This is a genomic window from Microbacterium sp. SCPM-O-B-15248 (M128) (assembly GCF_058214835.1).
The window spans coordinates 1-451,198 of sequence record NZ_JBYQLI010000002.1 but is presented as its reverse complement, the minus strand read 5'-3'; the positions used below and the strand labels follow the sequence as shown (position 1 = coordinate 451,198).

Sequence of the window (451,198 nt, the reverse complement as noted above, 5' to 3'; positions counted from 1 at the left end):
ATGGGATAGCCCACTAGCTGGCCCGGGCCGTGCCATGTGATCTTGCCGCCGCGGTCCACGTCGATGACGGGCGTGCCGTCGGTCGGGCGCTCGTGCGCCTCGGTGCGCTTACCGGCGGTGTACACGGCCTCGTGCTCGAGCAGCAGAAGAGTGTCGGGGCGGACTCCCGCCACGACGTCGGCGTGCACCGCCCGCTGCCGGGTCCAGCCGTCGAGGTACGGCACGTAGTCCGGGGCGAGCCCCACGTGGTCGATGTCGAGCATCCGCGCTCCCGCCTTTGTTGGATTGCGTCCAAGAATACACACGAGCCACGCGTCCTAGGCTGTTCGCATGGCCTCCGAATCCCGCAGCGGTCGTCCGCGCGCCTCGTCGCGGGAAGTGCTCTCGGAGGCGGCCTGCGAGCTGTTCCTCGAGCAGGGGTACGACGCGACGTCCGTCTCGGACATCACGCAGCGGGCGGGCGTCAGCCGCTCGAGCTTCTTCAACTACTTCTCGGCGAAGAGCGACGTGCTGTGGTCGGGGTTCGATGAGCGGGTCGACGAGGCCATCGCGGCACTCACGGAGTCCGCCGCGTCGCCGACGGAGGCGCTCGTCTGCATCGGTCGGGACTTCGCGCCCGACGCCCTCGCGCTGGCGATCGCGAACGCCGATGTCATGGGTCTCTCCGCCGAACTGGACCGCGACCGCGCCCAGCGCCAGTTCCGGCTGCAGCGCGAGGTCTCGGCCCGGCTGGTCAGCGAGGGCGAAGAGCGGCTGCGGGCGCAGGTGCGCGGGGGTGCGGTGGCCGCCGCGGTGCTCGCGGCGGTGTGGGCCTGGGCGGAGCACACCGCCGGCGGTCCGGGCCTGGCAGACCTCCTCGCCACGGCCCTCGCGGAGGCGCGCGCCTGAGTCGGGCGGCGAACGGCGCCGCCGCCGGTAGAATCGGAGGATCATGGCGACTTTCGGCACTCTCTCCGACCGGCTCACAGAGACCTTCCGCAATCTGCGCAAGAAGGGGCAGCTGACCCCCGCCGACGTCGACGGGACGGTTCGCGAGATCCGTCGCGCCCTGCTCGACGCCGACGTCGCCCTGCCCGTCGTGAAGGAGTTCACCGCGGCGGTGCGCGAACGCGCCCTCGGCGACGAGGTCAACCGCGCCCTGAACCCGGCGCAGCAGGTCGTGCAGATCGTCAACGACGAGCTCGTGGGCATCCTGGGCGGTCAGCAGCGCCGCCTGCAGTTCGCCAAGAACCCGCCGACGGTGATCATGCTCGCGGGCCTCCAGGGTTCGGGTAAGACGACGTTCGCGGGCAAGCTCGCCAAGATGCTCGAGAAGGACGGCCACACCCCGCTTCTCGTGGCGTGCGACCTCCAGCGACCCAACGCCGTGAACCAGCTGCAGGTCGTCGCCGAGCGCGCGGGTGCCGCGATCTACGCGCCCGAACCCGGCAACGGCGTGGGCGATCCCGTGAAGGTGGCCCGCGACGGCGTCGCCTACGCGACGCGTCAGCAGCACGACATCGTCATCATCGACACGGCCGGTCGTCTCGGTGTCGACGCCGAGCTGATGAAGCAGGCCGCCGACATCCGCACGGCGACCCAGCCCGACGAAGTGCTCTTCGTCATCGACGCGATGATCGGTCAGGATGCCGTGAACACGGCGAAGGCCTTCCAGGACGGTGTCGACTTCACCGGCGTCGTGCTGTCCAAGCTCGACGGCGACGCGCGCGGTGGTGCCGCCCTGTCGGTGGCCTCGGTCACCGGTCGCCCGATCATCTTCGCCTCGACCGGTGAAGGGCTCGACGATGTCGAACCCTTCTACCCCGACCGCATGGCATCCCGGATCCTCGACCTCGGTGACATCCTCACCCTGATCGAGCAGGCGCAGCAGGCGTTCGACGAGGCCGAGGCGATGAAGGTCGCCGAGAAGCTCGCGACCGAGACCTTCACGCTCGAGGACTTCCTCGAGCAGATGCAGCAGATGAAGAAGATGGGCTCCATGAAGAAGATGCTCGGGATGCTCCCGGGTATGGGCTCCATGAAGCAGCAGCTCGAGGACTTCGACGAGCGCGAGATCGACCGCACCGAGGCGATCATCCGCTCGATGACGCTCGTCGAGCGTCGCAACCCGAAGATCCTCAACGGCTCGCGTCGTCTGCGCATCGCCCGCGGCTCGGGAATGACTGTGACCGATGTGAACCAGCTCGTGCAGCGCTTCGACCAGGCCGCCAAGATGATGAAGACCGTCGCGCGCGGCGGTGTGCCCAACATCCCGGGTATGGGCCCCGTCGGCGGAAAGCCCGGCGCGTCGTCCAAGCGCGGCAAGCAGCAGAAGGCGAAGGGGTCGCGGTCGGGCAACCCCGCCAAGCGCGCCGCCGAGAACGCCGGCATCGTTGCGGCTGCTCCGGCGACCGGCTCGGGCTTCGGCCTGGGCGGCCAGAAGGCGCCGAGCGAGGCTGATCTCGCCGAGCTGCAGAAGATGCTCGGCCGCGGCTGAGCCCCGGGATCAGGGCAGGACGCCGGCGCTCTGCAGCGCTGACACCACGGTCTGCTCGATGGCCCGCTGACCGCGGGCGGTGGGGTGAACCTCGTCGGCCTGCATCCAGTCGGGGTGCCCGGCCAGGGGCTGTCCGACGTCGATGAAGGTCCCCCCGACGGTGTCGATCGCCTCGTGCAGGGCGTCGGAGGTCGTGGCGGTGTCGTCCGGAACGTCCGGGTCGTCGTTCCAGATGGTGCTCAACCCGACGATCCGAGCATCCGGCGCGGCCTCGTGCAGCTGGGCGACCGTGTCGTCGGTGTCCGTGCGGATCTCGTCGGGGTCCTGCCAGAAGTCGTTGCTCGAGGACTGCACGATGATGAGCTCGGGCTGCAGCGCAGCGATCGCGGGGGAGAAGCCGGAGTAGGCGGTGCCGCATTCGCCGTCGACGACGAATCCCATCCCGCCGCACGCGAGGTTCGTCAAGGTGACTCCCTCGCGCGCGGCGAGGAGCTCGGGCCAGGCCTCGCCCCACGGCAGACCGGAACCGGACATCAGCGAGTCGCCGAGCGTGACCATTCGGACGGCAGGCGTCGACGCCGTGACCGGGTGCGCCGCCGCGGGGGTGGGGACGGCGAAGGTCAGCGCGGGCACCGGTTCGCCGGCGGCGGGGGCGCACCCGCTGAGGGTGGCGATCCCGCCGGCCGCGAGGGCGGCGAGCAGTGTCATCGCGACAGGGGGCCGACGGATCATGGCGCGATCCTACGGCCGCGAAGCTATGAGTCCGCGCGGAGTCCGGGGGCTCAGACGCGCAGCGAGGCGAGGTGTTCGCGGAGAGTCGGTCCGCCCCGGAACTCCCGGATCAGATGCTGCACCACGGCCCGCAGATCGCCGTCGGCGGCGTCGGCGACCGCGATCTGGCGCGCCGAGCTGCCGCCCGTGGCGAGGATCGTCTCGAGTCCCGCGAATTCCCGCGCGCACTTCAGCTCCGTGGCGACGTCGGCGAGCTGCTCCATCGTGGTGAACAGGTGGTCGCGCACGGGGAGCTGAGTGCCCTCCCGGTCGACGATCACGCGAGCGTCCAGCCCGTAGCGGGCGGCGCGCCACTTGTTCTCGCGGGCGTACCAGGGCGGGATGCCGGGGAGCTCGCCGCCGGCGTCGAGGATGCGCGAGAAGTGCTCGACGAGCGACTGCGCGAGCGCCGCGACGGCGGCGAGCTCGGGCAACGTCGACATGCCGTCGCACGCGCGGATCTCGACGGTGCCCCAGTGGGGCGCCGGACGGATATCCCAGCGGACCTCGCTGGCATCCGCCATCACCCCGGTGCGCACCATGTCGTCGAGGTACGCCTCGAAGTCCCCCCACTCACGCAGTTGCCATGGCAGACCCGCGGTGGGCAGCTGTTGAAACACGAGGGCGCGGTTGGAGGCATAGCCCGTGCGTTCGCCCGCCCAGAACGGACTGGATGCCGACAGGGCCTGCAGGTGCGGGAGGTAGACGGTCAGCGCGTTGATGATCGGCATGACCTTGTCGACGTCGTCGACGCCGATGTGCACGTGGACGCCCCAGATCATCATGTTCCGCCCCCACCACTGGGTGCGCTCGATGAGCGTGTGGTAGCGCGTCTTGTCGGTGACCTCCTGGTCGAACCACTGCGCGAAGGGGTGGCTGCCGGCGCACAGCAACTCGATGCCGCGCGGCTCGGTCTGCGTGCGCAGGGCGGCGATGGCGTCCGCGATGTCGTCGACGGCCGCGGCGACGGTCTGGCCCACACCGCTGGTGACCTCGACCGTGTTGGTCAACAACTCGCCGGTGACGGTGAAGCGTTCCAGCGAGGTGGCCTCTTCGACGAGGTCGAGGATCTCCGGCGCGCGGGGGACGAGATCGCCTGTTTCACGGTCGGCGAGCATCAGCTCCCACTCCAGTCCCACCGAGGAACGCGCGGACGGTGCGAAGGGGAGCCTCATGCGGTCAGTCTGACACGGCGCCACGGCAGTCAGCGGGTTCGCTACCCGCCGTGTCATCTGGCAGAATAGAGGGTCGGACCCACCACTCGACCCTCTATCCAGTGTCGGTCCGCCTTTTTGAGCTTCCGCCGGGTGTGCACCCCACGCTCCAGGCGTTCGGTTCGTTCGCTTTCCACCATCCAGGAGTTTTCGTGGCTGTCAAGATCCGTCTCAAGCGTCTCGGCAAGATCCGTGCGCCGTACTACCGCATCGTCGTCGCCGACTCGCGCACCAAGCGCGACGGTCGTGTGATCGAGGAGATCGGCAAGTACCACCCGACCGAGGAGCCCTCGTTCATCGAGGTCGACTCGGAGCGCGCCCAGTACTGGCTCGGTGTCGGCGCTCAGCCGACCGAGCAGGTGCGCGCCATCCTCAAGCTCACGGGCGACTGGGGCACCTTCAAGGGCGACAAGGACGCGAAGTCCACCGTCAAGGTCCGCGAGCCCAAGGCCGCCTTCGAGGTCGACGCCTCCAAGAAGTCGGTCGTCAAGCCCAAGGCAGAGAAGAAGGCCGACGCGGCTCCTGCCGACGAGGCGCCCGCCGCCGAGACCTCGGCAGAGTAAGTCCCGTGCTGTCCGCCGCGCTCGAACACGTCGTCAAGGGGATCGTCGATCACCCCGATGCCGTGACCATCCGTTCCTCCACCTCGCCCCGCGGCGAGGTACTGGAGGTTCGCGTGCACCCCGATGATCGGGGTCGCGTGATCGGGCGCGGCGGTCGCACCGCCAAGGCGCTGCGCACGCTCATCACGGCCCTCGCCGACGGGCAGCGCGTCCGCGTCGACGTTGCCGACGACTGATGTCGGCCGGCGAAACCGCGGGCGCAGAGCCCGCCAAGACCCAGCTCCGTGTGGGCCGCCTGGTCAAGGCCCACGGCCTCAAGGGCGCGTTCAAGCTCGAGCTGTACACCGATGACCCCGAGGGGCGTTTCGTCCCCGGGAACACGTTCACCCTTCAGGTCCCCGAGTCCTCGCCGTGGCACGGCCGCGAGCTGAAGGTGCGGGAGTTCCGCTGGATGAACTCCCACCCCGTGGCTTTCTTCGAGGGCGTCGACGACCGCAACGCCGCCGAAGAGCTGGTGAAGGCGATCCTCTGGATCGACCAGGACTCCCAGGCCGCCCCCGCTGAAGACGACGCGTGGTACGACCACCAGCTCGTCGGTCTCGACGTGGTGCGGGACGGAGCCGTCATCGGCCGGGTCGCGCGCGTGGATCACTTCCCCGCGCAGGATCTCCTGATCGTGCGTCCCACGGGCCGTGGCGAGGATGCCGACGTCCTCGTGCCGTTCGTGAGCGCGATCGTCCCCGAGGTCGACATCGAGGCAGGACGCGTGGTCGTGACCCCGCCGGCCGGTCTCTTCGAAGAGCTTCCGGGCGAGGACGATGCGCCCCGCGACGACGCCGCCGATGCGGATGACGCGGCGGAGGCAGGCGACGCCGACTCCCACGGGGACTGACGTGCGCATCGACGTCGTCTCGATCTTCCCGACGATCTTCGACGCCCTCGAGGTGTCGCTCCTGGGCAAGGCCCGTCAGACCGGGTTGCTCGACGTGCGCGTCCACGACCTGCGGGACTACACGCACGACCGTCATCGGACCGTCGACGACACCCCGTACGGCGGTGGAGCGGGCATGGTGATGAAGCCCGAGCCGTGGGGTCTCGCTCTCGACGACATCGCCCAGGATGCCGCGGAGCCCCCCGTGATCGTCTTCCCGTCGCCCGCGGGTGAGCGCTTCACACAGAAGATCGCGCGCGAGCTCTCGCACGAGGACCACCTGGTGTTCGGGTGCGGACGCTACGAGGGCATCGACGAGCGCGTCTTCGATTACGCGGCCGGTCTCGGTCGTGTCCGCCTGCTGAGTCTCGGCGACTACGTGCTCAACGGGGGAGAAGTCGCCGTCATGGCGATGGTCGAGGCGATCGGTCGCTTGATCCCCGGCGTCGTCGGAAACCCCGAGAGCCTCGTCGAGGAATCGCACGAGGACGGTCTGCTGGAGTACCCGTCGTTCACCAAGCCGGCCTCGTGGCGCGGCCGTGATGTGCCGCCCGTGCTGCTGAGCGGCAATCACGGAGCGGTGGCGACGTGGCGGCGCGAGCAGCAGATCGAGCGCACCCGCGAGCGTCGGCCCGACCTGCTGCCCGACTGACGCGGCCCGCGGGGGTGTGGCATCCGCATCCGTCGCCGGATGCCACGACCGCGATGATGATCAGTCGACGCCGAGGAACGACCGGTCGGTGAGCACGATCGGCCCGTCGGTCGTGATGGCGACGGTGTGCTCCGAGTGCGCTCCGCGCGAGCCGTCGGCGCTGCGCAGGGTCCAGCCGTCGGGGTCGGTGATGAGCTGGTCGGTCGTCTGCAGGAACCACGGCTCGAGCGCGAGGACGAGTCCGTCCCGCAGCGGGTATCCGCGCCCGGCCTTGCCGTCGTTGGCGACGTGCGGGTCGCCGTGCATCGTCCGCCCGACGCCGTGTCCGCCGAAATCGGTGTTGATCGAGTAGCCGTCGCCGTGCGCGATCGCCGCGACGGCCGCGGAGATGTCGCCGATCTTGTGGCCGACGGTGGCGGCGTCGATCGCTGCGGCGAGGGCGCGCTGCGTCGTGTCGATGAGGGCGAGGTCCTCGTCGCGGGGCGTGCCGACGACGAAGGACACCGCGGAGTCGGAGACCCAGCCGTCGACCGATGCGGCGAAGTCGAGCGAGACGAGGTCGCCGTCGCGCAGCGCGTAGTCGAAGGGGAGCCCGTGCAGCACGGCGTCGTTGATCGAGGTGCACAGCACCTTGCCGAAGGGGCTCGCACCGAACGACGGGTGGTAGTCGATGTAGCAGGACTCCGCGCCCGCCGAGCGGATCATGTCGTGCGCGCGACGGTCGAGGTGCAGGAGGTTGGTTCCCACCTTCGTCTCGTCGCGCAGCGTCGCCAGCACTTCGGCGACGAATCGGCCGGCCGGGCGCATGGCGTCGATCTCGGCCGGTGTGCGCAGTTCGATCATCGGTGGTTCCCTTCGTCAGCCTCCCATTGTCCCCGAAGATCGCAACCGATGTGGAGACGTGCGCGGCGTGTGGACGGCGGCATCCGGGCTCATAGTCGCCGCACAGTGTCGCCGCGTACGCTTCGTGCATGATGCTGCGTCGACTCTTCCTGAGCTGGCTGTTCCCCGCCGCGTTCGTCCTGCCCCTGTGGCTCTTCATCGGGTGGATCGTCTTCAGCGGCGGGAGCGGTTGGGCCCTCCTGTGGCTCCTCGTAGCGGCTCCGGCGGTGTTCGTCTCGCACATCGTGATCGCGCTCCTGGTGCGCGCGCGGGGGAGCGTGCGTCTGGAGCGGGCGGCATCCTGGCGCGACGTCATCGGGGTCGGCGTCTGGCAGCTCTCGATCGTCGCGCTCGGGTTCTACGACGTGCGGATCTTCTTCCCCCTCCTGGTGCTCGGAGTGGTCGGCGCGCTCGCTCTGGTGTGGTCTTCGGCGGCGCAGCTGTGGGCCGAGGCGCGCAGCGGTATCGCGGTACTCCACACCGCCGACGGCACCGGCTACATCCCGCCGACGCGGGAGCAGCCGCGTCCCACGGTCGACGGCGACGTCATCGTCATCTCGGAGAAGCCCGCCGCGGACTGAGCCGGTTTGGCCGGTGCTCCCGTCCGTGGCAGAATAGGCGTTTGTGCCCTGACCGGCTCTGCCTCAGGGGAGTCCGCCGCATCCGCGGCCTCGGGCACGCCTCACTTTTTCCCATTCTTATCGTGCGATCGACCTGTGGCGGTCGCAGGAAGTGACGATCATGCAGATCCTCGACTCCGTCGACGCGGCTTCGCTCCGCTCCGACATCCCCGTCTTCGCCCCCGGCGACACCGTCAAGGTGCACGTCAACATCACCGAGGGCAGCCGCTCGCGTATCCAGGTCTTCCAGGGTGTCGTCATCGGTCGCTCCGGCGACGGTGTGCGCGAGACCTTCTGTGTCCGCAAGGTCAGCTTCCAGGTCGGTGTCGAGCGCACCTTCCCCGTGCACAGCCCCGTGATCGACCACATCGAGGTCGTCACCCGTGGTGACGTGCGTCGCGCGAAGCTCTACTACCTGCGCAACCTGCGTGGCAAGAAGGCCAAGATCAAGGAGAAGCGCGACCGCTGAGTCCGCTTCACCGAACGCCCCGCGATCCGTCGCGGGGCGTTCGTCGTCTGCGGCGGCATCCTGTCTGATCGGATGCCGGGAACGTTCGGTGAGCGCGTCGGAATGTGCGAGGCTTGACCCGCGGTCTTCCGGTGTGCGGTGAGCCCGGCGAAGGATCAACATGAGCGACGAAACCGCAGCTGCACCGGCATCCGCCCCGACGACCCGTCGTCGGCGGGGAGCTCTGACGTTCGCGCGTGACGTCGTGGTGATCCTCCTGATCGCCCTGGTGGTGTCGTTCCTCGTCAAGACCTTCGTGGTGCGGTCGTTCTACATTCCGTCGGCGTCGATGAACAATACGCTGCTGCAGAACGACCGGATCCTGGTCGACGAGCTCACGCCGCGGTTCGGCGACTACTCCCGCGGAGACGTGGTCGTCTTCCGCGATCCGGGTGGCTGGCTTCCCGTGACCCCGCAGGCACAGCGACCGCCGCTCGTCGAGGCGACGGACTGGCTCCTGTCGCTCGTGGGCCTGTCGGCACCCGACAGCGACGACCACCTCATCAAGCGCGTCATCGGCACCCCCGGCGACCACGTCGTGTGCTGCAACGCGCTCGGTCAGACGACCGTCAACGGGGTCCCGCTCGAGGAGTCGTACGTGAAGCTGTCGCCCGGCGCGACGGCGCCCGAGCCCTTCCCGTACGACATCACCGTGCCCGACGGATCGCTGTGGGTGCTCGGCGACAATCGCAACAGCTCGAAGGACTCGCGCTACAACCAGGAGCAGCCCGGCAAGGGTTTCGTGCCGATCGACAACGTCGTGGGGCGCGCGTTCGTCATCACGTGGCCGTTCGACCGCTTCGGGCTGATCGACTTCCATCACGAGGTGTTCGCGGGGGTGCCCGCGCCCGAGAGCGCGCCGTGATCGAGCCGACCCTCACTCTCGAGCGACGGTTGCTCAAGGAGCACGCGATCATCATCGCATGCGACGAGGTGGGCCGCGGGGCGCTGGCGGGTCCGGTCGCCGTGGGGGCGGCGGTGATCGATCCGACGCGGTCGCGCAAGCGGGTGCCGGCGGGCCTGCGCGACTCGAAGCTCGTGCCCGAGGCGCGCCGGCCCGACGTGGCCGCCCGTGCGGCGGCCTTCGTTCAAGAGAGCGCGGTGGGCTGGGCGAGCTCCGAGGAGATCGACGAGATCGGCATCATCCGTGCCCTGGGTCTCGCCGCGGTCCGCGCGATCGCCGACCTCCGCGCGCACGGGATCGTGCCCGAGGATGCGCTGGTGATCCTCGACGGCAACCACGACTACATCACTGCGGCGGGGGAGCGCGGGCTGCGCGTGAAGCCGATCGTGAAGGCCGACCGTGATTGCGCGAGTGCGGCGGCGGCATCCGTCATCGCCAAAGTGGCGCGCGACACGCTCATGACCCACCTGCACGATGATCTGCCTGCGTACGGCTGGGCGCGCAACAAGGGCTACGCGAGCCGCGACCATCGCGAGGCGATCAGCGTGCACGGCATGAGCGTGCACCACCGGCACTCGTGGGCGATCGCGGCGGCGCCGACGCTGTTCTGACCCCCACGGCGGACGGTCTGCCGCCGCCGCGTCCCGCGCCTAGGATGGAAGCACCATGGATGACGACGTCTTCGAGGACTACGACCGCGAACTCGAACTGGCCCTGTACCGCGAGTATCGCGACGTGGTCTCGCAGTTCCAGTATGTGATCGAGACCGAACGCCGGTTCTACCTCGCCAACGACGTGAACGTCGTGCGCCGCGACACCGAGCACGACTTCTACTTCGAGATCTCGATGACCGACGTGTGGGTGTGGGACATCTACCGCGCCGACCGTTTCGTGAAGTCGGTGCGCGTGCTGACGTTCAAGGACGTCAACGTCGAAGAACTCTCTCGTCGCGACTTCCAGCTGCCCGAAGAGCTGTCGCTCGACAACTGACGGCTCCTCCCCAGCCGTCGTTCTTCGTCGGCCGTCCCCGATTCCGGTCTCTCGGCCCGCGGCGGTCGTCGACCGGATGCCACGCTCTCGGGCATGGCAGCGAAAGACGACTTCGGACGAGCCGGTGAAGAACGGGCCGCCCGCCACCTGACCGCGAACGGGTACCGGATCCTCGACCGCAATTGGCGATGTCCGCAGGGCGAGCTCGACATCGTCGCCGAGACCGCGGGATCGCTCGTCGTGGTGGAGGTGAAGGCCCGGACGAGCGAGGCGTTCGGGCACCCGTTCGAGGCGATCGACAGCCGCAAGGCGACACGCCTGTGGCGCCTGGCGATGGCGTGGATCGCGGTACACCCCGACGAGGCGCGCTCCCGTCGGCTGCGCATCGACGCGATCGCGCTGATCGGCGCCGATCCCCGCACGGCCCGCCTGGAGCACCTCGAGGACGCGCTGTGACCGTCGCGCGGACGTGGGCCGTGGCCCTGACCGGCGTGCGCGGCGACCTCGTCGAGGTCGAGGCCGACCTCTCGCCCCAGACGCCCGAGTTCGCGATCATCGGGCTCCCCGACAAGGCCCTCGGTGAGGCCGGGCGGAGGGTGCGGAACGCCTGCACCAATCGCGGGCTCGAACTGCCCAAGCGACGGCTGACGGTGAACCTGTCGCCCGCGAGCCTGCCGAAACGCGGGTCGGCGTTCGACGTCGCGATCGCGGTCGCCGCGCTGGCGACGACGGGAACGATGGATGCCGCCCGCGTCGCTGACACGGTACACATCGGCGAACTGGGCCTCGACGGTCGTCTTCGTCCGGTCCCGGGGGTTCTCCCGGCGGTGTTGACCGCGCAACGCGCGGGCAGGTCGCGGGTCGTGGTGCCGGTCGCGAATGCGGCGGAAGCGGCGCTCGTCGAGGGCATCGAGGTGCGCGCAGCCGTCTGCCTCGCAGAGGTCGTACGCTGGCACGGAGGCTCGAGCGAGGCGCCGGATCTTCCGGCGGTGTTGGCCGCGGACGAGCCGGCGTCCGTCGGGGAGGTCCTGGATCTCGCCGATGTCGTGGGGCAGCCCGACGCCGTGGAGGCCCTGATCGTCGCCGCCGCCGGTGGACACCATCTGCTCATGAGCGGCCCGCCGGGCGCGGGGAAGACGATGCTGGCACGCCGTCTCCCCGGCATCCTGCCCGATCTGGACGACGAGGCTGCGCTGTCCGTCGCCTCGGTCCGGTCGCTGTCCGGAGAGGTGGTGACGCGACTGTCTCGGACGCCGCCGTTCGAAAGCCCCCACCACGGTGCGAGTGCGGCCGCCCTGATCGGGGGAGGATCCGGAGTCGTGCGGCCGGGGGCCATCGCACGCGCGAGCGAGGGCGTGCTGTTCCTCGACGAGGGCGGCGAGTTCCCCGCGTCGGTGCTGGATGCTCTCCGGCAACCGCTCGAGAACGGTGTCATCCAGCTGCACCGGTCAGGGGTGTCCGCGACCTTTCCGGCCCGGTTCCAGCTCGTCGTGGCCACCAACCCGTGCCCGTGCGGGCAGTACGGCGTTCCCGGCGGAGTGTGCGAGTGCGCGCCGCAGGCGATTCGGCGGTACACGCGCAGACTCTCGGGACCGCTGCTCGACCGCATCGACCTCGACCTGCGGTTGCAGCGCGTGTCGCGCGCACGCCGCGACGGCGGATCGCCCCTGGTGACGACGACCGAGGCACGCGCCATCGTGCGGAGCGCCCGAGAACGCGCAGCGCAGCGATGGGCGGATACGCCCTGGCGACGCAACGCTGATGTGCCCGGTACCTGGCTGCGGGGCCCCGCGCTCCCGGACGGCGAGATTCTTCGTCCTCTGGACACGGCTCTGCGACGCGGTTCGCTCACGCTGCGCGGGTACGACCGTCTGCTGCGGGTGGCGTGGACCGTGGCAGATCTCGCCGGTCGAGATCGCCTGCACGGCGATGACGTGGGGCGAGCGCTGTTCCTTCGACAGGGGAGTGTCGCGTGAACGGCATCGAGCATTCCGCGGATGCGGTGGCCGAGGCCATGGACGGTCTGGCCGTCGCGGGAGGCGTCGACCTCGCCGACGCTTACGCCCGGGTGTGGTGGACCGTGCTCGCCGAGCCCGGCGACGGCGCGGCCGGCGAGCTCATCGCCCGGTACGGCGCGATCGAGGCGCTCGGCATCGCGACGACGGACACCGACGGCGAGTGGGATGCCGCTCGCGAGCGATGGCGCCCCCGCCAGAAGCCCGAGTTCGTCCGGTCGACGCTGGATGCTGCCCGTCGGGCGAGCGCTGCGCTGATCGTTCCGCCCGATCCGCGCTGGCCCGAGCGCCTCGATGATCTCGGTGTGCACACGCCGCCCGCGCTCTGGACGCGAGGAGACCTGGGCCGACTCGCGGGAGCCGCCACGGTCGCGATCGTCGGCGCGCGCGCGGCGACACCCTACGGAGAGGCCGTCGCCACGGACCTTGCCGCCGAGCTGGCCTCCGACGGCGTGATCGTGGTCTCCGGGGCCGCGTACGGGATCGACGGAGCGGCACACCGCGCGACATTGAGGGCCGGGGGGAGCACCGTCGCCTTCCTCGCGGGCGGCGTGGACCGCGCCTATCCCCGCGGGCACGAGAGCCTCCTTGCCGGTGTCGCGGCGTCGGGCGCTGTGGTCAGTGAGACGCCGTGCGGGGCGACCCCCACCAAGTGGCGATTCCTCGCTCGAAACAGACTCATCGCTGCTCTGGCGGATGCGGTCGTCGTCGTCGAGGCGGGCCACCGGAGCGGATCGCTCAACACCGCCGCGCACGCGGCGCAGCTCGGGCGCGCGCTCGGCGCGGTTCCCGGACCCATCACGAGCGCGGCGTCGGCAGGCAGTCATCGCGTGCTCCGAGAGTTCGACAGTGTGTGCGTGACCTCGGCGGCTGACGTTCGCGAAATGCTCGGGGAGCGAGTCACCGGGTCCTCGGAAGGCGGCGCCGAGGGCCGCACCGACGACACCACGCGACTTCTCGACGCCCTGTCACCGCGCGCCGGGCGGGATGTCGACGACATCGCCCGTCGCGCCGGGTTCTCCCCGGACGACGCGCGTGCGCGGCTGGGGTTCGCCGAACTCGAAGGGCGTGCCGTGCGGGACGACGACGGCCGGTGGCGTTCGCTCTCCGCGCGGTGAGGATCTCCCCGCGCAACGAAGCACCGCGGCCGGGGTGCGCTCCCGGCCTCGGCAGCGGCGGGCAGATGCAGCGTCGTGTTCCGCGCCGGGGACGCCACCGCCGCCCCCGGCGGGCGTAGATGATCCGCCGTTCACCGCGCCGCGGACGTCGCCGCCCTCGCTCCGCGCAGATTCTCCGCCGATCACGCGCGTCGCACGCCGCCCGCATCGCGCGCCAGGGGCAGTCTTGTCCCGTGCGCATCTCCGAGGCGGTCGAGGGCTACCTGAGCCACCTCGGCGACGTGCGCCGGCTCTCGCCCGCGACGGTCCGCGCATACCGGTCCGATCTCGTCGATCTCGTGCGGGCAGCGGGAGATCCCGACGTGCGCGACGTCGACATCGAGGCGCTGCGGCAATGGCAGTGGGATGCCGCGACCGCCGGTCTCAGCAAGGCCACGGCCGCACGTCGCACGTCGGCGGCGAAAGGGTTCCTCGCCTGGGCGCAGGACGAGGGCCTCATCGACGCGGACCCGGGGCAACGTCTCGTGGCCCCCAAGCGGGGGCGCAGTCTTCCCCGGGTCGCGACGGCACCGGCCCTCGACGGGCTGCTCGCCGACGCCGAGAGCGCAGCCCGGTCCGGAGACCCCGTCGCGCTGCGCGACCACGCCCTCCTCGAGATCCTCTACGGCACCGGCGCGCGCGTCTCGGAGATCTGCGGGCTCGACCTCGACGACATCGACCACGAGCGCCGCACTCTGCGGCTGCGCGGAAAGGGAGACAAGGAACGCGTCGTTCCCTACGGCGTCCCCGCCGCGCACGCGCTCGACGCCTACCTCGTCCGGGGCCGCGCCGGGCTCGTCGACCGCGGCGCCGGGGGCGGCGGGCCCGCCGTCTTCCTCGGGGCGCGCGGAGGCCGCCTCGGACCCCGCGCCGTGCACACCCTCGTCTCCCGCATCGTCGCGCCCGTCGTGGGAACCGAGTCGCTCGGACCGCACGCCCTGCGCCACTCCGCCGCCACCCACCTCCTCGACGGCGGCGCCGACCTGCGTTCGGTGCAGGAGATCCTCGGTCACGCCAGCCTCGGCACGACGCAGATCTACACGCACGTCTCCGCCGAACGTCTGCGGGACGCGTATCGGCTGGCGCACCCGCGCGCCTGACGCACACGGACCGCTCCCGGCACGTGCGCCCGCGCATTCGCGCGGCTGACACGCACCGACACGCACCGCGGTTGCGCTTGGCTCCCCTCCACGCGGCGTCGTAGCGTTGCCGTGTGAACCGTCGCGCACGACTCGCCGCCTCGGTGATCGGGGTGCTCGTCGGAGTCTCGGTGCTCGTCGGCTGCGGACTCGCGCCCCAACCCGTCATCACCCGGCTGCCGCCACCCGCCACTTCCGGCACCTCCTCGAGCGCTGTACCGACCCCGTCGAACACGCCGAGTGTCGAGGCCGCGCCTTCGACGGCTCCCTCGCGGAGCCCGGACTCCGCCCCCGGTGCCGCCGACGGTTCGCTGACGGACTGCGGCGACGGGGGCACCGCGTCGGTCAACGGCGGTGAGCGGGCGGTCCGCGTCGAGGGAACGTGCGCTCAGCTCACGGTGTCGGGCTCCGCTCTCACCGTCGACGCGAGCGGCGCCACGATCGGTGTGCTGACCCTCGCCGGTGACCGCATCCGCGTCGTCGCGGCATCCATCGACAGCGCGACGAGCCAGGGCAACGACAGCGCCCTCGCCGTCGCGGGAGCCGTCGGACGACTGGACCTCAGTGGCGACCGTGCGACCGTGACGGTCGGCGGCGCGATCTCGTCGCTCCTCGTCCGCGGACAGGACAACACCGTCACCGCCTCCGGCGGCATCGGCGAAAGCGCGGTCGAGGGACGCGGCAACCGCATCGGCTGAGCGACCGCCATCACCCTCAACAGCACGGGAGCAGCACCGCCCGCGGCACTCCGCCGAGCAGACGCAGCGGATTGACGTAGTCGCCGTTCCAGCGCACCCCGAAGTGCACCGTGCCCGTCGCCGCGTGGCCTCCCTCGGCCACCTCGCCGACCGGATCGCCGCGGGCGACGGCATCGCCGACGCGGAGCAGCGTCGTCACGGGCTCGAACGTCGTGACCAGGCCGTCGCCGTGGTCGATCGTCACCACAGGGCGACCGGCGACGGACCCGGCGAACGCGATCGTCCCGGCCGCGGGGGAGCGGACCCTCCCGACCGATCCGAGATCCACGCCGCGATGGCCGGCTGCGTACCGGTGCACGGGCGCCTCGAACGGCCGCACGATCTGCACGGCGTCGACCGGCCACACCCATCCGCGGTGCGCGAGCGGATCGTCGACACCGGCCCACGCCGGTCCGACGCCCCCGGCCCCCGCGATCACGACGATCGTGAGGAGCATGCTCCACCGTTGCGCGGTCGTGAGTCGAGCGTTCATGCCTCGATGCTGCCGGGGACGGGGGAGCCGCCGCGGGCATCGCGGACCGTTCCGTGCACGGCCCTCGAACCAGGCCGCGTGGGGAGGAGCCGTCCTGTATGCTGGAGGACGCATCCCGTCTCTCGGGATGACTCCGCGTGCCCACAGCGCAGCGCGCTGGTCTCCGGATCAGCGCATCGCGCGGCATCCACACCCCACGGTCCTCCGCTCCGGCGGAAAGGCGGGTGTGCGCCGGGCACCAGGCTCGCCGCTCGATCGAACGGCGCGAACAACCGCAACCACGGCGTGAAAAGCGCCCAGAACAGGAGTACGACCATGGCCGTCGTCACCATCCGCCAGCTGCTCGACAGCGGCGTGCACTTCGGACACCAGACCCGTCGGTGGAACCCGAAGGTCAAGCGCTTCATCCTGACCGAGCGCTCCGGCATCCACATCATCGACCTCCAGCAGTCGCTGTCGTACATCGACAAGGCCTACGAGTTCGTCAAGGAGACCGTCGCGCACGGCGGCACCATCCTCTTCGTCGGCACCAAGAAGCAGGCGCAGGAAGTCCTCGCCGAGCAGGCCACCCGCGTGGGCCAGCCCTACGTCAACCAGCGCTGGCTCGGTGGCCTCCTCACCAACTTCCAGACGGTGTCCAAGCGCCTCGCCCGCATGAAGGAGCTCGAGGAGCTCGACTACGAGAACCCGGCCGAGAGCGGCTTCACCAAAAAGGAGCTCCTGCTCAAGAAGCGCGAGCTCGACAAGCTGCACAAGTCGCTCGGTGGTATCCGCAACCTGCAGAAGACCCCCTCGGCGATCTGGGTCGTCGACGCCAAGCGCGAGCACCTCGCCATCGACGAGGCCAAGAAGCTCGGCATCCCCGTCATCGGCATCCTCGACACGAACGCCGACCCCGACGAGTTCCAGTACCCGATCCCCGGCAACGACGACGCGATCCGCTCCGTGAGCCTGCTCACGCGCATCATCGCCGACGCCGCCGCCGAGGGCCTGATCCAGCGTCACCAGCCCGCCGGTGAGGAAGAGGCCGCCGAGCCCCTCGCCGAGTGGGAGCGCGAGCTGCTCGAGACCCCCGCCGAGTCGACCGAGGCACCCGCCGAGACCGGTGCCGAGGCCGTCGAGGCCGCGACCGAGTCGGCTGACGACGCCGCCGGCGCCGAGGCCCACGACGAGGCCGTCGCCGACGCGTCGGGCGAAGAGGCCGCCGAGGTCGCCGACGCCGAGGCCACCGACAGCAAGTAAGCCCGCCGCCGCTCACCGCGGCGTCACCCGCACAGGCTACGATCCGGCGGGGTCGTGACCGCGCCCCAGGGCGCTCACGGCCCCGCCGAGCTCACATCAGAACGCACAACGACAAGGAGACGCCACACCATGGCAAACTTCACGATCGCCGACATCAAGGCTCTGCGCGAGCAGCTCGGCACCGGCATGGTCGACACCAAGAAGGCGCTCGAAGAGGCCGACGGCGACGTCGAGAAGGCCGTCGAGATCCTGCGCCTGAAGGGCGCGAAGGGCAACGCCAAGCGCGCTGACCGCTCCACGAGCGAGGGCCTTGTCACCGCCCGTGAGACCGAGGGTGCCGTCACGCTCCTCGAGCTCGCGTGCGAGACCGACTTCGTCGCGAAGAACGACCGCTTCATCGCTCTCGCCGACAAGGTCGTGGCCGCTGCGGCCGCCGCCGGTGCCGACTCGGTCGAGGCCGCCCTCGCCGCCGACGCCGACGGCCAGACCGTCGAGCAGCTCATCTCGGACGAGGCCGCCATCATCGGCGAGAAGGTCGAACTCCGTCGCGTCCGCACCATCCGCGGCGACAAGTTCGAGGTCTACCTGCACAAGACCAGCAAGGACCTCCCGCCCCAGGTCGGCGTCGTCCTCGCCTACACCGGCGACGACGCGGAGACCGCGCGCAGCATCGCGCAGCACATCTCCTTCGCCAACCCTTCGTTCCTCACCCGCGACGACGTGCCGGAGGCCGACGTCGAGAAGGAGCGCGAGATCGTCACCGAGATCTCCCGCAACGAGGGCAAGCCCGAGGCCGCCCTGCCGAAGATCGTCGAAGGCCGCGTCAACGCGTTCTTCAAGCAGGTCTCGCTGCTCGACCAGGACTACGCCAAGGACAACAAGCTGTCCGTCGCGAAGGTCGCCTCCGACGCCGGTCTCACCCTGACCGACTTCGCTCGCTTCAAGGTCGGCGCGTAAGCACCGATGACAAGGCCCGGGATGCCACGGCATCCCGGGCCTTTTCCCTGCGCGCGCGACGTATCGGTCGGCGCAGCGGGGGCAGTAGTTTGATCAAGACGAGAGGACACCCCACGTGATCGATGAAGCGACCAGACGACGCCGCGTACTGCTGAAACTCTCCGGTGAGGCCTTCGGGGGAGGACAGTTGGGAGTCAACCCCGACGTCGTCAGCCAGATCGCCCGTGAGATCGCCGAGGCGGTGGATCGCGTCGAGATCGCGATCGTCGTCGGCGGCGGCAACTTCTTCCGCGGGGCCGAGCTCAGCCAGCGCGGCATGGACCGCGGCCGCGCCGACTACATGGGCATGCTCGGCACGGTGATGAACTCCCTCGCCCTGCAGGACTTCCTCGAGCAGGCCGGTGCCGCCACGCGCGTGCAGTCGGCGATCTCGATGACCCAGGTCGCCGAGCCGTACATCCCGCGTCGCGCGGTGCGGCACATGGAGAAGGGGCGCGTCATCATCTTCGGCGCCGGTGCGGGCCTGCCGTACTTCTCCACCGATACAGTCGCCGCCCAGCGCGCCCTCGAGATCGGTGCGACCGAGGTGCTCGTCGCCAAGAATGGTGTCGACGGCGTGTACACCGCCGACCCGCGCGTGGATCCCTCGGCGACGAAGCTCGACCACCTCACCTACAACGACGCCCTGCAGAAGGGCCTCAAGGTCGTGGACTCGACCGCGTTCAGCCTCTGCATGGACAACGGCATGGACATGCGCGTGTTCGGGATGGAGCCCGCGGGCAACGTCACGCGTGCGCTGCTGGGCGAGACCATCGGCACTCTCGTCACTTCGTGACGCGCGGCGCGGGCCCGGGCTCCGGGCCCGCGCGCGGCTAGACTGACAAGTCAGTACCAACGAATGGAGTCACCGTGATCGCCGATGTCCTCGCCGATGCCGGAGCGCGCATGGACCGCGCCGTGGAGGCCGCGAAGGAGGACTTCGCGACCGTCCGCACCGGGCGCGCGAACCCCCAGATGTTCCAGAAGATCCTGGTCGACTACTACGGCTCGCCCACGCCTCTCGCGCAGCTGGCGTCGCTGAACAACCCCGAGGCCCGCACGCTCGTGGTCAACCCCTACGACAAGTCGGCGCTCAAGGCGATCGAGCAGGCGATCCGCGACATGCCGAACCTCGGCGTGAACCCCACCAACGACGGCAACATCGTGCGCGTCACGATGCCCGAGCTGACCGAGGACCGCCGCAAAGAGTACGTGAAGATCGTTCGCGGCAAGGGCGAGGATGCCAAGGTGCAGGTGCGCAACCTCCGCCGCAAGGCCAAGGACGACCTGGACGCGCTCAAGAGCGACGTCGGCGAAGACGAGCTCGTCCGCGCCGAGAAGGAGCTCGACGGTGTGACGCGGGCGCACGTCGACGCGATCGACGAGGCGCTCAAGCGCAAAGAGGCTGAACTGCTCGAGGTCTGAACCGTGCCCGAGGCCCCCGACGCCGATGAGACGGCGCCCGACCTTCCCTCCCGCCGGAGGGGGGATTCGGCGCGCCGTGCGCCGGCCACCGGCGAAGGCGTGACCGCGATCGAATCGCAGCTGCGCGCGATGCGCACGGATGCTGAACAGCACATCGCGCACGCCCGGGCGGAGTTCGACCAGGCGAACGAGCGCATCAAGGAGCGGACTGGCCGCGATCTGATCGTGGCCAGTCTCATCGGCGTGGCGATCGGCGTCGTGGTCGTCGCGTCGCTGATCTTCATCAAGGGGCTCTTCGCTCTCTTCGCGCTGGGGGCCATGGCCCTCGCGGTGTTCGAGTTCTCCCGCGCGCTGCAGGTCTCCGGCCGGCGGGTCGACGTCATTCCGCAGCTCGCGGCGGGAGTGCTGCTCCTGGCAAGCGGCTTCTTCGTGGGGCTGTGGTTGCACTGGGTGGCGACACTCGCCGCGGTCGCGATCGTCGTGGTCTGGCGGCTCACCGCACAGTTGCACGCCGGCGACGGACGATCCCCGAGGGACGTCGTGGCCGACGTGCTGGTCGGCGCGTTCGTGCAGCTCTACGTGCCGTTCCTCACCAGCATGGCCATGATCCTGCTGGCCCAGGACGGCGGGGAGTGGTGGGTCCTCGCGTTCCTCGTGCTCGCCGTCGTCGCCGACACGGGTGCGTACGTCTCGGGTCTGACGTTCGGCCGGGGTGGGCGGCATCCGATGGCCCCCCGCATCAGCCCGAAGAAGACGTGGGAGGGCTTCGCCGGAGCCTTCGTCGCCGCTCTGATCGCGGGGGTGCTGCTGGCCGTCTTCATGCTGCAGCTGCCCTGGTGGACGGGGCTGATCTTCGGCGCCGTGGTCCTCGCCACCGCCACGGTCGGCGACCTCGGCGAGTCGATGCTCAAGCGCGACCTCGGCATCAAGGACATGAGTTCCTGGCTGCCGGGTCACGGTGGGGTGCTCGACCGGCTCGACTCGATCCTGCCCTCCGCCACGGCCGCGTTGGCGATGTACTACGTTCTGTCTCCCCTGGGGGTGTCATGACCGAGATTGCGACGACCCGTCCGCCCGCTCCGTTCCCCTCCGCGCCCGGACGTCGAAAAGGGTACGAGAAGCGTGCTGTGGATGCCTTCCTCGAGAAGGCTCGTGAGGCTTTCGAGGCCGACGAACCCGGTGCTCTCCGCTCGACCGAGGTCCGGTCCGCGGCCTTCCCTCTCGTCCGGGGCGGCTACGCCGTCGGACCGGTGGATGCGGCCCTCGGCCGGGTCGAGGACGCCTTCGCCGCCCGCGAACGCGACTACGCGCTGTCCCGCCTGGGCGCGCGCGCCTGGGTCGCCGAGACGCGCGATACCGCTCAGGTCGTGCTCGACCGGTTGGCTCGTCCCCGGGGTGAGCGCTTCGACCGCGTGGGGGTCCTGCACTACGGCTACAGCGTGCACGAAGTGGACATCGTCGCCGACCGTATCGCGCGCTACCTCGTCGCCGGCGATCCGATCACCCCGGAGCAGGTCCGTTCCGTGGCGTTCCGCCTGCAGCGCGGCGGCTACCGCGAGACGCAGGTGGATGCCGTGCTGGATGCGGTCATCGAAGTCATGCTGGCGGTCGGTTGAGCTGGGCGTGGCACCCCCGCCGAGCACACCGGTAGTATCGAGCGCACTGTGACTTCCGGAACCGACCTCACGCGCGCGACGTCCCGACGGGCAGCCCGTCGCGGGTTGGTCGCGGTCGACGTGGTCCATCCGGCGCCGTCGAGCCGCCGAGGTCCGCACTGGACGCGGCGCCGGGGCGTTGTCGGCGTCTTTGCGGCGTGCGCCGCGCTCGCTTTCACGGGCGCCTACGTCGGCCCGATGGGCGGGGCGATCCTCCGGGCCCAGGCCGACGAGCCGCAAACGGTGACGCTGTACGCCGAAGGTCTCGGCGACTCGCAGCAGGTGTCCACCGGCGGTGAGAAGCAAGCGCCCACTCTCGATCGTTCGAGCTACAACGTCTACGTGAAGCCGAAGCCGACCCCCACTCCGACTCCGGTCGCCACGTCGTCGAGGTCGGGTTCGGAGGCGTCCAGCGGCGGCGGCGGTCCGGTGTTGTACTCGGGCGGCGGCGCGCCGAGCGAGTGGATGTCGGCGGCGGGTATCTCCGAGGCCGACATGGGGTACGTCGACTACATCGTCAAGCGCGAGAGCGGATGGAACCCCAACGCCACGAACCGCTCCTCGGGTGCGTGCGGCCTCGTTCAGGCCCTCCCGTGCAGCAAAGTGCCCGGCAACGGGTACGACCCCGTCGACAACCTCCGGTGGGCGACCGGATACGCGACGGGTCGGTACGGCAGCTGGGCCGAGGCGTACGCCTTCTGGACCAGCAACCACTGGTGGTGAGCGGGTCGTGCCACGATCCCGCAAGCGGCGGCCGTCGAGCGATCGCGCCGACGCCTCGCTCGATCGCCTGATCGCCGGGTGGAAGCGCACCGAGGTCAAGCGCGGCGCGGAGTGGACGGTGCAGCCGCTGTCGGCGGCCCAGGCGCAGAAGGCCTACGTCTGTCCCGGCTGCGGTCGTACGGTCGAGGTGGGCGTCGCTCACCTCGTGGTGTGGCGGGCGGACGGAGTCCTCGGCGAGGCGGCCGATCTCGCTGCACGACGGCATTGGCACACACACTGTTGGAGGATCGCCTGATGGAGATACGCGGCCCCGTGTTGCTGCCCGCGCGCCGAGAGGACGTCGAGTTCGAGACCGTCGACGGTCTCACCCTCGTGGGCGAGCTCGCTCTCCCCGAGAATCGCGCGCCGGTGGCGACGCTCGTGACCCTCCACCCGCTGCCCACGGCGGGCGGGTTCATGGACTCGCACATCCTCCGCAAGGCCGCGGGGCGGCTCCCCGCCCTGGCAGACCTCGCGGTGCTCCGGTTCAACACGCGCGGCACCACGTCGCCGCGCGGCACCAGCGACGGGGCGTTCGACGGGGGAGCGGCCGAGGTGTTCGACGTCGCCGCCGCCGTGGACTTCGTCCGCGAGCGCGGGCTGCCACGCCCGTGGCTCGTGGGGTGGTCGTTCGGCACCGAACTCGCGCTGAAGTACGGGCGCGACCACGACATCGAGGGCGTCATCCTGCTTTCGCCTCCTCTTCACCGCGCGTCGGCCGACGACGTCGCCGCGTGGGCCGGGGACTCGCGCCGGGTGATCGTCCTCGTCCCGGAGTTCGACGACTACCTTCGCCCCGACGAGGCCCGCGAACGCTTCGCGTCGATCCCGCACGCGCAGCTCATCGCCGTCGACGGTGGCAAGCACCTGTGGGTGGGCGAGAACCAGACCCGTCGCGTCCTGACCGAGATCGTCGCCGCGGTCAACCCCGACGCGCTGCCTCTGCCCTTGCAGTGGGACGAGCCCGCCGAGGGTTGAGCCTCAGCGCTCGTTCTGCCGCGGGATGATGACCTCGCGGTAGATGATGAGGATGCTCGCGGCGACCGGGATCGCGATGAGCGCACCCAGCAGGTTCAGGAGCGCGCCACCGGCGAGTGCCGAGATCACCACGACCGATCCCGGCACCGACACGGCGCGGTTCATGATGCGCGGCGAGATCACGTACGCCTCGATCTGCATGTAGACGAGGTAGTACACCAGCGCGATGATCGCGATGGTCGGCGAACCGAGCCCCGGAATGAGGCAGGTCAGAACGATGATCGTGGAGCCCGTGAGCGTTCCGACGAGCGGGATGAGCGAGAAGAAGAACGCGATCACGGCCAGGACCGCGGGGAAGGGCGCCTGGATGATCGTGAGGAAGATCGCGCTCAGGATGCCGTTTATCACCCCCAGGCTCACCTGGCCCATGACGTAGTAGCCCACCGAATCGGTGATCTTCTCGGAGAGTTCGATGAAGCGGGCGCGCTTGGATGCCGGGACGAGCTGGTACACCGCGGACTTCAGCGACGGAGTCGACGCCGTGAAGTAGATCGTGAGGATGAGCACGATGAATGCGCCGCCGAGCCCCGCGGCCAGCGCCCCACCGACCGTCAGCAGGCTGTTGCCGACCATCGTCGAGATCGAGCCCACATCGAGGGTGGAGAACCAGTGCTGGACGCCGGCCCACACCTCGTCGAGCCGGAGCCAGGGGAACGTCGTGGTGGCCCAGTCCTGCACGTTCACGACGAGCTGGTTCCACTGCCCCGGACGCAGGAGCGCTTCGATCTGCCCGACGAGCTGCGTGATCTGGCTGACGATGATCGGAACGACCATGATGATGATCCCGGCGAAGATGCCCAGCACCCCGAGGATCGTCAGGAGCACGGCGGCCCATCGCGGCAACCCACGGCGTTCGAGGAACGACACGACAGGGTCCAGACCCAGCGACAGGAACAGCGCGGTCCCGACATACAGCAGGATCGTCGACAGATTTTGGACGCTGCCGATGACCAGGAGGCCGACTCCGACGCCGAGGGTCGCGAGCAATGCGACTCTGAAGGGATTGTGGATCTTCATCCTGGCGACTCCTGCCTCCGGAGGGCGCGACCGCGCCCGTGTCGAAAGGATACTGAGAGCGAGCGTGGTCACGGCACCGCCGGGCCTCGCCGCGAACTTTCAGCCGGCCTCAGCTAGTCTGAAACGTCGATTCTTCGGTGGCCGCCCGAGTCGCCGGTGGGGATGGTGTGTAGCGTGAGATTCGTCTGGGCCGTGGTGGCGTTCGTCATCGCCGCTGCCATGATCGGCGCGGGCATCGCTCAGCGCACCGTCTTCCAGGGGCCTTCCGAGGCCACGGAGACGATTCAGACCGACGGTTCGACGGCGTACACGCTGATCGACGGCGCGGTCCTCGGCAGCCTGCCGGGGGCGCAATCGCTCCGCGTGGTCGGCGACGGCGAGGTCTTCGTCTCGTACGGTCGCACCGCCGACATGCGGGCCTGGCTCGCCGACGTCCCCTACACGGCCGTGACGCTCGGTGCCGAGAACGCCGTCGCGACGGGTCTCGTGCGCGCGTCGACCACGAGCCCCGCGACAGAGGCGACCGCCGCACGCACACCCGCGGGCTCCGACCTGTGGCTCGATGAGTTCCAGCAGACCGGATCGCTCGCGACGACGCTGCAGTTGCCGGCCGACATGAGTGTGCTCGTCGCGAGCGACGGGACCGCTCCGGCCCCTTCCGACGTCACGCTCACGTGGCCCATCGACAACTCGACTCCGTGGGCGGGGCCGTTGATCGCCGGGGGAGCCGTCGCGCTCCTCGCGGGCATCGTGCTGTATCTGCTCGGCATCCGACACGTCCGGCGATCGCGCCGCCCGCGCCGCAAGGGCTTGCCCCTGCCGGTCACCGAACCGATCTCGATCGCCGATGCCGACGCCGCTGAGAAGGGCGTGATCAGCTCGTCGCCGGATGCTCGGGGCCGCCGGCCGTGGGGACCCCAGCGCCGTGCATTGATCGCCGTCCCGGCGCTGGGTCTGTCGGCGGCTCTGTTCGCCGGCTGCTCCGCGGACGCCTGGCCTCAGCTCGCTGCGAGCGAGAGCCCCAGTCCGACACCTACCGTCATCGTGCCCGAGGGACAGTTCCCGCCCGTGGTCACCGAGTCGCAGGCCGAGAGCATCGTCTCGCGCATCGCCACGACCGTGGGCCAGGCCGACGCCGCCCTCGACGTCGCCGCGGCCGAGACGCGCCTGACCGGACCGGCCCTGGCCGAGCGCAAGACCAACTACACCCTGCGCGCCGCCCTCCCGGATCGCCCGGCGCTTCCGGCGATTCCCGCGGATCCGGTGCAGATCATCCTGCCGCAGACGACGGGCGGCTGGCCGCGCACCGTGATGACCGTGGTCGAGTCCGGCGACACCGCCGCCCCCACGACGTCGATCATGATGATGACTCAGGACGATCCGTGGTCGGAGTACCGCGTGTCGTACATCGGCAACCTCGAGGCATCCACGAACCTGCCGGAACTGGCCGCTCCCTACGTGGGGGCGACGCAGGTGCCGCCGGACTCCTCATTCCTCGTCATGGCCCCGGACAAGGTGGCCGCGGCGTACGCCGATCTGATCAACAACGGTCAGAACAGCGCGTCGTGGGCTTTGTTCGACACCGCGAACGACCTGCTCCTGCCGGCGATCGAGGACAACAAGCGCAAGCGCACGGATGAGCTGAACCAGACGGGCCAGGGCACCGCCGAGATCAGCTTCGCGGCTTCCGCGGGCCCCGCGTCGCCCATCGCCCTCGCGACTCTCGACACCGGTGCGATCGTCGCGGTGAATGTGTACGAGAGCGACACCGCCAAGCCGACGAACGCGGATGCCGTCATCAAGCTCGACAACAACCCCGCGGTGAAGGCACTGACCGGCGTCGACCAGTCGGCGACGGGCTTCACCACGACCTACTCCGACCAGATCTTCTTCTACGTGCCCAGCCAGGGATCGGACGACAAGATCCGGCTCCTGGGCTACCGTTCCAGCCTCCTCGAAGCGAAGGTGTCCCCGTGAGCACTCCCACCCCCGGATCCGTCCTGCGCGGCGCCGTTGACCTGTCGTCGCTGCGCAACCGTCCGCAGCCGCCCGCCGAGTCCGCCGCAGGTGCTTCCGCGGCTGCTCCTGCGTCGCTGGTGTTCGACGTCACCGACGCGTCGTTCCCTCAGGTCCTCGAGCTCTCACGCAGCGTGCCGGTCGTCGTCGACCTGTGGGCCGAGTGGTGCGGCCCGTGCAAGCAACTGAGCCCCGTTCTGGAGAAGGTCGTCACCGAGCTGGCGGGCAAGGTCGTGCTGGCGAAGGTCGACGTCGACGCCAACCCGCAGCTCGCTCAGGGCTTCCGCGCGCAGTCCATCCCCATGGTCGTGGCCCTCGTGGCCGGTCAGCCCGTGCCGCTGTTCACCGGCGCGGTCCCCGAACAGCAGGTGCGCGAGGTGTTCGCCCAGCTGCTGCAGCTCGCCGCGCAGCACGGCGTCACCGGTACGGTGCCCGTCGAGGGTGCGGAGGACGCCGCGGAGGAACCCGCCGAGACCCCTCTGCCGCCCCTGCATGCCGAAGCGTTCGCCGCCATCGAAGAGGGCGACTACCCCCGCGCCATCGCGGCCTACGAGCGCGCCCTCGAAGAGAACCCCCGCGACGCCGACGCGCGCGCCGGGCTCGGTCAGGTGCGGCTGCTCGACCGCGTGCAGGGTGCCGATCTGCAGGCCGCACGGGCCGCCGCAGCCGCGGCACCGACCGACTTCGAGGCCCAGTTCCTCGTGGCCGACCTCGACGTCGCCGGCGGACACGTCGACGACGCCTTCGCGCGGCTGCTCGACCTGTTCGCCTCGCTGCCGTCCGAGAGTCGTGCCCCGGTGCGTGAGCGCCTGCTGGAGCTCTTCGGTCTCGTCGGCGATGAGGACGCCCGCGTCATCCGGGCTCGTTCGCGCTTGGCATCCCTCTTGTTCTGACCGAACGACGAAGGCCCTGTCTCCGGACAGGGCCTTCGTCGTCTCGCGGTGCGCGGTGTCAGCCGGCGCGGTGGTGCAGCCAGAGGACGCCGAGCGGCGGAACCGTGAGGACGGCGCTCCCGCGGGCGTCGGTCGTGACCGAGCCGAAGTTGCCCTGACCCGAGCCGCCGAACGCCTCGGCATCGCTGTTGAGCACTTCCGTCCACGTGCCGGCCTCGGGCAGATCGAGGGGGAAGTCGCCGAGCGGGACGCCGGAGAAGTTGCACACCACGGCGACCGTGTTGCCGTGGTGGTCGCGGCGGGCGAAGGCGAGGACGTTGGGGTTCCACGCCGGGGCGCCCAGGCGCGAGAACGCGGCTCCGTCGTGGTCGCGCGACCACAGGGGGGCGTGCGCGCGGTAGACCCGGTTCAGCTCGGCGACGAACGAGTGCAGCTGCGCGTGCGAGGGTTGGTCGAGCATCCACCAGTCCAGACCGCGCGACTCCGACCACTCCGACATCTGGCCGAACTCCTGGCCCATGAACAGCAGCTGCTTGCCGGGGTGACCCCACATGTAGGCCAGGAACGCCCGCATGTTCGCGAGCTTCTGCCAGTGGTCGCCCGGCATCCGCCCGAAGAGGCTTCCCTTGCCGTGCACGACCTCGTCGTGGCTGATGGGGAGGATGAAGTTCTCGCTGAACGCATACACGAACGAGAACGACAGCTCGCCCTCGTGGTGCGAGCGATACATGGGGTCGCGCGCGATGTACTGGAGCGAATCGTTCATCCAGCCCATGTTCCACTTGAAGCCGAATCCGAGGCCGGCGTGGCCCGTGGGCGCGGTGACCCCCGGGAAGCTGGTCGACTCCTCGGCGATCATGGCGATGCCCGGGTATCGCTTGTACGCGGTGGCGTTGACTTCCTGCAGGAACCGGATGGCCTCGAGGTTCTCGCGCCCACCGAACTGGTTCGGGGCCCACTCGCCGTCGTTGCGGGAGTAGTCGAGGTAGAGCATGGATGCCACGGCATCCACGCGCAGTCCGTCGACGTGGAACTCCTCGAACCAGTACAGCGCGTTGGCGACGAGGAAGTTGCGCACCTCGTTGCGGCCGTAGTCGAAGATGAGCGTGCCCCAGTCCTTGTGCTCGCCGCGGCGGGGGTCGGGGTGCTCGTAGAGCGGCTCGCCGTCGAATCGCGCGAGAGCGAACCCGTCCTTGGGGAAGTGACCGGGGACCCAGTCCATGATCACGCCGATGCCCGCTTGGTGCAGACGGTCGATCAGGTACCGGAGATCGTCGGGGTCGCCGAAACGGCTGGTGGGGGCGTAGTAGCCCGAGACCTGATAGCCCCACGACCCGCCGAACGGGTGCTCGGACAGCGGGAGGAACTCGACGTGCGTGAATCCCTGGGCGGTGACGTAGTCGATGATCTCGTCGGCCCCGTCACGGTACGACAGGCCCGGGCGCCACGACGCGAAGTGCAGTTCGTAGATCGACATGGGCCGGTCGATCGGCGCGGTGGTCGATCGCTCCTCGATCCACTCGTCGTCCGCCCAGCGGTAGTCGGACGCGGTCACCACGGAGGCGGTGGCCGGGGGGACTTCGGCGAGGCGGGCCATCGGATCGGCCTTCTGGATCCAGGCTCCTGCGCGGGTGAGGATCTCGAACTTGTAGCGCGCTCCGACACCGACCTCGGGGAGGAAGAGCTCCCAGACGCCGCTTCCGCCCATCGAGCGCATCGCACTGCCCGAGCCGTCCCACCCGTTGAAGTCGCCGATGACGCGCACGGCGCGGGCGTCGGGCGCCCACACGGTGAACGCCGTGCCCGCAGACGTGTCGAGCTCGCGCACGTGCGCGCCGAGCACGCGCCACAGCTCTTCGTGGCGCCCCTCCGAGATCAGGTGCAGGTCGAGCTCGCCGACCGACGGCGCGTGCCGATAGCCGTCGTCGGCGAGATGGTCGCCGCCGCCGTCGTAGGTCGCGTGCACCCGGTAGCGGCCGGGGGCGGTGGGGACGAGTCCCTCCCAGACGCCGGAGCGCACGTGCGTGAGAGCGAGGGTCGAGTCGTCGTCGAACCGGGCCACCACCTCACGCGCGAGGGGCCGACGCGTGCGGATGACCCACCCGTCCGCGGTCTCGTGCACGCCGAGGACGCTGTGCGGGTTGTGGTGGGCGCCGTGAGCGACGGCATCCAGGAGTTCCGGGGGAAGAGCGGTCATCGTGTCTCCTTCACGTGCAGGATGTGCACGGGTTCGGCGAATGCGTCCAGGCGCACGAAGTTGTGGTCGGTCCACGTCCAGACCTGGCCGGTCACGAGGTCTTCGACCTCGAACGGCGCGCCCGGTTCGACGCCCCAGAGCGTGGTGTCGAGGTGGACCGTCGTCTCGCGTGCGGAGTGCGGGTCGACGTTGGCCACGACGATGATCGTGTCCGACGCGCCGGTCGGCGACAGAGCGGCATCGAGGTGCTTGGCGTAGACGAGGATGGCGTCGTCGTCGCTCCACTGCACGTGGAGATTGCGCAGCTGGAGCAGCGCGGGGTGGTCGCGGCGGATGCCGTTGAGCCGGCGCAGATAGGGCGCCAGGGAGTCGCCGGACGCTTCGGCACCGGACCAGTCGCGGAATTTGTACTCGTACTTCTCGTTGTCGATGTTCTCTTCGGACCCCGGACGCGCGACGTTCTCGTACAGCTCGTACCCGGCGTAGACGCCGTACGTCGGAGCCGCGGTGGCGGCGAGGGCGGCGCGGATCTTGTACGCCGGACGTCCGCCGAACTGCAGGTACTCGGTGAGGATGTCGGGCGTATTGACGAACAGGTTCGGACGCAGGAAGTCGGCCGTGTCGTGGGCGAGGCCGGCGAAGAACTCCTCGAGCTCCTCCTTCGTGTTCCGCCAGGTGAAGTACGTGTAGCTCTGCTGGAAACCGGCCATCGCGAGTCCCTGCAGCGGCGCCGGACGTGTGAAGGCCTCGGCGAGGAACACGACGTCGGGGTCTTCGGCGCTGACCGTGGCGATCAGCCACTCCCAGAACTGCAGGGGCTTCGTGTGAGGGTTGTCGACGCGGAAGATGCGCACGCCCTGGGCGATCCAGTGGCGGACGATGCGCAGGACCTCGGCGCGGATGCCGTCGGGATCGTTGTCGAAGTTCACCGGGTAGATGTCCTGGTACTTCTTCGGCGGGTTCTCGGCGTAGGCGATCGAGCCGTCGGGGAGGGTCGTGAACCACTCCGGGTGCTCGGTCACCCAGGGGTGGTCGGGCGAGGCCTGCAGGGCCAGGTCGAGCGCGACCTCGATGCCGTTCTCACGCGCCGCGACGACGAAGGCGCGGAAGTCCTCGAGAGTGCCGAGGTCGGGGTGCACGGTGTCGTGACCACCCGCCGGTCCGCCGATGGCCCACGGGGACCCCGGGTCGCCGGGGGCCGTCACGAGGGTGTTGTTCGGACCCTTGCGGTTGCGTTCGCCGATCGGGTGGATCGGCGGGAGGTACAGGACGTCGAAGCCCATGCCGGCCACGCCGGGGAGTCGGTCGACGGCGGTGCGGAACGTCCCGCTGATCACGGATCCGTCCTCGGCTCGCGTGGCGCCCTCGGAGCGGGGGAAGAACTCGTACCAGGCGCCCACACCGGCGCGCTCGCGCTCGACGAGGAGCTCAGCGTCCTTCCCGACGGACACGAGGCTCATCATGGGCCGGGCGGCGAACAGAGCCGCGATCTCAGGGTCCCGTACGACCTGGAGCGCGATGTCGTCGTGGGTGTCGGGGTCGCGCAGCGTCCGAGCGGCGGCGTACAGCAGGTCTTTGTCGCTGCCGGGACGCTTCTTCTCTCCGCGGGCGCGGTCGAAGAGCTGCGCGCCCATCTCGCGCATGAGCGCCGCGTCGACGCCGGCGGCGATCTTGACGTCGGCGGCGTGCTCCCACGTGGCGAAGTCATCGGCGAACGCCTCGAAGCGGAACCGCCACACGCCCTGCTCGAGCGGAGCGACCAGGGTGCTCCACCGGTCGAAGCCGTCGTTGAGCGGCGACAGGCGGTGCAGGGACTCGTCGCCCGAGGGCGAGAACAGACGTACGTGGACGCCGATGCGGTCGTGCCCTTCGCGGAAGGCCGTGACGGTGAACGGGACGGCCTCGCCGACGAAAGCCGACGGTCGGAACCGTCCGCCCGGCACCTGCGGATGGGGGAGCGCCAAGGGGATGCGCGGAGTCACGACCCCCTTCGTCGAGAGCGTCGGTTTGACCGGACGCACCGGGATCGAGGCGCCACTGCGCCAGGGGGAAACGGGCGAGGGGATCGTCGTCGTGGTGGCCACGAGTCCGAACCTACCGTGGGGGGACGACGTTCCCGCAGGGCTTGCCCCGGGTCTTGACAGGTCGGCGAGTCGGAGGCACCGTGCTCAGTCGCGGGCGTCGACGCGGAACAGACGCATGGACGTCTCCGCCAACGGGACGATATCTCCGGGGAGGAAGCGGGGCGCGTCGTGCTGGGGGGATTCGTCGGCGCTCGACCACAGCGAGACGTACTCGACGTCGTCGCCCAGGACCGGAAGCGTCACCTCGACGGGGCGCTCGTTGCCGTGCACGACGAGCAGGATGCGATTGAGATCCTCGTCCTCCGGCGTCGAGGTGGCGAGGTACTGCAGCGTCCGGTGGGAGGGATTCGTCCAGCGCTCGCTCGACATCGTCTCGCCGTGCTCGTCGAACCAGTCCATCACCGACGCGGACGGGATGCGTTCGCCGAGGCGGGCGAAATGGCGGGGACGCAACGCCGGATTCTCGCGCCGCAGGGCGAGGAGCCGCTGCGTGTGGGCGAAGAGGTCCTGCTGCCACGGGGCGAGGTCCCACGAGAGCCAGGTGAGGGACGAGTCGTGACAGTAGGCATTGTTGTTGCCGCGCTGGGTGCGCCCCATCTCGTCGCCCGCCGTGATCATCGGCACGCCCGCCGAGAGCAGCAGCGTGCCCAGGAGGTTGCGCATCGCCTTGCGGCGCGTGGCGAGGATGCGCGGGTCGTCCGTCTTTCCTTCGGCGCCGTGGTTGTAGGAACGGTTCGTGTCCGCGCCGTCGCGGTTCTGCTCGCCGTTGCCGAGATTGTGCTTGACGTCGTACGACACCAGATCGCGCAGCGTGAAGCCGTCGTGGGCAGTGACGAAGTTGACGCTCGCGAGCGGCCCGCGTTCCTCGGAGAACGTGTTGGACGACCCCGCCAGGCGCGTCGCGAAGCCGCCGATACCCACCGGTGCCGTGTCGGCGCGACGGGCGTAGTCGATGTCGCTGAGCCAGAAGTTGCGCACCCGGTCGCGGTACCGGTCGTTCCACTCGTGCCAGCCGTCGCCGAAGTTGCCGGTCTGCCAGCCGCCCATTCCGACGTCCCACGGCTCGGCGATGAGCTTGGTCCCCGCCAGGCGCTCGTCGTCGCGGATGGCCTGCAGCAGGGGGTGATCGGGAGTGAAGGAGTGGTGCTCATCGCGACCGAGCGTCACGGCCAGGTCGAACCGGAACCCGTCGATCTGGACGTCGTTCGCCCAATACCGCAACGAGTCGAGCACGAGACGCGCCGCGGCATCCGTCGCCGTGTTCACGGCGTTGCCGCATCCGGTCTCGTCGATGTACGCGCCCTCGTCGGTCTGCCGGTAGTACGAACGGTTGTCCAGGCCGCGCAGACCCGTGCGCGGACCGCCGATGCCCTCTTCGGCGGTGTGGTTGTAGACCACGTCGAGGATCACCTCGAGGCCGGCTTCGTGCAGGAGCTTGACCATTCCCTTGAACTCCCGGAGCACCGCCTCCGGCCCCTCGGCGCGGCTCGCGGCGGTGGCGTAGCCGGCGTGCGGTGTGAAGAAGTTCAGCGAGTTGTAGCCCCAGTAGTTGGTCAGCCCGAGCTGCAGCAGGCGCGGTTCGGTGGCGAACGCGTGGACGGGCAGGAGCTCGACGCTGGTGATGCCCAGCGAGCGGAAGTGCTCGATCATCGCCGGGTGGGCGAGACCGGCATACGTGCCGTGGAGGGCCGGAGGCACGTGCGGATGCCGCTTGCTGAGGCCCTTCACGTGGCCCTCGTAGATGACGGTGCGGTCCATCGGCACCCGGGGCTTGGTCACTCCGCCCCAATCGAACCCGCCGTCGACGACCACCGACCGCCAGTCGCCGAAGCCGCCCGAGACCAGGCCCCGCGAATACGGCTCGATGAGCAGCGACTGCGGGTTGAAGGTGTTGCCGGGACCCAGCGGACCGCCCGCCCGCACCGCGTAGCGCGCCCCCGGGCGCAGGAGCGGAGTGGATGCCTCGAACACGCTGTCGCCGACGCGGGTCATCGGGAGCGTCTCGACGGCCCAATCGAGGTCGACGTCGTCGAAGACGACCAGGTGCATCGTGTCGGCGTTCGCCGACCACACCCGCAGAGTTCCGCCGTCGGGGCCGAGCCGCACGCCGAGGTCGTCGAGAGACGAGGCGAGGAGGGCAGGCCGCGGCGAGAGGGCCGCTTCGGGTGGGACCATGCGTCCTAGGGTAGTGAAGGACACGCACGGGACACCGGGGAGGGCGAATGCCGGTCTATCTCGACCACGCGGCCACCACCCCGCTTCGACCCGAAGCCCGGGATGCGTGGCTTTCCGCCCACGAGGTGCTGGGCAACCCGTCCTCGATCCACGGCGCCGGACAGGCCGCGCGTCGTCTGCTCGAGGACGCCCGCGAGCAGCTCGCCGACGTGCTCGGATGTCAGCCGATCGAGGTCGTGCTGACCTCGAGTGGGACCGAGGCGGCGAATCTCGCGCTCAAGGGTCTCTGGTGGTCGCGCGCGGCCGCGACCGACGCCGTGGTGCTGCCCGACGGGGAGCATCACGCGACGCTCGACACCGTGGGGTGGCTGGTCGCCGAGGGCGGGGCGCGCGTGCGGCCTGTCGGCCTCGACGCGTTCGGGCGCATCCCTGTCGACGCCTTCGCCGCGGCGCTGCCCGGGGCAGCCCTCGCGACGGCGCTCGTGGCCAACAACGAGGTCGGGACCATCCAGGATGCCGCGGGCCTGGCGCGCGCGGCGGGGGCGGCCGGCCTGCCCCTTCACCTCGACGCCGTGTCGGCCCTCGGACACGTCGACGTCGACTTCGCGCGCTGGCGCGGGGAGGGGAGCGGCGCGCACGGCCTGGTGGCGATGTCGGTGTCGGCCCACAAGGTCGGCGGTCCGATCGGTGTCGGCGCGGCGGTCGTGTCTCGCCATGCGCGCATGACGCCGTTGGTCCACGGCGGGGGGCAGCAGCGCGGGCTCCGCGCCGGGACGCAGGATGCCGCGGGGGCCGCGGCGTTCGCGGCGGCGGCCGTGGCGTCCGAGGCGGAGCGTGCGCGCGAGTCGGCCCGGCTCGGGGCGCTGCGTGAACGGATGGTCCGCGGCATCCTGGGGGCGGTTCCGGCCGCGCGCTTGCTCGGAGACCCGGCCGACCGCCTGCCGGGCAACGCCCATCTGCTGTTCCCGGGGGCGGCGGGCGAGACGCTGCTGTTCCTGCTCGACATGGCGGGCATCTCCGTCTCGACGGGGTCGGCGTGCCAAGCCGGTGTCGCTGAACCGTCTCACGTGGTGCTCGCTCTGGGCCTCGACGACCGCGCCGCGCGATCGGTGCTGCGCCTGACGCTCGGACGCACGTCGACCGACGCCGATGTCGACGCGCTGCTGGCGGCGCTTCCGTCCGCGTACGAGCGGGCCGTGGCATCCGGCGCCCGTTCAGCGGGTGGTTCGTAGACTGGGACGATGCGAGTTCTTGCGGCGATGAGCGGTGGCGTGGACTCCGCGGTGGCTGCGGCCCGCGCGGTGGAGGCGGGGCACGACGTCGTCGGTGTGCACCTCGCGCTCTCGCGCGCCGGAGGGACGCTGCGTGCCGGCAGCCGTGGCTGCTGCACGATCGAGGACGCCATGGACGCTCGGCGCGCGTCGGACAAGCTCGGCATCCCGTTCTACGTGTGGGACTTCTCGGAGCGGTTCCGCGACGACGTCATCGACGACTTCGTGTCGGAGTACCGCGCCGGCCGCACCCCGAACCCGTGCATGCGCTGCAACGAGAAGATCAAGTTCGCCGCGCTCCTGGAGCGTGCGCTCGAGCTCGGTTTCGACGCGGTGTGCACCGGGCACTACGCCACCCTCGTCGACACTCCCCGGGGGCGCGAGCTCCACCGGGCCTCGGATGCCGCGAAGGACCAGTCCTACGTTCTCGGTGTCCTCACCGCCGAACAGCTCGCGCACACGTACTTCCCGCTCGGATCGACGCCCTCGAAGGCCGTCGTGCGGGCGGAGGCCGAGGAGCGCGGGCTGTCGGTCGCGCAGAAGCCCGACAGCCATGACATCTGCTTCATCCCGGACGGCGACACGCGCGGCTGGCTCGCCGACAAGGTGGGCGCCGAGCGCGGCGAGATCCTCGACCGCGCCGGCGCCGTCGTCGGCACGCACGAGGGGGCGCACGCCTTCACCGTCGGACAGCGGCGCGGACTGCAGCTCGGTGTTCCCGCGGCCGACGGCAAGCCCCGGTTCGTCCTCGAGGTGCGTCCGGTGAACAACACCGTGGTGGTGGGCCCGAAAGAGGCACTGGCGTGTGCCGAGATCGCGGGGGAGCGCTTCACCTGGGCGGGCCGTGCGCCCGCGTCCGCCACGTTCGACTGCCACGTCCAGATCCGTGCCCACGCGGATCCGGTGCCCGCGTCGGCGGTGCTCGAAGACGGCGTCGTGACGGTGCGGCCCGTGGAGCCGTTCGACGGCGTCGCGCCCGGACAGACCGCCGTGCTGTATGACGGGACGCGCGTGATCGGGCAGTTCACGATCGGCCGCACGGTGTCGGCGGTTCCCGTCGAGGCGTGAGTCGACGACACCGTCGCGCCTTCGGGCAACGGAGGAGTTTCGGCGACGGGAGGACGGTCCAGCGCGACATCCGTCCTCCGCTCCCGGAATCTCCTCCCGAACGTGTCCGCGCGGCAACCCCCGCAGGTGATGTCGGGGGCCGTCCCTAAGCTGGACGCGTGACCGAGCACGCTCAGCTTCCCGATCTGACCCTCGACGACGCGCGCGCCGAGGCCGACGACCTGACGCAGCGCATTCTGGGGGCGCGCGACGCCTACTACGGTCGGGATGCCGAGCTCGTCGACGACGCGACCTACGACGGGTGGATGCACCGGCTCGAGGCGATTGAGCGGCTCCACCCCGAGCTGCAGGGGCAGGACAGCCCCACGCAGTCGGTGGGTGCGGCCGAGGCGACCGATCTCGTGACGATCGAGCACGCCGAGCGGATGCTGAGCCTCGACAACGTCTTCTCCGCCGACGAGCTGCGCGACTGGGCCGTCAAGACCCAGGCCTCCGCCGGTCGACCCGTGCAGTGGCTCAGCGAGCTCAAGATCGACGGTCTCGCGATCAGCCTGCGGTACGAGAACGGGGTGCTGACCTCTGCGGCCACTCGCGGCGACGGGCGCGTCGGCGAGATCGTCACCGACAACGCATTGCGGGTCGCCGGCATCCCGCGTGAGCTCTCGGGCGAGGGACATCCCGCTCTCGTGGAGGTGCGCGGTGAGGTCTTCATCCCCGTCGCCGCGTTCGAGAACCTCAATCGACTCCAGGGGGAGTACCGGGGGCGCGCGGTCGCCGAGGCGCGGGAGCGCGCCGCGGCGCGTCGCGGGGGCGTGAAGGCCTTCGACGAGGACAAGGCGGAGGTGGCCGCGGCCCGCCGTTTCCCGGCGTTCGCCAATCCGCGCAACGCCGCCAGCGGCGGCTTGCGGCAGCAGATCGAGAAGAAGACGGGGCTCGAGCTCGAGGCCGGTCTCGCCCGCATCGAGTCCCTCGCGCTCTACGTGCACGGCATCGGCGCGTGGCCCGATCCGCCGGTCGCCGCGCAGAGCGAGGTCTACGACCTCCTGAAGTCGTGGGGCCTGCCCACCTCGCCGTACAGCCGCGTAGAGCCCTCCGTCGACGGGGTGCTGGCGTTCGTGGCGCACTACGGCGACCACCGCCATGACGTCGAGCACGAGATCGACGGCGTCGTGGTGAAGGTCGACGAACTGGCGTTGCACGACGAGCTCGGCGCCACCAGTCGCGCGCCGCGCTGGGCGATCGCCTACAAGTACCCGCCCGAGCAGGTGAACACGAAGCTCCTCGACATCGTCGTCTCGGTGGGGCGCACGGGGCGCGCGACGCCGTTCGCCGTGATGGAGCCCGCGCGGGTGGCCGGGAGCGTCGTGCGGCAGGCCACACTGCACAACCAGGACGTCGTCAAGGTCAAGGGCGTGCTCATCGGCGACACCGTGGTGCTGCGCAAGGCCGGTGACGTCATCCCCGAGGTCCTCGGCCCCGTCGTCGAGTTGCGCGATGGCACCGAGCGCGCGTTCGTGATGCCGACGAACTGCCCCGAGTGCGGCACACCACTGCGTCCCGCGAAAGAGGGCGACATCGACCTCCGGTGCCCCAACGCTCGCTCGTGCCCGGCGCAAGTGCGCGGACGTGTCGAGCACATCGGCTCCCGCGGGGCCCTCGACATCGAGGCACTCGGTGAGGTGACCGCGGCCGCGCTGACACAGCCCGACGTCCCCGCCGAACCTCCGCTCGACACCGAGGCGGGACTGTTCGACCTCACCGTCGAACAACTCGTCCCCATCGAGGTCGTCGTCCGCGATGCCGAGACCGGCGAGCGCAAGATCGACGAGAAGACCGGCGACGAGGTCCGTCGCGCGCCGTTCCAGAAGCTCGGGCCCGCGACGTATCCCCCCGGAACCGAAGACCTCGACCCCGGTGAGCGCCGCCGCCGCGGCATCCGGAAAGACCACCGCGAGGTGCTCCCGTCCGAGCAGGCCGTGAAGCTCGTGGCCGAGCTCGAGAAGGCCAAGACCAAAGATCTCTGGCGTCTCCTCGTATCGCTGAACATCCGCCACGTCGGCCCCGTCGCCGCACGCGCCCTCGCGCAGTGGTTCGGGTCATTGGATGCCATCCGCGCGGCGTCTCGTGACGAGCTCGCCGCGGTCGAGGGCGTCGGCGGGATCATCGCCGATGCCGTGATCGACTGGTTCGAGGTGGACTGGCATCGCGAGATCGTGGAGCGCTGGGCGGCGGCCGGAGTGCGCTTCGCCATCCCCGGGCACCCTGGTCCCGGCGCCGCCGCGGCGGCCGGAGGAGTCCTCGCCGGTCTCACCGTCGTGCCCACCGGCTCACTCGACGGCTACACCCGCGAGGGGGCGCAAGAGGCGATCATCCAGGCGGGCGGCAAAGCAGCCTCGAGCGTGTCCAAGAAGACCGACTTCGTAGCGGCGGGGCCGGGCGCCGGGTCGAAGCTCGCCAAGGCCGAAGAACTCGGGCTCCGGATCCTGGATGCCGCGGCCTTCCACGTGCTCGTCACTCAGGGGCCGGACGCCCTGCCCGCACGGGTCGACGAACCGGCCGATCCGGCGGACGAACCGGCCGATCCGGTGGACGAACAGGCCGATCCGGTGGACGAACAGGCCGATCCGGTGCCGGAGGGCTGATCCCGCCGAGCCCCGATGCAGAGGGGCCGGCGGATGATCCACCGGCCCGTTGGGGAACGGCGGTCAGTGCGACAGCAGGCGCTCCTTGACCTGGCGCCGCAGCACCTTGCCGATCAGCGACTTCGGCAGCTCGTCGACGACCACGACGCGCCGGGGCACTTTGTACGGCGTCAGGATGCCCCGCGCGAAGGTCCGCACCTCTTCGGGGTCGAGGTCGGAGCCGGGTGCGGCAACGACCGCCGCGACCACGTCCTCGCCGGAGTGATCGCTGGGAATGCCCACGACGGCCACATCGGCGACGGCGGGGTGCTGGCGCAGAACGTTCTCGACCTCGGTGGGCGCGACGTTGAAGCCGCCCGTGATGATGAGCTCCTTGATGCGGTCGACGACGCGGACGAAGCCGCCGTCGTCGATCGTGACGATGTCGCCGGTGCGGAACCATCCATCCACGAACACCGCGTCGGTCTCTTCCGGCTTGCCGTAATAGCCCGAGAACACCTGCGGACCGCGCACGAGCAGCTCGCCGCGTCCGCCCGGCTCGACATCCGTTCGGGGATCATCCGGATCGACGACACGGCACTCCGTGCCGGGAAGCGGCAGCCCCACGGTGCCGGGGACACGGTTCTCGGCGACCGGGTTGGCCATGAGCACGGGGGAGCACTCGCTGAGCCCGTAGCCCTCCACGAGGTATCCGCCCGTGGCCTTCTCGAACGGCACCACGAGATCGTGGGGGAGTGCCATCGCGCCGGAGATCGCGATCTCGGTCCCGGTGAGCGACACCCCCTGGGCCTCCGCGGCGGCGAGCAGACGCTCGGCGATCGGCGGCACAAGGGGCAGGAACGTCGCCGGGTGCTTCTTCGTCACCGCGAGCACCAGATCGGGATCGAACTTCGGGAACAGCACCAGGCGCGCGCCCATCGACATCGCGAAGGTCAGGCAGAGGGTCAGGCCGTAGGCGTGGAACATCGGGAGCACGGCGTAGACGACGCACCCCTGGCCCCGCACGATCGACGGCACCCACGCGCGCGACTGTGCGGCGTTGGAGAGAAGGTTCGCGTGCGACAGCATCGCGCCCTTCGGCATGCCGGTCGTGCCGCTCGTGTACTGGATGATCGCGAGATCGGTTTCGGTCGGCCGTGGGTGAGCCTCGGGCAGCGGATCGTGTCGCACCACCTCGGCCCAGGGGATGGCATCCGAGGTCTTCTCGGTGAGGGCGGCGCGTGCCTCGCGCGCCTTGGCGATGGGCAGACGAAGCGCGACCTGCATGCGCAACGGCATGGCCTGCGTCACGTCGACCGAGATGAGTGTGTCCATCTGCAGATCGGCGGGGAACTCCTGCACCGTGGCCACGACCTTGCTCCACACGATCGCGTGCTTCGCACCGTGGTCCTCGAACTGCTTCCGCAGCTCGCGCGGGGTGTAGAGCGGGTTGTGCTCGACGACGACGGCGCCGAGCCGCAGGACGGCGTAGAACGCGACGATGTGCTGCGGGCAGTTGGGCAGCACGATCGCGACCGGATCGCCGGCGCGGACACCGTGCGCGGCGAGAGCCGCCGCGGCGCGGGCGACTTCGGCCGACAACTCGGCGTACGTGGTCTCGCGGCCGAAGAACTCCAACGCGGGGGCGTCGGGGTAGTCGCGGGTGGACGCGTCGAGGATGTCGACGAGCGACCCCGACTGCGGGTCGAGGTCCTCCGGGACTCCGGGGGCATAGCTGGCGGTCCAGGGGCGAGGCGGTTCGAAGCTCGTCACCGCTCCAGCGTAGGTGGGGGTGGGTCTCGGCGCGCGGTGGTCGCGAACTAGACTTGCCGGGTGTCTGAAATCACCCCTGATCTCGTGCGCCATCTCGGTGTGCTCGCTCGGATCCAGTTGAGCGACGACGAGGTGCAGCGCCTCACCGGGCAGCTGGATGCCATCGTCGACAACATCGCCAAGGTGTCCGAGGTGGCAACGCCCGACGTCGTCGCGACGAGCCACCCGATTCCACTGAACAACGTCTTCCGCCCCGATGTCGTGGGCGTCACGCTCACCCGCGACGAGGTGCTGCAGAATGCTCCCGACCAGGCCGACGGCCGGTTCCGGGTGACCGCGATCCTGGGGGAGGAGCAGTGACCGATCTCACGCGCCTGAGCGCCGCCGACCTCGCCGCCGCACTGACCGCGAGAGAGGTGTCGAGCGTCGAGGCGACGCAGGCCCACCTCGACCGCATCGCCGCCGTCGACGGCGACGTCCACGCCTTCCTCCACGTCAGCGACCACGCCCTCGATGTCGCGGCCGACATCGACCGCCGCCGCGCGGCCGGGGAGCAGCTCGGCGAGCTCGCGGGCGTGCCCTTGGCCGTCAAGGACGTCCTGGTCACGACCGACATGCCCTCGACCAGCGGATCGAAGATCCTCGAGGGCTACATGTCGCCCTACGACGCCACGGTCGTCGCGCGCTCCCGTGCGGCGGGGCTCGTGCCGCTCGGCAAGACGAACATGGACGAGTTCGCCATGGGGTCGTCGACGGAGTTCTCGGCGTACGGTCCCACGCGCAACCCGTGGGACCTTGATCGGATCCCCGGTGGCTCGGGCGGTGGCTCGGCCGCGGCCGTCGCCGCCTTCGAGGCCCCCCTCGCGCTCGGCTCCGACACGGGCGGTTCGATCCGTCAGCCCGCGCACGTGACCGGCACGGTGGGCGTGAAGCCGACTTACGGCGGAGTCAGCCGTTACGGCGCGATCGCCCTGGCATCCAGCCTCGATCAGGTCGGACCCGTGACGCGCACCGTGCTCGACTCCGGCCTCCTGCACGACGTCATCGGCGGCCACGACCCGCACGACTCGACGTCGCTGTCCGACGCGTGGCCGTCCTTCGCCGCCGCCGCCCGCGAGGGTGCGACCGGCGAGGTGCTGAAGGGCCTCAAGGTCGGCGTCATCCGCGAACTCGACGACCGCGGTTTCCAGAAGGGCGTCTCCGACTCCTTCCGCGCGTCGCTCGCCGCGATGGAGGCGCAGGGCGCCGAGATCGTCGAGATCAACGCGCCGCACTTCGAATACGGCGTCGCCGCGTACTACCTGATCCTCCCCGCCGAGGCGTCCAGCAACCTGGCGAAGTTCGACTCGGTGCGCTTCGGTCTGCGCGTCACGCCGCAGGGCACCCCCACGGTCGAGAACGTCATGGCCGCCACGCGCGATGCGGGCTTCGGCCCCGAGGTCAAGCGCCGCATCATCCTGGGCACGTACGCGCTGTCCGCGGGCTACTACGACGCCTACTACGGCAGCGCCCAGAAGGTGCGCACTCTCATCCAGCAGGACTTCGACGCCGCCTTCGCCGAGGTCGACGTCATCGCCACTCCCTCGGCGCCGACGACCGCGTTCCGCCTGGGCGAGAAGATCGACGACCCGCTCCAGATGTACCTCAACGACGTGACGACGATTCCCGCGAACCTCGCGGGGGTCCCCGGCATCTCGATCCCGAGCGGACTGGCCGCGGAAGACGGTCTGCCCGTCGGCATCCAGTTCCTCGCCCCCGCGCGCGAAGACGCCCGTCTGTACCGCGTCGGCGCCGCGCTCGAGGCACTGCTGGTCGACCAGTGGGGCGGTCCGCTCCTGGATCAGGCCCCCTCTCTCACGAACGGAGCGTCGCGCTGATGGCGAAAGATGCGCTGATGGACTTCGACGAGGCGCTCGAGATGTTCGAGCCCGTCCTCGGTTTCGAGGTGCACGTCGAGCTGAACACCGCGACCAAGATGTTCTCGGACGCGCCGAACCCCGCGAACGAGGCGAACCACGCCGCCGCCCCCAACACCCTCGTCGCGCCGGTCGACATGGGCCTGCCGGGCGCGTTGCCGGTCGTCAACGCCGAGGCGATCCGTTCGTCGATCAGCCTGGGCCTGGCCCTCGGTTGTTCGATCGCGCCGTCCAGCCGCTTTGCACGGAAGAACTACTTCTACCCCGACCTCGGCAAGAACTACCAGATCTCGCAGTACGACGAGCCGATCGCCTTCGAGGGCTCGGTCGAGGTCGAACTCGAAGACGGCACGATCGTCACCGTGCCGATCGAGCGCGCGCACATGGAAGAAGATGCGGGCAAGCTCACGCACATGGGTGGAGCCACCGGCCGCATCCAGGGCGCGGAGTACTCGCTCGTCGACTACAACCGTGCGGGTGTGCCGCTGGTCGAGATCGTGACGAAGCCGATCTTCGGCGCCGAGCACGCAGCTCCCGCGCTGGCGAAGGCGTACGTCGCGACGATCCGCGACATCGTGCGGGCTCTCGGTATCTCCGAGGCGCGTCTGGAACGCGGCAACCTCCGCTGCGATGCGAACGTATCGCTGCGCCCCCGCGGTCAAGAGAAGCTCGGCACCCGCACCGAGACGAAGAACGTCAACTCGATGCGGTCGGTCGAGCGCGCCGTGCGGTACGAGATCCAGCGACAGGCCGCGATTCTCGCGAAGGGCGGCACGATCACGCAGGAGACGCGGCACTGGCACGAAGACACGGGGCGTACGTCGCCGGGTCGCCCCAAGTCGGATGCCGACGACTACCGCTACTTCCCGGAGCCCGATCTGCTCCCCGTGGTTCCCGCGCCCGAGCTCATCGAGGAACTGCGCGCCGCTCTGCCCGAGCCGCCGGCCGCACGGCGTCGCCGCCTGAAGGCCGATTGGGGCTTCGCCGACATCGATTTCCAGGGCGTCGTCAACGCCGGCCTGCTCGACGAGGTCGAAGCCACCGTCGCCGCGGGCGCCACGCCCGCCGCCGCCCGCAAGTGGTGGCTGAGCGAGATCAGCCGCATCGCGAACGCCGAAGAGCGGGAGCCGGCAGACCTCGTCAGCCCGCAGAACGTCGCCGCGCTGCAGCAGCTTGTCGACGCCGGAACGCTCACCGACAAGCTCGCGCGCCAGGTGCTCGAGGGCGTCATCGCCGGCGAGGGCACTCCGCAAGAGGTCGTCGATGCTCGGGGCCTCGCCGTGGTCTCCGACGACGGCGCGCTGATCGCCGCGATCGACGACGCCCTCGCCGCGCAGGCCGACGTGCTCGCGAAGATCCGCGACGGCAAGGTGCAGGCCGCCGGTGCGGTCATCGGCGCCGTCATGAAGGCGATGAAGGGCCAGGCCGACGCCGCGCGCGTGCGCGAGCTCGTACTGGAGCGCGCCGCCGCGCAATAGGACACCCCGGATGCCACGGCATCACCGGTCGCGCATCGGTGGGCCGTGGCATCCCTCGTTCGCTCCGGCGCAGTTCCGACCGCCGTCGCCGCCACCATGTCGGAGGCCCGGGGGAGAATGGATGCCATGGGACGCGGAGACGGTACGGGACGCATCGTCTCGCCGGCCGGTGCCGACGACACGGGCACCGGCATCCTCCACGTCGATATGGACGCGTTCTTCGCCTCGGTGGCGGTGCTCGACGACCCGTCTCTCGCGGGCAAGCCGCTCATCATCGGCGGATCCGAAGGGCGGGGTGTCGTCTCGAGCGCGTCGTACGAGGCGCGCCGCTACGGGGTGAAGTCGGCGATGCCCGTCGCGATCGCGCTGCGGATGTGTCCGACGGCGATCGTGGTCAATCCGCCCTACTCGCGCTACACCGAGATGTCCCGTCAGGTTATGGCGATCTTCGACGAGATCACGCCCCTGGTGGAGCCCCTGTCGATCGACGAGGCGTTCCTCGACGTCCGAGGAGCACGACGGCTGTGGGGCAGCCCCGGCACCATCGCACGCGATCTGCGCGCGCGTGTGAAGGAGCGGACGGGTCTGACGTGCAGTATCGGCGTGGCCGCGACCAAACACGTCGCGAAGATGGCTTCGACGATCTCCAAGCCCGACGGGCTGCTGGTCGTGGCCGAGGCCGACACCGAGGCCTTCTTGCGTCCACGCTCCGTGCGTGCGCTGTGGGGCGTCGGACCGAAGGCGGCCGAGGCCCTGGAGTCTCGCGGCATCCGCCTCATCGCCGATGTCCTCGACACCCCTCGCCCCGCGCTCGAGAAGGTGCTCGGTTCGGCGATGGGCGAACGCATCTGGCACCTCGCGCGCGGCATCGACGCCCGTGAGGTGCACACCGGGCGGGTCGAGAAGAGCGTCGGCCACGAAGAGACTTTCCACACCGACATCTCCGACACCGCCACGCTGCACGTCGAGATGCGGCGCCTCGCCGACCGCGTGGGCGCGCGGCTGCGCAGCCAGCAGTTCGAGGCCTCCACGATCTCGATCAAGGTCCGCTTCAGCGATTTCACGACCCTCAGCCGCTCCCGCACGCTCACGGAACCGACGTCGGTCGGCCAGCGGATCGGCGACGCGGCCATCGAGCTGTTCGACGGGATCGACCGTCGCCAGGCGGTTCGACTCGTCGGGGTGCGCGGCGAGAAGCTGCGGCCCACGGCGATGGCGGCGACGCTGTGGGACGACGACGCCGAATGGCGCCGCGTCGAGGGCGCGCTCGACGGCGCGGCCGCGCGGTTCGGCCGCGGCGCCGTGACGCGCGGTTCGCTCCTGGGCCCCGCCCGCGGTGGGGGAGCGCTGCCGACGAATCCGCGACCTTCGTACGAGCACTGACACGGCGGCGTCTCGGACGCAACGCCCCTGGGCCTCGTCGGTGGTGCCCGGTACGGTGGGGACATGCCCAACATCGCATTGGAACTCGGCAAGCAGGCCACCAGCTTCGGCGTCACGTCCGCCTACGGAGAGCAGCAGGACGTCGACGGCGTGCGCATCGTCCCCGTCGCCCTGACCTGGGCCGGTTTCGGCGGGGGCTCCGACGAGCAGGGCAACGGCGGCGGCGGGGGCGGCGGCTACACGTTGCCCCTGGGTGCCTACATCCGCCGCGGTGACGACTTGCGCTTCGACCCGAACCTGGTGTCGCTGCTCGCCGTCGCGATTCCCTTCGTGTGGGTCGCCGGTCGCGCCCTCAGCCGTGTCATCCGCGCCCTCAAGAAGTAGCGCCGATCCCCTCGACGAGGCCCTGACCGTCGCGGTCGGGGCTGTCTCGGCGCGCGTGGCGGCGGTGGGGGCGGCCAATCCGGTGGTGCTCATCGACGGTCGCAGCGGCGCGGGAAAGAGCTCTCTGGCCCGGCGATTGGTGAGCACGTGGCCCGGCCGGGGTCGTGTGCAGCTGGTGGCGCTCGACGATCTCTACCCGGGGTGGGACGGGCTGGCCGACGGTGCGCGCTATGCGCGCGAGACGATCCTGCTCCCGCACGCGAAGGGGACGATCGGCGTGTGGCAGCGCTGGGACTGGGAGGCCGGCGAACGTGCCGAGGCTCATGCGGTGGATCCGTCGCTCCCGCTCGTCGTCGAGGGATCGGGGCTGTTGACCGCTGCCGCAGCCCCTTTGGCGGACGTCCGCGTGTGGCTGGACGCACCGGATCGCTCGCGGAAGGACCGTGCCTTGCACCGCGACGGTGACACGTATCGTCCGCACTGGGAGCGATGGGCGAAGCAAGAAGACGAGCACCTCGTGCGCGACGAGCCGCAGACGCTCGCGTCGCTGGTCCTCTGCCTGCCGTAGCGAAGAGGGCCCTCAGTGCTCGGTCGGCGGGGCGTCCAGATTCCGGTCGAGCGCCGTGACGAGCCCATCCAAGCGGTAGCCGATCCAGTCGTAGATGCCGAAGCGCGCGTCATCCGGGCGATGGTCGTCGTCGTCCTGGATGCCGAGCCGCGTGGCGAGCACGAGGCGCACCGCCGAGAGGGTGCGCATCCACGCGCGGGCTTCGTTCTCGCCCAGCGCGACCGTGATCGTCGTGTCGGGGTCGCTCGTCGGATCGAGGGCGACGCCGTCCATCCCCAGGGTGTCGAGGACCGTCCGCGCGTCCTCGGCGCGGCGGTCGAGCATGTCGGCGCCGGTGAGGCGGCGGAACTCGCGGCTGGCGGCCTCGTCGTCGGGGTAGGCGTCGGGCAAGAGCCGCGCGACCGCGGGGTCGTCCTCGTGCCCGGTACCGACGACGAGGTCGCGGAACTGCCCGACGATGCCCGCCAGGTGCAGTGCCTCGAGGCCGCTGACCTCGAGGACGACGATGCGGTCGTTCATGCGGGGTCCTTCCGAACCGTGGCCCACAGGCCGAAGTCGTGCATGGCTTGAGCGTGGACTTCCATGACCTCGCGCGGGCCACGGGCGACCACCGCGTGGCCGTCGTGGTGCACGGCGAGCATCAGACGGTGCGCGGTGTCCGCGTCGAAACCGAAGTAGGAGCGGAAGACGTGGACGACGTAGCTCATCAGATTGATCGGGTCGTTCCAGACGACGGTCTGCCACGAGACCGGGGGAGCGACCTCGATCTCGGTGAGTTCGTCGAGCTCGGGAGATGCCAGACCGGCCATCACGCCCACCCCAGCTCGTGCAGTCGGGCGTCGTCGATCCCGTAGAAGTGCGCGATCTCGTGGACCAGGGTCGTGTGGATCTCGTCGCGCAGCTCGTCCTCGTCGGTGCACGCGGCCAGGTGCGGCTCGCGGTAGAGGATGATCCGATCCGGCAGCTCGCCGCTGCCGTAGCGTTCACGTTCGGTCAGCGCCCACCCGTCGTACAGGCCGAGCAGATCGAGCGATCCGTCCTCCGGGCGGTCTTCGACCACGAAGACGACGTTGTCGAGACCGTCGACCATGTCGTCGGGGAGATGGTCGAGTTCGGCCACGACGAGGGCCTCGAACGCGGTCGCATCCAGGTCGAGGGGAGGGAGCGCGTCGACGTCTTCGTGCATGAGGCCTCCCTGCTGAGCGGACGATCGCGACGGGATGCCGAGCCGCGTCGTCCGATCGATTCTACGAGTCCCGCGAGGTCTCGGCGGGAATGACGAAGGCCCGCCGGGGAGGCGGGCCTTCGATGCTGGGGTGGCTAACGGGACTTGAACCCGCGACCCCCGCGACCACAACGCGGTGCTCTACCAACTGAGCTATAGCCACCATGTGTCTGCCGCAGCGGACAACTGAACGATTATGTCATACGTCGCGCGCGAACGACGAAACGACCGACGATGCGGCAGCCTTCGCCTCGTCGCTCGAGGGGCCCGGCTCGGGAACGAAGACGGCCTTGCGGTAGTAGGCAAGCTCGCGGATGGATTCGAGGATGTCGGCGAGGGCGCGGTGGCCGCCGTTCTTGGCCGGGGCGTTGAAGTAGGCGCGCGGATACCAGCGGCGCGAGAGTTCTTTGATGCTCGACACGTCGACGTTGCGGTAGTGCAGCCAACGGTCGACCCGCGGCATGTACTTCGCGAGGAACATCCGGTCGGTGCCGATGGTGTTGCCCGCGAGCGGTGCCTTGCCCTCGAGCGGTGCGAAGCGCTGGATGTACTCGAGCGCCTGGAATTCGGCATCCGCGAGGCTCACACCGTTCGGGATCTCGTCGAGCAGACCCGACGAGCGGTGCATCTCGGTGACGAACTCGCCCATGTTCGCCAGGGCCGAGTCGTCGGGCTTGATGACGATCTGGAAACCCGGGTCGAGCACGTTCAGCTCGAAGTCGGTCACGACGATCGCGATCTCGACGAGCTCGTCGACGGCGAGATCGAGGCCCGTCATCTCGCAGTCGATCCACACGAGCCGGTCGTTCTCAGATGCGCCTACCATCCCTTCAGTCTAGTGAGGGGGTCGGTCGCCATCTCGGTCCCCCAGGCACGATTCGAACGTGCGACCGGCGGATTAGAAGGCCGCTGCTCTATCCACTGAGCTACTGGGGGTCGGGGTCCAGGATATCGGTGACCGCGCACGGCGTGGTCGACCCCCTGGCGGGCCGTCGCCCGCGGGCGTACTCTCCGGCCAGGTCGAACGAAAGGAGAAAACATGTCTGAGACGACGACGCGACGACTCTGGGTCGCCCACGGGCCGAACGGCGTGGTCGGCAAGATCCAGCAGGATGCCGAGGGCTATGCCGTGCACATGGCGGGCAAGGACGAGCGTCTCGGGGTCTATCCCACGATGGCGATCGCCAAGAACGCCCTGCACTCGCACCTGAGGCCGGGGAGCGACCGACCCGAATTCCGGGAGCACTGACCACCGCTCGTCACACCCGGGCCGCGCGACGAGGACGTCGCTGCGGCTCGGGTGCGGCCAAGAGCGGCAGCGCCACGTGCACGAGGGGTCCGATGCCGAGCGCGAAGACGACCGTCCCGATCCCGACGGTGCCGCCGAGCAGCCACCCCGCGACGAGCACCGTGCCCTCGACGCCGAGGCGGCACGCCCAGATCGGCCATCCGAAGCGGGCGTGCAGGCCCGTCATGAGACCGTCGCGCGGCCCGGGGCCGAAGTGCGCACCGATGTACAGGCCGGATGCCACCGCCACCGTGACGACGCCGGCGCCCAGCATCGCGGCTTGCCACAGGAGGGAGTGCGGGTGGGGAAGTACTCCGAGAGCGAGCTGCATGCTCGTGCCGACGAGGAGGATGTTCGCGATCGTGCCGACCCCGGGCCGTTGGTGGAGCGGGATCCACAGCAGCAGCACACCGAGGCCCACGATGTTCGTGATCCAGCCGACGCCCACACCCGTCACGCGCGAGAGTCCCTCGGCGAACACGGTCCACGGGTCGACACCCAGTCCAGCGGCGACGGTCAGGGCGCACCCGAATCCGTAGAGGGCGAGGCCGATGAGAAGACGAAGGATCCTGGATGCCACGGCCAAATCCAATCACGAGATTGGGTGTAGCCAAGAGGTCCAATCGGTCTATTCTGGCCCCATGGACTCCCGGATCTCAGCGCGTGCCCTCGCGCAAGCGCTCGGCGGGTGGCGCGGCCGCGGCCCCGCCTACGAATCGCTGGCGGACGGCATCCGTCTGCTCTGTCTCGACAATCGCATCGCCCCTCGCACGGCGCTTCCGGCGGAGCGCGAGCTTGCGGCGGCGCTGGCCCTCAGCCGCACGACCGTGGCTGCCACCTACCGGAGCTTGCGAGACTCCGGGCACATCGAGAGCCTCCGGGGAAGCGGCAGCGTCACTCTGCCCCTGCGCCGCAACGACCCCGGGGCGGATGACCGCCGCGACGGTGTGATCGACCTGCAGCAGGCGAGTCCACCGGCATGGCCCGGTCTTCCGGCGGTGATCTCGGAGGTGGCGCGGGATGCCGCCGCCCTCGTCGCCCGCACCGGTTACGACGTGGTCGGCGACCCGAATCTGCGCGAGACGATCGCGCAGCGCTATCGCGACCGCGGGCTGCCCACGCGCGCCGACCAGATCCTCGTGACCACCGGTGCGCAGAGTGCGCTCCACCTCATCGCCTCGGTGCTGTTGTCCCGCGCCGATCGGGTGCTGATCGAGACGCCGACCTATCCGCACGGGGCGGACGCCTTCCGTGCCGCGGGCGCGCGGCTCGTCGGTGTTCCGGTTTCGACCGACGACGGATGGGATCTCGATCGCGCCGCGCAGACGTTCGCCCGCGTGCTCCCCGCTCTTGCCTACCTGATGCCGGACTTCCAGAACCCCACGGGCCGCACGATGAGCCCGGGGGAGGTGGACTCCTTCGTCGACGGATCGCAACGAGCGGGCACGTTCCTGGTGCTCGACGAGACGACATCGAAGCTCGACATCGATCGAAGGACGACGGGGACCGCGTTTCCCGACCTCGATCGCGTCATCCGCGTCGGATCCCTCGGCAAGACCGTCTGGGGTGGCCTGCGGGTCGGCTGGGTGCGCGCGCATTCCGACGTCGTTCGCCGTCTGGCGAGCGGCCGACCGGTGCACGACCTCGGTACGCCCGAGTTCGAGCAGGCCGTCGCCGCCCGCCTCATCGGTCGGTTGGACGAGATCAGTGCGCAGCGCGCCGACGTGCTGCGCGGCGGACGCGATGCGCTCGTCGGCACGCTCGCGAGCGCGTTCCCCGAGTGGGACGTCCCGTCCGTGAACGGCGGCGTCTCGCTGTGGGTCGGTATCGGTGAGCCGGTGAGTACCCCCTTGGTGATGAACGCGCGCGCCCGCGGTCTGCTGCTGTCGGCCGGCTCGCGGTTCGCCGTCGACGGCGGCCACGACCGTCGGCTCCGGATCCCGTTCACCGCCGCGCCGCACACGCTCGAACGAGCCGTCGCGGTCCTCCGCGCCGCGTGGGAGGACGTGAGGGGAGCGACGGCGGGCGCGGCGCTCGACGACCTGACGGCGGTGGTCTGACGTCCTGCGCCGCGGTAGGCGCGGGGCTCGGTCGGCCCCGGGGACGCGCCGAGCATGCACCGCCGTCCCGCCCGATCACCGGGCGTAGCGGAGGCAGTCCAGGGCATCGGCGGCCGACCAGAACTCACCGAGCCGACGGAACCGCCCGGTCGCGCCGTGGAACCGCTCGGCCGCATAGCGCCAGCCGCCGTCGGCGGCGATCGCACGGACGTGGCCCACGACGACGCCGCGCGGATCGGCGATGCGCCACAGGCCGACGGCGACGTGCGTCGCCGCGCCCCACCCGGCCGGGCGCGGCGCCGGTGCGAGGTCGTTCCACAGTGCGGTGCTCATGCCCTCACGGTACGAGGGGCCTCCGACATCGCCTCCGCCCCCGAGGTCGCCGCTCGCCGGAGGCCCGTCGTGGGGGGATCGGGTGCGAATCCTCCCCAGGTCGGCGACCGCGCGAGTTCTCCACGGAAGTGCTGTTCCGGCCCACGCCGCCCGGTCGAGCCCGGTCATCCTGGCGGTGGCTCCGGCATCCGTCGGGCACGCGGATGCCGGAGCGCACACCTACGAGAGGACACCATCATGAGCGACCACATCACCCTCGTCGGCAACGTCGTGGGCGACCCCGAAGAGCGGGCCACGCGGGGCGGTGATCCGATCGCCGCGTTCCGCCTGGCGGTGAGCGAACGCCGATTCGACCGCGAACGCGGACAGTGGGTCGACGGGCACACCAACTACTACTCCGTCTCGGTCTTCGGAGAACTGGGGCGCAACGCGCTCGCGTCCCTCCGCAAGGGGGAGCGGGTGATCGTCGCCGGACGACTCCGGTTGCGGGAATGGGAGACCGAGGCGAAGCGCGGCGTGAGCGCCGACATCACCGCCGATGCGATCGGCCACGACTTGCGCTGGGGCAGCTCCGTCTTCACGCGCGGCTCCCGCGCACAGACCGGTGGGGAACCCGACGAGGGGGCGACGTCCGCGGCCGACGGTGATGCGTGGGCGGTGCCGGGCGAGTCGCCGGCTGATCCGAGGGACGGCTCGACGACACCGGATCCCGACGATGCCCGCGCGACACCGGCACTGGTGGATGCCGGCGATCCGACACCGTTCTGAGCGGGACGAGGGGCGCGCGGCCTGTCCGTAGACTCGGGCGGGTGATCCGCCTGAACCGACGACCGGCCGCACTGCTGGCTCTGGCTGCGGCCCTGGCGCTGGCGGGGTGCACGCCCGTCACGCCGGAGGCCGCCCCCACCGTCACGGCCCCCTCGGCGTCGGCCCCGACGGCGTCGTCTTCCGCGCCGCCCGTCGCTCCGTCGTTCGTCGCGGACGGCTCGGCCGCCGAAAATCTCCCGCTGTTCACCCAGGTCGTCCGGACCGTGTGGGCGGGCCCGGACCGCGCCGCGGGCCGCGCCTACGTCGACGCGCTCGTGGCCGCCGGCTTCGAGAAGGCCGCCATGCAGGTCACGGCCGATCAGACCACGATCGGCAACGCCGCCGAGAGCATCGAGTTCTCGGTCCGGTGGCAGGACGACTGCCTCGTCGGACAGGTCGGACCCTCGATCGGCGATCCGGTCGCCGCCGTCCTGCCGGGGCTCACCGCCGGGGGATGCCTCATCGGACAGACGCGCGCCATCGATTGGTGACCGGCCCGCCGGTCTTGCGCCGATGTGCGATCGCGGGCGCGGTGCGCGCCGACGGTCGGCGTTCAGGGTGTCGTTGCTAGGCTGGAGGGGACTTCTGCGCGCCCGGGCGCTCCGCTGAGATTCGACTCCGCGGCCCCGGGAGGGCGCGGCCCTCATCCCCGATCGAAGGTGGTACTCCTCGATGGCCGAATACATCTACTCCATGGTCCGCGCCCGCAAGGCCGTGGGCGACAAGCTCATCCTCGACGACGTCACGATGTCGTTCCTGCCCGGCGCCAAGATCGGCATGGTCGGCCCGAACGGTGCGGGTAAGTCCACGATCCTCAAGATCATGGCTGGCCTCGACACGCCGTCCAACGGCGAGGCGCGGCTGAGCCCTGGCTTCACGGTGGGCATCCTCATGCAGGAGCCCGAGCTCGACGACAGCAAGACGGTGCTCGAGAACATCCAGGACGGCGTCGCGATCAAGCCGAAGCTCGATCGCTTCAACGAGATCTCCGCGCTCATGGCCGACCCCGACGCCGACTTCGACGCGCTGCTCGCCGAGATGGGCACCCTGCAGGAAGAGATCGACGCCGCCGACGGGTGGGACCTCGACTCCCAGCTCGAGCAGGCGATGGACGCCCTGCGCACCCCGCCGGCCGACGCCTCCGTCGTGCCGCTCTCCGGTGGTGAGCGCCGCCGCGTCGCCCTCGCGAAGCTGCTGCTGCAGAAGCCCGACCTGCTGCTGCTCGACGAGCCCACCAACCACCTCGACGCCGAGAGCGTGCTCTGGCTCGAGCAGCACCTCAAGGCCTACAAGGGCGCCGTCATCGCCATCACCCACGACCGGTACTTCCTCGACAACGTCGCGGAGTGGATCGCCGAGGTCGACCGCGGGCACCTGTACCCGTACGAGGGCAACTACTCGACCTACCTCGAGAAGAAGGGCCAGCGCCTCGACGTCCAGGGCAAGAAGGACGCCAAGCTCGCCAAGCGCCTCAAAGAAGAACTCGAGTGGGTGCGCTCCAACGCCAAGGGCCGCCAGGTCAAGTCGAAGGCCCGCCTCGCCCGCTACGAAGAGATGGCCGCCGAGGCCGAGCGCACGCGCAAGTTGGACTTCGACGAGATCCAGATCCCCGCGGGTCCGCGCCTCGGCAGCATCGTGATCGACGCCAAGAAGCTCGAGAAGAGCTTCGGCGACCGCTCGCTCATCAGCAACCTGAGCTTCAACCTTCCCCCCAACGGCATCGTCGGCGTCATCGGCCCCAACGGTGTCGGAAAGACGACGCTGTTCAAGACGATCGTGGGTCTCGAGCCGCTCGACGGCGGCACGCTGAAGATCGGCGAGACCGTCAAGATCAGCTACGTCGACCAGTCGCGCGCGAACATCGACCCCGAGAAGACGCTGTGGGAGGTCGTGTCCGACGGGCTCGACATCATCACGGTCGGAAAGACCGAGATCCCGTCGCGCGCGTACGTGTCGAAGTTCGGATTCAAGGGACCCGACCAGCAGAAGAAGGCCGGCGTGCTCTCGGGTGGTGAGCGCAACCGCCTGAACCTCGCGCTGACGCTCAAAGAGGGCGGCAACCTGCTGCTCCTCGACGAGCCGACCAACGATCTCGACGTCGAGACCCTCAGCTCGCTCGAGAACGCCCTGCTGGAGTTCCCCGGATGCGCCGTGGTCATCACGCACGACCGGTGGTTCCTCGACCGCATCGCGACGCACATCCTCGCCTACGAGGGCACCGAGGAGCACCCCGACCAGTGGCACTGGTTCGAGGGCAACTTCGAGGCGTACGAGGCCAACAAGATCGAGCGTCTCGGGCAGGATGCCGCCAACCCGTCGCGTTCGACCTACCGCAAGCTCACGCGTGACTGAGTCCCGCGAAGAGGCCCGGGGAGCGGCGGAGACCGCTCCCCGGCGCCTCCACGTGCCGATCCCGCTGCGGTGGGGCGATCTCGACGCGCTCGGGCACGTCAACAACACCTCGATGCTCAAACTCCTCGAAGAGGCGCGTCTGCGCGCCTTCTGGCGCGGCGACGACGACGGCGACCCGCTGCCGACGGCGGTGTTCGACATGGACGTGCTCGAGAGCGGAGGAGAGCGGGCGACCCTCATCGCTCGGCAAGAGATCGAGTACCTGCGCCCGGTGCCGTACAGCCAGCGGCCGCTCGACGTGCGCCTCTGGATCGGTGCCATGGGCGGTTCCAGCGCCGACATCTGCTTCGAAGTCTTCAGCCCGATCGGCGTCGAAGATCCCGTGCTCTACGCGCGGGCGACCGCGGTCGTCGTGCTCGTCGACACGGCGAGCGGACGTCCGATTCGGTGGACCGAGACCGAACGCCGCGCCTGGGCTCCGTACGTGGGCGCCCCCATCGAGTACCGCCGCCGCGCCGCGGGGCGCTGACCGCACTCGAACCCCCGGTCGGAGCCGTTACTCCTGCGGCACCCGCACCATGACCTCTTGGGCGACGCTCGCGAGCAGGATGCCGTCCCGGGTGTAGATCCGTCCGGTCGAGAGTCCGCGCCCGCCGCGCGCGTTCGGCGACTCCTGGACGTACAGCAGCCAGTCGTCGGCCCGGCCGGGGCGATGCCACCACATCGCGTGGTCCAGGCTCGCCACCCGCAAGCCCGGCGCGTTCCACGGCACCCCGTGGCCGCGCAGGATCGGCTCCTGGATCGTGAGATCGCTCAGGTACGCCAAGGCGGCGCGGTGGATCGCGGGATCGTCGGGGAGCGTGCGCCGCGTGCGCATCCACACCGCCTGTCGGGGAACGTGCGGGCCCTCGACAGAGGTGTAGACCGGCGAGGGCACGTGCAGCACGTCCACGGGACGCTCCGAGAATATGCGTCGGCTCATCGGGTGGAGGGCGTCGTCGTCGATCGGCGGCAGATCCTCGGGCTGCGGAACGCCCTCGGGCATGGGCTCCGCGTGCTCGAGACCGGGACCGTCGTCCTGGAACGACGCGATCATCGAGAAGATCGGCACGCCCGCCTGAAAGGCCTGGGTCCGCCGGGTCGAGAAAGACCGTCCGTCGTGGATGCGGTCGACCGAGAACGTGATCCCGTCGGACGGGTCGCCCGGGCGCAGGAAGTAGCCGTGCATGGAGTGCACGGTGCGCTCCGGCGGCAGCGTCCGCGAGGCCGCGACGACGGACTGCGCGAGCACTTGACCGCCGTAGACGCGGCCGAACGGCATGGGCTGAGACACGCCGGTGAAGATGTCCTCGGTGGTCCGTGCGCCCGCGTCGCGGAGATCGAGCACCGCGAGCAACGAGGCGACGGGGTCGATGGCGTCGGTCACGCTCCCTCCCGTTCCGGCACAGAGCTCTGCGCCTCTTGATAGTTTAGGGCGGGTGTCCGCGCGCCTGTTGTTCCCCGACCCGCAGGCGTCAGCCGACCTGCTGACCTTCGCCTCCCGCGCCGTCCGACTCGGTGACGGATCCGTGCGTCTTCGCGCCGAGGGCGGTGTGCTCGTGACCACGGCGGCGCCGCTCGCCCCACGGGGACTCCTGGATGCCACGCCCACGGTGCTCGGCATCCGGGTGTCCGCCGTCGACCCGGAGCTGGAGTGCGACCTGGTGGTGGAGGCATCAGCGCTCCGGCTCGCGCCGGACGACGCCTCCGCGGTCGTGCTCCCCGAGATCGCGAGCGCGCCGGCGTGGGCCGGCGTCTCCCCACCGCGCGGTGGCTGGGAGCCGGCGGATGCGATCGACAGCGCGGTCCTGGCCGCGCGCGCACAATACGGGATCGCCGCCGTCGCCGACGCGCTTCCCGCCGACCCCGGCGAGGACGTCGTCCGGACGGTACGTGCGCAGATCTGGGGCCAGGCGGACGAGGCGCTGGGGGGTCTGCCGCTCGGCACGGCCTTCGCGGCGTACGCTCTGGGCTTCATCGCGGGCGCCGAGCAGGCTGTGCTCCGCACGAGCGGGGTGTGGACGCGGGCGACGCTCGGCCGCGGGCATGTCCTCGTGCGCGGGCCGGTGCGTTCGGGACTCACCGCGGTCCGGGCGACGGGGCGCTGACCCAGCGACCTCATAGGCGCCGCCGGTACCGTCGAAACCACGCAAGGGGAGTATTCCTCGACGGCGTCCCCGTCATCACGAGCCCACGGTTGGGCTCCGGGGGCACCGGTTCCTCGGAACGGAAGAGACCTTGACGTCGCGGCAGCCTGCCGCCCGTCGAGAGGTATCCCCGTGTCGAAGTTCTCCCGTCTATTCGATCTCGCTTCCCGTGCCGTGGACAAGGCGTCCACGTCGCGGCCCGCGTCGTCGACCGGCTCCGGTGGAGGCACGGACTGGCGAGATCTGGTCCGTACCGCCGCGGGTGCCGTCACCGGTGATCGCCGTGACGCTCCCGCGGCATCCTCCGCCACTCCCGCGGCACCGGGGCACGGGTATGCACCGCCCGCGGCCGCGGCCGCGGCGCTGACGTCCGAGGACCGCGCCGCAATCGCCCGCTACGACTACCTCCTGCGTACGGCCGACCCCGATCAGGTGGAACGTCTGCACCGCGACGCATTCGAGCGCCTGTCCCCGGCCCAGCGCGCGCACGTGCGGGGACGCATGGATGCCGAGTTCGCACCGCACGAGCGTCCCCGCAGCGACGCGCCCGCCGACCTCGCCCGCGCGGCGGGCCGTGCGGAGGCGCAGCGCCCCGGCCGGATGTCGGCGCTGCTGGCGCGAGCGGGCCGTGGCGGACTCGTCGGGGCCGGCGTGATCGGCGCGGGTGGACTGCTCGCCGCCGTGGCCGGCGGAGCGATCGTGAGCGCGGTCGCGGCACCCCTTTTGGCTCAGGCGGTGAACGCGGGCGTCGACTTCGCCGGGCTCGCGGAAGGGCTCGACGTCGAGGCTCTGGCATCCGGGCTCGGAGCCGACGCGTTCGGCGACGTCGCCGGGGGAGCGCAGGACGCCCTCTCGGGAGCCGGCGAGGGGCTCAGCGGTATCGGCGAGCAGATCTCGGGCTTCGATCTGCCGGGCCTGGGCGACTTCTTCGGTCGCTGAGACGAGGCAGGGCGGAGGTCAGCCGACCGGGGCGCCACCGTCCTGCCGGGGCGTCTCCGCCGCCCTCACGGGCAGCCCGGTGGCGGGGCGTCCGCCCTGCACCGGACCGATGCCGCGCGGCTCGAACGTGTTGACCATGGCGCGCGCGGCACGTTCGAGGTAGTCCCACAGCGGTGCCTCGAGTGCCGGGGGGAGGGCGATCTCGTCCACCGCCGCGCGCATGTGGCGCAACCACCGGTCGCGGGCGTCCGGGTCGACGTGGAACGGCATGTGCCGCATCCGCAGGCGCGGGTGCCCGCGCTTCTCGCTGTACTCCGACGGGCCGCCCCAATACTGCGCCAGGAAGAGGGTCAGCCGGTCCGCCGCAGGGCCGAGGTCCTCTTCCGGGTACATCGGCTTGAGGACTTCGTCGTCGGCGACGCCCCGGTAGAACGCATCGACCAGTCGGCGGAACGTCTCCATGCCGCCGGCCTGCTCGTAGAAGGTGATCGGTTCGCTCACGCGGGTGCTCCGTCGTCATCGGCCCGCACGGCGGGAGGGGTGGGCTTGACCACGTCGTCGGCGGCGGGAGGTGCGGCCGGACCGGTCGAGGCTTCGGCGGCGGGGACCGCGTCCGTCGTGGCCGGCCGGGGCTTCTTCGGGCCCGGCTGCGCCTTCTCGGCCGCGATCTCGGCGGCGACGGCGTCCTGATCCAGGACGGTGTCGGACACCGCGAGCTTGCGGCGCCGGGGGCGCCACACCGGGCGCTCCGTCGCCGTGGTGACCGGCGTCGGCTTCGTCTTGGGCGGGTGGGCGCCGCGCACGCTCTGCGCGCCCTCGGCGCCGGTCAGGACGATCGAGTTCAGCTGCGGGAGCGTCAGACCCATCGCGTCGATCGCGCGCTTCAGCCGCACGCGAAGTTCGCGGGCGACATCGTCCTTCGCGCTCGACCGGGTCTTCATCACGAGCCGGATGACGAGGGCGTCGCCGCTGATGGATTCCAGGCCCCAGATCTCGGGCTGCTCGATGATGCGCGAGCGCCACTTCGTCTCTTTGGCCAGCGCTTTCGCGGCGCCGAGCATCGCCTTCTCGACATCGTCGATGTCCGCATCCGTGGGGACGGCGAGATCGATGATGACGCGCGACCACCCCTGCGACATGTTGCCGATCCGCGTGATCTCGCCGTTGCGGACGTACCAGAGAGTGCCGTTGACATCGCGGACGTGGGTGATGCGCACGCTGACGAACTCCACGATGCCGGTGGCCAGCCCCAGATCGACGACATCGCCGATGCCGATCTGGTCCTCGGCGACGATGAAGATCCCGTTGAGCACGTCCTTGACGATGTTCTGAGCGCCGAAGCCGAGTCCCGCACCCACCGCCGCGGTGAGCAGGGTGAGGGATGCCAGGGCGTTGGGAGCGACGATCCCGGCGATCCACACGAGGGCGACCACGACGAGGACGACGTTGACGATGTTCTGCAGGATCGTGCCGAGCGTGCGGGTGCGCTGCACGAGGCGGACGGCGCTGAGGGGGGAGCGGTCGAGGGCTTGCGTGTCATCGACCCGCGCTTTGCTCTTGGCTCCGTTGACGATGCGGTCCACCACGCGCCGGATGATGACGCGGAGCACCCAGGCAGCCACGATCACGCCGATGATGATCCCGAGGATCCGCAGCACGGTGCCGCCGAACTCGAGCAGGCGGTCGCCGATCCACGCCCACGTCGACGGGTCGGCCAGGTCGGAGGGCGAGGTCGGGCTGGGGGAGGGCTCTGGTGCGGAGGCGAGAACAGACATCGGGTTCATGCTAACGAGGGATGCCTCGGTGCCCGCTGAGCACCGAGGCATCCCTCACTGATCCGACGTCACGCGTCGCGGCGCTGCAGCAGCACCGTGCCGATGCCGACGAGTCCGACGACCCAGGCGACGAGTGTCAACGCCGGGACGAGGATGTCCGCGGTGGGAATCGCCGTCAGCGTCGACCCCGCCGAGACCGGGAGATAGCGTCCGAGATCGACGAGCCACTGCCACGACTCCCCGCCGAGTTGGAAGAGGCCCACCGCGATCGGCGCCACGAACAGCACTCCGACGGTCGCCGCGATCGCTCCGGCCCCGTTGCGGACGATCAGCCCGAACCCGGTGCCGATGAGCGCATAGACGACCATGGCGCAGACACCCAGCACGAGGGGAAGAAGGGACTGCGCCGGATCCGACCAGACCACGGCGGTGGACGCCGTGGGAATCGTGACCGCGAGACCGATCAGGTAGGTCAGGACGGTCGCCGCTCCCACGACCAGGGCGATCGCGACGGCCTTGGCCAGCGCGGCCTGCCCGCGCCGCGGGGTCGCGGTCATCGTCGAGCGGATCATGCCGGTGGCGTACTCACCCGTGACGGCGATCGCGCCCAGCACGCCGGCCACGAGCATCGTGAACTGGGCCGACACGAGGACCCCGAAGATCGGATTACCGCCCTCTGCGGCCGACATGTAGAGGAACGCGATGGCCACCGTCAGGGCGGCACCGATTCCCAGGGCCCACCAGGTCGAGCGCACGGTCGTGAGCTTGAGCAGTTCGCTGCGCAGACTGCGGAGGAAGGTCGGCCCGCTGGCGGCCCGGGTGAACGTGGCGCGGCGCGGGGAGGTCAGGGCGGTCATGCGAGTTCCTTCGTCTTGTACTCGATCGCGTCGTCGGTCAGGGCGAGGTAGGCGTCCTCGAGGGAACCGTTGCGCGGGGTCAGTTCGTGCAGGGGGATGCCGTGGCGGGCGGCGAGATCGCCGATGTCGGCGGCGCTCGCCCCCGTGAGGCTGGCCACCCCGGGCGCGTCGAGGGTCGCGGTGACCCCCGTCGGGGAGAGGACGTCGACGAGACGCGCGAGGTCGGGAGATCGGACGAGGACGGTCTCGGACGTCCACGACCGCACGAGGTCGTTCAACGGTGCGTCGGCCAGGACCGCGCCACGACCGAGGACGATGACATGGTCGGCCGTCTGGGCCATCTCGCTCATGAGGTGGCTGGAGAGCAGCACGGTGCGTCCCTCGGCCGCCAGGTGACGGACGAACTCGCGCACCCAGCGCACGCCCTCGGGGTCGAGCCCGTTGACGGGCTCGTCGAGGATGAGGGTGTGGGGGTCGCCGAGCAGCGCCGCGGCGATCCCCAGTCGCTGCCCCATGCCCAGCGAGAAGCCGCCGGCCCGCTTGTCGGCGACCGAGGCGAGGCCGGTGAGGTCGATGACCTCGTCGACACGACGGCGGTCGATGCCGTGCGTGGCCGCCATCACCCGGAGGTGGTTGCGGGCCGAGCGCCCGGTGTGGACGGCCTTGGCGTCCAGCAGCACACCCACCTCGGTGAGGGGAGCCGCGAGGCGGCCGTAGGGGGTGCCGTTGACGGTGACGCTGCCGGCGGTGGGGCGGTCGAGCCCCACGATCATGCGCATCGTGGTCGACTTGCCGGCGCCGTTGGGCCCGAGAAAGCCCGTGACCCGGCCCGGCGGCACGGTGAAGGAGACGTCGGACACGGCCGTGCGTGTGCCGTAGCGCTTGGTGAGGTGGTCTGCGACGATCATGTGTCCAGGCTAGGAATCACTCCCACACCGGCGCGTCCCCCGCAGGGCTGATCCCTGCCCCGTACGTACATCTCCAGACGTACGTACGCCCCCTCCCGCCGGAGCGGGAAGGGGGCGTACGAGGACTCGACCTACTGCGCGTCGCGCTCCTGCACCGCGAGCGCGCGCTCGACGCCCGCGAGGTTCTCGCTCACCAGGCGGCGCAGCGCCGGCGCCGCGTCGGAGTGCGACGAGAGCCAGGCGCGGGTGGCGTCACGCAGCGCGCGGTTCGCCAGGGCCGCGGGGTACAGCCCCACGATGAGGTACTGCGCGATCTGGTAGCTGCGGCTCTCCCAGATCGGCAGCAGCATCGCGAAGTACGGCTCGACGAAATCGGCCAGCACGTCGACCGTGGCCGGGTGGGTGAAGCCGAGAGCGGCCGCGCGCACGATCGTGTTCGGGGCGTCCGCCCGATCGATGAGCGAGCTCCACGCTTCCTGCTTCGCCTCGTGGGAGGGCAGGGCGGCCCGGGCCTGGGCCGCGAACTCGCCGCCCTTGGCCGTGTTGTCGGCCGCGCGCGCCGCGTCGATGTCGGCCGCGGTGACGGATCCGCCCGCGGCGAGGGCCACGAGGAGCTGCCACGACAGGTCGGTGTCGATCTCGAGACCCTCGAGCACGGTCTCACCGTCGCGCAGCGCCCGGACGGTCTCGACGTGGGCGGGCGTGGCCGCGGCCGACGCGAAGGCCGTCACGAACTGCAGCTGGCTGTCGCTGCCGGACTCGGCAGCCTGGGCCAGCTCCCACAGCCCGTCGGCGACCCGCTCACGGGCCTCCGCGCGCTTCGCGGGGGCGACGTAGCTGTTGGCGGCGAGCTGCAGCTGGGCGAGGGTCGTGCGGACGGTGGTCGACTCCGTCTCGGCGCCGATGTTGCGCAGCACCAGATCGATGTAGTCGGTCGCCGAGGACTCGGCATCCCGGGTCTGGTCCCATGCGGCGCCCCAGACGAGCGAGCGAGCCAGCGGGTCGGCGATGTCCTTCAGGTGCGCGATCGCCGTGGCCAGCGACCGCTCGTCGAGACGGATCTTCGCGTAAGCGAGATCGTCGTCGTTCAGGAGCACGAGGTCGGGACGACGGATGCCGCGCATCTCGGGCACCTCGGTGCGGTCACCGTCCACGTCGAGCTCGGCGCGGTGCACGCGCTCGAGGCGACCGGACCGGTCGAGCGAGTAGAACCCGACCGCGAGGCGGTGCGGACGGATCGTCGGGTAGTCCGACGGTGCCGTCTGCACGATCGCGAAGCGCGTGATCGACCCGTGCTCGTCCTGCTCGATAAGGGGGGAGAGGGTGTTGACGCCCGCCGTCTCGAGCCACTTCTTCGCCCAGTCGCCGAGGTCGCGGCCGCTCGTGGCCTCGAGCTCGGCGAGGAGGTCGCCGACCTCGGTGTTCGACCACTGGTGCTTCTGGAAGTACGCGGCGACACCGGCGAAGAACTGCTCGATGCCGACCCACGCGGCCAGCTGCTTGAGAACCGACCCGCCCTTGGCGTACGTGATGCCGTCGAAGTTGACCTGGACGTCTTCGAGGTCGGTGATCTCGGCGACGACGGGGTGCGTCGAGGGGAGCTGGTCCTGGCGATAGGCCCAGGTCTTCTCCATCGCGTTGAAGGTCGTCCATGCGGCCTTCCACTCGGTGGCCTCGGCGGTCGCGATCGTCGACGCCCACTCGGCGAACGACTCGTTCAGCCACAGGTCGTTCCACCACTTCATGGTCACGAGGTCGCCGAACCACATATGCGCCAGCTCGTGCAGGATCGTCACGACGCGGCGTTCCTTGACGGCATCCGTGACCTTGCTCCGGAAGACGTACGTCTCGGTGAACGTGACGGCGCCGGCGTTCTCCATCGCGCCTGCGTTGAACTCCGGCACGAAGAGCTGGTCGTACTTGGCGAAGGGGTAGGGGAAGCCGAACTTCTCCTCGAAGTACGCGAAGCCCTGACGGGTCTTGTCGAAGACGTAATCGGCATCCAGGTACTGCCACAGGCTCTTGCGGGCGTAGACGCCGAGCGGGATGACGCGGCCGTCGGCGCTCGTGAGTTCCGAGAATGTGGATTCGTACGGGCCCGCGACGAGCGCGGTGATGTACGAGGAGATGCGGGGCGTGGGCGGGAACTCCCACCGTGCCGCGCCGTCGCCGAGCTCGACCGGCTCGGGAGTGGGGGAGTTGGAGACGACCTTCCACGCGGCGGGAGCGGTCACGGTGAAGGTGAACGCGGCCTTGAGGTCGGGCTGCTCGAACACCGTGAAGACACGCCGCGAATCGGGCACCTCGAACTGCGAGTAGAGGTACACCTCGCCGTCGACGGGGTCGACGAAGCGGTGCAGGCCCTCGCCGGTGTTGGTGTACTCGCAGTCGGCGTCGACGACGAGCTCGTTCGTGGCCTCGAGTCCGTCCAGCGCGATGCGCGAGTCGGCGAACGCGGCGGCGGGGTCGATCGTGCGACCGTTCAGGGTCACCGAGTTGACCGTGCGGGCGATCAGGTCGATGAAGGTCGAAGCGCCCTCGGCCGCGGCGAAGCGGACGGTCGTGACCGAACCGAAGACCTCGTCGCCCCGCGTCAGGTCGAGGTGCACGTCGTACTCGTGCGTGTCGACGATCGCGCGGCGCTCCTGCGCTTCGATGCGGGTGAGGTTCTCTCCTGGCACTGGCGTTCTCCCGTGGATGAGGGTGGATCGTCGCGGATGACGCTGCTGGCGCCGACGACAACCGTATAAGCCTACTGTCGAGACATCCCACGGTCGGGCTCACCGCGTAGGTGGAAAGATGTGGGGGTGAGCACGATCGATACGGACACCAGCCCCGAGACCGTCCTGTACGCGTCTCCCGCCGCGGCATCCGGACCCAAATGGGTCGAGACGCCCGTGGCGTACGACGCCATCCTCCTCGCCGGCTTCGGCGGTCCCGAGGGACAGGACGACGTCATCCCGTTCCTGCGCAACGTCACGCGCGGGCGCGGCATCCCCGATGAGCGCCTCGAAGAGGTCGCTCACCACTACCGTCACTTCGGCGGAGTGAGCCCCATCAATCAGCACAACCGCGAGCTGAAGGCGGCGCTGGAGGCCGAGATCGCGCGGCGTGGGCTGAACCTGCCGGTCTACTGGGGCAACCGCAACTGGGCGCCGTACCTCGAAGAGGCCGTCACCGAGGCGGCCGAGGCCGGCGACACGACGCTCCTGGCGATCGCGACGAGCGCCTACAGCTCCTTCTCGAGCTGCCGCCAGTACCGCGAGGACTACGCCCGCGTGCTGGAGGCCACCGGACTCGGCGAGACCGTCACGATCGACAAGGTCCGCCAGTTCTTCGACCACCCCGGCTTCGTCTCGGCCTTCGTCGAGGGCGTGAAGGATGCCGTGTCGGCGTACGTCGCCGACGGCATCGCCGCCGAGAAGATCCGGGTGCTGTTCTCGACCCACTCGATCCCGACCGCCGACGCGCAGCGCTCCGGCCCGCGGGACGTCGACTTCGGCGAAGGCGGCGCCTACGAGGCTCAGCACAAGGCCGTCGCCGCGTACGTCATGGCCGAGGTCGCCGCCTCGGTGGCCGACGTCTATTGGGAGCTGGTGTACCAGTCCCGCTCCGGCCCGGCCTCGCAGCCGTGGCTCGAGCCGGACGTCAACGACGTCATCGCGGAGCTCCCCGGTCGCGGAGCCGAGGCTGTCGTCATCGTGCCGCTCGGCTTCGTCAGCGACCACATGGAAGTGCTGTGGGACCTCGACACCGAGGCGATGGAGGCGGCCGAAGAAGCCGGCATCCGGGCCGTCCGCACGCCGACCCCGGGCGTCGACCCGGCGTACGTGTCGGGTCTGGTCGACCTCGTCGAGGAGCGCCTGGCGGGGACGCCGAAGTCCGAGCGCCCCCACGTCACCGATCTCGGTCCCTGGTACGACGTGTGCCGCCCGGGCTGCTGCGAGAACATCCGCGCCGGCTTCAAGCCGGTCGCTGCGGGCCTGCGCCCCTGACTCGACCGAAGCCGCCCGGTGTCCGCACCGGGCGGCTTCGTCGTGTGCGGCCGGGGTGTCCGAAGCTCTCAATAAGATGAGCGCATGCGCATTCACATCGGCACCGATCACGCCGGTCTCGAGTTCTCCACCCAGCTGCAGCACCACTTGGCCTCGCAGGGCCACGAGGTCGTCGATCACGGACCGATCGAGTACGACCCGCTCGACGACTACCCGGCCTTCTGCATCCGCGCCGCTCAAGCGGTCGTGCGCGACCACGCCGACGGCGTCGAGACTCTGGGCGTGGTGTTCGGCGGCTCCGGCAACGGCGAGCAGATCGCGGCGAACAAGGTGCCGGGTGTGCGAGCCGCGCTCGTCTGGAGCATCGCGACGGCCGAGCTCGCGCGCGAACACAACGACGCGAACGTGATTGCGATCGGCGCCCGTCAACACACGTTCGATGAGGCCGTCTCCTTCATCGACCGCTTCATCGCAACGCCGTTCTCGGGCGAAGAGCGCCACGCGCGCCGAATCGCACAACTCGCCGCCTTCGAGCAGGACGGCATTCTGCTGCCCGACCCGCGCGAGGGGCGTGCGACGCCCGACGTCCTCGACGCGAGCGACTCCTTCGACCCCGAGGCAGGCTGATGCCCGAAGGGCATTCCGTCCACCGCATCGCGCGTCAGTTCGATCGCAACATCGTGGGCCGCACGGTGGCGGCATCCAGCCCGCAGGGCCGCTTCGTCGAGGGCGCCTCGGTCATCGACGGCCGCGAGGCCCTCGAGGTCCGCGCGGTCGGCAAGCAGATGTTCCTGCGTTTCGACGGCGACGTGTGGTTGCGCGTTCACCTCGGCATGTACGGAGCGTGGGACTTCTCCGGCGAGGTCGCGGTCGACGCGACGATCGCGGCGGCCAACGGTCGCATGGGCCAGACCAATCAGCGCGGCACACTCCTCGACACGCCGATCCTGGATGCCGCCGGCGAGAACTCCCTCACCTCGATCGGTGCTCCGCGCCGCACCCGCGTGCGCATGTCGGAGCAGACCACGGGGCTCGAGGAGCAGACCGAGTGGCCGCCGCCGGTCGTGGGCGCGGTGCGTCTGCGCTTGCTGACCGAGGCGACGTGCGCCGACCTGCGCGGACCGACGACGTGCGCGCTGCAGACGCCCGACGAGGTCGCCGCGACGATCGCCAAGCTCGGCCCCGACCCGCTCGTCGACGACCTCGCCGAAGGGGAAGAGCGGTTCGTCGCGACGGTGCGCCGCAAGCCCACCGCGATCGGCCTGCTCCTGATGGACCAGGCGGTCGTCAGCGGCATCGGCAACGTGTACCGCGCCGAGATCCTCTTCCGCGCACGCCAGAACCCCCACACCCCGGGCCGTGACGTTCCCGAAGACACGGTGCGCGAGATCTGGCACGACTGGGTGCGGCTCTTGGCGATCGGCGTCGAGACCGGCCAGATGATGACGATGGACGACCTCGATCCCGAGGCGTACCGTCGCGCGATGGCGCGTCGCGACGACCGCCACTGGGTGTACCACCGTGCCGGCCTGCCGTGCCGGGTGTGCGGCACGACGGTACTGATGGAAGAGGCGGCGGGACGCAAGCTGTACTGGTGCCCGAGCTGCCAGGCGTGAGCGTTCTAGGCTGATCCGGTGCGTCAGAATCCGAGCTTCGTGATGACCGACGTCGGTGAGATCCGGCGTCTCATCGACCGCCATCCGTGGGTCACCCTCGTCTCCTCCGGTGCGGATGGGCTGGTGGCGTCTCACTACGCCGTCCTGCTCGACGAGGACCGTGACGATCTGACGATCGTCGGCCACGTCGGCAAGCCGGACGACGTGATCCTCGGTCTCGGCGAGAACGAACTTCTCGTCGTGGTCCAGGGCCCTCATGGCTACGTGTCCCCGCAGTGGTACGGCGATGTGGCGGCGGTGCCGACGTGGAACTTCGTCTCGGCCCACTTGAGTGGCATCCCGGAGCTTCTCTCGCCCGATGAGAACCTGCGCATCCTCGATCGGCTGGTCGCGCGCTTCGAGGGCGATGGCGACGACGCGCGGGGCCTCTACCGCGCGCCGAACGACGCCGGGTTCGTGGAGCGCCTGGAGCGCGGCACCGTCGGTTTCCGCCTGACCCCGACGCGCGTGACGGCCAAGCGCAAGCTCAGCCAGAACCGGTCCGCCGAGGTCGTGGACACGATCATCGACGGTCTCGGCCGGGCACCGTATGCCAATCCGGAACTCGCCGCCGAGATGCGCCGCGCCGCCGACGCGCGTCCGCGCGCATGATCGGCGAGACCGCGGGGTTCCTCCGCGCCGTGCGCGTCGCGGGCCCGGGCCGGGAGTTCCTGCCGACGCCCGATGAGCCCGTCGATCTCGTCATCCTCGGCGGACGCATCGTCGACATCGCTCCCACCGGCAACCTTCGTCCGCGCGGGCATGTCGTCGAGGGGGCGGGCGGCTGGCTCCTCCCGGGGCTGTGGGACCACCACGTCCACGTCCTGCAGTGGGCGCTGTCGGCAGACCGCATCGCCCTGGGCGACACCACGTCGGCACGGGGGGCCGCCGGAGTCATGGGGCGCGTCCCCGCCGTGGACGGGCGGCGCGTGGGGGTGGGCTTCCGCGACGGGCTCTGGGACGACGTTCCGACCCTCGAGCTCTTGGATGCCACCACCGGCGAGGTTCCGACGTACCTCGTCAACGCCGACGTTCACAGCGTGTGGCTCAACTCGGCCGCGTTTCGTCGCGAGGGCTTCGAGCCCCCGGCATCCGGAATGCTCCGTGAAGAAGATGCCTTCGAGATCTCCCGGCGGATCAACGCCGTCGACCCCGAGATCGCCGACCGGGCCGTCGAGCGGATGGCGCGGGCTGCCGCCGCGCGGGGGGTCGTGGGGCTCGTCGATCTCGACATGACGTGGAACGACGAAGCCTGGCAGCGCCGGGCGGCGCGGGGGTTCGACGCGCTGCGCGTGTCGTACGGCACGTATCCGGAGCATCTCGACCGGGCCATCGCGGAAGGCCTGCGCACGGGCGACCCCGTGCGCGGTGCGGCGCACGACCTCGTGCGCGTGGGCCCGCTCAAGGCGATCACCGACGGATCGCTCGGCACGCGCACCGCGGCGTGCGCGCACCACTACCCGGGCGACGTGCACAACCACGGGCTTCTCACGATCCCTCCCGATGAACTCGTCGATCTCATGACCCGCGCGACGGCCGCGGGCCTGGAATGTGCGATCCACGCGATCGGCGACCTCGCCAACGCCCACGCCCTCGACGCCTACGCCCGCACCGGTGCCGTCGGCACGATCGAGCACGCGCAGTTGGTCGCGCACGCGGACATCCCGCGCTTCGCCCGGCTGGGGGTCGCGGCGAGCGTCCAACCCGAGCACGCGCTCGACGATCGGGACATGACGGATGCCATCTGGGCCGAGCAGTCCGCTCAGGCCTACCCGCTGCGGGCCCTCGCCGACAGCGGGGCCAATCTCCGCTTCGGCTCCGATGCTCCGGTGTCGCCGCTCGACCCGTGGGCCGCGATCGCCTCGGCGGTCTTCCGTACCCGCGATGGGCGCGACGCCTGGCAGCCGCACGAGCGGATCGACATCGACACCGCGATCGCGGCATCCACGGTCGGCGGTTCGACGGCGCCGGCGGAGATCGCCCCCGGCGCATCAGCTGACCTCGTGATCGTCGACGCCGACCCTCGCGCGGCCGACGAGGCGGGCCTCCGCGCGATGCCGGTGCGCACGACGCTCCTCGCGGGTCGCGTCACGCACGCGCCCTGACCCGCCGGCGCGTGAGGGGTCGATTTCTGTCGCCTCCGGGCGACTCAGGCGACAGAAATTGACTCCTCACGCCGCGGAACGGCGAAAGGGGGCGGTGCCGAAGCACCGCCCCCTTTCAAAAAGAACTCAGGCCGCGAGGTGTGCGAAGAGGAACCAGCGGTCCTTGTCGAGGCCGCGCTTGATCTCGATCGCGACGTCCTGGCTCGAGAGGTCCGTCTCGTCGAGGCCGTCGATGGCGGTCTGGATGTCGACGAGGACGGCGTCGATGTCGGCGATGACGGCCTGGATGACCACGTCGGACTGCGCGAAACCGGCGGGGACGGCGGTCTGCTTCGCCTTGGCGGCGACGGTGGAGAGGCGCGCGTCGATCGGCAGACCCAGGGCGACGATCCGCTCGGCGGCGAGGTCGGCCCAGTCCTGCGCGTGAGCGACGACCGTGTCGAGCAGCTCGTGCACGCCGATGAAGTTCGAGCCGCGGACGTGCCAGTGGGCCTGCTTGCCGTTGACGACGAGGGCCTCGAGGCCGAGGACGATCGGGGACAGGAACTGCGCGGTGCTGGAGGCCATGGTCGAGTCGACGGTGGTGGCGGCGGGCGTCTGAACGGTGCTCATGAGATCTCCTCGGGTTCTGCGGAAGTCGTGTTGACAGCAACGCTACTCACACGCGAACATTCCGCAAGCAAGATGAGGCTCGGCTAAATCCCTGGTGGCGAGGCAATCCTCGCCTTACCTGGCGGTAGTGTCACAGCATGACGATCGCCTCGGATGCCACGGTCCTCGCTCTCCCCGACGCCGCCCCGACGGTCCACGAGACCGCGTTCGTGGCATCCGGTGCCCGGGTCGTGGGAGAAGTGACACTGCGCGAGGGATCGAGCGTCTGGTACAACGCCGTCGTTCGCGGGGACAGTGCCGCGATCGTGCTCGGTCCGCGGAGCAATCTGCAGGACAACGTGTCGGTCCACGTCGACCGCGGACGCCCCGTCACCATCGGCGCCGACGTGTCGGTGGGGCACAATGCCGTCGTCCACGGGTGCACGATCGGCGACGGCAGCCTCATCGGGATGGGGAGTGTGGTGTTGTCGGGCGCCGAGATCGGCGCCGGATGCCTCGTCGCCGGGGGAGCGGTGGTACTCGAGGGCTCGGTCATTCCGGAGGGTTCCCTGGTCGCGGGTGTGCCAGCGAAGGTGCGGCGCGCGCTGACCGCCGAGGAGCGGGAGGGGATTCTGCGGAACGCCGAGACGTACCTCGCGCACGCGGAGCGGCACGCGAGGGCGGCGCCGGTGAAATGAGACCCGCTTTTCACCTCGGCGCGGTCACTTCCTCGACATAGACCGGTTCGATGCCGACGGCGATGTTCGATGTGCCCGGCCCCAATTCGGCGAGGACATCACCCGTATAGGAACGCACGATCGTGCGGTGGTCCGTCGCCGTGGTGATGGGGACATCCTGTGTCGCGGTGTCGTTGTCCGCGAACGGTGCGTTCTTCCACATCAGTCGACGCGTGCCACCGGCTTCATTTGTGAAGGTCATCTCGGAGACGTCCGCACCGACTGAGGCCGCGGACGAGAATCTGTATCCGTCGAGATGGCGGATGAAGAAGCTCATCGCGGCCGCCGCGGGTTTGGGCTGATACGCGCTGACGCCTGCGGTCGGCTGACGGTAAAGACCGAAGTTCGCCTCTGGCTCCCGGGGATCCGTTCCGTCATCGAGTGCCGCATACCAGACCGTCTGCGCGACGGCGGGGATCGACTTCATCGTCGCGTATATCTTGACCAATCCCGCTCCCGCTTGTTCCGCGTTGAGAACGCGGCTCACGTTACCCAGAGGCGGGCTCACGGTTGTGTTCGTCAGCCCGACCTCGCTGACGATGATCGGCTTGGATTTGCCGGCATTGTGTTGACGGATGAGCCTGTCCAACCCGCCGATGCCCTTGCGGAGGTCGTCGATGTTCGCTGCATATCCGTGCGTCGAGATGACGTCGGCGTAGGCGAGACCGCCGGCGTCGATGAAGTCGGCGAACCAGGTCATCGGGATACCTGCGGTGTTCCCCGCGACGATCTTCACCGACGGATGCTCAGGCTTGACTCCCTGCCACACAGCCTTCACGAGGTCGGCATAGCAAGCGCCCGATTGGCAGCCGCTGGTGTTGCGCCGCGGTCGATTGAACTCGTTCCACACTTCGACCTTGTCGACCGTCGGGTTCGCATCGAGGACGGTATTGATGTATTTGACGAAAGCGTCTTTACCTTCTGCCGTTGTCGGAGGCGACATCGGACCGCTCATATCCCCGCCGTAGGCGCGCGGATTGCCGTAGCTGGCTACGAACATCATGTGCAGATCGTTCGCTTGGGCGGCGTCCGACAAATTCTCGGCGAAATCTGGGACGGAGTACTCCCCGGCGACGCGCTCGACGCTGGTCCAGGTGGTCTCGTCGCGGATCTCATTGATGCCGAGTTCGGTGACCAACGGGATGGTCGGTGTGAGCGGCCAGGTTGATTCCACGTATGTCTGCTTGCCCCAGTGCGTGGCGACAGCGAAGAACGGAGAGGGTGTGCCAGGGGCTCGGCCCGACACCAAAAAGTGCGCGGAGACTTTATCGTGACCGTTGTTGATCTCGAATGCGTAGTAGCCCGTGTCCACTATCCGAGGAACGATGTCGGTGGATGGAACTTCGTCGTCCGTTCCTGAGTCGACGACCGTCCCCGCATGATTCGTCACGGTCCAGCGGAGCTGGCCGCCCTCGTTGTGAACGCGGAGCCGTACGTCGTCCGGGGAGGTGAAAGTCAGGGACGGTGCATCTATCCTCAGCGCTCTCTGGTTGTCGCCGCGGAACATCACGCCCGAGCCCAAGACCAGGATTCCGACGACCACGACGATCATGAGCGCAAGGCCGACGGCAGGAAGTTCTGCGCGCCGGGCGCGTCGAAATTTCACCGCCTTGATCATCACCGGAAACAGTAGTCGGCCAGGTCCGGTGCACGCTGAAGGCCGCGGGTTCTCTCCGACGGCAAGCGCAGCGATCAACCACCACGGCGCTCGAGATGCCTGATCGAAGTGACCAACACGACCATCCCGACCAGCTCCACGAGCGTCTGCGTGACGACGGCCGCGGCCGCAGGCGCGAGCGGCGCGGGGAGGGCCAGTGCGATCGGCAGGATGACGAGCGAGTTCCGCGTCGCCCCGGAGAACATCAGACCCCGCGTGGAGGCCACGTCGTGACGCCAGACGCGCGCGACGAGCAGACCGAGGGCGCACGCGATCACGAGGAACGTCACGTAGATCGGCACCAGCCCCACGAGGTCGGACGCATGAGCGCGAACCGTCTCGACCTGCGCCGCGACGATGACGGCGAGGGTGACCGTCATGATCGGCACCATGCCGGCATCCATCGTCCTCTCCACGCCCCGGGCGAAGACGGATCGGCGGGCCAGGAGCTGCGTGCAGACCGCGAGGCCGAGAGGGAGCGCGATGAACAGCAGGAACGCCCGCACGAACGGTCCCACCCGAAGGGTGCCGAGAACGTCGGGGCCCGCCATCATCGCCAGGAATATGGGGAGGAGCGCGATCTGCAGGAGCATCAGCAGGGGCGATACCGCAAGGAGTTTCGACGCCGCACCTCCGGCCATGCGCGTGAAGACGATGACGTAGTCGATGCACGGAGTCAGAAGCACCGGGAGCACACCCACGAGGAGTGCGTGGTCGTGCGCGACGAGCCGGGACAGGCCGAAGACCACCGCCGGAAGGAGGACGAAGTTCAGCACCACGGCCGCAGAGAGGAAGCGGAGATCGCGAAGGCCGCGGGCGACGTCGACGAACGGGACCGCGAGGAATGTCGCGTACAGCAGCGCGATGAGGGCGGGTGCCACGAGTGCCTCGGCGATCGGTGCGCTCCGGGGGGCGAGAAGACCGAGCGTTGCGCCGAGGAGGATACCCGCGACGAAGAAAGGGACCTGCCACCGGTTCGCCCACTCCATCATCGCCCCGAGCCTACGGGGGAATCCCTCACAGCCCGGACAGAGAAGACGCTCAGCTTCTGTTCAGAAAAGGCACGAAAACGCTACGCTCGGGCCTGAAACGTCGCCACCTCTGATCTGGAGTCATCATGACCACAGCACCCCCGCCGCCACCGGCCGCCGCTCCCGCGTCCGTCCCCGGCAAGACTCTCGGCATCGTCGCCCTCGTCGTGGCGATCTTCTTCAACGTCATCGGACTGATCCTCGGCATCGTCGCGCTCGTCCAGAGCCGCAAGGCCGGGTACAAGAACGGCTTCGCGGTCGCGGCGATCATCGTCGGTGCCCTGCTGACCATCGTCGCGATCGTCGTGATCGTCTCGGTGGCCTCCGTCATCGGCGTGGCCACCGAGGCCTACCAGGCCTGTGAAGCGGTGGACTTCTCGGGAACCGTCATCGTCGCGGGCACCGAGATCTCCTGCACCACGGTCAGCCGCTAGAAGCGCGCTTCCGGCGGGGGCCCGTCACCGTCGGTGGCGGGCCCTTGCGCTGTTGCGGGAGGTCGGCCGGACTCCGCGGCAACGGTCGGCCACCGGCGGTGAGCCGGCTGGATGGCCAGATCCGTCACGGTGGGCCGAGCGGCCACGGAGGCGGCCGGTGACCGGCGAAGTGGAGGTCCTATCAGCCGTTGACGGTGGAAAATGGTCGACGGTACTTCAGGAGCTCACGCGCTTGGAGATTGTGAATGCGAACTCAACATCTACGGTGCCACCGTTCGTAGATTATGAAGTAGTTGACCACATCTGTCAACAGCAACGACGTCTCGCGCCTCAGCAGATTGAGGAACTCGTTCAGCTATTCAAAGCAGGCAAGAACACTACAGAGCTCGCCAGTCACTTCCGTTGTAGCCGCTCGACGGTGAGCAAGCATATTCGGAACTCGGGGCTTTCAGCACGAGAAAAGCGCTTCAGTGAAGCGGACTTGACCCGCATGCAGCAGCTATATGAGTCTGGATTGTCGCTCGACAGGGTGGGTCAAGCCCTCGGGACGTCGGGTACCACGGTGACCAAGTACCTACGCGCTAATGGCGTGAGAGTCAGGGGCAGGCACGAATGGGAACAGGACTGACCTGCGGTCACTCACTTCGCGGCGAAGACGAACGCGCGCCAAGAGCGGCCAGTCTGTGTCAGAGGGACTGCCAGGAGGTTAGACGAAGTTGTTGCACAGGTGACCGTGAAGAGAGAAGTATCAGCGGATGAGCACGCACAGCCGCGGCCCCGCTAAGAAGCGTACGCCTCCGACATGGGAGCAATTCAAGACTGCGGTTCGGAGACGCGACCGTGACAGCCTCCTGTTGGTTTTGGCGAGCCTTAGTGCTGCAGACGCCCGAGACGAGATGCCGGAAGTAGCGGCCAGGTACGGGCTAAACCCGTGGAACCTTGCCAGTGTTGCGCGAACCGCGCTCGCGTGGGGCGGATTTCAACGACCCGTCGCAACCCCGGAGAACGCTGCCTATCTCGGGATGATGGATGCGAACCTCGGCGACGAGGCGATGGTCACCGGGGACGTCAAGGACGAGAGCGAGCGGCTTTCGAAGGTGCTCACTCGCATCTTCTTCGAACAGTTTCCGGGGCAACGCCATGCGCCTGCTGAGGTGGCGCGATCTATCCTCCTCTTCGGGTCGGCAGGCGAGCAGCCCCCAGACTTCGCCCCAGAGGCCATGGTTCCCGGCTGGTTTGAGGAAATCACCAGTGGCATGTCGATCGACGACTACGTCGCTTCGGTGTTTTTGATCTTCGTCGGGGCCAGGATGAACAGTGGCATATTCGATCTCCGCTGGTTAGAGGGTGCGCATTTCGCTGAGCTCGGTGAGGTGATCGACCTAGATGCTGTGCGGCGGACGTTTAATGAGTATCTCGTGACCACGCCGAAAGCGTTCAAGGAAGAGAATCGAAAGTGGCAAGACCCGCTCCCGTCTCCTCAGAAGAAGTACGCGTTCAATCCTCTCCAGGACAAACCCTTCATCGAGATAGAGGCAGGCACAACGGTAGCGCCGTGGGTGCAAGCAATCCTGATGAAGGCTCTTCCCCCGTCGATCTACTTCGTGGGCCTACGCGCCTACGGGAACGCGTTCTCACGCGACCTCGGCCATATCTATCAGCACTACGTCGGTAGGCAACTTCGACAGATAGGGGTCCCCGCATCCGTCATTCCCGAGGTGGCATATGGGCCAAAAACTTCTCGACGTGATTCCTGTGACTGGTTTCTTGACCTACCCGGGGTTCTTGTGCTCATCGAGTGCAAGGCTCGGCAACCGATTGAGTCGCTTCGTGTCGGCGGCGATGACTGGATGCGGTCTATCGAGGAGAGCATCCATAAGGGCATCAATCAAGTTAACCGTTCGAATGCCGACATCGACAAGATTGCCGCCTCGAACCCCGAAATAGATGTCGAGAAGCCGCGCGTGGGCCTTGTTATCACACTTGAACCTTTCTACATCAACAACAACCCTTTCCTGCAGGAAGAGCTTCCGGTGGCCGACGTTCCGGTGGCCATCATCTCCGTGGGAGAACTTGAGATGCTCGTGTGCGCGGATGCGGACGAAATCGCACGCGCGCTGCTCGAGGCCCCGCGATCAGCTGCCAACGGAATCATGCGACTGGCTCCGGCCCTTGACGTCACGACCAATTCGGAGAACAGCCTGTTGATGCAGACATGGGATTCGCTGACGTTCTTCCAACGGCTTGATAGCTACGTCACCGAGACGACTCCGTCGACAACCCCGGACACGTGATCGTGTGATGTCGTACTCGCATCGACCGGTCAAAAGTCGGCAGCCGCTGGATCGACTCAACGTCTGCGGGTACACGGTGTCTATGCTGCGCGTCTGTCCGGTTCTTCGAAGGACGTACCGCGGCCGCGATACCATTCGACCGATGAGCACCGAGGAACTGACCGCGGCGGAGGCCGCGTTAGAGGCCGCGCGCCTTGGGCTAATCAGCACGATCACCGTCGGCGTACTCGCGACGCTGGGAACGCTGGCTGGAACGTTGCTGGCGCCGTTCCTCATACGTCGATCCGAGGCGAAGAGTGCGGCTGCTCAACGACGGCGTGAGGAGTTGGCCGATGTCATTCCCCAGGTGATCTCGAAGGGAATGCGCGGCGCCGGCCCAAACGCGAGCGCAGATGCGATGGTGGCATCGATGGAGGCCCATGCTCGGCTGGGCGTTCTTCTTCGCCCGGACGAGTGGCAGATCGCGGCGATTGCCAAGGATGGGCTAATGAGCAGCGACGGCAGCACGGCGGCGACGAAGTCAGCTGGCGTTGCGGCCACAGTCATTCCAATGTGGGCGCGCGGCGAGGTTACCTCTGAGCAGGCGGCAGCGATCTACGCGCGCGATGCGGGCAAGAAGGTGACACGTCCGACCCCGCCATGATCCGACCCGATCTTCTCAAAGCGGGTGGGACCGTCTCGCCCGAGGCGGACGGCGGCAACGGAGATCACTCATCAACGTCGTCGATGGTCACCACGCCGTCGATGACAGCTCGCACCTCGTCCTCCAACGTCTGAAGCCCGCGCGCGCCAAGCTCGTTCATGAAAGCGTCCGCGTCCGCAGCGAGGTCGGCATCTCCACTCGTGATCGCGTTCGCGATCACGACGGGAACCGCGTGGCGGCTCATGTCGTAGTACACGCGACTTCCCCTACTGCGTTGGTGGAGAAGAAGCTTCAGCACGGCGAGCGCAGTCGCGGGGTTGTCCTTCGATGACTCGGCCAACTCCTTAGAGATCATGTACCGTTCGGTCGCGATGCTGGGTTCGAGCTCGAGAGCCGCTCGCAGTCGCGGCAGCCACCAATCGGACGAGAATGCTTGCCCCTTGGCGAGCCAGAAGATGCCCTCGAGTTCTTGGCTCTCATCTGGGTGCGCCTGAGCGTGCGCGATCCGCTCATCCCACAGGCGCCCGAATCGGTCACGTATCTCATCGTCCACGTACGTTGCGCGCGAGAAAGACCAGGCCACTTTGCCGAGAGCTTCGGCGCGAGTCTTCGGACTCATTTCCGAGAAGAACGCTTGGAACAGCTGGTCTTGCGTCGTGCGGTGCCCGAAGATCACGGCGTCTATTAGCCATTCGCCGATTCGCGGTAGCGGCTCACTTTCACCGCTCCAGCCGGCGCGCAGCGAATCACCCACCTGGAGGGTCGCTTGCATGGCGTCGTCAAGGAGGTCGTATAGGTCGGGATGGTATTTGTGCGTTGCCATCGCCGTGGTTAGCACCACCTGCTGGTCGGTGGAGATCTCTGATTGCGTGCCCACGAGCAGCTGCAGGCGAGTGTCGAGCCAAGGGCGCGCGTGGAGGTAAAGTCGCCCAAGTTTCTCCCCGATGGCTGCGCGTCCGGCACCATGGCGATCGACCCTGGCGAGCTCTTTGTCCAGCGCGACCAGCGCCTGCTGTTTCCACGGGGTGTCCTCGGGGTGTGTGGCCGCGACGGCGAGGGCGCGAATCCGACTGGGCCACTGCCAGTTGAGAGACATGGTGAGCGGATCCGAGCCGCCGTCGCTAGGGATGTACGCGTCGTACTCAGACCACGCTGATTCATCGTCGGCGTCTCGGATGAGCAAACCGGCGAAGCGCTCGGCGTACGCGTCGTTCATCGCCGGGGTTTCGCGTGGCTTCACTAGCTGCTTCAGCAGGTCAACGGCGGCGTCCTTGGCACCGCGGAAGTCTTTGTCGTCATCAAAGTCATCGCCCTCGGCTGGCAGGGTGGACTCCAGATCATGCCCGAGGACGAACTCAATGAGTTCAGCGACTTGTCGCCAGTCGAGTTCCAGATCAGCCTTGAGCGCGGCATCCCAACCTTGCAGAATTGCGCGAAGGTAGGTCGGGCGCAGCTTCTCGCCAAGCGCAGGAACCCCGTGAAAGGCCATAGGGTACGTTGCGAGCAGCGCCGCAAGTGCTCGCCCTTGACCCTCGTGAGAAGGATTGGGCCCCCACCGGCCGTCCGTATCGTGCCAGCCCGCGAGACAGGCGACAAGTTCCAGCGGCGCCATCTCTGCCATTTCCTCTTGGCTTGTGTGGGGGTTAGGGCCGGTCCAGGTCGTCACCTGCCCAAGTGGCTCCAGTGGCTTCTCGATTTCGCCGTGAGTCGCGTCCAACTTGGCTAGCTCTTGTTGCAGCTCAGGAGGGAGCGCGTCGTGGCCGATGGCAGCGAGCCAACCGTGCCGGTAGCGATCGGCCTTGTCCTGGATCTCCGCTTCTGCCTGTCCAGGATCCGCGCCTTCGGGCACAAGCCGCTCGCGCATCCATGCCAGGTCGGCACGGTAAGCCTGTTCAAGAAACGGCGTGAAGACCGAACTCACTGAGTAGTCGATCTGCGTCGCAACGCGCGCGAGGTGTGCGTACTCGACCCGCAAGTACTCATCATCAGACTCGGGCTCGCTCAGGAGGCGACGTGCCGCCGCCACAAATCGGTGAGCGTCACCGCCACTGTCTACTTCACGGTGCATGCACTCGCGGACGACGTAGATGGCGATCTTGCGAAGTAGCTTGACCCTTGGTTTTAGGAACAGCTCGATCGTCTCGTCGGGCTCGCGGCTCGCGGAGATCATGCCCTGGTCGCGGGCGGCATCGATGAGTGCGTCCTCGGGTCGGTCGTAACCGCTTCGCGGCTCCGCAATCGAGGGTCGGTCCATCGCGCTGAAGTCATGCGCGCCGGACGCGTGGCCGTTGATGGCCACATAGCTGAGTAGCCACCCGATGAGTGCCTTCAACGCGTCAGCACCGAGCGCCGGCACGATCTTCGGCAGTGCGTCGGCATACCAATAGTCGTCGAGGCCAACTACAGGCTTGTGGGGTCCATCGGCGCTATCAGCTCGGCGTGGCTCGAAGAGCGTATTGGCGAGCCATCGCCCTTCTTTGCGGTGACCCCCTTCAAGCAGCGTGACAGCGAACGCGACGAGATCGTGAGAGTCGGTGCGCCAGCCAAATCCGGACGCCTGCCATTTCCTGAGGAGCGGAATGAGCCGCACGGCCTCATCCGCAGGTATACGTGAGCCAATCTCGAACACGGCGCGCCTGACCCACGGGTTTGAGCTCTTTTCGAGGGTGAGGAACACATCGACGACGTCGGCCGGAACCTCCGAGGAAATGCACGTGAGATACGAAATCTCCGGCCAGTACGGGTCGTAGATGTATCCGTCGCTCGTTGGATGCGGCTCAGGCGGGCTCGAGAATGCGCCCGCTTCGAGAAGGGGACGCACCCAAAGGGGATTCTTCAAGCCCTCGAAGAAGACCTGCCGAAGTTGCACGGTAGGTATCTTGAGGAGAGCTGATTCGACCATTTCTGGTGTCGGCGCCTTGTACTTATTCATCAGCTGAGCCCTCCGTGGCATTGATCTCGGCGAGCAAGTCTTGGACGGCATGTTTCCTAGCAAAGAAGGCCGTGATCACACCATCGAACAGCTCCTCGAAGATGGCGATGTTCGCAAGCATTTCGTGATCGCTAGGCAGCGATGCGGGATCGATTTCATGATCATGCAAATGCGCCCACTTCACGAAGAATGCTTTTGCCTCGACCCATCGCTCCACGGCGGCATGGCCGTCGTTGCCGTCGTCGGTGAGCAGGGCAGCGACGTCGCCACGAACTCGACGTTTCTCGTGCACCGCCGCTTTGAAGAGCTTCGCCATCGCTGAGGCGACCTCAGCGGGCACGGCTACCTGGCTATCGCCTTCACGTTCAAGGTCGAGCTCGGGATGGCGTACCAGAAGCTCCGGAAGCTTCTTGATCTGATCCGACGACGTCGGCTTGAACACCGGTGTCGTCGGGCGCCCCATAGCGCCGAGCACGCGATTCATCACCTCTCGCATCGCGTGAGATATCAGGGAGACTCGTGTGCGCTCACCCATCCATTCCGGTTTTGACTCAATAAGCGCGAGTGCGGATTCATACGCGTTGGCCAGCTCAGGGCGCCGTTCATCAAGAGCGGCGACAAGGCGCAGCCGACGCTCGCCCAACTGGGGTCGGCGCTCCGCATTCACGCGTCGCGACCATTCTGAGAGTATGTCCGTCGGATATTCATCAACGCTTCCTACTTTGCGTCATTGCACTATTGTCGTCAAGGCCCGCCGCATCGCCCGCAGGCTAGCCATCAACACGTCGGATGTCACCCGATACTTCGTGACGCCACTCTCGGCCATCAATTAGATAGGTAACGGACCCCGAGTATCGGGGTACCGGTTGATCGCTCAGTTCGTCCGGTTGTGCTGGCACCTCTTCGATTTCGACCAAACTGTGCCAAGTCTCGCCTGGTTGCACGCGCACAGGGAAGGAAAGAGGTCTCTTCAGACGCAAGAGTGAGTCGAGTTTTATGTCGTAGATGCTCACCCGCTGATCCGAATCGTTGTGAATGCGTAGGTGAAGGCTGGTCATCACTTGATTAGGGAAATTCCCATATCCGCCACCGCCCCGTAGCTCCAAGACGACCTTCTTGGCAACCGAACGGATCATCACTTCACGAGCCTCAATCGCTGCGACGTGCTCCTGCTCGCGGCGCTGAATCTCAGCGTCGCGCGACGCTTGGTCAGCGCGGAATGTCTGCACGGCCCACAACAATGCGAGGACTGTGGATATCCCCCCGACCCATGTACCTGCTGCCTCTACCCAGTTCGGATCGGAGCCCCTGATAAGCAGTGTGGTCGCGGACACCCCGACCGCTCCGCCCCCGGATGCCCACATCGAGCGTGCGATCCATGAGCTACGTCGCCGTCCCATTACTGCACCGTAGCGAAGATAGAGCGCGTGCTCTGGAGCCGTGTCAGACTCGTGACATGGCGACAGCTCGACCACGTTCCAGTGAGCACCACGCGTGACGCCTGCCGTCCCTGCCTCCTCGTTCCCCCATGATTCGCGACTGCTCGACACTCGTGAGGCCGATTCGCATATCGAAGTCGCGAACGTCCTCCTCAAGGACGTCGGCGCCCGTCTGCAAGCCCTCGAGTCGTATCTCGAAGCGGCCCGCACGTTGCCCGCTGCAGGCAGCAAGCTGGCGGCTGCGGACGACCTCACACCGTACAACCCTCTGAGCTTCCAGGTGCGGAGCTGTCTGAGCGTTGGTGTGGACTCGATCCGCATGGTGTGCCGATTCATCGAGGTCGCAAAGGAGCTCCCGATGTTGGCTCACTACGCCCCGCTCCGCGTTGCAGTCGAATCAACCTCGCTCGGGATTTGGCTTCTCGGCAGCGGCACGAAGCAGAAACGTGCATAACAATCACTTCGGCTGTCGTACCGTAACAATGAAGATCTGGAAGGGCTGGAGTCTGTTTTCGAGGCCGCGAACGAGAACCAGCCCGATCGAGAGTGGGTTCGCGAACGGTTGCGAGGCCTGCAGGCCGATCTTCCCGACTACCGCAACCACGACATCACCAAGTTTCCGAACAACACGGGTCTGCCGCGCGGATAGGTGACGGGTTGTAGTCACGCCGCGAGGGCAACGTCGGTGTTCATGATTGCTTCGTACTAGATGGGGGTCAAACCATGGAGCCGCTTCTGTCGACGGCGCCGGTGGTAGGTGCGTTCGATCCAGGTGACGATGGCGATGCGGAGCTGGTCGCGGGTGTCCCAGGACCGCCGGTTGAGGACGTTCTTCTGCAGCAGGCTGAAGAACGATTCCATTGCCGCGTTATCGCCCGCCGCGCCGACTCGTCCCATTGATCCGGCCATCCCGTGGTGGTGCAGGGCGCGGATCATCTTGCGGGCGCGAAACTGGGATCCTCTGTCCGTGTGGACCACGCAGCCGGCGACGTTCCCGCGCCGTGCGACGGCGCTGTTCACGGCGTCAACGGCCAGACGAGCCCTCATTCGGTCGCTGATCGAGTACCCCACGATTCGGTTGCTGAACACGTCCTTGATCGCGCAGAGGTAGAGCTTTCCTTCCGCGGTCTTGTGTTCCGTGATGTCGCTGAGCCAGAGCCGGTTCGGGGCGTCCGCGGTGAACTCCCGGCGCACGAGATCGTCGTGGACCGGCGGGCCGGGGCGTCGACCCTTCCCGCGGCGGCGTTTCCCGAAAGCGGACCACCAGCCGTTGTCACGGCAGATCCGCCATGCCGTCCGCTCCGCCATGACTTCGCCCGCGTCGCGAGCCTCGTCGAGGCGGAACCGGTAGCCGAACTCCGGGTCGTCGCGGTGCGCGTCGAATAGTGCGTTCGCGCGATATGCCGCGATGAGCTCGGCATCGGTGATGGGGTTCGCCAGCCACCGGTAGTAGGGCTGGCGGGAGAGCTTGAGCACCCGGCACGTCACCGCAACGGGAACACCGTCAGCGGCGAGCTCGGTCACGAGCGGGTAAAGCCTTTTCCCGGCAGGTTCGCCTGCGACAGATACGCCGCCGCCCGCCGCAATACCTCGACCTCTTGCTCGAGCAGCCGGATCCGCTTCCGCGCTTCCCGCAACTCCGCACCCTCGGACCGCGTCACACCGGGCTTCGCGCCCTCCTCGACCGCGGCGCGCCGCATCCACTTCGTGAGAGTCATCGGGTGAACACCGAAGTCGGTCGCGATCTGCTCGATGGTCACCCCGGGCTCGCGGCTCCTGGCGACGCGCACGACGTCGTCACGGAACTCGCTCGGATAAGGCTTGGGCACAATGACATCCTTCCAGGGCACCCTCCCGGGCAACCCAACTCAGATGTCACCTACCGGCGCAGCAGACCCGACCGGGAACGTCCGTGACGACGACGGTCCCGGCGATCACCACGGAAGGAGGCGAACACCATGCACATCACGTCAATCTATGAGGACCACTACCTCGGGGAGACCTACCGGGCAGGCGTCGCCTACCTGAGAGCCCGCACCCCCGACAATGGCCGAGCACCCCGCCGTGTCGGCACCTACCCGCTGGACCAGCAACGACAGATCATCGCCAAGGCCGCACGAATTGAGTAGACAGTCATCGTCGCGGAGTTCATCGAGTACGGCGACCATGCGAGAGGGTTCCGGCCGGCGTTCCGGCAGTGCGTGTCCTTCGCAAGCGAAACCCACCTCCCATACCTCTTCGTGGCCCGCGAGGAGTACCTGACGTGGCGGCCTGAGGACTTCGACCTGCTGATGCGGCATCTCGCCGATACGCAGATCATCCTCATGCCCGCATACGACCGGATGCGATCGAGGTAACACCGTCACTGGTGGAGGCCCAATGAAGGGCCTCCACCAGCCCACCCAACAACCCCCACGCCCAAGAAAGGAGGAACCCTATGAACACCGACAGCCCCGACCAGCCGACCCCCGTTCGCCCACCGACGAGTGATGCGGAATCGTCAACACCACTGGACTCAATTCGCGAAGTGAGCGTCAATGGTGACAGCACACTAGACGGAGAATCCCAGATGAACGCGCCATTCGACACATCTAACCCCGCCCCAGTCGCCAACCCATTGGACCTGTTCGCAGCGTCCCTCGCACCCAAACGCGCGGTGTCCTACCTGCGCGTGTCGACTAAGGGGCAAGCCTCGCGTGGCGCGGACGACGCCGAAGGGTTTTCGATTCCGGCGCAGCGGGAGGCGAACAAGAAGGAGGCTCAGGCGCTCGGCGCGCTGATCGTGAAGGAGTTCGTCGACCGGGGAGCATCCGCGAAATCCGCCGACCGCCCCTACCTGAAGGAGATGCTCGAGTACGTCGAAGACGGCGGCATCGACGTCATCGTCCACAAAGTCGACCGCCTCGCACGCAATCGAGAAGACGACGTCGAGATTGGCCGCAAGCTCCGTGCCGCAGGCGTCACCCTCGTATCCACCACCGAAAGCATCGACCAATCACCGTCCGGCATGCTGCTGCATGGCATCATGGCCTCCATCGCCGAGTTCTACTCCCGCAACCTCGCCACCGAGGTCATTAAGGGCATGAACCAGAAAGCCAAACGCGGCGGCACCGCAGGCAAAGCACCCCTCGGCTACCGCAACATCGGACAGCTCGATGACAACGGTGCCGAGATCCGTACCGTCATCGTCGATCCCGAACGGGGGCCGCTGATGCGCGAGGCGTTCCGGCTCTATGCAACGGGGGAGTGGACGGTGGCGTCCCTCACGGAGCACTTGCGTGCACTCGGGCTGACAACTCAGCCGGGACCGAGCCTTCCGTCCAAACGGATCACCGAGGGGTTGCTGCACAAGCTGCTCACGAACCCCTACTTCACCGGGATCGTGACGTTCCGTGGCGCGGTCTATCCGGGCAGACATGAACCCCTCACTGATGCCGCGAGGTGGCGCAAGGTGCAGGACATCCTCGCGTCCCACGTCAACGGCGAACGCACTCGAAAGCACCCGCACTACCTTCGCTCAACCGTCTACTGCGGGCTGTGCGAGGAGCGACTGCTCGTGCAGATCTCGAAGTCCAAGACGGGGGAGCGATACCCGTACTTCGTCTGCGCTGCCCGACACAACCAACGCTCGACGTGCGAGCAACGATCGGTCCTCATTACCGATGTCGAGAAGAAGATCGAGCAGTACTACCAGCGAGCGGTGCGGCTGTCGGATAACGACCGTTCCAGCGTCGAGCGCCTGTTCCACGCAGATCTCCAAGCGCAGCGACGCGTCCGGGAAGAGGAGACAGCGGTCCTGATTCGCGAGAAAGAGAAGCTCGAACGCACGAGAGCCAAGCTCCTCGAAGCCCACTATGCCGACGCCATTCCTCTTGATCTACTGCGCACCGAACAGGACCGGATCAGCAGCGCTCTCGACCAGATCGCCAACAAGCTCCACCGCGACGAGATCAGCGATACCGACGCTGAATATCTCCTCGCCAACGCCCTCAGCCTGCTCCAGATCGCCGGGCTCGGCTACCTCGCCGCACCCGAACACGTCCGCCGACAACTCAACCAAGCCTTCTTCAAGAAGGTCCTCGTCTTCCGGGACGAAGACGCACGCGACGGTGTGCGAGTCGAAGTCGAGATGAACGAACGTTCCAGACCCTGCTTCGTATCGCTACTCACGGAACGTCCAGCGACACAGCAAAGCCCGCTCGTAAGAGCGGGCTCAACCCTGACGCCGCACCAGGCGAATCGCTTCACATTTTTGGTGAGGGTTTCAGTAACAACGTTTTGGAGGGGATGACGGGAATCGAACCCGCACCATCAGTTTGGAAGACTGAGGCTCTACCATTGAGCTACATCCCCGCGGCGGCGAACCGCAGCGGCATCCACTCTACTTCACGCGTGGGCCTGGCCTGAACACACCACGGAGCGCGCGTCGCCGTGTCGAGAACAGGCTGTGTCGCGACAACAGGGCGATCCTCCGGAAATCCGCCTGTTTCTGATGCATCGCCTGTTCTCGAGCCGCTGACAACATCGGCCGCGAGCCGCGGATTCCGCTCACACCAGCCCCCGCACCTCGATCGACTAGACTTTCAGGGGTCGTTTCGTCGAACGCGTCCTACGCGTCGCCCCGGGGCGTAGCTCAGCTTGGTAGAGCGCCCGCTTTGGGAGCGGGAGGCCGCAGGTTCAAATCCTGTCGCCCCGACGCAACGGCCCCACAGACCACAGGCCTAGCCGGCCCCCGCGTGCGCGCGGGCCACACGAGGAGAACACACCGCATGGTCAACAGCACCGTCGAGAAGCTCAGCCCGACCCGGGTCAAGCTCCACATCACGGTCTCGCCCGACGAGCTCAAGCCGAGCATCAGCCACGCCTACGAGCACATCGCGCAGGACGTGCAGATCCCCGGCTTCCGCAAGGGCAAGGTGCCCGCGCCGATCATCGACCAGCGCATCGGTCGCGGCGCCGTCATCGAGCACGCCGTCAACGAGGGTCTCGACGGGTTCTACCGCCAGGCCGTCGAGGACCAGGAGCTGCGCGTGATCGGCCGTCCCAGCGCCGAGATCGTCGAGCTGCCCGAGCTCAAGGACTACTCCGGAGACCTCGTGATCGACGTCGAGGTCGACGTGCGTCCCGAGTTCGACCTGCCCGCCTACGACACGATCACCGTGACCGTCGACGCCGTCGAGGCCGATGACGCCGCGGTGGATGCCGAGCTCGACCGCCTGCGCGCCCGCTTCGGCACGCTCGTGACCGTCGACCGTCCGGCCGCGACGGGCGATTTCGTCGAGCTCGATCTCGTCGCCACGATCGACGGCGCCGAGATCGACCGCGCCGAAGGCGTGTCGTACGAGGTCGGCTCCGGCGAGCTGCTCGAGGGTATCGATGAGGCCGTCGACTCGCTCACCGCCGACGAGCAGACCACGTTCCGCTCGAAGCTCGTCGGTGGCGACCACGCCGGCGAAGAGGCCGAGGTCGCGGTCACCATCACCGCCGTCAAGGAGCGCGAGCTCCCCGAGGCCGACGACGACTTCGCCCAGATGGCGTCGGAGTTCGACACCCTCGCCGAGCTGCGGGCGTCGCTCGCCGAGCGAGTCTCGGAGCAGTCGGTCTTCACGCAGGGTGCCGCCGCGCGCGACAAGTTCGTCGAGGCGCTCATCGAGGCCGTCGAGATCCCCGTGCCGCCGCAGCTCATCGAGGACGAGGTCCACAACCACCTCGAGGGCGAGAACCGCCTCGAGGACGACGTGCACCGCGCCGAGGTCACCGAGGCGAGCGAGAAGCAGTTCCGCACCCAGATGATCCTCGACAAGATCGCCGAGGATGCCAACGTGCAGGTGTCGCAGGACGAGCTCACGCAGTACCTGATCCAGTCGGCCGCGCAGTACGGCATGGCTCCGCAGGACTTCGTCAACGCGCTGCAGCAGGGCAACCAGCTGCCCGCGATGGTCGGCGAGGTCGCTCGGAACAAGGCGCTCGCGATCGCCCTCGGCAAGGTCACCGTCGTCGACTCCAACGGCAAGCCCGTCGACCTGGCCGGCTTCATCGCCGTCGAGGGTGAAGAGGCTGCCGAGGACGAGGTCGTCGAAGAGGCTCAGGAGATCGCCGACGCCGCCGCCGACGCGGACGCCGTCATCGAGGCCGGAGAAGCCGCCGCCGAGGAGGAGGCCCCCAAGAAGGCCCCCGCCAAGAAGCGCGCTCCCGCCAAGAAGAAGGCCGCCGAGAAGGCCGCCGACAGCGAGTAAGACTCGATCGTCATTCTCGACAGGGGGTGGATGCCACGGCATCCGCCCCCTGCTCTTTTCCCGGAGACGAAGGGCTCGACATGAGCGACTGGCAGGACCGCGTGGATGCCGTCTGGGCGGACAGCGCCCTGACCGAGGACGAGGTGATCGACCGCATCGACGTCCTCGCCGCCGAGCGCTCCGTCGACGACCCCGTCGCCCTGTTCGAGCGGGCAGGCGCGCGTGACTCGGCGGGCCGCGAGGCGGAGGCCGAGGTCCTGTACCGCCGAGCCCTGGAGATCGGGCTCGACGACGAGCGCCGTACTCGAGCGACGATTCAGCTGGCCAGCACCATCCGCAACCTCGGCAAGATCGACGAGGCGCGAGAGATGTTGCGGGCGGAGTACGAGCGGGAGCCGCGCGGACCGCTGCACGACGCGGCTGCGGCGTTCTACGCCCTCGCGCTCGTGTCGGCCGGCGAGGCCGAGCGAGCGGCATCCATCTCGCTTCAGGCCCTCGCTCCGCACCTGCCGCGCTATACCCGTTCCGTGACCGGATACGCCCGCGAGATCGCGGACGGACACGCCTGATCCGCCCGCGGCGAACACGGCGACCGGCCCCGAACCGCGCCGGTAGATTCGTTGCAGATCACCGGAAGAGGAGCACACATGCCCGAACCCCTTATGGCAACGAGCGTCTTCGACAGGCTGCTCAAGGACCGCATCATCTGGCTCGGTTCGGAGGTGCGTGACGAGAACGCCAACGAGATCTGCGCCAAGATCCTGCTGCTGGCAGCCGAGGACTCGCAGAAGGACATCTACCTCTACATCAACTCGCCCGGCGGCTCGATCACGGCCGGCATGGCGATCTACGACACCATGCAGTTCGTGCCGAACGACATCGTCACGGTCGGCATCGGCATGGCCGCGTCGATGGGCCAGCTCCTGCTGACCAGCGGCACCAAGGGCAAGCGCTACATCACGCCCAACGCCCGCGTGCTGCTGCACCAGCCGCACGGCGGCTTCGGCGGAACCGCGAGCGACATCCAGACGCAGGCGCAGCTCATTCTCGACATGAAGAAGCGTCTCGCCGAGATCACCGCCGCCCAGACGGGCAAGAGCGTCGAGCAGATCAACGCCGACGGCGACCGCGACCGCTGGTTCAGCGCGGCCGAGGCCCTCGAGTACGGCTTCGTCGACCACATGCGTGAGCACGCCACCGACGTCGCCGGCGGCGGCGGGACCGCGGCCTGAGGCCGAGGGCGAGAGGAAAGGACACCGCAATGCACACTCCCACCTTCGGCGGCGGCGCCGCGCACATGCCGAGCAGCCGCTACATCCTGCCCCAGTTCGAGGAGCGGACAGCCTACGGCTACAAGCGCCAGGACCCGTACAACAAGCTCTTCGAGGACCGCGTGATCTTCCTGGGCGTCCAGGTCGACGACGCGTCGGCCGACGACGTCATGGCCCAGCTGCTCGTGCTCGAGTCGCAGGACCCCGACCGCGACATCATCATGTACATCAACTCGCCCGGCGGCTCCTTCACTGCCATGACGGCGATCTACGACACGATGCAGTACGTCTCGCCGCAGATCCAGACCGTCGTGCTGGGCCAGGCCGCGTCCGCTGCGTCGGTGCTGCTGGCGGCCGGCGCCCCCGGCAAGCGTCTGGCTCTGCCCAACGCCCGCATCCTGATCCACCAGCCCGCCGTCGGCGAGTCCGGTCACGGTCAGGCGTCGGACATCGAGATCCAGGCTGCCGAGATCATGCGCATGCGCACGTGGCTCGAAGAGACCATGGCCCGTCACACCGGCCAGGACGTCGCGAAGGTCAACAAGGACATCGACCGCGACAAGATCCTCTCCGCTCAGGAGGCGATGGAGTACGGCATCGTCGACCAGGTCCTGACGACGCGCAAGCGCGTCCCGGCGGCCCTGACCGCCTGAGCGCCCCTCATCGATGCCCCGCCGAAATCTCATCGGCGGGGCATCGTCGCGTCCGGGTCTTCTGAGGGTGAGTCGCCAAGGCCGAAGGAGAGTGGATGCGGTGCCCGGAGGGCGCGGCATCCGTGTCCGCCCGTGGCGATCAGACGAACGGCACTCGCGCAAATGCCCTCGATTGTCGTGGGCAGCGGTTAGGCTCGGAGGCACTCGGGCGAGTGGGCCGGGTGACGAGGAGGACGGGCATGGCACGCATCGGAGAGAGCGCCGACCTGTTCAAATGCTCCTTCTGCGGCAAGAGCCAGAAGCAGGTGCAGCAGCTGATCGCGGGTCCCGGCGTGTACATCTGCGACGAATGCGTAGAGCTGTGCAACGAGATCATCGAAGAGCGCATGGCCGAGTCGTCCTCCGGCGAGGTCGCCGACTTCGACCTGCCGAAGCCGCGAGAGATCTTCGGCTTCCTCGAGGAGTACGTCGTCGGACAGGAGTCCGCGAAGCGGGCCCTGGCTGTCGCCGTCTACAACCACTACAAGCGCGTGCGCTCGCACGGCACTCTTCAGCCCGCCGAGCAGCGCGCCGAAGAGATCGACATCGCCAAGAGCAACATCCTTCTGCTCGGACCCACGGGGTGCGGCAAGACGTACTTGGCCCAGACCCTCGCGAAGCGCCTCAACGTGCCGTTCGCGGTCGCGGATGCCACGGCCCTCACCGAGGCCGGCTACGTCGGTGAGGATGTCGAGAACATCCTGCTCAAGCTCCTGCAGGCCGCCGATTTCGACGTGAAGCGCGCCGAGACCGGCATCATCTACATCGACGAGGTCGACAAGATCGCCCGCAAGGCCGAGAACCCGTCGATCACGCGCGACGTGTCGGGCGAGGGCGTGCAGCAGGCCCTCCTCAAGATCCTCGAGGGCACGGTCGCCTCGGTGCCTCCTCAGGGTGGTCGCAAGCACCCGCATCAGGAGTTCATCCAGATCGACACGACGAACGTCCTGTTCATCGTGGCCGGCGCCTTCGCGGGACTCGAAGAGATCATCTCGTCCCGCGTGGGCAAGCATGGCGTCGGTTTCGGCGCTCCGCTGCACCGCAAAGAAGATGCGCCCGACCTGTTCAGCGAGGTCCTGCCCGAAGACCTCCACAAGTTCGGTCTGATCCCCGAGTTCATCGGTCGTCTGCCCGTCGTGGCATCCGTGTCGCCGCTCGACCAAGACGCGCTCATGGAGATTCTCACGGCCCCGCGCAACGCCCTGGTCAAGCAGTACCAGCGCATGTTCGAGCTCGACGGCGTGCAGCTGGAGTTCGAGGAGGACGCGTTGCGCGCGATCGCCGACCTCGCGGTGGGCCGCAAGACCGGCGCGCGTGGTCTTCGGGCGATCCTCGAGGACGTGCTGGGTCCGGTCATGTTCGACGTGCCGTCGGCCGACGACATCGCCAAGGTGGTCATCACCCGCGCGGCCGTCGAAGACGGTGCGCCCGCGACGATCGTGCTCGCTCAGAAGCGCAAGAGCGCCTGACCTTCGCGATCTCCGACGGTCCCGATCGCACCTCGCGATCGGGACCGTCGTCGTTTCAGCCGGTGAGGCCGCGACGCTCGAGCAGCGGCTGGATCTCGGCATCCCGACCGCGGAAGTCACGGTAGGCCGCGAGCGGGTCGCCGGAGCCGCCGACGCCGAGGAGACGCTGGCGGAACCGGTCGCCGTTCTCGCGCGTGAGGCCGCCGTTCTCGCGGAACCACTCCACCGTGTCGGCGTCGAGCACCTCGCTCCAGATGTAGGAGTAGTACCCGGCGCTGTACCCGCCCGAGAACACGTGCGCGAAGTACGTCGAGGCGTAGCGCGTGGGCACCGCGGGGTTGTCGAGACCGATGTCGGCGAGGGCCGCCGCCTCGAACGCCGCGACGTCGATCTCGCCCGCCGCCTCACCGACCGACAGACCGTGCCAGGCCTGATCGATCCAGGATGCCGCAAGGTACTCGCTCGTGGCGAAGCCCTGGTTGAACGCCTCCGACGCGTGCAGCCGCTCGACGACGTCGGCCGGCAGCGGCTCGCCGGTCTCGTGGTGTCGCGCGTAGTGGGCGAGGATCTCGGGCCAGAAGATCCACATCTCGTTCACCTGGCTCGGGAACTCCACGAAGTCGCGGTGCACCGCGGTGCCGGCGAAGTGCGGGTAGGTGACCGTCGCGAACAGTCCGTGCAGTGCGTGACCGAACTCGTGGAACAGCGTCGTGACCTCGTCGAGGGTCAAGAGCGTCGGCGTGCCCGGTGCGGGCTTGTTCACGTTGAGGTTGTTGACCACGACCGGGGCTGTGCCGCGCAGTCGTGACTGCGTCACGATCGAGTTCATCCACGCGCCGCCGCGCTTGGAGTCGCGCGTGTACAGGTCGAGCAGGAACAGGCCGAGTTCGCTGCCGTCGGCGTTGTGCACCTCGAACACCCGCACGTCGGGGTGGTAGCCCTGGAGGTCGTGGCGCTCGGCGATCCGGATGCCGTACAGCTGCTCGGCGGCCGAGAACACGCCGTCGCGCAGCACTCGCTCCGCTTCGAACCAGGGCCGCAGCGCCGCACGATCGAGGTCGTATTGCTCGGCCCGCACCTTCTCGGTGTAGAACGCCCAGTCGTGCGCTTCGATCGCCACGCCATCGGTGTCGGCGATCCGCTGGAGGGCCTGCTGCTCGGCGCGCGCGTTGGCGGCCGCGGGACCGGCGAGGCGGCGGAGCAGATCGCGCGCGGCATCCGGAGACCCGGCGGTCTGGTCGGCGAGCACCGCGGCCGCGTGCGAGGGGTAACCGAGCAGGGCGGCGCGCTCGGCGCGCAGCCGCACGATCTCGCGGAGCGTCGCACGGTTGTCGTTCGCGTTCCCGCGGGTCCCGCGCGCCCGCGAGGCCTCCAGCAGCCGACGACGGGAGTCGCGGTTCGTGAGCGAAGCGAGATACGGGTGCCCGGTGTACAGCGTGAGCGTGACGACGTAGCGACCGTCGAGCCCGCGCTCGGTTGCGGCCTGCGCGGCGGCCGACAGCTCGCCCTCGCTCAGTCCGTCGAGTTCGGCGGCGTCGTCGAACACGACGGCGAGGTCGTTGGTGTCGGCGAGCAGGTTCTTCTCGAACGTCGTGGTGAGCGTCGACAGGCGCTGGTTGAGGTCGGTGAGGCGCTGCTTCTGCGCGTCATCGAGTCCCGCGCCCGCCAGCGACATCTCGCGGTGGCGACGTTCGACGAGATACCGGCTCTCGGCATCCAGGTCGAGGGCGTCCAGGGACTCGTGCACGGCGGTGACGCGCGCGAACAGCGCGGTGTCGAGCTGGATCGCGTCGCCGTGGGCGGACATGAGCGGTGCGAGCTCTTCCTCGATGGCCTGGATCTCGGGCGTGCCGTCGGCCGAGGCGACGGTGTAGAACGTGCGAGCGACGCGGTCGAGCATCTCTCCGCTGCGCTCGAGCGCGACGAGGGTGTTCTCGAACGTCGGGGGCTCGATCTGGGCGGTGATCGCATCGACTTCTGCGCGCTGCGCGGCGAAGGCCTCGTGGAACGCGGGGAGGTAGTGCTCCGGGCGGATGCTGCCGTAGGGCGGCAGATCGTAGGGGAGCGGCGTCGGAGCGAGGAGGGGATTGGTCACGGCATCCGTCATCGTTCCAGCGTAGTCACTCCGGCATGCAAAGAAGTGTTTGCATAACTTTCGATGCAAAGGTATCTTTGCATTCGTGACCAGCCCCGCCGAGCCCCGCGACCGCGTTCTCGACGCGGGCGCCCTCCGCGCCCTGGCCCACCCGCTGCGGGCGCAGCTGTTCGACCTGCTGAGCCAGTACGGACCGCAGACGGCGAGTGGACTGGCGTCGCTCACCGGCGAATCCACCGGGGCGACGAGCTACCACCTGCGCGCCCTCGCCCGGGAGGACCTCATCCGCGAGGTCGAGGGGCGCGGGACCGCGCGCGAACGCTGGTGGGAGCGCCCCGTCGGGATGGTGACGCTGTCGAACCCCGAGCTCTCGCACACCGCCGCGGGTCGTGCGATTCAAGAGGCCGTGCACAGCGAGACCCTCAACATCCGCCAGCAACGACTGCTGCACTTCGCCATCCACGGGTGGGAGGAACCCGAGCCGTGGCGCGAGGGCAGCCTCATCTCCACCGCCAGCGCGCGGCTCACCGCGGAGCAGATGACCGAACTCAGCGCCCGGCTGCAGGCGGTCGTCGACGAGACCGTCCAGCGCTATCGCCATCAGACCGGAGACGGGCTGCGCGTCGTCACGATGCGCGCCGACGTCTTCCCCCTGCCCGCCGAAGGAGGCTCCTCATGACCGCGCTCACCGCGCCGCTCGTGGCCACCACGACCGTCGAGAAACTGCTCCTCGCTCTGTCGCGGGCCCTGGCCGAGCACGCCCACGCCCGCATGCAGGCACGCGTGGTTCGCGCCGACGCCACCGCTCAGCGCGCCGTCCTGCTGACGAAGACTCGTCGGCCGGTGTTCGAGGCCGAGTCCTACCTCAGAGTGCGCTGACCGAATGACAGAGGGCCGGGATACGGCATCCCGGCCCTCTGTCGTCGAATCAGGCGAACTCGTCGTCCGTGTCGTACCGCACGACGACCTCGCCCGAGGCGTCCTGCGACACGATCACGCCCGTATCGAGCTCAGCGACGGGGCGCCCCTCGAGGAACGTCAACGTCCACCGCGGAGCCGGCGCGCTCAGCCCGGCGGGGTTCAGCGCCGCTTCGACGGCGGCGATCTGGGCGTGCAACACGGCCGGCACGGCGGCCGGCGGCTGCTCGCGAGCGGTCCAACGGGTTCCGAGCTGCATCAGTCCTCCTGGGGTGCGAACACGATGTCGGTGACGGTGGTGGCCTCGGCGTCGGCGAACGCGATCGTCTCGATGCGTCCCACGGCGCGCAGGTCGCCCTCGGCGAGGCGCAGGAGCGCCGCGTGCGGGCTCGCGATCGTCAGCGAGGTCACCGGCGTCTTCTGCGAGGCCTTGGCCTCGGTCTTGGCGCGACGGATGCCGATGAGTGCTTCGCTGACCGCGGTGAGCACGGCCGGGTCGCCCTCGATGCCGAGCGGCGTGGGCCACGCGGCGGTGTGCACCGAGCCCTCTTCGAACCACGACCAGGTCTCTTCGGCCGCGAACGACAGCACGGGGGCGAACAGGCGGACGAGGGCCGACAGGGCGGTCCGCAGGGCGAGGGCCGCAGACGCCTGACCGGCGTCGGTGCGGTCGTACGCCCGCTCCTTGACGAGCTCGAGGTAGTCGTCGCAGAACGTCCAGAAGAACGACTCGGTGATCTCCAGCGCGCGCGCGTGGTCGTACGCCTCGAAAGCCGCCGTGGCGTCGTGCATGACGGCATCCAGGGTCGCGAGCATCGACGCGTCGAGCGCGTGCGTGACCTCGGCGCCCTCGGGCACCGGGAACGACAGCACGAACTTCGCCGCGTTCAGCAGCTTGATCGCCAGGCGCCGGCCGATCTTGATCTGCGTCGGGTTCTGCGGGTCGAACGCGGCGTCGGTTCCGAGACGGCTCGAGGCCGCCCAGTAGCGCACGGCGTCGGAACCGTGCTGCTGCAGAATGTCGGCGGGCGTGACGACGTTGCCCTTGGACTTCGACATCTTCTTGCGGTCAGGGTCGACGATGAAGCCCGAGATGGCGGCATCCGTCCACGGCACCCGACCGTCTTCGAGGGCGCTGCGCAGCATCGTCGAGAACAGCCACGTGCGGATGATGTCCTGCCCCTGCGGGCGCAGGTCGAACGGTGCCACGAGGTTCCAGAGCTCGTCGTCGCGCTGCCAGCCACCGGCCAGCTGCGGGGTGAGCGACGACGTCGCCCACGTGTCGAGGATGTCGCGCTCGGCGTCGAAGCCGCCCGGAACGCCGCGCTGGTCCTCGGTGTAGCCCGGGGGCACGTCGGTCGTCGGGTCGACGGGCAGCGCGGCCGCCTCGGGGGTGATCACGCGCGCGTAATCGCGCTCCCCGTTCTCGTCGAGGGCGTACCAGACCGGGATCGGCACGCCGAAGAAGCGCTGGCGCGAGACGAGCCAGTCACCGGTGAGGCCGTTGGTCCAGTTCTCGTAGCGCACGCGCATGAAGTCCGGATGCCACGACATCTCGCGGCCGAGGGCCACGAGGCGTTCGCGCAGCTCCGCGTCGCGCGCGCCGTTGCGGATGTACCACTGGCGCGTCGACACGATCTCGAGCGGGCGGTCGCCCTTCTCGAAGAACTTCACCGGGTGCGTGAAGGGCTTCGGGGCGCCCTCCATCTCGCCGGACTCCTGCAGCAGCTCGACGATGCGCTTCTTGGCGCTGAAGACCGTCTTGCCCGCCAGTTCCGCGTACGCCGCCTTCGCGGCATCCGTCACGATGACGTCGGGAGCGTCGGCGACGATGCGGCCGTCTTTGCCGATGATCGTGCGGTTGGGGAGGTCGAGTTCGCGCCACCAGATGATGTCGGTGACGTCGCCGAACGTGCAGATCATCGCGATGCCCGAGCCCTTGTCCTGCTGCGCGAGCGGGTGGGGGAGCACCGGCACCTCGACGTCGAACAGGGGCGTGCGCACCGTCGTGCCGAACAGCGGCTGGTAGCGCTCGTCGTCGGGGTTGGCGACGAGCGCCACGCACGCGGCGAGCAGTTCAGGGCGGGTCGTCTCGATGAACACGTCGCCCGAGCCGTCGGTCTTGTGGAATCCGAGGCGGTGGTACGCCGCCGGGTGGTCGCGGTCCTCGAGCTCGGCCTGCGCGATCGCGGAGCGGAAGTCGACGTCCCACAGCGTCGGGGCGAGGGCCTGGTACGCCTCGCCGCGCTCGATGTTGCGGAGGAACGCCAGCTGGCTCGTGCGCATCGCGTCGTCGGAGATCGTGCGGTACGTCTGGTTCCAGTCGACGCTGAGCCCGAGGTCGCGCCACAGCGCCTCGAACGCCTTTTCGTCCTCGACGGTGAGCTGCTCGCACAGCTCGATGAAGTTGCGGCGGCTGATGGGCACCTGGTCGGCGGCCTTGCTGCTCTTGTTGTCGCCGCCCGCGAACGGCGGAGTGAAGTCGGCGTCGTAGGGGAGCGAGGGGTCGCAGCGCACGCCGTAGTAGTTCTGCACGCGGCGCTCGGTGGGGAGGCCGTTGTCGTCCCAGCCCATGGGATAGAACACCGTCTTGCCGCGCATGCGCTCGAAGCGCACCTTCACGTCGGTGTGGGTGTAGCTGAAGACGTGCCCGATGTGCAGGCTTCCGGATGCCGTGGGCGGCGGGGTGTCGATGGAATAGATGCCCTCGCGGCCCACCTCGACCGCGCGGGCCCGGTCGAAGACATACGTGCCGCGCTCGGTCCACGCGGCATCCCACTTCTGCTCGAGGCCCTCCAGGGCGGGCTTGTCCGGAATCAGCGACATGGGTACTCCTCGAGCGATATGTGCGGCACCGTGTGTGCGTGCCTGACTGTGGTCGCCTCCAGGATACCGAGTCCGGCCCGGGTGCTCGCGCGATGGGCGGCCGGGCGCGGGACTCCGCCGATTTCGAGACCGCGTCCAGGAACTCGGTAAACTGAGGGCTTACCCCTACGCGATTTCGAGGTCGTTCCATGCCGTCCGTGCTCCTGCGCCGTCTCCTCTCCGTGACCGCCGTCGCGGCCGTGTCCGCCCTGACCCTCTCGGCCTGCTCGGGAACGGATGCCGGTCCCTCCAGCGACAGCGAGCTGGTGTGGGCGATCGAGGGCGCCAACCTCTCGGCCGGTCACATGGACCCGCAGACCAGTCAGCTCGACGTGTCGGCCATGGTGCAGCGCGCCGTGCTCGACTCGCTCGTCTTCCAAGAGGCCGACGGGTCGTTCTCGCCGTGGCTCGCCGAGTCGTGGGACGTCGAGGACGGCGGGGCGACGTACACCTTCCGTCTGCGCGAGGGCGTGACCTTCCACGACGGCTCGCCGTTCGACGCCGCCGCGGTGAAGGCCAACTTCGACCGCATCGTCGCCCCCGAGACCGCGTCGGCGCAGGCCGCGGCGATGCTCGGCGGCGACCTGTACGCCGGCACCGATGTCGTCGACGAGAACACCGTCCGCGTGCGTTTCTCGCAGCCCTACGCGCCGTTCCTCCAGGCCGCGAGCACCGCCCTGCTCGGCTTCTACTCGCCGAAGGTGCTCGAGACCTCCGCCGATCAGCTCAAGGCCGGAGGCCCGGACGTCACCGTCGGCACCGGTCCGTACGTGCTCAGCTCGTACACGCCCGATCAGGAGATCGTGTACACCGCCAACGAGGACTACTCGTGGGGACCCGACGGCGGCGGTGCCCCGCGGGTGAAGACTCTCCGCGTCGAGATCCTCCCCGAGGCCTCCGTGCGCCTGGGCGTCCTTTCCAGCGGCGAAGCCGACGTCGTGACGAACCTGCCGCCGAACCTCGTGTCGCAGGTTCCCGCCGACGACACCGTGAACGCGATCGAGTACCCCGGACTGCCCTACTCGCTCTACCTCAACGAGAAGTACGGCGTCTTCGCCGATCAGAAGGTGCGTCAGGCGTTCTCGCGCGCGATCGACGTCGATACCGCCGTGCAGGAGATCTTCTTCGGCCAGTACCCCCGCGCGTGGAGCATCCTCGGCGCGACGACCCCCGGCTACGACGCGAGCCTCGAGGGCTCGTGGCCCTTCGACCCGGCGGCCGCGAACGCGCTCCTCGACGAGGCGGGCTGGACGGGACGGGATGCCGACGGCATCCGCACCAAGGACGGTCAGCGCCTCACCGCCCGCTGGATCGCCTGGACCCCCGTGCCCGACGACCGCGCCGCCCTCGCGAACGCCCTGCAGTCCGACCTGCGCGCGGTGGGCTTCGACCTGCAGCGCGAAGTGCTCGAGCCCGGCGCGTACAACGAGCAGTACGGCCCGAAGACCTTCGATCTCACCGATTGGGGCTTCTCGGGCGTGGACGCCGATCTGCTGCGCAGCCACCTCGCCACCGACGGCTTCCAGAACGCCTCGCAAGTGAGCGACCCGGCCCTCGACGCGCTGCTCGAGCAGGGCGCGGCCACGACCGACCCCGCGGCTCGCGCCGACATCTACGCCCAGGTGCAGCAGTGGAACGCCCAGCACGTCGCGATCGTGCCGCTGTACAGCCCGGCCCTGATCACCGCCGTGCGTCCCGACGTCACCGGCCTCAGCTTCGACCTGTACGGCCGGCCGCTGTTCGCCACGGCGAACCTCGGCTGACCCGGAGAGACGGATGCCGCGTTCCCGCGATCGTGCGCGCGCCGCGCTGATGCGGATCGGCGGGATCGCGGCATCCGTCGTTCTCGTGCTGTGGGGCGCCGCGACGCTGGCGTTCCTGGCGTTCCGGATCATCCCGGGAGACGCGGTCGACGTGTTGCTCGGACCCCAGGCGCAAGTGAGCGAAGCGGTGAAGGACGGCATCCGCGCGGAGCTCGGCTTCGACCGGCCGGTGCTCGAGCAGTATGCGGCGTTCCTCGCACGGCTTGCGCGCGGCGATCTCGGGGAGTCGTACCAGTTGCGCCTGCCGGTGACCGAGGTGATCGGGCGCCAGCTCGGATCGACCCTGCAGCTCACGGGTCTGGCACTCGTCATCGCGATCGTGCTGGCGCTGGCGTCGGTGCTGCTCGTGCGCGGCCGGACCGCGCGAGCGGTGGCCGGCGGTGTCGAACTCGTCGTGCTGTCGTCCCCCGTGTTTTGGACGGGCCTGCTGCTGCTGTCGGTGTTCTCGTTCCAGCTGGGGTGGTTCCCGGTGTCGGGGGCGCGCGATCCCGCCGCCGTCGTGCTTCCGGCGATCACTCTCGCGCTTCCCGTCGCGGCGCTGCTGTCGCAAGTCCTCCGCGACGGCGTCGAGACCGCCGAACGAGAGCCGTTCCTGCTGACCGTCCGCGCCCGCGGAGCCTCCCCGCTGCGGGAGAGTACCCACCACACGCTGCGCCACGCCTCCGTCGGCGGGGCCACGCTCGCCGCCTACCTCGTCGGGTCTCTTCTCGGCGGGGCGGTGCTCGTGGAGACCGTCTTCGCCCGTCCCGGCATCGGCCGGGTCACCCTGACCGCGATCACCGACCGGGATCTGCCGGTCGTCACGGGCGTCATCCTGTTGAGCGCCCTCGTCTTCGTCGTCGTCAACACGATCGCCGACCTCGTCGTGCCGCTGCTGGACCCGCGGCTCGCACGCGCGACCCCCGCGCTCGGCCCCAGGACGGAGGTGCCCGCGTGAGCACCGAGATCCGCTCGACGCTCGTCCGGCGTCGCTCCGCCCCGGGCGGCACCGCGCGACGGGTCGCGCTGATCGCCGCCGCCGTGGTACTGCTCGCCCTCGGCTTCGCGGCGCTCGCGCCAGGCCTGCTCGCGACGCACGACCCGCTCCTCACCGACGTCCGTCAAGCGCTGCAGGCTCCGAGCGCGCAGCACTGGTTCGGCACCGACCAGAGCGGACGCGACGTGTACTCGCGCGTCGTGTTCGGCGCCGGGCGCTCGATCGGCATCGGGCTGCTCGCCACCGGACTCGCCCTCGTCGTGGGGGTCGCGATCGGTTCGCTCGCCGCGGTCGCGCCGCGCCCCGTGGATGCCGCGGCGATGCGGGTGATCGACGTCCTGCTGGCGTTCCCCGAGTTCTTGCTCGCCCTTTTGGTGGTCGCCGTCCTCGGGCCCGGAGCGACGAACGTCGCGGTCGCCGTCACCCTCGCGGCGCTGCCCGTGTACGTCCGGCTCGCCCGAACCCGCACGCGCGCGCTCTCGTCGACCGAGTACGCCGAGGCCGCCCGGATCGTCGGCGTGCCCCGGCCCGTGGTGCACGTGACGCATGTGCTCCCCGGGGTCCTGGCATCCGCGAGCGTGTTGGCGACGATCGGCATCGGCACCAGCATCCTCGCGGCCGCCGGACTGAGCTTCCTCGGACTCGGGCCGACCGAGCCGACGCCCGAGTGGGGGCTCATGCTCTCGTCGGGCCGCAACCTCCTCGTCCAGGCACCGTGGGTCGCGGTCTTCCCGGGACTGGCCATCACGGCCACCGTGGTCGCGGTCAGCATCGTCGGTCGGATCCTCCGGGCACGGTCCGAGGAGCGTGGGGCATGAGCGGCATCCGGGTTCGCGGCCTGCGCATCGCGGGAGCGGACGGCGAGATCGTGCGGGGCCTGGACCTCGATGTCGCGGCGGGGGAGTCCGTCGCGCTCGTCGGTGAGTCCGGCACCGGCAAGTCGCTCACCGCCCGGTCGCTCCTCGGTCTGCTGCCCCGCGGGTTGACCGCCGCCGCCGAGACGATGGAGATCGACGGCGTCGACGTGCGCGGCTTCGGCGAGCGGCAGTGGCGCACACTCCGTGGACGCCGGGTCGCCCTCGTGTCGCAGGATGCGCTCGTCTCCCTCGACCCGCTGCGGCGCATCGGTGCCGAGGTGGCCGAACCTCTCCGCATCCACGCGCCGTCGGTCCGCGGAGCGGCCCTGCGTGACCGTGTCCGCGACGCGCTCACGCGGGTCGCCCTTCCCGAACCCGACCTCCGGGCACGGCAGTATCCGCACGAGTTGTCGGGCGGTCTCCGCCAGCGCGCCCTCATCGCCTCGGCGGTGGCCGCGCGACCGGCCGTGCTCATCGCCGACGAACCGACGACGGCCCTGGATGCCACGGTGCAGGCGCGCGTGCTCGATCTGCTGCGTTCCGTCGCCGACGAAGGCGTCGCGGTCGTCCTCATCACCCACGACCTGGCCGCCGTCCGTCGCATCGCCGACCGCGTCGTCATCCTGCACGAGGGCGCCGTCGTCGAGACCGGACCGACCGCCGCGGTGATGGCCGCTCCACGCGACCCGCACACGCGCACCCTCGTCGCCGCGGCCTCTGCCGCGCCGTTGCGTCGCGCGCCGCGGACCGACGCTCCGCTGCTGAGCGCCGAGGGCCTGACCAAGCGGTTCGGCGACCGCGTCGCCGTCGACGGCGTCTCGTTCGAGGTGCGTCGAGGGCGCACGCTCGCGGTCGTGGGGGAGTCCGGGTCGGGCAAGACGACGCTCGCCCGCATGATCGTGGGCGTCGCCGAGGCCGACGCCGGCACTCTGCGCGTCGACGGCCGGGCGTGGTCGCCGCGCGCCGCGCGGGGCGCTGCCCGACGCCGGATACAACTCGTGCAGCAGAACCCGTGGGGTGCCCTCGATCCGCGCTGGAGCGTCGGGCGGACGCTCCGCGAAGCCGTCGCCGTCACCGGCGCGCCTCGCTCCCAGCGCCGTGCTCTCGTCACCGATCTGCTCCGCGAGGTCGGGCTCTCGCCGGCCTTCGCCACCCGGCGACCGGCGCAACTGTCGGGCGGACAACGGCAGCGGGTCGCGATCGCCCGAGCCCTCGCGGTCGGTCCGGAGCTGCTGGTGCTCGACGAGCCCGTGTCGGCCCTGGACGCCACCGTGCGCGCGCGTATCCTCGACCGCCTCCTCGACCTCCAGCACGAGCGCGACCTCGCGATGGTGTTCGTCACCCACGACCTCGACGTGGTGCGGGGCATCGCCGACGACGTCCTCGTGATGCAGGACGGCCGGGTCGTGGAGGCAGGCCCGGTCGCGCGCATCTTCGCCGAGCCGCGCCATCCGTTCACGAGAGAGCTGCTCGACGCCGCGGCATCCGCGCCCTCCGGTCCCGGCACGACGGCGTAGACTGGGCGAATCAGCACCGATCCGGCCATCACCGGGGAGCTCTCGGAAGAACCGGGCCACGGCCCGCAGTAGAACCGAGCGGGGCAGGCCCGTCACAGCCGCAGTGAGAGAGGCGCACACCCCGGTGGGCGCAATGCGGGGTGGTACCGCGGTCCGAACGGATCGTCCTCGCAGGTGGATCGCGACCTGCGGAGAGACATGACCTACCCACGCCCCTCATCCTTCGGACCGGCGGCCGATGCCGCGGCATCCGTCGTTCCCAGCCCCCGGTTCCCGGAGATCGAGAGAGACACGCTCGCGTTCTGGGACGCCGACGACACCTTCCGGGCCTCGATCGCACAGCGCGACGGCGGCGAGGAGTGGGTGTTCTACGACGGCCCGCCGTTCGCGAACGGCCTGCCCCACTACGGGCACCTCCTCACCGGCTACGCCAAGGACGTCTTCCCGCGCTTCCAGACGATGCGCGGCAAGAAGGTCGATCGCGTCTTCGGGTGGGACACGCACGGCCTGCCCGCCGAGCTCGAGGCCATGAAGCAGCTCGGGATCACCGAGAAGGACGAGATCGAGCGCATGGGCGTCGCAGTCTTCAACGGCAAGGCGCGCGAGTCGGTGCTCGAGTACACGCGGGACTGGCAGGACTACGTCACGCGCCAGGCACGCTGGGTCGACTTCGAGCGCGGCTACAAGACGCTCGACACGACGTACATGGAGAGCGTCCTCTGGGCATTCAAGACCCTGCACGACAAGGGTCTGGCGTACGAGGGCTACCGCGTCCTGCCCTACTGCTGGCGCGACGAGACGCCGCTGTCCAGCCATGAGCTGCGCATGGACGACGACGTCTACAAGATGCGCCAGGACCCCTCGGTCACCGTCACGTTCCCGCTCGTCGGTGCCAAGGCCGAGGCGCTCGGCCTCACCGGTGTGCGAGCGCTCGCGTGGACGACGACGCCGTGGACCCTGCCGACGAACCTCGCGCTCGCGGTGGGTCCCGGCATCCGGTACGCCGTGATCGAGGGCGGACCCCACGGTGCCGCCGACGTGCACCGCGCGCCCGACGGCACGCCCGACGAAGCGATCGAGGCCACCGCGCACCGCTACCTGCTCGCCGAAGACCTGCTGCCCGGCTACGCGAAGGACCTCGGGTACGAGACGCCGGATGCCGCCCGCCAGGCCGTGCAGACGACGATCCTGGGTTCGGAGCTCGCGGGCGTCTCGTACGACCGGCTGTTCGACTACTACGCCGACGCCGAGACGTGGGGGACGGGCAACGCCTGGAAGATCCTCGTCGACGACTACGTCACCGTCAGCGACGGCACGGGCATCGTCCACCAGGCCCCGGCCTACGGCGAGGACGACAAGCGTCTCGCGGACGCCGCGGGCCTGCCCACGATCATCTCGCTCGACGACGGCGGCCGGTTCCTCTCTGCCGTCACCGACGTGGCGGGGGAGCTGTGGATGGAGGCCAACCGGCCCCTCATCCGCCTGCTGAAGCAGCAGGGGCGTCTTCTGCGCGAAGCCTCCTACGAGCACTCGTACCCGCACTGCTGGCGCTGCCGGAACCCCCTGATCTACAAGGCGGTGTCGAGCTGGTTCGTGCGCGTCACCGACGTCAAGGACCGTCTGCTCGAGAACAACGAGCAGATCACCTGGGTGCCCGAGAACGTCAAGGAGGGCCAGTTCGGCAAATGGCTCGAGGGCGCGCGCGACTGGTCGATCAGCCGCAACCGCTACTGGGGCTCGCCGATCCCGGTGTGGAAGAGCGACGACCCGAACTACCCGCGCGTCGACGTGTACGGTTCGCTCGCCGAGATGGAGGCCGACTTCGGCCGTCTGCCGCGCAACGCGGACGACGAGGTCGACCTCCACCGTCCCTACATCGACGACCTGACGCGTCCGAACCCCGACGACCCCACTGGCCGCTCCACGATGCGTCGCATCGAGGACGTGCTGGACGTGTGGTTCGACTCGGGCTCGATGCCGTTCGCGCAAGTGCACTACCCGTTCGAGAACCACGAGTGGTTCGACGAGCACGCGCCCGCGGACTTCATCGTGGAGTACATCGGTCAGACCCGCGGCTGGTTCTACGTCATGCACGTGCTCTCGACCGCCCTGTTCGACCGCCCCGCGTTCACGGGCGTCTCGTGCCACGGCATCGTGCTCGGCAACGACGGGCAGAAGATGTCGAAGTCGCTGCGCAACTACCCCGACGTGCGCGAAGTGTTCGACCGCGACGGCTCGGATGCCATGCGGTGGTTCCTCATGTCGAGCTCGGTGCTGCGCGGCGGCAACCTCGTCGTGACGGAGGAGGGCATTCGCTCCGGCGTGCGGGAGTTCCTGCTCCCGATGTGGAACGCGTGGTACTTCTTCGCGACGTACGCGAACGCCTCCGGGACCGAGGGCTACGAGGCGCAGTGGCGCACGGACTCGACGGATGTGCTCGACCGCTACATCCTCGCGCTCACCGGCGACCTCGTGCGCGACGTCGCCGCCGATCTCGAAGGCCTCGACTCCACGACCGCGGCCGAGCGGCTGCGCGACTTCGTCGAGGTGCTGACGAACTGGTACATCCGCCGGTCGCGCGACCGGTTCTGGGTCGGCGTGACCGACGACCCGACCAGCCGCGAGGCGTTCGACACGCTCTACACGGTGCTCGAGACCCTCACGCGCGTCGCGGCGCCGCTGCTTCCGCTCGTGACCGAGCGGGTATGGCAGGGCCTCACCGGCGGCCGCAGCGTCCACCTCGAGGACTGGCCGGATGCCACGGCGTTCCCGGCCGCGGCCGACATCCGCACCGCGATGGACACCGTGCGCGACGTCTCGAGCGTCGCCAACGCCCTGCGCAAGCGTGAGGGCAAGCGCGTGCGCCTGCCGCTGCCGCGTCTGACGGTCGTGACCCCGGATGCCGCGGGCCTCGCGCAGTTCGAAGACCTCGTGCGCGAGGAGCTCAACGTCAAGGCGGTGTCGCTGGTGGAGTTGAGCCCGCAGTCGTTCGACGACTTCGGGCTCGCCCAGCGTCTGGTCGTCAACGCCCGCGTGGCCGGTCCGCGACTCGGGAAGCGTGTGCAGCAGGTCATCCAGGCGGCGAAGTCCGGCGCGTGGGCCGAGACCGACCGCGGGATCGTCGTGCAGACCCCCGACGGGGAGGTCGTCCTCGCGGATGGCGAGGGAACGCTCGAGACCGACGCGTCGCGCCTCGCCGAGGGCGAGGCCGTCGCGCTGCTCGTCACCGCCGACGGATTCCTCGTGCTCGACACGTCGACCACCCCCGAGCTCGAGGCCGAGGGCCTGGCGCGCGACATGATCCGCGGCATCCAGGACACTCGCAAGGCCGCCGGCTTCGATGTGAGCGACCGCATCTCGCTCACGCTGACGTTCGACGACGCCGAGGACGCCGCGGCCGTGGCCCAGGCCTTCGACGTCGCCGGGGTGGCATCCGAGACCCTCGCCGAGGGCGTCGTGCTCGCGAGCCGCACCGCACGGCTCATCGAACGCGGCGAGACTCGCGCCCCGGAGTTCGAGACCGTGATCGCCGCGAAGACGTACGCGAACGTCGGTGCCGTGACCGTCGCAGTCGCGCGCACGGCGGGAGGTGCCGCGTGAGCGACCGCAGTCGGGCCGACGCCGTCTACGCTGCGCTCCTGGAGCGCCAGGGTGAGCAGTGGGTGCAGCCCCGCATCGAGCGGACCCGGCGCGTCCTTGAGCTGCTCGACGACCCGCAACGCACGTACCGCGTCATCCACGTCACCGGGACGAACGGCAAGACCTCGACGAGCCGCATCATCGAGAGTCTGCTGCGCGCCCTCGGGCTGCGGACGGGCCTGTTCACCAGCCCTCACCTCGAGCGGTTCACCGAGCGCATCCTCATCGACGGCGAACCCGTCGCGGATGCCGCGATCGCCGACGCGTGGGACGAGATCCAGCCGTTCGTGCAGATGGTGGATGCCGAGCTCGTCGCCGCCGATGACGCGCCGCTGACGTTCTTCGAGCTCCTGACAGTGCTGGCGTTCGTCGCGTGCGCCGATGCGCCGATCGACGTGCTCGTGCTGGAGGTCGGCATGGGCGGGGCGTGGGACTCCACGAACACCGCCGACGGCGACGTCGCGGTCTTCACCCCGATCGACATCGACCACGTCGACCGCCTGGGGACGACGATCGCCGAGATCGCCACCGTCAAGGCCGGGATCATCAAAGAGGGCGCGGCCGTCGTCTCGGCCGCCCAGCCCGACGCGGCGAAGCGCGCGATCCTCTCGCGCGCCGAGCAGATGAACGCCTCCGTGGCCTTCCAGGGCGAGGCCTTCGCGCTCGAGTCCCAGACCCTCGCGGTCGGTGGACAGTTGCTCACGGTCCGCGGGATCGCCGGGACCTACGCCGAGCTGTACCTGCCGCTGTACGGCGCGCACCAGGGAGCGAACGCGGCCCTGGCGATCGCCGCCGTCGAATCGCTCATCGGAGGAGGCGCGCAGCCCCTCGCCTCCGACGTCGTCACCGACGGGCTCGGTGCGACGACCTCCCCGGGCCGCCTGCAGCTCCTCGGCACGGCGCCCACCGTGCTCGTCGACGCCGCGCACAACCCCCACGGCGCTCGTGCCCTCGTGGCCGCGCTCGATGAGGCGTTCGACATCGACGAGTGGGGGGCCGTGATCGGCATCCTGTCCGGCAAGGACACTGCCGGCATCGTCTCGACGCTCACCCCCGCCGTCGCTCGCGTCTTCGCCACGGCGCCGGACAGCGACCGCGCCGCCGACCCCGACGCGATCGCCGATGTCGCCGAGGCCGCCGACGTTCCCGTCACCGTGCACCCCACGCTCGAAGAGGCAGCGGACGCGGCGCGCGAGTGGGCCGCCGAGTCCGACCGTCGCGCCGTCGTCATCGCCGGCTCCGTCGTGCTGGCCGGTGAAGCGATCCGCCTCTCCGCGCTCGAGGACTGGAAGTCCGGGTGGCAGCGATGAGTCCGCGCGAGCGCCGCCCGCGCCGCACCCGCGGTGCCCTGGAGTCCCTCGGAGCGGTCGTCCTCGGCTTCGAGTCGATCGTCGTGTTCCTCGGGGGCCTCGTCGTCTACGGTCTCAAGGCTCTGCCCTGGGGGATCGAACCGTGGTGGGGCATCGTCGGCGGCGCCGTGATGGCGGTCGCGATGGTCGCGGTTTCGGGACTGCTGCGCCACCGCTGGGCGATCGTCGCCGGATGGGCGCTGCAGGTGATCCTCGCCCTCGGCGGCATCCTGGTTCCCGCCCTCGCGGTGGTCGCGCTCATTTTCGGCGGGATGTGGGCGTATGCGACGATCAAGGGAGCGGCACTGGACCGGCAGAACGCCCGACGTGCCGCCGACCCCGACCTCTCGAACGGAGAATGACCCATGGCCACCGAAGAGACCCTCGTCCTGGTCAAGCCCGATGGCGTCGCCCGCGGCCTGACCGGCGCGATCCTCGCCCGCATCGAGGCGAAGGGCTACGCCCTCGTCGACATCCGCCTCGTCGAGCCCGACCGTGAGCGGCTCGCCGAGCACTACGCCGAGCACGAGGGCAAGCCCTTCTACGAGCCCCTGCTGGAGTTCATGCTCTCGGGCCCGTCGGTGGCGATCCGCCTCGCCGGCAACCGCGTCATCGAGGGCTTCCGCTCCCTCGCCGGCACCACCGACCCCACGACCGCCGCCCCGGGCACGATCCGCGGCGACTTCGGCCGCGACTGGGGCCTCAAGGTTCAGCAGAACCTGGTCCACGGCAGCGACAGCCCCGAGTCGGCCGCACGCGAACTGTCGATCTGGTTCGACTGATCCCGGATGCCACCGCGGCCGCCGTCCCCGTCAGGGGCGGCGGCCGTCGTCGTCCGCGGAGCGCTCGTCGATCGGGCGTGGGGCGATGTGTCGCGTCTCGCGGAACCACAGTCCGGCACCGACGAGCGGCACGAACAGGATCATCAGCGTCCAGCCGACGTACTGCGCGGTGGCGAGGCGACGGGAGCGTCCGAAGAGGGATGCCAGCGCCCCGACCGTCAGCAGGAACGAGCACGCGGCGACGCCGGCGAAGACGACCCCCAGGGGCACGGGCATGAGCGGGTTCGGCACGTCCATGATCCGACCCTACGCACGCGCAGCGGGACGGGCCGGTGCGCGAGCCTCACAGCTGGGAGAGCACGTCCAGACGCAGCTGGGCCAGCACCGCGACGACGACATAGCCCCCGAGGGCCATGAGCGGGACCCACGGCATGAGGGAGGCCGCGGCATCCCGAACCTTCGCGCTCACCGGGACGACGCCCTCGCGCAACAGGTGCAGCGTGACGGCGAAGAACGTGGGGATCACGACCGACCACGTCACCATGCACCACGGGCAGAGCGTCCCGAGCACGAAGATGCTCTGCGAGATCAGCCAGATGACGAAGGTCATGGCCCCGGCGATGCCGAGCCAGAACAGGATCCAGAACCAGCGGGCGAAGCGAGCCCCCGCGAGGATCGCGACCCCGACCACGATCGGCGCGATCCAGGCGGCGAGGCCGATGATCGGGTTCGGGAACCCGAAGACGCTGCCCTGCCACGACTGCAGGTTCGCGCTGCACTGCACCAGCACGCTGAAGTCGCACGAGGCGGCGGCTCCGCCGTCCATCAATTGGTGGAAGCGCTCCATCGTCAGCGAGAACGCCGCCCACCACCCCACTACGCCCGCGATGATGAGCCAGACCGCCAGGACGGTCGGACGGCGGGGCGTGACGGTTTCGCTCATGCGGCCGATTCTTCCACTGCCGAACGGTGGCAACACTGTGCGATCCTTCGCCGTCGAGACGCTGCGGCGCTGCCGGCGCCGCGATAAACGCTTTCGGCACTGAAACACGCCGTCTGCAAGCGTTTCCCAGTGCAGGAAGCGTTTATTGCTGGGCAAGGTGGGCGTGCACGGTGACCGAATCGGGCCGACCGTGCGATAATGGAGCTTCGATGAGCCGCGGCCGCGCCGCAGGACCATCACCAGCAGACTTCGGGCGATGACCGCCCTTCGCAGCACGAGCCGCAGGCCGGCTGCAGACCGAGTGAGTTCGCGGCCCCGCCGGGTGCGGCGCCGCACGAGATTTCGCCGGGCGACGCGCGGTGTCGCCCGCCAGGGAGTACGTCCGATATGGCCGACGCAACCGACGATCAGACCCCCGCCGAGACCCCGGCGACCGATACGCCTCCCGCCGAGGCGGCGCACGACGAGACCCTCACCGCCGGCCACGCCCCGGCCGAAGAGGCCGTCCCCGTCGAGGACGCCGACGACGAGGCGGCCGTGGATGCCGCCGAGGCTGCGGCCGATACGGACTCCGGCGCCCCCGCGGTGCTCGAGACCGGCGAGGCAGAGCCCGAGGCGCAGCCCGCCGACGGCGACGACGCGGCAGCGGATGAGCCCGCGCCGGCGGAGGAGCCCGCAGCGGCGGAGGAGTCTGCAGCGGCCGAGTCGCAGCCCGAGGCGCCCGTCGAGCCCGACGCCCCGGAATCCGCCGCTCCGGCCGAGCCCGAGCCCGCGGCATCCGACGCTCCTGCCGAGCCCGCGGCATCCGATGCTCCGGCCGCGCCCGCCACGCCGGTGATCCCGACCGCGGTCTCGCTGGGGCTGCTGCCCGAGGTCTTCGTCTCGGCCGTTTCGACGCAGCTGCACTTCTACGCTCCCGAGCTTCCGGCAGCGCCCGCGCGCGACGAGGTCGACGAGATCGAGGACGAGGCTCCGAACGATCGGGTCTCCTCGAACGCACGCCGTCGCAACCGTCGCCGCGGGGGAGCGGCGGCGAACGGTTCCGACGAGCAGCTCGAGGCCCCCGCCGCCCCCGTGCGCCAGCGCGCCGTCGAGCTCATCACCGAGCCGCAGCGCATCAAGGGCTCCACGCGTCTCGAGGCCAAGAAGCAGCGTCGCCGCGACGGTCGCGAGGCCGGTCGCCGTCGCCCGGTCGTGACCGAGGCCGAGTTCCTGGCCCGCCGCGAGGCCGTCGACCGCGTCATGGTCGTGCGGTCCAAGGCCGGTCGCATCCAGATCGCCGTCCTCGAAGACAACGTGCTCGTCGAGCACTACGTCGCCCGCAACCAGGACGCGTCGCTCATCGGCAACGTGTACCTGGGCCGCGTGCAGAACGTCCTGCCGAGCATGGAGGCGGCGTTCGTCGACATCGGTCGTGGACGCAACGCCGTGCTGTACTCCGGCGAGGTCGACTGGGACGGCGTCGAGACCGGCAACCAGCCGCGCCGCATCGAGCTGGCCCTGAAGTCCGGCGACCGCGTTCTCGTGCAGGTCACGAAGGACCCCGTGGGTCACAAGGGCGCGCGCCTGACGAGCCAGATCTCGCTGCCCGGCCGCTACCTCGTGTACGTGCCGAACGGGTCGATGAACGGCATTTCGCGCAAGCTCCCCGACACCGAGCGCGCGCGCCTGAAGAAGATCCTCAAGGAGGTGCTGCCCGAGTCGTCGGGCGTCATCGTCCGCACGGCCGCCGAGGGCGCGACCGAGGACCAGTTGACGCGCGACGTGCAGCGTCTGACCGCGCAGTGGGAGCACATCAGCACCCAGGTGAAGAGCATCCAGGCCCCGGCGCTGTTGCACTCCGAGCCCGATCTGCTGGTCAAGATCGTCCGCGACGTCTTCAACGAGGACTTCACGCGCATGCTCATCCAGGGCGACGAGGCACTGTCGACGATCTCCACCTACCTGCAGGGTGTCGCTCCCGACCTGCTGGAGCGCGTCGAGAAGTACGACGGCGACCAGGACCCGTTCGACGCGTTCCGCGTGACGGAGCAGATCGAGAAGGCCCTGGACCGCAAGGTGTGGCTCCCGTCCGGCGGTTCGCTGGTCATCGACCGCACCGAGGCGATGACCGTCGTCGACGTCAACACCGGCAAGTTCGTCGGTTCCGGCGGCAACCTCGAAGAGACCGTCACCAAGAACAACCTCGAGGCCGCGGAAGAGATCGTCCGTCAGCTGCGGCTGCGGGACATCGGCGGCATCATCGTCGTCGACTTCATCGACATGGTGCTGGAGTCCAACCGCGATCTCGTGCTGCGTCGCCTGATCGAGTGCCTGAGCCGCGACCGGACGAAGCACCAGGTCGCCGAAGTCACCTCGCTCGGGCTCGTGCAGATGACCCGCAAGAAGCTGGGTCTGGGTCTGCTCGAGACCTTCAGCGAGGCGTGCGAGGTTTGCGCGGGTCGCGGCGTCGTCGTGCACCACGACCCCGTCGTCAAGCACCGTTCGGCCTCCGCAGGCAACGGTAACGGTGGCTCCAACGGCAACGGCAACGGCAACAACCGTCGCAGCCGTGGTGGCAACGGCCCGTCCGCCGGGAACGGCGCGGGTAACGGCACCGCCCCCGCGAACGGCGGACAGGCCGCCCCGACCGGCGGCACGCACGTCATCACCGAGGGCGTCAAGTCCGCACTCGCCCAGATCGCGGCATCCACGATCCACCCCACGGTCGAAGACCCGGCCGTGGTCGAGGCGGCCGTCGTCGCCTCGGTCGAGGCAGTCATGGATGCCAAGGTCGAGGCGCCCGTGCGCGAGAAGCGCCCGCGCAAGAAGCGCGAGCCGAAGGCAGCGCGCACCGAGAAGGACGCGCTGCTCGAGTCGGTGCTCGAGGCTCTCCCCGAGCCCAAGGCACCGGGTCAGGGCCGCTCACGCCGCCGCGTGACGACCGCAGCGCTCACCGGCACCCCGGTGAACGCCCAGCCCTCCGACGGTTCCTGAGTCCCGAAGGCCACCCGCGCGTGAGGGGTCAAGATCTGTCGCTTCAGACGCGGTCAGGCGACAGTTCTTGACCCCTCACGCCTCCGCGCGGGCCCGGCGCTCGCGGGCGGTGATCCGCAGACCGGACGCGCGCAGGCGGCGGACGAGCTCACGTCCGCCGACGTGCTCGGCGCCCGCGGCGACGAGGTCGGCGTGGCGCTCATCGGGCACGTCGTAGTGGTCCAGATCGAAAGCGCGGCGAGGAATCCCCGCGGCGGCGGCGAAGGCGTGCAACTCGTCGATGCTGGCGTCGCTCACGAGGTGCGCCCAGAGTCGCCCGTGCGCAGGCCACAGCGGGTCGTCAATGAGAATCGCCACTCCGTGATCCTACGGCCGACACGCACCCCCGATGCTTTTGCCGGATGCCGCCCGGTGAGCTAAACTCGTCCTTTGGTGCGTCGTGTCCGCGCGTTGGCGCGAGACCCCGCAGGCTTCGGCCGGCAGATCGCACCGAGACTCAGGGCGTGAAGCCCTCCCGACGTCATCAGACAAACCGGAGCCGTGCGCTCCCGAACGAAACAGGTGTGAAGTGGTTTACGCAGTTGTGCGCGCCGGCGGCCGCCAGGAGAAGGTCCAGGTCGGCACGATCGTCGTGCTCGACCGCCAGAAGGCGAAGATCGGCGAGAGCATCCAGCTGCCCGCCGTCCTGTTCGTCGACGGCGACGCGGTCACGACCGACGCCGACAAGCTCGCGAAGGTCTCGGTCACGGCCGAGGTGCTCGGCGAGGAGCGCGGTCCGAAGATCGTGATCCAGAAGTTCAAGAACAAGACCGGCTACAAGAAGCGCCAGGGCCACCGTCAGGACCTCACGCGCGTCAAGATCACCGGCATCAAGTAAGAGCCAGGAGACGCAGAGATGGCACACAAAAAGGGCGCAAGCTCCACCCGTAACGGTCGTGACTCCAACGCACAGCGCCTCGGCGTGAAGCGCTTCGGCGGTCAGGTCGTCCTCGCCGGCGAGATCATCGTGCGTCAGCGTGGCACGCACTTCCACCCCGGCGCCAACGTCGGCCGCGGTGGCGACGACACGCTGTTCGCGCTGGCCCCCGGCTCGGTCCAGTTCGGTCAGAAGGGCGGCCGCAAGGTCGTCAACATCGTCGCCGCAGCGGAGTAATCCGCAGCGCACGGCGCTCTCGAGGGGGTGGGCACTGCCCGCCCCCTCGTCGTTTTTCCCGCCCCGGCCTCGGCCGGCCCATCCCGGAAGGACCTCTCATGGTCACCTTCGTCGACCGCGTCACCCTGCACCTGCGTGCGGGCAAGGGCGGCAACGGCTGCGTATCGGTGCGCCGCGAGAAGTTCAAGCCGCTCGCCGGCCCCGACGGCGGTAACGGCGGACACGGCGGCGACGTCGTGCTCGTCGCCGACCCGCAGGAGACGACGCTGCTGTCCTACCACCACTCGCCGCACCGCTCCGCGGGCAACGGCGGGTTCGGGATGGGCGACCACCGCTCCGGGGCGGCCGGTGAGGAGCAGGAGCTCCCCGTGCCCCTCGGCACGGTCGTGAAGGATGCCGACGGCGAAGTGCTCGTCGACATGCTCACCCCGGGGATGCGCTTCGTCGTCGCTCCCGGTGGGCTCGGCGGGCTCGGCAACGCCGCTCTGGCCTCACCCAAGCGCAAGGCCCCCGGCTTCGCGCTGCTGGGAACGCCCGGGTGGGAGGGCGATGTCGTCCTCGAGCTCAAGACCGTCGCCGACGTGGCGCTGGTCGGTTTCCCGTCGGCCGGCAAGTCGAGCCTCATCGCCGCCGTCTCCGCCGCGCGGCCCAAGATCGCCGACTACCCGTTCACGACGCTGCACCCGAACCTCGGCGTCGTGCAGGCCGGCGACGTCCGCTTCACGATCGCCGACGTGCCCGGACTCATCGAGGGCGCGAGCGAGGGCAAGGGCCTGGGCCTGGAGTTCCTCCGTCACGTCGAGCGCTGCACGGCACTCGTCCACGTCCTGGACTGCGCGACGCTCGACCCCGGTCGCGACCCGCTCACCGACCTCGACGTCATCCTCGCCGAGCTCGCCGCCTACCCGGTCCCCGAGGGCCAGTTGCCGCTCCTCGAGCGCCCCCAGATCGTCGCGCTGAACAAGGTCGACGTCCCCGAGGCGCGCGATCTCGCCGACCTCGTGCGCCCCGACCTCGAGGCGCGAGGGTTCCGCGTCTTCGAGATCTCCACGGTGAGCCGGGCGGGGCTGCGCGAACTCACGTTCGCCTTGGCCGAGGTCGTCGAGCAGCACCGCGTCGCGACGCTCGACGACACTCCCGCCGAGCGCATCGTCATCCGCCCCACCGGCTCCGAGAAGGACTTCACCATCAAGGTGGAGGGCGGCACCTACGGCCCCGTCTACCGCATCCTCGGTGACAAGCCCGTCAAGTGGGTGCAGCAGACGGACTTCCAGAATGAGGAGGCCGTCGGGTACCTCGCGGATCGTCTCGCGCGTCTCGGCGTCGAGGACGAGCTGTTCCGTTCCGGCGCGGTCGCCGGTGCGACCGTGGTGATCGGCCCCGGCGACGGCATCGTGTTCGACTGGGAGCCCACGCTCTCGTCCGCGGCGGAGCTCATGACCGCGCCCCGCGGCACCGACCCGCGTCTTCTGCAGAGCAACCGCCGCACGAGCAACGAGCGCCGCGAGCGCTACCACGAGCGGATGGATGCCAAGGCCGAGGCCCGCGCCGAGCTCGAGGCGGAGCGCCTCGCCGCTCGGGCAGGAGACGACGAGGCCTCGAAATGACCGCTCGCGTCCGTGCCGACCTGCCCGCCGCCGCGCGAGTCGTGGTGAAGGTCGGGTCATCCTCGATCAGCGGCGACGGCGCGTTCCGGATAGACCTCATCGTCGATGCCCTCGCCCGGGCGCGCGCAGCAGGAGTCGAAGTCGTGCTGGTGTCGTCGGGAGCGATCGCGACGGCGCTCCCGCTCCTCGACCTGCAGGGGCGCCCCAACGACCTCGCCACTCAGCAGGCCGCCGCGGCCGTCGGGCAGAACGTCCTGATGTGGCGGTACCAGACCGCGCTCGATCGGTTCGGGCTCCTCGCCGGGCAGGTTCTGCTCACCGCGGGCGACCTCGAGAACGCGACGCACCGGTCGAATGCGCGCCGCGCGATGGAGCGGCTGTTGGGGCTCGGCATCCTGCCCATCGTCAACGAGAACGACACGGTCGCGACGCACGAGATCCGTTTCGGCGACAACGATCGTCTGGCAGCGCTGGTCGCCCAGCTCATCGGCGCCGATGCACTCGTGCTGCTCAGCGACATCGAGTGCCTCTACACGGCCCCGCCCAGTGAGCCGGACGCCCGCCCCATCACGGACGTCGAGTGGGGCGACGACCTGTCGGAGTACACCTTCGGGTCCGTCACCGTGAACGGCGTGGGCACCGGGGGAGCGGCCACGAAGGCCTCGGCCGCCAAGCTCGCGTCCGCGGCCGGCGTCGGCGTCCTCGTCACCAGTGCCGATCTCGTCGCGGAGGCGCTCGCGGGCGCGTCCGTCGGCACGTGGTTCGCGCCGCATCCCGACCCCGTCACCCTCAGCACGGGCCCCGTGGGCGCCGTGTCGGCAGCGATAGACTGACACGATGACCCTCACCGCCGTCTCGGTCGACGATCGCCTGCGTCTGGCGAAGGACGCCGCCCGTCAGGTCGGACTCCTCGACTCCGCAGCCAAGACGGCGATGCTGCGCGCGATCGCCGATGCGATCGACGCCGCCACCGACGACATCGTCGCGGCCAACGCCGAGGATCTCGACCGTGGCCGGGATGCCGACATCGGCGACGCCCTGCTCGACCGACTGCGCCTGGACGCCGAGCGGGTGGCGTCTCTGGCCGCCGCGGTCCGCGACGTCGCTGAGCTTCCCGACCCGGTCGGCCGCGTGCTCGACCGCCGCACGCTGGCGAACGGTCTCGCGCTCGAGAAGGTCGCCGTGCCGTTCGGCGTCGTCGGCTCGATCTACGAGGCACGCCCAAACGTCACGGTCGATATCGCCGCCCTCGCCCTCCGCTCGGGCAATGCGGTGGTGCTGCGCGGAGGGTCCGCCGCCCAGAGCTCCAACGCGGCGCTCGTCGAGGTCATGCGCGGCGCGCTGAAGAGCCGCGGCGTCTCGCCCGAGGCGATCCAGACCGTGGACGAATTCGGACGTGCGGGCGCCCGCGCCCTCATGAACGCGCGCGGCCTGGTCGACGTCCTCGTTCCTCGCGGGAGCGCCGGGCTCATCGAAACGGTCGTGACCGAGTCCACCGTGCCCGTCATCGAGACCGGCGCCGGTGTCGTGCACGTCTATCTGGATGCCACGGCGCGGGCCGACTGGGCGCGCGACATCGTGCTGAACGCCAAGACCCAGCGTCCGAGCGTCTGCAACGCCGTCGAGACGGTGCTCGTGCACCGGGACGCGGCCGACCGGCTCCTGCCCGACCTCCTCGACTCGCTCGCCACCGCCGGGGTGCGCGTTCACGGAGACGAGACGGCGGCGGGCTACGACCCGCGGATCGTCGCGGCCACGGAAGAGGACTGGGCGACCGAGTACCTCAGCCTCGACCTCGCCGTGCGCGTGGTCGACGATCTCGACAGCGCTCTCGAGCACATCCGCCGGTACTCGACGCACCACACCGAATCGATCATCACCGACGACGCGGCATCCGCAGCGCGATTCCTGGCCGAGGTGGATTCGGCCGTCGTGCTCGTGAACGCGTCGACGCGCTTCACCGACGGTGGCGAATTCGGCTTCGGTGCCGAGGTCGGGATCTCGACCCAGAAACTGCACGCCCGCGGCCCCATGGGGCTCGCCGAACTCACCAGCACCAAGTGGCTCGGGCGCGGCGACGGCCAGGTCCGGGCCTGACCGCTAAAATGGATCTGCGCCTCGCGCAGAATTCTCGAACGGAGCACTGATGACTTTCGCCTCGCTGATCGCCCACGCCGCTGAAGAAGGCGCACACCACGGCGGCAACGTTCAGGCCGAGACCCTCTGGATCGGCGCGGTGGCGTTCGTCGTGTTCATCTCGCTGAGCCTGGTCACCCTGTCCTACCGCAACGTCTCGAACCGTCACGCGCACAAGGCCGAGGCCTACGCGCGCAAGAACGGGACGCCCACTCCCGAGGCGCACGGCCACTGAGGCCCACCATATGTCGGTGACGCGAACCCCTCGCATCGGGGTCATGGGTGGGACGTTCGATCCCATCCACCACGGTCACCTGGTCGCCGCGAGCGAGGTCGCGCAGTCGTTCGATCTCGATGAGGTCATCTTCGTGCCGACGGGGCGACCGTGGCAGAAGGCGGACGTCACCGAGAGCGAACACCGCTACCTGATGACGGTCATCGCGACCGCTTCCAATCCGCAGTTCACGGTGAGCCGTGTCGACATCGATCGCGCCGGCCCCACCTACACGATCGACACCTTGCGGGATCTGAAGCGGGAGCGCCCCGGCGCCGATCTGTTCTTCATCAGCGGTGCCGACGCCGTCGCGCAGATCCTCGGATGGCGCAATCACCAGGAGCTGTGGGACCTCGCCCATTTCGTCGCCGTGTCCCGTCCCGGGCACGTGCTGACGACCGAGGGACTGCCCACCGACGACGTCAGCCAACTCGAGATCCCCGCGCTGTCCATCTCGTCCACAGACTGTCGCGCCCGCGTGCGCCGAGGCCACCCGGTGTGGTACCTCGTGCCCGACGGTGTCGTGCAGTACATCGCGAAGCATCACCTCTACCGGAGCCCTGCATGAGCACATCCGAGAACCCCGAGACCCCGCCGCTGACGCGGCGTCAGCTGCGCGAACTCCGCAACACCGGCGCGACGCCGATCATCACGCCGCAGCTCGACGAGCCGGCACCGGAGGCGCCCGCCGAGCCGGAGTCCGTGCCGGTCGACGCCCAGATCTCCTCGCCCTCCGGCGACGCCACGATCGAGGAAGCATCGGCCGAAGACCCCGTCGTCGAGCCGCAGCGGGCTCCCGAGGTGCCGGCGAAGAAGGGCGGCGTGCTCGGCGGACTGTTCGGTCGAGGGAGGGCCGACAAGACCGAGGCCGCCCCCGCCGCAGCGGACGAGGACGAGCCATCCTCGGACGAGGTCGCTCCAGCGGCGCCGGAATCGACGGATGCCACCGCCCCCGTCGTGACGGAACACCCCATCGTTCCCGCATCCTTCGCGCCCGCGTCTGACCCCGGCGACCTCGGTGTGACCGGCCTGACCCGCCGCCAGGCCCGCGCGCAGGAGCGCATCCGCACCGCGTCCGTGCCGATCATCTCGCCCGATCTGCAGCCCGGCCTCCCGGCGCCGCTGTCGGCGGCATCGACGGCTGAGGCACCCGCGTACGGAGAACCCGCCACGGAGCACGCCGTCGCCGTCGCCGCAGCGGATTCGGCCTCGCCCGATGAGACGCCGTCCACCGCGGCCGACCACGCGGACGAACGCGAGAAGGACTCGCTCCCAGCGATCTTCCGCCCCGCAGCCGCGGAAGAGACCCCCGTGGCAGCGGAGCCCTCCGCGGGAGGCGATGAGGACGCCCCGGTGTCCACCGTGAACCCGGCCCTCGGGTCCGACCTCCTCGCCGGCCAGACACCCGAGATCTCGCTCCCGCCGTCCTTCGACCAGCTCATCGCACGGGGCCCCTCCACCGGTTCGGTGTCGACGCCGAACGCCCTGATCCTGTCGCAGACCCCCTCGGGCGTGCCGCTCGTCGGCCCCGTGACATCGACGGGCGAGGTGCTCATCACCGGCACGTTCGAACTCCCCGAGGGACTCGGCTCGGCCGGACACGCTCCCGGCACCACGGACGGTCGCGACGTCGACGCCGTGCTTCTGGACGGGGAGCTGCCGCCGGCATCGTCCCCGACGCCGATCGCCGCCAGTGCCGCGATCAGCACCGTCAAGCAACCCGGTGAGATCATCCGGCCACCGGCACCCGAGAAGGGCAGCAAGCTCGTCATCGGTCTCATCATCACCACCGGCGCCCTCGCCGTCGCGGTCGCCGTCGCGCTGGTCCTCGCCTTCACGACAGGAGTCTTCGGATGACCGCCAGCGCCAACGGAATCGAGATGGCGCGTATCGCCGCCATCGCCGCCGACTCGAAGGCGGGTGAAGACCTCGTCGCCCTCGACGTGTCCGAGCCGCTGCCGCTCGTCGACATCTTCCTCCTCGTGACGGGACGCAACGAGCGCAACGTCGCCGCCATCGCCGACGAGGTCGAAGAGAAGCTCCTCGAAGCGGGCCACAAGCGCCTCCGCCGTGAGGGCCGTCAGGAATCGCGCTGGATCCTGCTGGACTTCGGTGACCTCGTGGTGCACGTCTTCCACGAGCAGGAGCGCGTCTACTACGGCCTGGAGCGCCTGTGGAAGGACTGCCCCGTCGTTCCGCTGGAGCTTCCGACCCCGGCATCCGCCGACTGAGCCGAGACGCATCGAAGGGCCGCCCCCCACCGGAGCGGCCCTTCGGCGTTTCAGACCGGCGCGCCCGTGAGCTCCTCGCGCAGGATCGCCGCACCGGCGCTCAGCGCGCTCAGTTTCGCGAGGGCCACGTCCCGGGGCAGCGGCGCCATTCCGCAGTTCGAGCTCGGGATGAGCTTGTCGGCATCGACGTATTGCAGCGCCTTCCGCAGCGTGTCCGCCACCTCGTCGGGGGTCTCGATGTCGTGGGTGGCCACGTCCACGGCCCCGAGCATGACCTTCTTGCCGCGGATCAATTCGATGATCTGCATCGGGATCCGGGAGTTGTGCGACTCGAGCGACACGATGTCGATGCTCGACTGCTGCAGCAGCGGGAACGACTCTTCGTACTGCCGCCACTCGGGCCCGAGCGTCGCCTTCCAGTCGGTGTTCGCCTTGATCCCGTAGCCGTAGCAGATGTGCACAGCGGTCTCGGCGCGGAGGCCCTCGACGGCCCGTTCCAGGGTCGCAATGCCCCAGTTCCGCACATCGTCGAAGAACACGTTGAACGCGGGCTCGTCGAACTGGATGACATCGACCCCCGCCGCTTCGAGTTCGCGCGCCTCCTGGTTCAGGATGCCGGCGAACTCCCACGCGAGCTTCTCGCGACTGCCGTAGTACCGGTCGGCGAGCGTGTCGATCATCGTCATGGGGCCGGGGAGGGCCCACTTGATAGGCTGGTCGGTTTGGGCCCGGAGGAACGCGGCATCCTGAACGAAGACGGGCTTCTCGCGCTCGACGGCGCCGACGACGGTGGGCACGCTCGCGTCGTACCGGTTGCGGATGCGAACCGTCTCGCGGTTCTCGAAGTCGACACCGCTGAGGTGCTCGATGAACGTCGTGACGAAGTGCTGGCGGGTCTGCTCGCCGTCACTGACGATGTCGATGCCGCGCCGGTGCTGCTCGTGGACGGCCGCGCGCAAGGCGTCCTGCTGGCCCTCGACGAGGGCGTCGCCCTCGAGTGCCCACGGTGACCAGAGCTTCTCGGGTTCCGCGAGCCACGAGGGCTTGGGCAGGCTGCCGACGACGGCGGTGGGCAGAAGTGTGTTCATGTGTGGGGGTCCCGGGGATCAGCGGACGAGAGCGGGGGAGAGGCCGGCCCAACGGGCGAGGAGGTCTCCGTGCGGCGCGATGAAGTGCTCCTCGGCGTACTTGCCCTGCGTCACGGCGAGTCGCGAGCGCTCCTCGCGGTCATACTCGACGCGAGTCCGCGAGAAGTCGTGGTTCTCGAGGGTCGGGCGGTAGATGTTCGCCGCGGCCGAGTTGGCGTTGTACAGCTCGGGCCGATAGATCTTCTGGAACGATTCCATGGTGCTGATCGTGCCGATGAGCTGCAGGTTGCTGTAGTCGTTGAGGAGGTCGCCCTGGAAGTAGAACGCGAGGGGCGCGACGCTGCCCTCGGGCAGGAAGTAGCGCACCTGGAGTCCCATCTTGCCGAAGTACTCGTCGGTGAGGGAGTACTCGTTCTGCGCGTACTCGACGCCGAGGACGGGGTGGACGTTGTCGGTGCGACGGTAGATCTTGCTCGTCGAGACACTGATGCAGATCACGGGCGACAGCGCGAAGCGCTCGCGATAGGTCTCGGACTCGAGGAAGTGCTGGAAGAGGGCGCCGTGGAGGGTGCCGAAGTCCTCGGGCACCGTGAAGGTCGTCGCGTCCGCGTTGACCGCGGGCAGCAGCACGCTGAAGTCGAAGTCGCGGAGGTACGACGAGAAGTTGTTGCCGACGATCCCCGGGAGGCGCTTTCCGGTCGCCCGGTCGACGACCTGCACGTCGAGCACCTCGAGGAGCGGGAACCGCTGGTCTTCGCCCGCCTCGGCGAACTCCAGGTCGACCGAGACGATGTCGAGCTCGACGGTGTAGCGGTTGCCGTCCGGGTTGTCCCACCGCGCGAGGTCGTTGAACCGGCGGTCGATCATCGTCAGCGCGTTGCGGAGGTTCTCCTGCCGGGCCTCGCCGCGCGCCAGATTGGCGAAGTTCGTCGTGGCCCGAGAGCTGTCGGACGGCGAGTAGTCCTCGTCGAACCGGGTGGTCGAGATCCGGAAGGTGAACTCGTTCGCCATGGCGCCACTCCTGTAGCTCGTCGTCCCACGACCGGGCGGTCGTCGGTGAGTCCATCGTGCGGGCCACGATCGATCATCGGGTAATCCATCGCCACTATCCGTAACTATAGGATTCACCTATGGCACGACGGGCGAGCGGCGTGACGCTGCAGCAGCTGCAGTCCTTCATCGAAGTCGCCGCGGAGGGCTCCATCACCGCGGCCGCCGACCTCCTCTACGTGTCGCAGCCGACGATGTCCGCGGCGATGAAGGATCTCGAAGCCCGCGTCGGGCGCGCCCTCCTCGTCCGGTCGGCGCGCGGGATCACACTGACCGCCGACGGTGTCGAGTTCCTCGGATATGCGCGCCAGGTCGTCGAACAGGTGGCGCTCCTCGAGCAGCGGTACCTGGACCGCCCTCCGTCGCGTCGGCTTCTCGGCGTCTCGACCCAGCATTACTCCTTCGCGGTGGACGCATTCGTCCGGATGGTGAAGGCGAGCGACGCCGCCGAGTACGAGTTCTCGCTCCGCGAGACGCGCACGTGGGACATCATCGAGGACGTCCGCACGCTGCGGAGCGAACTCGGCATCCTGTACCGCAACGATTTCAACCGCAACGTGATCGACAAGCTGCTGCGCGATTCGGGCCTCGTCTTCCACCCGCTCTTCCTCGCCGACCCGCACATCTTCGTATCGCGCAAGAATCCGCTCGCGGCGCGAGAACGAGTGACTCTCGACGATCTCGCCGGTCTTCCCCGGCTGACGTTCGACCAGGGCACGAACAACTCGTTCTACTTCGCCGAGGAGATCCTCTCGACGCTGTCCAGCGCACAGGAGATCCGGGTGTCGGACCGCGCAACGATCTTCAACCTCATGATCGGCCTCGAGGGCTACACGATCTCGACCGGCATCATCAGCGACGACCTCGACCCCGAGATCGTGGCCGTCCCGCTCCAGGTCGACGAGCGCATCGAGATCGGCTGGATCGCCCATTCCGCCATCCCACTGACCGCTCAGGCGCAGAAGTACCTCGACGAAGTGCGCGCGGTCGTCACGGAGTTCGACGTGGAGCTGATCGGGTAGCGACCGGATGCCACCTCGGCGAGCCATCGCGGGGGAAACGAAAACGTCTCGCGACGGATGCCGCGAGACGTTGTGTTGGTGGACCTGAGGGGACTCGAACCCCTGACCCCCTGCATGCCATGCAGGTGCGCTACCAGCTGCGCCACAGGCCCGTATTCGTTTGTTCCGCCCCGTTCGAGGCAACTCCATGAGCTTACTACACGGAATCAGGACGCAAGAAATCAGCTCCACCGGGCGTGTCGTCGCCCGCGGTGACGGCATTCAGCAGGCCCGTGCGCAGAGCCTGGGACCGCTCGCTCAGCGCGCGCTGGCGAACGACGTACTGCGCTTTTCCGGCGGGCGTCTCGATCGCGACGGGGGAGTAGCCCCAGTCGGCGAGGTCGTAGGGCGATGCCTCCATGTCGAGCGTGCGGATGTCGCGGGCCAGCGCGAACGCGTCGAGCAGGATGTCGCCCGGCACGAGCGGCCCGAGCTTCACCGCCCACTTGTAGACGTCCATGCCCGCGTGCAGGCAGCCGGGCTGCTCGTGGCGCACCTGCAGGTCGCGGGTCAGCGCAGTGCGGTTCCGGGGAGCGGCATCCGGCGTGAAGAACCGGAACGCGTCGAAGTGCGTACAGGTGAGCTCATGGGTCTCGACGACGGCATCTGTGCCGTCGCGCCCCAGCCGCAGCGGCACGGCGTGGCGCACGTCATCGGAGCGGTAGGCCATCGCCCATTCGTGGAGCCCGAAGCAGCCGAAACGCGCCGGACGCGCGGCCGTCGCCCGCAGCAGGTTCACGACTCCGCGGTACAGCGAGCCCCGTTCGCGGCGGAAGGTCTCGGCATCCACCTCGACGCCGTCGGCGGACTCGCAGTACCAGCGCCAGGACGCGCGCTCCTCGGCATCGCACAGCGCCACACCCGGACCCGGATGCCACTTGCGCAGGATCGCCGGCTTGTACGAGTAGTAGGTGAACAGGAAGTCCTCGACGGGGTGCTTCTGCTGTCGGGCGGCACGGGCGCGGTGGGCGGCGGTCAGTTCGTCGGCCCGCGCAGCGTGCGCCTCGGCCCGGGCGCTCCACTCGGCGCGGGAGAGGGCGGTTCCATCGAGGACGGCGCTCATTCGACGGGCTCGATGAGGTCGGGGGAATCGTTGCGGACGTTGCCCACCGCCGCCGACACGACGTGGTCGTCAAGGGTCTCGACCATGTCGGGGGCCGCGTCGATCGCGGCATCCAGGATGTCGCCGACGTTCTCTGTCGTGGGGTCGAGCCACGCATCGGCGAAGTCGGGATCCATGAACAGTGGCATCCGGTCGTGGATCGACCCGAGCCGCCCGATGGCGTCGCGCGTGAGGATCGTGCAGCTCAGCACCCAGCGCGCCGGGTCGTCGTCGGCTTTGGCCGGGTCTTTCCACCATTCGTACAGGCCGGCGAAGAACAGCGGTGAACCGTCGGCGGGGTGGATGTAATGGGGGGTCTTGCCCGCCTCGGTCGTCTTCCACTCGTAGTACCCCGACGCGGGGATCACGGCGCGCCGCTTGATGAGGGCGTTCCGGAACATCGGCTTCTCTTCGACTTCTTCGGACCGGGCGTTGAAGGCGCGCGCCCCGATCTTGACGTCTTTCGCCCAGCCCGGGACGAGACCCCACCGCGCGACCTCGAGGCGCCGGACGGGCGGCTCGGTCTTCACCGAGTCGAGCACGATCGCGACGGATGCCGTGGGCGCGATGTTGTACGACGGCGGAGGGAGTTCGTCGGCCTCGACGTCGACGCGCAACACGCCCACGAGCTCGGATGCCACATTGGCCACGACGAATCGACCGCACATGCCTCCACCGTACGCGGCACCTCGGACACGCGGGGTGGCGACGGAGCCGTGGGCCCGCGAGACTTCACGCCGCTGACAACTCCACTGCAGGCTGCAACCGGGATGTCAGCCGGCTGCAGTCTCGCGGAATCGCCGCGCCGCACCGACACGGCGCGACAACCACCCCGCACGCGGCACCGCACCGGCACCGACCCCGCGCGGGTCAGGCGTCGCGCGAGACGACCCCGACGTCCTCGAGCCGCTCGAGGAGGCCGGCGCCATCCGACTCGCTCACCCACGGCACGTCGGCGGCGGAGTGGTCGTCGACGACGGTGCGGCCACCGGCGAGCACAGCTTCGGCGGGCAGCAGACGTCGGATGGCGACGGCCGCGACGCTCTCGGGGTGCTCGATCGCGAAGCCCGTGTAGATCGAATCGTCGTGCTGGCCGTCGTCGCCGACCAGCAGCCATTTCACGTGGGGGAACTCCGCGGCCAGACGGCGCAGGTTCTGTTCCTTGTGATCGCGGCCGCTGCGGAACCACCGGTCGTGGGTGGGACCCCAGTCCGTGAGCAGGAAAGACCCCGCCGGGAACAGGTGGCGGCGCATGAAGCGCGTGAGGGTCGGGGCGACGTTCCAGGCACCCGTCGACAGGTAGATGACGGGCGCGCCGGGGTGCTCGCGCGACAGGCGCTCGAGCATGACGGCCATCCCGGGAACGGGTTGGCGTGCGTGCTCGTCGACGACGAAGGAGTTCCAGGCCGCGAGCAGCGGTCGGGGGAGCGCGGTGACCATGACCGTGTCGTCGATGTCGCTGACGACGCCGAAGCGGATGTCGGAACCCACGACGAAGACGCGGGTCTCGGTCGGCTCGCTGCCCTCGACGCTCATGGACACCGTCTGCCACCCGGGTGCGAGCGAGGCGGGCAGTGTGGCGTCGATGACGCCTCCGCGGTCGGCGACGACCTCGTGCGAGACGCCCTCGATGGTCACCGTGACCTGCGCGTAGCCCACCGGGACGGCGGCGAAGCTGCGCCAGCCCCGCAGGCTCGCCGAATCCCCGGCAGCCGTGCGCTTGAGCGGCGGCGCGATGAGGACACGGCCCAGCACCCGCACCCACTCCTCGGTGCCGTACCCCGGGAACCCGGCGACGGCGGGGCGGAGCCCGCGGGCCCGCGCGCGACGTTCGCGCCAGGCATGGAAGCGGTACTCGAGGCGGGCGAACCAGAGCACTTTGGCGCGAGGGGAGCGAGGCATCCCGCTCAGTCTTTCACGTCGTCGCCCGCCGGCTCGAGGGAATCGGCCTCCTCGGCGAGGTGACGGCGCTCGATACGCTCCAGCACCTTCTTGCCCACGTACACGAGCACGAGGAAGACGACGATGATCCCGACGAAGACATACCCCGCGTAGTGGATCCGGTCCGCGAGCTCCCGGTAGGTACCCGCCGCGGTGGCGGCCACCGTGATGTACAGGCTCGCCCAGACGATGCACGCGGGCGCCGTCCACGCCAGGAATCGCCGGTAGCGGTAGCCGCTCATCCCCACCGTCAGGGGCACCAGCGAGTGGAGCACGGGCAGGAAGCGCGAGAGGAAGATCGCGGGTCCGCCGCGGCGGCGCAAGTACCGGTCGGCGCGGTCCCAGTTGCGGTCGCCGAGCTTCTGTCCGAGGCGTGAGGCCCGGATGCGGGGGCCGAAGTACCGGCCGAGCCAGAATCCCAGGCTCTCGCCCGCCAGCGAGCCGAGCACGACGGCGATGCCGAGGAGCATGCCCTCGAGGGGCGAGGCGATCGCGGTGCCCGCGACGATCACCACCGTGTCCCCGGGGACCACGAGACCGACGAGCACGCTCGTCTCGAGCAGCATCGCGACTCCGGCGACCAGCGTGCGCACCACGGGGTCGACGTTCTGGACGACGTCGAGCAGCCACGTGAGGATCTCGTTCACCTCGCTCAGCCTAGGGCCGGCGGTGAGGCATAGCCTGAGAGCGTGCCGCGCTCCCTCTCCACCGTCGCCCTGCCGCGGTGGCGGGAGCCCGAAGACGTCTTCTGCGCCCTGTTCGCCGACGAGCCGCACGCGTTCTGGCTCGACGCCGGCCCCGACGCCTCGACGGGGTGGAGCTACCTCGGCGCCGGGCGTCCGGACACGGCCGGATCGCCCCGGAACGTGGATGCCACGGTCCCCCCGCCCCCGGGCATCTCCGGCCCCGACTTCCGCGGTGGATGGGTGGGCTGGGTCTCGTACGAGGGCGCTCCCGCCTGGCTGCGGGTGGAGGAACTGCTGGCCTTCGACCATGCGTCGCGGCGCGTCTGGGTGCTGTCGTCCACAGGGTCTGGAGGCTCCCTCGCTGCCGCGGCCGCAGATGCGCCACGGGCCGCGACGCCTCCGATCGTGGAAGGCCGGGGCGTGGCATCCGCTCGTCATTCCCCCGAGGAGTACGCCGGACTCATCGAAGCCTGCCGCGAGCGCATCGCGGACGGCGACGCCTACCAGCTCTGCCTCACCACCCGCTTCACCGTGCCGGGAACAGTCGACGCGCTGGCCGCCTTCCGCCGGCTGCGTATCGCCGCCTCGTCGCACCACGGGGGCTTCCTGCGTCTGGGCGACACGGCGCTCGTCAGCGCGTCGCCGGAGCGCTTCCTCGAGGTGCGCGGGGGACGCGTGCACACGCACCCGATCAAGGGCACGCGTCCGCGGCATCCGGATCCGGAGCGCGATGCGGCCCTCGCCGACGACTTGCGATCGGATGCCAAGGAGCGCGCCGAGAACGTCATGATCGTCGACCTGATGCGCAACGACCTCTCGCGGGTGTGCGTGCCGTCGTCGGTCGGCGTGGATCGGCTGCTCGAGGTCGAGACATATCCGACCGTCCACCAGCTGGTGAGCGAGGTCTCGGGGGCGCTGCGTCCGGCGACGACGATCGGCGATCTCCTCGACGCCGCCTTCCCCGCCGGGAGCATGACCGGTGCTCCGAAGGCCTCGGCCCGAGAGATCCTCGCCGGTCTGGAGGGCGCCGAACGCGGTGTCTACTCCGGGACGTTCGGCTGGGTCGGCGACGACGGCGCCGCGGATCTCGCGATGGTCATCCGCAGCATCGTGGTGGGGCCGGATGCCGCCTGGGTCGGTGCCGGGGGAGGCATCACGTGGCGGTCGATCGCGGCATCCGAGGTCGCCGAAGTGGGCATCAAGGCCCGGGCTCCGCTCGCGGCCCTCGGTGCCGCCGTGCCGCCCGGATGGTGAGGCGCTGCCCGCGCCGGAAGGGGCCGCGCGCGGTCCGGTAGCCTGGACGCTGGCCCTCGCGGCTCTCCCGACTTCACGATTGGTCTCACCCGTGTCTCAGAACCCCTCTTCCGCGCCGTCCACCGACGGAGGCTTCGATCCGCACGAGATCCAGGCGAAGTGGCAGCAGGCGTGGGCCGAGAAGGACCCGTTCCGCGCCGGCGGCGACGCCGACACGCGCCCCCGCAAGTACGTGCTCGCGATGTTCCCCTACCCCTCGGGCGATCTGCACATGGGGCACGCCGAGAACTACCTCTACTCCGACATCGTGGCGCGGTTCTGGCGCCACCGCGGGTACAACGTCCTCAACCCCATCGGGTGGGACTCGTTCGGCCTGCCCGCTGAGAACGCCGCGATCAAGCGCGGCGCCGACCCCGTGGAGTGGACCTACGCGAACATCGCGCAGCAGAAGGAGAGCCTGAAGGACTACGGCGTCTCGTTCGACTGGAGCCGCGTGCTGCACACGAGCGACCCCGAGTACTACCGCTGGAACCAGTGGCTGTTCCAGAAGCTGTACGAGAAGGGCCTCGCCTACCGCAAGGACGCCCTCGTCAACTGGGACCCGGTCGACCAGACGGTGCTCGCGAACGAGCAGGTGCTGCCCGACGGCACGAGCGAGCGCAGCGGTGCCGTCGTCGTCAAGAAGAAGCTGACGCAGTGGTTCCTGCGGATCAGCGACTACGCCGACCGTCTGCTCGACGACCTCAACCAGCTCGAGGGCTTCTGGCCGCAGAAGGTCATCCAGATGCAGCGCAACTGGATCGGCCGTTCGATCGGTGCCGACATCGAGTTCGAGATCGAGGGTCGCGCCGACAAGATCACGGTCTTCTCCACCCGCCCCGACACGCTGCACGGAGCGACGTTCTTCGTCGTCGCGCCCGAGTCCGACCTCGCGGCCGAGCTCGCGGCATCCGCCGATATCGAGGTGCGCGAGCGCTTCCAGGGCTATCTCGCCGAGGTCCAGCGCGCGACCGACATCGAGCGCCAGGCCACCGACCGCCCGAAGACCGGTGTGTTCCTCGGCCACTACGCGATCAACCCGGTCAACGGCGAGAAGCTGCCGATCTGGGCCGCCGACTACGTGCTCGCCGACTACGGACACGGCGCCGTCATGGCCGTGCCCGCGCACGACCAGCGCGACCTCGACTTCGCCCGCGCATTCGACCTGCCCGTGAAGGTCGTCGTCGACACGAACGCTCCGGTGACCGGCGCGATCCCCGTGATCGAGCTCGACGACGAAGGTGTGCCGATCGACCCGCTCGGCGACGTCGACGACCTCGACCCGGTGAAGACGGGCATCGCCCTGACCGGTGACGGTCGCATGATCAACTCCGGCTCGCTGAACGGCCTGTCCAAGCGTCACGCGATCGCGCGCATGATCGAGGAACTCGAGTCCAAGGGCGTCGGCCGCGCGGCCAAGACCTACCGCCTGCGTGACTGGCTCATCTCGCGCCAGCGCTACTGGGGCACGCCCATCCCGATGCTGCACGCCGAGGACGGCACGATCGTGCCCGTGCCTGCCGACCAGCTGCCCGTCGTGCTGCCGTCGGTCGAGGGGCTCGATCTCAAGCCCAAGGGCACATCGCCGCTCGGTGCCGCGACCGACTGGGTGCAGGTCACCGACCCCGAGACGGGTCAGACGATGCTCCGCGACCCCGACACGATGGACACGTTCGTCGACAGCTCGTGGTACTTCCTGCGCTTCCTCTCGCCGAACGACGAGACCGAGGCGTTCTCGGGCCGCGAGGCCGGCAAGTGGGGACCGGTCGACTACTACATCGGTGGCGTCGAGCACGCGATCCTCCACCTTCTGTACGCGCGCTTCATCACCAAGGCCCTGTTCGACATGGGCCTGGTGGAGTTCACCGAGCCCTTCTCGAGCCTCATCAACCAGGGCATGGTGATCCTCGACGGCGCCAAGATGTCGAAGAGCAAGGGCAACCTCGTGCTCTTCCAGGAAGAGCTCGACGCCCACGGCGCCGACGCGCTCCGCGTGGCTCTCGCCTTCGCCGGCCCGGTGGAAGACGACAAGGACTGGAACGACGTCTCGACCACGGGCGCGGCGAAGTTCCTCGCTCGTGCCCTCCGCATCGCGCACGACGTCGACAGCGAGACCGACGTCGTGTGGGCCGAAGGCGACCAGGCCCTGCGCCGCGTCACGCACCGTCTGCTGGCCGAGGCACCGAACCTCGTCGAGCAGACGAAGTTCAACGTCGTCGTCGCGCGCCTCATGGAGCTCGTGAACGCGACCCGCAAGGCCATCGACGGCAGCGCGGGCACGAGCGACCCCGCCGTGCGCGAAGCGGCTGAGGTCATCGCGATGACGCTCGATCTGTTCGCCCCGCACACCGCCGAGGAGATGTGGCAGACGCTCGGCTACGACGGCTTCGTCGGGCTCACGACGTGGCGCCAGGCCGACCCGACGCTGCTCGTCGAAGACACCGTGACCGCGGTCGTGCAGATCGACGGCAAGGTGCGCGGCACGCTCGAAGTCTCGGCCAAGATCGGCGCCGAAGAGCTTGAGGCCCTGGCCCGCCAGGACGAGAAGGTGCGCCGGGCGCTCGGTGAGCGCGAGATCGTGCGCGCGGTCGTGCGCCCGCCGAAGGTGGTCAGCTTCTCGACGAAGTAAGCGGTTGATTTAGCACGCAATCCGTGGGCTGATCGTCGAGGCCGATTGCATGCAATCCGGATGCCACGCCCCCGGCGCTCTGCCGAGCGTGGGGGCGTGGCATCCGTCGTTCAGGGGGCGGCGAGGGCGTAGGCGGTTCCGGTGCGCGTGCGTTCGACGAGACCGGTGTCGACGAGGGCGCGGCGCAGTGCAGCGACGTCGTCGGTGATCATCGCGAGGCGTGTGTTGATCTCGGTCTCGGTCACGACCTCGCCGGGCGAGAGCGAACGGGATGCCACGACGGTGAGCACCGCGCGCCGGTCGGCGTCGCGGGATGGGAGGGTCGCCAGGCGCCCTTCCCTGAAGAAGCGCTCCGGGCCTGTGGCGCGCGGGGGGCGCGGCGCCGCGGCGAGGGCATCACGGAACACCGTCGGTGACGCGGAGTAGCCATCATCGGTCTCGGTGATGAGTCCTGCTGAGATCAGGGCGGCAAGGCTCCGTCGTGCTTTCGTGGGCGTCTGGGTGCTGTCGACCGGCTCGCCCCGCACGATCCGCGCGTAGAGCTCGCGACCGCGGTCATCGGCGAGGGCGGACAGAATCGCGCGCCACGCGTTCTCGTTCATCGTTCCAGGCTAGGCGCGACTCCTCCCCAGGGAGGCGATCCGAGACATCGTCCACGGATGCGGCGCAGAGCCCGACGGGCGTGCGCGCGACCTTCGTAGGGTGCTGGCGTGATGGCATCACCGGACCCGATCGAGACTCCTCCGCGCCTCGGTTCGCGCCGCCGTCTCGGTGTCGGGGCGGCGATCGTCCTCGTGCTCCTCGCCTTCGCCGTCACCGTGGGGATCGGGATCTTCCGCGGGACGACGGGCACCGAGACCGTCACGACGACGCCCGCGCCGACGGGCCGGGCCAGCGCTCCCGCCGGGGCCGGCGTGTACGTTCACGTGGCGGGCGCGGTACGGGCAGCGGGGCTCTACCGGCTGGAGGTCGGCGACCGCGTGGCCGACGCGATCGCGCGCGCGGGAGGCTTCGCGGACGACGCCGAACGCGCGGGCGTGAACCTCGCGCGCGCCGTCACGGACGGGGAGCAGATCGTCGTGCCCGTCGTCGGCGCCGCACCCACGGCCGCCGCCGGGGGAGCGCCGGGAGCGACGGTCGGGCCGCTCGACCTCAATACCGCGACGCGCGAGCAGCTCGACGCGCTGCCCCGGATCGGTCCGGCACTCGCGGATCGCATCCTCGCGTGGCGCGAGGAGAACGGCCGCTTCACGAGCGTCGACGATCTCGGTTCGGTGCCCGGCATCGGCGACAAGATGCTCGCGGGACTGCGCGACCTGGTGCGCGTGTGAGCGGCGCCGTACGGTCCGGCGCCGAGGCGGCCGGCCTCCCGAGACTCGACGGGCAGGGAGACGGTCGCCGCGCTCTGCGTCGCCGCGCGTGGCGCCCCGCCGCCGTGGCCGCGACGACCTGGGCTGGGGCGGCGGCGGGGACGGCCTTCCCGGACCCATGGATCCTCGCGCTGATCCTCGCTATGGCCTCGACGGTCTCGATCGGTGTGCTCGTGAAGTTCCGGCATCCGGCGATCGTCGTGGCAGCCGTCGCTCTCGCGTGCGCGGCGGCCAGTGTGGGCACCGTTGCGACCCTCGCCCCGACTCGCGCGCAGGTCGGCGACCTGCAGGTCGATGGCGGCCGCCACCTCCGGGTGACCGCCACGGTCACCGGCCACCTGTCGCGCAGCGTCGATGGAGGCGCGTGGTTCGATGCGGTCGCCTCCGCCGTCTCCGCGGGCGCGAGTACGGTGCGCGGAGCGCTCCCCGTGCGCATCGGGGTCGACGCCGACGGACGCGAGCGACTCGCGGCATCCGAGCAGGGAAGCGAGGTCGTCCTGTCCGGTCGGGCGATCCCCGCGGATCCCACCGACCGCGCCGTGCTCGTGCTGCGCGCAACCCAGGTCGACCGCGCGCCCCCGCCGGACGGAGTCTGGGGCTGGTTCGCAGCGCTCCGCGACGGGCTCCTGGCCTCGACTCGTGGACTGCCGCAGCCGGGTGCGGGTCTCATTCCCGGGCTCGCGGTCGGCGACACCTCCGGGCTCGACGCCGCGACCGAGGAGGCGATGAACGCCGCGTCGCTGTCGCACCTGACGGCGGTGTCGGGCGCGAACTGTGCGCTCGTGGTCGGCGCCGCGTTCGGCGTGCTCGCCCTGTGCGGTACCCGCCGGTGGGTCCGGGTGGCCGGTGCGCTGTTCGTGCTCGCGGGCTTCGTGGTGCTCGTCACGCCCGAGCCCAGCGTGGTCCGGGCGGCGGCGATGAGCGCGATCGGCATCCTCGCCCTCGGCTTCGGGCGTCCCACGCTCGGCGTCTCGGTGCTGTCGGCGGCGGTCACGTTCCTCCTGCTCGCCGACCCCTGGCTGTGTCGCTCGCTCGGCTTCGCCCTGTCGGCAACCGCTACCGCCGCGCTCCTCGTCCTGGCCCGGCCGCTCGCGGACGGGCTCGGTCGATGGATGCCGGCGCCCCTCGCTCTCGCCCTCGCGGTGCCGGCGGCTGCCCAGCTCGTCTGCGGCCCGCTCATCGTGCTGATCGACCCGCACGTCCCCCTCCTCGGGGTCGCCGCGAACCTCCTCGCGGATCCGGCGGCGGCACCGGCGACGATCGCCGGGGTCCTGGCCTGCGTCGCGCCGTTCCCGTGGCTGCGCGACGGGCTGACCGCGCTGGCGTGGATCCCCGCCGCCTGGATCGCCGGGGTGGCGCACACCACCGCGTCCTGGCCTGCGCAGAACCTTCCCTGGCCGGACGGACCGCCGGGCGCGGCGCTCCTGGCCGCGGTGGGCGGCGCGGTCGTCCTCGCGATCCTTCGCCCCCGCCGCGGCCCGCGGATCACCGCGCTCGCGACGGCGGCGGTGGCCATCCTCCTGGGCGCGATCGGCGGCACCAGCACGATCCGCACGGTCGCGGGGCCGCTCACGGTTCCGCCCGACTGGCAGGTTGCGATGTGCGACGTCGGTCAGGGCGATGCCACGCTGTGGCGATCCGGGTCCGCGGTGGCGCTCGTCGACACCGGACCCGAGCCCGAGCCGCTCGCGGAATGTCTGCAGACGTTCGGGATCGACCGCCTCGACCTGGTGGTGCTCACGCACTTCGACAAGGACCACGTCGGCGGATCCCCGGCCATCCTCGGACGCGCGGACGTCGTCCTGCACGGACCGGTCGGAGAGCGCGCGGACGAGAGGCTGCTCGACCGCTTCGCCGCGAGAGGGGCGGAGCTGCGCACGGCATCCCTCGGTCTCACGGGCACCCTCGGCGAGACGCGGTGGCAGGCGCTCGGCCCGCTTCCGGGCATGGAGCCCGGCAACGACGCGAGCGTGGCCATCGACGTCTCCGGGCCCGGCTTTCCCCGCACGGTGATGCTCGGCGACCTGGGCGCCGAGCCGCAGGCGGCGCTCCTCCGCCGCGTCGACGTCCCCCGCGTCGAGATCGTGAAGGTCTCGCACCACGGCAGCGCCGATCAGGACCCCGAGCTCTACCGTCGCCTGCACGCGCCCCTCGGGCTCATCGGTGTCGGCGCGGACAACACGTACGGCCATCCCACGGCCCGATTGCTCGACATCCTCACGTCCGTCGGCACCACCGCGGCTCGCACCGACGCCGACGGCATCCTGGCGGTCTGGTACGACGAGTCGGAGCGGTTGACCCTGTGGCGACAGAGACCGCCGTGAGCCACGCCTGTGCCCTGACAGCACTCCTGGTGCTGCCCGCGCGAGTGGTCAGACCTCGATCACCAGTCGCTCGATGCATCCGGCCGCGAGGTCGAATCCGTGTCGGAGCAGGACGGTACCGCCGGGGAAGTTGCCGTCGAGTCGGACCCGCACGACTGCTCGACGGGTGTCATCGACCCACTGGTCCAGGCGGGAGCTCGTGTACGTGAACTCCGTCGAGGACGTTGCGATCCAGGCGGAGATCGCGTCGCGACCCCGGTAGGTCCGTCCGTCGTCGATCACGACCGCGTCCGGAGAGAACACGGCCGTGGCGTCGGCGTGGCGGTGGTCGTCCCGCGCGTCGAGGTAGGCGACGACCGGGGAGGGAAGGAGGGTCGGGTCGTAGGGCGTGTACACGTCGGTCATGGTCTGTCCCTTCCAGGGATCATCGGTGGTCAGATGGTTCGGACGGTGCCACCGTCGATGACGAGGTCGGCTCCGGTGATGCTCGCCGCGGCATCCGAGGCCAAGAAGGCGATCGTGGACGCGACCTCGTCGGGCGTCGCGAAACGCCCCCACGGCACACCGCCGAGCGCGGAGACGAGTGAGTCCCACGCCGCGTCTTTGTCTCCGTCGAGGTCCGCGGCGAGGCGTTCGACGAGCGCCTCGGCCCCCGCGGTCTGGATACCGCCCGGCGAGACGGTGTTCACGCGGATGCCGAGGGGAGCGAGCTGACCCGAAAGGCCCTTGCTGTACGTACGCAGGGCCGCTTTCGCGGCCGCGTACGCCAGCGTGCCGTCCCACAACGGCATCCGCGCCTGGATCGAGGACACGTGAACGATCGCTCCGCGCCCGGCCTCGATCATGGCCGGGACGAGCTCGCGATCGAGCCGCACTGCCGCCAGGAGGTTGAGGTCGATCTCGCGCGCCCACTCGGTCTCGCCGAGGGCTCCGAAGCCGCCGCCGGGGGAGTGCGATCCGCCGGCGACATGGACGACGACGTCGGGGGCCCCGTCGGTCAGGATGACCCGCGCGGCGTCGCGAACCGCACCCGGGTCGGTCACGTCGGCGGCCACGAACCGGACATCCTCGTCGGTGCCGGGCGTCCGGGCGATCGCGGTGACCTGCATCCCCGCGGCCCGCAGCCGGCGAGCCACGGCCGCACCCGTGCCCTTCGTGCCTCCGCTCACCACAGCCCGATGCTGTCTTCCGTGGGGTGCCCCGGAAGGCGTCACTTCTGTTTCGACAGTCACCATGGCTGCTACATTAGCAGTGACTGGCCGAGTGCGCCGCGGTCACGGTCGGAAGGAGTGTCGGATGTCCGCACAGATCCGGGTCGAGGATCGCGAATGCCCGCTGTCGACCGCGATGTCGTACGTGGGCGAATGGTGGACCATGCTGATCCTCCATGACTGCTTCGACGGCTACACGCGTTTCGACGAGTTCGAAGCGAACATCGGCCTGTCCTCGAGCATGCTGACCAAGCGCCTCAAGGTGCTCGTCGAGAACGGCATCCTCGCCACCCGCCCGTACCAGGACCGCCCCGTCCGGAACGAGTACGTGCTCACGGAGTTCGGCCGGTCGCTCCGACCGATCCTCGTCGCCCTCGCGGCGTGGAGGAACGAGCAGCTGGCCCCGGAGGAGCGGGCGATGGTGCTCGTGGACGTGACGACCGGCGACGAAGTGGAACCGGTGACGATCGACCCCGTGACCGGGCTCTCCGTCTCGGATCCGCGCTTCGCGTTCCGGTCCGGACCGGCCGCCGGGCCGGAGATGCGCGCCCGCTACGCCACCCCGCGCACACCCGCCTCGACGGGGCGAACGGCTGACCCCGGCCGCTGATCCTCGGCATCCGTGTCCGACCCGGTCGGTAGGCTGGGGGAGTGACCCCGGCCCCTCGACGCTCCGCCCCCGCGAAGGCGAAGTCGGCCATTCCCCAGATCGGATGGCGCACCCCCCAGCCCGCGCCGGTCGTGCTCATCTCGGGCCCGGAAGAAGTGTGCGCCGAGCGCGCGACCGCGGGCATCCGCGAATACCTCAAGAGCGAGGACCCGAGCCTCGAGGTCACCGACGTCCGAGCCGACGACTACACCGCGGGCACTCTGCTCGCGGTCACTTCGCCCTCTTTGTTCGGCGAACCGCGGCTCGTGCGCGTCGGGGGAGTCGAGAAGTGCAGCGACGCCTTCCTCACCGAGGCGCTGTCGTACCTCGCGCACCCGCAGGACGGCGCGACGGTCGTCCTCCGCCACACCGGTGCGAGCGTGCGCGGCAAGAAGCTCCTGGATGCCATCCGCGCGGGCCAGGGCGGCGGCATCGAGATCGCGTGCCCCGCCGTCAAGCGCGACTCCGACCGCTTCGACTTCGCCGTCGGCGAGTTCAAGGCCGCGCAGAAGCGCATCGCCCCGGTCGCCTTGCGGTCGCTCGTCTCGGCCTTCGCCGACGACCTCACCGAGCTCGCGGCCGCGTGCCAACAGCTCATCGCCGACGTCCCCGGCGACATCGATGAGCGTACGGTCGAGCGATACTACGGCGGCCGCGTCGAGACCTCCGCGTTCACGGTCGCCGACACCGCGATCGCCGGTCAGTACGGCCCCGCGCTCCTGGCGTTGCGCCACGCCCTGGCATCCGGGGCCGATCCCGTCCCGCTCGTCGCGGCCGTGGCCATGAAGCTCCGGACGATGGCGCGCGTCGCCGGCCACCGCGAATCTTCGGGGGCGCTCGCTCAACGCTTGGGCATGAAGGACTGGCAGATCGACCGCGCGCGGCGCGACCTCGTCGGCTGGACCGGGAACACGCTCGGGATGGCGATCCATGCGACCGCGCGCGCCGACGCTGAGGTCAAGGGCGCGTCCCGCGACCCGGTGTTCGCGCTGGAGCGCATGATCACGATCATCGCCACGCGCCAGCCCTACGGCGGCTGATTCGCGACCGCTGCTGGGCCGCGTCAGCGCGGCCCAGACGTCGTCGCCGCGTTCGGCCGCCCGACCGGCGGCTTCCCGGGCCCGCGACACCCTCAACTCCGCGCGGCCCCGCCGCGACCGGCATCCTGTGTTCCTCTCTCGCGCGAGAGCGCTTCAGCGGAGGAGATTCGGGGAGCGGAGGAGATTCGGGGAGCGGAGGACCGAAACTCCCGCGGAGACCCTCCGCCCGCGGAATTTCCTCCGCTCCGCAGCGCACGCGCCGCCCGCCCGCGCCCCCGGCCGCACTCACAACCCGACCCTGCGCCCCACCCCCCGGGAACGACGAAGCCCGCCCCGCGGTGCGGGACGGGCTGTCGAAGAAGAGGCGGCTCAGAGAGCGGCGACCTGCTTCGCGATGGCCGACTTGCGGTTCGCGGCCTGGTTCTGGTGGATGACACCCTTGCTCACGGCCTTGTCGAGCTTCTTGCCGGCGACGGCGAGAGCCTTTTCGGCGGCTGCCTTATCACCGGAGAGAACGGCCTCGCGGGCGCGACGCACGTGCGTCTTCAGCTCGCTCTTGACGGCCTTGTTGCGCTCGCGCGCCTTCTCGTTGGTCTTGTTGCGCTTGATCTGCGACTTGATATTCGCCACGTTCGACGGTCTTTCGTTTGAGTGAGTGTTGGAAGTGCCGGGCGAGCGGTAGAGGGACGCTGCACCGGCGGTCGTGGAGGTCGGGAAAAACCCCACACGCAAGCCAAGGACCGAGTCTATCAGGTCGATGCTTCCAGCGTGGTGAGGGCCACGTCCAGCAGCGCGTTGAACACGCGCGGACGCATCGCGGTCACCAGGTGGGTCGTCCGCGGGACGACGATGAGCTCCGCATCGCGCGCGACCGACAGGAACAGCTTCTCGTTGACCCGCAGCTGATCCCACTGCCCGTTCACGAACCACAGCGGCACATCGATGCGTCGCAACGCCGCGAGCAGATCGAGCACCGACAGACTCCGCAGCGCCGTGTCCTGCGCGTCGAACGCGTAGCCCCCCGCGCCGAAGTCCTCGCGCGTCTCCGGGGGCAGAGTGCGTTCGAGCACGTAGTTCGTCATGCGCATGCCCCGGTCGGGGAAGGCGTCGAGCCGCCGCGCGAAGAAGCGATAGGCGGCGAGCCCCACCCCGCGCGGGATCGACGTGCAGGATGCCGCGATGAACGCGGCAACCGGCGGCGGGTCCTCGCGCCCGACGTACTCGATCGAGAGCAGCCCGCCCATGGAATGCCCCACGAGCAGGACGGAACCGCGGGTCGCGGCATCCTGAACCGCCCGGTCAATCGTGGCGAACGCCTCGTCGAGGGTGAACACCTCTCCGCGACGCGTCCCGTGACCGGGCAGATCCACCGCCGTCACCGGGTTCCCGCGCTGCTCGAGATGCGCGACCTGCGCACGCCACATGGTCGCCGACGTGCGGATGCCGTGCACGAGCACGACCTGGACCGTCATGGCGTCCAGCCTACGAACCGCACCTGAGCATCGCCCCGGCGCGGCGATGTCGGCGCGCGCCCGTAGAATCGACGGAACATGTCACCGCGCGCCCTGAAGCCTCTCGAGCCGTCCGTCACCCCGCCGGCGCAGATCCGCAACTTCTGCATCATCGCCCACATCGACCACGGCAAGTCGACGTTGGCCGACCGCATGCTGCAGATCACCGGGGTCGTCGCCGACCGCGACATGCGCGCGCAGTACCTCGACCGCATGGACATCGAGCGCGAGCGCGGCATCACGATCAAGTCGCAAGCGGTGCGGATGCCGTGGGCCGCCGGCGGCGAGACGTTCGCGCTGAACATGATCGACACGCCCGGCCACGTCGACTTCACGTACGAGGTCAGCCGTTCGCTCGCCGCGTGCGAGGGCGCGATCCTTCTCGTCGACGCCGCTCAGGGCATCGAAGCCCAGACGCTCGCGAACCTCTACCTCGCGCTCGAGAACGACCTGCAGATCATCCCGGTCCTGAACAAGATCGACCTCCCCGCCGCCGACCCCGACAAGTACGCGGCGGAGCTGGCCGGCCTCATCGGCGGCGACCCGGCCGACGTGCTGCGGGTCAGCGGAAAGACGGGTATGGGCGTCGAGGAGCTCCTCGACCGCATCGTCGAGCAGATCCCCGCCCCGGTCGGCAAGGCCGACGCCCCGGCGCGCGCGATGATCTTCGACTCCGTGTACGACGCCTACCGCGGTGTCGTGACCTACGTCCGCATGGTCGACGGATCGCTCTCGCCGCGCGAGCGCATCCAGATGATGTCGACGACCGCGACGCACGAGCTGCTCGAGATCGGCGTCTCGAGCCCCGAGCCCGTGCCCACCCGGGGTCTGGGCGTGGGAGAGGTCGGCTACCTCATCACGGGCGTGAAAGACGTCCGGCAGTCCAAGGTCGGCGACACGATCACGAACCACCGCAAGCCCGCGACGCAGGCCCTCCCCGGGTACACCGACCCGAAGCCGATGGTCTTCTCGGGCATCTACCCGATCGACGGCAGCGACTACGCCGAACTGCGCGAGGCCCTCGACAAGCTGAAGCTCTCGGATGCGTCGCTGCAGTACGAGCCCGAGACGTCCGTCGCCCTCGGCTTCGGCTTCCGCTGCGGCTTCCTCGGTCTGCTGCACCTCGAGATCATCACCGAGCGCCTCTCGCGCGAGTTCGGTCTCGACCTCATCACCACCGCCCCGTCGGTGACGTACGAGGTCACCACCGACACCGGAGAGACGGTCTCGGTCACGAACCCGAGCGAATACCCCGACGGGCGCGTCGCCGAGGTGTCCGAGCCGATCGTGAAGGTCGGCATCCTGCTGCCCAAGGACTACGTCGGCACGGTCATGGAGCTGTGCCAGTCGCGCCGCGGAACCCTCCTCGGCATGGACTACCTCAGCGAAGACCGCGTCGAGCTGCGCTACAACATGCCTCTCGGCGAGATCGTCTTCGACTTCTTCGACCACCTCAAGAGCCGCACGCAGGGGTACGCGAGCCTCGACTACGAGCCGGCCGGTCAGCAGACGGCCGACCTCGTCAAGGTCGACATCCTGCTGCAGGGCGAGAAAGTGGATGCCTTCAGCTCGATCGTCCACCGCGAGAAGGCCTACAGCTACGGCACCATGATGACCGAGCGCTTGCGCAAGCTCATCCCGCGTCAGCAGTTCGAGGTGCCCATCCAGGCCGCGATCGGCGCGCGGATCATCGCGCGCGAGAACATCCGCGCGATCCGCAAGGACGTGCTCGCCAAATGCTACGGCGGTGACATCACCCGCAAGCGCAAGCTCCTCGAGAAGCAGAAAGAGGGCAAGAAGCGCATGAAGATGGTGGGCCGCGTCGAGGTTCCGCAGGAGGCGTTCATCGCCGCCCTGTCCGGCGACGTCGAGGGCAAGAAGTAACGACGCCCACCGTCCTCCCATCCGCGCACAGGAGACTGGAGATCATGCGCCGGCAGAACTTCACCGACGACACGGTCGATTACGCCGCGGTCGGCGCCACTCAGGCGCACGACCTGATGCAGTATCCGCCGCAGCACTCCGTGCCCGCCGAAGACGCCTGGCGCATCGGCAGCGGTGAGGAGCGCTTCGCGGCCGCGGGGGAGTTGCTGCTGTCGTGGGCACCGCTGCGCGCGGCGGAGCTGAGCATCAGCGATGTCCGGCCGGCCACCGACGGCGGCTATTCCGGCGTGGGTTTCGACGCCGACGGCGCTCCGATCGCCCCGAGTCGCCTCGAATCCGAGCAGCGGTTCGCCACCGACGGCACGCCGTTCGTGAGCCCGGGTACCAGCGTTCGTCTGCACGGCAAGGTCGACGGACACCGCGCCGACGCGCACCTGCGTGTCATCTCGGTGTTCGAGGAGCCGCGACGCGTCGGGTACATCCTCGGGACGGTGGGGCACTCCATCGTGAGCGGCGAAGAGCTGTTCAGCGTGGAGTGGCGCGACAACGACGAGGTGTGGTTCTCGGTGCGCGCGTTCGACCGGCCGACGGCCCCGTCGTACCGACTCTTCACCGGGCTCGTCCGCCGTCGTCGCCGGGCGCTGTTCCAGCGGTATCTCCGGGCGATCTCGCCGTTGTACACGTCCTGATGGGCGGCCCCCTGCCGCTCGGTGACCCCGCCCCGGTCGACGGACGTCTGCCCGACGACCTGATCCACGACGCCGCTGCCGATTTCGGCGTGTACCTGCACGTGCCGTTCTGTCGCGTGCGCTGCGGGTACTGCGACTTCAACACCTACACGTCGAGCGAATTGCGCGGAGCGCGGCAAGAGGACTTCGCGGACACGCTCGCCGCCGAGGTGCGTCTGGCCGGGACGGTGATGGATGCCGCGGGCGCCCGGCGGGCGGCATCCACGGTGTTCTTCGGGGGAGGCACCCCGACGCTGCTCCCGCCCGGCGACCTGGCGCGCATGCTCGGCGCAGTGCGTGACGAGTTCGGGATCGCCGACGGCGCCGAGGTCACGGTCGAAGCCAACCCCGACACCGTCGACGACCGGGTCGCCGAGACCCTGGCCGCCGCGGGAGCGACGCGCCTGTCGATCGGGATGCAGTCCGCGCAGTCGCACGTGCTCGCGGTGCTCGACCGCACGCACGATCCGCGGAACGTCGCGACAGCGGTGGCGTCGGCGCGGCGGGCCGGGCTCGACGTGTCGCTCGACCTCATCTACGGCGCCCCGGGGGAGTCGCTCGAGGACTGGCGCGCCTCGCTCGAGACCGCCGTCGGCCTCGCTCCCGACCACGTCTCGGCGTACGCCTTGATCGTCGAGGACGGCACGAAGCTCGCGCGCCAGATCCGATCGGGCGCCCTGTCCATGCCCGACGACGATCTCCAGGCCGACATGTACGAGCTCGCGGACGATCTGCTGTCGGCCGCGGGATACGAGTGGTACGAAGTGTCGAACTGGGCGACCGCCGCGACGCACCGCTCGCGTCACAACCTGGCGTACTGGCGCGGCACCGACTGGTGGGGCTTCGGCCCGGGCGCGCACAGTCACGTCGCGGGGCTCCGTTGGTGGAACGTCAAGCACCCCGCGGCCTACGCCCAGCGGCTGGCGGCGGAGGAGTCCCCCGCCGCGGCGCGCGAACGTCCCGACGAGACGGCGCGGCGCCTCGAATCGGTGCTGCTGCGGAGCCGTATCCGCGAGGGCCTGCCGGTGTCCGAGCTCCTCGGCGAGGGCCGGAAGGCCGTGGCATCCCTCATCGCCGACGGTCTCATCGAGGGCGCGGATGCCGTGCGCGGACGCATCGTCCTGACCCGGCGCGGCCGCCTGCTCGCCGATGCCGTCGTGCGGGCTCTGACCGCGTAGGCGCGTTCCCGGCTCACGTGCGGGCCGATCCTCTAGAATTGGCACTCAGGTGTGTGGAGTGCCAGGAGGAGGGAGCCGGCCATGGTGTCCGAACGCGGCTTGCAAGTGCTCCGCGCGATCGTCCAGGACTACGTCGACACGCGAGAGCCCGTCGGCAGCAAGGCGATCGTCGACCGCCACGCCTTCGGCGTGTCCGCCGCCACGATCCGCAACGACATGGCGCTCCTCGAAGACGAAGAGCTCATCGTCGCCCCCCACACGTCCTCGGGCCGTGTGCCCACCGACAAGGGCTACCGCGTCTTCGTCGACCACCTCGCCGAGCTCCGCCCCCTGTCGTCCGCGCAGCGGAGCGCCATCACGTCCTTCCTCGACGAGGCCGGCGACCTCGACGACCTCCTCGCCCGCACCGTGCGAGCCCTCACTCAGCTGACCGGCCAAGTCGCGATCGTGCAGTACCCGTCGTTCGCCCGCGCGAACCTCACGCACGTCGAGCTCGTCGCCCTCGGCGGTCCGCGCGTGCTCGTCATCCTCGTCACCGACACCGGTCGTGTCTCGCAGCGCATCGCGGTCGTTCCCCTGGAGCCCACCGAGGCCGACATCGTCCAGCTTCGCGCGCGCGTGGCGGCCATGCTCGTGGGCCGTAGCGTCGCCGAGTGCGCGCAGACGGTCGCCGGCGTCGCCGCCGAAGGTCCGCGTCCGGGCGTCGCCCTGGATGCCATCGCCGACGCGGTCCTGCGGATCGTGGGCGAAGAGCTCGACGAGTTCCGTCAGGACCGGCTGGTCATGGCGGGGGCGGCGACACTCGCCAAGCGCGAGTCGGACTTCCGTGGCAGCATCTACCCGTTGCTCGAAGCCATCGAGGAGCAGGTCACGCTGCTGCGGTTGATGAGCGAGATGGTCGCCGACGAACAGGGCCTCTCGGCCAGCATCGGCCGCGAGAACGAGCCGTTCGGTCTCATCGAGGCGTCCGTGCTCGCGAGCCGGTACGACGGTTCGACGGGCGGTGCCCGCGTGGGCCTGCTGGGTCCCACCCGCATGGACTATTCGTCCAACCTCGCGGCGGTCCGCGCCGTCGCGCACTACTTGACCCGGATGCTCGAAGACGACGACAGCGCGCGTTGACGAGCTCCCTCTGAAAGATCGACCCCGCGCGAGCGGGTAGGAAGGCGACTGTGGCTGACCACTACGAGGTCCTCGGTGTCGCACGCGACGCCGCCCCCGACGACATCAAGCGCGCGTACCGGCGTCTCGCCCGCGAGTTGCACCCCGACGTCAACCCGGGAGAGGACGCCTCCGAGCGTTTCAAGCTCGTCACGCATGCGTACGACGTGCTGAGCGACCCCGAGCAGCGCCGCCGCTATGACATGGGCGGCGACCAGAACCCGTTCGGTGGCGGGGGAGCGGCCGGGTTCGGCGGCTTCAGCGACATCTTCGAGACGTTCTTCGGCGGCGCGCAGGGCGGCGGTGGCCGCGGCCCCCGTCCGCGTTCCCGGCGCGAGCGCGGGCAGGACGCGCTCGTTCGCGTCACGCTGTCGCTCGGGGACGTCGTGTTCGGGGTCCACCGCGACCTCGACGTCGACACGGCGGTGCTGTGCGAGACGTGCCACGGCTCGTGCACGCAGCCCGGCACGAGCGAGGTCACGTGCGACATCTGCCACGGCTCCGGGCACGTGCAGCGCACGGTCCGCAGCCTGCTCGGCAACGTGGTGACGAGTCAACCCTGCAGCGTCTGCCAGGGCCACGGCACCACGATCCCCTACCCCTGCGGCACCTGCCAGGGCCAGGGGCGCGTGCGCGCCCGCCGCACCGTGTCGGTCGACATCCCGGCCGGCGTCGAGACGGGCCTGCGCCTGCAGCTGCCCGGTTCGGGTGAGGTCGGCCCCGCCGGCGGACCGAACGGCGACCTGTACCTCGAGATCACGGTCGAGCCCCACGAGGCGTTCAGCCGCGAGGGCGACGACCTGCTCGCCACGCTCGAGGTCTCGATGCCCGACGCGATCCTGGGAACCAACACGACGATCGAGTCGCTCGACGGCAGCGTCGACCTCGAGGTGCGCGCCGGCGTGCAGTCCGGCGACGTGCTCACCATCAAGGGGCGCGGGATCACGCCGTTGCGCGGCAATCAGCGCGGTGACTTGAAGGTCGGCGTACACGTCGTGACACCGACGCGCCTCGACCACAAGGAGCGCGCGCTCATCGAGGAGTTCGCCAAGCGCACCAAGGCTCCCCAGCCGCGTCTGGCCGAGCACCAGCAGGGCCTGTTCTCGAAGTTCCGCGACCGCTTCCGGCACTGACCGTGGCGCTGCACTTCGTGACCGACGACGCCGCGACCGCGGTCGTGGGCGATGTCGTGACGCTGACGGGCCCCGAGGCGCACCACGCGGCCGCCGTGCGCCGCGTCCGCGTGGACGAGGCCGTCACCCTCGGCGATGGACGGGGAGTGTGGCTCGAGGGCAGGACCACCGCGGTGGCACCGAAAGAGGTGTCGGTCCTCGTCGCGGATCGCGCCGAGCTGCCCGCACCGTCACCGCGCATCGTGCTGGTCCAGGCGCTCGCCAAGGGCGATCGCGACGAGCTCGCCGTGCAGGCCGCGACCGAGCTGGGCGTCGACGCGATCGTCCCGTGGCAGGCCGCGCGGAGCGTGTCGAGGTGGGATGCCAAGGCCGACAAGGGACTTGCGCGCTGGCGCACGATCGTGCGCGAGGCCGCGAAGCAGGCGCATCGCGCGTGGATCCCCGAGGTCGAGGGCGTCGCACGCCTCGCCGACCTTGTCGAGCGGGCCGGTGCGGCCACCGTCCTCGTGCTCGAGCCGTCGGCATCCGAGCGGCTCACCGTCGTGGCGTCCGTTCTCCCCGACGAGCGGGACGTCGTGCTCGTCGTGGGACCCGAGGGCGGAATCGCGCCGGACGAACTCGCGGCGCTCAGCGCCGCCGGTGCCCGGCTCGTGCGCCTCGGCGACACTGTGCTGCGGACCTCGACCGCGGGAGCCGCGGCGATCTCGGTCCTCTCGGCGGCGACCGGTCGCTGGTGACGGCGCGGCCCCGTCCGGGGCACAGGCCCGACCCGGTGTCGCACCCCGTCGATAGACTGGATGCCATGACCGAGCCATCGATCTTCACGCGTATCCTCCAGGGCGAGATTCCCGCCGAGATCGTGGCCGAGACCGAGAACGCCTTCGCGATCCGCGACATCGCGCCGCAGGCGCCGGTCCACCTGCTCGTGATCCCTAAGACCGAGCAGTACCGCAACGTCGTGGAACTCGCCGCGGGCGACCCCGACCTGCTGACCGAGATCGTGGGCCTCGCCAATTCAGTCGCCGCCGAACATGCGGACGGCGACTTCCGTCTCGTCTTCAACACCGGCCCCGGTGCCGGTCAGACCGTCTTCCACGTACACGCCCACGTCCTCGCGGGCGGACTGAACGAAAAGAGCCTGGGTGGCTGATTCCCCCGAAGAACCCGTCGTCGAGCGTCTGTACGCCGACGGCGTCGCAATGGTGCAGCTCCTCGGACCGCAGGACCGCCTCTTGCGCGTGGTCGAGAAGGAGCACCCCGACGTCGACGTCCACGTGCGCGGCAACGAGATCACGATCTCGGGCGGTGCCGCCGCCGTCGCCGCGGCCCGCGGCCTCGTCGACGAACTGCTGACGATGACGCGCAACGGTCACGGCCTCGATCCCGCCGACGTCTCGAACTCCAGCCGCATCCTCCGCTCCGACGGCGGTCCGCGCCCGTCCGAGGTGCTCGGCGAGGCGATCCTGTCCTCGCGCGGCAAGGTCATCCGGCCCAAGACCATGGGCCAGAAGGCCTACGTCGACGCGATCGAAGAGAACACGATCGTCTTCGGAATCGGTCCGGCCGGTACCGGCAAGACGTATCTCGCGATGGCCAAGGCCGTCCAGGCGCTGCAGCGCAAAGAGGTCAGCCGCATCATCCTGACGCGCCCGGCCGTCGAGGCGGGCGAGCGCCTGGGATTCCTGCCGGGAACGCTGACCGACAAGATCGACCCCTACCTGCGGCCGCTCTACGACGCCCTCAACGAGATGATGGACCCCGACATCGTCCCCAAGCTCATGGCGACGGGGACGATCGAGGTCGCCCCGCTGGCGTACATGCGTGGGCGTACCCTCAACGACTCGTTCGTCGTGCTCGACGAGGCGCAGAACACCACGCCCGAGCAGATGAAGATGTTCCTCACGCGTCTGGGCTTCGGCACGCGCATGGTGGTCACGGGCGACATCACGCAGATCGACCTGCCGCAGGGCGCTTCCGGTCTGCGCCTGGTCACGCGCGTGCTCGGCGACATCGACGACATCCACTTCTCGTACCTCACGAGCGACGACGTCGTGCGCCACACCCTCGTCGGCCGTATCGTCGATGCGTACAGCGAGTACGACGAGAAGCGTCTCGTGGCCCGCCGCGAACGCGACGAGGCCTCCGAACTCGCCAACCGTGCCGAACGCCGCGGCGCGGCCCGCCCCGCGGGTCCGCGCGATCACCTCCCGAGACGAAACCGCTCATGACGATCGAGATCAACAACGAATCCGGCCACGAGGTCGACGAGCAGGTGCTGCTGCGCCTGATGGAGTACAACCTCACGGAGCTGCACGTCAGCCCCGACGCCGACGTCGCGATCGTGCTCGTCGACGAGGGCGCCATGGAGTCGCTGCACGTGCAGTGGATGGACGAGCCGGGCCCGACCGACGTCCTGAGCTTTCCGATGGACGAGCTGCGGCCCGGGACCGAAGACGCGCCCACCCCCGCGGGGCTCCTCGGCGACATCGTGCTGTGCCCGGCGGTCGCCGAGACCCAGGCGGTCACGGCGAAGCACTCGACGCAGGACGAACTGATCCTGCTCACCACCCACGGCCTCCTCCACCTCCTCGGTTTCGATCACGCCGAACCCGACGAGGAGCGCGAGATGTTCGGACTCCAGCGCGAGCTCATCACCGGTTTCCAGGCCGTCGAGCGTCGCCGCCACGCATGACCGAGGCCCTCCTCCTCGTCGCGGCATTCTTCCTCGTCGCTTTCGGGGGCTTCATGGCCGCCTCCGAAGCCGCTCTCGGGGTCACCTCGCGTGCCGACCTCGCCGAGCTCGGTTCCTCGGGGCGCAACGCGCGATCGCTTCAGCGCATCGCCGACGACCCGAGCGCACACGTCACCGCCGTCGTCTTCATCCGCGTGCTGTCCGAGACGACCGCGGCCGTGCTCGTCGCGGCGGCGTTCATGCTGCTCTTCGACAACATCGGGCTCGCCGTGGCCGCCGCCGCCGTCCTCATGACGGGGATCTCGTTCGTCGCGGTCGGCGCCAGCCCTCGCGCGGTGGGACGCCATCATGCCACCGGACTCCTCCGCGGCGGAGCCCCCGTCATCCGCGGCATGCGCATCCTGCTCGGACCGCTCGCCCACGGGCTCGTCGCCGTCGGCGACCGGATCACCCCGGGCGTCTCGCACTCGACGTCGTTCGCGTCGGAGGAGCAGTTGCTCAGCATCATCGACGAGGCGGCCGAGAACGAGCTCATCGAACAGGACGACCGCGAGCTGATCCACTCGGTCTTCGACTTCACCGACCGCTACGTCCGCGAGGTCATGGTGCCGCGGACCGACATGGTGACGGTGGATGCCGCCGCAACCTCGCGCGAAGCCCTCGCGCTGTTCCTCGAGAAGGGCGTCTCGCGGATGCCACTCGCCGACGACGACGCGGACGACATCGTCGGGATGCTGTACCTGAAGGACCTCGTGCAGTTCGGGTTCGGCGACGAGGCGGGGTGGCGCGACGCACCGATCCGCCGGATCGCGCGCCCCGCGGTCTTCGTCCCCGAGTCCATGAAGGCCGAGACGCTGCTGCAGCAGATGAAGAAGGATGCCGTGCACGTCTGCCTCGCGGTCGACGAATACGGCGGTGTCGCGGGGCTGGTCACACTGGAAGACCTCATCGAAGAACTGGTGGGCGAGATCTCCGACGAATACGACGCCCCGTCGACCGAGATCGTGCCGCTCGACGACGGGCGGTTCCGCGTGAGCGCCCGTCTCGGGCTCGACGAGGTCGGCGACCTGTTCGGTCTCGAGCTCGACGACGAGGACGTCGACTCCATCGGCGGACTCCTGGGCAAGGCCCTCGGACGCATCCCGCAGCCCGGCGCGACCGCCGAGCACTCCGGCCTGCTCATGACGGGCGGGGCTTCGCGCGGACGCAATCGCGGTATCGCGACGGTCATCGTCGAACGAGCCGAAGAAGACGAAGACGACGACGCGGCGCCTGCGGGTTCCGGGCGCGAGAGGAACGACAGATGAGCGACAACCGATCCGGCTTCGTGACCTTCGTCGGGCGACCCAACGTGGGCAAGTCGACGCTCACGAACGCCCTCGTGGGCGAGAAGGTCGCCATCACGAGCGACAAGCCGCAGACCACCCGCCGCGCGATCCGCGGCATCGTCAACCGACCGGGAGGTCAGCTCGTCGTCGTCGACACTCCCGGCATCCATCGCCCGCGCACGCTGCTCGGACAGCGCCTCAACGACCTCGTCGAGCAGGTTCTGGGCGACGTCGACGTGATCGCCTTCTGCGCGCCGGCGACGGAGAAGGTGGGGCCAGGCGACCGACGCATCGCCGAGTCCCTGTCGGGGTACCCCCGCGCGAAGAAGGTCGCGCTGGTGACCAAGACCGACGCCGCCACGCGCGAGCAGATCACCGAACGTCTCGTCGAGGTCGATGCGCTGCGCGAGGACTGGGATGCCGTCATCCCGCTCTCCGCGGTCACGAACGACCAGCTCGACGTGCTGAGCGACGAGCTGCTCGCGCTCATGCCCGTGGGGCCCGCACTGTACCCCGACGACGTCGTGACCGATGAATCGCTCGAGGATCGGATCGCCGAAATCATCCGCGAAGCCGCCCTCGACGGCGTGCGGGATGAACTGCCGCACTCCATCGCGGTGACGGTCGACGACGTGTCCGCTCGCGAAGACAGCGACCTGACCGACGTCTTCGCGAGCATCATCGTCGAGCGCGACAGCCAGAAGGCGATCATCATCGGGCGCAAGGGATCTCGCTTGGCGGACGTCGGTGCGCGGGCGCGCAAGGGGATCGAACCGCTCGTGGGAAGTCGGGTATACCTGTCGCTCCACGTGCGCGTGGCCAAGGAATGGCAGCGCGACCCCAAACAGCTCGGTCGCCTCGGGTTCTGACCCCCGGTACACCGGCGAAAGGACGACGACGATGACGCAGCAGTGGCGGGCTTGGGAGCCGGGACCGGTCGAGAACTGGACGTTCGACGAGGTCGTGGTGCCGACCCCGGGCCCCGGCGAGGTGACGATCCATGTCCGCGCCGCCGGAATCAACCCCGCGGATGCCAAACACGTCGCCGCCGCGCGGCCCGGCGCCACCTTCCCGACGCCCATCGGATACGAACTCGCGGGTGAGATCGCCGCCGTCGGGCCGGACGCCGTCGGCGGCTCCGGGCCGCTGAGCGTCGGCGACGAAGTGGTGGCCTTCCGCGTCCAGGGCGCGTACGCCACCGAACTCACCGTCCCCGCACGGGACGTCTTCGCCAAGCCCGCGACGCTGTCTCACGCCGAGGCCGCGAACCTGCTGCTGGCCGGGACCACGGCCGCCGAGATGATCCAGGTCACCCGCGCCGCGGCCGGCGACACCGTCCTGCTGCACGCTGCCGCGGGCGCGGTCGGCGTGAGCCTGCTGCAGCAGGCCCGAGTGCTCGGCATCCGGGTGATCGGCACCGTCGGCCCGGACTCCGAGACCTCGGCCGCGCGGGTGCGTCAGTACGGCGGCATCCCGGTCGCGTACGGCGAGGGCCTGCGGGAGCGCGTTCTCGACGCGGCCGGCGGAGAACCGCTCGTCGCCGCGTGGGATGCCGCGGGCACCGACGAGGCGATCGACGTCTCGGTCGCCCTCGTCACCGAACGCGACCGCATCGTCACGATCGTCTCGCCGCAGCGCGCCGAGTCGGACGGCATCCTGTGGATCGCCGGCGCACGTCCCGAGAGCGCGCGGTTCCGCGACATCGCCCGCGCCCGCGTCCTCGAGCTCGCGGCATCCGGGGATCTGGAGGTCCCCATCGCCCGCACCTTCCCGCTCGTCGACGCAGTCGAGGCCGTGACGTTCGTGATGCAGGGCCACCCGGGCGGCAAGGTCGCGCTGCTGTCGTGAGCGCGTCGCCCTTCATTCTCCCGCCGGCACCGGAGCGCCTCGACGTCGTCCGTGAGCGGGTGCGATTGCGCCCCGTCGTCGAGACTGATCTCGAGGCGATGGCGCAGTACCGCGGCGACCCCGAGGTGTGCCGTTTCCTCCCGTTCGAACCACAGACCGCCGATGACATCCGCGCGCGCGTCGGGCACGTGCTCGGCGGCACGAGCCTCGAGGGGGACAGGGGAGGGGTGATCGTCGTGATCGAACGTGTCGAGGACGGCGCGATCATCGGCGACCTCGCGCTGTTCCACCTCGACACCAACTCCGGTGCGGCCGAGATCGGGTGGGTCGTGAGCCCCGCCGCTGCAGGTCGGGGCCTGGCCACCGAGGCCGTGCGCGCCCTCGTCGACACCGCGTTCTCCGTGTACGGCCTCCGGCGGCTCGTCGCCCGCATCGATCCCGAGAACTCCCGCTCGATCGCTCTGGCAGAGCGTCTGGGGCTGCGCTGCGAAGCGTCCCTCGTCGAGAACGAGCGGCTCACGCAGCGGGAGGGCGACGAAGTGGAATACACCATCCTCGCGCGGGAGTGGGCCGCCCGCGCGTGAAGCCCCGTGTGGACGAGTGCTACGATCGCAGCATGCGCTTCGGTGGCCTGCTTCTTCTTAGCTGCCGCGACGAGTCCTCGTTCTAAGGGCCTTCCTCGTCGCGGAGATCGTCGTCGGCCCCACCGAACGAATCTAAAGAAGCGACACACCATGAAGAACACCCAGAAGCCCACGTCCGCTCCGGTGCACAAGTACCGTCCTTTCCACGAGCAGATCCGGGTCGACCTGCCCGATCGCACGTGGCCGAGCACGCGGATCGAGACCGCGCCCCGCTGGTGCGCCGTCGACCTGCGCGACGGTAACCAGGCCCTCATCGATCCGATGAGCCCCGAGCGCAAGCGCGTCATGTTCGACCTGCTCGTGAAGATGGGCTACAAAGAGATCGAGGTCGGCTTCCCGAGCGCCAGCCAGACCGACTTCGACTTCGTCCGTCAGCTGATCGAAGAAGACCTGATCCCCGACGACGTCACGATCCAGGTGCTGACGCAGGCGCGCGAGCACCTCATCGCCCGCACGTACGAGTCGATCGCCGGCGCCAAGCAGGCCATCGTCCACCTGTACAACTCCACGTCCGTCCTGCAGCGCGAGGTCGTGTTCCGCACGGACCAGCAGGGTGTCGTCGACATCGCCCTCGAGGGGGCGCGCCTGTGCAAGAAGTACGAGGCGACGATCCCCGAGACGCAGGTGTTCTACGAGTACTCGCCCGAGAGCTACACCGGCACCGAGCTCGAGTTCGCGCTGCGCATCTGCAACGAGGTGCTCGAGGTCTTCCAGCCGACGCTGGAGCGCAAGGTCATCCTGAACCTGCCCGCCACGGTCGAGATGGCCACGCCCAACGTCTACGCCGATTCGATCGAGTGGATGTCGCGGCACCTGAACCACCGCGAGAACGTCATCCTCTCGCTGCACCCGCACAACGACCGCGGCACCGCGGTGGCTGCGGCCGAGCTCGGCTACATGGCCGGCGCCGACCGCATCGAGGGGTGCCTGTTCGGCAACGGGGAACGCACCGGAAACGTCGACCTGGTCGCGCTGGGCGTGAACATGCTGACGCAGGGCATCGACCCGCAGATCGACTTCAGCGACATCGACCAGGTCAAGCGCACCGTCGAGTACTGCAACCAGCTGCCCGTCCCCGAGCGCAGCCCGTGGGCCGGCGACCTCGTGTTCACCGCCTTCAGCGGATCGCACCAGGATGCCATCAAGAAGGGCTTCGAATCGATGGAGGCCCGCGCGGCCGCCGAGGGCAAGCACATCGACGACATCGAGTGGGCCGTGCCGTATCTGCCCATCGACCCGAAGGACCTCGGCCGTTCGTACGAGGCCGTGATCCGCGTCAACTCGCAGTCCGGCAAGGGCGGGGTCGCCTACCTGCTGAAGGCCGACCACGCGCTGGATCTGCCGCGCAAGCTCCAGATCGAGTTCTCCGGGGTCGTGCAGACGCGCACCGACGCCGAGGGCGGCGAGGTCTCGAGCGCCCAGATCTGGGACATCTTCACCGACGAGTACCTGCCGACGAAGGACGACGACCAGCGCTGGGGCCGCTTCGAGCTGCTGTCGACGCGCTCGTCGAGCGACATGTCGGGCGACGTCTCGCTCGAGGTCACGCTGCGCGACGGCGAGGCGGCGCAGCCCGCTTCGGCGGTCGGCAACGGCCCGGTCGCGGCGTTCCTCGAGATCGTGCGCGCCCAGGGCATCGAGGTGACGCTGTACGACTACGTCGAGCACGCCCTCAGCTCGGGCGGTGACGCGCAGGCCGCGGCGTACATCGAGCTGCAGGTCGACGACCAGCGCCTGTGGGGCGTCGGCATCGACAACGACATCTCCACCGCGTCGCTCAAGGCCATCGTGTCGGGAGTGAACCGCGCGATCCGCACGCGCGAGCGCTCCGGCGCCCTCGCCGCCGTCTGACCTCCGCCCCGGAGAACACGACCGTGGCCTACGCCCACGGACACCACGAAAGCGTGCTGCGCTCCCACGCCGCACGCAACGTCGCCGATTCGGCGGCCTACCTGGTGTCCTCGTTGTTCGCCGGCGCCCGCATCCTAGATGTGGGCGCCGGCCCCGGCACCATCACCGTCGACCTCGCCGATCGGGTGTTCCCCGGCCGGGTCGTCGGGGTGGATGCCGCTCCCGATGTCGTCGAGATCGCGCGTGCCGCCGTGGGCGACCGCCCGAACCTGACGTTCCGTACCGGGGATGCGTATGACCTCGACCTCGCTGACGGGTCGTTCGACATCGTCCACGCACATCAGGTTCTGCAGCACCTCTCCCGCCCGGTCGACGCCCTGCGCGAGTTCGGGCGCGTGGCCGGTCCTGACGGTCTGGTCGCGGTGCGCGACGTCGATTACGGCGGAGTGATCTGGCATCCGCGGGTTCCCGCGCTCGACGAGTGGCTCGAGATCTACCACGGTGTGCACCGCGGGGTGTCGGGGGAGCCCGACGCCGGTCGGCGTCTCAAGGCATGGGCCCGCGACGCGGGATTCACCCGCGTCGAGGCGAGCGCGAGCGTCTGGGTCTTCGACACCGACGAGAAGCGCGCGTGGTGGGGAGGGATGTGGGCGGACCGCGTGCGGGCTTCGGCGTTCGCGGGTCACGCCCGCCGCCTGGGGCTCGCCGACGATGCCACACTGCAGCGCATCTCGGACGGGTGGCGAGCCTGGGCCGCCGACCCCGACGGATGGATCCTCCTCCCGCACGGCGAGGTGCTCGCCCGCGCGTGACGGAGGGGGGACGATGCGAGGATGAGTCCGTGATCCGCGTCGACGCTCTGTACCGCTATCCCGTGAAGGGCTTCACGCCCGAGAGCCGCGACCACCTCGTCGTACAGGCGGACGGACGCGTGCAAGGCGACCGGACGCTCGCTTTCGCGTTCGCCGACGTCGACTCGCCCGACGACGCGGTGTGGCCCAAGAGCCGCGGTCTCGCGCTCATGGGCGTGCCCTCGCTGGCCCGCGTCGCGCTGACCTACGACGACGAAGCCCGCCGCGTGCACCTGCACGCCGACGGGTTCGACGTCGATGCCTCCATCGACGACCCCGCCGGTCGCCTCGAGCTCGCCGAGGCCGTGACCGCGTTCCTCCGCACGACCCCCGACGCACGCCTGCTCGACCAGGAGGGTGTCCTCCCGTTCGCATTCGTCGGCGACGGCCGAACGTCGCGTTTCCAGGACCGGCCGCGGGGATACGTCTCGCTTCACGGGGCGGCATCCGTCGACGACGTGGATGCCGCGGTCCCCGCACCCGTGGACGATCGCCGATTCCGATCCAACATCGTGCTGTCGGGAACCGCGCCCTGGGCGGAACTGGAGTGGTCCGGCAACGTGCGAATCGGCGACGTGGTCTTCGCGATCGAAAAGCCGATCGAACGCTGCGCGGCGATCACCGCGAACCCGGACACGGGGGAGCGCGACGCGCGCCTGCTGCGCGTGCTCACGTCGCAGTTCGGCCAGGCGACGCCGACACTCGGCATCTTGCTGCTGCCGGTCGACGGGGGCGGCACGATCCGCGTCGGCGACGAGGTCGCGGTCATACGAGCGTGAGGTACCGATCTCTGTCGCCTGGGGCGGAGCCGGGGTGACAAATCGGCGCGCGTGAGCGTGTGGGTGTGCGTACCCTGGAGAAGCGCGCATGGGCGGGGCGGGACGTGGGCCGACCGGATCGTGGCGTTCGCCTTCGCGGGGCACGCTCTCCGGCTCGGTCTCGCCGACGACGCGCTGCTGCAGCGTATCGCGGCCGAGTGGCGGGAGCGGGCCGCCCATCCGGACAGCTGGCTCATGATGCCGCACGGCGAGATCCTCGCGCGGCCTATCACCAGGGGACCGGGATGCCGGTGCGGTCCAGGAAGCGGAGGCCGGGCGTACCCCGCTGCGCTTCCACGGTGTCGATGAGGGGCGGGATCGCTTCGTCGATCTCGAGGCCCGCGCCGTCTCCGCCCATGTCGGTGCGGATCCATCCGGGGGCGAGCAGCAGCAGGGCGCGCGAGTCGTTCGCGTGACGGGCGGCGAAACTGCGCATCAGCTGGTTCAACGCGGCCTTGGAGGCGCGGTAGACCTCGAACCCGCCCGAGGTGTTGTTCGTGATACTGCCCTGGCCCGACGACAGGACCGCGATCGTTCCCGTGGGGGAGACCAGCGGCTGCAGCCTCTCCACGACACGCATCGCCCCGAGCGCGTTCGTCGCCAGGGTGCGGACGAAGTCGCCGTCCTCGATGTCGGCCGCCGCCTGCGGCCGAGAGGCGAGCGATATTCCGGCGACCACGAAAAGCAGGTCGAACGTGCGACCCCGCAGGCGGTTGGCGAGGGCGGCGATCTGCGCACCATCGGCGATGTCGACGTGCTCGAACTCGACACGGTCGGGCGCGGCGTCCCGCACCGCGCGCAGCGGCTCCGAGACATCTCCGCGCACGGTCGCGACGACTCGCGCGCCTCGATCGACGTAGGTCCGGGCGATCGCGAGGCCGAGACCGCGCGAGGCGCCGACCACGAGAACCGACCGGTGGGACAGGGGCGTGTGGGTCATGGCATCCTCCACTCAACAAGTGATGAGTGAGACCCCACGCTCTCGCTCATCAGTTGTAGAGTGAAATCATGAAGGTCACAGGGTCCCGCGCAGAGAAGCGGGCCGCGACGGCGGAACGCATCCTGCGCGCGGCTCGCGCGGAGTTCGGCGACCGCGGGATGGACGGCGCGACCATTCGCGGAATCGCGGCACGCGCCGGTATCGATCCCTCCCTGGTACTCCAGCACTACGGCTCGAAGGCCGCGTTGTTCGCACTCGCGGTCGAGCCCGTGGCCGACCTCGGGGACGGAGATGTCGAGTCCCACCTGAGCGACGTGCTCGACGTTCGCCTCCGCGAACTCGACCCCGCCACACGGGCCCTGTTGCGGTCGATGCTGACATCGCCGGACGCGGCTCAGGCTCTGCGTGCCCACCTCGAGAACCGCGCAGACGCGCTAGCCGACGGGCGCAGCGACGAGGGGCGGATGCGCGCCGCAATTCTGGTCTCGAGCATCCTGGGGGTCACCATCGCACGCCACTTCCTCGATCTTTCCGCGCTCCGCGATGTCAACGGCGACCAGGCCGCGCACATCCTCGGCGCACTGCTCCCACCACGCGCGTGAGGGGTCAATATCTGTCGCCTAAGGGCATCCGAAGCGACAGATATTGACCCCTCACGCGTCCGCGTCGCGGATGATCGGGATGCCGGTCGTCTCGACCGCGACCTTGCGTCGGTAGAGCTTGCGCTGCTCGGGGAGCGAGAGGTCGAAGAGCACGGCGAGCACCCGGATGATCGTGGTCACCACGAGGCCGATGACCGCGGCAATCGGGAGGGGGACGCCGAACGCCGCCGTGGTGGCCAGCACCGCGCAGCCGCCGCCCGCCGCCACCGCGTAGAGGGAGCCGACGTGCATGATCGCGACGGGGAGCCCCATGAGCACGTCGCGCAGCACGCTGCCGCCCACCGCGGCGATCACCCCCACGAACACCGCCGGGACGGCCGGAAGTCCGAGCGCGAGCGCCTTGGAGGTGCCGAATGCTCCGAACAGACCGATGACGACGGCGTCGAGCATGATGATCGCCCGGTTCAAGCGCTGGAAGATGCCCGACAGCAGCATCCCCACGAGCGAGGCGACGGTCGCGGTGATCAGGTACCAGTTGTTCTGCAAGGTCGCGGGAGTCAGACCGAGCAGCAGGTCGCGGATGAGCCCGCCGCCCATCCCCAGCAGGATGCCGATGATCGCGACGCCGAGCAGGTCGAGTCGGCGCTGTCCCTGGAACCCGGAGGCGAACAGGGCTCCCTGCACACCGCCGAGGCCGACCGCGATGAGGTCGGCCCACAGCGGGATGATGAAGACGGGCGGGTTCACGGCATCCATTCTCCGGCTCCGTGACGCCCGACCGTGCGCGCCGCGCAGGCCACTCCCGGGATGGCGGGCCGATAATGGACTGTGCCCACCTACCGCGACGAAGTCGTGGTCCTGCGTACCCACAAACTGGGGGAGGCGGACCGCATCGTCACCCTCCTCAGCCGCCGCAACGGCAAGATCCGCGCCGTCGCGAAGGGCGTCCGCCGAACCTCGTCGCGGTTCGGCTCGCGCCTGGAGCCCTTCATGGTCGCCGATGTGCAGATGTATCGCGGCCGGAACCTCGACATCGTGCAGCAGGCCGAGTCCCTCGGTGCGTACGGCGCCGACATCGCCGTGCATTACGACCGCTACACCACCGCCAGCGCCATGGTCGAGACGGCGGATCGTCTCAACGAGGCCGAGGCCACCCCGCAGCAGTACCTGCTGCTGGTGGGGGGCTTGCGGGCGCTGGCGCGCGGCGACCACGCGGCGCGGAGCGTGCTCGATTCGTACCTCTTGCGGGCGATGGCGCTGTCGGGCTGGGCCCCGGGCCTGAGCGAATGCGCCCGCTGCGGAACCGTCGGCGACCATGACTTCTTCCTCGCGCAGATGGGCGGGGTCGTCTGTTCGGCGTGCGCACCCGCCGGTTCGCCGCGGGTCGCGCGCGACACCGTCGACCTGCTGCGCTCGCTCATCGCGGGGGAGTGGGACGTCGTGGATGCCGCGCCGGAGCGTACCACCGCGGCCGCCTCCGGCCTCGTCGCCGCGTACGCGCAGTTCCACCTGGAGCGCGGCATTCGTTCCCTCTCGCACCTGGAATCGAGTCGATGACCCCGAAGCCGTACACCCACCGCGACGCTGTCGCCTACCGCCCGCTGGATTGGACGGGGGAGTATCCGCCGACCTTCCCGAAGGGCGCGGTGCCGGAGCACGTCGCGATTGTGATGGACGGCAACGGACGCTGGGCCAACCGCCAGGGACTCACTCGCGTCGAGGGACACCGCGCCGGCGAGGCCGCCCTCCTGGACGTCGTCGCCGGCGCAATCCAGGCCGGGGTGAAGCACCTGTCGGTGTACGCCTTCTCGACCGAGAACTGGTCGCGTTCGCCGGACGAAGTGCGCTTCCTCATGGGGTTCAACCGCGAGGTGCTCCACCGCCGCCGCGATCAGCTCAACGAGTGGGGTGTGCGCATCCGCTGGTCGGGCCGCAAGCCGCGCCTCTGGGGCTCGGTGATCAAGGAGCTGCAGCACGCCGAGCGGCTCACCGAGGGCAACTCCACCCTGACGTTGACGATGTGCGTGAACTACGGCGGACGCGTGGAGATCGTGGATGCCATGCGGCGCATCGGCGACGACATCGCCGCCGGAAAGCTCAAGCCGTCGGCGATCACCGAGAAGCTCATCCGCAGGAACCTCTACCAGCCCGACATGCCCGATGTAGATCTCTTCGTGCGGTCGAGCGGCGAGCAGCGGACGTCGAACTTCCTGCTGTGGGAGTCGGCGTACGCCGAGATGGTGTTCCTGGACACCCTCTGGCCGGACTTCCGGCGCACGCACCTGTGGGACGCGATCGACCGGTACCTCTCGCGCGACCGCCGCTTCGGCGGGGCGGTCGACACCCCCGACACGAAGTGAATGCCGCCATCGGAATAGATGGTCGAATCGAAAGGTTGCACGCGACATGACGGATGCCATCAAGATCGATGTGTGGAGCGACATCGCCTGCCCCTGGTGCTACATCGGGAAGCGCAACCTCGAGAACGGCCTCGCCGCCACCTCCGATGACGACGACGCACCCATCGTCGAGATCGAGTACCACTCGTTCGAACTGTCGCCCGACACCCCCGTCGACTTTGTCGGCGGCGAGGTGGACTACCTCTCGCGCCACAAGGGCATCTCGCCCGCACAGGCGCGCGAGATGCTCGACCGCGTCACGGGCGTCGCCGCCGAGGCGGGGCTCGCCTACCGGTTCGACCTGCTCCAGCACACCAACACCGTCAAGGCCCACCAGCTGCTGCACTTCGCCAAGGAGCAGGGACGGCAGCTCGAGTTGTCGGAGCGTCTGATGGCGGCCTACTTCCTCGAGGGGAAGCATGTTGGCCGCGACGACGAGCTCGTCGACCTCGCGGTCGAGGTCGGACTCGACGCCGACGCGGCCCGCGAGGCCCTCACGTCCGGCCGTTTCCGCGATGCAGTGCGCGAAGACCAGGCGCAGGCGCAGGCCTACGGCATCACGGGCGTCCCGTTCTTCGTCATCGATGGCAAGTACGGCGTGAGCGGCGCCCAGCCGGTGGAGGCGTTCACCCAGATCGCCCGGCAGGTCTGGAACGAGCGTCGCACCGCGACGGCCGAGCCCGAGACCGCGACGGCGTGACCCCTCCTCCCCAGCCCACCGGGGCTGGTCGACGGCACCGCGCGGGCGCGGGGTCTGGGAGAATGGGACGATGACCACGGCACTGGCACCGACGCGCTCTCTGCGCATCGGCCCCATCGAACTCGACGCCCCGGTCGTGCTCGCGCCCATGGCCGGAATCACCAACACGGCGTTCCGGCGGCTGTGCCGCGAGTACGGCGCCGGGCTCTACGTGAGCGAGATGATCACGACGCGCGCCCTCGTGGAGCGCAACGACACCACGATGCGTCTCATCCGCCACCACGAGTCCGAGACCCCGCGCTCGATCCAGCTCTACGGCGTCGACCCGGCGACGGTCGAGGCGGCGGTGCGCATGATCGTCGACGAGGATCACGCCGACCACATCGACCTCAACTTCGGGTGCCCGGTCCCCAAGGTGACCCGTCGGGGCGGCGGGGCCGCCCTGCCGTGGAAGATCGCGCTCTTCCGCGAGATCGTCGAGCGTGCCGTCCGCGCCGCGGGCGACCTGCCGCTGACGATCAAGATGCGCAAGGGCATCGACGCCGATCACCTCACCTACCTCGAGGCCGGTCGTGTCGCCGAGGGCGCGGGTGTCGCCTCGATCGCGCTGCACGCGCGCACGGCATCCGAGTTCTACTCCGGGACCGCCGACTGGAGCGCGATCACGAAGCTGAAAGAGACCGTCACGAGCGTCCCCGTGCTGGGCAACGGCGACATCTGGTCGGCCGCCGACGCCGTGCGCATGATGGACGAGACCGGCTGCGACGGCGTCGTGGTCGGTCGCGGATGCCTGGGCCGTCCCTGGCTGTTCGGCGATCTGGCGCGCGCCCTCGGGCGTCCCGGCGCGGCGTCGGCCGAGCCGGTGGACGCGACGCTCGGTTTCGTTGCGCGGGCCTTCCGTCGTCACGCCGAGCTGCTCGTAGAGTTCTTCGACGACGAAGGGCGCGGATGCCGTGACATCCGCAAGCACGTCGCGTGGTACTTCAAGGGCTATCCGGTGGGCGGTGAGCTGCGGGCGAGCCTCGCCACCGCCTCGACCCTCGCCGAGATCGACGACCTGCTCGCCACGATGGAGCTCGACGCGCCCTATCCGGGAGCGGCGGCCGAGGGTCAGCGCGGTCGCGCCGGCACGCCCAAGCGCCCGGCCCTGCCCGACGGCTGGCTCGATTCCCGCGACATCGGCGACGACGCCGGCCGCGCCCTCGCCGACGCGGAGCTCGACCACAGTGGCGGGTGAGGCGGCGATGAGCGTCGCGCGCCCGTCGGGGTACCACGATGTCGACGCCGCCCGGTTCCACGAAGAGCACCACCGCTCGCAGCGCGACGACTTCGCGCGTGATCGCGCGCGCGTGCTGCACTCGGCAGCGCTCCGCCGCCTCGCGGCCAAGACGCAGGTGCTGAGCCCCGCGAGCCCCGCCGACTTCGCCCGCAACCGACTGACCCACTCGCTCGAAGTGGCGCAGGTCGGTCGTGAGCTGGCCACCGCGCTCGAACTCTCGCCCGACGTCGTCGACACGGCGTGCCTGAGCCACGATCTCGGGCACCCGCCCTTCGGACACAACGGCGAGCGGGCGCTGAACGAGTGGGCCGAAGACATCGGCGGCTTCGAGGGGAACGCACAGACGCTGCGTATCCTCACACGCCTCGAGCCCAAGGTCATCGGGCCGGACGGGCATTCCTTCGGACTCAACCTCACGCGGGCGAGCCTGGATGCCACGTGCAAGTACCCGTGGACGGCCGACGCCCCGCTGCCCGATCCGGGTGGGCGGCTGAAGTTCGGCGTCTATCCCGACGACGAACCGGTGTTCCACTGGATGCGCGACGGCGCTCCCGGACGTGTGCGCTGCATCGAGGCCGAGGTCATGGACCTCTCGGACGACATCGCCTACTCGGTGCACGACTTCGAGGACGCGGTCGTCAACCTCTACGTCGACCCGGCGTCGCTGGCGGCCTCGGCGCGGCACGAGTCGCTCCTCACCGCGATCCAGACGTGGGTCGGATACGACTTCTCGCGCGACGAGCTCGCCGATGCGCTCTACCGGCTCATGCGTCTGCCCGAGTGGATCGACGGCTTCGACGGCAGCCGGCCCGCATTCGCGCGTCTCAAGAACCTGACCTCCGACCTCATCGGCCGGTTCGCGCGCGCCGCGACGACGGCGACCCGCGAGGCCTACGCCGTCCACGATCTGACGCGCTACCGGGCGCACGTCGTCGTCCCGCGCGTCGTCGAGGCCGAGATGGCGGTGCTCAAGGGCATCATCGGGGCCACCGTCGTCTCGATCGACGGCCGGAAGGCGCTCTACCGCGAGCAGCGACGCGTCCTCAAGCGCCTGGCATCCGCCCTGTGGGAGCGCCCCGAGGCGCTCGACGCCCTGCACGCACCCGACTTCGCCGCCGCGGTCGACGACACCGCTCGACGGCGCGTCATCGTCGACCAGGTCGCGAGTCTCACCGACCAGCTGGCCATCGCCTGGCACGGCCGCCTCGTCGGCGAGGTCGACGCCGCCGAGCTCGGCGTCTGGGCGCCCGGTGCACGACCCCCGCGGGGAGCGGATGCCTGATGGCCGGGCGCATCCGGCAGGCCGACATCGACGAGGTCAAGGCGCGGGTCAACATCGCCGACGTGGTCGGTGAGCGCGTCGCGCTCAAGCCGGCCGGCGTGGGGTCGATGAAGGGACTGTGCCCCTTCCATGACGAGCGCAGCCCCAGTTTCCACGTGCGCCCGCAAGTGGGCTACTACCACTGCTTCGGCTGCGGCGAGTCCGGCGACGTGTACTCGTTCCTCCGCGCAATGGACCACGTCTCGTTCACCGAGGCCGTCGAGCGCATGGCCGCGCGCGTCGGGTACACGCTGCACTACGAGGACGGTGGCGCCGCACCCGAGACGACCGGCCGCTCGCGGCTGTACGCCGCGAACGCCGCCGCCGCCGAGTACTTCCGCACGCAGCTGATGTCTCCCGAGGCCGACACCGCGCGGCGCTTCCTCGGCGACCGCGGCTTCGACGCGGGTGCCGCAGCGCACTTCGGCGTGGGGTACGCGCCGAAGGGGTGGTCCTCGCTCATGGATCACCTGCTCGCGCAGAAGTTCTCGCGCGACGAGCTCGTGCAGGCAGGCCTCGTGTCGCAGGGGCAGCGCGGGGTGTACGACCGGTTCCGCGGCCGCGTCGTGTGGCCCATCCGCGACGTCACCGGTCAGGTCATCGGCTTCGGCGCGCGCAAGCTCTACGACGACGATCAGGGCCCGAAGTATCTGAACACCCCCGAGACGCCGATCTACAAGAAAGCCCAGGTGCTGTACGGCCTCGATCTGGCCAAGCGCGACATCTCGCGCGAGCACCGGGTCGTCGTCGTCGAGGGGTACACCGACGTCATGGCCTGCCACCTCGCGGGGATCACGACCGCGATCGCGTCGTGCGGCACCGCCTTCGGCTCCGACCACATCACGGTGCTCCGCCGCGTGATGGGCGACGACAGCGCATCCGGAGAAGTGGTCTTCACGTTCGACCCGGATGCCGCGGGGCAGAAGGCCGCGTTGCGCGCCTTCGCCGACGAGAAGCGGTTCGCCGCTCAGACATACGTGGCAGTCGCTCCCGACGGACTCGACCCGTGCGATCTGCGTCTGCAGCGCGGCGACGGCGCGGTGCGCTCGCTCATGGACACCAAGGCGCCGATGTTCGAGTTCGTGATCGATCAGCGCCTGAAGGACTACGACCTCTCCAGCGTCGAGGGGCGCGCCGGTGCTCTGCGCGCCGCCGCGCCGATCGTGGCCGACATCCGCGACCCCTCGCTGCGGCCCGGGTACGTCCGCGTGCTCGCTCGTCGCTTGGGCCTCGACATCCCCGAGGTGCAGAGCGCTGTCGAACGCGCCGCACGCGGTGCCGACCGCGCCGAGAAGCGCGAGTCGCACCGCGGGGGAGCCGCGGACGCAGCGCCGGCACCGGTGGCCGTGTCGGTGACGCTCGCGTCCCTGCCGAACACCCGCGACGTGGCGCTCGAGCGCGGCGCCATGATGGCGTTCCTCCAGTACGGGCACCGCATCGAGCCCGACCTGTTCCTGCGCGCGTTGCAGACCCCGTTCGGTCACCCCGCCCTCGAGGCCGTGCGCAGCACCCTGGCATCCACCGATCTGTCCCAGCCGGGCTGGGCCGTCGCCGCCGTAGAGGCCGTGCGCGAGCCGTTCCGCACCCTCGCCGCCGAGTTGCTCACCGCGGAGTTCCCCGCGCGCCACGAAGAAGGCGCCGTCGCCTCGGCGAACGACCTCGCTCGCGGCCTGCTCGTGCGCGAGCTCCAGCGAGAGAAGGACGAGTTGCTGCGCGGCATCCAGCGCGTGCCCGCCGACTCCGAAGAGGGGCGGCGTCTGCGGATCCGGTTGCGGGAACTGGACGCCGATCGACAGCGACTGACCGCTCCCTGACCCGCGGCGGTGGCGTCAGAGGAGCCCGTCGGGGAGGATGTACGCATGCCCCGGTCCCTCGACACCGCTGTCGCCATCCGCACCGACGACCTCTCGCTCGCCCGCAGTGGCGTACGGGTCATCGACGGCATCACCTTCACCCTCGCCGCGGCGCGCAGCCTCGTGATCATGGGCCCGACGGGGTCGGGGAAGACGTCTCTCGCCTCGATGCTGGCGGGGCGGCCCGACGAAGGGCTGACGGTCGTCGGGGGAGACGCGCGCATCCACGGCATCTCGGCGCGGCATCCGGGGCGAGCAGTCCGGGAATGGACGTTCCACACGGGGTACCTTCCGCAGGGCGCCGGTGCGAATCTGCCCGCGCGCCTGACGGTGTCCGAGGTGATCTCCGAGCCGATCACCGCGCGGGATCGCCGCGTGAACACGCGGGCGCTCGCGGTGCGCGTCGCGACACTGCTCGACGAGATGGAGCTCCCGCTCGGCACGGCGCCGAAGTACCCCTACGAACTGAGCGCCGGGATGCGTCAGCGGGTCGCGCTCGCGCGCGCCCTCGTCCTGGAGCCGCGCCTGTTCGTGGCGGATGACCTGTACGCCAACCTCGACGTCGAGGTGCGGGCGGCGGTGCGCGCCGCCATCGTTCGGCGCCGTGATGAGCGCGGGATGGCCTCGCTCGTCGTGACCAACGACGCCGACGCGCCCCACGGCTTGGATGCCGACGTGCTCGTGCTCCGCTCCGGGCACGCCGTCGCCTACGGGCACGGGCCGGACGACCTGCAGTGGACCCCCGGCGGCGCGCCCGACCGACGGATTTCGGCGGGCTGATTTTTCCGCGACGCCGCGGTGCTGTTAGTATCGTCTGGTTGCCCGCCGACAGGTGGGCATGATCCTCGGTAGCTCAATTGGCAGAGCAATCGGCTGTTAACCGATAGGTTCTTGGTTCGAGTCCAAGCCGGGGAGCGAGAGACCCGCGTCATCTACCGCGGCTCTCACCCTAGGCCCGGGCTTCCACCCCGGGCCTTACCTTTTCTTGAACGAAGGCCCGACGCACGAGCGTCGGGCCTTCGTCGTAGGTGGCGTCCGAACCGGCCACGGGGTGACCGGCACCGACGCCGAAGGGGGCGACCGCCTGGGCGGTCGCCCCCTCCCGTGTTGCGTGACCTTCCGGGGGGAGAGTCAGCTGCGCTGTCCCCGTCGGCGGACCGTGAGCACCGCACCGCCGAGCAGCATCAGACCGCCGAGCACGAGGGCTCCCCACGGTGCCGCGCTCCCCGTGGTGGCGAGCGCATCCCCCGAGCCGCGGGACGGCGGCAGCGGGCCCGTCGCCGTTCCCGGGCGCGGGTCGGTGCCGGGGTCCGTGCCGGGGTCGGTGCCGGGGTCGGTGCCGGGGTCGGTGCTGGGGTCGGTGCCGGGGTCCGTACCGGGGTTCGTTCCCGGATCCGTTGCCTCGCCGACGAGCTCGGCGACGCCCCAGCGCGCGGTGGTTTGGTAGCCCGTGCCGGTGGGGTCCGCCCACGTCTTCACCGAGAACCGCCCCTCGGGCCGACCGTCATTGACCTGGAAGTCGATGCCGTGCACGGTGTCGAGGCCGCCCAGCGGGACGTTGCTCTGCCCGCCCGACTGACCGGCCAGATCGATCGCCACCTCGACACGGTATCCCGTGTCGGTGCGACTCGTCGCGCTCGCCAGCACACGCGCCTGCTGGGCGGCGGTGTTGCCTGAGCCGAAGGAGAGCACGTTGTCGGCCGAGATGCGGATCTGCGTGTCGTTCGGACCGTAGCTGCCCGCCTTGCCGTTCCCGAGGTCGAGGAAGAGCTCGACGCTGTCCTGCTGCCACGGGTCACTCCCCGACAGATCGATCACGGGGTCGGTCACGTCGAACAGGGCGTACAGCGTGTTGCCCTGCCAGAGCGAGCGCACCTCGGCGCTCGCGCCCTCGTCCGACCCCTCGACCGTGCGAGCGGTCGTCGCGACCGCCGCGTCGGCGTAGGCGGCATCCACCTGCCCGTCCACCGTCGGCGCCACGAGCTCGGGCACCTGCAGGAACGACAGCGGCTCGAGGAAGGAGAGTCGCCCAGTCGCTCCCGGGGAGTTCCACGCCCCCACGACCTGGTCGTCGTTCACGAGGCGCACGTCGAAGTCGGCGCCCTGTCCGGCCTCGACGCCGGAGTGCGGCAGGTGGGCGAGCGTGAAGGTCACACCGTCGACGACCTCCTGCGCACCGGGGACCGAGCCGGCGACACCCGGGGCGTAGAAGTACTCTTCACCCCCGTAGGTGAACGTCACCCGGTCGGGCGTCGTCGCCGAGCGCACGAGCACCGCGAGGTACTCGGCGTTCCATCGCGCCTGCCAGCCACCGGCATCCGCCGTCAGCGGCTGGAACGGGAGGTTCCGCCATTCCGGTGCGCCGGTGAACCCGGCCCCCGGTGCAACGTCGCCCTCGAACACGTTCGCGGTCGTGACGAGCGACGGAAGCCCCGCGCTGTCGTCGATCGCACCGTAGTACGCGGGCTTGGGCTGCAGCCCGCCCGTGAACAGCAGCGGCTGCTGCTCGGCGCGCCACGACCGGGTGTCCGTGAGACCCCACACCGTCGCGGAGAAGATCTTCTCCGCGACCGGTGCCGCCGCCTGATACTCCCGCAGCAGGTGGAACACGTCGCGGTAGAAGTACCCCTGCCGCACCCGGTTGGGGTCGTCCGCGGGGGTGATCGTGACGTCGAGCTCGGTGATCGCCTGCAGGAGGCCGAGACCCTCGAAGCGCTCGAGTGCGCCGCGCAAGGCGCTGATGGGCGTGTTGATCGAGGTGTGGAACTGGTGGCCCACGCCGTCGATCGGCACGTTCGCGTCCAGCAGGCGTCGCACGAGAGCCTCGTACTGCGCACCCTTCGCGTCGATCTCGGTGTTGTAGTCGTTGATGAAGAGCTTCACCGGACGGTCCGTGCCGGGCGCGGCGTACTCGTCGTTGAACGCCTCGTCGGCGTACTGGAACGCCAGGCGGATGAACTCCTCACCGAGAACCTGGTACCACCGGCTGGTCCGCAGACCGTCGGGGGTCGCCTGATCGGAGACGACCTCGTTGACGACGTCCCACGCGACGAGCGGGTTGGTGTCCGAGCCGTAGGGACCGTAGTCATCCGCGATGGATGCCGCGACGTCGAAGATGTGCGTCCGCAACCGGTCGCGCAGCGCCTGCTTGTCGGCATCCGAGGTCGTCAGCTCGCGACCCGAGTCGTCCTGGAAGAACCACGCGGGGGTCTGCGAGTGCCAGACCAGCACGTGCCCGTACAGCCGGAGGTCTTCCGCCTGCGCGAAATCGAGCAGAGCGGTCGCCTCGGCGTTGCGGGCGAACTGCCCCGGCCCGGTGTACCAGGCCTCGACCTTCATGTGGTTCTCGGGCGTGATCTGGTCGTAGTGGTGCAGCAGCAGTTCGGAGGCGGCACCCGTGGTCTCGCGCGAGTCGATCGCGACGCCCAGGGGGAAGTCGACCGTGTCCTTCACGGCGACCAGTCCGGTGTCGACCTGCGCGTCCTCGGGGACCGAGATCCGCACCTGGTCCACGAGGAACGTCGAGGTATTGCCGCTGTTGTAACGCGCCTCGATGTAGATCTCCGCGGCCGAGTCGTAGGTCGGCACGGTGAACTCTCCGCGGACGGTGGTCCAGCCCGTGGCCGTCGCGTTCTCGATCTGCAGGAGGTTCGAGAAGTTCTGCGTGCCGCCCGACACGGTGCGTGCCGACAGGGTGAGGCCCTGACCGACGGTGGCCCCCGGCGCGAAACGCACGGCGGCGCTGATGGCGTAGGTGTTACCGGGCTCGAGCAGCCCGGCGATGTCGCGCTGGATGCCATCACCCTCGTGGGTGCGCTCCCCGACCTGTGCGGCCGACACCGTGTCATCCGCACCGCCGTCGACGACCGTCACCTGCGGGTCCGAGGTCTCCGCCCCTGCGCGGGCCGACCAGCCGTCGAGGTCGCCGGAGTCGAAGGTCGAGTCGATGAGCACGTCGCCGGGTTGCGGGTCGCCCCCACCCGGCTCACCGGCCGGCGCTCCCACCGGGAGGGCGAACGTCCAGCCGTCGGCCACGCGCTCGGCCACGACCGTGCGCACCGCCGCGAGCGAGCCGCTGCGGTCGCCGCCGCCGTCGTGCACGAGAACCACCTGCCCAGGCGTGATCGCCGAACGGAGGTTCGCCGTGAGCGTGGGGACGTCCTGCGTCGCCCAGTCGTTGATCGTGTTGACCACCGCGAGCGGCTGCATCCCGAGCGAGACGGCGGCGGCGGGGGTGTTGCCCCACGAACCGTTGGGCGCGCGGAAGTACGGCACGGGGTAGTCGTCGTCGCCCAGCGCGGAGCGGATGATCGTGAGGTTCTCCGCCATGCGGGTGGCGGCTTGCGTCTGCGTCAGCGAACCCATGTCGTCGTACGTGGTCGAGTGGTTGCAGAGCACGTGCCCCTCGGCGACGATGCGCCGGAGGAGGTCGGCGCCGCCGGGGGCGGTGATGTTCTGGCCGATGACGCAGAACACCGCGGTGATGTCGTTCTCGGCGAGGAAGTCCAGCAGCGCGGGCGTCGTGCCCGTGTTCGGGCCGTCGTCGAAGGTGAGCGCGGCGACGTTCCCGGTGCCCTGAGCGGCGGAGACCGGCGTCGCCGTCGGGTTCACGGCACCACCCGGTGCCACGTCGGGCATCTCGCCTCCTCCGGACGATCCGGTGGTCACGACGATGTCGTCGACGTAATAGGTGAACGAGGGAGTGCCGGCGATGTCGGACGTGCCGATGTACGCCTGCACGGCGGACACGTCGCCGGGCTCGGGGGTGTAGGAGCCGGAGATGGTCGTCCAGCCGGAGGCGGTCACCGTGGTGTTCCCGACCCACGTGTACGCCGGCTTCATGACCAGGCGCGCGGTCGTGTCGGGCGTACCGGGGGCCAATCGCACCCTCAGCGAGAAGTCGTAGGTCGTGCCGGCTTGGTAGATGCCCGCAGGGCTTTGGATGCCGACGTAGTCGGCGTCGCGGCCGGCGACCTCCAGCACCTTTCCGCCGTCGAGATCGACGACGCTCAGGGTGCTGTCGGTTCCGCCGCTGCGGGTCCAGGTGCCGGTGGTGCCGTCTTCGAAGTCGACGGAGGTGACGGTGGTCGGGGCGGCGACCGCGGGGGCGGCTCCGCCGAGCATGAGGGCTCCCACGGCAGCGAGGGAGACCAGGGGGGATATGCGTCTGTGCACGAGCGCTCCTTTGCGCAGTTACGTTGTGGCAGACAACATATGCGCCGGGGAGGCGCCTCCGGACCAGGAGGTTACGCAAACGTTACGAAATCTCGACGAAAGTTCCCGCGTCCACTCTCTTCGCCCGCGACGACCTCGCGGCACACGTCAGCGCGGGGGAGCGGTGCTGCCCCGGACGACCAGATGAGTGGCGAGGTCCACACGCGGCACGACGTCGGTGGAGTCTCGCGTGGCGGCATCCAGGACCATGCGCGTCGCCTCCGCCCCCATCCGTCGGAGGGGCTGGTGCACGGTCGTGAGGGCGGGGCTGACCCAGCGCGCGGGTGCGATGTCGTCGTACCCGACGACCGACAGATCGTCGGGGAGTCGCATCCCCCTTTCGCGGGCCGCATCGTAGACGCCGAGCGCCTGCAGATCGTTGCCGGCGAAGATCGCGGTGGGCGCGTTGTCCGATGACAGCAGGTCGCGCGCCGCATCGCGACCCCCCTCGACGTAGAAGGTGCCGAAGCGCACCCATCGCGGGTCCACGTCCAGACCCGCGCTCGCCATCGCCGAGCGATAGCCGTCCACGCGCGCGAGCGAGCAGAGCATGTCGCTCGGCCCCGTGATCGCGGCGATCCTGCGGTGTCCGAGCTCGATGAGGTGGCGCGTGGCGGCGAGACCGCCCGACCAGTTCGCCGACCCCACGGAGGGGATGTCCGCGGGCGGATCACCCGCGGAGTCGACGATGACGAGGGGGATGCCCCGGGTCGCCAGGCGCCGTCGTTGACGATCGACGAGCGCGGACGAGACGAGGACCACGCCGGCGGGGCGACGACGGAGCGCGCCCTCCAGCCAATCCTCTCCGAGCGAGTGCGCACCCCCGCTCTCGGTGACGACGACGGCGAGACCGCGCGCTTTGGCGACCTCTTCGACACCCGCGATGATCTCCATCGACCAGCTCGCCTCGAACTCGTGGAAGACGAGTTCGATCAGATCGCCGCGGGGCTTCTCGCTCGCCGTGCGGCGCCGATAGCCGCGTGCGGTCAGCAGCGCATCGACGCGCGCTCGCGTGGCGGGGGAGATGTCGCCGTGACCGTTGAGGACCTTCGAGATGGTCGCGACCGAGACCCCGGCCTCGACGGCGATGTCGGCGAGACGGATGCGGGACCCGTCGGCGGCTGCGCTCATACGGTCATTCTACGACGTCTGAGCGAAAGTTTCGGGCACCTCTCCCGAGTTCGAGAGGCGGTCGAGAAACGCCCCAGGGAGCGCGTCGTCACGCCTGACACCGCCTACGGCGGCTCCGCACGGAGCTCGAGATGGTGTGCGCGGCCTCGTCCACGCCCGATCGCTGGGAAAGTGGGGGAGTGACCGAGATCTGCGACCCCCGCCACTACGACCTCGAGGCGCTGCGTGCCCGGGTCCGCACCGAACGCGGTGGTGAGGTCGACGACAGCATCCCGCAGCTCGCGAACGCCGATCCCGACCTCTGCGGGGTCGCGCTCTGCCTGCCCGACGGCACGGTCCGTGCGAGCGCGGACAGTCGCGTGGCGTTCAGCGTGCAGTCGGCCGTCAAGCCGTTCCTGTTCGCCCTTGCGCTGCTCGACACCGACGGAGAGGCGTTGGAGCGCGTGGGCATCGAACCGACGGGCGAGTCGTTCGACGCGATCAAGCTCGAGAGCGGCACGGGTCGGCCGCCGAACCCCATGGTCAACGCGGGCGCCCTGCTCACGGCATCCCTCGTCGACGGCAGCGACGCCGAGGCTCGTTCCGCTCGCATCGCCCGCGGACTCGCCGCGTTCGCGGGACGGGAGCTCGAGGTCGACGAAGACGTCGCCCACAACGAGCACCTGCTCGGCGACCGCAACCACGCGCTCGCGCACCTCATGCGCGCTGAGGGCACATTGACCCCGAGTGCTGACGACGCGGTCGCCGTGTACGCCCGGGCGTGCGCGACGCTGGTGGATGCCGAGACCCTGGCGGTCATGGGCGCGACCCTGGCGCTGGGCGGAGTGAATCCCCGCACGGGGGAGCGGGCCGTCCCCGCCCGCGTCGCGCGCGACGTGGTGTCCGTGATGGCCACGTGCGGCGTCTACGACGGGTCGGGTCGTTGGATGCGCGCGGTCGGCATCCCGGCGAAATCGAGCGTGTCGGGGGCGATCGTGCTGGCGGTGCCCGGACGTCTCGGCGCGGCGGTCATCAGCCCGCCGCTGGATGCCCAGGGGACGAGCGTGCGCGGGCATCTCATGAGCGAAGCACTCAGCGAGGAGCTCGGCGTGCACAGCTTCGCGGTGGGGTCGGGCCGGCCCGCGTCCTGAGCCGGCGACGACGTGGGAGCGGTTCCCGTAAGCTCTCTGCGGTCGTGCACTGCGGCCCGGAAGGATGCCCCGCCCGTGCCCACCGTTCCCTCGCGCACGCGTCTCGATCTGCAAGGACTGCGGGCACTGGCCGTCGTCGGCGTGGTCGCGAGTCACCTGACCGGCTGGCCGACCGGCGGCTTCGTCGGCGTCGACGTGTTCTTCGTGCTCTCGGGCTTCCTCGTCACGGGCATCCTGCTACGCGACCTCGCTGCCACCGGCACGATCGACCTCCGCGCGTTCTTCGCGCGGCGCATCCGGCGTCTGCTGCCGGCCGCGTTACTCGTCCTGGCGACGGTGGTGGCCGCCGGGTTCTTCGTGTTCCATCGCGCGCGCGCCGAGCAGACGCTCGGTGACGCCCTCTCGGCGCTCGGTCTCGTGTCCAACTGGAGGTTCGGTCTCGAGGGGCGCGACTACTTCGCACCCACCGAGGTCTCTCCGCTGCAGCACTTCTGGTCGCTGTCGATCGAGGAGCAGTTCTCGCTCGTCTGGCCCCTCGTCCTGCTCGCGATGGTGGCTCTTCTCCCCGCCGCCGCCCGACGAGCGGCCGCCGCACGGTGGGTGGTCGGCGTCGCCGCGCTCGTCCTGGTCGTCGCCTCGGGCGTCGCCGCCGTTCAGCTGACCTCCGCCGATCCGGTCGGCGCCTACTTCTCGACCGTCGCCCGCGCCGGAGAGCTGGGCGTGGGTGCGGTGCTGGCGGTCCTCGTCCCCGCGCTGGGGCGGATGCCGGCCGCCGCGCGCGTGCTGCTCGCCTGGGTGGGCCTGGGTGTGGTCGTCGCGTCGTTCGCCATGATCGAGCCCACGTCGTCGTTCCCCGCGCCGTGGGCGGCGCTGCCGGTCGCCGGTGCCGCTCTCGTCATCGCCGCCGGCGTCGGGGGAGACCCCCGCCACCGGCACCTGTTCCCGTTGACGAACCCGCTGAGCGTGGCCATCGGCAACGTCTCGTACTCCCTGTACCTGTGGCACCTGCCGGTCATCGTGTTCGCCGGAGTCCTGCTTCCGGCCGGACCGGCGTGGATGCCGATCGTGTTGCTGGTCATCGCGGTGCTGACGGTGGCGACCTACCTCGGCGTCGAGCAGCCCCTTCACCGATCGCCGTGGCTCGCACGCCCGCGTGGCAGCGGCAAGACCGGCGAAGAGATCCCCCGTCCCGCGGATGCCGGTGCGGAGGCGCCTTCGCCGGCGACGCCGCCGGTGCCCGCGGCGCGCCCCGCGGCCCTGCCCTCCCGTCCCGCCGGCTGGGTGCCCGGCCAGCGGTACTACCCCGGTTCGCGTCCCCGGCTCGCCGATCCGGACTCGCTGCCCGTCGTGGAACCAGCCGCCGTCGTCCCGCCCGAGCCCGTCCGCGCGCCGTCGATCCCGGCCGAACCGGCGCCCGCCGACGCCCCGTCGCGAAACGCCACTTGGGCCGCGTGGCGGGAGCGTTTCGCTGCGCGCATGGGCCTGGCCATCGCGGTGCTCACGATCGGTGCCGGCGCGACGGTGCTCGCCGTCTTCGCCGCGTACGGCGCCCCGGTCCTGCAGCTCCCCGGCGCCACGACGGTGGCCGCTCCCGACCCGGCGCAAGTCGCCGGGGCGCTGCCGACGTTGCAGGCGCAGTTGGCCGCCGCCGTGACCGCCGACACCTGGCCCGAGTTGCATCCCGGTCTCGACGAGGTCATCCGGGAGTCCTCGTCCGACAATCGCGCGCACGACTGCTTCACCCCGGACGTCGCACCCGACCCCGCCCGCTGCACGTTCGGCGACCCGGCGGCATCCCGTCACGTCTACCTCGTGGGCGACTCCAGCGCGATGGCGTATGCGCCGACCCTGGCCGCTCTCGCCGAGCAGAGCGGCGGAGCGTGGCGCGCCACCACGGTGGGAATGTACGGATGCCGCTTCACCGACGTCGCGGTCGAGAGTCGGGACCCCGCGGTAGCCGCGGCGTGCGGCTCGCGGAAGGAACAGGTGCGGGCGATGATCGCCACCGATCCCGCCGACCTCGTGATCGTGTCCAACGCATTCACCCTCGGCCGCTCGGTCGACGGCGAGACCCTCGACGCGGCGCGGCTGGCCGCATCGACGTTCGCGCAGGTGGGGCCGTGGGCACCGCCGGGGCGGACGGTGTTCCTCGCACCGCCGCCGCACGGCGCCGACCTGGATCGCTGCTACTCACCCACCAGCGGGCCGTCTGCGTGCCTGGCCGCGGTCGACGATGTCTGGATGCAGATGGAGGCGGCCACCGAAGCGGAGGCCGCGGCGACCGGCAACGCCGCCGTGAACGCCCTGCCGTTCACGTGCTGGGAGAACGTGTGCCCCGCTTTCGCGGGCGACACTCCGGTCCGTTACGACGAGACCCACCTGACCCCCGCGTTCGCGGAGCGTCTGGCTCCCATCCTGCAGCAGGAGCTGCAGACACGCGGTCTGTACTGAATCGCCTCAGGCGTCGATGTCGTCGACGCCCGGCATCCACGACGCGCCCGGCTTGCCCCACTTGCGCTTGCGGGCGATCTTCGAGACCACCCGGCTGTCCTCTTCGTCGAGGCGGTCGATGTACAAAACGCCGTCGAGGTGGTCGAACTCGTGCTGGAGGATGCGGGCACGCCACCCCGAGACCTCGATGCGCACGGGCTCACCGTTCAGGTCGACGCCGGTGAGCATCGCGGCATCCGAACGGCGCAGCGGGAAGCGCTCACCCGGGAACGACAGACATCCCTCGGACTCCTCTTCGGGGTCGGGGAAGCCGGGCTCGAGCGGACGGATCCACAGCTCGGGGTTGATGACGACGCCGCGCCACGGCTGCCCCTCGTCGTCTTCGTACGAGTACGTGAAGAGCCTGAGGCCCACGCCCACCTGGGGAGCCGCGAGACCCACGCCGGGAGCAGCATCCATCGTCTCGAACATGTCGGCGACGAGGGTGCGGATCTCGTCCGTGATCTCGTCGACGCGGACAGCGGGAGCATGCAGCACGGGATCGCCCATGATGCGGATCGGGAGAACGGCCACGTCACCAGCCTAATCGTGAGGACGGCGGCTATCGTCGGAGGGTGATCCCGCTCGATGTCTCCCTCACCGACGGTATCGACCAGCTCGTCGGTGTCTTCCGCGATCCGCGCATCCTGCTCGGCATCCCCCTCGCCCTGCTGGGTGCGGTGTTCATGTCGTTCGGCGCGCAGTACCAGCACCGCGGCGTGCAGAAGGTGGAACGCCTGTCCGGCAAGACCACCGGCGGCCTCTCCGGCGCGCAGATGAAGTCGCTCCTGACGCGTCCGTCGTGGGTCGCGGGCACCGTCATGCTCGGCCTCGCGATCGTGTGCCAGCTCGCCGCGCTGTCGGTGGCACCACTGATCCTCGTGCAGCCGCTCGGGGCGATCGCCCTGGTGATCACGACGGTCCTCAATGCGCGCGTCACGCATCACAAACCGACGCGTCAGTCGCTCATCGCGATCGCCGCATGCGTCGGCGGCATCTTCATCTTCGTGACGATTGCGGCCTTCTTCGCCACCGAGCATGAGATCACGTCGCGCGAATTGCTGATCATCCTCGGCATCCTGGCCGTGGTCGTCATCGTCTTCGGCGGCTTCTGGCTGTTGGTGCGTCGCCGCGCACAGGCGCTGTTCTACATCATGGCCGCGGGCGTCATCTACGGCTTCGTCGCGACCCTCGCCAAGGTCGTCATCAGCCGCGCCCAGGCCGGCAACTTCGACTGGCTGACGCTGCTCTGCCTCGTGGCGCTCCTCGCCGCCGTCGGTGTCGGCGCGTACTTCGTGCAGACGGCGTACTCCGCCGGACCTCCCGACCTGGTGATCGCGGGGCTCACGGTGATCGACCCCATCGTCGCGGTGCTCATCGGCCTGTCGGTCCTCGGCGAGGCCTCGACGGCTCCCGCCTGGGCTCTCATCGGCTTCGCCATCGCGGGGGCGATCGCCACGTGGGGCGTCATCCAACTGACCCGCCACCACCCCCAGGTGACGGCCGACGGCAAGCCGAAGCCGCCCCGCGTCCACTGACAGGGTCCGAGCGCCCGCGCGGGTCGGAGCGCCCAGATCACGTGATCTCGTCGAGGCCACCCGTTGTTGCGCACCATCACGGGTACGGTCGACCAGATCACGTGAAGTGGCGACTTCGATGACCGGAGACGGATGCCGGTAGGCTCGGAGACCGCAAGGGGCGGTGGCCAAGCTGGTCAAGGCAGCGGGCTCATAACCCGACGATCGTGGGTTCAAGTCCCACCCGCCCTACGGCATCAGGCCCCGACATCGCCGAGGTGTCGGGGCCTTCCGCCGTCACGGGGTCCACTGCCGAGGGAACAGCCGCGCGGCGGAGGATGTTCTTCCCGGCGACGCCCCGAGGCCCTCGGGTGCACACGGTGCGAGCGGAACGGCGATGACGTACAGAGACCCCTACGACGACGACGCGCAGCCCATCTGTCCCTCGTGCGGCGTGACGATGCATCCGCTGATCGACGAGGGTATCGACGACGACGCGCAGCCCATCTGTCCCTCGTGCGGCGTGACGATGCATCCGCTGATCGACGAGGGTATCGACGCCGACGAGTGCCGTGAGTGCGGGTTCTGCGCCCCGTGGTCGCACGCGCAGGCCGCGGAGAGCGACGACGACGATCGGTGGGCGTGATGCCCCACGTGAGAACCGGGGGCCCGGCACCTTTCGGCACCGAACCCCCGGCTCTCACGACGCTGATCAGGCCGCAGCGGTCTCCGTGATCGCGGCGCGCAGCTCGGCGGCCGCGGCTGCCACGTCGTCGGCGCTGTAGATCGCGCTTCCGGCGACCGCGAGGCGAGCGCCCGACTGCTGCACGGCGGCGATGGTCTGGGCGTTGATGCCGCCGGCGACCGAGAACGAGACACCCGAGGCCTCGCCGTCGCGGAGCAGCGTCTCGAAGGTGAAGCCCTCCTCGGCCTGCTCGTCGAGACCGGCGTGCATCTCGACGAACTCCGCACCGAGCGCGGTGACTTCCTTCGCCCGGGCGGCCTTGTCGGGCACACCGATGAGGTCGACGACGACACCCTTGCCGTGCGCCTTCGCGGCCTTCACGGCACCGGCGATCGTGCTGTCACCGGCGACGCCGAGCACGGTGACGAGGTCGGCGCCGGCCTGGAAGGCCATGTCGGCCTCGAGCTCACCGGCATCCATCGTCTTCAGGTCGGCGAAGACGATCTTGTCGGGGTGGGCGTCTTTGATGGCGGTGATCGCCGAGAGTCCGGCGCTCTTGATGAGCGGGGTGCCGAGCTCGAGCACGTCGACGTACGGCGCGGCCTTGCCTGCGAGCTCGAGCGCGTGCTCGGTGGTCAGGGTGTCCATGGCGAACTGAAGCTGCATGGGGATGTCCTTTCGGTGGGGTGTGGCGCCGGGTTCCCGGCGCGGGTCATTCGAGATTCGCGTGGCGGGGCCACAGGTCGTCGGCGGAGTGACCGCTGCGCTGCCAGAGCGCGTGGAACACGGCGTCGCCGACGAGACCGACGGACTGCTCGAAGAGGCTGCCGGCGTACTGGGCGGATGCCGTGCCCGAGCGGTCCGTCTTCGTCGCCGCCGGGATGACCAGGGTGGTGTCGGCGATCTCGGACAGCGGTGAGGAGTCCGTCGTCGACACGGCGAGGACGCGCGCGCCGACGTCGGCGGCGGTCCTCGCGGCCTGCACGATTCCGCCGGTGGTGCCCGATCCGCTCGCGACCAGCAGCAGGTCGCCGCGCCGGATCGCCGGGGTCGTGACCTCGCCGACGACGTGCACCGTCAGGCCGAGGTGCATGAGCCGCATCGCGGTCGAGCGCAGGGCCAGCCCCGACCGGCCTGCGCCGTGGACGAAGACGCGGTCGGCGTCGGTGAAAAGCCCGAGGGCGTCCTCGAACGGCACCGGGTCCGCGTCACGAAGCGCGGTGACGACGTCCTGGAGCTCGCTGCCGATCGTGCCGAGGGAGTCCGCGACGGTGGTGTGGGGCATAGGACGATCGTCGTCGCGATCCGCTGAAGCCGCTGCTGCCCGGCCAGGCGGCATCCCCACCCGATCGGGTGGGACCATTCTTTCGGGTAGGACAGGTAGGTTCGGCCCTATGGCGACAGACGGCGAGATCCACGCGAGCCGTTCGGCCGCCTCCGAGCATGCCCGCACCGTGGCGGAGCAGGCCGATCGGCACGCCCTGACCCTCGAGTCGATCCTCGCCGCGCTGAGATCGACGCGCCTGTCGGACGCGGCTGCGCGGGCCGAGGCCGTCGAGATCGCGTCGGCCGCGCTCATCGAGCTGCGCACCGCCACGGACCGGCAGCGCAGCACGCTCCTGGAACCCGTGACGGGGGCGTTCTCGCGGCTCCGCGCCGACCTGCGTCCGCTCGTGCGGTTCGGCGACCTCGACGTGCAGTTCGTCGAACCTCCCACGACCGGCCGCGCCCTCCCCGGCGACGTGGCCCACAGCGCGCGGGCGATCGTCCGCACCGCCGTGCTCGCCCTGGTCGACGACGGCGCGGCGCGCCGGGTCCGCATCCAGTGGGACTGCGACGGCCGGAATCTGCTCATGCAGTTGCGCGACGACGGCGCCGGCTCGCTGGACGTGCACGACGACGCCGTCCGGCCCATCGCGGAGCGCGTCGTCGCACTCGAGGGGACGCTCTCCGTCGCCTCCACGTCCGGCTGGGGCTCCACGGTCGACATCTCGCTGCCCCTCGACCCTTCGCCCCACACGGTCGAGTCGGCCACCGACTCCGACCTCACGGACCGCGAACGAGAAGTCCTTCGCCTGGTGACGACGGGGGTCGGCAACCGCGAGATCGCCGAGGGACTCGGTATCAGCCTCAACACCGTGAAGTACCACGTCGCGAACCTCCTCCGGAAGCTCGGCGCCCGCACGCGCGCCGAGCTCGCCGCCGCGGCCGCCCGAGGGTGAGGCGCGGGGCCGCCGACGCGCGCGCTCAGCTCACCCACGTTTCCCGGGGTGACCGGCGCTTCGACGCGAACGCGGATCCTCTCGAGGAACGCGGGTCCTCTCGTGCTCGCACCCAGCGGAGAATGGATGCCGTGACCTCGGCATCCGCCCTCGCCCGGCTGTACTTCGCGGCGCAGGCTGCGGCCGGCGCCGCGTGGTGGGTCGCCGTCTTCACGGTGCCGCTCGTGCGCGACGCCACACTCGGCGACATCGACGCAGTACTGCTCGCGCCATTCGACATCGGCCTGTTCGTCGTGGCCTCGGGGCTCGCCGCGGTCCTGCCCGTGCGGGCTCGCACCGTCGCGGCGGCGATCGCCACCGCGTGGACGGTCGTCGTCACCGCCGGGCTCGGCGTCTACGCCACACTGACCGGGTTGGCGGGGTGGGGTGTCATCGCGATGACAGGCGCGTCGCTCGGGTCGCTGGGGGCGCTCGCCCTGCTCGTGTGGGGCCGCATCCCGACGGGGTGGATGCTGATCGGCCCGTTCGCGTTCCGCACCGCGCGGGCGCGCCGGTCGCCGTTGCCGCACGTGGTCGGGACGCTCGGTCAGATCGTCGCATTCTGGGCGGTGTTCTTCGCGGCGATCCCGGCGGTGCTGTCGAGTCTCGAACAGAGATGGGGACTCCACCTCGACCTCGGGGCCGGTGTGCGCGTGGCCGGAGTGGTGCTGTTCGTCGCGCTCGGCGCCGCCGCGTTCTGGTCGGCGGCCGCGCTCTCCGTGAAGGGCGGAGGCACACCCCTGCCCTCGGCGATGCCGAACCGGCTCGTGATCGCCGGCCCGTACCGGTGGGTGCGCAATCCCATGGCGTCGACGAGCATCGCGCAGGGCGTGGCCGTGGGCATGGTGCTGTCATCGTGGATGGTGGTCGCCTACGCCGTCGCCGGCGCGCTGGTGTGGAACTTCGCGGTCCGCCCCCACGAAGAAGCCGATCTGGCCGCGAAGTTCGGCGCCGACTTCGACCGGTACCGCGACGAGGTGCGCTGCTGGATCCCGCGGCTGCGGCCGGTGGCGCCCCTGCCCGCACGCTCGGTGAGCGCACGGGCAGGAGCCGCGGGCTCACCGCCCGGATGAAAGGAGACCGGCGACGAGATCGGCGACGGCGAGCGTCCGGGCGTCGTCGTTGCGGCGTCCCTGGACGGTCAGCCCGATGGGGTCGCCCTCCACCGGGATCGGCACGGTGACCATCGGCGCGCCGAGGATCGTGCCCGGGCCCGTGTGCCGCGTGTACAACGCGAAGACGGACTGCTCCCGTCCGCGGTGCACGATCGCCGTCCCGCCGCGCGACGGGGGAGCGGATGCCGGGGTGGTCGGGAAGACCATCGCGTGCAGGTCGTGCCGTGCGAACACGTCCTCCGACAGTCGCCGCGCCTCGAGGGTGTCCTCTTGCGCGCGGGCGTAATCGGCGGCCGAGACGGGATGCCGGTGCACGTGCTCCAGGAAGGCGGCCACATCCGGCGACTGCACCCCGCGGCGCAGTGCGTCGAACGCCTCGGCGGGCGGGAGGCCGAGCGCACAAGCGGCCGCGGCACCGAGTTCCCGGGGCGCCTCGAACTCCACGATCCCCGGCTCGGCCCGCACCGTGCGGGCCAGCACCGGCGCGAAGTCGACCTCCACCACGTCGATCGACGCACTCATTGCAGCGATCGCGCGGCGGAAGGCTTCCTCCGTCGCGGGGTGCAGGTCGTCGACGAGTTGGCGAGGGATGCCGAGTCGCACCCGACCGAGCGTGGTCGGAGTACGGGCCCCGGTGACCCACCCGTCAGCTCGGATCGCCTCTCGGACGGTCCGGGCGAAGACTCCCGGGGTATCCCGCGTCCAGGACAGACCCACGATGCCCGCGGTGGACCAACGGCCCGTGCTGGGACGGAATCCGACGACGCCGCAGTGGCTCGCGGGGATCGACACGGAGCCGCCCGTATCGGTGCCGAGAGCGACGGGCACGAGGCCTGCGGCCACGGCGGCGGCGCTTCCCCCGGACGACCCACCCGCCGACAGGTGGGGTGCAGCCGGGACCCGTGCCGCACCGTAGGCGACATTGTCCGAGGTGACACCGAGGGCCAGCTCGTGCATGTTCGCCGTCCCCACCACGACTCCACCGTGACGCCGGAACGCGGCGACGACGGGGGCGTCGGCGTCTTCGGGCCGCACATCGAGCACGCGGCATCCGGCCGACCGCCGGAACCCGCGGACCGCGATGTTCGCCTTCACCGCGACGCTGAAGGGGGCCTCGCCCGCCGCCGACGTCTGAGCGGCGAGCCGGCCGGCGTCCGCGACCTCGATCCAGACGCCGGCCTCGGAGGCCGTGACGACCTCGGGCTCCCTCACGCCGAGATCTCCTCGAGCGAACGGTTGCGGGTGCGCGGGGCGAGGAGATTCACCACCGCCCCCACGACCAGGAACCCGATCAGGCCCAGCAGCGTCCCCAGCAGCGGGAACTGCGAGAACACGCCGACGAGGAGGAACACACCGAGACCGCCACCGATGTGGCCGATGCTGTCGGCCAGGGCGTACGCGGTCGTACGGAAGCGCGTCGGGAAGCTCTCGGCCGTGAGGGCGTACTGGGCGGGCACCCAGATGTTCTGCCCGAAGAAGACGATGACCGCACCGATCAGGGTCGCCGCCGTCGCCCCGCCACCGCCGACGACGATCAACGCGCCCACGACCGTGATGGCGCCGCCGATCAGCATCCACCACTTGCGCTCCACCCGGTCCACGACCGACCGTGCCACGATCGCGGCCGCGATGAAGCCGGTGAGTCCCACCGCACTGACGATCCCGGCTTCCGCGGGAGTGTAGCCCTGGCGGACGAGCACCGAGGTGAAGGCACCGGCGAAGGAGTAGATCGTGACGTAGCCGAGCAGCCAGGCGCTGCCGATCACGAGGAGACGCCGCAGGTAGACCGGCGAGGTGAAGAGCTCCCGGACGCCGGCGAGCGTCCCACCCACGTGCACACCGGTGTCGCGGCTGTCGTCCGCGGTCTCGGGGAGCAGCGGCTGACGCCGGGTGGCGCGCTCCTCCATCCGGGCCACGATCGCCGCGGCCTCGGCATCCCGCCCCTTGCCGGCGAGCCAGCGCGGAGATTCGGGGAGCGCGATGCGCAGCACGAGCGAGAAGGCGGCGAGGATCGCACCCACGCCGTACACCCAGCGCCATCCGGTGTCGAAGGTGTCGGATGCCACGGCGAAGGGCAGCCCCTGCGGCCACGGCGTCATGGGGGTGGTGAGGAAGAGACCGAGCCAGATGCCGAGAGCGGAACCGAGCGCGGCCATGACGAACAGGACGCTGGTGTACCGGCCGCGCATGCGGCGCGGAGCGATCTCGCTCACGTACACGTTGATGATCGCGAGGTCGGCGCCGATGCCGATACCCGTGACCAGTCGCGAGAGACCGAACGTGGTCTCATCGACCGCGAACGTCGAGAACAGCGAGCCGAGCCCGGTGATCACCATCGCGATGATGAGCAGGCGGTGCCGCCCGAAGCGATCCGAGAGCGGCCCCAGCACGAGCGCGCCGATGCCGTAGCCGAGCAGGCTGAGGAAGATCGGCAGTCCGATGAACTGGTCGGACGTGGCCGGCGTGCACCCGCCGATGATCTGCGCGCACGTCTGCACGAACGAGACGTTGATGTTGAAGATGTCGTACTGGACGAAGAGCATGCCCAGGCCGATGGTGAGGACGGAGATCGCACTCAATCCCCAGCGGGGAAAGCGATCGAGGCGGGCCAGGGGCGAGACCCCGGTGCGGAGCGTGGACATGTTTCTCCCAGAATGATCGAGCCGGTGCTTGCGGTCGAGCATCCTCCGCCGCGTCTCGCGGCGGCATCGTCATTTCTGACGAGGGCCCCCGGCGAGCATCACCAGCGACGTGCGATTCTGGGCGCCCGTCCGCGCGAACGCCTGCGCCAGGTGGGTTCGCAGCGTCGGCAACGAGACCCCGAGACGGTCGCAGATCGCACGGTCGGTGAGCCCCTCGGCCAGGAGCGCCACGATCTGACGCTGCCGGGGAGTGAGCATGTCGCTCCCCGCCGGGACGTCGTCGTTCCACAGGCGGTGGACGAGATCGCCCACGGCCTGCAGCTTGCGCACGTCGTCGGGTGTGAAGGCACCCGAACGCTGGGACCGCCACACCCGCAGGTCGATCGTGCCGACGGACGGGGTCGGTGCGAAGTAGTTCATTCCGTGGAACATGCCCGAACGGAACAGGAAGTCCCGCACGAACTCGTCGCGCGTGTCTCGCCGCGGACTGATCGCCGACGCGCCGCGCGCGCGGAGGAACCGGGGCGTCATCGTGTCGACGTACCGATACCGGGTGTCGTACGCGCGCAGCTGATCGTCGGCGAAGTGGACCCCCACCGGGTCGGCGTAGGGACCCGACGGCGTCCAGCGGTACGACACGAACGCGTCCGCATTCACCGCGCGCAAGAGCTGCCGCCCCAGACGCGCACGGCGGTCCGGAAGCGGTGCGTCGGCGGTGAGCGTCTCCATGATCTTCCACGAGACACGCGCCATGTGATCCTCCTCGCGCTCCGTTGCGCTGACGATAACCCGGCCGATCGCTCCCTGTGTTTCAGCGTTGCGACTGCTGTGTGACGACGACGAGTCGCGGACCGGTCGCGCTCGCCGCCTGGCGGACGACCTCTTCGAGATCATCGAGTCCGTCGACCCGCCGACTGTCGATACCGTACCCCCGCGCGAGAGCCACGGGGTCGAGGCCGGGCAGATCGAGATACCCGCCGTCGGGGACGTCCATGAACCGCGAGAACCGCTGCAGGGCGCCGTACTCCTGGTTCTGGCAGATCACGAAGGTGACGGGGATGCCGTATCTCGCCGCCGTCCACAGCGCCGACGGCGTGTACTGCATCGCGCCGTCGCCGATCAGGGCGATCACCGGGCGTTCGCGGTCGGCCAGCTGAACGCCGACGGCGGCGGGGAGTCCCCAGCCGAGCCCGCCGTTGGCGGGGAAGTAGTAGGACTGGGCCCGCTCGAACGTGAGCCTCGCCCACAGCGCGTCGGCGGAGGTCCACTCCAGCACGACCACGGCGTCATCGGGCTTCGCGCGGTCGATGGCGTCGAGGATCGCCGAGGCCGAGTGCGCACCGTTCGACTCCGGCGGCGCCGGGTCGAACACGAGAGCCTCTCCGGGTACCGACGCGCGCCGTCCGACCCGAGCGCTCACCCGCGCCGCGGCGTCGACCGGATCGCCCACTGCCAGCTCTCCCATGGCCGCTCGCGCCGCCTCAGCGGGGTCGGAGGTGACGCCGATCAGCCGCGCCCCTGCGGCGAGCGGCGCCCCCTCGACGAACTGGTGGTAGCGGAACACCGCGGCGCCGAGGGTCAGCACGAGGTCGTGCGCGGCGAGCGTCTCGGCCACGGCTCCCAACCCCGTGGGCAGGATGCCGCGGAAGTGGGGATGCCGCGTGGGGAACGGCGCACGGGAGGGGCTCGGCGCCACCCACACGGGTAGCCCCGCACGCTCGCTGAGCGCTCGGGTGGCAGCCCACCCGGCTTCGGTGTCCACTCCGGGGCCGAGGACCAGGACGGGGGAGCGGGCGCCGTCCAGGGCCGCGGCGATCTCGTCGACGGCGGCGTCGGCGACGACCGGCGCCCCAGCGACGCGCCGGGTCGACAGCGGCGCCGCCTCGGCGGCATCCATCGGTCGCGCCCAGTCATCCAGCGGCACGGACACGAGGACCGGCCCCGTCGGCGCCGACTGCGCCAGCAGCGCCGCCTGCGAGACGGCGAGCGGGACGTCGTCAGGGCGCAGCGGCTCGGTCGCCCATTTCACCAGCGGGTCGGCGAGCCGTGTCGCGTCGACGTTGGTGAGCATGGCGTTCAGCGGCACGTAGCGCCGGCTCTGCTGCCCCGCGATCACCAGGAGCGGCACGTGTGCCGCCGCACTGTTGGTGAGGTTCCCCATCGCGTTGCCTGTCCCCGACGAGGAGTGCAGGTTCACCACCCCAAGGGTGCCGGAGGCCTGCGCGAAACCGTCGGCCATCGCGATCGCCGCGCCCTCCTGCAGCGCGAGGACGTATTCGATGTCATCGGGAAGGTGCTTCAGCATCGTCAGCTCGTTCGAGCCGGGGTTGCCGAAGATGCGCGTGACTCCGCGGGCGCGCAGCACGTCGTAGAACGCCTGGGCGACGTCGACGGCAGGCATGGGATCCTCTCGGCGGTTCAGAACGGGTAGGTGGCGACGTCCGCCTGCATCGTGACCCATTGGGTCTCGGTGAAGGCCTCGATGTTCGCCTCGTGGCCGCCGAAGCGCGCACCGGTGCCCGAGGCCCCGACGCCACCGAACGGCGCCTGCGACTCGTCGTCGACGGTCTGGTCGTTGATGTGCAGGATGCCACTGGGGAGGCGGTCGGCCAGTTCGTAGGCGCGGAACGCGTCCTTGGCGAGGATGCCGAGGGAGAGTCCGTAGTCGCTGGCGTTGACCAGCTCGACGAGCTCGTCGATCGAGCCGAAGCGCGTCACGGGGGCGACGGGACCGAAGATCTCCCGTTGGAAAGCGGCGTGGTCGGCCGTCACGTCCGCGAGGACGGTCGCCTCGTAGAACAGGCGGTCGTAGGACCCTCCGGCGGTGACGCGTGCGCCCGCGTCGACGCTCTCCCGCACGATCGCGTCGATCTTGTCGCGCTGACGCTCGTCGATGATGGGGCCGAGCGGCGCCCCGGTCGCGGGGTCGCCGGCAGGCAGCGCGGCCGCCTTGGCGCTCAGTGCTGCGACGTAGTCGTCGTAGATGCTCTCGTGCACGATGTGTCGTCCGGTGGTCATGCAGATCTGCCCCTGGTGCAGGAACGACCCCCACGCGCCGGCCGACGCGGCCGCGGCCACGTCGACGTCGCCGAGCACGACGAGGGCGTTGTTTCCGCCGAGCTCGAGGTGCGCACGCTTGAGCAGCTGTCCCGCGCGGGCTCCGATCACACGGCCCGCCTCGGTGGATCCGGTGAAGGAGATCACGGGCACGGCGGGGTGGTCCACGAGCGCGGAGCCCACCTCCACGCCCCCGGGGAGGACCGAGAAGACGCCGGCGGGGACCCCCGCCGCCTCCAGCACCGCGGCGAAGAACAGGCCGCCGCTCACGCTCGTGCGCGGATCGGGCTTGAGCACGACGGCATTGCCGAGGGCGAGGGCGGGAGCGATCGAGCGGGCCGACAGGATGCCGGGGAAGTTGAAGGGCGAGATCACCCCGACGACGCCGACCGGGCGGCGTCGCGCCAGGCTGAGTCGGGGGCGTGCCGAACGCAAGAGCTGCCCGTACGGCATGAGGGCCGTCGCGGCGGCGAGGTGGAACTCGTTCGCGACGAGCCCGGCTTCGAACTGCGCCTTTCCCTGCGCCGAGCCCGCCTCCTCGCTCAGCCAATGAGCGAGCGTGTCGGTGTTCTCTTCGAGGAGGGCCCCCGCACGTCGCAGCACCGCGGCGCGCTCTTCCGCGGGGAGGGCGGCCCACGGGCCCTGGGCGCGGCGCGCGGACTCGACGGTGCGGGAGAGGTCGTCGGCGGTGGCGATCGCGACGCGCGCGATCTCTCCACCGGTGGAGGGGGAGACCACCGCCGCCGTCTCGGGGGTCGAGACCCACGATCCGTCGAAGTAGCGGCCATCCCAGGTCTGCGGGTCGAAGAACGTCATCGGTCAGTCCCTTCCTGCGCCGGAGCGCGTGAGTGTGCCCGCGCGGCGCGCCTTCTCGGCGATCGCTGCGGAGGCGAAGTCGACGGCCGAGCGTTCGGCGTCGTCGAGGTAGTCGAGCGGGATCGGGACCACGCCGCCCTCACGGACCACGGCCCGGAGCGTCACGTGCGCGCCGGAGCCGTCGGCATCCGTTCGCCACACTGCCACGGGCATCGGCTCGTCGGCGGCGAGCCCCGCGATCGTTCGTGCGGAGCCGAGAGGTGTCGTCCACCCCGAGCTGCGGCCGGGGCGGAGGTCCGACCAGCGGCGGAACCATCCACGCGCGTCGGCGTCGATGCGCGCCCGCTCGTCGGTCGTGAGCGCGCGCGGGGCGCCGTCGAGACGGATGCCGCTCCACACCGGAACCTGGCCGTCGCCGTGCTCGCCGACGACGAGCGCATCGACGCGGTCGGGCGATACACCCAGCTCTCGCGCGACGGCGGCGGTGAAGCGGACGCTGTCATTCAGGCAGTAGCCGAAGATGCGCGCGGGGTCGATCGCGCCCTCGTGCGCGAGGCAGGTCGCGAGCACGTCGGCGGGGTTGGTGAGCACGAAGACGAGCCCGGCATCGCCCGCGAGGTGCGTGATGGCCGGGAGCAGGGCACGCATCACGCCGAGGTTGCCCTCGAGGAACGCCTCGCGACTGCCGTCGGGCGTCTCGGGGAGCGAGGCGGCGAACACGACGAGGTCGACCGGGGGGTGCGTCTCGACATCCGCGAGATCGCCCGCGGTGAGGCGCGTGCGTGTGCGCCCCGCGACGATCTGCGCTTCGCGCATGTCGATCGCGTGGGCCGCCAGCACGTTGTGCTTCAGATCGAACAGCACGACCTCATCGACCGTGTCGGCGAGCGAAAGCTGATGGGCCAGTCCCGAACCGGTCAGCCCCGAGGCCCCCAGGATCGCGACCCGGCGCGGGGTCCAGTGCTGCTCCATTGCTCACGTCCTTCCACGCCGTCCCTGGCGCTCGTTCCATTCAAGGCGCCGATACACCCCACGTCCAGACGAGGTTTCGCATGATCCGCATAGAATCCCTCTATGGAGCGCGGTTGCTCCACGAGAGGACTCCGCCATGGCATCCGTTGATCTCGACCTGCTGCGCACTTTCGTCGCCATCTACGAACGGCGCAGTCTCACGCTCGCGGCCGGCGTGCTCAACGTCACCCAGCCCTCGGTGAGCTACGCGCTCGGGCGTCTGCGTCGCGACCTCGGCGATGCCCTGTTCGTGCGGTCGTCGGCTGGAATGGAACCCACCGCCCGCGCCGAACAGTTGTACGCCGTCGCCCGCCCCGCCATCGACGGCATCGACGACGTGGTCGCCGGCCGCGACTTCGATCCCGCCACCGCCCGCACACGCTTCCGCGTCGCGCTGACCGACATGGGTGAATTCGCCTACCTCCCCGTGCTCATGGAGCGACTCGCGCGCGACGCCCCGGGGGTGAGCCTCGACGTCGTCCCGGTCGATGTCGACGCGGTCGATCGGTGGATCGCCAGCGGAGAAGTGGATGCCGCCGTCAGCAGCGCCGCGCCGACGGGACGCACCGCGACCGTGGAACTCTTCGCCGAGACCTACGTCTGCGTCGCGCAGTGGCCCGAGTCGCTGCGGGGCGTCCCGCTCGCGGCGGAGGACCTGTCACCGCTCCGGCTGGCACTGATAGACACCTCGGCGGGCCACGATCGCGTGGGGCGAGCCCTCGATGATGCAGGTGTCACCCCCGCGTCCGTCCTGCGGGTGCACCACTTCTCCACGCTCCCCGAGACGCTGCTGCGGTCCAAGGGCGCGGCGATCGTCCCGAGGCGAGTGGCCGCTCTCTTCTCGGCGCGATGGCCGCTGTCCGCACGCCCCCTCGGTGACCTCGTCGAGGGCTTCCACGTGCGCCTCTTCGCCAACCCGGCGCTGCACCCCACGGGCGCACGCCGGTGGTTCCTCGCCGAGCTCGAGGCGGCCATCCGCTCCTTCGCCGACGGCGACGACCCCGGCAGCGACGTCCTGATCGGGTGAGAACCGGAGCCCCGCGGTCATCGCGCGTTCGGGGCGCGAGCCGCCGTTCGGGGCGCAGGAGTCGCGCCCCGAACGGAAGTACACGGCCCGAAGGAATCAGCTCGCCGCGTCGGCGAGCTCGCCCGGGCCCGGCAGGATCTGCTTCAGCAGGTCGTCGAGCGTCACGACGCCGACCAGGTGCGCCCCGTCGACCACCGTGGCCAGCTGCACGCGGCGGCGGCGCATCCGGGCGAGGGCGTCGTAGGCCGAGTCGCCCGGAGCGAGCACGAGCGGGTCCCGCGCGATCTCGCGCGCCGGGGTCGACGGATCGACCTCGAGGGTGTCGCGCACGTGCGCCACACGCGATGTCGGGCCCGTGCCCACGAGGACCCGCAAGTGCGTCGACGACGCGGCCACGGCCTGCACGTCGGCCGCGGTGGCGTCCTCGGGCACCGAGGTGGGGGTCCGGTCGCCGCGCACGATCTCGCCGACCGTCAGCGTGCTCAGCTCGATCGCCTGCGCGATCGGAGCCGAGTACTGCTCGTCGAGGGTTCCGGCACGGCGCGAGTGCGCGACCAGCTCACGGATGGTGTCGGCGTCCTGACCACCGGCGGCGGCCTTCTCCACCGGCTCGACGCCCGACGCCCGCACGAGGCGGTTCGCGATGCGATTGATCCACAGCAGGAAGGGCCGCAGCGGCCACGTCAGTGCCCGGGCCAGGATGCCGGTCGCCTTCGCCGCGGTCTCGGGGTGCGCGATCGCCCACGACTTGGGGGCCATCTCTCCGATCACCAGGTGCAGGAACGTCACCACGATGAGCGCGAGCATGAACGCGATGACGTCCGCGAGGACAGAGGGGAGTCCCCACGTCTCGAACACGGGAGCGAGCGCGTAGTCGATCGCCGGCTTCGTGATGGCACCGAGCAGGAAGGTGCACGCCGTGATGCCCAGCTGGGCGAAAGCGAGCATGACGGTCAGCTCGTTGACGCCGCGCAGTGCGGCCCGAGCGGAAGCGCTCGTCGCGGCCTCCTCCTCGAGCCGGTGCCGTCGCGCGGCGAGGAGGGCGAACTCGACGATGACGAAGAAGGCGCTCGCGATGATGAGCGCGGCCGTGATCAGCGTGACGACCCACCAGCTCATCGGGTCACCTCCTCGTCCACCGCATTCATCGGTGAGGCCGGCTCGGCATCCCGGTCGATCTCGTGCAGACGCACGACGAGTTGCGAGGGCACGTGCCGGTCGATCTCGGTCACTTCGACCTCGAGCCAGCGCTCGAAGTGGAGACCCTGGACGACCTCGCCGGCCCGCTCGGGCACGTCGATGCGGACGATGTCGCCGACCGCGGGCAGGTCGCCGCGGGCGTCGATGACGAGACCGGCGGCGGTCTCGATGTCGGAGGTCGCCAGGTCGTGGCCGATGAGGCGTTCGAGTTCGTCGAGGTGCAGGTCGCCGGGGACCGTCCACGCCGCATCGCCCATCGCGGCGACTTCGTCGACCTCGGTGTCATGTTCGTCCGAGAGCTCGCCGATGACCTCTTCGGTGAGGTCTTCGATGGTCAGGATGCCGTCGAAGTTGCCGTACTCGTCGACCACGCACGCCAGTTCGTTGCGGCTGTGCCGCATGCGGTCGAGCGCGACGGGCAGGAGCATCGAGGTCGGCAGGACCACGGCGGGGCGCATCACCGATGAGACGGGCGCGTCCGGATGCGGCTGCTCGCGCAGCACGTCGATGAGCTCGACGACGCCGACGGGGGAGTCCTCTTCCCCGATCACCGGGTACCGCGTGTGGCCGGTCGCCATGAGCGCACGCACCTCGCCGACGGTCGTCTCCGGTCGCACCGAGCCGACCTGCGAGCGGGGGATCATGGCGTGCTCGACGTCGCGCTGCGGGAAATCGAGGATGCGGTCGATGATCATCGAGAGGTCGTCGGGCAGATCGCCGCTGGCGCGGGATTCCTCGACGATCGCCTCGAGATCGCGCGCGGTCGCGCTCTCGTCGACGTCCTCGAGCGGCTCGATGCGTACGAGACGCAGGAGTGCGTTCGCGGCGACGTCGAACACCGTGATGAGCCAACCGAACGCGAGCAGGTAGATCCGCGTGGGAACGGCGAGTGCTCGGGCGAGCGGCTCGGGGTTCGCGATGGCCAGGTTCTTCGGGTACAGCTCGCCGAAGATCATCGTCACGATCGTGGCGAGCAGCAGCGCACCGACGGTACCGATGACGATGGAAACCGCCGGATCGACCCCGACACCGCCGAGCAGCGTGCCGATCGACGCGCCGATCAAGGGCTCCGCGACGTAGCCGATCAGCAGGCCGGTCACGGTGATGCCCAGCTGGGCTCCCGAGAGCATGAACGACGTGCGCTGCGTGATCGCGAGCACGCGTTTGGCCTGCGCATCGCCCTTCTCGGCGCGGGCCGACAGCTTCGCCCGGTCGACGGACATGTACGCGAACTCCTGGGCGACGAAGAAGCCGCAGGCCGCGATGATCGCGAGCGTGATGACCACACCCAGCAACAGCGTCAGGACCGCTGTCAGCATCCGATTTCACCCCCTCTCGAAACGAGGGGGCTCGAAGATCGGCCCTCCTGGTCGGTGGAGGTTCGGTGAGGGCTCACGGGTGTTCTCTCTCGTGGGTCGTCAGAGTGGTTCGACAGAGATTATCGGCACCGGCTTTGAATGTGCTGTGGCGAGCGACAGGCACCAGCGAGATGGCAGAATGAGGGTCCCCGCATTGCCTCGCTTCCCGGCGTGGTCCCGCCCTTTGCTCGACAGGTACGCTTCGGCGCGCCAGAAAAGGACCAGCCGTGGGACGCCTCATCTACCGCGACCGTGCGACGTTCGACATCGACGACCGCGTGCTCGCGCACTTGCGCATCGTGATCATGAACAAGCTTCGACGCAACGAGGGCTTCATGCTCCAGGTGCCCGTGAACGAGGGGGTGCGGCAGGCGAGTCTGTGGATCCATGCCTCGAACGCCCTCGTGCTGCAGTTCTATGGCGGTCGTGAGCCCGCCATCGACCGCGAACTCGTCGATCAGATGATGCACGACGCCAGCGGCTCCGACGGTCTCACGCTCTCCGGTTCGGGGATCGCCGCGGCGCCCGCCGCGCCGGTCCGTCACGTCCGCTGATCCGGGCTGGCCGACCCGCGAGACCCCACCGGATGCCGCGCGCCCGAGCGGCCATTGACCGGGAATCTCCTGTCCGTCCGTCGCGCCGCGCGGGCCGCGTCCCGCACACGTTCGGCGCGGTGCGGCACGATCGAACCATGGCGAGACAGGCAGGCCCGACGCGCCGCCGCGCCGCACCACGAAGCCGGCCCGCGCGCCGCGGCGTTCCCCGGCGCCCGAGCGCGGCGCGGCGCCGTGTGCTGCACCGTCGACGGTGGACGGCCGGCATCCTCGCCGTCGTCGTGCTCGGCCTCGTCGTCGCCGCGGCGGTCCCGCTCGTGCACCTCGTGTCCGGCTGGAACACCGTGTGGAACACCGAGACCAAGCGCGCCTCGATCGATCTGGCCGACTTCGATCCCGGATCCCTCATCGACGATGCCGCCTTCTACGACGGCACGGCGATGGATGCCGAACAGGTCCAACGCTTCCTCGACGACCAGATCGGGGACTGCGCGACGGACTCCTGTCTGAATGTCCTGCGCAGCACTCTGCCCCCGCGGGAAGCGATCGTGTCGGAGGACACCGGCGAGACGGTCTGCGACGCGTACGATGGAGGCGAGTTCACCGCGGCCGAGATCATCGACCGCGTGCAGCGCGCGTGCGGGATCTCCGCGAAGGTGCTGCTGGTGACGCTGCAGAAGGAGCAGAGCCTCGTGTCGGGTCGGATCGCCCGCGCGCCGTCGGCCGAGGCGCTCGGCGCGGCGATGGGCGCGCGCTGCCCCGACGATGCGCCGTGCGACCCGGGTCGCGCGGGATTCGCCGCCCAGATGGCGCAGGGTGCCACCGACCTCGCGGCTTACCGCGCCTCGGACTTCATGCGGCAGCCCGGCACGCACTACATCGCCTACTCGCCCGACCCCGCGTGCGGGGGCACCGACATCGAGATCCGGAACCACGCCACGGCGGCCCTGTACAACTACACGCCGTACCAGCCGAACGCTGCGGCGATCGACGCCCGCTGGGGGAGCGGAGACGCGTGCTCCTCGTACGGCAACCGGAATTTCGCGCTCTACTGGAAGCTCTGGTTCGCCTGACCGGATCACAGTGTTGTGATTTCGTTATCTTCGGGCGATAATGACCGAGACAACCGAACAGCCGCCACCGCTCTCGCGCAGGTCGTAGGGGAAGACGTACCTGACGAAGGAGAGACCATGGCGACCACGTCTTCGCGCGGAGTGATCCTCATCCACTCGGCGCCGCGCGCGTTGTGCCCCCACCTCGAGTGGGCAGTAGGACGCGCCCTCGGCCGTGCGGTCAACTTCGACTGGTCCGAGCAGCCGGTCCTCACGGGCAGCCGGCGGGCGGAGTTCTACTGGGAGGGCCCGGTCGGTTCCGGAGCCGCGCTCGCCAGTGCCATCCGCGGGTGGGAGCACTTGCGCTTCGAGGTGAGCGAGGATCCCACGCCGCGCAGCGACGGCGGGCGCTGGATGCACACGCCGGGTCTCGGCATCCACTACGCCCAGACGGATGCCGCGGGAAACGTCGTGATCGGTGAAGACCGTGTGCGCTATGCCCTCGAGGTCGCCGCGGGCGATGCCTTCGAACTGCAGCGCGAGCTCGACGTCGCCCTCGGGTCCGCCTGGGACGAGGAGCTCGAGCCCTTCCGCCACGCCGGTGACGACCAGCACGTCGTCTGGTTGCACAAGGTCGGCTGAGAGATGTCGAGTGGGGGAGGCGCCATTACCGGAGGCCGGTGAGTACCTCCCGGCACCGGGACCGCGTATCCCTCGCTCGATGAAAGACCGAACGCCCCCGTCATCCCCGCAGCAGTCGGGGGATGCCGGGGGCGTTCGGCAGTGATCAGACCGAGGCGATCGCGACGACGGCGTTGTGGCCGCCGAAGCCGAACGAGTTGCTGATGGCCAGCTGGTCGCCCGAGCCGAGCTCGACCGGCGAGCCCGAGATCGCGAACGGCACCTCGGGGTCCTGCTCGGTGAGGTTGATCGTGGGCGGCGCGACGCGGTCACGCAGCGCCAGCACCGTGAAGATGGCCTCGAGGGCACCCGTGCCGCCGAGAAGGTGACCCGTGGAGGCCTTCGTCGCCGAGACCGGGATCTCGTCGACCCGCGCGCCGAACACGGCCCGCAGCGCCTGATACTCGTTCGGGTCGCCGACGGGCGTCGACGTTGCGTGGGCGTTGATGTGGCTGACGTCGTCGGGGGAGGCCCCGGCCATCTCGAGCGCCATGCGCACGGCACGTGCCGCGCCCCGGCCCTCGGGGTCGTTGGCCGTGATGTGGTACGAATCGGCAGTGACGCCGCCACCGGCGATGACGGCGTAGATCTTGGCGCCGCGTGCCTTCGCGTGCTCCTCGGTCTCGAGGATCAGCACGCCGGCACCCTCGCCCATGACGAAGCCGTCGCGGTCGATGCTGGCGGGACGCGATGCCGTCTCGGGAGAGTCGTTGCGCTTGGACAGCGCCTGCATCGAGGCGAAGGACGCGATCGTGATCGGGTGGATCGCCGACTCGGTACCACCGGCGATCACGATGTCGGCGAGGCCGTCACGGATGTGCTGCACCGCGTTGACGATCGACTCGGTGCTCGACGCGCACGCCGAGGCCACAGTCCGCGCGAAGGCGCGGGCGTTGAAGTGCAGCGACAGGTTGCCGGCCGCCGCGTTGGGCATCAGCATCGGCACCGTCATCGGCATGACGCGGCGCGGGCCCTTCTCACGCAGGGTGTCCCACGCGTCGAGGAGAGTCCACACGCCGCCGATTCCGGTGGCGAAGTCGACGCCGAGACGGTCGGGATCGATGTCGGGCGCTCCCGCGTCCTCCCACGCTTCCTTCGCCGCGACCATCGCCAGCTGCGACGACGGGTCGAGGCGCTTGGCGATCGGGCGGTCGAGGACGGTCTCGGGCCGCACGAGCGCCTCGGCAGCGAACGTGACGGGCAGTTGGTACTTCTCGACCCATTCGTGCTCGAGAGTGCGCGCGCCGGACGCACCGGACAGCAGGGCGGACCAGCTCTCGGGAGCCGTCCCGCCGATGGGCGAGGTGGCACCGATACCGGTGACGACGATGCGGGGTGTGCTCATGGTGTGATCCTTGGTGCGGCCGAGGGGTCGTGACCGGTGGGGGCCGCAGCCCCCACCGGGAGGGTCAGGACTGGTTCGACGAGATGTAGGTGACAGCGTCGCCGACGGTCTTGAGGTTCTTGACCTCGTCGTCGGGGATGGTGACGCCGAACTTCTCCTCGGCGTTGACGACGATCGTCATCATCGAGATCGAGTCGATGTCGAGGTCATCGGTGAAGGACTTCTCGAGCGCGACCTCATCGGCCGAGATGCCCGTCTCGTCGGTGATGAGCTCGGCAAGGCCGGCGAGAACCTCGTCGTTGGTGAATGCCATGATTTCTCCTGTTGTTGGGGGCGGACCCGGGGAGTCGTCCCGAGCCCCGATAAGTCTAGGGTTCGACGCTCGCGCGTCAGGGGAGGACGACGACCTGCGCGCCGAACACGAGTCCGGCGCCGAACCCGATCTGGAGGGCCAGGCCCCCGCTGAGCTCGGGGTGCTCCTCGAGCAGCCGGTGCGTCGCGAGCGGGATCGAGGCCGCCGAGGTGTTGCCGGTCGTCTCGATGTCGCGTCCGATCACCACCGTCTCGGGGAGTCCGAGCTGCTTGGCGAACTCGTCGATGATGCGCATGTTGGCCTGGTGGGGCACGAACGCGGCGAGGTCGGAGGGCTGGATGCCGGCGGCCTCGATGGCCTGTCGGGCGACCTTGACCATCTCCCACACCGCCCACCGGAACACGGTGGGTCCTTCTTGACGCAGCGTCGGCCACGGGGCCACGCCGTCGCGGAACTCCGTGAGCGTGTGGTTCATGCCCACCGCGTCGGCCTTCGACCCGTCCGAGCCCCAGATCGTGGGACCGATGCCGGGAGTGTCGCTCGGGCCGATGACGACCGCGCCGGCGCCGTCGCCGAGGAGGAACGAGATGCTCCGGTCGGTCGGGTCGACGACGTCGCTGAGCTTCTCGGCGCCGACGACGACGACGTGCGTCGCGAGTCCGCCGCGGATGAGCGCGTCGGCCTGAGCGACGCCGTACGCGAAGCCCGCGCACGCGGCGTTGACGTCGTAGGCCGCGGCGGGGTTGGCCCCGATCCGGTCCGCCACGATCGCCGAGGCCGACGGCGTCTGCTTCGGGTTGCTGATCGTCGCGACGATCACGGCATCGATGTCCGAGGGGGCGACGCCGGACTTCTCGACGGCCTCGCGGGCGGCGTCGGACGCGAGGTCGATGGCATCCGTCTCGGCGTTCGCGCGGACGCGCGTGACGATGCCCGTGCGCTGACGGATCCACTCGTCGCTCGAGTCGATCGGGCCGACGAGATCGTCGTTGGGGACGTAGTTCTCACCGCGAGCCGCGCCGTACGCGTAGATGCGCGTGTGCGCCGGTCCCTGCAGCTGACGGAGGGTGGGGGTGCTCATGCCTGCTCTCCCTTCAGGAGTGCGACGGCCGCATCGAGGTCGTCCGGGGTCTTGACTGCGACGGTGGGGGTCCCGCGCAGCGCGCGCTTCGCCAGCCCCGTGAGGGCGCCGGCGGGCGCGAGTTCGATGATGCCTGTGACGCCCTGCTCGGCGAACGACGCCATGCAGCGGTCCCAGCGGACGGGCGAGGCGACCTGGGCAACGACCAGGTCGACGGCACGGCGCGCGTCGTCGACCACGGTGCCGTCGGAGTTCGTCCACAGCGTCGTGGTGGGGGCGGATGCCGACACATCGGCGGCTGCGGCACGAAGGGTCTCGACCGCGGGCTCCATGAAGCGCGTGTGGAAGGCGCCCGCGACCTGCAGCGGGATCACGCGGGTTCCGCGCGGCGCCTCGGCGGCCAGCTCGGCCAGGGCCGGCAGCTCGCCGGCCGCGACGATCTGCCCGCCGCCGTTGTAGTTGGCGGGGGTCAGGCCCAGCGCATCGAGGCGCTCGAGCACGGCCTGCTCGTCTCCGCCGACGACGGCGCTCATGCCCGTCTCGACGGTGGCGGCCGCGTCGGCCATCGCACGTCCGCGGATCCCGACGAGCCGGAGCGCGTCCGCGTCCGACAGGACACCGGATGCCGCGAGGGCGGCGAACTCGCCCACCGAGTGGCCCGCAACGCCGTCGGCGCCCTGCCCGGCGCGGTCACGCAGGACGCTCCAGGAGAGGAGACTCGCCGCCACGATGAGTGGTTGAGCGACGCTGGTGTCGCGGATGCGGTCGGCATCCCACTCCGTCCCGGCGGCGAGGAGGTCGACGCCCGCGTGCTCGGAAGCGGCGGCCAGACGCTCACGCGTCCCGTCGATCTCGAGCCAGGGCGAGAGGAACCCGGGGGTCTGAGAACCCTGCCCGGGGAAGACGGCGATGATCACCGTCCCATCCTGTCAAGGATCCGCCGTCGGCTTCTGGAGATATCGGCACAAGAAATCGGCGTGTCTTTGTGCGCGCCGTGCATCAGCGCAGGTTCGAGGTGCGCCGGGCGGCCGTGCCACGGCGTCGCGTGGCATCCGTCCCCATGGAGCCGAGGATGAGGGCGGTCTGCAGGATGAGCGCCTCGCGCGGGCCCGTGGCATCCCACCCGATCACCTCGGACACGCGCTTGAGGCGGTACCGCACGGTGTTCGGGTGCACGTACAGTTCGCGGGCCGTCGCCTCGAGCGAACGGCCGTTGTCGAGATAGCTCCAGAGCGTCGCGACGAGGTCGGCGCTGTGCGCCTGGAGCGGACGGTACACGCGCTCGACGAGCGTCTGCTTGGCCACCGCGTCGCCGGCCAGCGCCCGCTCCGGGAGCAGGTCGTCGGCTTCGACCGGACGCGGAGCGTTCCGCCAGGCCCGGGCGACGGCGAACCCGGCGAGGGCCGCGCGGGCGCTCTGGCCCGCGTCGACGAGAGCGGCGACGGCGGGTCCGAGCACGAGATGCCCGGCCCCGAAGCCGGGCTCCAGTCGCTTGGCGATCTCGGTGAACGGCAGCTCGGTCGTGTCCTCGCGCCCGCGCACGGGCAGATCTGCCCGACCGATGACGAGCACCAGACGCGAACCCTGTACACCGATCAGCACGTCCACACCGAGCTTGCGCGAGGTGCGACGCACGTGGTCGACGTCGAGCTGAGGGGGAGTGGTGCCCACGAGCACCGCGACCTCACCGTGGCCGTGCCAGCCCAGGGCCGCGATGCGGCTGGGCAGTTCGTCATCGGCCTCGCCCGTGAGGATCGAGTCCACGACGAGCGCTTCGAGGCGGGCGTCCCACAGGCCGCGGGCCTCGGCGGCGCGGGCGTAGACGTCGGCGGCGGCGAACGCCACTTCGCGCGAGTACGACAGCATCGCCTCGCGGACGCGTTCGCTCCGGCCGGCGACCCGCTCCTCCATGACCTCGACGGTGACGCGCACGAGCTGCAGCGTCTGCGTCAGGCTGACGCTCCGCAGCAGCTCACGGGGTGCGGCGGCGAAGATGTCGGCGGCGATCGCCGGGGTGGACGCGGGTTCTTCGAACCACTGCAGGAACGACGTGATGCCCGCCTGCGCGACCAGTCCGACAGCGGACCGGCGCGCCGGGGGCATCTCGGCGTACCAGGGCAGCGTCTCTTCGAGCCGCTGGATCGTCGCGGTGGCGAGGTCGCCCGAGATCCGGCGCAACCACGCCAGGGTCTCGGCTTTCTCGTCCGCGGCCCGGGAGGAAGCGGTGGCCCCGCTCCCTCCCGAACCGTCGACGGCCGCGCGATCGGTCACGCGATCAGGCCTCGCCGCCGGCGTTCCCGCTCGTGCCGGCGTTGACGTCGTGCAGGCGGTACTTCTCGATGGCCTGGGCGATCACCGAACGGTCGACCTTGCCCTCGTCCGCGAGCCCCTGGAGCGTACGCACCACGAGCGACGGACCGTCGATCTTGAAGAACCGGCGCGCGGCGGCACGGGTGTCGGAGAACCCGAACCCGTCGGCACCGAGCGACAGGTAGCGCTGCGGAACCCACTGACGGATCTGGTCCTGGACGGCGTGCATCCAGTCGCTGACCGCGACGACCGGGCCCTCGGCATCCCGAAGCTTCTCGGTGAGGTACGCGGTGCGGGGCTCGGACTCGGGGTGGAGGAAGTTGTGCTCGTCGGCGGCGAGACCGTCGCGGCGCAGTTCGCTCCACGACGTGACCGACCACACGTCGGCGACGACGCCCCAGTCGTCCTTCAGCAGACGCTGGGCCTCGAACGCCCACGGCACACCGACACCCGACGCGAGGAGCTGGGCACGGGGACCCTCGCCCTCGCCGACCGACACACGGTGGATGCCGCGGACGATGCCGTCCACGTCGACATCCTCGGGCTCGGCGGGCTGCACCAGCGGCTCGTTGTAGACGGTCATGTAATACATGACGTTCGGGTCGGGGTGCTCTCCGCCGTACATGCGCTCGATGCCCGAACGCACGATGTGGGCGATCTCGTAGCCGTAGGCGGGGTCGTACGACACCGTCGCCGGGTTGGTGGATGCCAGCAGCTGCGAGTGTCCGTCGGCGTGCTGCAGGCCCTCACCGGTCAGGGTGGTGCGGCCGGCCGTCGCGCCGATGATGAAGCCACGCGCCATCTGGTCGCCCGCCGCCCACTGGGCGTCGCCCGTGCGCTGGAAGCCGAACATCGAGTAGAAGACGTAGACCGGAATCAGCGGCTCGCCGTGCGTGGCGTACGACGTGCCCGCCGCGGTGAACGCCGCGAGGGCGCCCGCCTCGTTGATGCCGACGTGGATGATCTGACCCTGGGGGCTCTCCTTGTAGGCCAGGAGGAGCTCGCGGTCGACCGAGGTGTAGTGCTGACCCTTGGGGTTGTAGATCTTCGCCGTCGGGAAGTACGCGTCCATGCCGAACGTGCGCGCCTCGTCGGGGATGATCGGGACGATGCGGTGGCCGAAGCCCTTGACCCGCAGCAGGTCCTTGAGCAGACGGACGAACGCCATGGTCGTCGCGATCTCCTGCGTGCCCGAACCCTTCTTGGGCAGCGCGTAGGCCTGGTCACCGGGCAGCTCGAGACCGACGTGGGTCGTGCGACGTTCTGGAAGGAAGCCGCCGAGCGAACGACGACGCTCGAGCATGTAGGTGATGGTCTCATCCTGCGGACCGGGGTTGTAGTACGGCGGCTGGTAGGGGTTCTCTTCCAGCTGCGCGTCCGTGACCGGAATGTCCATCGCGTCGCGGAAGGCCTTGAGGTCGTCCAGCGTCAGCTTCTTCATCTGGTGGGTCGCGTTGCGGCCCTCGAAGTGCGGACCGAGGCCGTAGCCCTTGATGGTCTTGGCGAGGATGACGGTCGGCTGGCCCTTGTGCTCCTTGGCCGCCTTGAACGCCGCGAACACCTTGCGGTAGTCGTGGCCACCGCGCTTGAGGCCCCAGATCTGCTCGTCGGTGTAGTCCTTGACGAGCTCGAGGGCGCGGGGGTCGCGACCGAAGAAGTGCTCACGGACGTACGCGCCGTTCTCGGCCTTGTACGTCTGGTAGTCACCGTCGGGGGTGCTGTTCATGAGGTTCAGCAGCGCACCCTCGGTGTCGCGGGCGAGCAGGTCGTCCCACTCGCGACCCCAGACGACCTTGATGACGTTCCAGCCGGCGCCGCGGAAGAAGCTCTCGAGCTCCTGGATGATCTTGCCGTTGCCGCGCACCGGCCCGTCGAGGCGCTGGAGGTTGCAGTTGACGATGAACGTCAGGTTGTCCAGGCCCTCGTTGGCTGCGACCTGGAGCTGTCCGCGGCTCTCGACCTCGTCCATCTCGCCGTCGCCGAGGTAGGCCCAGACGTGCGAGTCGGCGACGTCCTTGATGCCGCGGTTGCTGAGGTACTTGTTCGACATCGCCTGGTAGATGGCGTTGATCGGACCGAGACCCATCGACACCGTCGGGAACTGCCAGAACTCCGGCATCAGGCGCGGGTGCGGGTACGACGGCAGGCCGTTCGGCGCGGCCGACTTCTCCTGGCGGAAGCCGTCGAGCTGCGCCTCGGTGAGGCGACCCTCGAGGTAGGCGCGCGCGTACGTGCCGGGGGAGGCGTGGCCCTGGATGAAGATCTGGTCGCCCCCGGACGGGTCGTCGAGACCGCGGAAGAAGTGGTTGAAGCCGACCTCGTACAGAGCGGCCGACGACGCGTACGTCGAGATGTGACCGCCGACGCCGATGCCGGGGCGCTGCGCACGGTGCACGGTGACCGCGGCGTTCCAGCGGATCCACTTGCGGTACCGGCGCTCGAGTTCCTCGTCACCCGGGAACTCGGGCTCGTTGGACTGCGCGATGGTGTTGATGTAGTCGGTGGTCGGCACCATCGGAACACCGAGGTGCAGATCCTTCGAGCCCTTGAGCAGGCTCAGCATGATCTCGCGCCCGCGTGCGGGGCCCTTCGCCTGGACCAGCTGACGCAGGGATTCCTGCCATTCAGAGGTCTCTTCCGGGTCGCTGTCCTGCGGCCCCTGCGAATACGGATCCTGGTCGTGAACAGTCACGGAAGACCTTTCGTCGTCTGGCAGGTCATGCCAGAGAATCGCCATACGTGTGCGGCAACCCTTGTCTGCTCCGCACAATTCACCATCGTCCAGCCTACCCAGTCGGGACCGCCACGGGTGCCCACGTCGGCACGAGCACGTCGGAACGAACACGGATGCCTCGGTGTCGAGGCATCCACCCCCTTCCTGCCGCGTCACGACGGATGGAAAGGGTCACGGGTCTAGCCTGAGCGCGTGACGTCGAGCGACCGAGCGGACTTCCGCACCCGCCCCGAGCACCGGTGGCCGGTGCTGATCTCGCTCGGTCTGGGGACGATTCTCTACGCGGTCCTGCCCAGCGATGTCTCGGGAGTGCTCCGCTACGTCGTGGTGGGCGCGAGCATCCTCTGCGCGATCCCCATGGTCATCACCAACCCTCGCCGGTTGAACCGCGAGACGTGGGTGGGACGCGCGTTCGCGCTCGGATTCGTCGCCGTGCTTCTCGCGGCCAACCAGGTGACCTTCTTCCTGCTCGTGCAACAGCTGCTCGACGGACAGAGCGGGGGAGCGGTCGTGCTGCTCGGAGCCGCGCAGGTCTGGGCGATCAACGTCATCGGCTACGCCGTCGTCTATTGGGAGATGGACCGCGGCGGACCCGTCGTCCGTCGGCGCGACCCCCGCGACCAGCTGCCGCCGGCGGACTTCCAGTTCCCGCAGGACTCGGACCGCGACGCCGTGAGCGAGATCGCCCGTCGTTCTTCCGACGTCGAGGACTGGGCACCCGGCTACATCGACTACCTGTACTTCTCGGCATCCAACGCGATGGCCTTCAGCCCCACCGACGTGATGCCCCTGAGCATCCGCGCGAAGCTGTTCATGATGGTGCAGGCGATCACCGGGTTCGTGCTGCTGGCGTTGGTGATCGCGCGGAGCGTGAACGTCCTGAGCTGACCCCGCGATCCGACATCGCCGCGTCGCGGCGCTCAGCTCGCCGGAGTAGCGGTGAGCGTCCCGAGCAGAGTGAGAGCGTCTGCCGACTCGGAGCCCGGCGTCGCCGAGTAGACGACGAGCTCTTGCCCTGGCGCAGCCTTCACGTCGAAGGCGTTCATGTGCAAAGTCAGCTCTCCCACCTGGGAGTGCCGGAACCTCTTGGTCTCGAGTCGCTTTCCGCGCGCATCGTGGAGACTCCAGAGGTCGGCGAACTCGGGGCTGCGTGTCACCAGGGTGTTCAGGACCTCGACGACGCGCGGGTCGCTCGGTGCGGCGCCGTGAAGAACCCGGAAACCTGCGACCGTATTCGCGGCCGCGTCGGACCAGTCGACGTAGAAGGTGCGCGCGGCCGGATCGAGGAAGAGCTTTGCGAGCAGATTCGGTCCGTAGTGGAAGCCCTCGAACAGGGCGTAGGCGAGGCGATTGCCGGCGAGCACGTCGTAGGCCCTTCCCAGCACGATCGCGGGGTTGACCGGCCACATCTCCATCAGGCTCAGCAGCTCGGGCGCGACGCGCTCCTGGTCGATGCCGGGACTCGCCACGGGGATCAGACCGGCGACGCGGAGCAGGTGCAGCCGTGCATCGTCGTCAAGCCGCAGAGCCCTGCTGAGGGTCTCCACGACCTGCAACGAGGGGCGGCGTTCGCGCCCCTGCTCCAGTCGGGTGTAGTAGTCGACGCTGAGGCCGGCCAACGTGGCGATCTCCTCCCGGCGCAGGCCGGGGACTCGCCGACGGCCGTGCGTGGCGAAGCCGATCGCCTCGGGACGCAGCTGCCCACGGCGTGCGGTGAGGTACTCGCCGAGTCGGTTGTCGGGCATACCGCGATTGTACGAATGGTGTTGACGCGCAGGCAGGGTGCGGTGCTCCCAGGCTCGCTGCGGCCTTCTCCGCCGGTGGGACACCGGCGGAGGCTCGTGGCCATGACAGGAAACACCGCACACAACGTCACCACATCCGCAACGAAGACCGCCACGTCGAAAGTCGTGCTCGTCACGGGCGCGAGCAGCGGCATCGGTGAGGGGATCTCTCGCCGCCTCGCCGCCGAGGGGCACCGTGTGATCCTCACCGCGCGACGAACGGAGCGGCTGGAGAGAATCGCCGACGAGCTGTCTCGCGAGGGCCACGCCGCGGAGGCGCGCGCGCTGGACGTGACCGACCGGGATGCGTTCGCGGCGCTGATCGCCGACGTCGTCGCAACCCACGGCAGCCTCGACGTGCTCGTCGGCAACGCCGGTGTCATGCTGCTCTCGCGCATGGATGCACTGCTCGTCGACGAATGGGACCGCATGTTCGACGTCAACGTGCGCGGGCTCTACAACGGGATCGCCGGAGTGCTGCCACACTTCCGCACACAGGGGTCGGGGCACGTGGTCACGATCGCGTCGATCGGAGCTCACGAGGTAGTCGGGACCTCGGCGATCTACTCCGCCACGAAATACGCGGCATGGGCACTCACCGAGGGACTTCGGCAGGAGTCGGCCCCTTACATCCGCGTCACGACGATCTCACCCGGTGTCGTCGAGACCGAACTCGCGGATCACATCACGGACCCTCAGGCGGCCGACCTCATGGTCGACTACCGCGCGGCGGCCATCTCACCCGATGCCATCGCTCGAGCCGTGAACTTCGCGATCGAACAGCCGGTCGATGTCGACGTGAACGAGATCATCGTCCGGCCCACGCGACAGCGCTGAGCCGTGCGCCCTCGACGTGGAACGGGAACGGTGGGCCCTGCCGGGATCGAACCGACGACATCCACGGTGTAAACGTGGCGCTCTACCAGCTGAGCTAAAGGCCCTGGATGCCTCGAGTCTATCGAGGTCGGTGGCCCGAGCCATCGCGAAGCTCGAGGAACCACGACGGTAGGAGCGAGCGGGGGAGCCAGAACATCGCGATCGCCGCGACCACGAGAAACACCCCGGCGACCACGATCAGGACGAAGAACAACGGTCGGAGCGAAGAAACCGCAAGAGCGACGGATGCCACGGTGAAGGCGACACCCATCCAGAACCAGGCGAATCCGATGGTGCTCCCGAACCCGCGTCGGAACCGGATCCAGCCCTTCCATCGGCCGGTGTAGGCGAGAACGCCCATCGCGACGAAGATGAGACCGATCAGCGCTGCGAGCGGATTCACGCGGGTGTCCTCTCCACGGGGAACGTCCACGCTATCCGCACCACCGGTGTCCCACCCCCGGGGTAGCGTGGACTCCGTGAACGCCGACCCCGCCGACCAGCGCAAACTCCTCGATCTCGCCGACCTGGACGCCCGCATCCGGCGTGACGAGCACGTCAAGGGCAACCCGCCGCAGGCCGCGCAGGTGCGCGAGCTGATCGCGCAGCGTTCGACGCTGGCGCAGGAGCTGGCGTCGCGCGCCAACGTCCGCGACGACCTCAAGGTCGAGCTGTCCCGGGTCGAGTCCGATGTCGCCGTCGTCGACGCCCGCGTGAAGCGCGACTCCGAGCGTCTGGCCGCGGCCACCAACGCCAAGCAGGCGCAGGGCTTCGAGGCCGAATTGACCTCGCTCGCGCGCCGCAAGAGCGACCTCGAAGACGCCGAGATCGCCCTGATGGAGCAGCTCGAGGCCGCCGATGCCGCCGTCGCCGAGCAAGAGGCGCTCATCGCCGAGACGAACGCGCAGGGCGCCGAGCTCAGCGCCGAGGCCAAGCGCGTCGTCTCCGAGGCCACCGACCGACTCGAGGCTGCCCGCCGCGATCGCGACGCCGTCGCCGGCGCCGTCCCCGCCGACCTTCTCGGCCTCTACGAGCGTCTCGCCGCGCGCGGCACCGGGGCCGGTCTGCTTCTCGCCGGCGCGTGCGAAGCGTGCCGCATGGTGCTTCCCCCGAGCGATCTCGCCGTGGTCCGCCGCGCGCAGACCGACGAGGTCGTGTTCTGCCCCGAGTGCGGAGCGATCCTCGTCCGCACCGAAGAATCGCGGTGAGCCACCCTGGCGCCCTCGTCGGCTGAGGTCGTCGTCGGGCGCACGGCATCCGGATCCATCGCCCTCAGCGACCTGGATGCCGCGGGCACCGTCGTCCGCACGGTCACCGTCGCGCGCGCCGACCTGCCCGGCGCGATCCGCGCCCGCGAGGCCGTCGACGACGTGCGATGGGTCTGGAGCGATACGCCCCACTGGTACGCGCCGTTACTGGCGGCGGGAGTGCGCGTGGCTCGTGCCTGGGACCTGCGACTCGTGCACGCCCTGCTGCGGGACGCCGCAAGCGTCGGCGACGACCACGACCTCCGCTCACACCCGGAATGGGATGCCACCGCCGTCCCCCGCGATGACACCGACGTCCTGTTCTCGCTGGACGGCAGCACGGACGGGCCTCCCGACGATGTCGAGGCCGCGGCATCCGAGTACCGGCGCCAGCGTGCCGCGATCGCGTCGGCGGCGACGCCCGGCGCCCTGCGGCTCCTCGGAGCCGCGGAGTCCGCCGGTGCCCTCATCGCCGCCGAGCTGCACGCCGCGGGACTGCCCTGGAACGTCGCGGCCCACGCCCGGTTGCTCGAGGATCAGCTCGGATCGCGCGTCGCCGGAGGCCTCCCCACCCGCATCGAGCACGCGGCCGCAGAGGTACGCGCGGCGCTGGACGATCCGAGCGTCTCGCTCGACTCGCAGCCGCGCCTGCTGCGGGCACTCCACCGCGCGGGACTTCTCGTCGAGTCGACCAACCGCTGGGAGCTCGCCGAGCACGACCACCCCGTCGTCGCCCCGCTCATCGCGTACAAGAAGCTCATGCGCCTGTACACCGCGAACGGCTGGGCGTGGATGGCCGAGTGGGTGCACGACGGACGCTTCCGCCCGGTCTACGTCCCCGCGGGCGTCGTGACCGGACGCTGGGCGTCGTCGGGCGGGGGAGCGCTGCAGATCCCGCGGCAGCTGCGCACCGCCGTCCGCGCCGACCCGGGCTGGACACTCGTCACAGCCGACGTCGCGCAGCTCGAACCGCGCGTGCTCGCGGCAATGGCACGCGACACGGCGCTGGCCGAGGCGGCATCCGGTCGCGATCTCTACGCCGGGATCGTGGATGCCGGAGCGGTCGCCACGCGCGCCGAGGCCAAGATCGCGATGCTCGGCGCCATGTACGGCGCGACCACCGGCGAGAGCGGGCGACTCGTGCCGCGACTGCGGCGCACGTTCCCGCGCGCGATGGGACTCGTGGATGACGCGGCCCGCGTCGGTGAAGAGGGTGGCCGCGTGCAGACCTGGCTCGGTCGCAGCTCCCCGGGGGCGGGGGACATCTGGCGCGCTCTGCAGTCGCAGGCGAGCGACGCCGAAGCCTCGGGCGCCGATGAGACGCGGGCCCGACGCGCCGCACGCGACCGCGGCCGCTTCACCCGCAACTTCGTCGTGCAGGGCACCGCCGCGGAGTGGGCCCTGGCGTGGCTGGCCGACCTGCGCACACGCCTGACCGCGCTGGACCCCGTGGATGCCACCCGCGCGGCGCCCGCTTCAGGGCCGGCGTTCTCGCGCGTGCCGCACCTGGCGTTCTTCCTCCACGACGAGATCGTCGTGCACACCCCTATCGAGCACGCGGAGGCCGTGGCCGACGCGGTGCGGGAGTCCGCGGCATCCGCCGGTCGTCTTCTATTCGGCACGTTCCCGATCGACTTCCCCCTCGACCTGCGGATCGGCGAGACGGCCGAGAAGGGCTGAGCCGCCCGCGTAGACTCGATCATGCGAATGGGTCGGCTGGACGGTCGCGTCGCGGGTTCGCCCGTGCCGAGGAACGTCCGGGCTCCACAGGGCAGGACGGTGGGTAACGCCCACCCGGAGCAATCCGCGAGACAGTGCCACAGAGAGCAGACCGCCCGCCTCGAGCGGGTAAGGGTGAAAGGGTGGTGTAAGAGACCACCGGGGTCGTGGTGACACGACCCGCAAGGTAAACCTCGTCCGGAGCAAGGCCAGACAGGGGATGCAGACGCGGCTCGCCGAGTCCCCGGGTAGGCCGCTGGAGCGGCACGGCAACGTGTCGCCGAGAGAGATGACCGTCCACGGGGCTTCGGCCCCCGGACAGAACCCGGCGTACAGGCCGGCCCATTCGCCCTCCATTGTGTTTGGCCACAGTTGGTACCTGGCCTACGAGACGCGGAACCCCAGCAGAGGGCCAGCCGGAGAGCGCAGTCGCGTTCCTCGGCTGGCCCTCTACCGTGACGTCACGCCCAGGCGGGAATCCACGCAACCGCTAGGAACGCAACGGCACCAGCCAAGAACACCAGCGCAATTCCCGGTCCGACCACCCATGACCACCGACGAGACAGCGTGACGGACGCGATAAGCGCAACAGCAAGTGTCAACGCCAGCACTACCGTTGATACAACGGCCGCATCAAGCCGATCGCTGACGAAGCAGTTTCGTGGCCCGGGGTAGGTGAGGACGCATACATCCGGTCCCGTCGGCACGGCAACGGACCAGATCAGCACAACGGCCGCGACTGCGCACACAGCCATGATCGAGGTCCCGACGATCAGGCTCGGCGCGGTTCGTTTTGTGATCAGCTTCCCATCGCGGACGCCCATACGCTGATCGTACGAGTGCATTGACTCGCCCAGCATGTTCGGAGACAGGATTCGTCGGAAGGATCTGTCTCTTGCGACGTGCCAGTAGGTACCCGCGCGATCAGCGCCGCCCACAGCACGACCAGCCCTCCGACGACGGCGGAACGATCGAAACCCAGGTGGGCACGAAGGGTGCGGGTTACTTCACCGCGGGCAGCGCCTCCGGCACCGGGACCGCGAGCGATGCCGCGCCGATGATGCCCGCGTTGTTGCGGTGCTTCGCGGGGACGATGGGGGCGCAGAGCTTCAGCATCGGCAGGAACTCGTCGGCGTGCTTCGACACCCCGCCGCCGACGACGATCAGGTCAGGGCTGAAGAGGAACTCGACGTAGTCGTAATACCACTGCAGACGCTTCGCCCACTTCTCCCACGAAAGCTCGTCGCGCTCCATCGCCGAGTAGGCCGCGTAGCCTTCGGCATCCCTCTTGTGCTCGGCGCGCTGCAGGTGACCGAGCTCGCTGTTGGGGATCAGGACGCCGTCGTAGATCATCGCCGACCCGATGCCCGTGCCGAGCGTGGTGAGGATCACCAGGCCGTTCACGCCCTTCGCGGCCCCGTACCGGACCTCGGCGATCCCGGCGACGTCGGCGTCGTTGGCGAAGTGGATGTCACGGGACAGGCCGTCCTCGAAGAATTTCTCGGCCTCGAAACCGATCCATGACTTCGACACGTTCGCGGCGGACAGGGTGCGACCGTTCTTCACGATCGCGGGGAACGCGACGCCGAGCGGCAGATCCTCCGGGGCCTCCAGCTTCTCGAGGACCTCGCGGACGGTGTTCAGCACGTCGGCGGGCTCCGCGCCCTGGGGGGTGGAGACCTTCACCCGATCGCCGATCAGCTCGCCGGCATCCAGGTCGACGATTCCCGCCTTGATCCCCGTTCCGCCGATGTCCACTCCGACCGCACGCGACGCATTCGTTGCCATGCCCCCCAGCCTATCCAGGCGCGGGGTCTGGATCAGTAGGATCGGGAGAGCGCCCGCCAGAAGTCCGCTGCGGAGCGAGACCTACGCAAGGAGCGATCGTGAGCGACGAGAATCAGAAGTACTGGTACAACCTCGAGACCGGTGAGGTCGAGCAGGGGTACGAGTCGCCGGCGATCGACCGCGCGGGCCCGTTCGACACCGCGGAAGAAGCCGCTCGCGCGCCCCAGATCATGCAGGAGCGCTCGAAGAAGTGGTCCGAAGAGGACGCGCGCGACTCCGACTGGGGCTCCGGCTCCGGCCGCTGACCCTTCCGGACCGAGACGAGGAGAACGATGGACAAGCAGCGCGATTTCGTCTTGCGGACGATCGAAGAACGCGGCGTGAAGTTCGTACGGCTGTGGTTCACCGACGTGGTCGGCACCCTGAAGTCGGTGGCGATCGCACCCGCCGAGGTCGAGGGGGCCTTCAGCGAGGGCCTGGGCTTCGACGGTTCGGCGATCGAGGGCCTGACGCGCTCGTACGAGTCGGACCTGCTGGCGCTCCCCGACCCCACGACGTTCCAGATCCTCCCGTGGCGCGGCGAGATCGACCCGACGGCGCGCATGTTCTGCGACATCACGACGCCCGACGGCCAGCCCGCGGTCGCCGACCCCCGGCATGTCCTGAAGCGCACGCTCGCGAAGGCCGCCGATGCCGGGTTCACGTTCTACACGCACCCCGAGATCGAGTTCTACCTGCTGAAGTCGTCGCAGCTGGGCCCCGACGGGCGTCCCGAGCCCGTCGACTCGGCCGGGTACTTCGACAACGTCCCCGGCGGCACGGCGCACGACTTCCGCCGTCGTTCGGTGCGGATGCTCGAAGACCTCGGCATCTCGGTCGAGTTCAGCCACCACGAGGGCGGTCCCGGGCAGAACGAGATCGACCTCCGCTACGCCGACGCACTGACGACCGCCGACAACATCATGACCTTCCGCACGGTCGTGAAAGAGGTCGCGATCGAGCAGGGCGTCTACGCCACGTTCATGCCCAAGCCCCTCAGCGGCCAGCCCGGCAGCGGCATGCACACGCACATGTCCCTGTTCGAGGGCGACATGAACGCCTTCTACGAAGAGGGCGGCCAGTACCAGCTGTCGAAGGTGGGCCGTCACTTCATCGCGGGTCTGCTGCGTCACGCGAACGAGATCTCCGCCGTGACCAACCAGTTCGTCAACTCGTACAAGCGCCTGTGGGGCGGCGACGAGGCTCCGAGCTTCATCTGCTGGGGCCACAACAACCGCTCGGCCCTCGTCCGCGTTCCGCTCTACAAGCCCAACAAGGGCCAGTCGACGCGGGTCGAGTACCGCGCGCTCGACTCCGCGGCCAACCCGTACCTCTCGTACGCACTCATGCTCGCGGCGGGTCTGAAGGGCATCGAAGAAGGTTACGAGCTGCCCGCCGAGGCGGAGGACAACGTCTGGTCGCTCACCGACTCCGAGCGTCGGGCCCTCGGCTACGCGCCGCTGCCGGCGAGCCTCGACCACGCCCTCGAGTACCTCGAGGAGTCCGAGCTCGTCGCCGAGACGCTGGGGGAGCAGGTCTTCAAGTACGTCCTGCTGAACAAGCGCCGCGAGTGGCAACAGTACCGCGCACAGGTCACCCCCTTCGAGCTGCAGAGCAACCTCGAGGCGCTCTGACCCGGCCGTGGTGATCTCGGGCGATCGATCGACGGCGCTCACCGCTCTGGCCCGTATCGGCTTCTCGCGTCTCGCGGAAGCCGATACGGCGCTGGGCGAGCTCGAGCAGCTGACCGGCGTCGAGCGGGCGGATGCCATGGCTCTGGCGCAGCGCGTGGCCGACCCCGACCGTGCCCTCGCGGGGATCGTGCAGATCGCCCGTCGCGCCGAAGGGGCCGTCCGTGCGGCGGCGGCGGACGCCGGATCCTGGCGTGCGCTGTGGGACATCGTGGGCGCATCCGACGGGTTCGCGGAGTTCTACCTGCGCCACCCCGACGAGATCGCCCACCTCGCCGGCGCCGGCCTCACCGTGCCCGACGAGCAGACCATGCGCGCCGAGCTCTTGGCATCCGTCGGCGATGACGAGGGCTTCGCGACGGACGCCTCGGATGCCGCCTGGGCGGCCCTCCGCGTCCGCTACCGGCGCCTGCTCGCCCGGATCGCTGCGTACGACCTCGGTCAGGACGACCCGGCCTCCGCGATCGACATCGTGTCCGCGTCCCTCGCCGACCTCGCCGGCGCGGCCCTCGAGGCGTCGTTGAGCGTCGCTCGGGCGCGTGTGTCCGGGACCGGGCCCGCGGCCTTCCCCCGTGCCCAGGTCGAGGCGACGCGGTTCGCGATCATCGCGATGGGGAAGACCGGTGCCCGCGAGCTCAACTACGTCAGCGATGTCGATGTCATCTTCGTCGGCGGAACCTCCGATGAGGAGGTCGTGTCCGAGGCCCGTGCGATCGACATCGGCACGCGCCTGGCCGTCCAGACGATGCGCGGCATCTCGGGTCCCGAGATCGAGCCGCCCCTGTGGGAGGTCGATCCGAACCTGCGCCCCGAGGGCAAGCAGGGCGCCCTCGTGCGGAGCCTCGGCGCCCACGCGCAGTACTACGACCGGTGGGCGAAGAGCTGGGAATTCCAGGCACTCTTGAAGGCCCGCGCGATCGCGGGCGACCCCGCCCTCGGCGCCGAGTACATCGCGGCCGTGCAGCCCCTGGTGTGGCTGAGCGCCGCGCGCGAGAACTTCGTCGACGGCGTACAGCGCATGCGCGAGCGCGTGACCGACCACATCCCGGCCTCCGAGGTGAACCGCCAGGTCAAGCTGGGGCCGGGAGGCATCCGCGATGTCGAGTTCACCGTGCAGCTGCTGCAGCTCGTGCACGGGCTCACCGACGACCGGATCCGCCAGCGCGGGACGCTCGACGCCCTCGACGCGCTCGTCGCGGAGGGCTACATCGGACGCAGCGAAGCCGAGGCATTCGGCCGCGACTACCGACTGCTGCGGCTGATCGAGCACCGGCTGCAGTTGCGAGGACTGCGCCGCACGGCCCTCTTGCCCGAGAAGGACGACGACCTGCGCGTGCTGGCGCGCGCGACGAAGCTGTCGGACTCGGCCGCGGGTGTGCAGCAGGCGTGGGAGCGCATCAAGCGCGAGGTGCGCGACATCCATGTCCGGTTGTTCTACCGGCCGCTCCTCTCGGCCGTCGCGGCCCTCCCCGAGGGGGAGCGCTCGCTCTCGACCGAGCAGGCCCGCGACCGCCTCGCCGCCATCGGCTTCCGCGACCCCGCGGGCGCGCTGCGGCACATCGCCGCGCTCACGAACGGCCTGAGCCGCAAGGCGACGATTCAGCGCCACCTCATGCCGATCATGATCCGCTGGTTCGCCGACGGCGTCGACCCGGACTACGGCCTCCTGGTGTTCCGCCGCATCAGCGAGCGGCTCGGGAACACGCCGTGGTTTCTGCGGATGCTGCGGGACTCCGCGGGAGCCGCTGAAAGCCTCACCCGCGTGCTGTCGGGATCGCGCTACATCGGCGAGCTCATGGAGTGGATCCCCGAGTCGGTCGCCTGGCTCGACGACGACGCTCTGCTGCGACCGCGGTCGGGTGCGGCGCTGCAAGAAGAAGCCCGGGCCATCCAGACGCGGTGGGACGACATCGATGACGCGATGCGCTCGGTGCGGGCTCTGCGCCGCCGCGAGATGCTGCGCGTCGCGATGGCGGCGGTGCTCGAGGTCGTCTCGCTCGAAGAGCTCTCGGATGCCCTGACCACCATCACCGAGGTGACGATCCAGGCCACGCTCCGCGCGGTGCGGCGCGAGGTCGTGCCCCCCGAGGACGATGTCCTCGACTTCTCGGTGATCGCGATGGGACGCTTCGGCGGCCGCGAGATCGGGTTCGGTTCGGATGCCGACGTGATGTACGTCTACCGGGCGAACGGCATCGACCCGCAGCGCGCGAGCACCCTCGCCCTGAAGCTCGTCGCGGGCCTGCGCGAACACTCCGAAGACCACCGGCTGCCGCTCGACCTCGACGCGGAGCTGCGCCCCGAGGGCCGCAGCGGTCCGCTCGCCCGCTCGCTCGACGCCTACGCCGAGTACTACCGGCGCTGGTCGCTGTCGTGGGAGGCGCAAGCACTCCTGCGCGCCCGTGGCGTCGCCGGAAGCGTGAAGCTCATCGCCGATTTCATGGCCCTCGCCGACGACGTCCGCTACCCGATCGCCGCCGACCCGAACGGGCTGCGCGAGATCCGGCGGATCAAGGCGCGCGTCGAGAACGAACGGCTCCCGCAGGGCGCCGACCCGGCGCGACACCTCAAGCTCGGTCCCGGCTCCATCAGCGACGTCGAGTGGCTGGTTCAGATCCTGCAGCTGCAGCATGCCCGAGCCACCCCCGCGATGCGCACCACGTCGACCCTCGGTGCCCTGGACGCCGCGGTCGACGCGGGCCTCATCGACCGTGACGCGGCCGACAAGCTCGCGGCATCCTGGCACCTGGCCAGCCGTCTGCGGTCGGCCAACACCCTGCTGTCCGGACAGACGAGCGATGTGCTTCCCGCCGACCGCGGGCGGCTCGACGGGATCGGTCGGATCCTGGAGTACCCGCCGCACTCGGCCACCCAGGTCGAGGAGGACTATCTCGGCGCCACGCGGCGCGCGCGACGCGTCTTCGAGAAGCTCTTCTACGGGTGACTCAGGATGCCATGAGGCGCTCGCGCACCTCGCGGCGCAGCACCTTGCCGATGAGCGAACGTGGAAGGTCATCGACGACGACCACCCGACGCGGCACTTTGTAGGCCGCCAAACGCGACTTGCAGAAGTCACGCACGGCTTCGGCATCGAGCTGGACGCCGTCGCGCACGACGATCGCGGCGGCGACATCCTCGCCGCCGCGCGGCTTCGGGAGCGCGACGACGGCGGCGCCCTCGATGTCGGGGTGCGACACGAGCACGTCTTCGACCTCGCTGGGCGAGACGTTGAAGCCGCCCGTGATGATGATCTCTTTCAGCCGGTCGACGATCGTGACGAAGCCATCGGCCGACACCGACGCGATATCGCCGGTGCGCAACCAGCCGCCGTCGAGCAGGGTGGCCGCCGTGTCGGCCGGGCGGTTCCAGTACCCCTCGAACACCTGCGGACCGCGCAGCAGCAGCTCGCCGGTCTCGCCGAGCGGCAGATCGGTCTCGGGGTCGTCGGGGTCGACGACCCGGATGTCGGTGCTCGGGAACGGGACTCCGACGGTTCCCGGACGCCGCGAGGGGCCGATCGGGTTGCCGAGCGCGACCGGCGAGGACTCGGTCATGCCGTACCCCTCGACGAGCAGGCCGCCGGTCGCCGCCTCCCACCGATCGACGGTGGCGACGGGCAGGCTCATGGCGCCCGAGATGGCGAACCGCACCGTCGACAGGTCGAGGGTGCCGCGGCTGGCGGCGCGGGCGAGCTGGTCGTAGATCGGCGGGACGGCCGGCAGGAACGTCGGCGGGCTCTTCTTCACCGCGGATGCCACGAGGTCGAGGTCGTACTTGGGGAACAGCACGAGCGTGGCACCGATGCTCATCGCGAACGTCAGGCACAGGGTCAGCCCGTAAGCGTGGAACAGGGGGAGCACCCCGTAGAACGTCTCTTCGCCGTCGTGGAGGCCGGGCACCCAGGCGCGGCCCTGCATCGCGTTGGCGCGCAGATTGCTGTGGGTGAGCACCGCGCCCTTCGGGCTACCCGTCGTGCCGCTGGTGTACTGCAGGAGCGCGATGTCGTCGAGGAGCGGCCCCTCGTGCTTGCGCGCGAGCTTGCCGTGCGTGAGCAGCTTCTCCCACGGTGTCGGGCGCTTCGACGTCGGTGCCGCGGTCAGCTGTGCGCGCGACTCGCGCGCCTTCTTCACCGGAAGCTTCAGCGCGAGGCGGGTGCCGAGCGGCATCGCCCGGGTGATGTCGACGGCCACGATGTGCTCGAGCGCGAGGTCCGACGGGAAGTCCGCCACGAGGTCGGCCACCTTGTCCCAGACGATCGCGAACCGTGCCCCATGATCCTCGAACTGGTGCCGCAGCTCGCGCGCGGTGTAGAGCGGGTTGTGCTCGATGACGATCGCCCCGAGCCGCAGGGCGGCATAGAACGCGACGACGTGCTGCGGGCAGTTGGGCAGCACCAAAGCGACGCGGTCGCCCGCCGTGACGCCCAGCCGCCGCAGTCCCTCGGCGGCGCGGGCGATCTGATCGCCGAGCTCGCGATACGTCGTCCGCGCGCCGAAGAACTCCAGAGCCGTGGTCTTCCCGTACCGGTGCACCGAGTCGGCGATCATCTCGGGAAGCGTCTGCGACGGCTCGTCGATCTCGTGGGGCACGCCCTCGGCGTAAGAGCTGAGCCACGGTCGCGACACGTACGGGGAGGTCATGGCATCCATCATTCCGTGCCCCACCGACACCGCGGCGACGCGCCGCCTGTGCGGATGCCGGGAGCTTGCGCGCTCCGCCTCTTTTGGGACGCGGGGGAGCGGCCTACCCTGCTGGCATGTGCCGCAACATCGTGCCCCTGCACAACTTCGAGCCCCCGGCGACCGACGACGAGTGCCACGACGCGGCGCTGCAGTTCGTTCGCAAGATCACGGGCACCACGAAGCCGTCACGAGCGAATCAGCAGGTCTTCGACCGTGCGGTCGACGAGATCGCGGACGCCACTCGCCGCCTGCTCGACGACCTCGTGACGTCGGCTCCTCCGAAGACCCGCGAGGTCGAAGCGGCGAAGCGCCAGGCCCGATCCGCCGACCGCTACGAGGCGATCCGCGTGTTCCAGGAGCAGAAGCGCGCCGCGCGCTCGGCATCCTGAGCCCGATCACCCCTCGTCGAAGCGCTCGAACAGGGGAGTGGCCCCCGGACTCTCCAGATCGGGGATACCGCTGTCGTCCGGCACCGCGGTCAACGGACCGCGCAACTGCTCAAGGAGCGCCGCAGCGTCACCCGGCTCGCAGGTGGAGGTCGCGCGGAGTTCCAACACGTCGACCGTGCCCTCGGCGGCGACGCCCGGGATCAGGTCGACGTCCAGACGGGACACCTTCTCGTCGGGCTTTCCCGCGACGATCACGATGTTGTCGATGCCCGCCCCATAGGTGGGTGCCGGCTCGACCTGCCACCCGTTCTCTGACATCCAGGTACGGAGCTGTTCCATCCTCTGCGGGCCCTGGCCGTCGAACGAGAAGCCTTCGGGGAGCTTGCGTCGCAGGAAGAACTGGTAGCCGCCCTCGCACTGGTCGGGAACGTCGCCGTACTCTCCGACACGCCAGTCCCCGTCGAAGATCTGCTTCTGGACGTCGGCGACCGCCGCCTTGTATTCGAGGTTCGCTGCCTTCGCATCGTCGAAGCCCACGGTGCTGCTAGGCATCGCGCTCGGCGTCTCATTCGGGGACATCTGCGGACCTCCACATCCGGTCAGAACGGTCGCGGTGACGACGGCGCTCGCGACGAGTACGGGGAGGGTTCCCCACCTGCGTTGGGTCATCGGCTCGCTCCTGTCGTGTCGAGTGCCTCGCGCAAGCCAACCACGAAGTGCTTGAACGACTCGGCGGACGGGTCGAGATACCCCGTCTGTTCGGTGGGCTCGTAGAGCGGGATGGGCGAGCCATCCCAGCCCACGTCCCATCCGACGAACTCGTCCTTCGTGCTGTTGTGGGCGTCGTGACTGTCGGTCGATTCGCCGTACTCGCCCCGCGGCGATCCGTAGTCCGCGACGACACCGCCGTTCGACCCGAACGGCTGAACCCCCGGCACGTCCCGCGGGTCTTCCGCGTGGAGGCTGCCGAGCCAGTCCTTGCGTCCCCACGCGGCGATGCTGTCGTCATCGGCGTGCGTGGCCGACACCGTCGTCTCGCCGGAGCGGATCTGCTCCGCGAGCTCGTCGCCCGTCTGCGCGGTGATACCCGCCGAACCGAAGAACCAGACATGCGAGACCAGTCCGGGATTGTCGGCGACGGCCTGCCCGGTCATCGTCGTGCCGAGCGAGTGCGCGCCCGTGTTGAGCTGGGCGCCGGGGTTCACCGCATGCAGGCCTCGGAGCGTCTCGGAAAGACGCGCGGCTCCTGCATCGGGCCGATCGATCCCGCCGATGCTGAGGGCGCCGCCGGAATCCCAGTCCAGGATCAGCACGACAGCCGTGGTGCTGCGCTGACCGGTTCGCTCCATCTCACTCGACAGCGCCGACTGCAGGTCCGCACTGCCGCGCGCCCACTCCTGCAGCGAACCGAGATCCGTCCGGATGCCATGCGTCAGGGTCGTCACCTGATCGGCGGTGTCGACGTCCCCGAACGCGATGTTGGCACGCGGAGACCCCTCGGTGTCGATGAAGAAGCTCAACAACGTTGGCAGGGAACCGTCGTCCGAACGCTTCTCCACCACCGACCGCAGCTGCTCGAGCTTGCTCCGGGTCTCGTCGTCGAGGTCGTCCCGCGCCAGGACGTCGGCGAGACCCGCGCGGTTGAAGATGCCGCGTTGATGGGCGGGGATGCCGTTGAGGTTCCCGACGACGAGCGGAGCCAGGGCGAGCAGCTGCCCGAGCGGACCGCCGTTCCATTCGCCGTTCGGCGAAGCGGCGGAGGCGTCCGCGAGATCGGTGAACAGGTCGCCGGCGCGTTCCGGTTCGACGAAGGCGACGGACTGCACGAAGTCCGGGTGGGCGTCGAGCCACCGCCGCGCGTCGCCGGTGTCGGCCGTCGAGAGCCAGTCGATGCGACGTTCGGCCGCTCGCCCGAGGTCGTAGGTCAACTGCTCGGAGAGCGACCGACTGACCGAGGCAGCGGACGGTGCGCCCGGGTACGCGGACTCCGAGAACCCCCAGAACAGCTGCGCCACCCGCACGGGCTCTCCACCGGCGCCGATCACCTCGGTTCCGCCCGAGACGTTTCGTAGTCGCGACGCGAGCCGATCCTCGGCTTCCTCGACGTCACGTCGGAAACGGTCGATGTCGGCCTGCAGCGTGTCCAGTGCGCTCTCGGCGGAGTTCAGGGTCGTCGACGCGTTCAAGCGTGCCAGTGATGCGTCCGCGGCAACCGAGGCATCCACGTCGGACCCCCGAGTCGAGCGGTACGTCGCGTTCGCGCGAATGGACGCGTCGGCCGCCGAATCGTAGGCGGCAACCACGGACGGGATCCGGAATGCCAGCTCCTCACGGCGCTGGGTCAGATCGGGGAACTCCGACGACCCGGCATCCCACAGCGCGTTACGTGCCTCGATCAGCGCCTGGGAGAAACTCTGCGCGTCCGAGGCGGGGCGATCGAGCATCCGCGGCACCGCTTCCGCCCCCGTGACATGGAAGACCTCGGTGTCGCCCAGAACCACCCAGCGGTTCTGCACGTCGGACATCGATGTCTGCGTCCCAGTGGCGATGGCCACGAGACGCTCGCCGAGACCCGTGAGCACAGCAGGATCCGCCACCTGGGGGAGATCGTCGACACTCGGGCTGCCCATCAGTACCCCTGCCCGTATGCGACGAGAGAATCGATGCCCCACTCGTCCATGGCCCGCGACTCCGCCTCCGCCGTCGTGACCGACATGTCGACGTCGCCGGTGACGACGGCGGTCGTCGCCTCGCTCACGGCCGACGCGGCAGCCGCCACGACGTGGGCGAGCTTCCCGGGCACGTATCGGCGCTCATCAAGGAGGTCGCCCCACGCGCTCGCGAGGGTGCGTCGGCCATCGGCCACGAGGCTCTGCCCCTCCAGAGCCAGATCCTCCATGTCGGTGATCGCCTGCGCGATGCCCGCGCCGGCGTCATCCACCCCGGCCAGGACGCCGATCACACGGTCGGGATCTACCCGATAATCGCTCACGATGGCCCCTTTCATCGTCGATGACCATCCTGTCAAAGCCCCCGATCGTTGTCCGGGTACTCCACAAGGAGCGTCGCATCGTCTATCTTGCGCCCCGGCAACGACGAAGCCCGCCCCCGCGAAACGGCGGGGACGGGCTTGGTCGTGGATGATCGGGCGATCAGACCCCGAAGTACAGCTCGTACGAAACCACCTTCAATGGGTGGTCATGGGCGCTACTGTCCGCCGCGTAATCACGCGGATACCGTGTGGTCTCATGATGGCCGCTGAGGGGGCGAGATGAACGTTCCGCGGACTTTCTGCGGACTCGCGGACTGGGTGCATCATGGTGCGCATGGCGGCAGTGAAGTGGCACACATACCGGACCGCGGCGAAGCGAGTCGGTCGCTCCGAGCGCACGATCCGCTACTGGCGACAGTGGGGCATGCCGATGGGTTGGCAGACGATCGACGGGCAGCGCACACGCGTGGTGCGCGAGGACATCCTCCTGAAGCACTTCCGCCTGCACCTGTTACAGAGCCCAGTCCATCAGCATCGGATGCGGGCGCTCCGCAGAGCATCCTGACCGACCCGACTACGGCTGGTCCCGCGTCCCAACTTTGGACGCCTCAACCCAAGCGCGCACGTCCGCCTCGGCGTACACGGTGACCTTCCCGCGGGCTCCAGTCGGCTTCCGGTAGGCCGGCCCGCGGCCGCTCGCGCGGAGGTCCTTGAGGTTGGCGACCGTCATCCCCGGCACGAGGTCGCAGACCTGGGCCGGAGAGAGATATCTGTGGTGTGCCGCTGGCCATGTCTCTCGAGGCTCAGCGCTCTCCGAGAGCGTCACCGTTCCTCGAACATGCCTGCCTCGGAGGGGCCCGGATCCAAGATCCCGGATCTCTCGAACAGTCTCGTCTCCTCGAGGGTCTCGGAGACGAACTCGCGCCACGTCTCCTGGCCATGAACGCGTTCCATCTCGGCATTCATGACGCTGGCGAGTCGGCCGAGCACGAAGATGGGGTCGATCCCGAGGCGTTCATGTTCGGATCGGATCGCGTCGAGCTCAGTCTGAGTGAAGGAGTCACCGAGAGGGTTCGCGAGGACGGTCCACATCAAGAGATGGACGTGGTTCGCGTTGATCTTGTGCTCGGTCATGTGACGATCATCGTCGATGTCGGCACTGAGACAGCGCGACGTCTCTTGGTCTCGATCTTTCGCGCGAACTCGTCCAGATCCTGCGTATGGACGTCTCCGTAGATGGTCAAGCCCCCTCCACTGCCTGCTCCGGCGCCTGTGGCCCGCGTGGCGTCGCTCGGGGCGGATCCGGTGCTCCCGGTGCTCGTCGTGATGCGCGTGGACACCGACCCGACCATCGACGCGACCCGGGCGGCACCAATCTGCGCAGCTGCAGTCATCGCCGCGGATGCCCGCTCGACCTCGTTCTGACCGTCGGTGATGCCGTCGGCCAGCTGCTGCGGGATCGTCTGCCCACCGGAGCGGAGCGCGTACCAACCCGCCCCGGAGAGCGGGCCGCGCTTCGCCGGCGAGTGCGGGAAGAACCCGGCGACGAAGTCCATGACCCCACCGACGGCATCCCCGACGGCGCCGATCATCGACCCGATCCCGTCGATGAACGACTGGATGATCGCCTTCCCCGCGTCCAGCAGCGACGGTCCGAGGGCGATGATGGCGTTCACCATCTCCGGGCCCATCGACCGGAGCGTGTCCTTCAGCTGCGGGATGATCTTCGGGATCGCCGTCACCAGCGCCTTGAACAGCTCGATCCCGGCGTTCAGCAGAGTCGGGATGAGGCTGATCAGGGTCGTGATGATCTGCGGCAGCATCCCCACGATCGCGACGAGCAGCTGCGGGATCACTGTCAGCAGTCCGAGCACGAGCTGCAGGAACAGGTTGATGACCGTCGACAGCAGCGACGGGATCATCCCGATGATCGTCGTCAGCAGCGTCGGCAGCAGGCCGATCAGCGTGGTGAGCAGATCCGGGATGACCTGCACCAGCCCGAGCACGAGCTGCAGGAACAGCGTGATCGCTGCGGTCAGCAGCGCCGGGAGCATCCCGAGCAGGCTCGTGAGGATCTGCGGGAGCGCCCCGATGATCGCGGTCAGCAGGACCGGGATCACCTGGATCACGGCCGTGACCAGGCCCATGAAGAGCTGCAGCGCGCCAGTGACGAGCGTGGGCAGTAGCGCGACGAGCCCCTGCACGAGGCTCACGACGAGCTGCACGACCGTCGTGATCAGGACCGGCAGCACCTGGATGAGCCCGCGCGCGAGGCCCGCGAACAGGTTCAACGCTCCCTGGACGATCAGCGGGAGGTTCGAGACCAGCGCGTTCACGATCCCGGACACCGCGATCGTGATCCCCGCGGTGATCTGCGGGATCGCAGATACGAGGCCCTGCACGAGAGCGTCGAGGATGTTCACCCCGGCGTTCAGCAGCGCTGGCACTTGCGCGAGGACCGCCGCCACGATCTGCGGGATCAGGGCACCGAACTGGACAGCGAGGCCCGGCAGCGCGGCGACGAGCGAGTCGATGATCCCGGTGATCGAACTGACCAGGCCACCGAAGTCGCCACCGGAGAGCGCGAAGGCACCGAGCGCTGCCGCCACGACGCCCAGCGGGCCACCCAGAAGGCCGAGTGCTCCGGTGAGACCGGGGATGAGCGTCGTCAGCAGCGGGATGCGAGTTAGGAGCGCGCCGAGCCCCCCAGCCCCCAGGGCGGCGAACGCCCCGGCCAGCGGAGCGACGACGCCTTCCATGCCGGCGAACGCCCCGGAGAACACCGACGCGCCCTCACCGATGCCGTTCAGGTAGGCCGTGATTCGGTCCAGGCTGGGGCCGAGCACCCGATCCAGGACGCCGCCGAAGCTCTTCGCCGCCGCTTCGACCGGCTCCAACGCCTTAGACACGGATGCGATCAGGGGACCGAACCGGGCATACAGCCCGAACAGCTCGCCCGTCTCGGTGTTGATACCGCCGAAGAGGTTGGCGCCAATCCGACCGAGGCTGGTTCGGAGGTTCTTCAGCGCGCCAGGGACCGTCTTACCTATCTCGTCAGCAACCGTGCCCGCGGCAGCTTCCGCAGCAGCCGAGAACTGAGCGAACGAAACCTTCCCCTGAGAGGCGAGGTCGAACACCTCGCCGGCGGTGACGCCCAGCTGGTCGGCGAGCGCCTGGTAGATGGGGATGCCGCGGTCCTGCAGCTGCGAGATGACGTCGTTCTGGACGCCGTTGACCTGGGTCGCGGCCCTGTTGAAGATCGACCCCATCTCCTCCATGGAGACACCGGCGACTGATGCGTTGTTCGCGACGGTCTTGAGCACGGAGCGCAGGCCCTCACCGGGCTTGATACCGGCGGCGACGGCGCCGGCGGCGACGGTGGCGGCCTCGCCGAGACCGAAGGCGGTCCCCCGCACGGACGCCAGGGCGTCGGTCATGATCGAGCCGACGGCCTGCCCGTCGTTGCCGAGACCCTTCAGCTTGGCGCGAGCAGTATCGAGCGCTGCGAGCCGCGACAGCCCGGCCCCGAACGCGACACCGATGCCGGCGGCCGCGACGGTGACAGCTGCGGTGGCAGCCGTCTGGATGCCAGATCCGAGCGCGGAGCCCGCAGCGCGCGATGCGCTGGACGCGGCCGAGACGACGGAGCTGAACGCCGAAGTCGCGGCCGAACCGAGACCGGACAGGCCCGACCGGAACGTGCTGACCAGCTGGGTCGCCGCGGGTCCAGCGAACGCGGCCGCCTTCGTCAGCGCAGCCCGCACCTGACTGGTGACCGGGCTGAGGTAGGACGACACCCGCGACCCGAGACGCACGAACGGCGACGCGAGCAGAGTCCCCGCCGCGGCCGCGTACTGCACATACGGGGCGAGCGCGCCCCGCACGGTAGAGCCGACACTCGACACCCACGCGCGGGTCAGGGTCGACGCCTTCGCGAGCTGCCCGCCGATCATCGTCGCGAGCGACGTAAACGCGGATGACGCCTGCTGCGCCCCAGTGCGCGCCAGACGCCCGAGGTACGTAAAACCGGTGACGTCCAGCAGGGCTCGGGACAGGCCGCCGAGCGAGCCGGTGACGCCGCTGAACGCCGACTGCGCCGCCCGTGCGTCGGTAAAGCCCGAGCGGAAGTCGCCGAGCATCCGCCGGAACCCCCCGGAGGTGGCGGCTGTCGTCGCCGCGACCGATGCCTGTGCGCGTGAAAGCGCGTCCTGCGCCGACTGAAGTCGCTCCGTCGCCGCCGTCACCGCCGCGATCGACGTCTGCTGGGTACGGCGCGCGGAAGCCAGGCGCTCCTCAGCAGCGACGGCCTGCGAGGATCCCTCGCCGGACTTGGCGACGGCTTCCTGCAGACGGGTCTCGGCGACGCGCACACGGCCGGCGTCGTCCTGCTGACGCAGCCGAGCCTTCGAGACCGCGGCGGCCGCCGACGCGACCTGACCCTCCAACTTTCCGAGCTCCGCCGCGCCGAGGTCGCCCGCGGCCGACGCGAGCGCCGACTTCAGGTCGCGGCCAACGGTGCGCCCGGCGGCCGCGCCAGCACCCTTGAACCCGCGGTCGAAGGTCTTCGCGCCCGCGGCGCCGGCCTCCTGGGTGCCGCGGGTGACGCGGGACTTGAACCCGTTCATCACGGGAAAGATGCTGACGTGACCGGAGCCGACTTCAGAACTCATGAGGAACTCCATTGAGCGTCATTGTGCATTGAGCGTCACGCACGTTCGTGCGCGGGGAGAAACGCGCCAGGACCGCGCGGGAGGCTGGCAGCAGGTCGGGGTCTCTGGATTTTTTGACGGTCCGGGTCGATGGGTGAGGGGCCGACCCCGCCCAAGCGTCGGCCCCTCAGTGGGGTGGTGAGTCCCCGCCTCAGCGGGGTGACCGGTCCTCACCAACCCGGCGAACCGTGTCGGCCCCAACCGGAAAGGACGGCGGGCAGGCAACACGGTCGCAGTCATGGACTCAGTCCGACGAGATCGACGGGTAGGCCTGGCCGGCGCGGACCGCACGCCGGACGCCCAACGGCTGCGACGGAGCCTCGGGCGCCGGGAGACGAACCTGCCGGCGCGAGTTGAGCTTCTCCTCGACCACGGTCGGCGTGTTCAGCTGGATGCCGTCTCGAGCGAGGGCCAGCCAATCGAGGTGACCGCGGGTCTTGCCCTCGACGTAGTAGCCGGTGGCGATCGACCAGTTGTCTCCGGCGGCGAAGAGCACCGAGTAGTTCGGCTCGGTCATCCCGGGCGAGCGTGGGAAGAAGTGCGCCCGGACGTCGTCCATGGTGGGGCCGAGATCGAAGAGCTTCGACATCGACGTCCGGAAGGTGACCAGGGGCGCGAGAGCAGACCACGCGCGGGGCACTGCTCGCCATGCCGCAGCCGCGCCCTCGTCGGCCAGCTCGATGACATCGTCGGACGTGGTGTCGAACGTGAAGCCGTAGTCCCGTGCGGCCGCGATGAGCGGCGCGGCGAGCTCGTCGAAACGCGGCTGCAGCGACTCGACCATGCTGTCCAGCTCGGGCACCACCTCACGGGCGATCGCCTGAGTCAGCTCGTCCGTGACCTTGAGCTGCCCGACTTGCAGGCCGTTCCCGCCGAGCCCCTCGGTGACGTGCCAGCGGATGGAGATCGCCTCGACACGGTCGCGCAGCTCCTCGTCGGACAGCGCGAGGACGTCGTCCGGAACCGGCATCTCGGCATGCTCGTTCGCGACCTGAATCAGCTCGAGACCTCGGCTCAGCGCCTCGGGAACGTCGACCCCGACCACAGCACAGCGGGATGCGAACTCGTAGAGACCAGCGGTGGTGATCACGCGCTCACCGCCAGCTTCTCGATCATGCCCAGTTCGAGGAGGTGCTCGATCTGGCTCTGTTCGGTGGCGTCCGGGAGGAGCGCGTGACGGTAGACGTACTTGTCGCCGCCGGCGATGAGCCGCGCCACGACGACCGGCGCGACGACGCGGTACCGGGAGCGGCCCTGGATGTACGGGTTCGTGTGGCCCATCAGCCCCACGCCTTCCGGTACAGGTCGCTCTGCGACGCTGCCGGCGCGGCCTCGGGCTGCTTGCCCCAGGCGCGCTCCGCGAGCGCGGCGGCCGCGGACGGCGCGGCCGCCGAGGATCCCGAAGCCGACGTGCGGGACGCGCGAGCGGCATCGAACGCGGCGAGCACCTGATCGTTCGGTGCATCCGCGGGCAGACCGAGACGGTCAGTGACCTTCTTCCGCGACGACGCGACGTCGTTACGGGGCGCGCGGGCCGCGGCGCGCGCACGCGCCTGGCTCGGGTAGAGCGGGGAGAGAAGAGGGCTGAGGGCCATGGGAGCCTCCGGGGTGTCTGATCGACTACCGCGCCGGCCCCTGGCCTGTCACGCGTTGCCCCCTGGGCTCCTAGCTGAAGAACACCGGCCCCTGGCCCGTCACGTCTCCGCCGTGAAGAACTCTATCGCCGACACCCCGCGCCGAAGCGGAACAGGCCCGTCCGGCGCGGCAAGGTGCGGCCGGTCTTCCAGCAGCGCCCCCAGCAGCTCATCGACGTGGGTCCATACGATCGCGCCGCGCCGGTCGAGAACCTTCTCCATCCCGATGATCAGATCGAAGTCACGCGGATCCCTCAACCGGTCCCGGAGGAACACGCCCAACAGCATCCGGTTTGCCTCGGTCAGCGCCGCGCGCGCCTCCCGCAACTCAATCCGACGACGCGCCGCCTCCGCCGCCAGCGACTCATCCGACCGACCGCTCACTGGGATCCGCCCCCCTGCGTGACGCGACGGGAATCGAAACGCGACGGAACACGAAACGCGACGGGGGGATTCGCGCCAGGACCGCGCAGGAGGCTGGCAGCAGGTCGAGGTGCTGAGATTTTCATCCGCGCGTACTGGACTCGCCTCTCGAAGCACAGCAGGTCACGACCACCTGCACGACGGCCAACGGCCCCCGGTTCGTGAGCACCCTCCTGCTCGCCATCATCAGCGAGCGTCGCCGGGAGGCGGCGCAACGGTGAGCGCCTCGTAAGGGGCTGCGGTACTCGCACCCCCTTCCGTGCTGCCAGCGTGACGTCGCGTTGAGCCTCCTCGCCGGAGGGGCATCGACCGGCAAGCCGGTCGATCCGCGACGAACTGTCGACCAAATGCTTGATGAACTCAGGCAGGGAGCGGAGCGAGCGGCGAGCGCCCGGGAGGGCGCGCACAGCCACGGCAGAGCGGCGAACGCGAGTAGTTCTTACTTCGTGACCGACTGTCGGGCTAGTTGCCGAACCCCAACTAGCCCCGTCATTCGGTCTAGTTGACCGCCGCCAACTGGCCCGGGCGTCGGTCCAGTTGAGCGGCGATCCGATAGCGAGCCGACCGCCCCTGACGCCCCGGCTCGTGCTCGACGATCGCGCCAACCTCGACGAGACGCGCGAGCGCGAGCTGCACTGTCGAGCGGGCGATACCGAGATCAGTGGCGATCGTGTACTGCGAGGGCCAGGCGATCCCGTCCCTGTCTGCGCGCTCAACGAGGGCCACGAGCACCCACCCTTCGTGTGTTGAGAGGCCGAGTTTTCGCAGCCCACCTTGGGCGAGCCATCGCGTTGTGATGCGTGCCACACCGCTCAGACCTCCCCGGGATCGGTCAAGGGCGATGCTGTGCGCCCCGTAGGTGTGAACTCTGACCATGTCGCAGGTGCCGACAGGGTCCCGTGCGGCGTGCGCCATCCGTTCGGCCGCTGAACGGGCCACTCGAGCATTACGACCGTGCAGGCCGCACACGGCTGCTTCACCGTAGAGAACCCGCCACCGCCTGCCTGCGCCGCCCAACCGAGCTGCGGGGCGCACGTCGCGCACAGCCCCGCCGCTTCCGCAAGCCGGACGACCCTGTCGAACGTGCGTGCCTGCGACATCGTCTCCGGCTTCGGCGCGGACATCACGGCATCACCGTCCGAGCATCGCGCTCGGCGATGCGAACGAACTCGGCCGTGGCGGCTTCGAGGTTCCCGCGCATAGCGATCGCTACGTCGAGGTCGAGCGAATCGCCGAGCGCGCTGGACCAGATGTACGGCTGGCCCTCGAAGTAGTCGCCGACCGCGAGGCCGGGTTGCTCGCTGACCACAACGGTGTAGATGCACTCCACCGACACACCCGCGATCGTGTCACGCTCACCGTGGGACGGTGCGCGGAACGAAATCATGGCGTCGAACGCGACGATCTCGCTGACCTCGCATTCGGTGGCCCACGAAGGCCACAGGTCCCGCGGGTACGCCGGCGGCTTCCATCCCCATTTCTTCACGACCTCGTCAACGATGCGTTGCTCGGACAAGCCGATCTTCTCGGCGTCGGCGGCGGCCGCTGCCCAGTCGACATGCGCCCGCACCCGGGCCTGCATCGCGGCCAGAGAGTCGGCGTACCTGCGCGCCCAAGCGGTCACACCCTCGTGACCTCGACGGAGGCTCGGGTCCTGGGTAATGTCGGGCATGATCGTTCCTTCCGGGTTCTGGTCTTCGCCCTCGGATGCCGGTGCAACGGCTCCGGGGGCATCTTCATGTCGGATCGACTCGCGCGCCTCAGTGCGCGTGTCGAACGCGAACGTCGCGTCGCACAGCGTCTCGACGCCGTCGATGACGACCGTGCAGCGCGCTGCGTAGCCGCCGCCCCGCGCGACCGTGACCACCTTGTGTGTCCTCGGCGTCTTCACTTCGCGTCCTCGAACAGGTCGGCGAGGTCCTGCGCCGTGCTGACTCGCCGCCCGCCGACGACGCGAGACTTCAGTGCGCCGGTCTGCCAGAGCCAGCGAACCGATGCCTCCGTTCGGCGCAGTTCACGGGCTACCTCCGCGCAGAAGTAGAACTTCGGGATGGGGTTGGGATCGGTCATGGTGATATCTCTCCGCTCGGTAGTTGCGTGGCCGTGACGCCGGTGTGCAAGTGAGCGTACATCAGACTTGCGTATCTACGTCAAGTCCCAGCAATTGCATGTTGCTGACATGCGCGGGCATGATTGGGAACCGTGGCTGAGACTCGTGACCCCTGGTTTGCTCCCGACGAATGGGTCCGCGTCTCGACGGGCATCTATCTGCCCCGCGTTATCGAGGTGGAGGGCTACGAGCACCCGAGCATTCCGGACGCATCGATCGGCATGACGGCGGTGTGGTCGGAGGAGGAACGCTCCTACGACGTGGTGAGCTTCCACATGAAGCGGCCCGCTGGAGTGACATCTGCAGTTCTACGTCAGCTGCCCATCCAGACCGCGCTGCGCAGTGTCGTTCGCGAGCGCGCGCGTGAGTACGACCCCGAAACAGGCGGACCGCGGCCAGTCGCTTTCGACCGTGAGCGAATGCTTCAGCTTGCCGCGAACGGGCCTCGGAACCCCGCGACTCTGCACGAGGTCGGTCGGGTGTATGCGCTTGCGGAAGCTCTTCTCGATCCGCCGACAGCGGCCGTGGCCGAAACCTTCAACATCCCTGGTCGCACCGCGAGCCACTGGGTGAAGCTGGCGCGCGAGCGGTCATCCCTCGGCCTAGTGGAGCGCCACGAAGGGCGCGGTTAGTGGCGTCGATCAAGCAGCGACCTGACGGCACCTGGCGAGCACGCTACCGAGGCCCGGACGGTCGCGAGTACGCGAAGCACGCTCGACTGAAGCGCGAGGCGCAGGCGTGGCTCGACGAGGCTACGGCGGCGATGCAGGCCGGGACGTGGGTTGATCCGAATACGTCGAAGATGACGATGGGGGAGTGGCTCGACCGGTGGGAAGCAGGGTACGCCGCGAACAAGCCTGGCACGGTCAAGTCGGCCGGCGTGCACCTGAAGCTGATCCGGGCGAAGTTCGGCACCCGGCAGCTCCGCACGATCCGCGCGCAGGACGTGAAGATCTGGATGGCCGAGCTGTCCGAGAAGTACGCCCGCTCCTACGTGTACGCGATCCACCGGCGCCTGTCCCAGGTGTTCACCGACGCCGTGCACGACGGCGTGATCGCGCGATCGCCCGTCTCTCGACGCACGAGCCCGCCGACGCCGACACAGCGCCCCTACGTGGCGACCACGGCGCAGGTCTGGGCGCTCTACGACGCCCTCCCGCGGTCCTACCGGAACCTCGTGCTACTGGGGGCGTTCGCTGGCCTCAGGGCGGGGGAGATGGCCGCCCTGACCCGTAGCGACGTCGACTGGGATGCGCCTTCGATCACGGTCAGCGTGCAGCACGACGGCGAGGAGCTGAAGTCGGAGACCTCGAGCGGCACCATCCCGATGCCGACCGAGCTCGCCGCCATGCTGAAGGCGGATGCCGGCGAGACGATGATCGTCCCCGGCGTCTTCGGCCGCGGTGTCACCGCCTGGCGGCTGAACGAGGTGTGGGCGGAGACACGGACGACGATCAAGGGCCTGCCCGAGGGGTTCCGCATCCACGACCTGCGGCACTACTTCGCTTCGCTGCTCATCGCGGCCGGTCTCGACATCAAGGTCGTGCAGACCCGGATGCGGCACGCCTCGCCGGTCATCACGCTGCGGACGTACGGGCACCTCTGGCCCGACACGGACGACACCTCTCGCGCGGCCGTGGCGGCCGTCCTGAGCGCGCGAAAGAGCCCTCCGGGTGCGGACCCGGAGGGCTCTTCGTCAGATTCTGCGGACTAAACGCGGACTTGGCGTCCGTTCTGGCCCGGAATCATGCGCCAGGACGTCAGACCCCGAAGTACAGCTCGTACTCGAAGGGGTGCGGGCGCTGAGCGATCGGCTGGATCTCGTTCTCGATCTTGTACTCGATCCAGGTGTCGATGAGCTCCTGCGTGAAGACGCCACCGGCGAGCAGGAACTCGTGGTCAGCGCGCAGGGCCTCGAGCGAGTCGAGCAGCGAGTTCGGAACCTGCGGGATGTTCTTGGCCTCTTCGGCGGGGAGCTCGTAGAGGTCCTTGTCGACGGGCTCGTGCGGCTCGATGCGGTTCTTGATGCCGTCGATGCCGGCCATCAGCTGCGCCGCGAACGCGAGGTAGGGGTTGCCCGAGGCGTCCGGCGCGCGGAACTCGATGCGCTTGGCCTTGGGGTTCGTGCCCGTGATCGGGATACGGATGGCCGCGGAGCGGTTACCGGCCGAGTACACGAGGTTGACCGGAGCCTCGAAGCCCTTCACCAGACGGTGGTAGCTGTTGAGGGTCGGGTTCGTGAACGCGAGCACGGCGGGGGCGTGAGCCAGGATGCCACCGATGTACCAGCGCGCGATGTCCGAAAGCCCGCCGTAGCCGGTCTCGTCGTAGAACAGCGGCTTGCCGTCGTTCCAGAGCGACTGGTGGGTGTGCATGCCCGAACCGTTGTCGCCGAACAGCGGCTTCGGCATGAAGGTCGCGACCTTGCCCCACTCGTTGGCGACGTTCTTGACGATGTACTTGAACTTCAGGATGTCGTCAGCCGCGTGCACCATCGTGTCGAAGCGGTAGTTGATCTCGGCCTGACCGCCCGTGCCCACCTCGTGGTGCGCGCGCTCCAGGATGAGACCGGCGTCGATCAGCTTGAGGCTGATGTCGTCGCGCAGGTCGGCCTGCTTGTCGACGGGCGAGACGGGGAAGTAGCCACCCTTGTAGGGGGTCTTGTTGGCGAGGTTTCCGCCCTCTTCCTCGCGACCGGTGTTCCAGGCGCCCTCTTCGGAGTCCACGGAGTAGAAGCTCGAGTTCTGCTTCACTTCGTAGCGGACGTCGTCGAAGATGTAGAACTCGGCCTCGGGGGCAAAGAACGCGGTGTCGGCGATGCCGGTGGAGGCGAGGTACTTCTCGGCCTTCTTGGCGACCTGACGCGGGTCCTTCGAGTAGATCTCACCGTTGCGCGGGTTGTAGATGTCGAAGACCATGATGAGCGTCTTCGCCTCGCGGAACGGGTCGAGGTACGCCGTGGTCACGTCGGGGATGAGCTGCATGTCCGACTCGTGGATGTTCGCGAACCCGCGGATCGACGAGCCATCGAACAGCTGTCCGACGGTGAAGAACTCCTCGTCGACGGTCGAGGCGGGGATGTTGAAGTGCTGCTGCACACCAGGAAGGTCCGTGAAACGGATGTCGAGGAACTTGACGTCCTCGTCCTGGATGAACTTCAGCACCTCGGACGAATCTTTGAACATGAAGACTCCAGAGGTAGAACATTCGGGATCGGCCAGGCTCGGCCAGCCTCCTCGACCATACCCAGAACCGGTGTCTCTGCGATATCTCGCATGTTTCGGGCATGTTACGCGGCCCCGATTACGCTGGAGGGGTGACCGTCCCCGTCGACAACGAATATCCGGGCCAACGGCTCGGCCTTCCCCGCGAGGGACGCGGCTCCATCGCCCGGCCGGGTCGCCGCGTCGCCGCGCTCCTCATCGATGTCGCGAGCGCCGGACTCATCGGCTACGCCTTCTTCTCGACACCCGATCCGGTGACCGGCATCCCGTTCGCCAACCCGATCGCGACGAACCTCATCTTCTTCCTCGTGCAGATCGTCTTCATCCCGTTGATCGGGGGGAGCCCCGGACACCGGCTGCTCGGGATGCGCCTCGAGCTGGCATCCGGCGGCTGGGTGGGTCTGTGGCGGCCGATCGTGCGCACGCTGCTCCTCGCTCTGATCATCCCCGCGGTGGTGTGGGACGCCGATCAGCGCGGTCTGCACGACAAGGCCGTCGGCACCGTGCTCGTACGCAGCTGACAGACGGAAAAGGCCCCGCGGTGTGCGGGGCCTTTTCGTGTGAGGTCAGCGGGGACGCGGAGCGCGCATCTTCGTCGGGTCCACGCCCTTCGGGATCGGCAGCGACGCCAGCCCCTGGGACACCGACGACACGCGCTTGATGACGGCGGCCTGCGTGGTGCGGTCGACCTTCTTCGGCAGCGACTTGATGGCCGACGCGAGGTTCTTGATCTGCACGTCGTCGTCGCCGTGGCCGACGTAGAGAACGGTGACCGGCACCCCGGCGGCGACGCGCTGGACGCGACCGCGCTCTTCGGTGATCAGGCGACCCAGGCGCGTCCGCGAGCCCTCGCCGATCAAGACGACGCCGCCCCGGCCGATGGCCCGGTAGACGGCCTCCTGCGTGCGGGGGTTCACGGCGATGGGCGTCTCGGAGGCCTGCCAGTTGCGGCCGAGCGACGACGACAGCACGTGGCCGGTGGCGCCGGGCATGCCGTCGATCTTGCGGTACATCGCGCGCGTCGAGAGTCGCGTCATCATGATCATCGCGACCAGGATGCCGGCGAGCAGGCCCGTGACACCCCACAGGATGACGCTCCAGATGGCGACCGGAGGGATCAGGAAGCCGACCAGGACGCCGAGTCCGATACCCACCAGGACGATGCCGGCGAGCGCGAACGGGAGCCAGCGGTACTCCTTCTGCGTGAAGGTGTACAGGGTGCGAAGCTGGGAGAAGAATCCCGGACGCTTCTCGGGGGTGGAGGTGCGAGCGGCCATGGGATCGATTCTATCTTCGCGCCCGGCATCGCTCCTCCCCACGTGGCAGGTTCGTGGATCCGTCCACGAAACAGGCCGTGGATGCGCACTCGGGTGTCTGGACCTCGCGAGTATCGGGGGATGCGCACCGCTCACCCCGCAACCACGATCGACAGCCTCGAGGGATACCTGCACCGGCGTCGACGCAGCACTCTGCCGTTGACGCCCGGCGAGGCGGCGACCATCGCGATCGCTGTGGTGCGCGGATGCGCCGATGCCTCCCTGCGCGCGCGGGGCGGAGAGTGGTGCCTCACCGCCGAGGGGCGTCCCGTGCTCATCCCCGACCCGGATGCCGATGATGTGCTCGCCGCGACGGAACGGATCCTGGACGACCTCGTGACCCTCGTCGACGCCGACGTGCGACCCGGCTTCGCCCGACTGCATGACGTTGTGCTCACCGAGCCACCGCGGGCGTGGGACATCGGGGAGCGGCGCTTGCTGGCGGTCGTCGAGCCGCAGCCCATCGTGCTCGGTCCCCTCACCCCGGGCGAGCCGCAGGTCGCCGGGCCGCCGCACGTCGAGGCCGAGGGATCCGCGGATGCCGCTCGCCCACCGCTCCTCGACGGAGTGCGCCGCGTGCTGCGTCGCGGCGCGTCGCGTCGCGGCCTCGTCCTTTCGACGGTGGGGGTCGCCGCGCTCGTCGTGGTCGGGGCGTCATCGATCCCCGCGGCACCCTCGGAGACGACGACACCTGTTCCCGTCGCGTCGCTGTCGCCCGGGTCCTCCGTCTTCTCGTCGACGGCTTCTCCCGCGGCAAGCCCGTCGGACGCTTCGCCGACGGCGACCGCTTCACCGTCGGCTCCGTCAGCGACGGCGACCCCGCCCGTGATGGCGGGCCCATCCGCGGACGACGACGTTCGCTCCGCGGCTCCGCAGGTTCTGAAGCAGCTCGCGGCGTGCCCCGATGTCGAATGCGCCTCGACGCTGCGCGAGGCGCCTGAGGACCCCGGCGAGCCCGCGCTCCTCGACCCCGCAGGCGCCGAACTCGAGGTCGTGGACGACTTCGGTGGGCTCGCCGTCATCCGCCTCACGGGGGCGGACCGCACTCAGTACGTCACCCTCGTACGGGAGAACGACCGATGGCTGGTCCGCTCCGTCAGAGACGTCGCGGACCAGCCATCATGAGGCCGATCAGGCGGGGATCAGATGCCGAGGTCGCCCTCGAACTGCGCCGCCTCGAGGCGGGTCTTCACCGCGCCGAGGAAGCGGGCGGCATCCGCGCCGTCGATGATGCGGTGGTCGTACGACAGTGCGAGGTACGCGTACGAACGGACCGAGATCGCGTCCTTGCCGTCGACCGAGACGACACCCGGCTTCTTGACGACGGCGCCGAGGCCGAGGATCGCCGACTGCGGGAGGAAAACGATCGGCGTGTCGAACAGCGCGCCGCGCGAACCGGTGTTGGTCAGCGTGAACGTGCCCCCAGCGAGCTCGTCGGGCTTCAGCTTGTTGTCGCGCGTCCGCGTCGCGAGGTCAGCGATCTCGCGAGCGAGCTGGGCGATGTTCTTCTCACCGGCGTCCTTGACGACGGGGGTGAGCAGGCCGCGCTCCGTATCGACGGCGATCGACACGTTCTCGTGGGCCGGGTAGACGATCTCGTCACCCTCGACCGTGGAGTTGATGATCGGATACGCCTTGAGTGCCTCGACGGCCGCGAGGGCGAAGAACGGCAGGAACGACAGCTTGTCGCCCGTCTTCTGCTGGAACTCGCCCTTCACACGATCACGCAGCGCCGCGACCTTCGTCACGTCGACCTCGACGACCGTGGTGAGCTGCGCGGTGGCCTGCATCGACGCGACCGCCCGCTCGGCGATGACCTTGCGCAGGCGCGACATCTTCTGCGTGGTTCCGCGCAGCGGCGAGACCTCGACCGGTGCGGCGGGCGCGGCGGCGGCGGGCGCCGCCTCGGATGCGGCGGGAGCGGCCTTCGCAGCCTCGGCGGCCTTGAGGACGTCCTCCTTGCGGATGCGGCCACCGACACCGCTGCCGGTCACCGTCGCGAGGTCGACACCCTGCTGCTGGGCGAGGCGGCGCACGAGCGGCGTGACGTACGTGATCTCGTCACCGCTGGCCGCGGGGGCGGACGGCTGCGCGGCCGGGGCGGGCTGCTCGGCCGGCTTCTCGGCGGCGGGCTGTGCCGCAGGGGCGGGCTGCTCGGCGGGCTTCTCCGTGGCAGGTTCGGCCTTGTCCTGCACCTCGTCGGGCTGCGGCTGCTGGAGCGGCTTGTCCTCGATCGCCGGTGCGGGCTGCGCGGCGGCGGGGGCGCCAGCGCCGCTGCCGATACGGGCGAGGGCAGAGCCCACGGCGACCGTCTCGTCCTCCTGGACGAGGATCTCCTGCAGCGTGCCGGCGACGGGCGAGGGGATCTCGGTGTCGACCTTGTCGGTCGAGATCTCCAGCAGCGGCTCGTCCACGGCGACGTCGTCGCCGACGGCCTTGAGCCAGCGGGTGATCGTTCCCTCGGTGACGCTCTCACCGAGCTCGGGCAGCTTCACCTCGGTCGAGTCGTCCGAACCGGACGACGCCGGTGCGGGCTGCTCGGCCGGAGCGGCTTCGGCGGGAGCGGACTCCGCGGCGGACTGGGCGGGGGTCTGCTCTTCGGCGGCGGGAGCCTCTTCGGCAGGAGCCGCTTCGGGCGCGTCGTCGGACGACGAGCTACCGGAGCCGTCACCGATCTTCGCGAGGATCGCGCCGACCTCGACGGTCTCGTCCTCCTGGACGAGGATCTCTTCGATCACGCCCGAGACGGGCGAGGGGATCTCGGTGTCGACCTTGTCGGTCGAGATCTCCAACAGACCTTCGTCCTCCTGGACGGTGTCACCGACCTGCTTGAGCCAGCGGGTGACCGTTCCCTCGGTCACGCTCTCGCCGAGAGCGGGGAGGACGACGGAAGTGCTCATGGATATGTCTCCTTCGTACCGGATGCGGTGTCTAGCTTAGTGACGGCTGGGGGATCAGAGTGCGTGCAGCGGTTTGCCGGCGAGCGCGAGGAACGCTTCACCCAACGCTTCGCTCTGGGTGGGGTGGGCATGGACGAAGGGCGCGATGTCTTCCGGGTGCGCCTCCCATCCGACGGCGAGTTGCGCCTCGGTGATCAACTCGCCGACGCGATCGCCGACGAGGTGCGCTCCGACGATGGGCCCATCGACCCGCCGGACGATCTTCACGATGCCGGAGGTACCGATGATCTCGCTGCGCCCGTTGCCCGCGAGGTTGTACTCGTACGCCTGGACGGAGTCGGAACCGAAACGTTCCTGGGCCTGGGCCTCGGTGAGTCCCACGGAGGCGACTTCGGGGTGCGAATAGGCCACCCGGGGGACATCGACGTCGGGCACCAGAACCGGTGCGAGACCGCCGATCTCCTCCGCCACGAAGATGCCCTGCTGGAATCCGCGATGGGCGAGTTGCAGACCCACGACGATATCGCCGACCGCCCACACGTGCGCGGCGGTGGTCCGGAGTCGTTCGTCGGTCGAGACGAAGCCGCGCTCCAAACGGATACCGGCCTCCTCGAAGCCCATGCCCGAGGTGGCGGGACCACGTCCGACGGCGACGAGCACGTAGTCGGCCTCCAGGGTGGTGCCGTCGTCGAGCGAGACGGTCACACCGTCCGCGCGCTCGGCGACCGACGAGAACCGTCGCCCGAGCTGAAAGGCGATGCCGCGCTTGCGGAAAGCCCGCTCGAGCGCCTTGCTCGACGAGACGTCCTCGGCGGGGAGCAGATGGGGGAGCGCCTCGACGATCGTGACCTCGACGCCGAACGAGCGCCACACGCTCGCGAACTCGACACCGATGACACCGCCGCCCAGCACCACGACACGGTCGGGAACGACCTCGAGGTCGAGAGCCTGCTCACTCGTCAGGATCCGACCCCCGATCTCGAGACCCGGGAGGCTGCGGCTGTACGATCCGGTCGCGAGGATCACATCGGTCCCGCGGTACACGTCGTCTCCCACGCGCACGGCCGGACCCGCTTCGAGCGTCCCCTCACCGCGGACCACACGGATGCCGCGCGCCGAGATGAGCCCCTCGAGGCCCTTGAACTTCTTCGCGACGATGCCCTCACGGTAGGAGCGCACGCGAGCGGGGTCGATACCGTCGAACGACGCCTGTACCCCGATCTCCGCGGCCCCACGCGCGGCATCGGCGACCTCGGCGGCGTGGAGAAGCGCCTTCGTGGGGATGCACCCGCGGTGCAAGCACGTCCCGCCGAGCTTGTCCTTCTCTACGAGAACGACGTCCTTGCCCAATTCCGCCAGACGGAGGGCGGCGGCATACCCGCCGCTGCCCCCGCCCAGCACGACCACGTCGGCGCGGTACTCGGTCACCGGATGCTCCCCGCCGAGATCAACTCCACGAGCGAGCGCACGGTGGCGCCGGTCACGCCCTTGTCGGTGAAGCCATACGGCGCGCCCTTGTTCATGCCGACACCCGCGATATCGAGGTGCACCCAGGGGATGCGAGGAGCATCGGCCTCGTCGGACACGCGTCCTACGAAGTGTCGGAGGAACAGGCCGGCGAAGAGCGAGCCGCCCGCGGGGTCGCCGATCTTCGCGTTCTGCAAGTCGGCGATGGGGGAGTCCAGCTCATCGACCATGTGGGCGGGCAGCGGCAACTGCCAGGCCAGCTCGGACACGCGTCCCGCGGCAGCGAGGTACTCGGCGACCGCTTCGTCCTCGCCCATCACACCCGTGTGCCGGTTCCCGAGAGCGACGGTGATGGCGCCGGTGAGAGTGGCCACGTCGACGATGAGGTCGGGGTTCTCACGGCTCGCGGCGACGAGGCCGTCGGCAAGCACCAAGCGGCCTTCGGCGTCGGTGTTGAGCACTTCGACGGTGCTGCCGTCGAGCATGCGCAGCACGTCACCGGGACGGGTCGCGCGGCCCGACGGCATGTTGTCCGCGATGCACAGCCACGCGCTGACGCGGACCGGAAGCTGCATCTCGGCGGCCGCCCGGAGCACCGCGAGCACCGTCGCGGCGCCGCACATGTCGTACTTCATCCCCACCATCGAGGCGGCGGGCTTGAGCGACAGCCCGCCGGTGTCGAAAGTGATGCCCTTGCCCACGAGAGCGACGTGGCGCTCCGCACCGGTCGGGGAGTACTGCAGGTGCACGACGCGGGGCGGGCGGTCGGATCCCTGGCCGACGCCCAGGATGCCTCCGTAGCCGCCGTCACGGAGAGCCTGCTCGTCGAGCACCTCCACCTCTACGGGGAGACCCTTCACGGCCTCGACGGCGGCGTCGGCGAAGTCAGCCGGTCCGAGCCACTCGGCGGGGGTCGTCACGAGGTCCTTCACGAGCGCAACGGCGCCGGCGACCGCCGCCACGGCGGTCTGATCGGCCTCGGAGGGCGACGTGGCCGTGTGGACCGTCACGCGGGTCGCGCGGGACTTCGGCGCCTCGCTCTTGTACCCGGCGAAGCGGTATCCGCCCAGGGCGGCGCCCTCGGCGAGCGTGCTCCACCCGGCCTCGACGAGCGACTGCACCGCGACGTGGTCGAAACCGGTGAGCTGACGAAGTCCCGTTCCGACGGCGTCGCGGAGGGCAGCGGCATCCGGACTCGCACCGGCGCCGACGACGGCGACGGGCAGAGAGACACCGGGGACGTGCACACGCTGGAACGACCCCGACGCGCCGGTGAACCCGACGGACTTCAGTGACGCGCCCAGACCATCCCATCCCTGCGGATCGGAGGTCGCTCCGTCGGACTTCGCGACCACGAGGAGGATCGCATCGGCGTCGGACTCGAGGACGGAGCTGTCGGTGTGCGTCACGGAGGGGAAGGGCATGGGTTCCATCCTAGGTTCGCGACTTGCGGGCGAAGCGGGACACCCCGCGCGGTGGCTGTTCGCTAGAAGCGGGACGCTCCACCGCCGCCGTGTCCGGGGCGGCTCGTAGAGTGGAGACATGCCGTATCCCGCACCGTTGTACGACCGCGCTCCCGCCGCGCCGCCCGTGCCGTCGGGGCTGCCGCTGGTGATCGCTCTGACCGGCTTCACCGACGCGGGCGGTGCCGTGACACGTCTGGTGGAGTACTTCCGCGACGACCTCGAGCCTCACCCCGTGGTCGTGTTCGAGAACGACATGCTTCTCGACTACCGCGCGCGCCGGCCTCTCATCACCTTCGTCGAAGACCACCTGACCGACTACCGGCCGCCGAAGCTCGAGCTCTCGCTGGCCCACGACTCCCTCGGTCACCCGTTCCTCCTGCTGGCCGGCTACGAGCCCGATTTCCTCTGGGACGCCTTCGTCGAGAGCGTCCTCGAGATCAGCGCGGGGCTGCAGGTGTCGTCCGTGACGTGGGTTCACGCGATCCCCATGCCGGTGCCGCACACGCGTCCGATCGGAACGACCGTCAGCGGGACTCGCAGCGACCTCGCCGAGGCGCACTCGGTGTGGCGGCCTCATACGCACGTTCCGTCCACCGTGGGGCACCTCATCGAATACCGGTTCGCGGAAGCGGGCGCCAAGGTGTCCGGATTCGCCCTTCTCGTTCCCCACTACCTCGGAGACACCGAATACCCGGCGGCCGCATTGGCCGGACTCGACAGTCTCACGGTGGCGACGGGCCTGGTGTTCTCGGGAGAGGTGCTGCGCGAAGAGAACCGTGAGTTCCTCACCAAGGTCACCGAGCAGGTCGAGGGCAGCGACGAACTGACCCGCATGCTGCAGGGCCTGGAAGAGCGGTACGACGCCTACATGGCCGGCTCCACCTCGGCGACCCCGATCATCCACACCGGGGATCTGCCCAGCGCCGACGAACTCGCCGCGGAACTCGAGCGATTCCTCGCCACGCGGCCCGGCGACGACGACCGGCGCGGTCGGCTCGGCTGAGCCGGACCGGATCCCGCAGTTCGTCCACGGGCCGCATCGGGCGCTTTCCGTCTCCACCGGAGGAATACGTCGCGGCGCGCGGTGGTTGTCTACGCACAGATGCCCGGTGCACGTCAAGTCCCGCACCGGGAATGTGAGACAATGAAGAACCTGACCCGTTGTCGGCCGATCCCGGAGCCCGCTCCACAGGATGGGACTTGACAAGGGTCTTACTAGTGTCCGAGAACGACCGGCGGCCGTGCAACGCGCGTTCCCGGTGAAAGGCGAAACGTGGCAGGCACGAACACCAAGACCCGCTCCCGCAGTGCGAAGGACACAGACCTCGACACCGCGGAGGAGCCCACGACCGCGTCGAAGAAGACCGCGGCCAAGAAGGCCCCCGCCAAGGCCAAGGCCGCTCCCGCCAAGGCGAAGACCAAGGCCGGCGCCGACGACGACCTCGATGAGGACGACGTCGAGGAGGACATCGACGAAGAGATCGAGGTCGCCGACGACTCCGACGACGAGTCCGAGGACTCGGCGAAGCCCGCGGCCAAGAAGTCCGACGATGACAGCGACGACGACGACGAGACCCCGGCGACGCCCACCGAGGCCCTCCCGACCGGTGCGATCGTCATCTCCTCGAGCGACGAGGACGACGTCCCCGTCTACTCGGCGCAGATCACCGGCGCCACCGCCGACCCGGTCAAGGACTACCTCAAGCAGATCGGTAAAGTCCCGCTGCTGAACGCGGCCGAAGAGGTCGAGCTCGCCATGCGCATCGAGGCAGGCCTCTTCGCCGAAGAGAAGCTGTCGAACATGTCCGCGGCAGAGAAGACGAGCCAGCTCGGTCTCGACCTGCAGTGGGTCGCCCGCGATGGTCAGCGCGCCAAGAGCCACCTCCTCGGCGCGAACCTGCGTCTGGTCGTCTCGCTCGCCAAGCGCTACACCGGCCGCGGCATGCAGTTCCTCGACCTGATCCAGGAGGGCAACCTCGGTCTGATCCGTGCGGTCGAGAAGTTCGACTACACGAAGGGCTTCAAGTTCTCCACGTACGCCACGTGGTGGATCCGTCAGGCGATCACGCGCGCCATGGCCGACCAGGCCCGCACCATCCGCATCCCGGTGCACATGGTCGAGGTCATCAACAAGCTCGCCCGTGTCCAGCGTCAGATGCTGCAGGATCTCGGTCGCGAACCCACGCCCGAAGAATTGAGCCGCGAACTCGACATGACCCCCGAGAAGGTCATCGAGGTGCAGAAGTACGGGCGCGAGCCCATCTCGCTGCACACGCCGCTCGGCGAGGACGGCGACAGCGAGTTCGGTGACCTCATCGAGGACACCGAGGCGGTCGTGCCGGCCGACGCCGTGGGCTTCACGATGCTGCAGCGTCAGCTCGAGTCGCTCCTGGACTCGCTCAGCGAGCGCGAGGCGGGTGTCATCCGCATGCGCTTCGGCCTGGGGGACGGCCAACCCAAGACCCTCGACCAGATCGGCGACACGTTCGGCGTGACGCGCGAGCGCATCCGCCAGATCGAGTCGAAGACGATGGCCAAGCTGCGGCACCCCAGCCGTTCGCAGTCGCTCCGGGACTACCTCGAGTGAGCGGGCAGGCCAACGCCGGCAAGGCGCTCACCGTCACCGTCGAGGGCACGTCGTACGCCCGCATCCCGATCCGCACCCGGGTCGTCATGCCGGGCGACGACCTCGACGCCTTCATGCTCGAGTACGCGAAGGATGCCGTGCAGCCGGGCGACCTGCTGTTCGTCACCGAGAAGATCGTGGCGATCACGCAGGGCCGCTCGTTCAAGCTCGACACGATCAAGCCCCGCAAGCTGGCGCTCTTCCTGTCGAAGTACGTCACCCGCACGCCCTACGGCATCGGTCTCGGCATGCCCGAGACGATGGAGATGGCGCTGCGCGAGTGCGGCACCCCTCGCATCCTGTTCGCCGCGGCCGTTTCGGCCGTGACCAAGGCATTCGGTCGCAAGGGAGACTTCTACCGCATCGCGGGCGACAAGGCCCGCGCGATCGACGGCCCCACCAAGGGCACGATCCCGCCGTACAACCAGGCGGTCGTCCTGGGTCCGGAGCGCCCTCGTGAGGTCGCCGCGCACCTGAAGTCGCTGCTCGGCGTCGACCTGCAGGTCGCGGTCGTCGACATCAACGACCTGGGCGGCAACATCCTCGGGTCCACCATGGACAAGGCCGGCGAGAAGCGCCTCGTCGCGATCCTGAAGGACAACCCGCTCGGCCAGGGCCACGAGTCGACGCCGCTCGGCATCGTCCGCCCCGCCTGACACCGAACACACGGAAGGCCCGCTCTCTCATCGAGGGGCGGGCCTTCTCGGCATCCGGGAGCGCACAACTCCGGCAGGATCAGTCTGCCGCCGCTCGGAGTAGCGCGCTGGCGCGGGTACGCAGGAGTTGTGCCTGCGCGCGGCCGGAGCGCCCGACACGACCGAGCGCGAAGACGAGGGCGAGGCACTCCCGCGCGGCTGCCATCGCCGAACGACCCCGGAACCGCACAACTCCTGCAGAAAACCGTCGCGACCACGCCGATCGGCGTTCAGGCGCGGGTATGCAGGAGTTGTGCGACCCGCGCGACGGCGGGCCTCATGGCATCCGGTCGTCAGAAGCCGATCGCGGCTTGGTAACGGGGCTTGTGGCCGGTGCGGATGCCGGTGACGCTGGGCTTGTTCTCATAGACGCCGGCACCCCAGTTGCCCTCGACGAGCACGGGTCCCTCGGGGCCGACGACGATGTCCCAGCCGACGTACTGCACCTGCGGGACGACGCGGGCGACCTTGTCGACGAACGCCTTCACCTCGTCGATCATCGGCAGCTGGAAGTCGCCGATGCGGGCCCCGGAGTCGGGGTGGTTCTCGTGCACGTGCCCGTGCGAGTCGTAGCCGGCGCCGAGGGCGTGGCCGTTCTCGTCGAGCATCGTGTAGAAGCCGCCGAAGGTCATCTGGTCGCTCACCGCTCCGCGACCGAACTTCTGCGCCATGGCCAGGATGTGCGTCTTCTCCCCGTCGAAGAACGCCGTGACACGCGTGGTGTTGACGGTGCCGGGGCAGACGGCGGCGAGGTCGTCGTGCTGGCGGATGACCTCTTCGACGAGGATCTCGCCGCGCTCGAGCAATCCGCGGTGGAACTCCGCCCAGTCCTCGATCTCGGCCGCGTGGTAGCGGTGCACGCCGGTTCCGGCCTGGCCCACGGGCTCCTTGGTGACGATCGTGCCGAGACGCTCGGTGAAAGCGCGGAGCTCGTCGACGTTGCCTTGCTCCACGATCATCCAGTCGCGGCGGAGGAACTCGCTGAACCGGCGATCGAACTCGACCTTGTCCTGGAAGATGTAGCGATAGTCGGGGTGGTCGAACTTCTGCGAGATCTGGTTCGACACCGGGTGCGTCATGTACGTCGCGCGCTCGGCCGGGCTGAGGATCGCGAAGTCGTAGTCGATGTAGTCCTGGAAGCCGACGTTCTTCACGCCCGCCTGGTACAGCATGTCGGCGACCACGAGGGGCAGGGCTTTGCCGTGCTGCGCGGAGGCCTCTTTCGCTCGCTCGACCACCGACCCGACGTCGATGCGGCGGGCGCGTCCGGCGAGGTAGCGCAGACGGGTGACGGGGGAGAAACCCTGCTGAGGCATTGAGGCTCCGGGGTCGGGAACGGGGGACCCGGATAGTCTAGATGCCGTGACCTCCGCGCCTTCCGTCCGTGCCGACGCCGGCCGAGGAGTGGCTCCGGTGGCCCGCCTGTCGGAGTCGGCGTTGCGCGCGAACGCTCTTCTCGCTCCCGTCGGGCCCGCCGACGACGTCCTCGCCGTCGACGCGTGGGGCCACGGCGCGGAGTGGGTGGCATCCGTCCTCTCCACGCTGGACGTCGACGCCGGTGCCCTCGACGCGGCGACCCTGTTCGGGCTGCCCGGCGGCGATCCGCGGGCACGGCCCGTGCTGTCGCTGCACGGCCGCGTGCTCGGCACGAAGCCGCTGCGGGCGGGCGAGGGCGTGTCCTACGGCTACACGCACCGCGCCCCACGGGACACGACGGTCGCGCTCGTCACGGGCGGCTACGCGCAGGGCGTCGTGCGGTCCCTCGGCAACGCCGTCGACGTCGCGATCGACGGGCGGCGTCACCGGATCGTCGGCCGTGTCGCGATGGACGTCTGCGTCGTGGACGTCGACACCGCGCGACCCGTCCGCGGTGCCGACGTGGTCTTCTTCGGCGACCCCGAGTCGGGTCAGCCGTCGCTCCGGGAGTGGATGGATGCCACCGGCTGGGGCGCGGGCGAGATCGTCGCGGCCATCGGTGCGCGTGCGGAGCGGACGGTGGGCGCATGACCGCCGAGTACCGGGTCGACCTCGACGCCTTCGCGCGCAATCTCACCCGGGTCCGAGAAGCCATCGCGCCCGCCGAGCACATGCTCGTCGTGAAGGACGACGCCTACGCGCACGGACTCGAGGCGATCGTGCAGCGGGCGACCGACGAGGGGGTCCGGTGGTTCGGCGCCTTCGACGTGGTGACCGGCCGAGCGGTCCGCGCCGTCGCCGGACCGGAGGCCCGGATCTTCGTCTGGCTGCTGGGCGGTGCCGACGACCTCGCGGACGGCATCGCGGCGGGTCTCGACCTCGGCATCGGCGACGAGTCCCTGCTCGACGACCTCGCAGCCCTCCCCGTGCCGCCTGCACCGGCCCGCGTGCACCTCAAGATCGACACGGGCCTGCACCGCAACGGCATCCGTCCCGAACGCTGGGACGCGGCGTTGGAGCGCCTCTCCGGGCTTGTGGATGCCGGCCGCGCCCGGTTCGAGGGCCTGTGGTCGCACATCGCCGAGGCCTCGGATGCCGACGACGACGACGCGCGCGCGATCTTCCTGGCTGCGCGGGAATCCGCCGTCGCCGCGGGGCTCACGCCGCGCTACTCGCACCTGGCCGCCAGCGCCGCGGGGTTCGCCCGAGCGCCGTTCCGTGAAGACCTCGTGCGGGTGGGGGCGTTCTCGTACGGCATCCGCCCCGCAGGCGGACCGGGGGAGTCGGAGTTGGGGATCGAGCCGATCTCTGCCCTCGTCGGCACCGTGACCGGCGTCATGGACGACACGGTGCGCGTGGACGTCGGCTCTCTTCTGGGTATTCCCTCTTCGCTGTCGGGGCGATTCTCCGTCCACACGCCCGCGGGCCCGCGCCTGATGCTCTCCATCGACGCCACCTCTGCGGTGGTCGCAGGATGGCAGGATGCCGCGATCGGCGACGAGGTGACGGTGTTCGGGCGCGGGGGAGTGGCATCCGCGACCGATCTGGCGGAGCTGATCGACACGATCGGCGAGGAGATCGCTCTGCGGGTCTCGCCCGCCATCACCCGCCGCTACACGTCGAACGGGCCCCGTTCCGCTCGGTGAGGAGCGGCGCGAGGCCCGTTCGGATGAGTCTGGTCAGTCGGCGGCGTTGAGACGAGCGGTCTCGTCGTGCCACGACGTCGCGATGCTGCGGAGCTTCTCTTCGTACTTGCGTCCGTGGTGGGCGCAGAAGAGGAGTTCGCTGCCGTTGACCTCGGCGGCGATATAGGCCTGCGCCCCACAGGAGTCGCAGCGATCCGCCGCCGTCAGGCGGTGGTCGAGAACGACGGACGCTTCGGGTGCGGTCGTAGTGGTCATCTCGGGTGCCCTCCTCGTGGTCGTTGGGCGAGTCTGTCAATAGAACCACGGGGACGTTTCCCTTATGCCGCGTGGGCCTGACATTTCGCTGTGCGCGTACGTCGGCCCCGCGGGGCCGTGTGTCTGCAAGCCGATGTCGGGGCCCCCGATTACGCTGGGAGATCGTGACGTCCGAGTATTCCGCCCATCATCTCCAGGTCCTCGAGGGCCTCGAAGCGGTACGCAAGCGCCCGGGCATGTACATCGGTTCCACCGATTCCCGTGGCCTCATGCACTGCCTGTGGGAGATCATCGACAACTCCGTTGACGAGGCGCTCGGCGGGCACGGCTCGCGGATCGAGATCGTCCTCCACGGCGACGGCAGCGTCGAGGTGCGTGACCGCGCCCGCGGCATCCCGGTCGACGTCGAACCGCGCACCGGACTCACCGGCGTCGAGGTCGTCTTCACGAAGCTCCACGCCGGCGGCAAGTTCGGCGGCGGCTCCTACGCGGCCTCCGGCGGCCTTCACGGCGTCGGTGCGTCGGTGGTCAACGCGCTGTCCGAGCGTCTCGACGTCGAAGTCGACCGCAGCGGCAAGACCTACGCGATGTCGTTCCACCGGGGTGAGCCGGGTGTGTTCTCCGGCGACGGCCCCGACTCGACCTTCACCCCGTTCGAGCGCAGCAGCGAGCTCCGCGTCGTCGGCAAGGCCCCGCGCGGCGTGACCGGCACCCGCATCCGGTACTGGGCCGACCGCCAGATCTTCACGAAGGATGCCGCGTTCGGTTTCGACGAGCTCGTGCAGCGCGCGCGTCAGACGGCGTTCCTCGTTCCCGGGCTCGAGATCGTCATCGCCGACCAACGGGGCGAAGAGCCCGTAGAGACGAGCTACCGCTTCGACGGCGGCATCTCGGAGTTCGCCGATTTCCTGGCCCCCGACAGCGCGATCACCGACACGTGGCGCTTGACCGGCACGGGCACCTTCACCGAGACCGTCCCGGTACTCCAGCCGGGCGGGTCGATGGTGCCGACCGACGTCGAGCGCGCCTGCGAGGTCGACATCGCCGTGCGCTGGGGCACGGGCTACGAGACCACGACACGGTCGTTCGTCAACATCATCGCCACGCCCAAGGGCGGCACGCACCAGCAGGGCTTCGAGCAGGGGCTCATGAAGATCCTCCGGACGCAGGTCGAGCAGAACGCCCGCAAGCTCAAGGTCGGCAACGACAAGATCGAGAAAGACGACCTCCTCGCCGGCCTCACCGCCGTGTTGACGGTGCGCCTCCCCGAGCCGCAGTTCGAGGGACAGACCAAAGAGGTGCTCGGCACCCCGGCCGTGCGCCAGATCGTCGCACAGGTGGTCACGAAAGAACTCGCTGCCCGCTTCGCCTCGCCCAAACGCGATGACAAGGCGCAGACGGCGCTGCTGCTCGAGAAGGTCGTCTCCGAGATGAAGGCGCGCATCTCCGCGCGCACCCACAAAGAAACCCAGCGTCGCAAGAACGCCCTCGAGTCCTCGTCGCTCCCGTCGAAGCTCGTCGACTGCCGCTCGAACGACGTCGCCGACTCCGAACTCTTCATCGTCGAGGGCAACTCGGCGCTCGGGACGGCGCGCGACGCGCGCAACAGCGCCTACCAAGCGCTCCTCCCCATCCGCGGCAAGATCCTCAACACGCAGAAGGCGTCGATCAGCGACATGCTGTCCAACGCCGAATGCGCGTCGATCATCCAGGTGATCGGGGCCGGCTCGGGTCGTTCGTTCGACCTCGACGCGGCCCGCTACGGCAAGATCATCCTGATGAGCGACGCCGACGTCGACGGCGCCCACATCCGCACGCTGCTGCTGACGCTGTTCTTCCGGTACATGCGGCCGCTCGTCGAGGCCGGGCGCGTCTTCGCCGCGGTCCCGCCGCTGCATCGGGTGATCGTGATGAACCCGGGCTCCAAGCCCAACGAGACGATCTACACCTACAGCGAGCAAGAGCTGCACGCCCTGCTGGCGAAGCTCAAGAAGTCCAACAAGCGCTGGCAGGAGCCGATCCAGCGGTACAAGGGCCTGGGCGAGATGGATGCCGATCAGCTCGCGACCACCACGATGGACCGCGCCGGCCGCACGCTGCGCCGCGTTAAGGTCCGCGACATCGAGGAAGCCGCCAAGGTCTTCGACCTGCTGATGGGCAGCGACGTGGCCCCGCGCCGCGAATTCATCGTGGACTCCAGCGACCGCCTGGCGCGCGAACGCATCGACGTCTGACCCGCGGCTTCCGGCCGAGGCCGTTCGTGCCGGCCCGACTCGGTGTGACGGCCCGAACCCGGTGCGACCGCCCGCCGCGGCGGGGGACCACGCCGAGTCAAGGCACGCCCCGAGCGGGTGCCCCCACGAGGGGCGACTCAGCGGATCGCGGTGCCGATCGCGCCGACGACCGCGTCGAGAGGCGTTCCCGAGGCGTCGCGCTTGGCTCCGGGTTCGGGCAGCGTCCGTACGGCACCGTCGGCGCCGACCGCGCGGGGGTCGGACCCGACCCATGCCAGGACGAGCGCATCCTCGCCGCGCAGCAGACGCTGTGCCCGCACGCCACCGGTCGCGCGCCCTTTCGCAGGGAACTCCGTGAAGGCCGAGACCTTGGCGCTTCCGGCATCCGCACCGGTGAGAGCGGCCGACGAACCGGCCACCGTCACGACGACCGCGTCGAACGCCGAACCCCCGACGACCGCGAAGGCGATGACGTGCGCGCCGTCGGACAACCGGATGCCGGACATCCCGCCGGCCGAACGCCCTTGCGGTCGCACGGACGAGGCGTCGAACCGCAGGAGCTGCGCGTCGCTGGCCACGAAGACCAGTTCTGCGGCGTCCGATGCCGGGGCGGCACCGACGACCCGGTCGCCGTCGCGCAGAGCGATGATCTCGATCTCGGGCTTCGTGCCGAGTTCGGTGGCCGCGACGCGCTTCACGATGCCCTGGGCCGTACCGAGAGCGATCGGCGGACCGTCGATCAACGGCACGAGGGCGACGACCTGCTCGCCCTTGCCGAGCGTCAGGTACTGCTCGACCTTCGTGCCCGCGGCCACCTGGACGGCGTTGCCCGGCACCGAGGGGAGGTCGACGGGGGAGAAGCGCACGAGACGTCCGGTCGAGGTCACCGCGCCGATGTCGCCCCGGGTCGTGGTGTCGACCGAGGAGCGGATCGCATCGTGCTTGGCCCGGCGCGTGGGCGGCACGACGCCGCCGCCGGGGGCATCCGCGGTGAGCTCGGCGCGCACCATCCGCCCGGTGGCCGAGAGGAACACCCGGCACGGAGCATCGGCGATCTGCAGGTCGGCGGCTGCCGCAGCCTTGGCCGACCGGGGCTGCACCGGACCGCCGTTGAGCAGCATCGTGCGGCGGGGCGTGCCGTACGCCTCGGCCGCCGCCTCGAGCTCGGTCGCGACTTGCGTGCGCAAGAGGGTCTCGCTGCCGAGCAGCTCGACGAGCTGGTCGATCTCGGCCTGCAGTTGATCACGCTCGGCTTCGAGCTCGATGCGCGAGAACTTCGTCAGACGCCGCAAGCGGAGCTCGAGGATGTACTCGGCCTGGGGATGCGAGAGGTCGAAGACCTCCTGCAGACGCGTGCGGGCCTCTTCGCCGTCATCCGAAGAGCGGATGACCTGGATGACCTCGTCGATGTCGAGGATCGCGATGAGCAGACCCTCCACCAGGTGCAGGCGCTCGCGCTTGCGGGCCAGGCGGTACTCGCTGCGGCGCGTGATGACGCGCAGACGGTGGTCGAGGTAGACCCGCAGCATCTCCCGCAGTCCCAGGGTCTGGGGCTGGCCGTCGACCAGTGCGACGTTGTTGATGCCGAAAGAGTCCTCGAGCGGCGTGAGTCGATAGAGGTGCTCGAGCACCGCCCGCGGGTCGAAACCGGTCTTGATGCCGATGACGAGCTGCAGCCCGTGCTGCCGGTCGCTGAGGTCGGTGACATCGGCGATCCCGGTGAGCTTCTTGGACTGCACGGCGTCTTTGATCTTCTCGATCACACGCTCGGGTCCGACGAGATAGGGCAGCTCGGTGATCACGATGCCCGTGCGGCGCGGGCCGAGCGACTCGATCGATGCCTTCGCTCGCGTGCGGAAGGACCCGCGGCCGTGCGTGTACGCGTCCTTGATGCCGTCGAGCCCGACGATGATGCCGCCCGAAGGCAGGTCGGGGCCGGGCACGAACTCCATGAGATCCTCGACCGTGGCATCCGGGTTCTGGAGGAGGTGCGTCGCCGCCCCGACGACCTCGATGAGGTTGTGCGGGGCCATGTTCGTGGCCATACCGACCGCGATACCGGTGGCGCCGTTGACGAGGAGGTTGGGGAAAGCGGCCGGCAGCACGTCGGGCTGCTGGAACTGCCCGTCGTAGTTCGGGATGAAGTCGACGACGTCCTCGTCGAGGTTCTCGGTGAGCGCGAGCGCGGGCGGCGCCAGTCGCGCCTCGGTGTACCGGGGAGCGGCGGGGCCGTCGTCGAGCGAGCCGAAGTTGCCGTGCCCGTCGATCAGAGGCACCCGCAGCGAGAAGTGCTGGGCCAGACGCACCAGGGCGTCGTAGATCGGGGCGTCGCCGTGGGGGTGCAGCTTCCCCATGACCTCGCCGACGACTCGCGCGCTCTTGACGTGACCGCGGTCGGGCCGCAGACCCATTTCGGCCATCTGGTAGAGGATGCGGCGCTGTACGGGCTTCAGACCGTCGCGGGCGTCGGGGAGCGCCCGCGAGTAGATGACCGAGTAGGCGTATTCGAGGAAGGACCCCTGCATCTCGGTCGAGACATCGACGTCTTCGATGCGCTCGGCGACGGGGGAAGCGGCGGAGGAACGGGAATCGGGCATAGGTACGGCCTCGGGTCGGGCGGGCGTCGTTCTCGACGGGGGCGAGGAGTCGTATGGAAGACTGGCCCCGATGTCTCTCAGCCTACCGGCGGGTCCGCCGCGTGCCCGGAGCCTCACCGGTGTGGTGACTCAGGCGATCGCCGCCCTCGAGGGTCGGTCGGAGTGGTTCGCCCCCGCCCGCAGCGCCGTGGTGTTCGTCGTCGACGGGCTCGGCTCGCACAACCTGGCCGAGCGCCGTGGCCACGCGCGTTTCCTCGGCTCTGCCGGCTCGCGCCGCGACGTCGCGCGAACGGTCTTCCCCTCGACCACGGCGGCGGCGTTGACGAGCCTGCTCACCGGCACCGAGCCGGGGGAGCACGGCATCGTCGGCTACCGCACGCGGATCCCGGGCACATCGATCGCGGCGAATCAGCTGCACGGGTGGGAGACCGACGGCCTGGATCCCCGCACGTGGCAGCGCAGCCGTCCGCTGCTCGAGATCGAAGCCGAGCGCGGACGACCGTGCTTCGTCGTGTCCCGCCCCGACTACACCGGCACCGGATTCACCGCGGCGACACTGCGCGGCGCGGAGTTCGTCTCGTCCGCCGATGTGCGCGAGCGCGCGGCGATCGCCGCCGACCTGGCCGCGCGGCATCCCGGAGCCCTGGTCTACCTCTACGCGCCCGATCTCGACACGGCCGGGCACCGCGACGGCTGGGAGTCCGACCGCTGGACCGACGCCCTCGAACGCGTCGACGCCGCCGCGCGCGACCTCGACGGCGCGATCGACCCCGGCACGGGCGTGCTCATCACCGCCGACCACGGCATGGTCGACGTTCCCGCCCACAAGCACGTGCTGCTGTCGGACGGCGACCCTCTGCTCGAGGACGTCGAGATCGTCGGCGGCGAGCCCCGGATGCTCCACCTCTACGTCACCCCGGGGCGCGCGGATGCCGTGGCGTCACGGTGGCGGGAGCGAGAGCAGTCGCGGGCGTGGGTCCTCACGCGCGACGAGGCGATCGCGGCCGGGTTGTTCGGCTCGGTCGCCCCCGAGGTGAGCGAGCGCATCGGCGACGTGCTCGTGGCCGCGCGCGGACGCTTCGCCTACTACGACGACCGCGAGAGCGACAAACGCCCTCAGCGCATGGTGGGCCAGCACGGGTCGCTGACCGACGAGGAACGGACGGTTCCGCTCCTGCGCCTCGGCGCGTTCGCCTGAGAGCTGCGCTGACTCAGCTCTCGTCGCTGCGCGCCCCGAAGACGATCTCGTCCCACGAGGGCATGGACGGTCGCCCCTTCGTGCGCCGCCCGGAGTCCGAGGATGCCGAGGGACCGGGGGTCCGATCCGGTTCGGTCTCGGTCGTCTCGGGCTCCTCCGCGCGGTAGCCCGGCTCGAGAGCGTCGAAGAGCGCGACGGGGGCACTGGGCGTGCGGGGTTCGGGTTCGCGGACCTCGGGCGTCCCCGGCAGGGGTTCGCGCTGTCCGCGTCGGCGACGCAGCGCCTCGAGGAGGTCGGCCGTCTCGGACGAGGTCACCGGTGCGTCGGGAGCCCGCTTGATCGCCGCAGCCTGAACCGCGGTGCTCACCGGACCAGTGGCCTCGACGCCGGGCTCATCCTCGATGTCGAGACGCCGCGGTCCGAAAGCGCCGCTGTCGAAGCGCGTGTCGTCCTTGGGGAGCGGAGTGTCCAGGGCACGCAACCGGGGGATCAACCCTTCGGGCAGCGAACCCTGGCGGGAGAGCTGGATCGCGTCGGAGTTCTGCGGCGACAGGCTGCTGCGGCGGGGGTCGAAGCCCCAGCGGGCGTCATGGTCGATGCCGTTGGCGGTGAACTCGAGCTTCACCATCCACCCCGACGGGTCCTTCCAGCTCGTCCACCGTTCCGCCGATGCGCCGGCTTCGCCGAGCTTCGCGCGGACGGCGGCTCCGAAGGTGACCGGGGCATCGTGCTCGAGGGCCCCTCCGAGCAGCACGGGCACCGAGAGGGCCTGGGCGACGACGTGCTCGCGCTCGGCGAGCACCGGGCCTTCGAACCTCTCGACGTCTTCGACGCGGGCGTTCAGCAGCGCCGCGACCTCGCGCGCGGAGAGCCCCGCGCGAATGTGCGCCTGAATCTCGCGCGGGCTCGGGCGGGGCGCGCGCTCGTCGTCGTGCTCGCGCCCACGGCGCGCACGGCGCGCCTCGGCGCGCAGCACCTCATCGAGCGGCAGGGCGAATCGTTCGCCCGTCTCGGTCGCGACGACGAGGACGTCATCCTCGGTTCCGATGACTTTGAGCTGTTCCATGCGAAACACCCCTCCGATCTGCGGTCGACGCCCATGCTGTCATGGCCCCGCCGCCGGAGCCGGGAATATCGCGGGCGCGCCGCGAGTTTGACGCCTCGCAGCCCGCACTCACCCCGCCGAGCGCATTTGCTTATCGGGGTCGGGTCATGCAAACTATGGCCGCCCGTTCGGGCGATGCACCACAGAAAACCGGAAGTAGAGACCTTCACGCATGGCCACCGATTACGACGCACCGCGCAAGACCGAGGACGACAGCGAGTCGATCGAGGCCCTCAAGGAGCGCGTGCCCGACAAGACGTCGGGGTCGATCGACAACGAGGATGCCGACAACCCTTCGGGCTTCGAACTGCCCGGGGCCGACCTGTCGGACATCGAGCTCGACGTCGTCGTGCTTCCCGCTCAGGAAGACGAGTTCACCTGTATGAACTGCTTCCTGGTGAAGCACCGCTCCCAGATCGCCGAGGAGAGCGGCTCCGGCTTCATCTGCCTGGAGTGCGCAGCCTGACCTGAGCGCGCTGGATCGCCGCGACGAGGCGATCCGGCGTCCGGGTGGACACCACCCACATCGGAGTCGGATCATCGGGGTCGGTCACGGGTACCGTGACGATCCCGTCGATCCCGCCTCGGATGACGTGCCAGGCCCGCCGGTCGAGACCACTCCCGCGGGCCGTTCGCGCCTCTTCGGCCACGACTCCCGCGGGAACCCCGAGGAGCTCCACGGGGATGTGCGCCCGACCGGCGTGCAGTTCGCCGTCGCGTACCTCGACAAGGGGGGAGAGCGCGACGAGCGCCGCGACGATCCCGACGCCCACCACGAGTCCGACCATCAGGGCGAGCGTGGTGTCGATGGGCGAGAAGACCAGCGCCGCCATCGGGCCGCAGACGGCTGCCGCGCCGAGAGCCCACAGCGATGGGCTCAGGCGTTCGCGGTACTCGATTCCGGTGCGGATGCCGCACCCCCTCTTCTGCATTACCCTCGTGGGGTGACCGAAACGGTGGACGTCCTCATTGTCGCATCCGAGCCCCCGGTCTTCGCCCACCCCGGCGATGCCGGAGCCGACCTCGTCGCCGCCGAGGCGGTGACGCTGCAGCCCGGTCGCCGCGCGCTCATCTCCACCGGCGTGCGGATCGCCCTGCCCGACGGGTACGCCGCATTCGTCGTCCCGCGAAGCGGCCTGGCCGCCAAGCACGGGATCACGATCGTCAACTCGCCGGGCACGATCGACGCGGGCTACCGCGGTGAGATCAAGGTCGCCCTTCTGAACACCGACCTCGACGACGCGTACGAGATCGCGGTCGGCGACCGCATCGCGCAGCTGATCGTCATGCCCGTCCCGCCCGTGCGCTTCATCCCGGTCGACGACCTCCCCGCCAGCGTGCGCGGGCAGGGCGGCTTCGGATCCAGCGGCTACCAGACCCCTTCAGGGAGCACCCGATGACCGACGAATCCGACCAGCAGATCGAGGCCGCGCCGCCCGCCAAGAGCGGTCCCGTGGACCGCGAGACCGCGGGCCCCTTCGACGAGGCCGAGGCGAACGCCGTCCGCCCCTACATCGACCTCGGCGGTATCAAGATCCTGCCGCGCGAAGGACTCAACCTTCGCCTCGAGGTCGAGGAGCAGACCAAGCGGATCGTGGCCGTCGGTCTCGACTACGCCGATTCCACTCTGCAAGTGCAGCCGTTCGCGGCGCCCCGCACGAGCGGACTGTGGGCCGAGACGCGGGATCAGATCCGCCAGCAGGTCAAGCAGCAGGGCGGCCGGGTCGAGGAGCGCGAGGGCCCGCTGGGCCCCGAGCTCCTCGCCGAGGTCCCGGTCGTGGCCGGTGCCGACGGCTCGGCCAAGCGCCTCGCCCGCTTCGTCGGCGTCGACGGACCGCGCTGGTTCCTGCGCGGCGTCATCGGGGGAGCCGCGACATCCGACGTCGAGGCGGCCGCGGCAGTCGAAGACCTCTTCCGTTCGATCGTCGTCGTCCGCGGCGGATCGCCCATGCCGCCCCGCGATCTGATCCCCCTGCGGATGCCGTCCGCCCCCGGCACGGCATGAGCGACGCTCCGCGCCCCGACGACGCCGACCGCGTCCCGCTCGAGCCCCCCTCGGCGGCCGACAGCGTGTCGGCGGCACTGGGCAGCGCCGCGCGCCGGGCGGGACTGGACCCGTCGAAGCACTCCTCGACCGGCGCCGCCGTGTGGTCGGCGATGGGCGGGTGGCGCGGCATCCTGGAATCCGTCCTGCCGTCGCTGGCCTTCGTCGTGCTGTTCACCGTCACGATCGATCCCGAGACGCGCCAGGGCGATCTGCTGCTGAGCCTCGGCGTCTCGGTCGGGCTGGCCCTGGTCTTCACGATCGCCCGCCTGGTCGCCAAGTCGCCGCCGAGCGCCGCCATCGGCGGCCTGTTCGCCACCGTCGCAGCCGCCGTTCTGGCACTGTTCACCGGTCGCGGGCAGGACAACTTCGTCTTCGGGTTCTTCACGAACGGCGCCTACGGCACCGCGTTCCTCGTGTCGGTGCTCGTCGGCTGGCCCCTCATCGGTCTGGCGGCCGGCTACCTGCTGGGAGAGGGCACCTCATGGCGCGCCGACAAGCGCCAGCGCCGCGTGTTCTCCTGGCTGTCGCTCGGGTGGGCGGCCCTGTTCGCCGCGCGATTGATCGTTCAGCTCCCGCTGTACTTCGCCGGCGACGTCACCGCACTCGGAACCCTGAAGATCATCATGGGCCTGCCCCTGTTCGCTCCCATGCTCGCGGTCACGTGGCTCGCCGTGCGGGCTCTCTCCCCACGTCGCGAGGCCTGATATATTTATCTTGATATCAAGATAAATCTCCCTTGCTCCGCGGTTAGGTCCGCCTTCCTGGCATCGTCCGCACACCCCGGGGAAGATGGGAGAGGGCGGGCCGACGCCTGCGCATACGCCGACGAAGGAGACGATCGTGTCCACGGTTGACAGCTTCGGTGCCAAGAGCACCCTGACGGTCGGCAGCACCGACTACGAGATCTTCCGCATCGACACCGTCCCCGGGTTCGAGAAGCTCCCGTTCAGCCTCAAGGTGCTGCTCGAGAACCTCCTCCGCACCGAGGACGGCGCGAACGTCACCGCGGAACAGATCCGCGCCCTCGGATCCTGGAACCCGGATGCCGAGCCCGACACCGAGATCCAGTTCACGCCCGCGCGCGTCGTGATGCAGGACTTCACCGGCGTCCCCTGCATCGTCGACCTCGCCACGATGCGCGAGGCCGTCACGGCCCTCGGCGGCGACCCCAACCGCATCAACCCGCTCTCGCCGGCCGAGATGGTCATCGACCACTCGGTCATCGCCGACCTCTTCGGCAGCGAGAACGCCCTCGAGCGCAACGTCGAGATCGAGTACGAGCGCAACGGTGAGCGCTACCAGTTCCTCCGCTGGGGCCAGACCGCGTTCGACGACTTCAAGGTCGTGCCCCCGGGCACCGGCATCGTCCACCAGGTGAACATCGAGCACCTGGCCAAGGTCGTCTACGACCGCTCCGTCGACGGCGTCCTGCGCGCCTACCCCGACACCTGCGTCGGCACCGACTCGCACACCACGATGGTCAACGGCCTCGGCGTCCTGGGCTGGGGCGTCGGCGGCATCGAGGCCGAGGCCGCGATGCTCGGTCAGCCCGTGTCGATGCTCATCCCGCGCGTGGTGGGCTTCAAGCTCAGCGGCGAGATCCCCGCCGGCGTCACCGCGACCGACGTCGTCCTCACGATCACCGACATGCTGCGCAAGCACGGCGTCGTGGGCAAGTTCGTCGAGTTCTACGGCGAGGGCGTGGCATCCGTGCCGCTCGCCAACCGCGCGACCATCGGCAACATGAGCCCCGAGTTCGGTTCGACCGCGGCGATGTTCCCCATCGACGACGTCACGCTCGACTACCTGCGCCTCACCGGCCGCGACGAGCAGACCGTCGCGCTGGTCGAGTCCTACGCCAAGGAGCAGAAGCTCTGGCACGACGCGGCGCGCGAGCTCGTCTTCAGCGAGTACATGGAGCTCGACCTCTCCACCGTCGTCCCCTCGATCGCCGGCCCGAAGCGTCCCCAGGACCGCATCCTGCTGTCCGAGGCGAAGTCGCAGTTCGAGAAGGACATCCTCAACTACGCCGCCGCGTCCACCTCGGACTCGATCGTCGACCTCGAGAGCGACCAGTCGTTCCCCGCCTCCGACCCGGGCCCCGTGCCGGGCGACGAGCACACCCACACCGGTGAGGTTCTCATCTCCTCCGGACACCCCGCCAACGCGTCGAAGCCCGTCAAGGTCACCACGCCCGAGGGCCAGTCGTACCTGCTCGACAACGGCGCGGTCACCCTGGCCGCCATCACGTCCTGCACGAACACGTCGAACCCCTCCGTCATGATCGCGGCGGGTCTTCTCGCCAAGAACGCCGTCGACAAGGGCCTGAAGCGCAAGCCGTGGGTCAAGACGACGCTCGGCCCCGGCTCGAAGGTCGTCACCGACTACTACGAGAAGTCGGGTCTCGACAAGGCGCTCGAGGGTCTGGACTTCTACACCGTCGGCTACGGCTGCACCATCTGCATCGGAAACTCCGGCCCCCTCATCGAGGAGGTCTCCGAGGCGATCAACGAGAACGACCTCGCCGTCACGGCCGTCCTCTCCGGCAACCGCAACTTCGAGGGTCGCATCAGCCCCGACGTGAAGATGAACTACCTGGCATCCCCGCCGCTGGTGGTCGCCTACGCCCTGGCCGGCTCGATGAACTTCGACTTCGAGACCGACCCCCTCGGCAAGGACCAGAACGGCGAGGACGTCTTCCTCAAGGACATCTGGCCGGCGCCCGACCAGGTCCAGACCATCATCGACGCGTCGATCTCACGCGAGCAGTTCATCCAGCAGTACGCCACCGTCTTCGAGGGCGACGAGCGCTGGAAGAACCTGCCCACCCCGACCGGCCCGATCTTCGAGTGGGATGCCGATTCGACCTACGTCCGGAAGGCGCCCTACTTCGACGGCATGTCGATGGAGCCGTCCCCGGTCAGCGACATCAGCGGCGCGCGCGTCATGGCGGCCCTCGGCGACTCGGTCACGACCGACCACATCAGCCCGGCCGGCAACATCAAGGCGGGCACGCCCGCCGCGCAGTACCTCACCGAGCACGGCGTCGCGCAGAAGGACTTCAACTCCTACGGCTCGCGCCGGGGCAATCACGAGGTCATGATCCGCGGCACGTTCGCGAACATCCGCCTGAAGAACGAGCTGACCGCCGCGGTCAACGACGGCAAGGTCGTCGAGGGCGGGTACACCCGTGACTTCACGCAGCCCGGTGGTCCGCAGTCGTTCATCTTCGACGCGAGCCAGAACTACCAGGCGCAGGGCACCCCGCTGGTCATCTTCGGCGGCAAGGAGTACGGCTCCGGCTCGTCGCGCGACTGGGCGGCGAAGGGCACGAACCTGCTCGGCGTCAAGGCGGTCATCACCGAGAGCTTCGAGCGCATCCACCGCTCGAACCTCATCGGCATGGGCGTCGTCCCGCTGCAGTTCCCCGCGGGCGAGAGCTGGAAGTCGCTGGGCCTCGACGGCACCGAGATCGTCTCGATCGAAGGCCTCGAGCAGCTCAACGAGGGCGTGACCCCCAAGACGGTGAAGGTCACCGCCGAGCCGAGCGAGTTCTCGCCCGAGGGCAAGCAGACCGTGACGTTCGACGCCGTGGTCCGCATCGACACCCCCGGTGAGGCCGACTACTACCGCAACGGCGGCATCCTGCAGTACGTGCTGCGTTCGCTCGTCTGACCCCCGCCTCGACCGCGCCCCGGGAGCTTAGGCCCCCGGGGCGCGGTTGCGTTTCCCGACACCATCGATCGCTCGCTGGCAAGCCATTGCCGGGCCCTTTCCGGGCGCCGAGACTAGAATCGACAGACGCGCAGACCTCTGTGCGCACCGCACGAGAGGAGTCACATGGCTCTCCTACCCGGCATCCACGGCCCCCGTGACCTCGACGGTCTCACCCCCGATCAGCTGCGGCAGCTCGCGGCCGAGATCCGTTCGTTCCTGGTCGAGAACGTCGCCCGCACCGGCGGTCACCTCGGCCCCAACCTCGGCGTCGTCGAGTTGACGATCGCCCTCCACCGCGTCTTCGACTCGCCGGCCGACCCGATCATCTTCGACACCGGCCACCAGTCGTACGTGCACAAGATCCTCACCGGCCGTCAGGACTTCGCGAACCTGCGGTCGCGCGGCGGCCTCGCCGGCTACCCGCAGCGCTCCGAGAGCGAGCACGACATCGTCGAGTCCTCGCACGCGTCGAGCTCGTTGAGCTGGGCCGACGGCGTCTCCCGGGCGTTCACGCGGACCGGCCGCAAGGACCGCCACGTCATCGCCGTCGTCGGCGACGGCGCGCTCACCGGCGGTATGACGTGGGAGGCGCTGAACAACATCAGCGACGACAACGACCGCAACCTCGTCATCGTCGTCAACGACAACGGCCGCTCCTACGCCCCGACCATCGGCGGCATGGCCCGTTACCTCAACCGCGTGCGCACGAACGAGGCCTACCGTCACCTGCACCAGAGTTCGGCCACGCTCTTCCGACGCCTCGGACCGGCCGCCCGCGCCGTGTACCGCGGGGTTCGCGGCGGAACGCACGGCTTCCTCTCGCGCTTCACGAACAACGAGGCGCTGTACAGCAACCTCGACATCAAGTACCTGGGGCCCATCGACGGCCACGATTTCGAGTCGCTGCTCGAGACCCTCGAACTGGCGAAGTCCTACGGTGCGCCCGTCATCGTGCACGCGATCACCGACAAGGGCAGCGGCTACGCCCCGGCGATGAGCGACGCCGCCGATCAGTTCCACGCCGTCGGCAAGATCGACCCGGTCACGGGCGAGGCCCTCGGCTCGGGCAGCGGCCCGCAGTGGACCGACGTGTTCGCCGACGAGCTCGCCGCGGTGGGCGCCGAACGCGAAGACGTCATCGCGATGACGGCCGCGATGCTGCGGCCCACCGGGTTGCAGCCGTTCGCCGATCGCTTCCCCGAGCGCGTGTACGACGTCGGTATCGCCGAGCAGCACGCCGTGGCCTCCGCAGCCGGTTTGGCCTTCGGCGGTCTCCACCCCGTCGTGGCGCTCTACGCCACGTTCATGAACCGCGCCTTCGACCAGGTCATGATGGACGTCGCCCTGCACAAGGCCGGCGTCACGTTCGTCCTGGATCGCGCGGGAGTGACCGGGCCGGACGGCCCGAGCCACCACGGCATCTGGGACCTGGCGATGCTGCAGTTGGTACCCGGCATCCGAATCGCCGCGCCGCGCGACGCGACCCGCCTGCGCGAGGAGTTCCGCGAGGCGGTCGCCGTAGCCGACGCCCCCACCGTCGTGCGCTATCCGAAGGGCGGCGTCCCCGCGGACCTCGACGCGATCGAGCGCCTGCCCGACGGCGTCGACGTGCTCGCGCGCGGGTCGTCGGACGACGTGCTGCTGGTCGGCATCGGCCCCATGGTGCATTTGGCGATGGAGGTCGCGGAGCGCTTGAGGGCCCAGGGAATCGGAGCGACGGTCGTCGACCCCCGCTGGGCGATCCCCGTACAGCCCTCGATCGTCGAGCTCGCGGGCTCCCACCGCCTCGTCATCACGATCGAGGACGGCATCCGGGTCGGCGGCGTCGGTACCCGCGTGCGTCAGGTGCTGCGCGAGGCCGGTGTCGACACGGCAGTGGACGAGCTCGGCATCCCCGACGAGTTCATCGACCACGCCACGCGCGAGCAGATCCTCGAGGATGCCGGACTCACGGCATCCAAGATCGCCCATGACGTCGTGGCCCAGGTGCTCGGCACGCGCATCCCGATGGCGCGGCAGACGCCCACCGGCGCCATCCCGACGCTGGAGGAGTGGGAGAAGACCCGCCCGTAACGCGCCCAATTCACGTGAAATGGCCGAGCGTACCCGTTATGGCGCGCAACGACGTGTCGGGTCGGCCAGGTCACGTGATCTGGTGACGAGCCACCGACACCGCGCGCCGAACACCCGCACGAACGACAGCGGCGCCGCCCCCTCGGGGACGGCGCCGCTGTCGTTCTCCGGCTCTCAGCCGCCGATGCCGCGGATCGGCGGGTGGTGGAACGTGTCGCCGAAGGCGCGCTCCGACGCCCCCTCGCGGTCGAGGTAGGGCGAGGCACCGCCGTCGATGAACGGCCAGCCGGCGCCGAGGATGAGGCACAGGTCTATGTCCTGCACCTCGGGCACGACGCCCTCGTCGAGCATGATCTTGATCTCCTGCGCGAGGCCGTCCTGCACGCGGGCGAGGATCGTCTCGGGCGCGACCGGCGTCTTGCCGGTGACGAGCACCTTTTGCGCCGCCTTGGTCCAGCCGGTGACGCGGCCGCCCTTGTCCTTCTCGACGACCTCGGGCAGCGCCGCGAGCTCGTGGAAGTTCTCGGACGCGAAGAAGCGCTCCGGGAACGCCCCCGCCATCGTGTCCTGCACGTGGGCGGCGACCTTCCAGCCGACGAGGTCGATCAACTGGAACGGCCCCATCGGGAGCCCGAGCGGCGCGAACGCCTTCTCGACGACCGTGATCGGCGTGCCCTCGTACACCGCGCGCGCGGCCTCGCCCATGACCTTCGCCAGCAGGCGGTTGACGACGAACCCGGGCGCGTCGGCGGTCAGCACCGCGTTCTTGCCGAGGCCCTTGGCGACGACGAACGCCGTGGACAGCGCGGCGTCGGAGGTGGCATCCGTCTTCACGACCTCGATGAGCGGCATGACCGCGACGGGGTTGAAGAAGTGGAAGCCGACGAGCCGCTCGGGGTGCTCGAGCGCCGAACCGATCTCGGCGACCGAGAGCGACGAGGTGTTCGTCGCGAGGATCGTGTCCTCGGCGACGATCTTCTCGATCGCGGAGAACACCTCCTGCTTGACGCCCACCTCCTCAAACACGGCCTCGATGACGAAGTCGCAGTCGGCGAACTCTCCGCGGTCGGTCGTGCCGTGCACGAGCGCGCGCAGCTGGTTGGCGGTGTCGGCGTCGAGCCGACCCTTCGCCTCGAGCTTGCCGATCTCTTCGCGGATGGATGCCACGCCCTTGTCGACGCGTCCCTGATCGAGGTCGGTGATGACGACGGGAACCCGCAGCTTCCGCACGAACAGCAGCGCGAACTGCGAGGCCATGAGGCCCGCACCGATCACGCCGACCTTCGTCACCTTCTTCGCGAGCGCCTTGTCGGGGGCGCCGACCGGCCGCTTCGCACGCTTCTGGACGAGGTCGAACGCATACATGGATGCCGCGAACTGGTCGCCGGCGATGAGGTCGGCGAGAGCCTCGTCCTCGCGGGCGAAGCCCTCGGCCTTCGTGCCGCTCTTGGCCTTGTCGAGCAGATCGAGCGCGACGTAGGGGGAGCGGGGGACCGTGCCGATCTTCGACTCGAGCATGCCGCGCGCGACCTTGATCGCGATCGGCCACTTCGTGAGGCGCTCGATCTTGCCCGGCTCGTTCTTCCGCTCGACCTTGACGCGACCGGTGAGGACGCCGTCGGCCCAGCGCAGCGAGTCCTCGAGGTACGAAGCCGCCGGGAAGATGGCATCCATGATCCCGAGGTCGAAGGCCTGCTGGGGCTTGAGCATCCGGTTCTGCTTGAGCGGGTTCGACACCACGACCTCGAGCGCGTTCTCGATGCCGATGAGGTTCGGCAGCAGGTACGCGCCACCCCAGCCGGGGATGATGCCGAGGAACACCTCGGGCAGCGCGATCGCCGCAGCCGACGCGTCGACCGTGCGGTAGGTCGAGTTCAACGCGATCTCGAGACCGCCGCCGAGGGCGAGGCCGTTGACGAACGCGAACGACGGAACACCCAGCTCGGACAGCGAGCCGAGCACCTGGTGCCCGCGCTGGGCGATGAGGCGCGCGATGTCCTTCGACGGCAGGTTCGCCACCTCGGAGAGGTCGGCGCCGGCGGCCAGGATGTACTGCTTCCCGGTGATCGCGACGGCGTGGATCTCTCCGGCCGCGGCCCGCTGCTTCAGCGTGTCGAGCGTGCGACCGAGCTCGGCGAGGGTCGCCGGACCCAGCGTGTTCGGGCGGGTGTGGTCGCGGCCGTTGTCGAGCGTGACCAGCGCGACGACGTTGCCCGAGGGCAGGCGCACGTCGCGCACGGGAGAGTGCGTCACGACCTCGTCGGCGCTGAGTCCGTCGAGGGGCGAGAAATCGATCGCGGAGTAGTCGGTCACTTGCGCTTCTTCTTTCCGTCGAAGAACGGGTTCTCCCAGATCACCGAACCGCCCTGCCCGAGACCGACGCACATGGCCGTGAGGCCGTACCGCACGTCGGGGCGCTCGGCGAAGTGCGCGGCGAGCTGGATCATGAGACGGACACCGGATGCCGCGAGCGGGTGGCCGAGCGCGATCGCGCCGCCCCACGGGTTCACGCGCGGGTCGTCGTCGGCGATGCCGAAGTGGTCGAGCAGCGAGATGACCTGGATCGCGAACGCCTCGTTGAGCTCGAACAGACCGATGTCGTCGATCGTGAGCCCGGCCTTCTTGAGCGCCTTCTCCGTCGAGGGGATCGGGCCGATGCCCATGATCTCGGGCTGCACGCCGGCGAACGCGAACGAGACCATCCGCATCTTGGGCGTGAGGCCGAACTCCTTCACGGCATCCGCGCCCGCGAGCAGGCTGATCGTCGCGCCGTCCGTGAGCGGCGAGGACGTCCCGGCGGTCACACGGCCGTGCGGGCGGAAGGGCGTCTTGAGGGATGCCAGCCCCTCGAGGGTCGTCTCGGGGCGGCGCCCCTCGTCCTCAGTGGCGAGGCCCCAGGCGCCCTCGGCATCCTTGATCGCGACCGGGACGAGGTCGGGCTGGAACCTGCCGGCCTCGTACGCCGCCTGCGCCTTGTGCTGGCTGGCCATGCCGAACCGGTCCGCACGCTCCTTCGTGAGGTGCGGGAAGCGGTCGTGGATGCGCTCGGCGGTCACGCCCATGTTCAGCGCACCCGGGTCGACGAGCTTCTCGGCGACGAAGCGCGGGTTCGGGTCGGCGTTGGCCCCGATGGGGTGCCGGCCCATGTGCTCGACACCGCCCGCGAGGGCGAGGTCGTACATGCCGACGCCGATCGAGGCGCCCATCGTGGTGACGCTCGTCATCGCACCGGCGCACATGCGCTCGACCGCGAGTCCCGGCACGGTCATCGGCAGACCCGCGAGGATCGCCGCCGTGCGTCCGAGGGTGAGGCCCTGGTCACCGGTCTGCGACGTCGCGGCGATGGCCACGTCGTCGATCCGATCCTTCGGCACCGTGCCGTTGCGCTCCATCAACCCGATGATCGCTTTGACGACCAGGTCGTCCGCGCGGGTGTTCCAGTACATGCCCTTCTCGCCGGCGCGCCCGAACGGGGTTCGCACACCATCGACGAAGAAGACGTCAGACATCTCGGCCACTCTGCCTCCATACATTGGGATGCAACCAGCCTAGGAAACGCCCCGCGACCCGAAGAATCGGTTGTCCGAACCTACGAAGTCGGTTCCCCTGCCTCGGGATCCTCGTTGAGGGAAGCTACAAAGCTATCGGCGATCACCTGTGCGGTCTGGTCAATCTGCCACGGGCGAGCACCCAACTCCGCCAGAACGGTCGAGACCGACGCCGCGGTGATCTCGGTGGGCGGAGTCCACGCCACGCGGCGCAGCGTCTCGGGAGTGAGGAGGTTCTCGGTCGGCATCCCCAGGTCTTCGGCCCGGGCCTCGACGGCCGGGCGGGCCGCCTTGAGTCGGCGGTCGGCGTCGGGGTTGCGATCGCCCCATGCGCGCGGCGGCGGGAGCGTGTCGCTGGGCACGCGGTCGGGCGGCAGCTCGGTCGACTCGCGACCGGCGACGATCGCGTTCCACCAGCGGTCCAGCTGTGTGCGGCTCGCGCGCCCATTGAACTCCTTGATGCCCGCGAGCGCCTGCTTGCTCTGCGGGTCGGCGAGCACCGCCGCGACGAGGGCACGGTCGGGCACGAGACGGCCGGGGGCGACGTCCTGCTCGCGCGCGTAGTCCTCGCGGGCCTGCCAGAGCGCACGCGCCACTGCCAGCGACCGCCGGCCGCGCACGGTGTGCAATCCGCTCAGTCGGCGCCAGGGGTCGTCGCGCGGCGGCTTCGGCAGACGCGAAAGCACGGCCTCGAACTCCTGCCGGGCGAACTCCGTCTTGCCCTGCTCCTCGAGCTCGGCGACGAGTTTGTCGCGCACGTCGATGAGATGCTCGACGTCGAGCGCCGCGTACTCGAGCCATGACGCCGGCAGCGGACGCGTGGACCAGTCCGCCGCGGAGTGGGCCTTGGCGAGGACGATGCCGAGGGTCTGCTCGACGACCGCGCCGAGGCCGACCCGCTCGTGACCCAGCAGGCGCGCACCCAGCTCGGTGTCGAAGATCTCCCGCGGCTCGAGTCCCCGTTCGCGCAGCGACGGAAGGTCCTGGCTCGCGGCGTGGAAGACCCACTCGACGTCGCCGATGGCTTCCTGCAGCGGCGAGAAGTCCTCGATCGTGGACGGGTCGAACAGAAAGACCCCCGCCTCCCGGCGGAACACCTGGATGAGGTACGCCCGCTGCGAATAGCGGAATCCCGACGCCCTCTCGACGTCGACCGCGACCGGTCCGACCCCGGATGCCAGGGATTGCGACGCTACGCCGAGACCGGCGGCATCCTCGATGACGGTGTACTCACTCACGCGGGGGCCTCCGGGCTCCGAGAACCGCAACGCCCTCCGATCCCGGTGGGAGACCGGCGAGCATGCAGACAAGCTCCGCCCACGCTTCGAGGTGAGGGCGGAAGGGACCGCGCGGCGACCATGACGCGCGAAGTTCGATCTGCGACCCCTCGCCCTGCGCCGCGAGCGCACCGAAACCGGTCGACAGCGTCTTTGTCGCCGTCCCGGATTCGGAGTGACGCTCGGCACCGCGAGAATCGAGGGCATCGATCAGCCACGACCACGCGACCTCCGCCAAGAGAGGATCGATGCCGATCTCGGGCTCGAGGGGGGCCTGGGCGAAGCAGACGACGCGCCACGCGCCACCCCACGCCTCAGGCTCGTCGGGGTCGTGCAGGAGAATGAAACGCCCGGTGCCGAACGGCGAGTCCGTCGCGTGTGCATCGGGACGCACATCGCCGGCGAGAGCGAGCGCCTGCGGCGCCAGACCCGCCGGGGAGGGGATCTCGCGCACCACGAAGTCGTCGCGGAACGTCGTCGCGCGCAACTCGTCGGCCGCCCGGGCGAAGGGGGTCGCCGCCTCGGGTGAGCGGGGGTCTGTCACGGCCACAGACTAGAGTGAGGCCTCGATGAACGCTCCCAGGCGCGCCGCGAGGCGCCGTGCCCCGCACCCGGCGGCCGGACCGCTGCGGATCGCCCTCACGGCACTGACGGCCGCCCTGGGCCTCAGCGCCACCGCGCTCGGAGCCGTCTCGTTGCGGATGGCGCGCACCGTCGTGACTCCCGCGGGCCGCATCCCCGACATCGAGGTGGTGGGCCTCGACGTCGCCGCCCAGACGGTGACTCTTTCGCGCACACCCGACACGGTCCTGCCCGGCCGGTACGGCCTGTTCACCACGGGCACCGCCGACTACCTGCGGCTCGGATCCGTCGTGAAAGAGGATGCCGCGACGGTCACCCGCAAGCTCCTCACCCACGTACCCGCGGACGCGCAGCTCGCCCCCGCGGCCGCCTTCAGCGGCTGGTACTACGACAAGCCCGACGACCTGCAGATCCCGTACCGCAACGCCCTCATCGGCACCCCGGTCGGCCCCTGCCCGGCGTGGGAGTTCCCCGCCGCCATCGACACCGACGTGTGGGTCATCCAGGTGCACGGTCGGGGCACGACCCGCGCCGAGGCGCTGCGGGCAGTGCCGGTGTTCCACGACCTCGGCATCACGAGCCTCGTCGTGTCGTATCGCAACGATGGCGAGGCGCCGCGCAGTCGCACGGGCACGTATGCCCTCGGCGCCACCGAGTGGCGCGACGTCGATGCCGCGACCGGCTACGCCCGACGGCAGGGCGCACGTCGCATCCTGCTGATGGGCTGGTCGATGGGCGGAGCGATCTGCCTCCAGACCGAGTTCTCGTCACCCCACCGCGACGTCCTGGTCGGGCTCGTCCTCGAGTCGCCGGTCGCCGACTGGCGCACCGTGCTGCGCTACCAGAGCCGGGAGCTGCGACTGCCCGCCCCCGTGCTCGGCTTCGCGCAGCAAATCCTGGGATCCGAGTGGGGAGCCGTCCTCACTCGGAGCGGCTCCGCCATCCCTCTCGACCGGCTCGACGCCGTCGCGCGCGCGGACGAACTGCGGCATCCGGTGCTGATCCTCCACAGCGACGACGACGGATTCGTGCCGAGCGACGCCTCGCATGCCCTCGCCGAGGCGCGCCCCGACCTCGTCGCGATGGAGACGTTCTCGGTCGCCCGGCACACGAAGCTGTGGAACTACGACCAAGACCGGTGGACGCGCGCGATCACGGAGTGGGTGCGGGCGCGAGGACTCGCGACCGGGGAGTGAGGCGGATGCCGCGCGTCAGGCGCCGCTCTTGGCGCGCACCTGACGCTTCGCGCGCATGAGCATGCCCGTCATCCCCGCGATGCGCAGAGGGCTGACCGCGCGGGTCAGGCCGATGCTCTGCGGGAAGTCGTCGGGGACGGCCAGGACCTCGTCGACCGAGAGGCCGGTGAGACCCTGGGCCAGGATGCTGGCGAACCCCCGGGTCGTGGGAGCCTCGGCGGGCGCGGTGGCGTGCATCGCCACGAGTCCGGCCTCGTCGACGTCGACCACGATGTAGACCGGCGACTGGCACTCCGCGACACGCTCGCACATCTCGGGGTGATCGGCGTACTGCGCCGGCACAGCGGGCAGCTCCTGCGAGAACTCGAGCAGCAACTGCAGACGGTCGGGCTCGTCGAGCTCGAGGAACTCGTCGCGGATCTCGGCTAGGCGGGCGGGGAGAGTGGTCTCGGACATCACCGTCATCCTCCCACGCCCACCGGGTCCGGGCTCAGCGTCCGGGGACCTCGCCGGGTTCCGCACCCGAGACGATCGGCACGCGCACGGCGCTGCCCCACTCGGTCCACGACCCGTCGTAGTTGCGGACGTCCTCGAAGCCGAGCAGGTGCTTCAACACGAACCACGTGTGGCTGGAGCGCTCCCCGATGCGGCAGTACGCCACGATCTTGTCGCCGTCCTGCAGTCCCGCGCCGTCGCGGTACACGGCATCCAGTTCTTCGCGCGACTTGAAGCCGCCGTCCTCGGCCACGGCCTTGGCCCAGGGGACGCTCTGCGCGCTCGGGATGTGACCGGCACGCAGCGCCCCCTCGTCGGGGTAGGCCGGGGCGGTCGTCCGTTCGCCCGAGTACTCCTCGGGGGAGCGGACGTCGATGAGCGGGTTGCCGAGGTGCGCGAGGACGTCGTCCTTGTACGCGCGGATGAGCGAATCGTCGCGCTCCACGACGGGGTAGTCGGCGGGCTCGACGACCGTCTTGTCGGTGGTGACCGGCCGCCCCTCCGCGATCCACTTGTCGCGCCCGCCGTCGAGCAGACGCACGTCTTCGTGGCCGAACAGGGAGAACACCCACAGCGCGTAGGCGGCCCACCAGTTGTTCTTGTCGCCGTAGATGACAACCGTGTCGTCACGGGAGATGCCCTTGCGGCTGAGCAGTGCGGCAAATCCCTCGCCGTCGACGTAGTCGCGCACCACGGGGTCGTTCAGCTCGGTGTGCCAGTCGACCTTGACCGCTCCGGGGATGTGCCCGGTCTCGTACAGCAGGACGTCCTCGTCGGATTCCACGACCACGAGGCCCGGCTGCCCGAGGCGTTCCTGCAGCCACTCGCCCGTGACGAGGCGGCCGGGTTCGGCGTACGCGGCGAACTTGGGGGAGGTGGTGTCGAACTCGACGGTCACGGTGTCTCCTCGGTCGGGGTGGGGGAGCGGGCGGCGTAGGGTGGACACCGCACCTTCGACCCTAGGACCGCCGCGTCGAAGCAGGCACCTCTCCGTAAGACTGCGACACAGGACGGCCATGACCTCTACGCCTGCGACGACCGGCGTCGTGCACCTCATCGATCGTGAGCCGGCCATCTCGGGCGCCGAGATGGTGAGCGCCCTCGTGCCGCCGCCGCAGTTCGACGGCGCGACCTTCGAGTCGTACCGGGCGGATGCCGCTTACCCGTCGCAGCAAGAGGCGAAGGAGCTGCTCGAGGCGTTCGCCGGACGCACGAACGCGCCGGCGAAGAAGGGCGGGTTCTTCCGCCGCGCCGAGAAGACCCCGCCGATCAAACCGGGCGTCTACCTCGACGGCGGATTCGGCGTGGGCAAGACCCACCTGCTCGCCGCGATCTACCACGCGATGCCCGCGCGGCGGAAGTACTTCGGGTCCTTCATCGAGTACACCGCCCTGGTCGGGGTCCTCGGGTACGCCAAGGCCGTCGAGCTGTTCCGCGGCTCCGACCTGCTGTGCATCGACGAGTTCGAACTCGACGACCCCGGCGACACGATGGTCATGACCCGGCTGCTCGGCGAGCTCGTGGCATCCGGAACCCGTCTGGCGGCCACCTCGAACACCCCGCCGAACGCGCTCGGCGAGGGACGCTTCGCCGCCCAGGACTTCTTGCGCGAAATCCAGTCGATGGCCGACAGTTTCCGCACGATCCGTATCGACGGCACCGACTTCCGGCAGCGCGCGATCGACGGCGAGGCCCGCGTCCTCTCGGATGCCGACTACGCCGACGCGATCCGGGATGCCGCCGCCCGTGGCGTCGCCACCGACGATGAGTTCGGCGCCGTCGTGGCGCACCTCGCCCGCGTGCACCCGTCACGGTTCATCCGCCTCATCGACGGCGTCGACACCATCGGGCTGCGCGACGTGCAGGTCCTGCACGATCAGTCCGCCGCCCTGCGACTGGTCGCCTTCATCGACCGTGCCTACGACGCGCAGATCCCGATCCGTGCCACGGGGGTGCCGCTGAACACCGTCTTCGCGGACGAGATGTTGTCCGGCGGATACCGCAAGAAGTACCTGCGGGCCGTGTCACGCCTGGTGGCGTTGACGCACTCCTGAACGACCCTTTCATCGCGGCTTCGCGGCACGGGGAAATCTGATGTTTACACGCGACCGTCCGCTGTAACGCACTCGAAACACGAATCCCACGCCGATGGAAACCGGGGCTGTGGACACTGAGGGGACCCGACGCTACACCTGCGTCCCTGCAGAGAGGTTCTCTTCGAGATGGATCAAGGCAACACCGCATTCATCCTGATAGCAGCGGCACTCGTGCTGCTCATGACGCCAGGACTCGCGTTCTTCTACGGCGGACTCGTCAAGGCCAAGAGCGTCATCAGCATGATGATGATGAGCTTCGGCGCCATGGGACTCATCGGAGTCCTGTGGGTCCTCTACGGCTACGCGATCGCCTTCCCCGCCACTGAGGCGGGCACCACGCAGGCCCCGTGGGCCATCGACTTCAACGAGCTCGGCCTCTCGGGCGTGCTCGAGACGCCGGAAGGCGCCGCCTACCCGCCGCTGGCCTTCGTCGCCTTCCAGGCCACGTTCGCCATCATCACCGTCGCGCTGGTCTCGGGTGCCATCGCCGACCGCGCCAAGTTCGGTTCGTGGATGGTCTTCGCCCTCATCTGGTCGACGGTCGTCTACTTCCCGGTCGCCAGCTGGGTCTTCAACTTCGGTCTCGCCGAGGACGGCTCGTTCTCGTACGGTGGCTGGATCACGAAGGGCATGCAGGACGTCTTCGGCGTCGGTGCGATCGACTTCGCCGGTGGTACCGCTGTCCACATCAACGCCGGTGCCGCAGCTCTCGCCCTCGCCCTGGTGCTCGGCAAGCGCGTCGGCTTCCAGAAGGGCGCCCACGTCCCCCACAACCCGCCGTTCGTGCTCCTCGGCGCGGGCCTGCTGTGGTTCGGCTGGTTCGGCTTCAACGCCGGTTCGGAACTCGCCGCCGACGGCACCGCCGCTCTCGCCTTCGTCAACACGATCGCCGCTCCCGCCGCCGCTCTGCTGGCCTGGCTGATCGTCGAGAAGTTCAAGGACGGCAAGCCGACCTCCGTCGGCGCCGCTTCCGGCGCCGTCGCGGGTCTGGTCGCGATCACTCCGGCCTGCGCCGCACTGACGCCGTTCTGGGCGATCGTCCTCGGCCTCGTCGCCGGTGCCGTTTGCGCCCTGGCGATCGAGCTGAAGTTCAAGCTCGGCTTCGACGACTCGCTCGACGTGGTCGGCATCCACCTCGTCGGTGGTCTGCTCGGAACCCTGTACCTGGGTATCTTCGCGAACAACACCGGTCTGATCTACAGCGGTTCGTTCACGCAGCTGCTCGTTCAGGCGATCGCGGCGCTGGCCGTCCTGGTGTACTCCTTCGTGCTGGCCTACATCATCGGCTTCGCGATCGAGAAGACGATGGGCTTCCGCGTCAAGAACGAGGACGAGATCGCCGGCATCGACACCGTCGTGCACGGCGAAGAGGGCTACGTCCTCAGCGACACCCGCGGCTGACACCCGCACCCGCTCGACGGGGCGTCACGGATTCGTCCGTGGCGCCCCGTTCGTGGTTCGTCCGGTGGCGCGGGACAGTCTGTCTAGGGTGAGGGGATGGGAACCGCCTCGCGCCTCGTCTCCGCCCTCCTCAGAGCCTTCCGCCCCTCCAGCCCCGCTCGGCGCTCCACCCCCGCTCCTCGGCCGCGCGAGACCGCAGGGAGGGCCGACGCCGTCCGGCCAGGCCAGGCGGCCGGCGCGACGGCCACCGTCGAGGTGGCACCTCCGCGCCGGCTGACCCTGACGTATGCTCCCACGCGCGATGGCGCCCCCGACGGCGGCGAGATCATCTGGACGTGGGTGCCCTACGAAGAGCGCGACGGCCGCGGCAAGGACCGACCGGTGCTCGTCATCGGACGAGCGGATGCCACCCGCTCCTACGCCGTGCGCCTGACCAGCAAGCCGCACGCCGGCGACCGCGACTACCTCGCCCTGGGCACGGGGGAGTGGGACCCCCAGGGTCGCCCCTCGTGGGTCGACATCGAGCAGGTGTACCTCGTGCACGACGCCGGCATGCGCCGCGAGGCCGCGGCCCTGGACCGACGCCGCTTCGACGCCGTGGCATCCGCTCTCGCGCAGCGGTACGGCTGGCGCGTGGGGTGATTCACGGCTCGGCGCCGCGGCGCGGGCCGCAAAACTGCACGCCGCTGACAAAACCACAGCAGCCTGCAATGGAGATGTCAGGCGGGTGCAGTCTCGGCGTGCGCGATCAACGAGAGTGAGGCCCGAAGGAAATCCACGGAAGCGGGTGCCGCCGAGACCGGAGGACCCGCGCGAAGAACGACGAAGCCCCCGGCGAACCGGGGGCTTGTGCGGTGGGCGATGCCGGACTCGAACCGACGACCTCTTCCGTGTGAAGGAAGCGCGCTACCAACTGCGCCAATCGCCCGTCGTCCCCAACGGGACTCGACTACCTTACCCGATCCGCGGGGACCGTTCCGACCACGACGATGGACACGCGCGGGCCGCGTCTGGTTTTGCGCACGCCCCGGAATCGGGTAATGTCTTACGAGTGCTCGGGGCAAGCCCCGGGAACAAAATGCGGATGTAGCGCAGTTGGTAGCGCACAACCTTGCCAAGGTTGGGGTCGCGAGTTCGAGTCTCGTCATCCGCTCGAGTGTGAAGATATTCGTCAGGTTCCCGACGAACGATCATGACACGTGGGTCGAACCACACACGGTGGCGTGGCCGAGCGGCTAGGCACCGGCCTGCAAAGCCGTTTACACGGGTTCGAATCCCGTCGCCACCTCGACGACAACTGAACAGCCTTCATAGGCGCGATTGGCGCAGCGGTAGCGCGCTTCCCTGACACGGAAGAGGTCACTGGTTCGATCCCAGTATCGCGCACCACAGAAACCCCCGGCTCGCCGGGGGTTTTCTTTTTCTAACGTCCGGCTTCGCGATCCCGGTCGCGCTTGCGCGCCCTACCCGACGCAGGCTGAGGCGGATGCTCGGCGACGTCGCCGAGCCGCTCACCTGGCCTCGGGACCTGTTCGGGGGCGGGGGAGACGTTTCGGATCGACGGATCGGCGGACTCCGGCCGGCCGCGTCGGATGTACCAGCTCACCGGCAGCTCGCGCGTTCCGAACCAGCCGCGACGGGAGCGCACCAGGGTGAAACCCTGATCCCGCAGGTCGAGCGCGTGCTCGTAGGTCATGCCCGTCGGGGCGATGCGGACCCAACCCTCGCGGTAGTCATAGACGTGGGTCGCGATGTGGTGGCGGGACATGCGAACCTCCTCCTCTCGAAGGGTCGCACGGACCCCACCCCACGACGAGGCACGGCGTGTTCCATTCGTGTGAACAGTGGGCGACTCGGCACTTCCGCATTCTCACCCGAGCGCGAATGCGCGTCCTCCGCAATCCCCGTCGCCGCGGACGCGAAGCCGCTTAGCGTAGGAGCATGACCGTCCCCGACACCCTCTGGCGCGAGATCGCGTCGTCGTCCTTCGTCTCGTTCGGAACGTTCCGCCGAAACGGCGAGGAGGTCGCCACACCCGTCTGGATCGCGCGCGACGGCGACGAACTCCTCGTCACCACCGAGCGCAACACCGGCAAGGTCAAACGCCTTCGGAACGACCCGAGGGTGACCCTGCGCCCGTGTTCGCGGATGGGCGCGGTCGAGCCGGATGCCATCACCGTCCAGGCCCGCGCCCGGATCGCGGGCCCGAGCACCGAGGACGGCCGCGCGGGTGCGGCGTTCCGTCGCAAGTACGGATGGCAGTTCCGCGCGATCACGGGGTTCGAAGCACTCGTGCGCCGCGTCCAACGGCGCCCCGGCGACCGCGTCATTCTGCGTATCTCCCGGACTGATTGACCTACCCGAGCGCGCTAGCGAGATTCCTCGGCGAATGCAAGCGGGTGCCCCACCTCGAGAACCGCGCGAGGGTGGATATCCATAGCGGTGGCATCCCCCGGCATCCGCGTTCGTCATTCTGTTCAGGAATGCGCGGTCTCTCGGGGATGCGCTCTCGGAGGTACCCGTGGGGAAGTTCATCTACGACAGCAGCATCAAGGTCGAGTTCGAGGATCGTCTGCTGGCCCACCTGCAGGCCGTGATCATGGCCAAGGTGCGCCGCGGTGAGAGCTTCCCCTTCACGTGGAAGGACGACATCAGTATCGGCGGGGGACGCACGACGGTGTACGTCCATCCGCACGTGTCGATGGTGTTCAAGTATCACGGCAGCCGGAACCCGCAGTTGAGCAACCCCTGGCTGCACGCGCTGACGTACAACGCCAACTCCGGACGCGGTCTGTACGTGGTCCCCGAGCCCGATGAGTCCGCGTCGCGAGAGCCCGAGCCGCGCCCGGAGATGGTGTTCCGCGAGGTGCCGAACACGCAGGTCGCCCAGCCGGCCATCGTCTGACACCCGCGCGGGGAATACCCGCGCCGTCACCGGCCGTTGAGGAGGACATGACCGACTGGAACGCGGCACGGCCGTTCTTCGAGACGACCGCCATCGCCCACCTGTCCACGCTCATGCGCGACGGTTCCCCGCACTCCGTGCCCCTCTGGGTCGACGCGGACGGGGATCGGCTCGTGTTCTTCACCGAAATCGACAAGCTCAAGGACAAGAACCTCCGACGCGACCCTCGCGTGGCCGTTTCGGTGACCGGAGCCGACAACCCGTTCGCGATGGCGTTCGTGCGCGGTGTGGCCACCGATCGCCTCGACGGCGACGATGCGATGCCGTTCGTCGACCGCATCTCCCGCCTCTACACCGGTGAGCCCTACTCGATGCGTTCGGGGCTCGCCGTCTGGTTCGTCGAGCCGCGCCGCGCCTGGGCCCACACCTACGAGGACTGAGCGCTCACAGCGCCAGCGGGAGCACCGCCAGCACGAGGATCAGCGGAGCGATCACCGCGCCGATCAGCACGAACCGGCTCCATCGCACCTGGACCCCGGCCGCGACCAGCCGGTCGTGCCACAGCAGCGTCGCCAGCGACGCCCACGGCGTCACGATCGGGCCCGCGTTCACCCCGATCAGCAGGGCCGCGAGACGCGCGGGGGAGCCCGCCACCGATTCCATCGCCAAGTACGCGGGCAGATTGTTGATGCCGTTCGCCGCGAGCGCGCCGACCCCCGCGAGCTGCCAGAGCGCGGTCAGATCTTCGCCCGTTCCGGCCAGCACCGAGGTGATCCGACCGATCCCGATGGCCTCCAGGGCGCCCACGGCCAGGAACAACCCACCCGCGAAGACGAGGAGCGACCAGGGGACGAGACGCATGCCGAGAGCCCGCGGCGCGCGCACGGCGAACACGGCCACGAGCACGACAGCGGCCGCGAGAGCCGGCATCCACGGGTCGAGCCCGATCACCAGCAACGGCAGAAGCGCGAGCGTGACGATCGCCGAGACGCGCAGCAGCACGGGATCGGCGACGGCGGGGGCGGCGGCATCCGGGTAGGTGCGAGGCAGTCTTCGCAGGAACACGGCGGTGAGGACCGCGACGGACACGGCGATCGCGATGAGTGCCGAGGGTCCGAGGAGCGCGAGGAACGCCACCGGGTCGTGTCCGCCGAGCGCAGCGGATGCCAGCAGGTTGGTGAGGTTGGACACGGGAAGCACCAGCGACGCGGTATTGGCCAGGACCACCGTCACGAACGCGAAAGGCAGCGGGTCGAGCTTGCGTGCGACCGCCATCGCCACCACCACCGGGGTCAGCAGCACGGCCGTCGTGTCGAGCGACAGGAACGCCGTCGCCACGGTCGCCAGGGCCACGACGAGAACCCAGAGCCACACTGTCCGCCCCTGCGCGAGGCGCGCGAGGCGCGCAGCGACGACGTCGAAGAGCCCCGCCTTGGATGCCAGCTCCGCCACCACGGTGACCGCGACGACGAACAGCAGGATCGGCCAGACGCGGTCGGCGACGGCGAGGGCCTCGTCGGCGGGCAGCATCCCGGTGAGGAGGGCGACCGCGCCGAGGATCCAGAGCACGCCGCCGATGATGGCCAGAGTCACCGCTCCACTATGGGGCACGCCGCGTGCCGTCGAGGCCACGCCCGACGGGTAGCCTGGAATCGACCCATCCAGGAGACCGCCTTGACTGATGCCGCCCTGCCGTCGGAGCAGACCTACCCCGCCGACGGCTTCGCCCTCTTCCCCGACCGTTCGGTCGTCGCCCTGCGCGTGAACGGTGAGCTGAAAGACCTCGCCACGACCGTCACGGCCGACGACGAGGTCGAGCCGGTCACGATCGACAGCCCCGAGGGCCTGTCGATCCTGCGGCACTCCACCGCGCACGTCCTCGCCCAGGCGGTGCAGCGCGTCAAGCCGCAGGCGAACCTCGGCATCGGCCCGCCCGTCACCGACGGGTTCTACTACGACTTCCAGGTCGACGATCCCTTCACTCCCGACGACCTCAAGGTCATCAAGAAAGAGATGGAGCGCATCGTCCGCGAGAACCAGCGCTTCGTCCGTCGCGTCGTCACCGACGACGAGGCGCGGGCCGAACTCGTCGACGAGCCGTTCAAACTCGAGCTCATCGGCCTGAAGGGCGGCTCGGCTGAGGCCGCCGAAGGGGCGAACGTCGAGGTCGGTGCCGGCGAGCTCACGATCTACGACAACGTGAACCGCGACGGCGAGACGGTGTGGAAAGACCTCTGCCGTGGACCTCACGTCCCGGGCACGCGTCTCATCGGCAACGGCTGGGATCTCACGCGCATCGCGGGCGCCTACTGGCGCGGCAGCGAGAAGAACCCGCAGCTGCAGCGCATCTACGGCACCGCGTGGGCGAGCAAAGACGACCTTCGCGCCTACCAGCACCGCCTCGAGGAAGCCGCGAAGCGCGACCACCGCAAGCTCGGCAAGGATCTCGACCTCTTCTCGTTCCCGGACGAGATCGGTCCGGGGCTGAGCGTCTTCCACCCCAAGGGCGGGATCATCCGGTACGAAATCGAGCGGTACATGCGCGAGCGCCTGCTCGCCAGCGGGTACCAGGTCGTGAACACGCCCCACATCACCAAGGGCGACCTGTTCATGACCAGCGGTCACCTGCAGTGGTACGCCGACGGCATGTACCCCCCGATGGTGCTCGACGAGGTCGTGGATGCCGACGGGCACGTGTCGCGCGAGGGCCAGGAGTACTACCTCAAGCCCATGAACTGCCCCTTCCACAACCTGATCTTCCGCTCGCGCGGGCGCAGCTACCGCGAGCTGCCGCTGCGCCTGAGCGAGTTCGGGTCGGTCTACCGCTACGAGAAGAGCGGCACGCTCGCAGGGCTCACGCGCGTGCGCGGCATGACCCAGGACGACACCCACATCTACGTCACGGCCGACCAGGTCAAGGGCGAGCTGACCCACAGCCTCGACTTCGTGCTCCAGACGCTGCGCGACTACGGCCTGAACGACTTCTACCTCGAGCTGTCGACGAAGGAAGAGGGCAACCCCAAGTTCATCGGCGACGACGCGCTGTGGACCGAGGCGACCGAGACCCTCCGCGAGGTCGCCGAGGCCTCCGGTCTCGAGCTCGTGCCCGACCCGGGCGGCGCGGCGTTCTACGGCCCCAAGATCTCGGTGCAGGCCCGCGACGCCATCGGCCGCACGTGGCAGATGTCGACGATCCAGCTCGACTTCAACCAGCCCGAGCGGTTCGAGCTCGAGTACACCGGCCCGGACGGCGAGAAGCACCGCCCCGTGATGATCCACCGCGCCCTGTTCGGTTCGGTAGAACGGTTCTTCGCGATCCTCCTGGAGCACTACGCCGGCGCCTTCCCGGTGTGGCTCTCGCCCGTGCAGGTCGTCGCCGTCCCCGTCGCCGAAGAGTACGGCGAGTATCTCGACGGCATCGTCGCCGAGCTGCGCGCGAAGGGCGTCCGTGCCGAGGTCGACCACAGCGACGACCGCATGCAGAAGAAGATCCGCACGCACACCACGCAGAAGGTGCCGCTGCAGCTGATCGCCGGCGAGCAGGACCGCGCCGGTGGCACGGTCTCGTTCCGCTTCCGCGACGGCACGCAGCTCAACGGCATCCCCGTCGACGAGGCCGTCGCGCGCATCACCGGCGCGATCGCGGGCCGCACGCTGGTCGACACCGCCGAGGACCTCGCGTGACGACAGAACCGGATGCCACCGCGGCCGGCGACGAAGCCCTCGCCGCCGCCACGGAGCTTCCGGGCGTGCCGGACGAGTTCCAGCGCCTGTGGACGCCGCACCGCATGGCATACATCTCGGCCGGGCGTGAACCGATGGAACTGCACTGCCCGTTCTGCGCGGCTCCGGACAAGTCCGACGAGGACGGCCTGATCGTCGCGCGCGGGAAGAGCGCGTACGTCCTGCTCAACCTGTTCCCGTACAACTCGGGACACCTGCTCGTCTGCCCGTACCGTCACATCGCCACGTACGACCAGGCGACTGACGAAGAGGTGGCGGAGATCGGCGCGCTGACGCAGCGGGGGATGCGGGTGCTCCGCGAGGTGTCGCGCTGCGACGGCTTCAACCTCGGCATGAACCAGGGGGCGATCGCGGGCGCCGGCGTCGACGCGCACCTGCACCAGCACATCGTTCCGCGGTGGGCGTCGGATGCCAACTTCTTCCCGATCATCGCCAAGACCAAGGCGCTGCCACAGCTGCTCGGCGACGTGCGGCGTACGGTCGCCGCCGCCTGGAACGCCTGACCTCCGCCGCGCAACCCCGCCGATCGATCGAGGGTCCCGCGGCTACGGTGGCCAGATGAAGGCTCTCGTCCGTCCCCTCGTCCTGTCGCTCATCGTCGCCACGGCGCTCGGCACCACCACCGGGTGCATCCGACTCCCGAGCCCCCTCGGCCCCGAGGGAGCCGGAGCGCCCCTCACGGCACCCGCCGACCCGTCCACCCCGACGCCGCTTCCCGACGCCTCGGCCAGCCCCGACGCCGGCGACGAGTGGGGCGACGCGTTCGCCGAGCGCGACCGGTTCTTCGAGGAGCAGCAGCTGCCCTTGGACGGCACACCGCTCGTGGCCGTCACCCCCGAGCAGAAGGAGTTCATCGCGCAGCAGAAGGCGTACGTCGAGGAACAGGGCGCCACGTGGACCGCGCAGGAGGAGAGCCTGTCACTGGCCCTCGCCGCTGATGCCTGCGAGACCGCGATCTTGAACGCCCACGCGATCGACGCCGATCTGCTGCGGACGCACGTGGCCACGTCGCCCCTGTTCGCCCAGCTCGTCCCCGCCGATCTGCAGGGCGACGACCGCACGTCCGCCGAGGCGCCCATCGCGAGCGTCATGGTCTTCGGCACGACGTTCCTCTGCCCCGACGACGGCGACGCCTGGATCGAGGCGTACACGGAGGTCTACGGCGGCTGACGCCGCTCGCCGGGGCGTGGCGGTCAGCGCACCTGGCGCACCGCGAACTGGAGGCGCGGATGCGCGTACGCCTCTTGCGACTCCACGAGCCGCAGTTCGCGGGAGCCGGACTCGTAGGTGTTCGACAGCAGATCGAAGACGCTGGATGCCGTGCGCGCCAGCGCGTCGGCCGCGTCGCCGCTGCGACGGTAGTGGGCGGTGAACAGCGCCGCCGTGACATCGCCCGAGCCGTTGGCTTTCATCGGGATGAGCGGGGTTTGGACGATCCACGCCCCGGCGTCGTCGACGACCATCATCTCGATCGTGTCGGGCTCGCGGTCGGGGCGCTCGACGCTCGTGACGAGCACTGTCCGGGGCCCGCGCGCGCGGACGAGGTCGGCGGACTCGAGCGTCGAGGCGATGCTGCCGGGCTCGGTTCCGGTCAGGAAGCCGAGCTCGAACTGGTTCGGCGTGAGGATGTCGGCGACGGGCACGACGCGTTCGCGCAGCAACTCGGGGATGGCGGGGGCGACGAAGCACCCGGACTTGGCGTTGCCCATGACCGGATCGCACGCGTACACGGCATCCGGGTTCGCTTTCTTCACCCGGGCCACGGCGTCGATGATGACGTCGGCGATGCCCTCGCCGCCCTGGTAGCCCGAGAGCACGACGTCGATCTCTCCGAAGACCCCGCGCTCCTCGATGCCGGCGATCACGTCGGCGACGTCGGCGGGCGAGATGAGCGGTCCCCGCCACGCGCCGTACCCGGTGTGATTCGAGAAGTTCACCGTGTACACCGGCAGCACCTCGACGCCGATGCGCTGCAGCGGGAAGACGGCGGCCGAGTTTCCGACGTGGCCGTAGGCGACGGCGGACTGGATCGAGAGGACCTTCATCCCTCGATCCTCCCACTTCGCGCCGGCGGTCGGAGCGCGGCCACGGCGGTCGCCAGGTCGTCCGCGAGGGCTGCGGCCTCGACGTCGGTGAGCCCGTGCACGGTCAGCCGAAGGTAGTCGCCGGCGGCATCGGGGGAGAGGAAGAAGTGATCGCCGTCGCGGACGAGCCAGCCTCGGCGCATGAGTTCTTCGCGCACCCGCGCTGCCGGAGCCGGCAGCGGCACCCAGAGGTTGAGGCCGTCGCCGACGGTGAGCGGGAGCCCACGTGCGGCCAAGGCGGCGGCGAACGCCGCGTTGCGATCCGCGTAATGCGTGGCGGCCCGTTCGATCCCGTCGCGCACCTCCGGGTCGGTGACGAGAGCGAGAGTGAGCCGCTGCAGGATGTGGCTGACCCAGGTCGTGCCGGGCGTGAGTCTGAGGGCGAGGCGGTCGGCCGTCTCTTCATCGGATGCCACGACCGCGAGGCACATGTCCGGTCCGAGGAACTTGGACACCGACCGGATGCGCGCCCATCGCTGCTGCGTCGCGCCGATGACCGAGTGCAGCGGCGCGCGTGAGAGGAGGGAGAAGTGGTCGTCCTCGATCACGAGCACGTACGGGTGGTCCGCGAGGACGGCCCGGAGCTCGGCGGCCCGCGTCTCGGTCAGGCTCGCCCCGGTGGGGTTGTGCGCCCGCGGAGTGCAGATCACAGCGCGGACGCCCTCGGCCAAAGCGGCGCGGAGTCCCTCGACCGTCATGCCCTCGGCATCCACCGCCACCGGCACGGCGCGATAGCCGCCCTGCCGGACGGTATGCAGCGCCGAGAGGAAACAGGGGTCTTCGAGGGCGACGGCGTCGTCGCGCTGCAGAGCCTGTGCGAGCAGACGCTCGATCGCATCGCTCGCACCGCTGGTGACGGTGATGCGCGGGGTGGGAGCCGAAAGGCCCTCGGCCATCCATCCGCGCGCCCACGCCTCCAGACCCGGGTCGACGACGGGCTCGCCGTACAGGACGGGGCGACCGGAGCGAGCGAGCGCGGCTGCGGGATCGGGAATCAGGGCGGGATCGGGGTTGCCGGTGCCGACGTCGCGGAGCACGGTCCCCGCCGCGTAGCCCTCCTGCGCGACCGGCGCCTGTCCGGCGACGCGCGTTCCACCGCGGCCGCGGGCGACGACGAGGCCCGCCTGGGCGAGCATCCGATACGCGGCGACCACGGTGTTGCGGTTGACGCCGAGCTCGGCGGCCAGGGCGCGCACCGGCGGGAGCGCATCGCCCGACTGCAGCTGTCCGCGCTCGATGCGTTCGCGCAGATCGGCCGAGATCTCGGATGCCGAGCGACCGGTGATATCGACGGACATGGGCCCCCTCTCGCCTCTCCAGCATATGTCCTGCGACGTGCTACCTTTTGGCCTAAGCCAAACAGAGCGCGCCCGAAGCGCGAAGGGAAATCCACAATGACCGACACCGGAACCTCCCGCGTCAAGCGCGGACTCGCCGAGATGCTCAAGGGCGGCGTCATCATGGACGTCGTCACCGCCGACCAGGCGAAGATCGCCGAGGACGCCGGCGCCGTCGCCGTCATGGCGCTCGAACGCGTGCCCGCCGACATCCGCGCCCAGGGCGGCGTCGCCCGCATGAGCGACCCCGACCTCATCGACGACATCACCGCGTCGGTGTCGATCCCGGTGATGGCGAAGGCCCGCATCGGCCACTTCGTCGAGGCGCAGATCCTGCAGGAGCTGGGCGTCGACTACATCGACGAGTCCGAGGTGCTCTCGCCCGCCGACTACGTGAACCACATCGACAAGTGGAACTTCACCGTGCCCTTCGTCTGCGGCGCGACGAACCTCGGCGAGGCTCTGCGCCGCATCACCGAGGGCGCCGCGATGATCCGCTCCAAGGGCGAGGCCGGCACCGGAGACGTCTCCGAGGCGACCAAGCACATCCGCACGATCCGCGGCGAGATCAACGCCCTGCGGTCCAAGACCAAGGACGAGCTGTACGTCGCCGCCAAGGAGCTGCAGGCCCCCTACGATCTCGTCGCCGAGATCGCGGAGACCGGGACCCTCCCCGTCGTGCTCTTCACCGCCGGGGGAGTGGCCACCCCGGCCGACGCCGCGATGATGATGCAGCTGGGCGCGGACGGCGTGTTCGTCGGCTCGGGCATCTTCAAGTCCGGCAACCCCGCGCAGCGCGCGGCCGCCATCGTGAAGGCGACCACGTTCCACGACGACCCCAAGATCGTGGCCGAGGCCTCGCGCGGACTCGGTGAGGCGATGGTGGGCATCAACGTCGCCGACCTTCCCGCCCCGCACCGCCTGGCCGAGCGTGGCTGGTAGCACCCCCCGCGTCGGCGTCCTCGCCCTCCAGGGCGACGTCCGCGAGCACCTCCGCGTGCTCGCGGACCTGGGCGCCGACGCCCGGCCCGTCAGGCGCGCGTCCGAGCTCGCCGAGGTGGACGGTCTCGTGCTGCCCGGCGGCGAGTCGAGCGTCATCGACAAGCTCGCGCGCGCCTTCGGCCTGTTCGACCCGCTGCGTGCGGCGATCTCCGAGGGCCTCCCGGTGCTCGGCACGTGCGCCGGGCTCATCCTGCTCGCCGATCGCCTGGACGGCGCGATCGACGGTCAGCGGACGCTCGGCGGTCTGGACGTGCGCGTGCAGCGCAACGCCTTCGGCTCCCAGACGCAGTCGTTCGAGACCGACCTCGCCGTGCCGGTGCTGGGCGATCCGCCGGTGCACGCCGTGTTCATCCGCGCGCCCCTGGTCACCGACGCGGGTCCGGATGCCACCCCGCTCGCCGCCCTGCCCGACGGACGCATCGTCGCGGTAGAGCAGGGGAACCTCCTCGGCCTCGCGTTCCACCCCGAATCCACGGGCGAAACGCGCTTCCACGCGCGGTTCCTGGAACGCGTCCACAGCGCCGCCTAACACACATCGGCATAGACCCGACATTTCGATCAAGCCCGAATTCCGCAATTCAGTGTGTTGCGGACTCGCGACACCTGCCATACCGTGGATGTGCGCGAGCAATGTCGATTCGCGCACTATCGAAACTAGTGGGGATACGTAACGTGAGAATGGGATCTGTCATCAAGCCGGGCGCGGTCGCCGTCGCCGTCGCCGCCCTCATCACAGCCGGAGCATTGCCGGCCACCGCCGCGGAGGAGGTTATCCCTTCCGACGAGAGCGCAATTCAGACGTTGATCTCCGAGCGCGCAGCGGTGGACAACGAGCAACCGGCCCTCGACGCACTGACCGCCGAGGTGGTGCACGACGTGAGCGTCCTCAACTCCTGTAACAGTCCGATGAACGCGGTCGCCTTCACCGGCCAGTGGATGGAGTCCACGAAGTTCGACTGCTCCATCGCCGGCGATAGCACGTCGCGCATCGGCTACTCGTGGCAAATCGATCCCAATGCCGTCGGTGGTTCGATCTGCTTCCAGGGCCGCGGCGCTCGGATTCCCGCCAGTAACCCCTATGTCGGTGGCCAGCTGTACTGGCACTCCGGCGGGTGTGGTTCGTCCGGTTCCGTGACCGTGGACTGGCAGAGCAGCCTGCACCACAAGGCAGCACGTTTCTCCGCGGCCAACGCCCCGGTGCTCGGCGTCGGATTCAACTGGACCTGACCCCTGCCGTGACGACTCGTCACCGCGCACGGCGGTGGGCGGTCGCGGGAACGGTAGCCGCCGTTCTCGCGACTGCCGGCTGCAGCGCACAGTCCTCGCCCCCGGGAGACCCTCTCCATACGGAAGTCGTGGCGCTTTTCACTTGTGACCGCCTATATGAATGGCGGGACCAGAGTTACGCATATTCTTCAATGCAATCCTCTTTATGCGTTCTCGAAAGCGATGCCATTCGAGTCCGGGCTTTCGCGTCGCCCGAAGCCGCTCTCGCGGGACTTATCGACGAGCATGAGATTCTTCCCGAGAGTGCTTCAATCGCCGTGGGAGACGCGATATACGTCGCCGCATCACCAACGTCCATGAGGCGCATTCTGGAGACATTCCCTCAGCTCCGCCCGATCGACCGTAAAGACGTAAATTCCGGTTCGCCGATGCCGCGCGACGAGCGCGACGTGTGTGTCGGCATGATCGCCGCCCACTTCGACGCCGCCATCGACGGAGGGGAGCAGTCGGACGATTCCACTCTCTCTGGCTACGGGGACATCTATCCGGAAGCCGTCCGTGGAGCTTCCGACTCCGCGGAGGTGGTGCGGGCCGATGAAGCACGACGACAGCTGCTCAACCGATTGCGCTCCGACGACCCGTTTGCCTACGACGTGTGGCTCTCCGAACAAGTGTCCCCGCTCAAGCAGCTGTGCGCTGCGCCCCGCTCTCCCTAAGTGGCCTCCGCACACCTGAGAACGTCGCCACCGCCCTTCACTGAGCACGGTCCGCCCTCGTTCTAGACTGGAACCCATGTCCGGACACTCCAAATGGGCCACGACCAAGCACAAGAAGGCGGTCGTCGACGCCCGGCGCGCCAAGTCGTGGGCCAAGCTCATCAAGAACATCGAGGTCGCCGCCAAGCTCGGTGGAGCGGACCTCCAGGGCAACCCGACGCTCTTCGACGCGGTGCTCAAGGCCAAGAAGACCTCGGTCCCCAAAGACAACATCGACCGCGCCATCAAGCGCGGCGCCGGGATCGGCGGCGAGGCCGTCGAGTACTCGTCGATCATGTACGAGGGCTACGGCCCCAACGGTGTGGCCTTCCTCATCGAGTGTCTGACCGACAACAAGAACCGCGCCGCGGCCGAGGTGCGCACGGCACTCAGCCGTAACGGCGGCACCCTCGCCGACCCCGGCAGCGTGGCCTACAACTTCAGCCGCAAGGGCGTCATCGTCGTTCCCTCCGAGGGCACGACCGAAGACGACGTCATGCTGGCCGTCCTCGAGGCCGGCGCCGAAGAGGTCGAGCCGCACGGCGAGGGCTTCGGCGTCATCACCGAGGCGAGCGACCTCGTGACCGTCCGTTCCGCGCTCCAGGAAGCCGGGATCGAGTACGACTCCGCCGACGTCGAGTTCGTCCCCTCGCTCAAGGTCGAGGTCGACGCCGACACCGCTCGCAAGGTGTTCCGCCTGATCGACGCGCTCGAAGACAGCGACGACGTGCAGAACGTCTACACCAACTTCGACCTCACCCCCGAGGTGCAGGCCGAGCTCGAGAACGACGAGTAAGGGCGCGCCCTGCCCTCTCGCACGGCCTCGGCGCTTAGCGTGGGGGCCGTGTCTCGTTCTCTGCGCGTCCTCGGCGTCGACCCCGGCCTGACGCGCTGCGGTATCGGCGTCGTCGACGTCGCCCCCGACCGCTCGGCCACGCTCGTGCACGTCGGCGTGGTGCGCTCCGCGGTGACCGATCCGATCGAACGTCGCCTGGCGACGATCGCCGCGGGGATCCGCGACGTCCTCGCCGCCCACGACCCCCAGGTCGTCGCCGTCGAGCGCGTCTTCGCGCAGAACAACCGCCACTCCGTGATGGGCACCGCGCAAGCGAGCGGCATCGCTCTGCTGCTCGCGGCGGAGCACGGCATCCCGGCCGCCACCCACACGCCGAGCGAGGTCAAGGCAGCGATCACCGGCTACGGGTCGGCCGACAAGCTCCAGGTGCAGACGATGGTCGCCCGGGTGCTGCGGCTGGACGCGCTGCCGCAACCGGCTGACGCCGCCGACGCCCTGGCGCTGGCGCTCTGCCACGCCTGGCGCGGGAGAGAGGCGACCGCCACCACCGGGGGAGCTCTGACCCCCGCTCAGAAAGCGTGGCGGGATGCCGAGAAGCGCCAGACGTCGCCGTCGACGCGTGTCGCTCGAACAAAGGTCCGAACGGGCGCGTAGGCTCGGGACATGATCTCTTCGCTGCAGGGTGTCGCCGCGCACGTCGGCGACGATGCGCTCGTCGTGGTCGTCGGGGGAGTCGGGCTTTCGGTGGCCGTCACCCCGCAGGTCGCCCGCACCAGCCACGTCGGCGAGCAGGTGCACCTGCACACGCATCTCGTCGTGCGCGAAGACGCCCTGTCGCTCTTCGGTTTCGAGACCCGCGAAGAGCTGACCGTCTTCACGCAGCTCATCGGCGTCACCGGCGTCGGCCCCAAGTCGGCGATGGGCGTCCTGTCGTCGCTCACGGTCCCGCAGATCGCCCAAGCCGTCACCGATGACGACGACGCCCCGTTCAAGCGCGTCTCGGGCATCGGCCCCAAGACCGCGAAGCTCATCGTCGTCCAGCTCGCCGGGAAGCTCGCCGTCGTGCCGACGGAGGCACCGGCGGCCGTCGCCCCGCACGGACAGGTGCCCCTCCAGGTCACGCAGGCCCTGATCGGACTCGGCTGGAGCGAGCGCACCGCCGCCGAGGCCGTGGCATCCGTCGCCGAAGACGCCGCCGAGTCCGACCGCGCCTCGGTGCAGGCGCTACTGCGCCTCACGCTCGCGCTGCTCGGCCCCGCGCGCAAGGAGCCCATCGGTGGCTGACGTCGTGCGCGACGCAGGAACGCCCGACGACGAGACCGAACTCGCGATCGAGGGCGCGCTGCGCCCGACATCGCTGAGCGAATTCGTCGGCCAGCAGAAGGTGCGCGGCCAGCTCCAGCTGCTCCTCGACGCCGCCCGCATCCAGCAACGCTCGCCCGACCACATCCTGCTGTCCGGCCCGCCCGGACTCGGCAAGACGACCCTCGCGATGATCGTCGCCTACGAGAGCGGCCGTCCGCTGCGCTTGTCCAGCGGCCCCGCGATCCAGCACGCCGGCGACCTTGCCGCGCTGCTGTCCTCGCTCACGCCGGGCGAGGTGCTCTTCATCGACGAGATCCACCGCATGGCCCGTTCGGCCGAAGAGATGCTGTACCTCGCGATGGAGGACTTCCGCATCGACATCATGGTCGGCAAGGGCGCGGGCGCGACGAGCATCCCGCTCGATCTCTCGCCCTTCACCCTCGTGGGCGCCACGACGCGCGCGGGGCTCCTCCCCAACCCGCTGCGCGACCGCTTCGGCTTCACGGCGCACCTGGAGTACTACGAGCCCGAAGAACTCGAACGGGTCGTCTCGCGGTCGGCATCCATGCTCGACGTCGGTCTGCCCGGAACCGCCCGTTCCGAGATCGCGCGGCGCTCGCGCGGCACTCCGCGCATCGCCAATCGGTTGCTCCGCCGCGTGCGCGACTACCTCGTCGTCCACGGTCCCTCCACCGGGACGGATGCCGGCGACGCCGACGTCCGCACCGTCGACGCCGCCCTCGACCTGTACGACGTGGATGCCATCGGCCTCGACCGTCTCGACCGGGCGGTACTCGACGCGCTCGTCCGGCGATTCCGCGGCGGTCCGGTGGGTCTCAGCACGCTGGCCGTCGCCGTCGGCGAGGAGCCCGAGACGATCGAGTCGGTGGTGGAACCGTATCTTGTTCGCATCGGATTCATGGGCCGGACACCGCGCGGACGCGTGGCCACCCCCGAAGCGTACGAACATCTCGACGTTCCCCACCCCGACGGGCTGCTCCGGTTCAGCCAAGGGGGATGACCTATACTCGGCGAGGGATTCCCCGACCCCCTTTGGCAGTGCCGCACGGCGCGCCGGAATCGAAAGGTGCACCGCCTCCATGGACTTCGCGAACTTCTTCGCCAACTACGGCCTGATCATTCTTCTGATCGGCCTCCTGGTCTTCATGTTCTGGAGCTCGCGTCGCCGCATGCAGAAGCAGAAGCTGGAGCAGGAAGAAAAGGCGCGCCAGACCGTTCCGGGGTCCGAGGTGCTGCTGCAGGGTGGCCTGTACGGAACGATCGTCGAGTACGACGGTGAAGACCTCGACAAGCCCGCGCACGTCGAGATCGCGCCGGGCGTCGTCATCAAGGTCCACAGCCAGGCCGTGCTGCGCATCGTGAACCCGGCGCAGGGCTTCGTCACCGAAGACGACTTCATCGAGGCAGAGGAGTCCGAGGCCGAGTACGTCGCCGGTGTCGCCGACGGCGACATCACCTCGATCAGCGACGACCACCGCGCGCGCCAGGCCACCGAGACCGAGCGCGACGACAAGGACCGCCCCCAGGCCTGACGCGCCCTCCGCCCCTTCCGTTCACCGCCGCACAGAAAGCCGACTCCGTGGCGCCCTCGACTCCCGTCCGCCACGCCTGGCGCGTACTGACCGGACTACTCGCCATCACCGGCGTGCTGTTCGGCATCAACGCGCTGGGCGTGTACGCCTTCCAGGCCAGCTCCTGGACCCCCGACCTCGCCCTCGACCTCCAGGGCGGAACCCAGATCATCCTGGCCGCGCAGACGACGGACGGGGCCGAGCCCGACGCCGAGCAGCTGCAGCAGGCCGTCTCGATCATCCGCCAGCGCGTGGACGCGTCGGGCGTCGGCGAGGCCGACGTGGCCACCGAGGGCGGTCGCAACATCGTCGTGCAGATCCCTGGCCAGGCAGACGAGGCCACGCGACAGCGGATTCAGAGCTCCGCGCAGTTGCAGCTGCGACCGGTGCTGTTCGCGGGGTCGCCGTCGACGTCGTTCGTCGGCGAGGACGGCAACGCCACTCCGTACCCGACGCCCGACCCGAACCTCCCCTCGACGCCCACGGCCTCGCCCACCAACGCGAGCGACCCGGCGTACATCACGCCGGCACTGCAGGCGCAGTTCCTCGCGTTCGACTGCGCGAACCCGGCGGTCGACCCCGCACAGGCGCCCGCGGACCAGCCGTTGATCACGTGCGGTCTGAACGACGGACAGAAGTACATCCTCGGGCCCGTGGAGCTCGACGGAACCGACATCTCCGACGCCACGAACGGCCAGGAGCAGAACACCGGTCGCTGGGCGGTCAACCTCGTCTTCAACGACCAGGGCACGCAGAAGTTCGGTGAGATCAGCCAGCGCCTTTACGGCGCACAGCCCCCGCTGAACCAGTTCGCATTCGTCCTCGACGGCTCCGTCCTGTCCGCACCCGAGATGCGCGGCGTCATCGTCGACGGCCGCCCGAGCATCACGGGCAACTTCACCCCGGAGTCCTCCAAGGCCCTCGCCGATCAGCTCAAGTACGGCGCGCTGCCGTTGAGCTTCCAGGTCGTCAGCTCCGACACCGTCTCGGCGACGCTCGGTTCGCAGCAGCTCCAGGTCGGCTTCATCGCGGGCCTCATCGGTCTCGGGCTCGTGGCGATCTACTCGCTCATCGTCTACCGAGCCCTGGGAACCGTGATCATCGCCTCGCTGGCGGTCATGGCGGTCCTGACGTACGTCACGCTCTGCATCCTCGCCTGGCGCATGGGCTTCCGCCTGTCGCTCGCGGGAGTCGCGGGCCTGATCGTCACGATCGGATTCACCGCCGACTCCTTCATCGTCTACTTCGAACGCATCCGCGACGAGTTGCGCGACGGCAAGTCGATCACCGCGGCTGTCGAAGACGGCTGGGCACGCGCCAAGCGCACCATCTACATCTCGAAGTCGATCAACATCCTCGCCGCGGTCGTGCTGTACATCCTCGCGGATGCCACGGTGAAGGGCTTCGCGTTCACGCTGGGCCTGACCACCGCGATCGACATCCTGATCTTCATCCTCTTCACCCACCCCGTGATGCAGTTGCTGGCGCGCACGCGCTTCTTCGGCAACGGCCACCCCCTGTCCGGCATGGACCCCGCGGCACTCGGCGCGGTCTATCGCGGTCGCGCGCAGTTCCGCGCCCCGGCTGCGGCTGCCGTCTCGGGTCGCGCCAGCCGCTCGCGCGGCGAGGCTCAGCGTCGGCAGACGATCGCGGAACGCAAGCGCGCCGAACTCGCCGCAGCCCAGGGCGATACCCGCCCCACGAAGGAGGGAGACGACTGATGCGCTCCATGACGCAGCTCGGTAACGACCTCTACTCGGGCAAGACCTCTTTCCCGTTCGTCCAGCGCCGGCGCCTGTGGTTCATCATCGCCGCGGTCCTCGTGATCGGCGCGGCGCTGGTGCCCCTGTTCCGTCCCGTGCAGTTCTCGATCGAGTTCACCGGCGGATCGCAGTTCACCGTCTCCAACCCCGCGTCGTTCGACCAGGCCATCGCGACCGAGGCCGTGGCGTCCGTCGTCCCGGATGCCGCGACCCGCGTGACCACGATCAGCGACCAGGCCGTGCGGGTGCAGACCGACCAGCTCGACGACCAGCAGACGCAGAGCGTCTCGACCGCCCTCGCCGAGGGCTACGGGGTGCCCTCGAGCGAGATCACGAACTCGTTCATCGGCCCGACCTGGGGAGCAGACGTCACGCGGCAGTCGCTGTGGGGACTCGGGATCTTCCTCGCCCTGACCTTCGTGATCCTCGCCCTGTATTTCCGGACGTGGAAGATGTCGGTCGCCGCGATCATCGGTCTGGTGGACGTGCTCGTCATCACGATCGGCGTCTACGCGCTGTTCGGGTTCGAGATCTCACCCGCCGCGGTCATCGGCTTCCTGACGATCCTCTCGTACGCGCTGTACGACACCACGGTCGTCTTCGACAAGGTGAGGGAGAACACGCGGGAGGACGGTGAGATCTCGGGACGCACGTTCGCCGAGTCGGTCAACCTCGCCGCGAACCAGACGCTGATCCGCTCCATCAACACCACGGTGGTGGCGATCCTCCCGGTCGGCGCGATCCTCTTCATCGGTGTGCCCCTGGGCGCGCGGACCCTGAGCGACATCTCGCTGTCGATCTTCGTCGGCACGATCGTGGCGGCCTACTCGACGCTGTTCGTGGCCGTTCCGCTCTACGCGCTGCTGCGCGAGCGGGAGACCCCGATCAAGGAGCGCGACGCCCGCGTGCTCGCCGCTCGCGCGAAGGCCGGTGTGCCCGCCTGACGGCGGGCACCGGTCCCGCCCGACGTAGGATGGGAAGGCTGACCGCCGAACCCGGGGGAGGGGACCTGTGACCGAGACCACGTCCCCCGCGCCACCGCCGTCCTCGCTGCGACGTCTCGTTCCGCGCATCTTCTCGCGCGCCGCCCGTCGCGACGACGTCGACAAGCTGCTGCGCACCGTTCGCACGCACCACCCCAAGGGCGACCTCGGCATCATCGAGCGCGCCTACGCCGTCGCCGACAAGGCCCACGACGGGCAGAAGCGACAGAGCGGCGAGCCGTACATCACGCACCCGCTCGCCGTCGCGCAGATCCTCGCCGAGCTGGGGCTCGGACCCAAGGCCATCGCCGCGGCGCTGCTGCACGACACCGTTGAAGACACGGGCTACCCGCTCGACGAACTCGCGGCCGACTTCGGCGACGAGGTCGCGATGCTCGTCGACGGCGTGACCAAGCTCGACAAGGTCAAGTACGGTGAAAGCGCCCAGGCCGAGACGGTCCGAAAGATGATCGTCGCGATGTCGCGCGACATCCGGGTGCTGCTCATCAAGCTCGCCGACCGTCTGCACAACGCGCGCACGTGGGGCTTCGTCCCGCCGCACAAGGCGGCCAAGAAGGCGACCGAGACACTCGAGATCTACGCGCCCCTGGCGCACCGGCTCGGCATCCAGGCCATCAAGAGCGAGCTCGAAGACTTGTCGTTCGCCGTGCTCCACCCCAAGCTCTACGCCGAGATCGAGAGCCTGGTGCGCCAGCGCACCCCCCAGCGCGAGCAGTACGTCCAGACCGTCATCGACAACATCGATGCCGACCTGCGCGAGCTCCGCGTGCGCGGTCGCGTCATGGGCCGTCCGAAGCAGCTGTACTCGGTGTACCAGAAGATGGTCGTGCGCGGCCGCGAGTTCGACGACATCTACGACCTCATCGGCATCCGGATCCTCGTGGGCACCGTGCGCGACTGCTACGCCGTTCTCGGTGCGATCCACGCGCGCTGGACGCCGCTGCCCGGCCGGTTCAAGGACTACATCGCCACGCCGAAGTTCAACCTCTACCAGTCGCTCCACACGACGGTCATCGGTCCGAGCGGTCGCACGGTCGAGATCCAGATCCGTACGCACGAGATGCACCAGCAGGCGGAGTTCGGCGTCGCGGCGCACTGGAAGTACAAAGAGCGCATGGCCGGGGGAAAGACGGATGCCAAGGCCTCCGACACCGACATGGCCTGGATCGCGCGCATCTCGGACTGGCAGGCCGAGACCGCCGACCCCGGAGAGTTCCTCGATTCGCTGCGCTTCGAGATCGGCGCGAAAGAGGTCTACGTCTTCACGCCGAAGGGACGCGTGATCGGGCTCCCGAAGGGCGCGACTCCCGTCGACTTCGCGTACGCCGTGCACACCGAGATCGGCCACCGCACGATGGGTGCCAAGGTCAACGGCCGGCTCGTGCCGCTCGAGACCGAACTGCAGTCGGGCGACGTCGTCGAGGTCTTCACGTCGAAGAACCCCGACGCCGGCCCCAGCCAGGATTGGCTCGGCTTCGTCAAGAGCACCCGCGCGCGGAACAAGATCCGCGGGTGGTTCACCAAGGAGCGCCGCGAAGAGGCGATCGAGCAGGGCAAGGACTCCATCGCTCGGGCCATGCGCCGGCAGAACCTGCCGCTGCAGCGCCTGATGAACCAAGACTCCTTCGCCGAGGTCGCCCGGCACTTCCACTACGAAGACGTCGCGGCCCTGTATGCCGCGGTCGGCGAGGGACACGTCTCGACCCAGTCGGTCATCGAGAAGGTCACCGCGCTCGTCAGCGCCGACGACACCTCGACGGGACCGATCGACCTGCCGCAGGTCGGACGCAGCCGCGCCCCGCGCGGCGGCGATTCCGGCGTGCTCGTGCGCGGCGCCCCCGACATCCTCGTCAAGCTCGCCAAGTGCTGCACGCCGGTGCCCGGCGATGAGATCGTCGGCTTCGTCACGCGCGGGAGCGGCGTCTCGGTGCACCGCGGCGACTGCACGAACGTCAAGTCACTGCGAGAGGACCCCGAGCGGCTCATCGAGGTCGAGTGGGCTCCGACGACCAAGAGCGTCTTCCTCGTGCAGATCCAGGTCGAAGCCCTCGACCGTTCCGGGCTGCTGAGCGACGTCACGCGCGTCCTGAGCGAGCACCACGTCAACATCCTCTCGGCCACCGTCTCGACGACGAACGATCGCCTCGCACTGAGCAAGTTCGTGTTCGAGATGGGCGACACCGTGCACCTCGACCGCGTGCTCAATGCGGTGCGCCGCATCGACGCCGTGTACGACGTGTACCGGGTCACTTCGTCCTGACCGCCGAGAGCAGATCGTCGGCCCGCTTTCCGTAGGGGAAGCGCGGATGCCGCGCGAGCCACGCCCGTGCGCCTTCGGCGACGTCGGGGGCGGTGCCGGCCCATCGTCGCGCGATCCCGCGATCGTCGGCATCCTGCGAGCGAGCGAGATCGACCAATGTCCGCTCGGGGCGGGCGACGCGGACGCCGGCGATCGTCACCACGTCGTCCGGAGCGATCCGCACGTCGTGGACGAGCACTCTGCCGCCGCGGAGCGGACGCGCCCGCTCGGCACTCGCCCGCTGCACACGATGGCGGGACGGCTCGACGGCGAGGCCGCCGTGCACCCAGGCCGCGGTCGAACGCACGGCGGCCCACCGGTCGCCGAGGAGCGGCGCCAGGCTCCGCGCCCGCATCCAGGGCGTCTCTACGGCATCGGCCGGCATGAATCCCTCGCCGATCGGGATCAGCAGACCGTCGAGACACGCGGCGGTCAACTCCGGCAGCGAGAGTCGTTCTCCGGGGAAATACAGAAATGGAGAGGCCATCCCGTCAGTGTGACGGGACGGCCTCTCCTGCGGCGCCGCGGGGCGCCAAACTGTGGAGAACGCTCAGCCCCCGAGCGCGCGCAGCCAGGTGCGACGCGCTTCGAGTGCTTCGGCCGCCTGCGCGGCGGCGCGCTTGTCGCCCTTGGCCTCGGCCGCGGCGAGCTCGGCCTCGAGCTTGTCGATCGCGTCGGTGAGCTGACGCGTCATGTCGTTGGCACGCGCCTTCTGCTCGGGATCGTTGCGCTTCCACTCGGCGTCTTCGCGGGTGCGGACGCTCTGCTCGATCTTGCGGAGCTCGTCGTCGAGGACACGCTCCTTGTCGCGGGGGAAGATGCGCCCGATCTCGTCCCACTGGCGCTGGATCGCGGTGAGCTTCTGACGCGCCGTCGCCAGGTTCTTCTCGTCGACGATCGGCGCCGCCTCGTCGAGGAGCGCCCGCTTCTGCTCGATCTTCTCTTTGGACGCTTCGGCGTCAGCGGTCTCGCGGTCGATGCGCGCACCGTACAACGCGTCTCCGGCGGCCTTGAACCGGGCCCAGAGCGCGTCGTCGACCTTGCGGCCGGCGCGGCCCGAGGCCTTCCACTCGTCGAGAAGATCGCGGTAGGCCGGGATGCCGTCCTCGCCACGGGGAGCGAGAGCCTCGGCCCGCTCGACCAGGCGCGTCTTGATGTCGCGCGCGGCCTTGTGCGTCTCGTCGAGTGCCGAGAAGAACTCGCGGCGGTGACGGTCGACCGTGGCGCGAGCGTCGCGGAAACGGCGCCACAGAGTCTGAGCGGTCGACTTCGGCAGCCGGGGGCCGGTCTGCTGGTGGGCCTGCCAGCTGTCGAAGAGCGCCGACATGTCGGCCGTCATCTGCTTCCACTGGACCGTCTGGGGGTCACGGGCGGCCAGGGCCTCGGCCTTCTCAACGATCTCGGTGCGTGCGCGCACGGCATCCTCGACAGCCTCCTTGGCCGCGGCGGCCTCGGTTTCGGTCGCCTCGGCCAGCTCGGCGGTCAGCGCGTCCAGGCGCTCCAGAAGAGCGGCGAGGTCGCCGACGGCGGCGGCTCCGTCGACCTTGTCGCGCACCGTGGCGGCCGTGGATCGCAGGTCGGACGCGGACGCGCCCCCACGGCGGTGGCGCACCTCGAGGAGCGTGACCTCGCCGGCCAGATCGGCGAACTTGCGCTGGTAGTAGGTGAGCGCCTCGTCCGCGGTCCCGTCGGGGTACTGTCCCACGACGCGCCACTCGTCGCCCTCACGAACCGACACGGTGCCGTCCTCGTCGACGCGACCCCACGGCCCGACCGGCGCGGCCACGCGCGCACCCGGGCGCGGGCCGGGGCGGGGGCCGGGGGCGGGGGCCGGAGTGGGGGCGGATGCCACGGGCTCGGACTCCGCGGGCTCGATCGCCGACTCTGCGTCCGCGGTGGCCGTCTCGGCGTCGGGCTCGGCTACGGCCTCGGGCTCGGACTCGGCCTCGGCCTCGGCGGTCGGAACCGCGGCGGCGTCATCGGCGGCGGCGTCATCGGCGGCCGTCTCATCGGCGGCGTCGTCGTCCGCCGGAACCGCGGCTGCGGCCTCGGTCGCGGAGACGTCCGCGGAATCCGCGGGCGTCTCGGTGGTCTCATCGACCTCGGCGACGTCGTCGGCGGTGTGGTCGTGGGAATCGTGGGAGGGAACGGAAGTCACGGGAAGCACCTCATCGCGGCAGAGCCGCCTGGGGGAGAAGGACGGTCCGAGCCTAGTACGACGGATGCCGTCGTCACAGGATCAGGGAGTGGGAGAGACCGCGGGGTCGGGGAGCACGGGGCGGCTCGGCGTCGGGCTCGGCGTGTCGACGACGGTCGGCTCGGGCGCGGGTGCGCCGGGACCGGCGACGAAGTAGACGGTCTGCAGACCGATCGCCGCACCGATCACCACGAGCCCGACCACGAGGGCCAGCACGTTGTCGCGCAGGCGGCGCCGACCCTGACGGCGGTGGAGGTCTTGACGGGCCTGGTACGCCCGCGCCCGCTCACGCTGCTCGCGGCTCTGCCGAGCCTTGCCACCCGTCGCCACATCGACTCCTTCCCACCGTCCGCGAACCGCCCCCGATCCTACGCACCGCCCGCAGCGCCCCACAAAGGCAGGCACACCCCGTGTCGGCGGGCGCGATTAGCCTGGATCGGTGACCAGTGCTTCCGCCCTCTTCCAGGGCCAGACCCCGCTCGCCGTGCGGATGCGTCCGACGAGCCTCGACGAGGTCGCCGGTCAGGGACACCTGCTGCGCCCGGGCTCACCCCTGGTCACCCTCGCCGGCGCCGACTCCTCGGCATCCATCTCGGCCGTCTCGGTGATCCTGTGGGGACCTCCGGGCACCGGTAAGACGACGCTCGCGCAGGCGATCGCACGATCGTCGGGACGCCGTTTCGTCGAGCTGTCGGCGATCACCGCGGGCGTGAAGGACGTCCGCGAGGTCATGCAAGAGGCGCTCACTCAACGCGACCTCTACGGTCAATCGACGATCCTCTTCCTCGACGAGATCCACCGCTTCACCAAGGCCCAGCAGGACGCTCTGCTCCCGGGCGTCGAGAACGGGTGGGTGGTCCTCATCGCCGCCACCACCGAGAACCCCTCGTTCTCGGTGATCTCGCCGCTGCTCTCGCGCTCGCTGCTGCTGACGCTGCGCCCGCTCGGCGACGACGACCTCGGCGCTCTCGTCGATCGCGCGGTGACCGATCCGCGCGGACTCGCCGGCGCTGTCGTGCTCAGCACCGAGGCCCGATCAGCCCTCGTGCGCCTGGCCTCGGGCGACGCGCGCCGCGCCCTCACGGCCCTCGAGGCCGCGGCATCCGTCGCTGCCGACGACGCCACCCGCGACGACGTGCCCCACCCTGACGGCACGGACGACGACACCGACGGTCCCGAAGACGCGGATGCCGATGATGCGGACGCCGAGACCGCACCGGACGGCGACGAGCGCCCCGTCATCACCGGCGACCACATCGCCCAAGCCGTCGACCGCGCGCTGCTGCGGTACGACCGGCAGGGCGACGAGCATTACGACGTCATCAGCGCCTTCATCAAGTCGGTGCGCGGCTCCGATGTCGACGCCGCGGTCCACTACCTCGCCCGCATGATCGAGGCGGGGGAGGACCCGCGGTTCATCGCTCGACGACTGGTCATCTCCGCCGCCGAGGACATCGGTCTCGCCGATCCGCAGGCACTGCAGATCGCCGTCGCCGCGGCGGATGCCGTGGCCTTCATCGGCATGCCCGAGGGACGTATCCCGCTGGCCGAGGCGACGGTGTACCTCGCGACCACGGCCAAATCCAACGCCGCCTACAACGCGATCAACGCCGCGATCGCCGATGTCCGCGCCGGCGGGTTCGGGCGTGTGCCGCTGCACCTGCGCGACGCGCACTACCCCGGAGCCAAGCGGTTGGGGCACGGCAAGGGCTACAAGTACGCGCACGACAGCGACATCGGCATCGTCGCGCAGCAGTATCTGCCCGACGAACTGCGCGGACGGCAGTACTACCAGCCGACTTCGCACGGCGCCGAACGGGACGTCTCGGCGCGACTGGAGAAGATCCGCCGCATCCTCGACGGCGGGTGAAATCGAGGGACGTCGCGTCAGCGAACCGGAACGGCCGTGCGACGCTGTCGCGGTGACCGCCGTCCTGCTCGCCGCCGCCGCCGTGATCGTCCTCGATGTGTACGCCGTCGTGCTGGTCGTCCTGCGAGCGAAGGTCTACCGGGTCGCGCTCTACCGGCCGATGCTCCTGAACATCGGTGTCGGCCCTGCCGGTCGTGACGGCGCTCGGAGTCTGCGGCGGACTGGCCGTGTTGGCACCGATCCTCGCCCACCTCGTCGACATCGGCCCCGATGCGCGGGCCGTCGTCGTGACGGCGTACCTCGTGGCGGCCACCGGCGTGTGGCTTCTCCTGTTCCCCAACTCGGTCTACCTGATCACCGAGCTGAACTTCAGCCACCGCACGGCGACCTCTCCGGTCCCGCTCTGGTACGACATCATTCAGACGCTGGTGCTCACGCTCTCAGGGATCGGCAATGCGATCCTGAGCCTCGGCATCCTGCAGACCCTTCTCGTCGTCTTCGAGGACCGCCCCGACACGAGTCTTCCGGCAACCGGGTGGGTCTTCGCCGGCGTCGTCATCGTGCTGGGAGCCGTCGGCGTGTACCTCGGCCGCTATCTGCGCGTCAACAGCTGGGATGTCCGGCATCCCGTGACTCTGCTGCGGAAGCTCACGGCCCATCTGCGCCAGCCGGGCACGGCGCTGGAGGCGAGCGCCTTCGTCATCACCCACGCGCTCCTCATCGGGCTGCTTTACGTGCCCCTGTTCTCGATCACCTGGACCTCCTTCGCGGCGACCGCCGTCTGATAGACTGCATCGGTTCGAAACAGTGTTTTCGGGCATCCCCTCTCTTCTTCACCGACCTTCCGGCATGCCCCGGCGTGCAGTCCGGACAGGGCGAAGAGAGCGTGATACGTCCGTGAGCCGCGAAAGGCGCGGCCACGTCATCGGAAGGAGTACTTCGTGGCAACGAAGTCCCAGGACCGCCGCAAGGTCCGTCTGTCGCGCGCCCTCGGCGTCGCGCTCACCCCGAAGGCCGCCCGCTACCTCGAGAAGCGTCCCTACGCTCCCGGCGAGCACGGCCGCACCAAGCGCAAGGCCGACAGCGACTACGCCGTCCGTCTGCGCGAGAAGCAGCGTCTGCGCGAGCAGTACGGCATCCGCGAGAAGCAGCTGCGCATCGCGTTCAACGAGGCCCGCCGCACCGACGGCCTGACCGGTGAGAACCTGGTCGAGCTGCTCGAGATGCGTCTGGACGCCCTGGTCGTGCGTTCGGGCTTCGCCCGCACCACCGCCCAGGCCCGCCAGCTCGTCGTGCACCGCCACATCCTGGTCGACGGCCAGCTCGTGGACCGCCCGTCGTTCCGCGTCAAGCCGGGTCAGCTCATCCACGTCAAGACCAAGAGCGAAGGCCTCGAGCCCTTCCAGGTCGCGGCCGCCGGTGGGCACGCCGAGGTTCTGCCCCCCGTTCCGGGCTACCTCGAGGTCGACCTCGCGACTCTGCAGGCGAAGCTCGTGCGTCGCCCCAAGCGCGCCGAAGTGCCCGTCACCTGTGACGTGCAGCTCGTCGTCGAGTACTACGCCGCTCGCTGAGTCCCAGACTCACGAGCCGAAGGGCGCCGGGTTCTCCCGGCGCCCTTCGTCGTTTCGCTGCGGCACAACTCCGGCACCATCGGCACCCGAACAGCCGCGGCACGTCCGAAACGGCATCCCTGCAGGAGTTCTGCGCGCCAAGAACGGCCACGGATGCCGGGGCGAGCGGCATCCGCCCCGTCGAGCACGCGCGACACAGGGCCTGTCGCCTACGATGAAGGGATGCCGCGCCCGCGGCGCTTGCTCGAGGAAGAAGTGGTGATCGTGAGAAGCCTCGTCTGGTTCGTGTTGGGCATCGCCGGAGGCTTCGTCGCCGCCCACCTGGTCAACAAAGACCCCCGCGGCCAAGAGCTGCTCGCCCAGGTCGACTCCCGCATCGGCGAGTTCGCCGACCGCATGAGCGAGGCCTACCACGAGCAGGAGACGCGCCTGTCCGAGATCCTCGACGACGCCAAGGGCGTCGCCGCGTCCGCCGTCGACGCGACCGCCGACGCCGCGGGCTCCGCCGCCGCGGCCAAGAACGCCGTCTCCACCGACTGACCTCCCGGCATCCGGCCCCGCCCGCCGGGGGAGGATCCGCACGCCCACGGAAAGATCCGACATGAAAACCGCCGAGATCGCTCAGCGCTTCCTCGACTACTTCGAGAAGAAGAACCACACCATCGTGCCGTCGGCCTCGCTCGTCACGGACGACCCGGCCCTGCTGTTCACGGTGGCCGGCATGGTGCCGTTCATCCCCTACCTCAGTGGCGTCGTGCCCCCGCCCTACCCCCGCGCCGCCGACGTGCAGAAGTGCATCCGCACCAACGACATCGAAGAAGTGGGCAAGACCCCGCGTCACGGCACCTTCTTCCAGATGCTGGGCAACTGGTCGTTCGGCGACTACTTCAAAGAGGACGCGATCCGCTACGCGTGGGAGCTGCTGACCTCGCCCGAGGAGGACGGCGGCCTGGCCTTCGACCCGAAGGACCTCTGGGTCACCGTCTACGAAGAAGACGACGAAGCGCACGACCTCTGGCTGCGCCTGACCGACCTGCCCGAGGAGCGCATCCAGCGTCTCGGCAAGGACACCAACTACTGGTCGACCGGGCTCCCGGGCCCCGCGGGTCCGTGCTCCGAGATCTTCTTCGATCGCGGTCCGGCGTACGGCATCGACGGGGGACCGGCGACCGACGACGACCGCTACGTCGAGATCTGGAACCTGGTGTTCATGCAGTACGAGATCACGAACGTGCGGTCGAAGTACGACTTCGACATCGTCGGCGAGCTGCCCGCGAAGAACATCGACACCGGCATGGGCCTGGAGCGCATCGCGTTCATCAAGCAGGGCGTCGACAACATGTACGAGACCGACCAGGTGCGCCCGGTCCTCGACCTGGCGGCGAAGCTCGCGGGCAAGTCCTACGGCGCCGAGGCGCACGAGGACGACGTGCGGCTCCGCATCGTCGCCGACCACGTGCGCTCCTCGCTCATGCTGCTGGCCGACGGTGTGACGCCCTCGAACGAGGGCCGCGGCTACATCCTGCGCCGCATCATGCGCCGCGCCATCCGGTCGATGCGCCTGCTCGGCGTCGAGGGCCCGACCTTCCCCGAGTTGTTCGCCGCCTCGCGTGACGCGATGAAGGAGTCGTACCCCGAGGTCGAAGCCGACTACGCCCGACTCTCGGCGTACGCCATCGCCGAGGAGCAGACGTTCCTGCGCACTCTCGCGGCCGGGTCGGCGATCCTGGACCAATCGGTGGCGGATGCCAAGAGCGGCGGCACCACGACCCTCTCGGGGTCCGAGGCCTTCCTGCTGCACGACACCTACGGCTTCCCGATCGACCTCACGCTCGAGATCGCCGAAGAGGCGGGTCTGAGCGTGGACCGCGGCGCCTTCGACACCCTCATGCAGGAGCAGCGCTCCCGCGCCAAGGCCGACGCCCGCGCGCGCAAGGGTGCGATCGCCGACCAGAGCGCGTACCGCGAGTTCCGGGCCAAGGGCGAGACGGTCTTCACCGGCTACACCGACCTCGAGACCGAGTCGAAGGTGCTCGGCATCCTCGTCGAGGGCCGCGCCACCGATCGGGCGTCGCAGGGACAGATCGCCGAGGTCATCCTCGCCGAGACCGCGCTGTACGCCGAGTCCGGCGGCCAGGTGGCCGACAAGGGCCTCATCGTGGGCCCGGGCTACGAGCTCGAGGTCCTCGACGTGCAGCGCCCCGTACCGGGCTTGATCAGCCACACCGTCGAGGTCACCACCGGCGAAGTGTCGGTCGATGCTCTGGCGACGACGGTCGTCGACGCACTGAACCGCCACTCCGCTCAGCAGGCGCACTCGGCCACGCACCTCGTCCACGCGGCGATCCGCGACACCCTGGGCAAGACGGCGACGCAGACCGGGTCGCTCAACCGCGCCGGGTACATGCGCTTCGACTTCAGCTGGGGTGCGGCGCTCTCGCCCGAGACCCGCACCGAGATCGAGGACATCGCCAACAACGCCGTGCGCGACAACCTCGAGGTCACCACGCGCGTACTCTCGCTCGATGAGGCCAAGGCCGCCGGAGCGATGGCCCTGTTCGGTGAGAAGTACGGCGACACCGTGCGAATGGTCGACATCGGCGGGCCCTGGTCGCGCGAGCTCTGCGGCGGCACCCACGTCGCCCGCAGCGCCGAGATCGGCCTGGTCAACCTCGTCGGAGAGCAGTCGGTGGGCGCGTCCAACCGCCGCGTCGAAGCTCTCGTCGGGCTCGACGCGTTCCGCGACCTCGCCGCCGAGCGCGCGATCGTGTCGCAGCTCTCGACATCACTGAAGACCCCGCGGGAGCAGCTGACCACCCGTATCGCGGAGCTCGCGGCGAGCCTCAAGGCCGCCGAGAAGAAGATCGCGGCGTTCGAGGCGCGCGCCCTGTCCGACCGTCTGCCGCAGCTCGTGGAGTCGGCGACGGCCGTGGGCAGCGTGCGGGTCGTCGCGCAGTCGCTCGGCGAAGGCTCCGCGGCCGACGACGTGCGTTCGCTCGCTCTGCAGGTGCGCGATCGCCTCGGGTCGGACCCCGCGGTCGTCGCCCTCGGCAGCGTGTCCGGCGGTCGTGCGACCGTGGTCGTCGTGACCAACCCCGCGGCACGTGAACGCGGCCTCGCCGCGGGCGCGCTGGCCAAGGCTGCGGCCGGCATCCTCGGCGGCGGTGGCGGCGGCAAGCCGGACGTCGCGCAGGGCGGCGGAACGGATTCTGCGGCCCTGCCGCAGGCGCTCGAGGGCATCGTCGCGGACGTGCGGGCGACCACGGCGTGACGGGGTTCCGCCGAGGCATCCGACTGGGCATCGATGTCGGCCGCGCCCGTGTCGGCGTCGCCCGGTCGGATCCCGACGGTCTGCTCGCGGTGCCGGTCGAGACGGTTCCCCGCAAGGGCGAGCCCGTGCGACGGATCGCCGCCCTCGCCGCCGAGTACGAGGCACTCGAGATCCTCGTCGGACTCCCGCTGAACCTCCGCGGCGAGGACACCCCCTCCACGACGGACGCCCGCCGATTCGCCGCGGAGCTGGCCGGGGCCGTGGCGGTGACCGTCCGCCTCGTGGACGAGCGGCTGAGCACGGTGTCAGCGCACGACGTGCTGCGTCAAGCAGGGCGCTCCCAGCGGGATTCTCGTAGCATTGTGGACCAAGTCGCCGCTGTGGTCCTGCTGCAGCAGGCGCTCGACGTGGAGCGAAAGTCCGGCGACCCGGCCGGACCCGCCGTAGCACCGGGACAGGAGCCCGCCTGATATGCCCGAGAACGACCCCTCCGATCCGTTCGCCGAGCTGTACCGTCGCCTGCCCGACCCGCGCGCGGGAGCAGCGGATGCCACGGCACGCGGCGACGGGACCCCCGGGGACGCCGAGGCCGACCCGCCCGCGCCGTCGTCGCGACGTGCCGCACGCGAAGCCCGCCGGGCCCAGACCGCACCGACCGAGACGACCTCCGCGGTCCCGGAAACGGATGCCGTGAGCGAGCGCGCGGCAGCGCCTGAGGCCGACGCGGTCCCCGCGCCCGTCGCCGCCCCGCCCACGCAGCCCGCGCCCGCTCCGGCACCGGCCCCACAGGCCGCGCGCGGGCCCGAACCGCGGGAACCCACCCGCCCCGAGCGCACACCCCGGCCCGAGCCGTCGTCTCGGCCCGAACCGGCACCGCAGCCCGTGCGCGATCGCGAGCCCGTACTGGTTGGCGCGGGGGCCGCAGCCGCTGGAGGATCCGGCGGCGGTCGCCCGCCGGCATCCGGATCCCTGGAAGACCTCTTCGCGGGACACGCCAGCACCGACCAGGTGCGGGGGGCGGTCCGCGCACCGCGGCGTCGCCGACGTGCGGGCGGCTGGATCGCGCTGGCGATCGTGCTCATCATCCTCGGGGGGATCGCCGGCGGCGGCCTCGCCCTGTGGAACACCTACGGTGAGCGGGTCCAGGCGTTCTTCGGCACCGGTGAACCGGTCGATTTCGAAGCAGGCATGGCCACGGGAGAGGCCCGGGTCACGATCGTCTCGGGCGACACCGGCCAATCCGTGTCGCCGAAGCTCTTCGAGGCGGGGGTCACGAAGGCCTCCAATTCGCTCTACAAGTACATGGTCGACAACTCCGTCGCGTTCACGTTCCAGCCCGGCGTCTACAAACTGCAGCAGCAGATGACCTCGGCCGCGGTCCTCGACGCGCTCCGCGACCCCGCCAACCGTCTCGACAACTCCGTGCAGCTGCGCGAGGGGCTCACTCTGCAGCAGTCTCTCGACGTGATGTCGGAGCAGCTGGGCATGCCGCGCGCCGATCTCGAGGCCGCGGTCGCCGACCCGTCGCAGTACGGCGTGCCGGCTACGACGCTCGAGGGCTGGATCTTCCCCGCCACGTACGACTTCGACGAGGGTGTCACCGCCACCGAGGTCATCCAGCGCATGGTGCAGCGCACGGTGCAGTCGCTCGACACCGCGGGCGTCCCGGAAGCCGATCGCGAACGCATCCTCATCGTCGCCTCGATCATCGAGCGCGAGGCGCGCAACCGCGACGACTTCTACAAGGTCTCGCGCGTGATCGAGAACCGACTGCAGCCCTCGAACCAAGAGACCTTCGGCAAGCTCGAGATGGACTCCACCGTCCAGTACGGTGCCAACGAGCTGGGCAGCGGGTCGGTGAGCACGTCAGAGGAAGCCCGCAACAGCGACAACCCCTGGAACACCTACATGTATCCGGGGCTGCCGATCGGGCCGATCGCCAATCCGGGGGACCTCGCGATCGATGCGGCCATGAAGCCCATCGACGGCCCCTGGCTGTACTTCGTGACCGTCAACCTCGACACCGGCGAAACCGTGTTCACGTCGACCTACAGCGAACACGAGAAGGCCGTCGCGCAGTGGCGCGCCTGGTGCGCGGACAACCCCGACGGCGGATGCTGACGCCCGTCCGCCTCGCCGTCTGGGGGGACCCGATCGACCACTCGCGGTCGCCGTTGCTGCACGCGGCGGCGTACCGCGAGCTCGGTCTGCCCTGGGAGTACGGGCGTCGGCGCGTCGCGGAGGCGGAGTTCGGCGCGGCCCTCGCGGAACGGGATGCCACCTGGCGCGGGCTCTCGCTCACGATGCCGCTGAAGAACGTCGCAGCCGCGGCAGCGGTATCCCTGGACGACGACGCGCGCCTCACCGGCGCCGTGAACACGCTGCGGTTCACCGCTGACGGACCCCGCGGCTTCAACACCGACGTGGGCGGCCTCGCGCGGGCTCTTCGCGAGATCGGGGTCGACACGCCCGAGCGGGTGCGCATCCTCGGCGCCGGAGCCACCGCGACCTCCGCCGTCGTGACCGCCGTCCGTCTCGGTGCGCAAGCGATCGAGGTGCGCGCGCGGCGGCCCGAGGCGGCCGCGCCGCTCGTCGCGCTCGGCGACGCGCTCGGAGTCCCCGTCACCGTGACTGCGCTGGCCGCGCCCGAGCCCGCTGGTGCCGACGTCACGATCGCGACGCTCCCCGGGGGCACCGACCTGGGCGACACCGCGAGCGTCCTGGCATCCGTCGGAGGACCGCTCGTCGACGTCGTCTACGGGAACTGGCCCACTCCGCTGGCGGTGGCGTGGCAGGAGGCCGGGCAGCAGGCCGTCAACGGACTCGGCATGCTGCTGCACCAGGCCCTGCTGCAGGTACGCGTGTTCGTCGGCGGCGACCCCGCGGAGCCGCTGGAGCGCGAGGACGCCGTGCTCGCCGCGATGCGCACCGCCGTCATGGGAGGATAGAGCCATGCTTCGCGTGCTCACGGCCGGGGAATCCCACGGCCCCGAACTGGTCGCCCTCATGGAGGGGATGCCGGCCGGTGTCCCGATCTCGCCCGCACAGATCCGTGCCGATCTGGCCCGCCGCAAGCTCGGCTACGGCCGCGGCTCGCGCATGAAGTTCGAGGAAGACGAGCTGACGCTGTCGACCGGCATCGTGCAGGGCTTCACGATCGGCAGCCCGATCGCGCTGCGCATCGGCAACACCGAGTGGCCGAAGTGGGTCGAGGTGATGAGCCCCGAACCCGTCGAGCTCTCCGACCGCTCCCGCGGACGCGGTGCCGCGCTGACCCGTCCGCGTCCCGGACACGCCGACCTCGTCGGCATGCAGAAGTACGGCTTCGACGAGGCGCGCCCGATCCTCGAGCGCGCGTCGGCCCGCGAGACCGCGGCGCGCGTCGCCCTCGGCGCCGTCGCCCGTGCGTTCCTCGGCGAGCTCGGCATCCGGCTCGTCAGCCACACGCTCTCGATCGGGCCCGTGCGCGTGCCCGACGACGCGGAGTTCCCCACCCCCGACGATGTCGACCGTCTCGACGCCGACCCGCTGCGGTGCTTCCACGCCGAGACGTCGGCCGCGATGGTCGCCGAGGTCGACGACGCGAAGAAGTCCGGCGACACCCTCGGCGGCATCGTCGAGGTGCTCGCGTACGGCCTCCCGCCGGGGCTCGGCTCCCACGTGCAGTGGGACCGCCGACTGGATGCCAAGCTCGCCCAGGCCCTCATGAGCATCCAGGCGATCAAGGGGGTCGAGGTCGGAGACGGCTTCCTCACCACGACGCGCCGTGGCTCGCAGGCCCACGACGAGCTCTTCGCCACGGGAGACGGCATCACGCGGTCGTCCGACCGTGCGGGCGGCACCGAGGGCGGCATGTCGACCGGTACCGTGCTGCGCGTCCGCGCCGGCATGAAGCCGATCGCCACGATCCCCAAGGCGCTCCGCACCGTCGACGTCGCAACCGGTGACACCGCCGCCGCGCACCACCAGCGCTCTGACGTGTGCGCGGTTCCGGCCGCCGGGGTCGTCGCCGAAGCGATGGTCGCGATCACCCTCGCCGACGCGGTGCTGGAGAAGTTCGGCGGCGACAACGTCGCCGAGACCCGCCGCAACCTCGAGACCTACCTCGCGCACCTGCCCGAGACGCTGCGCACCACCGACGCCTCCGACGCGGCGCTGCTCGCGCATGACCTCGGCTGAGGCCCCCACCGCCGCACTCGTGCTCATCGGACCGATGGGCGCGGGCAAGACGAGCATCGGTCGTCGTGTGGCGCGGGCGCTCGGCCGGCCCTTCCGCGACACCGACAAGATCGTCGTCCGCGACCATGGGCCGATCCCCGAGATCTTCGCGGCGCACGGCGAGGCGCACTTCCGTGACCTCGAGCGCGCCGCCGTCGCCGAGGCCCTCTCCGCCGGCGGCGTGGTCGCACTGGGCGGGGGAGCGGTGCTGGATGCCGCGACCCGGGAACGCCTGGCCGCGCACCACGTCGTGCTGCTGACCGTCGCGCCGCACGTCGTGGCATCCCGCATCCACGGAGACGATCGCCCGCTCCTCGACGCCGAAGACCCCGTCGAGCGCTGGCTCCGCATATACGAGGAACGCCGACCCGTGTACGAATCCACCGCGCACATCGCCTTCGACACGTCTTCGGGCCCCCTGGCCCGCGTCGTCGACGACATCGTGGCGTGGGCGCAGAGCGTCCCGACCCAGGAGACCCCATGACCGACACCACCACCATCTCCGTCGCCGGCGAGCCGGGCTACGACATCACGATCGGGCGCGGGGTGCTGGCCTCCCTGAGCGAGAAGCTGCCCGCGAACGCGCAGAAGGTGCTCATCGTGCATCCGCCGACCCTGGCGGCGCAGGCCGAGTCCCTCCGCGCGCAGCTCGTCGGCGATCGGCAGGTGCTGCTGGCCGAGATCCCGGATGCCGAGCAGGGCAAGCGCGTCGAAGTCGCCGCGTTCTGCTGGCAGGTCATGGGTCAAGCCGACTTCACCCGAACGGATGCCGTGATCGGCTTCGGCGGGGGAGCGGTCACCGATCTCGCCGGGTTCGTCGCGGCGACGTGGCTCCGCGGCGTCGCGCTCGTCCAGGTGCCGACCACGGTTCTCGGGATGGTGGATGCCGCCGTGGGCGGCAAGACCGGTATCAACACCGCCGAGGGCAAGAACCTCGTCGGGGCGTTCTGGCCGCCGGTCGCGGTGGTGTGCGACCTCGACCTGCTCGACACGCTGTCGAAGAACGAAGCGACCGCCGGCTTCGCCGAGGTGGTCAAGGCCGGGTTCATCTGGCATCCGGAGATCCTCGACCTCATCGAGGCCGACCCCGAGAACATCGTCGACCCGCGCGGCGAGGCGTTCCGCCGGTGCATCGAGCTCGCGATCGATATGAAGGCCCGAGTCGTGGGCGAGGACCTGCGCGAGGCGGGCCTTCGCGAGGTGCTGAACTACGGCCACACCCTGGGCCACGCGATCGAGCACGCCGAGCGCTACCGCTGGCGCCACGGCGCGGCGATCTCGGTCGGCATGGTCTTCGCCGCGGAGCTGTCGCGCCTGGCCGGGCGCCTGTCCGACGACGTCGCGCAGCGTCACCGCACGGTGCTCGAGTCGCTCGGACTGCCGACGACCTACCGCGCCGGAGCCTTCCAGACGCTGAAGGCGACGATGCAGCGCGACAAGAAGAGTCGCGGCAGCATGCTGCGCTTCATCGTGCTCGACGACCTCGCCCGCCCGACGGTGTTGCAGGCGCCCGACGAGTCCCTGCTGTTCGCGGCCTACCAGGAGGTCGGCGCGTGAGCACGCCCCGCCGCCTGCTGCTCGTCAACGGGCCGAACCTCAACCTGCTCGGCACGCGCCAGCCCGAGATCTACGGACGCGACACGCTCGCCGACGTCGAGCGGGTCACGGCCGACGCGGCGGCCCGCCACGGCCTGGAGGTCCGCGCCGTCCAGAGCAACCACGAGGGCGACCTCATCGACGCGATCCACGCCGCACGGCTCGACTGCGCCGGCATCGTGATCAACGCCGGCGGCTACACGCACACCTCCGTCGCACTCCGCGACGCGCTGGCATCCGTCGACCTCCCCGTGGCCGAGGTGCACATCTCGAACATCAAGGAACGTGAGAGCTTCCGGCACTTCTCGTACATCGAGGACGTCGCCGCCGTGCACGTCATCGGCGAGGGCGTCCCCGGGTACGCGCGCGCCGTCGACCTCCTCGTCGAGGTCATCAGCGGCCGCGCGGACGGCTGAGCACCCATCGCGTAGACTCGATCGCTGGGCGAGCGCCGACGCGACGCCCCCACCGACTCACGAAACGGAATATCGAACCTCATGGCATCCACTGCAGACATCAAGAACGGCGTCGTCCTGAACATCGACGGTCAGCTCTGGAGCGTCGTGGAGTTCCAGCACGTCAAGCCCGGAAAGGGCGGCGCGTTCGTCCGCACGAAGCTGAAGAACGTCATGTCCGGCAAGGTCGTCGACCGCACGTTCAACGCCGGCGCGAAGGTCGACATCGAGAACGTCGACCGTCGTGACTTCACCTACCTCTACAACGACGGCGAGGGCTTCGTCTTCATGGACGTCGCCGACTACGACCAGATCACCGTGGGCGCGGTGACGGTGGGCGACGCCGCGAACTTCCTGCTCGAGAACCAGCAGGTGCAGATCGCGCTCAACAACGGCAACCCGCTCTACATCGAGCTGCCGCCGTCCGTGATCCTCGAGGTCACCTACACCGAGCCGGGCCTGCAGGGCGACCGCTCGTCGGCCGGCACCAAGCCCGCCACCGTCGAGACCGGCTACGAGATGCAGGTTCCCCTGTTCCTCGAGACCGGCACCAAGATCAAGGTCGACACTCGCACCGGCGAGTACCTCGGCCGCATCAGCTGACCTTGAGCGCCCGTACCAAGGCGCGCAAGCGCGCCCTCGACATCCTCTTCCAAGCCGACGTCCGTGGCGAAGAGCTGCCCGTCATGCTCGCCGTCGAAGCGAAGCGTGCCGCCAGCGAGCCCGACCGTCAGGTGTCGTGGCTGTACGCCCGCGACATCGTCGACGGCGTGATCGACAACCGCGACGCGATCGACGAGCAGATCACCACGTTCGCCAAGGACTGGTCGCTGCAGCGCATGCCCGCCGTCGACCGCGCCCTGCTGCGCATCGGCACGTGGGAGATCCTCTACAACGACGAGGTGCCCACGGCGGTCGCGATCGACGAGGCCGTCGAACTGGCGAAGGAGTTCTCGACCGACGACTCCGGCTCGTTCGTGCACGGCGTCCTCGCCCGGATCGCCCGCTCGTCCTGACCACCTCCGGCGTGACCCGACGCGGCCCCGACTTCTCGTCGGCGGCCGCGTCACGGCGTCTCCGACCGGTCGCTCCGCCGGCCGCGATGTCGGTGGCCTGCGCGAGGATCTCTTCATGACGTCGTGGCGCGGCCTGCTCCCCAGCGGCGAGCAGCCCGGGTTCGACGCGCTGGCCCTCGGGATCGAGCTGCGCCAGCGCGCCCCGTACGACCCGTCCCACTGGCAAGCGCGGTCGGTCGATCCGGTGACGCCCCGCATGCTCGCCCGCCGGCAGGACGACCTGCAGCTCGTCGCCCGGCCGCTCGTCCGGGGAGCGCGCGAGACCTGGATCCGGGCGGATGCCACGTGGGACGTGGTGCGCCGATCCGGCGGCCGCTTCGACCCGGCGCACGTGGGCTGGTTCGCCGAGTTGCACGCGCTCGCGCAAGCCATGCGCACCACGGGGCCCTTCGTCGCCGCGAGCGACACCGTTGCGCTCGACACCATCGCCTCGCCCCTGCTGTGGCCGCACCTGCGCGCGGCCGCAGGGCTCGGCATCCCGCTCGTGGCGATGCACCCGCAGCAGACGGTGCGGCTGGCCGATGCGGCGACGGCGCGCGTCGCGGTCGACTCCAGCGGCGACGGCGGGCTGCGGCTCTCATCCGTGGTCGAGATCGACGGGCAGACGACGGATGCCGCGCACGTGCGGCCCGTGGGCGGATTCGGCGTCTTCGCGTTCGAGATCGACCGCGACCCGATCCCGCTCGCGCTCGCACCGGTCGCGCTGCCGGCACCGCTTCCCGCGCTGCTGACGACGGGGCCCGTCGAGGTGCCCGCCGAGGAGACGGGGGAGTTCCTCGCCGAGGCGTATCCGCGGCTGGCCCGTCGGGTGCCGTTGGCGATCGGCGCCGGGGTTCCGGCGCCCCCTCCACCGCGGCCCACCCTCGAGGTGATGGTGACGTACCGCGACGACGACGCGCTCGACTACGCCCTCGACTGGCTGTACCCGGGGCCGATCCGCGCCGCGTACGGGACTCCCGTCCTGGACGACGAGCGCGATCCCCGGGTCGAGGCGCAGATCGCCGGGCGGTTCGAAGCGGCGTGGGCCGAGAACGCCGACCTGCCGGCGCGCGCCCGCGCGACGCTGCGCGACGCCGACGCCGCGCTGTTCTCGACGCGACTGCTCCCCGCGCTCGACCTGCTCGCCGATGTGCGCGTGGTCACGCGCGGGACCGTTCCGGCGTTCCGTGAGCTGCGGGGCGACCCGTCGCTGTCCATCACCGCCGTCCCGTCGCCCGATCGCGACTGGTTCGACCTCGGCATCGTCGTCGTCATCGACGGGCGCACGATCCCGTTCGGCACGCTCTTCACGGCGCTCTCGCGCGGCCGGACGCGCATCAAGCTGTCCGACGGGGCCTGGTTCTCGCTCGCGCACCCCGCGCTCCAGCGTCTGCGCGACCTGCTCGAAGAGGCCGCGGAGCTCGACGAATGGGACGCCGGCCCGCGGATCCCGCGCCGCCACCTCGCACTGTGGAGCGATTTCGAAGACCTCGCCGACGAATCCGAGGCCGCGGGCGAGTGGCGCTCTCTCGCGCGGGCGCTGCGCGATGTGTCCGAGATGCCCGAGATCGCGACCCCGGCGGGCTTCCGCGCCGAGCTGCGGCCGTACCAGCGGGCCGGGCTCTCGTGGCTCGCACTCTTGCACGCGCACCGGCTGGGCGGCATCCTGGCCGACGACATGGGGCTCGGCAAGACCGTGCAGGTGCTCGCGCTCATCGCCCATGCTCGGGCCGCGGGAGAGCAGCGGCCCTGGCTCGTCATCGCCCCGACGTCCGTGCTGCCGACGTGGAGAGCCGAAGCCGCGCGGTTCGCGCCCGAGCTGGTGGTCGTCACCGTCGAGGCGACCGCGGTGCGTCGCACGCGCACGATCGCGCAGCTGTCCGACGGCGCCGACATCGTCGTGGCTCCCTACGGCGTGGTCCGCACCGACGACGCCGAATTCGCCGAGCCCGACTGGGCCGGGGTGATCCTCGACGAGGCGCAGTTCGTGAAGAACCCCGCGACCCGCATCCATCGCGCGGTCGCCGCGCTGCGGGCGGACTCGGTCTTCGCGGTCACCGGCACTCCGATCGAGAACGGCCTGGACGACCTGTGGGCGCTGCTGGCGCTGACCGCGCCCGGTCTGTACCCCTCGGCCCGGCGTTTCCGCGAAGAGTACGTCCGGGCGATCGAGCAGCTGCCGGGCGACTCACCGACCGAACTCTCCGCCGCGGCGGCCGACGCCCATCGCCGGGGAAGTCTCGCTCGGTTGCGGTCGCGCGTGCGCCCGTTCCTGCTGCGGCGGACGAAGGACGTCGTGGCCGCCGACCTCCCGCCCAAGCAGGAGCAGACGATCGCGGTGCCCCTGGGACCCGCGCACCGCGAGCTCTACGACCGCGTCCTGCAGCGCGAGCGGCAGAAGATCCTCGGGCTGCTCGACGACCTCGACCGGCAACGCTTCATCGTCTTCCGCTCGATCACGCTCTTACGCATGCTGGCCCTCGCCCCCGCCCTGATCGACGAGCGCGACGCGCACCTCGGTTCGGCGAAGCTCGACGTCCTGCTCGAACGCCTCGTCGAGGTGGCATCCGAAGGTCACCGAGCGCTCGTGTTCAGCCAGTTCACGTCGTTCCTCGACCTGGCCGCCGAGCGCTTGGATGCCGCGGGCCTGACGTTCGCGCACCTCGACGGTTCGACCGCCCGACGCGGAGAGGTGATCGACCGGTTCCGCGAGGGTGATGCCCCGGTTTTCCTCATCAGCCTCAAGGCGGGCGGCTTCGGCCTCACCCTCGTCGAGGCGGAGTACGTCTTCCTGCTCGACCCGTGGTGGAACCCCGCCGCCGAGACCCAGGCGATCGACCGCACCCACCGCATCGGTCAGACCCGCAGCGTGTTCGTCTACCGGCTCATTGCGGCGGGCACGGTCGAAGAGAAGGTCCTCGAGCTGCAGCAGCGCAAGGCCGCCCTCTCCCGCGCCGTGCTCGACGACGACGACGCGTTCGCCCGAAGCCTGGATGCCGACGACATCCGGGGGATCCTCGGGGACTGACGCGGGTCGGGATGCGGCCACCGCGCCCACCTCTCGCACAGCCATCGCCCGCGTAGACTCGACGGGTTCTCACGGACAGGAGCGACATGAAGATCACCGGCCTCGGCCACGCGGGAATGTTCATCGAGACGGCAGGCGGCAGCATCCTCTGCGACCCCGTCATCGGACCGAGCTTCTTCGGCTCGTGGTTCCCGTTCCCCGACAACCGTGCGCTGGACTGGGAGCGGTTCGGCGCGGCGGACTTCCTGTACATCTCGCACCGCCACCGCGACCACTTCGACCCGGCGATGCTGGAGCGGTATGTGTCGAAGGACATCAAGGTCCTCCTGCCCGAGTACCCCACCGACGACCTCGAGCAGGACCTCATCGCGCTGGGCTACACCAACCTCGTCCGCACCGAGGCGGGGGTGCCCATCCAGTACGGCGACCTGAAGATCATGGTGACACCGCTGCGCGCACCCTCCGACGGCCCCATCGGCGACTCCTCGCTCTCTCTCGACGACGGCACTGCCTCGATCCTCAACCAGAACGATTCGCACCCGCTCGACCTCGAGAAGCTGATCGACTTCGGCACCCCCGACGCGTACTTCACGCAGGTCTCGGGGGCGATCTGGTGGCCCATGGTCTATGACCTTCCCCAGGACGCCAAGCAGAACTTCGCGCAGCTCAAGCGCGACGCGCAGAACAAGCGCGCAATGTACTACATCGAGAAGGTCAACGCGCCGCACGTGTTCCCCATGGCGGGGCCGCCGATGTTCCTCCGCGAGGCGCTGTTCCGCTACAACGGCACGGGCCTCGAGAACGACTCGATCTTCACCGACCAGCGCGAATTCCTCGCGCACATGAAGGACCTGCGCCCCGATCAGCAGGGTCACCTGTTCCTCCCCGGCACGGAGGTCGAGGTGCACGGGTCCGACGTCACGGTCACGCAGACCCTCTTCACGGATGCCGAGATCGACCGCATCTTCGGCGACAAGTGGGCGTACCTCGCCGAGCAGCGCGACAGCCGTCAGAGCGAGATCGCCGCGGAAGAGGCATCCCGTGCCGAGATCATCCCGCCGGCCGAGATGCTCGCAGCCTTGAAGGAGTGGTGGGAGCCGCTGCTCCGCCGCGGCCGCACGATCCGCAACGGCGTGGGCGGAATGGTGCGCTTCCGTATCGGCGAACTCGACATGGTCGTCGACTTCCCCAAGGCGAAGGTGCGCGAGTACGCGGGCGAGGAGTGCATCTACTGGTACACGATCCCCGCCGATCTGGTGTCGACGAACATCCGCGACCACGAGATCGACTGGTCGAACTCGATCTTCCTGTCGATGCAGTTCGAGGTGGGCCGTTCGGGCAAGTTCAACGAGTTCCTCACGACGTTCCTGAAGTGCCTGTCGCGCGACCGCATCGAGTACGTCGAGAACTGGTACGCCGAGCAGTCCGACCAGACCGAGGATGCCGAGATCGACGGCTGGACCGTGCAGCGTCGCTGCCCGCACCTGCGCGCCGACCTGACCAAGACCGGCAAGATCGAGGACGGCGTGCTGACGTGCTCGCTGCATGACTGGAAGTGGGATCTGGCCTCGGGTCGGTGCCTCACGACGACCGGTCACCCGATCCGTTCGACGCCGAGCGGGGAGCGCGCCGCCTCCGAGCCGGCCGAGGCCACCGCCCGCTGACCCGTGGCGGGCCTCCATCACGTCGAGATCTGGGTCGCCGACCTCGGGCAGGCACGCGCGGAGTGGGGCTGGCTCCTGTCGGCGGTCGAGTTCGAGCGTTGCGGCGCGTGGCCGGAGGGGGAGTCATGGAGCGCCGGCGACGGCGCCTACCTGACGCTGACCACCTCGCCGAACCTGTCCGGGCCCGTCCATAACCGGCGAGCGCCGGGGGTGAACCATCTCGCGTTCCTCGGCGGCTCTCGTTCGCGGGTGGATGCCGTGATGGAGGCCGCGCCCGCGCACGGGTGGCGCACCCTGTACCAGGAGCGGTATCCGTTCGCCGGCGGCCCGGAGCACTACGCCGGGTGGCTGGAAGACTCCGCGGGCTTCAAGGCCGAGATCGTCGCCGAAGAGGAGTGACCGACCGACGCGGGTCACTTGGCTCCGAGCGGGACCGTTGCGGTCGCCGTGAGCCTCGACGACGCGAAAACGACGGATGCCACACGGCAACGACGGATGCCACACGACAGCAACGAGTGCGACGGATGCCGCACGGCAGCGACGGATGCCACCCGACCGCAACGAGTGCCACCCGGCAACGACGGATGCCACCCGACCGCAACGAGTGCGATGGGCGTCACGGCCACGAGGGCGTAGCGGGTGCGGCGAGCGCGGTTGGCTCTTCCTCACGCGTCACGACCTGCTCAGCGCGATGGCGGAAGCAATGTTCATCGAGGGGTGCCCGGTCACGCCGCGTCGAAGCGGCGCGGTGACCTCGATCTCAACCGATAGGGCGGGCGCACCTCGCCCGTTCTCGGGTCGGGCGGAGCATGCAACCAGTACGTGTCCTGACCGGTCACCGGGTCTCGCTCGCGCACGATCTTCTCCCCGCGGTTGTGCAGACCCAGATGGTGGTTCCGGCGGAGAGGAACGCCGTCGTCGACGTCGGTGCGGCCGCGATCCTGGGCCCAGTGGTCGATGTGGTGCATCTCGCACTGGGAGATGGGGGCACGGCATCCGATCCCGACGCAGCCGCCGTCGCGCACGGCGATCGCGATCCGCTGCGCCCGCGTGAACAGCCGCTGGTGTCGACCGACATCGAGCGGTCGTCCTGCGTCGTCGAGGGAGACAGGAACCCCACCCGCATCGCAGAGGTAGCTCTCGACGACCCCGGCGGGCAGGGCTTCTCCAACATCCTCGAGGTGCCCGACGGCGCGGATCGCGACCTCGGTCCGCGCGCGCTCCTTCTCCGCCGCCCCGGGCCCCGTGAATGCCGCTCCTTCGACGACGATCCGCACCCCCGGCTGACGGTCGCCGAACGCCTGCGCCGGGTCGGCCGCGGCTCCCGTGCGCATCACCGCGATCAGCGTGTCGTAAGCGATCTGCTCACCCGACCGCTCATCGGCGGCGTCCCGGGCGGGATGGAACCCGGCGACGCCACGGGCGTCACGGACACCCTCGGTATCGCGGAGCCCCTCGGCGTCACGCACCCCCTCGGCGTCACGCAGCCCCGGGGCATTCCCGGCATCCGCCTCGACGAACCGGGGCCCCCGCCGCGGACGCAACGCGGCCTGCAGAATGGCATCCACCCACGCCGCCGCATCATCGTCGAAAACGAAGCGTCCGTGTCGCTGCCCGTGCTCGTCGACCCACGAGCGATACGACCGCGCGGCGAAGCGCTCCTCGAACCGCAGTGTCACGCCGACGGGGTCGAGCCGGTCCCGCGCAATCCGTGCGGAAGCGCGAAGCTCCTCGACCGGCAGATGCGGCGCCTCATCGATCAGCCTCTCGACGGCCGTCGCCCACGCGCGCGGCAGGAAGCCCGCATCGAGGTCGGGATATCTCTCGACCGGCGGCTCACCCAGGCCCACGCGGATCGCCTGGAACTGCGCCTGGCTGACGGCGCCGTCACGGAGCGCATCGCTCAACAGCTCGAGCCACTCCGCGCACCCGCCGACGTTCTCGGGCACCCCACTCGACGCCGCCCCACGGGACCCGTCCTCGCGGTCGCCCGGGAGGACAGTCGTGGCACCGAGCAGATCGCCCCCTGTCTTCACCGACCGCGAGACCTCGCTCCTGCTCCGCCCGGTCAGCGATTGGAGCAGCTCCGTCGCCGTGCGGTGCCCCTGGCGTTGCGCCAAGCCCGCGACGCCCAGCTCTCGGGAAGACCGCGCGTCGATGACACGCGCCGCACACGCCGCCAGTACGTCGAGCGCATTCCGCGCAGAGGTGATCTCGCTCATGACCCGCATGACCTGGCCATCATCGAGAGCAGCGAGCTCTCGCCCCGCGACCAGCGCGACGATGCGCTCGCTCCCCCCAGGAGGCGATCCGTCAGCGCACGCATTTCCATAGAACAAATGTACGAATGAAACTCGACCGCCACCGGCCTCGGGGAGCGACACCACCCGACACCGATCAGGATTCACCCGCAGCCACCCGCTAGACTCGACCCAGAACCACGGCAACCTTTAACCCCGTCCCGTGAGGCGGAGAAGGGAGCAGCGGATGAGTACGCGCACCGTCATGCACGATGCCGACATCGCCCGCGCTTTGACGCGCATCTCGCACGAGATCCTGGAGTCCAACAAGGGACCGGAAGGACTCGTCCTCCTCGGCATCCCGACCCGCGGCGTCACCCTCGCCGATCGGATCGCGCCGCTGATCAGCGAGTTCGGCGGAACTTCGGTGCCGGTCGGAGCCCTCGACGTCACGATGTACCGCGACGACCTGCACCGCAACCCCACGCGTGCCCCGCAGGCGACGCGCATCCCGGCGGGTGGCATCGACGGCAAGGTCGTCGTGCTCGTCGACGACGTGCTGTTCTCGGGACGGAGCATCCGCGCCGCCCTCGACGCCCTGCAAGACATCGGGCGACCCGCCGCCGTGCGACTGGCGACCCTCATCGACCGCGGTCACCGCGAGCTGCCGATCCGGCCCGATTTCGTCGGCAAGAACCTGCCCAGCGCCCGCGACGAGCGCGTGAACGTGCGCCTCGCCGAGATCGACGGCATCGAGGAGGTGACGATCGAATCATGAGGCACCTGCTCGACACCCGCGACCTCACCCGCGCCGAGGCGCTCGAGATCCTCGACGTCGCCGAGGACATGGCCGACACGCAGCGCCGTGAGGTCAAGAAGCTCCCGACGCTGCGCGGCAAGACCGTCGTGAACCTCTTCTTCGAGGACTCCACGCGCACCCGCATCTCGTTCGAGGCCGCCGCCAAGCGTCTCAGCGCCGATGTCATCAACTTCTCCGCCAAAGGCTCGAGCGTCTCCAAGGGCGAGTCGCTGCAGGACACCGCCCAGACGCTGCAGGCGATGGGAGCGGATGCCGTGGTCATCCGCCACGGCGCGTCCGGTGCCCCGCGCACCCTCGCCACGAGCGGCTGGATCACCGCCGGTGTCGTCAACGCCGGCGACGGCACGCACGCCCACCCGACGCAGGCGCTGCTGGACGCGTTCACGATCCGCAAGCGCCTGTTCGGAGACGACAGCCGCGGCCGCGGGCTCGACGGCATCCGGGTCACGATCGTCGGCGACATCCTCCACTCGCGCGTCGCCCGATCGAACGTGTGGCTCCTGCACACCCTCGGCGCCCACGTCACGCTCGTGGCGCCGCCGACCCTCGTGCCGCAGGACGTGAGCGGGTGGCCCGTCGAGGTCGATTACGACCTCGACCGTGCGATCGCCGCGGGACCCGACGCGCTGATGATGCTCCGCATCCAGCTCGAGCGCATGAATGCGGCATATTTCCCCACTGAACGGGAGTATTCACGGCGCTACGGCCTCGACGCGCGGCGCCTGGGGGCTCTGCCGGGCGGTAGCATCGTTCTGCACCCTGGCCCGATGAACCGCGGCCTGGAGATCTCCGCCGAAGCCGCCGACTCGCCGCGCTCGACGGTTCTCGAGCAGGTGGCGAACGGCGTCTCCGTGCGCATGGCCGTGCTCTACCTGCTGCTTGCGGGCGAACGGCCCGACACCGAGAAAGAGGACCCGCGATGAGCCACGCCACCCCCCACACCCTGCTGGTGCGCGGCGCGCGGATCGAAGGCGCGGATGCCACCGACCTCCTCGTCCGCGACGGCGTCATCGCCGAGACCGGCACCGGTCTCTCGCACCAGGGCGCGACCGTCGTCGACGCCGAGGGTCTCATCGCGCTGCCGGGCCTGGTCGACCTCCACGTGCACTTGCGCGAACCCGGCTACGAGGCGTCCGAGACCGTCGAGACGGGGTCGCGAGCGGCCGCCGCGGGCGGCTTCACCACCGTGTTCGCGATGCCGAACACCTCGCCCGTCGCCGACACCGCCGGCGTCGTCGAGCAGGAGCTGGCCCTCGGCGAAGCCGCGGGCTACGTGCACGTGCAGCCGATCGGCGCCGTCACGGTGGGCCAGAAGGGCGAGCGTCTCGCCGAGCTCGGCGCGATGGCCGACTCGCGCGCCCGCGTGCGGGTCTTCAGCGACGACGGCTTCTGCGTCTTCGACCCCCTCATCATGCGTCGCGCGCTGGAGTACGTGAAGGCGTTCGACGGCGTCATCGCGCAGCACGCGCAGGACCCGCGTCTGACCGAGGGCGCCCAGATGAACGAGGGCGCGGTCTCGGCCGAGCTGGGTCTGGCCGGTTGGCCCGCCGTCGCCGAGGAGTCGATCATCGCGCGCGACGTGCTGCTGGCCGAGCACGTGGGCTCGCGACTGCACGTGTGCCACCTCTCCACCGCCGGATCGGTCGACATCATCCGTTGGGCCAAGAAGCGCGGCGTGAACGTCACCGCCGAGGTGACCCCGCACCACTTGCTGCTGACCGACGAGCTCGTGCGCGACTACGACGCCCGCTTCAAGGTGAACCCGCCGCTGCGCCGCGAAGAGGACGTCCTCGCCGTCCGCGAGGGTCTGGCCGACGGCACGATCGACATCGTCGCGACCGACCACGCCCCGCACCCCGCCGAGGCGAAGTCCTGCGAGTGGGCCGCGGCCGCCAACGGCATGGTGGGGCTCGAGAGCGCCCTGCGCGTCGTGCACTCCGCGATGGTCGAGACCGGTCTGCTCGACTGGGCCGATGTCGCCCGGGTGATGTCGCGGACTCCCGCCCGCATCGGCCGCCTCGACGGGCACGGCACCCCGCTGACCGAGGGGCAGCCCGCGAGCTTCACGCTGTACGACCCGCGCCCGTCGCGCGAGTTCGGCCTCGGCGACCTGCGCGGCCGCAGCAAGAACTCGCCGTACCTCGGCCGAGAGCTCCCCGGCGAGGTGCGCTGGACCGTGCGCGCCGGCATCCCGACCGTCATCGACGGCGCGGTGCTGCCGGCACCCGGGGTGCTCGCGTGACCCGCGAAGGCGCGCTGCTGGTCATGGCCGGCGTCGCCGTCGTGCTGCTGGCGCTCCTCGCGTGGGCATGGATGCGACGAACGCGGCGCGATGCGCGCTACACCGCACCGGTGGGAGAGCTTCCCGAGGGTGCCGTGGAGACGGGCGTGTTCCCGGGCCTGTACGTCGCGACCACCCGTCACGGCGAGCCCCTGGAGCGTCTGGCCATCCGCGGCCTCGGCTTCCGCTCCCGCGTGGACGTCACGGTCACTTCGGCCGGGATCGCCCTCGACCTGCCGGGCCAGCCCCGCATCGCGCTCACCCGCGACCGCCTCGTCGACGCAGCTCTCGCCACGGTCGCCATCGACCGCGTGGTCGAGCGCGACGGCCTGACGCGCGTCAGCTGGCGCATCGACGACGACACGATCGTCGACACCTACCTCCGACCCCAGGATGCCTCGGCCCGATCCCTCGCCGACGCCATCCGTCCCCTCACGACGACAGGAAGCGACGCATGACCGCCCTGATCTCCCCTCCGCGCATCTCGCGCGAGCCCGCCGTCCTGGTGCTGGAAGACGGCACCCGCTACCCCGGCCGCGCGTACGGCGCCCGCGGTGAGACCTTCGGCGAGGTCGTCTTCGCCACCGGCATGACCGGCTACCAGGAGACCCTCACCGACCCGTCCTACGCCGGCCAGATCGTGCTGCAGACGGCCCCGCACATCGGCAACACCGGTGTCAACGCCGAAGACCCCGAGTCCCGCCGCATCTGGGTCGCCGGTTACGTCGTGCGCGACCCTTCGCGCGTCGTGTCGAACTGGCGCGCCGACCGTTCGCTCGACGACGCGCTCGTCGAAGACGGCATCGTCGGCATCTCGGGACTCGACACCCGCGCCGTCACGCGCCGGATCCGCTCGTCGGGCAGCATGCGCGGCGGCGTGTTCTCGGGCGAGGCCGCCGGCCTCGACCCCGAGGAGCAGCTGCGCCGCGTGCTCGCGGCCCCCGGCATGGCCGGTCGCAACCTCTCCGCCGAGGTCTCGGTGACCGAGGTCGAGGTGACCCCGGCGACGGCGGAGCGCGTCGGCAACCTCGCCGTCCTCGACCTCGGCGTCAAGCAATCCACGATCGACAACCTCGCCGCGCGGGGCTTCGACGTGCACGTGTTCCCGCAGTCCGCCACGATCGAGGAGATCCGCGCGATCGAGCCGGTCGCCGCGTTCTACTCCAACGGTCCCGGTGACCCCTCGGCGTCCGACCAGCACGTCGAGCTCCTGCGCGCCGTCCTCGACGACGGCCTGCCCTTCTTCGGCATCTGCTTCGGCAACCAGCTGCTGGGCCGCGCGCTCGGTTTCGGTACGTACAAGCTGCCCTTCGGTCACCGCGGCATCAACCAGCCCGTGCTCGACAAGACCACGGGCCGCGTGGAGATCACCTCGCAGAACCACGGCTTCGCGGTCGAGGCGCCGCTGGACCAGGTCGTGGACAGCCCGCACGGCTACGGCCGCGTCGAGGTCAGCCACATCGGCCTCAACGACAACGTGGTCGAGGGCCTCCGCGCCCTCGACATCCCGGCGTTCAGCGTGCAGTACCACCCCGAGGCCGCCTCCGGCCCGCACGACGCCAACTACCTGTTCGACCGCTTCCGCGACATGGTGCTCGCGACCCAGGAGACGAAGAAGAATGCCTAAGCGCGACGACATCCACTCCGTCCTCGTCATCGGCTCCGGCCCGATCGTCATCGGTCAGGCCTGCGAGTTCGACTACTCCGGCACCCAGGCGTGCCGCGTCCTCCGCGAAGAGGGGGTGCGCGTCATCCTCGTCAATTCCAACCCGGCGACGATCATGACCGACCCCGACTTCGCCGACGCGACCTACATCGAGCCGATCACCCCCGAGGTGATCGAGACGATCATCGCGAAAGAGAAGCCGGATGCCATCCTCCCCACGCTCGGCGGTCAGACGGCCCTGAACGCGGCGATCCAGCTGCACAAGCGCGGCATCCTCGAGAAGTACGACGTCGAGCTCATCGGCGCCGACTTCGAGGCGATCAACAAGGGCGAGGACCGCCAGATCTTCAAGGAGCTCGTGATCGAGGCGGGCGCCGACGTCGCGGCATCCGTCATCTGCCACTCGATGGACGAGCTCATCGCCGGCGCCGAGAAGCTCGGCTACCCGCTCGTCGTGCGTCCCTCGTTCACGATGGGCGGGCTCGGTTCGGGCTTCGCGTACGACGAGGCCGACCTCCGCCGCATCGGCGGCGCCGGCCTGCACGACTCGCCGACGAGCGAGGTGCTGCTCGAGGAGTCGATCCTCGGGTGGAAGGAGTACGAGCTCGAGCTCATGCGCGACACCGCCGACAACACGGTGGTCGTCTGCTCGATCGAGAACGTCGACCCCGTGGGCGTGCACACCGGCGACTCGATCACCGTGGCCCCCGCGCTGACGCTCACCGACCGCGAGTACCAGAAGCTGCGCGACATCGGAATCGACATCATCCGTGCCGTGGGCGTCGACACCGGCGGCTGCAACATCCAGTTCGCCGTCGACCCGAAGTCCGGGCGCATCATCGTCATCGAGATGAACCCCCGCGTCTCGCGCTCCTCGGCGCTCGCGTCGAAGGCGACGGGCTTCCCGATCGCCAAGATCGCCGCGAAGCTCGCGATCGGCTACCGCCTCGACGAGATCCCGAACGACATCACCAAGGTCACCCCGGCGAGCTTCGAGCCCACGCTCGACTACGTCGTGGTGAAGGTGCCGCGCTTCAACTTCGAGAAGTTCCCCGCGGCCGACACGACGCTGACGACCACCATGAAGTCGGTGGGCGAGGCCATGGCGATCGGCCGCAACTACTCGACCGCGCTGCAGAAGGCACTGCGCTCGCTCGAGAAGCGCGGATCGAGCTTCCACTGGGGCGACGAGTCGCGCTCGGTCGACGAGCTCCTCGAGATCTCGAAGACGCCGACCGACGGACGCATCGTCGTGCTGCAGCAGGCGCTGCGCTTCGGCGCGACGCCCGCGCAGGCGTTCGACGCCACCGCGATCGACCCGTGGTTCATCGACCAGATCGTCCTCATCAACGAGGTCGCCGAGATGATCCGCGAGGCCGGAGAGCTGGATGCCGACACCTTGCGCCTCGCGAAGGAGCACGGTTTCAGCGACGCGCAGATCGCCGAGATCCGCGGGCTCGACGAGGCCGAGGTGCGCGGCATCCGGTACGCCCTCGATGTGCGCCCCGTCTACAAGACGGTGGACACGTGCGCGGGGGAGTTCCCGGCCCTGACGCCGTACCACTACTCCAGCTACGACTGGGAGACCGAGGTCACGCCGTCGGACCGCACGAAGGTCGTCATCATCGGCTCGGGCCCGAACCGCATCGGGCAGGGCGTCGAGTTCGACTACTCGTGCGTGCACGCCTCGTTCGCGCTGTCGGACGCGGGCTACGAGACCGTCATGGTCAACTGCAACCCCGAGACCGTGTCGACCGACTACGACACGAGCGACCGCCTCTACTTCGAGCCGCTGACCCTCGAGGACGTCCTCGAGGTGCTCCACGCCGAGAGCCGGTCCGGGACGATTCTCGGCGTCGTCTGCCAGCTCGGCGGCCAGACGCCGCTCGGCCTGGCCAAGGGCATCGAGGCCGCGGGCTACACGATCCTCGGCACGAGCCCCGAGGCGATCGACCTCGCCGAGGAGCGCGAGCTGTTCTCGCGTCTGCTCGACGACGCCGGACTCGTCGCCCCGCGCAGCGGCACGGCGATCGACGTCGAGGGCGCCGTGACGGTGGCCGAGGAGATCGGCTACCCGGTGCTCGTGCGCCCGAGCTTCGTGCTCGGCGGCCGCGGCATGGAGATCGTCTACTCGACCGACGCGCTGCGCGACTACTTCGTGCGCGTGGCCGACCAGGCGATCATCGGCCCCGGGCTTCCGCTCCTGGTCGACCGCTTCCTCGACGACGCCATCGAACTCGACGTCGACGCGCTGTACGACGGCACCGACCTGTACATCGGCGGCGTCATGGAGCACCTCGAAGAGGCCGGCATCCACTCCGGCGACTCCTCGTGCACGCTCCCGCCGGTGAGCCTCGGTCGCACCGAGGTCGACCGCGTCCGCGAGGCCACGCTCGCGATCGCCCAGGGCGTGGGCGTCCGGGGTCTGCTGAACGTGCAGTTCGCCATCTCGGCCGGAGTGCTCTACGTCATCGAGGCGAACCCCCGCGCGAGCCGCACCGTGCCCTTCGTGTCGAAGGCGCTCGGCATCCCGCTCGCGAAGGCCGCCAGCCGCATCATGGCCGGCAGCACCGTCGCCGAGCTCATCGCCGAGGGCATGCTGCCCGAGAGCGACGGCTCACGCGTGCCGCTGGACGCCCCCGTCGCCGTGAAGGAGGCCGTGCTGCCGTTCAAGCGCTTCCGTACCGCCGACGGTCACACCGTCGACTCCGTGCTCGGGCCCGAGATGCGCTCGACCGGTGAGGTCATGGGCATCGACCGCGACTTCCCGACCGCGTTCGCGAAGTCGCAGGAGGCCGCGTACGGCGGCATGCCGACCTCGGGCACCGTGTTCATCTCGGTGGCCGACGCCGACAAGCGCGCCGTGATCCTCCCCGCCCACCGGTTGCAGGAGCTCGGCTTCGAGCTCATGGCGACCGAGGGCACGGCCGAGATCCTCGCCCGCAACGGCATCCGGGTCCAGGTCGTCGAGAAGTACTCCGAGACGCAGGGCTCCGGTCAGCGCAACGTGGTCGATCTGATCAACGCGGGCGAGATCGACATGATCGTCAACACCCCGAGCGGCGGCACGGCCCGTGCCGACGGCTACGAGATCCGCGCCGCGGCCGTCGCCGCCGACAAGGCGCTGTTCACCACGATGGCGGTGCTCGGCGCGGCCGTGAGCGCCCTCGGCGCGATGAAGGACGGCTTCGCCGTGCGCAGCCTGCAGGAGTACGCCGTGGACCGCGCGGGTCGCTTGTGAGCGAGACGTTCGGCCAGCGGCTGGCCGCTGCCCTCGAGACCCACGGCGCCCTGTGCGTCGGCATCGACCCCCACGCCGCGCTGCTGTCGGCGTGGGGGCTGGATGCCACGCCCGAGGGCGCGCGCGAGTTCGGCCTGCGCGTGGTCGAGGCCGCCGCCGGCCGTGTCGGTGTGGTCAAGCCGCAAGTGGCGTTCTACGAGCGCTACGGATCGACAGGCTTCGCCGCCCTCGAGGACGTGATGGCCGCCGCCCGTGCGGCGGGCCTCCTCGTCATCGCCGACGCCAAGCGGGGCGACATCGGCACGACCATGGAGGGCTACGCCGCGGCGTGGCTCGAGCCCGGTTCACCCCTCGAAGCGGATGCCGTGACCCTCACGCCCTATCTCGGCCCCGACTCGCTGCGCGCGACGCTGGCCGCCGCGCTCCGCGTGCGGAAGGGCGCGTTCGTCCTCACGGCCACGAGCAACCCCGAGGCTCGTGCGGTCCAGAGCGCCGTCGTCGAGGACGCCCTGGCCGTCGGCGACCACGAACGGGTCGCCGCCCGCGTCGCGCACGACGTGAACGAGGCGAACCTCGGGCAGCCGGGCGCCCTGGGCTCGATCGGCGTCGTCGTCGGCGCGACCGTGGACCGCGCGGCCTTCGGTCTCGGCGACATCACCCTCGCGGGGATGCCGATCCTCGCGCCCGGTTTCGGTGCGCAGGGTGCTGATCCCGCCGATCTCGGACGCCTGTTCGGGTACGTGTCGAAGGCCGTGGTGGCGAACGAGAGCCGCAGTGTCCTCGCTGTGGGTCCGGCGCGCCTCGCGGAGCGGATCACGGCCCGCGCCGACCTGTACCGGGAGGCCCTGAATGGCTGATTCCCGTCGTCCTCCCGAGGTCGACCGCGCCGCCGCCTCGCGCCGCGCAGTGGCCGCGCGTCGCGAGCGCGCGGCGCTCAAGCGCGACGTCTCGACCCGTGTCATCACGCCGCAGGAGCTGCTGCGGCGCGGCCTCGCCGATCCGCTGTCGGCGGCCGGGGCGATGCGCGTGACCGAGTTCCTCACGGCGATCCGCGCGATCGGCGAGAGCAAGCGGGATCGCATCCTGTCGTCGCTGGGCATCTCGCCCGTCAAGCGGCTCGGCGGCCTGGGCTCGCGCCAGCGCGACGCCCTGCAGGCGTTCCTCGACGCACGGTGGCCCGAACCGGGTCCACGCGAGGGGCGCAGCCGGCTCGTCGTGCTCGCCGGCCCGACGGCCGTGGGCAAGGGGACGGTCGCCGCGCACATCAAGGAGCACTTCCCCGAGATCCATCTGTCGGTCTCGGCGACGACCCGCGCCCCGCGGCCGGGCGAGGTCGACGGGGAGCACTACTACTTCGTCGACGACGCCGAGTTCGACCGTCTCGTCGCGGCGGGGGAGCTGCTGGAGTGGGCCACGGTCCACAACAAGCACCGCTACGGCACGCCGCGCGAGCCGATCGACCGCGTCCTGGCCGCCGGCGGCACCGCGCTGTTGGAGATCGATCTGCAGGGCGCCCGCCAGGTGCGCGCTGCCGACCCCTCGGCGACGCTGGTGTTCCTGCTGCCCCCGAGCTGGGACGAACTGGTCCAGCGTCTCGTCGGTCGCGGCACCGAGGATGCCGAGGAACGCGCGCGCCGTCTGCGCACCGCCCGCACCGAGTTGGCGGCGCAGAACGAGTTCGACTACCGGGTCGTGAACGACGAGGTCGCCCGTGCGGCGGCCGAGGTCGTGGCCCTCGCCGCACGACGCCCCGACGTCGGATAGAATACGAGGATGCTTCGGCGCCGGGAGCGCCGCATCCACCTCATCCCGCCGAACCAGGAGGTTCCCCATGGCCGGACGCGACAAGGGCATCATCGACCCGCCCATCGACGCACTGCTCGACAAGGTCGACTCGAAGTACCAGCTCGTGATCTACGCGTCCAAGCGTGCGCGTCAGATCAACGACTACTACTCCGATCTGCACGAGGGCAACCTCTTCGACAACGTGGGGCCGCTCGTCGACTCCACCGTCGAGGACAAGCCGCTCACGATCGCTCTGCACGAGATCCACGAGGACAAGCTGCGCCTTCGCGCCGCCGAGTGATCCGTTCACAGATGTGACGATGCCCCGGGCGGCTGTCCGCCGTCCGGGGCATACTTGTGCCCGTCCCCAGACCACCCTTCCCGGGAGATGCCTTGACCGACCTGCGCCTGTTCACGTCCGAGTCCGTCACCGAAGGACATCCCGACAAGATCTGCGACCAGATCTCCGACAGCATCCTCGACGCGATCATCTCCGAGGATCCGACGGGGCGCGTCGCCGTCGAGACGCTCGTGACGACGGGCCTCGTCCATGTCGCCGGTGAGGTCTCGACCAGCGCCTACGTCGAGATCCCCGCGATCGTGCGCGACGTCGTGAACCGCATCGGCTACAACTCGAGCGAGACGGGATTCGACGGGGAGTCGTGCGGAGTCAGCGTGTCCATCGGCGCGCAGTCCTCCGACATCGCCGCCGGCGTCAACAAGGCGTTCGAGCAGCGCGAGCGCGGCTCGATCGACCCCCGCGATCTGCAGGGCGCCGGCGACCAGGGCATCATGTTCGGCTTCGCCACGACCGAGACGCCGCAGCTCATGCCGATGGCCGCGTGGACGGCGCACCGCATCGCCGAGCGCCTCGCGACGGTCCGCCGCGACGGCACGCTGCCGTTCCTGCGCCCCGACGGCAAGACGCAGGTGACGCTCGGCTACGACGGGCACACGCCCCGCACGGTCGACTCCGTCGTCCTCTCGACGCAGCACCACCCCGACATCTCGCAGGAAGAGCTCCGCGCTCTCGTGCAGGCCGAGGTCATCGACCCGGTGCTGCGCGACACGGGTCTCGACCTGCCCGACGTGCAGTACTACATCAACCCCGCCGGCCCGTTCGTGATCGGCGGCCCGAAGGGCGACGCGGGACTGACCGGCCGCAAGATCATCATCGACACCTACGGCGGGGCGTCGCGCCACGGCGGCGGCGCCTTCAGCGGCAAGGATCCGTCCAAGGTCGACCGCTCGGCGGCGTACGCGATGCGCTGGGTCGCGAAGAACGCCGTCGCAGCGGGCCTGGCCGACCGTCTCGAGGTGCAGGTCGCGTACGCGATCGGCAAGGCGAACCCGGTGGGTCTGTACGTGGAGTCGTTCGGCACGGCGCACGTCGCCGACGACACCATCGTCCGCGCGATCCGCGACGTGTTCGACCTGCGCCCGAAGGCGATCATCGACCAGCTCGACCTGCTCCGTCCGATCTACGCGCAGACCGCGGCGTACGGCCACTTCGGTCGTGAACTGCCCGAGTTCACATGGGAGCGCACCGACCGCGTCGACGAGCTGCGCGCCGCCGCCGGTCTCTGACGTGGGGGCGCCCGCGCCGGGCGTGCACCGCAGCGCCGCACTCCTGGCATCCCTCCGGCCGCGTCACCGCGGCGGTGACGCCGTGCCCCGGCGGCGCACGTGAGCGCCCGGCGCGTGGCGCGGGTGCAGCTGGATTCGCCGGTGCCGCAGCTGGATCGGCTGTTCGACTACGCGGTGCCGCACCCGCTCGTGGGCGAGGTGGCCCCGGGCGTGCGGGTCAAGGTCCCACTGCGCTCGGCGGGCCGGATGATGGATGCCTTCGTGGTCGAGGTCGTGCCCGACGACGGCAGCGAGCGCCCGCTGTCGTCGGTGGAGGCGGTCGTCTCGCCGATGGCGGTGCTGCCGGAACGGCTGTACACGCTCGCCCGCCGAGTCGCGGATCGCGCCGCGGGGTCGGTGAGCGACATCCTGCGCCTGGCCGTGCCCAAGCGCATGGTGCGCGCCGAGAAGGCGTGGCTGGCCGCGCCCGCATCCACGGTTCCCGTCGTGCCGCCCGAGTCGCTCGCGCGCGCCGAGTCGCTGCTGACGCCCTACGCGGGCCTGATCGACGCCCTCGACGGCGGCGAGCGCGTCGCCGTCGACGCTCCTCCGCATCCCTCGGGCGACCTGCCGCGGGGGGCCTGGGCCGATCTGCTCGCGGCTGCGGCCGTGCGCACGCTCGCGCGGGGCAGGAGCGCGGTGCTCGTCGTGCCCGACTACCGCGACCAGGCACAGCTCATGGCGGCGCTGGCCGATCTGGTGCCGCCCGAGGCGATCGTGCGCGACGACGCAGATCAGTCGGGCCCGGCGCGGTACGCCCAGTTCTTGCGCACCCTGGCGCCCGTGCCCGTGATCGTCGTGGGACGGCGGTCGGCGGTGTACGCCCCCGCCCACGAGACCGGCCTGGTGGCGCTGTGGGACGACGGCGATTCGCTGCTGTCGGAGCCCCTGGCCCCCGGCGTGCATGCACGGGATGCCGCGCTCGTGCGGCAAGAGCTGGAGGGGTCGGCGCTCGTCTTCGCGGGGCACACCCGCACGACCGACGTGCAGCGTCTGGTCGAGGTCGGCTATGTGCGCGAGGCGGCGCCGAAGCGGCGGGTCAGTCCGCGCGTGGTGCTCAGTGCGACGCGCGAGGGGGAGCAGCGCACCGCCCGCGTGCCGTCGTCGGCGTTCGCCGCGGCGCGAGAGGCGTTGGCTCTGGGTCCTGTGCTCGTGCAGGTCGCCCGCCCGGGGTATGCCCCGTCGCTCGTGTGCGCGGACTGCCGTCGTCCGGCCCGGTGCGCCCACTGCGCCGGTCCGCTGCGCGCGGCCCGTCCGGGCGCGGTGCCCGTGTGCGCGTGGTGCGGGCGCAGCGCCCACGCCTGGACGTGCGGTCACTGCGGCTCGGTGAAGCTGCGCATGTCGTCGTCGGGAAGCGAGCGGACGGCGGACGAGCTGGGCCGGGCGTTCCCGAACACCCGCGTCATCATCGCCGACGGCGCGCACCCCGTGGCCGAAGTGGATGCCGCCCCGGCACTGGTGATCGCCACGCGCGGAGCCGAGCCGCTCGCGCGCGGCGGCTACCGCGCCGTGATCCTGCTCGACGGCGACCGCATGCTGCAGAACGAGGCGCTCCGCGTCGGCGAGCACTGCCTGCGCTGGTGGTCGAACGCGGCCGCTCTCGCCGCTCCCGGGGCGCCCGTGCACCTCGTCGGCGTGGCGGGTCCGGTGGCGCGGGCGCTCGCGACCTGGACGCAGCCGGCGTACGCGCGCGCCGAGCTGGCCGACCGCGCGCCGCTGCGCATGCCCCCGGCGGTGCGGGTCGCGAGCGTCGAGGGACACGCCCGCAGTGTCGACACGCTGCTGGCCGAGCTGCGCGAGAGCGTGCCCGATCTGGACGCCCTCGCCGTCCTCGGCCCCGTCGACACCTCGACGGCACCCGATGCACCGACCTCGCGCGCGCTGGTGCGCTTCGACTACGCCCACGGACGCGCCGTCGCCGAGGCCCTGCGGGCCGGGGTCATCGCCGACGCGCTGCGGGCACGCAAGTCGACGAAGGATCGCGGCCCGAGGCCTCGCAATACACTCAGAGTGCGGCTCGATCTTCCCGAGCCCGACCTCTGAGCGCCGCCGCCCCGGTCCCACCCACCCGCATCCGAAGCGTGAGGAGAACCATGCGCCTCGTCTTCGCCGGCACCCCCGCCGTCGCCGTCCCCTCTCTCCGTGCCCTGGCCGAGGGGCCGCACGAGATCGCCGCGGTCGTCAGCCGCACCGACGCCCCCCTGGGCCGCAAACGCGTGCTCACCCCGTCGCCCGTGGCCCAGGCCGCCGACGAGCTGGGCCTGCCGACGATCAAGGCCGACCGACTGGATGCCGAGGCCACCGGCCGCATCACCGCCCTGCGTCCCGAGCTCGGCGTGATCGTCGCGTACGGCGGGCTCGTGCGCGAGCCGCTGCTGTCGGCCCCGACGCACGGGTGGATCAACCTGCACTTCTCGCTCCTGCCGCGCTGGCGCGGCGCCGCTCCCGTGCAGCGGGCACTCATGGCCGGCGACCGCGAGACGGGAGCCGCCGTGTTCCAGTTGGTCGCCGAGCTGGATGCCGGCGACGTCTTCGCCGAGGAGCGCTACACGGTGCCCGAGAACGCCTCCGCGGGCGAGGTATTGGACGCCCTGGCCGAGATCGGCGCGCCGCTGCTGGCCCGCGTGGTCGACGGGATCGCCGCCGGCACGGCGGTCGCGGTGCCGCAGAGCGGCGAGCCCACCCTCGCACCGAAGCTCACTCTCGCCGACGGTGCCCTCGACTTCGCCCTGGACGCCGAGAGCCTCCTCGCGCGCATCGCGGGCGTCACCCCCGAGCCGGGGGCGCACACGACGTTCGAGGGCGCGCGGCTCAAGGTCCTGCGGGCCGCGGCGAGCGCGGCACCGCCCCTCCCGCCGGGGAGAGTCGTGGCATCCGGGCGCGAGATCCTGGTCGGCACGGCGACGACACCTCTCCGGCTCGAGTCGGTGCAGCCTGCGGGTAAAGGGGCGATGGACGCGGGCTCGTGGTTCCGCGGGCTGCGCACGAGCGAGCCGGTGCTCGGATCATGAGCGTCCAGGGAGCACGGGCGGTCGCCTTCGACGTGCTGCGGGCCGTCTCCGCCGACCAGGCGTACGCCAATCTGCTGCTGCCGCACGCGATCGAGCGGGCGAAGCTGGACGCCCAGGATGCCGGTCTCGCGACCGAGTTGACGTACGGCACGCTGCGACGGCGCGGCACGTACGACGCGATCATCGCGGCCGCGGCCGATCGCAGCGTCGACCGGATCGACCCTCCGGTGCTCGACGCGCTGCGTCTGGGCGTGCACCAGCTGCTGTCGACGCGGGTGGCCTCCCACGCGGCCGTCAACGAGTCGGTGGAGCTGGCGCGTCGCCACGGCGGTGGACGCGGTGCGGCGGGGTTCGCCAACGCCGTGCTGCGCCGGGTGTCGCGCGAGACGCCGGGGCACTGGATGGACCGCATCACCGAGGGCGCACGGAGCGACGACGAACGGCTGGGGCTGCAGAGCGCGCATCCCGTGTGGATCGTCCGGGCGCTGCGGCGCGCGCTGTCCGCCGAGGGACGGGCCGACGAACTGGACGCTCTCCTCGCCGCCGACAACGACGCTCCGCGGGTGGCGATGATCGCCCTTCCGGGGCTCGCCGAGATCCCGGACGACGCCCGGCCCGCCCGGTTCGCGCCGACCGCGTTCACCACCCGCGGCGGCGACCCCGAGGCGCTCATCCGTTCGTCGGGCGGGCGCATCCGCGTGCAGGACGAAGGATCGCAGCTCGCGGCCCTGGCCCTGAGCCGCTTCCGGCCCGTCGAGGCGGGGGAGCGGTGGCTCGACCTGTGCGCGGGTCCCGGCGGCAAGACGGCGCTCCTCGCGGCCGAGGCCCTCGCGGGCGGTGCGCGCCTGGATGCCAACGAGATCTCGCCCGCCCGGGCCGGGCTCGTGCGCCGGGCCGTGGCATCCGTCCCGCTCGAGGTCGAGGTGACCGAGGAAGACGGGCGCGACCGCGCGGCGCGGACCGCGGGGGAGTACGACCGCATCCTCGTCGACGCGCCGTGCACGGGGATCGGGGCTCTGCGCCGACGCCCCGAGGCGCGGTGGCGCAAGACGCCGTCCGACGTGCCCGACCTCACCGCGCTGCAGCTCGATCTCGTCCGTGCGGGTCTGGGCGCGTTGAAGCCCGGTGGAGTGCTCGCCTACGTGACGTGCTCTCCGCACCTCGCCGAGACCTCCGGTGTGCTCGCCGAGGTGCGCCGCGAGTTCGGCGACGCAGTGGAGGAGCTCGACGCCCGCGCGGTCGTGCGCGAGATCGCCGGTTCCGACATCGACCTCCCCGCGCAGTCGGACGGTTCGCTCCGCGCCCAACTGTGGCCCCACCGCCACGGCACCGACGCGATGTCGATCGCCCTCCTGCGCCGCGTGTCGTGACGCGTGAGGGGTCAAGATTTGTCGCCTGCGCGCAAGCCAAGCGACAGTTTCTGACCCCTCACGCGAGGGTGCGGCGGACCCGGCGCCGATAATGGAACCGTGCCCCGCATCAATCCGAGCATCCTCGCCGCCGACTTCGTGAACATGCAGGCGGAGCTCGCCCGCATCTCGGGGGCGGACTTCGTGCACGTCGACGTCATGGACAACCATTTCGTGCCGAACCTCACCTTCGGTCCGCAGATGGTCGGTCGCATCCAGGAGACGAGCCCCGTCCCGCTCGACGTGCACCTGATGATCGACGACCCCGACCGGTGGGCGCCGGAGTACGCCGAGCTGGGCGCGGCATCCGTCACCTTCCACCTCGAGGCCGCGGCGTCGCCCGTGGCTCTGGCTCGGCGGCTGCGCTCGATCGGGGCGCGCGCGGGCGTCGCCGTGAAGCCGGCGACCCCGGTGGAGAACCTGTTCGACGTGCTGAACGAGTTCGACCAGATCCTCGTGATGACGGTCGAGCCGGGTTTCGGCGGCCAGTCGTTCATGCCCGAGACGATGCCCAAGCTCCGCGCCCTCGCCGACGAGGCCCGTCGTCGCGGGTCGAGCGTGTGGTTGCAGGTCGACGGCGGCATCGGAGAGTCCACGATCGCCCAGGCCGCCGAAGCCGGGGCAGATACGTTCGTCGCCGGCTCCGCGGTCTTCGGCGCCGACGACCCCGACCGCGCGATCCAGGCGCTGCGCGCCTCCGCCGCCCGCCACCACCACTGATCCCGGCGCCTCCGCCGCGGCATCCGTCGCCCTCGCCGCGATAAACGCTTCCTGCACCGGGAAACGCTCGCAGCGCGCGTGTCTCAGTGCAGGATGCGTTTATCGCTCTCTTGACGCCCCGCCCGGCAGCCGCGCGCACACCGCCCGCACGCCCGCCGCCTGGCTCCCGGCATCCGGGGCACCGCCGACCCGATACCCTGGAAACGTGAAGACCTTCGACGACCTGTTCGCCGAGCTCAGCGCCAAGGCCGTCGAGCGCCCCGCCGGCTCCGGTACGGTGGCTCAGCTCGATGCCGGCGTGCACGCCATCGGCAAGAAGATCGTCGAGGAGGCCGCCGAAGTGTGGATGGCCGCCGAGTACGAGTCCGACGAGGCGGCAGCCGAAGAGATCTCGCAGCTGCTCTACCACCTCCAGACGCTCATGCTCGCGAAGGGCCTGACGCTCGCAGACGTCTACCGACATCTCTGAGCCGCTCCCGCACCCCCGACGCTCACCTCACACGAAAGCCCCCGTCATGCTGCGAATTGCCGTGCCGAACAAGGGGTCGCTCGCCGAGACCGCCGCCGAGATGCTCTCGGAGGCCGGTTACACCGGACGTCGCGACTCGAAAGACCTGTACACCGTCGACCCCGTCAACGAGGTCGAGTTCTTCTACCTCCGCCCGCGCGACATCGCGACCTACGTGGGCTCGGGCGCGCTCGACGTCGGCATCACCGGCCGCGACCTGCTGCTGGACGCCCGCATGCCCGGCGCCCGCGAGGTCGAGTCGCTCGGCTTCGCCGGCTCCACCTTCCGCTTCGCCGGACGCCCCGGCCGCTTCTCCGACGTCGACGACCTGCAGGGTCTGCGCGTCGCGACCGCCTACCCGGGCCTGGTCGACGCGTTCCTCGACGAGCGCGGCGTGGCCGTCGACATCGTGCCGCTCGACGGCGCGGTCGAGTCCGCCGTGCAGCTGGGCGTGGCGGATGCCGTGGCCGACGTGGTCTCGACCGGCACGACGCTGCGACAGGCGGGGCTCGAGATCTTCGGGCCCGTCCTGCTCGAATCCGACGCCGTCCTCATCGCCGGACCGCAGGAGGTCGCGGGCACCGAGACGCTGCTGCGGCGTCTGCGCGGCGTGCTGGCGGCCCGGAAGTACGTGCTCGTCGACTACGACCTCCCCGCGGCCCTCATCGATCGAGCGATCGCGGTGGCCCCGGGCCTGGAGTCGCCCACGATCTCGCCGCTGCGCGACCCCGAGTGGGTGGCCGTCCGGGTCATGAGCCCGCGCCGCGACGTCAACCGCGTGATGGACGAGCTCTACGCCATCGGTGCCCGGGCGATCCTGGTGACCGAGATCCTCGCCGCGAGGCTCTGATGACGCTCGCCCGCCGCATCATCCCCTGCCTCGACGTGGCCGCCGGTCGCGTCGTGAAGGGTGTGAACTTCCTGGATCTGCGCGACATGGGCGACCCGGTCGAGCTCGCCAAGGTCTACTTCGACCAGGGCGCCGACGAGATCACGTTCCTCGACGTCACCGCGACGGTCGACGAGCGCGCCACGACGTACGACGTCGTCCGCCGCACGGCGGAGCAGGTGTTCATCCCGCTCACCGTCGGCGGCGGAGTCCGCTCCACCGACGACGTGGCCCGCCTGCTCTCGGTCGGCGCCGACAAGATCGGCGTCAACTCCGCCGCGATCGCCCGACCGGCACTGGTCGACGAGATCGCCGACCGCTTCGGCGCGCAGGTCATCGTGCTCTCGCTCGACGTGAAGCGCGCGGCATCCACTCCCTCCGGCTTCGTCGTGACGACGCACGGCGGACGCACCGAGACGACGCTCGACGCCCTCGAGTGGGCGCGCGAGGCCGTCGAACGCGGGGCCGGTGAGCTGCTGGTCAACTCCATCGACGCCGACGGCACGAAGCAGGGCTTCGACCTCGAGCTCGTCCGCCTGATGCGCCAGGTCGCCGCGGTCCCGGTGATCGCCTCGGGCGGCGCCGGCGCGCTGAAGCACTTCGCCCCGGCCGTCGAAGCCGGCGCGGACGCCGTGCTCGCGGCATCCGTCTTCCACTCCGGCCAGCTCACGGTCGGCCAGGTCAAGGACGCCATGGCGGCCGAGGGGATCGAGGTGCGCCGATGAACGTCACCGCGTTCGAACGCGTGAAGTACGACGCCCAGGGCCTCGTGACCGCGGTGGTCCAGCAGTTCGACACGCGCGAGGTGCTCATGGTCGGGTGGATGGATGCCGAAGCCCTCCGCCGCACGCTGACCTCCGGCCGCGTCACGTTCTGGTCGCGTTCACGTCAGGAGTACTGGCGCAAGGGCGACACGTCGGGCCACGTCCAGATCGTCCAGGGCGCACGTCTGGACTGCGACGGCGACACCCTGTTGATCGAGGTCGACCAGGTGGGTGCCGCGTGCCACACCGGCGACCACACGTGCTTCGACGCGACCGACCTCGAACCCGTCGTGGGGGAGCGGTGATGCGTCGAGCGCGTTCGCTCGCCGTCGTCGGGATGCTCCTGGCCGGAGCTCTCGGCGTCATCGCCTCGACCCAGACCTGGATCGATGTCACGCTCGCGGACGGCGCGCAGCAGACGCTCCCCGTGCCCGGGTCGGACGCCGTTCCGGTGCTGACCCCGCTGAGTCTCGCCGCGCTCGCGCTCGGGGCCGCGCTCTCGATCGTCGGTCCGGTGCTGCGCTACGTCCTGGGTGCCCTCGCTCTCGCGATCGCGGGGGTGGTCGGCGTCGCGACGGCCCAGGTCGTGCTGACGCTGCCGGTGTCGGCGACGGCCGCGACGGTCACCGACGCGACCGGTATCTCGGGAGTGGATGCCGTGGCCGACCTCGTCTCGTCGATGTCGCTGACTCCGTGGCCCGTGGTGACGCTGCTCGCGCAGCTGCTCCTCGCGGCGGCGGCCGTGTTCACTCTGGTCTCGGCGCGGCGGTGGCGGGGGAGCGCCGACCGGAAGTACCGCACCGCCACCGACGCTCCCGCCGACGGGTCGCGTCCGCACGACGCGATCGATTCGTGGGACGACCTCTCCCGCGGCGACGACCCGACGGCGTGAGTCGCGTCTTCGGTCGACGTCGAGACGTCGGCGCGGGCCCGACCCGCCCGTTTCGATAGACTGGATGCACGCTGTCACCCGCGCCCGCGCGCGACTCGAAGGAGCCCCATGAGCAACCCCATCGGCGATCCCGGCCACGGACACTCGCCCGCAGCCTGGACGGCCGTGATCATCATGCTCGCCGCGATCACGCTCGGCACGCTGTTCTTCTGGTTCGATCTCCCGGTTCTCGTGTGGGCCTCGGTCGGTCTGCTCATCGTGGGCGCGATCGTCGGGTGGGCCATGTCGAAGGCCGGTTACGGCGCCACAGGCGACAAGTACCAGTCGAAGGCGCACTGACCGTGCTGGCCGATCTGACGGCCGGAGCGGTAGAGGACGCCGAACGGCGCGCCCAGGCGCGTCCGCTGGCCGCCGTCGAGCGCGACGCTCTCGCGCAGACTCCCGCGCGCGATGCGCTGGCGATGCTGGCGCCCGCTGACCGGGTGAAGATCATCGCCGAGGTCAAGCGCGCGAGCCCGTCCCGCGGCGATCTCGCGGCGATCCCCGATCCCGCCCGCCAGGCACGCCTCTACGAAGAGGGCGGTGCCTCGGCGATCTCGGTGCTGACCGAGGGCCGCAAGTTCAAGGGCAGCCTCGCCGACCTCGAGGCCGTGCGCGCCGCGGTGTCGGTGCCGGTGCTGCGCAAGGACTTCCTCGCCACCGCGTACCAGGTGCTCGAGGCCCGCGCGTCGGGCGCCGACCTGGTCCTGCTCATCGTCGCAGCCCTCGACCAGAAGACCCTGGCCGAGCTCTACGCCCTCACCCTCGACCTCGGCATGACCGCTCTCGTCGAGACCCACTCGGCCGACGAGCTCGCGCGCGCCGCCGACCTGGGCGCGAAGCTCATCGGCGTCAACGCCCGCAACCTCTCGACCTTCGAGCTCGACCGCGACCTGTTCGGTCGCCTCGCCGACTCGTTCCCCGCCGATGCGATCAAGATCGCCGAGTCGGCCGTCCTCGCCCCCGCGGACGTCGCGCACTACCGGTCCGCCGGCGCCGACGTCGTCCTCGTGGGCGAAGCACTCGTAACCGGGGACCCGGTCGCGACCCTGCGCGCCTTCCTCCAGGAGACCCCATGACCACCGTGAGCCTGCGCGACCAGAAGGGACCGTTCTTCGGTGACTTCGGCGGCCGCTACATGCCCGAATCGCTGATCGCCGCGATCGACGAGCTCACGGCGGTGTGGGAGTCGGCGATGGCCGACCCCGCGTTCCTCGAAGAGCTGCGCGTGCTCCTGCACGACTACGCCGGCCGGCCGTCGGTGCTCACCGAGGTTCCGCGCTTCGCCGAGCACGCGGGCGGGGCCCGCATCTTCCTCAAGCGCGAAGACCTCAACCACACCGGCTCGCACAAGATCAACAACGTGCTCGGGCAGGCGTTGCTGACCAAGCGCCTCGGCAAGACGCGTGTGATCGCCGAGACCGGCGCCGGCCAGCACGGCGTCGCCACCGCCACGGCGGCGGCCCTGTTCGGCCTCGACTGCGTCGTCTACATGGGCGAGGTCGACACCGAGCGCCAGGCCCTCAACGTCGCCCGCATGCGCCTCCTCGGCGCCGAGGTGATCCCGGTCACGACCGGCTCGCGCACCCTGAAGGATGCCATCAACGAGGCGTACCGCGACTGGGTGTCCACGGTCGAGACCACGAACTACATCTTCGGCACCGCCGCCGGACCCCACCCGTTCCCGGCGATGGTCCGCGACTTCCAGAAGGTCATCGGCGAAGAGACGCGCGCGCAGTTCCTCGAGCGTCTCGGGCGCCTCCCCGACGCGGTCTTCGCGTGCGTCGGCGGCGGGTCGAACGCGATCGGCATGTTCGACGCGTTCCTCGACGACGAGGGCGTCGCGCTCTACGGCGTCGAGGCGGCCGGAGACGGCGTCGACACCCCCCACCACGCGGCGTCGATCGAGCGCGGGCGCCCCGGCGTGCTGCACGGCGCGCGCACCTACGTGCTGCAGGACGAGGACGGCCAGACCACCGAGTCGCACTCGATCTCGGCGGGTCTCGACTACCCCGGCGTCGGGCCCGAGCACGCGTGGCTGGCCGACATCGGCCGCGCGCAGTACATCCCCGCGACCGACGACGAAGCGATGCAAGCCCTGCGGCTCCTCTCGCGCACCGAAGGGATCATCCCCGCGATCGAGTCCGCCCACGCCCTCGCCGGAGCCCTGCGCATCGGTCGCGAGCTGGGTCCGGATGCCATCATCGCGGTGAACCTCTCGGGTCGCGGCGACAAGGACATGGACACCGCCGCGCGGTACTTCGACCTCTATGACGCCGAGCACGCTCCCGAGGCATCCGGCGCCGCGTCCCCGACGCACGCGGCCGAGAAGGTCGCCGATGCGCCCGGCTCGCCCGTCGACGTGCAGGCCGCGCCCGAGGCCGCGAGCGGTGCGGGGGTCGAGCTGTGACCTCGCGCGTCTCGGCGGCGATCGACGCCGCCCACGCGGCCGGCCGCGGCGCCCTGGTGGGCTACCTGCCCGCCGGGTTTCCCGACGTGGCGACGAGCATCGAGGCCGCGGTGGCCCTGGCGGAGTCCGGCGTCGACGTGATCGAGCTGGGCCCGCCCTACAGCGACCCCGTGATGGACGGCCTCGTCATCCAAGAAGCCACGCAGACGGCCCTCACCAACGGCTTCCGTATGCGCGACCTCTTCACGATCATCCGCGAGGTCACCGCGCGCACCGACGTGCCGGTGCTCGTCATGACGTACTGGAACCTCGTCGAGCAGTACGGCATCGACCGTTACGCCGACGACCTCGTGGCCTCCGGCGGAGCGGGCCTCATCACGCCCGACATCACGCCCGATGCCGCGGCGGCATGGATCGCCGTGAGCGAGCGATCGGGTCTCGACCGCGTGTTCCTCGCGGCCCCGACCTCCACCGACGCACGCCTCGAGATGATCGTGGGCGCCTCGACCGGTTTCGTCTACACGGTCTCGACGATGGGGATCACGGGGGAGCGGACCCAGCTGGATGCCGCGGCCCGCGGCCTCGTCGCACGTCTGCGCGCGCACGGCGCCGCCCACGCGTGCGTCGGCATCGGGATCTCCAACGCCGAGCAGGTCGCCGGGGTCATCGAGTACGCCGACGGAGCCATCGTGGGCACCGCGTTGGTCAAGGCGCTGCGCGACGGCGGCGTCGAGGCGCTGCGCGCCCTCGCGCGCGAGCTGTCCGCGGGCACCGTGCGGCGCGCCTAGACTCGTCTGCATGACGTTCGCCCTCTCGAGCGCCGCTTCCGGCGTGCTCGCCAGCATCCCGAGCCCCTCGATCTCCTACATCGATCTCGGGCCGCTGCGCATCCACTTCTATGCCCTGTGCATCGTCGCGGGCATCATCGTGGCCGTGTTCCTCACGAACGCGCGCCTGACCCGACGCGGGGCCGAGAAGTGGGTCGTCATCGACATCTGCCTCCTGGCGGTGCCGCTCGCGATCATCGTCGCGCGCATCTACCACGTCGTCACGCACCTCGGCTTCTACTTCGGGCCGGGGTCGAACCCGTGGAACATCACCCAGCCCGGCTCCGTGTGGGCCATCTGGGAGGGCGGCATCGCGATCTACGGCGCGCTGATCGGTGGCGCGGTGGGCGCGTACCTCGGCTGCAAGTGGACCGGCATCCGGTTCTGGACCTTCGCCGACGCGCTGGCTCCGGGCCTCATCATCGCGCAGGCCATGGGCCGTTTCGGCAACTGGTTCAACCAGGAGCTGTTCGGTCAGCCCACCGACCTCCCGTGGGGCCTCGAGATCGCCCCGGGCAACTCCGCGATCCCCGTCGGACTGCCAGCCGGCACCCTTTTCCAGCCGACTTTCCTCTACGAAGTCATCTGGAACCTGCTCGGTGCCGCGGTGATCCTGTGGGTCGGCAAGAAGTTCACACTGCAGTGGGGCAAGCAGTTCGCGATCTACCTCATCTGGTACAGCGCCGGCCGCACCGTGTGGGAATCCATCCGGATCGACCCCAGCGACATCATCCTGGGCCTGCGCACGAACGTCTGGGCCGCCATCTTCGGTGTCGTGCTCGGCCTGGTCATCTTCGTCGTCCAGTCGCGCCGGCACCACGGTCTCGAGCCCTCGCCGTACGTCCCCGGGCGCGAGTCGAAGGCTCCGGGCGCTGTAGACTCAACCGACCCCTCTGACTTCGTCGATGTGAGCGAACCGCCCGCGACGAACGACACCGTCGGCACCAGCGCCACAAGCAGCCCCGCCACGAAGTAACCCCCTGGGCCGACGTCGTCCCATTCGCAGCATCAACATGAGGACGGTTGGTATGGCTTCGAGCTCCCGTTCCGGCGCCGTCGGCGGCGCTTTCCCCGCCCGGCAGGGCATGTACGACCCGGCGTTCGAAAAGGACGCCTGTGGCCTCGCCATGGTGGCGACGCTCCGTGGCGAGCCCGGACACGACATCATCGACCTGGCGCTGACGGCGCTGCGCAACCTCGAGCACCGCGGCGCCATCGGATCCGACGCCGGCACCGGTGACGGCGCGGGCATTCTCACGCAGATGCCCGACGCGTTCCTGCGCGCGGTCGTCGACTTCGACCTGCCGCCGGTGGGGGAGTACGCCGCGGGAATGGTGTTCCTGCCGCTCGGTCACGACGAGCGCGCCGCGCAGAAGGCGGGCATCGAAGAGATCGCCCGTCACGAGAACCTCGAAGTGCTCGGGTGGCGCGAGGTCCCCGTCGAGCCCGAGAACCTCGGCAAGCTCGCTTTCGAGGCGCGCCCCGCGTTCGAGCAGTTCTTCGTCGCGCGTCCCGCGGTGGGCGACCAGCCCGCGCTCTCGGGCATCGCGCTGGACCGCCGCGTGTTCCGGCTGCGCAAGCGCGCTCGTCACGAGCTCGACGCGTACTTCGTGTCGCTGTCCAGTCGCACGCTCGGGTACAAGGGCATGGTCACGACTCTGCAGCTCGAGCCCTTCTACCCCGACCTCCAGGACGAGCGGTTCGTCTCCGAACTCGCCGTGGTGCACTCCCGGTACTCCACGAACACGTTCCCGTCGTGGCCGCTCGCCCAGCCGCTGCGCATGCTCGCGCACAACGGCGAGATCAACACGGTCAAGGGCAACCGCAACTGGATGCGCGCGCGCCAGTCGCAGCTGGAGTCCGAGCTCATCGGCGACGTCCGTCCCCTGCTGCCCATCTGCACCGAGGGCGCGAGCGACTCGGCATCCTTCGACGAGGTGCTGGAGCTGCTGACCCTCACCGGTCGGAGCCTGCCGCACGCCATCATGATGATGGTGCCCGAGGCCTACGAGAAGCAGGCGACGATCGACCCCGACCTGCGGGCCTTCTACGACTACCACTCCATGCAGATGGAGCCCTGGGACGGCCCCGCCGCCCTCATCTTCACCGACGGCACGCTGGTGGGCGCGACCCTCGACCGCAACGGTCTGCGACCGGGCCGGTGGACCGAGACGACCGACGGACTCGTGGTCATCGGGTCCGAGACCGGTGTGCTCGATTTCGCTCCCGACCGCATCAAGCGGCGCGGCCGCCTGCAGCCCGGACGCATGTTCCTCGTCGACACGGCCCAGGGCCGCATCGTCGAGGACGAGGAGATCAAGAAGCAGCTCGCGACGCTCGAGCCGTGGCAGGAGTGGCTCGACGCGGGCCGCGTCCGTCTGTCGGAACTGCCCGAGCGTGAGCACATCGTCCACCCGATCGCCTCGATCACCCGCCGCCAGCGGACCTTCGGCTACACCGAAGAAGAGGTGCGCATCCTGCTGACCCCGATGGGGCAGAACGGTGCCGAGCCCCTCGGCGCGATGGGCAGCGACGCTCCCGTCGCGGTGCTGAGCGAGCGCCCGCGGCTGCTGTTCGACTACTTCACCCAGCAGTTCGCGCAGGTCACCAACCCGCCGCTGGACTCGATCCGCGAAGAGGTCGTGACTTCGCTGTCGCTGGGTCTCGGCCCCGAGCGCAACCTCCTCGACTGGGGTCCCGAGCACACGCGCACCGTGACCCTGGACTTCCCGGTCATCGACAACGACGAGCTCGCCAAGATCCAGCACATCGACACCGCCCTGCCGGGGCGCTCGTCGGTCACGATCCGCGGCCTGTACCGCGTCGAGGCCGGCCACAAGGGCATGCAGAAGCGCATCGCGCAGATGTGCTCCGAGGTCGACCACGCGATCGAGGACGGCGCCGAGTTCATCGTGCTCAGCGACCGCGACTCGAACAAGGACCTCGCGCCCATCCCGTCGCTGCTCATGCTCGCCGCGGTGCACCACCATCTCATCCGCAAAGAGACCCGTATGAAGGTCGGTCTCGTGGTCGAGGCCGGTGACGTGCGCGAGGTGCACCACGTGGCGACCCTCATCGGGTACGGCGCCTCGGCGGTCAACCCGTACCTGGCGATGGAGACCGTCGAGTACCTCGTGCGCGCCGGCTTCATCACCGGTGTCACGCCCGAAAAGGCCGTGAAGAACCTGATCTACGCGCTCGGCAAGGGCGTGCTGAAGATCATGTCGAAGATGGGCATCTCGACCGTGTCCTCGTACGCGGGCGCCCAGGTCTTCGAGGCCGTCGGGCTCTCGCGCGAGTTCGTGGAGGCCTACTTCACCGGCACCGAGAGCAAGCTTGGCGGCGTGGGGCTCGACGTCATCGCGGCCGAGAACGCGGCCCGGCACGAGTACGCGTACCCCGAGGACGCTGCGGCTCGGGCACACGAGCGCCTGTGGACCGGAGGCGAGTACCAGTGGCGTCGCGACGGGGCACCGCACCTGTTCAACCCCGACACGGTGTTCCGTCTGCAGCACGCCACGCGCGAGCGCCGGTACGACATCTTCCGCGAGTACACGAAGCTCATCGACGACCAGGCGCACGAGCTGAAGACGCTGCGTGGTCTGTTCTCGCTGCGCACCGGCCAGCGCCCGCCCGTGGCCATCGACGAGGTCGAGCCGGTCTCGGCGATCGTGAAGCGCTTCTCCACCGGCGCGATGAGCTACGGCTCCATCTCGCAAGAGGCCCACGAGGTCCTCGCGGTGGCGATGAACCGCATCGGCGGCAAGTCGAACACCGGCGAGGGCGGCGAGGACGTCGACCGTCTGCTCGACCCCGAGCGGCGCAGCGCCATCAAGCAGGTGGCATCCGGCCGATTCGGTGTCACGAGCCTGTACCTGACCGAGGCCGACGACATCCAGATCAAGCTCGCCCAGGGCGCCAAGCCCGGCGAGGGCGGTCAGCTGCCGCCGACCAAGGTATACCCGTGGGTGGCGCGCACGCGCCACGCGACCGCGGGCGTCGGACTCATCTCGCCGCCTCCGCACCACGACATCTACTCGATCGAAGACCTCAAGCAGCTCATCTTCGACCTCAAGCGCGCCAATCCGTCGGCCCGCATCCACACGAAGCTCGTCAGCCAGTCGGGTATCGGTGCGGTCGCCGCGGGCGTGGCGAAGGCCCTGAGCGACGTCATCCTCGTCTCCGGACAAGACGGCGGCACCGGCGCGAGCCCGATGAACTCGCTCAAGCACGCCGGCACGCCGTGGGAGCTGGGTCTGGCCGAGACGCAGCAGACGCTCATGCTCAACGGCATGCGCGACCGCGTCGTGGTGCAGGTCGACGGTCAGATGAAGACCGGCCGCGACGTCATCATCGGCGCCTTGCTCGGTGCCGAGGAATTCGGTTTCGCCACCGCGCCGCTGGTGGTCTCGGGCTGCATCATGATGCGCGTGTGCCACCTCGACACGTGCCCCGTGGGTGTCGCGACCCAGAACCCCGTCCTGCGCGAGCGTTTCACCGGCAAGGCCGAGTACGTCGTGAACTTCATGGAGTTCATCGCTCAAGAGGTGCGCGAGTACCTCGCGGCCCTCGGCTACCGCTCGATCGATGAGATCGTGGGCCGCGCCGAGCTCCTCGACGTCAACGGCGCCGTGGAGCACTGGAAGGCGCGCGGGTTGAACCTCGCCCCGATCCTGGAGGGTCCGCGGTTCGCCGACGACGAGCCGCGCAAGCACGCCCGCAACCAGGACCACGAGCTCGAGGAGCACTTCGACGTGCAGCTCAACGAGCGCGCGCAGGACGTCGTCGCCCACGGCGGCCAGATCACGATCGAGCTCCCCGTGCGCAACACCGCGCGCGCCGTCGGAACGATGCTCGGCCACCACGTGACCAAGGCGCACGGCGAGCACGGTCTCCCCGACGGGGCGATCGACGTCCGACTGACCGGTTCGGCCGGGCAGTCGTTCGGCGCCTTCATGCCGTCGGGCATCACGCTGCGCCTCGAGGGCGACTCGAACGACTACGTGGGCAAGGGCCTCTCGGGCGGCAAGATCGTCGTCCGTCCGCCGCGCGGGTCCACGTTCGACGCGTCCGAGAACGTCATCGCCGGGAACGTCATCGGCTACGGCGCCACGCAGGGCCAGATGTTCCTGAACGGCGTCGTGGGCGAGCGGTTCCTCGTCCGCAACTCCGGCGCCACCGCCGTCGTCGAGGGCGTGGGCGACCACGCGCTCGAGTACATGACCGGTGGTCTCGCCGTGATCCTCGGCGCGACCGGCCGCAACCTCGGCGCGGGCATGTCCGGGGGCCAGGCCTACGTCTACAAGCTCGAGACCGACCTGGTCAACCGTGAGGCCGTGGCCTCCGGTGAGCTCGAACTCGGCCCCCTCGGATCGGGGGATGCCGAGATGCTGCGCGACCTGCTCGAGAAGCACGTCGCCGAGACCGATTCCACACTCGCCCGTCGTCTGCTCGCAGACTTCGAGGTCGAGGTGGAGAACTTCGTCCGGGTCCTGCCGCGCGACTACGCCGCGGTTCTGCAGACCCGCCAGGAAGCCGTCGCCGAGGGGCTCGACCCCGACAGCGCGGCCGTCTGGACGCGCATTCTGGAGGTGACGGGTGGCTGACCCGAAGGGCTTTCTGAAGACCACGCAGCGGGAGCTCCCGCCGCGTCGTCCCGTCCCCGTGCGGATCATGGACTGGAAAGAGGTGTACGAGCCGGGCGACCAGGCCGTCATCCGCCGCCAGGCCGGTCGCTGCATGGATTGCGGCATCCCGTTCTGTCATCAGGGCTGCCCGCTCGGGAACCTCATCCCGGAGTGGAACGACCTGACGTGGCGCGGCGAGGGCCGCTCCGCGATCGAACGCTTGCACGCGACGAACAACTTCCCGGAGTTCACCGGGCGGCTGTGCCCCGCTCCGTGCGAGAGCTCGTGCGTGCTCGGCATCAACCAGCCCGCCGTGACGATCAAGCAGGTCGAGGTCTCGATCATCGACGAGGCGTTCTCGAACGGCTGGGTCGAGCCCGAGCCGCCCGAGCGCCTCACCGGCAAGACGGTGGCCGTCGTCGGCTCCGGCCCCGCCGGCCTCGCCGCCGCCCAGCAGCTCACGCGCGCCGGCCACACCGTCGCCGTGTACGAGCGCGACGACCGGATCGGCGGACTGCTGCGCTACGGCATCCCGGACTTCAAGATGGAGAAGCGCCACCTCGAACTCCGTCTGCGTCAGATGCAGGCCGAGGGCACGCGCTTCCGCGCGGGCGTCGAGATCGGCACCGACATCTCGTGGAGCGACCTGCGCGCCCGCTACGACGCCGTCGTGGTGGCCACCGGGTCGACCGTCCCGCGCGACCTGGCGATTCCCGGCCGTGACCTCGACGGCGTCCACTACGCCATGGAGTACCTCGTCGAGGGCAACAAGGCCGTTGCGGGCGACCAGGTGCCGCAGCAGATCTCCGCCGAGGGCAAGCACGTCGTCGTCATCGGCGGTGGCGACACCGGCGCGGACTGCATCGGCACGGCCCACCGCCAGGGCGCGCTGAGCGTCACGAACCTCGCGATCGGCAAGCAACCGCCGTCCGAGCGTCCCGCCGAGCAGCCGTGGCCGATGATGCCGAACCTGTTCGAGATGGCCTCCGCGCACGAAGAGGGCGGGGAGCGGACCTTCCTGGCCTCGACCGTGGAGTTCCTCGGCAACGAGGCGGGCGAGGTGCGTGCTCTGCGCGTGGCCGAGACCGAGTACCTCGACGGTCGCCGCGTCCCCAAGAGCGGCACCGAGCGCGAGATCCCCGCCGACCTCGTGCTCATCGCGATGGGCTTCACGGGCCCCGAGCGCGAGCACCTCGAGCAGCAGCTCGGCGCGCAGTTCACCGCGCGCGGCAACGTCGAGCGCGACGCCACCTACGCCACGACCGCCCCGGGCGTGTTCGTGGCCGGTGACGCCGGGCGCGGCCAGTCGCTCATCGTGTGGGCGATCGCCGAGGGCCGCGCCGCGGCCGCCGAGGTCGACACCTTCCTGATGGGCGAGACGGTGCTGCCTGCACCCGTGCGTCCGACCGATGTCGCCATCGGCCTCTTGCCCGCCTAAGCTGGCAAGGGCCGATCGGCCACTTCCCGAATATCCTCACGGAGCTTGAAAACGGATGAGACGCGCCAAGATCGTCGCAACCCTCGGGCCCGCCACGTCGTCGTATGAGATGGTTCGCGCCATCATCGACGCCGGGGTGGACGTCGCCCGACTGAACCTGAGCCACGGAGACTATTCCGTGCACGATGCCAACTTCGCCAACGTCCGCAAGGCGGCGGAGGACGCGGGCCGCCCGGTCGCCGCCCTCGTCGACCTGCAGGGCCCGAAGATCCGTCTCGGCAAGTTCGAGAACGGCCCCCACGACCTGCTGCCCGGCGACATCTTCAAGATCACCGTCGAGGACATCCTCGGCACGAAAGAGATCGTCGGCACGACGTTCAAGGGCCTGCCCCACGACGTCAAGCCGGGCGACTTCCTGCTCATCGACGACGGCAAGGTCCGCGTCGAGGTCGTCGAGACCGACGGCACCGTCGTGACCACCAAGGTCATCGTCGGCGGCCCGGTGTCCAACAACAAGGGCATCAACCTGCCCGGTGTCGCCGTCAACGTCCCCGCCCTGAGCGACAAGGACGAGGCCGACCTGCGCTGGGGCCTGCGGGCCGGTGCCGACCTCATCGCGCTGTCGTTCGTGCGGGATGCCAAGGACATCGAGCGCGTGCACGAGATCATGGGCGAAGAGGGTCGGTACATCCCGGTCATCGCCAAGATCGAAAAGCCGCAGGCGGTCGACAACCTCGAGGAGATCATCGACGCCTTCGACGGCATCATGGTCGCCCGTGGCGACCTCGGCGTCGAGCTTCCCCTCGAGGCGGTCCCGATCGTGCAGAAGCGCGCGGTCGAGCTGTCGCGTCGCATGGCCAAGCCGGTCATCGTCGCCACCCAGATGCTCGAGTCGATGATCACCAACCCGGTGCCCACGCGCGCCGAGACCAGTGACGTCGCCAATGCGGTGCTCGACGGCGCCGACGCCGTCATGCTCTCGGGCGAGACGAGCGTGGGCTCCTACCCCGTCGTCGTGGTCGAGACCATGGCACGCATCGTGGCCTCCACCGAGGAGCACGGCCTCGAGCGCATCCAGCCGCTGACGAACAAGCCGCGCACCCAGGGCGGCGCCATCACGCTCGCCGCCGTCGAGGTGGCCGACTTCGTCGACGCGAAGTACCTGTGCGTCTTCACCGAGTCGGGCGACTCCGCGCGCCGCCTGTCGCGTCTGCGGTCGACAATCCCGATGATCGCGTTCACACCGGAGCCCGGCATCCGCCGCCGTCTGGCGCTGACGTGGGGCGTGCGCTCCACGCTCGTCGAGCACGTGTCGCACACCGACAAGATGTTCCTCCAGGTGGACGACTACCTCCTGTCGCACGACCTCGCGAAGGTCGGCGACAAGGTCGTGGTCATCTCCGGCTCCCCTCCCGGGATCGCCGGTTCGACGAACGACCTGCGCGTGCACCGTGTGGGCGACGCCGTGCACGGCGCCGCTCCCGGGTACCAGGACAACTGACCCGATGATGCGCGCCGGCGACCGCCGGCGCGCATCGTCGCGTGCGGGATCTGCCAGTAGTCTGGGAGATCACGCACGTATGCCGGTGTGGCGGAATGGCAGACGCGGGGCACTCAAAATGCTCTGTCCGAAAGGACGTGTGGGTTCGAGTCCCACCACCGGCACGATGACGGGTCGGCTCTCGCAGGGGAGCCGACCCGATATCCTTTTCCCCCGCGGCGCCGCACGGCGTCGCACATCGAGGTCGCCGTACAGGGTGATCCTCCAGCCACAGTCTTAGGATGGAACCGTGACAGATCACGAAGCCGCGCCGGTGAGCGCGCCCACCGCCCCCCGTCGCGTCGTCGTGGCGGAAGACGAGTCGCTCATCCGCCTCGACATCGTCGAGATCCTGCGCGACAACGGCTTCGACGTCGTCGGTGAAGCCGGAGACGGCGAGACCGCCGTGCAGCTGGCCACCGAGCTGCGCCCCGACCTGGTCATCATGGATGTCAAGATGCCGCAGCTCGACGGCATCAGCGCCGCCGAGAAGCTGAGCAAGAACCACATCGCGCCGGTCGTGCTGCTGACGGCGTTCAGCCAGAAGGAGCTCGTCGAGCGTGCGAGCGAGGCCGGTGCCCTGGCGTACGTGGTCAAGCCGTTCACGCCGAACGACCTGCTGCCCGCGATCGAGATCGCCCTGGCCCGCTACGAGCAGATCATCACGCTCGAGGCCGAGGTGGCCGACATGGTCGAGCGCTTCGAGACGCGCAAGCTCGTCGACCGCGCCAAGGGCCTGCTGAACGAGAAGATGGGCCTGTCCGAGCCCGAGGCGTTCCGCTGGATCCAGAAGGCGTCGATGGACCGTCGCCTCACGATGCAGGACGTCGCGAAGGCCATCATCGAGCAGCTCGCCCCCAAGAAGGGCTGACGCGACCCTCGTCAGAAATGGATGCCACCGCGGTGGCATCCATTTCTCGTTTCCGGCCTCAGGAGACCGCGACGTCCTTGATGAGGTTCGTGATGCGGATCGTCGAACAGCGTCGACCCTGCTCGTCGGACACGGCGATCTCGTGGACGGTGAGCGAGCGGCCGAGGTGGATCGGGGTGCACACGCCGGTCACGACGCCGGAGGTCGCCGAGCGCGTGTGGGTGGCGTTGATGTCGATGCCCACCGCCAGTCGTCCGGCGCCCGCGTAGAGGTTGGCGGCCATCGAGCCGAGCGACTCGCCGAGGACGACGTACGCGCCGCCGTGCAGCAGACCGACCGGCTGCGTGTTGCCCTCGACGGGCATCGTGGCGACGCTCCGCTCGACCGAGAACTCCACCCATTCGATGCCCATCTTCTCGGCGAGGGCGCCCATTCCGCGCTCCTTGGCCCAGTCGAGACCGGGGGTGGTGTCGGGGGTCGTGGAGGTCATCGTCGCCTTCGAGGAGCCGGGGCCGGGGGAGTGTCCGTGGTTCTCGTTACGCTGGACGAGTGACGGATGCCGAAAAGCCTACTCTCCTCGTCGTTGACGGCCACTCGCTGGCCTACCGGGCGTTCTACGCCCTGCCCGTCGACAACTTCTCCACGAAGGACGGCCAACACACCAACGGCATCTACGGCTTCCTGTCGATGTTCGTCAACCTCGTCAAGGCCGAGAAACCCACCCATCTGGCCGTGGCCTTCGACACGTCGCGGCAGTCGTTCCGCACGCGCGAGTACACCGAGTACAAGGCCAACCGCAGCGAGTCCCCGGCCGAGTTCAAGGGACAGATCCCCCTCCTCCAGGACTGCCTGCGCGCCATGAACGTGCCGGTGCTGACGAAAGAGGACTTCGAGGCCGACGACATCCTCGCGACGCTCGCCACCGAGGGCGCCGACGAGGGATTCTCGGTGCTCGTGTGCTCGGGCGACCGCGACACGATCCAGCTCGTCACCGATGACGTCACGCTGCTCTACCCCAACGTGCAGGGCGTCTCGCAGCTCAAGCGCTACGACACCGACGCCGTGGTCGAGAAATACGGCCTGCCGCCGGCGCAGTACCCCGAGATCGCCGCCCTGGTCGGCGAGACGAGCGACAACCTGCCCGGCGTCCCCAAGGTCGGCGAGAAGACCGCCGTGAAGTGGCTGACCCAGTGGGGGTCGCTCGAGGCGCTGCTCGAGAACGCCGACAAGGTCACGGGTGTCGTGGGCAACAACCTGCGCGAGCACCTCGACGACGTCAAGCGCAACCGCGCGCTGAACCGCCTGCTCCGCGATGTCGAGCTGCCCGTGCGCCCCGCCGATCTGGCGCTGCAGCCCATCGACACCCAGGCCGTGCGCGACATCTTCGCGCGCCTCGAATTCCGCACCCTGCTGCCGCGCGTCTTCGATGCGTTCGGCGCCGACCCCTCGGGTGCCGCCGAAGAGGCCCGCCCCACCGCCGCGGCCCCGACCGCCGCGCCCCTCGACGCCCAGGAGATCGCCGCGTGGGCCGCCGCCGCCACGGGCACCGTGGGGGTGACTCTCGCCCTCGTCGGGTCGACCCCGACGCGCATCGGCCTGGCCACGGCCGACTCCGCGGCCGAGGCCGAGTGGAGCGACGCGGTCCGGGACGCCCTCGCCGGGTGGTTGGCATCCGATGCGCCGAAGGCGTTCGCCGGCGCGAAGCCGCAGGTCAAGGCCCTCGCCCGCGAGGGCGTCGTGGTCGGAGGGATCGCCGACGACGTGATCGTCGCCGGATGGCTCGTGCGTCCAAGCTTCCCCGACAAGACGCTCGCCGACCTCGTCGACCGCTACCTCGACGAGAAACTGCCCGAGGCCGATCCGACGCAACTCGTTCCCGAGACCGACGGGGCGACCCCGGGCCAGCTGTCCTGGTACGTGCTCCGGGTGTCCGAGGCGCAGCGCGCCGAGCTGCCCGAATCGGTCGCCGGCGTCCTCGACGACATCGAGCTGCCCACACTCGGCGCCCTCGCCGGCATGGAGCTCGCGGGCGTGGCCGTCTCGCACGAGAAGCTGTCCGCCTTCTCGGGCGAGCTCGCCGAACGTGCCGAGCAGCTGGCGCAGCAGGCCTACGCCTCGATCGGGCACGAGGTGAACCTCGGTTCGCCCAAGCAACTGCAAGAAGTGCTGTTCGACGAGCTCCAGCTGCCGAAGACCCGCAAGACCAAGAGCGGGTACACCACGGATGCCGCCGCCCTCGCCGACCTGCAAGAGAACGCGCACCACCCGTTCCTCGACCTGCTGCTGCGCCACCGCGAGGCCACGAAGCTCAAGCAGATCATCGACGCGTTGGACGCGGCGATCGGCCCGGACGGCCGCATCCACACGACGTACGTGCAGACCGGCAGCCAGACCGGGCGCCTGTCGAGCACCGACCCGAACCTGCAGAACATCCCGATCCGCACCGAAGAGAGCCGTCGCATCCGCGCCGCGTTCGAAGTGGGCGAGGGCTACGAGACCCTGCTGACCGCCGACTACTCGCAGATCGAGATGCGCATCATGGCGCACCTGTCCGGCGATCCCGGCCTCATCGAGGCATTCAACTCCGGAGAAGACCTGCACCGGTTCGTCGGTTCGCGCGTCTTCGGTGTCGAGCCCTCCGAGGTCACCCCCGCGATGCGCACGAAGGTCAAGGCGATGTCGTACGGCCTCGTCTACGGCCTGTCGGCTTTCGGACTGTCCAAGCAGCTGCGCATCGAGCAGTCCGAGGCCAAGCAGCTCATGCTCGAGTACTTCGCCCGGTTCGGGGCGGTGCGCGACTACCTGCGCGGCTCCGTCGAGCAGGCCCGGCAGGACGGCTACACCGAGACGATCTGCGGCCGGCGGCGTCCCTTCCCCGACCTCACCAGCATGAACCGCGTGCTGCGCGAGAACGCCGAGCGCGCCGCGCTCAACGCCCCGATCCAGGGCAGCGCCGCCGACATCATGAAGATCGCCCTGTTCCGCATCCGCAACGAACTGGCATCCGCGGGCCTGCGTTCGCGCGTGCTGCTGCAGATCCACGACGAACTGGTCGTCGAGGTCGCGCCGGGGGAGTGGGATGCCGTGGAGTCGATCGTGCGCGCGCGCATGGCCGACGCGGCCGACCTCACGGTGCCGCTCGACGTGCAGATCGGCCGGGGCGGCGACTGGGACGAAGCGGGGCACTGACGGCGGGATCCGTGACCGCGGTCGCGGCCCCCGGGTGGCCAGGGTCCCGTGCCTTCCCTAGGCTCGATGCATGACTGATGCACAACGCACCCCCACGCCGATCGACACGATCGCCGATGCGTGGGTGGACACCCTGGCCGAGCGCGTCCCCACGCTCGCCACCTACATCGGACGCACCGAGTTCAACGACCGCTTCGGCGACTACAGCCCCGAGGGCGCGAACGAGCTCGCCGACCAGGCGCGGGCCACGAAGGCCGCCCTCGACAACGCCACTCCCGTCGACGCGATCGACGAGGTCACGAAGATGGACCTGGGGCGCGAGCTCGACCTGCATCTCGAGCTCCACGCCGCCCAGACCCACCTGCGCGACGTCAACGTGATCGCCTCGCCCGCGCAGGACCTGCGCCAGGCGTTCGATCTGATGCCCACCGCGACGGTGGACGACTGGTCGACGATCTCCACGCGACTGAAGGCACTGCCGGGCGCCATCGACGGCTACATCGCGACGCTGCGCGAGGGCATGGCCCGCGGTGTGGTGCCCGCCCGACGCCAGGTCGTCGAGGTGGCGACGCAGATCGGGCGCTACACGGCCGACACCGGCTTCTTCGCGGAGTTCGTCGGCGACGCCGCCCCGGACGAGGGCCAGCTACCCGCGTCGCTCGCCCGCGAGCTCGCGCAGAACTCCGGGGCCGCCCGGGTCGCGTACGACGCCCTGGCATCCTTCCTGTCGGCCGAGCTCGCCCCGGTCGCGGGCGAGGCCGACGGCGTGGGTCGCGAACTGTACGCGCTGCACTCGCGCCAATTCCTCGGCGCGACGATCGACCTCGACGAGACCTACGAGTGGGGCGTCGCGGAGCTCGCTCGTATGGTCGCCGAGCAGGAGTCGATCGCGAACGAGATCCTCCCCGGCGCGAGCGTCGAAGAGGCCGTGGCGTTCCTCGAGAAGGACGAGTCGCGCAAGCTCCACGGCACCGCGGCCCTCCAGGAGTGGATGCAGCGGACGAGCGACCGCGCGGTGGAGGAGCTGGGCCGCACCCACTTCGACATCGCCGAGCCCATCCGGCGCCTCGAGTGCATGATCGCCCCCACGAAGGAGGGCGGCATCTACTACACCGGCCCCACCGATGACTTCTCGCGCCCGGGACGCATGTGGTGGTCGGTGCCCGAAGGCGTCGACAGCTTCGACACGTGGCGCGAGCTGACGACCGTCTACCACGAGGGCGTTCCGGGCCACCACCTGCAGATCGCGCAGGCGGTCTACAACCGCGGCGAACTGAACTCGTGGCGGCGTCTCCTCGCCGGGACCAGCGGTCACGCCGAGGGCTGGGCACTGTACGCCGAGCGCCTCATGGAACAGCTCGGGTACCTCGACGACCCCGCCGACCGCCTGGGCATGCTCGACGGGCAGCGGATGCGCGCCGCCCGCGTGGTGCTCGACATCGGCGTGCACCTGGGCAAGCCGCGGCTCGACGGCGAGGGTGTCTGGGACCACGACTACGCCCTGGCCTTCATGCTGCGCAACGTCAACATGCCCGAGGAGTTCGTCCGCTTCGAGGTCAACCGCTACCTCGGCTGGCCGGGCCAGGCGCCGTCGTACAAGGTGGGCCAGCGCATCTGGGAGCAGGTGCGCGACGAGGCCCGCGAGCGCGAGGGAGCGGCCTTCTCGATGAAGGCGTTCCACACGAAGGCGCTCGACATCGGCGGCGTCGGACTCGACACGCTGCGCCAGGCACTGGCATCCGCCTGATCCGGATCGGGGCGTTCCCGAAAGGGGACGCCCCGATTCACGGGAATAGCGGCGGGGGGCATAAAGTTCATTCATCCGAATGCAAGGAGACGCCATGAACGATCGCCCCGTCGAGCTCGGACTCGACACCTTCGGAGACATCTCTCGCGGCCCCGACGGCAGCCTGCAGTCCGACGCGCAGACCATCCGCAACGTCGTGGATCAGGCCGTGCTCGCCGACCAGGTCGGTCTGTCGTTCTTCGGCGTGGGGGAGCACCACCGCAAGGACTTCGCCGTCACGAGCCCCGAGATCGTGCTCGCCGCCGCCGCCGCGCGGACGTCGAACATCCACCTCGGCACCGCCGTCACGGTGCTCTCGTCCGACGACCCGGTGCGCGTGTACGAGCGGTTCGCGACCCTGGATGCCGTCTCGAACGGCCGCGCCGAGGTGATCCTCGGTCGAGGATCGTTCATCGAGTCGTTCCCGCTGTTCGGCTACGACCTCCGCGACTACGAGCAGCTCTTCGAGGAGAAGCTCGAGCTGTTCTCGTTGCTTCTCGACGAGAAGCCCGTGACGTGGCAGGGACGCACTCGCGCCGGCCTGCAAGACGCCGATGTGTACCCCAAGACGGAGAACGGCTTGAAGGCGTGGGTCGGTGTGGGCGGCTCTCCCGAGTCGGTCGTGCGCGCGGCGCGCTACGGCTACGGTCTGGTGCTCGCCATCATCGGGGGATCCTCGGCCCGCTTCCGTCCCTTCGCCGACCTGTACCGCCGGTCGCTCGACGAGCTGGGGAAGCCGCAGATGCCCATCTCGGTGCACTCGCCCGGGCACGTCGCCGAGACGGACCAGCAGGCGTGGGAAGAGGCCTACGAGGGCGTCGCCGAGCTGAACAACACCATCGGCCGCGAGCGTGGCTGGCCCGAGTACAACCGCCTGCGTTTCCAGCATGACGTCGGCCCCGAGGGGTCGATGTACATCGGTTCGCCCGAGACCGTCGCCCGGAAGATCGCGGCGACGGTGCGGGCTCTGGGCAACTCCCGCTTCCAGCTGAAGTTCGCCAGCGGCTCGATCTCGCACGATCGCCTCATGTCGAGCATCGAGCTGTACGGCACGCGCGTCCTCCCGCTCGTGCACGAGATGCTCGCCGACACCGAGACCGCCGGCATCCGGTGACCACCTCGACCGACGTCGCGCGCATCGCCGACCGCCTCGACGCCCTTCCGTTCACCCGCCGCCACGGCCGCGTGCTGGGCGGGTCGGGTCTCGGGTGGGCACTGGATGCCATGGACGTCGGGCTCATCTCCTTCGTCATCGCGGCCCTCGCGGCGCAGTGGCAGCTCGCGCCGACCGAGGCGTCATGGATCGCGTCGGCGGGCTTCGCCGGCATGGCGATCGGCGCGAGCCTGGGCGGACTGCTGGCCGACCGTTTCGGTCGACGTTCGGTCTTCGCCCTGACGCTTCTGGTCTACGGCCTCGCGACCGGGGCGAGCGCGCTGGTCGGGGGTCTGGCCGCCCTGCTCGTCCTGCGGTTCGTCGTCGGTCTCGGACTCGGGGCCGAACTGCCGGTCGCCTCGACGTATGTGAGCGAATTCGCTCCGGCGCGCATGCGCGGACGCGTCATCGTCTTCCTCGAGGCGTTCTGGGCGATCGGCTGGACCGCGGCGGCCGTGATCGGCTATCTGGTGGTGCCTGCGTCGGCAGACGGGTGGCGCTGGGCGTTCGCGCTGGGCGCGATCCCCGCCGCCTACGCGCTGATCGTGCGCTGGGGTCTCCCGGAGTCGGCGCGCTGGCTGGCAAGTCGGGGGAGGGATGCCGAGGCCTCGGCGATCGTGCGCGACTTCGAGGCCGCGGCAGGTCGCGTGTCGTTCACTCCCGCCCCGACGGAGACGGGCCCGTCGCACGCCGCGCCGCGCGCCCGCGTGTCGGCTCTGTGGGCGGCGCCGCTCCGCGGCCGGACCACCGCCCTGTGGCTGCTGTGGTTCTGCGTGAACTTCTCGTACTACGGGGCGTTCATCTGGATCCCGACGATCCTCGTGTCCCAGGGGTACGACCTCGTGCGCTCCTTCGGCTTCACGCTCATCATCACGCTCGCCCAGCTGCCCGGCTACGCCGTCGCGGCCTGGCTGATCGAGGCGTGGGGTCGCCGGGCGACGCTCGCGACCTTCCTCGCGGGTTCCGCCGTGGCCGCGGTGTTCTTCGGCACGGCCTCGGGCGAGGTGGCGGTCATCGCGGCAGGCATGGCCCTGTCGTTCTTCAACCTCGGCGCGTGGGGTGCGCTGTACGCCGCCACCCCCGAGACGTATCCGACGCCGTTGCGGGCGACCGGGGCCGGGTGGGCGGCCGGCGTGGGCCGGATCGCGTCGATCATCGCGCCGTTGAGTGTTCCGCCGCTGCTCGGTGTCGGCGGTGCTCCGCTGCTGTTCGTGGTGTTCGCGGCGTTCTTCGCGGTCGCGGTCGTCGCGGCGCTGTTCATGCGCGAGGAGCGCGGCCGGGCACTGGCCGAGGGCTGACGCGGTTCCCCTCCACCGCGGTCGGTTGGGGGCGCATTTCGTGCTTCGGGGCGTGAATCATCCGCCCCAAAGCACGGATCGCGCCCCGAACCCGACTGCCGCACCCGCGGTGAGACCCCGCGCCGAGCGTAGGCTGAGCGGATGGCATCCGTGCGCTACGTCGCGATCGGCGACTCGTTCACCGAAGGCGTCGGCGATGAGCTGCCCGACGGCACCGTCCGCGGTTGGGCCGATCTCGCGGCGCAGGGATGGGCGGATGCCACGGGCGAGCCGGTCCACTACGCGAATCTCGCGATCCGCGGCAAACTCGTGCAGCCCATCGTCGCCGAGCAGCTCGAGCCCGCGCTCGCTCTGAAACCGACGCACCTGTCGTTCAACGGCGGCGGTAACGACATGCTGCGTCCGCGTACCGGGATCGAGCGGATCGTCGACGTGTTCGACCACGTCGTGCGGCGGTGCGACGAGGAGGGCGTGCAGCTCATCGTCCTGTCGGGGGCGAACCCGTCGGCGGGGCTTCCGCTCGGGCGGGTCGTGCAGGCCCGCGGCGACCGGCTGTCGTCCGCCGTCGAAGCACGGCTGCAGCACCGCCCCGACGTCATCACCGCGTACAACTGGTTCGATCGCGAACTCGCCGGCCCCGAGTTCTGGTCGGTCGACCGCCTGCACATGAACGCGCGCGGGCATCACCGCGTCGCCGCCCGGGTGCTCGAGTCGGTCGGACTTTCGGCGCCGGGGGAGTGGTGGCATCTGCGCGACATCCCCGACAGCCAGCGACTGAAGGGCACGGCGTACTACCGCGAACACGTGGCGCCCTGGGTACGCCGACGCTTGACCGGCACATCCTCGGGCGACGGCCGCGCCGCGAAGTTCGGCGGGGGCTGGACCGAGCTCACGCCCCTTCAGGGCCGCGGCTCCTCGTCCGACGGCCTCGCGACCTCGTAGACCACCTCGACGAACTGCCCCGCGCGCTGCACGGCGACCAGGGTCAGCCGGTCGGCGCCGAGAACCCGGGGGAGCAGAGGCTTTCCTGAGCCGAGAGTCACGGGAGCGATCGAGAGACGGATCTCGTCGAGCATCCCGGCATCGATGAACTGACCCGCAAGGTCGCCGCCGCCCACGACCCACAGGTCACCCGTGCCCGCGGCGTCCCGCATCGACTCGGAATGCCCCCGCACGTCACCCGACACGAGACGGATGTCCGCACCCGGAATCGGCGGCAGCGAGCGAGAGGAGAAGACGAACGTCGGCCGCGTGCCGTACATCGCCGTCCATTTCTCGGGCGCGTCGAGCAGCCGCTCGTGACGGAGGAGCCACTCGTAGGTCGCCGAGCCCATCACCATCGCACCCACGTCCACCATGAAGTCGCCGAAAGCCGCCTCGGCGTCGTCGCTGCCGGGAACGGCGAAGAGCCACGCGAGCCCGTCGTCGTCGGTCGCGAGGTGTCCATCGAGGGTGGTGGCGGTGTGGAAGATCGTGCGGTTCATGCTCGCACGATAGCCGCGACGTCCGACATTGCGGAGCCGGACTTGACCTCCCGCATTAACTCAACAATCATTGAGGCATGCCCGTTCCGTCGATCGAACTCCGTGCCGCGCGCCACGCCGCGCTGGCGGATCCGGCGCGCCTGCGCGTCGTCGATCTCCTCGCCCTCGGCGATCTGTCGCCGCAGCAGCTGGGGGAGCGGGTGGGGGTGGCATCCAATCTCCTGTCCCACCATCTCAAGGTTCTCGAGGCGGCGGGGCTGGTGGATCGTCGCCGCTCGGAGGGTGACGGACGCCGCAGCTATGTGCGCCTCGTCGCGGACGCCCTGCCGTCCGAGGAGGGCGTCGGCGATCTGCGCGCCCCTCGCGTGGTGTTCGTGTGCACCGCGAACTCCGCCCGGTCGCAGCTCGCCGAGTATCTGTGGCGGGCGCGCACGTCGATCACCACAGCGTCCGCCGGAACGCTGCCCGCCGACGGCGTCGCGGAAGGTGCCGTCGCCGTCGCCGCCGCCCACGGACTCGACCTGTCCGACGCCACCCCGAAGACCCTCGACGAGGTGGCGCGCCCCGACGATCTGCGGATCACCGTGTGCGACCGCGCGCGCGAGTCCGTGGCATCCACCGATCTGCACTGGTCGATCCCCGACCCCGTCCGGGTCGGCACCCGCGCCTCGTTCGAGGCCGCGTTCGACGAGATCTCCCACCGCATCGACGCCCTGCTGCCGCACGTGCGCGCCGCCCGACCCCGAAGAGAGAGACCTATGTCACGTCCCACCGTTCTGTTCGTCTGCGTCCACAACGCCGGCCGGTCCCAGATGGCCGCCGGCTACCTGCGGCACCTCGCGGGCGACCGCATCGACGTGCTGTCGGCGGGCTCGGAACCGAAGGAGCAGATCAACCCCGTCGCGATCGAGGTGATGGCCGAGGAGGGCATCGACATCGCGGGGAACACCCCGAAGATCCTGACGGTGGATGCCGTCCGCGAATCGGACGTCGTCATCACGATGGGCTGCGGCGACGCGTGCCCCATCTTCCCCGGCAAGCGGTACGAGGACTGGCAGCTCGACGACCCGGCGGGCCAGGCTGCCACGGCGGTCCGGCACATCCGCGACGACATCCGCGGTCGCGTCGAGACGCTGATCGGCGAGCTCGCGGGGGAGTGATCGGTGTCGGCGGTCGGGTCTAGGGTCGAGCCATGACCCGCACTGCTCTCGTCACCGGTACCTCCAGCGGAATCGGTCTGCACACCGCCGTCGGCCTCGCGAAGGCCGGCCTCTCCGTCGTCGCCACGGTGCGCGACACGTCCCGCGCCGACGCGCTGCGCGAGGCCGCCGACGCCGCGGGCGTGACCCTGGACATCCGGGCGCTCGAGGTCACCGACGCCGACGCCGCAGCCGTGCTCGTCGCCGACCTCGGTGTCGTGGACGTCCTCGTCAACAACGCGGGGCGCGGCGCCGTCGGAACCCTCGAACAGCTCTCGGATGCCGACCTCCAGGCGCAGCTCGACACCAACTACCTCTCGGTCGCCCGGCTCACCCGACTCGTGCTGCCCGGCATGCGCGAACGCGGTCACGGCCGCATCGTCACGGTCACGAGCGTCGGGGGAGCGGTAGGTCAGCCGTTCGCCGACGCGTATTGCGGCGCGAAGTTCGCCGTCGAGGGTCTGATGCAGTCGCTCGCGCCGGTCGTCGCGCCGTTCGGTATCGACGTCGCGATCGTCGAGCCCGCCGCCGTGGCGTCGTCGTTCACCGGCTCCGTCGACCACTACGAGGGCGGGGCGTATCAGGCGCAGCTCGATGCCTATCTCGCCCGCACGGCGGCGTCGTTCGCGCAGGCGCAGTCGGCGGAGGATGCCGCGAAGACGGTGATCGAAGCGGCGATCACCGAGTCTCCGAAGTTCCGGTGGCAGACGTCGGAGGCGGCGGTCCGCTTCGCCGGTCTCTCGCTCGGCGATCTCGACGGTTCGCGCGTGATCGGCGTGACGTCGGAATGGATCCGGTGACAGCCGTCACCACCCGCGTCTGGCTCGACACGTGGGAGTGGGCGTGCTGCGGCGACCCGTTCGGCATCGGCGACGAGGTCGATCTGCTGGTGCGCACGCGTACGCCGTCGCCGGCGTTCATCGAGAGCGTCGGCCCCGAACTCGCTGCCAGCATCGACGCGATCGAGTCCCACCACCAGGAGACGCCGTCGACCCCGGAGGACCGGGTGCAAGGTCGGGTACGCGGCATCCATGCGGTCGTTCAGGAACACATCGAGACGCGACACCTGCGCCGCCCCGGCTTCGGCGCGCCTCCGGATGCCGAGATGCCCGCGGAGGGTGAGGAGTGGCCGTTCACCGGTCGAGATCTCGGCAACGGGGTCATGATCGGCTCGCGTCCATCCACATGGATGATCGAGAGCGTTCCCGTTCCCGGTGCGGTCACACTGGCCCCGCGAGATCGTGTGCCGCGCGAGGCCTCCGACGCGGAGGCCGCACCGCGCATCACGGAATCCGAACCCCCGCCCGAGCGGCGCACCACGTCCGTCGTCGCGTGGGTCGTCGACGTCGCGTCAGAGCCGGGAGATGAGCAGGAGTCCGACGAGGATCTCGAGGAGCACGCCCACGGCCAAGAGAGAGGGCAGAGTCGGGCGTGAGGCCGTGACGCCGAGACCGAGAGCGATGAATCCGGCGATCCCGAAAACCACCGACGAGCACCAGAAGACGACGATCGGCAGGATCACCGCCATGCTCGACGCGCCCGACAGCGTCGCGTTCAGCCCGAAGGTCCACAGCAGGACGAACGTCAACGTCGCGAGAGCGATGGACGAGAGCACGATCGACGCGGTGCGCCCGCGGTCGCGAGGGAGTCGGGGGGAACTCATCCGGTCAGCGTAGCGGCCGAGTACCTCCGTCGCGGGAGACTCGAATCTCGGCAACCTGACATAATGTGCATTATCGGCGTGTTTACAGAGCGGCGTTCTGTCGTTACTCGCCAACGCCGCTCGTGCGCACATGGACGGTTCTTGCGGGTAGATGCATGAGCATGTAGACACCGCAGAACCCTAAAGCCAGGCCGACCACGGCGGAGGTCGCCGCAATCTTTGTGAACTCTCCGGTCGCGTCTCCGAAGCCCATGATCAGCAGTGTCAGGAAGCTGGCGAGAGCGATGATCACAGCTGAGATGAGGATGAGGCTCACACCGGCTGCGATCGCGAGCGGGCGCCGCGAGGTTCCCCGTGTCGTAGATTCGGCCGCCATGAGGTCATCTTCTCATTGCAGGTCGAGAACGGTGGGCTCTGGGCGCTCGCCTGCGGGCAGGTGCAGGCCACCAGGAGTGGGCCGTTCGTCCTTCCAACCTCCGTCCGAGCCCGCGAACGACAGCTCCTGACCACCGCCACCGGTAGGCTCGCCTCAATGGAATCGCGCCGTCGCTCCCGCGACGCGCGGGCCTACCCCGGGACCGCGGCATGAGTGGCATCCTGACCGGTTTCGCCGTCATCGGGCTCGCCGTGGTCGTCGGTTACGTCGTCGCCCGCATCGACCTGCTCGGGCCGCACGCGCGCCCGGTGCTGAGCCGACTGACGTTCTTCGTGCTGTCGCCGTTCCTGCTGTTCGTCGTGCTCGCCCGCGCCGACGTGAAGACCCTGTTCTCGGCGCTCCTCCCCGTGTCGATGATCACCGCCGCCGTCATCATCTTCGGCTACGCGCTCGTCTCCGCGCTGGTCTTGCGTCGGAGCACGGCCGAGACGGTCATCGGCGCGCTGTCGGCGGGTCAGGTGAACAGCAACAACATCGGCATCCCGATTTCGCTCTACATGCTGGGCAACGCGGCGTATTCGGCCCCGGTGATCCTGTTCCAGCTGCTGATCCTCATGCCGATCGCCCTGGCGATCCTGGATGCCGCGACCTCGGGCGTGCGCTCGCCCCGGCGCATCCTCACCCAGACGGCGAAGAACCCCATGCTGATCGGTTCCGTGATGGGGGTCATCGTCGCGGTGCTCGACATCGACCTGCCGCCGATCGTCATGGATCCCCTGACGTTCTTCGCCGCGGCCTGCGTCCCGATCCTGCTCATGTCGTACGGCATGTCTCTGTACGGCCAGCGGGTGCTCACCGAACCCGGTCGCCGTGTCGACGTGGTGATCGCCACGACGCTCAAACTCCTCGTGATGCCGGCGGTCGCGTGGGGTGTCGCGGTGGCGTTCTCGCTGCCGACCGATCAGGTCTTCATCGTCGTCGTCCTCGCCGCGCTGCCGACCGCGCAGAACGTCTTCAACTTCGCCCAGCGATACGGCGTCGGCGAGATCCTGTCGCGCGACGTGGTGTTGCTCTCGACCATCGGGTGCCTCCCCGTCCTGTTCGGAGTCGCCCTGTTGCTGGGATGACGTCGGTCCCCCACGACGTTCATCGCAGGGTCTAAGGTGAGGCTCGAAGCTCTCAGCATTCGTCCAGGAAAGGCTCGCCATGTCCACCTCCACCTCGTCCAGTACGCCCGCGGTGCGGGCGGTACGCACCGCCCTGGCCGTCAGCGGTGCGGTCTCCCTGATCGTCGGTCTCCTGATCCTGCTGTGGCCCGGGCGCACCGCCCAGGTCGCGGTCGGCATCATCGCCGTCTACGTCATCATCGCCGGCCTCGTGAACATCGGGATCGGCATCTTCTTCCGCTCCGGATGGGCGCGCATCGGCTACATCGTGCTGGGCCTGCTGTTCATCGTCGCGGGCATCTTCTCGTTCGCGAACCTCGCCGCCACCACGGCCTGGTTCGGCGTCTTCGTCGGCACGCTCGTCGGCATCCTGTGGATCATCGAGGGCATCGTCTCACTGACCACTCTCGGCGACGGCTCGTCGAAGGCGTGGACGATCTTCTTCGCGATCATCAGCATCCTCGCGGGCATCGTGCTGCTGTTCTCGCCGCTGCTCGGCGCGGTGACGCTCTTCCTGCTGATCGGCGTCTCGCTCATCGTCCTGGGTGTGTTCCAGATCGTGCGCGCGATCCGCTTCGGCAAAGAGGTCTGACTCCTCCGCACCAGAGAAGGGGCCCGGATGCCATGGCATCCGGGCCCCTTCTCTGGGTCAGGCGGTCGGGAGGTGCCGCTCCCACCAGTCGAGCACGGCGTCGAACCGCTGGACGCGGTGCCGCGGGCGGCCCGCGCGGGTGAGCTCGTGGTCCTCACCGGGGAAGACGAGCATCTCGGCCTCGACACCGGCCTGCTTCAGCCCCGCGTAGTACCGGGTGGCCTGCTCGAGCGGGCAGCGGAAGTCCAGCTCGGAGTGCAGCACGAGGGTCGGCGTGCGCACCCGACCGACCACCGCCATCGGGCTCTGCGCGGCCATGAGCGCCGGATCGGTGCCGACGTACTCCTGCCCGAAGAACGAGCCGATGTCGCTCGACCCGGGGAACGCCGTCGGGTCGAGGAACCCGCGCTCCACGATGGCGCCCGCGAACCGGTGGTCGTGCGCGATGATCCACGCGGTCATGTAGCCGCCGTACGAGCCGCCCATGACACCGACGCGGTCGGCATCCAGGCGCGGGTCGGCGTCCACGACGCCGTCGAAGAAGTCCATGACGTCGAAGTAGTCGAGCGTCCCCATGGCCTGGCGGATCGAGCGCCCGTGCGCGCGACCGTACCCGGCGCTGCCGCGGGGGTTGCTGTAGACCACGGCATAACCCGCATCGACGAGCACCTGCGTCTCGTCGAACAGGTGGATGCCGTACGACGCGTACGGGCCGCCGTGGATCTGCAGGATGACCGGGAACGGTCCCTCACCCTCGGGGACGGCGACCCACCCGTGCACGGGGTATCCGTCGCGTCCGGCGACCTCGTGCTCCTCGGGGATCACGACACCGCGCTCGCGCACGGCCGCGCCGTGATCGGTGAGGACCCGCGCCGGCGCGGAGCCGTCGACGAGCACGAGCTCACCGAACGACGTCGGCGACGCCACGGATGCCACGACCCGCGCGCCCGCGACCGCGTGACCGGCGACCTCGACGTCGCCCCCGAGCACCTCGCTCACCTCTCCCCCGCGTGTGATGCGCAGCAGCCGTAGGCGGCCCCGCGTGCGGTTCTGGACGAGGACGTCGTCGCCCGCGAAGGACACGTGCGAGCCGACCTCGCCGAGGTCGATCGTCTCGGGGTCGGTGAGCGGACGCGGGCCGGTCTCGGTCAGCATCCACAGGCCCGTCCCCGGGGCGACGAAATCGACACCGGAGGCACCGACGTCGTTGCCGCGCAGGAACACCGTGCCGTCGGGGGCGACGGCGACCTCGTCGATCGAGAGGTTCGCGTCGGTCGAGAGCAGCTCGCGCGCCTCTCCCCCCTCGACGCCGACCTCGACCACGCGCGAACGCAGATCGCGGGCACGATCCTCGATGTCGTTGGGGAGGCTCAGCAGTGCGCGGCCGTCGGCGCTCCACGTCACGCCCGACCAGCTCGTCGCGCCATCGGTGAGCTGCTGCGGCGCAGAGGCGACGACCCGCTTCTCCGGCGTCACGACGTCCGGGGCCGGTTCGTAGAACGGCTCCGCGTCGGCGGCGGGGGCATCGACGACGAACAGGTGCGCCGGGCGGTCGAGATAGCCGTGGCCATTGGCGTGCCAGCGGATGCCGGTGATCCGGCGCGGCGGTTCGGCCGCGGCATCCCGTCCCTCCACCGTGCCGTAGCGGCCGGGCTCGACGACGCGAGCGGTGAAGGCGAGGCGGGTGCCGTCGGGAGACCACGCCGCCTCGGTCACTCCCCCGGGCTGATCGGTGACCTGCACCGGCTCGCCGCCCGCGGCGGGGACGACGAACACCTGTGCGCGGCCGCGGCCGTCGGGACGCAGGAACGCGATCGTGGAGTCGTCCGGCGAGAGGCGGGGAGCACGATCAGCGACGCCGCGCGTGAGGCGGCGCGGCGCCCCGTCGGGCAGGTCGAGCCGCCACAGCTGGCCCACGGCGCGATCGGCCGTGACGTCCGGGCGGGAGGTCGCGTACACGGCGAACCCTCCGTCCGACGACAGCGCCGGCCGCCCGACGGAGACGAGGGTCTCGATGTCGACGGCGCGCACGATCACTCCCCTCCGAACGAGTCCGTGTCTCCCACGAGGCGAGTGTTGTCGGCGGGAACCGGGTCGACGGCGGCCCGCGCCACTTCGGCGGCGAACTCGGACACGTTGTAGAGCTTCCCGGCGTCCTCGCGGCGCGCGGCGATCGCTCCGGGGTTCGCGCGCTCGAGCAGCGTCGCGGTGATGGTGCCCTCGATCATGTCGCCGGAGACGACGGTGAATCCGACACCGCGCTCCTCGAGAGCGGGGATCTTCTCGCGCAGCGCGTCTTCGCCGGCCCGCTTCGAGAGGGCGACCGGCTCGTACTCCGGCATCGTGGGGGTGGTACGGATGAAGTGGGCCTGGTGGCTGGTGACGAACACGACGCGCGAGCCGTCGCGCAGCAGCGGTAGCGCGCTCTCGAGGACGTTGACCTGGGCATCGCGGTTGAGCTTCAGCGCGTAGTCCTCGGCCATACCCGACTCCATGCCGCCGGACGCGTTGAGCACGAGGACGTCGAGCCCGCCGAATGTGCGCTCGACCTCGTCGAACATCGCCTGCACCGACGCCGGGTCGGTGAGGTCGGCGCCGACGACGAGCGCCTCGACCCCGAGCTCGCGCAGCTGCGCGGCGAGCTTCTCGGCGCGGGGGGCCTTGTTGCGGAAGTTGATGACGACGTTCGCGCCGGCCTCGGCGAAGTAGCGGACCGTGTCGGCGCCGATGCCGCGCGACGAACCGGTGACGAGGGCGGTCTTGCCGCTCAGGGAGCCGGACGGGAGGGTCTGGGACACGGGAACTCCTGACGATTCGAGATCGGATGCCGCTCGCCGACGATGGGCGAGGGCGACCTGCCTACCCTACCCAGCCGGGGCCGCGAGGCCCCGGACGCGCGGCCCCGCGGCGATCACGTCGGCGTTCTGCGCGCGTGCTACGTTCGGCCCCGGAGGTCCCGGATGCTCTCGTCGTCGCCCACACGCCACCCGTTCCTCGCCCCCGCGGGGCCCCGGGTTCTCGCCCATCGAGGCCTGGTGACTCCGGATGCCGCCGCGCTGGGCGTCGTCGAGAACTCCTTCGCCGCCGTCGCCGAAGCGCATGCCGCCGGCGTCGGCTACGTCGAATCGGACTGCCACCTCAGCGCCGACGGGACCGTCGTGCTGTTCCACGACGACGACCTGTCCCGAGTGACCGGCGACCCCCGCAAGATCGCCGACGTCCGTCTCGCCGAACTCGAAGATCTCATGGCCGACCGTGGCGGCCTCGTGACACTCGCGCAAGCCCTCGAGTCCTTCCCCGACGTGCGGTGGAACCTCGACGTCAAGGCCGAGGCGGCCGCCGCACCCGTCGGGCGCCTCGTCGCCCCCCACGCCGCGCGCGTCCTGCTCACCAGCTTCTCGGACGACCGTCGACGCGTCGCCCTGGCCGCGGCCCGGACGGCCGGAGCCCCGATCCGACCCGCGACCTCACCCGGCTCGGCGACCGTCGCGCGACTGGTCGCCGCTCACACCCTCGGACTCCGCGGCACGGTCCGGCGCCTGCTCCGCGACCTCGACGCCCTCCAGATCCCCGAACGGCAAGGCCCCGTCCGCGTCGTGACACGCGGGCTGGTGCGCGCCGCGCACGAGGCCGGCGTCGAAGTGCACGTGTGGACCGTGAACGACACCGGCGACATGACGCGGCTCCTCGATCTGGAGGTCGACGGCCTCGTCACCGATCGCGCCGACCTCGCGCTGTCGATCGTGAACGGACGCTGAACAGCCGGTGACCTGAGCATCGTCTGTGAATCTCGCCGCAAGGCGCTCGGTTCGAATAAAGCGCACAGGTGGGGCCGTTATACATGGGGACCGACGAGAGGACCACACAATGGCAGATCGCAGTCTTCGAGGCATCCGACTCGGCGCACAGAGCCTTCAGAGCGAAGACGGGGTCGTTTTCCACGACCGGGCCCAGCACACCTACGCCTGCAGCACCTGCGGACGAGAGACGGTGCTGACCTTCGCCGCCGACGCCGAGGTTCCCCCGGCTTGGGAGTGCCGCACGTGCGGCGCCGAGGCGCTGCTGCGCATCGGCGACGGCACCGCCACCGTCGATCACAGCGACGACAAGGCGCCCCGCACGCACTGGGACATGCTCCTGGAGCGCCGCTCCATCCCCGAGCTCGAGGAGCTCTTGGAGGAGCGCCTGGCCTTCCTGCGCGCCCGACGCGGCGGCGGAGACCAGAAGATCAGCGCTTAAGCGCCGTTCCGCGGATTCAGGCGCCGGTTCCTTCGGGAGCCGGCGTCTTCTTCGCGTTGCGCGACCGGAGGCCGAGGATCAGCCCCGCCGCGGCCAGGGCGGCGATACTCCCCCACCCCACGGCGATCTTCACCGCCGGACCGATCACGACGGCCGGCGTCAGACCCGTGCGCAGTGGCACGTCGGTGAGCATGTGGCCGGCGGTGTCGACCGGCAGTTCGTCGACCGTGGAGCCGTCGGGGGCGATGACCTGGCTCGTCCCCACGGTCGAGAGGTTGACCACCGAGCGGCCGGTCTCGATCGCCCGCATACGGGCGAACGCGAGTTGCTGGAGGTTCTCGTCCGTTCCGCGGAAGTCGGCGTTGTTCGTCTGGAACATGAACACCTCGGCGCCCTGCGCGGCGCCGTCCCACACGACGTCGTCGTAGATGACGTCGAAGCAGATCGCCAGTCCGACGCCCACGCCGTTCACGTCGAACACGGGGCTCGCCGTGCCCGGTGTGTACTCGCGTCCGATGAGCCCGATCAGGTCCGGAGCGAACGGCTCCCAGAACGCGCGGTCCGGGACGTACTCGCCGAAGGGCACCGGGTTGCGCTTGTCGTACGTCTGCAGCGGCCCACCCTCGGCCGTCCAGAGGAGGGCGGAGTTGTACAGGCGCGACCCTCGCTCGGTCACCGCCGAGACGAGCAGCGGAGCGTCCATGCGGCGGGAGAGCTGGCTGAGCACGTCCGCGGTGGCGGGGTTCTGGGTGGGGTCGGAATCCACGCCACCCTCGGGCCAGAGCAAGACGTCCATCTTCTCGCCGAAGAGCGGGGCGGATGCCGCGAGCTGCGCGTTCAGCACGGCGTTGCGGCTGCGCTGATCGAAGTAGCCGGCCGGGCCGTTCCCCTGGACCGCACCCACGCGCATCGATCCGGCATCCGTCGTCGGGAACTGCGGAACGAGCAGGAGGGCGACGAGCACGATCGCGATCGGGACGGCCGCGACGGTCCGGCGCACGCGGGAGAGCCGGACGCCCTCGATCGCCATCGCGCACAGCAGGACGGCCAAGAACGACAGCCCCGACATGCCTACCCACGAGGCGGCCTCGGCGAACGGGCCGTTCACTTGCGAGACGCCGATGCGCCCCCACGGGAACCCGCCGTAGGGCCAGGACCCGACGATCTGCTCCCGCAGCGTCCACAGCCCTGCGACCACGGCGGGCAGTAGCAGCAGCCGTCCCGCGCGCCCCGGGGCGAGGCGCGGCAGCCAGCGGTAGGCCACCGCGATCGGGACGGCGAACACCGCCGTCAGCAGCGCCTCGAGCCCGGACAGCGCGATCCACGGGATGGGGCCGAGATAGCGGGCGGTGAACAGCAGATTGACCGAGAAGAAGGCGGCCCCGAAGAGGAACCCGACCAGCACCGCGGACCAGACGCGGCGTCCGGCCAGAGCCACGAGCGCCATCGCCACCGCCGGAAAGGCCATCGGCCACCAGGCCAGGGCCGGGAACGCCGTGACCAGCAGCAGACCCGCCGCCGTCGACAGCGGAGCGGCGACCGCCAGGGGGACGATCGGTCGCGGCGGGGCGGCTAGGGGCACCCGACCAGCCTAAGCGGCGGAACGCGCGACGATCGCTCCCGGGACGACCGACACCGTCATCAGGCCGAGGTGTAGGCGACGATGCCGCGTCGCACCGAATCCAGCGCCGTGCGGGCCGTCGTGGCGAGCTTCGGCTCGGCGACGAGCGAGATCTGGTCCAGCAGGTCGATCGTCTGCTTGGCCCACCGGACGAAATCGCCCGCGGCCATATCGGCCAGGGTGAGAATGCTGTCCAGCGGAAGCCCGCGTGCCCACCCGTGCATCGCCGGGGCGAGGCCCGAGGCGGGCGACTCCGACCCCGGCAGGCGGTGGTCGCGTTCGAGGTCGTCGAGCTCTTGCCACAGCGTCTGAGTGGCATCCAACGCCACGCGGAAGGCCCCGCGGGGCAGACCCCTCTCCCCCGGCCCGGCTTCGTCGCGGCGCGGCTCGTAGACGAGGCAGCACGCCAGCGCCGCCAGCGACGGCGCATCGAGGTCTTTCCAGAGCCCCTGGCGCAGAGACTCGGCCACGAGCAGATCGCGCTCCCCGTAGATGCGGCGCATCGTCCGCCCCGCAGGGGTCAGCTCCGTCGAGCCGTCGGCGCCGATCTCGACGTACTCCAGGGCGGCGAGCACATCCACGACGCGGTCGAACACCCGGGCCACGGTGCCGGTGCGCTGGTCGATCTGCTGCCGCGTCTTGTCGGTCGAGCGCTTGAGCTTCCAGTAGCGCTCGGCCCACCGGGCGTGGGCTTCGCGGTCGGGGCACGAGTTGCAGGGATGCCGCTGCATCCGGCGCCGGAGCGTCTGGATCTGTTGCTGCCGCTCATCGCGCAGGCGTCGCGGGGCCGTCGCATCGCGGCGATTGATCTTCTCGAGATCCGAGAGTTCACGACGGATCGTGGAGTACTCGCGAAAATCTCCGCGGTCGCACGTCATCGCGGTGTCGTACCCCGCCAGCGACTCCTCGGCCTCTTTCACCTGGCGAGCGAGCCCCACGACGGAGCGGTCGGCCTGGAACTGCGCGAACGAGGACTCCAGGATCTCGCGCGCGCGGGCACGACCGAACCGGTCGATGAGGTTCACGGCCATGTTGTATGTGGGCCGGAAGCTCGAGTTCAGCGGATACGTGCGGCGCGAGGCCAGCGCCGCGACCGATTGCGGTTCGAGGCCCTCGGTCCACTGCACGACGGCGTGGCCCTCGACGTCGATCCCGCGCCGACCGGCGCGCCCGGTGAGCTGCGTGTACTCGCCCGAGGTGATGGCCACGCGGGCTTCGCCGTTGAACTTCTCGAGCTTCTCGAGCACGACGGTGCGGGCGGGCATGTTGATGCCCAGGGCGAGGGTCTCGGTGGCGAAGACGACCTTGACGAGCTTGCGGCGGAAGAGCTCTTCGACGACCTCTTTGAAGGCCGGGAGCAGCCCGGCATGGTGGGCGGCGAGACCGCGCTCGAGGTTCTCGCGCCATTCCCAGAAGCGCAGGACCGCGAGATCCTCGTCCTTGAGCGCGAACGTCAGCTCGTCGACGACGCGACGGATCTCGGCGCGCTCCTCGGACGAGGTCAGCCGCACGTCGGACCGCCGCAGTTGCTGCACGGCGGCGTCGCAGCCCGCCCGACTGAAGATGAAGAAGATCGTCGGGAGCAGGTGATTGCGCCGCAGCAGGTCGACGACCTGCGGACGGTCGATGCGCTCGATGCGGGGAGCCTGCGCGGCGCGGACCGGGCGCTGCCCTCCTCGCGGCTGACGTCGGCCGCCGGCGTGGCGTGCCGAACGGTACTGCTGCGCCTGGCGATTGTTATCGTAGGTCGAGGCGTGCCCGCCGCGGATGCGCAGCAACTCCTGGTTCACCTGGGCGGTCGCGACCCCGGCGCGATCGTCGAAGAGAGGCAGCAGGTCTCCCCGTACGAGCACGTGCTGCTCGAGCGGGACGGGCCGCGTCTCGGACACGATCACCTCGGTGTCGCCGCGCACCGTGTCGAGCCAGTCGCCGAACTCCTCGGCGTTGGACACGGTCGCCGACAGCGACACCAGCCGTACCGATCGCGGCAAGTGGATGATGACCTCTTCCCACACGGCACCGCGGAAGCGGTCGGCGAGGTAGTGCACTTCGTCCATCACGACGAACCGCAAGCCGCGCAGGGCCGGAGAGTCGGCGTACAGCATGTTGCGCAGCACTTCGGTCGTCATCACGACGATCCGCGCGGAGGCGTTGATGTTGGTGTCGCCGGTGAGCAGGCCCACCTCGTCGTCGCCGTACACCTCTTGCAGCTCGTGGAACTTCTGGTTCGACAGCGCCTTGATGGGCGTCGTGTAGAACGCCTTGTCGCCCGGCTCGAGCATCGCGAGGTGGATCGCGAACTCGCCCACGATGGTCTTCCCTGCGCCGGTGGGCGCGGCCACGAGCACGCTGCGGCCATCCTCGAGGGCCTGACAGCCGGCGAGCTGGAACGGGTCGAGCTCGAACCGCTGCGACTCCGCGAAGTCGGCGGTCAGGGGATGCTGTGCGCGGGCCGACGCCCGGGCGAAACGGTCGGCTGGGCTCAGTCCACTCACGCGGTCGATCCTGGCAGTCCCGCCGCGACGGCGCGACGGGCCTTGCGTCGGTCGAACAGCATCGATACGCCGGCCGCGGCGACGAACAGGACGATCAGGATGCCGGCGAGCATGAGCATGCTCACCACGTCGGCGGCGGGGGTCGCGAGGGCCGCGAACACCGTGGCGATGATGATGGCGACGCGCCAGCCCTTGAGGATCGCGCGCCCGCTCATGACGCCGGCGACGTTGAGCGCCACGAGGAACACCGGCAGCACGAACGCGACGCCGATGACGATCATGAGCTTGAAGACGAAGTCGTAGTAGTCGGACGCGTTGTAGAAGTTGACGCCGCCTTCGGGCGTGAATCCCCACATCAGCTCGATGACGTGCGGGACGATGAGCATGCCGACCCAGCACCCGATGAAGAACAGCGGAACTGCGGCCGCGACGAAGCCGACCGTGTACCGGATCTCTTTGCGCGTGAGCCCGGGCATGATGAAGGCCCAGATCTGCCAGAGCCACACGGGGGCAGAGAGGAAGATACCGATCGAGAACGCGATCCGCATGCGCAGATCGAACGCGGACGTCACGTTGGCGAAGTTCAGCGCCGAGAAGTCGTCCCCGCGACGTGCCGTGATGACGCGGATGGGCTCAGTGATCCAGTCGATGACCGGGTCGGTGACGATGAAGGCCACCACCATGCCCAGGATCAGTCCCGCGGCGGCGATCATCAGGCGCTTGCGGAGCTCGACCAGGTGAGCGCCGATCGACATGCGCTTGTCTCGCCGCGGTCCTTCCGGCATCTCGATCCGCGGCGGTCCTGCCGTGGTCACGCGCTATGCAGAGGTGTCGTTCGAGGCGCGTCGCTCAGGCGTGACGGACGGGGCGGCATTCGCCTCGGTGGCACGGGGAGCCTCGGGCGCGACAGCTCCGTCGTCGTCGCGCTTCATCTCTTTCATCTCGCTCTTGAAGACGCGAGCCGACTGGCCCACGCTCTTCGCGAGCGCAGGGAGCTTCGCGGCGCCGAACAACAGCAGAATGACCGCGAGAACGATCAGCAGGTGCCATCCGTTGAGATTGCCTAGCATGAGAACTCCTCGTCTCGTTCGGGCGTTGGGGTTCAGTCTAACCCGACCCCGCCAGCGACGGCCGGAGCACGACCGTCGTTCACCCTACGGGCGAGACATCTCCTGCGTACTGCGACAGACCCGCGGCCGCCCACGCGGCGGCCGCGCGCCGGGCGCCCGTGGGCTCGAGCAGTTCCACCTCTCCGCCGCGTCGGGCGGCGAGACGCTTCAGGCTCTGCTCGTCGGCCAAGCGCATCGATGCCACCGCCGCATCGCCCTCCGCCTCGATAGTGGCGCGCTCGAGATAGTCCGACATCAGCGGAGCCACGGCCAGCGGGAAACGGAATCGTGCGACGACCTCGTCGTCCGCGGGGGCGAACAGCTCGGGCACGGGGTCGGCGCCGTGGAGCGCGGGGATGTCCGTGAGCTCGGGGTCGCTCACCCTCTCGAGGTGGAACGTCCGGACGGCCTCGCGAGTGTGGCACCAGCCCTGCAGGTACCACTGCCCGCCGGCGATGTGCACCTTGATCGGGTCGACCGTCCGCGTCGTCGGGCCGGCACCGGGTGCGCGGTAGGTGAACGACACCGCAACGTGTCGACGCAGTGCGCGGTCCACGACGTCGCGGACTCCGTCGACCGGCCCCGGAGCGACGATCACCGCCGGCGGCGTCGACGACGCGCCCCGCGCGAGTTTGGCCAGCAGCCCCGACACGAGAGCGCTGTCTCCCACTCCGGGCAGAGTGCGGGTCAACTGCAGACCGGCCAGCAGGGCGGCGGCCTCGCGCGCCGTGAGCCGGGGAGAGCGCTCGAGCCCGACGGTGTTGGTGATCGAGATCACGTCGTCGCGGTCGAGCAGGTCCCAGTCGATGTCGAAAAGCTCGTTCGGCAGCTGCCAGTACCCGCTTTCGCCGGGGAGGCCGATGACGGTCAGTCGCTCGACCATCGCCCGCATCTGGTCGGGCGCGACGTCGAAGTCGGCCGCGGCTTCGGCGATCGACACCTCGCCCTTGCCGACGATGTACGGCACGAGCTGCAGCAGCAGTGCCGCGCGGTCGAGGGCCGGCAGAGATCGATCGGAGCTCACGCGGCACCCCCGTGCAGCGCGAGGGTCGCACGGAGGCGCCGGATGACCTCGTCGCGCAGGTCGTCGGGAGCAACCACGCGCACCTCGGGTCCGTACGAGGCGAGTTCATCGGCGAAGACGTGCAGATCGACGTAGGGCACGACGATGCCCTGCGGCGCGGGGTCGGCGCGGCGTGAGAGCCGCAGCGCCGCCTCGGTCCCGGGGTGCACCTCGAGCAGCGCACGCTGACGGCCCGCAACGGACTCGAGACCGGCGAGGGCGCGCTCCCCCGCCCCCTCGCGCAGCGCCTCGTCGAAACGCTCGCGCGTCACCGTGACGTCTCCGACGATCCGCGAGAGGAGGAACGTGCGCTCGGCATCCATCGTCAGGTCGAAACCGAACACGTGCCATCGCGCCTCGTACTCCAGCAGCGCCAGCGGGCGGATCCGACGCTCGCGCGACCGCGCGTCGCCCGGGCGCAGATAGCGGAACGTGACCACGCGGCACTGCTCGATCGCGCGCTGCAGCGCGGGGAAGGCGGCATCCCGTGCGCGGATGCGGGGCGCGTAGCCGATGATCGGCTCGTCGACCGCGATGCCCAGCGCGCGGATTTTGCGCAGACCGCTCCGGGCGTCCGCCGAGAGCGACTCGCTCCCCCACACGCTGCCGGCGATGTTCAACAGCGCGACCTCGGCGGGGCTGAACGAGATGTCCTCGGGGAGTGAGTATTCCGCGGTCGGCACCCGGTACCGCGCCTCGCGCAGGTCTTCGGGGTCGGCGCGATCGCCGATCGTCTCGATGGGCACGCCGAGACCGCGCAGGTTCTCTTTGTCGCGCTCGAACATCTTCTCGAGCGCATCCTTCGACGCACCCGCTTCGTATTGCTCGCGATAGCCGGCCACCGACGACAGGATCGTGTCCTTCGTCAGGCCCTGCTCGGTCGCCATGAGCGCGACGACGAGGTTGACCAGACGCTCCTCAGGAGCGGGTCGGGACGAGGTGGCGGACACCCGCCCATCCTAGGCGCGGGCCGGACTCAGCCGTCGACGCCGATGATGTCGAAGACGTAGACCAGAGCGGTGTCCGCCGGGGCGCGGAACGCCTGCTGATCGGCAGCCGTCTGGTCGGCCGGGACCACGACGAGCACTTGCGAGCCCACCGTCTGGCCCTCGAGGGCCGCGGCGAGCTCTTCGGGCAGCTGTGAGGGTGCGGCAGTGATCGGGGTCTTGCCCCAGGTCGACGCGAACTGCTTCCGGTCGTTCCACGCCACGCCCAGGACGTGGACGCGGGCGGTCGAATCGGCGGTCAACTCGGGTCCGTCGCCCTTCTTCAGCGTCTGCACCGACACGTCCGACGGCGCGTCGCCGTCGGGGATCGTGAGGCCCGGCTGCCCATTGGGCGCGCGGACCACCGTCGGAAGACCGAAGCCCGCCGTGAACTGGTCGGCGCCATCGGCCGCGGGGAGGTACACGCGCTCGACGTCGGCGACGACGACGGCCGAGCCGCCCTCGGGGATCTGCAGGCCCTGGGCCGCCTGCGCGCCGACGGCGTCGTAGGGCAGGGAGACCACGACGCGGGAGCCCTGCGTGGAGCACAGGATCGCGGACGAGAAGTCGGGGAAGGTGGCATCCCAGCCGGACAGCGGCTGCGCGTTGCTGATGTTGCCGTCGTAGCGCGACCCCACGATGCGCTCACCCGTCACGCCGTTGTACACGGTGAGGTCGAGGAGCACGAGCTGGTCGGGCTGCGTGATGCGCTCACCGTCGCCCGTGACCACGGTCTGCACCGAACGAGCGTCCGGCAGGAACGGCGACCGCACCTGCACCTCGGGCGGCGTCCCGACCTCGCCCGAGACGGTCACGGCCGCGGCCGCGCGCGGGTCGGCGGTGGGCGCCGCACAGGCGGAGCCGTCGGTACCGGCGGATGCCGAGCATCCGACGAGGCCGATTCCGGCCAGAGCGGTCACGGCGACGAGGGCGGGAAGTCTGCGCACCGGATCAGTTTAGGCGGTCGCGTCGGGGGTCTCCGTCGCCCCCGGGTGCTCCCCGCCGCGCTGCCGGACTCCATCCGCGGCCTTCTGCGCCTCGCGCACGCGCTTGCGGAGGTTCTTGTCGGTGATCTCACGGTCGCCGACGGCACCGGGGGTCCACAGCTCCACGTCCTCGTCACCGTAGCTCGACTTCGACGCGCGGCGCTTGACCTCGGGCGGCACCGCACCGGGCGCGAGGCGCCGGGCCGTGATGAGGAACCCGGTATGAGCGACCATGCGGTGGTCGGGGCGGACGGCGAGACCCTCGACGTGCCATCCGCGCACCATGGTCTCGGAGGCATCCGGGTCGGTGAACAGGCCCGTCCCGCGGATGTACTCCGCGACGCGGCTGAGCTGCGTCGCCGTCGCCACGTAGCAGAGCACGACGCCGCCGGGCGTCAGCGCGTCCGCGGCGGCGTCGATGCACTCCCACGGCGCGAGCATGTCGAGCACGATGCGGTCGACGGATGCCGGGGCGACGGCATCCGGGAGGTTCTCGACGAGGTCGCCGACGACGACCTCCCACGTGGACGGGAGCTCGCCGTGGAACGTCTCGACGTTGGCGCGGGCGACGTCGGCGAACTCCTCACGGCGCTCGAACGACACGAGCCGGCCGGACGGACCGATCGCCCGCAGGAGCCACAGCGACAGGGCACCCGAGCCCACGCCGGCCTCGACGACCGTCGCGCCGGGGAAGATGTCGGCCTGGGCGAGGATCTGCGCGGCATCCTTCGGATAGACGATCGCGGCACCGCGCGGCATCGACATCACGAAGTCGCGCAGCAACGGACGCAGGGCGAGGTAGTCGTGGCCGGAGCTGTTGGTCACGACGCTGCCATCGGGCTGCCCGACGAGCAGTTCGTGCTGGAGGACCCCGTTGTGGGTGTGGAGCTCGCCGTTCTCGCGGAGCGTGATGGTGTGCATCCGCCCCTTCGGACCGGTCAGCTGCACGCGGTCGCCGACCCGGAAGGGTCCGCTCAGGTGCGGGGTCTCGCTCATCGGGTCTCCTGCGGGTTCGTGGCCGTGGTCAGGGCCGGGGCGTGGGCGGTGTGAAGGGCGGCGAGGTCGGCCGCGGTGCGTCCGTCCAGCGTCGGCCACAGGGCGTGCGCCCCGAGTCCGTCGAGCGGCACCATGAGCGGCACCCCGAGCGTGACGGCACCGCTGGCGAGCGCCGAGCGCAGACCGTTCGGGGAGTCCTCGATGGCCACGGCACGGGCGATGTCGATCCCCAGCGCGGCGCTCGCCTGGAGGTACGGGTCGGGGTGGGGCTTCGGGCGCGCGACGTCGTCGCCGGCGACGACGATGTCGAACGCCGGGAAGTCGATGAGGTCGGCGATCGCCAGGGCCATGCGGCGCATCGACATCGTCACGAGGGCGGTCTTGGCACCGGAGCGGCGGAGATCGGCGAGGAGTTCCCGCGCCCCCGGTCGGAACGGCACACCGGTCTCGGCGAGCTGACGGAGCACCTCGTCGGTCAGGTACGCGATGATCTCGTCGACACCCCACGGCACACCGGCGTTCTGCAGAAGCCGCGCCGAGTCCTCGAGGGCGAGGCCCACCATGCCCAGCGCCTGTTCATGCGACCACGTGCCGCCGAAGCGCTCCACGAGCGGGGTCTCGGCGGCCATCCAGAAGGGTTCGGTGTCGACGAGGGTGCCGTCCATGTCCCAGAGGACCAGAGCGGGGGCGGGAGAAGTCATCGTTCCATCGTATCGAGGGCGGCACCGCCCCCGAGCGCTCCCCGGGGTGCATGCGCCTATCCTGGAAGCCAGCCCCGCAGGGGCAGAGGAGGTTGCGTGGACGCACTGGGTCGCCGGATCATCGTCGCCGCTTTCGACGGCTGGAACGACGCCGGAGAGGCGGCCTCGGCCGCCACGTCGATGCTGCGCTCGGGGGTCGAGTACGAGGTCGTGCACTCGGTCGATCCCGAGCTGTACTTCGACTACCAGTACACGCGCCCGCAGATCGGGATGGATGCCGAGGGTCGGCGCACGCTCACCTGGCCCGAGGCGACACTGCTGCGGCCGGCGCAGCGCACCGACGACCCCGAGATCTGGCTGCTGGTCGGGGTCGAACCGGCGCGCGCCTGGCAGGCCTTCGCCGCCGAGTTCATCGACGTCGCGCTGCGCGAGGACGTCACCGGTTTCGTATCGCTCGGCTCGATGATGTCCGACGTGCCGCACACCCGGCCGATCTCGGTGTTCGCCGGAAGCGAGAACGAAGCGATACGTCAGTCGCTTTCGCTCGAGCGCAGCCTGTACGAAGGCCCGGTGGGAATCCTCAGCGCCCTCGGCGACGCATCCGAACGTGCCGGCATCCCGACCGCCAGCCTCTGGGCGAGCGTGCCGCACTACGTCGCGGGGCACACTCCCTCGCCCAAGGCCACGCTCGCTCTGCTCGACCGGCTCCAGACGATCACCGGGATCGAGGTTCCGCGCGGCGAGCTCGCCGCGGAGGCTCTCGCCTGGGAGGCGTCGATCGACGCGGCCGCCGCCGACGACGAGGAGATGCGCGACTACATCCACCAGCTCGAGCAGACGCGCGACACGTGGGACTCGCCCGAGGCGTCCGGCGACGCAATCGCCCAGGAATTCGAGCGGTACCTGCGCCGCGGCGGCGACGGGCCCACCAAGCCCGGACGGGACGACCCGCCCCGCCGCTGAACGAAACGCCCGACGGCGCCGTCCCCGAGGGGGCGGCGCCGTCGTGATTCGTGCGGGCTCAGCCGGCGATGATCGCGGACTCCGCCGGGACGATACCCGTGAGCAGCAGGACGATGACCACGATGCCCAGCACCACGCGGTAGATCACGAACGGCAGGAAGCTGCCCTTCTTGAGGTACTGCATGAGGAACGCGATCACGAGGTACCCGGCGACGAAGGCGATGACGGTCGCGATGCCCGTCTCGCCGAGCGTGTACGGGCCCGTGCCCTCGTCGAAACTCTTGTACAGCTCGTAGAACCCGCTCGCGAACACCGCAGGCACGGCGAGGAGGAAGGCGTACTCGGCCACCGCCGTGCGGTTGTACCCGAGGGCGCGACCGAGGGTGGTCGTTGCGCCGGAGCGTGAAACGCCCGGCACGAGGGCCAGCGCCTGAGCGAACCCGTAGGCGAGGCCGTGCGGGTAGGTGAGGTCGTCGAGGTCACGGCGCCGCTTGCCGTAGTGGTCCGCCAGGCCGAGCAGGATGCCGAACACGATCAGCACGACCGCCGTGATCCACAGGCTCCGGAAGTTGTCGCGGATCAGGCTCTGAAGCAGGAACCCGAGCACGGCGATGGGGATGGTGCCGATGATGATCAGCCACCCCATGCGGGCGTCGGGGTCGTTGCGCGGCACCTTGCCGGTCAGCGAGCGGAACCAGCGCGAGATGACGCGGCCGATCTTCTTGCGGAAGTAGATCAGCACCGCCAGTTCCGTGCCGATCTGCGTGATCGCGGTGAACGTCGCACCCGGGTCGGTCTGTGACGGCAGGAATTCGCCCACGATGCGCAAGTGAGCGCTGGAGGAGATGGGGAGGAACTCGGTCAGGCCCTGGACGAGCCCGAGGATGATGACCTCGAAGATGTGCATGGAGTCCTTCAGTACGTCCGGATGAGGTCGGCGAGGACTCGACGACCGAACTCGAGCGCGTCGACGGGAACGCGCTCATCGACACCGTGGAACATCCCGGTGAAGTCGAGATCGGACGGGAGTCGCAACGGCGCGAACCCGTAACCGGAGATGCCCAGGGCGGCGAGGGCCTTGTTGTCGGTGCCGCCGCCCATGAGGTACGGGATCACCGGGACGCCCGGGTCGTGCCGCCCCAGCTGGGACACCATGGCATCCACGAGGTCACCCGAGAACGGAACCTCGAGACCGATGTCGCCGTGGACGACCTCCACCTCGATGTCGGGCCCGACGATGCGCCGGATGTCGGCGAGTGCCGCCTCTTCCGTTCCGGGAAGCACCCGCACGTCGATGAGCGCCTCGGCACGGTCCGGGATGACGTTGTGCTTGTAGCCGGCGGTCAACCCCGTCGGGTTGGTCGTGGTGCGCAGCGTCGATCGCAGGAAACCGGATGCCGCCCCCGCGCGCAACGCGAGGGCGTCGGGGTCACGGTCGTCGGCGCCGGTCATCTCGGCCAGGCCCGCGAGCAGTTGCGTCGTCGTGTCGGTGAGCGTGATCGGCCAGTCGGTGCGGCCGAGCGCGGCGACGGCTTCCGCCACGGCGGTGACGGCGTTGTCGGGGTGCAGCGCACTCCCGTGACCAGCGCGACCGCGGGCGACGAGCTTGATCCACAGAAGCGCCTTCTCACCGACCTGCAGCAGGTAGGCGCGACGGTCGTCGACCGTGATCGAGTAGCCTCCGACCTCGCTGATGGCCTCGGTCGCCCCGGCGAACCACTCGGGGCGATCGCGGATGACCAGCGCCGAGCCCTCGACCCCGCCATTCTCCTCGTCGGCGAAGAACGTCACGACGATGTCGCGCTCAGGCTGCTCCCCCGCCCGCAGCACATCGGCGACGGCCGTGAGGATCATGGCATCCATGTCCTTCATGTCGACCGCACCGCGGCCCCACAGGATGCCGTCGCGGATCTCGCCCGCGAAGGGGTCGACGCTCCAGTCCTCGGCGACGGCGGGCACCACGTCGAGGTGCCCATGCAAGACGAGCGCGGGCTTCTCGGGGTTGCGCCCGGGAACGCGCGCGCACACGTTCGTGCGGCGCTCGACCGGCTCGTAGTACTCGGTCGCCAGCCCCACTCCTTCGAGGTACGCCCCGACGTACTCCGCGGCCTCGCGCTCGCCGCGAGACCGACCCCCACCGAAGTTCGTGGTGTCGAAACGGATGAGGTCGGCGGCCACGCGGGCGACCTCGGGCGGGTCGGCATCGTGCTCGGACATGCGCACTACGGTACCCGGGCCGGGCCCCCTCCCCCGCCCACGCGCGACCGGGACGCGCCCGGGAGCGACCTCGGTTCGAGGCGGGGCGCCCGGCGTGGTAATGTCGTTCTTCGTTGCGAAAGCAGCGAACACCCAGATGCGCGGGTGGCGGAATAGGTAGACGCGCTAGCTTGAGGTGCTAGTGCCCGTATAGGGCGTGGGGGTTCAAGTCCCCCCTCGCGCACAGAATGAAGGCCCCGGATTCGTCCGGGGCCTTTTTCGTTGCCGCCGCACGACCTGTGACACCGGCGAAACGCTCACGTGACATCGCGCGCTTAGCGTCGAGTCATCTCGCAAGAACGGATGCCACATGTACCGGTTCGACGTTCCCACTATCGATATCTCCCCCTGGGCCGGCCCCGGGCCCGACCACGCACGTGCGGCCGTCGTCGCCGCCGTCGACCACGCCTGCCGCACCGTCGGGTTCATGCAGATCGTGGGTCATGGCATCCCGAACGTCGTCGTCGACGACCTCGAAGCCGGGATCGATGAGTTCTTCGCGCTGCCGCTGGAGGTCAAGAAGCAGTACGTGCGTCCGGCGGGTGAGAACCGCGGATACACCCCGCCCAAGAGCGAATCGCTGAGCTACAGCCTCGGCGTCGACCCGGTGACGCGCATGAACGACTTCTTCGAGGCGTTCAACGTCGGGACGTCGTGGCGGGAGTATCCCGGGACCGCGGCGACCGCCGCCGACTACGCCGAGAACGCGTGGCCGGATGCCGTTCCTCCTTTCCGCTCCGCGGTCGAGGAGTACTATGTCGAGGCTCGGCGGGTCGCCCGCACCCTGACGCAGATCTTCGCCGCCGCCCTGCGCGTGCCCGAGGACTTCTTCGACGCCCTCACCGACCACTCCATCGACGTCTTGCGGATGAACAACTACGCCCTGCCGCCGGGCTCGATCGAGCTCGGTGCCGAACTGACGGGCATGGGCGAGCACACCGACTTCGGCCTGGTCACCGTGCTGTGGGCCGATCAGGTGGCCGGGCTCCAGGTACTGGGGCTGGACGGATCGTGGAACGACGTCATGCCCGCGGACGGGGCGCTGCTGGTGAACATCGGCGACGTCGCCGCGCGTCTGACCAACGACAAGTGGCTCTCGACGCTGCACCGCGTCAAGCCACCCGTGATCGACGGGACGATCGAGCGGCGCCGGTCGGCGGCGTTCTTCCACGACGGGAACGCGGATGCCGTCGTCGACGTGCTCCCCCACTTCGTGACGCGCGAAGCGCCGGCACTGTACGAGCCGGTCACCGTCGCGCAGCACATCGCCGCGAAGCTCGCCGGATCGCGCGCCGGCCGCAAGAACCTGACGGCCGTGCGCGAGGCGGCCCGGGTGACGGCGAGCCACGGCTAGCCAGCCGGGGGCGGGTTGGGGCCTGCCAGCCGGGGGCGATAAACGCCGCCGCGAGTGAGACACGGCGTGCCATGCCGCGTGTCACTCGCGGGAGCGTTTATCGATGGATGCCGCAGACTTAGGCCGCGGATACGCCGAAGAGCAGGCCCAACACGTACGTCACCGCGGCGGCGCCGAAGCCGATCGCGAGCTGACGGAGGCCGCGCTTGAGCGGCGACGCTCCGGACAGCAGACCCACCATCGCGCCGGTCCCGAGGAGGGCGATGCCCACGAGCACGAGGGCCACCACGACCGCGACGAGTCCGCTCAGCCCGAACAGCCACGGCAGCACGGGGATGATCGCGCCCGAGGCGAAGAACAGGAAGCTCGACAGAGCCGCCCCCCAGGCGCTCCCGACCACATCGTGCGAGGACTCCCCGGGGGCGGCCGCCACCGGAGCGTTGCCGTTCTGCGCGGCCGAGACGACGTCTCGGGCCTTCGCGAGAGCCTCGTCGGCGTCCATCCCGCGGGTGCGGTACACGAGCGCGAGCTCGTTGGCATCCAGGTCGAGGTGCGGCAGGGCCGAGTCGGCGAAGTCGCTCTCCTCGGTGGCCTTGAGCAGCTCTCGCTGCGAGCGCACCGACACGAACTCGCCCGCGCCCATCGACAGGGCCCCGGCGAGCAGGCCCGCGATTCCGCTGAACAGCACGAAGCTGGGGGCCACGCCCGTGGCCCCCACGCCCATTACGAGCGCGAGGTTGGACACCAGGCCGTCGTTCGCGCCGAAGACGGCGGCGCGGAACGTGCCCGACAGGCGCCGGCGTCCGCGCGCGGCGAGACCCCGCACGACCTCGTGGTGCACTTGCTCGTCGGCGGCCATCTGCGCCGTGGCGTAGGGCTCGTCGGCGTACGGCGAGCGCGCCTCGGCGTTCTGGGCCAGCGCGAGCACGAAGATCGAGCCGAAGCGGCGCGCCATCCACGCGAGCATCGTCGTGCCGAACCCCGCGCGCGGCAGTCGCTGCGGGGTGTCGCCGAGCAGGTCGAGCCAATGCTGCTCGTGGCGGCCCTCGGCCTCGGCGAGCGCGAGGAGGATCTCGCGCTCCTCGCCGGTGCGGCGGCTGGCGAGGTCGCGGTAGACGCGCGCCTCGGCGCGTTCGTCGACGAGGTAGCGCGCCCAGCGGCGGCGGTCGCGGGCGGTGGGTGTGGCGGCGATCGTCACGGGTCTCCTTCGGGTCGCCCCCACGTTAGGCGGCGGCATCCGTTCCCCCGGGCGCGTCGGCCGATACTGACAGCATTTCGGGGCCCCGAACCCCGGAAAGACGGGGATGCCACGGGCTCCGTGCCAGCATTTCGGAAGCGCGAAACCGCCACCGGGCGGCGTCAGGAGCGCACGCGCTGGCGCAGCACCTCGATGCGGGCCTGGAGCTGCGCGACGGTGGCGTGCGAGACCGCGGGGCCCCCGCAGATGCGGCGGAGCTCGGCGTGGACGAGCCCGTGCGGCTCTCCGGTGCGGCGGGCGTACAGCCCGACGAGGCTGTTGAGCAGCTGCCGCTGCTCTTTGAGGGTGCGGTGCAGTGGCTGGGGCAGACCGCCCTCGTCGACGCCCGGTGGCTCCTGGCCGCTCGCCTTCTGCTGCTCCTCGCGGCTCGAGCGGTGCCGCGACTGACGGGAGGCCCGCGTCATGAGGACTTCGTGCACCTGTTCGGGCTCGAGGATCCCCGGGATTCCGAGGAACTCCTCTTCTTCGATCGTGCCGGGGACGGCGAGCTGGCCGAATTCCTGCCCGTCGAAGAGCACGCGGTCGAAGTGGGCGAGCGACCCGAGCGCCTGGTACTCGAACTCCTGCTCGAGCGCGTCGGAGGCTTTGTCCTCACGCTCGGCGGCATCCATCATGTCTTCTTCGGCGTTCCACTGGTCTTCCGCGTCGCTGTCGCGGTCGAGGGCGTGGTCGCGCTGGGCCTCCATCTCGCCGGCGAGGGCTAGGAGCGGCGGCACGTTGGGGAGGAACACGCTCGCGGTCTCGCCGCGGCGTCGGGCCCGCACGAATCGGCCGATGGCCTGGGCGAAGAACAGCGGGGTCGAGGCGCTCGTGGCGTACACGCCGACGGCGAGGCGCGGGACGTCGACGCCCTCGGACACCATGCGCACGGCGACCATCCAGCGGCTCGTGCCCTTCGAGAATGTCTCGATGCGGCTCGAGGCCTCGGCCTCGTCGGAGAGGACGACCGTGACCTTCTCGCCGCTGATGTCCTCGAGGATCGTGGCGTAGGCGCGCGCGGCGGTCTGGTCGGTCGCGATGACGAGGCCTCCGGCGTCCGGGACCGTCTCGCGCACCTCGGTGAGCCGCCGGTCGGCCGAGCGCAGGACCGCGGGGATCCAGTCGCCGTTGGGGTCGAGCGCGGTGCGCCACGCCTGCGAGGTGATGTCCTTCGTGTTGTCCTGACCGAGCTGGGCCTCCATCTCTTCGCCGGCCTTGGTGCGCCAGCGCATCTGCCCGGCGTAGACGAGGAAGAACACGGGGCGGACGACGCCGTCGTCGAGCGCGCGGCGGTAGCCGTAGGCGTAGTCGGTGCGGGAGAGGCGGATGCCCTTGTCGTTGGGGTGGTACTCCACGAACGGGATGGGCGCGGTGTCGCTGCGGAACGGGGTCCCCGACAGCAGCAGGCGCCGGGTCGCCCGCCCGTACGCCTCGCGGAGCGCGTCGCCCCAGCTGAGGGCGTCGCCGCCGTGGTGCACCTCGTCGAGGATCACCAGGGTTCTGGCATCCATCGTCAGGAGCTGGTGCACCTCGGCCTTGACGGCGACCTGCGCGTAGGTGACCGCGACGCCGTGGTACTGCCGCGAGGGCGTGGCGTGGCGGTTGGAGAAGAACGGATCGAGGCGGATGCCGACCCGCGCGGCGGCCTCGGCCCACTGGGTCTTGAGGTGCTCGGTGGGGGCGACGACGACGATGCGATCGACGACGCGGCGGCGCATGAGCTCGGAGGCGAGGCGGAGCGCGAACGTCGTCTTACCGGCGCCCGGGGTGGCGGCGGCGAGGAAGTCGCGCGGGCCCTTGCCCTCGCCGTCGGGTCCGTCGAGGCCGAAATACAGGTCGAGCGCCTCGGCCTGCCACGCGCGCAGGCGCTGGGCGGTGCCCCAGGGGGCGCGCTGCGGGAACGAGGGCGAGAGGTGCTCGGCGGCGAAGCTGCCGAAGTGCGGCTCGGTGCCGTCGGGGTCGCGGGGCTCGAGGTCGAGGGACGGGGTGCCGCCCGGCGCGGAGTCACGCGGGGCCGGGACCGTGCCGAAGGCCGGATCGACCGCGACGGGAGCCGTGGTGTGCGAGGTGTCGGGGAGGGGCGTGGTGCGGGTGTCGTCTTCCAGCATCGAACCTCCATCCCTCGCGAGCGCGAACATCAACGATAGGTCACGGACCGGCCCTCCCGCGCCGGGCTGTGGACGTTCCGCCGCCCCATCGGCGATAAACGCTTCCTGCACCGAAACACGCTCGCTGCGCGCGTTTCCCAGTGCAGGAAGCGTTTATCGCGGGGGTGCGGCCCTTGCCCTGTCGGAGCCCGGGGATAGCCTGGAGGAGGAGGTTTCGATGACACTCGACCCGCACTCGCCCCGCGTCCCGTCCGCGTCCGACAACCCCGGCCCGCACCCCTGGCGCCGGTTCGTCGCCCTCGGCGACTCCTTCACCGAGGGGATCGGCGACCCGCTGCCGGACGGCGGTCACCGCGGCTGGGCCGACCGCGTGGCCGAAGTGCTGGCGGCGCAGGTCGACGATTTCGCCTATGCGAATCTCGCCGTGCGGGGCAAGCTCATCGCGCAGATCGTCGCCGATCAGATCGAGCCGGCCCTGGCCCTGAAGCCCGACCTCATCACGTTCTCGGCGGGGGGCAACGACGTCATCCGCCCCAAGACCGATCCCGACGTCGTCGCCCAGCAGTTCGAAGATGCGGTGGTCCGTCTGCGCAGCGGGGGCGCCACGGTCGTGGTCTTCACCGGCATCGACACGGAGTTCACCCCGGTGTTCCGCGGCATCCGAGGAAAGGTCGCGATCTACAACGAGAACATCCGCTCCATCGCCGACCGCTACGACTGCATCGTCGCCAACCAGTGGGGCCTGAAAGAGGTGCAGGACATGCGCTTCTTCGATGACGACCGGCTGCACTACAACACACTCGGCCACCACGAGGTCGCACGCATGGTGTTGCGCGCGCTGAACGTACCGAACGACCTGCAGCCGATGCAGCCCGAGGCGCTGACACCGACGACCTGGCGCGCCGCCCGCGAGAAGGACTTCGTCTGGGCGCGCGAATACCTCGTGCCCTGGGTGCTGCGGCGCCTGCGCCACGAGTCCTCGGGCGACCACATCCTCCCCAAGCGGCCCGAACCGCTGCCCGTGACCTTCCTCGCCCCCGGGCAGGATGCCACGGCCGCCCGCGAGACGCAGGTCTGAGCCCCGCACCTCAGCGCAGCGCGCGCCCCAGCTCCCACAGCGCCACGGCGCTCGCCGCGGCGACGTTGAGCGAGTCCACTCCCCCGGCCATCGGGATCGTCACGACCGTATCGGCGGCGGCGAGCGCACCCCGGCTCAGGCCGTCGCCCTCGGAACCCATCAGCAGAGCCACCCGCTCATGCCCCGCGGCGGCGAAATCGTCGAGGGCCACGGCGTCGTCGGCGAGCGCGAGGGCGGCCAGGTGCAGCCCCGCACCCTCGAGCAGCGGCTTCGCCGCGGTCCACTCGGGCAACCGCGTCCACGGCACCTGGAACACCGTGCCCATACTGACCCGGACGCTCCGCCGGTACAGCGGGTCGGCGCAGCGCGGGGTCACGAGCACCGCGTCCGCGCCGAGCGCCGCGGCCGAACGGAACGCCGCACCGACATTGGTGTGATCCCCGATGTCCTCGAGCACGACGACGAGGCGCGCGCCCGCCACGACCTCCGCCACGGACCGGAGCGGCGGACGGTGCATGGATGCCAGCAGCCCCCGGTGCACGGTGTACCCGGTGACCTGTTCGGCGACCTCGGCCGGGACGACGTAGATCTCGGCACCCTCGCCGACGAGGGCGAGGGTGTCGGTAAGGAACTTCTCCTGCACGAGCACGGAGCGGGGACGGTGTCCGGCGCGCAGCGCCCGGTCGAGCACCTTCGACGACTCCGCGATGTACAGGCCGCCCGCGGGCTCGCTCACGCGACGCAGCGTCACGTCCGTGAGGTCGCGGTAGTCGGCGAGGCGCGGGTCGTCGGCGGAGTCCAGGGCGATGACGGGCATCGTCCCACTCTGCCAGGCGGGGAGCGGACACCGCCCCCGCCCCGCCTCAGGCCACGTGCAGGACGCGTCCGCCGCCGATGACGAGGGCCCGCTCGGGCTGGCGTACGAGCGCGTCCATGGGGTTCTCGGCATCCACGAGCACGATGTCGGCACGAGCACCCTCGACGAGGTCGTGCGTCTCGCGTCCGACCGCCCACGCTCCCGCGCTGGTGGCCAGCTGCACGACGCGGAGGAGGTCGTCGTCACGCACGAGTCCGCCGGCGCGGGCGTACTGCCACGCGATCCCGAGCGTGTCGCCGGTGCCGTACGGGCTCCACAGGTCGCGGATACCGTCGGTGCCGAGCCCGAACCGCACTCCTGCGGCATCCAGCTCGTCCAGCGGCAGCTGCGGCAGGCGCAGCGGCGCGACGGTCGTCATGCTGACCCCGGCCTCGCCCATCGCGCCGAGCAGGTCACGCCGGTGCGCGGGGTCGAGCTGCGCGACGGCGAAGCCGTGCGCGATGTTCACACGCCCCTGCAGCCCGAGGCGCACGGCGCGCTCGACGATCAGCTCGATCTGGAAGGCGCCGAGCTCGGCGGGATCGTGCAGGTGGATGTCGACGCCGCGACCGGTGTCGGCGGCGAGCGCGGTGATCGCTTCGATCTGACCGACCGGGTCGCGGTCGATCGTCGCGGGGTCGAGACCGCCGATCCAGCGGACGGCGTCGTGCGCGGCGGCGGCCCGGAGCAGGTCGAGCACTCCGGGGCGGCGCAGCACCCCGTCCTGCGGGAACGCGACGATCTGCACCTCGACGGCACCCCCGTACGCGGCGGCGGCCTCGGCGACGGCGTCGATCCCGCGCAGCCCGATCCCGGCGTCGACGTCGACGTGACTGCGGATCGCGGTCGTGCCGTGCCGCACGAGTTCCGCGAGCACGCGCGCGGCACGCGGGACCGAGGGGATGCCGAGGGCCTCGCGCCGGTCCCGCTCGTGGCGGATGCGCCCCTCGGTGCTCGACTCGCCGCCGTACGACTGCCACGGAAGGCCCCACCACGATTTGTCGACGTGCGCGTGGGCGTTGATGATCCCGGGGAGGGCCAGCATCCCGCGCCCGTCGAACTCCCGGGCGCCGACGGGGTCGGAGCCGACCGGCGCGACCCGCGCGATGCGTCCGTCCTCGATGACGATGTCGACGGGATCCCCTCCCCACGGCCGCACGCGGCGGAGGCGGGTGACGTCGAAGAAGGCCGGGGAGGGTGTGGGGGTCATGGCCCGATTATCCGTGGTCGCCCTTGCGAACCGCCCGGGGGTGGCGCCGAGCGGGCGGCGACGACGGGGTCGGCGGGCGGTCCTAGACTCGATCCGACGGAGGTGGGCATGACGGACACGACGAAGGATGCCGGGATCGCGGCATCCATCGATCGAGCCGTCGAGGTGCTCGCCGGACGCCGCATCGCCGTCCTGACCGGCGCGGGCGTGTCCACCGACTCCGGCATTCCCGACTACCGCGGCAAGGGAGCGCCCACGCGCACCCCGATGACGGCGCAGCAGTTCTTGGCCAGCGCCGACGCGCGCCGCCGGTACTGGGTCGGCAGTCACCTCGGCTGGAAGGTGTTCGCCGCCGCCGCACCCAACGACGGGCACCGCGCGCTCGCCGCGCTCGAGGACTCCGGCGTCTCCACCGGTGTCATCACGCAGAACGTCGACGGGCTCCACGTGCGCGCCGGCAGTCACCGCGTCGTCGAGCTGCACGGCACGATGCGCCGCGTGGGGTGTCTGCACTGCGGGCAGGTGTTCGACCGCCGCGACCTCGCGGCACGCGTCGAAGCCGACAATCCGTGGATCGCCCTGCCCGAGAACGTCGAACTCGGTCCCGACGGCGATGTCACCCCGGCATCGGCTGACGGTTTCGTCGTCCCGGTGTGCTCGGTGTGCGGCGGGACGCTGAAGCCCGACGTGGTGTTCTTCGGCGAGTACATCCCGGTCGAGAAGTTCCGCGAGGCCGAACAACTCGTGCACGCCAGCCAAGCGCTGGTCGTGGTCGGCTCCTCGCTCGTGGTCAATTCCGGCATCCGCCTGGTGGAGCGGGCGCGGCGCCGCCGCCTCCCCGTCGTGATCATCAACCGCGGCGAGACCCGTGCCGACCAGCGTGCGGCGGTCAAGATCGAGGGCGGTACGACCGACGTGCTGCGGGCGTTGTCCGAGCGGCTGCCGCCCCTGGCGTGACGCTCGCGGGGCCGCACCGGGGAGCGCGGGTTAGGCTCGACTCGTGACGATCCTCACCCTCGTACGCCACGGCGAGACCGACTGGAACGCCGGCCAACGCATCCAGGGCTCGACCGACATCCCCCTCAACGACACGGGCCGCGCGCAGGCCCGCGAGGTCGCCGCGACCCTCGCCGACGATCTCGTCGGGAGCGATGTCGTCGTCGTCTCGAGCGACCTGTCGCGCGCCGCCGAGACCGCCGACACGATCGCCGCGGCCCTCGGCACCACCGTCACCCGTCGCCTCCCGGGCCTGCGCGAACGCTCCTACGGCGACGCCGAGGGCATGGACGCACAGACCTTCGCCGCGACCTACGGGCCGTGGAACACCGCTCAGGTCCCGGGCGCCGAGGCGTGGCCGCTCGTGCGCGAACGCGCGCTGGCGTCGATCGCCGAGGTCGTGTCCGAGACCCCCGAGGGCGCACACGTCATCGCGGTGGCGCACGGAGCGCTCATCCGCGAGGTCATCCTGCACGCCACCGACGGAGCGTTCCCCCGCGTCGGCGAGCGACTGCCCAACTGCTCCGCCACCGTGTTCCGCCTCGACGGCGAGGCCTGGGAGCTGCTGGCCTACGCCGGCGTCGTGAGCTGAGCGGCCGCTTCGGGACTCACGTCCCGGCGCGCCGGAGCAGCGCGCGGGCGTGCCGCAGGATCGGCTCGTCGATCATGCGCCCCTCGTAGCGGAACACGCCCCGCTCCCCTGCGGCTGCCGCGAGCACGCCCTCGGCCCACGTGCGCTGATCCGGCGTCGGCGCGTACGCCGACCGGATGGTCGTGACCTGGCCCGGGTGGATGCACGCGGTCGCGGTGAAGCCCGAGGCGGCGGCATCCCGAGCTTCGGACGACAGACCGTCGAGATCGGCGATGTCGACGTGCACGGCGTCGATCGCGGCCTTCCCGAACGCTCCCGCCGCCAGCAGCACGCGGGCGCGGGCGAGCCGTGCGACATCGCGGTACGCGCCGTCGTCACGGCGGCTGGAGGTGCCGCCCATGCTCGCCACGAGGTCTTCCGCTCCCCACATCAGCGCAACCACCGACGGCAGCGCTGCGAGCTGTTCCGCCGCGGCCACCCCGCGCGCGGTCTCGCACAGGGCGATGACCTCGTACGCGTCGACGGGCGCGAGGGATGCCGCGGACTCGGCCTTGGCGACCATCACGCGGCGGATGCGGGTGCGGGCGAGGGCCGCGAGATCCCGGGCGAACTCAGGGGTGGCGGGCGCGTTGACCCGCACGATGACCCGGTCCGGATCGGGGTCCGCGGCGATCAGGGCCGCGCGCGCGACCTCCTTGGCATCCGGGGCGACGGCGTCCTCGAGGTCGAGGATCGCGGCATCCGCCCTCTCCCGCGCCTTCGCGAGGCGCTCGGGGCGGTCGCCGGGGACGAAGAGCAGCGCCGGGCCGAGATCGAACGCCCCGGTCACGTCGCGGCATCCATCGACCACACCAGCACCGTCCGGGTCGCGGTGGCCACGACCTCGTCGTTCTGCGAACGCCCGGTGTGCGCGAGCACGACCACGCCCTGGCCGGGACGCGACGCCGAGGCGCGTGCCGAGACCACCTCGGTCTCGGCGAGGAGAGTGTCGCCGATGAACAGCGGCGCCGGGAAGCTGACGTCCGTCAACCCGAGCTGCGCGACGAGCGTGCCCTGGGTCAGCTGCGCGACCGAGAGACCCACGAGCGTCGACAGCGTCCACATCGAGTTGATCAGCGTGCGACCGAACGGCTGGGTCGCCGCGTACGCGGCATCCAGGTGCAGGGCCTGCGCGTTCATCGTGAGGGTCGTGAACAGGACGTTATCGGCCTCGGTGACCGTCCGCCCGGGCCGGTGCACATAGCGCTCGCCGACGATGAACTCCTCCAGAAACAGGCCACGCTGCTCGATCATGCGGCCACGGTACTCCCCCACAGGCCCAGTGCTCGCGAGATCACCATGAGCTGCACCTCGGTCGTCCCCTCGCCGATCTCGAGGATTTTCGAGTCCCGGTAGTGCCGCGCCACCGGGTACTCGTTGATGAAGCCGTTCCCGCCGAAGATCTGCGTGGCGTCGCGCGCGTTCGCCATCGCCGCGTCGCTCGCGGTCATCTTGGCCACCGCGGCATCCACCGCGAAGGGCTTTCCCGCATCGCACAGGCGCGCGGCGTGCACCCACGCCAACCGCGCGGTGTGCACCCGGGCGTGCATCCGCGCGAGCGTGAACTGCACGTTCTGCCGCGTCGACAGGCGATCGCCGAAGACGGTGCGGCTCCGGGCGTAGTCGACCGCCGCCTCGAGGCATCCCTCCGCGGCGCCGGTCGCCAGGGCCGCGATCGCCACGCGACCCTCGTCGAGCGTGCGCAGGAAGTTCTTGAACCCGAGCCCGCGCTCGCCGAGGAGGTTCGCCGCGGGCACGCGCACGCCGTCGAAGGTCAACGGGTGCGTGTCGGAGGCGTTCCACCCGACCTTGTCGTACGCCGGACCGACCGTGAAACCCGCGGTGCCGGCGGGCACGATGAGGGTCGAGATCTCGGGGCGATTGCCGCTGCGGTCGGTCACCGCGGTGACGGCGACGTAGCTCGTGATGGCGGTGCCGGAGTTGGTGATGAACTGCTTCGAACCGTCGATCACCCACTCGTCGCCGTCGAGCCGCGCGGTCGTGCGGGTCGCCCCCGCGTCGCTGCCGGCCTCGGCCTCGGTCAGGCCGAACCCGGCGAGCGCGCGCCCGGCCACGAGGTCGGGGAGGTACTCGGCCTTCTGCGCGTCGCTGCCGAAGCGGTACAGCGGCATGGCGCCCAGTCCCACGCCGGCCTCCAGGGTGATCGCGAGCGACTGGTCCACCCGTGCGATGGCTTCGATCGCGACGCACAGCGCCGCGTAGTCGCCCCCCTGTCCGCCGACATCCTCGGGGAACGGCAGGCCGAACAGCCCCAGCTCCCCCATCTGCGCGACGATGTCGAGCGGCAGTTCGTGCGCGCGGTCGGCCTCGTACGATCGCGGCGCGATCACCTCGTCGGCGAATTCGCGGACCATTCCGGCGAGCTCGCGCTCGTCGTCGGTGAAGGCGTGCTGAGTGTCGATGCTCACGGGGGATCCTCCTCGGGATCGGGAAAAGGGGATGCCGCGGACGCGGCGTTCGGGTCGGTGGGGGCGCTCGCCGCCCCGCGATCACCGCAGCAGCATCGCTCTGCCCGGCTCGCGCAGCACCCCGGCGACGTCGGTGAGGAAGCGCGCGGCCTCCGCACCGTCGACGACGCGGTGATCGAACGAGAGGCTGAGAGTCAGCACGTCGCGCAGGGCGATCTCGCCCCGGTGCTCCCACGGGGTGCGGCGCACCGCTCCCACGGCGAGGATCCCGGCCTCGCCCGGGTTGAGGATCGGCGTGCCGGCATCCACCCCGAAGACCCCGACGTTCGTGATCGAGAACGTCCCGCCGGTCATGTCCACCGGGGCCGTGCGTCCGGCCCGCGCGGTCGCGGCCAGCCCGGCGATCGCGTCGGCGAGGTCGACGAGCGCGAGGGTCTCGGCATCCCGGATCACCGGCACGACGAGCCCACGATCGGTCGCGGCGGCGATGCCGAGGTTCACGTAGTGGTGCTCGACGATCTCGCCCGACTCGTCGTCCCAGTGCGCGTTCAGCGCCGGCGTGCGACCGATCGCGAGGCACACCGCCTTCGCGACGATCGCGAGCACACCGATCCGGTGACCATCGAGCGCGCGATCGTGCGTGAAGGACGCCAGCAGCTCGGTGGTCGCGGTGACGTCGATCGTGAGGAACGTCGTCGCGTGCGGGGCGGTGAAGGCGCTGCGCACCATCGCGGCAGCAGTGTGCTTGCGCACGCCGCGGATGGGTGTGCGCGTGACGCGCGGGTCGGAACGAACAGCCGGGGGGACCGTCGACGCGAGAGAAGGGGAAGTGCGCGCGAACTCCTCCACGTGCGCCCGTGTGACGAGATCGCCGGGATGAACGGCGGCCACGCGGGCGAGGTCGACGCCGAGGTCCTTGGCGAGCTTGCGGACCGGCGGCGTGGAGCGCGGCCGCTCGACCGGCACCTCGACGGGAGCGGAGCGGACGACGTCGTGCGGCGCCGCCGCCTGGACGGCGGAGTCGACGTCGATCACCGTCGTGGCGGTCGTGCGCGCGCGGCGCCGCGGCCGGACGCCCGACGTCGGAGCCGCGCCGTACCCGACGAGGTTCGGTGTCGCCGCTCCCTCGCGGCCCGTCGGGCGGAGATCGTCGGCGACACGCCGCTCGGCGGTCGCCGCCACCGGCGTGTCGGGTGTCGACTCCGCCGGACGGTCCGCCGGCGGGGCGGCCGTGGGCTCCGGCGGCTCGGGTTCCGATCCGGCATCCTCGTCTCCCCCGACGGCGAAGGACACCAGGGGCGAGCCGACGGCGACGACATCGCCGGCCGAGGCGTGCAGTCCCCGCACGATCCCGGCGTAGGGCGAGGGAATCTCGACGACCGCCTTGGCCGTCTCGACCTCGGCGATGGTCTGGTTCAGCGACACCTCGTCGCCCTCGGCGACGTGCCACAGCACGATCTCGGCCTCGGGCAGTCCCTCGCCGAGATCGGGAAGGCGGAATTCGGCGATCATCGGACACCCTCTTCGAGGGTGCTTCCGGCGGGCGCGAGGCCACCCGCGGGAGGCGCGCCGGTATCGCGCTCCCACACCCGATCCACCGCGTGCAGGATGCGGTCGAGGTCGGGCACGTGGTGCTTCTCGAGCTTGGCCGGCGGATACGGGATGTCGTGCCCGGTGACGCGCTGCGGCGGCGCCTCGAGGAAGGGGAAGCAGCGCTCGGTGATGCTCGCCACGATCTCGGCGCCCACCCCCGCCTGGCGCGCCGCCTCGTGGACGACGACGACCCGGCCGGTCTTGCGCACCGACGCGGCGACGGTGTGGAGGTCCATCGGCGACAGGGACCGCACGTCGATCACCTCGATCGAGATCCCCTCGTCCTCGGCGGCGAGAGCGGCATCCAACGCCGTGCGCACCGAGGCGCCATAGGTGACGATCGTCACGTCCGTTCCCTCCCGGGCGACGCGGGCGAGGTGCAGGGGCGGGGCGTCCGCGAGATCGGCATCCAGATCGACCTCGCCCTTGGAGTGGTACAGACGCTTCGGCTCGAAGAACACGACCGGATCGTCGGATGCCACGGCCTGACGCAGCATGACGTAGGCGTCCTGCGGGGTCGAGGCGGTCACGACCCGCAGACCCGCCGTGTGCACGAAATACGCCTCGGGCGACTCGGAGTGGTGCTCGGCCGCCCCCACGCCGCCGGCCCAGGGGATGCGGATGACCAGCGGCATCCGGATGCGTCCGTTGCTGCGGTAGTGGAGCTTGGCGACTTGGCAGACGATCTGATCGAAGGCGGGGTAGACGAAGCCGTCGAACTGGATCTCGACGACGGGCCGGTAGCCGCGCAGGGCGAGGCCGACGGCGGTGCCGACGATGCCGGCCTCGGCGAGCGGGGTGTCGATGACGCGCGGGGCACCGAAGCGCTCCTGCAGGCCGTCGGTGACCCGGAAGACGCCGCCGAGCGTGCCGATGTCCTCCCCCAGGAGCAGGACCCGGTCATCGTCGGACATCGCCCGGGCCAGGCCCGCGGTGATCGCCGATCCGAGGGTGAGCGCGGTCATCGGTCCTCCTCCGTGGCGAAGCCCGCGAGGTACTCGACGTACTCGGCGCGCTGAGCGGCCAGCGGGGCGTGGGGTTCGGCGTAGACGTGGTCGAACACGGTCTCCGGGGCCCGGGTGACCGCCCCGATGCAGGCGGCTCGCACCTCGGTGGCGAGAGCGTCGGCGGCCGCGGCGACCTCGGCGAGCGCGGAGTCGTCGATCACGCCCTCGGCGCACAGGTACGCCTCGAACCGGGCGATCGGGTCGCGCTCGGCCCACCGTTCGACCTCGTCCACCGTGCGGTAGCGGGTCGGGTCGTCCGACGTCGTGTGCGGCCCCATCCGATACGTCACGGCCTCGAGGAACGAGGGTCCTTCGCCCCGGCGCGCGCGGTCCAGCGCCCACCGCATGGCGGCGACGCACGCGAGCACGTCGTTGCCGTCGATCCGCAGGCTCGGGATGCCGAAGCCCGGCGCCCGGCCCGCGATGGGGTGCTTCGCCTGGACGGTGACCGGCTCCGAGATCGCCCACTGGTTGTTGGAGCAGACGAAGACCATCGGCGCGCCGAAGGACGACGCGAACACCATCGCCTCGTTGACGTCGCCCTGGCTCGTCGCACCGTCGCCGAAGTACGCCACGGCGACGTCGGTGGAGCCGTCGCGCTGCGCACCCATCGCCCACCCGGTGGCGTGCAGCGCCTGGGCTCCGATGATGATCTGCATGGGCGCGACGTTGATGCTCGCGTGGTCGTAGGCGGAGTGCTCCTCGCCACGCCACGCGAGCATGTAGCCCTCGGGCTTCGCCCCGCGCGCCAAGAGGACGCCGTGCTCGCGGTAGCTGGGGAAGGCGAAGTCGCCGGCGGAGAGTGCGTGAGCGGTGCCGATCTGCACCGCCTCCTGACCGCGACACGGTGCCCACAGCGCGAGCTGCCCCTGACGCTGCAACGCGACGCCCTCGGCATCCAGGCGGCGGGTGAGGACCATGTCGCGGTGGAGGGCGCGCAGCTCGTGCGGCGACAGGTCGGCGATCCAGGGGTCCAGCGCGGGATCGGGCACGCGCGTCCCGTCCGGTTCGAGCAGTCGGGCGACGTCGCCCCCGTCCTCGGAGCGGGGCGTCCTCCCCCGCGCAGCGGACTCGTGCGTTCGTTCGGCATCCGCCGCGGTTCCGTCGACAGCCGATCCGTGGTGAGGAGTGGTCTGGGTGTACGTCATCGTCATCCCTCCAGGTGCGGCCCGCGATCCTCGTGGGAGCGGGGCAGTCCGGGTGCCGGCGGCGTCGCCGACACGGCCGACCGTACGCGGGGAAGGCAGGGCGCTCAAGACCCGCGCCACGGGTTCAGCATTGTGCGCATTGCGATGACCGAGCATCCTGCTAATGTTTCGCACCATGACCAAGCTCGACGCGGTCGACCTCGACCTCCTCCGCGCCCTGTCCCACGATCCCCGCGCCACCGTCGTCGCGCTCGCCGAGAAGCTGGGCCTCTCGCGCAACACCGTCCAGGCGCGGATGGTCCGCCTCGAGAAGGGCGGCGTGTTCCTGTCCTACGAGCGCACGCTGTCGGCCGAGGCGTTGGGTTTCCCGATCGAGGCGTTCCTGCAGGTCACGGTGCGGCAGGCCGAGCTGCCTGCGATCCGTGAAGCCCTCGCCCGAGTGCCCGAAGTGCTGCAGGCACACGGCCTCAGCGGACAGGTCGACCTGCTCGTGCGGGTGGCCTGCCGCGACACCCAGCACTTGTTCGACACCGACGCCCGCATCCTCTCGATCGAGGGCGTCGAACGCACCGAGACCTCGCTCGTGATGGGCGAGGTCATCGGTTACCGCGTCGCGCCGCTGATGGACCTGGCGCGCGAGCAGCTGTAGCGGCGCGCTGTCAGGGCGCCGGGACGACCGGCACGCTCGCCGTCTCGGTGCGCGGTTCGGCCGGGCCATCGGCATCCAGTCGCACGAGCACGACACCGGCCAGGATGAGCGCTCCCCCGACGAACTGCACCGGTGCGGGGGTCTCGCCCAGCAGCAACCAGGCGAATCCGAGGGCGAACAGCACTTCGCTCAGCCCGACGAACGACGCCAGCCGCGACCCGATCAGCGGCACGGCGATGACGCCGAGCGCGTAGCCGAGGGTCGTCGCGACGCCGCCGACCCACAGCAGGGGCAGGATGCCGGGGACCTCGAGCCCCAGCATCGACACGGTGATCGCGGGGGCGGCGAAGGGCAGCACGCCCGTCACGATCAGCACCCCCATCACCGCCGTGCCGGTCAGCAGGCCGCCCGCGGCGAGCGCGAGCGGGGGCAGATCGTCGCCGGCCCGCCCCGCGATGACGAAGTAGGCCGCCGCACACACCGCGGCGCACAGTGCGAACAGGGTGCCGAGCAGGTCGAAACGCGCACCGCTGATGTCGACGACGAGGACGAGACCGGCCATCGCGACGACGGAACCGACGATGACGAGCTTCGACGGCGCCCGCCGTGTGCGCACCCACACCGCGATGACGAGGAGTACGGGCGCGATGTACTGGATCAGGAGCGCCACCGCGACCGGCATCCGCTGCATCGCCGCGAAGTAGAACACCTGGCATCCGGCGACCGCCGTGAGGCCGAACGCGAGGATGAGCAGCCCGTGCCGCCGCAGGAATCCCGGCTGCCGACGAATCGCCCGGATGAGCGCGGGAGACAGCAGCAGGGCCGCGAGCCCCATCCGTACGACGAGGACGGCGCCCAGCGACCAGCCGCCGTCGAGCAGCGGCTTCACGAACGGGCCGCTGGACGAGAACGCCAGCGCCGAGGCGACCGCGATCACGAGGCCCGTGACGGCGGTGGAACCGTGATGCGTCGGGCGTGGGAGGGCGACGGAGGAGGTGGTCATGGCTGCCCGCTGTCAGGAGTGAAGTACGTTTACACTCGTGACAGTAGAGCGTCCGCCTGTCAGGAGTCAACATGGTCTTCATCCGTGACACCGAGCTCGTCCTCCGCGCCACGGTCGAGCTGGTCAACACGCTCCCCGAGTCCGACACGAGCGGTGTCGACGGCCTCGTCGACCTCGTTCATCTCGAGGACTTCACGACGCGTCACGGCTACACCGGCTCGCGCACGCACGACGCCCGAGAAGTGGCAGCGGTGCGTGGCATCCGGGGGCGTCTGCGCGATCTGTGGACGGTCGACCGGGACGGAGCCGTACCGCTGGTCAACGGGATGCTCGCCGACGGTCGCGCCCTCCCCCAGCTCGTGCGCCACGACGACATGGACTGGCACATCCACGCGAGCGACCCCGACGAGCCCCTCGCTCGGCGGATGCTCGTCGAGGCCGCACTCGCGTTCGTCGACGTCATCCGCGCCGACGAGTACGCGCGCGTGCGCACGTGCGACGCCGATGACTGCGAGGGGGTCTACGTCGACTTCTCGAAGAACGGCTCCAAGCGCTACTGCGACTCGGGCAATTGCGGCAACCGCATGAACGTCAACGCGTACCGGCGGCGGAGGGCCCGCGCAGGAAGCGAATGATCGCGGATGCCGCCGCGGCCGGAGTCTCGTAGTGGATCAGGTGCCCCACGTCGGGGATCTCCACCAGCTCAGCGCGCGGGAAGAGCGTCGCGAGGTGGCGCTCGGCCTCGATGGGCGTGATGTCGTCTTTCTGGGCCGCGACGAGGAGCGTGGGCTGGGCGATGCGCGGGGCGAACTCCCGCACGTCGTGGGAGACGCTCGTCACGAACGCCTCGTGCAGCACGTCGCGGTCGGCGAAGCGCGAGAAGTACGTGTCGTGCTGCTCGTGCACGAAGCGGCGCAGATCGGCGTCGCGCGTCTTGGCCATCGCGACGCTCATCACGCGCACGATGACGCCGTTGCGCAGGAGGGCGTCGCCGATCGGGCGTGGCAGCTTCGCACCGGCGAGGTAGTAGAACACCGCGAGACGCGTGAGCACCCCGCGCGGACCTTCGAGGGCCGGAGCGCCGATCGGGTTGACGAGGATGAGCTTCGCTGTGGCCAGGCCCCCCGCGACGGCTGCGGAGGCGACGATCGAGCCGAACGAGTGCCCGAGCACCACCGCACCCGGCGCGACGGTCTCGACGAACGTCCGCAACCACGCGGCATACGCGTCGAGGTCATGCGCACGGCCGGGCAGCGGCGCGGTCTCGCCGAACCCCGGCAGGTCGGGCGAGATCACCCGGATGCCGGGAAGGTGCGCCACGACCGGCTCGAGGCCGTGGTGCTCACCGCGGAAGCCGTGCACCGCGACGATCGTGGTCGCGGCGTCGGCGTCGCCGTACGTCCAGTAGGCCGTCGTGCCGCCCAGGATCTCGGCCGTCTGCCGCTGCACCGGGATCTCGGCGAGCAGCGCGGCGTAGGGGTTCGGCATCCGTCGAGTCTACGAGAGGGGGTGACACCGTCTTGGCCGGGTGCGCCGGAGCGGCCCGCGCCGATGCGAGAACAGGGGATGCCGCGAGAACATGCCGATCCGCGGCAGACCGGCCTGTTCTCCGCATAGCGCCTGTTTTCGGTGCACCCCACGGCGCGGGCACGCACCCGGGACGGGCCGCGAGCCCGTCCGCGCCGGAGTGCCTCCGCGGCCGTGTCGGAACCCCGCCCTAGCCTGGGCGCATGACCACGTGGCAGGCCGAGCCGCTCCCGATGTTCCAGACGCCCGAGTGGGCGCGCGTCGTCGGGGTGTTCGACCTCGAGACCACCGGGGTCGACGTGGTCAACGATCGCATCGTGACGGCGCACGTGGGCGTGCTCGACGCGGGCGGAGGCGTCATCGATGCGCGCGACTGGCTGGCCGACCCCGGCGTCGAGATCCCCGCGGGCGCGGCCGCCATCCACGGCGTCACCACCGCGCGTGCCCGCGCCGAAGGAGCCGCGGCGCCGACGGTCGTGGCCGAGGTCGTCGAGGCGCTGCGCGCGCTGTTCGACGCCGGCATCCCGGTCGTCGCGTACAACGCGCCGTTCGACTTCTCGCTCCTCAAGCACGAGGCGCTGCGTCACGGCATCCCGCCCATCGATGCGCCGTCGCCCGTGATCGACCCGCTCGTGGTCGACAAGACCTACGACCGCTACCGGCGCGGCAAGCGCACGCTGACCCACGTCGCCGCGCACTACGCGGTGCCGCTCGACGCCGCCCACGAGGCGTGCGCCGACGCCGTCGCTGCCGGACGGCTGGCTCTCGCGCTCGCCGAGCGCTACGCCGCCTGGCTGCCGCCGACCCTCGACGAACTGCACACCCGACAGATCGCCTGGGCGCGCGCGCAAGCGGCGAGCCTCACCGAGTACTTCGTCACGATCGGACGACTGGATGCCGAGGCTCCCCCGCTCGACGGAGCGTGGCCGATCCGCTGACGGTGGGTCCGACGCCCCGACCTCGGCCTGCCGCCGGCACGCGGCCGACCCGAAACGAGAAACGCCCCTCCGTCCGAAGACGAAGAGGCGTTTCTGCGGTGCTGCGACTCAGCGCGAGCCACCGAAGTTCTTGAAGCGCTGGTTGAACTTCTCGACGCGACCGGCCGAGTCCATGATGCGCTGCTTACCCGTGTAGAAGGGGTGCGAGGCAGACGAGATCTCCACGTCGATGACGGGGTACTCCACACCGTCCAGCTCGATCGTCTTGTCGCTCGAGACGGTCGAACGGGTGAGGAAGGTGTCGCCCGAACCGAGGTCGCGGAACACGACGGCCTTGTACGTGGGGTGGATGTCAGTCTGCATGGGAGGTCCTTTGAGGAGTGGTGCCCTGGATTCTGCCAGGACGGTCAAAGTCTGCGGCGCCGGAGGCACCAAAGGACGAGTCTACCAGGCTCTGCGCGCGCGGACGACGCTCAGGACGTCGCGCGAGCGGCGTACCGTCCGGCGTCCTGCGTCAGCGTGATCGGGACGCCGAACGTCGCCGTCAGATTCTCGGCCGTGAGCGCCTCGGCGAGCGGTCCGGATGCCACGACCTCGCCGTCGCGCAGCAGCAGGACGTGGGTGAATCCGACGGGGATCTCTTCGACGTGGTGCGTCACCATGATCATCGCCGGAGTGGTCGGCGCCTGCGCGTAGCCGGACAGCAGCGACAGGAGCTCTTCGCGGGCGCCGAGATCGAGGCTCGCCGTGGGCTCGTCGAGGAGCAGCAGCTCGGGGTCGGTCATGACGGCACGGGCGATCTGCACGCGCTTCTGCTCGCCGTCCGAGAGTGTGCCGAACGTCCGGTCGGCGAGATGGTCGAGGCGCCACTCGGCGAGGACCCGCAGCGCGCGGCGCTCGTCGATGTCCTCGTACTGCTCGCGCCACCGGCCGGTCACCGAGAACGCCGCGGTCAGCACGACGTCGAGGACGGTCTCCTCCGGCGGGACGCGACGGGCCATGGCCGACGAGGCGAAGCCGATGCGCGGGCGCAGCTCGAACACGTCGGTGCGCCCCAGTCGCTCGCCCAGGATGGTCACGGCACCCGAGGTGGGGTGCAGGAGCGTGTCGGCGAGCTGCAGAACGGTGGTCTTGCCGGCGCCGTTCGGGCCGAGCACCACCCAGCGTTCATCGTCCGAGACGGTCCAGTCGAGGTGGGACACGATGTCCCGGGCGTTCCGGCGGACGACGACGTCGGAGAACTCCAGAACCTGCGGCATGCCCCCAGCCTAACGGCCCGGGCGGACGAACTCCGGCGCGCCACCCCGCCCTGGGGACGCGCGCCGCACCCCATCTACCGGCCCGCGACCTCCGCGTACAGCGCCGCGGTGGTCTGGGCGATCGCGGCCCAGCTGAAGTCCTCGATCGCCCGGGCCCGACCGGCTTCCCCGTACTGCGCGGCGCGCGCGGCATCCATCACCACTTCGGTGAGCACGCGCGCCAGATCGTCGACGAAACGCTCGGGATCCACGGGCGTGCCGGTGCCGTCCTGCACCTGCTCGATCGGCACGAGCCGCCCGGTGACACCGTCGACGACCACTTCGGGGATGCCACCGGTGGCGGTACCGACGACGGCGGCGCCGCACGCCATCGCCTCGAGGTTGACGATGCCGAGGGGCTCGTAGACGGAAGGGCATACGAACGTCGTCGCCGCGGTGAGGATCGCGCACAGCTCGTGCCGGGGCAGCAGGCGGTCGATCCAGACGACGCCCTCGCGCGTGGCCTGCAGCCCGCGGACGAGCTCTTCCACCTCGGCGAGGATCTGCGGGGTGTCGGGCGCGCCGGCGCACAGCACGAGCTGCACCTCGGGCGGCAGCTTCTCGGCCGCGCGCAGCAGGTATGGCAACCCCTTCTGCCGCGTGATGCGTCCGACGAACACGACCGACGGACGCGCGGGGTCGATCCCGGCCTCGGCGAGGAACGCGTCGTCCGTGACGGGATGCCACGCCTCGGTGTCGATGCCGTTGTAGATGACGCGGACCTTGTCGGGGTCGAGCGACGGGTAGCTGCGCAGGATGTCCTGGCGCATGCCCTCGCTCACGGCGACGACGGCCGCCGCCCCTTCGTAGGCCGTCTTCTCGATGAAGCTCGACACCGCGTAGCCGCCGCCGAGCTGCTCGGCCTTCCACGGCCGCAGCGGCTCGAGACTGTGCGCGGTGACGACGTGGGGGATGCCGTGCAGCAACGAGGCCAGATGCCCGGCGAAATTGGCGTACCAGGTGTGGGAGTGCACGACGTCGGCTCCGGCGACGTCGGAGACGATCTCGAGATCGGTGCCGAGAGTCTGGATCGCGCCGTTGGCGGAGGCGAGCTCCGCAGGCACCGCATACGACGTCGTGTCGGACTCGTCGCGTGCCGCGCCGAAAGCCCGCACCTGCACCTCGGTCCCCTCGGCGCGCAGCGCCCGGACCAGCTCCGTCGCGTGGACGCCCGCTCCCCCGTAGATCTCCGGCGGGTACTCCTTGGTGACGACGTCGACGCGCATGAGACGAACCGTACAACACGCGAACCACCCTGTTCGACGTATAGCCCAGGGGATTTTCGCGCCCTAGGGTGGTGCCATGCCTGCAGCGCCGAAGGTCTTCGGAATCATCCTCGCCGGCGGCGAGGGAAAGCGACTCATGCCCCTGACGGCCGACCGGGCGAAACCGGCCGTGCCGTTCGGGGGGCAGTACCGCCTCATCGACTTCGCGATCTCGAACCTCATCAATTCGGGGCTTCGCCAGCTCGTCGTGCTCACGCAGTACAAGTCGCACAGCCTCGACCGCCACATCTCGCAGACGTGGCGTATGTCACCGATGCTCAACGCGTACGTGGCATCCGTTCCCGCCCAGCAGCGCCTGGGCAAGCGGTGGTTCTCGGGGTCGGCCGACGCGATCCTGCAGAGCATGAACCTCATCCGCGACGAGAAGCCCGACATCGTCGTGGTGATCGGCGCCGACCACGTCTACCGCATGGACTTCGGGCAGATGCTCGAGGCGCACATCGCCTCGGACGCGCGGGCCACGGTCGCCGGCATCCGTCAACCGATCTCGCTGGCGAACCAGTTCGGCGTCATCGACACCGACCCGAGCGATCCCACGATGATCCGCGAATTCCTCGAGAAGCCGCAGAACCCGACGGGCCTCGCCGACGCCCCGCACGAGGTGCTCGCGTCAATGGGCAACTACATCTTCGACGCGGACGCGCTCGTCGAGGCCGTCACGCACGACGGCGAACTGCCGACCTCCGCGCACGACATGGGCGGCGACATCGTCCCGTACTTCGTCAACCGCGGCGAGGCGGCCGTGTACGACTTCCAGCGCAACGACGTCCCCGGCTCGACGCCGCGCGACCGGTCGTACTGGCGCGACGTCGGCACGATCGAGTCGTTCTACGACGCCCACATGGATCTCATCTCGACCCTGCCGATCTTCAACCTCTACAACACCGACTGGCCGATCTACTCGCAGACCTTCAACGCTCCGCCGGCGAAGTTCGTCCGCGACTCGGTCGGCCGCATCGGCAACGCGATCGACTCGATCGTGTCGCTCGGCTCGGTGCTGTCCGGAACCCACCTCGAACGCAGCGTCGTCGGACCGTGGGCACTCGCCGGCGGCGGCTCGACGATCACCGATTCGGTCCTCTTCGACGGGGTGCAGGTGGGCGCGGGAGCGCGTATCCACCGCGCGATCCTCGACAAGAACGTCACGCTCGCACCCGGATCCACGATCGGTGTCGATCGCGAGCACGACCTGGCCCGCGGCTTCACCGTCACCGAGACCGGCATCACCGTCGTCGGCAAGGACGTGCGCGTCGAAGGCTGATCCCGGATGCCGAAGGGGCGGGTCAGATGCCGACGCGGGCGAACGCGTCGCGGCTGATGCCCTGCGAGAGCACGAGCTTCGACCACTCGCGCGCGGTGTGCAGGCTGTGGTCGCGGTAGTTGCCGCAGCTGAAGGCGTCGGTGCCCGGCACGTCCTCCCACTCGACGTCCTCGGCGATCGCACGCAGAGAATCGGTGACGGCCGTGACCACGTCACCGAGATCGGGCTCGCCCCACATGATGAGGTGGAAGCCGGTGCGGCATCCGAACGGCGAGATGTCGATGACGCCGTCGATGCGGTCGCGGAGCAGGCTGGCGAGCAGATGCTCGATCGTGTGGATGCCGGCGGTGGGGATCTCGCCCTGGTTGGGCTGCACGAGACGGACGTCGAAGTTCGAGATGACGTCGCCGCGGGGCCCCGACTCGGTGCCGATGAGGCGGATGTAGGGAGCGAGGACGGCGGTGTGGTCGAGCGTGAAGCTCTCGACGTCGGCCATGGGGTTCCTTTCGGCGGCGTGCACGGGCGCTTCGAGCCTACGCGCGCGCTCGGCACCGGGCGTCGCGTGGGTCTTCGCGTGACGCGCTAGGGTCGAGGCCGTGCCCGCGCCTGCTCGTTTCCTCGTCGTGCTCGACGCCGACTCCACCCTCATCCGCAACGAGGTGATCGAACTCCTCGCCGACGAAGCCGGACGCGGCGCCGAGGTGGCCGCGGCGACCGAAGCCGCCATGCGCGGCGAGGTCGACTTCGCCGCGAGCCTGCGCTCGCGCGTCTCCGCGCTGACCGGCGTCCCGGTCGAGGCCTTCGCGCGCGCGATCGCCCGTATCGAGCCGACGCCGGGCGTACGCGAGCTCATCGACGCCGTCCACGCCCGTGGCGGGCGCGTCGGTGTCGTCTCGGGCGGGTTCCACGAAGTGCTCGACACCGTCGCCCCCGACCTCGGCGTCGACGTGTGGCGGGCGAATCGCCTCGCCGTCGCCGACGACGCCCTCACGGGCGAGGTGGACGGACCGATCGTGGATGCCGCGGCCAAGGCCGACACGCTGCGCGAATGGGCGGCCGACTACGGCGTGCCGATCGGGCTGACCTTCGCGATCGGTGACGGCGCGAACGACCTGCGCATGATGGCGGCCGCCGGCCTGGGGATCGCGTTCAACGCCAAGCCCGCCGTGCGCGCCCAGGCCGATGTCGTGGTCGGCCGCGTCGACCTCGCCGAGGTCATCGCGCTGCTCCCCTGCTGACGTCGCGCGGGGCCGTCGCTCGCGGGAGCGCCGGGGCACGGCATCCATGTTCCTGTCACGAGAACAGGCGGTGCGCCGAGAACAGGCCGACGTCGGCCGAATCGGCCTGTTCCGGGCGCATGCCCTGTTGTCGTCGCGGCTCTGAGGCGCCCGGTCCCGCGCCCGCCCACGGCGGGGGTGGCCGATGTCGGAGGCCCGTCGTATCGTCGCGCCATGGACGTCATCCTGGTTCCCGGTCTCTGGCTCACGGCATCCTCGTGGGATGCGGTGGTGCCCACGCTCGTCGCGGCGGGTCACCGGCCGCATCCCCTCACGCTGCCCGGCAGCCCGAACGCGCGTATCGACGACTGGGTCGACGCGGTCGTGCAGCAGATCGACGCCGTCGACTCCCCCGTCGTGCTCGTCGGTCACTCCGGCGGCGGCAACGTCGTGTGGGGTGCGGCCGACCGACGCCCCGACCGGGTCGCGCGCGTCGTGTTCGTCGACACCATGCCGCCGCCCCCGGGGGCGATGATCTCCGAATTCCCCGTCGAGGACGGCACGGTCCCGTTCCCGGGGTGGGACTTCTTCGACGCGCCCGACGTGGCCGACCTCGACACGGCCACGCGAGAGCGCACGCTGTCCGACACCGTCGCCGTGCCCGGGCAGGTGCCCACCGATCACCTCCCCCTCACCGACGAGCGGCGATTCGGCATCCCCGTGACGATCCTGTCGGGACAGCTGGATGCCGAGAGCCTGCCCGCCGTCCTCGCCGAGTGGGGGCCGTGGGCAGAGGAGTTCGGCCGTATCCGCGACACCGAGGTGGTGCACCTCGGTTCGGGGCACTGGCCGCAGTTCTCACAGCCCGCGGCGTTCGCCGAGACGCTGCGGAACGCAGTGCGGTGAAATTCCGAGGCGGTTGTCAGTGCCCCATGCCGAGCCCGCCGTCGACGGGGATGACGGCGCCCGAGATGTAGGCGGCGTCGTCGCCGGCCAGCCACGTCACGACACCGGCGACCTCGTCGGCCGAGGCGAAGCGACCTGCCGGGATGTTCTTTTTGTACTCCGCCTGCGTGTCCGCGGGGAGCTCGGCGGTCATGTCGGTCTCGATGAACCCGGGGGCGACGACGTTCGCGGTGATGCCGCGGCCGCCGAGCTCGCGCGTGAGCGACCGGGCGAAGCCCACGAGCGCACTCTTCGAGGCGGCGTAGTTGATCTGACCGGCCGAGCCGTAGAGACCGACGACGCTCGAGATCAGGATGACCCGGCCCCAGCGCGCCTTCAGCATCCCCTTCGACGCGCGCTTGACGACGCGGAACGCGCCCCCGAGGTTCGTGGAGACGACGCTGTCGAAGTCGTCCTCGCTCATGCGCAGGAGCAGGGTGTCCTTGGTGATGCCCGCGTTGGCGACGACCACGGCGATCGGTCCGAGCTCGGCCTCGACCTGCGTGAACGCCGCGTCCACCGCTGCGGCGTCGGTGACGTCGGCGCGGACCGTCAGCGTTCCCTCCGGCCCCTCGCCCGAACGAGCCGTGACGGCGACGCGCCAGCCCTCGGCGACAAAGCGTTCGGCGATGGCACGCCCGATGCCGCGGTTTCCTCCGGTGACGACGACGACGCGGTCCTGGGACATGTGAGACTCCTGCGATGCGAGGGACGGAACCGGCCCAGCCTACCGACGACCCCGCGATCCCCACCGCCCGCCGCGTTTGACACGACCACGGCACGCTGGAAGCCTGAGAACGACACGTCGAGAGTGACGGGCCGACGAAAGGGATGCCGTGAGCGACGACCAGAACCCCGCCCCCCGCAGCGAGGGCGAGACGCCCGAGACCCCCGACTCGGCGACCCCGCCCGCTCCCCCGGCCCCGCCCGTTCCCCCGTCCCCGGCCGCCGACGCGTACCCGGCACCGTCCGGGCCGGCATACGGAGCTCCGGCACCGTCTGCCGACGCACCTGCCTACGGTGCCCCCACCGCGCCCGAATACGCAGCCCCCGCAGCACCGGCCTACGGCGCCCCCACCGCGCCCGCGTACGGCGCCCCCACCTACGGCCAGCCCTACGGTGCGGCCCCCTTCGGTGCCGCCGTGCGCACCAACACGCTCTCGATCATCTCGCTCGTGGCATCCATCGCCGGATTCCTCCTGATCCTGCCGATCATCGGCCCCATCGCCGGTGTGATCACCGGACACATCTCGCTGGCGCAGATCAAGCGCACCGGCGAGAAGGGGCGGGGGATGGCCCTGGCCGGCACCATCGTCGGCTGGGTGAGCATCGCGCTCATCGTGCTGTTCGTCATCATCCTGTTCGTCGGCATCGGAATCGCGGCCAGCAACTCTTCTCGATACGGCTCCTAAGCGCGACCCGCCCCCGCACGACGGGCGTACCCTTGACTCACCGTGAAGACATCGCCCCGCGCTCAGTCAGCGACGTCGCTCCCCCAGGCTCCCCGGGACGACGCCGGATCCCGTTTCGCCAAATACATGGTGATGATGGGCATCCGCATCGCGTGCTTCATCGCGATGGCGGTCGTCACGCCCTACGGCTGGTACACGTTCGTCTTCGCCGCGGGTGCGATCTTCCTGCCCTACCTCGCGGTGATCGTCGCGAACGTCGGTCAGAATGCCGACGTGTCCGCCGCCGTGAATCCGGAACGCATGATCGAGTCGGCGCCGGCATCGCCGGCCGCCGCTCCGGCCGCCGACGCGCCGACCGTGATCCGCATCGTCGAGACCCCGCGCCTCGAACAGCCGCGCGACGACCGGTCGTGACCGAGGGCACCGTCGAGTGCTCGCGGGCCGGTTGCCGCTCGCACGCGCAGTGGGTCATCGTGTGGCGCAACCCGCGCATCCACGCGGAGGATCGCCGTAAGACGTGGGTGGCGTGCGAGGAGCACGTGGGCTATCTGCGGGAGTTCCTGCGCGCGCGCGACTTCCCGGTCGAGGTGGCCGCTCTCGCCGGAGACGTCGTATGAGCACGCGGACCATGCCGGCGGCGGGCCGCTGGGCGATGTACGTCGGGGTGGCGATCCTGTTCGCGATCGCCTGCGGGTTCCTCTCGAACTGGCAGTTCTCGCGCAACGCCGAACGCTCCGAGCAGCTGCAGCTCGTCGCCGACAACTACGACGCGCCGCCCGTGGCGCTCGCTGACCTCCTCCCTCCCGATGGCGAGCTCGCGCCCGGCGATGAATGGCGCCCCGTGCGCCTGAGCGGGCAGTACCTCGCCGACGACGAGCTCCTCGTCCGTAACCGCGCGCACGGCGGGTCGGCCGCGTACGAAGTGCTCGTGCCGTTCCGGCTGGACGACGGCCGTGTCCTCCTCGTCGACCGCGGGTGGCTTCCCCCGGGCGAACGACAGCCCGAGCCCGACACGATCCCCGCCCCGCCGAGCGGCGAGACCGAGATCATGGTGCGTCTGCGCCCGGGCGAGCCCGTCCCCGCTTCGGGCCGCACGGCCGAGACGGGGCAGGTGCCCACGATCAACCTCGGGCTCGTCGCCGAGCAGACGGGTCCCCTCGAGCCCGGCGCGTACGGCCTGCTCGTGTCCGAGGATCCTGCCCCCGCGCACGCGCCGCTCCCGATCGATCCGCCGAGCGACGACCCCGGTCCGCACCTGTCGTACGCGATCCAGTGGATCCTCTTCGCCCTGATGGGATTCGGGTTCCTCACGTACGTCATCGTGAGCGAGCGCCGCATTCGCCGAGAAGAGATCGAAGAAGCTCGCGAGCGCGGCGAGGAGCCGCCCGCCCCGACCCGGACGAAGCTCGACCCCGTCTCCGCACACCGCGGGCGCAAGCGACCGCGTGATCGCGACGCCGCCGACGAGGACGCCCTGCTCGACGCGCGCTGATCGCGGCCGCGCACCGACGACGATCGTCGCGGTCGCGCCGGGTCACGGCATCCGAATGCCGACGACTATGCCAGCGTGATCAGGTCGGCGTAGTCGCGACCCCAGATGTCCTCGACACCGTCGGGGAGGATGAGCACGCGCTCGGGGTTGAGCGCCTCGACGGCGCCCTCGTCGTGCGAGACGAGCACGACAGCGCCCTCGTAGTGCGCGAGCGCGCCGAGGATCTCTTCGCGCGAGGCGGGGTCGAGGTTGTTCGTCGGCTCATCCAGCAGCAGCATGTTCGCCGACGACACCACGAGGGTCGCGAGCGACAGACGCGTCTTCTCGCCGCCCGAGAGCACACCCGCCGGCTTGAGGACGTCGTCGCCGACGAAGAGGAACGAGCCGAGCACCTTGCGCGCCTCGGTCGCCGTGATGTCGGGGGCGGCCGACATCATGTTGTCGAGCACGGAGCGATGGACGTCGAGGTTCTCGTGCTCCTGGGCGTAGTAGCCGATCTTGAGGCCGTGCCCGGGCTCGAGCTGCCCCGTGTCGGGCTGGTCGACGCCCGCGAGGATGCGCAGGAGCGTCGTCTTTCCGGCGCCGTTGAGGCCGAGAATCACCACGCGCGAGCCCCGGTCGATCGCGAGGTCCACGTCGGTGAAGATCTCGAGCGACCCGTACGACTTCGACAGTCCCGAGGCCATGAGCGGGGTCTTGCCGCACGGAGCGGGCTTGGGGAAGCGGAGCTTCGCGACCCTCTCGTCCTGACGGACGTCGTCGAGGCCCGACAGCATCTTCTCGGCGCGCGCGACCATCTGGTGCGCGGCCGCGGCCTTCGACGCCTTCGCCCCGAAGCGCGCGGCCTGCAGCTGGAGGGCGGTGGCCTTCTTCTCGACGTTGGCGCGCTCCTTCTTGCGGCGCTCCTCGTCGGCCACCCGCTGGCGCAGGTAGTTCTTCCAGTTCATGTTGTAGACGTCGATGACCTGACGGTTCGCGTCGAGGTAGAACACGCGGTTGACCGTCTCGCCCACGAGCTCCACGTCGTGCGAGATCACGATGAGCCCGCCCTTGTACCCCTTGAGGAACTCCCGCAGCCACACGACGCTGTCGGCGTCGAGGTGGTTCGTGGGCTCGTCGAGGATCATCGTCTGCGCGTCCGAGAACAGGATGCGCGCGAGCTCGATGCGTCGACGCTGACCGCCCGAGAGGGTCTTCAGCGGCTGGTCCAGGATGCGGTCGGGGAGCGACAGGTTGTGGGCGATGGATGCCGCTTCGGCCTCGGCCGCGTATCCGCCCTGGGCCTCGAATTGCTCGGTGAGTGATCCGTAGCGCTTCATCGCCTTCGCGGCGACGGCGGGGTCGTCGTCGCCCATCGCCATCGAGGCCTCGTGCATCCCGAGGGCCAGCGAGCCCAGGCCGCGGGCGTCGAGGATGCGCGTGCGCGCGAGCATCTCGGGGTCGCCGGAGCGGGGGTCCTGCGGCAGGTATCCCAATTCGCCGACACGGTCGACGCCGCCGTTCGCCGGCAGCAGGTCGCCCGCCAGCACTTTGGTCAGGGTCGTCTTGCCGGCGCCGTTGCGGCCGACGAGGCCGATCTTGTCTCCGTCGGAGACGCGGAACGACACCTCCGACATCAGCACGCGCGCGCCGACGCGGATCTCGAGATCGTGCACGGCGAGCACAGCAGACGTCCGTTCGTCGAAGAAAAGGGAAGGCGGCCGATGATGGCCAGCCACCCAGTATACGGCGGCCCGGGATTACCTCGCCGTCGAGAGGTTCGACGAGGGGAACGGCATCCGGGTTTGCGGTCGTCCGCGGCATCTGATCTAAACTAAGCCTATCCTTACCTAACCCGCAGGAGGTCCTCTGTGTCCCGTTTCCGCGCGCTGGCTGCGCTCGCTGCCGCCACGGCCCTCGTCCTGACCGGCTGCGCCGGCTCCACCGGCACCCCCGGGGCGCAAGAGGCCTCCACGGCCGCGGACGGGGCCTTCCCCGTCACCCTCGAGCACGCTTTCGGCGAGACGACGATCCCCGCCGAGCCGCAGCGCGTGGTGACCGTCAGCTGGGGAAACCAGGAGGCCGCCCTCGCCCTGGGCGTGGTGCCGGTGGCGATGCCCAAGGTCACGTGGGGCGACGAGGACGGCGACGGACTCCTCCCCTGGGTCAAGGACAAGCTCGACGAACTGGGCGCTGCGACCCCGACCCTGATGGACGAGACCAACGGCTTCGACTACGAGGCCATCGCCGATGCCCGCCCCGACGTCATCCTCGGCGCCTACTCCGGCATGACGCAGGAGCAGTACGACACCCTGAGCAAGATCGCTCCGGTCGTGGCGTACCCCGACATCGCGTGGGGCACGACGTGGCAGCAGATGACGCTCACGGATGCCAAGGCCCTCGGCCGCGAGAGCCAGGCGCAGCAGCTGGTCGCGGACCTCGAGAAGCACGTCACGGACGAAGCGGCGAAGTACCCGTCCCTCGCCGGCGCGAAGACCCTGTTCACCTACATCAACCCGACCGACCTCAGCCAGGTGGGCTACTACTCGCTGAAGGACCCGCGTGCGATGTTCCTCAGCGAGTTCGGCATGACCCCGTCCTCGGCGGTCGAGACTTCCAGCACCGACGCCGAGACGTTCTGGTTCACCCAGAGCGCGGAGCAGATCGAGAAGTTCTCCGATGTCGACGCGATGGTCGGCTACGGCACGAGTACGACCCTGGCGACGCTGCAGGCCGACCCGCTGTGGTCGCGCATCCCCGCCGTCGCCTCCGGCGCGGTCGTGATGCTCCCCGACAACACCTCCCTCGCGGCGGTCGCCAACCCCAGCCCGCTCTCGATCGGAACCCCGCTGAGCGACGAGTACATCGGACTCGTCGGAGCTGCGGCGCAGAAGGCCGCCTCCTGATGCCGATCCGCCCCGCGACGGCGCGATGACCGCTCTCGCCCCGGCACCGACCGTCCCCGGCGACGCACGCCCGCGTCGCTGGGGGCGGCGCCGAGTCCTCGGCGTCACGGCTCTGATCGCGGTGCTCGTGATCGCCGCCGTCCTCTCGGTCACGTTCGGCGCCCGCGACGTGTCTCTCACGGACGTGTGGGGCGGACTCACCGGATCCACCGACACGGCGTCGACGGCGGCGGCGGCCAAGCGCATCCCGCGCACCGTCCTGGCCATGCTCGTCGGAGCGGCCCTGGCCGTCTCGGGGGCGGTGCTGCAGGGTGCCACACGCAATCCGCTCGCCGATCCCCAGATCCTCGGCATCAACGGCGGCGCGGCGCTCGCGATCGTCACCGGTATCGCCTTCTTCGGTCTCAGCTCGGCGACCTCCTACATCTGGGTCGGCATGGTCGGAGCCGGTGCGGCGGCCGTCTTCGTGTACGCGATCGGTTCACTCGGCCGCGGCGGCGCGACCCCGCTACGTCTCGCCCTGGCCGGAGCCGTCACCGCGGTCGCGTTCAGCTCCCTCACGAGCGCGATCCTGCTCCCGCGCACCGACGTCATGAACGTCTTCCGGTTCTGGCAGGTGGGCGGCGTCGGCGGCGCCACGCCCGCGACGATCCTGCAGGTTCTGCCCTTCCTGCTGGCCGGTCTCGTGATCTGCCTCGCCAGCGCCTCCGCGCTGAACACCCTCGCCCTCGGCGACGAACTCGCCGCCGGCCTCGGTGCCCGCGTCCGCACGGCACGCCTGGTGTCCTCCGGCGGCGCGGTGATCCTCTGTGGCGCCGCCACTGCGGTCGCCGGCCCCATCGGTTTCGTCGGGCTCGTCGTGCCGCACATGATCCGACTGGTGGTCGGCGTCGACCACCGCTGGCTGCTCCCGGTCTCCGCGCTCGGCGGAGCCGTGCTCCTCACCCTCGCCGACGTCGTCGGCCGCGTCGTCGCCCGCCCCCAAGAGATCGAGGTCGGCATCGTCACCGCTCTGCTGGGCGCCCCCTTCTTCATCGCTCTCGTCCGTCGACAGAAGATGAGAGCGCTGTGACCGCCGCCCTCGCCGCCCCGTCCGAGGCGCTCTCCGCCGTCACCACCGGGCGTCGCCGCCGCCGCCGTCGCTGGGCCCTGGTGACCGGCATCCTGTCGGTCCTCGTGCTCTCCGCGTTCGTGCTGTCGCTCATGCTGGGCCAGACCGTCTACTCCCCCGCCGAGGTCTGGGGCGTCCTGACGGGCCAGCGCGTGCCCGGCGCCTCCTTCACGGTGAGCGAGTTGCGCCTGCCGCGGGCGATGACGGGCCTCTTGACCGGAGTGTGCTTCGGCATGGGTGGTGTGGTGTTCCAGACGATGCTGCGCAACGCCCTCGCCAGCCCCGACGTCATCGGCATCAACACGGGGGCGAGCGCCGCCGCCGTCATCGGCATCGTCGTCCTGGGGCTCGGCGAGACGACGGTGTCCTTCCTCGCGATGGCCGCGGCGCTCGGCGTCGCCCTCGTGATTTATCTGCTCGCCTACCGGCAGGGCGGATCGGGAGCACGGCTCATCCTGGTCGGGATCGGCGTGGCCGCGATGTGCCAGGCGGTCGTGTCGTACGTCATCTCGCGCGCCGCGGAATACGACCTCCCCGCCGCGATGCGCTGGATCACCGGCAACCTCAACGACGCCACGTGGGACCGCGCCCTCCCGGTGCTGTTCGCGGTCGTCGTCCTCGGCCCCGTGATCCTCGTGCTCGCCCGGCGTCTCGAGGTCCTGCGGATGGGCGATGAGACCGCCGCGGCCCTCGGCCTGCCCGTCGAGCGCAGCCGCCTCCTGCTCATCGTCGCCGCCGTCGGTCTGCTCGCCTTCGGTACCGCCGCGGCGGGGCCGATCGCGTTCGTGTCGTTCTTGGCCGGCCCCATCGCCGTCCGGATCCTCGGCCCCGTCGGCTCCCCCGTCCTGCCCGCGGGCCTCGTCGGCGCGCTGTTGGTGCTCGTCGCGGACTTCTGCGCCCAGTACGCCTTCGGCACGCGCCTGCCCGTGGGCGTCATCACCGGCGTCCTCGGCGCCCCCTATCTCATCTACCTGCTGATCCGCAGCAGTCGATCCGGAGGAACCACGCTATGACCACGGAGCGCACCCTGCACGCCGAAGGCGTCACGCTCGGCTACGGCGACCGGACGATCGTGGAGTCCCTCGATCTCGCGCTGCCCCCGGGTCGCGTGACGACGATCGTCGGTGCGAATGCCTGCGGAAAGTCGACCCTCCTGAAGGCCATGGCGCGCCTGCTCACCCCGTCGCGCGGCCAGGTCCTGCTCGACGGCAAGGCCATTCACCGGCTCCCGACCAAACAGGTGGCCCGCGTGCTCGGCCTGCTCCCGCAGTCGCCCATCGCGCCCGACGGCATCGCCGTGTCCGACCTCGTCAGCCGGGGACGGCATCCTCACCAGGGCGCCCTGGCACGCTGGAGCTCGGCCGACGACGCAGCCGTCGCTCGGGCCCTCGACGCCACCGACACCGCGCACCTGGCGGACCGCCATGTCGACGAGCTCAGCGGCGGACAGCGACAGCGCGTGTGGATCGCGATGGCCCTCGCTCAGGAGACCGACGTGCTGCTGTTGGACGAGCCGACGACGTTCCTCGACATCAGCCACCAGATCGACGTGCTGGATCTGCTGACCGATCTGAACCGGCAGCGGGGAACGACCGTGGCCATGGTGCTACACGACCTCAACCTCGCCGCGCGGTACGCGGATCACCTCGTCGCCATGGCCGGCGGCCGCGTGATCGCCGCCGGAGACCCGGGCGACGTGCTCACCGAGCAGACGGTGCGCGAGGTGTTCGGCCTCGACAGTCGGGTCGTCCCCGATCCGCTGACGGGGCGTCCCATGGTCATCCCGATCGGGCGGCACCACACGGTGAGCGAGAGCCTGGGCCAGCCGGAGACCGTGCGGGCCTGAGGCCCGCCGCCCGCGCGGCACGCCAGAGCCCTCAGGCCGTGCGCTCGACCTGTCCGGTGCGCCAGTAGCCCATGAAGGCTACGCGCTTGCGGTCGACGCCGCAGCCCTGCACGAGCAGACGCCGCAGTACCTTCACCGTCTGCGACTCCCCCGCGATCCAGGCGTAGAACTCGCCTTCGCCGTCGTCGGGGCTGTCCCACAGGAGGTCGACGTCGACGTCGATGTCGTCGAGCTCCTGCGGGCGCGGCGCGGCGGCTCGGGCGAGGACGTCCCCGGATGCCGCGGCCCAGGCCTCGACGGCCTCGATCAGCGCCTCCCCGTGCGGACGATCGTCGCGCGCCAACCACCGCACGCGCGCGTCGCCGGCGGCCAGGGGAAGGGCATCGTCGATGCTCGGAACCTCGATGAAGGCGTCGACGACGAACCCGACGCCGAGCCCCTCGATGATCGCGCAGATCGCGGGTGCGGCCGTCTCATCCCCGGCGAGCAGCAGGCGCTGCGCCGTCCCGGGGTGGAAGTCGATGCCCTGCGCGGACTCGGAACTCCGTGCGTCCGGGCCGACGACGATGATCCGGTCGCCGGCGGTCGCGATCTCCGCCCACGCCCCCGCGGGACCGGCGTCGTGGTGCAGCACGAAGTCGATGTCGAGCTCGAGCGCCTCGGGGTCGATCCGGCGCACGGTGTAAGTGCGGAACGGCATCCGCTCCTCGTCGGGAAGATCACGCCACCGGGTGTACCACTCGCCGTTGTCGATCGCCTGCGGATCGGTCTGGCCGATGTCGCACAGTGTCCCGTCCGGTCCGGGCAGCACGAGCTTGACGCGCTGGTCGCGCCGATCCGTGCCGAAGACCTCGAAGTCGGGCGACGTGAACGTGATGCGCGCGAAGTGCGGCGACAGCCGGCGGGCCCCCTTCACCACAGCGACGTACGGGCGGTAAGCGGGACGCGTGGCTGTCTTCACCCGATAAGGATATCCTTACCTATCCTCGGATGCCAGGCGAGAGCGCTCGGATGCCGCGACGCCGAACTACCCGGCCAGAGCCCCGATGCGCGCGATCGCCTCGCGCAGAACCTCCGGGGCACAGCCGATGTTGATGCGCACGTGTCCCACACCCTCGACGCCGAACAGCGGACCGTGGTGCAAGGCCACCTTCGCCTCGCGGCGGACGAACGGCGCCGGGTTGTCGCCCCACCCGTAGGCGGAGACATCGACCCACGCGAGGAACCCTGCGTCGGGGATCCGATACCGCGCCAGCGGAAGGTGCTCGGCGAGCAGCTCGGACAGCAGCCGCCGGTTGTCGTCGAGCGCGGCGAGGAGCTGGGCGAGCCAGGAATCGCTCTCGGCCGAGAAGGCCGCGCGATTGGCGATGACGCCGAACAGACCCGCGCGCCACTCGACCTCCCACGGCAGAGACCGTACGACGGCGGCCGTCTCGTCCGAGCCGGTCACGATCACAGCGCACTTGAGGCCGGCGAGGTTGTACGTCTTGCTCGCGCTCGTCACGGCATACCCCACCGCCGCCGCCTCGGGGGCGGCATCCAGGAACGGGGTGAACACCGCCGGAGCGTGCGTGAGCGGCGCGTGGATCTCGTCGCTGACGACACTCGCCCCGTAGCGCGCCGCGAGACGCGCGAGCTCTGCCAGGCTCTCGCGCGTGTGCACTGTGCCGGTGGGGTTGTGCGGATTGCACAGCAGCACGGCGCGCGCCCCGGATGCCAAAGCCGCGGCGATCCCGTCGAGGTCGAGCTCCCACCGCTCCCCCGTGTCGCGCAGTGGCACCCGCTCGACGACGGCCCCCGCCTCTTCGACGGTGTCGTAGAAGGGCGGATAGACGGGCGGCGTGACGACCACGCGATCGCCCGGGGACGTCACGGCCCGCAGCACCTCGACGACGCCCATCATGACGTCGCCCGTCCAGCGGATTCGGGACGGATCGGGCCGCCAGCCCCACAGCCGGTCCGCGTACGCGGCGAAATCGACGTCGATCCCGGGGCGGGGTGGGGTGTATCCGGTGTCGCCGATCTCCACGGCGCGCGCCAGGGCCGAGGTGATCGCCGGCGCGAGCGGGAAATCCGTCTCGGCGACGAACATCGGGATGACGTCGTCACCGTAGGAACGCCACTTCGTGCTGGAGCGCTGACGCAGCAGCTCCAGCGGGAGGGCCGTCAACGGGGGAACACTCATCCCGCGAGCCTAATGAGCGAGCCCGACGGGGAGGAATCGTCGCGTCAGAGGCGGACACAGAAGTGCCCGCCCCGACGATGCGGGACGGGCACTTCTCGAACGGCTGCGTTCAGATCGCGAAGCCGAGGGCGCGCATCATGTCGCGCCCGTCGTCGGTGATGCGTTCGGGACCCCACGGCGGCATCCACACCCAGTTGATGCGGAAGCGGTCCACGACGTTGTCGAGGGCCTGAGCGGTCTGCTCTTCGAGCACGTCGGTGAGGGGGCACCCCGCAGACGTCAGGGTCATGTGGATGACGAGCGCGTCGTTCTCGTCATCCCACGCGAGGTCGTAGATCAGGCCCAGGTCGACGACGTTGATCCCCAGCTCGGGGTCCATCACGTCCTTCAGGGCCTCGGTGACCTCGTCGTACTTCTCGGGAGCGAGTGTTGCGGTCATGTAACGATCCTACGCGTCCACCGGCGCACCGGCGTCGAGGAAACGGTCGTAACCCTCTTCCTCGAGACGATCTGCGAGCTCGGGGCCGCCCTCTTCGACGATCCGGCCCTTGACGACGACGTGCACGAAGTCGGGGCGGATGTACCGGAGGATGCGGGTGTAGTGCGTGATGAGCAGCACACCGAGGTCGGTCTGCTCCTTCGCGCGGTTGACACCCTCGGAGACGATCTTCAGCGCGTCGACGTCGAGTCCGGAGTCGGTCTCGTCGAGAACGGCGATCTTCGGCTTCAGCAGCTCGAGCTGGAGGATCTCGTGGCGCTTCTTCTCGCCGCCCGAGAAGCCCTCGTTGACGTTGCGCGAGGCGAACTTCGCGTCCATGCGCAGGTTCTCCATCGCGCCCTTGACGTCCTTGGTCCAGGTGCGGATCGCCGGCGCCTCGCCGTCGATCGCCGTCTTGGCGGTGCGGAGGAAGTTCGTGACCGTCACGCCCGGGACCTCCACCGGGTACTGCATCGCGAGGAAGAGGCCCGCGCGTGCGCGCTCGTCGACGCTCATCTCGAGGACGTCCTCACCGTCCAGGGTGATGGAGCCGCTCGTGACGGTGTACTTGGGGTGACCGGCGATCGTGTACGCCAGGGTCGATTTGCCGGAGCCGTTGGGGCCCATGATGGCGTGGGTCTCGCCGGTGCGCAGCGTCAGCGTCACGCCGTTGAGGATCGGGGTCGTGCCGGCATCCGTCTCGACCGTCACGTGGAGGTCGCGGATCTCGAGGACAGACATGGTGTTCCTTACTCGGTAGTTCGGGGAGTCGATGACGAACGCGGCCGTCAGGCCGTCGCCTTGGTGACGGCGGGATCGATGAGCACGTCGTCGCCGTCGATCACGACCTCGTACACGGGGACCGGCTCGTAGGCCGGAAGATTCAGGGGGCGACCCGTCTTCAGCGAGAACGCCGAGCCGTGCGCCCAGCATTCCAACGTCTCGCCCTCGACGAAGCCGTCCGACAGCGAGATGTCGCCGTGCGTGCAGACGTCGCCGATCGCGTGGACATCGCCGTTGCCATCGAGAACGACGGCGATCGCGACGCCGTCCACCTCGACCCGACGGGCCTCGTCCTGCACGAGCTCGCCGAGACCGCACACACGCGTCGCGGTCACGCCGCCGCTCCCTCGGCCAGTTCGCGCTCGATCGCCTCGGTGAGCTCGGTCTCGAGCTCGGGGATGCCGATGCGCTGGACGATCTCGCTGAGGAAGCCGAGCACGACGAGACGGCGCGCCTCGTCCTCGGCGATGCCCCGCGCCTGCAGGTAGAACAGCTGCTCGTCGTCGAAGCGACCCGTGGCGCTGGCGTGGCCCGCGCCCTGGATGTCGCCCGTCTCGATCTCCAGGTTCGGGATCGAGTCCGCGCGCGCACCGTCGGTGAGCACGAGGTTGCGGTTGGCCTCGTAGGAGTCGGTGCCCGTGGCCTCGTGTCCGATGAGCACGTCGCCGATCCAGACGCTCCGCGCGCTCTCGCCCTGCAGCGCGCCCTTGTAGAGCACGTCGCCGACCGTGTGGGGTCCCTTGTGGTGCAGGTACACCTGCGACTCGAGGTGCTGACCGGCATCCGCGAAGGACAGACCGTACAGCCGGCCCTCGCTGCCCGCGCCCGAGAGCTCGACCGACGGGTTCACACGGACGACGCCACCGCCGAAGCTCACCACGACGTGCGTGAGCTTGGCATCCCGGTCGACGCGCGCCTGGTGCGAGGAGGCGTGGATCGCGTCGTCGTCCCACTTCTGGACCGAGACGACCGTGAGGTCGGCACCGTCGCGGACGAGGATCTCGACGTTCTGCGCGTGGTGGGCCGTGCCTTCGTGGCGCAGCACGACCGTGCCGCGCGAGTTCGGCTGCGCCTCGATGACGACGTGGGCGTGCGCGAGGCCGCCCGTGCCGGTCAGACGCACGACGATCGGCTCGTCGAGCTCGACGTTCGCCGGGATCCGCAGCAGCGGGGCCTCGGGCTCGTGAGTCCAGGCGAGCGCGGCGGTGACGTCCTCGGGACGGAAGTGCTCGCCACGCGGCGCCTCGCCGTCCCGCAGCCGCAGCTGCTCGACGGCGTCCGGGGCGTGGACCTCGACGCGGATGACGCCCTCGGGCCCCGCCTCGTCGACGAACAACGGCGCCAGACGGTCGACGGGGCTCAGCTTCCAGTTGACCTCACGGCCGCTGGGGGTGCCGAAATCGGCCGGGACGAACGAGGTCGGACGCTCCGACCGGGTCTGCACGGGAACCACGGATGCCACGAGGGCGGCAGGGTCGATGTGACCCTCCGCGGCGACAGCGGGGGTCTGGGTCGCGGTCGTCATCAGCCGACGGATCCTTCCATGCCCATCTCGATGAGCTTGTTCAGTTCGAGGGCGTACTCCATGGGCAGCTCGCGCGCGATCGGCTCGATGAAGCCGCGCACGATCATCGCCATGGCCTCGTCCTCGGGGAGGCCGCGCGACTGCAGGTAGAACAGCTGCTCCTCGCTGACCTTGGAGACGGTGGCCTCGTGACCGAGCTGCACGTCGTCGACGCGGATGTCGATCGCGGGGTACGTGTCCGAACGGGAGATGGTGTCCACGAGCAGTGCGTCGCAGCGCACGGTGTTGGCGGAGTGGTGGGCGTTGGCATCCACTCGCACCTCACCGCGGTATCCGGCGCGACCACCACCGCGGGCGATCGACTTCGAGACGATCGAGGACTGCGTGTACGGCGCCATGTGGATCATCTTCGCGCCGGCATCCTGGTGCTGGCCGGGGCCGGCGAAGGCGACCGAGAGCGTCTCGCCCTTGGCGTGCTCGCCCATGAGGTAGATGGACGGGTACTTCATCGTCACCTTGGAGCCGATGTTGCCGTCGACCCACTCCATGGTCGCGCCCTCGTGGGCGACGGCGCGCTTGGTGACGAGGTTGTAGACGTTGTTCGACCAGTTCTGGATCGTCGTGTAGCGCACGCGGGCGTTCTTCTTCACGATGATCTCGACGACGGCCGAGTGCAGCGAGTCGCTCTTGTAGATCGGAGCCGTGCAGCCCTCGATGTAGTGGACGTAGCTGTCCTCGTCGGCGATGATCAGGGTCCGCTCGAACTGGCCCATGTTTTCGGTGTTGATACGGAAGTACGCCTGAAGCGGGATCTCGACGTGGACGCCCTTGGGGACGTAGACGAACGATCCGCCCGACCACACCGCGGTGTTCAGCGCCGCGAACTTGTTGTCACCGGCGGGAATGACGGTGCCGAAGTACTCCTCGAAGAACTCGGGGTGCTCGCGCAGAGCCGTGTCGGTGTCCATGAAGATGACGCCCTGCTGCTCCAGGTCCTCGCGGATCTGGTGGTAGACGACCTCGGACTCGTACTGTGCGGCGACGCCGGCGACGAGGCGCTGACGCTCGGCCTCGGGGATGCCGAGCTTCTCGTACGTGTTGCGGATCTCTTCGGGGAGGTCCTCCCACGACTGCGCCTGCTTCTCGGTCGAGCGCACGAAGTACTTGATGTTGTCGAAGTCGATCTCCGACAGGTCCGCGCCCCACGTGGGCATGGGCTTGCGGCCGAAGAGCTGGTAGCCCTTGAGACGGGTCTTCAGCATCCATTCGGGCTCGGACTTCAGGGCGGAGATGCCGCGCACGACGTCTTCGTTGATGCCGCGCTGCGCGAGCGCGCCTGCGGCATCCGTGTCGTGCCAGCCGAACTCGTATTGCCCCAGGCTGTCGAGCTCGGGTCGGTCGATGAGTACATCGGACATGGTGGTCACTCTCCTTCTCGGGCCTCAACGGTGTCATCCGCCCCGGCATTCCGCGACAGACTCCGGTCGGAGTCACAGGAATGCCGCTGGTGGGCCCGCTCGAAGGCGCTGGCTTCGCGCCTAGACTGTCAGGGGTGCGGGACGCGTGAGCGCTGCACCCGAAGACCCTTCGATTCTACAGGCAACACCCGCTCCCGGCACGGCGCAGACCCGCCGCCGCGGCCCGAGCGCCCCGCCGCCAGGAGGCTGCGCGCATGTCCACCGCTTCGTCCCCCCGCGTCCTGCGTCGCGTCGTCGACTGGCTGCCGACCCACGTCGATCGCCGCGTCCGCGTGTTCGCCTGGCTGTCGTTCGTGGCCGAAGTGCTCATCATCGGCACGGGCGGCGCGGTGCGCCTGACCGGTTCGGGCCTCGGTTGCCCCACCTGGCCGCGTTGCACGCCCGACTCGCTCGTGAACACCCCCGAGATGGGCATCCACGGGATCATCGAGTTCGGCAACCGCACGCTGACGGGGGTCGTGGGCATCCTGGCCCTGGCGGTCGTCGTACTCATGTGGCGCATGCGCCGCGAGCGCCGCGGCATGTTCGTCCTCGCGCTCGTCGTGCTCGGCGGGATCGTCGCCCAGGCCGTCGTCGGCGGGATCACGGTGTTGACGGGGCTCAACCCGTTCATCGTCGGCTTCCACTACATCGCATCCGTCGTCCTCGTGACGGTGTGCGCCGCCTTCTTGACCCTGATGTACCTGCCCGTCGGCCCGCGTGAGCGCGCGGTGCCGGCGTGGTTCGCCGGCCTCGTGCACCTCACCACGGGCGTGCTCGCGCTCACCGTCGTGTTCGGAGTCTTGACCACGGGCGCCGGGCCGCACTCGGGCGACGCCGCAGCCGTGGAGCGCAACGGCTTCGACGCCGAGGTGCTCGAGCACGTCCACGCCTGGCCCGGCTACGCGCTGTTCGCGTTGACCCTCGTCCTCGTCGTGCTCGCGTGGCGACTGCGCCTCCCGGTCCGGCGGTGGGCGACGGCACTCCTCGCGGTCGAGCTGGTCCAGATCGCCGTCGGGCTCTACCAGGCGCGCAACGGTCTGCCCGAACTCGCCGTGGGCGTGCACATGGTGCTCGCCGCCCTCACCGCCGCGACCATGACGGTCGTCGTCCTCCGTCTCAAGACGCCCGTGCCCCCGGCCCGGGCGAACGAGGGCGACGCGGTGGCGGCCGCACGGCGCTGACCTCCGGGCGCTCATAGCTGATTCATCGGCGACACAGAGCCGGCGTACCGGCGCATGCGAGACTGTGGACCCTCCGGTGCCGACCGTGCCCGGAATCGAAGGAGTTCATTCCATGCAGACTCGTCCCCGCCTCGTCACCAGCGTCCCGTTCTGGGTGCTCGTGGCCGGCTCCCTGGCCGCCGTCATCGGCGGACTCGTGATCGTCCTCCGGGGGATCGACGCGATGCAGGCGGTGCTCAACGACCCCAACGCGACGGTCGTGACCGTATACGTTGCCCAGTCGTGGGTGACGGTGGGCGCCGCCGTGCTCGGTGCCGGTGCGCTCGGGATCGTCGCCGCCCTCGCCGTGGCGGCCGTCGTCACCACACGTCCGCAGCCCGACGTCTCAGTCGAGGCGATCGATTGGACCAGCGACGACGAGACCGCTCCCGAGAGCGCGGTGTCTCCCGCGACGTTCACCACTGCGGCTGCGGCCACCACGGCTCCGGCCGCCGCCCCGGCGACGCCCGTTGCCCTCGAGGACGCGGACGTCGAGACCACGTCCGACACCCCCGCGCCGCCGCAGGCCGCCGCGAACGACGGCACCGAGGACGACACCACACGTCGCTGAGCGCCCCCCAAAGAAGAGAACCGCCCGCCCCCCACGAACGGGGGCGGGCGGTTCTTTTCGATCTCAGGGGATCAGAACGGCAGGAGCGGGTCGACCGCGATCGCGACGAACAGCAGCGTGAGGTACGTGATCGAGGCGTGGAACACGCGCATCGGACGGGGCTCCCCGCCCTGCACGGCCCGCGAGTACAGACGGTGCGATTCGTAGACGAACCACCCACCGAACACGAGCGCCGAGACGGTGTACACCAGACCCATGGATGCCACGGGGATCAGCAGCAGCGAACACGCGACGGTCGCCCACGCGTAGAGGATGACCTGGAGACCGACCTGCGAACCGCTGCGCGTGGCCCCGAGCATGGGCACGTCGACCTCGTCGTACTGGTCGGCGTACTTCATCGACAGCGGCCAGTAGTGCGGGGGCGTCCACAGGAACACCAGCGCGAAGAGGATGAACGGCGCCCACGACAGCGAACCCGTGACGGCGGACCACCCGATGAGGACCGGGAAGCAGCCCGCGATGCCGCCCCACACGATGTTCTGCTCGGTACGGCGCTTGAGGATGATCGTGTAGATCACGACGTAGAAGAAGATGGCGCCGGCCGACAGGGCTGCGGCGAGCGGGTTGGTGAACACCCACAGCCACACCGTGGAGACAGCGGCCAGCGTCCAGGCGAACGTCAACGCGCCGCGCGGCGAGACCTCGCCGGTGACCAGCGGCCGGTTGACGGTGCGCTGCATGTGCGCGTCGATGTCGCGATCGAGGTACATGTTGAACGCCGCCGCCGAACCCGCGCTCAGCGATCCGCCGATGACGGTGGCGAAGATCAGCCACAGGTCGGGCAGTCCGCGTGCGGCCAGGATCATGACCGGAACCGTCGTGACCAGGAGGAGCTCGAGCACGCGGGGCTTGGTCAGCGCCACGTAGGCCCGAATCGTACGTCCGACGGAGCGGCGATCGGTCGTCGCAGTGACGTGCGACGTCGTCGAGATGTCCATCGTCCCCCGGGGTAGAGCGTGAGTATCCCCTCGATTCTATGGCATCCGGAACACACCTCCGGCCCGCTGTCGACCCCCGTCACGAGAGGCAACGCCTGCCGTCGATCTCGCTATGCTGGCGATGAACGCGCGCCCCGCGCCGACCCCCACCCCACTCCCGCTCCTACGGCGACGAGTGCGGCGTCGAATCGTGACCCGGGCGCACACGATCGAGAAAGGCACCGTGTTGTCGGACTTCGAATGGGATGAGATCGATCGACGGGCGGTCGACACCGCGCGCATTCTGGCGGCGGATGCCGTCGAGAAGGTGGGCAACGGGCACCCCGGAACGGCGATGTCGCTGGCACCGGCCGCGTACCTCCTGTACCAGCGCGTCCTGCGCCACGACCCGGCCGACACCCACTGGCCCGGACGCGACCGCTTCATCCTCTCGGTGGGGCACTCCTCGCTCACCCAGTACGTGCAGCTCTACCTCGGCGGCTTCGGCCTCGAGCTGAAGGACCTCGAGGCGCTGCGCACCTGGGGCTCCCTGACCCCCGGCCACCCCGAGTACGGCCACACCGACGGCGTCGAGATCACGACCGGACCGCTCGGTCAGGGTCTGGCATCCTCCGTCGGTTTCGCCTACGCCGCCCGCTACGAGCGCGGTCTGTTCGACCCCGAGACCCCGGCCGGCGAGAGCCCGTTCGACCACTTCGTCTACGTGATCGCCGGTGATGGCGACCTCCAGGAGGGCGTGACCAGCGAGGCCTCCTCGCTCGCGGGCCACCAGGAGCTGGGCAACCTCATCGCGATCTACGACTCCAACCAGATCTCGATCGAGGACGACACCAACGTCGCCTTCACCGAGGACGTCGCGCAGCGCTACGAGTCCTACGGCTGGCACGTGCAGACGGTCGACTGGAAGAAGACCGGTCAGTACGTCGAGGACGTCGCCGAGCTCCACTCGGCGATCGAGGCCGCCAAGGGCGAGACGAGCAAGCCGTCGCTCATCATCCTCAAGACGATCATCGGCTGGCCCTCCCCCGGCAAGCAGAACTCGGGCAAGATCCACGGATCCGCCCTCGGTGCCGACGAGCTGCGTGCGACCAAAGAGGTGCTGGGGTTCGACCCCGAGCAGCACTTCGCCGTCGCCGACGACGTCATTGCCCACACCCGCCGGCTCGTCGAGCGCGGCGAGGCCGAGAAGGCCGCGTGGCAGCAGAAGTTCGACGCGTGGGCCGCCGCCCACCCCGAGCGCAAGCAGCTGTGGGACCGCCTGCAGGCGCGTGAGCTGCCCGCCGACATCGCCGACGCCCTGCCCGCCTTCGAGGCCGGCAAGGACGTCTCCACGCGCGCCGCCTCGGGCACCGTCATCAACGCCCTCGCCGCCGAGCTTCCCGAGCTGTGGGGCGGTTCGGCCGACCTGGCCGAGTCCAACCTCACGACGATCAAGGATGCCAAGTCCTTCATCCCCGCCGAGTGGTCGACGCACGAGTGGACGGGCAGCCCCTACGGCCGCGTGCTCCACTTCGGCATCCGCGAGCACGCGATGGGCGCGATCCTCAACGGCATCGTCCTGCACGGCCCGACGCGCCCCTTCGGCGGCACGTTCCTCATCTTCAGCGACTACATGCGCCCGCCGGTGCGTCTGGCCGCCCTGATGAACATCCCGACGATCTTCGTCTGGACGCACGACTCGGTCGCCCTCGGCGAGGACGGCCCGACGCACCAGCCGATCGAGCAGCTCGCGACTCTCCGCGCCATCCCGAACTTCGCGCTGGTACGCCCGGCGGATGCCAACGAGACGTCGGTCGTGTGGCTCGAGATGCTCCGCCGCACCGCCGGTCCCTCCGGCATCGCGCTCACGCGTCAGAACATCCCGGTGTTCCCGCGCGGCGAGGGCGAGGCCACGGGCGACGAGTTCGCGTCGGCCGCCGGCGCCGTCAAGGGCGCGTACGTCCTGGCCGAGGCCGGGAACGGCGAGCCGGACGTCATCCTCATCGCGACCGGTTCCGAGGTGCAGCTCGCCGTCCAGGCGCGCGAGACCCTCGCCGCCGAGGGCGTGCACGCCCGCGTGGTGTCGGCTCCGTCGCTGGAGTGGTTCGCCGAGCAGGGCGACGAGTACCGCGAGTCGGTGCTGCCGTCGTCGGTGAAGGCGCGCGTCTCCGTCGAGGCGGGCTCCGCGCTGTCGTGGCACGGCATCGTCGGTGACGCCGGCCGCTCGGTCGCGATCGAGCACTTCGGTGCGTCGGCCGACTACAAGACCCTGTTCCAGAAGTTCGGTATCACCGCCGAGGCCGTCGTCGAGGCCGCCCGCGAGTCGATCGCCGCCGCGAAGTAACCCAGGAGAACGAGAACAATGAGCACTCCCACCCAACAGCTCGCCGCCCAGGGCGTCAGCATCTGGCTCGACGACCTGTCGCGTCAGCGCATCCAGAGCGGCAACCTCGCCGAACTCATCGCCGAGCGCAACGTCTCGGGCGTCACCACGAACCCGACGATCTTCGCCGGCGCCCTGTCCCAGGGCGAGGCGTACGAGGGCCAGGTCCGCGAGCTCGCCGCGCAGGACGCCGGCGTCGACGAGGCGATCTTCTCGATCACCACCGACGACGTCCGCGACGCGTGCGACATCTTCCTCCCGGTCTTCGAAGCCACCGGCGGCGTCGACGGACGCGTGTCGATCGAGGTGTCCCCCGACCTCGCTCACGACACCGACGCGACGGTCGCGCAGGCCAAGGACCTCGCCGCGCGCGTGGACCGCAAGAACGTCCTGATCAAGATCCCCGCCACCAAGGCGGGCCTGCCCGCGATCACCGAGGTCATCGGTGCGGGCATCTCGGTCAACGTCACGCTGATCTTCAGCCTGGAGCGCTACGCCGAGGTCATCGACGCGTACCTCGCCGGAGTCGAGAAGGCGCGCGACGCCGGGCACGACATCGCGAACCTGCAGTCGGTCGCCTCGTTCTTCGTCTCGCGCGTGGACACCGAGATCGACAAGCGTCTCGCCGCGATCGGAACCGACGAGGCCGCCGCCCTCAAGGGCAAGGCCGGCATCGCCAACGCCCGCCTGGCGTACGAGCTGTACGAGCAGAAGTTCGCCGAGGATCGCGCGAAGGAGCTCCTTGCCGCCGGTGCGACCGTGCAGCGTCCGCTGTGGGCCTCGACCGGCGTCAAGGACCCGGCTCTGCCCGACACGCTCTACGTCACCGAGCTCGTCGCCCCCGGCACCGTGAACACGATGCCCGAGAAGACGCTGCAGGCGACGTTCGATCACGGCGTGATCGCCGGCGACACCGTCACCGGTGCGTACGCCGAGGCGCACGAGGTGTTCGACCGTCTGGCCGCCGCCGGTGTCGACGTCGCCGACGCGACCCAGGTGCTCGAGGACGAGGGCGTCGAGAAGTTCATCGCCTCGTGGCACGAACTGCAGCAGACCGTCGCCACCGCGCTCGAGGCCGGAAGCGCCCAGGCCGCGAAGTGACATTCGCCGTCAAGGTCACCGGCCACGTCAAGGCGGTCGTCGACTCGGAGCTGCCCGACCTGGTCGGCTCCTTGGTCGCGTCCGGCGTCACGGCGGGGGATGCCACGCTATGGGGCGCCGCGGCCGAGGACGAGGCATCCCGTCGGCTCGGGTGGGTGCAGGCGGTCTCCGTCTCGCGCCCGCTCGTCCCCGAGATCACCGCCCTGCGCGACGCGTACGTCGCGCAGGGCGTGACCCGGGTCGTGCTCGCGGGCATGGGCGGCTCCTCGCTCGCGCCCGAGGTCATCGCGCAGTCCGCGGGAGTGCCGCTGGTGATCCTCGACTCCACGGCACCCGGTCAGGTGCTCGCCGCGATCGACGGCGACGCCGAGTCCGGTGGCCTGGCCCAGACGGTGCTCGTCGTCTCGAGCAAGTCCGGTTCGACGGTCGAGACCGATGCGGCCAAGCGGGCGTTCGAGGCTGCGTTCCGCGACCTCGGCATCGACCCGGCCGAGCGCATCGTCGTGGTCACCGATCCGGGCTCGCCCCTCGAAGAATCGGCCCGTGCCGACGGCTACCGCGTCTTCACCGCCGACCCCACCGTCGGCGGACGGTACTCCGCGCTCACCGCGTTCGGGCTGGTGCCCGCCGGTCTCGCGGGCGTCGACATCGACGACCTGCTCGACGAAGCGGACGCCACGCTCCTCGAGGTCGCGATCGACTCCCCCGAGAACCCGGCCCTCGTGCTCGCCGCGGCGATCGCAGGCGGCGGGGAACACCGGCGTGACAAGCTCGGCCTCGTCACCGACGGCGGCCACCTGCCGGGTCTCCCGGACTGGATCGAGCAGCTGATCGCGGAGTCGACGGGCAAGAACGGAACCGGCATCCTGCCCGTGGTCCTGCTCCCGGTCTCGCCCGAGATCGAGGCGAAGCCCGCCGACCTGCAGGTCGTACGATTCGTCGAGCACGCCGACGCGTTCCACCTGTTCGACCGTCACGAGGGCGAAGTTCTCGTGAGCGGTTCGCTGGGGGCGCAGTTCGTCGTGTGGGAGTACGCCACGGCGATCGCCGGGCGTTTGCTCGGCATCGACCCGTTCGACCAGCCCGACGTCGAGGCGGCCAAGGTCGCCGCACGGGCTCTCCTAGACGCGCAGCCGGCACCGACCGCTCCGGCGCTCGTGCTCGACGGCGTCGAGGTGCGCGTGTCCGACCCCGCCCTGGCATCCGGTGGCACGCTCGCGAGCGTGCTGGACGCGCTCTGGGCGTCGGTCCCGGCCGACGGGTACGTCGCCATCCAGGCGTACGTGAACCGGCTCGAGCTGCCCCAGCTCGCGGGACTGCGCGAACTGGTCGCGGCCGATTCCGGCCGCCCCACGACGTTCGGGTGGGGACCGCGGTTCCTGCACTCGACCGGCCAGTACCACAAGGGCGGCCCCGCCACCGGCGTCTTCCTTCAGATCACCGAACGCACCGATGTCGACCTCGAAATCCCGGGTCGGCCGTTCACGTTCGGACAGCTCATCCACGCACAGGCCGCGGGCGACGCGAGCGTGCTGGCGGACGGCCATGGCCGCCCCGTCGTCACGCTCACGCTCACCGACCCGCAGGTCGAGGTGCTTTCACTCTTCGAGGCGGCGCAGTAACAGCATGGTCGTAGAGATCTCACCCGGTCACAATCCCCTCCGCGACCCCGAGGATCGCCGCCTGAACCGGATCGCCGGTCCCAGCGCGCTGGTCATCTTCGGCGTCACCGGAGACCTGTCGCGCAAGAAGCTCATGCCGGCGGTGTACGACCTCGCCAATCGCGGACTCCTCCCGCCCGGTTTCGCGCTCGTGGGCTTTGCCCGCCGCGACTGGGAGGACCAGGACTTCGCCAAGGTCGTCCACGAGTCGGTGCAGAAGTACGCGCGCACCGAGTTCCGCGAAGAGACGTGGCAGGAGCTGCTCGAGGGCATCCGCTTCGTCCAGGGCGAGTTCGACGACCCCGAGGCGTTCCAGCGCCTGCGGGAGACCGTAGACAAGCTCGACACCGAGCGCGGCACGATGGGCAACCACGCCTACTACCTGTCGATCCCGCCCAAGGCTTTCCCGCTCGTCACGACCCAGCTGAAAGCTTCCGGACTCGTCGGCGACTCCGCCGAGGACACCGCCGGCTGGCGCCGCGTCGTCATCGAGAAGCCGTTCGGGCACGACCTCGCTTCGGCACGCGAGCTGAACGAGGTCGTGGAGAGCGCGTTCCCCGCCGACTCGATCTTCCGCATCGACCACTACCTCGGCAAAGAGACCGTGCAGAACATCCTCGCGCTGCGCTTCGCGAACGAGCTGTACGAGCCGATCTGGAACCGCAACTACGTCGACCACGTGCAGATCACGATGGCGGAAGACATCGGGGTCGGCGGCCGCGCGGGTTACTACGACGGGATCGGCGCCGCGCGCGACGTCATCCAGAACCACCTCCTGCAGCTCCTCGCGCTCACCGCGATGGAGGAGCCCATCAGCTTCAACGCCGCCGACCTGCGTGCCGAGAAAGAGAAGGTCCTCGCCGCGGTGCGTCTGCCCGAGAACCTGGCCGAGGCCACCGCGCGCGGCCAGTACGCCGGCGGGTGGCAGGGCGGCGAGAAGGTGCTCGGTTTCCTCGAGGAAGACGGCATGAATCCGGAGTCGGTCACCGAGACCTACGCCGCGATCAAGCTCGAGATCAACACGCGTCGTTGGTCGGGAGTGCCGTTCTACGTGCGCAGCGGCAAGCGTCTGGGCCGACGCGTCACCGAGGTGGCCGTGGTCTTCAAGCGCGCCCCGCAGCAGCTGTTCTCCCGCAGCCAGACCGAGGAGCTCGGGCAGAACGCCCTGGTCATCCGCGTGCAGCCCGACGAGGGCGTCACGATCCGGTTCGGCTCCAAGGTTCCGGGTGACGGCACGCAGGTACGCGACGTGACGATGGACTTCGGGTACGGCCACGCCTTCACCGAAGCGAGCCCCGAGGCCTACGAGCGCCTCATCCTCGACGTGCTGCTCGGCGACCCGCCGCTGTTCCCGCGTCACGAGGAGGTCGAGCTCAGCTGGAAGATCCTCGACCCGATCGAGGAGTTCTGGGCTGCCGAGGGCGGACCGCTGGAACAGTACTCTCCGGGATCGTGGGGTCCGGCATCCGCCGACGAGCTCCTCGCCCGCGATGGCCGCACGTGGAGGCGCCCGTGATCATCGAACTGCCCGACACCACCGTCAGCGCGATCTCGAAGAAGCTCGTGAGCGTCCGCGAAGAGGGCGGCGCCGTCGCGCTCGGACGCGTTCTGACGCTCATCATCGTGACCCACCACGGGGCCGAAGAAGAGGTGATCGAGGCCGCGAACGACGCCTCGCGCGAGCACCCGATGCGTGTCATCGCGGTGCTGTTCGGCGACGAGAGCGAAGAACCGCGCCTGGACGCCCAGATCCGCGTGGGCGGTGACGCCGGCGCGAGCGAGGTCGTCGTCCTGCGCGCGCACGGCGCAGCCGGCTCGAACGCCGAGAGTCTCGTGACCGGTCTGCTCCTGCCCGACGCGCCCGTCGTGGCGTGGTGGCCCGCGCAGGCGCCGGCGGACCCGTCGCTGTCGGCGATCGGCCGCATCGCCCAGCGCCGGATCACCGACGCGTCGTCACAGCCCGACCCGACGGCGTGGGTCGCGCACCTCGGCGAGCACTACGCCCCGGGCGACACCGACTTCGCGTGGACCCGCGTCACGCGCTGGCGCGAGCAGCTGGCCGCCGTCCTCGACCAGCCGCCGTACGAGCCCGTGACCTCCATCGAGGTGGCGGGTTCGAGCGATTCCCCCTCCACGGCGCTGCTGGCGGCATGGCTCGGGCTGAAGCTCGACGCGCCCGTCACCTACAGCTACCTGCCCGCCGAAGAGTGGTCGGGCGGCATCAAGTCGGTGCGCTTGACACGCGCGAGCGGGGACACGCTGCTGGAGCGCCCGACTCCGGGCGTCGCGGTGCTCACGCAGCCCGGACAGCCCACGCACGAGCTCGACTTCCCGCGCCGCACGCTGCGCGAGTGCCTGGCCGAGGAGCTCCGCCGCCTCGACCCCGACGTGCTCTACGGACGCGTCCTCACCCAGTGCACCCTGTTGCTGCGCACTCTCGATGAGCGGAGCGACCGATGACCGAGAACGGCTCCGCCAAGCAGGTGATCATCAAGCGGGATGCCGAGACGCTCGCCGACTATGTCGCGACCCGGTTCGTGAACCGCATCGTCAAGCGCGTGGCCGAGGGCAAGCGCATGCACGTCTGCCTCACGGGCGGGACGATGGGCGGAGCCGTGCTGCGGTCGGCCGCGCGGGACCCCCGCATGGCCGAGATCGACTGGTCGCTGGTGCACTTCTGGTTCGGTGACGAACGCTTCGTGCCCCGCGACTCCGACGATCGCAACGAGAAACAGGCGCGTACCGCGCTGCTCGACGGTCTCGACATCCCCGCCGAGAACATCCACTCCGTCGCGTCGACGGACGACAGTCTCGATCTGGATGCCGCGGCCATCGCCTACGCCGACGAACTGGCGCAGTTCGCGCCGTCCGACCGCAGCGACTCCGGTCCGTGGCCGTCGTTCGACATCTGCTTCCTGGGCGTCGGACCGGACGCGCACATCGCGTCGCTGTTCCCGGACCGGGCCGAGATCTCGGTGACCGACCGGGCGACCGTTCCGGTGCGCGACTCCCCCAAGCCCCCGCCCGAGCGCATCTCGCTCACGCGCCCCGTGATCAACTCCTCCAAACGGGTGTGGATGGTGATCGCCGGCGCCGACAAGGCCGCCGCCCTGGGTCTCGCTCTCGCCGGCGCCAGCTACCAGAGCGTCCCGGCGGCCGGAGCCAAGGGACGTCGACGCACGGCCTTCTTCGTGGATGAGGCCGCGGCCGACCAGGTACCGCCCCAGTTGATCGACCGCGAATACTGATTCGCCGCAACAGAAAAGAGACCGGATGCCGTCGGCATCCGGTCTCTTTTCTGTTCTCTTACTGGCCGCGGCGCTCGCGCAGCTGCTGCAGCGCGTCGTCGAGGAGCGAGGCCGCCTCTTCGTCGGTGCGGCGCTCTTTCACGTAGGCCAGGTGGGTCTTGTAGGGCTCCGTCTTGGACAGCGCCGGGGGGTTGTTCTTGTCGCGACCGGCGGGGAGACCGGAGTGGGGCGAGTCGATCGTCTCGGGGATCTCGTCGTCGGGGATACCCGCGGCGAAGTAGCGGACGGTCTCGTTGCCCAGGGCGTCCCAGTACGAGACGGCGACGCGATCGGCGTGGAAGCCGTGGTCCTGTTCTCCCATCGGGCCCGCGCCGACGCGCGTGCCGCGGATGGCGTTACCACCGGTGGCCATGTCAGAGCTCCGCGAACTTGGTGAGGAGACCGAGGCCGACGATGGTGATGAACCACACCAGCGCGAGCACGATCGTGAATCGGTTGAGGTTGCGCTCGGCCAGGCCGGAGGAGCCCATCGCCGAGCTCATACCGCCACCGAACATGTCGGACAGACCGCCTCCGCGCCCCTTGTGGAGCAGGATGAGCAGGGTCAGCAGGAGGCTGGTCACGCCCAGGAACACCTGCAGGACGAACTCGAGAATCTGCACTGTCGAAAGCCTTTCGCGGCGGTCGGTAGCGACCGCACAAGCGTCAAGTATACGGGGAGCCGGGGCGGACATACGGATGCCCGCGGCGCGGGGCCGCGGGCATCCGTATCGGTCAGACTCCGACGTGCTTCTGGTAACGGATGATGGCCGCGAACTCGTCCACGACGAGGCTCGCACCGCCCACCAACGCGCCGTCGACATCGGGCTCGCGCATGAAGCCGGCGATGTTGCCGGACTTCACCGAACCGCCGTAGAGGACCCGCGTGCGGGCCGCCGCGTCGGCGCCGAGCTTGTCGGCCACGACGGCACGCAGCTTCGCGCAGACCTCCTGGGCCTGATCCGGGGTCGCCGCCTGGCCGGAGCCGATGGCCCAGACCGGCTCGTACGCCACGACGATGTCGGCATCGGATGCCACACCCTCGAGCGCGACCTCGAGCTGCCCCACGGGGACGGCGCTCGCGCCGAACTTCTCGAGGTCCTCCGAGGTCTCACCGACACAGATCACCGGAACCAAGCCGTGGCGGAGGGCCGCCTGCGTCTTGGCGGCGATGACCTCGTCGGTCTCGTTGTGGAACTGACGGCGCTCGGAGTGCCCGATGATGACGTAGGTCGCGTCGAGCTTGGCCAGGAACTGGCCCGAGATCTCGCCGGTGTACGCACCGGAGTCATGGGCCGAGAGGTCCTGACCGCCGAGCGCGAAGTCGATCTTGTCGGCATCCAGGAGCGTCTGCACGGTCCGCAGATCGGTGAAGGGCGGGAACACCGCCACCTCGACACTGCTCTTGTCGTGCTTGGCCTCCTTCAGCGTCCAGTGCAGCTTCTGGACGAACGCGACCGCCTGCAGGTGGTCGAGGTTCATCTTCCAGTTGCCGGCGATGAGGGGAGTTCTGTTCACTGCCATCCGAGGACCTCCAGTCCGGGGAGCTTCTTGCCTTCGAGGAACTCCAGGCTGGCGCCGCCGCCGGTGGAGATGTGACCGAACTGGTCGTCCGCGAAGCCGAGCTGACGCACGGCCGCGGCCGAGTCGCCTCCGCCGACGACGCTGAGGCCGTCGACCTCGGTCAACGCCTGCGCGACCGTCTTGGTGCCTTCCGCGAACGCGGCCATCTCGAACACGCCCATCGGCCCGTTCCAGAACACCGTGCGCGAGTCGCGGATCGCCTCGGCGAACAGGTCGGCCGTACGGGGCCCGATGTCCAGGCCCAGCCCGGACGCACCGAACGGGGTGTCCTCGAGGGCGACGGCGTCGGCGACGACGTGCTCGGCATCGGCCGAGAACGACGCTGCGACGACGGCATCCACGGGGAGGACGATCTCGACGCCGCGCTCCTTCGCCGTGGCGAGGTAGCCCTTCACGGTGTCGATCTGGTCCTGCTCGAGCAGGCTCGCGCCGACCTTGCTGCCTTCGGCGACGAGGAAGGTGAACATCATCCCGCCACCGACGAGCAGCTTGTCGACGCGCGGCAGAAGGTGCTCGATGACGCCCAGCTTGTCGCTGACCTTCGAGCCGCCCAGCACGACCGTGTAGGGACGCTCGGGGTTCTCGGTCAGGCGGTCCAGGACCTCGAGTTCCTTCTGGATGAGGAGTCCCGCGGCCGACGGCACGATCTGCGCGAGATCGTAGACACTGGCCTGCTTGCGGTGCACCACACCGAAGCCGTCCGAGACGAGCGCGTCGCCCAGCTCGGCGAGCTGGCGGGCGAACGCCTGGCGCTCGGTCTCGTCTTTCGAGGTCTCCCCCGCGTTGAAGCGGAGGTTCTCGATGACGGCGACGTCTCCGTCTTCCAGCGACGCCACCGCGTCACGAGCGGACTCGCCGACCGTGTCGCGGGCGAACGCGACCGGCTGGCCGAGAAGCTCGGACAGCCGCTGCGCGACCGGCTCGAGCGAGTACTTCGGGTCGGGAGACCCGTCGGGACGCCCCAGGTGGGAGCAGACGACGACGCGCGCGCCGGCGTTGATCAGGGCGTTGAGGGTCGGCAACGACGCGCGCACGCGGCCATCGTCCGTGATGACGCCGTCCTTGAGGGGGACGTTCAGGTCACAACGGACGATGACGCGCGTGCCGGCCAGCGACCCCAGCGATTCGAGGGTGCGCAGAGGCATGGAGTGTCAGAGACGCTCGGCGACGTACTCGGTCAGGTCGACGAGGCGGTTCGAGTATCCCCACTCGTTGTCGTACCACGACGAGACCTTGACGAGGTTGCCGCTGACGTTGGTCAGCTCGGCGTCGAAGATCGACGAGTGCGGGTTGCCCTGGATGTCGCTCGAGACGATCGGGTCCTCGGTGTACTGCAGGATGCCGTTGAGACGACCCTCGGCAGCGGCCTTCTTATAGACCTCGTTGACCTGGTCGACGGTCAGGCCCTCGGTGGGGGTGACGATCGTGAGGTCGACGATGGAACCGGTGGGGACCGGGACGCGGTACGACGAGCCGCTCAGCTTGCCGTTCAGCTCGGGGAGCACCAGGCCGATCGCCTTGGCGGCACCGGTCGAGGCGGGGACGATGTTGATCGCCGCGCCGCGCGCACGACGCAGGTCGCTGTGCGGGCCGTCCTGGAGGTTCTGGTCGGCGGTGTAGGCGTGCGCCGTCATCATGAAGCCGCGCTCGATGCCGAAGGCGTCGTTGAACACCTTCGCCAGCGGGGCGAGGCAGTTCGTGGTGCACGACGCGTTCGAGATGATGACGTCGGTCTCGGGGTTGTAGGTCTCTTCGTTCACGCCCATGACGATCGTGGCGTCGTCACCGGTCGCGGGAGCGGAGATGAGCACCTTCTTGGCGCCGCCCGCGACGTGCTTCTTGGCGTCCTCGGCCTTGGTGAAGCGGCCGGTCGACTCGATGACGATGTCGACGCCGAGCTCGCCCCAGGGGAGGTTCGCGGGGTCGCGCTCTTCGAAGACCTTGATGGTCTTGTCACCGACGGTGATGGAGTCTTCGGTGTACGAGACGTCCTCGGCGAGCACGCCGCCGACGGAGTCGTACTTCAGCAGGTGGGCGAGGGTCTTGTTGTCGGTGAGGTCGTTCACCGCCACGATTTCAAGGTCAGCGCCCTGCGCGAGAGCCGCGCGGAGGTAGTTGCGTCCGATACGGCCGAAGCCGTTGATTCCGATCTTGACGGTCACGGAATTTCTCCTGAATCAGTCATGCGCGAGAAGCGCGAGAGTGCGGTATTCGCTGGAGGACGACGGCGTCCCGGCGGGGTGTCCACCGGGACGCCCACGCCGTTTACGACAGTACCAGCAGACCCGCCGTCTTCTCACGGGCGGCCGCGAAGCGCTCCTGCGCATCGGCCCAGTTGGCGATGTTCCAGAACGCCTTGACGTAGTCCGCGCGGACGTTCTTGTAGTCGAGGTAGTAGGCGTGCTCCCACACGTCGAGAAGGAGCAGCGGGACGGTGCCCGCGACGATCTGACCCTGCTGGTCGAAGAACTGCTGGATGATCAGGTTCTCGCCGATCGAGTCCCAGAACAGGCCGGCCCAGCCGGAGCCCTGCACGCCGAGCGCGGCGGCGGTGAACTGACCGCGGAAGGCGTCGAACGACCCGAACTGGTCGTCGATCGCGGCCTCGAGGTCACCGGTGGGCTTGTCGCCACCGTTGGGCGAGAGGTTCGTCCAGAAGATCGAGTGGTTCGTGTGTCCGCCGAGGTTGAAGGCGAGGTCCTTCTGCAGGCGGTTGATGTTCGCGAAATCGCCCTTCTCGCGCGCCTCGGTGAGGAGGTCGAGCGTGGTGTTCGCGCCGTTGACGTACGTCTGGTGGTGCTTGCTGTGGTGCAGCTCCATGATGGTCGCGCTGATGTGAGGCTCCAGCGCGGAGTAGTCGTAGGGCAGTTCGGGCAGCGTGTACTTCGCCATGTTCTCTACTTCCGAATCGGCGCTGCACCGAGACCTCGGCGCAGCGAGGGTGACGTGTTCATCCTATCGAGGACCAACGCACCGGCCACGGGGTTGCTTCCCCGAATGACGCGCAGTAACGCAAAACGGATGCCGAGGGGCTCGGCATCCGTACTCTGCGTCAGGGGAACGCGGTCAGTCGTCGGCACCCACCGGGACCGCGGACTCGGTCCCCGGGATGCCCTCGGCCTCGGCCTTCTTGTCGGCCATGGCCAGGAGGCGGCGGATGCGCCCGGCCACGGCGTCCTTGGTCAGCGGCGGGTCGGCGTGGTGACCGAGCTCGTCCAGGCTCGCGTCGCGGTGGGCCAGACGCAGCTCACCGGCCTGCTGCAGGTGGTCGGGGACCTCGTCGCCGAGGATCTCCAGGGCGCGCTCGACGCGCGCGCACGCGGCCACCGCTGCCTGTGCCGAGCGGCGCAGGTTCGCGTCGTCGAAGTTGACGAGGCGGTTCACGCCGGCACGCACTTCGCGGCGCTGGCGCATCTGATCCCACTCCCCCGCGGTGCGGCGCGCGCCCATCTCGTACAGCGCCCCGCGGATGGCTTCGCCGTCGCGCACGACGACGCGCGGCACCCCGCGCACCTCACGGGCCTTGGCCGGGATGCCGATGCGGTGACCGGCGCCCACGAGCGCCATCGCGGCCTCCGACGACGGGCAGGAGATCTCCAGCGCAGCCGAGCGACCCGGATCGCTCAGGGAGCCGCTGGCGAGGAACGCACCGCGCCAGATCGCGCTGAGATCGGGGCGCGAACCGGTGGTGAGCTTGTTGGGGAGACCGCGCACCGGGCGGCGGCGCTGGTCGAGCAGACCGGTCTGGCGAGCGAGCGTCTCGCCCGCCTCGATGACGCGGACGGCGAAGTGACCCCCCGTGCGTCCCCCCGAGCCCTGCACGTGGTGCAGTTCGGGCCGCACGCCGTAGAGCTCCATGAGGTCGCGGGCGACGCGGCGCGCGAGGATGTCGGAATCCAGCTCCGCCTCGACGGCGACACGGTTCGCGATCGAGTGCAGGCCCCCGGAGAAGCGCAGGATCGCCGTGAGCTCGGCGACACGCGCCGTCGGACGCGGGTCGCGTACGGTGATGAGCTCGGCCTTCACGTCGGCGGTCAGCGGCACGGTTCTCCTCGGTTCAGGACGATGGGGCAACGCCTGCGACAACACGGGTGAGGCTGTCGAGGCGGCGGGGACGAGGGTACAGCCTACTCGCGGCCGAGGTCACGGTGAGTCACGCGGACGGCCACCCCGGGGACGTCGCCGAGCCGGGCGGCCAGCTCACGCGTCATGACGACCGACCGGTGCTTGCCGCCCGTGCAGCCGACCGCGACGACCGAGTGCCGTTTGTTCTCGCGCTGATAGCCCTCCAGCACGGGGTGCAGCGCCGCGGCGTAGGCGTCGAGGAACTCCCGTGCCCCCTGCTGCTCGAGAACGTACTCGCGCACCGCGGGGTCCTCGCCCGTCAGCGGGCGCAGCTGCTCGTTCCAGAACGGGTTGGGCAGGAATCGCATGTCGGCGACGAGGTCGACGTCGGTGGGGAGGCCGTACTTGAAGCCGAAGCTCATCAGCGTCACGGTGTGCCGCGCGGCCCCTTCTTCGCCGAAGAGCTGGACCGTCTGCAGCGACAGCTGGTGCACGTTGAACGCCGAGGTGTCGATCACCACGTCCGCCGCCTCGCGCACGGGCGTCAGCCGCTCGCGTTCGCGGCGGATACCGTCGAGGATCGTGCCGTCCCCCTGCAGCGGGTGCGGTCGCCGGACCGCCTCGAACCGTCGCACGAGCACCGCGTCGGAGGCATCCAGGAAGACCACCCGCACCTGTCGCGCGGCCTGCAGCGCCCGCATCGCCTCGGGAAGATCACCGAAGAGACCGCGTCCTCGCACATCGACCACCACTGCCACCCGCGGAACGGCTCCGCCCGCGCGCTCGGTCAGGTCGAGCAGCGGTCGCAGCATCCGCGGAGGGAGGTTGTCGACCACGTACCAGTCGAGGTCTTCCAGGGCGTTGGCGACCGTCGAACGACCCGCACCCGACATCCCCGTGACGATCAGCACCTCGCCGGACGCGTCCCGTGCCGTCTGCATGATCATCGCCCTTTCGTCGGGACCCCCAGCCTAGCGAGACAAGCGCGCGTGAATGGCCTCGGCGAGGGTCGGCCCGATGCCCGGAAGGGCGGTGATCTCCTCGGGAGAGGCGTTTTTCAGCGCCGAGACCGAGCCGAAGTGTCGGAGCAGCGCCTTGATGCGCGTATCGCCGAGCCCCGGCACCTCGGTCAGGACGCTGGAGATGTCGCGCTTGCGGCGCTTGCGCTGGTGCGTGATGGCGAAGCGGTGCGCCTCGTCGCGCAGCCGCTGCAGCAGGTACAGCGCCTCCGACGTGCGCGGGAGGATCACGGGGTAGTCCTCCCCCGGCAGCCACACTTCTTCGAGGCGCTTGGCGATGCCGCACAGGGCGATCTCTTCGTGCCCGGCGTCGGCGAGGGCGCGCGCGGCCGCCGCGACCTGCGGCTGACCGCCATCGACGACGAGCAGCTGCGGACGGTAGGCGAAGCGCGGACGCTTGCGGGTCGTCACGACCTCGCCGTCGGCGGTCGCCTCGGGGCTCTCGGCATCCGCGAGGACGGCGCCGCCGATCGTCTCGGGCTCGTTCTCTTCGGGTCGGTCGAGGTAGGCCAGACGTCGCGTGAGCACCTGGTACATCGAATCGGTGTCGTCGGTGGTCTCGGCGACCCCGAACGAGCGGTACTGATCTTTGCGGGGCAGACCGTCCTCGAAGACGACCATGGATGCCACGACATTGGTGCCCGAGAGGTGCGACACGTCGTAGCACTCGATGCGCAACGGCGCCTCGGTCAGTCCGAGGGCTTCCTGGAGGTCGGTGAGGGCCTGCGAACGGGCGACGTAGTCGCTCGTGCGCCGCGTCTTGTGCAGCATGAGCGCCTGTTGCGCATTGAGCGTCGCCGTCTTGAGCAGATCGGACTTGGGCCCGCGCTGCGCCACCTGCAGCGACACCGGACGACCGCGGCGTTCGCGCAGCCACGCCTCGAGCTGTTCAGCGTCGTCGGGGAGCTCGGGCACGAGCACTTGCCGCGGGATGTCACCGGCGGCGGCGTCGCCGTACGTGCGCTGGAGCACCTGATCGACCAGATCGGCGCCGGAGATGTCGATCTCTTTCTCGATCGTGGTCGCCCGCACTCCTCGGACGCGGCCGCCCCGCACGACGAAGTGCTGCACGGTCGCGGCCAGTTCGTCCTCGGCGATGCCGAAGAGGTCGGCATCCGTGTCCGAGGCCAGCACGAGCGCGCTCTTGCCGAGCACCGCGTCGATGGCCTGCAGCTTGTCGCGGTAGCGCGCAGCGGCCTCGTAATCCATGGCGGCCGAGGCTTCCATCATCCGGGCGGTGAGGGCTTTGGTGAAGCGCTGGTCTCCCCCGGACATGAAGGCGACGAAGTCGTCGACCATCGCGCGATGCTCCGCGATCGTGACCTTCATCGAGCACGGTCCCCCGCAGCGGCCGATCTGCCCCGGGAAACAGGGGCGGCCGGACTGCATGGCCTTCTTGTACGAGGCGTCGCTGCACGTGCGGATCGGGAAGACCTTGATCATCAGGTCGATCGTGTCGTGCACCGCCCAGACCTTCGGGTACGGCCCGAAGTACTTGGCCCCACGGATCTTCGCGTTGCGCGTCACGATCACGCGCGGCGCCTCGTCGGCGAGGGTGATCGCCATGAACGGATACGACTTGTCGTCGCGGTAACGGACGTTGAAGGGCGGATCGAACTCCTTGATCCACATGTACTCCAGCTGCAGCGAATCGACGTCGCTGGGGACGACGGTCCACTCGACCGAGGTCGCCGTCGTGACCATGCGTCGGGTGCGTTCGTGCAGCGAGTACAGCGGCGCGAAGTAGTTCGACAACCGCGCCCGCAGGTTCTTCGCCTTGCCGACGTACAGCACACGGCCCTCGGCGTCACGGAAGCGGTAGACCCCCGGATTCGTGGGGATCTCGCCTGCCTTGGGGCGGTAGGGCAGCTGCGACATCCGTTCTCGGGATGCCACGGGTCACACTCCCGCGCGGGCCAGTTCCGGCTCGCGCTCGGCGGTGTTGCGCTGCGCTCCGGTCCGGCCGGTCTCGAGGAGTTCGGCGAGGAAGGCGCCGGTGTGGCTCTCCTCCACCCGCGCCACCTGCTCAGGCGTTCCGGTCGCCACGATCGTGCCGCCTCCCGAGCCGCCCTCGGGCCCGAGGTCGATGACCCAGTCCGAGCTCTTGATGACGTCGAGGTTGTGCTCGATGACGATGACGGTGTTTCCCTTGTCGACGAGCCCGTTGAGCACCTTCAGCAGCAGCGAGACGTCCTCGAAGTGCAGACCCGTCGTGGGCTCGTCGAGCACGTAGATCGAGCGGCCGTTGCTGCGACGCTGGAGCTCGGTCGCGAGCTTCACGCGCTGCGCCTCGCCGCCGGAGAGCGTCGTGGCCGACTGCCCGAGACGGACGTAGCCGAGACCCACGTCCACCAAAGTCTTGAGGTACCGGTGGATGGCCTGGATGGGCTCGAAGAACTCTGCGGCCTCGGAGATCGGCATCTCGAGCACCTCGGCGATGTTCTTGCCCTTGTAATGCACCGACAGGGTGTCGCGGTTGTACCGCTTGCCGTGGCACACCTCGCAGTCGACGTACACGTCGGGCAGGAAGTTCATCTCGATCTTCAGCGTGCCGTCGCCCGAGCACGCCTCGCAGCGGCCGCCCTTGACGTTGAAGCTGAATCGTCCGGCCTGGTAACCGCGGACCTTGGCCTCGGGCGTCTCGCTAAAGAGCGTCCGGATGCGGTCGAACACGCCGGTGTAGGTCGCCGGGTTCGAGCGCGGGGTGCGACCGATCGGCGCCTGATCGACGTGCACGACCTTGTCGAGGTTGTCGAGTCCGGTGACGCGCGTGTGCTTGCCCGGCACGCGGCGGGCACCGTTGAGCTTGGAGGCGAGCACCTCGTACAGGATGCCGTTGACCAGCGTGGACTTGCCGGAGCCGCTGACGCCGGTCACGGCGGTCAGCACGCCGAGTGGGAAGTCGACCGTGACGTTCTTCAGGTTGTTCTCGCGCGCGCCGACGACGGTGACCTGTCGCTTCTTGTCGATCTTGCGGCGCTTCTTCGGCGGCTCGATCGATCGACGTCCCGAGAGGTAGGCCCCGGTCAGCGAGCTTTCGTCGTCGAGCAGTTGGGCCAGCGGCCCGGAGTGCACGACATTGCCGCCGTCGACGCCGGCGCGCGGGCCGATGTCGACGACCCAGTCGGCCGCGTGGATCGTCTCTTCGTCGTGCTCGACCACGATGAGGGTGTTCCCGAGGTCGCGCAGGGTCTCGAGGGTCTGGATGAGTCGGCGGTTGTCGCGCTGGTGCAGACCGATGGAGGGCTCGTCGAGGACGTAGAGCACGCCCGTCAGGCCCGAGCCGATCTGGGTGGCCAAGCGGATGCGCTGCGCTTCGCCGCCCGAGAGAGTACCGGCCGCGCGCCCGAGGCTGAGGTAGTTCAGCCCCACCTGCAGCAGGAAGTCCAGGCGCGCCCGGATCTCGCGCAGGACCGCGGCGGCGATGGTGGCCTCGCGATCGGTCAGGGTCAGTTGCGAGAAGAACTCGCGCGCGTCGGCCAGGCTCATGCGCGAGGCCGCGGCGATCGACGTGTCGTCCACGAGCACGGCGAGCACCTCGGGCTTCAAGCGGTCGCCGTCGCACACCGCGCACGGGACCTCGCGGAGGTACTCCGACCAGCGCTGACGCTGCGTGTCGGACTCGGCCTGCAGGTACTGCCGCTCGATGTACGGTACGACGCCCTCGAAGCCGGACGAGTACCGCATCTCCCGCCCGTAGCGGTTCTTCCACTTGACGGTGACCTTGTAGTTCTCTCCGCGAAGGACGGCGTTCTGCACGTCCGTGGAGAGATCTCTCCACGGGGTGTCCAGCGAGAAGTCGAGATCGCGCGCGAGGCCTTCGAGCAGACGCTCGTAGTACTGGAAGAGTCCCTTGCCCTGGGTCGTCCACGGCAGGATCGCACCCTCGCGGATCGACAGCTCCTCGTCTCCGAGCATGAGGTCGACGTCGACCGACATGCGCGTACCGAGTCCCGAGCACACGGGGCAGGCACCGAAGGGGGCGTTGAACGAGAACGTCCGCGGCTCGATCTCGGTCAGCTGCAACGGGTGGCCGTTCGGGCACGCGAGCTTCTCAGAGAACGACTGCCACGCGTCGTCGCCCTCTTCGTCGACGAAGTTGACCTGCATGATGCCGCCCGCGAGGCCCAGAGCGGTCTCGACCGAGTCGGTCACGCGGCCGAGGATGTCGCCGGATGCCACGAGTCGGTCGACCACGACAGCGATGTCGTGCTTGTAGCTCTTCTTGAGTGTCGGCGGCTCGGCGAGCTGGACGAGTTCACCGTCGACGACGGCGCGCGCATACCCCTTGGCGCTGAGCTCTTTGAAGAGGTCGACGAACTCGCCCTTCTTCTGCGTCACCACCGGAGCGACGATCTGGTACCGCGTCCGCTCGGGCAGCTCCATGAGCTGGTCGGCGATCTGCTGCACCGTCTGCCGCTGGATGCGCGCACCGCAGTCGGGGCAGTGCGGCACGCCGATGCGCGCCCACAGCAGACGCATGTAGTCGTGGATCTCGGTGATCGTGCCGACCGTGGACCGCGGGTTGCGGTTGGTCGACTTCTGATCGATCGACACCGCGGGGCTCAATCCTTCGATGAAGTCGACATCGGGCCGATCGACCTGTCCGAGGAACTGGCGCGCGTAGGCGCTGAGCGATTCGACGTAGCGGCGCTGGCCCTCGGCGAAGATCGTGTCGAATGCGAGACTCGACTTGCCCGAGCCCGAGAGACCGGTGAACACCACGAGAGAATCACGCGGAATGTCGAGGTCGACGTTCTTCAGGTTGTGGACGCGGGCACCGCGAACACTGAGCTTTCCGCTGGTGTTTCCGGGGGACGAGACTGGAACGATGGGCACCCGACAAGTGTAGGTTCCCCCTCCGACATCGGCCCCGGGTTCGCCCCCGGCGCACATCTGTGCGAGGGGAGGAGGCGCGGGCGCGGACCGCGCGGGGCCCTCAGTCCGTCGCGTCGAACCGGCTCGCGAAGGGCGCGAGGCCGTCGCGCAGTGCGATGAGCGCCGCCGTGTCGATCCCCACCCGCTGCATGATCTGCGCGGGCACGACGAGCGCCCGCTCGCGCAGAGCGCGGCCCTCGTCGGTCAGGTCGATGTCCAGGACGCGCTCGTCGTCGACGCGCCGCGTGCGCACCACCCTCCCCTGAGCCTCGAGCCTCTTCACGAGTGGCGAGAGCGTCGCCGGCTCCATGGCCAGCTCCCCCGCGAGCACGCCCAGCGAGCGCGGAGCCTCCTCCCACAGCGCCAGCATCACGAGGTACTGCGGATGCGTCAGCCCGAGCGGCTCAAGCACGGGTCGGTAGATCGCCACCACGTTGCGTGCCGCCGTGACGAGGGCGAAGCACACCTGGTTCTCGAGCCGGAGCGGATCGTCCACGCACCCTCCTCAATTAGTTAGTACACTAATGATCATGGCACAAAAGGATGCCGACCGACCCCCGCTGCGCGAGCGTGTGCGGGCTGCCGGCGGGTGGTACCAGTACCTCAATACACGGTTGATCCGCGTGGCCGGGCCGGCCTCGGTCGGCCCGTACGAGACGACCCCCGAGCCGGTCCGCACGGGACGACCCTGCCCGCTGTGCGGTCATCCGATGTCGGAGCACAGCGTCGACCGCACGGGCCCCAAGCCGCTCCTGCACTGCCCGTGAGCCCACGGGGGTGAGCGAGCCCCGACCGCGCCGGCTCAGGCGTGCCCGGCGCGCTCCATCGCGCGGAGTTCCTTCTTGAGGTCCTGCACCTCGTCGCGCAGCCGTCCGGCGAGCTCGAACTTCAGCTCGCTCGCCGCGGCGAGCATCTGTTGCGTGAGGTCGGCGATCGTGGATTCCAGCTGATCCGCGCCTTCGGCGGCGATCCCGGTACGACGCAGCTGCGGAGTCGGTGACTTGCCCTTGCCGGCCTTGTCGTTACGCGACAGCAGGCTCCGGGTGTCGGACGCCTCGCGCGCGAGAACCTCGGTGATGTCGGCGATCTTCTTGCGCAACGGCTGCGGATCGATGCCGTGCTCCGTGTTGTACGCGATCTGCTTCTCGCGACGACGCTCGGTCTCGTCGATCGCGTTCTGCATGGAGTCGGTCATCCTGTCGGCGTACATGTGGACCTCGCCCGACACGTTTCGAGCGGCGCGGCCGATCGTCTGGATGAGAGAGGTGCCGCTGCGGAGGAACCCCTCTTTGTCGGCATCCAGGATCGCCACGAGCGACACCTCGGGGAGGTCGAGCCCCTCGCGGAGCAGGTTGATGCCGACGAGGACGTCGTAGACGCCGGCGCGCAGCTCGGTGAGCAGCTCGACACGGCGGAGAGTGTCGACGTCGGAGTGCAGGTAGCGCACGCGGACACCGTGCTCGCCGAGGAAGTCGGTGAGCTCTTCGGCCATCTTCTTGGTGAGCGTGGTCACCAGCACGCGCTCATCGCGGTCGACGCGCACGCGGATCTGCTCGAGGAGATCGTCGATCTGGCCCTTCGAGGGCTTCACCACGATCTGGGGGTCGACCAGTCCCGTCGGGCGGATGATCTGCTCGACGATCCCGTCCGCGATCCCCATCTCGTAGCGGCCGGGAGTAGCCGAGAGGTAGACGGTCTGTCCGATGCGGTTCTTGAACTCGTCCCACCGCAGCGGACGGTTGTCCATCGCACTGGGCAACCGGAATCCGTGCTCGACGAGCGTGCGCTTGCGCGAGGCATCGCCCTCGTACATCGCACCGATCTGCGGCACTGTGACATGCGACTCGTCGATCACGAGCAGGAAGTCGTCGGGGAAGAAGTCCAGCAGCGTGTGGGGAGGATCGCCTGCCGAGCGCCCGTCGAGGTGGCGCGAGTAGTTCTCGATGCCGGAGCAGAACCCGAGCTGCTGCAGCATCTCGAGGTCGAACGTCGTGCGCATGCGCAGACGCTGCGCCTCGAGCAGCTTGTTCTGCGACTCGAACTCCTTCAGCCGCTCGGCGAGTTCGTGCTCGATCGTGCCGATCGCGCGCTGCACGATGTCGGTGCCCGCGACGTAGTGCGACGCCGGGAAGATCGGCACCGACTCCATCTTCTGGACGACGTCCCCCGTCAACGGGTGCAGCATGTACAGCGCCTCGATCTCGTCGCCGAACATCTCGATGCGGATCGCGTATTCCTCGTAGACCGGGATGATCTCGATCGTGTCGCCGCGCACGCGGAAGTTGCCCCGCGAGAAATCGACGTCGTTGCGGTTGTACTGCATCGAGATGAACTTGCGGATGAGCGCGTCGCGGTCGTACCGCTCCCCCACCTGCAGCGCGACCATGGCGCGCAGATACTCCTCGGGCGCGCCGAGACCGTAGATGCACGAGACGGTCGAGACCACGACCACGTCGCGGCGCGACAGGAGCGAGTTGGTCGTCGAGTGCCGGAGCCGCTCGACCTCCGCGTTGATCGAGGAGTCCTTCTCGATGAAGGTATCGGTCTGGGGGACGTACGCCTCGGGCTGGTAGTAGTCGTAGTACGACACGAAGTACTCGACGGCGTTGTTCGGCATCAGTTCACGGAACTCGTTGGCCAGCTGTGCGGCGAGCGTCTTGTTGTGCGCGAGCACCAGCGTCGGGCGCTGGACGGCCTCGACGAGCCACGCGGTCGTCGCGGACTTTCCCGTTCCCGTGGCTCCCAGCAGGACGACGTCGGTCTCGCCGGCGTTGATACGCGCGGCCAGGTCGGCGATGGCCTGCGGCTGGTCGCCGGAAGGGGTGTACTCGCTGACAACCTCGAAGGGACGGACGGAACGCGTGGCCTGCATGAATCCCAGCGTAGGCGGGGCCTCCGACATCGGGGCCGCAGGACGTTCGCCGTGCGCGAGCGCGGTCGTCTCCTCGCGCGGCGGCTACCGCCGCTTCAGCCGCTCCCAGAGCTCGTCCACCTGCCGCCGAGTGGCATCCAGGTCGCCGGTGGTGTCGATGACCACGTCCGCGAGCGCGAGTCGTTCGTCGTCACCGGCCTGCGAGGCGATGCGGGCCCGGGCGTCGGCTTCCGAGAAGCCCCGCTGCGAGATCAGACGCTGCACGCGCTGCTCGGACGGGGCGTGCGCGACGACGACGAGGTCCCATTCGCCACTCCCCCGCGCCTCGGCGAGAAGGGGCACGTCGTACACGACGACCGCATCGGCGTCGTCGGCGTGCGCGGCACGGAAACGCCGCTGCGACTCCTCGCGCACCGCCGGGTGCACGATCGCGTTCAGCGCGGCGAGGCGTTCGGGGTGCCCGAACACGCGGGCGGCCAGGGCGGGGCGGTCCAGGGAACCGTCGGCCCGCACGACGTCGGCGCCGAACTCCGACGCGATCTCCGCGAGCACCGCGGACCCGGGCGCTTGCACGTCCCTCACGATCGCATCGGCGTCCACGACCACCGCACCGCCTTCGGCGAGCATTCGCGCGATCGTCGATTTTCCGGACGCGATTCCACCGGTGAGCGCGAGAAGGGGCACACGACGAGGATGCCACACGGCCCCGGCCGCAGGCTCGCACCGCCCCTCCGCGTGGTTTAACATCTTCCGGGGGCGCATCCGTTCCTCCGTCCGGTTCGCGAGAGTCCCCCATGCCGAATCCGAACGTCGTGGTCGTCGTCGAAGACGATGCCGACATCCGCTCCCTGATCGTTGCCGTCCTGGAACCCTCGGGCTTCGTCGTGCACACCGCCGTCGACGGGGCCGACGGGATCGAAGTGGTTCGGCGCACCGACCCGGCGGTCACGACACTCGACGTGAGCATGCCGGGGCTGGACGGCTTCGAGACGGCCCGCCGCATCCGCGAGTTCAGCAGCACGCGCATCCTGATGGTCAGCGCCCGCGTCGACCCCGCCGAGGAACGACTGGCACGCGCGGCCGGGGCCGACGACTACCTCACGAAACCCTTCCGCCCCCGTGAGCTGCGGGCGCGCATCCAGGCATTGGTCGCCGACGGCGGGTCCTGACACCCGGAGTCCTCCCGCCCGGCTCAGGCGCCGATGACGCCGCCGGGCTGTTCTCCCGCGGCTGCCGCCCGGCTCGCCTCCGCGTCCGCCCGGTCCACGAGGTGAGGTCCGGCCGCCCCCTCGACAGAGGCGAGGACAACGCCGACGCCGACCACCGGCACCACCGATGTCGCGAGCGCCGTCAGATCGGCGACGACGCGGTCATGGAGCCCCCGAGCGACACGGCGCACATCGGTCGTGGCGTTCGTGGCGAGGGCGACGGACAGCCCCGTGGCATCCGTCACCCCCACGAGCGCCATGGTCGGAGCGTGGCGCCGCACCGAAGCTCGGAAGACCCGCGCGATGTCCTCGGCCTCCTCGGGGCCGAAGGCCGTCGCGACGCGCTTGAGGTCGTCGACCCGGATCCCGATGACACAGAGATCCTCGCCGGATCTCTCCGCTCGTGCGACGAGGATCGTCAGCATCGCGCCGAACGAATCGCGCAGCAGGATTCCCTGGTCGTCGACGACCAGGTGCCGCGTCTGCGGCGAGCCTCGCAGCGTCGACTCGCTCGTCCGCAAGACCGAAGTGACCACGACGGCGGCGACGACGAGGGTCATCGTGAGCAGCGACGAGACGCTTGTGCCGAAGTAGCCGACGAAGATCGGGTCCTGCGGCCCCAGCACCAGGAACACCGCCGTCCGCACGACGAACCACACCGCTTCCACGCAGAGGACGACCGTCAGCCCCGCCGCGCTCCATCGGCGACGGACGGCGCCCCGCCTCGTCTCGATCGCCCCGAGGATCGCGAAGACCCCGTTCCCGAGGAAGAGCGGCACTGCGCCGGCCCAATACCCCGACGAGGCACCCTCCACGAGCGTGGACACGACCACCGCGACGACGACCACCGAGACGGTCACGACCGGTCCCCGCAGGGAGCGACTGTTGAACGCGACGCACCCCGCCCAGATCAACGCGGTCGCCGCGACGAACGCCCCGTTCCCCAGGGCGACGGCGACGAAGGCGTCGGGCGCCGAGATCCACACGAGGTAGCAGACCGCGGAGAAGACCGCGCTCAGGAACGCCGTCGCCCACAGGCGTCCGGGGAGACCGTCCTTCAACATGAGCGTGTCGAGCAGGTACATGATCGCCGACACCAGGATCACCAGGGATGCCGCGATCTGCAGACTCAGGACATCGAGGACCATGACGTCATCCCTTCCGCTGTGGCAGACGCACGGTGAACACCGTGCCCTGCCCGGGTTCGGACCGCACGGAGATGTCGCCGCCGTGGGCGCGGGCGATGTCGCGGCTGATGGACAGCCCGAGCCCGCTCCCGTGCACCGAGGAACCCCGCACGGCGTCGGCGCGAAAGAACCGGTCGAAGACGCGGCCCTGATCGGTCGCCGAGATTCCCGGTCCGTCGTCGGCGACGGAGATCGTGATCGTCCCGTCCGCCCGATCGACCGTGACGACCACCGCGCCGCCGCGGGTGTTGTACTTCACCGCGTTCGAGAGGAGGTTGTCGACGACCTGGCGCATCCGATGCGCGTCGACCACGCCCGGACACGGGCCCACGCCGGACGCATCGATCCGGATGCCGTGGGCGGAGGCGTGCTGAGCAGCCGAAGTGACCGCCGCGGCGACGATCTCCCCGACGTCCGCCGGCCCAGGGCGAAGAGCGAAGTCGACGCCGTGGCGCGACGCGGCAGACATCGCCAGGATGTCCGCGACCAGCTCGCGCAACCGGGTGGCGTTGCGTTCGGCGATCTCGAGCTGGTCGCGCGTCGCCGCGTTGAGGGCGGTGTCGTCCAGGGCGAGTTCGAGGTAGCCGATGATCGAGGTGAGCGGGGTGCGCAGTTCGTGCGACACGCTGGCCACGAGATCCTCCCGCGCGCAGGGCCTGCTCCTCGGCAGTCACGTCGCGCGAGACGACGACGCTGCCCACTTCGTCGTCATCGCGGCCGGGGAGCCTCCGCGCGGTGACGTTCAGGGCTCGCCGGTCCTCCCCCGGCATCCCGTACCAGACCAGCTCGCCCTCGAAGACCTCTCCCGCCCGTGCGCGTGCCAGCGGGGTGGCCTCCGAGGGGATCGGCGTGATGCCGTCGCGGGCGAAAGCCGAGGGGGAAGGTGATGAGCCCCAGGGGTCGGGGGCCTGCAACCGGGCGTGTGCCTCGTTGCTGACGACCAGCTCGCCCCCGGGCGTGATCCGGATCACACCGAAGTCGACCGCGTCCAGCACCTGCGTGACCAGATCCTCCTGCCGCCGCGCACGCTCCACCGAGCGGCGCAGTTCCGCCGCTTGCTTCTCCAGAAGTGAGCGTTGCGCGCGTGTGCGCCGGGCGGCGAAGTGCGCCATGGCCGCCAGCGCGGAGATGGCAAAGGGCAACGTCAGTGTCGAGACGGCGAGTTGCTGCGCGTCGAACGCCTGGTGGGTCATGATGGCCGCGACGCTCACCGTAACGGCCACGACCCCCGGGATTCCCCACACAGACCCGATCCAGATCGCCGGGAACGCCCAGAGGAGCCCGATACCGGCGGCCGGCGCCGCCTCGCGCAGGATCCCGATCGCCAGGACGTCGACGGCAGGCGTGCAGACGGCCACCCACACCGAGACGCGGTCACGCGGGGTGAGGACGATCAGGGCGGCGCTGCAGAAGATCATCGCGGCGCCGATGACGAACAGCGTCACATCGTCGACGTGCCCGCCCCACGCGGTGACCGCGATCGCCAGGACCGTCGCCGAAGCCAGCAGCAACTGACTCACCAGCAGGTTGCGGTGCAGACCGAGCTGCTCGCTCGGCAACGTGCCGGACATGGCCTCGACCCTAGCGGGCGCGGTCGTTCGGCGAACGGTTCCGCCGTCCGGCACGCCGCACGGGCGCGTTCCGCACGCGTCGGGAGGGGTGCGCCGCGGGGCACCTCACGCCTGCCGGGCGTGAGCCTCGCTCATCCACCGTGCGTACAGGTGCCACGGATCGTCGACACCCGCCCGCAGGTCGGCGACGTGTGCGGCGAGCTCGGGGCTGAGCGTGAACCACTCCGAACCGCCGAGCCGGTCGGCTCCGAACCGCGCATGTCGGCGCCGTTCGACGGAACGGTCGCCCCGCTCGAACGCGAGCAACTCCTCGTGCCGGATCGCGCGGAGCCGTTGGCGCGGCTGTGCGCTCGTTCCGATCTTCACGCGATCGCGATAGCGCAGGTAGTAGACCACATCCACCCGCGGCGGCGGCAGCTCGCCGTCGATCGGTTCGCCGAGGCGCCATTCGCACACCGCGCACAGCCACGCCGACGGCCAGCGCACGCCGAGTCGAGAACCGCACAATGCGCAGGGCGTCGGGAGCACGTCGGTCACACCGTCACGGCGCCTCGACCACTCCCCCGCCAGGGCGGAGTGCTCGACGCACAGACGAAGGGGCGCGCCGACCTCCGCGTGGTCGCCGCACTCGGGGACCAGGCAGGCATCGGGAGGGGTCATACCCGAAGGCTACGACCGACCCCCGACACCACCGCCCTGATCAGTCCTCGGCCGGCTCGGGTGCGTGCATCCGCAGGAACAGTCCCGCGTACGGGCCGAGCTCCAGCGCGAAACTCTGCAGCTCATCGACCCGGCCGAGCACATCGCCCGTGGCCGCGTCCACCGCGGTGCTCTGCGGCACGAGCCACTCCGACCGCACGGTCCCCTCGATGCTCTCGCCCGAGAAGTTGAGCACCGTGATCTGCAGCGGGGCGTCGTCGAGCCGACGGTCGCCTCCGTCGAGCCGATGCACCATCACGAGCATGCTCGGGTGACCGACCTGAGGGATGTCGACCTGCGAGGCGACGGCGATATCGTTCTCGCTGCGAATCCGCAGGATCTCGCGCAGCCCGGAGAGGAACGACTCGGGATCGTCCCGCTGGCGACCGAGCGAACCATAGAGGGAGCGCGCGCGCGGCATCCCCGATGCGGAGGTCGCGGCGTCCGGGGCGACATCGAGGAGATCGTGCGCACCGCGTTCGATCCAGCGGGTGTCGCCCGACGAGATGAGGTGGCGGACCTCATCGGCGGGCAGGGTGAGCGACCCCGTGAGGTCCCACCCCGAGAGCGCGAACACGCCCGGCTGCCACGAGTTGTACTTCGCCAGCAGGAGATGCGCGTCACGGATCGCGGGCACATCCGCGTCGGTGATGTCGGACAGCGTCGCCTTGCCCTGGCTCGCCGCGATGAGCGATGCCGAGGTGCAGGCGATGCCGTTCTGCGTGAAGACGAGGTTGTAATCCGCGTCGACGGTCAGGGCCTGAGTGAGCTCGGCCCGCACGGTCTCCGCGATCTCGGCACCGGTGTACTCGCCGTGACGGAACGGGTAGACCGTCTCCCTGTGCGTGGTGGCCCAGTGCACGAGCTCGTACGTCAGCTCGTCGTGGTTCTGCATCCCGTGCACGAGCTGCACGGGCTCGACGCCCGTCTCCAGCGCCGTCGTCAACGCGAGGCGGAGGAACTCCGTGTTCGCGGTCGCCAGGGCGTGGTGGTAGCCGGGCCGCGTCACGAAGTCGTACGAGAGGTCGGCGCCGACGGCGCTGGTGTCGCGGATGTCCTCGATCGTGAGGTTGAGCTCCTGGAACGTGAAGCCGCCCACCTTGCGCACCATGCCCGCGATGATGTGGTTCGCCGCGTGCGAGAGGGGGTGCCCTTCCGACCACGCCGGCAGGCCCTCAGCGCTCTTCTCCACGCCGAGGAAGCCGTTGGCATCCAGTCGGAGAGCACTCGTCCCCAGATCGCCGAGCGAGTGCAGCGCGTCACCGATGACCAGCCGCATGCCGGCGAAGGTCGGGTCGAGCCAGTTGATCGAGGGCTGCCCCTCCTTGAAGTAGTGCAGGTACACCCAACGCCGCTCGAGACCATCGGTGCCGACGACGGGTGCGGTGGCGCTCCAGTTCGTCTCTTTCACACCGGGGGTGTAGAAGATGACGCGCTGCAGCTCGCCGATGATGTACCCGCGCGCGCTGAGCTCGCGCTCCGTCTCGGAATCGAGGTTGACCGAGTCACGACCGGACGGGACCTCGGGCAGCAGGCCCCAGTCCTCGCGGGGGATCTCCACCATGTGGTAGATCCCGGGGTAGTCCTTGTACGCCATCTCCGCCAGGCGGAAGTCGGCGCCCTTGCCGGTGTGGCCCGGCACGATGTCGTCGATGACGCTGCCGCCGTGCGCGTCGGCCACGTCCGCCATGCGCCGGAAGGCGTTCTCGTCACCGAACTCGGGGTCGATCTGGGTGCTGATGCGGTCGAAGTGCCCGTCGACGCTGGGCGTCTCCTGCCATCCGCTGATCCCGCCCGCACGCTTGACCGGGCCGGTATGGATGCCGTTGATCCCGACCCATTCGAAGGCCTCCCACAGGGACTCATCGCCGAGGGCGTCGAGGAACGACTCCCCGGGGCGCGCCATGAGCGAAATGGGGTAGGCGGTGAACCAGACGTCCGTCGAGTCGATCGCCCGTCGGGCGTCGGGCCGCGCGTACGGGTTGCGCCACATGGACGGCTGCCCGGAGAGCTGCCGACTCAAGACGTCCGCGTCCTTCAACATCGACTGCCGCACCAACCACTCCACGTACGACGGGTTGCCGCCGTTCGCGTTTCGCGGATCGGTGAGGAACCGACGCAGCGTCCCCCCGCGGAACTGGTCACGCGGACGCAGCCGGCGAGGACGAGCGGGATACCGCTGCTCGTCGTAGCTGATCTCGACCACCGCCTCGGCGGCGTCATCGATGGTCTCGCCCGCGGTGCCGTCTTCCGGCATCCGCGTCGCCTTGCTCTCGTCGGCGTCGTCCACTCCCGACCTCCTCACGTCGTCCTACCGACGCTAGTCGGCATCGACGACACGCCGTCAGGGATTGACCCGGACGCGCCGGGAGTTCGCCTCACGCGGAGCGCCGCGGCCGCAACGCGCCGTACGCGAAACCTGCGGACAGCGCGCACATGGCGATCACGACGATGAGGAACCACTCCCAGCCACCGGACGCGAACACCACACCGAGCAGCCAGCCGAACAGGCTGGAACCGCCGTAGTAGCCGAGGTAGTACAGCGACGACGCCTGCGCACGCGCGTGCGGCTCGGCAGCCACGGGAGTCCACCCGGATGCCACTGCGTGCGCGGCGAAGAACCCGGCGGTGAAGATCACCAGGCCCACCATCACCACCCCGACCAGGGGGACCGCCATGAGCGCCGCACCCGCCGCCGTCACGCCGATCGACGCCAGGAGCACCGGAAAGCGCCCCCGGCGCACCGCGAGTGCACCCGCGCGCGGTGACGAGATCGTGCCGGCCAGGTACGCCAGGAACAACAACGTCACCACGCCCGGCGCCAGCGCAAACGGCGGGCCCGTGAGGTGGAAGCCGAGATAGTTGTAGACCGCGACGAACGCGCCCATGAGGAGGAAACCTTGCGCGTACAGCGCCAACTGGGTGCGAGAGCGGAGATTCACCGCCAACCGCTCGAGGACCGAGGGGCCCGAGATCGCGCGACCACGGCGCGGCACGAAACCCCGGGCCCGTGGCACGAGCGACAAGAAGATCGCGGACGCCACCACGCACAGGACGATGACGGATGCCACGCCCCATCGCCACCCCGCCAGCTCTCCGAGCGGCCCGGAGACCAGCCGGCCGCTCAAACCACCGACGGTGGTTCCGGCGATGTACGAACCGGCGGCCGCCGCCACATGTCGGACGTCCACCTCTTCGCTGAGGTAGGCCAGAGCCACGGCGGGAACGGCACCGAGTGCAACACCCTCGAGGAGCCGGAGCACCAGCAGAGAGGAAACATCGTGAGCGAACGGCGCCGCGGCGCCGAGAACGGTCGCCCCCAGGATGCCGATCGCCATGGCGGGCACGCGCCCGATGCGATCCGCGACGAGTGACCACGGAATCACCGCCGCAGCCAGCCCGAGGGTCGATGCCGAGACGCTCAACGCCGCCGTCGCCGGCAGAATCGCCAGGTCTACGGCGATCTGCGGCAGAAGCGCCTGTGTCGCGTAGAGCTGAGCGAAGGTGGCGACACCACCGAAGAACAGCCCCACCAGCAGACGCCGATACTCCCGGCTCCCCGGAAGGTGTCCTGAGAAGCTCACGATGCGACCTTATCCGCTACGTATCGGGCCCGGAACAATGACAGAGGGCGTCGATCGCCACCCCGTGAGGAGGAGCAATCGACGCCCTCTGACGACGACGTGCAC

At 69.9% G+C, this 451,198-nt stretch carries 425 protein-coding genes, 14 tRNA genes, 1 other RNA gene and 1 pseudogene (1 of these 441 cut by a window edge); 266 read left to right on the top strand and 175 right to left on the bottom strand.

Going from position 1 to position 451,198, the window contains the following annotated elements; genetic code table 11:
* Positions 1–299: the 5' portion of a lipoyl(octanoyl) transferase LipB gene (gene lipB, locus AC3E6M_RS04850; protein WP_490529262.1), read on the bottom strand. It extends 376 nt beyond the left edge of the window; only the first 299 of its 675 coding nucleotides appear in the window; the start codon lies at positions 297–299; its stop codon lies off the left edge, out of view.
* 31 nt (positions 300–330) lie between these two features.
* On the opposite strand from lipB, the gene AC3E6M_RS04845 reads away from it, so the two are divergent.
* Together AC3E6M_RS04845 and ffh are read left to right on the top strand one after the other, a co-directional pair.
* A complete protein-coding gene (locus tag AC3E6M_RS04845; protein ID WP_138172413.1) occupies positions 331–888 on the top strand; it encodes a TetR/AcrR family transcriptional regulator in 558 nt (185 codons plus the stop codon).
* Between the two features lie 43 nt (positions 889–931).
* Positions 932–2,476, top strand: a complete 1,545-nt coding sequence (ffh, locus tag AC3E6M_RS04840) for a signal recognition particle protein (protein WP_490529206.1) — start codon at positions 932–934, stop codon at positions 2,474–2,476.
* Between the two features lie 9 nt (positions 2,477–2,485).
* On the opposite strand, the gene AC3E6M_RS04835 is transcribed toward ffh, so the two are convergent.
* Both AC3E6M_RS04835 and AC3E6M_RS04830 read right to left on the bottom strand, forming a co-directional pair.
* Entirely contained in the window at positions 2,486–3,208 is a 723-nt protein-coding gene (locus AC3E6M_RS04835) for an SGNH/GDSL hydrolase family protein (RefSeq protein ID WP_138172411.1), read from the bottom strand.
* A 50-nt stretch (positions 3,209–3,258) separates the two neighbouring features.
* The gene (locus AC3E6M_RS04830; protein WP_138172410.1) at positions 3,259–4,422 is read right to left on the bottom strand and encodes a glutamate--cysteine ligase; all 1,164 of its coding nucleotides are present in this window, start codon (positions 4,420–4,422) and stop codon (positions 3,259–3,261) included.
* Positions 4,423–4,613: 191 nt separating this feature from the next.
* Between AC3E6M_RS04830 and rpsP the strand changes: the two genes are divergently transcribed.
* The 4 genes from rpsP to trmD are packed head-to-tail and all read left to right on the top strand — an operon-like array spanning position 4,614 to position 6,607.
* A complete protein-coding gene (gene rpsP / locus AC3E6M_RS04825) occupies positions 4,614–5,024 on the top strand; it encodes a 30S ribosomal protein S16 (RefSeq protein ID WP_138172409.1) in 411 nt (136 codons plus the stop codon).
* Positions 5,025–5,029: 5 nt separating this feature from the next.
* The gene (locus AC3E6M_RS04820) at positions 5,030–5,260 is read left to right on the top strand and encodes an RNA-binding protein (RefSeq protein ID WP_138172408.1); all 231 of its coding nucleotides are present in this window, start codon (positions 5,030–5,032) and stop codon (positions 5,258–5,260) included.
* Positions 5,260–5,916, top strand: a complete 657-nt coding sequence (rimM, locus tag AC3E6M_RS04815; protein ID WP_138172407.1) for a ribosome maturation factor RimM — start codon at positions 5,260–5,262, stop codon at positions 5,914–5,916. Before AC3E6M_RS04820 ends, rimM begins: the two co-directional genes overlap by 1 nt.
* Before the next feature lies 1 nt (position 5,917).
* Positions 5,918–6,607 carry a tRNA (guanosine(37)-N1)-methyltransferase TrmD gene (trmD, locus tag AC3E6M_RS04810; protein ID WP_138172406.1) on the top strand — a complete coding sequence of 230 codons (690 nt, stop codon included), beginning with the start codon at positions 5,918–5,920 and terminating at the stop codon, positions 6,605–6,607.
* A gap of 60 nt (positions 6,608–6,667) precedes the next feature.
* Here the strand turns inward: trmD and map are convergent, their stop codons facing one another.
* On the bottom strand, positions 6,668–7,450 hold the full coding sequence (map, locus tag AC3E6M_RS04805) for a type I methionyl aminopeptidase (protein ID WP_138172405.1): 783 nt from the start codon (positions 7,448–7,450) through the stop codon (positions 6,668–6,670).
* A 128-nt stretch (positions 7,451–7,578) separates the two neighbouring features.
* Here map and AC3E6M_RS04800 point away from each other — a divergent pair, with 128 nt between their 5' ends.
* The 10 genes from AC3E6M_RS04800 to AC3E6M_RS04755 all read left to right on the top strand — a co-directional run bounded on the left by AC3E6M_RS04800 (position 7,579) and on the right by AC3E6M_RS04755 (position 15,520).
* On the top strand, positions 7,579–8,070 hold the full coding sequence (locus AC3E6M_RS04800) for an MFS transporter permease (RefSeq protein ID WP_138172404.1): 492 nt from the start codon (positions 7,579–7,581) through the stop codon (positions 8,068–8,070).
* A 160-nt stretch (positions 8,071–8,230) separates the two neighbouring features.
* Positions 8,231–8,578 carry a 50S ribosomal protein L19 gene (gene rplS / locus AC3E6M_RS04795; protein ID WP_138172403.1) on the top strand — a complete coding sequence of 116 codons (348 nt, stop codon included), beginning with the start codon at positions 8,231–8,233 and terminating at the stop codon, positions 8,576–8,578.
* Positions 8,579–8,738: 160 nt separating this feature from the next.
* Positions 8,739–9,482 (top strand): signal peptidase I, encoded by a 744-nt coding sequence (gene lepB, locus AC3E6M_RS04790; RefSeq protein ID WP_230006071.1) that lies wholly within the window; start codon positions 8,739–8,741, stop codon positions 9,480–9,482.
* Positions 9,479–10,132: a ribonuclease HII gene (gene rnhB, locus AC3E6M_RS04785; RefSeq protein WP_138172401.1), complete on the top strand. Its 654-nt coding sequence runs from the start codon at positions 9,479–9,481 to the stop codon at positions 10,130–10,132. The genes lepB and rnhB overlap by 4 nt, the downstream gene beginning before the upstream one ends.
* Before the next feature lie 55 nt (positions 10,133–10,187).
* Complete coding sequence (locus AC3E6M_RS04780; protein ID WP_134126534.1) at positions 10,188–10,511, top strand: DUF2469 family protein; 324 nt, start codon at positions 10,188–10,190, stop codon at positions 10,509–10,511.
* Between the two features lie 93 nt (positions 10,512–10,604).
* Positions 10,605–10,967, top strand: coding sequence for a YraN family protein (locus AC3E6M_RS04775; protein ID WP_490529205.1), 363 nt, complete (start codon positions 10,605–10,607; stop codon positions 10,965–10,967).
* Positions 10,964–12,487, top strand: coding sequence for a YifB family Mg chelatase-like AAA ATPase (locus AC3E6M_RS04770; RefSeq protein WP_490529204.1), 1,524 nt, complete (start codon positions 10,964–10,966; stop codon positions 12,485–12,487). Before AC3E6M_RS04775 ends, AC3E6M_RS04770 begins: the two co-directional genes overlap by 4 nt.
* Positions 12,484–13,644 (top strand): DNA-processing protein DprA, encoded by a 1,161-nt coding sequence (gene dprA / locus AC3E6M_RS04765; protein WP_490529203.1) that lies wholly within the window; start codon positions 12,484–12,486, stop codon positions 13,642–13,644. Before AC3E6M_RS04770 ends, dprA begins: the two co-directional genes overlap by 4 nt.
* Positions 13,645–13,877: 233 nt before the next feature.
* Complete coding sequence (locus tag AC3E6M_RS04760; RefSeq protein WP_490529202.1) at positions 13,878–14,783, top strand: tyrosine recombinase XerC; 906 nt, start codon at positions 13,878–13,880, stop codon at positions 14,781–14,783.
* Positions 14,784–14,896: 113 nt separating this feature from the next.
* Positions 14,897–15,520 (top strand): DUF3060 domain-containing protein, encoded by a 624-nt coding sequence (locus AC3E6M_RS04755; protein WP_490529201.1) that lies wholly within the window; start codon positions 14,897–14,899, stop codon positions 15,518–15,520.
* Positions 15,521–15,536: 16 nt separating this feature from the next.
* On the opposite strand, the gene AC3E6M_RS04750 is transcribed toward AC3E6M_RS04755, so the two are convergent.
* On the bottom strand, positions 15,537–16,052 hold the full coding sequence (locus AC3E6M_RS04750; protein ID WP_490529200.1) for a murein hydrolase activator EnvC family protein: 516 nt from the start codon (positions 16,050–16,052) through the stop codon (positions 15,537–15,539).
* 315 nt (positions 16,053–16,367) lie between these two features.
* On the opposite strand from AC3E6M_RS04750, the gene rpsB reads away from it, so the two are divergent.
* From rpsB to AC3E6M_RS04705, 9 genes are all read left to right on the top strand, one after another.
* Complete coding sequence (rpsB, locus tag AC3E6M_RS04745) at positions 16,368–17,294, top strand: 30S ribosomal protein S2 (protein ID WP_138172395.1); 927 nt, start codon at positions 16,368–16,370, stop codon at positions 17,292–17,294.
* 129 nt (positions 17,295–17,423) lie between these two features.
* Positions 17,424–18,251 (top strand): translation elongation factor Ts, encoded by an 828-nt coding sequence (tsf, locus tag AC3E6M_RS04740; protein ID WP_138172394.1) that lies wholly within the window; start codon positions 17,424–17,426, stop codon positions 18,249–18,251.
* Between the two features lie 115 nt (positions 18,252–18,366).
* Positions 18,367–19,086 (top strand): UMP kinase, encoded by a 720-nt coding sequence (gene pyrH, locus AC3E6M_RS04735; protein ID WP_230008928.1) that lies wholly within the window; start codon positions 18,367–18,369, stop codon positions 19,084–19,086.
* A gap of 74 nt (positions 19,087–19,160) precedes the next feature.
* The gene (gene frr, locus AC3E6M_RS04730) at positions 19,161–19,715 is read left to right on the top strand and encodes a ribosome recycling factor (RefSeq protein WP_138172392.1); all 555 of its coding nucleotides are present in this window, start codon (positions 19,161–19,163) and stop codon (positions 19,713–19,715) included.
* A 99-nt stretch (positions 19,716–19,814) separates the two neighbouring features.
* Positions 19,815–20,765, top strand: a complete 951-nt coding sequence (locus tag AC3E6M_RS04725; RefSeq protein WP_252370862.1) for a phosphatidate cytidylyltransferase — start codon at positions 19,815–19,817, stop codon at positions 20,763–20,765.
* Positions 20,762–21,331, top strand: coding sequence for a DivIVA domain-containing protein (locus AC3E6M_RS04720; RefSeq protein WP_490529199.1), 570 nt, complete (start codon positions 20,762–20,764; stop codon positions 21,329–21,331). Before AC3E6M_RS04725 ends, AC3E6M_RS04720 begins: the two co-directional genes overlap by 4 nt.
* Positions 21,332–21,379: 48 nt before the next feature.
* Positions 21,380–22,093 carry an aggregation-promoting factor C-terminal-like domain-containing protein gene (locus tag AC3E6M_RS04715; protein ID WP_490529198.1) on the top strand — a complete coding sequence of 238 codons (714 nt, stop codon included), beginning with the start codon at positions 21,380–21,382 and terminating at the stop codon, positions 22,091–22,093.
* A 7-nt stretch (positions 22,094–22,100) separates the two neighbouring features.
* On the top strand, positions 22,101–22,388 hold the full coding sequence (locus AC3E6M_RS04710; RefSeq protein ID WP_490529197.1) for an Rv1322 family protein: 288 nt from the start codon (positions 22,101–22,103) through the stop codon (positions 22,386–22,388).
* Positions 22,388–23,110: an alpha/beta hydrolase gene (locus AC3E6M_RS04705; protein ID WP_490529196.1), complete on the top strand. Its 723-nt coding sequence runs from the start codon at positions 22,388–22,390 to the stop codon at positions 23,108–23,110. The genes AC3E6M_RS04710 and AC3E6M_RS04705 overlap by 1 nt, the downstream gene beginning before the upstream one ends.
* A 3-nt stretch (positions 23,111–23,113) precedes the next feature.
* Here AC3E6M_RS04705 and AC3E6M_RS04700 read toward each other — a convergent pair whose 3' ends face one another.
* Positions 23,114–24,187 (bottom strand): AI-2E family transporter, encoded by a 1,074-nt coding sequence (locus AC3E6M_RS04700; RefSeq protein ID WP_138172388.1) that lies wholly within the window; start codon positions 24,185–24,187, stop codon positions 23,114–23,116.
* Positions 24,188–24,361: 174 nt separating this feature from the next.
* On the opposite strand from AC3E6M_RS04700, the gene AC3E6M_RS04695 reads away from it, so the two are divergent.
* Positions 24,362–26,164, top strand: coding sequence for a DUF8094 domain-containing protein (locus AC3E6M_RS04695; protein WP_490529195.1), 1,803 nt, complete (start codon positions 24,362–24,364; stop codon positions 26,162–26,164).
* Positions 26,161–27,096: a tetratricopeptide repeat protein gene (locus tag AC3E6M_RS04690; protein WP_490529194.1), complete on the top strand. Its 936-nt coding sequence runs from the start codon at positions 26,161–26,163 to the stop codon at positions 27,094–27,096. Before AC3E6M_RS04695 ends, AC3E6M_RS04690 begins: the two co-directional genes overlap by 4 nt.
* Positions 27,097–27,154: 58 nt before the next feature.
* On the opposite strand, the gene glgB is transcribed toward AC3E6M_RS04690, so the two are convergent.
* The 3 genes from glgB to glgX form a co-directional block, all read right to left on the bottom strand.
* Entirely contained in the window at positions 27,155–29,293 is a 2,139-nt protein-coding gene (gene glgB / locus AC3E6M_RS04685; protein ID WP_490529192.1) for a 1,4-alpha-glucan branching protein GlgB, read from the bottom strand.
* Positions 29,290–31,377: an alpha-1,4-glucan--maltose-1-phosphate maltosyltransferase gene (locus tag AC3E6M_RS04680; RefSeq protein ID WP_394529557.1), complete on the bottom strand. Its 2,088-nt coding sequence runs from the start codon at positions 31,375–31,377 to the stop codon at positions 29,290–29,292. Before AC3E6M_RS04680 ends, glgB begins: the two co-directional genes overlap by 4 nt.
* 84 nt (positions 31,378–31,461) lie before the next feature.
* On the bottom strand, positions 31,462–33,552 hold the full coding sequence (gene glgX / locus AC3E6M_RS04675; protein WP_490529191.1) for a glycogen debranching protein GlgX: 2,091 nt from the start codon (positions 33,550–33,552) through the stop codon (positions 31,462–31,464).
* A 47-nt stretch (positions 33,553–33,599) separates the two neighbouring features.
* Between glgX and AC3E6M_RS04670 the strand changes: the two genes are divergently transcribed.
* The 3 genes from AC3E6M_RS04670 to ligA all read left to right on the top strand — a co-directional run bounded on the left by AC3E6M_RS04670 (position 33,600) and on the right by ligA (position 38,533).
* Entirely contained in the window at positions 33,600–34,784 is a 1,185-nt protein-coding gene (locus AC3E6M_RS04670; RefSeq protein WP_490529190.1) for a cysteine desulfurase family protein, read from the top strand.
* Between the two features lie 9 nt (positions 34,785–34,793).
* Positions 34,794–35,891, top strand: coding sequence for a tRNA 2-thiouridine(34) synthase MnmA (gene mnmA / locus AC3E6M_RS04665; protein ID WP_490529189.1), 1,098 nt, complete (start codon positions 34,794–34,796; stop codon positions 35,889–35,891).
* 158 nt (positions 35,892–36,049) lie between these two features.
* Positions 36,050–38,533, top strand: a complete 2,484-nt coding sequence (gene ligA / locus AC3E6M_RS04660; RefSeq protein WP_490529188.1) for an NAD-dependent DNA ligase LigA — start codon at positions 36,050–36,052, stop codon at positions 38,531–38,533.
* A 63-nt stretch (positions 38,534–38,596) separates the two neighbouring features.
* Here the strand turns inward: ligA and AC3E6M_RS04655 are convergent, their stop codons facing one another.
* Positions 38,597–40,285, bottom strand: coding sequence for a long-chain-fatty-acid--CoA ligase (locus tag AC3E6M_RS04655; RefSeq protein ID WP_490529187.1), 1,689 nt, complete (start codon positions 40,283–40,285; stop codon positions 38,597–38,599).
* Positions 40,286–40,345: 60 nt separating this feature from the next.
* On the opposite strand from AC3E6M_RS04655, the gene gatC reads away from it, so the two are divergent.
* From gatC to AC3E6M_RS04625, 6 genes are all read left to right on the top strand, one after another.
* Positions 40,346–40,645 (top strand): Asp-tRNA(Asn)/Glu-tRNA(Gln) amidotransferase subunit GatC, encoded by a 300-nt coding sequence (gene gatC, locus AC3E6M_RS04650; protein WP_490529186.1) that lies wholly within the window; start codon positions 40,346–40,348, stop codon positions 40,643–40,645.
* Positions 40,642–42,162 carry an Asp-tRNA(Asn)/Glu-tRNA(Gln) amidotransferase subunit GatA gene (gatA, locus tag AC3E6M_RS04645; protein WP_490529185.1) on the top strand — a complete coding sequence of 507 codons (1,521 nt, stop codon included), beginning with the start codon at positions 40,642–40,644 and terminating at the stop codon, positions 42,160–42,162. The genes gatC and gatA overlap by 4 nt, the downstream gene beginning before the upstream one ends.
* Positions 42,162–43,679, top strand: coding sequence for an Asp-tRNA(Asn)/Glu-tRNA(Gln) amidotransferase subunit GatB (gene gatB, locus AC3E6M_RS04640; protein WP_490529184.1), 1,518 nt, complete (start codon positions 42,162–42,164; stop codon positions 43,677–43,679). Before gatA ends, gatB begins: the two co-directional genes overlap by 1 nt.
* A gap of 126 nt (positions 43,680–43,805) precedes the next feature.
* Positions 43,806–45,062, top strand: a complete 1,257-nt coding sequence (locus tag AC3E6M_RS04635; RefSeq protein ID WP_138172376.1) for a DNA polymerase IV — start codon at positions 43,806–43,808, stop codon at positions 45,060–45,062.
* 63 nt (positions 45,063–45,125) lie between these two features.
* Entirely contained in the window at positions 45,126–45,446 is a 321-nt protein-coding gene (locus AC3E6M_RS04630) for a hypothetical protein (protein ID WP_138172375.1), read from the top strand.
* Positions 45,421–46,014 (top strand): nucleoside/nucleotide kinase family protein, encoded by a 594-nt coding sequence (locus AC3E6M_RS04625; RefSeq protein WP_252370860.1) that lies wholly within the window; start codon positions 45,421–45,423, stop codon positions 46,012–46,014. Before AC3E6M_RS04630 ends, AC3E6M_RS04625 begins: the two co-directional genes overlap by 26 nt.
* 12 nt (positions 46,015–46,026) lie before the next feature.
* Here the strand turns inward: AC3E6M_RS04625 and AC3E6M_RS04620 are convergent, their stop codons facing one another.
* The 6 genes from AC3E6M_RS04620 to AC3E6M_RS04595 all read right to left on the bottom strand — a co-directional run bounded on the left by AC3E6M_RS04620 (position 46,027) and on the right by AC3E6M_RS04595 (position 48,175).
* A complete protein-coding gene (locus tag AC3E6M_RS04620) occupies positions 46,027–46,533 on the bottom strand; it encodes a DUF2017 family protein (protein WP_138172374.1) in 507 nt (168 codons plus the stop codon).
* Positions 46,530–46,823: an ATP-dependent Clp protease adapter ClpS gene (gene clpS / locus AC3E6M_RS04615; protein WP_138172373.1), complete on the bottom strand. Its 294-nt coding sequence runs from the start codon at positions 46,821–46,823 to the stop codon at positions 46,530–46,532. The genes AC3E6M_RS04620 and clpS overlap by 4 nt, the downstream gene beginning before the upstream one ends.
* Positions 46,823–47,200 carry a metallopeptidase family protein gene (locus tag AC3E6M_RS04610; protein ID WP_138172372.1) on the bottom strand — a complete coding sequence of 126 codons (378 nt, stop codon included), beginning with the start codon at positions 47,198–47,200 and terminating at the stop codon, positions 46,823–46,825. The genes clpS and AC3E6M_RS04610 overlap by 1 nt, the downstream gene beginning before the upstream one ends.
* Before the next feature lie 126 nt (positions 47,201–47,326).
* Positions 47,327–47,402, bottom strand: a tRNA-His gene (locus AC3E6M_RS04605).
* Positions 47,403–47,438: 36 nt separating this feature from the next.
* Complete coding sequence (orn, locus tag AC3E6M_RS04600) at positions 47,439–48,065, bottom strand: oligoribonuclease (RefSeq protein ID WP_138172371.1); 627 nt, start codon at positions 48,063–48,065, stop codon at positions 47,439–47,441.
* Between the two features lie 37 nt (positions 48,066–48,102).
* Positions 48,103–48,175: transfer RNA gene (locus AC3E6M_RS04595), tRNA-Arg, on the bottom strand.
* A gap of 103 nt (positions 48,176–48,278) precedes the next feature.
* On the opposite strand from AC3E6M_RS04595, the gene AC3E6M_RS04590 reads away from it, so the two are divergent.
* On the top strand, positions 48,279–48,488 hold the full coding sequence (locus AC3E6M_RS04590; protein WP_138172370.1) for a methyltransferase: 210 nt from the start codon (positions 48,279–48,281) through the stop codon (positions 48,486–48,488).
* Positions 48,489–48,498: 10 nt separating this feature from the next.
* On the opposite strand, the gene yczE is transcribed toward AC3E6M_RS04590, so the two are convergent.
* Positions 48,499–49,107, bottom strand: a complete 609-nt coding sequence (yczE, locus tag AC3E6M_RS04585) for a membrane protein YczE (protein WP_138172369.1) — start codon at positions 49,105–49,107, stop codon at positions 48,499–48,501.
* Positions 49,108–49,168: 61 nt separating this feature from the next.
* On the opposite strand from yczE, the gene yczR reads away from it, so the two are divergent.
* Positions 49,169–50,587, top strand: coding sequence for a MocR-like transcription factor YczR (gene yczR / locus AC3E6M_RS04580; RefSeq protein WP_490529180.1), 1,419 nt, complete (start codon positions 49,169–49,171; stop codon positions 50,585–50,587).
* A gap of 75 nt (positions 50,588–50,662) precedes the next feature.
* On the opposite strand, the gene AC3E6M_RS04575 is transcribed toward yczR, so the two are convergent.
* Complete coding sequence (locus AC3E6M_RS04575; RefSeq protein ID WP_171024131.1) at positions 50,663–50,920, bottom strand: hypothetical protein; 258 nt, start codon at positions 50,918–50,920, stop codon at positions 50,663–50,665.
* Positions 50,921–51,157: 237 nt separating this feature from the next.
* On the opposite strand from AC3E6M_RS04575, the gene AC3E6M_RS04570 reads away from it, so the two are divergent.
* From AC3E6M_RS04570 to AC3E6M_RS04555, 4 genes are all read left to right on the top strand, one after another.
* Positions 51,158–51,688 (top strand): single-stranded DNA-binding protein, encoded by a 531-nt coding sequence (locus AC3E6M_RS04570; protein ID WP_171024130.1) that lies wholly within the window; start codon positions 51,158–51,160, stop codon positions 51,686–51,688.
* A gap of 41 nt (positions 51,689–51,729) precedes the next feature.
* On the top strand, positions 51,730–52,218 hold the full coding sequence (locus tag AC3E6M_RS04565; RefSeq protein WP_252370859.1) for a DUF6993 domain-containing protein: 489 nt from the start codon (positions 51,730–51,732) through the stop codon (positions 52,216–52,218).
* 181 nt (positions 52,219–52,399) lie between these two features.
* Positions 52,400–54,079: an energy-dependent translational throttle protein EttA gene (gene ettA, locus AC3E6M_RS04560; protein ID WP_230007290.1), complete on the top strand. Its 1,680-nt coding sequence runs from the start codon at positions 52,400–52,402 to the stop codon at positions 54,077–54,079.
* Complete coding sequence (locus AC3E6M_RS04555; protein WP_252370858.1) at positions 54,072–54,608, top strand: acyl-CoA thioesterase; 537 nt, start codon at positions 54,072–54,074, stop codon at positions 54,606–54,608. Before ettA ends, AC3E6M_RS04555 begins: the two co-directional genes overlap by 8 nt.
* A 27-nt stretch (positions 54,609–54,635) precedes the next feature.
* On the opposite strand, the gene AC3E6M_RS04550 is transcribed toward AC3E6M_RS04555, so the two are convergent.
* Complete coding sequence (locus AC3E6M_RS04550; RefSeq protein ID WP_138172364.1) at positions 54,636–55,505, bottom strand: acyl-CoA thioesterase; 870 nt, start codon at positions 55,503–55,505, stop codon at positions 54,636–54,638.
* A gap of 52 nt (positions 55,506–55,557) precedes the next feature.
* On the opposite strand from AC3E6M_RS04550, the gene AC3E6M_RS04545 reads away from it, so the two are divergent.
* Entirely contained in the window at positions 55,558–56,226 is a 669-nt protein-coding gene (locus AC3E6M_RS04545) for a DUF8185 domain-containing protein (RefSeq protein WP_490529178.1), read from the top strand.
* Between the two features lie 171 nt (positions 56,227–56,397).
* On the top strand, positions 56,398–57,204 hold the full coding sequence (locus AC3E6M_RS04540) for a cation-transporting ATPase (RefSeq protein ID WP_490529177.1): 807 nt from the start codon (positions 56,398–56,400) through the stop codon (positions 57,202–57,204).
* Between the two features lie 18 nt (positions 57,205–57,222).
* Here AC3E6M_RS04540 and AC3E6M_RS04535 read toward each other — a convergent pair whose 3' ends face one another.
* The 5 genes from AC3E6M_RS04535 to pepN all read right to left on the bottom strand — a co-directional run bounded on the left by AC3E6M_RS04535 (position 57,223) and on the right by pepN (position 63,425).
* Positions 57,223–57,705, bottom strand: coding sequence for a globin (locus AC3E6M_RS04535; protein WP_490529175.1), 483 nt, complete (start codon positions 57,703–57,705; stop codon positions 57,223–57,225).
* On the bottom strand, positions 57,702–58,979 hold the full coding sequence (locus AC3E6M_RS04530; RefSeq protein WP_490529174.1) for a mechanosensitive ion channel family protein: 1,278 nt from the start codon (positions 58,977–58,979) through the stop codon (positions 57,702–57,704). Before AC3E6M_RS04530 ends, AC3E6M_RS04535 begins: the two co-directional genes overlap by 4 nt.
* Before the next feature lie 68 nt (positions 58,980–59,047).
* Positions 59,048–59,836 (bottom strand): ABC-2 transporter permease, encoded by a 789-nt coding sequence (locus tag AC3E6M_RS04525; RefSeq protein ID WP_138172360.1) that lies wholly within the window; start codon positions 59,834–59,836, stop codon positions 59,048–59,050.
* The gene (locus tag AC3E6M_RS04520; RefSeq protein ID WP_490529173.1) at positions 59,833–60,744 is read right to left on the bottom strand and encodes an ABC transporter ATP-binding protein; all 912 of its coding nucleotides are present in this window, start codon (positions 60,742–60,744) and stop codon (positions 59,833–59,835) included. Before AC3E6M_RS04520 ends, AC3E6M_RS04525 begins: the two co-directional genes overlap by 4 nt.
* A 131-nt stretch (positions 60,745–60,875) precedes the next feature.
* Positions 60,876–63,425 carry an aminopeptidase N gene (gene pepN / locus AC3E6M_RS04515; RefSeq protein WP_490529172.1) on the bottom strand — a complete coding sequence of 850 codons (2,550 nt, stop codon included), beginning with the start codon at positions 63,423–63,425 and terminating at the stop codon, positions 60,876–60,878.
* Between the two features lie 126 nt (positions 63,426–63,551).
* Between pepN and AC3E6M_RS04510 the strand changes: the two genes are divergently transcribed.
* The 5 genes from AC3E6M_RS04510 (at position 63,552) to AC3E6M_RS04490 (ending at position 68,499) form a co-directional block, all read left to right on the top strand.
* Positions 63,552–64,739 carry a ferrochelatase gene (locus AC3E6M_RS04510; protein ID WP_490529171.1) on the top strand — a complete coding sequence of 396 codons (1,188 nt, stop codon included), beginning with the start codon at positions 63,552–63,554 and terminating at the stop codon, positions 64,737–64,739.
* Positions 64,740–64,823: 84 nt separating this feature from the next.
* Positions 64,824–65,366, top strand: coding sequence for a ribose-5-phosphate isomerase (locus AC3E6M_RS04505; RefSeq protein ID WP_138172356.1), 543 nt, complete (start codon positions 64,824–64,826; stop codon positions 65,364–65,366).
* Positions 65,366–66,355 (top strand): Fpg/Nei family DNA glycosylase, encoded by a 990-nt coding sequence (locus tag AC3E6M_RS04500; protein ID WP_490529170.1) that lies wholly within the window; start codon positions 65,366–65,368, stop codon positions 66,353–66,355. Before AC3E6M_RS04505 ends, AC3E6M_RS04500 begins: the two co-directional genes overlap by 1 nt.
* An 18-nt stretch (positions 66,356–66,373) precedes the next feature.
* Complete coding sequence (locus AC3E6M_RS04495; protein WP_490529168.1) at positions 66,374–67,006, top strand: FMN-binding negative transcriptional regulator; 633 nt, start codon at positions 66,374–66,376, stop codon at positions 67,004–67,006.
* Positions 67,003–68,499 carry an amidohydrolase gene (locus AC3E6M_RS04490; protein WP_490529167.1) on the top strand — a complete coding sequence of 499 codons (1,497 nt, stop codon included), beginning with the start codon at positions 67,003–67,005 and terminating at the stop codon, positions 68,497–68,499. The genes AC3E6M_RS04495 and AC3E6M_RS04490 overlap by 4 nt, the downstream gene beginning before the upstream one ends.
* A 126-nt stretch (positions 68,500–68,625) precedes the next feature.
* Here AC3E6M_RS04490 and AC3E6M_RS04485 read toward each other — a convergent pair whose 3' ends face one another.
* The gene (locus tag AC3E6M_RS04485) at positions 68,626–69,111 is read right to left on the bottom strand and encodes a Dps family protein (RefSeq protein WP_138172353.1); all 486 of its coding nucleotides are present in this window, start codon (positions 69,109–69,111) and stop codon (positions 68,626–68,628) included.
* Between the two features lie 137 nt (positions 69,112–69,248).
* Here AC3E6M_RS04485 and AC3E6M_RS04480 point away from each other — a divergent pair, with 137 nt between their 5' ends.
* Positions 69,249–69,788 carry a gamma carbonic anhydrase family protein gene (locus AC3E6M_RS04480; RefSeq protein WP_490529166.1) on the top strand — a complete coding sequence of 180 codons (540 nt, stop codon included), beginning with the start codon at positions 69,249–69,251 and terminating at the stop codon, positions 69,786–69,788.
* 10 nt (positions 69,789–69,798) lie between these two features.
* Here the strand turns inward: AC3E6M_RS04480 and AC3E6M_RS04475 are convergent, their stop codons facing one another.
* Complete coding sequence (locus tag AC3E6M_RS04475; protein WP_490529165.1) at positions 69,799–71,445, bottom strand: glycoside hydrolase 5 family protein; 1,647 nt, start codon at positions 71,443–71,445, stop codon at positions 69,799–69,801.
* A gap of 74 nt (positions 71,446–71,519) precedes the next feature.
* Entirely contained in the window at positions 71,520–72,476 is a 957-nt protein-coding gene (locus tag AC3E6M_RS04470; RefSeq protein ID WP_490529164.1) for an arsenic resistance protein, read from the bottom strand.
* 125 nt (positions 72,477–72,601) lie between these two features.
* Between AC3E6M_RS04470 and AC3E6M_RS04465 the strand changes: the two genes are divergently transcribed.
* The 3 genes from AC3E6M_RS04465 to AC3E6M_RS04455 all read left to right on the top strand — a co-directional run bounded on the left by AC3E6M_RS04465 (position 72,602) and on the right by AC3E6M_RS04455 (position 75,886).
* A complete protein-coding gene (locus AC3E6M_RS04465) occupies positions 72,602–72,949 on the top strand; it encodes a DUF4190 domain-containing protein (RefSeq protein WP_138172348.1) in 348 nt (115 codons plus the stop codon).
* Between the two features lie 755 nt (positions 72,950–73,704).
* On the top strand, positions 73,705–75,243 hold the full coding sequence (locus AC3E6M_RS04460) for a hypothetical protein (protein ID WP_490529163.1): 1,539 nt from the start codon (positions 73,705–73,707) through the stop codon (positions 75,241–75,243).
* 142 nt (positions 75,244–75,385) lie between these two features.
* Entirely contained in the window at positions 75,386–75,886 is a 501-nt protein-coding gene (locus tag AC3E6M_RS04455) for a hypothetical protein (RefSeq protein ID WP_490529161.1), read from the top strand.
* A 64-nt stretch (positions 75,887–75,950) separates the two neighbouring features.
* On the opposite strand, the gene AC3E6M_RS04450 is transcribed toward AC3E6M_RS04455, so the two are convergent.
* The 3 genes from AC3E6M_RS04450 to AC3E6M_RS04440 all read right to left on the bottom strand — a co-directional run bounded on the left by AC3E6M_RS04450 (position 75,951) and on the right by AC3E6M_RS04440 (position 80,152).
* Positions 75,951–78,818 carry a hypothetical protein gene (locus tag AC3E6M_RS04450; RefSeq protein ID WP_490529160.1) on the bottom strand — a complete coding sequence of 956 codons (2,868 nt, stop codon included), beginning with the start codon at positions 78,816–78,818 and terminating at the stop codon, positions 75,951–75,953.
* On the bottom strand, positions 78,811–79,485 hold the full coding sequence (locus AC3E6M_RS04445; RefSeq protein WP_490529159.1) for a hypothetical protein: 675 nt from the start codon (positions 79,483–79,485) through the stop codon (positions 78,811–78,813). The genes AC3E6M_RS04450 and AC3E6M_RS04445 overlap by 8 nt, the downstream gene beginning before the upstream one ends.
* Before the next feature lie 103 nt (positions 79,486–79,588).
* Entirely contained in the window at positions 79,589–80,152 is a 564-nt protein-coding gene (locus AC3E6M_RS04440; protein ID WP_490529158.1) for a hypothetical protein, read from the bottom strand.
* 160 nt (positions 80,153–80,312) lie between these two features.
* Here AC3E6M_RS04440 and AC3E6M_RS04435 point away from each other — a divergent pair, with 160 nt between their 5' ends.
* Positions 80,313–80,711 (top strand): hypothetical protein, encoded by a 399-nt coding sequence (locus AC3E6M_RS04435; protein WP_490529157.1) that lies wholly within the window; start codon positions 80,313–80,315, stop codon positions 80,709–80,711.
* A gap of 251 nt (positions 80,712–80,962) precedes the next feature.
* Here the strand turns inward: AC3E6M_RS04435 and AC3E6M_RS04430 are convergent.
* Positions 80,963–82,086, bottom strand: a protein-coding gene (locus tag AC3E6M_RS04430; RefSeq protein ID WP_490529156.1) for an IS3 family transposase whose coding sequence is annotated in 2 segments (ribosomal slippage) — positions 80,963–81,799 and positions 81,802–82,086 — 1,122 coding nt in all. Because the reading frame shifts where the segments join, the coding sequence is not laid out codon by codon here.
* A gap of 372 nt (positions 82,087–82,458) precedes the next feature.
* Here AC3E6M_RS04430 and AC3E6M_RS04425 point away from each other — a divergent pair.
* Both AC3E6M_RS04425 and AC3E6M_RS04420 read left to right on the top strand, forming a co-directional pair.
* Positions 82,459–82,614 (top strand): hypothetical protein, encoded by a 156-nt coding sequence (locus tag AC3E6M_RS04425; protein WP_490529155.1) that lies wholly within the window; start codon positions 82,459–82,461, stop codon positions 82,612–82,614.
* Positions 82,615–82,694: 80 nt separating this feature from the next.
* Positions 82,695–84,548: a recombinase family protein gene (locus AC3E6M_RS04420; RefSeq protein WP_490529154.1), complete on the top strand. Its 1,854-nt coding sequence runs from the start codon at positions 82,695–82,697 to the stop codon at positions 84,546–84,548.
* On the opposite strand, the gene AC3E6M_RS04415 is transcribed toward AC3E6M_RS04420, so the two are convergent.
* Positions 84,537–84,610, bottom strand: a tRNA-Gly gene (locus AC3E6M_RS04415). The two genes, AC3E6M_RS04420 and AC3E6M_RS04415, sit on opposite strands and share 12 nt — an antisense overlap.
* Positions 84,611–84,879: 269 nt before the next feature.
* Here AC3E6M_RS04415 and AC3E6M_RS04410 point away from each other — a divergent pair.
* From AC3E6M_RS04410 to clpX, 6 genes are all read left to right on the top strand, one after another.
* A tRNA-Pro gene (locus AC3E6M_RS04410) sits at positions 84,880–84,953 on the top strand.
* Positions 84,954–85,026: 73 nt separating this feature from the next.
* Positions 85,027–86,493, top strand: a complete 1,467-nt coding sequence (gene tig / locus AC3E6M_RS04405) for a trigger factor (protein ID WP_138172347.1) — start codon at positions 85,027–85,029, stop codon at positions 86,491–86,493.
* An 80-nt stretch (positions 86,494–86,573) separates the two neighbouring features.
* The gene (locus AC3E6M_RS04400; RefSeq protein WP_138172346.1) at positions 86,574–87,062 is read left to right on the top strand and encodes a tetratricopeptide repeat protein; all 489 of its coding nucleotides are present in this window, start codon (positions 86,574–86,576) and stop codon (positions 87,060–87,062) included.
* A 78-nt stretch (positions 87,063–87,140) separates the two neighbouring features.
* Positions 87,141–87,725, top strand: coding sequence for an ATP-dependent Clp protease proteolytic subunit (locus AC3E6M_RS04395; protein ID WP_171024127.1), 585 nt, complete (start codon positions 87,141–87,143; stop codon positions 87,723–87,725).
* A gap of 29 nt (positions 87,726–87,754) precedes the next feature.
* Positions 87,755–88,417, top strand: a complete 663-nt coding sequence (locus AC3E6M_RS04390; RefSeq protein WP_138172345.1) for an ATP-dependent Clp protease proteolytic subunit — start codon at positions 87,755–87,757, stop codon at positions 88,415–88,417.
* 239 nt (positions 88,418–88,656) lie between these two features.
* Positions 88,657–89,925 carry an ATP-dependent Clp protease ATP-binding subunit ClpX gene (gene clpX, locus AC3E6M_RS04385; protein ID WP_138172344.1) on the top strand — a complete coding sequence of 423 codons (1,269 nt, stop codon included), beginning with the start codon at positions 88,657–88,659 and terminating at the stop codon, positions 89,923–89,925.
* Positions 89,926–89,980: 55 nt separating this feature from the next.
* On the opposite strand, the gene AC3E6M_RS04380 is transcribed toward clpX, so the two are convergent.
* Positions 89,981–92,032, bottom strand: a complete 2,052-nt coding sequence (locus AC3E6M_RS04380; RefSeq protein WP_490529153.1) for a M3 family metallopeptidase — start codon at positions 92,030–92,032, stop codon at positions 89,981–89,983.
* A gap of 73 nt (positions 92,033–92,105) precedes the next feature.
* Between AC3E6M_RS04380 and AC3E6M_RS04375 the strand changes: the two genes are divergently transcribed.
* Together AC3E6M_RS04375 and AC3E6M_RS04370 are read left to right on the top strand one after the other, a co-directional pair.
* Entirely contained in the window at positions 92,106–92,699 is a 594-nt protein-coding gene (locus AC3E6M_RS04375; protein WP_490529152.1) for an ArsR/SmtB family transcription factor, read from the top strand.
* Positions 92,696–92,899, top strand: coding sequence for a hypothetical protein (locus AC3E6M_RS04370; protein ID WP_490529151.1), 204 nt, complete (start codon positions 92,696–92,698; stop codon positions 92,897–92,899). The genes AC3E6M_RS04375 and AC3E6M_RS04370 overlap by 4 nt, the downstream gene beginning before the upstream one ends.
* A gap of 49 nt (positions 92,900–92,948) precedes the next feature.
* Here the strand turns inward: AC3E6M_RS04370 and AC3E6M_RS04365 are convergent, their stop codons facing one another.
* Both AC3E6M_RS04365 and valS read right to left on the bottom strand, forming a co-directional pair.
* Complete coding sequence (locus AC3E6M_RS04365; RefSeq protein WP_490529150.1) at positions 92,949–93,197, bottom strand: hypothetical protein; 249 nt, start codon at positions 93,195–93,197, stop codon at positions 92,949–92,951.
* On the bottom strand, positions 93,197–95,764 hold the full coding sequence (gene valS, locus AC3E6M_RS04360) for a valine--tRNA ligase (protein ID WP_490529149.1): 2,568 nt from the start codon (positions 95,762–95,764) through the stop codon (positions 93,197–93,199). Before valS ends, AC3E6M_RS04365 begins: the two co-directional genes overlap by 1 nt.
* A gap of 188 nt (positions 95,765–95,952) precedes the next feature.
* Between valS and AC3E6M_RS04355 the strand changes: the two genes are divergently transcribed.
* The 8 genes from AC3E6M_RS04355 (at position 95,953) to ndk (ending at position 106,746) form a co-directional block, all read left to right on the top strand.
* Complete coding sequence (locus AC3E6M_RS04355) at positions 95,953–97,566, top strand: ABC transporter substrate-binding protein (RefSeq protein WP_490529148.1); 1,614 nt, start codon at positions 95,953–95,955, stop codon at positions 97,564–97,566.
* A 13-nt stretch (positions 97,567–97,579) separates the two neighbouring features.
* Positions 97,580–98,563, top strand: coding sequence for an ABC transporter permease (locus AC3E6M_RS04350; RefSeq protein ID WP_138172338.1), 984 nt, complete (start codon positions 97,580–97,582; stop codon positions 98,561–98,563).
* Positions 98,560–99,420: an ABC transporter permease gene (locus AC3E6M_RS04345; RefSeq protein WP_252370857.1), complete on the top strand. Its 861-nt coding sequence runs from the start codon at positions 98,560–98,562 to the stop codon at positions 99,418–99,420. Before AC3E6M_RS04350 ends, AC3E6M_RS04345 begins: the two co-directional genes overlap by 4 nt.
* Positions 99,417–100,976, top strand: coding sequence for a dipeptide ABC transporter ATP-binding protein (locus tag AC3E6M_RS04340; protein ID WP_490529147.1), 1,560 nt, complete (start codon positions 99,417–99,419; stop codon positions 100,974–100,976). The genes AC3E6M_RS04345 and AC3E6M_RS04340 overlap by 4 nt, the downstream gene beginning before the upstream one ends.
* A gap of 198 nt (positions 100,977–101,174) precedes the next feature.
* Positions 101,175–104,576, top strand: a complete 3,402-nt coding sequence (gene ileS, locus AC3E6M_RS04335; protein ID WP_138172336.1) for an isoleucine--tRNA ligase — start codon at positions 101,175–101,177, stop codon at positions 104,574–104,576.
* On the top strand, positions 104,573–105,925 hold the full coding sequence (locus tag AC3E6M_RS04330; RefSeq protein WP_138172335.1) for a bifunctional folylpolyglutamate synthase/dihydrofolate synthase: 1,353 nt from the start codon (positions 104,573–104,575) through the stop codon (positions 105,923–105,925). Before ileS ends, AC3E6M_RS04330 begins: the two co-directional genes overlap by 4 nt.
* A complete protein-coding gene (locus AC3E6M_RS04325) occupies positions 105,922–106,326 on the top strand; it encodes a DUF4233 domain-containing protein (RefSeq protein WP_490529145.1) in 405 nt (134 codons plus the stop codon). The genes AC3E6M_RS04330 and AC3E6M_RS04325 overlap by 4 nt, the downstream gene beginning before the upstream one ends.
* Before the next feature lie 3 nt (positions 106,327–106,329).
* Positions 106,330–106,746, top strand: coding sequence for a nucleoside-diphosphate kinase (ndk, locus tag AC3E6M_RS04320; protein ID WP_138172333.1), 417 nt, complete (start codon positions 106,330–106,332; stop codon positions 106,744–106,746).
* 30 nt (positions 106,747–106,776) lie between these two features.
* Here the strand turns inward: ndk and AC3E6M_RS04315 are convergent, their stop codons facing one another.
* Together AC3E6M_RS04315 and AC3E6M_RS04310 are read right to left on the bottom strand one after the other, a co-directional pair.
* Positions 106,777–107,043, bottom strand: a complete 267-nt coding sequence (locus AC3E6M_RS04315; protein WP_230007732.1) for a hypothetical protein — start codon at positions 107,041–107,043, stop codon at positions 106,777–106,779.
* A 46-nt stretch (positions 107,044–107,089) separates the two neighbouring features.
* A complete protein-coding gene (locus AC3E6M_RS04310; RefSeq protein WP_138172331.1) occupies positions 107,090–107,689 on the bottom strand; it encodes a vitamin K epoxide reductase family protein in 600 nt (199 codons plus the stop codon).
* A gap of 387 nt (positions 107,690–108,076) precedes the next feature.
* Between AC3E6M_RS04310 and AC3E6M_RS04305 the strand changes: the two genes are divergently transcribed.
* The gene (locus tag AC3E6M_RS04305) at positions 108,077–110,665 is read left to right on the top strand and encodes an Rne/Rng family ribonuclease (protein WP_490529144.1); all 2,589 of its coding nucleotides are present in this window, start codon (positions 108,077–108,079) and stop codon (positions 110,663–110,665) included.
* Between the two features lie 75 nt (positions 110,666–110,740).
* On the opposite strand, the gene AC3E6M_RS04300 is transcribed toward AC3E6M_RS04305, so the two are convergent.
* On the bottom strand, positions 110,741–111,022 hold the full coding sequence (locus tag AC3E6M_RS04300; RefSeq protein ID WP_490529143.1) for a DUF4031 domain-containing protein: 282 nt from the start codon (positions 111,020–111,022) through the stop codon (positions 110,741–110,743).
* A 211-nt stretch (positions 111,023–111,233) separates the two neighbouring features.
* On the opposite strand from AC3E6M_RS04300, the gene rplU reads away from it, so the two are divergent.
* From rplU to rsfS, 9 genes are all read left to right on the top strand, one after another.
* A complete protein-coding gene (rplU, locus tag AC3E6M_RS04295) occupies positions 111,234–111,542 on the top strand; it encodes a 50S ribosomal protein L21 (protein ID WP_138172328.1) in 309 nt (102 codons plus the stop codon).
* Positions 111,543–111,560: 18 nt separating this feature from the next.
* Positions 111,561–111,818: a 50S ribosomal protein L27 gene (rpmA, locus tag AC3E6M_RS04290; protein WP_138172327.1), complete on the top strand. Its 258-nt coding sequence runs from the start codon at positions 111,561–111,563 to the stop codon at positions 111,816–111,818.
* Positions 111,819–111,916: 98 nt separating this feature from the next.
* Positions 111,917–113,425: a GTPase ObgE gene (gene obgE, locus AC3E6M_RS04285; RefSeq protein ID WP_490529141.1), complete on the top strand. Its 1,509-nt coding sequence runs from the start codon at positions 111,917–111,919 to the stop codon at positions 113,423–113,425.
* Positions 113,422–114,258 carry a glutamate 5-kinase gene (gene proB, locus AC3E6M_RS04280; RefSeq protein WP_292902427.1) on the top strand — a complete coding sequence of 279 codons (837 nt, stop codon included), beginning with the start codon at positions 113,422–113,424 and terminating at the stop codon, positions 114,256–114,258. The genes obgE and proB overlap by 4 nt, the downstream gene beginning before the upstream one ends.
* Positions 114,259–114,262: 4 nt before the next feature.
* Positions 114,263–115,522, top strand: coding sequence for a glutamate-5-semialdehyde dehydrogenase (locus AC3E6M_RS04275; RefSeq protein ID WP_490529140.1), 1,260 nt, complete (start codon positions 114,263–114,265; stop codon positions 115,520–115,522).
* A 49-nt stretch (positions 115,523–115,571) separates the two neighbouring features.
* On the top strand, positions 115,572–115,796 hold the full coding sequence (locus AC3E6M_RS04270; protein WP_138172323.1) for a hypothetical protein: 225 nt from the start codon (positions 115,572–115,574) through the stop codon (positions 115,794–115,796).
* Positions 115,797–115,806: 10 nt separating this feature from the next.
* Positions 115,807–116,403, top strand: a complete 597-nt coding sequence (gene nadD / locus AC3E6M_RS04265) for a nicotinate-nucleotide adenylyltransferase (protein ID WP_138172322.1) — start codon at positions 115,807–115,809, stop codon at positions 116,401–116,403.
* Positions 116,400–117,692 carry a hypothetical protein gene (locus AC3E6M_RS04260; RefSeq protein WP_490529139.1) on the top strand — a complete coding sequence of 431 codons (1,293 nt, stop codon included), beginning with the start codon at positions 116,400–116,402 and terminating at the stop codon, positions 117,690–117,692. The genes nadD and AC3E6M_RS04260 overlap by 4 nt, the downstream gene beginning before the upstream one ends.
* Positions 117,689–118,066, top strand: a complete 378-nt coding sequence (gene rsfS / locus AC3E6M_RS04255) for a ribosome silencing factor (RefSeq protein ID WP_138172321.1) — start codon at positions 117,689–117,691, stop codon at positions 118,064–118,066. Before AC3E6M_RS04260 ends, rsfS begins: the two co-directional genes overlap by 4 nt.
* A gap of 50 nt (positions 118,067–118,116) precedes the next feature.
* On the opposite strand, the gene AC3E6M_RS04250 is transcribed toward rsfS, so the two are convergent.
* Both AC3E6M_RS04250 and AC3E6M_RS04245 read right to left on the bottom strand, forming a co-directional pair.
* Positions 118,117–119,154 carry a methionine synthase gene (locus AC3E6M_RS04250; RefSeq protein ID WP_490529138.1) on the bottom strand — a complete coding sequence of 346 codons (1,038 nt, stop codon included), beginning with the start codon at positions 119,152–119,154 and terminating at the stop codon, positions 118,117–118,119.
* An 18-nt stretch (positions 119,155–119,172) separates the two neighbouring features.
* Positions 119,173–120,165, bottom strand: a complete 993-nt coding sequence (locus AC3E6M_RS04245) for a putative oxygenase MesX (RefSeq protein ID WP_490529137.1) — start codon at positions 120,163–120,165, stop codon at positions 119,173–119,175.
* 119 nt (positions 120,166–120,284) lie between these two features.
* On the opposite strand from AC3E6M_RS04245, the gene AC3E6M_RS04240 reads away from it, so the two are divergent.
* Positions 120,285–121,226 carry a LysR family transcriptional regulator gene (locus tag AC3E6M_RS04240; protein ID WP_138172318.1) on the top strand — a complete coding sequence of 314 codons (942 nt, stop codon included), beginning with the start codon at positions 120,285–120,287 and terminating at the stop codon, positions 121,224–121,226.
* A gap of 76 nt (positions 121,227–121,302) precedes the next feature.
* On the opposite strand, the gene AC3E6M_RS04235 is transcribed toward AC3E6M_RS04240, so the two are convergent.
* The 5 genes from AC3E6M_RS04235 to AC3E6M_RS04215 form a co-directional block, all read right to left on the bottom strand.
* Positions 121,303–121,378: transfer RNA gene (locus tag AC3E6M_RS04235), tRNA-Ala, on the bottom strand.
* 44 nt (positions 121,379–121,422) lie between these two features.
* Positions 121,423–122,328, bottom strand: coding sequence for a 3-methyladenine DNA glycosylase (locus AC3E6M_RS04230; protein ID WP_490529136.1), 906 nt, complete (start codon positions 122,326–122,328; stop codon positions 121,423–121,425).
* Positions 122,325–123,035, bottom strand: coding sequence for an SOS response-associated peptidase (locus tag AC3E6M_RS04225; RefSeq protein ID WP_490529135.1), 711 nt, complete (start codon positions 123,033–123,035; stop codon positions 122,325–122,327). Before AC3E6M_RS04225 ends, AC3E6M_RS04230 begins: the two co-directional genes overlap by 4 nt.
* A gap of 202 nt (positions 123,036–123,237) precedes the next feature.
* Complete coding sequence (locus AC3E6M_RS04220) at positions 123,238–124,269, bottom strand: App1 family protein phosphatidate phosphatase (RefSeq protein ID WP_490529134.1); 1,032 nt, start codon at positions 124,267–124,269, stop codon at positions 123,238–123,240.
* 5 nt (positions 124,270–124,274) lie between these two features.
* Positions 124,275–124,955: a DedA family protein gene (locus AC3E6M_RS04215; RefSeq protein ID WP_490529133.1), complete on the bottom strand. Its 681-nt coding sequence runs from the start codon at positions 124,953–124,955 to the stop codon at positions 124,275–124,277.
* Between the two features lie 42 nt (positions 124,956–124,997).
* On the opposite strand from AC3E6M_RS04215, the gene AC3E6M_RS04210 reads away from it, so the two are divergent.
* Together AC3E6M_RS04210 and leuS are read left to right on the top strand one after the other, a co-directional pair.
* Positions 124,998–126,248 (top strand): anthranilate synthase component I family protein, encoded by a 1,251-nt coding sequence (locus tag AC3E6M_RS04210; protein WP_490529132.1) that lies wholly within the window; start codon positions 124,998–125,000, stop codon positions 126,246–126,248.
* Positions 126,249–126,339: 91 nt separating this feature from the next.
* A complete protein-coding gene (gene leuS, locus AC3E6M_RS04205) occupies positions 126,340–128,916 on the top strand; it encodes a leucine--tRNA ligase (protein ID WP_490529131.1) in 2,577 nt (858 codons plus the stop codon).
* 110 nt (positions 128,917–129,026) lie between these two features.
* Here the strand turns inward: leuS and AC3E6M_RS04200 are convergent, their stop codons facing one another.
* Positions 129,027–129,518, bottom strand: a complete 492-nt coding sequence (locus tag AC3E6M_RS04200) for a DUF2087 domain-containing protein (RefSeq protein WP_490529130.1) — start codon at positions 129,516–129,518, stop codon at positions 129,027–129,029.
* Between the two features lie 111 nt (positions 129,519–129,629).
* Here AC3E6M_RS04200 and AC3E6M_RS04195 point away from each other — a divergent pair, with 111 nt between their 5' ends.
* Positions 129,630–130,247, top strand: coding sequence for a helix-hairpin-helix domain-containing protein (locus AC3E6M_RS04195; RefSeq protein WP_490529129.1), 618 nt, complete (start codon positions 129,630–129,632; stop codon positions 130,245–130,247).
* A complete protein-coding gene (locus AC3E6M_RS04190) occupies positions 130,244–132,610 on the top strand; it encodes a ComEC/Rec2 family competence protein (protein WP_490529128.1) in 2,367 nt (788 codons plus the stop codon). Before AC3E6M_RS04195 ends, AC3E6M_RS04190 begins: the two co-directional genes overlap by 4 nt.
* Positions 132,611–132,658: 48 nt before the next feature.
* Here the strand turns inward: AC3E6M_RS04190 and AC3E6M_RS04185 are convergent, their stop codons facing one another.
* Positions 132,659–133,015: a nuclear transport factor 2 family protein gene (locus AC3E6M_RS04185; RefSeq protein WP_138172308.1), complete on the bottom strand. Its 357-nt coding sequence runs from the start codon at positions 133,013–133,015 to the stop codon at positions 132,659–132,661.
* 29 nt (positions 133,016–133,044) lie between these two features.
* A complete protein-coding gene (locus AC3E6M_RS04180) occupies positions 133,045–133,845 on the bottom strand; it encodes an oxidoreductase (RefSeq protein WP_490529127.1) in 801 nt (266 codons plus the stop codon).
* A gap of 61 nt (positions 133,846–133,906) precedes the next feature.
* On the opposite strand from AC3E6M_RS04180, the gene AC3E6M_RS04175 reads away from it, so the two are divergent.
* Entirely contained in the window at positions 133,907–134,431 is a 525-nt protein-coding gene (locus AC3E6M_RS04175; protein ID WP_490529126.1) for a winged helix-turn-helix transcriptional regulator, read from the top strand.
* Between the two features lie 41 nt (positions 134,432–134,472).
* Positions 134,473–135,510 (top strand): DNA polymerase III subunit delta, encoded by a 1,038-nt coding sequence (holA, locus tag AC3E6M_RS04170; protein ID WP_490529125.1) that lies wholly within the window; start codon positions 134,473–134,475, stop codon positions 135,508–135,510.
* A gap of 369 nt (positions 135,511–135,879) precedes the next feature.
* Here the strand turns inward: holA and rpsT are convergent, their stop codons facing one another.
* On the bottom strand, positions 135,880–136,140 hold the full coding sequence (gene rpsT / locus AC3E6M_RS04165; protein ID WP_138172211.1) for a 30S ribosomal protein S20: 261 nt from the start codon (positions 136,138–136,140) through the stop codon (positions 135,880–135,882).
* A gap of 119 nt (positions 136,141–136,259) precedes the next feature.
* Complete coding sequence (locus AC3E6M_RS04160; RefSeq protein ID WP_490529124.1) at positions 136,260–136,982, bottom strand: alpha/beta fold hydrolase; 723 nt, start codon at positions 136,980–136,982, stop codon at positions 136,260–136,262.
* Positions 136,983–137,060: 78 nt separating this feature from the next.
* Between AC3E6M_RS04160 and lepA the strand changes: the two genes are divergently transcribed.
* The 16 genes from lepA to AC3E6M_RS04080 all read left to right on the top strand — a co-directional run bounded on the left by lepA (position 137,061) and on the right by AC3E6M_RS04080 (position 153,098).
* The gene (lepA, locus tag AC3E6M_RS04155; protein ID WP_292902404.1) at positions 137,061–138,905 is read left to right on the top strand and encodes a translation elongation factor 4; all 1,845 of its coding nucleotides are present in this window, start codon (positions 137,061–137,063) and stop codon (positions 138,903–138,905) included.
* A 44-nt stretch (positions 138,906–138,949) separates the two neighbouring features.
* Positions 138,950–139,594: a DUF1990 domain-containing protein gene (locus AC3E6M_RS04150; RefSeq protein ID WP_138172214.1), complete on the top strand. Its 645-nt coding sequence runs from the start codon at positions 138,950–138,952 to the stop codon at positions 139,592–139,594.
* The gene (gene hemW, locus AC3E6M_RS04145) at positions 139,594–140,811 is read left to right on the top strand and encodes a radical SAM family heme chaperone HemW (protein ID WP_490529123.1); all 1,218 of its coding nucleotides are present in this window, start codon (positions 139,594–139,596) and stop codon (positions 140,809–140,811) included. The genes AC3E6M_RS04150 and hemW overlap by 1 nt, the downstream gene beginning before the upstream one ends.
* Before the next feature lie 81 nt (positions 140,812–140,892).
* Positions 140,893–141,933, top strand: a complete 1,041-nt coding sequence (gene hrcA, locus AC3E6M_RS04140; RefSeq protein ID WP_490529122.1) for a heat-inducible transcriptional repressor HrcA — start codon at positions 140,893–140,895, stop codon at positions 141,931–141,933.
* 50 nt (positions 141,934–141,983) lie between these two features.
* On the top strand, positions 141,984–143,105 hold the full coding sequence (gene dnaJ, locus AC3E6M_RS04135; protein WP_490529121.1) for a molecular chaperone DnaJ: 1,122 nt from the start codon (positions 141,984–141,986) through the stop codon (positions 143,103–143,105).
* A 2-nt stretch (positions 143,106–143,107) separates the two neighbouring features.
* Positions 143,108–143,842 (top strand): 16S rRNA (uracil(1498)-N(3))-methyltransferase, encoded by a 735-nt coding sequence (locus tag AC3E6M_RS04130; protein WP_490529119.1) that lies wholly within the window; start codon positions 143,108–143,110, stop codon positions 143,840–143,842.
* Positions 143,843–143,907: 65 nt separating this feature from the next.
* Positions 143,908–144,255, top strand: coding sequence for an HIT domain-containing protein (locus AC3E6M_RS04125; protein WP_138172219.1), 348 nt, complete (start codon positions 143,908–143,910; stop codon positions 144,253–144,255).
* Between the two features lie 49 nt (positions 144,256–144,304).
* Entirely contained in the window at positions 144,305–145,333 is a 1,029-nt protein-coding gene (locus AC3E6M_RS04120) for a PhoH family protein (RefSeq protein WP_252370854.1), read from the top strand.
* The gene (ybeY, locus tag AC3E6M_RS04115) at positions 145,330–145,797 is read left to right on the top strand and encodes an rRNA maturation RNase YbeY (RefSeq protein WP_490529118.1); all 468 of its coding nucleotides are present in this window, start codon (positions 145,330–145,332) and stop codon (positions 145,795–145,797) included. The genes AC3E6M_RS04120 and ybeY overlap by 4 nt, the downstream gene beginning before the upstream one ends.
* Complete coding sequence (locus tag AC3E6M_RS04110) at positions 145,794–147,104, top strand: hemolysin family protein (RefSeq protein ID WP_490529117.1); 1,311 nt, start codon at positions 145,794–145,796, stop codon at positions 147,102–147,104. Before ybeY ends, AC3E6M_RS04110 begins: the two co-directional genes overlap by 4 nt.
* Entirely contained in the window at positions 147,101–147,994 is an 894-nt protein-coding gene (gene era / locus AC3E6M_RS04105; RefSeq protein WP_138172223.1) for a GTPase Era, read from the top strand. The genes AC3E6M_RS04110 and era overlap by 4 nt, the downstream gene beginning before the upstream one ends.
* 31 nt (positions 147,995–148,025) lie before the next feature.
* Positions 148,026–148,973: a quinone oxidoreductase family protein gene (locus AC3E6M_RS04100; RefSeq protein WP_490529116.1), complete on the top strand. Its 948-nt coding sequence runs from the start codon at positions 148,026–148,028 to the stop codon at positions 148,971–148,973.
* Positions 148,970–149,557 (top strand): GNAT family N-acetyltransferase, encoded by a 588-nt coding sequence (locus AC3E6M_RS04095; RefSeq protein WP_138172225.1) that lies wholly within the window; start codon positions 148,970–148,972, stop codon positions 149,555–149,557. The genes AC3E6M_RS04100 and AC3E6M_RS04095 overlap by 4 nt, the downstream gene beginning before the upstream one ends.
* Positions 149,558–149,707: 150 nt before the next feature.
* A complete protein-coding gene (gene leuA / locus AC3E6M_RS04090; RefSeq protein WP_490529115.1) occupies positions 149,708–151,468 on the top strand; it encodes a 2-isopropylmalate synthase in 1,761 nt (586 codons plus the stop codon).
* A gap of 23 nt (positions 151,469–151,491) precedes the next feature.
* A complete protein-coding gene (locus AC3E6M_RS04085; RefSeq protein ID WP_138172227.1) occupies positions 151,492–152,280 on the top strand; it encodes a methyltransferase domain-containing protein in 789 nt (262 codons plus the stop codon).
* 29 nt (positions 152,281–152,309) lie between these two features.
* The gene (locus AC3E6M_RS04080) at positions 152,310–153,098 is read left to right on the top strand and encodes an MOSC domain-containing protein (RefSeq protein ID WP_490529114.1); all 789 of its coding nucleotides are present in this window, start codon (positions 152,310–152,312) and stop codon (positions 153,096–153,098) included.
* 268 nt (positions 153,099–153,366) lie between these two features.
* On the opposite strand, the gene AC3E6M_RS04075 is transcribed toward AC3E6M_RS04080, so the two are convergent.
* A complete protein-coding gene (locus AC3E6M_RS04075) occupies positions 153,367–154,077 on the bottom strand; it encodes an SDR family NAD(P)-dependent oxidoreductase (RefSeq protein WP_490529113.1) in 711 nt (236 codons plus the stop codon).
* Between the two features lie 68 nt (positions 154,078–154,145).
* Between AC3E6M_RS04075 and AC3E6M_RS04070 the strand changes: the two genes are divergently transcribed.
* On the top strand, positions 154,146–154,679 hold the full coding sequence (locus AC3E6M_RS04070) for a TetR/AcrR family transcriptional regulator (RefSeq protein WP_490529112.1): 534 nt from the start codon (positions 154,146–154,148) through the stop codon (positions 154,677–154,679).
* A 51-nt stretch (positions 154,680–154,730) separates the two neighbouring features.
* On the opposite strand, the gene AC3E6M_RS04065 is transcribed toward AC3E6M_RS04070, so the two are convergent.
* Positions 154,731–155,435 carry a trimeric intracellular cation channel family protein gene (locus AC3E6M_RS04065; RefSeq protein ID WP_490529111.1) on the bottom strand — a complete coding sequence of 235 codons (705 nt, stop codon included), beginning with the start codon at positions 155,433–155,435 and terminating at the stop codon, positions 154,731–154,733.
* 72 nt (positions 155,436–155,507) lie between these two features.
* On the opposite strand from AC3E6M_RS04065, the gene recO reads away from it, so the two are divergent.
* The 8 genes from recO (at position 155,508) to AC3E6M_RS04025 (ending at position 163,146) form a co-directional block, all read left to right on the top strand.
* A complete protein-coding gene (gene recO, locus AC3E6M_RS04060; RefSeq protein ID WP_490529110.1) occupies positions 155,508–156,236 on the top strand; it encodes a DNA repair protein RecO in 729 nt (242 codons plus the stop codon).
* Entirely contained in the window at positions 156,233–157,039 is an 807-nt protein-coding gene (locus tag AC3E6M_RS04055; RefSeq protein WP_138172233.1) for an isoprenyl transferase, read from the top strand. The genes recO and AC3E6M_RS04055 overlap by 4 nt, the downstream gene beginning before the upstream one ends.
* Positions 157,040–157,085: 46 nt before the next feature.
* Positions 157,086–157,778 carry a DsbA family oxidoreductase gene (locus AC3E6M_RS04050; RefSeq protein WP_490529109.1) on the top strand — a complete coding sequence of 231 codons (693 nt, stop codon included), beginning with the start codon at positions 157,086–157,088 and terminating at the stop codon, positions 157,776–157,778.
* A gap of 70 nt (positions 157,779–157,848) precedes the next feature.
* Entirely contained in the window at positions 157,849–159,015 is a 1,167-nt protein-coding gene (gene dusB, locus AC3E6M_RS04045) for a tRNA dihydrouridine synthase DusB (RefSeq protein ID WP_138172235.1), read from the top strand.
* A gap of 7 nt (positions 159,016–159,022) precedes the next feature.
* On the top strand, positions 159,023–160,339 hold the full coding sequence (locus tag AC3E6M_RS04040; protein ID WP_138172236.1) for a deoxyguanosinetriphosphate triphosphohydrolase: 1,317 nt from the start codon (positions 159,023–159,025) through the stop codon (positions 160,337–160,339).
* The gene (gene dnaG, locus AC3E6M_RS04035; RefSeq protein ID WP_138172237.1) at positions 160,339–162,192 is read left to right on the top strand and encodes a DNA primase; all 1,854 of its coding nucleotides are present in this window, start codon (positions 160,339–160,341) and stop codon (positions 162,190–162,192) included. Before AC3E6M_RS04040 ends, dnaG begins: the two co-directional genes overlap by 1 nt.
* A gap of 45 nt (positions 162,193–162,237) precedes the next feature.
* The gene (locus AC3E6M_RS04030; protein WP_138172238.1) at positions 162,238–163,011 is read left to right on the top strand and encodes an ATP-binding cassette domain-containing protein; all 774 of its coding nucleotides are present in this window, start codon (positions 162,238–162,240) and stop codon (positions 163,009–163,011) included.
* 62 nt (positions 163,012–163,073) lie between these two features.
* A tRNA-Asn gene (locus AC3E6M_RS04025) sits at positions 163,074–163,146 on the top strand.
* Between the two features lie 216 nt (positions 163,147–163,362).
* On the opposite strand, the gene AC3E6M_RS04020 is transcribed toward AC3E6M_RS04025, so the two are convergent.
* Together AC3E6M_RS04020 and AC3E6M_RS04015 are read right to left on the bottom strand one after the other, a co-directional pair.
* Positions 163,363–167,406 (bottom strand): endo-1,4-beta-xylanase, encoded by a 4,044-nt coding sequence (locus tag AC3E6M_RS04020; RefSeq protein WP_490529107.1) that lies wholly within the window; start codon positions 167,404–167,406, stop codon positions 163,363–163,365.
* A 147-nt stretch (positions 167,407–167,553) separates the two neighbouring features.
* Positions 167,554–168,576, bottom strand: coding sequence for a LacI family DNA-binding transcriptional regulator (locus AC3E6M_RS04015; RefSeq protein ID WP_138172239.1), 1,023 nt, complete (start codon positions 168,574–168,576; stop codon positions 167,554–167,556).
* A gap of 179 nt (positions 168,577–168,755) precedes the next feature.
* On the opposite strand from AC3E6M_RS04015, the gene glsA reads away from it, so the two are divergent.
* The gene (gene glsA / locus AC3E6M_RS04010; RefSeq protein ID WP_252370849.1) at positions 168,756–169,706 is read left to right on the top strand and encodes a glutaminase A; all 951 of its coding nucleotides are present in this window, start codon (positions 168,756–168,758) and stop codon (positions 169,704–169,706) included.
* A gap of 75 nt (positions 169,707–169,781) precedes the next feature.
* A complete protein-coding gene (locus AC3E6M_RS04005) occupies positions 169,782–172,157 on the top strand; it encodes an acyltransferase family protein (RefSeq protein ID WP_490529106.1) in 2,376 nt (791 codons plus the stop codon).
* 6 nt (positions 172,158–172,163) lie between these two features.
* On the opposite strand, the gene def is transcribed toward AC3E6M_RS04005, so the two are convergent.
* Positions 172,164–172,730: a peptide deformylase gene (def, locus tag AC3E6M_RS04000; RefSeq protein ID WP_138172242.1), complete on the bottom strand. Its 567-nt coding sequence runs from the start codon at positions 172,728–172,730 to the stop codon at positions 172,164–172,166.
* Positions 172,731–172,771: 41 nt separating this feature from the next.
* On the opposite strand from def, the gene AC3E6M_RS03995 reads away from it, so the two are divergent.
* From AC3E6M_RS03995 to AC3E6M_RS03985, 3 genes are all read left to right on the top strand, one after another.
* Positions 172,772–173,734 (top strand): DMT family transporter, encoded by a 963-nt coding sequence (locus AC3E6M_RS03995; RefSeq protein WP_252370850.1) that lies wholly within the window; start codon positions 172,772–172,774, stop codon positions 173,732–173,734.
* 157 nt (positions 173,735–173,891) lie between these two features.
* Positions 173,892–173,965 (top strand) — tRNA-Ile (locus AC3E6M_RS03990).
* Positions 173,966–174,110: 145 nt separating this feature from the next.
* Positions 174,111–174,359 carry a hypothetical protein gene (locus tag AC3E6M_RS03985; RefSeq protein WP_490529105.1) on the top strand — a complete coding sequence of 83 codons (249 nt, stop codon included), beginning with the start codon at positions 174,111–174,113 and terminating at the stop codon, positions 174,357–174,359.
* Between the two features lie 66 nt (positions 174,360–174,425).
* Here AC3E6M_RS03985 and hxlA read toward each other — a convergent pair whose 3' ends face one another.
* Positions 174,426–175,064 (bottom strand): 3-hexulose-6-phosphate synthase, encoded by a 639-nt coding sequence (hxlA, locus tag AC3E6M_RS03980; RefSeq protein WP_138172244.1) that lies wholly within the window; start codon positions 175,062–175,064, stop codon positions 174,426–174,428.
* A 46-nt stretch (positions 175,065–175,110) separates the two neighbouring features.
* Positions 175,111–175,683: a 6-phospho-3-hexuloisomerase gene (gene hxlB / locus AC3E6M_RS03975; RefSeq protein WP_138172245.1), complete on the bottom strand. Its 573-nt coding sequence runs from the start codon at positions 175,681–175,683 to the stop codon at positions 175,111–175,113.
* Positions 175,684–175,792: 109 nt separating this feature from the next.
* Here hxlB and AC3E6M_RS03970 point away from each other — a divergent pair, with 109 nt between their 5' ends.
* The gene (locus tag AC3E6M_RS03970) at positions 175,793–176,620 is read left to right on the top strand and encodes a LuxR C-terminal-related transcriptional regulator (protein WP_138172246.1); all 828 of its coding nucleotides are present in this window, start codon (positions 175,793–175,795) and stop codon (positions 176,618–176,620) included.
* A 122-nt stretch (positions 176,621–176,742) separates the two neighbouring features.
* Positions 176,743–177,732, top strand: a complete 990-nt coding sequence (locus AC3E6M_RS03965) for a methyltransferase family protein (protein WP_138172247.1) — start codon at positions 176,743–176,745, stop codon at positions 177,730–177,732.
* Here the strand turns inward: AC3E6M_RS03965 and AC3E6M_RS03960 are convergent.
* The 6 genes from AC3E6M_RS03960 to AC3E6M_RS03935 all read right to left on the bottom strand — a co-directional run bounded on the left by AC3E6M_RS03960 (position 177,718) and on the right by AC3E6M_RS03935 (position 185,261).
* Positions 177,718–178,986: an amidase family protein gene (locus AC3E6M_RS03960; protein WP_138172248.1), complete on the bottom strand. Its 1,269-nt coding sequence runs from the start codon at positions 178,984–178,986 to the stop codon at positions 177,718–177,720. The genes AC3E6M_RS03965 and AC3E6M_RS03960 overlap by 15 nt on opposite strands.
* A complete protein-coding gene (locus AC3E6M_RS03955) occupies positions 178,983–180,416 on the bottom strand; it encodes an MFS transporter (RefSeq protein WP_490529104.1) in 1,434 nt (477 codons plus the stop codon). Before AC3E6M_RS03955 ends, AC3E6M_RS03960 begins: the two co-directional genes overlap by 4 nt.
* Positions 180,417–180,485: 69 nt before the next feature.
* Entirely contained in the window at positions 180,486–181,169 is a 684-nt protein-coding gene (locus AC3E6M_RS03950; protein ID WP_490529103.1) for a helix-turn-helix transcriptional regulator, read from the bottom strand.
* Positions 181,170–181,227: 58 nt separating this feature from the next.
* Positions 181,228–182,817 (bottom strand): benzoylformate decarboxylase, encoded by a 1,590-nt coding sequence (gene mdlC, locus AC3E6M_RS03945; RefSeq protein ID WP_490529102.1) that lies wholly within the window; start codon positions 182,815–182,817, stop codon positions 181,228–181,230.
* Positions 182,818–182,834: 17 nt separating this feature from the next.
* A complete protein-coding gene (locus tag AC3E6M_RS03940) occupies positions 182,835–184,289 on the bottom strand; it encodes an aldehyde dehydrogenase family protein (protein WP_490529101.1) in 1,455 nt (484 codons plus the stop codon).
* Positions 184,290–184,292: 3 nt separating this feature from the next.
* Positions 184,293–185,261, bottom strand: a complete 969-nt coding sequence (locus AC3E6M_RS03935; protein WP_490529099.1) for a lactate/malate family dehydrogenase — start codon at positions 185,259–185,261, stop codon at positions 184,293–184,295.
* 136 nt (positions 185,262–185,397) lie between these two features.
* On the opposite strand from AC3E6M_RS03935, the gene AC3E6M_RS03930 reads away from it, so the two are divergent.
* On the top strand, positions 185,398–186,327 hold the full coding sequence (locus AC3E6M_RS03930) for a LysR family transcriptional regulator (RefSeq protein ID WP_138172254.1): 930 nt from the start codon (positions 185,398–185,400) through the stop codon (positions 186,325–186,327).
* 96 nt (positions 186,328–186,423) lie between these two features.
* Here the strand turns inward: AC3E6M_RS03930 and AC3E6M_RS03925 are convergent, their stop codons facing one another.
* Together AC3E6M_RS03925 and AC3E6M_RS03920 are read right to left on the bottom strand one after the other, a co-directional pair.
* Entirely contained in the window at positions 186,424–187,446 is a 1,023-nt protein-coding gene (locus AC3E6M_RS03925; protein ID WP_490529098.1) for a CNNM domain-containing protein, read from the bottom strand.
* Positions 187,443–188,846, bottom strand: a complete 1,404-nt coding sequence (locus tag AC3E6M_RS03920; protein WP_490529097.1) for a hemolysin family protein — start codon at positions 188,844–188,846, stop codon at positions 187,443–187,445. Before AC3E6M_RS03920 ends, AC3E6M_RS03925 begins: the two co-directional genes overlap by 4 nt.
* A 266-nt stretch (positions 188,847–189,112) precedes the next feature.
* Between AC3E6M_RS03920 and AC3E6M_RS03915 the strand changes: the two genes are divergently transcribed.
* From AC3E6M_RS03915 to AC3E6M_RS03905, 3 genes are all read left to right on the top strand, one after another.
* A complete protein-coding gene (locus AC3E6M_RS03915) occupies positions 189,113–189,439 on the top strand; it encodes a DUF7882 family protein (protein ID WP_138172257.1) in 327 nt (108 codons plus the stop codon).
* A gap of 137 nt (positions 189,440–189,576) precedes the next feature.
* Positions 189,577–190,512, top strand: a complete 936-nt coding sequence (locus AC3E6M_RS03910) for a hemagglutinin (protein WP_138172258.1) — start codon at positions 189,577–189,579, stop codon at positions 190,510–190,512.
* Positions 190,513–190,629: 117 nt separating this feature from the next.
* On the top strand, positions 190,630–191,133 hold the full coding sequence (locus tag AC3E6M_RS03905) for a DUF3145 domain-containing protein (RefSeq protein ID WP_138172259.1): 504 nt from the start codon (positions 190,630–190,632) through the stop codon (positions 191,131–191,133).
* 145 nt (positions 191,134–191,278) lie between these two features.
* On the opposite strand, the gene AC3E6M_RS03900 is transcribed toward AC3E6M_RS03905, so the two are convergent.
* The 6 genes from AC3E6M_RS03900 to aceE all read right to left on the bottom strand — a co-directional run bounded on the left by AC3E6M_RS03900 (position 191,279) and on the right by aceE (position 198,913).
* Positions 191,279–192,517, bottom strand: a complete 1,239-nt coding sequence (locus tag AC3E6M_RS03900) for a beta-ketoacyl-[acyl-carrier-protein] synthase family protein (protein ID WP_490529096.1) — start codon at positions 192,515–192,517, stop codon at positions 191,279–191,281.
* A gap of 64 nt (positions 192,518–192,581) precedes the next feature.
* Positions 192,582–192,830 (bottom strand): acyl carrier protein, encoded by a 249-nt coding sequence (locus AC3E6M_RS03895; RefSeq protein WP_128216336.1) that lies wholly within the window; start codon positions 192,828–192,830, stop codon positions 192,582–192,584.
* 76 nt (positions 192,831–192,906) lie between these two features.
* On the bottom strand, positions 192,907–193,911 hold the full coding sequence (locus tag AC3E6M_RS03890; RefSeq protein WP_292902366.1) for a beta-ketoacyl-ACP synthase III: 1,005 nt from the start codon (positions 193,909–193,911) through the stop codon (positions 192,907–192,909).
* Positions 193,908–194,828 carry an ACP S-malonyltransferase gene (locus AC3E6M_RS03885; RefSeq protein ID WP_138172262.1) on the bottom strand — a complete coding sequence of 307 codons (921 nt, stop codon included), beginning with the start codon at positions 194,826–194,828 and terminating at the stop codon, positions 193,908–193,910. Before AC3E6M_RS03885 ends, AC3E6M_RS03890 begins: the two co-directional genes overlap by 4 nt.
* Before the next feature lie 82 nt (positions 194,829–194,910).
* Positions 194,911–196,098, bottom strand: a complete 1,188-nt coding sequence (locus AC3E6M_RS03880; RefSeq protein ID WP_138172301.1) for a PucR family transcriptional regulator — start codon at positions 196,096–196,098, stop codon at positions 194,911–194,913.
* Positions 196,099–196,186: 88 nt separating this feature from the next.
* Positions 196,187–198,913, bottom strand: a complete 2,727-nt coding sequence (gene aceE, locus AC3E6M_RS03875; RefSeq protein ID WP_490529095.1) for a pyruvate dehydrogenase (acetyl-transferring), homodimeric type — start codon at positions 198,911–198,913, stop codon at positions 196,187–196,189.
* Between the two features lie 234 nt (positions 198,914–199,147).
* Between aceE and AC3E6M_RS03870 the strand changes: the two genes are divergently transcribed.
* Positions 199,148–199,843, top strand: a complete 696-nt coding sequence (locus AC3E6M_RS03870) for a DUF1345 domain-containing protein (protein ID WP_138172264.1) — start codon at positions 199,148–199,150, stop codon at positions 199,841–199,843.
* Between the two features lie 32 nt (positions 199,844–199,875).
* On the opposite strand, the gene AC3E6M_RS03865 is transcribed toward AC3E6M_RS03870, so the two are convergent.
* Positions 199,876–200,700: a helix-turn-helix transcriptional regulator gene (locus AC3E6M_RS03865; RefSeq protein ID WP_138172265.1), complete on the bottom strand. Its 825-nt coding sequence runs from the start codon at positions 200,698–200,700 to the stop codon at positions 199,876–199,878.
* Positions 200,701–200,802: 102 nt separating this feature from the next.
* Here AC3E6M_RS03865 and AC3E6M_RS03860 point away from each other — a divergent pair, with 102 nt between their 5' ends.
* The gene (locus AC3E6M_RS03860) at positions 200,803–201,576 is read left to right on the top strand and encodes an SDR family oxidoreductase (protein ID WP_212743455.1); all 774 of its coding nucleotides are present in this window, start codon (positions 200,803–200,805) and stop codon (positions 201,574–201,576) included.
* A gap of 31 nt (positions 201,577–201,607) precedes the next feature.
* On the opposite strand, the gene AC3E6M_RS03855 is transcribed toward AC3E6M_RS03860, so the two are convergent.
* Positions 201,608–201,680: transfer RNA gene (locus tag AC3E6M_RS03855), tRNA-Val, on the bottom strand.
* A gap of 14 nt (positions 201,681–201,694) precedes the next feature.
* Positions 201,695–202,048, bottom strand: a complete 354-nt coding sequence (locus AC3E6M_RS03850) for a hypothetical protein (RefSeq protein ID WP_138172267.1) — start codon at positions 202,046–202,048, stop codon at positions 201,695–201,697.
* Between the two features lie 46 nt (positions 202,049–202,094).
* On the opposite strand from AC3E6M_RS03850, the gene AC3E6M_RS03845 reads away from it, so the two are divergent.
* From AC3E6M_RS03845 to rnpB, 3 genes are all read left to right on the top strand, one after another.
* Positions 202,095–202,823 (top strand): zinc ribbon domain-containing protein, encoded by a 729-nt coding sequence (locus AC3E6M_RS03845; protein ID WP_138172268.1) that lies wholly within the window; start codon positions 202,095–202,097, stop codon positions 202,821–202,823.
* 6 nt (positions 202,824–202,829) lie between these two features.
* Entirely contained in the window at positions 202,830–204,542 is a 1,713-nt protein-coding gene (locus tag AC3E6M_RS03840; protein WP_490529261.1) for a bifunctional 3'-5' exonuclease/DNA polymerase, read from the top strand.
* A 28-nt stretch (positions 204,543–204,570) separates the two neighbouring features.
* Positions 204,571–204,930, top strand: an RNA gene (gene rnpB, locus AC3E6M_RS03835) — RNase P RNA component class A.
* Positions 204,931–205,042: 112 nt separating this feature from the next.
* On the opposite strand, the gene AC3E6M_RS03830 is transcribed toward rnpB, so the two are convergent.
* Together AC3E6M_RS03830 and ppgK are read right to left on the bottom strand one after the other, a co-directional pair.
* Complete coding sequence (locus AC3E6M_RS03830) at positions 205,043–205,405, bottom strand: hypothetical protein (protein ID WP_138172270.1); 363 nt, start codon at positions 205,403–205,405, stop codon at positions 205,043–205,045.
* A 178-nt stretch (positions 205,406–205,583) separates the two neighbouring features.
* On the bottom strand, positions 205,584–206,369 hold the full coding sequence (ppgK, locus tag AC3E6M_RS03825; protein WP_490529094.1) for a polyphosphate--glucose phosphotransferase: 786 nt from the start codon (positions 206,367–206,369) through the stop codon (positions 205,584–205,586).
* Between the two features lie 98 nt (positions 206,370–206,467).
* On the opposite strand from ppgK, the gene AC3E6M_RS03820 reads away from it, so the two are divergent.
* The 3 genes from AC3E6M_RS03820 to AC3E6M_RS03810 are packed head-to-tail and all read left to right on the top strand — an operon-like array spanning position 206,468 to position 211,043.
* Positions 206,468–206,674 (top strand): SPOR domain-containing protein, encoded by a 207-nt coding sequence (locus AC3E6M_RS03820; RefSeq protein WP_138172272.1) that lies wholly within the window; start codon positions 206,468–206,470, stop codon positions 206,672–206,674.
* Between the two features lie 27 nt (positions 206,675–206,701).
* Positions 206,702–208,042 carry a type I glutamate--ammonia ligase gene (glnA, locus tag AC3E6M_RS03815; protein WP_138172273.1) on the top strand — a complete coding sequence of 447 codons (1,341 nt, stop codon included), beginning with the start codon at positions 206,702–206,704 and terminating at the stop codon, positions 208,040–208,042.
* Positions 208,043–208,052: 10 nt separating this feature from the next.
* A complete protein-coding gene (locus tag AC3E6M_RS03810; RefSeq protein ID WP_490529093.1) occupies positions 208,053–211,043 on the top strand; it encodes a bifunctional [glutamine synthetase] adenylyltransferase/[glutamine synthetase]-adenylyl-L-tyrosine phosphorylase in 2,991 nt (996 codons plus the stop codon).
* 1 nt (position 211,044) lies between these two features.
* Here the strand turns inward: AC3E6M_RS03810 and AC3E6M_RS03805 are convergent, their stop codons facing one another.
* A complete protein-coding gene (locus AC3E6M_RS03805) occupies positions 211,045–212,739 on the bottom strand; it encodes a long-chain-fatty-acid--CoA ligase (RefSeq protein WP_490529092.1) in 1,695 nt (564 codons plus the stop codon).
* Positions 212,740–212,855: 116 nt separating this feature from the next.
* Between AC3E6M_RS03805 and AC3E6M_RS03800 the strand changes: the two genes are divergently transcribed.
* Positions 212,856–213,170 (top strand): DUF2277 domain-containing protein, encoded by a 315-nt coding sequence (locus AC3E6M_RS03800; RefSeq protein ID WP_138172276.1) that lies wholly within the window; start codon positions 212,856–212,858, stop codon positions 213,168–213,170.
* Between the two features lie 6 nt (positions 213,171–213,176).
* Here AC3E6M_RS03800 and AC3E6M_RS03795 read toward each other — a convergent pair whose 3' ends face one another.
* The 12 genes from AC3E6M_RS03795 to AC3E6M_RS03740 form a co-directional block, all read right to left on the bottom strand.
* The gene (locus tag AC3E6M_RS03795; RefSeq protein WP_490529091.1) at positions 213,177–213,722 is read right to left on the bottom strand and encodes a hypothetical protein; all 546 of its coding nucleotides are present in this window, start codon (positions 213,720–213,722) and stop codon (positions 213,177–213,179) included.
* 113 nt (positions 213,723–213,835) lie between these two features.
* Entirely contained in the window at positions 213,836–215,800 is a 1,965-nt protein-coding gene (locus AC3E6M_RS03790) for an alpha/beta hydrolase (protein ID WP_490529090.1), read from the bottom strand.
* The gene (locus AC3E6M_RS03785) at positions 215,800–216,162 is read right to left on the bottom strand and encodes a DUF6507 family protein (protein ID WP_490529089.1); all 363 of its coding nucleotides are present in this window, start codon (positions 216,160–216,162) and stop codon (positions 215,800–215,802) included. Before AC3E6M_RS03785 ends, AC3E6M_RS03790 begins: the two co-directional genes overlap by 1 nt.
* Positions 216,163–216,984: 822 nt before the next feature.
* Positions 216,985–217,296: a hypothetical protein gene (locus tag AC3E6M_RS03780; protein WP_490529088.1), complete on the bottom strand. Its 312-nt coding sequence runs from the start codon at positions 217,294–217,296 to the stop codon at positions 216,985–216,987.
* Positions 217,293–220,832: a phage tail protein gene (locus AC3E6M_RS03775; protein ID WP_490529087.1), complete on the bottom strand. Its 3,540-nt coding sequence runs from the start codon at positions 220,830–220,832 to the stop codon at positions 217,293–217,295. Before AC3E6M_RS03775 ends, AC3E6M_RS03780 begins: the two co-directional genes overlap by 4 nt.
* A gap of 283 nt (positions 220,833–221,115) precedes the next feature.
* Entirely contained in the window at positions 221,116–221,961 is an 846-nt protein-coding gene (locus tag AC3E6M_RS03770; RefSeq protein WP_490529086.1) for a hypothetical protein, read from the bottom strand.
* Entirely contained in the window at positions 221,958–222,152 is a 195-nt protein-coding gene (locus AC3E6M_RS03765) for a hypothetical protein (RefSeq protein ID WP_490529085.1), read from the bottom strand. The genes AC3E6M_RS03770 and AC3E6M_RS03765 overlap by 4 nt, the downstream gene beginning before the upstream one ends.
* A complete protein-coding gene (locus tag AC3E6M_RS03760) occupies positions 222,152–222,466 on the bottom strand; it encodes a hypothetical protein (protein ID WP_490529084.1) in 315 nt (104 codons plus the stop codon). Before AC3E6M_RS03760 ends, AC3E6M_RS03765 begins: the two co-directional genes overlap by 1 nt.
* Positions 222,467–222,565: 99 nt before the next feature.
* Entirely contained in the window at positions 222,566–222,889 is a 324-nt protein-coding gene (locus AC3E6M_RS03755) for a hypothetical protein (protein WP_490529083.1), read from the bottom strand.
* A 537-nt stretch (positions 222,890–223,426) separates the two neighbouring features.
* Positions 223,427–223,804 (bottom strand): helix-turn-helix domain-containing protein, encoded by a 378-nt coding sequence (locus AC3E6M_RS03750; protein WP_490529260.1) that lies wholly within the window; start codon positions 223,802–223,804, stop codon positions 223,427–223,429.
* A 247-nt stretch (positions 223,805–224,051) separates the two neighbouring features.
* Entirely contained in the window at positions 224,052–224,819 is a 768-nt protein-coding gene (locus AC3E6M_RS03745; RefSeq protein ID WP_490529082.1) for a hypothetical protein, read from the bottom strand.
* Positions 224,816–224,998 carry a DNA-binding protein gene (locus AC3E6M_RS03740; protein ID WP_490529081.1) on the bottom strand — a complete coding sequence of 61 codons (183 nt, stop codon included), beginning with the start codon at positions 224,996–224,998 and terminating at the stop codon, positions 224,816–224,818. The genes AC3E6M_RS03745 and AC3E6M_RS03740 overlap by 4 nt, the downstream gene beginning before the upstream one ends.
* A gap of 132 nt (positions 224,999–225,130) precedes the next feature.
* Between AC3E6M_RS03740 and AC3E6M_RS03735 the strand changes: the two genes are divergently transcribed.
* Together AC3E6M_RS03735 and AC3E6M_RS03730 are read left to right on the top strand one after the other, a co-directional pair.
* A complete protein-coding gene (locus AC3E6M_RS03735; RefSeq protein ID WP_490529080.1) occupies positions 225,131–225,670 on the top strand; it encodes a hypothetical protein in 540 nt (179 codons plus the stop codon).
* Complete coding sequence (locus AC3E6M_RS03730; protein WP_490529079.1) at positions 225,670–226,752, top strand: tyrosine-type recombinase/integrase; 1,083 nt, start codon at positions 225,670–225,672, stop codon at positions 226,750–226,752. Before AC3E6M_RS03735 ends, AC3E6M_RS03730 begins: the two co-directional genes overlap by 1 nt.
* A gap of 46 nt (positions 226,753–226,798) precedes the next feature.
* On the opposite strand, the gene glnA (AC3E6M_RS03725) is transcribed toward AC3E6M_RS03730, so the two are convergent.
* On the bottom strand, positions 226,799–228,223 hold the full coding sequence (gene glnA / locus AC3E6M_RS03725) for a type I glutamate--ammonia ligase (protein ID WP_230007814.1): 1,425 nt from the start codon (positions 228,221–228,223) through the stop codon (positions 226,799–226,801).
* A 101-nt stretch (positions 228,224–228,324) separates the two neighbouring features.
* Between glnA (AC3E6M_RS03725) and AC3E6M_RS03720 the strand changes: the two genes are divergently transcribed.
* Positions 228,325–228,783, top strand: a complete 459-nt coding sequence (locus tag AC3E6M_RS03720) for an RDD family protein (protein ID WP_138176050.1) — start codon at positions 228,325–228,327, stop codon at positions 228,781–228,783.
* A gap of 45 nt (positions 228,784–228,828) precedes the next feature.
* Here AC3E6M_RS03720 and AC3E6M_RS03715 read toward each other — a convergent pair whose 3' ends face one another.
* Positions 228,829–229,539 carry a DUF4191 domain-containing protein gene (locus AC3E6M_RS03715; RefSeq protein WP_138176052.1) on the bottom strand — a complete coding sequence of 237 codons (711 nt, stop codon included), beginning with the start codon at positions 229,537–229,539 and terminating at the stop codon, positions 228,829–228,831.
* 120 nt (positions 229,540–229,659) lie between these two features.
* Here AC3E6M_RS03715 and AC3E6M_RS03710 point away from each other — a divergent pair, with 120 nt between their 5' ends.
* Complete coding sequence (locus AC3E6M_RS03710) at positions 229,660–230,703, top strand: hypothetical protein (protein WP_490529078.1); 1,044 nt, start codon at positions 229,660–229,662, stop codon at positions 230,701–230,703.
* Between the two features lie 17 nt (positions 230,704–230,720).
* Here AC3E6M_RS03710 and sucB read toward each other — a convergent pair whose 3' ends face one another.
* The 3 genes from sucB to AC3E6M_RS03695 are packed head-to-tail and all read right to left on the bottom strand — an operon-like array spanning position 230,721 to position 235,369.
* Entirely contained in the window at positions 230,721–232,478 is a 1,758-nt protein-coding gene (sucB, locus tag AC3E6M_RS03705; RefSeq protein WP_490529077.1) for a 2-oxoglutarate dehydrogenase, E2 component, dihydrolipoamide succinyltransferase, read from the bottom strand.
* Between the two features lie 54 nt (positions 232,479–232,532).
* The gene (gene lpdA / locus AC3E6M_RS03700; RefSeq protein ID WP_490529076.1) at positions 232,533–233,906 is read right to left on the bottom strand and encodes a dihydrolipoyl dehydrogenase; all 1,374 of its coding nucleotides are present in this window, start codon (positions 233,904–233,906) and stop codon (positions 232,533–232,535) included.
* Positions 233,903–235,369 (bottom strand): leucyl aminopeptidase, encoded by a 1,467-nt coding sequence (locus tag AC3E6M_RS03695; protein ID WP_490529075.1) that lies wholly within the window; start codon positions 235,367–235,369, stop codon positions 233,903–233,905. Before AC3E6M_RS03695 ends, lpdA begins: the two co-directional genes overlap by 4 nt.
* Before the next feature lie 118 nt (positions 235,370–235,487).
* Between AC3E6M_RS03695 and AC3E6M_RS03690 the strand changes: the two genes are divergently transcribed.
* From AC3E6M_RS03690 to AC3E6M_RS03680, 3 genes are all read left to right on the top strand, one after another.
* A complete protein-coding gene (locus AC3E6M_RS03690) occupies positions 235,488–236,414 on the top strand; it encodes a proteasome assembly chaperone family protein (protein WP_490529074.1) in 927 nt (308 codons plus the stop codon).
* Positions 236,415–236,684: 270 nt separating this feature from the next.
* The gene (locus AC3E6M_RS03685) at positions 236,685–237,998 is read left to right on the top strand and encodes an RNA polymerase sigma factor (RefSeq protein WP_138172548.1); all 1,314 of its coding nucleotides are present in this window, start codon (positions 236,685–236,687) and stop codon (positions 237,996–237,998) included.
* Positions 237,995–238,693, top strand: coding sequence for a coenzyme F420-0:L-glutamate ligase (locus AC3E6M_RS03680; protein ID WP_490529072.1), 699 nt, complete (start codon positions 237,995–237,997; stop codon positions 238,691–238,693). Before AC3E6M_RS03685 ends, AC3E6M_RS03680 begins: the two co-directional genes overlap by 4 nt.
* Positions 238,694–239,025: 332 nt before the next feature.
* On the opposite strand, the gene AC3E6M_RS03675 is transcribed toward AC3E6M_RS03680, so the two are convergent.
* Complete coding sequence (locus AC3E6M_RS03675) at positions 239,026–240,048, bottom strand: sugar-transfer associated ATP-grasp domain-containing protein (protein WP_138172550.1); 1,023 nt, start codon at positions 240,046–240,048, stop codon at positions 239,026–239,028.
* A 46-nt stretch (positions 240,049–240,094) separates the two neighbouring features.
* Between AC3E6M_RS03675 and AC3E6M_RS03670 the strand changes: the two genes are divergently transcribed.
* Positions 240,095–240,739 (top strand): alanine racemase C-terminal domain-containing protein, encoded by a 645-nt coding sequence (locus AC3E6M_RS03670; RefSeq protein WP_490529071.1) that lies wholly within the window; start codon positions 240,095–240,097, stop codon positions 240,737–240,739.
* Positions 240,736–241,794, top strand: coding sequence for an alanine racemase (locus AC3E6M_RS03665; protein WP_490529070.1), 1,059 nt, complete (start codon positions 240,736–240,738; stop codon positions 241,792–241,794). The genes AC3E6M_RS03670 and AC3E6M_RS03665 overlap by 4 nt, the downstream gene beginning before the upstream one ends.
* 33 nt (positions 241,795–241,827) lie before the next feature.
* Here the strand turns inward: AC3E6M_RS03665 and AC3E6M_RS03660 are convergent, their stop codons facing one another.
* Entirely contained in the window at positions 241,828–242,049 is a 222-nt protein-coding gene (locus AC3E6M_RS03660; protein WP_138172553.1) for a DUF7455 domain-containing protein, read from the bottom strand.
* A 161-nt stretch (positions 242,050–242,210) separates the two neighbouring features.
* Here AC3E6M_RS03660 and AC3E6M_RS03655 point away from each other — a divergent pair, with 161 nt between their 5' ends.
* Complete coding sequence (locus AC3E6M_RS03655) at positions 242,211–244,283, top strand: DNA gyrase/topoisomerase IV subunit B (RefSeq protein WP_490529259.1); 2,073 nt, start codon at positions 242,211–242,213, stop codon at positions 244,281–244,283.
* Between the two features lie 137 nt (positions 244,284–244,420).
* On the opposite strand, the gene AC3E6M_RS03650 is transcribed toward AC3E6M_RS03655, so the two are convergent.
* Complete coding sequence (locus AC3E6M_RS03650; protein ID WP_490529069.1) at positions 244,421–246,880, bottom strand: DNA gyrase/topoisomerase IV subunit A; 2,460 nt, start codon at positions 246,878–246,880, stop codon at positions 244,421–244,423.
* 70 nt (positions 246,881–246,950) lie between these two features.
* On the opposite strand from AC3E6M_RS03650, the gene AC3E6M_RS03645 reads away from it, so the two are divergent.
* Positions 246,951–248,078: an alkaline phosphatase family protein gene (locus AC3E6M_RS03645; protein WP_490529068.1), complete on the top strand. Its 1,128-nt coding sequence runs from the start codon at positions 246,951–246,953 to the stop codon at positions 248,076–248,078.
* Between the two features lie 13 nt (positions 248,079–248,091).
* Here AC3E6M_RS03645 and sepH read toward each other — a convergent pair whose 3' ends face one another.
* Entirely contained in the window at positions 248,092–249,144 is a 1,053-nt protein-coding gene (gene sepH / locus AC3E6M_RS03640) for a septation protein SepH (protein WP_138172556.1), read from the bottom strand.
* A 211-nt stretch (positions 249,145–249,355) separates the two neighbouring features.
* Here sepH and AC3E6M_RS03635 point away from each other — a divergent pair, with 211 nt between their 5' ends.
* Complete coding sequence (locus AC3E6M_RS03635) at positions 249,356–249,649, top strand: DUF4193 domain-containing protein (RefSeq protein ID WP_138172557.1); 294 nt, start codon at positions 249,356–249,358, stop codon at positions 249,647–249,649.
* On the opposite strand, the gene AC3E6M_RS03630 is transcribed toward AC3E6M_RS03635, so the two are convergent.
* Entirely contained in the window at positions 249,624–250,115 is a 492-nt protein-coding gene (locus AC3E6M_RS03630; protein WP_490529066.1) for a DUF3093 domain-containing protein, read from the bottom strand. The genes AC3E6M_RS03635 and AC3E6M_RS03630 overlap by 26 nt on opposite strands.
* Before the next feature lie 12 nt (positions 250,116–250,127).
* Between AC3E6M_RS03630 and dut the strand changes: the two genes are divergently transcribed.
* The 5 genes from dut to dxs all read left to right on the top strand — a co-directional run bounded on the left by dut (position 250,128) and on the right by dxs (position 257,020).
* On the top strand, positions 250,128–250,583 hold the full coding sequence (gene dut / locus AC3E6M_RS03625; protein WP_490529065.1) for a dUTP diphosphatase: 456 nt from the start codon (positions 250,128–250,130) through the stop codon (positions 250,581–250,583).
* Positions 250,580–251,188 carry a DUF3710 domain-containing protein gene (locus tag AC3E6M_RS03620; protein ID WP_138172560.1) on the top strand — a complete coding sequence of 203 codons (609 nt, stop codon included), beginning with the start codon at positions 250,580–250,582 and terminating at the stop codon, positions 251,186–251,188. The genes dut and AC3E6M_RS03620 overlap by 4 nt, the downstream gene beginning before the upstream one ends.
* A complete protein-coding gene (locus AC3E6M_RS03615) occupies positions 251,185–251,934 on the top strand; it encodes a DUF3159 domain-containing protein (RefSeq protein WP_138172561.1) in 750 nt (249 codons plus the stop codon). The genes AC3E6M_RS03620 and AC3E6M_RS03615 overlap by 4 nt, the downstream gene beginning before the upstream one ends.
* Positions 251,935–252,070: 136 nt before the next feature.
* Positions 252,071–254,905, top strand: a complete 2,835-nt coding sequence (locus AC3E6M_RS03610) for an aconitate hydratase (protein ID WP_490529064.1) — start codon at positions 252,071–252,073, stop codon at positions 254,903–254,905.
* 165 nt (positions 254,906–255,070) lie between these two features.
* Positions 255,071–257,020 carry a 1-deoxy-D-xylulose-5-phosphate synthase gene (gene dxs / locus AC3E6M_RS03605; RefSeq protein ID WP_490529063.1) on the top strand — a complete coding sequence of 650 codons (1,950 nt, stop codon included), beginning with the start codon at positions 255,071–255,073 and terminating at the stop codon, positions 257,018–257,020.
* 174 nt (positions 257,021–257,194) lie between these two features.
* Here the strand turns inward: dxs and AC3E6M_RS03600 are convergent, their stop codons facing one another.
* The 4 genes from AC3E6M_RS03600 to AC3E6M_RS03585 form a co-directional block, all read right to left on the bottom strand.
* Complete coding sequence (locus AC3E6M_RS03600) at positions 257,195–259,333, bottom strand: 3-hydroxyacyl-CoA dehydrogenase NAD-binding domain-containing protein (protein WP_490529062.1); 2,139 nt, start codon at positions 259,331–259,333, stop codon at positions 257,195–257,197.
* Entirely contained in the window at positions 259,330–260,538 is a 1,209-nt protein-coding gene (locus AC3E6M_RS03595) for a thiolase family protein (RefSeq protein ID WP_490529060.1), read from the bottom strand. The genes AC3E6M_RS03600 and AC3E6M_RS03595 overlap by 4 nt, the downstream gene beginning before the upstream one ends.
* Before the next feature lie 71 nt (positions 260,539–260,609).
* Positions 260,610–261,806 (bottom strand): ribonuclease D, encoded by a 1,197-nt coding sequence (locus AC3E6M_RS03590; protein ID WP_490529059.1) that lies wholly within the window; start codon positions 261,804–261,806, stop codon positions 260,610–260,612.
* The gene (locus AC3E6M_RS03585; RefSeq protein WP_394529552.1) at positions 261,799–262,389 is read right to left on the bottom strand and encodes a DUF3000 domain-containing protein; all 591 of its coding nucleotides are present in this window, start codon (positions 262,387–262,389) and stop codon (positions 261,799–261,801) included. The genes AC3E6M_RS03590 and AC3E6M_RS03585 overlap by 8 nt, the downstream gene beginning before the upstream one ends.
* A gap of 25 nt (positions 262,390–262,414) precedes the next feature.
* On the opposite strand from AC3E6M_RS03585, the gene AC3E6M_RS03580 reads away from it, so the two are divergent.
* Positions 262,415–263,623 (top strand): alpha/beta hydrolase family protein, encoded by a 1,209-nt coding sequence (locus tag AC3E6M_RS03580; RefSeq protein WP_490529058.1) that lies wholly within the window; start codon positions 262,415–262,417, stop codon positions 263,621–263,623.
* A gap of 15 nt (positions 263,624–263,638) precedes the next feature.
* On the opposite strand, the gene AC3E6M_RS03575 is transcribed toward AC3E6M_RS03580, so the two are convergent.
* Entirely contained in the window at positions 263,639–264,079 is a 441-nt protein-coding gene (locus tag AC3E6M_RS03575; RefSeq protein ID WP_138172569.1) for a SufE family protein, read from the bottom strand.
* A gap of 34 nt (positions 264,080–264,113) precedes the next feature.
* Positions 264,114–265,016 (bottom strand): sulfurtransferase, encoded by a 903-nt coding sequence (locus AC3E6M_RS03570; protein WP_138172570.1) that lies wholly within the window; start codon positions 265,014–265,016, stop codon positions 264,114–264,116.
* A gap of 118 nt (positions 265,017–265,134) precedes the next feature.
* Between AC3E6M_RS03570 and zapE the strand changes: the two genes are divergently transcribed.
* From zapE to AC3E6M_RS03555, 3 genes are all read left to right on the top strand, one after another.
* Positions 265,135–266,172 carry a cell division protein ZapE gene (gene zapE, locus AC3E6M_RS03565; RefSeq protein WP_138172571.1) on the top strand — a complete coding sequence of 346 codons (1,038 nt, stop codon included), beginning with the start codon at positions 265,135–265,137 and terminating at the stop codon, positions 266,170–266,172.
* A gap of 168 nt (positions 266,173–266,340) precedes the next feature.
* On the top strand, positions 266,341–267,615 hold the full coding sequence (locus AC3E6M_RS03560) for an ammonium transporter (RefSeq protein ID WP_490529057.1): 1,275 nt from the start codon (positions 266,341–266,343) through the stop codon (positions 267,613–267,615).
* Positions 267,616–267,711: 96 nt separating this feature from the next.
* Positions 267,712–268,257, top strand: a complete 546-nt coding sequence (locus tag AC3E6M_RS03555) for a type II toxin-antitoxin system PemK/MazF family toxin (RefSeq protein ID WP_490529056.1) — start codon at positions 267,712–267,714, stop codon at positions 268,255–268,257.
* A 213-nt stretch (positions 268,258–268,470) separates the two neighbouring features.
* Here the strand turns inward: AC3E6M_RS03555 and AC3E6M_RS03550 are convergent.
* Positions 268,471–268,543: transfer RNA gene (locus tag AC3E6M_RS03550), tRNA-Val, on the bottom strand.
* A 152-nt stretch (positions 268,544–268,695) separates the two neighbouring features.
* Here AC3E6M_RS03550 and AC3E6M_RS03545 point away from each other — a divergent pair.
* From AC3E6M_RS03545 to AC3E6M_RS03535, 3 genes are all read left to right on the top strand, one after another.
* Positions 268,696–268,768, top strand: a tRNA-Gly gene (locus AC3E6M_RS03545).
* 64 nt (positions 268,769–268,832) lie between these two features.
* Positions 268,833–268,903, top strand: a tRNA-Cys gene (locus AC3E6M_RS03540).
* Positions 268,904–268,929: 26 nt separating this feature from the next.
* Positions 268,930–269,004: transfer RNA gene (locus AC3E6M_RS03535), tRNA-Val, on the top strand.
* Positions 269,005–269,038: 34 nt separating this feature from the next.
* Here AC3E6M_RS03535 and AC3E6M_RS03530 read toward each other — a convergent pair.
* A complete protein-coding gene (locus AC3E6M_RS03530; RefSeq protein ID WP_490529055.1) occupies positions 269,039–269,383 on the bottom strand; it encodes a hypothetical protein in 345 nt (114 codons plus the stop codon).
* 173 nt (positions 269,384–269,556) lie between these two features.
* Between AC3E6M_RS03530 and AC3E6M_RS03525 the strand changes: the two genes are divergently transcribed.
* The 3 genes from AC3E6M_RS03525 to AC3E6M_RS03515 all read left to right on the top strand — a co-directional run bounded on the left by AC3E6M_RS03525 (position 269,557) and on the right by AC3E6M_RS03515 (position 270,960).
* A complete protein-coding gene (locus tag AC3E6M_RS03525; RefSeq protein WP_490529054.1) occupies positions 269,557–269,970 on the top strand; it encodes a PPOX class F420-dependent oxidoreductase in 414 nt (137 codons plus the stop codon).
* A gap of 166 nt (positions 269,971–270,136) precedes the next feature.
* Positions 270,137–270,520, top strand: coding sequence for a DUF7882 family protein (locus AC3E6M_RS03520; protein ID WP_490529052.1), 384 nt, complete (start codon positions 270,137–270,139; stop codon positions 270,518–270,520).
* A gap of 47 nt (positions 270,521–270,567) precedes the next feature.
* The gene (locus AC3E6M_RS03515) at positions 270,568–270,960 is read left to right on the top strand and encodes a TIGR03618 family F420-dependent PPOX class oxidoreductase (protein ID WP_292901876.1); all 393 of its coding nucleotides are present in this window, start codon (positions 270,568–270,570) and stop codon (positions 270,958–270,960) included.
* A 4-nt stretch (positions 270,961–270,964) separates the two neighbouring features.
* Here AC3E6M_RS03515 and AC3E6M_RS03510 read toward each other — a convergent pair whose 3' ends face one another.
* Positions 270,965–272,113: an SLC13 family permease gene (locus AC3E6M_RS03510; RefSeq protein ID WP_490529051.1), complete on the bottom strand. Its 1,149-nt coding sequence runs from the start codon at positions 272,111–272,113 to the stop codon at positions 270,965–270,967.
* A gap of 81 nt (positions 272,114–272,194) precedes the next feature.
* Between AC3E6M_RS03510 and thrS the strand changes: the two genes are divergently transcribed.
* From thrS to AC3E6M_RS03495, 3 genes are read left to right on the top strand one after another with little or no spacing between them, the layout of a single operon-like run.
* A complete protein-coding gene (gene thrS, locus AC3E6M_RS03505; RefSeq protein WP_490529050.1) occupies positions 272,195–274,204 on the top strand; it encodes a threonine--tRNA ligase in 2,010 nt (669 codons plus the stop codon).
* Positions 274,201–274,767, top strand: a complete 567-nt coding sequence (locus AC3E6M_RS03500; protein ID WP_490529049.1) for an HIT family protein — start codon at positions 274,201–274,203, stop codon at positions 274,765–274,767. The genes thrS and AC3E6M_RS03500 overlap by 4 nt, the downstream gene beginning before the upstream one ends.
* A gap of 55 nt (positions 274,768–274,822) precedes the next feature.
* Entirely contained in the window at positions 274,823–275,434 is a 612-nt protein-coding gene (locus AC3E6M_RS03495) for a hypothetical protein (protein WP_490529048.1), read from the top strand.
* Between the two features lie 23 nt (positions 275,435–275,457).
* Here the strand turns inward: AC3E6M_RS03495 and pdxY are convergent, their stop codons facing one another.
* Both pdxY and AC3E6M_RS03485 read right to left on the bottom strand, forming a co-directional pair.
* Positions 275,458–276,309, bottom strand: coding sequence for a pyridoxal kinase PdxY (pdxY, locus tag AC3E6M_RS03490; protein ID WP_490529047.1), 852 nt, complete (start codon positions 276,307–276,309; stop codon positions 275,458–275,460).
* Entirely contained in the window at positions 276,306–277,646 is a 1,341-nt protein-coding gene (locus AC3E6M_RS03485) for an aminotransferase class I/II-fold pyridoxal phosphate-dependent enzyme (RefSeq protein ID WP_490529046.1), read from the bottom strand. The genes pdxY and AC3E6M_RS03485 overlap by 4 nt, the downstream gene beginning before the upstream one ends.
* A 96-nt stretch (positions 277,647–277,742) precedes the next feature.
* Between AC3E6M_RS03485 and pdxS the strand changes: the two genes are divergently transcribed.
* From pdxS to AC3E6M_RS03425, 12 genes are all read left to right on the top strand, one after another.
* Complete coding sequence (pdxS, locus tag AC3E6M_RS03480; protein WP_490529045.1) at positions 277,743–278,627, top strand: pyridoxal 5'-phosphate synthase lyase subunit PdxS; 885 nt, start codon at positions 277,743–277,745, stop codon at positions 278,625–278,627.
* On the top strand, positions 278,617–279,216 hold the full coding sequence (gene pdxT / locus AC3E6M_RS03475) for a pyridoxal 5'-phosphate synthase glutaminase subunit PdxT (protein ID WP_490529044.1): 600 nt from the start codon (positions 278,617–278,619) through the stop codon (positions 279,214–279,216). The genes pdxS and pdxT overlap by 11 nt, the downstream gene beginning before the upstream one ends.
* Positions 279,217–279,365: 149 nt before the next feature.
* Positions 279,366–279,914, top strand: coding sequence for a hypothetical protein (locus tag AC3E6M_RS03470; RefSeq protein ID WP_490529043.1), 549 nt, complete (start codon positions 279,366–279,368; stop codon positions 279,912–279,914).
* A 191-nt stretch (positions 279,915–280,105) separates the two neighbouring features.
* A complete protein-coding gene (locus AC3E6M_RS03465) occupies positions 280,106–280,630 on the top strand; it encodes a hypothetical protein (protein ID WP_138172633.1) in 525 nt (174 codons plus the stop codon).
* A 76-nt stretch (positions 280,631–280,706) separates the two neighbouring features.
* Positions 280,707–281,465: a YebC/PmpR family DNA-binding transcriptional regulator gene (locus AC3E6M_RS03460; RefSeq protein WP_138172634.1), complete on the top strand. Its 759-nt coding sequence runs from the start codon at positions 280,707–280,709 to the stop codon at positions 281,463–281,465.
* 48 nt (positions 281,466–281,513) lie between these two features.
* A complete protein-coding gene (gene ruvC / locus AC3E6M_RS03455) occupies positions 281,514–282,119 on the top strand; it encodes a crossover junction endodeoxyribonuclease RuvC (protein ID WP_490529042.1) in 606 nt (201 codons plus the stop codon).
* Between the two features lie 9 nt (positions 282,120–282,128).
* Positions 282,129–282,749 (top strand): Holliday junction branch migration protein RuvA, encoded by a 621-nt coding sequence (gene ruvA, locus AC3E6M_RS03450; RefSeq protein WP_490529041.1) that lies wholly within the window; start codon positions 282,129–282,131, stop codon positions 282,747–282,749.
* Positions 282,742–283,791, top strand: a complete 1,050-nt coding sequence (gene ruvB, locus AC3E6M_RS03445; protein ID WP_230006477.1) for a Holliday junction branch migration DNA helicase RuvB — start codon at positions 282,742–282,744, stop codon at positions 283,789–283,791. The genes ruvA and ruvB overlap by 8 nt, the downstream gene beginning before the upstream one ends.
* A 79-nt stretch (positions 283,792–283,870) precedes the next feature.
* A complete protein-coding gene (locus AC3E6M_RS03440) occupies positions 283,871–284,323 on the top strand; it encodes a preprotein translocase subunit YajC (RefSeq protein ID WP_138172638.1) in 453 nt (150 codons plus the stop codon).
* A gap of 47 nt (positions 284,324–284,370) precedes the next feature.
* A complete protein-coding gene (gene secD, locus AC3E6M_RS03435; RefSeq protein WP_490529039.1) occupies positions 284,371–286,083 on the top strand; it encodes a protein translocase subunit SecD in 1,713 nt (570 codons plus the stop codon).
* Positions 286,083–287,069 carry a protein translocase subunit SecF gene (secF, locus tag AC3E6M_RS03430; RefSeq protein WP_490529038.1) on the top strand — a complete coding sequence of 329 codons (987 nt, stop codon included), beginning with the start codon at positions 286,083–286,085 and terminating at the stop codon, positions 287,067–287,069. Before secD ends, secF begins: the two co-directional genes overlap by 1 nt.
* Positions 287,070–287,136: 67 nt before the next feature.
* Positions 287,137–289,389 carry a RelA/SpoT family protein gene (locus AC3E6M_RS03425; RefSeq protein WP_138172641.1) on the top strand — a complete coding sequence of 751 codons (2,253 nt, stop codon included), beginning with the start codon at positions 287,137–287,139 and terminating at the stop codon, positions 289,387–289,389.
* Here the strand turns inward: AC3E6M_RS03425 and AC3E6M_RS03420 are convergent.
* The 3 genes from AC3E6M_RS03420 to AC3E6M_RS03410 form a co-directional block, all read right to left on the bottom strand.
* Entirely contained in the window at positions 289,376–289,915 is a 540-nt protein-coding gene (locus tag AC3E6M_RS03420; protein WP_138172642.1) for a type IV toxin-antitoxin system AbiEi family antitoxin, read from the bottom strand. The genes AC3E6M_RS03425 and AC3E6M_RS03420 overlap by 14 nt on opposite strands.
* Before the next feature lie 63 nt (positions 289,916–289,978).
* The gene (locus tag AC3E6M_RS03415) at positions 289,979–291,586 is read right to left on the bottom strand and encodes a DUF349 domain-containing protein (RefSeq protein ID WP_490529037.1); all 1,608 of its coding nucleotides are present in this window, start codon (positions 291,584–291,586) and stop codon (positions 289,979–289,981) included.
* Positions 291,587–291,667: 81 nt separating this feature from the next.
* Positions 291,668–291,955 (bottom strand): dioxygenase, encoded by a 288-nt coding sequence (locus tag AC3E6M_RS03410; RefSeq protein ID WP_490529036.1) that lies wholly within the window; start codon positions 291,953–291,955, stop codon positions 291,668–291,670.
* A gap of 109 nt (positions 291,956–292,064) precedes the next feature.
* Here AC3E6M_RS03410 and AC3E6M_RS03405 point away from each other — a divergent pair, with 109 nt between their 5' ends.
* The 17 genes from AC3E6M_RS03405 (at position 292,065) to AC3E6M_RS03325 (ending at position 310,752) form a co-directional block, all read left to right on the top strand.
* Positions 292,065–293,495 carry a replication-associated recombination protein A gene (locus tag AC3E6M_RS03405; RefSeq protein WP_490529035.1) on the top strand — a complete coding sequence of 477 codons (1,431 nt, stop codon included), beginning with the start codon at positions 292,065–292,067 and terminating at the stop codon, positions 293,493–293,495.
* 176 nt (positions 293,496–293,671) lie between these two features.
* The gene (locus AC3E6M_RS03400) at positions 293,672–294,280 is read left to right on the top strand and encodes a DUF1361 domain-containing protein (protein ID WP_490529034.1); all 609 of its coding nucleotides are present in this window, start codon (positions 293,672–293,674) and stop codon (positions 294,278–294,280) included.
* A gap of 156 nt (positions 294,281–294,436) precedes the next feature.
* Positions 294,437–295,066 (top strand): 30S ribosomal protein S4, encoded by a 630-nt coding sequence (gene rpsD / locus AC3E6M_RS03395; protein ID WP_138178024.1) that lies wholly within the window; start codon positions 294,437–294,439, stop codon positions 295,064–295,066.
* Between the two features lie 222 nt (positions 295,067–295,288).
* Positions 295,289–295,606, top strand: coding sequence for an ATPase (locus AC3E6M_RS03390; protein WP_490529033.1), 318 nt, complete (start codon positions 295,289–295,291; stop codon positions 295,604–295,606).
* A gap of 61 nt (positions 295,607–295,667) precedes the next feature.
* Entirely contained in the window at positions 295,668–298,337 is a 2,670-nt protein-coding gene (gene alaS / locus AC3E6M_RS03385; RefSeq protein ID WP_138178026.1) for an alanine--tRNA ligase, read from the top strand.
* Positions 298,334–298,807, top strand: a complete 474-nt coding sequence (gene ruvX, locus AC3E6M_RS03380) for a Holliday junction resolvase RuvX (protein WP_138178028.1) — start codon at positions 298,334–298,336, stop codon at positions 298,805–298,807. Before alaS ends, ruvX begins: the two co-directional genes overlap by 4 nt.
* Position 298,808: 1 nt before the next feature.
* Positions 298,809–300,458: an endolytic transglycosylase MltG gene (gene mltG / locus AC3E6M_RS03375; protein ID WP_490529032.1), complete on the top strand. Its 1,650-nt coding sequence runs from the start codon at positions 298,809–298,811 to the stop codon at positions 300,456–300,458.
* On the top strand, positions 300,452–301,285 hold the full coding sequence (locus AC3E6M_RS03370) for a shikimate dehydrogenase family protein (RefSeq protein ID WP_138173831.1): 834 nt from the start codon (positions 300,452–300,454) through the stop codon (positions 301,283–301,285). The genes mltG and AC3E6M_RS03370 overlap by 7 nt, the downstream gene beginning before the upstream one ends.
* 4 nt (positions 301,286–301,289) lie before the next feature.
* A complete protein-coding gene (gene aroC, locus AC3E6M_RS03365) occupies positions 301,290–302,516 on the top strand; it encodes a chorismate synthase (RefSeq protein ID WP_138173833.1) in 1,227 nt (408 codons plus the stop codon).
* On the top strand, positions 302,503–303,039 hold the full coding sequence (locus AC3E6M_RS03360; RefSeq protein WP_138173835.1) for a shikimate kinase: 537 nt from the start codon (positions 302,503–302,505) through the stop codon (positions 303,037–303,039). The genes aroC and AC3E6M_RS03360 overlap by 14 nt, the downstream gene beginning before the upstream one ends.
* Positions 303,036–304,112: a 3-dehydroquinate synthase gene (aroB, locus tag AC3E6M_RS03355; protein WP_138173837.1), complete on the top strand. Its 1,077-nt coding sequence runs from the start codon at positions 303,036–303,038 to the stop codon at positions 304,110–304,112. Before AC3E6M_RS03360 ends, aroB begins: the two co-directional genes overlap by 4 nt.
* Positions 304,109–304,567: a type II 3-dehydroquinate dehydratase gene (gene aroQ, locus AC3E6M_RS03350; RefSeq protein WP_490529031.1), complete on the top strand. Its 459-nt coding sequence runs from the start codon at positions 304,109–304,111 to the stop codon at positions 304,565–304,567. The genes aroB and aroQ overlap by 4 nt, the downstream gene beginning before the upstream one ends.
* Before the next feature lie 81 nt (positions 304,568–304,648).
* Positions 304,649–305,209, top strand: coding sequence for an elongation factor P (gene efp, locus AC3E6M_RS03345; RefSeq protein ID WP_138173841.1), 561 nt, complete (start codon positions 304,649–304,651; stop codon positions 305,207–305,209).
* A gap of 2 nt (positions 305,210–305,211) precedes the next feature.
* Entirely contained in the window at positions 305,212–305,622 is a 411-nt protein-coding gene (gene nusB / locus AC3E6M_RS03340) for a transcription antitermination factor NusB (RefSeq protein ID WP_138173843.1), read from the top strand.
* A gap of 115 nt (positions 305,623–305,737) precedes the next feature.
* Positions 305,738–308,689, top strand: a complete 2,952-nt coding sequence (locus AC3E6M_RS03335) for a DEAD/DEAH box helicase (RefSeq protein ID WP_490529030.1) — start codon at positions 305,738–305,740, stop codon at positions 308,687–308,689.
* An 86-nt stretch (positions 308,690–308,775) separates the two neighbouring features.
* Positions 308,776–310,353, top strand: coding sequence for a Rieske 2Fe-2S domain-containing protein (locus tag AC3E6M_RS03330; protein ID WP_490529029.1), 1,578 nt, complete (start codon positions 308,776–308,778; stop codon positions 310,351–310,353).
* A gap of 3 nt (positions 310,354–310,356) precedes the next feature.
* The gene (locus AC3E6M_RS03325; protein WP_490529028.1) at positions 310,357–310,752 is read left to right on the top strand and encodes a VOC family protein; all 396 of its coding nucleotides are present in this window, start codon (positions 310,357–310,359) and stop codon (positions 310,750–310,752) included.
* 326 nt (positions 310,753–311,078) lie between these two features.
* Here AC3E6M_RS03325 and AC3E6M_RS03320 read toward each other — a convergent pair whose 3' ends face one another.
* Positions 311,079–312,575 (bottom strand): HNH endonuclease signature motif containing protein, encoded by a 1,497-nt coding sequence (locus AC3E6M_RS03320; RefSeq protein WP_490529027.1) that lies wholly within the window; start codon positions 312,573–312,575, stop codon positions 311,079–311,081.
* A 265-nt stretch (positions 312,576–312,840) separates the two neighbouring features.
* Between AC3E6M_RS03320 and pyrR the strand changes: the two genes are divergently transcribed.
* From pyrR to AC3E6M_RS03175, 29 genes are all read left to right on the top strand, one after another.
* A complete protein-coding gene (gene pyrR / locus AC3E6M_RS03315; protein ID WP_490529026.1) occupies positions 312,841–313,371 on the top strand; it encodes a bifunctional pyr operon transcriptional regulator/uracil phosphoribosyltransferase PyrR in 531 nt (176 codons plus the stop codon).
* Positions 313,368–314,336, top strand: coding sequence for an aspartate carbamoyltransferase catalytic subunit (locus AC3E6M_RS03310; protein ID WP_138173855.1), 969 nt, complete (start codon positions 313,368–313,370; stop codon positions 314,334–314,336). The genes pyrR and AC3E6M_RS03310 overlap by 4 nt, the downstream gene beginning before the upstream one ends.
* Positions 314,333–315,655, top strand: a complete 1,323-nt coding sequence (locus tag AC3E6M_RS03305) for a dihydroorotase (protein WP_138173857.1) — start codon at positions 314,333–314,335, stop codon at positions 315,653–315,655. The genes AC3E6M_RS03310 and AC3E6M_RS03305 overlap by 4 nt, the downstream gene beginning before the upstream one ends.
* Positions 315,652–316,152, top strand: coding sequence for a PH-like domain-containing protein (locus AC3E6M_RS03300; RefSeq protein WP_292901932.1), 501 nt, complete (start codon positions 315,652–315,654; stop codon positions 316,150–316,152). Before AC3E6M_RS03305 ends, AC3E6M_RS03300 begins: the two co-directional genes overlap by 4 nt.
* The gene (gene carA / locus AC3E6M_RS03295; protein ID WP_490529025.1) at positions 316,149–317,321 is read left to right on the top strand and encodes a glutamine-hydrolyzing carbamoyl-phosphate synthase small subunit; all 1,173 of its coding nucleotides are present in this window, start codon (positions 316,149–316,151) and stop codon (positions 317,319–317,321) included. The genes AC3E6M_RS03300 and carA overlap by 4 nt, the downstream gene beginning before the upstream one ends.
* On the top strand, positions 317,314–320,601 hold the full coding sequence (gene carB, locus AC3E6M_RS03290; protein WP_490529024.1) for a carbamoyl-phosphate synthase large subunit: 3,288 nt from the start codon (positions 317,314–317,316) through the stop codon (positions 320,599–320,601). Before carA ends, carB begins: the two co-directional genes overlap by 8 nt.
* Positions 320,598–321,458: an orotidine-5'-phosphate decarboxylase gene (gene pyrF, locus AC3E6M_RS03285; RefSeq protein ID WP_490529023.1), complete on the top strand. Its 861-nt coding sequence runs from the start codon at positions 320,598–320,600 to the stop codon at positions 321,456–321,458. Before carB ends, pyrF begins: the two co-directional genes overlap by 4 nt.
* Entirely contained in the window at positions 321,451–322,365 is a 915-nt protein-coding gene (gene gmk, locus AC3E6M_RS03280) for a guanylate kinase (RefSeq protein WP_490529022.1), read from the top strand. The genes pyrF and gmk overlap by 8 nt, the downstream gene beginning before the upstream one ends.
* A gap of 67 nt (positions 322,366–322,432) precedes the next feature.
* Positions 322,433–322,687: a DNA-directed RNA polymerase subunit omega gene (gene rpoZ / locus AC3E6M_RS03275; protein WP_055837405.1), complete on the top strand. Its 255-nt coding sequence runs from the start codon at positions 322,433–322,435 to the stop codon at positions 322,685–322,687.
* Positions 322,688–322,779: 92 nt separating this feature from the next.
* Entirely contained in the window at positions 322,780–323,973 is a 1,194-nt protein-coding gene (gene metK, locus AC3E6M_RS03270; protein ID WP_490529021.1) for a methionine adenosyltransferase, read from the top strand.
* Positions 323,974–324,072: 99 nt separating this feature from the next.
* Positions 324,073–326,055, top strand: coding sequence for a primosomal protein N' family DNA-binding protein (locus AC3E6M_RS03265; protein WP_490529020.1), 1,983 nt, complete (start codon positions 324,073–324,075; stop codon positions 326,053–326,055).
* A 50-nt stretch (positions 326,056–326,105) separates the two neighbouring features.
* The gene (fmt, locus tag AC3E6M_RS03260; RefSeq protein ID WP_490529019.1) at positions 326,106–327,023 is read left to right on the top strand and encodes a methionyl-tRNA formyltransferase; all 918 of its coding nucleotides are present in this window, start codon (positions 326,106–326,108) and stop codon (positions 327,021–327,023) included.
* Entirely contained in the window at positions 327,020–328,393 is a 1,374-nt protein-coding gene (locus AC3E6M_RS03255) for an RsmB/NOP family class I SAM-dependent RNA methyltransferase (RefSeq protein ID WP_490529018.1), read from the top strand. The genes fmt and AC3E6M_RS03255 overlap by 4 nt, the downstream gene beginning before the upstream one ends.
* Positions 328,394–328,492: 99 nt before the next feature.
* The gene (gene rpe / locus AC3E6M_RS03250) at positions 328,493–329,152 is read left to right on the top strand and encodes a ribulose-phosphate 3-epimerase (RefSeq protein ID WP_138173875.1); all 660 of its coding nucleotides are present in this window, start codon (positions 328,493–328,495) and stop codon (positions 329,150–329,152) included.
* A gap of 205 nt (positions 329,153–329,357) precedes the next feature.
* Positions 329,358–329,621, top strand: coding sequence for a phosphoribosyl-ATP diphosphatase (locus AC3E6M_RS03245; RefSeq protein WP_022877496.1), 264 nt, complete (start codon positions 329,358–329,360; stop codon positions 329,619–329,621).
* 46 nt (positions 329,622–329,667) lie between these two features.
* Positions 329,668–330,510, top strand: a complete 843-nt coding sequence (hisG, locus tag AC3E6M_RS03240) for an ATP phosphoribosyltransferase (protein WP_138173877.1) — start codon at positions 329,668–329,670, stop codon at positions 330,508–330,510.
* A complete protein-coding gene (gene hisF / locus AC3E6M_RS03235; protein ID WP_490529017.1) occupies positions 330,510–331,274 on the top strand; it encodes an imidazole glycerol phosphate synthase subunit HisF in 765 nt (254 codons plus the stop codon). The genes hisG and hisF overlap by 1 nt, the downstream gene beginning before the upstream one ends.
* On the top strand, positions 331,271–331,618 hold the full coding sequence (gene hisI, locus AC3E6M_RS03230; protein ID WP_138173881.1) for a phosphoribosyl-AMP cyclohydrolase: 348 nt from the start codon (positions 331,271–331,273) through the stop codon (positions 331,616–331,618). The genes hisF and hisI overlap by 4 nt, the downstream gene beginning before the upstream one ends.
* Positions 331,618–332,205, top strand: coding sequence for a Trp biosynthesis-associated membrane protein (locus AC3E6M_RS03225; RefSeq protein WP_490529016.1), 588 nt, complete (start codon positions 331,618–331,620; stop codon positions 332,203–332,205). Before hisI ends, AC3E6M_RS03225 begins: the two co-directional genes overlap by 1 nt.
* 108 nt (positions 332,206–332,313) lie before the next feature.
* A complete protein-coding gene (locus AC3E6M_RS03220) occupies positions 332,314–332,544 on the top strand; it encodes a DUF6704 family protein (protein WP_138173885.1) in 231 nt (76 codons plus the stop codon).
* 2 nt (positions 332,545–332,546) lie between these two features.
* Entirely contained in the window at positions 332,547–333,323 is a 777-nt protein-coding gene (gene trpC, locus AC3E6M_RS03215) for an indole-3-glycerol phosphate synthase TrpC (protein WP_138173887.1), read from the top strand.
* 5 nt (positions 333,324–333,328) lie between these two features.
* Positions 333,329–334,654 (top strand): tryptophan synthase subunit beta, encoded by a 1,326-nt coding sequence (gene trpB / locus AC3E6M_RS03210; protein ID WP_252370921.1) that lies wholly within the window; start codon positions 333,329–333,331, stop codon positions 334,652–334,654.
* Entirely contained in the window at positions 334,651–335,442 is a 792-nt protein-coding gene (gene trpA, locus AC3E6M_RS03205) for a tryptophan synthase subunit alpha (protein WP_138173891.1), read from the top strand. The genes trpB and trpA overlap by 4 nt, the downstream gene beginning before the upstream one ends.
* A gap of 10 nt (positions 335,443–335,452) precedes the next feature.
* Positions 335,453–336,457 (top strand): prolipoprotein diacylglyceryl transferase, encoded by a 1,005-nt coding sequence (gene lgt, locus AC3E6M_RS03200; protein ID WP_138173893.1) that lies wholly within the window; start codon positions 335,453–335,455, stop codon positions 336,455–336,457.
* A gap of 52 nt (positions 336,458–336,509) precedes the next feature.
* Positions 336,510–341,087, top strand: a complete 4,578-nt coding sequence (gltB, locus tag AC3E6M_RS03195; RefSeq protein ID WP_490529015.1) for a glutamate synthase large subunit — start codon at positions 336,510–336,512, stop codon at positions 341,085–341,087.
* On the top strand, positions 341,080–342,546 hold the full coding sequence (locus tag AC3E6M_RS03190) for a glutamate synthase subunit beta (RefSeq protein WP_138173897.1): 1,467 nt from the start codon (positions 341,080–341,082) through the stop codon (positions 342,544–342,546). The genes gltB and AC3E6M_RS03190 overlap by 8 nt, the downstream gene beginning before the upstream one ends.
* 55 nt (positions 342,547–342,601) lie before the next feature.
* Positions 342,602–344,047: a pyruvate kinase gene (gene pyk, locus AC3E6M_RS03185; RefSeq protein WP_138173899.1), complete on the top strand. Its 1,446-nt coding sequence runs from the start codon at positions 342,602–342,604 to the stop codon at positions 344,045–344,047.
* A gap of 81 nt (positions 344,048–344,128) precedes the next feature.
* Positions 344,129–344,211, top strand: a tRNA-Leu gene (locus AC3E6M_RS03180).
* Positions 344,212–344,336: 125 nt separating this feature from the next.
* The gene (locus tag AC3E6M_RS03175; protein ID WP_022877510.1) at positions 344,337–344,957 is read left to right on the top strand and encodes an ANTAR domain-containing response regulator; all 621 of its coding nucleotides are present in this window, start codon (positions 344,337–344,339) and stop codon (positions 344,955–344,957) included.
* A 58-nt stretch (positions 344,958–345,015) separates the two neighbouring features.
* Here the strand turns inward: AC3E6M_RS03175 and AC3E6M_RS03170 are convergent, their stop codons facing one another.
* Positions 345,016–345,447 (bottom strand): hotdog fold thioesterase, encoded by a 432-nt coding sequence (locus tag AC3E6M_RS03170; RefSeq protein ID WP_490529014.1) that lies wholly within the window; start codon positions 345,445–345,447, stop codon positions 345,016–345,018.
* 59 nt (positions 345,448–345,506) lie between these two features.
* Here AC3E6M_RS03170 and polA point away from each other — a divergent pair, with 59 nt between their 5' ends.
* The 5 genes from polA to AC3E6M_RS03145 all read left to right on the top strand — a co-directional run bounded on the left by polA (position 345,507) and on the right by AC3E6M_RS03145 (position 353,325).
* On the top strand, positions 345,507–348,146 hold the full coding sequence (gene polA / locus AC3E6M_RS03165) for a DNA polymerase I (RefSeq protein ID WP_490529013.1): 2,640 nt from the start codon (positions 345,507–345,509) through the stop codon (positions 348,144–348,146).
* Positions 348,147–348,216: 70 nt separating this feature from the next.
* Positions 348,217–349,893, top strand: a complete 1,677-nt coding sequence (locus AC3E6M_RS03160; RefSeq protein ID WP_490529012.1) for a DUF885 domain-containing protein — start codon at positions 348,217–348,219, stop codon at positions 349,891–349,893.
* A 94-nt stretch (positions 349,894–349,987) separates the two neighbouring features.
* Positions 349,988–351,046 (top strand): LLM class flavin-dependent oxidoreductase, encoded by a 1,059-nt coding sequence (locus AC3E6M_RS03155; protein ID WP_490529011.1) that lies wholly within the window; start codon positions 349,988–349,990, stop codon positions 351,044–351,046.
* Complete coding sequence (locus tag AC3E6M_RS03150) at positions 351,043–352,383, top strand: MFS transporter (protein ID WP_490529010.1); 1,341 nt, start codon at positions 351,043–351,045, stop codon at positions 352,381–352,383. Before AC3E6M_RS03155 ends, AC3E6M_RS03150 begins: the two co-directional genes overlap by 4 nt.
* 141 nt (positions 352,384–352,524) lie before the next feature.
* On the top strand, positions 352,525–353,325 hold the full coding sequence (locus tag AC3E6M_RS03145) for an SGNH/GDSL hydrolase family protein (protein WP_490529009.1): 801 nt from the start codon (positions 352,525–352,527) through the stop codon (positions 353,323–353,325).
* Here AC3E6M_RS03145 and AC3E6M_RS03140 read toward each other — a convergent pair.
* A complete protein-coding gene (locus AC3E6M_RS03140) occupies positions 353,283–353,867 on the bottom strand; it encodes a dihydrofolate reductase family protein (protein ID WP_490529008.1) in 585 nt (194 codons plus the stop codon). The genes AC3E6M_RS03145 and AC3E6M_RS03140 overlap by 43 nt on opposite strands.
* Before the next feature lie 77 nt (positions 353,868–353,944).
* Between AC3E6M_RS03140 and AC3E6M_RS03135 the strand changes: the two are divergent.
* The 4 genes and pseudogenes from AC3E6M_RS03135 to AC3E6M_RS03120 all read left to right on the top strand — a co-directional run.
* Positions 353,945–354,589, top strand: a pseudogene (locus AC3E6M_RS03135) (metalloregulator ArsR/SmtB family transcription factor); the annotation flags it as partial.
* Positions 354,590–354,625: 36 nt separating this feature from the next.
* On the top strand, positions 354,626–355,027 hold the full coding sequence (locus AC3E6M_RS03130; protein WP_138175240.1) for an arsenate reductase ArsC: 402 nt from the start codon (positions 354,626–354,628) through the stop codon (positions 355,025–355,027).
* Positions 355,028–355,059: 32 nt separating this feature from the next.
* Positions 355,060–355,866: an SDR family NAD(P)-dependent oxidoreductase gene (locus tag AC3E6M_RS03125; RefSeq protein WP_138175238.1), complete on the top strand. Its 807-nt coding sequence runs from the start codon at positions 355,060–355,062 to the stop codon at positions 355,864–355,866.
* Positions 355,863–356,501 (top strand): DUF6578 domain-containing protein, encoded by a 639-nt coding sequence (locus AC3E6M_RS03120; protein ID WP_490529007.1) that lies wholly within the window; start codon positions 355,863–355,865, stop codon positions 356,499–356,501. The genes AC3E6M_RS03125 and AC3E6M_RS03120 overlap by 4 nt, the downstream gene beginning before the upstream one ends.
* On the opposite strand, the gene AC3E6M_RS03115 is transcribed toward AC3E6M_RS03120, so the two are convergent.
* Both AC3E6M_RS03115 and AC3E6M_RS03110 read right to left on the bottom strand, forming a co-directional pair.
* Positions 356,418–356,729 carry a hypothetical protein gene (locus tag AC3E6M_RS03115; RefSeq protein ID WP_138175234.1) on the bottom strand — a complete coding sequence of 104 codons (312 nt, stop codon included), beginning with the start codon at positions 356,727–356,729 and terminating at the stop codon, positions 356,418–356,420. The two genes, AC3E6M_RS03120 and AC3E6M_RS03115, sit on opposite strands and share 84 nt — an antisense overlap.
* 103 nt (positions 356,730–356,832) lie before the next feature.
* Complete coding sequence (locus AC3E6M_RS03110; protein ID WP_138175231.1) at positions 356,833–357,105, bottom strand: hypothetical protein; 273 nt, start codon at positions 357,103–357,105, stop codon at positions 356,833–356,835.
* 209 nt (positions 357,106–357,314) lie between these two features.
* On the opposite strand from AC3E6M_RS03110, the gene AC3E6M_RS03105 reads away from it, so the two are divergent.
* Together AC3E6M_RS03105 and AC3E6M_RS03100 are read left to right on the top strand one after the other, a co-directional pair.
* The gene (locus tag AC3E6M_RS03105; RefSeq protein ID WP_138175229.1) at positions 357,315–358,232 is read left to right on the top strand and encodes an AEC family transporter; all 918 of its coding nucleotides are present in this window, start codon (positions 357,315–357,317) and stop codon (positions 358,230–358,232) included.
* Between the two features lie 79 nt (positions 358,233–358,311).
* Positions 358,312–358,863: an HdeD family acid-resistance protein gene (locus AC3E6M_RS03100; protein WP_138175227.1), complete on the top strand. Its 552-nt coding sequence runs from the start codon at positions 358,312–358,314 to the stop codon at positions 358,861–358,863.
* A 57-nt stretch (positions 358,864–358,920) separates the two neighbouring features.
* Here AC3E6M_RS03100 and AC3E6M_RS03095 read toward each other — a convergent pair whose 3' ends face one another.
* Positions 358,921–360,894 carry a S9 family peptidase gene (locus AC3E6M_RS03095; RefSeq protein ID WP_490529006.1) on the bottom strand — a complete coding sequence of 658 codons (1,974 nt, stop codon included), beginning with the start codon at positions 360,892–360,894 and terminating at the stop codon, positions 358,921–358,923.
* A gap of 2 nt (positions 360,895–360,896) precedes the next feature.
* Complete coding sequence (locus AC3E6M_RS03090; protein ID WP_138175223.1) at positions 360,897–361,661, bottom strand: SDR family oxidoreductase; 765 nt, start codon at positions 361,659–361,661, stop codon at positions 360,897–360,899.
* A 162-nt stretch (positions 361,662–361,823) separates the two neighbouring features.
* Between AC3E6M_RS03090 and AC3E6M_RS03085 the strand changes: the two genes are divergently transcribed.
* The gene (locus tag AC3E6M_RS03085; RefSeq protein ID WP_138175221.1) at positions 361,824–362,621 is read left to right on the top strand and encodes a glycerophosphodiester phosphodiesterase family protein; all 798 of its coding nucleotides are present in this window, start codon (positions 361,824–361,826) and stop codon (positions 362,619–362,621) included.
* Positions 362,622–362,730: 109 nt separating this feature from the next.
* Positions 362,731–363,102 carry an RNA polymerase-binding protein RbpA gene (locus AC3E6M_RS03080; RefSeq protein WP_138175219.1) on the top strand — a complete coding sequence of 124 codons (372 nt, stop codon included), beginning with the start codon at positions 362,731–362,733 and terminating at the stop codon, positions 363,100–363,102.
* 16 nt (positions 363,103–363,118) lie between these two features.
* Here AC3E6M_RS03080 and lnt read toward each other — a convergent pair whose 3' ends face one another.
* The 9 genes from lnt to AC3E6M_RS03035 all read right to left on the bottom strand — a co-directional run bounded on the left by lnt (position 363,119) and on the right by AC3E6M_RS03035 (position 373,059).
* On the bottom strand, positions 363,119–364,684 hold the full coding sequence (gene lnt, locus AC3E6M_RS03075; RefSeq protein ID WP_490529005.1) for an apolipoprotein N-acyltransferase: 1,566 nt from the start codon (positions 364,682–364,684) through the stop codon (positions 363,119–363,121).
* A 59-nt stretch (positions 364,685–364,743) separates the two neighbouring features.
* Positions 364,744–367,218 carry a DEAD/DEAH box helicase gene (locus AC3E6M_RS03070; RefSeq protein WP_490529004.1) on the bottom strand — a complete coding sequence of 825 codons (2,475 nt, stop codon included), beginning with the start codon at positions 367,216–367,218 and terminating at the stop codon, positions 364,744–364,746.
* On the bottom strand, positions 367,215–367,973 hold the full coding sequence (tatC, locus tag AC3E6M_RS03065; protein ID WP_138175252.1) for a twin-arginine translocase subunit TatC: 759 nt from the start codon (positions 367,971–367,973) through the stop codon (positions 367,215–367,217). Before tatC ends, AC3E6M_RS03070 begins: the two co-directional genes overlap by 4 nt.
* 63 nt (positions 367,974–368,036) lie before the next feature.
* Positions 368,037–368,288, bottom strand: a complete 252-nt coding sequence (tatA, locus tag AC3E6M_RS03060; RefSeq protein ID WP_138175215.1) for a Sec-independent protein translocase subunit TatA — start codon at positions 368,286–368,288, stop codon at positions 368,037–368,039.
* 79 nt (positions 368,289–368,367) lie between these two features.
* Positions 368,368–369,351: a helix-turn-helix transcriptional regulator gene (locus AC3E6M_RS03055; RefSeq protein ID WP_138175213.1), complete on the bottom strand. Its 984-nt coding sequence runs from the start codon at positions 369,349–369,351 to the stop codon at positions 368,368–368,370.
* Entirely contained in the window at positions 369,348–370,340 is a 993-nt protein-coding gene (locus AC3E6M_RS03050) for a helix-turn-helix transcriptional regulator (protein WP_490529003.1), read from the bottom strand. Before AC3E6M_RS03050 ends, AC3E6M_RS03055 begins: the two co-directional genes overlap by 4 nt.
* A gap of 26 nt (positions 370,341–370,366) precedes the next feature.
* Entirely contained in the window at positions 370,367–371,323 is a 957-nt protein-coding gene (locus AC3E6M_RS03045; RefSeq protein ID WP_490529002.1) for an FKBP-type peptidyl-prolyl cis-trans isomerase, read from the bottom strand.
* A gap of 9 nt (positions 371,324–371,332) precedes the next feature.
* The gene (locus AC3E6M_RS03040) at positions 371,333–372,358 is read right to left on the bottom strand and encodes a tRNA (adenine-N1)-methyltransferase (RefSeq protein ID WP_490529001.1); all 1,026 of its coding nucleotides are present in this window, start codon (positions 372,356–372,358) and stop codon (positions 371,333–371,335) included.
* Positions 372,355–373,059, bottom strand: a complete 705-nt coding sequence (locus AC3E6M_RS03035; protein WP_138175205.1) for an HAD family hydrolase — start codon at positions 373,057–373,059, stop codon at positions 372,355–372,357. Before AC3E6M_RS03035 ends, AC3E6M_RS03040 begins: the two co-directional genes overlap by 4 nt.
* Positions 373,060–373,155: 96 nt before the next feature.
* Here AC3E6M_RS03035 and AC3E6M_RS03030 point away from each other — a divergent pair, with 96 nt between their 5' ends.
* Positions 373,156–374,022, top strand: coding sequence for a PAC2 family protein (locus AC3E6M_RS03030; protein ID WP_138175203.1), 867 nt, complete (start codon positions 373,156–373,158; stop codon positions 374,020–374,022).
* Positions 374,023–374,080: 58 nt separating this feature from the next.
* Here AC3E6M_RS03030 and AC3E6M_RS03025 read toward each other — a convergent pair whose 3' ends face one another.
* The gene (locus tag AC3E6M_RS03025; RefSeq protein WP_490529000.1) at positions 374,081–374,929 is read right to left on the bottom strand and encodes an undecaprenyl-diphosphate phosphatase; all 849 of its coding nucleotides are present in this window, start codon (positions 374,927–374,929) and stop codon (positions 374,081–374,083) included.
* An 8-nt stretch (positions 374,930–374,937) separates the two neighbouring features.
* Positions 374,938–376,239 (bottom strand): M20/M25/M40 family metallo-hydrolase, encoded by a 1,302-nt coding sequence (locus AC3E6M_RS03020; RefSeq protein WP_490528999.1) that lies wholly within the window; start codon positions 376,237–376,239, stop codon positions 374,938–374,940.
* A gap of 138 nt (positions 376,240–376,377) precedes the next feature.
* Between AC3E6M_RS03020 and AC3E6M_RS03015 the strand changes: the two genes are divergently transcribed.
* A tRNA-Leu gene (locus AC3E6M_RS03015) sits at positions 376,378–376,462 on the top strand.
* Between the two features lie 126 nt (positions 376,463–376,588).
* Positions 376,589–377,632 carry an isopenicillin N synthase family dioxygenase gene (locus AC3E6M_RS03010; RefSeq protein ID WP_490528998.1) on the top strand — a complete coding sequence of 348 codons (1,044 nt, stop codon included), beginning with the start codon at positions 376,589–376,591 and terminating at the stop codon, positions 377,630–377,632.
* A gap of 118 nt (positions 377,633–377,750) precedes the next feature.
* On the opposite strand, the gene AC3E6M_RS03005 is transcribed toward AC3E6M_RS03010, so the two are convergent.
* Both AC3E6M_RS03005 and AC3E6M_RS03000 read right to left on the bottom strand, forming a co-directional pair.
* Entirely contained in the window at positions 377,751–378,869 is a 1,119-nt protein-coding gene (locus AC3E6M_RS03005; protein WP_490528997.1) for a VIT1/CCC1 transporter family protein, read from the bottom strand.
* A 122-nt stretch (positions 378,870–378,991) separates the two neighbouring features.
* Positions 378,992–380,977, bottom strand: coding sequence for a DEAD/DEAH box helicase (locus AC3E6M_RS03000; protein WP_490528996.1), 1,986 nt, complete (start codon positions 380,975–380,977; stop codon positions 378,992–378,994).
* Between the two features lie 217 nt (positions 380,978–381,194).
* Here AC3E6M_RS03000 and AC3E6M_RS02995 point away from each other — a divergent pair, with 217 nt between their 5' ends.
* Positions 381,195–382,055 carry an SGNH/GDSL hydrolase family protein gene (locus AC3E6M_RS02995; RefSeq protein WP_490528995.1) on the top strand — a complete coding sequence of 287 codons (861 nt, stop codon included), beginning with the start codon at positions 381,195–381,197 and terminating at the stop codon, positions 382,053–382,055.
* 10 nt (positions 382,056–382,065) lie between these two features.
* Here the strand turns inward: AC3E6M_RS02995 and AC3E6M_RS02990 are convergent, their stop codons facing one another.
* Both AC3E6M_RS02990 and AC3E6M_RS02985 read right to left on the bottom strand, forming a co-directional pair.
* Positions 382,066–382,872, bottom strand: a complete 807-nt coding sequence (locus AC3E6M_RS02990; RefSeq protein WP_490528994.1) for a TrmH family RNA methyltransferase — start codon at positions 382,870–382,872, stop codon at positions 382,066–382,068.
* A 46-nt stretch (positions 382,873–382,918) separates the two neighbouring features.
* Positions 382,919–384,121 (bottom strand): amidohydrolase family protein, encoded by a 1,203-nt coding sequence (locus AC3E6M_RS02985; RefSeq protein ID WP_490528993.1) that lies wholly within the window; start codon positions 384,119–384,121, stop codon positions 382,919–382,921.
* Between the two features lie 108 nt (positions 384,122–384,229).
* On the opposite strand from AC3E6M_RS02985, the gene AC3E6M_RS02980 reads away from it, so the two are divergent.
* Together AC3E6M_RS02980 and AC3E6M_RS02975 are read left to right on the top strand one after the other, a co-directional pair.
* A complete protein-coding gene (locus tag AC3E6M_RS02980) occupies positions 384,230–385,078 on the top strand; it encodes a Sir2 family NAD-dependent protein deacetylase (protein WP_490528992.1) in 849 nt (282 codons plus the stop codon).
* Between the two features lie 43 nt (positions 385,079–385,121).
* Positions 385,122–385,709 carry a histidine phosphatase family protein gene (locus tag AC3E6M_RS02975; RefSeq protein ID WP_138175836.1) on the top strand — a complete coding sequence of 196 codons (588 nt, stop codon included), beginning with the start codon at positions 385,122–385,124 and terminating at the stop codon, positions 385,707–385,709.
* Between the two features lie 16 nt (positions 385,710–385,725).
* On the opposite strand, the gene AC3E6M_RS02970 is transcribed toward AC3E6M_RS02975, so the two are convergent.
* The 6 genes from AC3E6M_RS02970 to pdhA form a co-directional block, all read right to left on the bottom strand.
* Entirely contained in the window at positions 385,726–386,538 is an 813-nt protein-coding gene (locus AC3E6M_RS02970; RefSeq protein WP_490528991.1) for an HpcH/HpaI aldolase/citrate lyase family protein, read from the bottom strand.
* A complete protein-coding gene (locus AC3E6M_RS02965; RefSeq protein WP_138175832.1) occupies positions 386,535–387,002 on the bottom strand; it encodes a MaoC family dehydratase in 468 nt (155 codons plus the stop codon). The genes AC3E6M_RS02970 and AC3E6M_RS02965 overlap by 4 nt, the downstream gene beginning before the upstream one ends.
* Entirely contained in the window at positions 386,999–388,177 is a 1,179-nt protein-coding gene (locus tag AC3E6M_RS02960; RefSeq protein ID WP_490528990.1) for an acyl-CoA dehydrogenase family protein, read from the bottom strand. Before AC3E6M_RS02960 ends, AC3E6M_RS02965 begins: the two co-directional genes overlap by 4 nt.
* Positions 388,178–388,258: 81 nt before the next feature.
* Positions 388,259–389,689: a dihydrolipoamide acetyltransferase family protein gene (locus AC3E6M_RS02955; protein ID WP_490528989.1), complete on the bottom strand. Its 1,431-nt coding sequence runs from the start codon at positions 389,687–389,689 to the stop codon at positions 388,259–388,261.
* Positions 389,686–390,735 (bottom strand): alpha-ketoacid dehydrogenase subunit beta, encoded by a 1,050-nt coding sequence (locus AC3E6M_RS02950; protein ID WP_490528988.1) that lies wholly within the window; start codon positions 390,733–390,735, stop codon positions 389,686–389,688. The genes AC3E6M_RS02955 and AC3E6M_RS02950 overlap by 4 nt, the downstream gene beginning before the upstream one ends.
* A complete protein-coding gene (gene pdhA, locus AC3E6M_RS02945) occupies positions 390,732–391,931 on the bottom strand; it encodes a pyruvate dehydrogenase (acetyl-transferring) E1 component subunit alpha (protein WP_490528987.1) in 1,200 nt (399 codons plus the stop codon). The genes AC3E6M_RS02950 and pdhA overlap by 4 nt, the downstream gene beginning before the upstream one ends.
* 169 nt (positions 391,932–392,100) lie before the next feature.
* Here pdhA and AC3E6M_RS02940 point away from each other — a divergent pair, with 169 nt between their 5' ends.
* Positions 392,101–392,574, top strand: coding sequence for an Lrp/AsnC family transcriptional regulator (locus tag AC3E6M_RS02940; RefSeq protein ID WP_490528986.1), 474 nt, complete (start codon positions 392,101–392,103; stop codon positions 392,572–392,574).
* A 10-nt stretch (positions 392,575–392,584) separates the two neighbouring features.
* Here the strand turns inward: AC3E6M_RS02940 and AC3E6M_RS02935 are convergent, their stop codons facing one another.
* Entirely contained in the window at positions 392,585–393,577 is a 993-nt protein-coding gene (locus tag AC3E6M_RS02935; protein WP_490528985.1) for a DMT family transporter, read from the bottom strand.
* Positions 393,578–393,648: 71 nt separating this feature from the next.
* Here AC3E6M_RS02935 and AC3E6M_RS02930 point away from each other — a divergent pair, with 71 nt between their 5' ends.
* Positions 393,649–394,212, top strand: coding sequence for a CGNR zinc finger domain-containing protein (locus AC3E6M_RS02930; protein ID WP_138175818.1), 564 nt, complete (start codon positions 393,649–393,651; stop codon positions 394,210–394,212).
* Here AC3E6M_RS02930 and AC3E6M_RS02925 read toward each other — a convergent pair.
* Positions 394,169–395,065, bottom strand: a complete 897-nt coding sequence (locus AC3E6M_RS02925) for an alpha/beta fold hydrolase (RefSeq protein WP_490528984.1) — start codon at positions 395,063–395,065, stop codon at positions 394,169–394,171. The genes AC3E6M_RS02930 and AC3E6M_RS02925 overlap by 44 nt on opposite strands.
* 242 nt (positions 395,066–395,307) lie before the next feature.
* On the opposite strand from AC3E6M_RS02925, the gene AC3E6M_RS02920 reads away from it, so the two are divergent.
* Entirely contained in the window at positions 395,308–396,042 is a 735-nt protein-coding gene (locus AC3E6M_RS02920) for an exonuclease domain-containing protein (RefSeq protein ID WP_490528983.1), read from the top strand.
* A gap of 108 nt (positions 396,043–396,150) precedes the next feature.
* On the opposite strand, the gene AC3E6M_RS02915 is transcribed toward AC3E6M_RS02920, so the two are convergent.
* From AC3E6M_RS02915 to glgA, 3 genes are all read right to left on the bottom strand, one after another.
* Positions 396,151–396,405, bottom strand: a complete 255-nt coding sequence (locus tag AC3E6M_RS02915) for a type B 50S ribosomal protein L31 (RefSeq protein WP_138175812.1) — start codon at positions 396,403–396,405, stop codon at positions 396,151–396,153.
* 110 nt (positions 396,406–396,515) lie between these two features.
* A complete protein-coding gene (locus tag AC3E6M_RS02910; protein WP_138175810.1) occupies positions 396,516–397,301 on the bottom strand; it encodes an ABC transporter ATP-binding protein in 786 nt (261 codons plus the stop codon).
* Positions 397,302–397,375: 74 nt separating this feature from the next.
* Entirely contained in the window at positions 397,376–398,566 is a 1,191-nt protein-coding gene (gene glgA / locus AC3E6M_RS02905) for a glycogen synthase (protein WP_138175808.1), read from the bottom strand.
* A 76-nt stretch (positions 398,567–398,642) separates the two neighbouring features.
* Here glgA and glgC point away from each other — a divergent pair, with 76 nt between their 5' ends.
* On the top strand, positions 398,643–399,887 hold the full coding sequence (gene glgC, locus AC3E6M_RS02900) for a glucose-1-phosphate adenylyltransferase (RefSeq protein ID WP_490528982.1): 1,245 nt from the start codon (positions 398,643–398,645) through the stop codon (positions 399,885–399,887).
* 22 nt (positions 399,888–399,909) lie between these two features.
* Here the strand turns inward: glgC and AC3E6M_RS02895 are convergent, their stop codons facing one another.
* Positions 399,910–400,383 carry an S-ribosylhomocysteine lyase gene (locus AC3E6M_RS02895; protein ID WP_138175804.1) on the bottom strand — a complete coding sequence of 158 codons (474 nt, stop codon included), beginning with the start codon at positions 400,381–400,383 and terminating at the stop codon, positions 399,910–399,912.
* Between the two features lie 100 nt (positions 400,384–400,483).
* Here AC3E6M_RS02895 and serB point away from each other — a divergent pair, with 100 nt between their 5' ends.
* Both serB and AC3E6M_RS02885 read left to right on the top strand, forming a co-directional pair.
* Positions 400,484–401,125 carry a phosphoserine phosphatase SerB gene (gene serB, locus AC3E6M_RS02890; protein ID WP_490528981.1) on the top strand — a complete coding sequence of 214 codons (642 nt, stop codon included), beginning with the start codon at positions 400,484–400,486 and terminating at the stop codon, positions 401,123–401,125.
* Between the two features lie 213 nt (positions 401,126–401,338).
* On the top strand, positions 401,339–402,010 hold the full coding sequence (locus AC3E6M_RS02885) for an alpha/beta fold hydrolase (protein WP_490528980.1): 672 nt from the start codon (positions 401,339–401,341) through the stop codon (positions 402,008–402,010).
* Positions 402,011–402,026: 16 nt separating this feature from the next.
* On the opposite strand, the gene fabG is transcribed toward AC3E6M_RS02885, so the two are convergent.
* Positions 402,027–402,737: a 3-oxoacyl-ACP reductase FabG gene (fabG, locus tag AC3E6M_RS02880; RefSeq protein ID WP_138175798.1), complete on the bottom strand. Its 711-nt coding sequence runs from the start codon at positions 402,735–402,737 to the stop codon at positions 402,027–402,029.
* Positions 402,738–402,885: 148 nt separating this feature from the next.
* Here fabG and AC3E6M_RS02875 point away from each other — a divergent pair, with 148 nt between their 5' ends.
* From AC3E6M_RS02875 to AC3E6M_RS02860, 4 genes are read left to right on the top strand one after another with little or no spacing between them, the layout of a single operon-like run.
* Positions 402,886–403,461 carry a DUF4190 domain-containing protein gene (locus tag AC3E6M_RS02875; protein ID WP_394529545.1) on the top strand — a complete coding sequence of 192 codons (576 nt, stop codon included), beginning with the start codon at positions 402,886–402,888 and terminating at the stop codon, positions 403,459–403,461.
* A 42-nt stretch (positions 403,462–403,503) separates the two neighbouring features.
* Positions 403,504–403,875, top strand: a complete 372-nt coding sequence (locus AC3E6M_RS02870; RefSeq protein WP_138172436.1) for a DUF3099 domain-containing protein — start codon at positions 403,504–403,506, stop codon at positions 403,873–403,875.
* Complete coding sequence (locus AC3E6M_RS02865) at positions 403,872–404,078, top strand: hypothetical protein (RefSeq protein WP_138172437.1); 207 nt, start codon at positions 403,872–403,874, stop codon at positions 404,076–404,078. The genes AC3E6M_RS02870 and AC3E6M_RS02865 overlap by 4 nt, the downstream gene beginning before the upstream one ends.
* Positions 404,075–404,953: an SURF1 family cytochrome oxidase biogenesis protein gene (locus AC3E6M_RS02860; RefSeq protein WP_490528979.1), complete on the top strand. Its 879-nt coding sequence runs from the start codon at positions 404,075–404,077 to the stop codon at positions 404,951–404,953. Before AC3E6M_RS02865 ends, AC3E6M_RS02860 begins: the two co-directional genes overlap by 4 nt.
* A gap of 65 nt (positions 404,954–405,018) precedes the next feature.
* Here AC3E6M_RS02860 and AC3E6M_RS02855 read toward each other — a convergent pair whose 3' ends face one another.
* Positions 405,019–406,617: an ABC-F family ATP-binding cassette domain-containing protein gene (locus AC3E6M_RS02855; protein WP_138172439.1), complete on the bottom strand. Its 1,599-nt coding sequence runs from the start codon at positions 406,615–406,617 to the stop codon at positions 405,019–405,021.
* A 186-nt stretch (positions 406,618–406,803) separates the two neighbouring features.
* Here AC3E6M_RS02855 and AC3E6M_RS02850 point away from each other — a divergent pair, with 186 nt between their 5' ends.
* From AC3E6M_RS02850 to AC3E6M_RS02835, 4 genes are read left to right on the top strand one after another with little or no spacing between them, the layout of a single operon-like run.
* Positions 406,804–407,838, top strand: coding sequence for an iron-siderophore ABC transporter substrate-binding protein (locus tag AC3E6M_RS02850; RefSeq protein WP_138172440.1), 1,035 nt, complete (start codon positions 406,804–406,806; stop codon positions 407,836–407,838).
* A 25-nt stretch (positions 407,839–407,863) separates the two neighbouring features.
* Positions 407,864–408,910, top strand: a complete 1,047-nt coding sequence (locus tag AC3E6M_RS02845) for a FecCD family ABC transporter permease (RefSeq protein ID WP_490528978.1) — start codon at positions 407,864–407,866, stop codon at positions 408,908–408,910.
* Entirely contained in the window at positions 408,907–409,962 is a 1,056-nt protein-coding gene (locus AC3E6M_RS02840; protein WP_490528977.1) for a FecCD family ABC transporter permease, read from the top strand. The genes AC3E6M_RS02845 and AC3E6M_RS02840 overlap by 4 nt, the downstream gene beginning before the upstream one ends.
* Positions 409,959–410,795: an ABC transporter ATP-binding protein gene (locus AC3E6M_RS02835; RefSeq protein ID WP_138172443.1), complete on the top strand. Its 837-nt coding sequence runs from the start codon at positions 409,959–409,961 to the stop codon at positions 410,793–410,795. The genes AC3E6M_RS02840 and AC3E6M_RS02835 overlap by 4 nt, the downstream gene beginning before the upstream one ends.
* A gap of 31 nt (positions 410,796–410,826) precedes the next feature.
* Here AC3E6M_RS02835 and AC3E6M_RS02830 read toward each other — a convergent pair whose 3' ends face one another.
* From AC3E6M_RS02830 to sufB, 7 genes are all read right to left on the bottom strand, one after another.
* Entirely contained in the window at positions 410,827–411,756 is a 930-nt protein-coding gene (locus AC3E6M_RS02830; protein ID WP_490528976.1) for a siderophore-interacting protein, read from the bottom strand.
* 66 nt (positions 411,757–411,822) lie between these two features.
* The gene (locus AC3E6M_RS02825) at positions 411,823–412,980 is read right to left on the bottom strand and encodes a MalY/PatB family protein (protein ID WP_490528975.1); all 1,158 of its coding nucleotides are present in this window, start codon (positions 412,978–412,980) and stop codon (positions 411,823–411,825) included.
* A gap of 109 nt (positions 412,981–413,089) precedes the next feature.
* On the bottom strand, positions 413,090–413,419 hold the full coding sequence (locus AC3E6M_RS02820; protein ID WP_013586729.1) for a metal-sulfur cluster assembly factor: 330 nt from the start codon (positions 413,417–413,419) through the stop codon (positions 413,090–413,092).
* Positions 413,420–413,428: 9 nt separating this feature from the next.
* Positions 413,429–414,199, bottom strand: a complete 771-nt coding sequence (gene sufC, locus AC3E6M_RS02815; protein ID WP_490528974.1) for a Fe-S cluster assembly ATPase SufC — start codon at positions 414,197–414,199, stop codon at positions 413,429–413,431.
* 47 nt (positions 414,200–414,246) lie between these two features.
* Entirely contained in the window at positions 414,247–414,576 is a 330-nt protein-coding gene (locus AC3E6M_RS02810) for a non-heme iron oxygenase ferredoxin subunit (protein ID WP_138172447.1), read from the bottom strand.
* Positions 414,573–415,766 carry a Fe-S cluster assembly protein SufD gene (gene sufD / locus AC3E6M_RS02805; RefSeq protein WP_490528973.1) on the bottom strand — a complete coding sequence of 398 codons (1,194 nt, stop codon included), beginning with the start codon at positions 415,764–415,766 and terminating at the stop codon, positions 414,573–414,575. Before sufD ends, AC3E6M_RS02810 begins: the two co-directional genes overlap by 4 nt.
* Positions 415,766–417,184: a Fe-S cluster assembly protein SufB gene (gene sufB, locus AC3E6M_RS02800; protein WP_138172449.1), complete on the bottom strand. Its 1,419-nt coding sequence runs from the start codon at positions 417,182–417,184 to the stop codon at positions 415,766–415,768. The genes sufD and sufB overlap by 1 nt, the downstream gene beginning before the upstream one ends.
* 254 nt (positions 417,185–417,438) lie before the next feature.
* On the opposite strand from sufB, the gene AC3E6M_RS02795 reads away from it, so the two are divergent.
* On the top strand, positions 417,439–418,407 hold the full coding sequence (locus AC3E6M_RS02795; RefSeq protein ID WP_138172450.1) for a COX15/CtaA family protein: 969 nt from the start codon (positions 417,439–417,441) through the stop codon (positions 418,405–418,407).
* Between the two features lie 112 nt (positions 418,408–418,519).
* The gene (locus AC3E6M_RS02790) at positions 418,520–419,017 is read left to right on the top strand and encodes a hypothetical protein (protein WP_138172451.1); all 498 of its coding nucleotides are present in this window, start codon (positions 418,520–418,522) and stop codon (positions 419,015–419,017) included.
* Between the two features lie 71 nt (positions 419,018–419,088).
* Here the strand turns inward: AC3E6M_RS02790 and AC3E6M_RS02785 are convergent, their stop codons facing one another.
* Entirely contained in the window at positions 419,089–420,015 is a 927-nt protein-coding gene (locus tag AC3E6M_RS02785; RefSeq protein ID WP_490528972.1) for a heme o synthase, read from the bottom strand.
* Positions 420,016–420,241: 226 nt separating this feature from the next.
* Between AC3E6M_RS02785 and tkt the strand changes: the two genes are divergently transcribed.
* From tkt to pgl, 6 genes are read left to right on the top strand one after another with little or no spacing between them, the layout of a single operon-like run.
* Positions 420,242–422,338, top strand: a complete 2,097-nt coding sequence (gene tkt / locus AC3E6M_RS02780) for a transketolase (RefSeq protein WP_490529258.1) — start codon at positions 420,242–420,244, stop codon at positions 422,336–422,338.
* A gap of 18 nt (positions 422,339–422,356) precedes the next feature.
* Positions 422,357–423,478: a transaldolase gene (gene tal / locus AC3E6M_RS02775; RefSeq protein ID WP_138172453.1), complete on the top strand. Its 1,122-nt coding sequence runs from the start codon at positions 422,357–422,359 to the stop codon at positions 423,476–423,478.
* The gene (locus AC3E6M_RS02770) at positions 423,475–425,100 is read left to right on the top strand and encodes a phosphoglucose isomerase-related protein (RefSeq protein ID WP_490528971.1); all 1,626 of its coding nucleotides are present in this window, start codon (positions 423,475–423,477) and stop codon (positions 425,098–425,100) included. The genes tal and AC3E6M_RS02770 overlap by 4 nt, the downstream gene beginning before the upstream one ends.
* A gap of 4 nt (positions 425,101–425,104) precedes the next feature.
* Complete coding sequence (gene zwf, locus AC3E6M_RS02765; protein ID WP_138172455.1) at positions 425,105–426,655, top strand: glucose-6-phosphate dehydrogenase; 1,551 nt, start codon at positions 425,105–425,107, stop codon at positions 426,653–426,655.
* Positions 426,652–427,599 (top strand): glucose-6-phosphate dehydrogenase assembly protein OpcA, encoded by a 948-nt coding sequence (locus AC3E6M_RS02760; RefSeq protein ID WP_138172456.1) that lies wholly within the window; start codon positions 426,652–426,654, stop codon positions 427,597–427,599. The genes zwf and AC3E6M_RS02760 overlap by 4 nt, the downstream gene beginning before the upstream one ends.
* Positions 427,596–428,387, top strand: a complete 792-nt coding sequence (gene pgl, locus AC3E6M_RS02755; protein WP_138172457.1) for a 6-phosphogluconolactonase — start codon at positions 427,596–427,598, stop codon at positions 428,385–428,387. The genes AC3E6M_RS02760 and pgl overlap by 4 nt, the downstream gene beginning before the upstream one ends.
* Positions 428,388–428,445: 58 nt before the next feature.
* Here the strand turns inward: pgl and AC3E6M_RS02750 are convergent, their stop codons facing one another.
* The 11 genes from AC3E6M_RS02750 to AC3E6M_RS02700 all read right to left on the bottom strand — a co-directional run bounded on the left by AC3E6M_RS02750 (position 428,446) and on the right by AC3E6M_RS02700 (position 440,468).
* A complete protein-coding gene (locus tag AC3E6M_RS02750) occupies positions 428,446–428,799 on the bottom strand; it encodes an RNA polymerase-binding protein RbpA (protein WP_138172458.1) in 354 nt (117 codons plus the stop codon).
* 1 nt (position 428,800) lies between these two features.
* Positions 428,801–429,049 carry a preprotein translocase subunit SecG gene (gene secG, locus AC3E6M_RS02745; RefSeq protein ID WP_138172459.1) on the bottom strand — a complete coding sequence of 83 codons (249 nt, stop codon included), beginning with the start codon at positions 429,047–429,049 and terminating at the stop codon, positions 428,801–428,803.
* A 112-nt stretch (positions 429,050–429,161) separates the two neighbouring features.
* Positions 429,162–429,950: a triose-phosphate isomerase gene (tpiA, locus tag AC3E6M_RS02740; protein WP_138172460.1), complete on the bottom strand. Its 789-nt coding sequence runs from the start codon at positions 429,948–429,950 to the stop codon at positions 429,162–429,164.
* Entirely contained in the window at positions 429,941–431,155 is a 1,215-nt protein-coding gene (locus AC3E6M_RS02735; RefSeq protein WP_490528970.1) for a phosphoglycerate kinase, read from the bottom strand. The genes tpiA and AC3E6M_RS02735 overlap by 10 nt, the downstream gene beginning before the upstream one ends.
* 6 nt (positions 431,156–431,161) lie before the next feature.
* A complete protein-coding gene (gap, locus tag AC3E6M_RS02730; RefSeq protein ID WP_058622786.1) occupies positions 431,162–432,172 on the bottom strand; it encodes a type I glyceraldehyde-3-phosphate dehydrogenase in 1,011 nt (336 codons plus the stop codon).
* A 103-nt stretch (positions 432,173–432,275) separates the two neighbouring features.
* Complete coding sequence (locus tag AC3E6M_RS02725; protein ID WP_138172462.1) at positions 432,276–432,902, bottom strand: superoxide dismutase; 627 nt, start codon at positions 432,900–432,902, stop codon at positions 432,276–432,278.
* A gap of 174 nt (positions 432,903–433,076) precedes the next feature.
* Positions 433,077–434,054, bottom strand: a complete 978-nt coding sequence (gene whiA, locus AC3E6M_RS02720; RefSeq protein WP_138172463.1) for a DNA-binding protein WhiA — start codon at positions 434,052–434,054, stop codon at positions 433,077–433,079.
* 83 nt (positions 434,055–434,137) lie between these two features.
* Positions 434,138–435,022: an RNase adapter RapZ gene (rapZ, locus tag AC3E6M_RS02715; RefSeq protein WP_138172464.1), complete on the bottom strand. Its 885-nt coding sequence runs from the start codon at positions 435,020–435,022 to the stop codon at positions 434,138–434,140.
* 24 nt (positions 435,023–435,046) lie between these two features.
* On the bottom strand, positions 435,047–436,972 hold the full coding sequence (gene uvrC / locus AC3E6M_RS02710) for an excinuclease ABC subunit UvrC (RefSeq protein WP_138172540.1): 1,926 nt from the start codon (positions 436,970–436,972) through the stop codon (positions 435,047–435,049).
* Between the two features lie 21 nt (positions 436,973–436,993).
* Positions 436,994–439,933: an excinuclease ABC subunit UvrA gene (uvrA, locus tag AC3E6M_RS02705; protein ID WP_138172465.1), complete on the bottom strand. Its 2,940-nt coding sequence runs from the start codon at positions 439,931–439,933 to the stop codon at positions 436,994–436,996.
* A gap of 100 nt (positions 439,934–440,033) precedes the next feature.
* Complete coding sequence (locus tag AC3E6M_RS02700) at positions 440,034–440,468, bottom strand: MarR family winged helix-turn-helix transcriptional regulator (protein WP_292902989.1); 435 nt, start codon at positions 440,466–440,468, stop codon at positions 440,034–440,036.
* Between the two features lie 34 nt (positions 440,469–440,502).
* On the opposite strand from AC3E6M_RS02700, the gene AC3E6M_RS02695 reads away from it, so the two are divergent.
* Positions 440,503–440,739, top strand: a complete 237-nt coding sequence (locus tag AC3E6M_RS02695; protein WP_394529544.1) for a hypothetical protein — start codon at positions 440,503–440,505, stop codon at positions 440,737–440,739.
* 35 nt (positions 440,740–440,774) lie between these two features.
* Here the strand turns inward: AC3E6M_RS02695 and uvrB are convergent, their stop codons facing one another.
* Positions 440,775–442,844, bottom strand: a complete 2,070-nt coding sequence (gene uvrB, locus AC3E6M_RS02690; protein WP_490528969.1) for an excinuclease ABC subunit UvrB — start codon at positions 442,842–442,844, stop codon at positions 440,775–440,777.
* Positions 442,845–442,928: 84 nt separating this feature from the next.
* Positions 442,929–443,528, bottom strand: a complete 600-nt coding sequence (gene coaE, locus AC3E6M_RS02685) for a dephospho-CoA kinase (RefSeq protein WP_138172469.1) — start codon at positions 443,526–443,528, stop codon at positions 442,929–442,931.
* 110 nt (positions 443,529–443,638) lie between these two features.
* Between coaE and AC3E6M_RS02680 the strand changes: the two genes are divergently transcribed.
* Positions 443,639–444,013, top strand: coding sequence for a response regulator transcription factor (locus AC3E6M_RS02680; RefSeq protein WP_230005603.1), 375 nt, complete (start codon positions 443,639–443,641; stop codon positions 444,011–444,013).
* A 23-nt stretch (positions 444,014–444,036) separates the two neighbouring features.
* Here the strand turns inward: AC3E6M_RS02680 and AC3E6M_RS02675 are convergent, their stop codons facing one another.
* Both AC3E6M_RS02675 and AC3E6M_RS02670 read right to left on the bottom strand, forming a co-directional pair.
* Positions 444,037–445,200 (bottom strand): hypothetical protein, encoded by a 1,164-nt coding sequence (locus AC3E6M_RS02675; protein ID WP_138172471.1) that lies wholly within the window; start codon positions 445,198–445,200, stop codon positions 444,037–444,039.
* Between the two features lie 4 nt (positions 445,201–445,204).
* Positions 445,205–445,909, bottom strand: coding sequence for a sensor histidine kinase (locus tag AC3E6M_RS02670; RefSeq protein WP_490529257.1), 705 nt, complete (start codon positions 445,907–445,909; stop codon positions 445,205–445,207).
* A 440-nt stretch (positions 445,910–446,349) separates the two neighbouring features.
* Here AC3E6M_RS02670 and AC3E6M_RS02665 point away from each other — a divergent pair, with 440 nt between their 5' ends.
* Entirely contained in the window at positions 446,350–446,754 is a 405-nt protein-coding gene (locus AC3E6M_RS02665) for a hypothetical protein (RefSeq protein WP_490528968.1), read from the top strand.
* 161 nt (positions 446,755–446,915) lie between these two features.
* Here AC3E6M_RS02665 and AC3E6M_RS02660 read toward each other — a convergent pair whose 3' ends face one another.
* The 3 genes from AC3E6M_RS02660 to AC3E6M_RS02650 form a co-directional block, all read right to left on the bottom strand.
* The gene (locus tag AC3E6M_RS02660; protein ID WP_138172473.1) at positions 446,916–447,470 is read right to left on the bottom strand and encodes a GIY-YIG nuclease family protein; all 555 of its coding nucleotides are present in this window, start codon (positions 447,468–447,470) and stop codon (positions 446,916–446,918) included.
* Positions 447,471–447,510: 40 nt separating this feature from the next.
* Positions 447,511–449,766 (bottom strand): maltose alpha-D-glucosyltransferase, encoded by a 2,256-nt coding sequence (gene treS, locus AC3E6M_RS02655; RefSeq protein WP_490529256.1) that lies wholly within the window; start codon positions 449,764–449,766, stop codon positions 447,511–447,513.
* Positions 449,767–449,887: 121 nt separating this feature from the next.
* Positions 449,888–451,093 (bottom strand): MFS transporter, encoded by a 1,206-nt coding sequence (locus AC3E6M_RS02650; RefSeq protein WP_490528967.1) that lies wholly within the window; start codon positions 451,091–451,093, stop codon positions 449,888–449,890.
* Between the last annotated feature and the right edge of the window lie 105 nt (positions 451,094–451,198).

What these genes read in the sequence shown, in the direction of transcription:
- tatC (WP_138175252.1), bottom strand. Translation starts at nt 367,973, where the DNA reads ATGTCGATCGGCGCTCACCTGGTCGAGCTCCGCAAGCGCCTGATGATC.
- AC3E6M_RS04275 (WP_490529140.1), top strand. Translation starts at nt 114,263, where the DNA reads ATGACCCTCACCGCCGTCTCGGTCGACGATCGCCTGCGTCTGGCGAAG.
- AC3E6M_RS03040 (WP_490529001.1), bottom strand. Translation starts at nt 372,358, where the DNA reads ATGAGCGAGACCCCGCACCTGAGCGGACCCTTCCGGGTCGGCGACCGC.
- AC3E6M_RS03970 (WP_138172246.1), top strand. Translation starts at nt 175,793, where the DNA reads ATGGCGACAGACGGCGAGATCCACGCGAGCCGTTCGGCCGCCTCCGAG.
- hrcA (WP_490529122.1), top strand. Translation starts at nt 140,893, where the DNA reads ATGGTGTCCGAACGCGGCTTGCAAGTGCTCCGCGCGATCGTCCAGGAC.
- nadD (WP_138172322.1), top strand. Translation starts at nt 115,807, where the DNA reads ATGTCGGTGACGCGAACCCCTCGCATCGGGGTCATGGGTGGGACGTTC.
- AC3E6M_RS04575 (WP_171024131.1), bottom strand. Translation starts at nt 50,920, where the DNA reads ATGAGCACCGCACTGTGGAACGACCTCGCACCGGCGCCGCGCCCGGCC.
- AC3E6M_RS04635 (WP_138172376.1), top strand. Translation starts at nt 43,806, where the DNA reads ATGGGACGCGGAGACGGTACGGGACGCATCGTCTCGCCGGCCGGTGCC.
- AC3E6M_RS03485 (WP_490529046.1), bottom strand. Translation starts at nt 277,646, where the DNA reads ATGTCCGTCGATATCACCGGTCGCTCGGCATCCGAGATCTCGGCCGAT.
- AC3E6M_RS03320 (WP_490529027.1), bottom strand. Translation starts at nt 312,575, where the DNA reads ATGAGCGAGATCACCTCTGCGCGGAATGCGCTCGACGTACTGGCGGCG.
- AC3E6M_RS02920 (WP_490528983.1), top strand. Translation starts at nt 395,308, where the DNA reads ATGACCACGTGGCAGGCCGAGCCGCTCCCGATGTTCCAGACGCCCGAG.
- glgX (WP_490529191.1), bottom strand. Translation starts at nt 33,552, where the DNA reads ATGGTCCCACCCGAAGCGGCCCTCTCGCCGCGGCCTGCCCTCCTCGCC.
- AC3E6M_RS03495 (WP_490529048.1), top strand. Translation starts at nt 274,823, where the DNA reads ATGAAGGCTCTCGTCCGTCCCCTCGTCCTGTCGCTCATCGTCGCCACG.
- rpsB (WP_138172395.1), top strand. Translation starts at nt 16,368, where the DNA reads ATGGCCGTCGTCACCATCCGCCAGCTGCTCGACAGCGGCGTGCACTTC.
- AC3E6M_RS02995 (WP_490528995.1), top strand. Translation starts at nt 381,195, where the DNA reads ATGACACTCGACCCGCACTCGCCCCGCGTCCCGTCCGCGTCCGACAAC.
- AC3E6M_RS04845 (WP_138172413.1), top strand. Translation starts at nt 331, where the DNA reads ATGGCCTCCGAATCCCGCAGCGGTCGTCCGCGCGCCTCGTCGCGGGAA.
- dusB (WP_138172235.1), top strand. Translation starts at nt 157,849, where the DNA reads ATGACCACGGCACTGGCACCGACGCGCTCTCTGCGCATCGGCCCCATC.
- AC3E6M_RS02930 (WP_138175818.1), top strand. Translation starts at nt 393,649, where the DNA reads ATGGTCTTCATCCGTGACACCGAGCTCGTCCTCCGCGCCACGGTCGAG.
- AC3E6M_RS03740 (WP_490529081.1), bottom strand. Translation starts at nt 224,998, where the DNA reads ATGACCGATCCCAACCCCATCCCGAAGTTCTACTTCTGCGCGGAGGTA.
- AC3E6M_RS03575 (WP_138172569.1), bottom strand. Translation starts at nt 264,079, where the DNA reads ATGTCCGAGACCACTCTCCCCGCCCGCCTAGCCGAGATCCGCGACGAG.
- AC3E6M_RS03790 (WP_490529090.1), bottom strand. Translation starts at nt 215,800, where the DNA reads ATGGGCAGCCCGAGTGTCGACGATCTCCCCCAGGTGGCGGATCCTGCT.
- AC3E6M_RS03890 (WP_292902366.1), bottom strand. Translation starts at nt 193,911, where the DNA reads ATGAGCACCCCCACCCTCCGTCAGCTGCAGGGACCGGCGCACACGCGC.
- AC3E6M_RS03370 (WP_138173831.1), top strand. Translation starts at nt 300,452, where the DNA reads ATGCTGACGCCCGTCCGCCTCGCCGTCTGGGGGGACCCGATCGACCAC.
- AC3E6M_RS02845 (WP_490528978.1), top strand. Translation starts at nt 407,864, where the DNA reads ATGACCGCTCTCGCCCCGGCACCGACCGTCCCCGGCGACGCACGCCCG.
- AC3E6M_RS04040 (WP_138172236.1), top strand. Translation starts at nt 159,023, where the DNA reads ATGAGCGTCGCGCGCCCGTCGGGGTACCACGATGTCGACGCCGCCCGG.
- tatA (WP_138175215.1), bottom strand. Translation starts at nt 368,288, where the DNA reads ATGCTAGGCAATCTCAACGGATGGCACCTGCTGATCGTTCTCGCGGTC.
- glnA (WP_138172273.1), top strand. Translation starts at nt 206,702, where the DNA reads ATGGACAAGCAGCGCGATTTCGTCTTGCGGACGATCGAAGAACGCGGC.
- AC3E6M_RS03650 (WP_490529069.1), bottom strand. Translation starts at nt 246,880, where the DNA reads ATGCCCGATTCCCGTTCCTCCGCCGCTTCCCCCGTCGCCGAGCGCATC.
- dnaG (WP_138172237.1), top strand. Translation starts at nt 160,339, where the DNA reads ATGGCCGGGCGCATCCGGCAGGCCGACATCGACGAGGTCAAGGCGCGG.
- zapE (WP_138172571.1), top strand. Translation starts at nt 265,135, where the DNA reads ATGACCTCTACGCCTGCGACGACCGGCGTCGTGCACCTCATCGATCGT.
- AC3E6M_RS04475 (WP_490529165.1), bottom strand. Translation starts at nt 71,445, where the DNA reads ATGATCAAGGCGGTGAAATTTCGACGCGCCCGGCGCGCAGAACTTCCT.
- hisG (WP_138173877.1), top strand. Translation starts at nt 329,668, where the DNA reads ATGCTGCGAATTGCCGTGCCGAACAAGGGGTCGCTCGCCGAGACCGCC.
- AC3E6M_RS02725 (WP_138172462.1), bottom strand. Translation starts at nt 432,902, where the DNA reads ATGGCGAAGTACACGCTGCCCGAACTGCCCTACGACTACTCCGCGCTG.
- AC3E6M_RS02820 (WP_013586729.1), bottom strand. Translation starts at nt 413,419, where the DNA reads ATGACCGCAACACTCGCTCCCGAGAAGTACGACGAGGTCACCGAGGCC.
- rpmA (WP_138172327.1), top strand. Translation starts at nt 111,561, where the DNA reads ATGGCACACAAAAAGGGCGCAAGCTCCACCCGTAACGGTCGTGACTCC.
- AC3E6M_RS02735 (WP_490528970.1), bottom strand. Translation starts at nt 431,155, where the DNA reads ATGCCTCTGCGCACCCTCGAATCGCTGGGGTCGCTGGCCGGCACGCGC.
- mnmA (WP_490529189.1), top strand. Translation starts at nt 34,794, where the DNA reads ATGCGAGTTCTTGCGGCGATGAGCGGTGGCGTGGACTCCGCGGTGGCT.
- AC3E6M_RS03305 (WP_138173857.1), top strand. Translation starts at nt 314,333, where the DNA reads ATGAGCCACGCCACCCCCCACACCCTGCTGGTGCGCGGCGCGCGGATC.
- AC3E6M_RS02915 (WP_138175812.1), bottom strand. Translation starts at nt 396,405, where the DNA reads ATGCAGACTGACATCCACCCCACGTACAAGGCCGTCGTGTTCCGCGAC.
- zwf (WP_138172455.1), top strand. Translation starts at nt 425,105, where the DNA reads ATGGTCGTAGAGATCTCACCCGGTCACAATCCCCTCCGCGACCCCGAG.
- AC3E6M_RS03390 (WP_490529033.1), top strand. Translation starts at nt 295,289, where the DNA reads ATGCCGCGCCCGCGGCGCTTGCTCGAGGAAGAAGTGGTGATCGTGAGA.
- AC3E6M_RS04620 (WP_138172374.1), bottom strand. Translation starts at nt 46,533, where the DNA reads ATGAACGACCGCATCGTCGTCCTCGAGGTCAGCGGCCTCGAGGCACTG.
- AC3E6M_RS04180 (WP_490529127.1), bottom strand. Translation starts at nt 133,845, where the DNA reads ATGGTGACTGTCGAAACAGAAGTGACGCCTTCCGGGGCACCCCACGGA.
- AC3E6M_RS02790 (WP_138172451.1), top strand. Translation starts at nt 418,520, where the DNA reads ATGCAGACTCGTCCCCGCCTCGTCACCAGCGTCCCGTTCTGGGTGCTC.
- AC3E6M_RS03580 (WP_490529058.1), top strand. Translation starts at nt 262,415, where the DNA reads ATGAACGCTCCCAGGCGCGCCGCGAGGCGCCGTGCCCCGCACCCGGCG.
- AC3E6M_RS03170 (WP_490529014.1), bottom strand. Translation starts at nt 345,447, where the DNA reads ATGACCTCCACGACCCCCGACACCACCCCCGGTCTCGACTGGGCCAAG.
- AC3E6M_RS04420 (WP_490529154.1), top strand. Translation starts at nt 82,695, where the DNA reads ATGAACACCGACAGCCCCGACCAGCCGACCCCCGTTCGCCCACCGACG.
- lgt (WP_138173893.1), top strand. Translation starts at nt 335,453, where the DNA reads ATGACGTTCGCCCTCTCGAGCGCCGCTTCCGGCGTGCTCGCCAGCATC.
- AC3E6M_RS03905 (WP_138172259.1), top strand. Translation starts at nt 190,630, where the DNA reads ATGGCGACCACGTCTTCGCGCGGAGTGATCCTCATCCACTCGGCGCCG.
- AC3E6M_RS03010 (WP_490528998.1), top strand. Translation starts at nt 376,589, where the DNA reads ATGTACCGGTTCGACGTTCCCACTATCGATATCTCCCCCTGGGCCGGC.
- AC3E6M_RS03420 (WP_138172642.1), bottom strand. Translation starts at nt 289,915, where the DNA reads ATGGCCTCTCCATTTCTGTATTTCCCCGGAGAACGACTCTCGCTGCCG.
- AC3E6M_RS02885 (WP_490528980.1), top strand. Translation starts at nt 401,339, where the DNA reads ATGGACGTCATCCTGGTTCCCGGTCTCTGGCTCACGGCATCCTCGTGG.
- efp (WP_138173841.1), top strand. Translation starts at nt 304,649, where the DNA reads ATGGCATCCACTGCAGACATCAAGAACGGCGTCGTCCTGAACATCGAC.
- AC3E6M_RS04220 (WP_490529134.1), bottom strand. Translation starts at nt 124,269, where the DNA reads ATGCCTCGCTCCCCTCGCGCCAAAGTGCTCTGGTTCGCCCGCCTCGAG.
- AC3E6M_RS04830 (WP_138172410.1), bottom strand. Translation starts at nt 4,422, where the DNA reads ATGAGGCTCCCCTTCGCACCGTCCGCGCGTTCCTCGGTGGGACTGGAG.
- AC3E6M_RS04370 (WP_490529151.1), top strand. Translation starts at nt 92,696, where the DNA reads ATGACCGCGCTCACCGCGCCGCTCGTGGCCACCACGACCGTCGAGAAA.
- AC3E6M_RS02910 (WP_138175810.1), bottom strand. Translation starts at nt 397,301, where the DNA reads ATGCCGCAGGTTCTGGAGTTCTCCGACGTCGTCGTCCGCCGGAACGCC.
- AC3E6M_RS04670 (WP_490529190.1), top strand. Translation starts at nt 33,600, where the DNA reads ATGCCGGTCTATCTCGACCACGCGGCCACCACCCCGCTTCGACCCGAA.
- AC3E6M_RS04350 (WP_138172338.1), top strand. Translation starts at nt 97,580, where the DNA reads ATGCCGCGTTCCCGCGATCGTGCGCGCGCCGCGCTGATGCGGATCGGC.
- AC3E6M_RS03920 (WP_490529097.1), bottom strand. Translation starts at nt 188,846, where the DNA reads ATGCTGACAGCGGTCCTGACGCTGTTGCTGGGTGTGGTCATCACGCTC.
- AC3E6M_RS03100 (WP_138175227.1), top strand. Translation starts at nt 358,312, where the DNA reads ATGTCCACCTCCACCTCGTCCAGTACGCCCGCGGTGCGGGCGGTACGC.
- uvrC (WP_138172540.1), bottom strand. Translation starts at nt 436,972, where the DNA reads ATGTCGCAGCTGCCCTACCGCCCCAAGGCAGGCGAGATCCCCACGAAT.
- AC3E6M_RS03440 (WP_138172638.1), top strand. Translation starts at nt 283,871, where the DNA reads ATGGACTTCGCGAACTTCTTCGCCAACTACGGCCTGATCATTCTTCTG.
- AC3E6M_RS02825 (WP_490528975.1), bottom strand. Translation starts at nt 412,980, where the DNA reads ATGAGTGTTCCCCCGTTGACGGCCCTCCCGCTGGAGCTGCTGCGTCAG.
- sucB (WP_490529077.1), bottom strand. Translation starts at nt 232,478, where the DNA reads ATGAGCACTTCCGTCGTCCTCCCCGCTCTCGGCGAGAGCGTGACCGAG.
- era (WP_138172223.1), top strand. Translation starts at nt 147,101, where the DNA reads ATGAGCGACAACCGATCCGGCTTCGTGACCTTCGTCGGGCGACCCAAC.
- AC3E6M_RS04380 (WP_490529153.1), bottom strand. Translation starts at nt 92,032, where the DNA reads ATGACGGATGCCGTGACCAATCCCCTCCTCGCTCCGACGCCGCTCCCC.
- AC3E6M_RS03360 (WP_138173835.1), top strand. Translation starts at nt 302,503, where the DNA reads ATGACCTCGGCTGAGGCCCCCACCGCCGCACTCGTGCTCATCGGACCG.
- AC3E6M_RS04315 (WP_230007732.1), bottom strand. Translation starts at nt 107,043, where the DNA reads ATGGACGTGCCGAACCCGCTCATGCCCGTGCCCCTGGGGGTCGTCTTC.
- AC3E6M_RS03805 (WP_490529092.1), bottom strand. Translation starts at nt 212,739, where the DNA reads ATGACCTCCCCGTACGTGTCGCGACCGTGGCTCAGCTCTTACGCCGAG.
- AC3E6M_RS04125 (WP_138172219.1), top strand. Translation starts at nt 143,908, where the DNA reads ATGACCGAGCCATCGATCTTCACGCGTATCCTCCAGGGCGAGATTCCC.
- AC3E6M_RS03460 (WP_138172634.1), top strand. Translation starts at nt 280,707, where the DNA reads ATGTCCGGACACTCCAAATGGGCCACGACCAAGCACAAGAAGGCGGTC.
- AC3E6M_RS03530 (WP_490529055.1), bottom strand. Translation starts at nt 269,383, where the DNA reads ATGTCCCGCCACCACATCGCGACCCACGTCTATGACTACCGCGAGGGT.
- AC3E6M_RS03125 (WP_138175238.1), top strand. Translation starts at nt 355,060, where the DNA reads ATGACCCGCACTGCTCTCGTCACCGGTACCTCCAGCGGAATCGGTCTG.
- AC3E6M_RS03950 (WP_490529103.1), bottom strand. Translation starts at nt 181,169, where the DNA reads ATGGCGCGTGTCTCGTGGAAGATCATGGAGACGCTCACCGCCGACGCA.
- AC3E6M_RS04355 (WP_490529148.1), top strand. Translation starts at nt 95,953, where the DNA reads ATGCCGTCCGTGCTCCTGCGCCGTCTCCTCTCCGTGACCGCCGTCGCG.
- AC3E6M_RS02965 (WP_138175832.1), bottom strand. Translation starts at nt 387,002, where the DNA reads ATGATCGAGCAGCGTGGCCTGTTTCTGGAGGAGTTCATCGTCGGCGAG.
- AC3E6M_RS03695 (WP_490529075.1), bottom strand. Translation starts at nt 235,369, where the DNA reads ATGCCCTTCCCCTCCGTGACGCACACCGACAGCTCCGTCCTCGAGTCC.
- AC3E6M_RS03110 (WP_138175231.1), bottom strand. Translation starts at nt 357,105, where the DNA reads ATGGCGGCCGAATCTACGACACGGGGAACCTCGCGGCGCCCGCTCGCG.
- hxlA (WP_138172244.1), bottom strand. Translation starts at nt 175,064, where the DNA reads ATGCAGCTTCAGTTCGCCATGGACACCCTGACCACCGAGCACGCGCTC.
- AC3E6M_RS02660 (WP_138172473.1), bottom strand. Translation starts at nt 447,470, where the DNA reads ATGACCCCTCCCGATGCCTGCCTGGTCCCCGAGTGCGGCGACCACGCG.
- AC3E6M_RS02750 (WP_138172458.1), bottom strand. Translation starts at nt 428,799, where the DNA reads ATGGCCACCGGTGGTAACGCCATCCGCGGCACGCGCGTCGGCGCGGGC.
- AC3E6M_RS04260 (WP_490529139.1), top strand. Translation starts at nt 116,400, where the DNA reads ATGAGCACATCCGAGAACCCCGAGACCCCGCCGCTGACGCGGCGTCAG.
- proB (WP_292902427.1), top strand. Translation starts at nt 113,422, where the DNA reads ATGACCGCTCGCGTCCGTGCCGACCTGCCCGCCGCCGCGCGAGTCGTG.
- AC3E6M_RS04480 (WP_490529166.1), top strand. Translation starts at nt 69,249, where the DNA reads ATGACGATCGCCTCGGATGCCACGGTCCTCGCTCTCCCCGACGCCGCC.
- AC3E6M_RS03155 (WP_490529011.1), top strand. Translation starts at nt 349,988, where the DNA reads ATGAACGATCGCCCCGTCGAGCTCGGACTCGACACCTTCGGAGACATC.
- AC3E6M_RS03025 (WP_490529000.1), bottom strand. Translation starts at nt 374,929, where the DNA reads ATGCACATCTTCGAGGTCATCATCCTCGGGCTCGTCCAGGGCCTGACC.
- AC3E6M_RS03645 (WP_490529068.1), top strand. Translation starts at nt 246,951, where the DNA reads ATGTCTCTCAGCCTACCGGCGGGTCCGCCGCGTGCCCGGAGCCTCACC.
- AC3E6M_RS04630 (WP_138172375.1), top strand. Translation starts at nt 45,126, where the DNA reads ATGCCCAACATCGCATTGGAACTCGGCAAGCAGGCCACCAGCTTCGGC.
- AC3E6M_RS03795 (WP_490529091.1), bottom strand. Translation starts at nt 213,722, where the DNA reads ATGCCTAGCAGCACCGTGGGCTTCGACGATGCGAAGGCAGCGAACCTC.
- AC3E6M_RS03860 (WP_212743455.1), top strand. Translation starts at nt 200,803, where the DNA reads ATGACAGGAAACACCGCACACAACGTCACCACATCCGCAACGAAGACC.
- glgB (WP_490529192.1), bottom strand. Translation starts at nt 29,293, where the DNA reads ATGACCGCTCTTCCCCCGGAACTCCTGGATGCCGTCGCTCACGGCGCC.
- AC3E6M_RS03900 (WP_490529096.1), bottom strand. Translation starts at nt 192,517, where the DNA reads ATGAGCACACCCCGCATCGTCGTCACCGGTATCGGTGCCACCTCGCCC.
- obgE (WP_490529141.1), top strand. Translation starts at nt 111,917, where the DNA reads ATGGTCACCTTCGTCGACCGCGTCACCCTGCACCTGCGTGCGGGCAAG.
- pdxY (WP_490529047.1), bottom strand. Translation starts at nt 276,309, where the DNA reads ATGAAGGTCCTCTCGATCCAGTCCGCCGTCGCCTACGGCCACGTCGGA.
- sepH (WP_138172556.1), bottom strand. Translation starts at nt 249,144, where the DNA reads ATGGAACAGCTCAAAGTCATCGGAACCGAGGATGACGTCCTCGTCGTC.
- hisI (WP_138173881.1), top strand. Translation starts at nt 331,271, where the DNA reads ATGAACGTCACCGCGTTCGAACGCGTGAAGTACGACGCCCAGGGCCTC.
- AC3E6M_RS04245 (WP_490529137.1), bottom strand. Translation starts at nt 120,165, where the DNA reads ATGGCGAACGAGTTCACCTTCCGGATCTCGACCACCCGGTTCGACGAG.
- yczR (WP_490529180.1), top strand. Translation starts at nt 49,169, where the DNA reads ATGGACTCCCGGATCTCAGCGCGTGCCCTCGCGCAAGCGCTCGGCGGG.
- AC3E6M_RS03830 (WP_138172270.1), bottom strand. Translation starts at nt 205,405, where the DNA reads ATGGGCGTCCGCGATGGGAAGCTGATCACAAAACGAACCGCGCCGAGC.
- mltG (WP_490529032.1), top strand. Translation starts at nt 298,809, where the DNA reads ATGCCCGAGAACGACCCCTCCGATCCGTTCGCCGAGCTGTACCGTCGC.
- ettA (WP_230007290.1), top strand. Translation starts at nt 52,400, where the DNA reads ATGGCCGAATACATCTACTCCATGGTCCGCGCCCGCAAGGCCGTGGGC.
- AC3E6M_RS03710 (WP_490529078.1), top strand. Translation starts at nt 229,660, where the DNA reads ATGCGCACCGCTCACCCCGCAACCACGATCGACAGCCTCGAGGGATAC.
- AC3E6M_RS03895 (WP_128216336.1), bottom strand. Translation starts at nt 192,830, where the DNA reads ATGGCATTCACCAACGACGAGGTTCTCGCCGGCCTTGCCGAGCTCATC.
- AC3E6M_RS02680 (WP_230005603.1), top strand. Translation starts at nt 443,639, where the DNA reads ATGCCGAATCCGAACGTCGTGGTCGTCGTCGAAGACGATGCCGACATC.
- AC3E6M_RS03220 (WP_138173885.1), top strand. Translation starts at nt 332,314, where the DNA reads ATGAGCAACCCCATCGGCGATCCCGGCCACGGACACTCGCCCGCAGCC.
- clpX (WP_138172344.1), top strand. Translation starts at nt 88,657, where the DNA reads ATGGCACGCATCGGAGAGAGCGCCGACCTGTTCAAATGCTCCTTCTGC.
- AC3E6M_RS03760 (WP_490529084.1), bottom strand. Translation starts at nt 222,466, where the DNA reads ATGGCCCTCAGCCCTCTTCTCTCCCCGCTCTACCCGAGCCAGGCGCGT.
- AC3E6M_RS03965 (WP_138172247.1), top strand. Translation starts at nt 176,743, where the DNA reads ATGGATGCCGTGACCTCGGCATCCGCCCTCGCCCGGCTGTACTTCGCG.
- AC3E6M_RS04470 (WP_490529164.1), bottom strand. Translation starts at nt 72,476, where the DNA reads ATGATGGAGTGGGCGAACCGGTGGCAGGTCCCTTTCTTCGTCGCGGGT.
- AC3E6M_RS04530 (WP_490529174.1), bottom strand. Translation starts at nt 58,979, where the DNA reads ATGTCTGTTCTCGCCTCCGCACCAGAGCCCTCCCCCAGCCCGACCTCG.
- gltB (WP_490529015.1), top strand. Translation starts at nt 336,510, where the DNA reads ATGGCTTCGAGCTCCCGTTCCGGCGCCGTCGGCGGCGCTTTCCCCGCC.
- AC3E6M_RS03020 (WP_490528999.1), bottom strand. Translation starts at nt 376,239, where the DNA reads ATGTCCGAGCACGATGCCGACCCGCCCGAGGTCGCCCGCGTGGCCGCC.
- AC3E6M_RS04185 (WP_138172308.1), bottom strand. Translation starts at nt 133,015, where the DNA reads ATGACCGACGTGTACACGCCCTACGACCCGACCCTCCTTCCCTCCCCG.
- AC3E6M_RS03690 (WP_490529074.1), top strand. Translation starts at nt 235,488, where the DNA reads ATGCCGTATCCCGCACCGTTGTACGACCGCGCTCCCGCCGCGCCGCCC.
- lepA (WP_292902404.1), top strand. Translation starts at nt 137,061, where the DNA reads ATGTCACCGCGCGCCCTGAAGCCTCTCGAGCCGTCCGTCACCCCGCCG.
- AC3E6M_RS04525 (WP_138172360.1), bottom strand. Translation starts at nt 59,836, where the DNA reads ATGACCGCCCTGACCTCCCCGCGCCGCGCCACGTTCACCCGGGCCGCC.
- AC3E6M_RS02675 (WP_138172471.1), bottom strand. Translation starts at nt 445,200, where the DNA reads ATGGTCCTCGATGTCCTGAGTCTGCAGATCGCGGCATCCCTGGTGATC.
- lepB (WP_230006071.1), top strand. Translation starts at nt 8,739, where the DNA reads ATGAGCGACGAAACCGCAGCTGCACCGGCATCCGCCCCGACGACCCGT.
- AC3E6M_RS04070 (WP_490529112.1), top strand. Translation starts at nt 154,146, where the DNA reads ATGAAGGTCACAGGGTCCCGCGCAGAGAAGCGGGCCGCGACGGCGGAA.
- AC3E6M_RS03330 (WP_490529029.1), top strand. Translation starts at nt 308,776, where the DNA reads ATGAAGATCACCGGCCTCGGCCACGCGGGAATGTTCATCGAGACGGCA.
- carB (WP_490529024.1), top strand. Translation starts at nt 317,314, where the DNA reads ATGCCTAAGCGCGACGACATCCACTCCGTCCTCGTCATCGGCTCCGGC.
- AC3E6M_RS03255 (WP_490529018.1), top strand. Translation starts at nt 327,020, where the DNA reads ATGAGCGTCCAGGGAGCACGGGCGGTCGCCTTCGACGTGCTGCGGGCC.
- ppgK (WP_490529094.1), bottom strand. Translation starts at nt 206,369, where the DNA reads ATGGCAACGAATGCGTCGCGTGCGGTCGGAGTGGACATCGGCGGAACG.
- AC3E6M_RS04780 (WP_134126534.1), top strand. Translation starts at nt 10,188, where the DNA reads ATGGATGACGACGTCTTCGAGGACTACGACCGCGAACTCGAACTGGCC.
- glgA (WP_138175808.1), bottom strand. Translation starts at nt 398,566, where the DNA reads ATGCGCGTCGACGTCGTCACCAAGGAGTACCCGCCGGAGATCTACGGG.
- AC3E6M_RS04195 (WP_490529129.1), top strand. Translation starts at nt 129,630, where the DNA reads ATGGCATCACCGGACCCGATCGAGACTCCTCCGCGCCTCGGTTCGCGC.
- AC3E6M_RS04055 (WP_138172233.1), top strand. Translation starts at nt 156,233, where the DNA reads ATGACCCCGAAGCCGTACACCCACCGCGACGCTGTCGCCTACCGCCCG.
- AC3E6M_RS02785 (WP_490528972.1), bottom strand. Translation starts at nt 420,015, where the DNA reads ATGGACATCTCGACGACGTCGCACGTCACTGCGACGACCGATCGCCGC.
- AC3E6M_RS03910 (WP_138172258.1), top strand. Translation starts at nt 189,577, where the DNA reads ATGGCGAGACAGGCAGGCCCGACGCGCCGCCGCGCCGCACCACGAAGC.
- AC3E6M_RS04270 (WP_138172323.1), top strand. Translation starts at nt 115,572, where the DNA reads ATGACTTTCGCCTCGCTGATCGCCCACGCCGCTGAAGAAGGCGCACAC.
- hisF (WP_490529017.1), top strand. Translation starts at nt 330,510, where the DNA reads ATGACGCTCGCCCGCCGCATCATCCCCTGCCTCGACGTGGCCGCCGGT.
- pdxS (WP_490529045.1), top strand. Translation starts at nt 277,743, where the DNA reads ATGACCGACACCGGAACCTCCCGCGTCAAGCGCGGACTCGCCGAGATG.
- aroB (WP_138173837.1), top strand. Translation starts at nt 303,036, where the DNA reads ATGACCGACACCACCACCATCTCCGTCGCCGGCGAGCCGGGCTACGAC.
- rpoZ (WP_055837405.1), top strand. Translation starts at nt 322,433, where the DNA reads ATGGCCGGACGCGACAAGGGCATCATCGACCCGCCCATCGACGCACTG.
- AC3E6M_RS02985 (WP_490528993.1), bottom strand. Translation starts at nt 384,121, where the DNA reads ATGACCCCCACACCCTCCCCGGCCTTCTTCGACGTCACCCGCCTCCGC.
- sufC (WP_490528974.1), bottom strand. Translation starts at nt 414,199, where the DNA reads ATGTCTGTCCTCGAGATCCGCGACCTCCACGTGACGGTCGAGACGGAT.
- AC3E6M_RS04030 (WP_138172238.1), top strand. Translation starts at nt 162,238, where the DNA reads ATGCCCCGGTCCCTCGACACCGCTGTCGCCATCCGCACCGACGACCTC.
- AC3E6M_RS02935 (WP_490528985.1), bottom strand. Translation starts at nt 393,577, where the DNA reads ATGACCACCTCCTCCGTCGCCCTCCCACGCCCGACGCATCACGGTTCC.
- gmk (WP_490529022.1), top strand. Translation starts at nt 321,451, where the DNA reads ATGGCTGATTCCCGTCGTCCTCCCGAGGTCGACCGCGCCGCCGCCTCG.
- AC3E6M_RS03005 (WP_490528997.1), bottom strand. Translation starts at nt 378,869, where the DNA reads ATGCCGCCGCCTAACGTGGGGGCGACCCGAAGGAGACCCGTGACGATC.
- AC3E6M_RS03140 (WP_490529008.1), bottom strand. Translation starts at nt 353,867, where the DNA reads ATGAACCGCACGATCTTCCACACCGCCACCACCCTCGATGGACACCTC.
- AC3E6M_RS03665 (WP_490529070.1), top strand. Translation starts at nt 240,736, where the DNA reads ATGACCGCCGAGTACCGGGTCGACCTCGACGCCTTCGCGCGCAATCTC.
- hemW (WP_490529123.1), top strand. Translation starts at nt 139,594, where the DNA reads ATGGGCGGCCCCCTGCCGCTCGGTGACCCCGCCCCGGTCGACGGACGT.
- AC3E6M_RS04450 (WP_490529160.1), bottom strand. Translation starts at nt 78,818, where the DNA reads ATGAATAAGTACAAGGCGCCGACACCAGAAATGGTCGAATCAGCTCTC.
- treS (WP_490529256.1), bottom strand. Translation starts at nt 449,766, where the DNA reads ATGCCGGAAGACGGCACCGCGGGCGAGACCATCGATGACGCCGCCGAG.
- AC3E6M_RS04500 (WP_490529170.1), top strand. Translation starts at nt 65,366, where the DNA reads ATGCCCGAAGGGCATTCCGTCCACCGCATCGCGCGTCAGTTCGATCGC.
- dxs (WP_490529063.1), top strand. Translation starts at nt 255,071, where the DNA reads ATGGCTCTCCTACCCGGCATCCACGGCCCCCGTGACCTCGACGGTCTC.
- AC3E6M_RS03620 (WP_138172560.1), top strand. Translation starts at nt 250,580, where the DNA reads ATGACCGACGAATCCGACCAGCAGATCGAGGCCGCGCCGCCCGCCAAG.
- AC3E6M_RS02990 (WP_490528994.1), bottom strand. Translation starts at nt 382,872, where the DNA reads ATGCCCGTCATCGCCCTGGACTCCGCCGACGACCCGCGCCTCGCCGAC.
- AC3E6M_RS04160 (WP_490529124.1), bottom strand. Translation starts at nt 136,982, where the DNA reads ATGACGGTCCAGGTCGTGCTCGTGCACGGCATCCGCACGTCGGCGACC.
- AC3E6M_RS04175 (WP_490529126.1), top strand. Translation starts at nt 133,907, where the DNA reads ATGTCCGCACAGATCCGGGTCGAGGATCGCGAATGCCCGCTGTCGACC.
- AC3E6M_RS03780 (WP_490529088.1), bottom strand. Translation starts at nt 217,296, where the DNA reads ATGACCGAGCACAAGATCAACGCGAACCACGTCCATCTCTTGATGTGG.
- pyk (WP_138173899.1), top strand. Translation starts at nt 342,602, where the DNA reads ATGAGACGCGCCAAGATCGTCGCAACCCTCGGGCCCGCCACGTCGTCG.
- sufD (WP_490528973.1), bottom strand. Translation starts at nt 415,766, where the DNA reads ATGACGACCGCGACCCAGACCCCCGCTGTCGCCGCGGAGGGTCACATC.
- AC3E6M_RS04110 (WP_490529117.1), top strand. Translation starts at nt 145,794, where the DNA reads ATGACCGAGGCCCTCCTCCTCGTCGCGGCATTCTTCCTCGTCGCTTTC.
- pgl (WP_138172457.1), top strand. Translation starts at nt 427,596, where the DNA reads ATGACCGAGAACGGCTCCGCCAAGCAGGTGATCATCAAGCGGGATGCC.
- map (WP_138172405.1), bottom strand. Translation starts at nt 7,450, where the DNA reads ATGATCGAACTGCGCACACCGGCCGAGATCGACGCCATGCGCCCGGCC.
- AC3E6M_RS04775 (WP_490529205.1), top strand. Translation starts at nt 10,605, where the DNA reads ATGGCAGCGAAAGACGACTTCGGACGAGCCGGTGAAGAACGGGCCGCC.
- mdlC (WP_490529102.1), bottom strand. Translation starts at nt 182,817, where the DNA reads ATGCCTGCCGTCGACGTCGCCCAGGCGTTCTACGACGTGCTGCGCGCC.
- tsf (WP_138172394.1), top strand. Translation starts at nt 17,424, where the DNA reads ATGGCAAACTTCACGATCGCCGACATCAAGGCTCTGCGCGAGCAGCTC.
- AC3E6M_RS04570 (WP_171024130.1), top strand. Translation starts at nt 51,158, where the DNA reads ATGAGCGACCACATCACCCTCGTCGGCAACGTCGTGGGCGACCCCGAA.
- AC3E6M_RS03515 (WP_292901876.1), top strand. Translation starts at nt 270,568, where the DNA reads ATGACCGACTGGAACGCGGCACGGCCGTTCTTCGAGACGACCGCCATC.
- AC3E6M_RS03145 (WP_490529009.1), top strand. Translation starts at nt 352,525, where the DNA reads ATGGCATCCGTGCGCTACGTCGCGATCGGCGACTCGTTCACCGAAGGC.
- fmt (WP_490529019.1), top strand. Translation starts at nt 326,106, where the DNA reads ATGCGCCTCGTCTTCGCCGGCACCCCCGCCGTCGCCGTCCCCTCTCTC.
- AC3E6M_RS04590 (WP_138172370.1), top strand. Translation starts at nt 48,279, where the DNA reads ATGTCTGAGACGACGACGCGACGACTCTGGGTCGCCCACGGGCCGAAC.
- AC3E6M_RS04305 (WP_490529144.1), top strand. Translation starts at nt 108,077, where the DNA reads ATGGCCGACGCAACCGACGATCAGACCCCCGCCGAGACCCCGGCGACC.
- carA (WP_490529025.1), top strand. Translation starts at nt 316,149, where the DNA reads ATGACCGCCCTGATCTCCCCTCCGCGCATCTCGCGCGAGCCCGCCGTC.
- AC3E6M_RS03865 (WP_138172265.1), bottom strand. Translation starts at nt 200,700, where the DNA reads ATGCCCGACAACCGACTCGGCGAGTACCTCACCGCACGCCGTGGGCAG.
- AC3E6M_RS04365 (WP_490529150.1), bottom strand. Translation starts at nt 93,197, where the DNA reads ATGCAGCTCGGAACCCGTTGGACCGCTCGCGAGCAGCCGCCGGCCGCC.
- AC3E6M_RS03035 (WP_138175205.1), bottom strand. Translation starts at nt 373,059, where the DNA reads ATGACTTCTCCCGCCCCCGCTCTGGTCCTCTGGGACATGGACGGCACC.
- uvrB (WP_490528969.1), bottom strand. Translation starts at nt 442,844, where the DNA reads ATGCAGGCCACGCGTTCCGTCCGTCCCTTCGAGGTTGTCAGCGAGTAC.
- ileS (WP_138172336.1), top strand. Translation starts at nt 101,175, where the DNA reads ATGACCTACCCACGCCCCTCATCCTTCGGACCGGCGGCCGATGCCGCG.
- AC3E6M_RS03765 (WP_490529085.1), bottom strand. Translation starts at nt 222,152, where the DNA reads ATGGGCCACACGAACCCGTACATCCAGGGCCGCTCCCGGTACCGCGTC.
- secF (WP_490529038.1), top strand. Translation starts at nt 286,083, where the DNA reads ATGCGCTCCATGACGCAGCTCGGTAACGACCTCTACTCGGGCAAGACC.
- sufB (WP_138172449.1), bottom strand. Translation starts at nt 417,184, where the DNA reads ATGTCCGATGTACTCATCGACCGACCCGAGCTCGACAGCCTGGGGCAA.
- AC3E6M_RS03470 (WP_490529043.1), top strand. Translation starts at nt 279,366, where the DNA reads ATGGGATCTGTCATCAAGCCGGGCGCGGTCGCCGTCGCCGTCGCCGCC.
- glnA (WP_230007814.1), bottom strand. Translation starts at nt 228,223, where the DNA reads ATGTTCAAAGATTCGTCCGAGGTGCTGAAGTTCATCCAGGACGAGGAC.
- fabG (WP_138175798.1), bottom strand. Translation starts at nt 402,737, where the DNA reads ATGTCCCAGGACCGCGTCGTCGTCGTCACCGGAGGAAACCGCGGCATC.
- AC3E6M_RS04250 (WP_490529138.1), bottom strand. Translation starts at nt 119,154, where the DNA reads ATGAACACACTTCTGCCCACCGCCGTCGTCGGCAGCCTGCCCAAGCCC.
- AC3E6M_RS03935 (WP_490529099.1), bottom strand. Translation starts at nt 185,261, where the DNA reads ATGGAGCAGCACTGGACCCCGCGCCGGGTCGCGATCCTGGGGGCCTCG.
- AC3E6M_RS02795 (WP_138172450.1), top strand. Translation starts at nt 417,439, where the DNA reads ATGTCCACCGCTTCGTCCCCCCGCGTCCTGCGTCGCGTCGTCGACTGG.
- AC3E6M_RS02895 (WP_138175804.1), bottom strand. Translation starts at nt 400,383, where the DNA reads ATGGCCGACGTCGAGAGCTTCACGCTCGACCACACCGCCGTCCTCGCT.
- AC3E6M_RS02860 (WP_490528979.1), top strand. Translation starts at nt 404,075, where the DNA reads ATGAGCACGCGGACCATGCCGGCGGCGGGCCGCTGGGCGATGTACGTC.
- AC3E6M_RS03720 (WP_138176050.1), top strand. Translation starts at nt 228,325, where the DNA reads ATGTTACGCGGCCCCGATTACGCTGGAGGGGTGACCGTCCCCGTCGAC.
- AC3E6M_RS04100 (WP_490529116.1), top strand. Translation starts at nt 148,026, where the DNA reads ATGACGCAGCAGTGGCGGGCTTGGGAGCCGGGACCGGTCGAGAACTGG.
- rplS (WP_138172403.1), top strand. Translation starts at nt 8,231, where the DNA reads ATGCAGATCCTCGACTCCGTCGACGCGGCTTCGCTCCGCTCCGACATC.
- AC3E6M_RS02980 (WP_490528992.1), top strand. Translation starts at nt 384,230, where the DNA reads ATGACGGACACGACGAAGGATGCCGGGATCGCGGCATCCATCGATCGA.
- AC3E6M_RS04065 (WP_490529111.1), bottom strand. Translation starts at nt 155,435, where the DNA reads ATGGATGCCGTGAACCCGCCCGTCTTCATCATCCCGCTGTGGGCCGAC.
- valS (WP_490529149.1), bottom strand. Translation starts at nt 95,764, where the DNA reads ATGTCGCTGATTCCGGACAAGCCCGCCCTGGAGGGCCTCGAGCAGAAG.
- tig (WP_138172347.1), top strand. Translation starts at nt 85,027, where the DNA reads ATGGTCAACAGCACCGTCGAGAAGCTCAGCCCGACCCGGGTCAAGCTC.
- AC3E6M_RS03335 (WP_490529030.1), top strand. Translation starts at nt 305,738, where the DNA reads ATGACGTCGTGGCGCGGCCTGCTCCCCAGCGGCGAGCAGCCCGGGTTC.
- AC3E6M_RS03525 (WP_490529054.1), top strand. Translation starts at nt 269,557, where the DNA reads ATGACCGTCCCCGACACCCTCTGGCGCGAGATCGCGTCGTCGTCCTTC.
- AC3E6M_RS04835 (WP_138172411.1), bottom strand. Translation starts at nt 3,208, where the DNA reads ATGATCCGTCGGCCCCCTGTCGCGATGACACTGCTCGCCGCCCTCGCG.
- AC3E6M_RS03925 (WP_490529098.1), bottom strand. Translation starts at nt 187,446, where the DNA reads ATGAGCTGGTGGGTCGTCACGCTGATCACGGCCGCGCTCATCATCGCG.
- AC3E6M_RS02955 (WP_490528989.1), bottom strand. Translation starts at nt 389,689, where the DNA reads ATGATCGCCGAATTCCGCCTTCCCGATCTCGGCGAGGGACTGCCCGAG.
- AC3E6M_RS04240 (WP_138172318.1), top strand. Translation starts at nt 120,285, where the DNA reads ATGGCACGACGGGCGAGCGGCGTGACGCTGCAGCAGCTGCAGTCCTTC.
- rimM (WP_138172407.1), top strand. Translation starts at nt 5,260, where the DNA reads ATGTCGGCCGGCGAAACCGCGGGCGCAGAGCCCGCCAAGACCCAGCTC.
- AC3E6M_RS03555 (WP_490529056.1), top strand. Translation starts at nt 267,712, where the DNA reads ATGGGAACCGCCTCGCGCCTCGTCTCCGCCCTCCTCAGAGCCTTCCGC.
- AC3E6M_RS04610 (WP_138172372.1), bottom strand. Translation starts at nt 47,200, where the DNA reads ATGCACGAAGACGTCGACGCGCTCCCTCCCCTCGACCTGGATGCGACC.
- AC3E6M_RS03940 (WP_490529101.1), bottom strand. Translation starts at nt 184,289, where the DNA reads ATGACGTTCTTCGACCCGCAGACCTGGGATGGCCGCTACTTCGACGGA.
- AC3E6M_RS04465 (WP_138172348.1), top strand. Translation starts at nt 72,602, where the DNA reads ATGACCACAGCACCCCCGCCGCCACCGGCCGCCGCTCCCGCGTCCGTC.
- AC3E6M_RS02940 (WP_490528986.1), top strand. Translation starts at nt 392,101, where the DNA reads ATGACCAAGCTCGACGCGGTCGACCTCGACCTCCTCCGCGCCCTGTCC.
- AC3E6M_RS03775 (WP_490529087.1), bottom strand. Translation starts at nt 220,832, where the DNA reads ATGAGTTCTGAAGTCGGCTCCGGTCACGTCAGCATCTTTCCCGTGATG.
- AC3E6M_RS03630 (WP_490529066.1), bottom strand. Translation starts at nt 250,115, where the DNA reads ATGCAGAAGAGGGGGTGCGGCATCCGCACCGGAATCGAGTACCGCGAA.
- AC3E6M_RS03635 (WP_138172557.1), top strand. Translation starts at nt 249,356, where the DNA reads ATGGCCACCGATTACGACGCACCGCGCAAGACCGAGGACGACAGCGAG.
- AC3E6M_RS03160 (WP_490529012.1), top strand. Translation starts at nt 348,217, where the DNA reads ATGACTGATGCACAACGCACCCCCACGCCGATCGACACGATCGCCGAT.
- rapZ (WP_138172464.1), bottom strand. Translation starts at nt 435,022, where the DNA reads ATGATCATGCAGACGGCACGGGACGCGTCCGGCGAGGTGCTGATCGTC.
- AC3E6M_RS04505 (WP_138172356.1), top strand. Translation starts at nt 64,824, where the DNA reads ATGCGCATTCACATCGGCACCGATCACGCCGGTCTCGAGTTCTCCACC.
- AC3E6M_RS04390 (WP_138172345.1), top strand. Translation starts at nt 87,755, where the DNA reads ATGCACACTCCCACCTTCGGCGGCGGCGCCGCGCACATGCCGAGCAGC.
- AC3E6M_RS02950 (WP_490528988.1), bottom strand. Translation starts at nt 390,735, where the DNA reads ATGACCGCGCTCACCCTCGGATCGGCGATCACCGCGGGCCTGGCCCGG.
- AC3E6M_RS04705 (WP_490529196.1), top strand. Translation starts at nt 22,388, where the DNA reads ATGGAGATACGCGGCCCCGTGTTGCTGCCCGCGCGCCGAGAGGACGTC.
- AC3E6M_RS03750 (WP_490529260.1), bottom strand. Translation starts at nt 223,804, where the DNA reads ATGGTCAGAGTTCACACCTACGGGGCGCACAGCATCGCCCTTGACCGA.
- AC3E6M_RS03560 (WP_490529057.1), top strand. Translation starts at nt 266,341, where the DNA reads ATGGATCAAGGCAACACCGCATTCATCCTGATAGCAGCGGCACTCGTG.
- ybeY (WP_490529118.1), top strand. Translation starts at nt 145,330, where the DNA reads ATGACGATCGAGATCAACAACGAATCCGGCCACGAGGTCGACGAGCAG.
- AC3E6M_RS03310 (WP_138173855.1), top strand. Translation starts at nt 313,368, where the DNA reads ATGAGGCACCTGCTCGACACCCGCGACCTCACCCGCGCCGAGGCGCTC.
- tpiA (WP_138172460.1), bottom strand. Translation starts at nt 429,950, where the DNA reads ATGGCAGTGAACAGAACTCCCCTCATCGCCGGCAACTGGAAGATGAAC.
- AC3E6M_RS04455 (WP_490529161.1), top strand. Translation starts at nt 75,386, where the DNA reads ATGAGCACCGAGGAACTGACCGCGGCGGAGGCCGCGTTAGAGGCCGCG.
- AC3E6M_RS04310 (WP_138172331.1), bottom strand. Translation starts at nt 107,689, where the DNA reads ATGAGCGAAACCGTCACGCCCCGCCGTCCGACCGTCCTGGCGGTCTGG.
- AC3E6M_RS03955 (WP_490529104.1), bottom strand. Translation starts at nt 180,416, where the DNA reads ATGTCCACGCTCCGCACCGGGGTCTCGCCCCTGGCCCGCCTCGATCGC.
- AC3E6M_RS03085 (WP_138175221.1), top strand. Translation starts at nt 361,824, where the DNA reads ATGCTCTCGTCGTCGCCCACACGCCACCCGTTCCTCGCCCCCGCGGGG.
- AC3E6M_RS04050 (WP_490529109.1), top strand. Translation starts at nt 157,086, where the DNA reads ATGACGGATGCCATCAAGATCGATGTGTGGAGCGACATCGCCTGCCCC.
- AC3E6M_RS03660 (WP_138172553.1), bottom strand. Translation starts at nt 242,049, where the DNA reads ATGACCACTACGACCGCACCCGAAGCGTCCGTCGTTCTCGACCACCGC.
- AC3E6M_RS03225 (WP_490529016.1), top strand. Translation starts at nt 331,618, where the DNA reads ATGCGTCGAGCGCGTTCGCTCGCCGTCGTCGGGATGCTCCTGGCCGGA.
- AC3E6M_RS04200 (WP_490529130.1), bottom strand. Translation starts at nt 129,518, where the DNA reads ATGAACGAGAACGCGTGGCGCGCGATTCTGTCCGCCCTCGCCGATGAC.
- AC3E6M_RS04325 (WP_490529145.1), top strand. Translation starts at nt 105,922, where the DNA reads ATGAGTCCGCGCGAGCGCCGCCCGCGCCGCACCCGCGGTGCCCTGGAG.
- AC3E6M_RS03130 (WP_138175240.1), top strand. Translation starts at nt 354,626, where the DNA reads ATGTCACGTCCCACCGTTCTGTTCGTCTGCGTCCACAACGCCGGCCGG.
- AC3E6M_RS03715 (WP_138176052.1), bottom strand. Translation starts at nt 229,539, where the DNA reads ATGGCCGCTCGCACCTCCACCCCCGAGAAGCGTCCGGGATTCTTCTCC.
- AC3E6M_RS03115 (WP_138175234.1), bottom strand. Translation starts at nt 356,729, where the DNA reads ATGAGTTCCCCCCGACTCCCTCGCGACCGCGGGCGCACCGCGTCGATC.
- ffh (WP_490529206.1), top strand. Translation starts at nt 932, where the DNA reads ATGGCGACTTTCGGCACTCTCTCCGACCGGCTCACAGAGACCTTCCGC.
- hxlB (WP_138172245.1), bottom strand. Translation starts at nt 175,683, where the DNA reads ATGCCCCACACCACCGTCGCGGACTCCCTCGGCACGATCGGCAGCGAG.
- AC3E6M_RS02925 (WP_490528984.1), bottom strand. Translation starts at nt 395,065, where the DNA reads ATGCCGAACCCCTACGCCGCGCTGCTCGCCGAGATCCCGGTGCAGCGG.
- AC3E6M_RS03930 (WP_138172254.1), top strand. Translation starts at nt 185,398, where the DNA reads ATGGCATCCGTTGATCTCGACCTGCTGCGCACTTTCGTCGCCATCTAC.
- AC3E6M_RS04340 (WP_490529147.1), top strand. Translation starts at nt 99,417, where the DNA reads ATGAGCGGCATCCGGGTTCGCGGCCTGCGCATCGCGGGAGCGGACGGC.
- AC3E6M_RS04750 (WP_490529200.1), bottom strand. Translation starts at nt 16,052, where the DNA reads ATGAACGCTCGACTCACGACCGCGCAACGGTGGAGCATGCTCCTCACG.
- leuA (WP_490529115.1), top strand. Translation starts at nt 149,708, where the DNA reads ATGAAGAACACCCAGAAGCCCACGTCCGCTCCGGTGCACAAGTACCGT.
- AC3E6M_RS03080 (WP_138175219.1), top strand. Translation starts at nt 362,731, where the DNA reads ATGGCAGATCGCAGTCTTCGAGGCATCCGACTCGGCGCACAGAGCCTT.
- AC3E6M_RS03675 (WP_138172550.1), bottom strand. Translation starts at nt 240,048, where the DNA reads ATGCCTCAGCAGGGTTTCTCCCCCGTCACCCGTCTGCGCTACCTCGCC.
- AC3E6M_RS04490 (WP_490529167.1), top strand. Translation starts at nt 67,003, where the DNA reads ATGATCGGCGAGACCGCGGGGTTCCTCCGCGCCGTGCGCGTCGCGGGC.
- AC3E6M_RS04015 (WP_138172239.1), bottom strand. Translation starts at nt 168,576, where the DNA reads ATGAGCGCAGCCGCCGACGGGTCCCGCATCCGTCTCGCCGACATCGCC.
- AC3E6M_RS04460 (WP_490529163.1), top strand. Translation starts at nt 73,705, where the DNA reads ATGAGCACGCACAGCCGCGGCCCCGCTAAGAAGCGTACGCCTCCGACA.
- AC3E6M_RS04485 (WP_138172353.1), bottom strand. Translation starts at nt 69,111, where the DNA reads ATGAGCACCGTTCAGACGCCCGCCGCCACCACCGTCGACTCGACCATG.
- rsfS (WP_138172321.1), top strand. Translation starts at nt 117,689, where the DNA reads ATGACCGCCAGCGCCAACGGAATCGAGATGGCGCGTATCGCCGCCATC.
- AC3E6M_RS04700 (WP_138172388.1), bottom strand. Translation starts at nt 24,187, where the DNA reads ATGAAGATCCACAATCCCTTCAGAGTCGCATTGCTCGCGACCCTCGGC.
- alaS (WP_138178026.1), top strand. Translation starts at nt 295,668, where the DNA reads ATGAAAACCGCCGAGATCGCTCAGCGCTTCCTCGACTACTTCGAGAAG.
- AC3E6M_RS04075 (WP_490529113.1), bottom strand. Translation starts at nt 154,077, where the DNA reads ATGACCCACACGCCCCTGTCCCACCGGTCGGTTCTCGTGGTCGGCGCC.
- tal (WP_138172453.1), top strand. Translation starts at nt 422,357, where the DNA reads ATGAGCACTCCCACCCAACAGCTCGCCGCCCAGGGCGTCAGCATCTGG.
- AC3E6M_RS04395 (WP_171024127.1), top strand. Translation starts at nt 87,141, where the DNA reads ATGCCCGAACCCCTTATGGCAACGAGCGTCTTCGACAGGCTGCTCAAG.
- glgC (WP_490528982.1), top strand. Translation starts at nt 398,643, where the DNA reads ATGCCTGCAGCGCCGAAGGTCTTCGGAATCATCCTCGCCGGCGGCGAG.
- ruvA (WP_490529041.1), top strand. Translation starts at nt 282,129, where the DNA reads ATGATCTCTTCGCTGCAGGGTGTCGCCGCGCACGTCGGCGACGATGCG.
- AC3E6M_RS03800 (WP_138172276.1), top strand. Translation starts at nt 212,856, where the DNA reads ATGTGCCGCAACATCGTGCCCCTGCACAACTTCGAGCCCCCGGCGACC.
- gatB (WP_490529184.1), top strand. Translation starts at nt 42,162, where the DNA reads ATGGCGAAAGATGCGCTGATGGACTTCGACGAGGCGCTCGAGATGTTC.
- AC3E6M_RS03000 (WP_490528996.1), bottom strand. Translation starts at nt 380,977, where the DNA reads ATGCTGGAAGACGACACCCGCACCACGCCCCTCCCCGACACCTCGCAC.
- AC3E6M_RS04150 (WP_138172214.1), top strand. Translation starts at nt 138,950, where the DNA reads ATGCGCCGGCAGAACTTCACCGACGACACGGTCGATTACGCCGCGGTC.
- AC3E6M_RS03985 (WP_490529105.1), top strand. Translation starts at nt 174,111, where the DNA reads ATGACGTACAGAGACCCCTACGACGACGACGCGCAGCCCATCTGTCCC.
- pyrR (WP_490529026.1), top strand. Translation starts at nt 312,841, where the DNA reads ATGAGTACGCGCACCGTCATGCACGATGCCGACATCGCCCGCGCTTTG.
- AC3E6M_RS04720 (WP_490529199.1), top strand. Translation starts at nt 20,762, where the DNA reads ATGACCGAGATTGCGACGACCCGTCCGCCCGCTCCGTTCCCCTCCGCG.
- AC3E6M_RS04520 (WP_490529173.1), bottom strand. Translation starts at nt 60,744, where the DNA reads ATGATCGTCGCAGACCACCTCACCAAGCGCTACGGCACACGCACGGCC.
- AC3E6M_RS02695 (WP_394529544.1), top strand. Translation starts at nt 440,503, where the DNA reads ATGGCACAAAAGGATGCCGACCGACCCCCGCTGCGCGAGCGTGTGCGG.
- AC3E6M_RS04120 (WP_252370854.1), top strand. Translation starts at nt 144,305, where the DNA reads ATGGTGCAGCTCCTCGGACCGCAGGACCGCCTCTTGCGCGTGGTCGAG.
- aroC (WP_138173833.1), top strand. Translation starts at nt 301,290, where the DNA reads ATGCTTCGCGTGCTCACGGCCGGGGAATCCCACGGCCCCGAACTGGTC.
- AC3E6M_RS04800 (WP_138172404.1), top strand. Translation starts at nt 7,579, where the DNA reads ATGATGCTGCGTCGACTCTTCCTGAGCTGGCTGTTCCCCGCCGCGTTC.
- AC3E6M_RS04400 (WP_138172346.1), top strand. Translation starts at nt 86,574, where the DNA reads ATGAGCGACTGGCAGGACCGCGTGGATGCCGTCTGGGCGGACAGCGCC.
- orn (WP_138172371.1), bottom strand. Translation starts at nt 48,065, where the DNA reads ATGGTAGGCGCATCTGAGAACGACCGGCTCGTGTGGATCGACTGCGAG.
- AC3E6M_RS03465 (WP_138172633.1), top strand. Translation starts at nt 280,106, where the DNA reads ATGCAATCCTCTTTATGCGTTCTCGAAAGCGATGCCATTCGAGTCCGG.
- AC3E6M_RS02835 (WP_138172443.1), top strand. Translation starts at nt 409,959, where the DNA reads ATGACCACGGAGCGCACCCTGCACGCCGAAGGCGTCACGCTCGGCTAC.
- AC3E6M_RS02665 (WP_490528968.1), top strand. Translation starts at nt 446,350, where the DNA reads ATGGCCGCCAGCGCGGAGATGGCAAAGGGCAACGTCAGTGTCGAGACG.
- pdhA (WP_490528987.1), bottom strand. Translation starts at nt 391,931, where the DNA reads ATGACGATGACGTACACCCAGACCACTCCTCACCACGGATCGGCTGTC.
- ndk (WP_138172333.1), top strand. Translation starts at nt 106,330, where the DNA reads ATGGCCACCGAAGAGACCCTCGTCCTGGTCAAGCCCGATGGCGTCGCC.
- AC3E6M_RS04230 (WP_490529136.1), bottom strand. Translation starts at nt 122,328, where the DNA reads ATGAGCGCCGTCCTCGATGGAACCGCCCTCTCCCGCGCCGAGTGGAGC.
- AC3E6M_RS03615 (WP_138172561.1), top strand. Translation starts at nt 251,185, where the DNA reads ATGAGCGACGCTCCGCGCCCCGACGACGCCGACCGCGTCCCGCTCGAG.
- AC3E6M_RS03105 (WP_138175229.1), top strand. Translation starts at nt 357,315, where the DNA reads ATGAGTGGCATCCTGACCGGTTTCGCCGTCATCGGGCTCGCCGTGGTC.
- AC3E6M_RS04225 (WP_490529135.1), bottom strand. Translation starts at nt 123,035, where the DNA reads ATGTGCGGTCGATTCGTCGTGGCCAATGTGGCATCCGAGCTCGTGGGC.
- clpS (WP_138172373.1), bottom strand. Translation starts at nt 46,823, where the DNA reads ATGGCCGGTCTGGCATCTCCCGAGCTCGACGAACTCACCGAGATCGAG.